Below are 461,373 nucleotides of genomic sequence, written 5' to 3'. Positions count from 1 at the left end.
GAGGCGATCGCATGCCCACCATGCGCAACGAACCACCCCACGACGGCCAGCCGTCCAACCGCGCCGCCCGCCGCGGCGCCCGCTCGTCCGGTGCGGTCCAGCCGCGCTTCGGCGGCGGTGGCCGAGCTGTCGCCAACCCGCGCCAGTACGCCATGCGACGTCGCTGACCAGCGACTTCGCCACATCCAGGAGGTAGACGTGACCACTCAGGACATCCCGCAGGGCGACGACGCCGAGCAGGAGCAGCCCGCTGCCCCGCTCAACCGCGCCGCCCGCCGCGGCCACGCCGACAAGAACGACGGCGTGAACAAGGCCCCGGGCCGCCCGCACCAGAACACGTTCGTCGGCAGGCGCGTGTTCCGCCGCACCGGCGGCTGACCGGGGGCGCGTGGCGCCGTTCGGCTGAGGTCGGGCACCGCCGCGGACGTGTTCCGCGGCGGTGCCCGGTCCACTGTGGACGTTGGCGTGCGGTGGGTCGCCGCTGCTCCGAGCGGGTGACGGTTCGCGGCGTGCGGCCGCACGGGTGCGTCCTATCGGGCGCGGGCCCTGCCGATCACGTCCCCGGAGAACTAGCCTGAGCTGGGTAGCAACCGGTTCCGGCGGAGATCGGGAGGCGCCCATGAGGATCGCTGACGTGTTGCGCAACAAAGGCTCGGACGTGGCGACGGTGGAGTCCGGGACGACGGTGGCGGACCTCGTCGCCGCGCTGGCCGAGCACAACGTGGGCGCGATGGTGGTGCTCGGGTCCGAGGGCATCGCCGGGATCGTGTCGGAGCGGGACGTCGTGCGCGGGCTGCACGAGCGGGGCGGCGGGCTGCTGGGCGCGCCGGTGTCCGAGATCATGACGAGCGAGGTGTCCACCTGCACGCCGCGCGACTCGGTGGACGGCCTCACGGTGCTGATGACCGAGCAGCGCATCCGGCACGTGCCGGTGGTGGACGGTGACCGGCTGGTCGGCATCGTCAGCATCGGCGACGTGGTGAAGAGCCGGATCAGCCAGCTGCAGGAGGACCACGACCAGCTGACCGCGTACATCTCGCAGTGACGGCCCGCGCGGGCGCCCGCGGGGCGTCCGCGCGACCGCTGGTCCCGGCCGCGGTGGTAGTGCCTGCTCACCCTGGCCCGGTTCCCGCACGACGGCTTGCACCACTCCTGCCTGGGTGGGCCTTGACGAAGAACCGCCCGCAGCGGGGCGCCGGGCACGCCCGCAGCTCGGCCCGCGCCCCGCTCGCCAGGAACTCGATCGCCGCCGTCGCCAGCCCCGTCGCCAGCCGGTCGCCGGCGTCGGCCGAGTCCAGGTAGCGCAGCCGCGGCTGCTCGTCCCACTCCAGCCGCACCGCCCGCGGCACCTTCGCGGCGGCCTCGTTGACGATCGCCAGCGCGCGCTCGAAGTCCATCAGGTGTGGCGTGTCCATGCGTTCGTCGGCCTGCGTGACCTGCGCGAACAGTGACCGCACGGCCCACCGCAGCTCGACCGCCCGCTGTCGCAGCGCCTCGTCCGCCCCGGCGCCCGCCCACGCCGCGAAGCCCTCCGGCGTGGCCAGGTCGTCCGCCGGCCCGTCGTGCCGGACCGTCGGCGCTGCCCGGCTGGACGCGCGGGCACGTGCTGTCCCACCTGGCCACCGCCTTCGCGGTGTGGCGCGAAGGCGAGATCCACTGCCGTGACCTGGAGCTGGGTCCGACCACGTGGTCGCCGGAGTTCTGCGACCACGTGGTCGACTTCCTGTCCGCGCGGGCGCCCGAGAGCATCCGGCTGACCCCCCAGGCGCCGGGGCGGCGGTGGGTGATCGGCCAGGGCCGGGACGTCGTGCTGACCGGTTCGCCCGCCGACCTGACCGCGTGGCCGGCCGGTCGTGCGCCGGAGGGGCCGGTCGTCGGCGACGCCCCGGAGCTCAAGCCGTGGCCGTGACGTCCAGGCCGAAGTCCTCGCGCAGCACGACGTCCCGCTCCTCGGGGGTCAGGCCGCGCTTGGTCACCGAGCCGTCCGGCCGCGTCACGCTCAGCTCCAGGTCGGTGACGTTGTAGCGGGCGTGCTCGTCGGTGCGCTGCACCAGCAGCTTGCGGACGAACGAGGACGACGGGTTGGTCGACATGTAGTAGTTGAGGACCCCGTAGTCGGAGGGCGAGCGCGCGTCCTCGGTGAAGTCGTACAGCGTGAACCACCGACCCGCCTGCAACGACCGCAGCGCCCACACGCCGTCGGCGTGGTCGAGCCGGAACGTCCAGTCGCCCTGCCGCACCGGCACGTCCGCGACCAGCGGCAACGGCTCCAGCAGCCCGCCGCCGCCGAAGCCGACGTCGACCAGCCACCGCCGGTCCACCCGCAGCAGGGCGTGCGTGCGGGGGATGTCGCCGGAGCGGCCGAGCAGCACCCGGCCCGCCAGCCCGGTCACCTCGTGGCCGAACCGCTCCAGCACGGCGGCGAACAGCAGGTTCTGCTCGAAGCAGTACCCGCCGCGCCGCCGCGCCACCAGCTTGCCCTGCAACGACGGCACGTCCAGCGCGATCGGCACGCCCGCCCGCACGTCGACGTTCTCGAAGCTGATCGCCGCGAGGTGGGCGCGGTGCAGGCCGCGCAGCGTCGTGGCCCGGTCGGCGGCGGGGTCGGGGGTGAAGGCGACGCGGTCGAGGTACGCGTCCAGGTCGAGGAGTTCGCCATTCCACACGAGGCCAGGATGTCAGCCGCCGGCCGGCCGTCGCACGGCTCCACCGCACCCCCGCTTCGGAAGACGGCTAAGTTCCCCCAATGCTGCGAGAGATCGCCGAAGCCACTCAGGGCTTCCTCGACCTGCTGGACGACGGGCAGCGCGCGGTGGCGGTGCGGAGCACGGCGGACGACGCCCTGCGCACGACGTGGGCGTACACGCCGGGGCCCCGGCCCGGTGTCCGCTACGGCGCTCTCGGCCGTGACCAGCGCAAAGCCATGCACCGGTTGCTGTCGTGCGTGCTCAGCCCGCACGCCTACGCGCAGAGCGCGACGATCATGGCGATGGAGGAGGTGCTGGACGACCGCGAGGGCGGCGCCCGCGACCGGCACCAGGACGACTACGCGGCGCTGCTGCTCGGCGTGCCGGGTGACGAGCCGTGGGGCTGGCGGGTCGAGGGCCACCACCTGTCGGTGAGCGTGGTGGTGGCCGAGGGCCGGGTGTCGGCCACCCCGTTCTTCCTCGGCGCGAACCCGGCCCGCACCACCTACCGCGGCCGCACGGTGCTGCAACCGCTGCGGCTGGAGGAGGAGCTGGCCCGCGAGCTGCTGGACCGGATGGGGCGCACGGCCCGCGGGCTGGCCGTGGTCGCCGACCGGCCGCCACCGGACATCAAGACCGGCAACGCGCCGCGCGTCGGCGACCTGGAACCCGCCGGGGTGACGCCCGCCCAGCTCGACCGGGCGTCCCGCGGGCTGCTGGTCGGGCTGGTCCGGTACTACCTGGACCGGCTCGCCGGCGACCTGGCCGACGAGGAGTTCGACGCCCTGGACCTCGACCGGCTGCGCTTCGCCTGGGAGGGCTCGGCGAAGCGCGGCGAGGGGCACTACTACCGGATCCAGGGGCCCGAGCTGCTGATCGAGTACGACAACACGGCCAACGACGCCAACCACGCGCACTCGGTGTGGCGGCGGCGGTCCGGTGACTTCGGCGCGGACCTGATCGCCGCGCACCGCGCCTCGGTGAGCCACGGGTGACCCCCGAGGAGGCGATCGCGGAGCAGGAGCGGCTGCGGCCGTCGGTGTCGACGCGCGCGGACCCCGGGCTGGTGGTGCGGCACGTCGCCGGGCTCGACGTGTCCTACGCCGACGACGACCGGCTGGCGGCGGCGGTCGTGGTGCTGGACGCGACGACGTTGGAGACGGTCGACTCCGCCGTGGTCGCGGGCCGGGCGGAGTTCCCCTACCTGCCCGGCCTGTTCGCGTTCCGCGAGCTGCCGTCGCTGCTGGAGGCGGTGGCCCGGCTGACCGTGGCGCCGGACCTGCTGGTGTGCGACGGGCAGGGGCTGGCGCACCCGCGGCGGTTCGGGCTGGCCTGCCACCTCGGGGTGGTGACCGGCCTGCCGAGCGTCGGCGTGGCGAAGACGCCCATGGGCCCGTTCGCGATGCCCGCCGACGCGCGCGGGTCGCACACCGACCTCGTGGACGACGGCGAGGTCGTGGGGCGCGCGTTGCGGACGCGGGACGGGGTGAAGCCGGTGTTCGTGTCCGTCGGGCACCGCATCGACCTCGACCGGGCGTGCGCCGAGGTGCTGCGGCTGTGCGTGACGCGGCTGCCCGAGACGACCAGGCGGTCCGACGCGCTGGGGCGGGCTCAGCTCAGGTGGGCCAGCTCCGGGTGCCGCCGGGCGTAGGCGTCGAGCAGGTCGCGCGCCGTGGCGACCGAGTCGACCAGCGGGTGCAGCGCGAACGCCTTGAGCGCGGCCGACCGGGTGCCCTCCATGATCAGCCGGTCCACCGCCTTGACCGACGTGACCAGACCCGCCGCGTGGTCGGGCAGCGGGCTCACCGGCAGCGGTCGCGCGCCCGTCGCGTCCACTTCGCACGGCACCTCGACGATCGCCTCGTCGTCCAGTGCGGACAGCGTGGAGTTGTTGGGCACGTTGAGGATCAGCGTCGTCGGCTCGTCGTCGGCGATGGCGCGCATGAGCGCCATGGCGACGTGCTCGTACCCGCCGCCCTCCAGGGAGTCGCGCTCGCGTTCTTCGGCCATGTACGTCGCTTCACGCTCCAACCGGGTGGTCTCCCAGTCCACCTGGCCGTCGTAGAAGCGTTGTTGTTGGTCGAGCAGGAAAGCGCCCCGGTTGTCGCCCAACGCCTCACGCGTCGAGTAGTAGTAGTGCAGGTACTCGTTGGGGATGACGCCGAGCGCGCGCAGCCACTCCGCGCCGAACATCCGGCCCTCCTCGAAGCTCGTCAACGCCTCGTCGTCGGCCAGCAGCGCGGGCAGCAGGTTCTCCGCGCCGAGGTGGACGCCCTGCAGCCAGCCGAGGTGGTTCAGGCCCGCGTAGTCGAACGTCGGGTCGTCCAGGCCGAGCGCCCCGGCGATGCGGCGGCACAGGCCCAGCGGCGAGTCGCAGATGCCGATCACCCGCTCGCCCAGGTGCCGCGCCATCACCTCGGTGATCAGGCCGGCCGGGTTGGTGAAGTTGACGACCCACGCGCCCGGCGCGAGTTCGGCGACGCGCCGGGCGATCCGGTCGGCCACCGGCGCGGTGCGCAACCCGTACGCGACGCCGCCCGCGCCGACGGTCTCCTGGCCCAGGACGCCGTGCGCGTGGGCGACCTCCTCGTCGATCGCCCGCCCGGCCAGGCCGCCGACCCGGATCGCGGAGAACACGAAGTCCGCGCCGCGCAGCGCCTCGTCCAGGTCGGTGGTGGCGGTGACCGGCGGGCCGTCCCGCAGCACGCGGCTGATGGCGGCCAGCCGGTTCGCGTCCACGTCGTGCAGCACGACCTCGGTGATGCGCTCGTCCAGCGCCTTGTGCACGAGCGGCACGCGGAAGCCGCCGCCGCCCAGGATGACCAGCCTCATGCGTCCCATCCTGCCTCGGCGAGCAAGGTCACGAAGGCCGACGTGAGCGGGTCCGGCGCCCGGTGCGCGTAGGCGACGAGGGTCCGGCGCACGGGAGGGTCGGTGCGCAGGACCGCGCCGTCGAACGCCTCCGGGAGGATGTTGCCGGGCACGAGCGCGGGACCGAGCCCGGACGCGGCCAGCACCGGCGCGGCGGCGGTCTGCTCGGTCCGCACGGCGGCGCCCGGCTGGAAGCCGCGGGCCGCGCAGGCCGCGTCGACCAGGTCGGCCAGGCCGTTGCCCGGCGCGTAGTGCACCCACCCCACGTCGGCGAACGCGCGCAGGTCGACCGGTTCCCGGTGGTGGGTGTCGGGCGGCAGCACGACGACGAACTCCTCCTCGCCCAGGGCCTGCCGGAAGCCGACCCAGTTGGCCGGTTCGGGGCCGAGCGCGAGGTCGGCCTGGCCCTCGGCCATCGCCTCGCGCAGCTCGTCGGCGTGGCGGTGCTCGAACAGGCGGATCCGGACGTCCGGGTGCTCGGCCCGCCAGCGCCTGAGCACGGGCGGCAGCACGCCGAGGGTCAACGAGTAGAGCGTGGCGACGCGCAGTTCGCCGTACTCCAGGCCCGCCGTGCGTCGTGCGGCGGTGAGCGCGCGCTCCGCCTCCGCCAGGGCGGCACGGGCGTGCGGCAGCCAGGCGCGACCGGCGGGCGTGAGGCGGACGGTCCGGGGGAGCCGGTCGAGCAGTTGCGCGCCCACGGCGCGTTCCAACGCCCGGATCTGGTGGGACAGGGCGGGCTGCGTGACGTGCAGCAGTTCGGCGGCGCGGGTGAACGACCCCTCGTCCACGACGGTGACCAGGTACTCGAACTGCCTCAACGTCATGACGTCAGCTTATGGCTTGTAGAAGGAGCATGTCTTGGACTTATGGCACTCAGTGGTCGGATGATCGGTCCATGGCATTGAACGAACAGGCCCGCGCGGTGCTCGACAAGCTCGCCGGCGCGCCTGGGCCGGAGGGGTTGACGGTCCACGAGGCACGTCAGGCGCAGTGGGGGTTCCGGGCGTTCCAGGGCCCGCCCGAGCCGGTCGCCCGGGTGGCGCACCTGTACGTGCCCGGACCGACGGCCGACCTGCCCGCCCGGATCTACTACCCGGACCGCGGCGGGCCGCTTCCCGCGATCGTGTTCCTGCACGGCAGCGGGTGGGTGACGTGCAACCTCGACATCTACGACGTGGCGTTGCGCGCGCTGGCCAACGCGACCGGCCACGCGGTGTTCGCGGTGAACTACCAGAAAGCCCCGGAGCACCCGTTCCCCGTGCCGCTGGACGACTCGTACGCGGCCACGGAGTGGTTGTTCGAGCACGCGGCGCCGCTCGGCCTCGACCCCGCGCGGATCGGTGTCATGGGCGACAGCGCGGGCGGCAACCTCGCCGCCGCGGTGGCGCTGCGGGCCCGCGGCGCGCTCGACCTCGCGTTCCAGGTGCTGGTGGTGCCCGCGCTGGACGTCGACTTCGGCACCCGGTCCTATGTGGACCACGCTACTGGCTACGGGCTGTCCGAGGCGGGCATGCGGTGGTTCTGGTCGCACTACCTCGGTTCCGCGCCGGTCTCCGAGTTCGCCGCACCGCTGCGGGCGTCGGTGGACGGGCTGCCGCCCGCGTTCGTCGCCATCGCCGAGCACGACCCGGTCCGAGACGACGGCGTGCGGTACGCGGCGGGGTTGGCGGCGGCCGGCGTGCCGGTGCGGCTGCGCGAGTTCGCGGGCACGATTCACCCGTTCGTGCTGATGGACGGCGAGCTGGACGAGTACCGCGTGCTGCTGGGCGAGCTGCGGACCTGGTTCGGCGCCCGGTGATGCCCCCGGCGTTGCTCGCGCTGGCCGTCGGCGCGTTCGGCATCGGCACCACGGAGTTCGTGATCGTCGGCCTGCTGCCGCGGGTGGCGGGCGACCTCGGGGTGTCCATCCCGTCGGCCGGGCTGCTGGTGTCCGGGTACGCGCTGAGCGTCGTGGTCGGCGCGCCGCTGATCACGGCGGGCGGTTCGCGGTTGCCGCGCAAGCGGTTGCTGGTCGGCCTGATGGCGTTGTTCGTCCTGGGCAACCTGGTGTGCGCGGTGGCCGACGACTACGCGGTGCTGATGGTCGGCCGGGTCGTCGCCGCGCTGTGCCACGGCGCGTTCTTCGGCGTCGGGTCGGTGGTGGCGGCCGGGTTGGTCGCGCCGGACCGGCGGGCGCGGGCGATCGCGGTGATGTTCACCGGGTTGACCGCGGCGAACGTGCTCGGCGTGCCGCTGGGCACCGCGCTGGGCCAGTCGTTCGGGTGGCGCTCGACGTTCTGGGCGGTGACCGCGCTCGGCGTGGCCGGGCTGGTGGGGATCGTCGCGCTGGTGCCGCCGCAGCCCGCGCCCACCGGGCTGCGCGGCGAGCTGGCGGTGTTCCGCCGACCGGGGGTGTGGTCGGCCCTGGCGACGACGGCGCTCGGGTTCGGCGCGGTGTTCGCGTCGTTCACCTACGTCGCGCCGATGATGACCGAGGTGGCCGGGTTCCCGCCGGGCGCGGTCACGTGGCTGCTGGTGCTGTTCGGCGTCGGGCTGTGCGTGGGCAACGCGGTCGGCGGGCGGGCGGCGGACCGCAGCCTGATGCCCAGCCTGCGCCTGTTCCTGGGCGTGCTCGTCGTGGTGCTGGTGGTGTTCGCGTTCACCGCCCGGTGGCAGGCGCCGGCGGCGGTGACGATCGCGGTGTTCGGCGTGTTCGGGTTCGCGATCGTGGCTCCGCTGCAGGCCAGGGTCCTGGAGCAGGCGGCGGGCGCGCCCGCCCTGGCGTCGGCGGCGAACATCGCCGCGTTCAACCTCGGCAACGCGGCGGGCGCGTGGCTCGGTGGCGCGGCGATCGACGCCGGGTTCGGCTACACCGCGCCCAACTGGGTCGGCGCGGCGCTCGCGCTGGCCGGGCTCGGGGTGGCGGTGGCGAGCGGCGTCAGCGGCCGAGCGCGTCGATCCCGGCCAGCAGTGACCGCTTGAGCTCGTCCGGCGCGAAGCTGGCCCGCACGCCCGTGCGGGCCAGCTCGGCCAGCGCGGACTCGTCCAGGCCGAACGCCTCGTGGCACAGCAGGTACTCGCGGTCCAGGTCGGTGTGGAACATGCCCGGGTCGTCGGTGGCCAGCGTGACCGGGACGCCCGCGTCGAGCAGCCGCGGCAGCGGGTGGTCCGCGATGGCCCTGACGGCCCCGGTGCGCAGGTTCGACGTCGGGCAGACCTCTAGGGTGACCTGCTCGGCGGCGAGCCGGCGCAGCAGCTCGGGGTCGCGCACCGCGTTGACGCCGTGGCCGATCCGCTCGGCGCGCAGCTCGTCCAGCGCCTCCCGGACCTGGTCCGGGCCGGTGGTCTCGCCCGCGTGCGGCACGCAGTGCAGGCCCGCGTCCCGCGCCACGGCGAACGCCTCCCGGAACGCGCGGCGCGGCGCGTCCGCCTCGAACCCGCCGAGCCCGAACCCGACGGTGCCCGCCGGCCGGTGCTCGACCGCGTACCGCGCGCTGGTCAGGCCGAAGTCCCGGTCCCACCGGCCGGGGATGTCGAACACCCAGGCCAGCTCGACGCCGTGCTCCAGCCTGGCCCGCTCGCGGCTGGACGTCAGCGCCTCGTCCAGCTCCTCGGGCGCGATGCCCGCGCGCAGGTGGCTGGTCGCGCTCACCGTCACCTCGGCGTACCGGACGTTGCGCCGGGCCTGCTCCTCGGCCAGCCCCAGCACCAGCGCCGCGATGTCGTCGCCCGTGGTGACCAGGTCGTTCACCGCCCCGTAGACGTCGATGAAGTGGTCGAAGCCGGTGAACTCGTAGAACCGGAGCAGGTCGGCCTCGTCGGTCGGGACGCCGTGCCCGGCGTGCCTGCGGGCGAGGGTGAGGACGGTGGCGGGGGAGGCTGACCCGACGAGGTGGACGTGCAACTCCACTTTGGGCAGCGCGGCGATGAAGTCACGCATGGCGCAGGCGAGTCTGCACAGGTCTCCGCCGCTGGTCAAGGGGCCGTTCGTCGGTTCTTCGCCAGCTGTCCACTGTGGACTTTGGACGCCCTTGACAGGGGTTGTGGCGCGGGGGATGGTCAGCCCGAAACCTGTCCTACACCTGATGGGGGTTCGGTCGTGAAGGCTGCACGGAGAGCCGCGGTGCTCGCCGCTCTGGTGACGCTGCCGCTGGGGTTGACGCCCGCGGTGGCCGGCGCCGCGGCGGAGGGCCCGGTGTTCGTCGGTGGCGAGGCGCAACCCGTCTTCGACCCGAAGGACGTGGTGCGCGAGAGCGTGTGGGTGCGCGCCCCGGTCGACAGCGACCGCGACGGGCGCGACGACGAGGTCTACACCGAGGTGGTGCGGCAGAAGGCCACCGACCGCGGCCTGAAGGTGCCGGTCGTGTTCTTCAACAGCCCGTACTTCTCCGGCGGCAACGACGTGGCCAACCACGACGTCGACGTGGAGCTGCACGTGCCCAACCGCCGCGGCGGGTACGACAAGCGCGACGGGTCGGTGCTCAAGGCCGAGGCGGACGAGCGGATCGCCGCCGCCGTCGGGCCCAACGCGGGCCCCATCACGTCCGGCCGCTACGAGGCGTACTTCATCGCCCGCGGCTTCGCCATGGTCTACGCCGAGTCCCTGGGCACCGGCAAGTCGACCGGCTGCCCCACGTCCGGCGGCCGGAACGAAACCATCGGCTCGAAGTCCGTGGTCGACTGGCTGAACGGCCGCGCGACCGCCCGCGACGCGGCGGGCGCCGACGTGAAGGCGACGTGGACGACCGGCAAGACCGCCATGATGGGCGTGTCCTACAACGGCACCCTGCCCAACGCGGTCGCCGCCACCGGGGTCGAGGGCCTGGAGGCCATCGTGCCCATCGCGGCCATCTCCAGCTGGTACGACTACTACCGGGCCGACGGCGCGGTGGTCGCGCCCGGCACGTTCCAGGGCGAGGACCTGGACGTGCTGGCGGAGTACGTCTACACCCGCGAGGACCAGGAGATCTGCAAGCCGGTCATCGCCGACGTGGCGGCCCGCCAGGACCGGGTCACCGGTGACTACAGCCCGTTCTGGGACGAGCGCAACTACGTCAAGGACGCCGGGAAGGTGCGGGCCGCGGTGCTGGCCGTGCACGGCTTGAGCGACTGGAACGTGAAGCTCAAGCACGTCGCGCAGTGGTACGAGGCGCTGCGGCAGCACGGGGTGGAGCACAAGATCTGGCTGCACCAGTCCGGCCACACCGACCCGGACACGCTGCGCTCGGTCGAGTGGCGGCGCACGATCAACCGGTGGTTCAGCCACTACCTGTACGGCGTCGACAACGGCGTCGAGCGCGAGCCGAAGGCGACGATCCAGCGCGAGGACCGGACCACGTGGGTGGACGAGGCCGACTGGCCCGCCCCCGGCACGGCCAAGGCCCGGCTGCACCCGTGGGCGGGTGGCTCGACCAAGGGTGCGCTGCGGTTCGAGTCCGTGCCCGGCAACGCCGTGGTGGAGTCGCTGCGCGACGACTCGTCCAAGCTCGCCGACGACCTGGTCGACCTGCCCGCCTCGGGCAACCGGCTGTCGTACGCGACGCGGCCGGCGGCGTCGCCGCTGCGGTTCTCCGGCACCGCCCGCGTCGACCTGGCGATCTCGTTCGACCGGCCGGCGGCCAACGTGACGGCGTTGCTGGTGGACCGGGCGCCGGACGGCTCGTCGCACGTGATCACCCGCGGGTGGACCGACCCGCAGAACCGGGTGTCGCCGTCGCGGACCAAGCCGGTCGAGCCGGGCAAGCGGTACCGGGTCGAGGTGGAGCTGGAGCCGAACGACTACGTGGTCCCGGCCGGCCACAGCGTCGAGTTCGTGCTGATCTCGTCCGACTACGACTACACCCTGCGACCCGCGCCGGGTGCGGGCCTGTCGATCGACCTGACGTCGACGGTGGTGGAACTGCCCGTGGTCGGGGGCGTGGCGGCGTTGCGCCGTTCGGTCGGTTAGGGAGTAATACACGAAGCGTCCACTTGGGAATTCTTCCACTGCACGGGGTGGTTGTGGTCGGATCTGCGCCACAGCCGTCAAGGAGGTGGCAGATGAGCCGAGTTCGACGCTTGGTGGTCGCGACCCTGGTCGTGCCGTTGGTCGGCCTCGCCCTCACGCAGGGCGAGGCCGTCGCGGCGCCGGGGTTCCAGCTGCCGTTCCCGTGCGGTCAGGTCTGGGAGGGGGAGACGCGGACGGGGCACAGCCCCGCCAACGCGGTGGACCTCAACCGGGCCAACGACCTCGGGGACCCGGTCGTCGCGTCCGCCGCGGGCACCGTGACCAGGGTGGAGAACGAGGGCGCCACCAGTTACGGGCGGTGGGTCGAGATCGGCCACGGCGGTGGCTGGCGGACCCGGTACGCGCACCTGTCCGTGCAGCGGGTGAGCGTCGGCCAGTCCGTGGCGAAGGGGCAGCGCATCGGCGACGTCGGCACGACCGGCGGGTCGTCCGGGCCGCACCTGCACTTCGAGCAGCGGTTGGACGGCGTGGCGCAGCGGATCGTGTTCAACGGCTCGCAGATCCTCTACTGGGGCTCGCGCAGCTACACCAGCCGCAACTGCTGACCCGGGTGGGTGACGGGCCGCTGCGCCGTTCGGTTGGTTAGGAATAAATTAACTAACTGAACAACTGGTAAGTCTTCCACTAGGGTGGCCGGGCGTGGTCGGATGACCACCCCCAGTCGTCAAGGAGGTGGCAGATGAGCCGACGCGTGTTCGTCACGGCCTTGGTGGCGCCGCTGATCGGCCTCGTCCTCACGCAGGGCGAGGCCGCGGCGGCGCCGAACTTCCAGGTGCCGTTCCCGTGCAACCAGGTGTGGGAGGGCCAGACCCGGACCAACCACAGCCCGGCGAACTCGGTCGACTTCAACCGGGCCAACGACGACGGCGACCCGGTCGTCGCGTCGGCGGCGGGCACGGTCACGCGGGTCGCGAACGAGGGCAGCACCAGCTACGGGCGGTGGGTCGAGATCGACCACGGCGCCGGGTGGCGCACCCGGTACGCGCACCTGTCCGCGCAGCGGGTGAGCGTCGGCCAGTCCGTGCGGATCGGCCAGACGATCGGCAACGTGGGCACCACCGGCGGGTCGTCCGGGCCGCACCTGCACTACGAGCAGCGGCTCAACGGGGTCGACCAGAAGATCAAGTTCAACGGCACGCAGATCTACTACTGGGGCTCGCGCAGCTACACCAGCCGCAACTCGTGCGGCACCAGCGGCGTGACCGGCACGATCGGCACCGACAGCGGCGCCTCGGTGACCATCCGCTCGGGTCCCGGCACGCAGTACGCGGCCGTCGGCTCGGTGGCCAACGGCGCGACGGTCACGATCAGCTGCCAGGCGACCGGTCAGACCATCACCGGCAAGTACGGCACCACCAACCTGTGGGACAAGATCGGGTCGGGTTACGTGTCCGACGCGTACGTGTACACAGGTTCGGACGGTCGGGTCGCCCCCGACTGCTGAGTTTCCCCAGGTCGCCGGCCGCTCCTCGACCCGGGGGAGCGGCCGGTTCCCGAGTTGTCCACAGATCCGCCCCGGCCGCCGGCCTCCCCCCGCGCCGTCCGCCATCGTCTGACCCATGACGAAGCTGCTGCCCCCGACCCGACTGCGCGAGCCCGGTGAGCTGATCGCGGCCGTGCCCCACCTGCTCGGCTTCCACCCGTCCGACTCGATCGTGGTGGTCCTGGTGCGCGACCACGCCGTGGCCGTGACCCTGCGCGTCGACCTGCCGCCACCCGGCGCGGTGGGCCGGGCGGTCGAGCGGATCACCGCGCCGCTGACCGCGTGCGGCGCCGACGAGGCGGCGGTCGTGGTGATCGGCGGCGGCTCCGGCGACCCGCCCGAGCACCTGCCGCACTCCGCGCTGGTGGACCGCGTGGACGACCTGCTGCACGCCGCCGGGGTGTCGTTGCTGACCGCCGTGTGGAGCCGTGCGACGGCGAAGGGCGAGACGTGGTTCGACTACCACGACGTCGGCACGTCCGGCGCCGTGCCGGACCCGGCGAGCACGCCGTTCGCGGCGGCGTCGGCGGTGGAGGGCCACATCACCCACGCCAGCCGTGCGGCGATGGGCGAGCTGCTGGCGCCGGACCCGCCGTCGGCGCTGTCCCGCCGCGCCGCCCTGCTCAACCGGCTGGCGGTGGACGACGTCCAGCCGGACGACACGGTCCCGCCCCGGCACCGGGAGCTGGTCCACGCCGAGGTGGTCCGCGCGGCGACCCGCAAGCGCCCGTTGACCGACGAGGAGGTGGCGGACCTGGCGCACGCCCTGTCCAACCCGCTGGTGCGCGATTCCAGCCTCGCCTACTGCGTCGGTGAGCACGCTCGCGGCGCCGAGGTCCTGTGGACCGAGCTGACCAGGGCGTGCCCGGCCCCGGAACGCGCCGAACCGGCCACCCTGCTGGCCTTCTGCGCCTACATCAAGGGGCTGGGAAGCCTGGCCGCGCTGGCCCTGGACCGGGCCGAGGAGGCGTACCCGGGTCACCGCTTGGCCGAGCTGCTGAGGTCGGCCCTGGACACCGGCCTGACCCCGGACGACATCCGCGAACTGGCCGAGCGCGCCGCCGTCACCGACTGGGCCAACCCGCCGGAAGGAGGCGCTTAAACCGGGGCGACGGGGGAGCGGAACACCTGCACGACCTGGGCTTCGACCGCGCCCCACGCTCGGCTTCGAGAGCGCCCGGGAAGTGCTCAGCCGCGTCTCGGGCGACTCGGGGCCGGCGGGATGGCCGAGGGCCGTGCCGGACAAGGCCGGCGGGGTGGGCGAGGGCCGTGCCGGACAGGGCCTGCGGGCATTCGCCCTGCCGCTGCGCGCCTTCCCCTCGGGTTCTCGCCGACCAGGGGTGAAGCCGCAGCAGACCCGGGTGCGCGCCGGCGCCCTGACCCGTTTCGCGAACCGGGACCGGGCCGACCCACGGGTCGGGCCGGCCCCGGTCCGGTGGCTAGACCAGCTCGGGCCGCTGCCAGGGTTCGCCGAGGACGTGCTCGGCCAGGAACGCGAACACCGTCTCGTACCAGACCCGGGCGTTCCCGGGCGTCAGGATCCAGTGGTTCTCGCTCGGGAAGTACAGGAACTTCGCCCGCACCCCGTGCCGCACGAGGTCGAAGTACAGCCGCTGCCCCTCGCCGATCGGCACCCGGTAGTCCTTGTCCCCGTGGATCACCAGCATGGGCGTCTTGATCTCCGCCACCCGCAGGTGCGGCGAGTTCTCCCGTACCCGCTCCTGCTGCCGCAGCGGGTCGCCCATCTCGCGGATCCAGTAGTACGAGTCGTCCGTGGTCCCGGTGAACGCGTCCAGGTGCCACAACGACGCGTGCGTCACGATCGCCTTGAACCGGTCGGTCCGCGTGGCGATCCAGTTCGCCATGTACCCGCCGAACGACCCGCCCATGGCGGCCGTCCGCGAGTCGTCCACATCGTCCCGCCGCACGGCGACGTCGGTGATCGCCATCAGGTCCGTGTACGGCTTCGCGCCCCACGAACCCCAGCCCGCCCGCACGAAGTCGTGCCCGTACCCGGTGGACAGCGCCGGGTCCGGCAGCAGCACGGCGTACCCCCGCGCGGCCAGCAGCCAGGGGTTCCACCGCCAGCTCCACCCGCTCCAGCTCATCACCGGACCGCCGTGCACCCACAGCAGCAGCGGTGCGGGCCGGTCGGCCGACGCGCCGGTCGGCAGCACCAGCCAGGCCCGCACGGTCCGGCCGTCCTCGACCACCGCGTCGACCTCGGTCAACGTCCCCGGCACCGACTCGACGGCGCCGGGCGCGGGCAGCGGCACGGCCTGCTGGTCCACGCCGGACGCCGACAGCCGCACCGGCTGCGGCGGGTGGTCCCACGCGCTGCGCAGCGCGTACACCGAAGCGCCGTCGGGGCTGACCCGCACGTCGGTGTACGCGCCGGACGCGGTCAGCTTCACCACCGAGCCGGACGCCAGGTCGAGCTTCCAGATCGGCTGGTGCCCCCGGTGGCTGCTGGTGAAGTACACCGCGTCACCGCTCGGGCTCACCACCGGGTGGTCGGGCTCCTCGGCGAAGTCCGCCGCCAGCTCCAGCTGCGCGCCCGTCTCCAGGTCGACGCGCACCAACGTCGTGGTCCACGGGCTGTCCGGCGTCGAGTCGAACGTCCGCAGCGCGACCACGCCCGACGAGTCCGGCAGGAACACGGGCCGGCTGAACGAGTGCCCGTCCCGCTCGGCCAGCACGCGGTCCACCGCGCCGTCGGCCGACTTCAGCCGCAGCCGGGTCCGGTTGCCGTACGACGCGCTCACCGCGACGGTCTCGGCGTGCGCCACCCACCGCCCGTCGGGGCTGATCGCGGGCGAGTCCCCGAGCCGCGAGGCGGCGTTCGGCGTCAGGTCGACCAAGTCGGCGACGTCGACCCGCGAGCTGTCCTCACCGACCGGCGACGTGGTCGTCAGCAGCCGGGGGAAGGTGGGCCCGAGGTCGGCGTCCCAGTACCGCACCGGGTACGACTCGTGCAGGATCGCGGTCACCCCGGCGTCCTCGCGGGCCTTGCGCCGCTCCTCGTCCCGCTCGCCGAACTCGGCGCCCGGGTGCGCGCCCGCCGCCAGCAGCACCGTGCCCGCGTCCCGCGCCACCGCGAACTCCGACACGCCACCGGCGGGCCGGAACAGCTCGCGCGCCTCGCCGACGGCGGGCAGCAGCCACAGCGCCGGCTTGTCCTTGCCGCCCTTGGCATCCGGCTTCGCCAGCGGGTCGGGTCGCGCCGACACGAACAGCAGCGCGCCGTCCGGCGTGAACGCGGGCGCGGACTCGGCCTTCGCGCCCCGGGTCAACCGACGTGCCGGGCGCTCGCCGGCCGGGTCGACCTCCCACAGCGAGCCCTGCCACGTCTTGCCGTCCGGCGCGAGCGTCGCCACCGCCGTGACCAGCCGCGTGCCGTCCGGCGACAGCACCAGCGACGACACCCTGGGCATCTCGGTGAACGCGGTCAGGTCCTCGAAGTCCGCCGCGGTGATCTTGCCTTCCATCACGCCCCCTGCTGTGACCGGGTGAAGTCCCACGCGTCGCGCACGATGCCGGCCAGGTCGACGCGCTCGGGCTTCCAGCCCAGCTCGGCGCGGGCCTTGTCGCTGGACGCCACCAGCACCGCCGGGTCACCCGCCCGGCGCGGCGCGACGTCGGTCGGGACCGGGTGCCCGGTCACCTCGCGGCACGCCTCCACCACCTGCCGCACCGAGAAGCCCAACCCGTTGCCCAGGTTGTAGATCCGGTGCTCGCCCGCCACCGCGTGCTGCAGCGCCAGCAGGTGCGCGTCGGCCAGGTCCGCGACGTGGATGTAGTCGCGCACGCACGTGCCGTCGTCGGTCGGCCAGTCGTCGCCGAAGACCTGCACCCGCTCCCGCCGCCCCGAGGCGACCTGGAGCACGATCGGGATCAGGTGCGTCTCCACCCCGTGCCGCTCGCCGAACCGCCCGTACGCGCCCGCCACGTTGAAGTACCGCAGCGACACCGCCGCCAGCCCGTGCGCCGCCGCGTACGACGTGATCGCGTGGTCGATCGCCAGCTTCGTCGCGCCGTAGGTGTTGGTCGGCCGGGTCGGCGCGGTCTCCGCGATCGGGACCTGCTCGGGCTCGCCGTAGGTCGCCGCCGTGGACGAGAACACCAACCGGGGCGTGCCGTGCTCGCGCATCGCGTCCAGCAGCCGCAACGACGTCACCACGTTGCCGTGCCAGTACTTCGCCGGGTCCTGCATCGACTCGCCGACCAGCGACTTCGCCGCGAAGTGCAGCACGCCGTCGAACCCGGCGCCGTCGACACCCCCCGCGAGCACATCGCCGATCGCCTCGTCGATGCCCGCCTCGACCAGCCGCGCGCCATCGGGCACCGCGTCCGCGTGCCCGGTCGACAGGTCGTCCAGCACCACGACCTCGTGCCCGGACTCCACCAACCTGGCCGCGCACACGCTGCCCACGTACCCGGCGCCGCCCGTGACGAGCAACCTCACCTGCATCCCCGCTTCCGGCTAGACCGTCAGTTCGTCACGGCCCGCACCCGCCGAGGGCACCGCCGTGAAAGTCCTCGGCGTCGTCCAGCCGCGCTCGGCGAACGCGGCCAGCACCCGCCGCACCACCTCGTCGTGCCGCTCGACCGGCACCAGCGCGATGGCCGAACCGCCGAAGCCGCCACCGACCATCCGCGCGCCCAGCGCGCCCGCCGCCTTCGCCGCGTCCACCGCGACGTCCAGCTCCGGCGCGGACACCTCGTAGTCGTCGCGCAGCGAGGCGTGCGACGCGTCGAGCAGCGGGCCCAGCTCGGCCAACCGGCCGGCGCGCAGCAGCTCGACCGCCGCCAGCACCCGCTCGTCCTCCGTCACCACGTGCCGCGCCAGCGGGCGCAGCTCCTCGGGCAACCGGGCCAGCGCGTCGTCCAGCTCGTCCACGGCCACGTCCCGCAGCGCGGGCACGCCCAGGATCGACGCGGCCCGCTCACAGCCCGCTCGACGGGCGCCGTAGCCGCCGTCGGTGTGCGAGTGGCTGGCCCGCGTGTCGATCACCAGCACTTCCAGCCCGTGCTCGGCGGCGTCGAACGGCACCTGCTCGGACTTGAACGAGCGCACGTCCAGGAACAGCACGTGCGCCTCGGTGCAGCACAGCGACGCCGTCTGGTCGAGCAGCCCGGTCGGCGCGCCGACGAAGTCGTTCTCCGCCCGCTGCACCCACCTCGCTACCTGCGGCAGGTCGTCCGCAGGCCGGTCGGCCAGGCCGAGCAGCGCGAGCGCCACCGCGCACTCCAACGCGTGCGACGAGGACAGCCCCGCGCCGGCGGGCACGTCACCGGCGATCACCAGGTCCGCCCCGCCGGTCACGCCTTGGTCGCGCAGCACCCACGCCACACCGGCCGGGTAGGCGGCCCAACCGCGGACCGCGCCCGGCTCCAGGTCGGCCACCGCCACCGGCGGCGCCTGCTGCACGGCGCCGTCGTCGCCGACGGTCGCCACGCGCAGCAGGCCGTCGTCCCGCGGCGAGGCGGCGACGGCGGTCCGGTGGGGCAGCGCGAACGGCAGCACGAAGCCGTCGTTGTAGTCCGTGTGCTCCCCGATCAGGTTCACCCGACCGGGCGCGGACCAGACGCCCGCGGGCGAGGTTCCGAGCAGCCTGGTGAACGCGGCGACCGCACGCCGCGCGGGGTTCACCGCGCCTGCACCAGCACGGCGTGGGCCACCGACGGGTCGAGCTCGGCGATCGTGCCGTTGCCCCGCACCTGGATGACCTTGGCGCCGGCCAGCGAGTCGATGTCGACCGTGCCGCCCGGCACCACGCCGGCGGCCTTCAGCTCGGCCATCAGGTCCGGGTCGAGCTGCACGTGCTCGGCGATCCGGCGCACCTCGACGCGACCGCCGCCGCGCCGGGCCACCTCGTCCACGCGCACGAGGTCCGCCTCGGCGGGCGGGGCGGGCTCGCCGTCGCCCAACTTGTCCAGGCCGGGGATGGGGTTGCCGTAGGGCGAGGTGGTGGGGTTGCCCAGCAGCTTGACCAGCTTGCGCTCGACGGCCTCGCTCATCACGTGCTCCCAGCGGCACGCCTCGCTGTGCACGTGCTCCCACTCCAGGCCGATGATGTCGACCAGGAGGCGTTCGGCGAGCCGGTGCTTGCGCATGACCGCGATGGCCAGGTTGCGGCCCTGCTCGGTCAGCTCCAGGTGGCGGTCGTCGGCGACGACGACCAGGCCGTCGCGCTCCATCCGGCCGACCGTCTGGCTGACCGTGGGGCCGCTCTGGCCCAGCCGCTCGGCGATGCGGGCGCGCAGCGGCACCACGCCCTCTTCTTCGAGCTCGTAGATCGTGCGGAGGTACATCTCGGTGGTGTCGATGAGGTCGTTCACGCCCGCTCCCCTTACGTATGGCGTCAATGCTAGTCGGCCGGTCGCCGGTGCAGGATGGTGCCGTGCACCCACTGATCAGCACCGAAGCCCTGGCCTCCGCGCTGAGCGGCGCCGAACCGCCGGTCGTGCTCGACGTCCGCTGGCGACTGGGCGGACCGCCGGGACGCCAAGACTACGAGGTCGGGCACGTTCCCGGCGCGGTCTACGCCGACTTGGACACCGAACTGTCTTCGGCGCCCGGTGCGGGTGGTCGGCACCCGCTGCCCGACCCCGCGGCGCTCCAGGCCGTGCTGCGGGCCGCCGGCGTGCGCGAACATCACCCGGTCGTGGCGTACGACGGCGGTGACGGCTCCGTCGCGGCCCGTGCCTGGTGGCTGCTGCGCTGGGCCGGCCACGCCGAGGTCGCGGTCCTGGACGGCGGGTTCGCCGCGTGGACCGCCGAGGGCCTTCCGGTCAACGCCGACGTGCCGTCGCCCATTCCCGGCGACGTCGTCGTGCGGCCCGGCGGAATGCCCGTGCTGGACGCCGACGGGGCCGCCGCGTTCACCGCGTCCGGCGTGCTGCTCGACGCCCGCGCCCCGGAGCGCTACCGGGGCGAGGCGGAACCGGTCGACCCGCGGGCCGGGCACATCCCGGGCGCCCTCAACGCGCCGACGTCCGGTCACACCGCCGACGGCCGCTGGCTGCCCGCCGCGGCGCTCGCGGACCGGTTCGAGGCGATCGGCGTCACCGGGGACCGGCCGGTCGCGGCCTACTGCGGGTCGGGCGTCACGGCGTCCTCGGTGGTGCTGGCCCTGGAGGTGGCCGGGATCACCGGGCCCGACGCCCCCGCGCCGCTCTACCCGGGATCGTGGTCGCAGTGGTCGTCCGACCCGGACCGCCCCGCCGCCACCGGCCCGCAACCCGGCTGAGGACGCGGAACGGCCGGTCGGAGCCGACCGGCCGTCCCCACCTCAGGGCTTCAGGCGTTCGGGATCTTCTCGAACGCCTTGGTCGCCAGCTTCAGCGCGACCGCGCACGGCTCGAACTCGTCGATCGGCGTCACGGTGGCCTGGAACGCGGGCGTGATCTCGTCCGGGTCGTCGGTCAGCATGACCAGGACGGTGCAGTCGCCGCCCTTCTCCTTCACCTCGTACGCGGTGTTCCCGCCGACCTCGATGGTCCGCGCCTCACCCTCGTACTCGGCGAACGTGACCATGAACAGCACGACCGCGAGCGGGTCCTCGGTGCTCTGCACGCAGCCCTTCTCGCCGCCCTTCGCCGCGCCGACGGCGGCGGCCACCTCCTCGGGCGTGAGGACGTCGCAGTCCTCGTAGCCCTCGGTCTTCTTCTTCGTCGTGATCTTGACGTTGCCCGCGGGCTGGTCCGCGGCGGACGTCTCGGGCGCGGACGCCTTGCTGGAGGTCTTCGGCGAGGACGTCTTGGTGGACGAGGGCTTGCCGGAGGTGGACTCCCCGCCGGCCGACCCGCCCGCCGCGGCGACCGGGCTGCCGACGACCGTGGTGGCGCAGCCGGTGAGGCCGAGCGTGAGCGCCAAGGCCAGCACGGCGGTCAGGGCGGGAACTCGTCGCAGGTGCATGTGCTCTATGACCCCGTTCCGACGTGCGGGGTTCCATCCTCGATGGCCCCATTCCTGTCCCGCGTCGTCCCGGCAGACTCTAGGTCCACCTCGGACGCCCGGGCGCCGGGGGCGACCAACCTGTGATCCCACCGCGGCCCGCCGCGTGGGTTAGGTTGCCGACATGGGTGAGGCAGCCGCTGTCGTCTGGGACGAGTCCTTCCTCGGCTACGACCTGGGCGGGGACCACCCGCTCAACCCCGTCCGGCTGGACCTGGCGGTCCGGCTGGCGACCGCGCTCGGCGTGCTGGAGGGCGTCGACCTCCTGTCCCCGGACCCGGCGCCGGACGCCGAGATCGAGCGCGTCCACGAGCCGTCCTACCTCAACGCCGTGCGGGCCGCGCCGATGGCGGGCTGGGACGTCGGGCACGGCCTCGGCACCGCGGACAACCCGGTGTTCGCCCGGATGCACGAGGCGTCCGCGCTGGTCGTCGGCGGTTCGCTGGCCGCCGCGCGGCGCATCGCCTCCGGCGCGGCGAACCGGGCGGTGAACATCGCCGGCGGCCTGCACCACGCCATGCGCGACCACGCGGCCGGGTTCTGCGTCTACAACGACTGCGCGGTGGCGATCTCCTGGCTGCTGGACAACGGCTTCGACCGGATCGCCTACCTCGACACCGACGTGCACCACGGCGACGGCGTGCAGGCCGCGTTCTACGACGACCCGCGCGTGCTCACGGTGTCGCTGCACCAGAGCCCGCTGACGCTGTGGCCGGGCACCGGGCGGCCCGCCGAGCTGGGCGGCGCGGGCGCCGAGGGCACGAGCGTGAACGTGGCCCTGCCCGCCGGCACCGGCGACCGGGGCTGGCTGCGCGCGTTCGAGGCCACCGTGCCGTCCCTGCTGCGGGCGTTCCGGCCGCAGCTGCTGGTCACGCAGTGCGGCGTGGACACCCACCGCGAGGACCCGCTGGCCGACCTCGCGCTCACCGTGGACGGTCACCGCGCCATCTACCGCAGGCTGCGCGAGCTGGCCGAGGAGACCGCGAACGGCCGCTGGCTGGCGCTGGGCGGCGGCGGGTACGAGCTGCTGCGCGTGGTGCCCCGCAGCTGGACGCACCTGCTGGCCACCGTCCTGGACCGGGACGTCCCGCCGAACGCGACGCTGCCCGCGGACTGGGTCGCGCACGCCGCCGCCCTCGCGCCGAACCGGCCGCTGCCGACGTCCATGACCGACGACGCCGACACGTCGTTCGAACCGTGGGGCGGCCAGACCGAGACCCCGGTGGACCTGGCGATCCGGGACGCGCGCCGCGCCGCCTTCCCGCTGCACGGCCTGGACCCCGACGACCCGAGGGACTGACGTGGACCCGTTCGACTACCCGCGGCACTGGGAGGCCGACGTCGTGCTCAGCGACGGCGGCACGGTCCACCTGCGCCCCATCACGCCCGACGACGCGGAGAAGCTGCTCGCGTTCCACGGCAGGCTGTCCGAGCGCACCCGCTACTACCGCTACTTCGGCCCCTACCCGCGGATGCCCAAGCGGGACCTCGAACGCTTCAGCACCGTCGACCACGCCGACCGGGTCGCGTTCACCGCGCTGCTCGGCGACGACATCGTGGCCGTGGGCCGCTACGACCGGCTCGGCGAGGGCAGTTCGGCCGAGGTCGCGTTCGTGGTCGAGGACGCGCACCAGGGGCGCGGTCTGGGCTCGATCCTGCTGGAGCACCTGGCCGCCGCCGCCCGGGAACGCGGGCTGAGCCGGTTCACCGCCGAGGTGCTCGCCGAGAACGGCCAGATGGTGCGGATCTTCCGGGACGCGGGCTACGGCGTGAGCCGCGCGTTCGAGGAGGGCGTGGTGCACCTGGAGTTCGACATCGACCCGACCGAGGAGTCGGTGGAGGTGGCCCGCGCCCGCGAGCAGGCGGCCGAGGCGCGCAGCGTGCACAACCTGCTGCACCCGAGGTCGATCGCGGTGGTGGGCGCGTCCACCGACCGGACCAAGATCGGCCACGCGGTGCTGACGAACCTGCTCGCGGCCGACTTCGCCGGGCCGGTGTACCCGGTGAACGCCGAGCACCGGTCCGTGCGCGGCGTGCGCGCGTACCCGTCGGTGCTCGCCATCCCCGACGACGTGGACCTGGCCGTGATCGCGGTGCCCGCCGCCGGCGTGGACGAGGTGATGGACGCCTGCCTGGCCAAGGGGGTGAAAGCGCTGGTCGTGGTCACCTCCGGGTTCGGCGAGACCGGGCCGGGCGGGTTGAGCGCGGAGCGCAGGCTGGCCGCCGAGGCCCGCGCGCACGGCATGCGGGTGGTCGGCCCGAACGCGCTGGGCGTGCTGAACACCGACGCGGGCGTGCGCCTCAACGCCACCCTCGCGCCGATGCTCCCGGCCCGCGGCCGCACCGGTTTCTTCTGCCAGTCCGGCGCGCTGGGCACGGCGATCCTGGCCACCGCCGCCGAACGCGGCCTGGGCCTGTCCACCTTCGTCTCGGCGGGCAACCGGTCCGACGTCTCGGGCAACGACCTGCTCCAGTACTGGGAGACCGACCCGGCCACCGACGTGGTGCTGCTGTACCTGGAGTCGTTCGGCAACCCGCGCAAGTTCGCCCGGCTGGCCCGCAGGCTCGGCCGCAGCAAGCCGATCGTCGCGGTGAAGTCCGGTCGGCACGCGGTGACGCCCGCGCTCGCGGCGACGTCGGTGCCGGTGGACGAGTCGAGCGTGCAGGCGTTGTTCGAGCAGGCGGGCGTGATCCGGGTGGAGTCGCTGGCGCAGCTGTTCGACACCGCGCTGCTGCTGGCGCACCAGCCGCTGCCCACCGGGCCGCGGGTGGCCGTGGTGGGCAACTCGACCGCGATCGGGCTGCTGGCCGCCGACACCGCGCTGGCCCAGGGCCTGGAGCTGGCCGGCGAGCCGGTGGACGTGGGCGCGCAGGCCGGGCCGGAGGCGTTCGCGGCGGCGGTGAAGGCGGCGTTGGAGAACCCGGGCGCGGACGCCCTGGTGGTGGTGTTCGTGCCGCCGCTGGCGGTGCCGGGCGCGTCGTTCGCCCGCGCGTTGCGCGAGGTCGTGGAGCAGGGCGGGCGGGACAAGCCGATCGCGTCGACGTTCCTGGCGGTGGAGGGCGTGCCGGCCGAGCTGGCCGTGCCCGGTCCCGGTGGCGCGCCGGGACGGGGTTCCGTGCCGTCGTACCCCAGTCCGGAGCGCGCTGTGCTCGCGTTGGCGCGGGTGACGCGTTACGCGCGTTGGCGGTCTGCGCCGCAAGGCGCGTTCGTGCGGCCCGAGGGCATCGACCCGGTCGCCGCGCACGCCATCGTGGACGCCCAGGAGCTGGACGGCGAACGGCGGTTGGACGACGACACCGCCGTGCGGCTGCTCGCGTGCTACGGCGTGGAGGTCGTGCCGTTCCGGGTGGTGACGTCGGCGGACGAAGCGGTGCGCGCGGCGGAGGAGCTGGGCTACCCGGTGGCGGTGAAGTCGACCGACGACCGGTTGCGCCACCGCACCGACCTGGTCGGCGTGCGGCTCGACCTGTCCGCCGAGGAGGCCGTGCGCACGGCGTACGCGATGCTCGCCGGGATGGCGGACCGGCCGGACGTGTACGTGCAGCGCATGGCGCCCAAGGGCATCTCGTGCGTGCTGGGCCTGCAGGACGACCCGTCGTTCGGCACGCTGGTGTCGTTCGGGCTGTCCGGGCTGGTCAGCGACCTGCTGGGGGACCGGGCGTACCGCGCGGTGCCGTTGACCGACGCGGACGCGGCGGCGCTGGTGCGCGCGCCCAAGGCCGCGCCGCTGCTGGCGGGCTACCGGGGTGACGAGCCCGCCGACCTGCCCGCGCTGCAGGAGCTGGTGCTGCGGCTGGCGGCGTTGGCCGAGGACCTGCCCGAGGTGCGGGAGCTGTCGCTGGAACCGGTGCTGGCCAGCGCCGCCGGCGCGTACGTCAGCAGCGCCAGGGTGGTGCTCGGCCCGCCACCGTCCAAGCCCGACAGCGGCCCCAGGAGGATGCGTTCGCCCGGCGGTGTGCGCTAGCGCGACCGGGTTGTCGATGCGCAACCGTTGCCCCTTGACCGATCATGTGCGGTCATCTTCCGCTTTCCTCTGGACCAGGTCCGTTGAGCCGCTTAGGTTTCCCGGCATCCCGAGGAAGCTCCCGAAAAGGGGAAGAATGGCTCTGGCACCGCTGCGCGCCCTCGTTGTGGCGTGTTCCGCCGCGCTCGTCCTCTCGTCGTGCTCCACCGGTGACGACACGACCGTCGCCGGCAAGGCGGACAACTCCAACGAGCTGACCATCGCCGTGGCGTACGACCAGCCAGGTCTCGGCGTGCGCCGCTTGGACGGCACCTACCGCGGTTTCGACGTCGACGTGGCCCGTTACGTGGCGAAGGAACTGGGTGTCGAGGAATCCGGCATCAAGTTCACCGAGGCGACGCCGTCGGAACGGGAGAAGCTGCTCACCACCGGCGCCGCCGACCTGGTCGTGTCCAGCTACTCCATCACCGACAAGCGCAAGGAGGTCATCGACTTCGTCGGGCCCTACTTCGTGGCCGGGCAGGACCTGCTGGTCCGGTTGACCGACGAGCGGATCACCGGGCCGGAATCGCTGAACGCGGGCGGGCTGAAGCTCTGCTCGGTCGCCAACACGACGTCGGCGCAGTTCGTGAAGGACCAGTTCGCGCAGTCCGTCCAACTGGTGGAATACCCGAACTTCAGCGATTGCGTCACCGCACTGCTGGCCGAGCAGGTGGACGCCATGACCACCGACGACGTGATCCTCGCCGGTTACGCCGCGCAGAACCCCGAGCTGCTGAAGGTCGTCAACAGACCTTTCAGCAAGGAGGAGTACGGCATCGGGATGCGCAAGAACGACCCGACCAGCAGGGCGGAGGTCGCCGCCGCCGTTCGGAAGATGATCGACTCCGGCGAGTGGCGCAAGTCGCTGGAGGCCAACGTGGGGGACTCCGGTTACGCCATCCCGGACCCGCCCGACCTGGCCCCGTGACGTGCGCCCCACTCCGTCAGCGGTCTGACCGGCCGGAACCGCCCCGTAGGCTCGGTGCGTGCATGCCTCGCATTACGTGCCCCAGTACCGCGCGGACGGGCCGGTCCGCGCCGGCATCCCCGAACACGGCCGCATCCCCCGTTACTACGCGGTGAAGACCGAGCTGCTGTGGCTCGTCGACGCGCTCGGCGAAGGCACGGCGCTGCCGTCGGAGCGGGAGCTGGCCGAGCGGTTCTCGGTGTCGCGGGTGACGTTGCGGCAGGCCGTCGGCGAGCTGGTGCTGGAGGGCAAGCTGCAACGCCGCCAGGGCAGCGGCACCTACGTCGCGCCGCCCAAGCTCGTCCACCCGCTGACGCTGGTCAGCTACACCGAGGGGATGCGCCGCCAGGGCGTGGACGCGGCGCGCAGCGTGATCACCGTCGAGCACCTGCCCGCGGACGACGTGCTGTCGGCGGACCTGCGGATCGGGCGCGGCGAGCCGGTGGTGCACCTGGAACGCGTGCTGCTGGCCGACGGCGAGCGGATCGGCCTGGAGTCGACCTACCTGTCCGCCGCGCGGTTCCCGACGCTGCTGGAGGTGTTCGACCCGACCACGTCGCTGTACGCGTGCCTGACCGAGCGGCTGGGCGTGGTGTTCAGCGAGGCCGAGGAGCGGGTGGAGACGGTGCTGGCGACGCCGCGCGAGGCGTTGCTCATCGGCACGAACCCCGCGCTGCCGATGCTGCTGCTGCACCGCGTGTCCCATGACAACGTTGGCGAGCCGATCGAGCGGGTCCGGTCGCTGTACCGGGGCGACCGGTTCAGCTTCATGGCGAGGCTGCGGTCGGAGTGAAGGTCACGACCCGGTGATGTCGTCCACAGAGGACCGCCGGAGCCCGAGGTCGCTTCCCGGTCACCGGACCGTTAGCGAATCTTGCCCTGGAACCGCCCATTGGCAGTAAGTTCAGCGCGCCTCGGCGGAGGTACCGTTGGTGTTCCGGGACGTGAGTCCTCCTCACCCGCAACGGCGCGGGGGAAGCGGGGTGGCGGCGTGACGTTCAAAGAGGAGTTCCTGACGGAACTCGAAGACTGCCTGCGCGGGTACGGCGCGGTGCCGGTGATCAACCCGGACGCGCTGGCCCGGTTCATCGACCACGTCCGCCGACTGCCCGACGACGACCCGCGGCTGCGCTGCCTCGACGGCGTCGACCAGGGCTCCGGCTCGTTCTGGAACAACCCGGCGGTGTGGTGGGAGCTGGTGCCCCGGTGCGGGGTGGGGTCGTCGGAGCCCTCGGAACTGCTCGACCGGATGCTGGACGAGGCGGTCAGCGACGAGATCGACGTGCTGGAGATGGAGATCCGGGAGCTGCCGGGCTGAAGACGTGAAACACCCGTTGTGCACCTGGGTCGCCAGACGCACAACGGGGAGTTTCCACGCAGTGGCTATCAGACCGAGAGCAGGCGGTCGAAGAACGAGCGGTAGCGCTTGAGCGCCTGTCGCAGTTCCTCGGTCTGCACCTCGTCGCCCCGCTGCCACTGCTCTTCGAGGGCGTGCTTGTGCTGGTTGAACGTCGTGGCCAGGCTCTGCATCACCTGGGCGACCAGTTCGTCGGCCCGCTGCACGGCCTCGCGCGGGTCGTCGACGAAGTCGGCCTGCAGCGCGCGCCACTCGGCCTGGTAGTCGGCCGCGTCGTCCCCGGTGAACAGCGGCGCGTCGCCGGCGGTCGTGGAGACCTCGGACAGCTCGGTCGGCTGCGAGTGCTGCGGCTGTTCCTGCTGGGGCACGGCCTCGCGGTCGGAGCGCTCCTGGTCGGTCAGGTCGGGCTCCGCGACGTCGTGGTCGGCCGGGGTCTGCTCGACCGGCTCGCGCTCGTCGAACCGCGTGTCGGGGGTCCGGTCTCCGGACCGGTCGTCCGCGGTGTCGTAGCCGGTCGACGTGTGACCGGTCGACGTGTGGTCAGCCGACGTGTGGTCAGCCGATGTGTGACCGGTCGACGTGTGGTCGGGCGGCGTGCGGTCGAAGGTCGTGTGGCCGAGGGCGTCGCGGTCGGCGGTGTGGCGGTCGGCGGTGTCGCGGTCGGCCGGCGTGCGCTCGGCGAAGTCCTCGGTGGTGAGGTGTTGACGGTGGTCGGTCATTACCGCGCCCCTTCCCGGCGGTCACCCAGCAGGTCCTCGAACACGGTGCGGTAGTGCACCATCGCGTTGCGCAGGTCCTCCGTCGTCGCCTCGCCGCGCTCCTGGCGCTCGACGATCGAGTGCGCCTCGCGGTAGTGGTCGAGCGTGCGGGCGTGCTCGACGGAGAGCAGCTTCTCCTGGTGCTCGTACCCCTCGGTGGGGTAACCGCGCTCGGCCATCAGGTCGGTGACCAAGTGGTCCGCCTGGCTCACCGCCTCGTTCGGCTCGTCGACGAACTGCTCCTGGACGCGGGTCCAGTTGCGGGCGTAGCTCTCACGCGTGACGGCGTTGAGGGCGCGGAGCTCCAGCTTCGAGTGCTCCCGCTCCCGTTCCGCCAGTTCGCGTTCCGCCGCCATTCGGCTGCCGTTGTGCTCCAAGGCGCGCTCGTACTCGGGGCCGAACTTGGAGCGCAACCTCTTGCGCTGCATGAGGAATTTCGCCAGCACCGCGATCGCGGCCAGCACGACCAGCACGGCGACGACAACGCCGATGATGGCACCGGTGGACATCTGCGCCTCCTTGGGCTCTGATGCCCACCGGCTACCCTTCGTGCGGCCGATTCGAAACCTGCTCACCTCTTGCCGGCGGGTTCGGCCGCGCTCGCTAGCGGGCCACGGCCTTGCGGTACTGGCGGATCGCCAGCGGCACGAAGATCAGCAGGAACACCACGACCCAGATCAGCGTCATCAGCACGGGGTGCTGCAACGGCCACGCGCTCGGCGCCGGGGCCAGCGGGTTGGTGTTGCCGAACAGGTTGCGGGCCGCGGCCGTCACCGCCGACACCGGGTTCCACTCCGCGAACGCCTTCAGCGGTCCGGGCAGGTTGTTCTCCTGCACGAACGTGTTCGCGATGAACGTGAGCGGGAAGATCGCGATGAACGAGGCGTTGTTGAACACCTCGGGGCTGCGCACCATCAACCCGACGATCGCCATGCCCCACGACACCGCGTAGGCGAACAGCAGCAGCAGGGCGAACCCGGCCAACGCCTCCAGCGGCGACGAGTGGATCCGCCAGCCGACGATCAGGCCCGTCACCGACATCACCACGATGACGATGACGTTGTTCGCCAGGTCGCTCGTGGTCCGCCCGATCAGCACCGCCGACCGCGCCATCGGCAACGACCGGAACCGGTCGATCACGCCCTTCTGGATGTCCTCGGCCAACCCCGCGCCGGTGATCGTCGCGCCGAACACCACGGTCTGCGCGAAGATGCCCGCCATCAGGAACTCGCGGTAGTCCATGCCCGGGATGGCGATCGAGCCGCCGAACACGTAGGCGAACAGCAGCACGAACATGATCGGCGACAACGTCGAGAACACGATCAGGTCCGGGACCCGCTTGATCTTGATCAGGTTGCGCTTGGCGACGACCGCGCCATCGCCCAGAGCCTGTGTGAACGCGCTCATTCTCCCTTTTCCCCCTGCTTGTCCTCGGCGCCGTTCCCGCCGGTCGCCCGCCCGGTCAGCGTCAGGAACACGTCGTCCAGCGTCGGCCTGCGCAGGCCGACGTCGAGCACCTTGATCGCCTCGGCGTCCAACCGCCGGATCCCGTCGACCAGCACGTCCGCGCCGCCCGAGACCGGCACGGTCAGCCGGTGCCCGCGGTCGTCCACCGCGATCTCCCCGATCGCCAGCGGCGCCAGGGCGGTTTTCGCCACCTCCGCGTCCCGCGCGGAGCCGACGGTCAGCTCCAGCCGTTCACCGCCGACCTGGTCCTTCAACTCGTTCGCGGTGCCCAGGGCGATCACCTTGCCGTGGTCGATGACCGCGATCTTGTCGGCGAGCCGGTCGGCCTCCTCCAGGTACTGCGTGGTCAGCAGCAGCGTGGTGCCGCCCGCCACCAGTTCCGAGATGACGTCCCACATCCCCAGCCTGCTGCGCGGGTCCAGGCCCGTGGTCGGCTCGTCCAGGAACAGCACCCTCGGCTCGGCCACCAGCGCGCCCGCGAGGTCGAGCCTGCGGCGCATGCCGCCCGAGTAGCCCTTCACCGGCCGGTCGGCGGCCTCCACCAGGTCGAACCGCGCGAGCAGTTCGCGGGCCCGCTCCCGGCTGCGCTGCTTGCCGAGGTGGTACAGCCTGCCGACCATGTCCAGGTTCTCGAAGCCGGTCAGGTTCTCGTCGACGGCCGCGTACTGGCCGGAGAGCCCGATCCGGCGGCGCAGCTCCTTGGCGTCGGAGATGACGTCCAGCCCGGTGACGGTCGCCCTGCCCTCGTCGTGCTCCAGCAACGTGGTGAGCACGCGCACCGTCGTGGTCTTGCCCGCGCCGTTCGGGCCGAGCAGGCCCATGACGGTCCCCTCCGGCACCACGAGGTCGAGGCCGTCGAGGGCCACCACCGACCCGTAGCGCTTGACCAGTCCTTCGGCCACGATTGCGTCTGCCATGCGGGTCATGATGGACCCGGGGACCGACAATTTCAGGTGGATTAAGCGGACTGCGCTTGAACCGGTGGCTGATGCGAGGGATGTTCGCGCAACCACAGTGGACGGTTCGGACCTCGTCGCCCCCCGCCGCCCCGGCGGCAGCCCTCGCTGTTCACCCCTTCGTCGCGGTCGGGGTCGTCGGCCCCGGAGGGCGCCACGTGCCCGGTTCGATGTCCGGGCAGTGCCCGGAGGGCAGGCCGCGCACCATGTCGGTCAGCTCGTCGCGCAGCGCCGACAGCCGGGCGACCTCGGCGTCCAGCTCGGCGATGTGGCGGTGCAGCAGTTCCTCGGCGGGTTCGCAGGGGCACACGCCGGTGTCGCGCACGGCCGGCAGGTCGGCGATCTCGCGCAACTTCAGCCCCAGGCGCTGACAGCCCCGCACGAACCTCATCCGCTCGACCGCGTCCTCCTGGTGCACCCGGTACCCGGCGGTGTTGCGCGGCGGCGGGTTCAGCAGCCCGGCGCGCTCGTAGTACCGGACGGTGTCCGGTCGGACCCCCACCGCGTCGGCCAGTTCAGCAACACGCATGCGTCGACGGTGAACCTTGGAGTGCGCTCCAAGGTCAAGCCGCCGACCCCGTTCGGCTCCGCGCCGCGTTCTCGCAACCCGTCGACAACGGCGGTGGGATCGTCGCCTCCGATTTTTGCGGAGAGTCGTCCGGCCGATCCGGTGATCATCGGCTGCTCGGGTGCGGCGTTCCGGGGTCGTGCCGACCGGTCGGGGGACGAGGCCGCCTGGTCGAGTTCCCTGGCACGGACGGTGAAGGCCGGCGCGGCCGCCGTTCGGCGGGGGTCGGCGCGCCTCGCGACCGGCTCCACCGGCGCTCGGGAACCCCTTGACGTCTCGCGGCCGGACCTGCGAGATGTACAGGTGGCCAGACCTTGGCCCGCGCCGATCACTCGTCCAGCCCGTCGGTCACGTCGCACGGCGTGCCCGGCGTCGCCGGCGGTACCACCGACGGCGGTCGGCGAGCCGACCGGCGGTCACCGTGCCGGGGCGAGGGTCGTCGGGGTCATGCCGTTTGGGCGTATATGCACCTTGTAAGCGCTCGATCGAGTGAAACTGGGCGGAACGCGGAACAGCACTAGGGTGTTCGCAGTTCTTTTCCAGCGAGGAGAGATCCGCATGGCAGCCGTCCAAACCCGACGCAAGCGCAAGCTGGGGCAGTTCCTCAACGCTCTGCGCAAGCGAGCGGGCAAGACCGAGACCGACTACCACGCGCTGACGCGGAAGACGCAGTCGACGCTGTCGCGGATGGAGAACGGCTACATCAGTCCGAGTTGGACCGAACTGAGCGCGCTGCTCGGGCTCTACGGGGCGACCGATGCCGAACGGCGTGAGGCGGAAGCGTTGTGGGAGGACGCGAAGCAGGATGGGACGAGGCTGGTCTACGCCGCGGCGTTCACCCCGGAGGCACGCACCTACGCCCGCCAGGAGGCGGACGCCACGGAGGTGCGCACCATCGAGATGATCGTCATCCCCGGCTTGCTGCAAACACCCGCCTACGCGACCGCGATCAGGCTCGCCGGCCGACGGTTCATGGACTCGTCGGTCTCGGTGGAACAGGTCGCCGCGGCGTTGGCGAACCGGCAGCGCAGGCTGCCCGGTTTACGGCTGCACGCGGTCATCGACGAAGCCGCGCTGCACCGGACCGTCGGCGGTCCCGACGTCATGCGCGAGCAGTTGTCGCATTTGCTCGAGAAGGGGAAGCAGGACAACATCACCATCCAAGTGGTTCCGTTCGGCGCCGGTGCTCACGGAACCATGTCGGGTGGTGGCGCGACCGCTCTCCGCTTCGAGGACAGTGATCCTTCTGCCGTGTACCTGGAGTACGCAGGTGGTGGTAAGTGGGTGGACAATCGCGCCGACGTGCAGAAGTACCTGCTGCACTTCGACGAAATGGTGAGCGAGGTCGCCCTGTCCGCCAAGGAGTCGGCTTCGCTGATCAGGAAACTGGCAACCGCACTGAAGGACACATGAACAACAACAGGACGTGGCGCAAGAGCACCTACTCCGGCGCGGGCAACAACTGCGTCGAGCTGGCCGTGGGACCGACCACGATCGGCATCAGGGACAGCAAACGACCAGGACCCAGATTGACCTTTGGGGACCGTCCATTCCGGGCGTTCCTCACATCTCTTCGGCAAACCTGACCGCAACCGCCAACCCGCCGTCCGCCCCCGGTGTCGCGGTCACCGTCGCACCGTGGGCGGCGGCGATGGCGCGGACGATCGACAACCCCAGGCCGAGCCCGCGCTCGCCGGTGGCGGTGGCGTCCCGGTCCAGCCTGCGGAACGGCCGGAACAGCCCCTCCACCTCGTACGGCTCGATCTTCGGGCCGGTGTTGGCCACCACCAGGGAGCCCGGTTCCGCGGACACGTCCACGAACCCGCCGCGGTGGTTGTGCCTGATCGCGTTGTCGACCAGGTTGCGCACCAGGCGTTCCAGCAGGACCGGGTCGCCGACCACCTCGCACGGCGACATCTCGTGGTGCAGCTCCACGCCGGCCTCCGCGGCGGTGCGCTTCGACTGGAGCAGCACGTGCTCGGCGATGTCGGAGACGGAGGTCCGGGTGCGCTCGGTGAGTTCGTTCTCGCTGTCGGCCAACGTCAGGAGGCCGTCGATGAGCCGTTCGTGTCTGGCGTTGACCTCCAACAGCTCGTATCCCAATTGCTTGGCATCCGCAGATGCACCCGGTCGGGTGATGGAAACCTCGATGAGCGCCCGTTTTACGGCCAGCGGTGTGCGCATTTCGTGCGAGGCGTCGGCGACGAACCGGCGCTGCCCGTCGAACGCGCGGTCCAACCGGTCCAGCATGGCGTTGAACGTTTCAGCGAGTTCGGCGACCTCGTCCCGCGGCCCCGTCGGCGGAATCCGCTCGTGCAGGCCGTGACCCGCCGCGATCCGCCGCGCGGCCTCGGTGATGCGGTGCAGCGGTTGCAGGGCGCTGCGCGCCAGGAGCCACCCGAACGCCACCGCGACCAGGGCCACGCACAGCAACGCGAGACTCCCTCGGGCGAGCAGTGACTCCAGCACCTCGTCGCGGTAGCGGGACTGCGCGGAGCGAAGCGCTTCGACCAACTCGTCCGGCGAGGCGGTGCGCAGGTCGCGCAGGCTGTCCAGGTCGGCGAGCGGCTGGAGCCGGGTGTTGAGGCTCTGCCAGGCGAGCAGGTAGGTGACCACCAGCAGGACGGCCCCGGCGAGCACGAACAGTCCACCGTAGAGCGCGGTCAACCGCCCGCGGATGCTCCACCGGCCGATCACGGGAGCCGGTACCCCACGCCGGGCACGGTCTCGATCAGCGGTGGGTCGCCCAGCTTGCGGCGCAGCTTCACCATGGTCACCCGGACGGCGTTGGTGAACGGGTCGATGTGCTCGTCCCACACCTTCTCCAGGAGGTGTTCGGAGGTCACCACCGCGCCCTGCGCGCGGACCAGCTCGGTCAGGAGCGCGAACTCCTTGTTGGCCAAGGGAATCGACTCACCCGCTCGGGTGACTTTTCGCCGGGCCGGATCGACCCGGAGGTCGGCCCGTTCGAGGACCGGCGGGCTCGGCGGCCCGACCCGGCGCAGCAGCGCGTGGACGCGCGCGGACAGCTCGACGAATGCGAACGGCTTGGGCAGGTAGTCGTCCGCGCCGAGGGCCAGCCCCTCGACCCGGTCGCGCACCGCGGCGGCGGCGGTGAGCATCAGGATGCGGGTCTCGGAGCCGGAGTCGGCCACCCGGCGGCACACGACGTCGCCGTGCACGCGCGGGATGTCGCGGTCGAGGACGAGCACGTCGTAGGCGTTGACGGAGAGGCGTTCCAGCGCCGAGTCGCCGTCGTGCACCACGTCCACGGCGAACGCCTCACGGCGCAACCACTCGCCGATCGCCGCCGCCAGCGTCGGTTCGTCCTCGACCACCAGGATGCGCATGGGTCCATCGTCCGCCGGGGTCCATAACCTCCGCATAAGCAGTTCGGGTTACGCGCTGGTTATAGCCCTCCTGCTCGACTGTCCCCAGGCCAAGGAGGGGACATGAAGCAGATCATCGCGACGGCAGCACTGGCACTGGTCCTGGCAGCGTGCGGAGCCAGTGGGGCGGAGCGGGCGGCATCGCCGTCGAGCGCGGACCTGAGCCAGGAGGAGCGGTCGCAGCAGTTCGCCCGGTGCATGCGCGACAACGGCGTCGACGTGCCCGACCCCGACCCGGGTGGCGGGTTCGGCGGCCTGGGCGAGCTCGACCGGACCGACCCGGACTTCGACCGCGCCCGCGAGGCGTGCCGGAGCCTGCTCCCCGGCGGCGGCGACCTGTCCAAGCTGGACCCGGCGGTGCTGGACCGGTTGCGCCACTTCACGCGGTGCATGCGGGACAACGGGATCGACCTGCCCGACCCGGACCCGAACGGCGGCAACCGGGCGGGCCTCGGCGGGATCGATCGCGAGAGCCCGACCTTCAAGTCCGCGCTGGAGGCGTGCCAGGACCAGCTCCCGGCCCTCTCCCGATGACCTGCCCCCCACAACCCCACCACCCGCTTCACATCGCCCTTCCCACCGCCGGTGAGTCACCGCGAAGGGACGGGAAAGGAGGCGGGCGCGTCGGCCATGTCCGAGTCGAGAGGTGTACCGGTGATCAGTCCTGACGGCGTCGTCCCGGCGATGCGGAGAACGTTCCGAGGCGACCCCGCGGAGGTGGCCCCATGACCAAACGAGCCCGGATCGCCTGGGGAGCGGGCGTCCTGGTCCTGCTCGGAGCGGGAAGTGCCGCCGCCGTCGGATTCGGCGGTGCGGAGCCGACGACCGCGAACGCGGCCGACCTGCCACCCGCCACGGCGAAGGTGGAGGCGACGACGCTCACCCGCGCCGAACGGGTCACCGGCGCCCTGAGCCACGGCACGGCCACCCCGACCCCCGTCGGCGCTCAGGGCACCGTCACCTGGCTGCCCGCACCCGGCGCCGTCATCACCCGCGGTCAAGCGCTGTACGAGGTGGACGGCAGGCCCGTGCCGCTGCTGTTCGGCGCGACACCGGCCTACCGGTCGCTGTCCGCCGGCGCCACGGGCCGGGACGTCCGCCAGCTGGAGGAGAACCTGTCCGCCCTCGGCCACGGCGGCTTCACCGTGGACGACACCTACACCTCCGGCACGGCCGCCGCCGTGCGCGCGTGGCAGGTGGCGTCCGGCCTGCCGGAAACGGGGGTGGTGCAGCAGTCGGACGTCGTGGTGGCCGGGGGCGAGGTGCGGGTGGCCGAGTGGAAGGTCCCACCGGGCAGCCGCGCCACCGGGCCGGTCCTCACCTACACCGGCACCACGCGGGTCGTGGTCGTCCCGCTGGACGTCGGTAAGCAGCACCTGGTGGCCGAGGGCGTGCCGGCGACCGTCGTCCTGCCGGACGGCAGGTCGGTCGACGGCCGGGTCGAGTCGGTCGGCACGGCCGCCACCAGCGCCGCCGCCGAACCGGGCGCCCCTGCCGCGACCACGGTCGACGTGGTGGTCTCGGTGGCCGACCAGGCCGCGCTCGGCCGGCTCGACTCGGCCCCGGTGGACGTCGTGCTCGTGTCCGAGCGCAAGGAGGGCGTGCTGGCCGTGCCGATCGGCGCCCTGGTCGCCCTCGACGAGGGCGAGTACGGCGTCCAGCTGGTCGAAGGCGGCGCGATGCGCTACGTGCCGGTGGAGACCGGCCTGTTCGCCGCCGGTCGGGTCGAGGTCGCCGGCGACGCCATCGCCGAGGGCGTCGAAGTGGGGGTGCCCCGGTGACGCCGGTGGTGGAGCTGCGGGGCGTGGGCCGCGACTACCACGGGGTGGTCGCCCTGCGGGACGTCTCGCTCACCGTCGAACGGGGTGAGCTGGTGGGCATCGTCGGCCCGTCGGGATCGGGCAAGTCGACCATGCTCAACCTGATCGGCACCCTGGACCGCCCCACCCGGGGCGAGGTGCTGATCGACGGCCACGCCGTCCGCGAGCTGTCGGACCGGGCCCTCTCCGCGTTGCGCGCCAACGCGATCGGCTTCGTGTTCCAGCAGTTCCACCTGTCCACCGGTGTGTCCACAGTGGACAACGTCGCTGACGGCCTCCTCTACACCGGAGCGGGCCTGCGAGAACGCCGACGGCGTGCCGCGGAGGCACTGGACACCGTCGGCCTCGGCCACCGGCTCACCCACCGGCCGCACGAGCTGTCCGGCGGCGAGCGGCAGCGCGTGGCGATCGCCCGCGCCGTGGTCGGCCGCCCGACCCTGCTGCTCGCCGACGAGCCGACGGGCAACCTGGACTCGACGTCGGGCGAGGGCGTGCTGCGCCTGCTGCGCGAGCTGAACGACGCGGGCGCCACGGTCCTGGTGATCACGCACGACCAGGGCGTGGCCGGGGCCCTGCCGCGCCGGGTGGACGTGCGCGACGGTCGGGTGGTGGGCGATGGCTGACCTGCGACCGGCCCGCCTCTCACCCGCCGACGTGCTGCGGGTGGGCGGAGCAGGCCTGCGGGCCAGACCGACGCGGGTGGTGCTGTCGGCGTTGGGCATCGCGATCGGCATCGCGGCGATGGTCTCGGTGGTGGGCATCTCCACATCCAGCCGCGCCGACCTGGACCGACGGCTGGCCGCGCTGGGCACGAACCTGCTGACCGCAGGTCCGGGTCAGACCCTGTTCGGCGAGCGGACCCACCTGCCCGCCGAGGCGGTGGGCATGATCGGCCGGATGGAGCCGGTCCTGTCCGCCACCGCGACCGGCGTCGTGGTGGACGTGAAGGTCTACCGCAACGACCGCATTCCGGAGACCCAGTCGGGCGGCATCGCGGTGCTGGCGGCGGGGCCCGACCTCCTGGCCACCGTCGGCGGCGCCGTCGCCAAGGGCGCCTTCCTCAACGACGCCACCGCCCGCTACCCGGCCGTGGTGCTGGGCCACGAGGCCGCCGAACGCCTGGGCGTCGCCACCACCGGCGAACCCGTCCACCTGGGCGGCCGGTGGTTCACCGTGGTGGGTGTCCTGCACCCGACGCCGCTCGCGCCGGAGCTCGACACCGCCGCCCTGATCGGCTGGCCGGTGGCCCGCGCGGAACTGGGTTTCGACGGCTACCCGACCACCGTCTACGCCAGGTCGCGGGAGGACGCCGTGCACAGCGTCCAAGCCCGCCTGGCCGCGACCGCCAAACCCGAACACCCGGACGAAGTGGAAGTGTCCCGACCCTCGGACGCGCTCGCGGCCAAGCAGGCGACCGACGAGACCCTGAACGCCCTGCTCCTCGGCCTGGGCGCGGTGGCGCTCCTGGTCGGTGGTGTGGGCGTGGCCAACACCATGGTCGTCTCGGTGCTGGAACGCCGGGCCGAGATCGGTCTCCGAAGATCGCTCGGCGCGACCAGGGCCCAGATCCGCACCCAGTTCCTGACCGAATCCCTGCTCCTGTCCGCGTTGGGCGGCGCGTCCGGTGCGCTGCTGGGCGTGCTCGTCACCGCGGCGTACGCCACCTACCAGGGCTGGCCCTCGGTGGTGCCGGCGTGGTCGACCCTCGGCGGGGTGGTGGCGACGACCGTGATCGGCGCGGTGGCCGGCCTCTACCCGGCGGTCAGAGCGGGCCGGCTGCCGCCCACCGAGGCGCTGGCCACCCGGTGATCCGAGCGGGTGGTGACTCCGCAAAAAGCGGGCTCCACCCGGGAAAGGTGGTGATATAGCTCGACTGTGGACGGCACCCAGCGGGCTGAAGCGGCGTTCGGCGGTGTCGCCGAGCAGGCCCTGCGCGACATCAACCATACGACCAACCACTACTACGCCGAACGACGGCCGCCGATCGCCTCGGGCACGTCGGTGGCCCCGCCGCTCGGCCGGCTCAACCACCGGGTGCGCGGCAGGTCCGAGCTGGTGGCCGAGGTGACCGACGACCTGGGCGGCTCGATCGCCGTCCTGGCCGCCGGCGGTGGTTTCGGCAAGACGACGGTCGCCCTGGAGGCGGTCCGGAACCTGCCGAAGGTCTGGTGGGTGGACGCCTCCTCCCGCGACAGCCTGGTGGCGGGCCTGGCGGAGGTGGCCTTGCAAGCGGGGGCCGACTCGCACGAGGTGGGGGAGGCGTGGGCGGGGCGGGCCGGGTCGGCGATCGAGCTGCTGTGGCGCAACCTCGACCGCCAGGCCGAGCCGTGGGTGCTGGTCTTCGACAACGCCGACGAGCCGGACGTGCTGGCCGCGTCGGGCCGCCGGGTGGGTGACGGCAACGGCTGGCTGCGGCTGCCGAGGTCGACGGGGTCGGTCCTGGTCACCAGCCGGGCCGGCGCCGGCTGGCCACCGGCCGCGCGGGTGCACCACGTGCGCCAGCTCGACCCCGAGGACGGCGCGCAGGTGCTGCTCGACCTGGCCGACGCGGGCTCACCGGAGGACGCCGCCGCACTCGCCCGGCGCCTCGGCGGCCTACCGCTGGCCCTGCGCCTGGCCGGCCGCTACCTGGCCGTGGCCAAGGACGCCCTCGCCCTGCCGGGCCTGGAACCGCCGACCACGTTCAAGGCGTACCAGGAGCGCTGGGACGAGCGGTTCACCGAGCTCACCGAGGGCGAGTCCGCCTCCCCGAGGGAGTCCCTGAGCCGCACGTGGGAGATGTCGATGGACCTGCTCGCCGAGCGGGGGCAACCGCAGACGCGGCAACTGCTGCGCCTGGTCTCGACCTTCGCCGAGGCCCCGGTGCCCGCGTTCGTCCTCGACGCCACCGTGATGGCGACCTCGGACCTGCTCCGGGACGTCACCGCGGTCCAGCTGTCGGTGCTGCTGAAGGCGCTCCAGGAGGTCGGCCTGCTCGACGTGCTGGGGTCGAGCGTCGTGGTCCACCCGGTGGTCCGCGACGCCAACCGCCACCAACCGGACTACGAGCAGAACCGGCAGGCGTACCGGGCACTGGTCGCCCGGCTGCTCCGCGCGGCCACGAAGGACCTCGACCACAGCGACCCCGCCACCTGGCCGCGCTGGCGATCGGTGCTGCCGCACCTGGCCGACCTCGGTCCGCACGACGATTCCGACCTGGACCTGGAGACCGCGACGCTGCTCTACTACGGTGCCGGTTTCACCGGTGAGATCGGCTCCCACCAGGTGGCCGAGGCCCTGTACCGCCGTGCCATCGACCTGAGCACCGGGGCGGTGGGCGCGGACCACCGGGAGACGTTCGCGGCGCGGCACGCCCTGGGCCACCTCCTCCAGGGCAAGGGCGACCTGGCGGGCGCGGAGGCCGAGCACCGGACCCTGGTCGCGGACCAGACGAGGGTGCTGGGCGCGGACGACTCCGACACGCTCGACAGCCGCAAGTGCCTCGCCGGCGTCCTGCGCGAACAGGGGCGGTGGGACGAGGCCGAGGCCGAGTTCCGCGGTGTGCTCGCCGGGAGGACGCGTGCGCAGGGTGAGACGGACATCAGCACCCTGCGGATCAGGCACGACCTCGCCGACCTGGTGGAGGCTCGCGGTGGGCTGGCCGAGTCGGAGTCGGAGCACCGCGACGTCGTCGCGGCCATGACCCGGCAGCTCGGGCCGGAGCACGTTCAGGTCACGAACGTTCGCACCTGCCTCGCCGACACCCTCAAGGAGCTGGGGCGATTGGACGACGCCGAAGCGGAGGTCCGCGACGTGCTGGCGGTGATCGCGAGTCGGAGCACGGGCGACCGCACGCCGCCGCTGGGCGCGAGGCGCCTGCTGGCGGAGGTGATGCGGCTGCGGGGTCGGTTGGCCGAGGCGGTGGCAGAGTCGCGGGCGGCAGTCATGGACAGCTCCCGGATCTTCGGCTTGGAGCACCCGATCACCTTGAGCATCCGGCACGAGTTGGGGCACCTGCTCGAATACCAGGACGACCTGGAGGCCGCCGAGGAAGAGCACCGCCGGGTGATCGAGGCGCAGGAGCGCGTGCTCGGCCCGACGCACCCGAACACGCTGAATACCCGGTCGTGCCTGGCGCAGATCCACAGCAAGCAGCGGCGCTTCGAAGAGGCGGAAGCCGGCTACCTGGCCCTGCTGCCCGTGTACGAGCGCCTGCTGGGCGCGGAACATGCCGTGCTGCTGGCGATCCGGCACCGGTTGGCCCACGCCCGCGCGGGTCGCGGTGACGTCGAAGCGGCGGAGCGAGACCACCGGGAGGTGATCGCCGCCGAGGAGCGGGTGCTGGGGCCGCTGCACCCGGATACCCTGGTCAGCAGGCACTGCCTGGCCGGCCTGCTGTACGACCAGGGACGGCACGATGAAGCCGAGGCCGAGTACCGGACGACGATCGCGCTGCGGACCCAGGTGCTCGGCGCGGAGCACCACCGCACCCTCGCGACTCGCTACAACCTGGCCGGCGTGCTGGCCGACCTCGACCGGCGGGACGAGGCGGAGGCGGAGTACCGGGCGGTGCTGGAGGTGGAGGCGCGGACGTTGGGCGCGGATCACCCGAACACGGTCAAGACGAGGGAGAAGTTGGCCGAACTCGGCTGAGCATGAGCACGGCGCCGACCGACACCGCCACGGCACCCGCGACCAGCGCGTACACCGGCAGCGCGGTCGGGATGCCCAGGTGGGCGCTGATGCCGAGGATGCGCGACAAGCCCCACGGCAGCAGGGCCAGCTGGTCGTTCCACGCCGTCAGCGCGCGGTCCAGGCCGAGCGCGGTCACCAGTGCGCCCAACGCGGCCAGCGGCGCACCGACCGCCGCCAGCACACGTCCGGCGGCAGCCGCACGGCCCAGGCCGTCGCGCAGCGCCGCGTAAGCCGCCACGAACGTCCCGGCGAACGCCGCGAAGGCCACCGCCACGTACACCGCCCGCGCCGCCGGGTCGGTCCAGAACTCGAACCAGTAGTAACCGGGCCCGCGCACCGCCAGCACGCCCAGCAGCAGCACCGAGCGCACCAACACGACCGCGCCCACCGCCGCAGCCAACCGCGGCGCCCTCGACCGGGCCGGCCACAGCACGGCGGCGAACAGCGCCCACGCGCCCAGCACCGGCAGCAGGTGGGCCGGTGCGGCGAACCACGTGAGCACCGCCCGGCTCAGCACGACCGCGACCGCGGGCACGGCCCACACCAGCACCCGGTCCGCGCGTGACGCCTCGACCCGGCGCCACGGCCTGGTCAACGCCCGCGCCCACGGTTTGCGCCACCCCAGAGCGAACAGGAGCACCAGCCCCAGCAGCACGCCGCGCGCCGTCCACGCCATCGGCTCGTCGCGCGCCGCCCTGGCCTGGCCGATGTCGGCGGCGGTGAGGTTGTAGGCGGGCAGCGCCAGGTCGTCCCCGTAGCGGCGCAGGTGTTCCGCGCGCGCAGTCCGGTACTCGGCCGCTGCCGCCCGTGCCGCCTCACGGGCGCGGGGATCGCCGGTGTCGAGCCACTGGACGTGCCGCAGCGCGGAGGTCCGGTAGGCGGCCAGCACCCCGAACAGGTCCACCTGGTAGTCGAGCGCGGCGACGAACCGCTCGCGCAGCGCCGGGTCCCGCCAGCCCGCCGGGTCGGTCGCGCCGACCAGGTCGCGCATCCGGCGCGCCGTGCCGATCGCCGCCGCGCCCTCCGCGACCGCCTCGTCCACCCGGTCGCGCCCCACCGCGTAGACCGTGCCCAGGGTGGCGCTGTCACCGGTCGGGATGTCCCACTCGAAGATCCACATCATCGGCGGCGGCTCCAGCCCGAGCGCCCGCACCCGGTGCCGCGCGTACGGGCCGACGTACAGGCCGGTGGTGATCGCCTCGCGGGACAGGGCCAGCGCGCCGCACACCGCGTGCACGACACCGGGGTCGTGCGAGAACGTGCGGCGCACCCAGTCCGCGGTGGCCCGCGCCGGGTCCTGGTCCGGGTCCCACGCCAACCTGCCGGTGACGTAGGAGTTCAGGTCGTAGAGCTGCCAGAAACCGGCCCGCAGGTCCAGCGCCCGCGGTCCGGCGAGCAGCGGGCCGCCGCCCTGCCGCCACGTCCACACCCCCTCCACGCGGGGGTTCGCCAGGAACGCGCGCAGCGCCTGCCGGTGCAGCTCGCCGAGGTCGTTCGGCAGCGCGCCGGAGCCCTCGAACTCCCGGCGGGACTGGAACTCCACGATCCGCCGGTGGTCGCCGACCAGCAGGGTGTCGTTGAGCGGCAGGTGGCTGTAGAAGTCGCCCAGGGTGTACTTGGTGGACACGACCAGCCGGTCGTCGCGCAGCTCGCCGAGCACCTCGGCGTAGGCGTCACGGCTGGTGTGCAGGTCGCCGACCTCGCCGATGCCGACGCTCCACGTGCGGAAGACGATCTCCCTGTCGTGCTCGGCCGCGACGGCGAGGAACGCCCGCAGCATCGCCCGCACCGCTTCCGGCGTGGTGACCGCGATCTCCGAGGTGAAGTCCCACCCGGCGAACCGGTAGGCCGCGCCGCCCTCGCCGATCCGGATCATCATCCCGGCCACGTGCGGCAGCCGTTCGAAGACCTCCGCCAGACCCGCCCGGTAGACCCGCCACAGCCGTTCGTCCTCGGTGTCCAACCCGCCCGCCTCGCGCTCCAGGAACGCCCGCAGCGGCGGGGAGAGGGCGAGCATGTCGGTGGACAGGAAGACCTTCACGCCCAGCTCGTGCGCGTAGCCCCAGACCGGGCCGAACGCCGCCACCATCGCCTCGGCGCGTTCCGACCGCGGGTCGCCGGGCGGGTGGACGCCGAGACCGTCGAACGTGACGTACTCCAGGAAACCGGGCACGACCACGGCGTTGTACCCGTCGGCCAGGGCGTGGTGCACCAGCGCCCGGAACTGCCGGGAGACCTCCTCGACCACGGCGAGGTCGACGTAGGGCGCCTCGGGCAGGATCGCCGCGCCCACCACGTCGGAGTTCAGCGAGTAGTCGTCGCCGGTGAACGCCGCCGGGTCGGCGGGCAGGCCGACCGCGCCCAGGTCGGTCATCCGCAACCCGAGCCGGGGCGCGACCACCCGGCCGTCGGCGACCACCTCGGCCCCGGCGCGGACCCGGTCGGCGACGGCGTACAGGCCGTTCGCGGCGCCGTTCGGGGTGCTGCCGACGACGGTCGGCCCCGGGTCGACCCGGTACGCCTCGTCGGTCAGCCCGGCTTCCAGCCGGACCTGGAGCCGACCGGTGGCCCCGACGCCCGGCCCCGGTCGGTCGCGCTCGACCAGGACGTCCGGTCGGGGACGACCGCGTTCGGCCAGCGCGTCGGCGACGGCGGTGGCGGCGAGCCGCAGCCGCGGTTCGTCGGGCACGCCGATCGAGGTGATCTCCGGCGGCGGGGCGAGCGGGCGCGGGGCGGCGGCCACCGGGCGCTCGACCGGGACGTCGGCCGGCCGCACGTCCAACCCCAGCGCGTCGCCCACCTGCCAGGCGACGAGCCCGCCGATCCCGAGCAGCACCAGCACCACGGCCACCACGCGCACCGGGCCATCGTCACACGGTTCGCGCCACGCGTCAGTCGTCGTCGGTGATCTCCTCCACGACGATCTCGATGACCTCGTCGCGCTGCTGCGGGCTGACGTCGTCGGCGGTCAGTTCGAGGCGGACGCGCCGGGCGACGACCTCCGGCTTCGGGTCCGGCGTCTTGGCGCGCAGGTCCTGGAAGACCGTCCAGGCGAGGGTGGCGGCGCTGACGATCAGGGACGCCAGGGCGATCGGGTCGAGGTACCGGTCCGGCGCGCGGTCGGGCGCGTGGAGCGCGGCGAGGACGTCGGCGCGCAGCCGGGGACCGTGGCCGGGCGCGAGGCGGTCGGCGGCGGCGAGGGCCGCTCTCTCGACGGTGGGGTGGGGCGCGGTGTTCTCGGTCATTCGCTGTCGCCGCCGTTCTCGGGATCGGGGTCGCGGACGTAGGTGCGGATGTGGTCGGGGAGCGGATCGCCGGTCAGTTCGACCCAGCGGCTTTCCAGGACGGGCTCGCCGAGCCTGTCCGCCAAGCGTGCCACCTGGCGGGGCGCGGTCCCGGCGTAGGGATGGGGGAACTCGGGGAACAACGCGATGCAGCGCAACGCCCAGTCCAGCGCTTGGCGGTCGTCACCGCGCCGCTCGGCGAGCAGTCCGAGCTGCGCGTAGGTGCGGGCGACGCCGGGCCGGTCGCCGAGCGCTTCCTTGATGGCGGTGGATCGCCGGTACCAGTGCTCGGCGTCGTCCAACCGCTCGCGGAGTTCGGCGACCATCCCGAGCTGGTGGTACGACGCGGCCGTGTGGTGCCGGTCGCCGATCCGCTCGAAGATCACGAGGGATTGCCGGAACCACTGCTCGGCGTCGTCGGGCAGTCGGCGGAGTTGGGCGACTATCCCGAGGTGGTGGTAGGAGGCGGCCGTGTTCGGCCGGTCACCGAGCTGTTCGAAGATCGCGAGGGCTTGGCGGTGCCACCGCTCGGCGTCGTCCAGCTGCCCGCGGAGTTCGGCGACCAACCCGAGCTGGTGGAAGGAGGCGGCCGTGTTCGGCCGGTCGCCGATTCGTTCGGAGGTGGCGAGGGCTTGGCGGTACCGGCGCCCGGCGCTGTCGAGGTCGCCGCGGGTGTGGGCGACCATGCCGAGCTGGTGGTACGAGTGGGCCAGGCCTGGCTGGTGGCCGAGTTGTTCGAAAGCGCTGATGGCCAGTCGGTGCAGGCGCTCCGCGTCGTCGAGCCGTCCGCGGGTGTGGGCGACCTTGCCGAGCTGGTGGTGGGTGATCGCGGTGACGAGGCGCTTCCACCCGGTGTCGGGGTGCGTGTCCAGCACGGCGGCGATCTCGGTGTAGGTGGTGTGCGCGGCGTCCACGGCGCCCGCTCGTCGGTGCCTGTCGGCCTGCGCGCTCACGAGGTACAGCCAGAGCCCTCCCGCCGGTGTGTCGAGTGGCGGCGGCGTGCCGTCGTCGTCCTCCACGAAGTGCCGGCCCCGGTCGACCCAGGCACGGGCTTCCTCGGTCTGGCCGGTCAGTTCCCAGTACTCGTCCAGGGCCTCGGCCATCGCCTGGGCCGCCGGCCACAGGCCGTTGGCCAGCGCCAGGCCGAGGAAGTGCCCCAGGGTTTGTCGTTGCAGGTCGAGCAACGCGTGCGCCACGCCGGCCTCACCGCTCATGAGCTGCTGCCGCAGCCACCGGGCGAAGGTCGCGTGCGCGTGCAGCAGGGCGACCTCCGCGGCGGCGCGGTGGTCGTCGTGGTGGTCGGGGTCCGAGGTGCGCCAGTCCTCGGCGAGGTGGGTCGGCAGCGCGGGGTGGATGGCGTACACACCGCCCAAGGCGGTCAGCAACCCGACCTCGGCGGCCCGGTCGAGCACCGCCTGCCACCCGAAGGCGTCCAGTTCCCGCAGGTGCGCCGGCGCGTCCGGCGTGCGGGAGAAGGCGCCGAGGACGTTGAGGTCGACCACGCCGTGGAACAGGCAGACCACGTGCAGGGCCCGCCGCGTGCCGGGGTCGAGGTGGGCCAGCGAGTAGTCGATGCTCTCGGTCAGCGACCCCGTGCGCCCGGCGCCGTGGCCCCGGGGCAGCGCGGCGGTCCCGCGCAGCCCGGCGAGGACGACCCCGGGATCGTGCTCGGCCAGGTGGGGGAGGATCACCCGCATGCTCAGCGGATGACCGTTCAGCCAGTGCAGCAGGTCGGCGAACTCGCGACCGCCGCGCCGCGCCGCGGCGGTCGGGTACGGGGCCAGGAGCTGGTCGGCGTACTGCACGGCCTCGTCGTGGCCCAGCCCGTCGACCCGGATGCGGCGCACCTCGCCCAGCCAGTCCTCGGCCGTGCGACTGGTGATCAGCACGAGACCCGACCCGGTCAGCCGGCGCAGGAAGTCCCGCAGCTCCTCCCGCGCCGCCCGGCTGAGGGCGGGGGTGGCGGAGGTGGGGTCGGGCATGGTGGCCACGGACTCGAAGTTGTCCCAGATGACGAGGATGCGCTCGTTCGCCAACGCGGTGAGCACCGCTCGCACGCGCTGCGCGCGGTCCAGGCGGCTGAACTCGGCGCCGAACAGGGCCAGGCCGATCGTGGCGAGCACGCCGTCCAGGCCGAAGGACGCCACCCCCGGTTCGAACGAGTGCCAGACCACCCACTCCGGCCGCCGCACCGCCCCGGTGTCCCGCCACCACCGGCCGAACGCCTTGGCCAGCTCGGTCTTGCCGGTCCCGCCGGTCCCGTGCAGCACCACCGCCCGGTGCGTGCGCGCGGCGACTTCCAACGCGTGGAACAACCCGTCCCGGCCGACGAACTCCCCGGTGGGCGCGAGCCGGTCACCGACCCCGTCACCGCGGTCCCCGCCGTGGACGCGGTCCAGCGCCTCGCCGAGCTGCAACCCGCCACGCGCGCCCGGCGTGCTCCGCAGCTCCGGGAACCGCACGTCACGACGCAGGTAGTGCACCGGAACGACCCAGTCCGCCAGCGGCAGCGGGCCCCTGAGGCTCGGCCGCTCGGGCCGCTGCGCCATCCGCGCCCGACCCACCCGCACCGCCTGCGAGACCGAGTCGCCGACGAACAGCCGCTCGTAGAACGCGGTCATGAACTCCGCCGCGGCCACCGCGTACACGCTGTAGGCCATGGCCACCACGGCGGACGCGCCGCCGGCCAGCAGCCGGGTCGCCACCGCCGCCTCCAGCTGCCGGCCGACCGCTCCGGACTGGCACGCGTTGAGCACCACCAGCGGCACCCTGGCGCAGGCCAGCACCTGGCCGATCCGCTCCGCGGGCACGTGGTCGGCGCCGCCGCCGTCGTCCCTCTCGAACGCCAGCACGCCCTCGCCGTCGGCGGCGAAGCTCCACGGCGCCCCCGCCCCCGCCGCGCGGGCCCCGGTCAGCACGCCGTGCCCGTCGAAGTGCACCACCTGGAACGGCCGCCCGGCGTCCTCCGCCTCGGCCAGCGCCCGTTCCAGCGCGGCCAGCGTCGGCGGTCGCAGCACCACCAGCTCCACCCGACCCCGCACGACCTCCAGCGTGCGGACCAACGGCCGCGCGATCATCCGGTACCCGACGTCCGACGCCCCGGCCGGCCGCGAGATGACCATCAGCACCCGCAGCCGGTCGCCGCCGACCTCGAACGTCGTCCCCGGCGCCGCCGACGGCACGCTGCGGCTCAGCTCGAACCCGTCCAGCACCAGCGGCGCGGCCACCGCCGGGTCGCGCATCAGCTCCCACGGCAGCCCCAGCACGCCCGGCGCCGCCGAGCGCACCACGATCTCCGCCGGACCGCGCATCCGGGACCGCACCGCGACGTAGGCGTCCCGCGCCGCCCCCGCGCCGAACACCGCCGCGAACATCGCCTCACCCCACCCGGGCAGGCGACCCGCGACCTCCGGTCCCCGAGACTCGTACACCCCGAACGGCGCCCGCAGGTAGTCCTCCAGGTACCACCGGAGCTCGTCCAACTCCTCCTCGCCCAGGGGCCGGCCCAGCTCGACGGCCGGTCCCGCGGGCGTCGGCAACTCGCCGTCCAACCAGGCCGTCACCGACACCCGCCCGTCACCGCCGACGTCGACCAGCAACCTGTCCGCCACCGCGCACCAGAGCCCCTTCCAAGTCCCTGTTCGACGGGTGGTGGCGCACCGTTACGCCGAACCGCCCCGCGGGACGCGAAAGCGCCACACCCGCCGACCGGGGTCGACGGGTGTGGCGCGGAGGTCGTGCTCAGCGGGCGTCGAGCACCCCGTCCACCCGGCGGGGGATGCCCAGCGGGTTGGACTCGCGCAGCTCGGCGGGCAGGAGGTCGTCCGGCCAGGACTGGTAGCTCACCGGCGCCAGCCAGCGCCGGATCGAGGTGGTGCCGACGGACGTGTGCAGCGGGTTCGTGGTGGACGGCCAGGGGCCGCCGTGGTGCATGCCCCACGCCACCGCGACACCGGTCGGCCAGCCGTTGAAGATCAGCCGACCCACCACCGGCCGCAGCGCCTCGGCGACCCGGCCCGCGTGCTCGTGCTCGGTGTCGGCGGCGTGCACGCTGCCGGTGAGGGTGCCGGGCAGGCGGGGGAGGACGGCCTCCAGGTCGGCCGGGTCGCTGTAGGTGACCACGACCGCCGCCGGGCCGAAGTGCTCCTCGGTGAGCTTTTCAAGGTTGTCCGCGAACTTGTCCAGCGACACCTGGAACAGCCGGGGCTCGACGGTCCAGCCCTCGGTCGGCGCGGTGCCCTCGGCGACCAGCGCGGCCAGGCCGGAGGCGGCCAGGTCGTCGGTGCCGGAGCGGTACGAGTCGCACATCCGCTCGTTCAGCATCGGGCCGCCCACGGCCGCCTTCACGGCGTCCGCCAGCGCCGGGACCAGCGGTTCCGGCGCGAACAGCAGACCGGGGTTGGTGCAGAACTGGCCGACGCCGAGGGTGAGGGAGCCGACGAACTCCGCCGCGAACCCCTCGGAGCGCGCCGCGGCGGCGTCGGGCAGCACCACGGTCGGGTTGACGCTGCCCAGCTCGCCGTAGAACGGGATCGGGTCGGGGCGGGAGTTGGCCAGGTCGAACAGGGCCCGGCCGCCCACCGTCGACCCCGTGAAGCCCACCGCCTTGATCGACGGGTGCCGCACGAGCGCCACGCCCGCCTGCTGGCCGTGCACCACGCCGAAGACACCGGCGGGCACGACCGACTCCACGACCCGCGCCGTCGCCTCCGACGTGCCGGGGTGCGACGGGTGCGCCTTCACCACCACCGGGCAGCCCGCGGCCAGCGCGGACGCCGTGTCGCCGCCCGCCACCGAGAACGCGAACGGGAAGTTGGACGCCGAGAACACGCCGACCGTCCCGATCGGACGGAGCATCCGCCGCAGCACCGGCCGCGGTGGGACGATGTCCGGGTTCGCGGAGTCCAGCGTCGCCTCGACGTAGCTGCCCTCGCGCAGCACCTCGCCGAACAGCCGCAGCTGGTTCGTGGTCCGCTTCAGCTCGGTCGTCAACCGCGGCACGCCCAGCGCCGTCTCCGCGTCCGCGATCGCGACCAGCGACCCGGAGGCCGCGTCCAGCGCGTCCGCCACGGCGTCGAGCACGTCGGCCCGCTCCGCCGCCGGTCGCGCGGCCCACGCCGGGAACGCCGCCTCACCGGCGCGCGCCAGCACGTCGACCTCGCGGTCGGACGTCTCCGGCACCGCCTCGCCGACCGGTTCGCCGGTCCGCGGGTTGAACCCCTGCACGCCGCTCACCGGCCGGCCTCCTTCACCGCGGTGTCGAACTCGGGCGTGCACCACACGCCGCCCAGGTACACCATCGCGGGCGAGTCCGGCGCGGGCGGGCCCGCCGCCAGGACCTCCTCCGCGTACACCTCGGAGTCGTCCTCCGACTTGTAGCCCAACTCCTCCGCCTCGGTCAGCGAGAACCAGCGCCGCGTGTTGTCCGAAACGCCCCAGACGACCCGGAAACCGGGCGACGGCGCCGCGAGGCACGCCTCGAACAGCCGCGCGCCGTCGTCCGGCGACAGCCACGTCGACAGCATCCGCGCGTCCCGGGGCTTCTCGAAGCACGACCCGATCCGCACCGCGATGACGTCCATGCCGTACCGCGACGCGTACAGGCTCCCCAACGCCTCCAGCGCCACCTTGCTCACGCCGTAGTACGTGTCGGGCTGGGGGAACAGGTAGTCGCCCGCCTCACCGGTCGCCCGCTCGTAGTACCCGACCGCGTGGTTGGAGCTGGCCAGCACCACCCGCGGCACACCGGCCCGGCGCGCCGCCTCCAGCACCACGTGCGTGCCGTTGATGTTGACGTCCAGGATCTCCGCCCACGGCCGCTCCAGGCTGTGCCCGCCGAGGTGGATCACCGCGTCGACGCCCGCGCACGCCTCGTCCATCGCGGCCTGGTCGGTGACCGACGCCGTGACCAGCTCGACCCGCTCACCGTCGGCGGCCGGCGGCGGCGTCGCGATGTCGAGCAGGCGCAGGGTCCGGTCCGGCGCGGCCAGTCGGGTGCGCATGAGCGTGCCGACTATGCCGGCGGCGCCGGTGATGAGGATGCGTGCGGTCACGGTGAGCCCTTTCGGATCAAGACGCGGATCAGCGGCCGAACTGGCGCAGCAGCTCGGTGATGGTGCGGGCGGCGTGCAGCAGCGCCTCGACGACCTGCCGCTCGTGGTCGGGGTCGAGCCGGCCGAGCGGCACCGAGCAGCTCATCGCGTCCAGCACCGGGTTGCGGTACGGCAGGGCGACGGCGAAGCAGCCCAGGCCGGGCGTGTTCTCCTCGCGCTCGTGCGCGTACCCGATGGCGCGGAACCCGGCCAGCTGCGCGTGCAGCGCCGGCCGTTCCACGATGGTGTTCGGCGTCAACGGCGTCAGCCGGGCGGGCAGCACCGCGTCGACCTCGGCGGGCGTGCGGGCGGCCAGCAGCGCCTTGCCCAGCGACGTGGAGTGCGCGGGCAGCCGGCGGCCGACGCGGGACACCACGCGCAGGTGGTGCTCGGACTCGCGGCTGGCCAGGTACACGACGTCGCCGCCGTCGAGGCGGGCCAGGTGGACCGTCTCGTTGATCTCCCGGCGCACCTGCTCCATCACCCGGATGGCGACCTGCACCACCGGGTCGTGGTCGAGGTACGACGTGCCGACGAGCAGGGCGCGCACGCCGATGCCGTACGTGCCGCGGGTCGGGTCCAGTTCCACCCACCCGCGGGCGACGAGCGTCTGCAGGAGCATGTAGAGGCTCGACTTCGGGTAGCTCAGCTCGCGGTGCAGTTCGGTCAGCGTCAGCGGGCGGTCCGAGGCTGACAGCACTTCGAGCAGTTCCACAGTCCGATCGGCCGACTTGACCGCGTTCGGCCGAGCGGGTGACGCGGGTCCAGTCACCAAGTCCTCCACGGGAAACGTTCCGGCAACACGCACTTGACACGTCGCTGCGCCGATTCTTACAGTCCGCCCAACACGTTCACAAGTACGACCGCACTTCACATATATGAACAACACGGTGGTGAACAGGAGTCACCGAAGATGACACCCTTCCGGCGGTGCGCCCGAGGTCCACACCGAGCCGCCCGCCCGGACCACTTCACCACCCGCAACGGTGAACCGCTCCGACCGCCGCCGGTTGCGCAACTCCTGGACTTGGACCGCCGGGTCACCCAAGGTTGCCCGGTGACAGCGGTGCGCACCGCCCGGAACGTGGGGGCGCCGGCCAGTGGCGGCGGTGCCGTCGCTCCCCACCTCGTGGGGCGGCCCGAAGAGGGCCGCTCCACGGGAACCGGCGCCGCCACCCGCACCACGTCGGCGGGGACTCGCCCATCAGCGCCGATGGCGCCCTGCTGCTCCACCTCGTCGTCAGCGTGCTCGCCGCCTGTGCGCTGCCGCACGAGGAAAATCCGCGGTCGGACCACCGCCCGCGCCCCGCGGGTCGGGGCGGGGCGGCGACCGCGGCAGGCGCGGGGAGCCCGAGGATCTTCCCCCGGATCCGCGGTCCCCTGTGCCGGCCCGCGCTCGACGGACCGCACGTCGACCGCCGCGCCGGCGCCGAGTCCGCTCGCGCGCCGGTCGCCGCACAAGTCCTTCCTGCGTGGGATCACCACCGGAGCGATCAAGGGATGAAGGTCTGGGTATGCAACTGGATGGGGTGCTGTTCTTCCCGGTGACGCCGTTCGACGCGGACGGTCGGCTCGCCGAGGACGTGCTGGCCGAGCACGTCGAGCGCGGGGTGGCGGCGGGCGCCGGCGGTGTGTTCGTCGCCTGCGGCACGGGCGAGTTCCACGCGCTGGAGCCGTCGGAGGTCGAGTGCGCGGTGTCCGTCGCGGTCCGGGTGACCGCCGGTCGGGCGCCGGTGTTCGCGGGCGTCGGCGGTGCGCTGCCGACGGCCAAGCGGATCGCCCGGGACGCCGCGCGGGCGGGCGCGGACGGCTTGCTGCTGCTGCCGCCGTACCTGGTGACCAACCCGGCCAAGGGGCTGGTCCGCTACGTGACGGAGGTCGCGGGCGCGTCCGACCTGCCGCTGATCGTCTACCAGCGCAACAACGCGGTGTTCACGCCGGAGACGGCGGTGGAGGTCGCGTCGCTGCCCAACGTGGTCGGGTTCAAGGACGGGCTCGGCGACATCGACCTGCTCAACCGCATCGTGCTCGCGGTGCGCTCGGCGGTCGACAAGCCGTTCCAGTTCTTCAACGGCCTGCCGACCGCGGAGCTGACCGTGCCCGCGTACCGGGGCATCGGCGTCGACCTGTACTCGTCGGCGGTGTTCTGCTTCGCGCCGGAGATCTCGCTCGGCTTCTACCGCGCCGTGCACAGCGGTGACCAGGCGTTGGTCACCCGGTACCTGTTGGAGTTCTACAAGCCCCTGGTCGAGTTGCGCGACAAGGTGCCCGGCTACGCGGTGTCGCTGGTCAAGGCGGCGGTCCGGAGCACCGGGCTCGACGTCGGCGGCGTCCGGCCGCCGCTGCTCGACCCGACGCCCGAGCACGTGGCGGAGTTGGAGAAGGTCGTCGCCGCCGGACGGAGCCTGGCCGGATGAGGATCACCGACATCACCATCACCCCCGTCGCGTTCCGCGACCCGCCGCTGTTGAACTCGGTGGGGGTGCACGAGCCGTGGGCGTTGCGCACGATCGTGGAGGTTCACACCGACGAGGGAATCTCGGGGCTCGGTGAGAGCTACGGCGACATCGGCCACCTCACCCGGATGCGCACGGCCGCGCCCACCCTGGTCGGGCTGGACGTGCACGAGCTGAACGAGATGCACGCTCGGATCACGACGGCGCTGGGCGGCGAGGCCGGGTCCGACCGGCACGGGCTCACCGGGCCGCTGACCGTCGAGTCCACCGTGGACCGCGTGTTCTCGGCGTTCGAGGTGCCGACGTGGGACATCCGCGGCAAGGCCCTCGGCCGCCCGGTGAGCGACCTGCTCGGCGGCGCGGTGCGCTCCGCCGTGCCCTACAGCGCCTACCTGTTCTACAAGTGGGCCGGGCACCCCGGCGCCGAGCCGGACGAGTTCGGCGAGGCGCTGGACCCGGCCGGCATCGTGGCGCAGGCCCGGCTGCTCATCGACCGGCACGGGTTCGGCTCGATCAAGCTCAAGGGCGGTGTGTTCCCGCCGGAGCAGGAGGTCGAGGCGATCCACGCGCTGCGCGAGGCCTTCCCGGACTACCCGCTGCGGCTCGACCCGAACGCGGCGTGGACGCCGGAGACGTCGTTGAAGGTCGCCGAGGCGCTGGACGGCGTGGTCGAGTACCTGGAGGACCCGGCGCCGGGCATCAACGGGATGTCGGAGGTGGCGGAACGCGCGCCGATGCCGCTGGCGACGAACATGTGCGTCATCGCGTTCGACCACATCGCGCCGTCGGTGGAGGTGGACGCGGTGCAGGTCGTCCTGTCCGACCACCACTACTGGGGCGGGCTGTCCCGGTCCAAGGAGCTGGCCGGGATCTGCCGGGCGTTCGGCATCGGGCTGTCCATGCACTCGAACTCGCACCTCGGCATCAGCCTCGCCGCGATGACGCACCTGGCCGCCGCCACGCCGAACCTGAACTACGCGTGCGACACCCACTACCCGTGGAACTCCGCCGACGACGTGATCACGCAGCCGTTCACGTTCGTCGACGGCGCGGTGCCGGTGCCGACCACGCCGGGGCTGGGTGTCGAGCTGGACCGGGACGCGCTGGCGCGGCTCGCGGAGAACTACCGGACGTGCGGCATCGTGCAGCGCGACGACACCGGTTACATGCAGGAGCACGACCCGTCCTACGAGAGGAAGCGCCCCCGGTGGTGACCACCGTTGCGCATTTGTACCCCTGGGATGTCGTAGGCGACCCGTCCGCTGTCGAACGGGTCGCTTCGCTGGGTGTGGACGCGGTGGCGTTGGCCGCGTCGTACCACACCGTGCGGGCCGCGACGCCATTCCACCCGTCGCGGCGGATGGTGGACGCGCGGCACGCCGCGTTCTACCTGCCGGTGCGGGAGGCGGTGTGGCGGGACAAGCGGCTGGCGCCCGCCGAGCCGTCCTGGATGGACAGCCCCGACTCCTACGGCGAGGCTTCCGACGCGTTGCGGGCGGCCGGGCTGCCGGTGTACGCGTGGACCGTGCTGACGCACAGCAGCCGATTGGGCGATGCTCACCCCGACGTAGTGGTGCGCAACGCTTTCGGGGACGCCTATCCGTACGCGCTGTGCCCGTCCCACGATGACGTGGTCGAGTACGCGCGGACGCTGGTGTCCGAGGTGCTGGAGCTGGGGCGGCCGGACGGGGTCGTGCTGGAGGCGTGCGGGCCGCTCGGGTTCTTCCACGGCGGCCACCACGAGAAGACCGACGGCGCGGACTGGTCGGCGGTGCAGCAGAAGCTGCTGTCGCTGTGCTTCTGCTCGGCCTGCTCGGGGCGTTACGAGGACGTGGACGGGCTGCGCGCGCTGGTGCGCGCGGGGGTCGACGGTGGGGCGACCAGCGTCGAGGAGGCCCTGGGCGACCGGGCCGCCTCGGTGCGCGACGTCCGCACCGGCATCTCCCGCTCGCTGCGGCGTGAACTGGTCGGTCTGGTCCGTTCGACGGCGCCGGCCACCCGCGTGGCCCTGCACGCGACAGCCGACCCGTGGGGCACCGGACCGTTCGCCACGGTCGCCGGGGGCGTCGACGCCGATGTCGACGTCCTGACCCTGACGTGCTGGCCCGGCGTGGAAGCCTCGCTGCCCGCCATCCGCGCCCTGCGCGCGGAAGCCCCGGGCACCCGCACCGCCGCCTACGTCCTCGCCCTCCCCCCGAAACCGGCCGACGGCGACGCGCTCCTCCGGGAGTGGCTGGCCTACACCGACGCCGGCGTCGAGGAGCTTCACCTCTACCACGCCGGCCTGGCCTCCCCCTCCCGCCTCTCCGCCCTCCGCCAAGCCCTCACCTCCCTCACCCCCTAACCCGCGAGAGTCCAACGCTCAGCCGTCGAGAGTCCTACGTTCACGACACCTGAGTTCAACGCTCAGCACACGGGCGACCAGGGCTGAGCGTTGAATTCGGGGTGTCTGAACGTTGGACTCTCGCGGCTTGGACGTTGGACTCTCGCGGTGGGGGTACGGGTAATTGTGAAGAGGTGGGGGCAACCCGGGAGGGAGGTTGGTCCGTCCTGGGGGTATGAGAAGCCTTGGAACCGCTGTCGGCGCGGGTGTGCTGCTGGTCGTGCTCGCCGCCTGCGCAACGTCCACGCCCGTCGGTCCGGCTGCTGGTGGGCCGACGCTGACCACGGCGCCCACGTCCAGCTCCAGCGTCGAGGAGCCGGAGTTCGACAGCCCGGTGCCGCCGGGTGGCGCGGAAGTGCCGAAGGACCGGGTCGACGCCAGTGCGCTGCCCGAGGGCAACCCGACGACCACCTGGACCGAGGGTGACGGGAGCGTGCTCGGCGTCATCGCGCAGGAAGCGGGCTGCGGCAAGGCGAGCGTCGAGGTCGCCGAGCAGAACGCCGAGGTGGTGGAACTCGTGCTGGTCGAGACCCTGCCCGCCGACCAGCCGGTCTGCACGATGGACATCCGCTACCCGCCGTTGACGGCGAAGCTCGACGCGCCGCTCGGCGACCGCCAGGTCGTCCTCACCTCCCGGCAGGACCAGAAGTAGACCGCCCACCCGCGGATGCCCGGTCGGCCTGCCCCGGTCGACCGGGCATCCGCTCCTGCAACCCCACGGCCCCGAGTACCGTCCTCCAACTATGAGGAACGTCAAGGTCGCCGTCGCCCTTGCCCTGCTCGCCCTCGCCGGGTGCAGCACCGGCGACAACGCGCCGCTCGGCTCGTCGTCCAACCCTGCGGTCACATCCACGACCGCCTCGTCGTCGGCTCCGACAACGTTGTCATCGCCCGGTGGGTCGATCAGCGAGACCCCGCTGCCGGTGCCGCCGTCCCAACCGGCCAGCGCCGCGCCGCTGGAAGGCGGGTCGACGGAGGTCCCGACGGCCCGGGTCGACGCCGCCACGTTGCCGGACACCTACGAGCAGAAGGTGCTGACGTCGGCGGACGGCCGCACGGTGCAGGTGGTCGGCCTCACGGGCGGCTGCAAGACCGCGAGCGCCGAGGTCACGGCCCAGTCCGGCGACCAGGTGCTGATCACCCTCGTGACCACCTACTACCCGCCGGCCGGTGGGGGAGTGTGCACGCAGGAGCTGCGCGAGGTGCCGATCAACGTCACGCTCGACGCGCCCCTCGGTGATCGCCGGGTGGTGCTGGAGGCTCGCGAGGACACCGCTTGATCTTCACCTGCGGGCGCAAAGCCCCTCGTTCGGCGGCCGAGGCCAGGGGGGTGGGACGCCCTGGTCGCGCACGTGCCCTGGGGATGGGCCGAACGTGACCCGAACGGCCACCGCTGGTGCGGCTCGGACGTGGAGAACGTCGGGCCGGTCAGTTCTTGCGCGCCTCCACGAGGAACCGCTCGGAGGTCGTGACGAACGCGCCCTCACGGCCGATGTGCTCGTGCATCGCGACCAGCCGGTCCCGGTACCCCTCGACGGTGAAGTCGGGCACCGCCCACACCACCTTGCGCAGGAAGTGCACGACCGCGCCGACGTCGAAGAACTCCACCCGCATCGACTCCGACCGCAGGTCGACGACGGTCAGCCCGGCCGCCGCCAACCCGGCCACCGCCCGCTCGGTGCTGCGCTCGTCGCCGACCGGCTGCGGACCCGTCATGAAGTCCGTGATCTCCCGCAGCGTGCCCATGCCGACCTGCTGCGACAGGTAGGTGCCGCCGGCGCGCAGCACCCGACCGACTTCATCCCAACGGGTGACGACCGGGTGCCTGCTCACCACCAGGTCGAACGTGCCGTCGGGGAACGGCAGCGGCCCGTCCTCCTCGGCGTGCACCACCCACGCGTCCAGGTGGGCGAGGTTGCGGCGAGCGATCCCCAGGTTCGGCTTCCACGCCTCGGTCGCCATCAGGAGGTCCGGCGGCTTCGGGATCTCCGCCAGCACCTCACCGCCACCGGTCTGGATGTCGAGCGCCGCCTCGGCCCGTGACATCCGGTCGGCCATCAGCTTCGAGTAACCCCACGACGGACGCTCCTCGGTCGCCCGACCCGAGAACCAGGAGAAGTCCCAGCCCTCGACCGGCACGGCCGCGCCCTCGGCCACCAACTCGTCGAACGTCATGCCGCACCACGGTCCTCGGGGAACGCGAGGAGCGCCAATGATTACCCGGTGGTGGAGAAGGTGGCCACCCCGTCCCACGCCAGCCACAGGTCGTCGTCGATCTGGTCCTCGTCGGCGACGATGGTGCCCGTCTCGGCCACGTACAGCCCCAGGTTGCACCGGTGCGCCGCCAGCATCCGCACCATCCACCCGTGCAGGTCTTCCCCGTCGGCGACGGGCGCCCGCGTGATCTGCCTGAAGTACACCCCGCTTCCGCTCGTCTCGATCAGGCTCACTTGGTGAAAGCGGGACCCCACGGCAATCACTCCCCGGTCACTGTCGTATACTCTCCGAACTTGCGATCACCATCTCGTATGTACAAGATGATGGCAAGTCCCGGATCGGGTGATGATCGAGGAGAGCCATGACCAGCCCACACCGCAGTGCCGCCCGCATCCAGATCGGCACCACGCTGCGCCGCATGCGCGAAGAGGCGGGCGTGCCTCGCGAACGGGTGGGCGAGGTGCTGCACTGCACGATGACCAAGATCAGCAACATCGAGAACGCGATCAGCGGCGTCAAGCAGGCGGAGCTGGAGAAGCTGCTCGACCTCTACCAGGCCGACGAGGCGACCCGCGAGGACCTGCTGGCGCTCAACTCCGAGGCGCACCGGCGCCGGCCGAAGGGCAAGATCGGCGGCACGATCCAGCCCTGGCTGCGCCGCATCCTCGACGTCGAGGCCATCGCCACCGAAGCCCTCTACTCGTCGTTCGAGCTGCTCCCGGCGGTGCTCCAGACCGAGCAGTACGCCCGCACGCTGATGACGGGCATCGGCCTCGGCGGCGAGGTGCTGGAGAAGAATCTCCAGCTGCGCATGGAACGACGAGCGCTGCTGACCGACCGCGAACCGCCGCTGCGGCTGTGGGCGGTGATCGGGGAGCCGGCGCTGCGGGCGAACGTCGGCGGCCCGGAGGTCATGCGCGACCAGCTCAAGCACGTGCTGGGCTTGACCGAGCTGGAGAACGTCGTGGTGCAGGTCATGCCGCGAGACGCCGGGGCGCACGCGTTGACCGGCACTACGCTGACCTTGTTCCGGCTGCCCGACAAGCTGCCGTCGCTGGTCAGCGTCGACACCCCGTACGGCGCCCAGTTCGCGGACGGGGTCGACCAACTGGAGAGGACCGGCCGGTGGTTCGACCACACCCGTGCGAAGGCGTTGGGAGTCGAGGAGAGCCGCGAACTCCTGACCCGGATCACGGAGGAGACCAGATGAGCCTGCAGTTCGGCGAGTGGACCAAGTTCAGCGGTGGCGGCGACAACTGCGTCGAGGTCATGCGCACGGCCGACGAAGTGCTCGTCCGCAACAGCAACCGGCCGGAAGAAGCCCCACAGCGCTTCACCTACAGCGAGTGGGACTTCTTCACGCGCGGCGCGAAGCTCGGTGTGTTCGACCTCGGGTAGCTACTTGCGGAACGAGATCTGGAGGGTCGGGGCGGAGGTCTCGGCGAAGAAGTCGTTGCCCTTGTCGTCCACCACGACGAACGCCGGGAAGTCCTCCACCTCGATCTTCCAGACCGCCTCCATGCCCAGCTCGGGGTACTCCAGCACCTCGACCTTGCGGATGCAGTCCTGGGCCAGCCGCGCCGCCGGGCCGCCGATCGAACCCAGGTAGAACCCGCCGTGCGCCGAGCACGCGGCCGTCACCTGCTTGGACCGGTTGCCCTTGGCCAGCATCACCAGCGACCCGCCGGCGGCCTGGAACTGCTCGACGTAGGAGTCCATCCGCCCGGCCGTCGTCGGGCCGAACGACCCGGACGCGTAACCCTCGGGCGTCTTGGCCGGCCCGGCGTAGTACACCGGGTGGTCCTTGAGGTACTGCGGCATCGGCTCGCCCGCGTCGAGGCGTTCCTTGATCTTGGCGTGCGCGATGTCGCGCGCCACCACGAGCGGTCCGGTCAGCGACACCCGCGTCTTCACCGGCAACGCCGACAGCGTCGCCCGGATCTCGGCCATCGGCCGGGTCAGGTCGATGTTCACGACCTCGTCGGACAGGTCCTCGCCGGTGACCTCGGGCAGGAAGTGCGCCGGGTCGCGCTCCAGCTGCTCCAGGAAGATGCCCTCGGGGGTGATCTTCGCCTTGGCCTGCCGGTCCGCCGAGCACGACACCGCGATGCCGACCGGGCAGGACGCGCCGTGCCGGGGGAGCCGGATCACCCGCACGTCGTGGCAGAAGTACTTGCCGCCGAACTGGGCGCCGATGCCGAAGTTCCGGGTCAGCTCCAGCACCTGCTGCTCCAGGTCGACGTCCCGGAACGCGTGCCCGGCGGCCGAGCCCTCGGTGGGCAGGCCGTCGAGGTAGCGGGCGGAGGCGAGCTTGGCGACCTTCAGGTTCTGCTCGGCCGACAGGCCGCCGACGACCACGGCGAGGTGGTACGGCGGGCAGGCGGCGGTGCCGAGCGAGCGCAGCTTCTCGTCCAGGAACCTGGCCAGCCGCGTGGGGTTCAGCAGCGCCTTGGTCTCCTGGTAGAGGAACGTCTTGTTGGCCGAGCCGCCGCCCTTGGCCATGAACAGGAACTCGTACTTCGGCTCCACGCCCGGCGCGGTGAACAGCTCGATCTGCGCGGGCAGGTTGGTGCCGGTGTTCTTCTCGTCCCAGAAGGTGACCGGGGCCATCTGCGAGTACCGCAGGTTCAGCTCCTGGTACGCCTCGAAGATGCCGCGCGACAGGGCTTCCTCGTCGGTCCCGCCGGTGAGCACGGACTCGGTGCGCTTGCCCATCACGATCGCGGTGCCGGTGTCCTGGCACATCGGCAGCACGCCGCCGGCGGAGATGCACGCGTTGCGCAGCAGGTCCATCGCGACGAACCGGTCGTTGCCGCTGGCCTCGGGGTCGTCCACGATCGCGCGCAGCTGGGCCAGGTGCGAGGGCCGCAGCAGGTGCTGGATGTCCCGGATCGCCTCCTTGGCCAGCAGCGTCAGCGCCGCGGGCTCGACCTGGAGGAACGTCCGGCCGGCCGCCTCGACGACCGACACCCCGTCCGGCGTCACGAGCCGGTAGTCGGTGTGGTTGTCCTTGGCCAGCGGGAGGACGTCGGTGTACTGGAACGTCGGTGCCAGGAGGTTCGGCGGGGTCACGTCGCGGGCTCCCTTGCGCGCTTCGGGTTCCGCCGAACCTATACCGATACCGCCGTCACCGTCCGCACGGCGTGGTGTGATTCGCGTCGTGGTCGACAGCCTCACGAAGCGCCGGCTCCCCGAAGCCGAACTCGACGCCCTCCTCCGCCGCGTCCTCGGCGTGCCGCTCGCCGCGCACGTCGAGCTGACCGAGGGCATGTTCAACACCGCCTACCGGCTGACGGCGGCGGACGGCCGCGAGTCCGTGCTGAAGGTCGCGCCGCCGCCGGACGTGCCGCTGCTCACCTACGAGCGCGACCTGATGAGCACCGAGGCGCTGGCGTTCGGGCTGATGGGGCGGCACGGGCTGCCGGTGCCGGAACTGCTGCACCACGAGGACGGCCTGCTGCTGATGACGGCGTTGCGCGGTGAGCCGTGGACGTCGGCCAAGCCGCGGCTGACCGACGCCGAGCACGGCGCGCTGCGTCGTGAGCTGGGCGCGATCGTCCGCGGGCTGCACGCGATCGGGGGCGACGTGTTCGGCTACCCCCAGGGCCCGAACGGGGCGACGTGGCGGGAGGCGTTCACGAGGATGGTGGACGCGGTGCTGGCCGACGCGGACCGGTTCGGCGTGGAGCTGCCGGACGTGCGGCCGGCCTTCGCGGCCCACGCGCACCTGCTGGACGAGGTCACCGCGCCGGTGCTGGTGCACTTCGACCTGTGGGAGGCCAACATCTTCCTGCTCGACGGGCACGTCGAGGGCGTCATCGACCCGGAGCGGGCGTTCTTCGGCGACCCGTTGGCGGAAATCGCGACGGTGGCGTTGTTCGCCGAGCCGGACGAGGACTTCCTGGCGGGGTACGGCCGGGACGCGTTCACCGCGGTCGAGGAGACCCGGATCGCGCTGTACCGGGCGTACCTGTGCCTGGTCATGATCGTCGAAGGCGTGCCGCGCGGTTATTCCGGCGCGGAGCACGAGGAGTTGGTGCGGTTCTTCCGCGGGAAGCTGGCGGAGTACCTGCGGCTCTAGGGGAACCGGGAGAACGCGGAAGGCCGGGCCGGCCCCCGACCGCCCCGACCTTCCTCGGCGTGCGACGACCTCCGCGCAATGGGGCGGAGGTGTCGCATGGCTCGTGTAACGCACGACCGTGCCGTGACCGGCGTCACAAGTCAATACCGCACAGCGGTGACCGGCCGCTGAATCGCATCAGCTCGCGTAGGCCCGCAACTTGGCCGCCCGGTCGCCCTGCCGCAGCTTCGACATGACCTCGCGCTCGATCTGCCGCACCCGCTCCCGCGACAGCCCGAACTGCTTGCCGATCTGGTCCAGCGTGCGCGGCTGGCCGTCCTCCAGGCCGTAGCGCAGCCGGATCACGGCCTGCTCGCGCTGGTCCAGCGTGGCCAGCACCCGGCGCAGGTCGTCCTGCAGCAGGCCGGAGATGACCGCGCTCTCCGCGTCGGTGGCGTCGGAGTCCTCGATGAAGTCGCCCAGCGGGGCGTCCTCCTCGGTGCCGACGGGCATGTCCAGGCTCACCGGGTCGCGGGCGTGGTCGAGCAGGTCGACCACCTTCTCCGGCGACAGGCCCGACTCCTTGGCCAGCTCCTCGTTGGTGGCCTCGCGGCCGAGCTGCTGGTGCAGGTCGCGCTTGATCCGGGCGAGCTTGTTGACCTGCTCGACCAGGTGGACGGGGAGCCGGATCGTGCGACCCTGGTCCGCCATTCCCCTGGTGATCGCCTGGCGGATCCACCAGGTCGCGTAGGTCGAGAACTTGAAGCCCTTGGTGTAGTCGAACTTCTCGACCGCGCGGATCAAGCCCAGGTTGCCTTCCTGGATGAGATCCAGCAGCGGCATTCCCCGCCCGGTGTATCGCTTCGCGAGGGAAACGACCAAGCGCAGATTCGCTTCGAGAAGGTGGTTCTTTGCCACGTGGCCATCGCGGATCAACGCCCGCAGTTCGCGCTGGCGCTCATCCGGCAGCTCCGGGTGCGTCTCCAGCTTGTGCTGCGCGAAGACGCCCGCCTCGATCCGCTTGGCGAGTTCCACTTCGTCGGCCGCGGTCAGCAGCGCTGTCTTGCCGATGCCGTTCAGGTACACCCGGACCAGGTCTGCGGCCGGTCCCTGGGCGTCGAGGTCCAACTCGGCGCTCGTGCTGGTCGTCTCGTTCCCGACCTGACGGTCGAGGAGCTTCGGGACGGTCATGGAGCTCCCTCCCCCTTGTGTCGCGGGCTGGCAGTGCGGTCGTGTCGCGCACCCCGCGCTGCGTTGCGCGGCCACCTTTCGGTGTCTGACACTGGGGGAAACGCGAACCGGGTCGAAATGGTTCCCGCTTCCCACGACCTGAAGACGTCACTGCCGTCACAGCGGTTGCGCCGCGAATCCTGAGGATTGCCTGAGAAGGACCTAGAGTTCCACCAACACGGTGAACGGGCCGTCGTTCGCACTCCGCACCGACATCATCGCGCCGAACCGTCCCGTTTGCACTCGGGCGCCTCTTCGGCGCAGTTCCGCGCACACCTCGTGGACCAACGGCTCGGCGTGCTCGGGGCGGGCGGCGGCGGTCCAGGACGGCCGCCGCCCCTTCCGCGTCTCCCCGTAGAGTGTGAACTGACTCACAACCAACAGGGGCGCGCCGGTCGTGGCGCACGACTCCTCGTCGCGCAGGACGCGCAGCTCGTGCAGCTTGCGGGCCATCACGTGCGCCTTGGCGACGTCGTCGTCCACGTGGATGCCCAGCAGCACCAGCAGCCCCGGCTCCCCGATCGCGCCGACGACCTCGTCGTCCACGGTGACCGACGCCTCGGTGACGCGCGCCACGACCGCCCTCACGCCGGCGTCACCATCCCGTGCCGGACCAGCTCGCGGACCACCGGCAGCGCGGCGGCGGCGAGCGCGTCGGCGTCCAGGTCGTTGGCGTAGGCCAGCAGCGCCACCAGGTCGGACAGCGGCAGCGCGCCCCGGAAGCCCGCGAGCAGCCTGGCCGCGACCTCGTCCAGCTCGTGCTGCCAGCCGGGGCCGTCGGTGCGGTGCAGCCGGCGGACGACGGCCTCCCAGCCCTCGTCGGTCGGCGCGGAGACCTCCTCCAGCACGACGGTCTCCGGCACGGTGAAGCGGGTGGCCAGCAGCCGGTCGTTGTCGGTGGCGCGCAGCCAGTCGACCCGGTCGAGCCAGGCGGCGGACTCCGGGCCCAGCGGGTCGTCGTAGGCGTGGCGCAGGTCTTCGCACACCACCTCGGCGTGCGCGGCGTCCGTGCGGCGGAGCGTGACGAAGCCGAACCCGACGCCCTCGACGTCGTTCTCGGCGAACCAGTCCAGCCAGGCGGACGCCTTGGCCCGGCCCTCGTCGCCGCGCGGGTCGACGCCCGCGTCGCGCAGCCACGTGCCGACGTACAGGGCGGGGTCGGCGACGTCGCGCTGCACGAACCACGCGTCCACGCCGCCGCGCGGCAGCCACGCCGACACCCGGTCGGCCCAGTCCTCGCCGCGGCGGTGCAGCCAGGAGGCCAGCAGCTGGCCGACGCCGCCCTCACTGAGGAACGCCGGCAGCTGCCGGACGACCAGGGCGCTGGCGTCGTCACCGGCCAGGCCGGAGTCGCGGTAGACGTAGTCGACCCGGGGCGGGCCGACCACGAAGGGCGGGTTGCACACGACCTGGTCGAACCGCCGGCCGCGCAACGGGCCGAACCACTCGCCCTGGCGCAGCTCCACGTCGACCTCGTTGAGCCGGAACGTGCCCGCGGCCAGGGCCAGCGCGCGTTCGGACAGGTCGGTGGCGGTGATCCGGTCCGCGTGCCTGCTCGCGTGCAGCGCCTGGACGCCGCAGCCGGTGCCCAGGTCGAGCAGCGTGCCCACCCGGCGGCGCGAGGTGGCGCGGGCCAGGCTGATGGACGCGTGGCCGACGCCCAGGACGTGGTCGGACGGCACCGGGCCGCCGCGCTGGTCGGCGTCCTGGTCGGCGATCACCCACCAGGAGCCCTCGTCGTCGCCGTAGGGCCGGATGTCCAGGCCCGCCCGCAGCCCGTCGCCGGCGCCGCGCAGCACCTCGGCCTTCACCGCGGTGTCGAGGTCGACGTCCGGCAGCGCGGCCCGGACGGCGGCCTCGGGTTCGGTGTCGCCGAGCAGGAACAGCCGGACCAGGGTGCCCAGCGCGCCGGCGTCCCGGGTGGCCCGGCGGGCGGCCTCGGGCTCGCCCCGGCCCAGGGCGGCGTGGGCCCGCGGCCCGAGCACGTCGACGACCCCGTCCGCGTCGTAGTCGGCGGCGCGGAACGCCTCGCGCAGCCGGGAGGTCAGGTCGGCAGAGAGATCGGGTAGCACGGCGCCATCGTCTCGCGGCGGGTCGGCGCGCGCCGGACCAGCCCCACCGGACGACGGCGGTGGCGCATCCGGTCACCACGGCGGCGCGGACGGGTCGACCGGGCGAGGGGCCGGTCTGCCGGGCAGCCGGGTCACCGGCGGCGCGGCGACCCTCAGGGCGTGATCGCCAGCGCGATCGCCATGGCCAGCCGCTGCTCCGGGTCGTCCAGCGGCAGCGACGTCACCGCGGCCATCCGCTGCAACCGGTACCGCAGCGTGTTCGGGTGCACCGACAGCACCCGGGCCGCCTCTCGCGCGTCCCCCTGCGCGGCCAGCCACGCGCGCAACGTCATCGCGTACTGGGTGCCGTGCTCGGCGTCGTGCCGCACCAGGTCCGCGACCGGCCCGCGCAGCGGCAACCGCCCGGCCTCCGCGACCGCCGCCAACCGGCGCAGCAGCACCCGCGCCCACGCCCCGTCGTACACCACGGGCTCGTCACCGGCCAGCGCCAGGCACTCGTCGGCCTCGCCGCGGGACGCGGGCAGCGACGTCGCGTCCGCCCGCCCGCCGACGCCGGCCAGCACCACGGCCTCCGCCGGCAGCTCGCGCCCCAGCGCCCGCACCCACTCCACCGCCGCCGCCGGGTCCTCGCCGCACGGCAGCACGGTGTAGAGCACGTTGCCGAACAACGCCGAGCGCCCCGGCCGCGACCAGCCGAAACCCGCCGTGGCCCGGGAGAACGCCAGCAGCGCCGCACCGTGCTCGCCCTCGCCGACGTGCGCCTGCACGGCGATCACCCGCAGGTCGGTCGACGGCAGCCCCAGCCGGGCGAGGTTCGCGGGCAGGCCGGAGTCCAGCGCCTCGATCACCAGGTCCGCCTCGGCCTGCCGCTCCAGGTCGGCCGACGCCCGCGCCCGCAGCAGGTGCAGCGCGGCCGTCCGGGCGCCGTCCACCAGCGCCGCCGCGCGCACCGCGTCGACCGGGTCGTCCACCTCGACCCAGACCGAGCCCAGCAGCTCGCGCCCGGCCCGCACCGCCGCCACCAGCCGCCCGCCCAGCTGGTCGGTCAGCTTCGGCACGAACAACGCCTCGTCCGACCGGGCCAGGTGGGTGAAGACGCCGTAGGAGTCCAGCGCCTGCCACGCCTCCTCCGGCACCCGCCGGCCCAGGATCGTCTGCACCCGCACCGGGTCGACGCCCTGCTGCCGGTAGGAGTAGGCCAGCACCCGCGACTGCTGGTCCTCGATCGTCACCGGCCCGCCGACCACCGCCGCGATCGCGTCCGCGACGGCGAACAGGTCACCGGCGCCCTGCCCGCCCAGCACCAGCGTCTGGGCGACGTTCGCCAGCTGCCCCCACGGCACCGAGGGGTCCACCAGCAGCACCGCCGCCCCGGACCGCTTCGCCGCCGCGGCCACCCGCTCGTCCAGCGGCGGAGACCCGTGCAGCACCACGGCCGCCGCCGCCGTCGACCCGACCAACCGCGCCGCCGCGGCGGGCGTCGGCACGCCGAGGCCCAGCAGCACGTCGTCCGGCGCGGCCGCGGTGTGCTCCGCCGAGTCGTGCAGCGCGACCCCGCGCAACTCCACGTCCCGCCCGCGTGGCGCGCAGCTCAGGTGCGTGCCGAGGCTGCCGAGCACGTCCACCAGGCGATCAAGGGCGACCACAGCGGGATCGTACGGTCAGCGCGGCCGGCGCGCGGCCGGTGTGAATTGGCGGACGGGAAGGTGTGGATTCCGCCCAGGTGGTGGGACGATGGGGGCATGGTCAGTCCCGAGCGCGACGGCACACCGGTGCTCATCACCGAGGCGGCTCCCTCCTACGAGGAGCAGCACGCCGCGCGCAAGCGCAAGTACGCGATCATCATGGGCGCCCGCATCCCCTGCCTCATCCTGGCGATGGTCTTCTACCAGACCTGGTGGCTGGCCCTGGCCCTGATCGTCCTGTCCGTCCCGCTGCCGTGGATGGCCGTGCTGATCGCGAACGACCGGCCTCCCCGCAAGGCGGAGAAGGCCAGCCGGTTCGCCAAGGAGCACCGCGCCATCGAGGCCCGCCCGCATCACATCATCGAAGGCTGAGCGACGGCGGCGGGCTGAGCGGCGGCGGGCTGGGCGCCCACCCCCGACACGGCCCGCGCCGCCGCGCGCACGCCGCCGAGCACCGCGTCCCGCCGTGACGCGCCGGCCAGCCACGCCGCCAGCAACCCCGCGTCGAACGCGTCACCGGCGCCGGTCGAGTCGACGCACTCGACGTCCTCCGCGGGCACGGACACCACGCCGTCCCGGTCCACCCAGCTCGCGCCGTCCGCGCCGGACGTCAGCGCCACCGCGCCGACCACGTCCAGCAGCGCGGCCGCCGACGCGGGCTCGGCCGACCCGGTGAGCGCCACCAGCTCCTCGGTGTTGGGCAGCAGCAGGTCGACCCCGCGCACGTCGTCCAGGAACCCGTCGTAGATCAACGCCGCCGACTGCGGGTCGACCGACGTGGTCAGGCCCGCCTCCCGGGCCGCCCGCAGCACCGCCAGCCCGGCCGGCCGCGACGACGCGTCCAGCAGCACGTAACCGGACAGGTGCAGGTGCGTTGCGTCCCGCAACAAACCGGGGTCCAGGTCGTCGGGGGAGAACCGGGCGTTCGCGCCCCGGTCGGGCAGCATCGACCGCTGGCCGGTCTCGTCCACCAGCACCACCACGCAGCACGTCGCCGCCCCGGTGTCGACGGCGAACGCGCACCGCACGCCCGCCGACGTCAGCTCGGCGTGCACCTGCCGCCCCGCCGAGTCCGCGCCGACCCGCGCCACCAACACCGGCGACGCGCCGCACGCGGCCAGCCACACCGCCGTGTTCGCGCCCGCGCCGCCCGGCTCGATGGTCACCGCCGCGCGCGAGTCGCCGCCGTGCACGATCGGCCCGGCGTGCCGGGCCACCACGTCCAGCCCGGCGTCGCCGACGACCACGATCCCCGTCACGCCGCCAGCTCCACGGCCACCGCCGCGGCCAGGGCGGCGTTCGACACCACCAGCTCCTCGTTCGCGTCCAGGCTCACCCCGCCGCTGGCGGTGTGGAAGTGCTCCAGCAGCACCGGCGTGACCTCCTTGCCCTGCACGCCCCGCTCCCGCAGCAGCTCCAGGCCCTCCGCCAGCAGCCGTTCGTGCAGGTCGGCGGCCATCTCGAAGTCGGCCGGGATCGGGTTGGCCAGCAGCACGCCCGCCGAACCGGGCACCCCGCGGTGCGCCGCCACGACCGCCGCCGCGTCCCGCGCCGAGTCGACCCGCCACGGCACGCCGAACTCCGACTCGCGCCGGTAGAACGCGGGGAAGCGGTCCGTGCCGAACCCGAGCACCGGCACCGACCTGGTCTCCAGCAGCTCCAGCGTCGCGCCCACGTCGAGGATCGACTTCACGCCCGAGCAGACCACCAGCACCGGCGTCGTGGCCAGCACGTCCAGGTCGGCGGACACGTCCCAGGTCTCCCGCGCGCCCCGGTGCACGCCGCCGAGGCCGCCGGTGGCGAACACCCCGATCCCGGCCGCGTGCGCCAGGGCCGCCGTGCTCGCGACCGTCGTCGCGCCGTCGCGCTTCAGCGCGTACGCCGCGCCCAGGTCCCGCCGCGACAGCTTGACCAGGTCGTTCGCCGGGTCGCAGACGTGGTCCAGCTCGGCGGGGGTCAACCCGACCCTGGGCACGCCGCCCAGCACGGCGATCGTGGCGGGCACGGCGCCCGCGGCGCGCACCACGCCTTCGAGCCGTTCGGCGACCTCGCGGTTGCGGCCGGGCGGTAGCCCGTGGGACAGGATCGTGCTCTCCAACGCGACCACCGGCCGGTTCTCGGCCAGGGCGGATCGGACCTCGTCGGTGACGCTCGGCTTGCTCACGAGGTGCCATCATCCCAGGTACGCTGGGCGCGTGAGCACGCAGACTCTGCCCGAGGTGGAGACCCGGCCGGAAGGCACGGACCACACCGGGGACGACACCCCGAAGATGTTCCACTACGTGCGCAAGTCCAAGATCGCGGAGAGCGCGGTGATGGGCACGCACGTGGTGGCGCTGTGCGGCGAGGTCTTCCCGGTGACGAAGTCGCCCAAGCCGGGGTCCCCCGTCTGCCCGGACTGCAAGAAGATCTACGACGGCCTGCCCAAGGGCGGCGGCGAGTAGGTCCGGGCCCGACCCGAGCACCCCGGCGCGCACCCCGCGCCGGGGTTCACCGCTGCCCCGCCCCGGTCAGCCGGGCAGTCCCCGGCCGTGCCGCGCGTGCGGGGGCTCCTCCGGCAGCGGGCCCTTCCGCTCGACCGGCAGCGGCACGGTGTGGTTGGTGTCCGCCGGCGACGGCGCGGAGTGCTCGCCGGTCGCGGGCCGGTCGCCGGTGGGCGGCGGCGCGGCCCGGCCCCCGTTCGCCGGGGCGCGGCGGTCCTCGTCGGACCTGATCCGCTCGGCCGCCCGCTCGATCTCCAGCCGCTGCCACCGCCGCCGCTGCCGCCGGGTCATCCGCGCCGGCCACATCTCCTGCATCGCGCTGTTGAAGTACGCGCCGAGCGTGATCGCCAGCCCGATCAGGTAGGCGAACAGCAGGAACGCGATCGGCGTCGCCAGCGCGCCGTAGGTGTACCCGGTGGTGGTGATCCACTGGATGTAGAGCCGCAGCCCGATGGACGACAGCAGGAACACCGCCATCGCCAGCACGGCCCCCGGCACCAGCCGGTGCCACGGCAGCTTGTTCGGCAGCGACAGCTTGTACAGCGTCGCCAGCGCCACCACCAGCAGCACCGCGATGCCCGGGTAGTAGAACCCGCTCAGCCAGGACTCGATCGTCTCCCGCCACGACACCGGGAACAGCCGCGGCAGCAGGTCGGGGCCCAGCGCCAGGACCGGCAGGCCGATGATCAGCAGCACCAGGCTGGCCATGTACAGCAGCAGCGCGAAGATCCGCTGCCACACCTCGTTGCGCACCCCGTACTGGTCGTGCGCGGCGGTGATCGCGTCCACGAACGACGACATCGCCGACGAGCCGGCCCACAGCGAGATCAGGAAGCCGACCGAGACGATCTCGCCCTTGCCGGTGGTCAGGATCTGGTCGACGGTGGGCACGATCACGCCGTTGACCACGTCCTGGCTGAAGATGGTCCGGCAGGTCGAGATGATCCGGTCCTTGACCGCGCTGACGACCTCCGGCCCGAACCAGTCGCCCAGGTAGCCGAGGCTGCCCAGCAGCCCCAGCAGCAGCGGCGGGAACGACAGGACCTGCCAGAACGCCGCCTCGGCCGCCTCGGAGAAGATGCTGCCGTCCCACGCCTTCGACAGCGTGCGCGCCAACAGCCGCAGCGGTCGCTTGCGACCCGGCCTGCGTGCTGTGTCGTCCGTCGGCGAACCCATCGCAACATCAAGCATGGTGCATCGCGGGTGATTTCGCGGCATCGGAGCCCGTGGGCCGCGAGCGCAGCGGGTAGGCTGTCGATGCCCTCGACGGTCAACCGCACCGAGGGCATTTGCGTGTCCACCGCCGCAGCACCACCGCCGCGCGGCCGTGGCGCCGCCGCCGACCAGCGCAGGAGGGTTCGAGGTTGTCGCAACCGCAGGCTGTCGCGACCCGTCCCCTCCGCGCCTGGCAGCGCCGCGCGCTGACCAAGTACCTGGCCGCGAAGCCCAAGGACTTCCTGGCCGTCGCCACGCCCGGCGCGGGCAAGACGACGTTCGGCCTGCGGGTCGCGGCCGAGCTGCTGGCCGACCGCACGATCGAGGCCGTCACCATCGTCACGCCGACCGAGCACCTGAAGCACCAGTGGGCGAAGGCGGCGGCCGAGGCGGGCATCGCGATCGACTCGAACTTCCGCAACACCATGGCGGTCACCTCCCGCGACTACCACGGCGTCGCCCTGACCTACGCCCAGGTGGCCGCGCACCCGATGCTGCACCGGGTCCGCACGGAGAACCGCAAGACGCTGGTCCTGCTCGACGAGATCCACCACGGCGGCGACGCCAAGTCGTGGGGCGACGCGATCCGCGAGGCGTTCACGCCCGCCGTGCGCCGGCTGTGCCTGACCGGGACGCCGTTCCGCTCGGACGACTCGCCGATCCCGTTCGTCAGCTACGAGCCGGGCCCGGACGGCGTGCAGCGCAGCCGCTCCGACCACTCCTACGGCTACTCCGACGCGCTGCGCGACGGCGTGGTCCGCCCGGTGATCTTCCTGGCCTACTCGGGCGAGGCGCAGTGGCGCACGAGCGCCGGCGAGGAGTTCTCCGCCCGGCTCGGCGAGCCGCTGACCCAGGAGCAGACGGCGCGGGCGTGGCGCGTGGCGCTCGACCCGACGGGGGAGTGGATGCCGTCGGTGCTCAAGGCCGCCGACATGCGCCTGACCCAGCTGCGCCAGGGCGGCATCCCGGACGCGGGCGGCCTGGTGATCGCGACCGACCAGACCGTGGCCAAGGCGTACGCGGAGATCCTGAAGCGGCACACGGGCCACGACGCGACCCTGGTGCTCTCCGACGACCCGAAGGCGTCCGGCCGGATCGCCGAGTTCGCCGCGACGACGGAGCGGTGGATGATCGCGGTCCGGATGGTGTCCGAGGGCGTCGACGTGCCCCGGCTGGCCGTCGGCGTGTACGCCACCAGCGCCTCGACGCCCCTGTTCTTCGCCCAGGCCGTCGGCCGGTTCGTGCGGGCCCGGGCCAAGGGCGAGACGGCCAGCGTGTTCCTGCCCAGCGTGCCGGTCCTGCTCGGGCTGGCCAGCGAGCTGGAGCAGCAGCGCGACCACGTGCTCGGCAAGCCGCACCGGGAGAAGGACGGCTGGGACGACGAGCTGCTGTCCCAGGCCAACCAGGTCAAGGACGAGCCGGGCGAGGAGGAGCGGGCGTTCACCGCCCTCGGCGCGTCGGCCGAGCTCGACCAGGTGATCTACGACGGCTCGTCGTTCGGCACGGCCGCGTTCGCGGGCAGCGACGAGGAGCAGGAGTACCTGGGGCTGCCCGGCCTGCTGGAGCCGGACCAGGTGCGCGCGCTGCTGCGGCAGCGGCAGGAGAAGCAGCTGGTCGAGGCCAGCAAGCGCCAGGTCGCCGCGCCGCCGCCGCCCGCGCCCGTGCGCGCCGCCGGCGTGCAGGAGCGGCTGGCCCAGTTGCGCAAGGAGCTCAACACCCTGGTGGCCATGCACCACCACCGCACCAAGAAGCCGCACGGCAAGATCCACAACCAGCTGCGCGAGTACTGCGGCGGCCCGCCGACGGCGATGGCCAGCATCGAACAGCTCGAAGAGCGGATCGCCACCCTGCGCTCCTGGTGACGTTCGTTGTGACCGGAAGTAGCCGGCTACTGCATTGGACGTAGTCAGATGTCCGTTCGGTTACCTCCTCGTTAGCGCATCGTGTTCACTTGACCGGTCAAGTGTGCTTCCGGTCACCGCATGTCACGGCATACGTTGTGCGCCACAACATTTACGCTCCTGCGTGAAAGGGATGGCGGATGCGCAGCAAGAGCCTCGCTCTCATCGCCCTTGGCACCGGCCTCGCCGTTGCCATGACGGCATGTGGCGCCAACACGTCCGGCGGTGGCACCGACACCGGCGCCTCGGACACCAACACGAACAGCGGCTCGGGCGGCGCGAAGGTCGGCGTCATCCTCCCCGAGACCGCCAGCTCCGCGCGCTGGGAGGGCTTCGACAAGCCGCTCCTGAAGAAGGCGCTGGAGGCCGAGGGCCTCCAGGCGGACATCCAGAACGCCCAGGGCGACGTGCAGAAGTTCTCCACGCTCGCCGACGGCATGATCAACGCCGGCGTCAAGGTGCTGATCATCGCCACGCCGAACAGCGAGATCGGCGCGACCGTGGCCAAGAAGGCCGAGGCGCAGGGCATCCCGGTCATCGACTACGACCGGCTGAACCTGGGCGGCAGCTCGAAGTACTACGTCTCGTTCGACAACGAGAAGGTCGGCGAGCTCCAGGGCCAGGGCCTGGTCCAGGGCCTGGCCGCGCTGGCGCCGGACAAGAAGCCCGCCGAGGTCATCGAGATCGAGGGCGCCCCGACCGACAACAACGCCACCCTGTTCTACAACGGCCAGCAGAAGGTGCTGAAGCCGAAGTACGAGGCGGGCGACTTCAAGCTGGTCCAGTCCCAGCCGATCGACAACTGGGACAACCAGAAGGGCGGCACCACCTTCGAGCAGATCCTCACCGGCAACGGCCAGAAGGTGGACGGCGTCGTCGCCGCCAACGACGGCCTCGCCGGCGCGGTCATCACCGTGCTGAAGAAGTACGGCCTCAACGGCAAGGTCCCGGTCACCGGCCAGGACGCCACCCCGGAGGGCCTGCAGGCCATCCTGCGCGGCGACCAGTTCATGACCGTGTTCAAGCCGATCAACGAGCAGGCGGACGCGACCGCCAAGCTGGCCGCGGCGCTGGCCAAGAACGACACGGCCGCCGCCGACGCGCTGGCCACCGGTGTCACCAAGGACACCAAGGGCAACCGCGACGTCAAGTCGGTCCTGCTGCCCGCGCAGCTGATCACCAAGGACAAGGTCAAGACGGTCGTGGACGCGGGCTTCGTCAAGGCGACGGAGATCTGCGGCGGCGACCTGGCCGCGGTCTGCACCGAGCTCGGCATCAAGTAGTCACAGGCTCGCGCCGGGGCGGGGTGTGGGAGACGCACCCCGCCTCGGCGCGCCCACCGCCGGGTGGGCACCTGAGCCAGGGTTAGACCCCTCAGACGGGTTAGACGGAGGAATTCCAGTGAGCGAGCCGATCCTCGAGCTGCGCGGCATCAACAAGAGTTTCGGTCCCGTGCACGTCCTGCACGACATCGACTTCGCCGTTCACCCCGGCCAGGTCACCGCCCTCGTCGGCGACAACGGCGCGGGCAAGTCGACGCTGGTCAAGTGCATCGCGGGCATCCACCCGACCGACTCCGGCCAGGTGGTGTTCGACGGCCGGGAGGTGAACATCCACGGGCCGCGCGACGCCGCGCACCTCGGCATCGAGGTCGTCTACCAGGACCTCGCGCTGTGCGACAACCTCGACATCGTGCAGAACATGTTCCTGGGCCGCGAGCGCGGCAAGCTGGGCATGCTCGACGAGGCGGACATGGAGCAGGCCGCCCGCAAGACGCTGACCTCGCTGTCGGTCCGCACGGTCAAGTCGGTGCGCACGCAGGTCGCGTCGCTGTCCGGCGGCCAGCGGCAGACCGTGGCGATCGCCAAGGCCGTGCTGTGGAACAGCAAGGTCGTGCTGCTGGACGAGCCGACCGCGGCGCTGGGCGTCGCGCAGACCCGCCAGGTCCTCGACCTGGTGCGCCGGTTGGCCGAGCAGGGCCTGGGCGTGGTGCTGATCAGCCACAACATGAACGACGTGTTCGAGGTCGCGGACCGCATCGCGTGCCTCTACCTGGGTCGGATGGCCGCCGAGGTCAACACCAAGGACGTCACCCACGGCCAGGTGGTCGAGCTGATCACCGCGGGCCGCTCCGGCGACCTGGGCATCGCCCGCCCCGAATCCGCGACCATCTGATGCCGCGCCAAGCTCCCCACGACGAGGAACGCAGCATGACCAACACCACCAGCGAGACCACCCCGGACTCACCCCAGGGCGCGATCTCCGACTTCGGCATCGACACCACCTCCCAGTCCACCGGCGAGGCGGTCCGCGACTACGTCGCCCGGTTGCGCGGCGGCGAACTCGGTTCCCTGCCCGCGCTGCTCGGCCTGGTCGTGCTGCTGATCGTGTTCAGCTCGCTCGCCGACAGCTTCCTGACGCTGGGCAACATCGCCAACCTGCTCGCGCAGGGCGCGAGCGTCGTCATCATCGCCATGGGCCTGGTGTTCGTCCTGCTCCTGGGTGAGATCGACCTGTCCGCCGGCACCGCGTCCGGCGTCACCGCCTCGGTGATGGCGCTGCACCTGATCAAGGGCGGCAACCTGCTCGGCGGCATGGGCGACACCGTCTTCTACCTCTTCTGCGGCCTGCTGGCGCTGGCCGCCGTGCTCGCCGTGCTCATGCGCATCTGGGCCGGCGCCGCCATGTCGCTGATCGCGCTAGCCATCGCGCTGATCGGCGTGCCCGCCAACCCGTGGGTCGAGATGCTGCTGGCCGTCTGCGTCGGCACCGCGATCGGCTGCATCACCGGCTTCCTCGTCGCCCGCGTCGGCATCCCGTCGTTCGTCGTGACCCTCGCGCTGTTCCTGGCCTGGGGCGGCGTGATCCTCCAGTTCATCGGCGAGGGCGGCACGCTCGGCCTGCGCGACGACGTCCTGTTCAACGTCGCCAACGGCAACCTGGACACCGCGGGCTCGTGGATCCTCTTCGCCCTGGCCGCCGGCGGGTACGCCGCCGTCGTGCTCGGCCGGCACTTCAGCAGGCTGCGCCGCGGCCTGGTCGCGTCGCCGACCCCGATGGTGCTGATCAAGGTCGGCGCGGTCGTGGTGCTGGCCGCGGCGGCCACCTACGCGTTGACGCTCAACCGCTCCCAGAGCAGCCTCGTCGTCATCACCGGCGTCCCGTACGTGGTGCCGATCGTGCTGGTGCTGCTGGTCGTCGGCACGTTCGTGCTGGAGCGCACCAGCTACGGCAGGCACGTCTACGCGGTCGGCGGCAACCAGGAAGCGGCCCGCCGCGCCGGCATCAACGTGGCGCAGATCCGGATGAGCGTGTTCGTGATCGCCTCCTCCCTGGCGGCCGTCGGCGCGATCGTCTACTCGTCGAAGGTCGGTTCGGTCGACCCGAACGCCGGTGGCGGCAACACGCTGCTCATGGCGGTCGGCGCGGCCGTCATCGGTGGCACGTCGCTGTTCGGCGGCAAGGGCAAGCTGCGCGACGCGGTCATCGGTGGCGCGGTGCTGGCGACCATCCAGAACGGCATGGGCCTGCTCAACCAGCCCGCCGCGGTCGTGTTCATCGTGACCGGCCTGGTGCTGCTGCTGGCCGCGAGCGTCGACGCGCTGTCCCGCCGCCGGGCGGCGTCCGCCGCCCGCTGACGTGAGCACACCGACCGCGGGAGCCCGACCCGACGAGGTACGCCGGCACAACCGGACGGCGCTGCTGCGCCGGTTGCACGTGGACGGACCGTCCACCAGGGCGTCGCTGGCGGCTGAGCTGGGCCTCAACCGCAGCACGATCAAGGCCCTGGTGGACGGCTTGGCCGAGTCCGGCGTGGTGGCCGAACGGGTGCCCGCGCAGCGCTCCGGCGCGGGCCGGCCGTCCCTGCTGGTGCTGCCGCAGCCGAACGCGGCCGTGGTGATGGCCATCGACATCCGCGTCGAGCAGGTGGCGATGGCCATGGTCGGCCTCGGCGGCGACATCCTCGGCCGGGACTCGTGGAACCTGCACCACCGGTCCCGCGACCCCGGCGAGGTGATCACGCACGTCGCCGACTCGGCCAAGCTGCTGGCCGACGAGCTCGACGTGCGGGCGGTCGGTGTCGGCGTGTCCGTGCCCGGCGTGGTCCGCCGCGCCGACGGCCTCGTGCACGAGGCGCCCAACCTGCACTGGACCGACGTGGCGCTGGGCGAGCGGCTGTCGTCGGTGCTCAAGGTCCCCGTCCAGGTCGGCAACGACGCCGAGCTGGGCGCGCTGGCCGAGCACGTGCGCGGCGCGGCCCGCGACTCGTCCGACATGGTCTACATCTCCGCCGACGTCGGCATCGGCGGCGGCGTGATCTCCAGCGGGCAGCCGCTGCGCGGCACCGGCGGCTACGTCGGCGAGCTGGGGCACATGGTGGTGCGCCCCGGCGGCCGGCGCTGCTACTGCGGCTGCCAGGGCTGCTGGGAGACCGAGGTGGGGGAGGCGGCGCTGTGCCGCGCCCTGGCCCTGCCCGAGGACGCGCCGCGCGGCACCGTGGTGGCGGAGCTGCGGTCGCTGGCCGGGTCGCCGGACAGCGTCGCGCACCGGCTCGGCGAGTTCACCGAGTGGCTGGCCATGGGGCTGATCACCGTGGTGAACATGCTCGGCCCGGAGCTGGTGGTGCTGGGGGACCTGTTCACGGCGCTGCCGGAAACGCTGGTGGACCAGCTGCGCGCCGCCGTGCAGCGGCGGTCGCTGGTGTCGCGGGCCGTCGGCGGGACCAGGATCGTCAAGTCGCCCCTCGGCCGGGACGCCAAGCTCGTGGGCGCCGCCGAACTGGCCTTCGAGCCGGTCCTGGGCGAGGTCTGACCCCGCGCCGAGCCCGCGCCGACGAGCCCCGCGCCGCCGTCGAAGCGGTGCGACTGCCCCGGAAGATGAGGGGGGCGGGGATCCTCGTCGGATCCCCGCCCCGGACGGCTAGGGTGCTACGAGTCCCCGCCGGGACTCGTGGTGTTCAGCCCTGCTGCAGCTCGGCAGCGAGTTCGCGCAGCTTGGTGCTGTGCTCACGGGCGTGGTGCCCGCAGAACAGCAACTCGCCCCCGGAGGGGAGCACGGCGCGAACCTGGGCAGCAGCCCCGCAGCGGTCGCAGCGGTCGGCAGCGGTCAACGCGGGGCGGGTGAGCGTCGTAGTCATGGAAATCTCCCTCCGTCCCGGCACCGGGGATCGGTGCCCTCACACCTAGCTGCGACCACCTCGCATCTGGCGGGTGCGCCGTGTTCGCTGCTTCCACTCTTGCAGACGCACGGGCGTAAGTCAGTGTTCCCTGGGCCGTGGCGACCCGCGTCACTCCTGATTTACCCGGCGCCGGGGTTGTCGGAACCTGGGATTTCCAGCCGATCGAACGGCGGCCGCTCACGTTCCGCTGTCGCCGCAACGGTTTCCCGACCTGCGGATACGGCGTTCGACGCACGATCACTGCTCCAGAAGGTGGGTGTCGGACGGGCCGTCCTGTGACCGGTAACACTTTGGTCAGCCCAGAGCGAACACGGACCCGAATTCCACGATCCGGACGTGACCCGTCCACTTCACCACCCGTTCAGATGGTGACCCGCCGCCCGTCGAACCGGGTCAGGCCGAACGACGCGTCCTCGTGGTTGACCCGGACGTGGTCGCGCAGCACCCCGATGCCGACCGCCTCGCCGAGCAGCACGGCCTCGGTGAAGTCGCTCCGCCAGTGCACGCCCGCCATGTTCCGGGCGGTCGGGATGTTCGAGCCCACCTTGTCCAGCTCGCCACCCACGGTGAGCACGTCGCCACCCTCGTACGGCTCCAGGCCGGTGCCGTCGGCGTTGACCACCACCGGGTCCGGCAGCACCCACGACTCGTCGAACCACGCCTTCAGCACCGTGACGCACGCGCCGGCCACCGTCGCGTGACCCGAGCCGTACGACGGGTGCGTCGGCGAGCCCTCCGGGAACGCCTGCGGCAGCAGGTAGGACCCGTGCCGCTCGTGGGTCAGCTCGACCGCCTCCGAGTCCAGCACCTCCCGGTCGATCATGCCGTAGTCCCGCAGGCCGGACAGGTGCGCGTGGACCCGCCCGCCGAACGCCTCCGGCCGCAACCTGCGGTGCACGTGCCACTTCTGGAACCAGGCCGCCTTCAACGCCCGCGTCGCCACCTCCGTCACCAGGGACAGCAGGTGCGGCGCGCCGTACGTGCCGAAGCCGACCTGGTTGGCCGAGTGCCGGTACGGGTTGCCGTTGTCGAACGGCGCGCCCAGGTCGAGCAGGATCAGCGCGGCGTTGAGGTAAGCCTCGTACAGCGCGTCGAAGTGCACGTAGTTCGTCAGGTCGCGGGCGTTGCGCGGGTAGCGGCGGTTGTCGTGGTCCCGCTCGATGCCGGGCGCCGCGGCGCCCTCCTGCACGGCGCGCCACGCGTCGAAGTCGGTCAGGTAGTCGCAGTCCGGCCGCACGGTGTCGTGCAGCTGGGGCACCCGCAGCGTGCCGTACTGGATGTCCCGCAGCAGGAACTGCGACAGGAACGGCCCGCGCAGGTCGCCGCGGGTGTCGCCGCGGAAGATCGTGGCCGGCGTGACCAGGCCGTCGACCTTCGGCGCCCGGTAGTCGCCCAACCGCGACAGCTCCGCCGCCGCCCGCGCGATCAGCGGGTGCCCGTCGTACTCGGTGAACGGCACGTCCCTGGTCAGCGCCATCCAGTACAGCTCGACCGCCTCGGCCGAGTTGCGCGGGCTGTCCAGGCGCGGCGCGGGCGGGATGGTCAGCGACCGCGGGTGCGGGCCCTCGACGTCGCGCGCGAGCCCGGACTGCGGGTTGACGAGCTTGACCTCGCCGCCCAGCGGCACCCGTTCGAAGTCCTCGGGCCGCCCGGTGGACAGCGCCCTCAGCAGCGTGTTGTACGCCTCCGGCCGGACCTCGCCGACCTCGTCGTGCGGGAGGCCCTTGCCGTAGTTGGCGACGTGCGGGTAGTCGCCCTCCTCGCCGTTGTTCGCGTGCTCCGGCCACGGCTGCCGGTCCACCGCGTCCGGCGCGTCCAGGCGCGAACGGCGTGCTTCAGTGCGGCTTCCAGTCATGGTGTTCCCCCTGTGCCGGCGCGTCCCCTGTGCCGCCCCCCGGCGGCTGCGCCACTACCAGGACACCACGGAGAGTGAGGAAGGGCATCACCTGACCAGGTGAAAAAGTCAGGGCCCCTCGGCTGTTCAGCCGAGGGGCCCTGACCTGGAGTGATCTTCAGCCTGGGTATCAGTCCAGGTAGTCGCGCAGCACCTGCGACCGCGACGGGTGCCGCAGCTTCGACATCGTCTTCGACTCGATCTGCCGGATCCGCTCGCGCGTCACGCCGTAGACCTGGCCGATCTCGTCCAGCGTGCGCGGCTGGCCGTCGGTGAGGCCGAACCGCAGCCGCACCACGCCCGCCTCGCGCTCGGACAACGTCGCCAGCACCGACTGGAGCTGGTCCTGCAGCAGGGTGAACGACACCGCGTCCACCGCCACCACGGCCTCGGAGTCCTCGATGAAGTCACCGAGCTGGCTGTCGCCCTCGTCGCCGATCGTCTGGTCGAGCGAGATGGGCTCCCGGGCGTACTGCTGGATCTCCAGCACCTTCTCCGGGGTGATGTCCATCTCCTTGGCCAACTCCTCCGGGGTGGGCTCGCGGCCCAGGTCCTGGAGCAGTTCGCGCTGGATGCGACCCAGCTTGTTGATGACCTCGACCATGTGCACCGGGATGCGGATGGTGCGGGCCTGGTCGGCCATCGCGCGGGTGATCGCCTGGCGGATCCACCACGTCGCGTACGTGGAGAACTTGTAGCCCTTGGTGTAGTCGAACTTCTCGACCGCGCGGATCAGGCCGAGGTTGCCCTCCTGGATCAGGTCCAGGAACGCCATGCCGCGACCGGTGTAGCGCTTGGCCAGCGACACCACCAGGCGGAGGTTCGCCTCCAGCAGGTGGTTCTTGGCCCGCTCGCCGTCCCGCACGATCCACCGCAGGTCGCGGCGCATCTGCGGGGTCAGCTTCTCCTGCTCGTCCTCGGCCCGGCGGACCCGCTCGGCGGCGTAGAGGCCGGCCTCGATGCGCTTGGCGAGCTCGACCTCCTCCTCCGCGTTGAGCAGGGCGACCTTGCCGATCTGCTTCAGGTAGGCGCGGACCGAGTCGGCCGAGGCGGTCAGCTCGGCGTCCTTGCGGGCCTGCCGCAGGGCCTCCGACTCCTCCTCGTCCCAGACGAAGTCGCCCTCGCCGGGCTTGGCCTCCTCCTCGGCGGGCTCCTCCTCGACCGGCTCGTCGATCAGCTCGACGTCGTCGACGAGGTCTTCGGCGTCCGGCGCGCCTTCGAGGTCTTCGGGCTCCTCGCCGTCCTTCTTGACCTTGCCGGGCGCGGCAGCGGCGGCCTTGGCGGCCGTCTTGCGCGGCGCCCGCGTGGCCGTCTTCCCCGCCGCGGCGGTCTTCGCCGCCGGCTTCTTCGCCGGGGCCTTCCTCGCCGAGGTGGCCTTGGGCGTCTCCTCGGCGTCAGCCTGAGCTGCCTGAGTCGTCTTCGCGGCTGCCACGTACGCCCTTTCGCGACTGTCGATCAAGGACGACCGAAGGGCGCGAACCTCGGTCGCCTGAGTACGGGGGATCCCCCGCCGGATCGTTCGTCAGCGGGGCACCGTTCCATTGTAACGACGAGAATCGCGTGCCGTTGCGCCCCGGCGTCATCCGAGGTGGTCCGGCACGCGTTCTCGCAGGTGGAACGCTGCGCAAATCAGTGCTGGAGGCCCTGCGCGGCGGCGACCGCGGCCCCGACGATGCCCGCGTCGTTCTTCAGCGCGGCGGCCACCACCTCGGTGCGCACCTCCAGCAGCGGCAGCCACTTCTCGGCCTTCTTGCTGACACCGCCGCCCGCGATCACCAGGTCGGGCCAGATCAGGTTCTCCAGCACGGAGATGTACCTGGAGACGCGGGGCGTCCACTCGGCCCAGCTCAGGCCCTTGTCCTCCTTCACCGAGGCCGCCGCGCGCTTCTCCGCGTCGTGGCCGTCGACCTCCAGGTGGCCGAACTCGGTGTTCGGGACGAGCTTGCCGTCCAGGAACAGGGCGCTGCCGATGCCGGTGCCGAACGTCAGCAGCACCACCAGGCCGTCCCGGTCGACACCGGAACCGAACCGCATCTCGGCGATCCCGGCCGCGTCGGCGTCGTTCAGCACGACGACCTGGTCCTTGGGCCGGCCGAGGCGGTCGGCGAACAGCTGGGCGGCGTCGGTGCCGATCCACGCCTTGTCGACGTTGGCGGCGGACAGCGAGACGCCGTGCTTGATCACGCACGGCAGCGTGACGCCGACGGGGCCCTCCCAGTTGAACTTCTCGACGATCTCGGCGACCACGTCGGCGACCGCGTCCGGGGTCGACGGCTGGGGTGTGGTGATGCGCAGCCGCTCACCGTCCAGCGCCCCCGCTTCGAGGTCCACGAGCCCGCCCTTGATGCCGGAACCGCCGATGTCCACGCCGAACCCGCGGGTCATGCCCATCCCCGTGGCCCTTCCTACTCGATTCAGTAACCGTGGCCGCAGACATTAGCCTGCAGTTCTCCGATAGTCCCGTGAGAGTGACGCAGGAGGAACAGTTGCGTTTCGATCCCCGCTCATTGGTCGAAGTCGCCGTGCTCGTGGCCCGCGAGGCCGGTGAGCTGGCCGTGGCCACCCGCGCGGCCGCCGTGACCGATGTGGACACCAAGAGCAGCGCCACCGACGTGGTGACCGCGGCCGACCGCGCGTCCGAGCAGCTGGTCCGGCGGCGGCTCGCCGAGCTGCGGCCGGGCGAGCCGGTGATCGGGGAGGAGGAGGGCGGCAGCGCCGCCGTCGAGGGCCTGACCTGGGTCGTCGACCCGATCGACGGCACCGTGAACTACCTCTACGACATCCCGCACTACGCCGTCTCGGTCGCCGCGCAGGTCGACGGCGAGTCCGTGGCGGGCGCCGTGGTGGAGCCGGTGAGCGGCCGGGTGTGGACGGCGGCGCGCGGCGGCGGGGCGTGGCTGGACGGCCGGCGGCTCGCGGTGTCGAACGCCACCCGGTTGGACCTGTCCCTCCTGGGTTACGGCTTCGCCTACCGACCGGAGCGCCGGCAGCGCCAGGCGGAGGCGTGGGCGGGGCTCGCGACGAGGGTTCGGGACATGCGGCGGGCCGGTGCGGCCTCGCTGGACCTGTGCGCCGTGGCGGCCGGGCGGTTGGACGCCTACGCCGAGCACACCCTGGGCCGGTGGGACTGGGCGGCGGGCGCGCTGCTGGCCCGTGAGGCGGGCGCCGTCGTCCACCTGCCGGGTGAAGCCCCGGAGCTGGGCGCCGACGCCACCTTCGCCGCCGCCCCGGGCATCGCCGACGCCCTCTTCACCGCCCTGGTCGACTGCGGCTTCGCCAAGGTCTGACCCGCGAGTCGAACGTTCGCGTCCCGCGTGTCGAACCTCCAGGACCCCCGAGTTCGTCATTCCGAATGACGAACTCGGGGGTCCTGAGCGTTCGACTCGCGGGTGCCGGGCGTTCGACTCGCGCGGGTGCGGGGGTCAGCAGCGGACGTCGCGGGCGGCCTTGAGGTGGTCGGCGTTCAGCGACAGCGCCGTCGAGCCCTCCGCCGCCTGACCGCCCTGCTGCTCGGGCTGCTGCGCCGCCCACTCCGCCAGCTGGTCGAGCACCTTGCGGGCGTCGCTGTTCGGCTTCACCTCGCTGAACTTCTGCCCGATCGCCACGTCCACCGTCGCGTCCTGGCGCTCGTCGCGCACCAGCTCCAGGCACGGCTCCACCAGGCTCAACGTCCGCGCCGCGCCGGCGCCGGGCGCGCCGAACCGGATCTGGCCGCGGCAGCCCATGTCCTGCGCCGGGTACACCGGGTCGTTGTCCGGCTCCGCGGCCTGCTTCATGCCCAGCTCTTCCAGCGTCGTCGCGACGAACCGCGCCTGGTTGCGCTGGGTGCTCGCGTTGAACACGCGGAACTGCACCTGGGCGACGGGCACCGGGTCGGTCCGGTCCAGCGCGTCGTGCCCCAGCACCGACCCCAGCCGCGGCTGCGGCTCGGCCGCCGGCGCCACCGGAGCGCCCGCCGAGGGCAACGGCACCCCGCCGGGCGCGTTGCACCTGATCGCCGCGTCCACGTCGCCCTCGTCCGACAACACGCGGTTCCAGACCACCACCGCTGTCGCGGCGAGCACCAGGAACAGCACGAGCGCCGGCCACGGCCGCCGCTTCCGGTACCGCGACGACCCGCTGCTCCCCGTACCGGGTCCCACGTCCGTCGACCTCCCCTGGCCCAGTGCTGACAGTGATCAGGCTATTCCGCGTCCCGCGGCCCCGCGCCCCGGGCCGGGGCGTAGCGGGCCGCAATCACCCGGTCGCGGACGGTCAACGCCCTGGTCGGGCAGCGCAGCACGGGAGCACCGGGTGGGTGACGCGTGTCCCAGCCTATCGGGCCAGCGTGCGGAGGGCCTGTCACCCGTCTGCTCAATTAGGGGGAACCCGCTGCACGACCCCCCGATCAATGAGCTACCCTCTCGGCGCTCCGCGCACCGCCGGACACCTGAAAGCGTCGACGAACAGGGGGTTGGCGCCCGGCAGCACGAGCGAGACCTCCGTCACTGGGGACGGGGGGCACAAAAAGGGGCGCTGGTGCGTTAACCAGCGACACGAACAGTCTCCGTTGACCGCAGGGGTGAAAGAAGTATGGCGACCGACTACGACGCACCGCGTCGCAGCGAGGCGGACGAACTCGCTGAGGACTCCCTCGAGGAGCTGAAGGCGCGGCGCAATGAAACGCAGTCCGGGGTCGTCGACATCGACGAGGACGCGACCGCCGAGAACTTCGAGCTGCCGGGCGCCGACCTGTCCGGTGAGGAGCTGACGTTCAAGGTCCTGCCGAAGCAGGCGGACGAGTTCACGTGCTCCAAGTGCTTCCTGGTGCACCACCGCAGCAGGCTGGCCGAGGAAGTCAACGGCCAGTACATCTGCCGCGACTGCGCCTGAGGCACGACCGGCACGAGCCGACCCGACACCGATCCACCGACCACACCTACGACCAGACCTGGGCGCTCACCCCACCGCCGGGGTGGCGCCCAGTCGCCGTTGACCGGTCCCCGCCCAGGACGGCGCGATTCACCTGATGAGGTGATTCACCGCGCGCGCAGCAGCTCCGCCAGCTCCTCCGCCGACCGCACGCTGAACAGCCAGTAGGGCGTCGGGTCGGCGGGGTCCCGCAGCTGCACCCGGACCATCGGCCCGACCCAGCCCCGGTGCGCGACGTACGCCATCGGGTCCAGGTCCGGCCCCATCGCCTTGCGCTTGGACTTCGCGTCGAACACCTCGACCTCGCCGAGCAGGTCCAGCGGCACGTGCGCCGCGCCGACCCGCAGCTCGCCGCCGGACACCTCGACCTTCACCGAACCCAGCCGGACCAGCAGCAGCGCCGCCAGCGGCACCGTGATGAGGTACGGCAGCCACGACCGCACGCCGGGGAAGCCCATGTGGATCTCGGCGGCCAGCAGCGCGGCCGCGGCCAGCGGCAGCGGCCAACCCCACCAGGGCACGTACAACCGCTCGCGGAACGCGGTCGGGGCGGTCACAGCACTCTCGCTCACGCCACCAGGGTAGTCTCGCGCGCCGTGCCCAGCGTCGAGGTCCTGCTGTCCCGGCTCGATCCTGCCGTCCCACCCCCGGCCTACGCCCGTCCGGGTGATGCCGGCGCGGACCTGGTGACGACCACCGACGTGGTGATCGAACCGGGGGAGCGCGCCGTGGTCGGGACGGGCGTCGCCATCGCGCTGCCCGAGGGGTACGCGGGGTTCGTGCACCCGCGTTCCGGCCTCGCCGCGCGCGTGGGCCTGAGCGTGGTCAACACGCCGGGCACGATCGACGCGGGCTACCGGGGCGAGATCAGGGTGTGCCTGGTGAACCACGACCTGCGCGAGCCCGTGGTGCTGTCGCGCGGTGACCGGATCGCCCAGCTCGTGGTGCAGAAGGTGGAGCACGCGGTGTTCCGCGAAGTCGACGAGCTGCCCGACTCCGTGCGGGGCGCGGGCGGCTACGGCTCTACAGGCGGGCACGACGTGCTCGCCCGGACGGAGGGGTGAAGGCGATGTTCGGAAAGCGCCGCAAGCGCGGTAGGCACTCCGCGAACCGGGGGACGGCGCAACCCGAGGTCGAGTTCGGCGGCGCCGGGGAGGCCGAGGACGGGCCGTTCGACTCCACCCAGGCCCCCGCCGACGGCCTGAACCGGCTGGACCTCGGTTCGATCCGGCTGCCCGTGCCCGAGGGCGCGCAGCTGCAGGTCGAGATGGACCCGGCGGGCGCGGTCCGGGCGGTGCACCTGCTCACGACCGTCGGCCAGCTCACCGTCAGCGCGTTCGCGGCGCCGAAGTCCGACCGGCTGTGGCCGGAGGTCAGCGGCGAGATGATCGCCCAGTTCAAGTCCGACGGCTTCCGCATCCTGCGGGAGAACGGCGAGTGGGGCGAGGAGATCACCGCCCGCAACAACGAGGTGCACCTGCGCGTGGTCGGCGTGGACGGCCCTCGGTGGATGCTGCGCGGCATCGCGGCGGCGCCGACGGAGGAGCTGAGCGCCAAGGCGACCGACGCCCTGTACGCGTTGCTGCGGGACACGGTCGTGGTGCGCGGCGAGCAGGCGATGCCGGTGCGCACCGCGCTGCCGATCGAGCTGCCGGAGGCGATCGCCCGGCACATCCAGGCCCAGCAGCAGCAGGGCTAGACCGCTGGGGGCGTCGAGCCGGAGGCTTCGAGGTAGGCGGTGAGCGCGGCGCGGCCCAGGGACTCCCGGTCCGCGCCCAACGCCGCCAACGTCGTCGTGCGCAGAGCGGCACGAGGCAACGCCTCGACCCACGTCCGGGCTACACCCAACGGGTGAATGGGGTCGTCGGTGCAGGCCGCGACCCCCACCGGCGCCGCCAGCCCGGCCAGCTCGGCCGGCGTCGGCGACACCGACCCGGCGGCCTCCCGCAGCGCGTGCGCCAACCGCGTCCCGTACCGGGGCCACGCCCGTCGCAGCTCATCGCCCAGCCACCCGTCGACCCCGGTCAGCGCGGCCTCGACGCCCGCCGACTCCACCACCGCCGCGCTGGCCAGCGCGGCCAGGGCCGCCGGCGCGCCGTCCGCCGGGCCGTGCCACGCGGGCAGCGCCACCAGCAGGCCCGCGCACCGCTCGGGGTGCCGGACCGCCCACGCCGCCGCCACTTGCGCGCCCAGCGAGACACCGCCGACGACCAGCGGTGTCCCGGTCCAGGCGGCGTCCAGCGCGGCGAGGTGCCCGGCCACGTCCCGGGACGCGGGCGCCACCAGGTCGAACCCGGCCCCGGCCAGCGGGCGGGCGAACACCGAGGAGACGAAGACCTCGTCGGACGCGGTGCCCGGCAGCAGAACGGCGGGTGACGACTCCATGACGTCAGATCCTCCCCCAGTCGGATACCCGACCGGGTGCACCCGGTTACGCTGGCTGTTGGACGGGCTTCGCTGTCGAGGCCCCACGCATTTCCAGGAGTCGGGGATGACTGGTACTGGGGGTGGCTACTGGCGCCGCCTCGTGCGTCGGCTGACCACCGACGTGAGCGAGTTGGACGCCGACGACCTGTCCCGAAAAGCCGTGGCCGTCGGGGCCGTCCGCGCGTGCGACTGTCAGTCCGGTCAGGAGGTGACGGTGTTGGGCAGGCTGCGCAGCGTCGAGCTGTGCCCGCGTGACGCCGCCGCCACGTTGGAGGCGGAGTTGTACGACGGCACCGAGGGCGTGACGCTGGTCTGGCTGGGACGTCGCCGGATCGCGGGCATCGAGCCGGGGCGCACGATCAAGGCCAAGGGCCGGATCGCGGTGCGCGACGGGCGCAAGGTGCTCTACAACCCCTACTACGAGCTGCAGAACGCTTCATGACCCAGAAGAACGAGTCCGAGAAGCAGCCCACCATGCTGGAGCAGATGGGCGGCGTCAGCGGCCTGGTCTTCTCCTCGCTGCCGGTCGTGGTGTTCGTGCTGGTCAACGCGTTCGCCGGGCTGATGCCCGCGATCTGGAGCGCGCTGGCGTCGGCGGTCGTGATCGGCATCGTGCTGGCCATGCGCAAGGGGTCCGTGCAGCCGGCCGTGTCGGCGGTCTTCGGCGTCGGCATCGCCGCGTTCATCGCCTACCGGACGGGCGACGCCAAGGGCTTCTTCCTGTTCGGCATCTGGCAGAGCCTCGTCTACGGCGGCGTGTTCCTGGCCTCGATCCTGGTCAGGTGGCCGCTGGCGGGCGTGATCTGGTCGTTCCTCAACGGCCAGGGCTCGTCGTGGCGGCAGGACAAGGCCAGCGTGCGCGACTACGACATCGCCACGCTCGTGTGGGCCCTGGTCTTCGGCGCCCGCTTCGTGGTGCAGCGGTGGCTGTACGACGAGGCCTCGGTGGGCTGGCTGGCCGCCGCCCGCCTGGCCATGGGCTACCCGCTGATGGCGATCGCGCTGGTCGCCACGGTCTGGGCGGTGCGCCGCTCGGACAAGCGCCTCAAGGCGGCACTGGCCAAGGAGGAAGAGGAGAACGCGGCCGCCGAAGCCCGCCTCCGCGCCCAAGCCGCCGCCGACCAGGAGGGCGAGCCGGACATCTACCGGCAGATGCTCGACACCTCGACCGAGCAACGCCCCCAACCAGCCCGCGCCGACGAGCACTAGCCGCCGGGCTCCGTAACGCTCCGGGCCGCCGAGCACCGACCGCCGACCCTGAACGCCCCGAACCGAGAGCGCTCCGACCCAGGAGCACTCCGGCCTCAGAGCACTCCGGCCTCAGAGCACTCCGGCCTCAGAACGCTCCGCAGGGGTCCCCGCCCAGGGGACCCCTGCTTCTATTCAACCGCCCGGCACCGACAAAAACGGCCCTTCGGGCCCAGCCGACCGCGGGTCAGTAGCCCAGGGCCGAGCGGATCTCCTGTTCCACGTCCGCCGCCGCCACGAACAGCAGCTCGTCCCCGCCCTCCAGCGTGTCGTCCGGCGTGGGCACGATCACCCGGCCGCCGCGCAGGATGGTCACCAGGGCCGCGTCGCGCGGCAGCGCCAGGCCGTTGACCGGGGAGCCCGCCAGCGGGGTGTCGCCGGGGAGGGTGATCTCGACCAGGTTCGCCTGGCCCTGGCGCAACGTCATCAGCCGGACCACGTCCCCGATCGTCACGGCCTCCTCCACCAGCGCGGACAGGATGCGCGGCGTCGAGACGGCCACGTCCACGCCCCACGAGGTGGTGAACAGCCACTCGTTGGCCGGGTCGTTCACCCGCGCCACCACGCGCCGCACCGCGAACTCGGTCTTGGCCAGCAGCGACACGACCAGGTTGACCTTGTCGTCACCGGTGGCCGCGATGACCACGTCGCACAGCTGCATCCCCGCGTCCTCCAACGAGGACAGCTCGCACGCGTCCGCCTGCACCCACTCCGCCTGCTCGACGGTGTGCGGCTCGAAGTGGTTCCGGTCCCGCTCGATCAGCATCACCTGGTGCCCGTCGGACACCAGCTCCGCCGCGATGGACCGACCCACCGCGCCGGCACCCGCAATCGCGATCCGCACTCAGCTCTCCTCGGGCGCGTGGGCCGCCGCGGCGGCCACATCGGTCACGGTGCCGGACAGGGCGGCCACGTACACCTGGTCGTCCTCCTGCAGCACGGTCTTCGAGTCGGGCAGCACGCCGGTCCCGAACCGCATCACGAACGCGACCCGGCACCCGGTGGCCTCCTCCAGGTCGCGCACCGTCCGCCCGACCCAGTCCTCGTGCAGCTCCAGCGGCAGCACGGCGACGCTGCCCGACGGGTCGCGCCACGCCGTCGCGGTGCCCTCGGGCAGCAGCATCCGCAGGAACCGGTCGGTCGACCACGGCACGGTCGCCACGGTCGGGATGCCCAGCCGCTCGTACACCGCGGCGCGCTTCTCGTCGTAGATCCGCGCGACCACCGCCTCCACCCCGAACGTCTCCCGCGCCACCCTGGCCGAGATGATGTTGGAGTTGTCGCCGCTGGACACGGCCGCGAACGCGCCCGCCCGCTCGATCCCCGCCTCGATGAGAACCCGCTGGTCGAAGCCGTTGCCGACCACCTGCTGGCCGTGGAAGTCCGAGCCGAGCCTGCGGAACGACTGGGCGTCCTTGTCGATCACCGACACCTGGTGGTCCAGGCGCTCCAGAGCCTTGGCCAGGGACGAGCCCACCCGGCCGCAACCCATGATCACCACGTGCACGAAAGCCTCCTGAACGACGCTTACGCAGAACCTACTCACGATTACTCCGACCAGGGGACCTGACCCCTTACGCTGTCGACCCGTGTCCAAGCTCGCAACCGCGGCCAAGCGCCTGCTGGTCGGCAGGCCGTTCCGCAGCGACCGGCTAGCCCACACCCTCCTGCCCAAGCGCATCGCCCTGCCCGTGTTCGCCTCGGACGCGATGTCGAGCGTGGCCTACGCGCCCGAGGAGATCTTCCTCGTGCTGTCGGTCGCCGGTCTGTCCGCCTATGCGGTGGCGCCGTGGGTCGGCGTCGTGGTCGTCATCGTGATGCTGACGGTCGTGGCGAGCTACCGGCAGAACGTGCACGCCTACCCCTCCGGCGGCGGCGACTACGAGGTCACCACGGTCAACCTGGGCCGCAGGGCGGGCCTGACGGTGGCGAGCGCCCTGCTCGTGGACTACATCCTCACGGTCGCGGTCTCGATCTCCTCCGCCGCGGCGAACATCGGGTCGGCCATCCCGTTCGTCGCCACCCACAAGGTCGAGTTCGCGGTCGCCGCGATCGTCGTCCTCACCGCGATCAACCTGCGCGGCATCCGCGAGTCCGGCAGCGCGTTCGCCATCCCGACCTACGCGTTCATGGTCGGCGTCGTCCTGATGATCGCCTACGGCCTGTTCCGCGGCCTCGTCCTCGGCGACGAGATGCGCGCCGAGAGCGCGGGCCTCGAACTGCGCGCCGAGGACGACCACCTGGTCGGCCTGGCGTTCGTGTTCCTCGTGCTGCGCGCCTTCTCGTCCGGCTGCGCGGCGCTGACCGGTGTGGAGGCGATCAGCAACGGCGTGCCGGCGTTCCGCAAGCCGAAGTCGCGCAACGCGGCGACCACGCTGCTGATGATGGGCCTGATCGCGGTCGTGATGCTGATGGGCCTGATCGTGCTGGCCCAGCTCACCGGCGTGAAGATGGCCTCCGACCCGGCGCACCAGCTGGTCGACGCGCCACCGGGCTACGAGCAGAAGACGATGGTCGCCCAGATCGCGGGCGCGGTGTTCGACGGCTTCCCGGTCGGCTTCTTCTTCATCACGACCGTCACCGCGCTGATCCTGGTGCTGGCCGCGAACACCGCGTTCAACGGCTTCCCGGTGCTCGGCTCGATCCTCGCCCAGGACCGCTACCTGCCGCGCCAGCTGCACACCCGCGGCGACCGGCTGGCGTTCAGCAACGGCATCGTCTTCCTCGCGGGCGCGGCGATCGTGCTGGTCATCGCGTTCGACGCGGAGGTCACCAAGCTCATCCAGCTCTACATCGTGGGCGTGTTCGTGTCGTTCACGATGAGCCAGACCGGCATGATCCGGCACTGGAACCGGCTGCTGGCGAAGGAGACCGACCCGGTGGCCCGCCGCCGGATGCGCCGCTCGCAGGCGATCAACTCGTTCGGCCTGGCCATGACGGCGTCCGTGCTGGTCGTGGTGCTGATCACGAAGTTCACCCACGGCGCGTGGATCGCCATCGCCGCGATGGCCGCCCTCTACGCCCTGATGACGGCGATCCGCAGGCACTACGACCGGGTCGCCGAGGAGCTGCGCCAGCAGGAGCGGCAGAAGCTGCTGCCCGCCCGCAACCACGCCATGGTGCTGGTCTCGAAGCTGCACATGCCGACCCTGCGCGCCCTGGCCTACGCCAAGGCGACCCGGCCGGACATGCTCGAAGCCGTCACCGTGAACGTGGACGACGGCGACACCCGGCGCCTGGTGCGGGACTGGGAGAAGGAGAACTTCAAGGTGCCGCTGAAGGTGATCGAGTCGCCCTACCGCGAGATCACCAAACCGGTCCTGGACTACGTCAAGCGGGTCCGCACGGACAACCCGCGCGACGTCGTCACGGTGTTCATCCCGGAGTACGTGGTCGGCCACTGGTGGGAGCAGTTCCTGCACAACCAGAGCGCGCTGCGGCTCAAGGGCAGGCTCCTGTTCCAACCCGGGGTGATGGTGACCAGCGTGCCGTGGCAGCTGGCCTCATCCTCGAAGGTGACCGACAACGACGACGTCGTCGCGCCCGGCGCCATCCGGCGCGGTCTGGACAAGCGCGGCGGAGAGGATCAGGGGAACCGCAGGTGACGGCGACCTGGAAGCAGCGGTTGATCGAGGTCGAGGTCGGGGCGGTCGCCCACGGCGGGCACTGCGTCGCCCGGCACGAGGGCCGCGTGGTCTTCGTCCGGCACGCGCTGCCCGGCGAACGGGTCGTGGTCCGGATCACCGAGGACACCGGCGGCTCGTTCTGCCGGGGTGACGCCGTCGAGGTGCTGCAGGCGTCACCGGACCGCGTCGAGCCGCCGTGCCCGTTCGCCGGGCCGGGGCTGTGCGGCGGCTGCGACTGGCAGCACGCGTCCTGGCAGGCCCAGCGCGAGCTGAAGGCCGCCGTGGTCGCCGAGCAGCTGCTCCGGCTGGCCAAGCTCGACTGGGAGGTCATCGTCGAGGACCTGCCCGGCGGACCGGAGGACTGGCGCACCAGGGTCCGGATGGCCGTGGGACCGGACGGCCGCGCCGGGTTCCGCGCCCACCGCAGCCACCGGGTCGTCCCGGTGGACCACTGCGTCATCGCCGCGCCCGGCGCGCTGGACGGCGTCGTGGACCGCACCTGGCCGCCCAAGTCCGAGCTGGTGATCACCCGGGACGCGGGCGCGCAGGTGCACCTGACCGAGATCGGGCCGCCGGTGGTGCGGCGCGGCCGTCCCGTGCCCGGACCGTCCCGGCGGCGCGCGGGCAGCGGCACGGCGACCGAACTGGCCGCGCACCGGACGTGGAACCTGCGCGCGGACGGCTTCTGGCAGGTCCACCCGGCCGCCGCGGACACGTTCGCCCAGGTCGTCGGCGACTGGGCGGACTGCCGGCCGGGCGACCACGCCTGGGACCTCTACGGCGGGGTCGGGCTGTTCGCGTCCGTGCTGGCCGAGCAGGTCGGCGCCACCGGGTCGGTCGCCGTGGTCGAGTCGTCGGACCGGGCGGTCCAGGACGGCAGGCTCAACCTGTCCGACCAACCGCAGGTCAGCTGGCACTCCGGCCGCACCGAGGCGGTGCTCGGGTCGCCCGCGTTCACCGAGCGGTCACCCGACGTCGTGGTGCTCGACCCGCCGCGCAAGGGCGCGGGCAAGGACGTGGTCACCGCGATCGCCCGCAGCCGACCCTCCCGTGTGGTTTACGTCGCGTGCGACCCGGCTGCCCTGGCCCGCGACATCGCCGCGTTCACCCAGCACGGTTACGAGTTGGTGCAGCTCAGGGCATTCGACGCGTTCCCGATGACGCACCACGTCGAGTGCGTCGCGCTGTTGCGGCCCGCTCGCTGAGCGGCGTCTCAGCCTGTGGTCCGTAGACTGACCGGCGGAATCGGGGAGCAGAACCACAGGGCGAGGTGGAGCTAGTGACGCTGCTGGAATCCGTGCACGGACCGGCGGATCTGAAACGGCTGGGGGCCGAGGAGCTGGTCCGGCTGGCGGAGGAGATCCGGCGCTTCCTGGTCGACAAGGTCTCCCGGACCGGCGGCCACCTCGGGCCGAACCTGGGCGTGGTCGAGCTGACCATGGCCGTGCACCGGGTCTTCGACTCGCCGCACGACTCGATCGTGTTCGACACCGGTCACCAGAGCTACGTGCACAAGATCCTCACCGGTCGCCGCGACGGGTTCGACACGCTGCGCCAGAAGGGCGGCCTGTCCGGCTACCCGTCGCGGTCCGAGAGCGAGCACGACGTCGAGGAGAACAGCCACGCCTCGACCGCCCTGTCCTACGCCGACGGCCTGGCCAAGGCCTACCAGCTCGGCGGGCAGCGCCGGCACGTCGTCGCGGTCGTCGGCGACGGCGCGCTGACCGGCGGCATGTGCTGGGAGGCGTTGAACAACATCGCCTCCGGCGTCGACCGGTCCGTGGTCATCGTGGTCAACGACAACGGCCGCTCGTACTCGCCCACCATCGGCGGCCTGGCCGACCACCTGTCGTCGCTGCGCCTGCAACCCGGTTACGAGCGCGCCCTGGAACGCGGCAAGAACGCCCTCCAGGGCACCCCGTTCGTCGGCAAGCCCGTCTACGCGGCCCTGCACGCGGCCAAGCGCGGCATCAAGGACGCGCTGAGCCCGCAGGCCATGTTCGAAGACCTCGGCCTGAAGTACATCGGCCCCGTCGACGGCCACGACCACGCGGTGCTGGAGTCCGCGCTGCGGCGCGCCAAGTCGTTCGGCGGACCGGTCATCGTGCACACCGTCACCCGCAAGGGCAACGGCTTCGCGCCCGCCGAGAACCACGAAGCCGACCAGATGCACGCCACCGGCATCATCGACCCCATCACCGGCGAGAACATCGGCCCGTCCAAGCGCACGTGGACCCACGTGTTCGCGGAGGAGCTGGCGGCGCTGGGCGGCGAGCGGCCCGACCTGGTCGCCATCACCGCCGCCATGCGCGGCCCGACGGGGCTGGACAAGTTCGCGGGCCTCTACCCGGAGCGCTGCTTCGACGTCGGCATCGCCGAGCAGCACGCCATGACCTCCGCCGCCGGCCTCGCCATGGGCGGCATGCACCCGGTGGTGGCCATCTACGCGACGTTCCTCAACCGGGCGTTCGACCAGCTGCTCATGGACGTCGCCATGCACAAGCAGGGCGTCACCGTCGTGCTCGACCGCGCCGGCATCACCGGTCCCGACGGCGCGTCCCACCACGGCATGTGGGACCTGTCGATCTGCGGCCTGATCCCCGGCATCCACGTCGCCGCGCCGCGTGACGCCGCGTCGCTGCGCGAGGAGCTGCGCGAGGCCGTCCGGATCTCCGATGCGCCGTCCGTGGTGCGCTACCCGAAGGCGTCGGTCGGGCCGGACCTGCCCGCGCTGGAGCGCGTCGGCGCGGTCGACGTGCTGCACCGGTCCGGCGAGGACGTGCTGCTGGTCACCGTCGGAGCGTTCGGCGAACTGGGCCTGGCCGCCGCGCAACGGCTGGCCGACCAGGGCATCGGCGTCACCGTGGTCGACCCGCGCTGGGTGTTCCCGGTGCCCGCGGACCTGGTCGCGATGGCCGCCGGGCACCGGCTCGTCGTCACCGTCGAGGACGGCGGCCGGCACGGCGGCTTCGGCTGGGCGCTGGCCGCGGCGCTGCGCGACGCGTCGGTGGACACCCCGCTGCGCGACCTGGGCGTCCCGCAGGCGTTCCAGGAGCACGGCGAGCGCGCCGAGGTGCTGGCCGACGTCGGCCTGACCGCGCAGGACGTCTCCCGCCGCATCACCGAGTGGGTGGTGGCCGCCGCCGAGCCCGCGGAGGTCGGCGCGACCGCCGAGAAGTGAGCCGGACCCCGCGTCCCCGGTCGGCCACACCGGCGCCAGGCCCCGCGAGCCACGTGCTCCGGCCTCGGCGCCGCCCGACCGGGGCCGCGGCCCGCCCCGCGCGTGTCCTACCTCCCGACCGCGAGAGTCCTACGCTCGGAACGCGAGAGTCCTACGTCCAGGACACCCGAGTTCAACACTCGGCGCCGACGCTAAGCAGCCTCTCAGGCATCTGTGGCACCGTTGACACGTGCGGATCCTGGTAGTCGAGGACGAGGTGCCGCTGGCCGACGCGATCGCGCGTGGCCTGCGGCGCGAGGGCATGGCCGTTGACGTCGCCTACGACGGCGAGACAGGCCACGAGAAGTCGACCGTGACCAGGTACGACGTGGTCGTGCTCGACCGCGACCTGCCCGGCATGTCCGGTGACGAGCTGTGCAAGGAAATCCTCAGCTCCGGCGCCCTGACCAGGGTCATGATGCTCACCGCGAGCGCCGGCGTCGACGACCGCGTCGCGGGCCTGTCCCTCGGCGCCGACGACTACCTCGCCAAGCCCTTCGCGTTCCCCGAGCTGGTCGCCCGCGTCCGCGCCCTCGCCCGCCGCGCCACCCCGGCCACCCCGCCGCTGCTCACCGCCCGTGACGTCGAACTCGACCCGGCCCGCCGCACGGTCCGCCGCGCCGGCCAGCCCGTCGAGCTGACCCGCAAGGAGTTCGGCGTGCTGGAGGTGCTGCTGGCCGCCAAGGGGTCGGTGGTCTCCAGCGAAGAGCTGCTGGAGCGCGTCTGGGACGAGAACGCCGACCCGTTCACCACCACCGTGCGCGTCACCGTCATGACGCTGCGCAAGAAGCTCGGCGAGCCGGGCATCATCGACACGGTGGTCGGCTCCGGCTACCGCGTGCCCACGGCAGGTTTCCCCGAAGAAGGCCCGCGCTGAACTCTGAGCTGGCCCGCAGGCGCGGACCGGGGCTGCGCACGCGGCTCACCCTCCTCGCGACCGGTCTGGTCGCGTTCGTCAGCGGCCTGCTGCTCCTGCTCGGCTGGCTCCTCGTCGGCCGGGTCATCGCCTCCTCGCCCCGCTTCGCCGACGGCAGCACGGTCGTGGTCGACGGTCGCGAGGTCGACGCAGGCGCGTTGATGGACCTCCTCGGCGAACAGGCCCGTGACGACGTGCTGCGGTCCGGTTCGATCGCGTTCCTCTGCGTGGTCGCCGCTGCGGCGTTGCTCGCGTGGACCATCACCGGCCGCGTGCTGCAACCCGTGCACGACGTCACCGACGCGGCCCGCCGCCTGTCCGCCGAGTCGCTGGGCGAACGGCTGCGCCTGGACGGCCCCCGCGACGAGGTCGCCGAGCTGGCCGACACGTTCGACGAGATGCTCGACCGGCTGCAGGCGGCGTTCGAGTCGCAACGCCGGTTCGTCGCCAACGCCTCCCACGAGCTGCGCACACCGCTGGCCGTCATCCGGACCGAGCTGGACGTGACGCTCGCCGATCCGGACGCCGACGCCGACGAGCTGCGCCGGATGGCGGGTGTGGTGCGTGCCGCGACGGAACGGGCCGAGCAGCTGGTCAGCGCGTTGCTGCTGCTCGCGCGCACGGACGGGCTCGGGCTGGCGGTGCGTGAGCCGGTCGACCTGAACGCCGTGGTCGAGTCCGCGTGGCGGGCGGCCCGGCCGGAGGCGGAGCAGCGCCAGCTGCGGGTGTCGTTCCTGCCCGCGCCGGCGCCCGCCGTCGGCGACCCGGCGCTGCTGGAGCGGATCGCCGGGAACCTGCTGGAGAACGCCGTGCGGCACAACCTGCCCGGGGGGTGGATCGAGGTGCGCACCGAGGGCGGGCCCGAGTGGACGTTGCTGCGGGTCTCGTCGTCGGGGCAGCTCATCGCGCCGGACCGGGTGGAGGAGCTGTTCGAGCCGTTCCGCCGAGGTGGCACCGATCGGACCGCGCGCACGGGCACCGGGCTCGGCCTGTCCATCGTGCGGGCCGCTGTCGCAGCTCACGAGGGTCAGGTGCACGCCACAGCGGTGCCCGGAGGGGGGCTGTCGGTGGCCGTCCACCTGCCGTCCGCGCCGCACGGAAAACTCGTTTGAGTGGCCCCGGTCACACATGATCCGGTTTGAGGGCCCTCGCAGGGGGTACTACCTGCGGAGATGTGCTTCCGGACCCCCGATTTGTCTCCGCGTTGGGCGGGGTGTAACTTTCTCTCTGCCAGCGCGGAACGGGCCGGAGAGAGACCGGAACGGAGCGCGGCGGAAGACAAAGTGAATGCAGGGCGACTTCAACGCGGGGTCGAGCAGGTCGAAACGGCCGATTTGACACCGCGAAAACGAACCCGCTAAGCTTTCACCACAAGCGAAACACCGGAAACACAAAGCCCCGGAATGAACCGCGGTAAGACGCGGGACGTGATGGTGAGCGCGTGTTCTTTGAGAACTCAACAGCGTGCCGAATAGCCAGTAAATTGTATGACCTCGTCAAGAGGTTTTCCTTTGAGATTGTTACTGGACAACTGACATTACTTGTCAGTGTTGTTCGGAGCGATCGAACTCATTCCTTATTGGAGAGTTTGATCCTGGCTCAGGACGAACGCTGGCGGCGTGCTTAACACATGCAAGTCGAGCGGTAAGGCCCTTCGGGGTACACGAGCGGCGAACGGGTGAGTAACACGTGGGTAACCTGCCCTGTACTCTGGGATAAGCCTGGGAAACTAGGTCTAATACCGGATATGACCTGCCTCTGCATGGGGGTGGGTGGAAAGTTCCGGCGGTATGGGATGGACCCGCGGCCTATCAGCTTGTTGGTGGGGTAATGGCCTACCAAGGCGACGACGGGTAGCCGGCCTGAGAGGGTGACCGGCCACACTGGGACTGAGACACGGCCCAGACTCCTACGGGAGGCAGCAGTGGGGAATATTGCACAATGGGCGAAAGCCTGATGCAGCGACGCCGCGTGAGGGATGACGGCCTTCGGGTTGTAAACCTCTTTCAGCAGGGACGAAGCGTGAGTGACGGTACCTGCAGAAGAAGCACCGGCTAACTACGTGCCAGCAGCCGCGGTAATACGTAGGGTGCGAGCGTTGTCCGGAATTATTGGGCGTAAAGAGCTCGTAGGCGGTTTGTTGCGTCGGCTGTGAAAACTTCACGCTTAACGTGGAGCCTGCAGTCGATACGGGCAGACTTGAGTTCGGCAGGGGAGACTGGAATTCCTGGTGTAGCGGTGAAATGCGCAGATATCAGGAGGAACACCGGTGGCGAAGGCGGGTCTCTGGGCCGATACTGACGCTGAGGAGCGAAAGCGTGGGGAGCGAACAGGATTAGATACCCTGGTAGTCCACGCCGTAAACGGTGGGTGCTAGGTGTGGGGGACTTCCACGTCCTCCGTGCCGCAGCTAACGCATTAAGCACCCCGCCTGGGGAGTACGGCCGCAAGGCTAAAACTCAAAGGAATTGACGGGGGCCCGCACAAGCGGCGGAGCATGTGGATTAATTCGATGCAACGCGAAGAACCTTACCTGGGCTTGACATGCACTGGAAACCAGTAGAGATATTGGCCCCCTTGTGGCCGGTGTACAGGTGGTGCATGGCTGTCGTCAGCTCGTGTCGTGAGATGTTGGGTTAAGTCCCGCAACGAGCGCAACCCTCGTTCCATGTTGCCAGCGCGTTATGGCGGGGACTCATGGGAGACTGCCGGGGTCAACTCGGAGGAAGGTGGGGATGACGTCAAGTCATCATGCCCCTTATGTCCAGGGCTTCACACATGCTACAATGGCCGGTACAGAGGGCTGCTAAGCCGTGAGGTGGAGCGAATCCCACAAAGCCGGTCTCAGTTCGGATCGGGGTCTGCAACTCGACCCCGTGAAGTCGGAGTCGCTAGTAATCGCAGATCAGCAACGCTGCGGTGAATACGTTCCCGGGCCTTGTACACACCGCCCGTCACGTCACGAAAGTCGGTAACACCCGAAGCCCGTGGCCCAACCAGCTTGCTGGGGGGAGCGGTCGAAGGTGGGACTGGCGATTGGGACGAAGTCGTAACAAGGTAGCCGTACCGGAAGGTGCGGCTGGATCACCTCCTTTCTAAGGAGCATCTGCGGACTCGATCTCGGTCGGGTTCGGAGGCCACGCCGGCGGCGAACGATCGTCGGGTGGAGCTCATTATTGTGGATGCTGGCTATATGCAGGACTTCGGGTTGTCTGGAGAGTTAGTACTGTCCGCTTGCGGGCGTGGAAGGGTCTTCAGAGGGTTCAAAGCTTCTGTTCGGTACGCTGTTGGGTCCTGAGAGAACACGTGAGTGTTTTCCTCAGCGAGAAACGACAGGGCTGTCTCAGTCTTCGAACCGCCGGGTTGCCGGTAGGCGTTGGCAGGGAAGAGATGGTGTCTGGTTGTTCTTTGAGAACTGCACAGTGGATGCGAGCATCTTTGTGGCAAGTTATTAAGGGCACACGGTGGATGCCTTGGCACCAGGAGCCGATGAAGGACGTAGGAGACTGCGATAAGTCTTGGGGAGCTGTCAACCGAGCTGAGATCCAAGAATTTCCGAATGGGGAAACCCGGCCTCAGTCATGTGGGGTCACCCACGCCTGAACACATAGGGCGTGTGGAGGGAACGCGGGGAAGTGAAACATCTCAGTACCCGCAGGAAGAGAAAACAACCGTGATTCCGTGAGTAGTGGCGAGCGAAAGCGGAAGAGGCTAAACCGTATTCGTGTGATACCCGGCAGGGGTTGCGTGTGCGGGGTCGTGGGACCTGTTCGTCAGTTCTGCCGAGCGGCAAGGAGTCATAAAACGGTGTCGTTAGCGGAACGCGTCTGGAAAGCGTGGCCGTAGAGGGTGAAAGTCCCGTACGTGAAAACTCACCGTCTTCTTACAGTGTTCCCAAGTAGCAGCGAGCTCGTGGAATTTGCTGTGAATCTGGCGGGACCACCCGCTAAGCCTAAATACTCCCTGGTGACCGATAGCGGACTAGTACCGTGAGGGAAAGGTGAAAAGTACCCCGGGAGGGGAGTGAAATAGTACCTGAAACCGTGTGCCTACAATCCGTCGGAGCCTTTAGGGGTGACGGCGTGCCTTTTGAAGAATGAGCCTGCGAGTTAGTGCTGCGTGGCGAGGTTAACCCGTGTGGGGTAGCCGTAGCGAAAGCGAGTCCGAATAGGGCGCCTATAGTCGCGTGGTCTAGACCCGAAGCGGAGTGATCTAGCCATGGCCAGGGTGAAGCGTGGGTAAGACCGCGTGGAGGCCCGAACCCACCAGGGTTGAAAACCTGGGGGATGAGCTGTGGTTAGGGGTGAAAGGCCAATCAAACTCCGTGATAGCTGGTTCTCCCCGAAATGCATTTAGGTGCAGCGTCGTGTGTTTCGTGCCGGAGGTAGAGCACTGGATGGTCTAGGGGGCCCACAAGCTTACCGAAATCAACCAAACTCCGAATGCCGGTACGTGAGAGCGCGGCAGTGAGACTGCGGGGGATAAGCTTCGTAGTCGAGAGGGAAACAGCCCAGAACGCCGGCTAAGGCCCCTAAGTGTGTGCTAAGTGGGAAAGGATGTGGGGTCGCCCAGACAACCAGGAGGTTGGCTTAGAAGCAGCCACCCTTTAAAGAGTGCGTAATAGCTCACTGGTCAAGTGGTCCTGCGCCGACAATGTAGCGGGGCTCAAGCACACCGCCGAAGCCGTGTCATTTCAGCGCAAGCTGGGATGGGTAGGGGAGCGTCGTTCAGCCATCGAAGCGCCGGAGGAATCCAGGTGTGGAGGCTGGACGAGTGAGAATGCAGGCATGAGTAGCGAAAGCAGAGTGAGAAACTCTGCCGCCGGATGACCAAGGGTTCCTGGGCCAGGCTAATCCGCCCAGGGTAAGTCGGGACCTAAGGCGAGGCCGACAGGCGTAGTCGATGGACAACGGGTTGATATTCCCGTACCCGTGTGAACGCGCCCATGGCGAACCTTGTGATACTAACCGCCCAAAGCCTGTTCCGAGTCTTCGGACGAGGGACTACGTGGAGCGCGGGACCTGAACTTGTAGTAGTCAAGCGATGGGGTGACGCAGGAGGGTAGCTCCGCCAGTGAGTGGTAGTACTGGTGTAAGCGTGTAGGGAGAATCGTAGGCAAATCCGCGGTTCATATATCCTGAGACGTGATGCATAGCCGATTGAGGCGAAGTAGGGTGATCCCATGCTGCCGAGAAAAGCCTCTAGTGAGTGTTCATGCGGCCCGTACCCCAAACCGACACAGGTGGTCAGGTAGAGAATACCGAGGCGATCGGGCGAACTGTGGTTAAGGAACTCGGCAAAATGCCCCCGTAACTTCGGGAGAAGGGGGCCGAGGGATTTGAAGCCCCTTGCGGGCTAGGATTTTTCGGCCGCAGAGACCAGCGAGAAGCGACTGTTTACTAAAAACACAGGTCCGTGCGAAGTCGCAAGACGATGTATACGGACTGACGCCTGCCCGGTGCTGGAACGTTAAGGGGACCGGTTAGCTCTTCGGGGCGAAGCTGAGAACTTAAGCGCCAGTAAACGGCGGTGGTAACTATAACCATCCTAAGGTAGCGAAATTCCTTGTCGGGTAAGTTCCGACCTGCACGAATGGCGTAACGACTTCTCGACTGTCTCAACCACAGGCCCGGCGAAATTGCACTACGAGTAAAGATGCTCGTTACGCGCGGCAGGACGGAAAGACCCCGGGACCTTTACTATAGCTTGGTATTGGTGTTCGGTTCGGCTTGTGTAGGATAGGTGGGAGACTGTGAAGCGGCCACGCCAGTGGTTGTGGAGTCGTCGTTGAAATACCACTCTGGTCGTACTGGATGTCTAACCTCGGTCCGTGATCCGGATCAGGGACAGTGCCTGGTGGGTAGTTTAACTGGGGCGGTTGCCTCCCAAAGGGTAACGGAGGCGCTCAAAGGTTCCCTCAGCCTGGTTGGCAATCAGGTGTCGAGTGCAAGTGCACAAGGGGGCTTGACTGTGAGACCGACGGGTCGAGCAGGGACGAAAGTCGGAACTAGTGATCCGGCCATGGCTTGTGGAAGCGTGGTCGCTCAACGGATAAAAGGTACCCCGGGGATAACAGGCTGATCTTGCCCAAGAGTCCATATCGACGGCATGGTTTGGCACCTCGATGTCGGCTCGTCGCATCCTGGGGCTGGAGTAGGTCCCAAGGGTTGGGCTGTTCGCCCATTAAAGCGGTACGCGAGCTGGGTTTAGAACGTCGTGAGACAGTTCGGTCCCTATCCGCCGCGCGCGTAGGATACTTGCGGAAGGCTGTCCCTAGTACGAGAGGACCGGGACGGACGGACCTCTGGTGTGCCAGTTGTCCTGCCAAGGGCATTGCTGGTTGGCTACGTTCGGAAGGGATAACCGCTGAAAGCATCTAAGCGGGAAGCCTGTTCCTAGATGAGGTATCCCACCCTTTGTGGGTTAAGGCCCCCAAGAGACCATTGGGTTGATAGGCCGGAGATGGAAGGTCGGTAACGGCTGGAGTTGACCGGTACTAATAGGCCGAGGACTTGTCATGAAGGCGCTACGCATCCACTGTGCGGTTCTGAGAGAGCCGAACCGGACCATCACGGTCCACCCCTTCGACCGAGTGGTCGAGCTTCAGGGGGTGGGTCGGGGTGCCTACGGGTTGGTAATTTCATAGTGTTTCGGTGGTCATAGCGGTTGGGGAACACCCGGTCCCATTCCGAACCCGGTAGTTAAGCCTTCCAGCGCCGATGGTACTGCACTCGTGAGGGTGTGGGAGAGTAGGACGCCGCCGAACAATTCTTCCCTCAGGGGCACTTGGTTATCCAAGTGCCCCTGAGGGCTTTTCTGCGTTCTGCGCCGCTTTCCACCCCAGGCGGAACCGTCACTTTCCGGCGGCCTTCACCGCTGTTCGGGCGACGCTCTCGCGGCGAGTGGGTGACGCGCCCGGTGGGTCCTCGGTCCGTCCATACGGTAATCCGCATGAACAGCGGAGAGTGGACCAGGGAGGCGCCGGTGCCGTGGCGAGCGCGCAGGCGGAACAGGCAGTGCGGCAGGCACTCCCGTGCCCGCCCGTCGTCGTCAGCTCCCCCGGTGTGGGCACCGGCCCTGCTCGGTCTGGTCCTCCTCGTCGCCCTGGTCCTGCTCCTGCTGACCTACGTCTAGCGGCTCACTCGACGGGCTTCAGGTCGCCGGTCGGGAACCGGCGCTCGTTGCGCTCGATCTTGGCGAACGCGGCCTCGACCAGGTCGACGTCCAGCTTGTCCGCCAGCCGCACCAGGTAGTGCATGACGTCGGCCAGCTCGTCACGCACGTTCCACGCCAGCTCCGGGTCGTCCATCGCGTGCGCGGCCTGCTCGGGCGTGAGCCACTGGAACAGGTCGGTCAGCTCGCCGACCTCGCCGGACAACGCCATCACGAGGTTCTTCGGGGTGTGGTACTCGTCCCAGTCGCGCGCGGCGGCGAACCGGCGCAGCGCGTCCCGCAGGTCTTCCAGGTTCATGCCCGCAGAGCTACCACACGGTGATCGCTCGGCCGAACACCGCGCACCCTCTTGAACGCCGTGCTGAAGGCGAAACCGTCGCCATAGCCGACCGCGCGCGCCACCGAATCCACCGTCGCGTCCGGTTGGGTCAGCAGGGTGGCGGCGACGTCCATGCGCCACTCGGTCAGGTAAGTCAACGGCGGCACGCCGACCAGCGACGTGAACCTCCGCGCCAACGCCGCCCGCGACACCCCCGCGCGCGCCGCGAGTTCCGCGACCGTCCACGCGCGCTGCGGCTCGTCGTGGATCGCGCGCAGGGCCGGGCCGACGACGTCGTCACCCAGCGCCCGGTACCAGCCGGGCGTGTTCGCGCCGGGCCGGTCGAACCACTCCCGCAGCACGTACGTCAGCAGCAGGTCCAGCAGCCGTTCGAGGATCAGCTCCTGCCCCGGCTGGTCCTTGGCGACCTCCGAGGCCAGCAGGGTCAGCGTGGGGCACTCCTCGTCCTCGCACGGCACGACCAGCGCCGTCGGCAGGGCGTCGAGCAGCCGGTGGGCCGCACTGCCCTCGACGTCGTAGCCGGCGGTGATCACCACCGTCTCGCCCTCGGTGTCGAAGCCGTAGGTGCGGGTGCCGACGCGCCACTGCTCGCAGTCCGGTTCGCTGAGCGTGATCCGCGGCGGCGTGGCCGGGTTGTCGGCCAGCACGAAGGACGACCGGCGGACCAGCCCGACGTCACCCGGTCGAACGAGGACGTTCGGGCCGTCCTCGACCACCAGCCACGCGTCCCCGCGCACGGCGGTGACGAGCGTGAACGGCGCCGTCCCGGAGTACGTCACCGACCACGGCGGTGAGGCGAACGAGCGGCACACGTCGGCGCGTTGCGCGTGCACGCCGCGCAGGAGATCGGTGAGAGCGTCCACGTAGACGATTGAACATGGAACCGGGACGGTCGGCCATGTTCCGCCCAGCACGACCTTGATTGGCTGGTGGCATGACGATCCTGGTTATCGGCGGCACCGGCAAGACCGGTCGCCGCGTCGTGTCCGCTCTCGACGCCCTGGGCGTCGCCAACCGCCCGGTGTCCCGCAGCACCGACATCCGCTTCGACTGGTCGGACCCGTCCACGTGGGACGCCGCCCTCGACGGCGTCACCGCCGCCTACCTCGTGCCGATCGGGCTGAACCTGGACGACGCGGAGGTGGGCGCGTTCGTGTCGCGGGCGGTGGACGCGGGTGTGCGGCGGCTCGTGCTGCTGTCGGCCCGCGGCATCCCGCCGGAGGACGGGCGCGAGCGCGCGGTGCGCGAGTCCGGTGTGGACTGGACGATCCTGCGGCCGACGTGGTTCGCGCAGAACTTCAGCGAGGACTACTTCCTGGCGCAGGTGCTGGCGGGTGAGGTCGTGCTGCCCGCGGGCGGTCGGGGCGCGCACGCGTTCATCGACGCGCAGGACATCGCCGACGTGGCGGTGGCGGCGTTGACCCAGGACGGGCACGCCGGCGTCGCGTACGACCTGTCCGCGCCGGAGGGGCTGTCCTTCGAGGACGCGCTGGCGCGGATCGGCGAGGTGTCGGGCCGGTCGATCCGGGTGGTGGACGTGCCCGCGGCCGAGTACACCGCGATGCTGGTGGGCGCCGGTTTCTCGGCGGAGTACTCCGAGATCCTGACGATGTCGCTGGTCGCGATCCGCGACGGCCACGACGCCGCGGTGTCCGACGGGGTGCCCTCCGTGCTGGGGCACGACGGGCGGCTGTTCGACGACTACGTCAAGGAGGCGGCCGGGGTCTGGGCCTGAGCGAGCACGAACAGGTGCTCCTCGTCGGGCTGGCCCTCCCGGTCGGGGGAGAAGACGGTGCTGCGGGTGTCCAGCACCACCAGCCCGGCCCGGGTCACCCGGTCGACCAGGTCGGGCGCGGCGAAGCTGGTCAGGCGCACGGTGTGGCCGAGGAACCCCACGTCGAGACCTTCGACGTCCATCGGCACGGTGACCAGCGCCAGCAGCCCGCCCGGCCGGAGCCAGCGGGCGATCCTGGCCAGCACGTCGGTCACCTCGTCGCGGGTCATCTGCAGGAACGGGAAGAACGCGCACACCGCGTCCCAGCTCGCGTCCGGCGACTCCCACTCGCGGATGTCGGCGTGCACGAACCGGGCTCCCGGCACCTGGCGGCGGGCGATGTCGACCATGGCGGCCGAGACGTCCACGCCGACCACGTCGTGCCCGGCCGCCGCGAGGTCTTCGGCTGCCGGCCTGCCCGTGCCGCTGCCGATGTCGAGGACCCTGGCGTGCGCGGGCAGCCGGTCGAGCAGCGACCGCACCGCTTCGTCCACGGCCGGCGGACGGCCGAAGGCGTCCTCGTAGCCCTGGCCGACGGCGTCGAACAGCTCGGCGGCGGTGAGGGGCTGGTCCACGGGTTACCTCCGGACGAGGGTCAGGTTCGGTCTGGCGGGTCGGTCGGTGCCGCCCCGGCCGGGCAGCGCGGTGAGCACGAGGCCGAACACCAGCCCGTTCAGCTCCTCCACGTCGAGCAGCAGCTCGCGGGCGACGCCGTGCGGCGTGGTGCCCTGGGCGCGCAGGGCGCGGAAGACCTTGGTGAGCAGCTGGGACGTCTCGCGGCGGGCCATGCCGGTGGTGCGGCGGGCCAGCTGGGCGCACACGGTCGAGTGCTGGGCACGGGTGAGCAGGCCGAGGTCGCGCAGGCGGTGCGCCAGGGTGGGCGGGGCGACGTGCCAGGTGGTGCTGTGCGCGACGACCTGCTGGGTGAGCGCGCCGCGCGGCACGGCGGCCAGCACACCGGCGCGGGGCAGCAGGAACGCGGTCGCGAACGTTTGCGCGTCGGCGTTGCCGGTGAGCCTGCCCAGCTCGCGGGCGGCGTCGAAGCGGGCCTGGTCGGGGGAGGCGGTCGGGTCCAGGAAGACGTACGGGGTGCCGGCGTGGCGGCACGAGAACGGGCCCGCGGCGGCGCAGTCCGGCGGCAGGGAGAAGACCCGGACGCCGTGCGCCTCCAGCAGGTGGATCATGTTGGGCGCGGGCCGGTGCGGGATGCCCCAGCGGGCGCGCACCACCTCGGCCGCCGTCTCGGGGTCCGGGTGCTCCCACGTCGGCACGTCCGGTTCGGGGAAGGTGAACGCGCGGGTCAGCCAACCGTCGAAGCCGATGGCCAGGCGGGCGGCGGCGGTCGCGGCGTCCCGGTGCCGCTTGGCCGCCGGTCGGCTGAACGCCACCTCGACCTCGGGCACGTCGTCGGCTTCGAGGAAGCCCGGCGGCACGCCGAGGGCCTGGGTGAGCCTGGCGGTGGTGGCCGGTCGTGGTTGGCGGCGGCCGTGCTCGTAGTCGCCGATGCTCGCCGGGCTCGTGCCTGACTTGCGCGCCAGCTCCACCGCGGTGAGGCCGCGACGGGTCCGGGCCAGGACGAGGCGGGAGGGCGTGAGCATGATCGCGCCATTCTCGCACCCGCCTACCGGCGCGGCGTGACGGTCACGTCGACGTCGTCGGGGCCGTCCGCGCCGCGTGGCGCCGGCAGCGGGCCGAACACCAGCGGTGGCAGCGGGATCCGGTGCGCCCACCGGTCCACGACCTGGCCCTGCGGGGTGGGCTCCGGCTGCGCCACCTCGCGCAGCACGACCAGCCGCTCACCCTCCTGGTGCGGGTAGGTGACCAGGAACCACAGCTTCCACTCGTGCGCGTGCAGCGAGTCGAACAGGGTGAACTGGTCCCGGTCGTTGCCGCGCATCATGGCGGCGATGGCCGGGCCCTTGGCGTAGTCGCTGCGCAGCGGCGCGCCGGGCGTGCCGGTGTGCCGGTTGCCCTGGAGGGTGCCGAGCACGACGGGTTTCGCGGGGTGCTGGACGAGCCCGGCGTTCCACTTGTCGACCCGCGTCCAGCCCTCGGCGACGAGGACTTCCCTGAGCCTGCCGACCCGGTGGATCCAGTCCAGCAGGCCGGCGCCGTTGGTCGGGCCCAGCGGCGGCGCGGACGACCGGGCGTCGACCCCGGCCCAGATCGCCTCGTCCAGGTGGTCGACGCGCAGGCCGAGCTCGGCCAGCTGGGCGTGGTGCTCGGCGGTCAGCTCGGTGGCGGTGGACATCCTCATGCCCGGCACGGTAGCGCCGACCACCGACAAATCCGGCCCGCACGTGCCGGTGGGGGTCGCGGGGCCCGGTCGTCAAGCGGTATGCGGCCGGTGGAAGTGGAAGGATGACCGGGGTGGACGCGAGAAGCAGGAACAAAGTGGTCGTGACCGGCGCCGCCGACGGCCCCGTCGTGGTCCTCGTCCACGGCTTCGGTGGGACGCGCGGCGGCACTCGACGCTCGACGGGCACGTCGCCGACGTGCTGGACCCCTGCCGCGAGCCGGACCTGCGCGACGCGGTCTTCGTCGGGCACTCGGTGGCGGTCGTGATCGGGGTGCCGGCCGACTCGCTGGACGGCAACCACCTCGGCTGGTCGGCGGCGACGGCGGACCAGAGGTGATGTGCGGCACGGGGAACGACCCGGACCACGACCGGGGGCTGTTCTCGGCGTTGTTGGAGGACAGCGCCGACGACCTCTACGAGAACGCGCCGTGCGGCTACCTGTCGACCATGCTGGACGGGCACATCGCGAAGGTGAACGGCACCCTGCTGCGGTGGCTCGGGTACGAGCGCGAGGAGCTGGTCGGCCGGCGGCGGTTCGCCGACCTGCTCACCGTCGGCGGCAAGCTCTACCACGAGACCCACTTCGCGCCGCTGCTGCGGATGCAGGGCGAGATCGGCGGCGTGGCGCTGGAGATGGTCGGCGCCGGCGGCGCGCGGCTGCCGGTGCTGGTCAACTCGGCCGTCAAGACCGGCGACGACGGCGAGCCGCTGCTGATCCGCACCACGGTGTTCGACGCGCGCGACCGCCGGTCCTACGAGCAGGAGCTGCTGCGGGCCCGGCAGGCGGCCGAGCGGGAGCGCGACGAGATCCGGCGGCTCGCGATCACCCTCCAGCGCACCCTGCTGCCGCCGGTGCTGCCGCCCGTGCCGGGCGTCGACACCGCCACGCACTACCACCACGCGTCGTCGTTCGAGGTCGGCGGCGACTTCTACGACCTGTTCCCGCTGGCCGACGGCCGGTGGGCGCTGTTCCTCGGCGACGTGTGCGGCAAGGGCGCGAACGCGGCGGCGGTGACGTCGCTGACCCGCTACACGCTGCGGTCGGCCGCCGTGTACGACCCGGACCCGGCCACCGTGCTGACCAACCTGAACGCCGTGCTCAACCAGGAGCAGAGCGACGGCTACCCGCGCTTCTGCACGGTGACGTTCGGCGTGGTGGAGGTCGGCCCGGACGGCTGCGCGCTCACCCTCGCCGCCGGCGGCCACCCGCCCGGCCTGCTGCTGCGCGCGGACGGCGCGGTCGACTACGTGGAGATGCCCGGCGGTCAGCTGATCGGCATCCTGCCCGACGCCAACGTCGTCACCACCACCGTCCACCTGGGACCGGGCGACACGTTCGTGCTGTACACGGACGGCCTGATCGAGGCCAGGACCGGGGTGGACACGCGGTACAGCGAGGAGGAGCTGCTGGAGTTCGCCGCCGCCCTCGGCCCGACCACGGCGGCCGGCGCGGTGGAGGCGATCACCGGCCTGCTGCACCGGTTCGGCACGGGTGTGGAGGACGACACGGCGGTGCTGGCGATCGGCGTGCCCGTCAGGGCTGCCGGAGTGGTGCGAGCAGCCGTCGACCCGTGACCAGGGCGATGCTGGTGAGCACGAAGGGCGTGGCCAGCAGGAGCACGAGCGCCCACACGGTGGGCCAGGAGGTGGTGCGGGCGTCCGGGCTGAGCGGCGCCGACGACACGCCCAGCGACAGGCCGGTGAAGGCGAACGTGGTCGTGAAGAGCGACGACGCCCACGCCACGACGATCCCCGAGCGCAGTTCGCGGACCTTCCGGAGGTCGAGGTGCTCGATCGACACGTGGCGTCGAGCGGCGAAGAGGAAGACGCCCGCCAGGACCACCATGACCACGCTGCTGCCCGCGAAGGTCCAGCCGAGGACGCCGAGCGCCGGGTGCAGGGGAGGCAGCCGACCGCCGAGCAGCGCGAGGAGCGGGACCAGCGCGAGGCAGGAGGCGATCAGCAGCAGGGCGACCCGTCGGCACGTCGTGCGGATGCGGCGCGCGTGCGGCGCCGGGACCCACAGGTACCGCGGTGGCAGCGGCGGTGGCGGGTAGCTCACGGTTCCCAGACCTGGATCGCGCGCACCACGAACGGTGCGTCCGGGACGTAGGTGCCCTTGCCCGGGTAGGTGGTGAACTCGGACTCGGTCGAGCACGTCTCCCGCTGGTAGACGGACGTGTCGCGGGTCAGGTTGTTGACGAACGAGCGGGCCGTGAAGCCGGCGGGCAGCGGGATGCACTCGCGCGGGTTCGCGGACTCCAGGTCGAGGCGGTGGACGTCGCCGGTGTACCCGGCGCCCGACCAGACGCAGAACTCGCCGCGGTCGCACGCGGGAGCGGGTTGTCCCACCGCCGTGCCGCCGGTGGTCAGGGTGCCGGCGGTCAGGGCCAGGACCGCCACGAGAGTCTTCATCGGGGTCACCTCCACCGCTCCAGAGTGCTGGGATCGGCGGTGGTGTGGGGGCGAGTTGACCTTGGTTCACCTGAAGGTGTGGGTTTGGGACAGCGTGAAGCGTTCCGCGAGGCGGAGGGCGTCGTGCGGGGCGACCGCGTCGGTGTCGTTGTCGAAGTAGACGTAGACGTCGTGGTCGGCGGCCCACGCGCGGATCTTGTCGGCCCAGGCGTCCAGGGCGTCGTCGGAGTAGCTGCCCATGTAGAGGGCGTCGCTGCCGTGCAGGCGGAGGTAGGCGAAGTCGGTGGTGACGTCTTCGAGGTAGGGGAACCGGCCGGCGGAGTGCGAGACGACCAGGGCGACGTCGTGCGCGCGGAGCAGGTCGTGGAACTCGGGGACGAGGAACGACGGGTGCCGGACCTCCAGCGCGTGCCGCAGCGGCCGGTCGGCGTCGGTGGTGGTCCAGGCGCGTTCGGCGGGCAGCCGGTCGTCGTGGCGCTCGGCCAGCTCGGCAGCGCCGGCGGTGGTGCGGGGGAGGAGGTCGAAGAAGCGGGTCAGGCGTTCCGGGTCGAGGCCGAGCTTGGGCGGCAGCTGCCAGAGGAACGGGCCGAGCTTGGGCCCGAGCGCCAGCACGCCGGAGGCGAAGAAGTTGGCCAGCGGGACCTCGACGTCGCGCAACTGCTTGAGGTGCGTGATGAACCGCCCGCCCTTGACCGCGAACAGGAAGTCGTCCGGCGTCTGCCGCGACCACGCCTGGTAGCTCGCCGGGCGCTGGAGGGAGTAGAACGAGCCGTTCAGCTCGACCGACGACATCAACCCCGAGATGTGCTCCAACTCCCGCCGCTGCACCAGTCCTTTGGGGTAGAACGCGCCACGCCAGGTCGGGTACACCCAGCCCGACGTCCCGATGCGAACCTCACCTGTCACCCACCAGTGGTACCCGAATGATCTTCGACGTACCCGCTTCCTGATGGCAGGATGCCGGTGTGAGGCTCGCCGACCGCGTCCTCCGGTTGCTCGAGGAGCACCCGGCGGGTCTTGCCGACGCCGAGATCGCAACCGCGCTGCACGTCGTCCACCAGCAGGTCAACGGCTGTTGCCGCAGGCTGGCGCAGGAAGGACGGATCGCGCGGGAGGACCTGGCCAGACCCATCCGCAACCGCCTGCTCGATCCCGGCGAGCCCGCGCCCCCGCGTCCGGTAGCGGCTGCCGCCGTCGAAGTGGACCGCCGCGAGGAGGTGGTCCAAGGTCGGGCTGCCGCGTGGTTGGAGGACGAGGGGTGGAAGTTGCTGGGGGTGGCGGACACCGCGGCCCGTGAGCACGGCACCGACATCCGGGCCGAGCGCGCCGGGGTACTGCTGCACGTCGAGGTCAAGGGATACCCGTCGAGGTTCTACGCCGATCCGCGGCGCGCTGACGAGGTCAAACCGGCTCAACCCGCCACACAAGCGCGTCATTGGTTCGCGAGTGCGGTGCTGAAAGTGCTCCAACTCCGGCAGGCCCACCCCGACGACGAGGTGGCGTTCGCGTTCCCCGACATGCCGACCTACCGCGCGTTGCTGGCCACGGTCGAAACGGCGGTGATCGCGATGCGGCTGTCCGTGTTCCTCGTCCGCGACGACGGCTCGGTCGAAGCGCGGTGGAGGACGCCTTCTTGACCTCCATCGCACTCGATGGTGCAAGTTGGGCCCATGGACGACCGGATGCTCGACGCCTACCTGGCCAGGATCGGCGCGACGCGTGACAGCACCCTGGTCGAGCTGCACGAACGGCACGTTGCGACGGTGCCCTTCGAGAACTTGAGCATCCACCTCGGGGAGCCCGTCGTGCTCGACGCGGAGCTGCTGGTGGACAAGATCGTCAACCGGCGGCGCGGCGGGTTCTGCTACGAGTTGAACGGGGCGTTCGCGGCGTTGCTCGGGGCGCTGGGGCACGACGTGCGGATGTTGTCGGCCAAGGTGTTCGCGGACGGCGGGTACGGGCCGCCGTTCGACCACCTGGCGCTGCGGGTCGGGGACCTGCTGGTGGACGTCGGGTTCGGGCGGTTCGGCCTGCGGCCGCTGGACCTGTCCACACGGGACGACCAGCACGACCCCGCCGGGGTGTTCCGGCTGGTCGACACGCCCGAGGGCGACGTGGACGTGCTGTTCGACGGCGTGCCCCAGTACCGCCTCGAACTCCGGCCGCGCGAGCTGGACGAGTTCCGCGCCACGTGCTGGTACCAGCAGACGTGGCCGGGGTCGCCGTTCCGCCGTGCCGCGACGTGCTCGCTGCCCACGCCGACCGGGCGGGTCACCATCGCGGGCGACAAGCTGATCACCACCACCGACGGGGGGAAGGTGACCGAGGAGCTGGGCGACGACGCGCTGCTCGACGCCTATGCCGAGCACTTCGGCGTGGTGCTGGACCGCGTGCCCGGCTCGGTTGAGCCCGTTGGTCAGGCGAGCCGTTCGGCCAGGGCGAGGGCGTCGAACGGCGCGGCGCCGCGCATCGTGTTGTCCAAGTAGGCGTAAACGTCCCTCTCCGCCGACCACTCGCGGAGCCGGGAGGCCCAGCGGTCGAGGGCGTCGTCGGAGTACGCGCTGACGTACAGCTCCTGGTCGCCGTGCAGGCGGGCGTAGGCGAAGTCGGCGGTCAGCTCGTCCAGCTCCGGGAAGCGGCCCGCGGACTCGGCGGCGACGAGCGCGACGTTGTGCCGGGCCAGCAGCTCGGCCAGTTCGGGCGTGTCCCAGCTGGGGTGGCGCACCTCCAGCGCGTGCCGCACCGGTGGGCCGGGCAGCAGGTCGAGGAACGCGGCCAGCCGGTCGAGTCGCGCCGGCAGCGTCGGCGGCAGCTGCCACAGGACCGGGCCGAGCTTCGGGCCGAGGTCGAGGAGACCGGAGGAGAAGAACTCCTCCACGTCCTTGCCGACGTCGCGCAGGCGCTTGATGTGGGTGATCTCGCGGTGCGCCTTCACGGCGAACACGAAGTTCTCGGGGGTGCGCTCGAACCACGACTTGTAGTCGGTCGGCTTGCGCAGCCCGTAGAACGAGCCGTTGATCTCGACCGTGTCCAGCCGCCGGGACAGGAACTGCAACTCCAGCCGCTGCTGCAACCCGCGCGGGTAGAAGCCGCCGCGCCACTCTGGGTAGAGCCAGCCGGACGTGCCGATCCGTATTTCACCCACGGTGACGATGTTGCCCATGTGAGTGACTTCCGAAACGTGTCGGCCGCCGGAGCGCACCGAATTGGTGTAATGCTCGCGGTCCACTCGGCCCAGCTCCGCCGGGCCCGCGGCCACCGTGCGCCACCGACGTCACCCCGATGGCCGCTAGAACCCCGCGCCGTCCAGCGCGCCGCTCACCACCCGGTCCACCCGCACCTGCTGCGGGTCGCGCGCCAGCGCCTCCGTGCACGGGCAACCGGCCAGGTCGCTGCCGCACAGGTACACGCCGAGCACCCGCAGGCTGCGCGCCGTCTGCCGCAACCGCGCCGCACCCCGCAGCCGCACCTGCCCGTAGACCGCCTTCGCCAGCTGGTAGGGGACACCGGGCCCGAGGTCGACGCACGCCTGGCTGTCCAACTCCTCGGCCACGTGCGCTATGGGCCGACACCCGTACGACCGCGCCGACCGCACCAGTCGCTGGTCGAGCCTGGCCACGAGCCTCCTGGCCACCTCATCCCGCCAACCGCGATCGGCCCGCAGGTAGGCGACCAGCTCCTCCACCCGGACGGGGTCGGGGCGGGGACGGCGGTTGCGCGCTCTTCGTCGGTGCTGGGTCATGACAACAACATCGGGTGTCGCACACGATCGTGAGTCCTCCTCACCCGCCTGCGCAGCGAAAACACTCGCGCGCACTAACGGCCGGGCGCGCAGAGACACCACTTCCGGTGAGCGGCGCTCAGCGTGCCATCGTCTCCAGGTAGTCCTGCGTCTCCGGATCCGTCGAGCAGACGCACATCCCGCGCATCCCCCGGGTGAGCAGCACCTTGTAGGTGTTCCTGATCAACTCGTGGAAGTTCGCGTCGGTGGCGCTCTTCACCGCCGGGTCGTGGGAGTGCTCACGACGGGCTACCCACCGGCCGTCCCGCCGGACGAAATCGGGACCGATGATCACGCCGGCCCAGTCGTACTCGAAGCCCTGAGCCGTGTAGACGCAGCCGACCTGGCCGAAGCCGCGCTCGTCGCTGGCCCAGTAGTGCGACTCGGGCGCGTCCGGGACCCGTTTGCCGGGCTTCGCGTTCCACGGGCGCTGCCAGTCGCCGATCCGAACGTCGGGCACGAGCACCTTCGTCCCGTCCACCGTCGTCGGGTCGCTCCACTTCCAGCAGTAACCGGCCGCCAGGCGGGCCGTGCCGCCGAACCGCGCCTGCTGCGCCAGCAGCCACTCCTCGACCGCTGCCGGTGTGGGCGCGGCGCGCACGACGAAGTCCTCGTCGTCGCGGGTGACGAGATCGGACCAGGCCGTTGCCCGGCGTCGGCCGATCCCGAGCAGCCCCGCGCTCCACGTGTCGAAGAACTCCGAGCCGCCGCACCGGTACTGGCCGGCCAGGTGCACGACCTCCACCTCGCACCCGAGGGCGCGAGCGGCAGCCTCGATCTGCTGCTTCGAACCCATCTCGCCCGGCCGCACCACCTGGTGCTCGTCCAGCAGGAAGACCGGCACCAGCGCGGCGTCGATCAACTCGGTCACCTGCCGCCGCGCCCGCTGACGGGCTTCGGCCTTGGTGTAGCGGTTGACGCTGGTCTCACGGACCCGGTGCGCCTCGTCGCAGATCAGCACGTCCAGGCCGCGTGGCTCGGCGTCCATGAAGCTGTTGAAGTACTTGAACATGCTCTGCACCCGAGGCGAACGCCTTCCCGCCAGCTTGCGCAGGGTGCTCGTGAAGGCGCTGGAGCCGGTGGCGTGGTAGACCCGGCGATTCAGCCGGGCCAGTTCGCCGAGCAGGCTCAGCGCGATGACGCTCTTGCCCGAGCCCGGCCCGCCGAGCACGATCACCACCGTCTGCGTGCGGCTGGTCCGCGCGCGTTCGACGGCCTGCATGACCGCGCTGTACGCCACCTGCTGCTCGTCGAGCAGCACGAACTGCTCGCGGTCCTGGATCTCGCGGGCCGCCAGGTCGAGCAGTGGCTTGGACGGCGCGTGCCTCGCGTTCAGCAGGTGCTCGGCGGCTCGGCTCGCCGCGTCCCTCGACGTCGGATCGGGATCGAGCAACGTCCTCAACCGGTCGGCCATCCTCGACCGCGTGTCCATCGTGTAGAGCCGGCCGTAGTCGTCCACCTCGTACTGGAGCAGCCGCCAGACGCCCGACTCCAACGCGTTGTGCAAGTACGCGAGGCCGTGCACCGCGCCGGGCTGTTCCGCCAGCGCGGGCGTGGAGTCCACGAGGTACTCGCAGTACCGGCGCACCTGCTCGACGGGGTGCAGGACCGGCTCCGGGTAGTGGGGCACCTGCACCAGGTCGTCGCCGACCGGCTCGGCGCTCGACCACTGCTTGAGCTCGACCAGCACGTAGGACGGTGTTCCACGCCGCGGGTGCGTGCCGCACAGGATGACGTCGACGCGTTTCGGGTTGTGCGGGAGCTTGTGCTCCAGCAGCACCTCGACGTGCCCGAGCCCGGCCTCCACGACGTCGGTGAGGAACGCGGGCAGGCTGTTCTGCCACGACCGCACCTCGGCCGGGGCCACGCCCGACTCGAACTGGATGCGGGCTTGCTCCTCCAGCACGGTGTGCAGCCGATCGGACATGTCGAGCAGGTTCTGAGCGCTGCGGCGCACGAGAGCCACCGGTTGATCCCCCACCTGGGCACGCGGAATACACGTGCGGGTGGGGGCAGCGACGGGGTGAACCCGGTGCCCGGCGGGCCGCGTGGAGAGGTTAGCGCGACAGGCAATCGGATCGCGTCCTGGCGCAGCGTTGCAACCACTTACCTGTTCGGGTCAACCGTTACAACGATCCGGTGACGACCACTACCAGCCGTGACGCTGGTCGGTGGCCTGACGATGCACCTGGTGTACCGCTCTGGATAGGTGAGGACTGCTGCATGCGCACTCCTGAGAACGACCCCGTGCTGCGCGACCGGGTCGCTCGGCTGATGGGAGTCCTGCGTCAGATCGCGGTGGCGAAGAACCGGCCGGTTCGGCAGGTGAACCAGTATCTCGACACCCTGTGGTTGTCACCCGCCCACGAACTCGGCCTCGTCCACGCAGCCCTGGAGTCGGGGGAGCAGGTTGTTCGCGTGCCGAGGGTGCCGAACGAGCGCGAACCCCTTCCGCCACCGTCGTTGCGGAACTGGGTCGAATGGGCCCGAGGCGGTGGTGATCACCTACCGGAACCGGTGCTGAAGCAGCGCGTCGACACCCTGCGCGGGTCCGTCCAGTCGACCGACTTCCCACGCCTCGAACGGGAGTTCGCGTCCTGGATGCGGGTGTGGCGGCCGTGGGCGGAGCGTGAACGGGTCCGGCGACCGCGCAGGCGCCTCTACGAGAAGTTGTTCGAACTCCAGCGCGAGGCCGTCGACCGGCCGGAGAGCGTCGAACTCGTCCTCTCGACAGGACTCCTGCACGCACCCGGCAGCGGAGAGGAGGGCGTACACGTCCACCTCATCACCCAGTCGGTTGTCATCGAGCAGGACGCGGTGACCGGTGACCTGGTGTGCTCGCTGGCCGACGAGTCGGTCCCGAGACTGGAGGCGGACGAGCTGCTGTCCGGTCTTCCCCTGTTCGACCAGTCGAGCGGTCAGGTGATGCGCGACCGGCTGCGCGACACCGTTCGATCCGTCCTCGACCCCGCGGCGGAGGGGTTCCTGAAGGAGTGGTCCTCCCGGGCGCTGCAGATCGAGTACGTCGTCGACAACGGTTGGGACCGCCCCGTGGGATCGAGTGCCCGGGTGGCGCTCGCACCCGCAGTCGTGGCGCGCCGGCGCGGGGCGTTCGCGCTGAGGCAGTACTACGACACCATCACCAGGTCACTCGTGGGGGACGACACGCCTGTGCCGCTGGGCTTGGCGCAGCTCGTCCGGGCGATCGAACCTGAGGGTCGGCTGCAGTGGCTGGAGCGCACCGGCAGCACCGCTGCGGCGGTGCTGGCCGAGGAGCCGCTGTTCCCGCTGCCGGCGAACGAGGAGCAAGCGCAGATCCTCGAACGGCTGGGCGGTGACAGCGGGGTGGTGGTGGAGGGCCCGCCGGGCACCGGCAAGACCCACACCATCGCGAACCTCGTCAGCGCGCTGCTCGCCCGCGGCCAGCGGGTGCTCGTGACCAGTGAGAAAGCCCAGGCACTGCGGGTGTTGCGGGACAAGCTGCCGGAGTCCATGCGCGACCTGTGCGTGGCGCTCACCGACGCGTCCACCAAGGGCGACTCGGAACTGGCGCGCAGCGTCAACCAGCTGGCGGGCCGCAAAGCGGACTTCAACCCGGTCAGAGCCGAGCGGGAGATCGCCGATCTGGACGCTCGCCGCCGTGATGCGTTGACGAAGCGCGCCGACCTGCTGGAACGCATTCGAGCGCTGCGTGAGTCGGAGACCTACGTCCACCCGGAGATCGCGTCGGGTTACCAGGGCACGCTCACCGGGATCGTGCGAACCGTCAACGCGGAGGAGGAGCACGCGTGGGTCCCGGCACCCGCTTCCGGTCCACTCCCGCTGAGCGGCGACGAGTTCGCCGAGCTGGTCGACCTGCTGCGTGACGAGACCCCGGAACGGGTGGGTCGGCGCGGCCAAGTGCTCCCCGCAGCCGACCAACTCCCCGACAGCGAGGCGGTGGCCCGGTACAGCGAGGCCGTGGCACGTGGCGACGCAGCCCGCGGAGGCGAAGTCGGTGGCCTCGTCCAGGTCCTCGGCGACTTGGACGCTGTTCGGCTCGCCCACCTCGGCCCGACGTGCGCCGAGGTGTCCGAGGCGATCGACGCGGTTCGTCGGCTGGCCTCCGAGGCGACGTGGGCGCTGTCGATGGCCGAGGGCCTGCTGACCGGCGGGGTAAGCCACTTGTGGGAGCGGGCGGCTCAGCAACTGGGGCGGGTCGAGCAGGCCGTCGCCGACGACCACGAGGCGGGTTTCGCGGACGTGCAGGTCGCGGGCGGCATCCTGCCCGGCCCCGCCGCCGAGGTGCTCCGGGCTTTCGCCGACTACCTGGACAAGGGCGGTGCGGTGCGCAAGAAGCTGTTCCGCAGCGATGAGCAGAAGGCGATGGCCGCCTATGACACATCCGTCCTGGTCGACGGCGCTCCGGTCCGGACAACCGAGCAGGCGCGGGCCGCGGCCGCGCACTTGCGGGTTCTGGAGACCCACCGCGTTCTGGACGCCGCATTCGCCCCACTCGGCCTCACCCTCGCCGCCAACCCCCACCGGGGTGTGCTCGTAGAACGGATGCGGCAGGTCAGGTATGCCTGCAGTGCGGTCAACCGCGTCGTCACGGCGTGCGGGCAACTCGCCGGGTTGCTGCTGCCGATCCCCGTTGCGCAGCGTCCGCGCGTGGACTCCCTGACGGCGGCCGAGGCGATCGCCCGCACCGCGCTCGCGGTGTCCGACGCCCGCGTCGCATCCTTAGCGCGGGTCGAGCTGGACGAGGCGGCGCGGAGAGTTCTCGGCGCGGGTGAGGGCGCGCGTTCCGCGCCTGAGGTCGAAGCGGTCGCCGCGGCGCTGCGCGAGGCCGACGCCGCCGCGTACCGCGACGCGGTGGCGGCTCTCGTCGACGCCCGGTACCAGTACCAGGCTCAGCTCCGTGCTGACGAACTGCTCGGACGCGTTACCAAGGCCAACCGGCCGCTCGCGGAGGAGCTTCGACGTTCCCGCGCCGACCGGTCGTGGTCGCTGCGGATCGCGCACTGGCCACGGGCGTGGGCTCGGGCCCGTGCGTTGACCTGGGTCGAACACCAGGCGACACCAGACCTGGAACGCGCGCTGGATGGCGAACTGGACGTGCTGGTGCAGGAGATATCCCTGCTGACCGCCGAACTCGCAGCGGCTAAGGCGTGGCTGGCGTGCCTGAGCCGGATGACCGCCGTGCAGGTGCAGGCCCTGCAGAGCTACCGGTCGGCGAAGAGCAACGAGCTGAAGGGGACCGGCAAGTACGCCGAGCGGTTCCGCAGCTCGGCCCGCGAGGCGATGATGGTCGCCCAAGCCGCCGTGCCCGCGTGGGTGATGCCGATCCAGCAGGTGCTGGCGTCGATCCCGCCCGTGCCGGGCGCGTTCGACGTGGTGATCGTGGACGAAGCCAGCCAAGCGGATCTGACCAGCACCTTCCTGCTGTGGTTGGCACCGCGGGTCATCGTCGTCGGCGACGACAAGCAGTGCTCGCCCTCGGAGGTGACCTCGGGGTCGCTGGACGAGATCTTCAACCGCATCGACACCGACCTGCCGGACATCCCGAGTTACCTGCGCAACGAGTTCAGCCCTCGCTCCAGCATGTTCTCGATGCTGCGCGCCAGGTTCGGCCAGGTGGTGCGGCTGCGCGAGCACTTCCGGTGCATGCCGGAGATCATCAACTGGTCGTCCAACGAGTTCTACCGGGACGCGCCGCTTGTGCCGGTGCGCCAGTTCGGCGCCGACCGGCTACCGCCGCTGCGCACGACGTACGTGCGCGGCGGCTACTCGCAGGGGGCGAACGACCGACTGGTCAACCGGCCGGAGGCCGAGGCCATCGCCGAGTCGGTGGCGGCGTGCCTGGACGACCCCGCCTACGACGGCAAGACGTTCGGAATTGTGGTCCTCCAGGGACGGGCGCAGATCGACCTCATCCGCGAGGAGCTTTACAAGCGCATCGCCATCGAGCAGTTCACCGAGCGGCGGCTGCGCATCGGAGTCCCCCCGGACTTCCAGGGGGACGAGCGCAACGTCGTGTGGCTGTCGCTCGTGGTCGGACCCGAGCAGAGATTCATCTCGCTGACCAGGCGGGAGTTCCAGCAGCGGTTCAACGTGGCCGCCTCCCGCGCCCAGGACCAGCTGTGGCTGTTCCACTCGGTCACGGCCGACCGGTTGAAGATCGGTGATCTGAGGCACTCGCTGCTGACCTACATGAGCACGACGGGTTCCGTTCCGGTGTCGCCCATGCCGGACGACGTGGACCCCGACAAGCGGCACCCCGACTTCGACTCCCTGTTCGAGCAGCGCGTGTTCCTCGACATCCGGGCCCGCGGCTACCACGTCACGCCCCAGGTGGAGACCAACGGCCGACGGATCGACCTGGTGGTCACCGGCGCGGCGGGCAAGCTGGCCGTGGAGTGCGACGGCGACGCGTTCCACTCCACGCCGGAGCAGCGGGTCGCGGACCTCCAGCGGGAGCAGGAGCTGAAGCGGTGCGGGTGGATGTTCTGGCGGGTCCGCGAGTCCACCTACTACCTCGACCGCGTCGTCGCGCTGGCTCCGCTGTGGGAGACGTTGGACCGCCTCGGTATCAAGCCGATCGGCTCAGTCGTCAGCGATGGAGCCCCGACCGCGACGGTGTGGACCCCGGCGGTCCTCGACCGTCCCGAGCCCGCACATCCGGACACCGACCCGGACATCGGCGACCAGGAAGGCGGCACCGCTGCCACCTCCGGCGACACCCACACCGCGGAACGGGTTCCGGTGGAACGGGTTCCGGTGGAGCCGACGCCCGCCGGCAGGTACGACGCGGACGACCGGGTGTGTGTCCTCCTGGTCGAGGAGGCCCGCCGCAGGCCGCTGCTGAACGAGGACGTGTGCGACCTGTTGGGTGTCGACGCGACCACTGCCCGAGAAGTGCTCAACGCGCTGGTGAACAAGGGAGCGCTCCTCAGGTCGGGGAGTCCGCTGGGCGCCAGCTACCGCCCTCCGGGTCAGCGCGAATCGCCGATCGAGGACAAGCCGGACGACCCGAGGCTCGACGTGGTCCGGCGGTTGGCGAGCCGGGTGGGAGGTGTCGGCAACGCGGGAGTGCGAGAAGCTCTCGGCATCAGCGCAGGGGAGGCCCAGTTGCTCCTTCGCGCGCTCCACCAGGCCGGCGAGTTGGACCGGATCGGCTCGAAAGGGGCGCGGGTGTACCGGCGGCGGCGCTGATCCCCCTGTGCTGCGACGGCGGGTTCGCGGTCTACCGCGGTCCCCCGGCGGTGACGACGAACCTGCTCGGCTCGGCCAACACCGCCGCCGCGCCGTCCAGATCCGCCAGGCGCGCGGCCAATGTCGCCGTTGCCAGGGTCTGCGGCAGTGCCTCGCTGAACTTCAAGCCCTGCAGAGCCCGTTCGTCGACCTCCGGCAGGCACAAGCGCTCGGCCGCGTCGACCAACGCCGCCCGCCACATGCCCATGGTGACGTCCGTGCGGAGCCGGATGGACGCGTCGTCCACGCGCTGCTTGGCATCGGTCAGCTCGGACAGTGTGGAGGCGAGCGTGGCGTTCGCCCGGTACCCCGCCCAGGTCCACCAGCGCACGTCCGCGTCGTCACGGGTCACGACCGTTCCACCGGGGTGCACGGTGCTGCTCGCGTCCTCGCGCTCCTCGGTCAACGCGCGTTGTGCCCGCTGGGTCATCTTCACGGGCGGATCGCTACCCAGCAGCACGTCCCGAACGGCGTGGCTCAGGTGCAGCGAGGCACCGCTGAGCCCCGGGGTGTGCCAGCGAGCCTTGCCGCCGCCGGTCGCCTCCTCCACGAAGCAGCGGCGGCGCTTCCAGTCGATCCACCCGACTTTCCAGCTTCGCCCGCCCAGTAGCAGCAGACGAGGACCCTCGACCTTATCGGTGAGCAGCGCGGGGTCGGTGCGCCCGATCTCGCGGCGACCGTGCAGGACGGTGAACTGCGGTGGCGCGGTGAACACCGCCGTCATGTCCATGAAGTGCCTGCGCCCGAAGCGCTGTTCGGCCGCGGGCCCGATGAACAGCATGTCACCGTCGCGGTCGAGGAAGCCGTTGTCCACCAGGTGCCGCAGGATCGGCTCGGCGCTGCGGTCGAACGGCGCCAAGCCGTTCCAGCCCTCCGCCCACAGCCGGTCGCCGATGCGGTTCTCCTGCAGCGCCAACGCGAGTATTTGCTGCGCGACGATGTGCCGCGGCTGCGGTGGGGCGGTGACCGGCTCGACGAAACCCCTGCTCCACAGCAGGAGCAGCCCCGCCGTCCAGGCCACCTGGTCACGCCTGATGGCGAGGAACAGGCAGTTGCGGACCGTCCCGGCCCGGCGACCGGTCCGCCCGAGCCGTTGCAGGAACGACGCCACCGAACCGGGCGCGTTGATCTGGATGACCCGGTCCAGGTCGCCCACGTCGATGCCCAGCTCCAACGTGCTGGTGGAGACGATCACGCAGTCGCGGGCTTCGGCGAAGGCCAGTTCAGCCCGCCGTCGCTCGTCCACGGACAGGGACGCGTGGGACAGGAACGTGGTGACACCGCGGCTGCGCAGCGCCTCACCCAGTTCTTCCACCAGCTGCCGGGAATCGCAGAACACCAACCGCTTCTCGCCTCGGTGCAGCGAGGAGATCACCGTGGCCGCGTTGGACACCGAGCCCACGTAGTCCAGCTCGATCTCGCCGACCGATGCGGGGTTCACGGCGGTGCCGGTGACCCCCGGCGCGATCACCCGAGCCGGATGGGCTCCCCGACTGGAACCCTGCAACCAGTCCAGCAGGTCGTGCGGGTTACCGACCGTCGCGGACAGGCCCACCCGTTGGATCCGTCGCCCGACCACTCGTGACAGGCGCTCCAGGACTGCCAGCAGGTGCCAGCCCCGGTCGTCGCCGGCGAAGGCGTGCACCTCGTCCACCACCACCGTGCGGAGACCGGCGAAGAACGCGCCGTGCTCGACCTTGACGCTGACGAGCATCGCCTCCAGGGATTCCGGTGTGGTCAGCAGGATGTCCGGGGGATCACGGAGGATCTTCTGGCGGGTGGCCTGGGTCGTGTCGCCGTGCCACAGACCGACCCGGCGCCCCAACCACGAGGCGTAGCCCTCCAGGCGGGGGTGCAGGTTGTTCAGCAGTGCCTTGAGCGGGCACACGTAGATGACCGACAACCCCGTCCACTTATGCTGCTCCATCGCGCTGAGCAACGGGAAGCACGCGGCCTCCGTCTTGCCCCCGGCGGTGGGCGCCAGCAGCACCGCGTCGTCACCGTCCACCAACGGCCCCGCTGCCTCCGCCTGCAACGGCCGCAACGAACTCCACCCGAGCGTGTTCACGATGTGGTGCACCAACGCCGGGTGCAGACCGTCGAGGCCGTTGGTCACGGCAGGTCCAGCGCGATGTCGTCCGCGGAGCGCGCCGCCGCGTTCCGCTCGACCTCCGTCAGCTCGGACTGGGCCAGGGTGAGGGCGTAGTGCCTGCGCGGGTCGAAGTCGTCGTGCTCGTCCACGCGGTCCAGCACGTCGGCGACCAGCTTGCGCAGGAAGATTCGCGGCGCCACCCCGACCTGGCCACCCAGGCCGCCGGTGACCGCGTCGGCGAGCTGAGCGACGTAAGAGTCGTCAACGGCGGACGAGACGCGGTCGGGGTGACGTGCGACGCCCACGTACAGGTCGCGCACCGCTCGTCCCAGTTCACCCAGCTTGACCAGGTCGAACCCGGGCAACCGGAGCTGCACCGCCCGAGGGGAGTCGAACTTCGGGTCGGTGGTGAAGTCCGTGGCCAGCCGCTGCGCCAGCGGTGGGAGCCGCTGCACGCCCTGCTGCCCGTCGAAGAACGCGGGTGTCCCGGTGATCACCAGGAACAGACCGGGGAAGCGGCCCGCGTCGATCTCGTCCAGCAGTTGTCGAAGTGCGTTGAGCCCCTTCTCCCGGACGTCGCCGCGCACCCGTTGGAGGGTCTCGATCTCGTCCAGCACCAGCAGCAACCCGGGGTGCCCGCTGTCCCGCAGCACGGTCAGCAGTCCCTGGAGGAAACCGAGTGCGGCGAAGTGGTCGAGGTCCCCGCGCACGTTCGCCGCACGTCGGGCCGACGCGGCGACGGACTTCTGCCCGCCCAACCAGGCCAGCAGCGCTTCCGCCGTGGCGGCGTCACCGGCGACGCGCGCCTGCCGGTAGCCGCGCAGGGCCGCGGAGAACGCGGGAGTCGTCCGAGCCACCTCGGCGAGGCGCTGCTCCAGCAGGACGTCCACCGCCTCCGACAGCGCTTGCTCGTCGTCCTCGGCGACCTCGCCGCCGTCGAGAACCTCCTCCTCCAGCGTGTAGAACCACGAGTCGACCACAGGTCCCAAAGCGCTCGGCCGGTGCGTCGCCGTGCTGAGGCGCTCGGTCAGCCGCCGGTAGACGGTCTCCAACCGGTGCAGCGGCGTCTCGGTCTCCGAGATCTGCACCTCGGTGGCCGCCAACCCGGCGCGCTTCGCGCGTTCGGCCAGCCACCGGGCGAAGAACGTCTTGCCCGATCCGTACTCACCGCGCACCGCGTGGAACGCCGCCCCGCCCTTGGCCGCGGTGGCGATGTCTTCGTCCATCGCCACCGTGAACCGGTCGAGGCCCACGGCGAACAGGTCCAGCCCTGTCTGGGGCACGGTGCCGCGCCGCAGGGCGGCGATCACCTCGCGCCGGCGAGCTTCGCTGACCGGGGGCGTCACGGCTTCCCCACCCCGAACTGCTCACGCAGCAGGTCGATGTCCAGCTTCAACGTCCGCCCGCCGTCGATCGGGGTCAGCACCGGGTAGCCCTCGACGTTGAGCAGGCGTTGCAGGATGCTCACCAGGAACTCGGGGCTGCGACCGGCCCGCCCGGCAGCGGCTGCGACGGCGACGACCGATCGGGTGCCGCCACCTTCGACCAGCACGTCGATCACGGCCGCCATCTGCGGCTTCTGGATGCCCTTGGGCACGAACTCCTTCTGCGCGTCGTAGACCTTCGTGTCCACGATCCGACTACCCAGCGACGTGCTGGGTGCCGCGAACAGCGGTTCGGACTCCGGCGCGGCCGGAGCCTTGGGCGTCTTCCGACGCGGTTGCGGTGCAGGTGCCACCACCTCGGTTCGACGGCCCCACCACTGCGGCGTGACGTCCTCCGGCGAGAGCATCCGCCACCCAGCAGGCAGCGCCTGGTCCGCGGCGGGCAGCAGCACCAGCACCGGAACGGTCATCTCGGCCAGGGCCGCCCCGCCGTGGTACCCGGCTCGGCGTTGCAGGTAGCGGATGTCCTCCCGCCACGGGACGACCACCCGGCCGCCACCGGCCAGCACCCGCGGCCCGGCTAGTCCCACCTCGCCGTCCTCCGCCGTCCCGAGCCGCCAGCGCACCGACTCGACACCGGCCGCGCCGGTCGGGGTGCGACCGTCGGTGGACCGGTCGAGCACGTGCCCGTGATCGGACACGAGGACCACCGGCCGCCCGTAGGCCCGTGCGGCGTCGAGGAGTTCCCGGAGGTAGGTCACGTCCTCCACGCGCCAGCCGGTGCGGTTGCCCTCACGGCCGTGGTCGAGCGCGTCGTCAATGGTGTTGAGCACGACCGCGACCACGTCGTCCCCGGCCAGCGCCGTCACCAGCGGTTCCGACAACCGCTGCCCGGCGTGCCCGCCGATCTCGCTCTTGTGGAACAGCACCGCCTGGCGGTGGCGCCGACGCCAGAACGCGGCGAACCCGTCCCTCTCGACTCCCTGCGCACCCGCCGTGGGCGATCCCGTGAGCAGGGCCGCCCGGCTGACCGTGGTCACGGACGGGATCGCCGCGACCGCGCCGAGGCGCCCGCCGTGTTCCAACGACGCCTCGTGCCAGCCCCGCTCGGCGAGCTGCTCGCCGAGTTCGACCGCGACCGCACTGCTCATCCCGTCCAGCACGAGAACCAGCGGCGCGTGCTCCTTGGCCAGCGGTGCGACGACGCGCTCCAACACGTCCTCGACCAACAAGCACCCGGCCGGGTTGAGCGTGGACGCAGTCGTGGTCCACGCCGCCAGCCGCCGGGCGAACGACTCGTCCAGCCGGTCCCGCCGTTCCCGGACCGCGTCGTGGACCCTCCGGTACGCCTGCCCCAGCACGGGGTCGTGGACCTCATCACCGGCCCACAGCACGGCGAGCGCCCGGTCCACCCAACCCCACTCGCCGAGGTGGGAGCGGATCGCGCCGGCGACGGACTCGACCTGCGGCTCGGGCTGCCCGAGCCAGCGGACCAACCGCACGGCCATCGACGCGGTGGAGGTCTGCGCGGGGAACAGTTCCGCCAGCGCGTGCTCCTCCACGTCCCGCAGCGACTTCTCGGCGGCGTCGTCGCGGCGCCGGGACAAGGCGGTCCCCAACGTCCGCAAGCGTGAGCGGAAGCCGCTGCGCAGGTAGCGGTTCCCGGCGAGCGCCTCGGTCAGCTCCGCGGACTCGGCCAGCTCGTCGGCCCGCGTCACCACGTCCAGCACCCGCCGCCGCGCGGCTTCACCACCGGCCTGGACCTCGGTGAGCCAGCGGTCCAGCGTGCCCGCGACCGCGTCGACGAACGCGGGTAGCTGGTTGCCCTTCGGCCGCACGCCCAGCAGCCCGCCGAACGCGACGGCGATCTCACCGGCCACGCCCTTGCCGGTGGCGACCGAGCCGAGGATCCCCAACGCCATCGCGTCGTCCGCGCGTCCCGCCGAGGCGAGGTCCATCAACACCGCAGCGGCGTCACCGACATTCTCCTCCAGCCAGGACACCAGGCCCTTGCGCTCCGACTCCGGCAACGTGGCGAACCCGGCGGCGGCGGGCGTGCGGGACCAGGCGAGCAGGGCGGCGGCGTCGATGCCGCCTTCGGTCAGCTCGGCACCGCCCAGCCGGGCGCCGATCAGCGCCCGCACGGCGGCGTCCCTGGTCAGCACCGTCCCCGGACGACGCCAGCCGCCGGTGGGCTCGGCGTCGAGCAACGCATCCACCAGCCACGGCTCGCGGCGGATGCGCGGGTCCACGTCCTTCGCGCCGAACCGCTGCTTGACGATCTCCACTCGGTCGACCGTCTGCGTGGCCTTGCCGACGGCGTGGGCCCGGAGGTCCCAGCCGAGCTGCCGGTCGTCCACCACGGTGGTGACCACCAGCACGTCGTCCTCACCGGCCGCCTGATGGGCCTGCCACGCTTCCACAATGCCGAGCACCGACGGCTGGTCGGTGACCGTGATCCGCCTGGCCTTGCCGCCGATGGTCATCTTGAACTCGGCTGGCGACGGCCCGTCGAAGCGGCCGTGCACGAGCAGCAGCCGCCGGTCGCGCGGATCGGGGAGGTGGGCCTCCAGCAGCGTCTCCACGATCCGCCGGTTCACCTGGGGGGCAACGGCCATCAGGACCCGCTCTCCGGCCCGACCACGCGCAGCGTGATCTCGATCTCCGCGCCGGGGTGCTGCCGGGCGTAGTCGGCGACCTCGCGCCGCATCTCCTCCACCAGCCTGCCCAGCTCGGCCTCCACCGCGGTGGGCGCGACCCGGCGGGTGGCGCGCGACGCGCGCGGACCGGGCGGGGGAGTGGGAGGCACGGGTTCGGACACGATCGGCCCGGACCCACTGGTGCCGCCGGAGCCAGACACAGGCGGGCTGCCGGTGTTCGTGAGGCTGATGCCGCCAGCACCACCGGTCGGTGGCGTCGGGTTCGGAGCCGGTGGGATGGGAGGCGGCGCAGGCGTGCTTCGCGCCGCCTCCTTCATTACCGCGACGGCCCGCGACTGGACCGACCCCAGCACCGGCACCAAGTCCCGGACGAGCTGGTCGGCCTCGGCGGCCTGCCGCACGTCGTCCACCAGACGCGACGCCATCTCGCCCGCGCTGTCCGGACGTCCGACGAACTCGCGCGTGGAGGCCAGCAGCGACCAGTCCACGCCGTCCAACGCGGCCAGCACCTTCGGTGCGGAGGTCAGGGCACGGCTCATCACCTCGCTGGTCGCCTGGTAGCTCACACCCGCCAGGGCACGCAGGAGTTTCGTCGGCTCCTGCTCGCCGGACAGGACGGCGAGCACGTCCGCCGCGTCCCGTGCCGTTCTCGCACGTCCCTGCATGGGGTCGACGCCGAGTTCCTCCGCGTGCCTCTGCAGTGACTTATGCACGCCACCGACCGCAGGCTCCAGCTCGACCACCTTCGCCCGCACCTCACCCGCCAGCTTGGCCACGTTCCGGGCGAACCGCGCGTCCGGCACGTGCACGCCGAACAGCGCGCCCGCTTTCTCCCTCGCCGCCGTGAACTCGTCGGGCGTCGGCAGCTCCTGCGCCCGCAGGCTGAAGCCGGGACCGATGCGCTCCAGCTCCGGCGGGTTGGTCGGGCCGCCGTTGTAGAGCCAGGCGCGGTCGGACAGCAACGCGTAGGTGGCGATGATCAGATTCGCGACCGGCTTGTCCAGTCCCGTCCACCCCATCGCGGCGATCCAGGAGCGGATCTTCTCCACGTCGAAGTCACCGGTCACGCCCTCGCGGGAGGCGTGCTGCTCGATGCGCTTGCGCCACTCTGTGGACAGGTTCAGCGGCCCGTCGCTGACCTCGCCCAGCTCCAGCGGGTGCGCGATCTTCCGGACCAGCGCGAGGTCCTTGCGGTCCACCACGATACGCTGGTTGCCGCTTTCCTGTGCCTCGGTGACCCATTTCAGCACGGTCCGCAGCTCGCCCGTGGTCACCGGCTTGCGGCTGCGGGTCACGTCGAAGTCCGGGTGCTTCGGGTAGAGCACATCGAACGCGCTGTCGGCCAGCGCCAGCAAGTTGTACTCGAAGGCCGCGCCGCCGTGCAGGCGCGGCTTGTGCGACGGCAGCAGGGACAACACGTGCCCGTCCTCGCCGACCTCCGCGCCGATCGTGCCCTCGTCGCCGCCGGAGATGCCGTAGAGCTGTTGCAACGCTGCCCTGAGCTGCGTGGTGAGGTTGTCCTTCTGCGCCTGCAACTGGTGCCGCACGCGAATCCGGTCGTCGGTGGACAGATTCGCCGCATGGTCGTCCAGCCGGTCCCGCTCCAGCAGATAGTTGATCTTCAGTAAACGGCCGAGCTGCCCGGACTTCTGGCTGGACAGGAAGTGCGGCAACCACACCACGGTGGCCGCTTCGGTGCCCTCGCGCTTGAGCTTCTGCACCCGTCGCGCGTCGTCCACCGGCGGAGCCCCGGCCGCGTCGAACGGGTAGTCGAGCACGAACCGCACCCGGCCGTCGACGCTCGGCGTGAACTGCATGTCCGGCAGGTCGGAGTGGTCGCGCACGTTGCCGAACACGAACTCGGCGACCCGCCGCGTGCCCCGCCAGACGACTTCGCGCTCGGACACGAACTCCTGCGAGTCCTTCACACCGAGCGCCTGCCACAGTTGGTCCTTGATCCACACTCGCCGGGCGCCGAGGCTGTCCTGCTCGCCGACCTTCTCCAGCAGCGGCTCGATGTCGAGGTCGGACAGGTGCAGGCTGAACACCGGGTCCTCGTCGCCCTCGGAGCGCAGCTCACCGAACTCCGCCTGCAACGCCCGCAGCCGCTGCACCACCACCGACGCGGGCGTGCCGACCCGGGACCGGATCGACCCGTGGTTCAGCGCGGCCAGTCGCGCGCCGGTCAACCGGCTCAACGCCGGCACAGCGGGGGCGAGCGAGGCCAGCAGCAGTGTCTTGACCAGCCGGTCGTCCTGCACGAACCGGGTGTCGCCCTCGCTGCCGTACTTCTCCAGCAGGTGCGCGCGGACCTTCGAGTGGAAGCGGTGGGCGGCGTCCGCCTCGCGCTTGAGCTTGTCGGTGAACGCCTCGCCGGTGCCGTCGGACAGCACGTCCCACAGGTCGCCGAGCGGGATCAGCTCACCCAGCTTCATGTCCGCGCGACGGCGGCGCAGCATCTCCTGCAGCAACTTCAGACCCGTGCGCTCCCGCTGCAACGCGCCGGAGAGCGTCACCAGCACGTTGAGCAACGCGGGGGAGAGCGGGTAGACGTCACGGAACTCGGCCCACGTCGCGCCGGTCACGCCCCCGGAGTCCAGCAGCACGTCCCGCGACAGCGCGTTGGCCGACTCGATCGTCGCGAACGCCTCGTCCAACGCCGTGCGGGCCTGCGGCGACACCGGCTTGAGAACGCGTTCCTTGATGATCGCCGGGAGGTTGCGGTCCTCCAGTTCGACCACGTCAAACCGGCCCGCGAGGTAGTTGACCTGCGCTTCGAGGTTCTTCATCTCGGCGCCGGTGACGTCCTCGCCGACCAGCTTCGACAGGTCGCGCTGGCGGGAGATGAACGACACGATCGGCAGCACCCGGTCCGCGTCGCCCGACTCGATCAGCTTCACCAGCTTGCTGACCTGGTTGTTGACGAACCTCTGGTCCTTCATGTTCGCCTGCAACCACAGGATCATCTCGTCCAGGAACAGGATGATCCCGTCGTAGTGGAGTACGTCGCGCGCGTGCCGGCTGATCACCGCCAGCCCGTTCTCCAACGGGATGAACGCCTGCTGATCACCGCTCGCGCCACGCGTGTAGGAGGACATGGGGCCCGACAGCAGCGCCGACTCCAGCGCGCTGCGCAGCGTGTCGCCCTGCGGCGCGGTGAACGCCTGGTCCAGCTTCGCGGTCGTCCAGGTCGACACCGAGTCGATGGGGTCCAGGTCGTCCTCGTCGCCGGACTCCTGCGGCGTGCCGCTCTCCAACCACTGCGCGAACTTGCCGTCGTCGGCCAAGAACTCCCGCTGCCGCCGTGCGTCGGCCAGCATCGCGTCCGACCGGTACACGGCGGGCGTCGGCTTGTCCGGGTGCAGCTTCCGCGTGGTCGCCACGTACCCGCCGAGGATGGCCGAGTCGATGTCGGCGGCGCCCACCAGGTGGTAGGGCACCATCAGGAACTTCTTGCCGCCCAACCAGTCGTCGTTCTCCGCGATCACCGGCTGGAGGCCGGTCTTCTCGCGCGCGGACGGCTCGTTGTGGAGCACGGCGTGCAGCACGGTCAGGAAGTGGCTCTTACCGGAGCCGAACGACCCGTGCAGGTACGCGGCGTGGGAGTTCCCGTCGCGCACCGCGGCCCGCACCACCGAGAGGGCCTTGCGGAACGCCGCCTGGAGCTGGTCGGTCACCACGTACTCGGAGACCCGGGCGTCCGTCTCGGTGAACCCACCGGACAGCTCGACCTTGAAGTCGCCCGCGTGCACCGACTCGGGGATGTGGATGACGTCCCGCAGGTACATCTCTGCCGTGCTCACAGCTGATCAGTCCTTCTTCGCCGCGCGTCGTCCCCGCGTGGGCGCGGCCGGTCGCCACGCGCGCAGGTCGTCTTCGGTGAGCTGGTGCTTGGCCCGTTGCTCGGTCAGGTAGGCGTCGTACTCGTCTGCGGGGACTCCGCCCCACTCATCGTCGTACTCGCCGTGCCACTGCTTGACCCAGGGCAGCACTTCGAGCAGGCCGGCGAGCAGTGGGGTCAGCCGTTCGGCGGACCAGCCGGACTGCTCGGTGCGGTCGTTGACCGTGTTGACCAGCGCTTGCGCCTGGTCCTTGTGATCCCAGCCGGCCCAGCCGAGCAGGAGCGTCGGGTCCGCGTCGGGGCTCGCGTCCGGATAGGAGATGAAGCGCTCCTTGGGGACGTCGAGCTTGCCGCGCTGGGACCAGTAGCTCGTCTTCCGGAAGTCGCCGCTGCCGTACTTCGGGGGCACCGGGATGTCCAGGCGCTTGCCGGTGCGGTCCTCTTCACGCTGAAGCTCCCAGACCTCTTCCCACTGCTCGCGCTTGCGCAGGCCGGAGTCCTTGTAGCGGAGGGCGGCGAGGTAGGGGACGTGCTGGTCGGCGATGACCTGTTCGAGGACCTGGGCCAGGGTGAGGTCGCGCTTCTTCAGGTGGTCGGTCGCGTAGAGCTGGGCGACGGAGTTCATGTCGGCGTCGTCACGGAACTGATCGGCGAGCTGGCTGACGGTGAGCGTGCGGGGGTGCTTCATGCCGTCGCGCAGGGCGAACCACAGTTCGGGCTTCTCGCAGCGGTCCACCAACCAGTTGCGCAGGGCCTCAGCTTCGCGCTTCTCCCAGGGGACAGTGGCCCAGCGGCGCTTGTACTCGGGACGCTCAATCAGGGCGATGTCAGGTCGCTTCTCGATTATTTCAATGCGCGCCTGCACAATGTCTTGGTACCACTGCGGCCAGTGATTCGGAACTTCGGTAAATGGTGTGGATCCGTGACGGGTGAACCATACAGTCTCGCCTCCTTCGGTTGCTACCTTGCGCGCCAAAACGATCTCAAAAGCGCGTTCTCCAAGGTTGACCTCAGGTACGACCTCTGTATTGCTTGATAGAACCATTCCAGCCTCGCTTCTGTTCAGCAGGCCGTAAGACTCGTACACCTTCCAATCCAGCTCTTCCTGTAAAGCGATGACCTTCCTTCGAACATCCTGCTTTTTTGCTGACCTGGCATCAAGATTCGCACGGAAAAGCTTTGACGGGCTTTTCTTCATAGGCAGGACATCTTCGGTAAGCTTTTGTGTGAGATTATGCAGTATCTCCGCCGTAGAAACGGGAAGATTGAGGGGGGCCGGAAATTTCTGGAGGCCGGTTCCTGTAAATTCGTAGAATCGCTCCCATTCGTCGTGCATGAAGCCGCCGCTTCCGGATTGGCTCCCTTTGTCGTGGCTAACTTGCTTTAGCCAGAAGCATGCTGCTGAAGAATTTAGCAGGCCGAGTAGTGATAGGTAGCTTTTCCGGCTTGCATCTTCTGGCAATTTGAGCAGTGGTGCGGACCTATTATGCAACATGCAGTCATCAAGATATGCGAAATGTTGGTGTGTTGCAACAAAAGACCATGTCAGAGCGGGACCTGAGAGCCTAGATCGAGCAACTTGATGCCAACTCCACCAAGCGCGATCTTCCTCTCGGTAGGTTGATCCGTTAAATGTGGCTCGTGAGCCAAGTAGTGTCCTATGCGGCCACATTCGGCGAAGTAGGCTAGTGTCTTCGTTAATCTTTCGTAGCTCTCCTGCGGTGCTGTAGGGGAAGATGGCCACTTGGTGGACTTGGGTTGTGAAGTCTCGGATGTCTGCACCGGTAATGAAGGGCCTATAAAAATCTGGGCTTATCTTTGATCTTTCCAGCGATTTAAGTGTCGCCAGAAAGGAGTCATCGGAGTTTGTCTGGCCGGTGTATCCTATTGAAGTGACGCGATTCTCTAGGGGTATCGAATCCGACTCCATTGCTTTCGCGATTTCGCTGCTAAGTCCTCCAGTTAGAGGCCAGGGGTGCTTAGAGAATTCCAGTCGATCCGCGTCGCGCGAAAGAGCCCATTCTGACTTGTGCAAAGGATGTCGAGCTAGTGTCGACACGGCAAGCCAGGCAGCACCTTCCGCCGGTACTTCCGGTTCGCTAGGTTCGCCTTTAAGACTATGTACGAGGCGGATGGGGTCTGAGATTCGACCGTAATGATTTTTTCCCACCAAGATTACAGTGGGTGTTCCGTGTCCAGGAATGAAGGCGCTCGAAGTATCGATTACTCTTGTGAGATGGACGGTAGGGAAAAAGTTTTCGACAAGTTTTCTGCCGAACTTGCGTCTTATGAAAGAGTTTGCTGTAATCTGTCCAACGTGCCCAGCGTTACGGCTATCGCCCGTAGATCTTTTTGCGAGCTGAAAAAATCTCTGTGCAAAAGGTGCTGATAGTGCGTAAGTGCCCGAGCAGACATCGTAGCCCCGGCGGTAGTTTTCGTTTTCTTGCTTGTCTTTGGGGGTGATATATGGAGGGTTTCCTACTACCGCGTGATAGCTCGATGCGCCGAGAAGGTTGATTGACCGGTATTCGGCAACGTCTTCTGTGCGGTAGGTGTAAGCATTTTCTGACTCGAAAAGACTTCCTTGTACGCCGGGTGCTCCGTGGCCATGGAGCAACGAGTCGCCTACGGCGACGTTGATTGGGAAGATCGACGCCTTCTCCAACCTCGGTCTCCCTGCGGCGCGTAGTGCGGCTACTAGAAGACGGAAGCGAGCGATGGAAGCGGCAAATGGGTTCTTGTCGCAGCCGTGTACCGATTCAAGAGATCGGGAAATCAGTTCCCAGTCGCTTGTGCCGGGTTCGGCGACGCGCCACTTCGCGAGCAGGCGGTGAAAGATGCCAAGTAGGAAGTGACCTGATCCGCAGGCTGGGTCGATGGTGCGTAGACCCTTGAGACCGAACTCATCGACGGCTGGCTCCAGCGTCAGGTCGAGGATGAACTCCTCCACGAACTCCGGCGTCTGCAACAACGCGTAAGTCTTGCGTGCGTGTTCCGACAGGTCCTGATAGAGGTCGCCGAGGAAACGAGTGTCCCAGTCGTCATCGGCGAAGCCGTAGCGGATCTCGCCGTCGTCGCCGCGTCGTCGCCAGAAGTTCAGCAGTGCCGTAGCCTGCTCGAACGACGGCGTGATCTCCCATAGCGGGTTGTATCGCTTGTCGAACAAACCCTCGACGGTCTTGTGCGACGACGCCAGGTGGTCGAACGCGGCGACGATCCAGTCCCGGTCGTTCTTCTCCGGGTGTTCCTTGAAGAACGCCTCGTGCCGCTCCACCGCATCGGCTAGCCGATTGCCCGGCCCGGCGATGAACGGCCACTCGATCAGGCCGTTGTCCTCGCAGAACCGCACGAACACCGTGCCCAGCACCCACGCCACCGCGACCTGCGTGACACGCTCGTCCCGCCACGCACCATACGTCGCCGCAGTGCGCTCGGCCTTGCGCGCTTCGTCGTACTCCGTCTTCAGCGCACTGGCGAACGGCTCCTCGTCACTGCGCGTTCGTAAATCTTCCTCCAGGACAGTGACCTGTTTGCGCAAGTCTTTCAGGAGCATGGCGTGGTCTAATCGTGCGCGCGCCAACTAAAACCTTCCCCAGGACAGTTTACTCCTTTTCTATCACGCAACGATGACGTTGTCAGCGCGCATATGGAGTAAATAGCTCCGAGTCAGGGGGAGTTGCTCGGTGGCGTCCAGTACCTCGACGGTCCGACCGTCGATTTGCGCTGCTTCCCGCGCTGACTCACCAGGGCACAACAGCCATAGCCCACGCGGCGCGCCGACCGGCCGCCGAGCGGCGTTCTGAAGGTGTGTCAGCAGCTCATGGCCACCTTCTGGGAAGTACCGGGCGAGCAGCCCAGCGTTGTGGACGAACAATACGTCTCTGCCCAGCGACGGATCGAGCAGCTCTTCCTTAACGTGCGTCCAAGCGGCCCTGACGTACGAGGCCAGCCCTCGCGGCATCTCGCCGGACTCAGCGAAACGCGCATCGACGCCGAGCACCTTGCTCCAGTCCTGTCCGCGTTCGGCAGCCAGCTTCCGCAACTCGGTCAGGAACACCTGGTTCAGGTCGATTTGCCGCACCGGGTGGAGTTGGGCCAGGACGTCGGCTGTGCCGGGTAATTGAGCGCCGCGCAGCGTCAGAGCGAGGAAGCCTCCGCGCTCGAACGCCGTAGCCAGCTTGCTGGTGATCACCGCGTACGGGTCGTGCATACTGCCGAGCAGGGCGTGGGTGCTGACCGACGTGCCGGTGGACGAGGACGCACGCGCGTGTCCGGGCTGAGGTGGCAGGAAGCGGTGGGTGGACAGGTCCCACTCCAACGGGACACCGGCCTCGCGCAGCGCCTCCTCCATGCGCACGTGCGTCGGCTCCGAGCGCCACGCCAGCTCCGGGAACCGCGCACGGATCCGCTGGCACAACTCTTCGGTCGTGATGCCGGGTTCACGCCGCACACCAGCGCCGGCCTGCGAGATCCGCAGCGCCCGCGCCAGGTCGAGGTCCCTCGGGTACAGCTCCAGACGCGGCGAGTCGGCCGCGCGCTGCGACACGGCCGCCGCCAGCTCCACCAGGCGCGTGTCCGCCAGCGGCGCCAAGCCCTCAGGTGCGGTCACGGCGCGCAGCTCGCGCAGAACGACACCGCGGCCCGGCAGTGGGTCCTGTCCGACCAGGTCGTCGGCGTGCTTGCCCAGCGCCACCGCGTAGTCGGCCAGCTCGATGGCGCTGGGATCGTTCTGCCCAGCCAGCGACTCGCACGCGATCAGCACCCGTGTGCCGCGCCGCAGGACCAGCAGGCGAGGGCTGGCGTCCGGGTCGTCCGAGTGCAGCCCGGTCCACTCCTCGGCGTCCACCGCCGCCCGCACCACGGCGAGCGCCTTCGCCAGCGTCCGCTTGGGAGTGTCGTGAGCCGCGCCGTGCCGGACGCGCACCGCCTTCGCCAGCTCCCGCGCGGTCATCACCCGACCGGCGTCGATGACGAGCTGCACCAGCTCGTCACGCAGCTCCGCCACCCACGGCTGCTCCGCCCACTGCTCGACGGCCGCCCGGTAGTGCCGGGACACCGTCGGCTGAGCGAGACCGACGACGCGGGCGACCTTGGACTGCTTCGCCCACAGCTCGGGCACACCGCTCTCGTCGGGTAACCCCAGCATCAGCCGGAGCACCTGCTCCTGCTTGGTGGACTTGCCGGCGGAACGGGGAGCCAGCCGGTCCGCCATGTCGTCCACGCCGAGCTGGACCGCGGTCTCGCTCTCCTCCCGCTCGATGGGAGCGGGTTCGGCCGCGCCGCGCAGCCTGGCGGTCCACTGCTTGTGGCGGCGGTTCAGCTCCTTGCGGATGACCCGACCGGCGCCGCGGGCCTTGGCGATCTCGTAGAGCGGCACGTCCAGCAGCTCGCCGACCGTCGTCGCGCGGAACCCCTGCGCGACCGACACCGCACGCGGCGACAGCCCGGCCGCATCGAGTGGGGTGTTCAGGCCGGCGGCCTCGGCGTGCTTCTCCCTGGCGCCTTCCACGGTCGCCGCGTCGAGGCCGACGGTGGCGGGCGTGGTGGCTGGGCTCGCCGCGTCGGCCTGGGCGAACACCGCGCGCCAGGCGTCCTCCATCTGCCTCAGAGTGTCGAACCGCCGGTCGACGTCCCGGTGAAAGGCGCGCAGGAAGAACTCGGTGAGGCCGTCCTGAAGGGCAAGCTCGAAGGAGGCCGTCGCGAGCGTCGGCGTCTCGTCGGACGCGGTGCGCGGATCGGTCAGGCCGTCGCCCCACACGGGCTTCTCGCCGGACGCCATCTCGTGCAGGGTCACGGCGGCGGCGTAGCGCTCGGCGTGGTCGTCGAAGACCGGCCGGCGCGGCGTGTCCAGGAACGGGTCGAGGTAGCCGCGCGTGCCCGCCTTCACGTCCCGCTCGGACACCCCGTGCAGGGAGAAGTCGAACAGCATGAGCTGCGACGACCGGTCCTCGCGTCGGAAGACGGCCAGGTTGTCGGGCTTGAGGTCGCGGTGCCGCACGCCCTTGGCGGCGAGTTGGTCGAGGGCGGTGAACAGGTCTTTGCCGAACCGCTCCAGGTAGTGGTAGCTGAGTCGGCCCTCGGCGCGAAGGCGCGCGCCTAGCGTCTGATCACCGGCGAAGTCCAGGTCGAGTACGGTACGGCCGCCGAGCACGCGCGGGCCGTCGAGCAGCTTCACGACGACACCGCCGCCGACCAGGTGCAGCGCGTCGGCCTCGGCGCGTAATCGATCAGCCTTGTCCTCGTCCAGCGCGACCTTGAGCACCCGGCGCGTGACTGTCTCGGTGCCGTCGTCGTCCTCGTCGGTGCGGTGCACCAGCAGGGCGCGAGCCGTCGCGCCGGTCCCCAGCACCCGCTCGACCACCCACGGGCCGTCGACCGGCTGCCCAGGGGTCGCGTCGAGCGGGTCCACCTCGGCGGTGTGGGTCTCGGGCACGGCCGAGTCGCGCTCGACCCCGTCCAGCGCGTCGAGGAACGCCTCCGCCGAGTCGAGCCGGTCGGCCACGTCCGCCTGGGTGGCGCGGAAGACCAACGAGTCCAACGCCTCGGACACGCTGTCGCTCACCGCGTACGGGTGCAGGCCGCGCTCGCGGGCCAGCCGGTCCACCAGGCCGCTGCGCTGCGTGGCGGGCGGCTGCCCGGTGACGATCAGGTAGGCCAGCGCGCCCAGGCCGAACACGTCCAGGTCGACCGGGTCGGAGTACGGCTGGTCGAACTCGGGCGCGAGGTAGACGCCGGCCGCGTCGGGCAGGTGGCTGCCCGGCATCGACGTCATGATCGAGGACATGCCGGTGGTGTCGAAGTCCCGCGCCGCGCTCTGCCAGTCGATCACCCGCAGCACGGGGGAGGAGCCGTCCTCCTTGGCCGACACGTACACCGACCGGGCCGCCAGCGCCCGGTGGTAGAGCGAGCGGCTGTGCGCGTAGCGCAGGGCCTCGCCGAGCTGGCGGACCATGTCGAGGCGGGTCTCGGGGGTGAGCCGGTCCTCGTGCAGCGCGAGGTAGGAGTCCAGCCGCAGGTCCGTCCCGCGGTGCGCGAACCGGATTGCCGGGCCGCCCTGGTGCTCGCGGATCTCCATCGCCTGCGCGATGCCGCGGTGGGTGATGCCCTGCAACACCTGGTACTCGCGCCGGGCGGCCCGCTCGACCGACTGGCGCTGGTCCTCGGTCGCCTGTGCCTGAGTCAGGTAGATGCGGACCCGGCCCTCCTCGCGGACCGGCTGCTCGCGCCGGGCGAGGCGGTCCTCCCAGGTCGGGCCCGCGTCGAGGACGTCGGTGGTCAGCTTCCAGTCGTCACCGAACCGCAGGTGGGCGGTGGAGACCCGGATGCCGATCTTGTCCAGCAGCTTGGGCAGCACGTGCCGGGAGAACTCGGGCGTGATCCGCTGCGCCTCGCGCTGCGGCGGCGTCGCCAGCAGGTCGCGCCAGATCCAGAGCAGACCCTGCGAGGCATCGTCACGGCCGTAGACGCGCACGCGCTGCACGTCGTCCAGTCCCGACACCAAACCGGGAGCCGACAGGAACACGGCCGGTTCCACGCGCGGCACCCGCTGGCTGATCTTCAGTTCCTTGGCCGCCCACTCCAGGCGGGACTTCAGCTCCTTGGACTTCAGGTCCGTCAGGTGCAGCGGGTTGCGCAGCGTCCGGGGACGGGTGCGGCCGTCCTCGAAGAAGCTCCACGTGTCGCCGTTGTTGACCACCCGGCCGGGGTGCGCTTTGAGTTCGACCAGGTAGAGGCCGCCGGGCACCGCGATCAGCAGGTCGCACTCGTTGATCCGCCCGGACGCGGCGGTGAACGAGAACGTCGCCCACGCGCGGTAGGGCTCGGCGTTCGGCATGAGGCGCTTGACGGCGTCGAGGCCGTCCTGCTCCCACGGGTAGGGCGAGGTGCGCTCCTGGAACCACCGCTGCACCGCCGGCGGAGGACCCGGCTTCGGCGTCGTGGGCCGTTCCGCTGAAGGCAAGGTCTTCCCCCCGAGCTGTCGTGCTGTGCTGAGGTCGCGATGCTACTGGCGACCGCCGGCGTACCCCACTTGGAGCAGCCACCTGTGCGTCGCGGCGGGGGCTCTCCGCGTTACGGCGGGCAGGCAGGCAATCGGAGAGGCAAACCGAGTGATCTTCGCTTTACCGGAATTCGGGAAGAGGGTGGTCAGGCGGCGGCAACCACCCTTCCTCGCGATCAGTCGGCCTTGACGGCCCTCAGGAACGACCGGAACGCCTTGGAGCCGACCAGGAGTCGACCGCCCTCGGGGTTCTTCGAATCGCGAAGGCCGACCACGGTCGTTCGCAGTGCGACTTCGACGCAATTGGCGTCATTGCCGCTGTAGCTGCTCTTCCGCCACGCCATCGGGGTCACTCGCGTGCCACCTCACCCTCCGTCGAGGTCGTGAGCGATGGACGTCATCAACCGGACGGAACCGTCCTCGTCCAGCGCCACGTCCGTCAGCTTCTCCACCGTCAGCCTATAGAGGGCGACGCGGGCCGGGTCGTCCAAGAACAGGCCGGTGGTGCGGTCCTCGACGAAGACCACCGGCTTGTCATTGGCGAAGTCGAGGATCACGAACTGGCCCAGCAAGCCGGCGTGGCCGACGACGCTCGACGGGATGACGCGGATCGTGACGTTCGACCGGTCGGCCAGGTCGGCCAGGTGCCGGAGCTGGCGAGCCATGACCTTCGGCCCGCCGATCGGCAGGCGCAGCGCCGCCTCGGTCAGGATGAGGTTCAGCTCCGGCGGCCTGCGGCGGGCCAGGATGGCTTGGCGCGCCATGCGGCGGCCCACCCGGACCTCGATGCTCGGTTCCTCCTCATCCACCTGGATGGCCGAGATGACGGCGTAGGCGTACTCCGGCGTCTGGGCGAGGCCCGGGATGAGCATCAGCTCGAAATCGGTGATGACCGTCGCCCTGGTCTCGAAGTTCAGGTAGGTGCGGCTCTGCACGGTCGGGTTGCTGGCCTCGACCAGGCCGGAGCCGTCGCCGCCGCGCGCTTGGTCGAGCAGTCGGTTGCGCTCCGGGCCGATCACGCCGATGACGGCCAAGATCGCGGACACCTCTTCGGGGGTGGGCTCCCGCTTGCCGTTCTCCAGCCGGCTGATCGTGCTGGCCGAGACGCCCAGCCCGTCACCGACGTCTTGCAGCGTGAGCTTCGCTTTCGTGCGAAGGCGCTCCAATTCGAATCCGATTCCCCTGGTGGTGACGCCGGACTTCGCTACTGCCACGATGATCTCCTTGCGATGTGTGCAAGCATCGAAGCAGAAAACAAGGCCTGAGCTGCGAAAAGTCACCCGATTGAACGACCTTCCGTCCTTGCTGTCCTAGTTACCGCACTGCAATCCTCAGCCCATGAACACAGTTGAGGAAGATCGAGTGCTGCGACGGCACCTGGCGGCCGTGCTGGTCGGGGTGCTCTACAACTCCGACCGGAAGTCGTTGCAGATGGCGCGGGCGGAGACGCACCGGCTGGTCGGCGCGGTGACCACGTGCCTGGGCACGCACCCGCTCGACAAGGCGGGCCGGTGCGACGTGTGCAAGTCGTCGGAGTGCGCGCTGCGCAGTGATCTCCGGCTCGCGCTGATGCCGTCCGACGGCGTCGCGGAGGAGAGCATCCTCGACGTCGTCGGTATCGAGCGGAAGAAGTGATGACGCCGGAGAAGCCCGTCGAGGACATGACGATGGCGGAACTCCTGACCAATCAGGTCGATCAGGAGTCCGTCGAACCCGATCAGCCGGTGAGGCTCAACAGCTCCGACACCGCGTGAACGAGCCGTTGCGGGTCGGCCGGGCTCAGGGTGGACCACTCACGTCCGTCACCGGACGGGCGGCGGGTGAACTGCCACCGTCCTTCCGGTGTGTCGTAGAACGACACCGCGTACGGTCCGCGCTTCCTCGGTCCCGGTCGGCCTTGCAGGGTCGGGCGGACCGCCGTGCCGAACTGGCCCATCCGCTGCACGTTGCCGAGCACTGAGCCGATCTTCTGCGCGTCGGGCCGGGGCAGGCCCGCGTCCCGCAGCGCGTTCTCCAGACGGGTGGCGGACTCACCGGCGGCAGCCGCCGCACGTTCCAGGTCCGCTGCGGGCAGGCTGATCGACCGTGACCGGGGTGTCGGGTGCGGCGGCAGCAGTGACACCACCGACGCGGCGAGCGCACTCTCGTCGATCGGGCTCAACGCCAGCGCGTCCGAGGTCAGGACGGCCGACACGGCGTGTCCGCGTCGGACCGCCGCGACCGCCCGGACCCGTGGGCCGGCGTCCAGCCGCAGCCGGGCGTCGACCTCGCGTTCCGGACGTGACAACAACTCCAGCGAGCCGGCCAGGCGGGCGTCCAGCTCACCGCGCTCGGCCAGCCCGCGTGCCGCCAACGAGCGCCACGCGTCGTTGAACAACGCGCGGCGCTCGTCCAACGTCGCGCCGTGGGAGGGGATCGACAGGATCGTGGGGTACTCGCCGAGCTTCAGGTGATCCCAGCACAGCTCGAACTCCAGCCGGGACAGGGTGAACCTCACGGGCCGTCGTCCCCGATCACCGGTGGCGCGACCCGTGGCATGGAGTCCTCGCCCCACACGTCGTCCAGCTCTTCCAGGTAGGGCGCGGTCTTGTGCTCGATGTCGTCCTCGCCCCGACCGCCTTGCGGCGCACCGGCCATGCCTCCCACCATCGGAGTGCCCGCCGCGCCCCTCGCGCCTGCCGCACCGCCACTGGCGCCGGCACGGTTGGCGTGCTGGTCTCCGGCGATGCCGGAGGACGAGCCGTGGCCGAAGGGCTGGCCGCCGTGACCGGGCTGGCCCGGAACGCCGGGGAGTCCGCCGCTGAACCTGGGCGCGCCACCCGGCGGGTTGCCGCCGAATCCCTTGGAAACGCCCGGACCGGTGCCCTTGCCGGGAGGGTTGCCGCCGGACGGGTTCCGCCGGTCGTGGAAGCCCGGGGTTGGGTTCGGCCCGATCATGCCGGGCGGTGGCACCGCGACCGGCGGTTGCGGTGGTCCGGGTGTGTAGGGCGGGGGAGTGATCGGTGTGGGGCCCGGTCGGGGCGCGACGTCAGGCGTCGTCCCGACTGCCGAGGTGTTGGTGTCGCCGCCGATGGGCGCGACGGCCGGGGGCGTGCTCACCAGCTGCTGCGGCTGGGTCGTGGTGGTCCGGCTGGGGTCGGTGGAAGTGGGCGTGCTCCACCGACCGTCCGAGAACTGCTGGGAGTACCGGCTCTGCGCCTCGGACTGCTCGAACGTGGGCTCGGTGACCTGAGTCGTCACCTGGGGCGGCGGCGTGAACGTGCCCAGGAGGCTCACCGCCGCCGACGCGCCGTCGCGGTAGCCGTTCATGACCCGGACCGCCTCGCGCTTGGCCTCGTTGGCCTGCTGCTCCTGGACGTCCTGGTCGGTCTGACCGCCGACCAGGTGCGTGAAACCGGCCGGGATACCGAAGAAGTCGTCATTCGCCGTCGAGGTGACCTCGACCGGTTCCGGCATCCGCGTCTTCGCGCCGCCGTAGTGGGAGGTCTGGGCGGAGAACGCGTTGTGCGTCTCGACGCCGGCGACGCGGGCGTCCTCGGCCCACTGCGCCAGCGGAGCCGCGCTGCCGGTGAACCGCTCGCCCGCCGCGCCGACCCAGACTGCCCCCGCGTCCCGGATCGCCGATTCCAGCTCGCTCTTGGCGTTGCCCATCACCGCGCGGAAGCTGTTCCAGGCGTCGTCCACGGCCTGCGCCGCCGAGTGGCCAGGCCCGCCGTGGATCTTCTCGTAGAGCTGCTTGTGCGACTGCGCGTCGAAGTTGTGGTTGCCTATCCCACCCATCGAGTGCTCCCCCTTACTTCAGCAAGTTCTGCATGGCCGCTTCCGCCAGCTTGCGTGCGCCGTCGCACGGCTCGGGAAAGCGATCTTTGAAACCGAGGTCAACCGAGAAGGCCACTGCGAGGTACTGGTCGTCCGCAGTGTCGATCATGAGGTCACAGCGGTCGGGGCTGTTCGGGATCGGAACCGTGATGGCAGGGAAGCCGGCTACCGGATCGACTTCCTCAGGTTGTCCGGTGCGCATGCCGTCGGTCCAGGTTTCGATTCCCTCATGGATTACTGGAACCAGGATGTTCGACGCGCCTGTCACGGTCCAGGTGCATCCGGTGGCCTTGAGCGCGCTGACCTCCAAGGGGCGGCCGGCGCGGTCGATCTTCATGGCCTCAAGCTGCTCGGACGTGAGGAGACTGCACGGCTCTTTGCCGTCCAATGTGACTGGCTTGGGGCGCGTGACGGTCGCCGCCGTCGTGGTGGCCGGCGCACTGACCGTGGTCGTCGTCTGCGGGGTCGCTGTGCCTCCGGTGCTGCACGCGCCGGTCATGAGAAGTGCAGAGGCCGCCGCCAGCAGGGTTGTGCGCATTGCTTTAAATGCCCCCGGTCTGCTGGATATTGGTCTTGTTCGTGTCTTCCGCCAAGCCGTAGGTGCGTGCGGCCTGGTCGAGTTGTTCGATGTTCAGGTTGAGCTCACTGATAAAATGCCTGGCTACTTCGATAGCGGTGTCCGCATTCTCGCGGAAGACTGAGGCGGCGTCCTTGGACACGTCGTCCTCGGCCAGCGGGTTTCCGATGAGGTTGTACCCCTCAAGGTCCACGAAGTCCCGGACCGTGTCGCGGACGGCTTCGTAGCGGGCCTTGAGGGCCAGGATCTGGCCTGGCTCGACCTGCATGGTGACCGGTCCGGTGGACGCCGGAGCGCCGGCTCCGCCGCCACTTGCCACGAACGGCATGAGTCTCCCCTCCTCCTGCCTTGACCACTGTCCGCACGTGAGACGTCGCTGTGCGTGCCCAGGTTTCCACACGGCAAGGCTGCCGAGTAGTGGAACCGGACGACTCGGCTCACGAGCGGATGAAGTATCCCGACCGGCGGCCCCGGAGACCGGGTGATGATCCATTCTTCCGACGTGTTCACTCTTATGAAGTAATCGTTCATGCGAGGAACCATCGTCTCGGCACCGGTTGAGCGCCGGTCGAACACCCAGCCGTGTCAGTCGACGCTGATCACGGGGAAGATCAGTTGCTCACCTTCCCACCGCTCGACCTCCGGCTGCGCGAGAGCCGCGATCGGGCGGCTGTCGCCGCGCTCGCGGTCGAGCACCTTGCGCCACTCCGGCAGGGTGCCGGTGACCGCGAACGGCCCGATCGGCACTTCGAGCAGCTCGTCCTGTACCCGGACGGGGGTGCTCTCACCGGCGATGACCAGGTCGCCGTCCACCCCTGCCTCGGCGGCGGCGACCACGTCCTCCAGGTCGGCGGCGGACATCGTCCCCGACCACGTGCCGCTGTTCGTGCGTGCCCGTGCGAGCAGGACGTCGTCACCTGTCGTGTTGTCGTACCACTCGAACTCGAGGACGGCGCCGGACAGCGGGTCGGTGGACTCGGACGCCGGAGACAGCCACGACGGCCGGAACCTCTCCAGCAGGTCGGTCATCGCGCCCGCCAGCAGGCGCCGCCGCGCGCTCAGGAACGAGCGGTAGCGGTCCGCGTCCCGCAGGTCTTCGTCCACGGGGATGAGGTGTGCGGTCAGCTCTTGGTCGCCCAGCGTCGGGAAGTAGTCCCGCGGCGACCTGTGGCTGATCTTCCGGTTGGCCTTGCCGGAGATGAAGGCGAGGTTGGCCAGGTCGTTGATCTCGCCCTTGCTGTACTTCTCGGGGTGGCTCTTCAGCGTGGCCTGCGGGTGGATGTGGTGGTACTCCAGCGCCTGGCTGCCCTCGGCCGCCGCCGAGATGCCGATGCTGCCCCACCAGTCCTTGGCACCCGCTTCCTTGGCGACCAGGAAGCTCAGGAAGAAGTACGGGCTGCCGACGGTCCGGCCCGCGAGGTCGTCCGGTTCGACCGACAGTCCCGTGGTGACGCCCAGGTTGTCCAGCAGTCGGCGCACCGGGTTGTCGGTGCGGGCCGCGGGGATGTCCTGCCCGAGCCGGGTGTCGGTCGACCCGCTGTACCGGTTGCGGATCGTGGCCGCCAGGAACCAGAAGAGGATGGCATCGGCCGTGCCGCCGTCCAGTTGTTCGTCCTTCCGCTCACCGAGCAGGACGATCAGTGGCAGCAGGACGACCATCGACGGCAGCAGCTTGCTGTGCGAGGCGCCGAGGTTGTTCTGCAGCAGGGGCACGAGGTGCCGGAGCCCGCGCTGCACCGTGGCCCAGCCGCGGTCGAGTTCGTCGTCGGTCGCCGCCACCAGGCGTGCGTGCGACCAGGCGGAGAGGCCCCGTCCCAGCACCGCGCCGGTGAGGGCCCTGGTGAGGAACGTGACGTCGATGTCGCCGTAGCCGCGATCGGCCCAGTGCTTGGCCTCCGCCTCCAACTTCTGGAGCACCCCCGGCCACCGCGCCGAGAGGGTGGCGAGCGCCAGGTCCGAGGTCTTGAGCGACCGGCCGCCGCTGTTCACGCGTACGAAGATCTGCGTGACCTCGTCGTAGGGGAAGTCGCGCAGCACCTCCATGTGGAACTTGTGGCCGGGGATGGCTGCGAGCTTCTGCAGCCGCTTGCTGATCTCGTTCGGCGGGACACCGGGATTGCGCTCGTGCAGTTCACCGACGAGCTGCCACTGGTCGGCCTCGGGCTTGAGGACGTCGTGGACCTTGATCCACCGGGGGTCCTTGGCCGTCGCCGCGCTCTGGTTCTGGAACTTCTCGGTCTCGACGTTGAAGACGATGGCGGCCTGCGGGTGGTCGGTGAACACCCGGTGCAGCGAAGTCACGCGCTGTTGGCCGTCCAGGAGGTAGAGAGGCACGACAGCGGCTTTGCCCGCCGGACCGCTGATCGCCACTTCCCTGGTCTGCGGCGCCTCGTCGGTCTGCCAGAAGAGCAGGGACCCGGACGGGTAACCGCGGTAGAGCGACTCGACCAGCTTGGCCACCTGGGTCGGCTTCCACACGTAGCCGCGTTGGATCTCCGGCAGCCTGATCTCACCTTGTTCGATCTGGCTGACGAGGGTCCTGACCTCGCGCTCGGTCTTGTCAACAGGCATCCAGGCGGCTCCCGACGTGCGTCTCCGACGATGAGAACGTCATCGCCGAACGGTATTGCACCGTTATCCGGTTGATGACGCCATCCACGATCATCGAGGTGCCGGCAACACGGCACGCCCGGCGACGAAGAGGATGCCCGCGACCACTGCCGGAGCGGCCAACAGCAGCAGGTAGGCCCACACCTCACCGGTGAGCCCGACCGGCCTCACGCCGTTCCGCGCCGTCATCACCAGCAGGAACCAGGACACGGGGATGAACAGGGCCGAACCCACCCAGCCACCCGTCAACGCACGCCTCGCCTGCCCCACCCGGAAGACGTCGAACTGCTCGCCCCACGCGGAGGACCGGGCCATCCCGATGCTGATCGAGGACAGGAACGGCCCCATCACGGAGGCGCTTCCCGTGATCCAGACCAAGGCGTTGATCGGGTGGTAGGCCGTGGGCAGGGCTCGTCCGAACCCCACGATCGCCGCCGCGAGCACCACGCAGGCCACCAGACCCGCCGCCGCGAGGACCGCGCACCTGCCGCGGATCTCGCGAACACGGGCGGCAGGTACCCAGACGTACCGCGGCGGTGGTCCTGGTCGCGTCACGAGCCGGGTCGCCAGTCCGAGCCGTCTCCGTCGGTGACGCTCGCGTCCGCCATGTCCGCGGTGTTCGGCATGGCCCAGGCCGAGCCGAGGTCGTGGATCTTCTGCCGGAGCGCGGACTGCTCGGTCTCGATCGTGTTGACGTGCGACTCCAACGCCATGACCGTCGCGGCGATGACCCCGATCGTCGCGGCCACCCCACCGACGATGAACGTGATCGCCGCGGGGATGCCCACGAGCGTGCACGCGGCGACCACCGCGCCGACGATGGTGACGACCAAGCCCGCCAGCGCGAACCCCATCGCCATCCAGAACATGTCGATCGAGTTCGCCAGGCTGTTCAGGGACGAGCGCAGTTGTCCGGCGACGTCCTTCACCGAGTTCAGCCCGGCCGCCTGCGGCGGCACCGTCGCCTGATAGGCGCGGGCGGCGCGTCCTTCCCACTCGATCGTGGTGCGGAGCTTGTCCAGCCCGATCGTCTCCGCGATGTCGCCGAGCGCGTTGCCGACCTGCGACACCCACTGCTCGCCGACCTGCTTGAGGCGGTCCGAGTCACCGGGCTGCTCCCACAGCAGCTTGATCCGGTCCCAGAGCTCCCGCAGCTTCTCGTCGAGCAGCCGCATGCCACGGAGGATGGGGTCGACCAGGTGGTCGAGCGGCGGGGGAACCCAGCTCATCACGCTGTTGACCTGCTCGAAGAACTTCTTGGCGTTCTCCTCGATCTCCTGCGTCTTCCGGTTCGCCTCCTGCACGAGCGGGTTCATCGGCCGCCCTCGGTGTGGATGCTGTTCATGGCGTGCATGTTCGCTTCCTCCTCGGCTTCGTAGGTGTTCGCCGCCGCGTGGAGGGCTTCGCTGAGGCTGCGGAACGCCTGGGTCGCCTGGGTGAGCATGTCCTCCAAGGCCAGGCGAGCGTCGTTGTACGTGCGGTCCAAGCCGCGGTCGGCCGCCCACAGCGACACGTCGGCGCCGGTCAGGACCAGGCCGCCGATCGTGGAGCGGGGGCCGTCGAGGTTGTCGGCCGCGGTCGCCCACGCGGTGGCGTCGGACCGCATCGCTTCGAGGGCTACGCGGACATCGGTCATGGCAGCAACCCCACTCGGCGCAGCAGTGTGTTCGGATCACTCACCAGAGCGGTGAGCTCGGCGATGGCGGGGCTCTGCGGGCCCTGCGCCACGTCGGCGGGAACGCTCTGGGCGCGCAGGTTCCGCAACACTTCCAGGAACTCCTGCTGCATCTCCGTCACGCGGGCCGTGTGCGTCCACGCGGGATCGACCTCCAGGTCGAGGACGTGTCCCCGGTGGATCGTGCCGCGGACGTGCCCGCCCCGGCTCTCCACCACCAACGGGCGGTCCACGACCTCTGTCATCCGCTGCGCGAACCGGGCCAGGTCGGCGCTGACGGTGTCCATCAACCGCAACGCCTGCTCGGGCGTGATGCGGTCGTCGGACCGGGGTGGCGGCTCTCGCCGTGGCGCGGGCTCCGCCGGTCGCTCGACCTGCTTGGCCAACGCCGCCATGGTGGCCGCGTTCGCGGCTCGGGTCACCGTTGAGCCCAGGACGCGCGGGTCGACCGACTGCCGCCACTGCGCGGCGATGGTGACCGACTGGACCTCGGCCGCGTCGTTCACCGACACGGTGACGACACCGTCAGCGTCACGTCCTACCAGGGCGTCTTGCTGAGCTTCGGGCTCCTGGGGCGCGGGTCGAGGACGCTGATCCTCTTCGTCGCCGTCCTCGAAGCCGAACCGGTACACGCCGCTCACGTTTCCCCTTGCTCTCGGTGATGAGCCGATGTCCGACCGTAGCGGACGGTGTCGGATGCGCGCAGCCGAATGGGAGATGGCGGAGTGGCCGGCAGGGGTCAGGTGGGCGCGGAAGTTCCGTCCGCCGTGTCGGTCAGGCGGCGGAGTTGGGCGTGCAGGTAGGGGCGGGCTCGGCGTTGGCCTCCTCGGGCGGTGATCGCTTCGGCGAGGGAGGTCAGGAGGCGGACGACGCGGGCGCGGTCGGGGTGCCAGCCGCGGTGTTCGCACTCGGTCAGCCAGTCGACCGGGGAGAGGTGGCCGCGGGCGCGGTTGCAGCGGTGGCAGGCGGCCACCTCGTTCTCCGACCACGACGGGCCGCCCTTGACCTTCGGCACCAGGTGGTCGGTGGTGGGGGTGACGTGGCCGGTGAACGGGCGACGGCACCACGTGCAGTCGTTGCCGTCGCGCAGGATGGCGAGGCGGAGGCGGGTGGCGCGGTCGGGTGCGGTGTCGGGCATCGGTCACCAGGGAAGCACCGCACACCGGCCGGCGCACGACGGCGAGGGTCAGGGGCAGAGCAGCGGCAGGCAGTTGTCGACCCACACCTTGTCGATCACCGGGCCGTAGCCGGAACCGGTGGTGCTTGCGAACGTGATCGTGGTGGTGAACCCCGTGGCCACGAAGACGGCCTGCCGACCGACGTACCCCATGTCCTGCAACGACCTGCCGGTGACGTCGAACGAGAAGTCCTGCAGCACGCTCCCGTCGACCAGCACCCGACCGGTCTTGACGGCCGGCCCGGCGGCGGGGTTGCCGGCCAGCTTGTAGCTCACGCGGTAGGCGAACAGCGGCACCGTGGTGATGGTCTGGCTGACCGCACCCGGCAGCGAGTGGCCGTCCAGGTCCAGCGACTGCGCGCCCTCCGCCGTCTCCCAGAACCCGGCGCCGCTCAGGTCGACGGTGTTCGCGGTGACCGTCCACGCGCCCAACGACGAGCCGACGCCGTACCGGTTGAACGTGTTCGCCGGCACCACGGGGCTCTCGAAGCCGCCGTCCGCGACGGAGGCCCCGGCGGGAGGTGTGACGACGACGGTCATGAGCGCGGCCGTGGCCAGGCAGAGCGCGATCTTGCGCAGCGAACGCATGGGGGATCACCCTTTCGGTCGAAGTACGACCGGTGTCCGGTGCGGCCGGACGCGAAGGTGACCGATCCCCCCGACGGTAGACCGACGGCCGCCGCGCCGGTCCGCAAAAAGCGGGTGCCCACGACGAACGCAACGCCCGGCCGCACGAGGCGACCGGGCGTTGCGCGGATCGGGCGTTGCGCGGATCGGGCGTTGCGCAGACCAGGCGGGTCAGGCGGGCACGGAGGCGACGCCGGGCGCGAGGAACCGCTTGCCCGTCACCTTCTCCGAGATGCCCGAGCGGTCCAGGTACGGGGTGATGCCGCCCAGCCAGAACGGCCAGCCGGCGCCGAGGAGCATGCACAGGTCGATGTCCTGCGCCTCCGCCACCACGCCCTCGTCGAGCATGATCCGGATCTCCTCGGCCAGCGCCTCCAGCGCCCGCGCGAACACCTCGTCACCGGTCAGCGGCCGGTCGCCGAACTGCCACAGCGCCTGCACCTCGGGGTCGACGGAAGCCTTGCCCGTCGAGTCCCACTGGTACACCGCCGTCTTGCCGGCCTCCACGAACCGCTTCATGTTCTCCGACACGCCGAACCGGTCCGGGAACGCGCCGTGCATCGTCCCCGCCACGTGCAGCGCCACGGCCGGGCCGACGAGCTGCAGCAGGACCAACGGCGACATGGGCAGGCCCAGCGGCTCGGTGGCCTTGTCCGCCACCTCGAACGGGGTGCCCTCGTCGATCGACTCGACGACCTCGCTCATGAACCGCGTGAGCAGCCGGTTCACCACGAACGCCGGCGCGTCCTTCACCAGCACCGACGACTTCTTCAGCTGCTTGCCCACCGCGAACGCGGTCGCGAGCGTCGCGTCGTCGGTCCGCTCGGCCCGCACGATCTCCAGCAGCGGCATGATCGCGACCGGGTTGAAGAAGTGGAAGCCGACGACCCGCTCGGGGTGCTTGAGGCCGGCGGCCATGTCGGTGATCGACAGCGACGACGTGTTGGTCGCCAGCACCGCCTCCGCCGACACGTGCTCCTCGACCTCGGCGAACACCTTCCGCTTCACGTCCAGGTCCTCGAACACGGCCTCGATGACGAAGTCCGCGTCCGCGAACGCCGCCTTGTCCAGCGAGCCCGTGACGAGCGCCTTGAGCCGGTTCGCCTTGTCCGCCGACACGCGCTTCTTGGCCAGCAGCTTGTCGACCTCGCCGTGCACGTACCCGACGCCCTTGTCCACCCGCGCCTGGTCGATGTCGGTGAGCACCACCGGCACCTCCAGCCGCCGCGCGAACAGCAGCGCCATCTGCGAGGCCATCAGGCCCGCGCCGACGACGCCGACCTTGGTCACCTTGCGCGCCAACGACTTGTCCGGCGCGCCCGCCGGCCGCTTGGCCCGCTTCTGCACCAGGTTGAACGAGTACAGCCCGGCCCGCAGCTCGTCGCTCATCACGACGTCGGCCAGTGCCTCGGTCTCGGCCGCGTAGCCCGCGTCCAGGTCGTTGGCCCGCGCCAGCTCCAGCAGCTCCAACGCCTTCAGCGCACCGGGCGCCGCGCCCTTGGTCCTGCCCTCGACGACGGCCTTCGCCCGCGCCACGGCGGCGTCCCAGCCCGCACCGCGGTCGATCTCCCGGCGCGCGGGCACGACGTCGCCGCGCACCACGGAGGCCAGCCACAGCAGCGACTGCTCCAGGTAGTCCGCCGAGTCGAACAGCACGTCGGCGATGCCCAGGTCCAGCGCCTGCCTGGGGTTGAGCATCTTGTTCTGGTTCAACGCGTTCTCGAAGATCACGGTGACCGCGTCGTTCGGGCCGATCAGGTTCGGCAGCAGCTGCGTGCCGCCCCAGCCCGGGAACAGCCCGAGGAACACCTCGGGCAGCGCGATGGCCGCCGCGTTGGACGCCAGCGTCCGGTAGTGGCACGACAGCGCCAGCTCCAGGCCGCCGCCCATCACCGCGCCGTTGACGAACGCGAAGGTCGGCACGGTCGACTCGGTGAACTTGCGGAACACGTCGTGCCCGAGCTGACCGATGGTGACGGCCTGGGAGCGCTCGGAAGCGCCCTCGACGGCCGTCAGGTCCGCGCCGACGGCGAAGACGAACGGCTTGCCGGTGACCGCGATGGCGGCCGGCGAGCCCGCGACGGCCTCGTCGAACGCCGCGCCCAGGCTCACCAGCGACTGCGGGCCGAACGTGGACGGCCGGGTGTGGTCGTGGCCGTTGTCGATGGTGATCAGCGCGACCCGGCCCTCGACGCCGGGCACCGTCACGAACCGGGTGCGGGCGTGGGTCACGACCTCGTCGGGGAACAGGGCCTTGGCCTCGTCGGCGGTCAGCGCGGTCACTTCGACTCTCCGTTCCAGTGGGGGTTCTCCCAGATCACGGTGCCGCCCATGCCGATGCCGATGCACATGGTGGTGATGCCGTAGCGCACGTCCGGGCGCTCGGCGAACTGCCGCGACAGCTGGGTCATCAGCCGCACGCCGGAGGACGCGAGCGGGTGGCCGGTGGCGATCGCGCCGCCCCACTGGTTGACCCGCGGGTCGTCGTCGGCGATGCCGAAGTGGTCGAGGAAGGCGAGCACCTGCACGGCGAACGCCTCGTTGATCTCGAACAGGCCGATGTCCTCGACGGACAGGCCGGCGCGCTTGAGCGCCTTCTCCGTCGCGGGCACCGGGCCGACGCCCATGACCTCGGGCTCGACGCCCATGAACGAGTAGCCGACCAGCCGCATGCCGACCGGCAGGCCCAGCTCGCGGGCGGTCTCCTCGTCGGCCAGGATGCAGCCGGTCGCGCCGTCGTTCAGGCCCGCGGCGTTGCCCGCGGTGACCCGGCCGTGCGGGCGGAACGGCGTCTTGAGCTTGGCCAGGTCCTCGACCGTGGTGCCGGGGCGCGGCGGCTCGTCGGCGGTGGCCAGGCCCCAGCCGTTCTCGGCGGACCGGGTCGCGACCGGCACCAGCTCCGGGCCGATCTTGCCGTTCTTCACCGCGTCGGCGTACTTGGCCTGCGAGGCCGCCGCGAACGCGTCGGTGCGCTCCTTGGTCAGGTGCGGGAACCGGTCGTGCAGGTTCTCCGCCGTCGAGCCCATGACCAGCGCGGACGGGTCCACGATCTTGTCGGACAGGAACCGCGGGTTGGGGTCGACGCCCTCGCCCATCGGGTGCCGCCCCATGTGCTCGACGCCACCCGCGATGACGACGTCGTACGCGCCGAACGCGATGCCGCTGGCCGACGTCGTCACGGCGGTCATCGCGCCCGCGCACATGCGGTCGACGGCGTAGCCGGGCACCGACTTCGGCAGGCCCGCGAGCAGCGCCGCGGTCCGGCCGATGGTCAGGCCCTGGTCGCCGATCTGCGTGGTGGCCGCGATGGCCACCTCGTCCACCCGCTCCGGCGGCAGTTCGGGGTGGCGCCGCAGCAGCTCGCGGATCACCTTGACGACCAGGTCGTCGGCACGGGTCTCCGCGAAGATCCCCTTGGGGCCGGCCTTGCCGAACGGCGTGCGCACGCCGTCGACGAAGACCACGTTTCGAACGCGTGCCGGCGCTACTGGTGCGGCCACGGCGTCTCCTCCACTTGTGGTGACGTTGAGATCCCACCGACTGGCGGGTCGCGACTCCTACCGATCGGTAACACAACTCTAGCGCCTGTTACTGGCCGGTAACCACTGTGGTCGCCCTGTCGGGTCGGTCACAGCGGGCCCGGATGGCCAGGAACACCCCGAACCCGAACGGCAACAGGATGATCATGAACGCCGGCAGCGGGCCCATGAGCAGCGGGTGCAGCCCCAAGCGGCGGCCTTCCCGGTGCATCCACGCGCCGATCAGCAGGTCCCACGCGATCACCTGCGCCCACACCGCCGAGGCGCCCCAGGACGTGTCCAGGAACTCCCGCAGCGTGTCCAGGTCCGGACTGCTCATCGTCACCCACAGCTGCGGCAGGCGCCCGGCGACGAGGACTGCGTAGACGACCAGCGGCGGCACGGCGATCAGTGGCGAGGACGTCACCCTGGCGGTCACCGCCGACCGCGGCGCGAAGATCATCATGCCCCGGAACGGCACGGTGAGCCAGAAGGTGACCTGGAACAGGAACCCGGTCACGCGGGCACCGCCTCCTTCGCGCCGTCGGTCGTGCGCAAGGTCCGCGCGAGGACGGCGGCGGTCCACGTCGCCACGGCCAGCGCGCCGAGCGCGGTGAGCAGGTCCGGGCGCAGCAGCGGCTGCCCGCGCAGCGCCTGCCAGGTGACCAGGGCCATCAGGCCCGCGTAGCCGATCGCCAGGCCCCGGGCGAGCCGCGGGGTGGCGCGGCGGCCGAACAGCGCCACCAGCAGCGGGACGACCTGGAGGGCGTGGATGCCGACGAAGTGCGGCACGCGCAGGTCGCCGCCGGTGGTGGCCCAGCCCGTCAGCGCCAGCTGCGGGCCGCCGTCGGGCACGCCGACGCTGTGCGCGCCGATGACGCCCCCGTCGTCGTCCTGGCCGGGCGCGGGCGTGGTCATCAGGAAGCCGAGGCCGAGGCCGACCAGCGACAGCAGCAGGCCCAGCCGGACCGCGACGCCCGCGGCGGGGTCGGCGAACCGGGACAGCGCCAGCACGACCGCGATCACCGCGTGCATCACCCAGAGGGTCACGATGGTGACCGCCATGACGTTCCACAGCCGCTCGTCCAGCGGGGTGGCGACGTTGAAGTGGCTCTGCCTGCCGCGGATCACCTGGCCGATGATGACGGCCATCTCGGCGGTGCCGGCGAGCGCGATCACCGCGCCCGCCCACCAGCCGACCCGGCGCAGCCGGGTGGTCAGGGTGAGCATCCAGGCCAGCGCGACGCCGTAGAGGGCGAGGGAGAGGCCGAACTTGAGCGGCTTGAACCAGATCGGGGACCCGACCAGAATCCGGTCGTCGAAGATCAGCCCGCCGAGCGAGAACAGGGTGACGGCGGTCATCAGCAGGGAGAACGCCATCAGCGGTGGGTGCGGGCGGAGGAAGCGGGTCACGGACGGCTCCTAGTACGGATAGTGACACTTTCTACTATCGGATAGCTACAGTATCCATACTGAGGATCGCCTCAGGAAGGGGCCGCGCCCGATGCGCATCGCCGAGTTGGGCCGCCGCAGCGGCGTGCCCGTGCCGACGATCAAGTACTACCTGCGGGAAGGGCTGCTGCCCGCCGGTGAGCTGACCAGCCCGAACCAGGCCAGGTACTCCGACGTCCACCTGCACCGGCTGCGGCTCGTGCGGGCCATGGTCGAGCTGGGCGGGTTGTCGATCGCGGCCGTGCGGGAAGTGCTCGGGGCGCTGGACGACCCGGAGAAGTCGCTGCACAAGGCGATGGGCACGGTGTCGGCGGCGGTGGCGCCGCCGGACCTCGGCAGCGACGACGAGGTGGCGCAGGAGCAGGCGCGGGCGTTCGTCGAGCGGCAGGGGTGGGTGTGCCGGCCGTCGTCGTACGCGTTCAAGGCGCTGGTGGGGGTGCTGGCGACGGCGCGGGAGGTGGGGCACGCGCGGTTCGCGGACATGCTGGACGGGTTCGCCGAGGCGGCGCGCCCGCTGGCCGAGGCCGACCTGGGGTACGTGACGGGCGCGGGGTCGGCGGACGAGGCGCTGGAGGGCGTCGTGGTGGGGACCGTGCTGGGCGATGCCGCGATGGCGGCGGTGCGCGCGCTGGCCCGCCGTGAGCTGTCGGGCACGCTCAAGGCCGCCGAGACGCCTTCCGACCCGTGCTCCGACTCCTGACCCCCGCGCGAGTCGAACGCCCACGTCCCGCGTGTCGAACGCTCAGGACCACCGAGTTCAACGCTCACGTCGGGCCACGGGGGTCCTGAGCGTTGAGTTCACCGGTCCTGAGCGTTCGACTCGCGGGTCGTGAGGGTTCGACTCGCGGGGTTAGGCGGGTGGGGTCAGGGCCTCGGAGAGGACGGTCGCGGTCAGGGCGACCTGCCAGTTGCGGGCGCCGCCCTCGCGCAGGGTGGCGGCCACGCCGTCCGGTGAGGTGTCGGCCGGCGGCTGCCAGCACGTGCGCCGCACGAGGTCGGGCAGCAGCAGGTTCTCGACCGGGAGGGTGTTGGCCTCGGCGACGGCCGTCAGCGCCGTCCTGGCGGCTGCCAGGCGGGCCGCGGCGACCGGGTCCTTGTCCGCCCACCGGTTGGCCGGTGGCGGGCCGTCGTGCTGCTGCGAGGCCTCCGGCAGCTCGTTGCGCGGCAGCGCGGCGGCGCGCTGCAACGCGCCCAGCCACACGCCGACCAGGCGCCGCTGCGCCCGTCCCCGGAACACCGGCAGCGCCAGCAGTGCGGCCTCGTCGGGCGGGTTCTTCACGGCGGCGTCGACCAGCGCGGCGTCCGGCAGCACCCGGCCCGGCGCGATGTCGCGCTCACGGGCCAGCGCGTCCCGGGTCTCCCACAGCGACCGCACCGCGGCCAGCTGCCGCGGGCTGCGGATCCGGTGGATGCCCGACGTGCGGCGCCACGGCTCCGCGCGCGGACGCGGCAGGGGAGCCGTGCGGGCCGCCTCGAACTCCTCGAGCGCCCACTCCAGCTTCCCCTGCCGCTTGAGCTCCTGTTCGAGCACGTCACGCAGCTCGACCAGCAGTTCGACGTCGAGGGCGGCGTAGTTCAGCCAGTCGGCGGGAAGGGGGCGGCGCGACCAGTCGGCCGCACCGTGCCCCTTCTCCAACCGGTAGCCCAACAGCCGCTCGACGAGCGTGCCCAGCGCAACCCGTTCGAACCCGGCCAGCCTGCCCGCCAGCTCGGTGTCGAACAACGCGCTCGGACGCAGGCCGAGTTCGGCGAGGCACGGCAGGTCTTGCGACGCCGCGTGCAACACCCACTCGGTCCCGTCCAGCGCCTCGACCAGCGGGTCGATCCGGCCGCCGAGGGCGATCGGGTCGACCAGCACGGTCCCGGCGCCTTCCCGGCGCAGTTGCACCAGGTAAGCGCGTTGCGAGTAGCGGTATCCCGAGGCTCGCTCGGTGTCCACCGCAACCGGACCCGTCGCTCCGGCGAGCGCATCAGCGGCACGCCGGAGCGACGGTGCGTCGGCGACGACAGGCGGAACACCGTCAGCGGGTTCCACCAGCGGCACCGGATCAGCACCGGTTGGTTCGGTTGGCTCGTCGGAGGGTACGTCCACGGCGGAAGACCCTACGACGAACGCACCACTCGCGGGTGTGTTCGGCCGGTTCAGTGTGCCGACCTGGCTAGCGGATCACGCCGGCACGCATGGCCAGCGCGACCATCTGAGCCCGATCCCCGGTGCCCAGCTTGCGCCCGATCCGCGACAGGTGGGACTTCACCGTCAACGCGGAAAGGCTGAGCGCTTCGCCGATCTCCTTGTTGCTCTGGCCATCGGCGACCAGCTGGAGGACCTCGACCTCACGGGCGGAGAGTTCCCGCGGCGTGTTGTCGGTGCCCGGCACCCTCGTGCCCGCGGCGAGCACGGGCGCAACGCTCGGATCTGCGTAGACGCCGCCGTCGAGGACCCTGCGCACCCCGTCGGTGACCACCATCGGCGAGGCGGACTTCAGCAGGTACGCCTGAGCGCCTGCCTGGAAGGCCGACCTGACCGCGTAGGGGTCGTCGGAGGACGCGAGGACCACGATGCGGGGCCAGCCCTGGGCACGGAGTTCCGTGACCAGGTCGATGCCGGTGCCATCCGGCAGACCCAGATCGAGGATCGCGAGGTCGCACGGTCCGGTGGCGAGTGCCCGCGCCCGAGCCTCCGCAACCGAAGCCGCCTCATGCACTGTCCCGGCTCCCATCTGGGTGAGCCGAGCCGATATCGCCTCCCTCAGCAGTGGGTGGTCGTCGACCACCAGCACTGAAAAAAGCTCCTCCCGCGGGTGCGGGACCATGTTCGCCGGCAACGTGCCGGCTGGCGTGGTACGAACGGCCTGACCTAAGCCGACGGCAGCCACGTCACTACCTCCCTGGAGTCGGTCGTGCCCCCCGACCGGCACCGGGACTTTCGGCCAATCAGCCGCGCCACTGATCGACCGAAAGTGGTGTCGTCTGGGGCAGCGTAGCCGCCCAAGCGGGTCTACGGGACGATCAATCGGGTATCTATCCCGAATGAGTTGTCACTGTTGGCCCCTGTTGTCACACGATCGGCTGACAACTCGATCGGGGGCGTAACGCGAGCGGTTCTCACGACGACATCAAGGAGTTGCGGGTGGCGAGCACCACAGGTCGAGGCCGGGCCGAGGAACTGCTGGCCCGCGTGCCCCTCGTCGACGGGCACAACGACCTGCCGTGGGCTCTGCGCGACCTCGCGGCCACCGGTCAATTCGGTGAAAAGTCAACGACCGGTGACCCTGCGCAGGTGGTCTCGGCCATCGACCTGGCCGTGCGGCGGCCGGAGTTGCAGACCGACCTGGTGCGGGCCCGCGAGGGCCGGTTGGGGATGCAGTTCTGGTCCGTCTGGGTCCCCTGCCGGCTGGCGGGCGACGCAGCGGTGACCGCCGTCCTGGAGCAGGTGGAACTGGTGCACGCGCTCGCCGCGCGCTACCCGGACCACCTGCGCGTCGCGACCACCGCCGACGAGGCCGAACGGGCCTTCCGGGACGGGCGGACGGCCTCGCTGATCGGGGCGGAGGGCGGACACAGCATCAACGGCTCGTTGGGCGTCCTGCGCGCGCTCAGGCGGCTGGGCGTGCGGTATATGACGCTCACCCACAACGAGAACACCGGCTGGGCCGACTCGGCGACCGACGAGCCCGCGCACGGCGGCCTGTCCGACTTCGGCCGCGAGGTGGTGCGGGAGATGAACCGCGTCGGGATGCTGGTCGACCTGTCGCACGTGGCGCCGTCCACGATGCGTGACGCCCTGGACGTCTCCACTAGGCCGGTCGTGTTCAGCCACTCGTCTTGTAGGGCGGTCGCCGACCACCCGCGCAACGTGCCGGACGACGTGCTGGTCCGGCTCAAGGACAACGGCGGCGTGTGCATGGTGACGTTCGTGCCGCAGTTCCTGTCGCAGGCGCACGTCGACTGGGACGCCCGGCTGAAGGCGGCGATGGAGGCGGCGGGCGAGAACCACAACGACCTCGACTCGCGCAACCGGTTCCAGGACTCCTGGACCGAGGGCGGCCCCACGCCCCGGGTGACCATGGACGACGTGCTCGTGCACCTGGAGCACGCCCGCGAGGTGGCCGGGATCGACCACATCGGGCTGGGCGGGGACTACGACGGGACGCGCAGCCTGCCCGAGGGCATGGAGGACGTCTCGTGCTACCCGGCGCTGGTCGGCGCGCTGCTGGACCGGGGTTGGAGCGAGGACGACTGCGCCAAGCTCGCCGGCCGCAACGCCCTGCGCGTGCTCCGCGACAACGACTAGCCGCGCTTCCGCAAGCGTCCCCGCCCAGGGGACCCCTGATGTCATTTTGCCGGCCGGGACCGACAATCAGGCGCTGGTCGGCGCTGGGCGCAGCGGTGGAGGCGCGGGTCAGCGCAGGGTGCTCACGCCCACCGGGGGGAGGCCGACGGCGGTGGCCATGACGTCGAAGAAGGCGGTGCCGTGGGCGGACAGGTCGGCGTCGCGGGCGGTCCAGGAGGCGCGGAGTTCCAGGTCGTCGGTGCGGGCCGGGCCGGCGATGTCGCCGAACCTCGCGGACGAGGTCTGGGTGACGGTGCCGCCCAGGGCCAGGAACGCCGCGCCGGACACCTCCAGCGCCTCGGCCAGCCACGACCAGCCGACCTCGGGCAGCAGCGGGTCGGTGGCCAGTTCCGCGTCCAGCTCCACCCGCACGTACGCGACCAGCCGGAACACGCCCGACCACGCCTCGACCCCGTCCGGGTCGTGCAGCAGCACGAGCCGTCCCGTGGACAGCTCGTCGGCGGGCCCGGTCACCTCCGCGGTCAGCGCGAAGGCCCAAGGCGCGAGCCGCTGCGGCGGGCGCACCTCGGTCAACTCCAGTTCGGGCCGGGTTCGCACCGACCGGAGCGTCGCCACCGCCCGCTGGAACAGTTCGGGCTCCGTCACACCACGGACTGTAGGCCCCTAAACCTCGGAACGTGAGCGCGGCACGCCGGACCTCAGGACGCCGCCCGCCCAGCACGTGGGACGATGTCGGACGAGATGAACGACAACACCGAAGCCCCGTTGCTCGTCGCCGCGCGCGGCGGCCGGCCGTCCCGCACGCCGGTCTGGTTCATGCGCCAGGCCGGCCGCTCGCTGCCGGAGTACCGCAAGCTCCGCGAGGGCACCGCGATGCTGGACGCCTGCATGGACCCGGAGATGGTCTGCGAGATCACCCTCCAGCCCGTGCGCAGGCACGACGTCGACGGCGCGATCCTCTTCTCCGACATCGTCGTGCCGCTCAAGGCCGCCGGCGTGGACCTGGACATCGTGCCCGGCACCGGGCCGGTGGTGGCCAAGCCGGTCTCGACGCACGCCGACGTGCACGCCATCCCCGAGCTGCACGAGGAGCAGGTGCGGCCGGTGGCGGACGCGATCGGGCTGCTCAACGACCGGCTCGGCGACGTGCCGCTGATCGGTTTCGCGGGCGCGCCCTTCACCCTCGCCTCGTACCTGGTCGAAGGCGGCCCGAGCAAGAACCACGAGCGCACCAAGGCGCTCATGCACGGCGACCCCGACCTGTGGCACGCGCTGCTGGACCGGCTGGCGGGCATCACCGCCGAGTTCCTGCGGGTGCAGGTGGCGGCGGGCGTGAAGGCGGTCCAGCTGTTCGACTCGTGGGCGGGCGCGCTGTCCGAGCGCGACTACCGCGAGTTCGTCCTGCCGCACTCGACGCGCGTGCTGCGGAGCGTCAGCGGTGTGCCGCGCATCCACTTCGGCGTCGGCACGGGCGAGCTGCTGCCCGCGATGCGCGAGGCGGGCGCGGACGTCGTCGGCGTCGACTGGCGCACGCCGCTGGACGTGGCGGTCGAGCGGCTGGAGCAGGCCGCGCCGCACCTGCCGAAGCCGGTGGTGCAGGGCAACCTGGACCCGGCGCTGCTGTTCGCCGGGCTGCCCGCGCTGGAGCGCGAGATCACCCGGATCAAGCGCGAGGGCCGGGCCGCCGCCGGTCACATCTTCAACCTCGGCCACGGCGTGCTGCCGGACACCGACCCGGACGTGATCACCCGGGCCGTCGAGCTGGTGCACCGGGCGGGATGAGCGCGGTGCGGGTGGCGGTGGTCGGCGGCGGGATCTCCGGGCTGGCCGCCGCGCACCGGTTGCGCCGGCTGCTCGGGCCGGGCGCGGAGATCACCGTGGTCGAGCAGTCCGGCCGGCTCGGCGGCAAGCTGCGCACGGTCGAGGTCGGCGGCCGTGCCTACGACGTGGGCGCGGAGGCGTTCCTGCACCGCCGCCCGGAGGCCGTCGGGCTGGTCGCCGAACTCGGCCTGGCCGACCAGGTGGAGCACCCGACGACGGCGCCGGCGAGCATCCACGCCGCCGGCGACACCCGACCCATCCCGGCCCGCACGCTGATGGGCGTCCCCACATCGGTGGACGCCGTGAGCGAGGTGTTGTCACCGGACGGCCTGCGCCGGGTCGCCGCCGAACCCGACCTGCCGCCGGTCCGGCTGGCCGGCGCGGACGTGTCGGTGGGCGCGCTGCTGCGCGAGCGGTTCGGTCCCGAGGTGGGCGACCGCCTGGTCGGGCCGCTGCTCGGCGGCGTCTACGCGGGTCGTGCCGACGACCTCGGGCTGCGCGCGACCATGCCGCAGCTGGCTGCCGCGCTGGACTCCGGCATCGGCTCGCTGCTGGCCGCCGCCGCGACCAGTGTGCCCGCGCCGACCCCGCCGGGTGTCACCCGACCGCCGGTGTTCGGCACCCTGCGCAGCGGCCTGTCAACGCTGGTCGAACGGCTGGCGGAGGCGGCCGGCGCGACGATCCGGCTCGGCCTGCCGGTGCGCGCCCTGATCCGCCGGGACCGCGGCTGGCGGCTGGAGATCGGTTCCGCCGCCGCGCCGCGGCACCTCGACGTGGACGGCGTGGTGCTGGCCGTGCCCGCCCCCGCCGCGCGCAAGCTGCTCGCCGACGTCGCCCCCGCCGCGTCCCGCCGCTACGCCGAGGTGGAGGTCGCGTCGATGGCGGTGGTCGCGCTGGCCCTGCCGCCGGGGACCGAGCTGCCGCCGCGGTCCGGCGTGCTGCTGGCGGAGGGGGAGCGGACGGCGGACGGCGTGCCGTTCACCGCGAAGGCGTTCACCTTCTCCAGCCGCAAGTGGGCGCACCTGGCCGGTGGGCCGGTCGGCGGGAGCCGCCAGGAGCCCGTGCTGGTGCGCGGCAGCGTCGGCAGGCACGGCGAGGCGCACCTGCTCCAGCGCGACGACGCCGAGCTGGTCGCGGCGGTCCGGCACGACCTGCGCCTGCTGACCGGCGTCACGGCCGAGCCGGTCGACACCGCCGTCACCCGGTGGGGTGGAGGTCTGCCGCAGTACGGCGTCGGTCACCTCGACGTCGTGCGGGGTGTCGAGGACGCGGTCGCCGACGTGCCCGGCCTGGCCGTGGCGGGTGCGGCGCTGCACGGCGTCGGCATCCCCGCGTGCATCGCGACGGCCGACGCCGCGGCGGCCCGTGTCGCCGCTCACGTCCTCACGCCGGTCCGCTGAGTGGAAGAATCGGAGTCATGTCCCGCCTGAACTACACCGAGCTCAACGACACCATCCGCTACACCATGTGGTCGGTCTTCCGGGTGGAGCCCGGTCGCCTGCCCGACGACCGCGGCCCGGCCGCGGCGGAGGCGCAGGAGTACCTGGACGGCCTGGAGTCCAAGGGCGTCGTGGTGCGCGGGGTGTACGACGTGGCGGGCCTGCGCGCGGACGCCGACTACATGATCTGGTGGCACGCCGAGGAGGTCGAGCAGGTCCAGCAGGCGTACAGCGGGTTCCGCCGCACCGCCGTCGGCCGGGTGTCGACGCCGGTCTGGAGCCAGGTCGCGCTGCACCGGCCCGCCGAGTTCAACCGCAGCCACATCCCGGCGTTCCTGGCGGGCGAGGAAGCGCGCAAGTACGTGTGCGTGTACCCGTTCGTGCGGTCCTACGAGTGGTACCTGCTCCCCGACGAGGACCGCCGCCGCATGCTCGCCGACCACGGCAAGGAGGCGCGGGACTACCCGGACGTGCGGGCGAACACGGTGGCGTCGTTCGCGCTCGGCGACTACGAGTGGATGCTCGCGTTCGAGGCCGACGAGCTGCACCGGATCGTGGACCTGATGCGGCACCTGCGCGGCACCGAGGCGCGGCGGCACGTGCGCGAGGAGGTGCCGTTCTACACCGGCACCCGCGTCCCGGCCGCCGAGCTGGTCACGAACCTGCCCTGAGCGCGGCGAGGACGGCCCTGGCCTGGGCGCTGCCGACGTGCGCGCCGAACGTGCCGAGCACGATCCACGACCCGTCCCGGAAGACCAGGCCGAACCGTCCCCGCGCGAGCAGCCGGGGACGGCGCCTGGCCGCCGCGACGACGTCCCGCGGCGCGGCCCACGTGACGGCCATCCGGTCGTCCCGGCTGACCAGGGCGACGACCCGCTGCGACGTGACGGCGAGGAAGCTGTGCCCGCTCAGCGCCGCTTCCAGCTGCCTGGCCACCGAGCCGACCGGTCCGCAGCACGTGCGCCCGCCGATCCAGCTCTCCGGGAACTCGGCGGGCAGGTCCAGCGACGGTGCGGCGAACGCCACCCCGCCGACCCCGGCCAACGCCTTGCCGACCCAGCCCTTCGGCTCGGGCACGGCCCGGTCGACCCGGTCGACCAGGCGACCCGCCGGCGTGATCCAGAAGTCCGGCTCGGCGCCGCCGCGAGCGCCGTAGGCCACGGCGGCGGAGGAGAGGGCGAGCAGCGCCTCGCCGGGGGACAGCGCGCGCCGCGCGTCGTCCCCCCACGCCTTGAGGTCGTCCACCATGGTCAGTTGTCGTCGGTGGCGTAGTCGTAGACTTCCTTGCCCATGTTGAACAGGCCGCCCGCCGGTCCGCCCGGCACCGACTCGCCGAGCACCTGGCCGAGCGGGATGCGCACCGGCGCGGTGTAGATCGACTTGGCCACGCCGAGCGCGATGCCCTCCTTGCTGAACGTGCCCGCGGCCTTCTTCAGCGCCTTGATCGCCTTCAGCCCCTGCTTGTACGCCTTGGCCGCCTCGGCCAGCCTGCGCAGCATCTGCGAGAGCTTCATCAGCAGGTCGGCGAGCTTGTTCACGATCTTGACGACCTTGCCGAGGGTGGCCGCGGCCTTGGCGGCGGCAGCGGCGGCACCCGCGGCCAGCGACGCGCCGAAGCTGACCACCGAGGCGGCGAGGCTCACCAGCAGGTCGGTCACCAGCATCATGATCAGATCGATCACCAGGTCGATGATCAGGTTCGCCGAGTCGACGCAGCCCTTGGCGGCCTCCACCAGCATCCCGGACGTGTCCTGCACGTTCTGGGCGAGCTGGTCGACCTGCTCCTCGACCTCGGTCAGCCGCTGGTTGAACCGGTCCGCGGCCGGCCCCTGCCACACGCCGCTGACGGTGGCCCGCGCACTGGCCTCGTCGGACACGATGGCCCGGATGTCGGTGGCCGCCTTCTCCCACGCGTCCGCCGCCCGGATCAGGTCGTCCGGGTCGCCCGCGACCCAGTCGATGGCCTCCAGGAACGGCGTGAGCAACGGCCGGATGATGCCCTGGATCGGACCGGGGCAGCCGTTGAGGAACGTCTCGATCTTGTTGTTGACCTCGACGGTCGTGCTGGGACTCATCCGCCCACCTTCGGAATCGTCAGTCCTTCGAGCCCTTGGACGATTTGTGCGAGGACTTCTCCGATCGCGCCGTCGACGCCCCGGTAGTCGCTCGCGGTGTCGCGCACCGATTCGGCGATGTCGCGCATGGCCTCGGCGCATTCCTTCAGGTCGTTCATCGTGGAGGTCATGCGCTCTTCGTAAGAGCCGTACACGTCGCCGCTGGACGGCATCTTGCCGAACGCCTCGCGGCCGACCTTGGCCTCCTCCAGCGCGGCCGTGACCTCGTCGAACCGGTCGCCGCGCCGGTCCGACGTGCCCGCGAACTCCAGGATGCCGTCGAGCCTGACGTCGAACTTCGCCGTCATCGCGCCACCTCCCTCGATACCGGCCACTCGGACGTCCGCGGTCTTCGCGCGGTTCCACCGGATTCGGAATCGCGTCGGGGATCGAGTGGACTAGCCTGCGGCAGACGGTAGTACAGCGGATCGAGGGCGCGATGCGAGAAGATCTCGAGCAGAAGCTGGAGCGGATCACCCGGCTCGCCGAGCAGAAGCAGCAGCAGGCCGACGAGCTGCGCGGCCTGCTGGCCGGGCTGCGGGTGACCCGGAAGTCCGGGGACGGGTTGCTGACCGCGACCGTGACGGCGAACGGCCAGCTGGTCGACCTGCGCATCGACGACCGGGCGCTGCGCAACGGCCGCGACCTGGCCGCGAACCTGCTGACCCTGGTCTTCCACGCCTCGGCCGCCGCGGCCCAGCAGGTGCAGGAGCTGGCCGCGCCGCTGCTGGCGGACAGCTCGATCGACCCGGCCCAGCTGAACCTCGGCCCGACCCCGCCGGTGCTGCCCGCCGGACCCGGTGGACCCGGCGGTCCCGGTGCGCCCGGCGGTCCCGGGATGCCCGCGGGACCCGGTGCGCCGGGGATGCCGGGGGCTCCGGGCGGACCGGGGGCTCCGGGTGGTCAGGGCGCGCCGCCGCCGCACCGGCAGCCGCCGCCCCCGCTCGACCAGGAACCGCCCCAGACCTTCCGGCAGTCGGTGCGGGACTACCCGCCGCAGCCCTACCAGCAGCCGCCGCCTCCCGCGCGTCGCCCCCCGGTGGACGACGACCCGGAGGAGGGCGGCTCGATCTACCGCAAGGACACGTGGTGACGGAGGAGGGGCGCCCGCGACAGCGGACGCCCCTCCCCGGCTAACCGATCCTGTAGGCCCGGATCACCGAGTGCTCGAACGTGTTGCCCAGGCTGTCGGAACCCCTGGCGCGCAACGACGCGAAGCCCGCCCGGTCGGGGTGGCGGACGAGCGCCGCGCCACCGAGGACGGGGACCCCGGACCAGGTCCTGCCGTCGTCGAACGACACCTCGACCTCGACCCGGCGGACGCGGCCGTTGTCCGCGCCCTCCTGCTGCTGGACGGTCAGCGGCACGAGCAGGAACCGCCCGGCGGGCGCGCCGCCGTCGGCGTCGAGCCGGGGCGTGAACCGGACGACCGTCAGCGGCAGCCGTCGGCTCCGCTCGCCCGGCACGGTGTCGGAGCGGAACGTCCACGCGCCGCTCACCCGTGAGGTGAGGTCGGAGATGCCCGGCGCGCGGACGAAGTCGACCTCGGCCCGGTAGTCCGCCGCGCCCGGCGGCACGTCGAACGTCCCGCCGACCTGCGGGCTGCGGCCCACCTCCTGCCCGTTCCGGTGCAGCGTGGTGCGCGCGGTCTCGAAGTCGGACCAGGCGAGGTGGTTCGCGGCGTCGTTGACCAGCGGCACCTGCACCGCGATCCGGTCGCCGACCCGGCTCAGGTAGTCGTACGGCGACGCCGGGAGGCCGGGCCCGAACACCGGGGAGTTGAACCGCTCGCGGTGGCTGCGGCCGTTGCGGTAGGTCCGGTCCTCGGCCCGGAAGTCGGCGAGGCCGCCGGTGTCGTCGCCCTGGGTGAGCAGCCAGCGCCAGCGGAAGTCGTCGCCGGTGAGGTAGTCGATCGCCTCGCCGCCGTTGGGCACGTCGAACAGCGCGCCCACGGGTCCGGAGCCGTCGGGTGAGAAGGGCGCGGCGCCGAGGGCGAAGACGTGGTCCGGCTGCCCGCGACCGATCCCCGTCCGCACCTCGGCCAGGTCGCGCTTGGCGGGCGCGCGGACGAAACCGGTGGGCACGCGGCCCTTCTCCAGCCACGCGAACCGGTAGTTCACCGGTGTCCCGTCGACCGGCGTGCCGATCACCTGGGACGAGATGGTGACGAGGAGCTGGTCGGGCGGCAGCGCCGGACCAGCGCCGGCGATCGCGAGCCCGGCGGGGAACCCGCCGATGAACAGCGAGCCGATCGCGGTCCGCTCACCCCCGAAGGAGCGGGCCACCGAGAGCTGCGCGAGCATCGGCGTCGGGTCCGGGTCGGGCGCGGTGACCCTGAGGGGCGCGGCGGTGCGGGCGTCGAAGGTGATGTCGGTCGGCCCGGCCACGGTCAGGCTGGGCCGGGGCAGCACGGCGACCCGGCCGTCCAGCGGGTCACCGGTCGTGACGTTGGCGTGGACCATGTACTCGCCCCTGGGCAGGCGGGCGGTGACGGTGTCCTCGGCGCCGCTCATGAACATCACCACGTCGTTGTCCAGGCCGATGAGGATGCCGCTGTACCCGGTCGGCGCCCGGCCGTTCGCGTCCACGAACGTCGCGGTGAGGTCGTGGCCCTCGACCTGGCGGTCGACGCCGATCGGCGTGCGCAGGACGTCGCCCGCGACCACGGCGCCGGAGAACGCGCCGTCCGCGGTGCCGACCCTGGTGTCGGCGGTGACGCTCACCCGCGCTTCGCCGCCCGCCGGGACGGTGACGGTCGTCGGGGTGACGGTGAACATGCCCGCTGCCGCGGGGGCGCCGTCGGGGCCCTTCACGTCCAGCGACACGTCGAACGTCACGGCCCGCGCGCCGCTGTTGCGGTAGGTCAGCTCCTCGGTCACCGGGGTGTCGTCGTCGTGCGGCCACGCCTGGAAGCCCATGGCCAGGCTGGTGGGGTTCGAGGTGACCTCGTTGGTGATCGCCGCGGGCAGGTCGACGCGGCCGACGCCCTGGTCGAACGCGGTCAGCGCGGGGTTGTTCTTCGCCGACGCCATCAGCGCGGCCTTGAGCTGCGCGCCCGTCCAGTCCGGGTGCTGTTGGGCCAGGAGGGCTGCCGCTCCCGCGACGTGCGGGGTGGCCATCGACGTGCCGGACATCGCCACGTGGTCCTCGTCGACGGGTGTGCCGACCCGGCCGCTGCTCGACTTCGCCGCCACGACGTCCACGCCGGGCGCGGTGATGTCGGGCTTGACCGCGCCGTCGCCGACCCGCGGGCCGCGGCTGGAGAACGGCGCGATGCCGTCCTGCCGGTCCACCGCGCCGACGGTGAGCGCGGCGTCCGCGCTGCCCGGCGAGCCGATCGTGCCGGGACGGCCGGAGTTGCCCGCCGCGATCACGAACAGCGTCCCGTGCCGCTCGGACAGCGCGTCGACGGCCTCCTCCAGCGGGTCCGCGCCAGGGGTGTCCGCACCGCCCAGGCTGAGGTTCACCACGTCCGCGCCCTGCTCGACGGCCCACTGCATGCCGGCCAGGATCGCCGACTCCGCGCAGTCCCGGAGCGAGCAGACCTTGGCGTCGAGGATCTGCGCGTCGGGCGCGACGCCCTTGTACTCCGGACCGGAACTGGCGATCGTCGCGGCGACGTGCGTGCCGTGGCCGACCAGGTCCGAGGTGTCGGGGTCCTCGGTGAAGTTCCGCTCGGCGGCCTCCCGGCCGACGAGGTCGGGGTGGGTCTGGTCGACGCCGCTGTCCAGCACGGCGACCTTGACGCCCTGACCGGTGAACCCGGCCTGCCAGGCGGTCGGCGCGCCGATCTGCGCGACCGAGCGGTCCAGGCTCGGGCGGCGGATGCCGTCCAGCCAGACCTTCCGCACGCCGGGGTCGTCCACCAGGGCCCGGAACGCCGTGCCCGCGTCGGACTTCGGCGCCTGCGCCGCCACCGCCCCCGGCAGGTCGCGCGTGGTCAGGGCGGTGGCCGCGCGGAGCGGCGCGTCGGCGTGCCGGGTGACGACGAGCGGCACGGTGTCGCGGTCCGCGTCGCCGTAGCCTGCCTCGACCAGCCCGGTGACGTCGAACAGGCGCGGGTCGAGCCGGTCCCGGGCGATCGCCTCGACGGCGTCGTGCGGGACAACGTGCAGCCGCCCGTCGCGGTGGAACGTGTGGAAGCCGACCCGCTCGCGGCCGGGACCGGCCTGGACCGAGGCGAACCCGGCGTCGTGCAGCAGGACCCGGTCACCGGTGAGCAGGGTGACGGTCGACCCGGCGGCGGCTCGACGCCGCTCCGGGTCCGGTGTCGCACCGGCCACCCCCGTGGCCGTGCCGGCGACGAGCCCGCTCGCGGCCACCAGGGCCAGGACTGCTCGTCGTGATCTCGCGGTCAACGCAGATACCTCCCGAATCCGGTTGTGCGCAGCCAAAAGGGGCGCCTGCGGCAGCGGACGCCCCTCCCGACTAACCGATCTTGTAGGCCCGGATCACCGAGTGCTCGAACGTGTTGCCCCGGCTGTCGGAGCCGCTGACCCGCAGCGAGGCGTGCCCGGCGGCGGCCGGGTTCCGCACGAACGCGTTGTGCCCGAGCACCGGCGCCCGCGTCCACGTCCTGCCGTCGTCGAACGACACGTCGACCCGGAGCCGGGTGACCCGGCCGTTGGCCGCGCCGTCCTGCTGCTCGACGGTCAGCGGCAGTCGCAGGACCCGGCCGGCGGGCGCGGAGCCGTTCGCGTCCAGCGCCGGTGAGAACCGGACCGCGGTCAGCGGCAGCGGCGCGGGTCGGTCGCCCGCCACCGTGCCGGAGCGGAACGTCCACGCGCCGCTGACCGCCGTGCCGAACTCCGAGACGCCCGCCGCGCGCACGGCCTCGGTCTCGATCCGGTAGTCCGCCGCGCCGGGCGGCACGGTGAACTGGCCGCGACCCGGCTGCGGGGCCTCGCCGACCACGATCCCGTCGCGCAGCAACCTGGTCCGCGCCGACGACGTCGCCGAGGACCCGGGGTTGCCGTCCCGGTCGCCGAACAGCGGCAGCGAGAACTCGACGCTGTCGCCGCGCCTGGCCAGGTACGGGAACGGGCGGTCGAACAGGGTCGGCCCGAACACCGGGTTGTTGAGCCGCTGCCGGTGCGTGCGCCCCGGCTCGTGGGCGCGGGCCGGCGTGCCGATCTCGGCCTCCAGCGCGCCGTCCTGGTACTGCGTGAGCGACCACGACCACCGCACGCCCGGTGCGGTGGTGGCGTAGTCGACCGACCGGCCCGGCGAGGTCACCGGGGCGCCGAACCCCAGGCTGCCGATGCCGTTGGACAGCCCGGCGTACGCGGCGAAGTCGTGCTCCTTGCCCGCCGGGGCCGGGCCGAACTCCGACCGCACCTCGACCAGGTCGCGCTTGCGCGGCGCGCGGACGAAACCGGTGGGCGCCTTGCCCTCCTCGGCCCACGCGAACCGGTAGGACACCGGCGTCGTGCCGACCGGCTCGCCCCGGGCCTGCTCGCCGAGCAGGACCGTGAGGTCAGCGGCGGGCACCTCGGGCCCGAGGTGCCCGATCGACACCCCGTCGCCGAAGCCGCCCGGGAACGCCGAGCCGACACCGGTCACCGGCCTGCCGTCCCGGCTGCGGACGACCAGCAGGTCGCCGGTCTCCGCCACGGCCTTCGGGTCGGGGTAGGAGATGGAGATCGGCGCGGCCTCGCGGGCGTCCACGGTCACCTCCGTGGTGCCCGGGCCGACCCGCAGGCTCGGCATCGGCAGGATGGCCCTCCTGGTCCGGTCGGTCACCACCTCGGTGAGCACCAGGTACTCGCCGACGGGCAGCCGGGCGGAAGCCCTGCCGCCGGAACCGCTCGGGAAGCCGACCACGTCGTTGTCCAGGCCGATGACGAACGCGAAGTAGTCCTCCGCCGGCCTGCCCTCCGCGTCCACGAAGTCGAACGCGACCTCGTAGCTCTCGACCTCGCGGGTGAGGCCGACCGGCACGCGCAGCTCGACGTCGCCGCCGGACGCGACGACCGTGCCGCTGTACCCGCCGTCGGCGGTGGCCGCCCTGGTGTCGGCGGTGACGGCGGCCCTCGCCTCGCCGCCCGCGGGCACGGTGATCGTGGTCGGGCTGACGGTGAGGACGCCGGCCGGCACGGGCGTGCCGCCGGGGCCCTCGGCGTCGATGGCCAGGTCCAGCGTGACCGGCTGCGCGCCGGCGTTGCGGACGCTGAACTCCCGGGTGGTCGGGGTGTCGTCGTCGTGCGGCCACGGCTGGGAGCCGAGTGCCAGGCTCGGGGGATCGGCGGTGACCGCGGTGGTGATGGCCCTGGCCAGGTCGACGCGGCCGGCGCCCTGGTCGAACGCGGTCAGCGCGGGGTTGTTCTCGGTCGACGCCATCAGCGCGGCCTTGAGCTGCGCGCCCGTCCAGTCCGGGTGCTGCTGGGCCAGGAGGGCGGCGGCGCCCGCGACGTGCGGGGTGGCCATCGACGTTCCGGAGACGGCGACGTGGTCGTCGCCGACGGGTGTGCCGATCCGGCCGGCGCCGGACTTCGCCGCGACGATGTCCACGCCGGGCGCGGTGACGTCCGGTCGGGGCGCGCCGTCGCCGACCCGCGGGCCGCGGCTGGAGAAGTCCGCGATGCTGTCGTCCCGGTCCACCGCGCCGACCGCGAGCGCGGCGTCCGCGCTGGCCGGCGAGCCGATCGTGCCGGGACGGCCGGAGTTGCCCGCGGCGACCACGAACAGCGCGCCGGTCTGGGCCGACAACGTCTCGACCGCCTGCTCCAGCGGGTCGACCTCCGGCGTGTCCGTGCCGCCCAGGCTCATGTTGATCACGTCGGCGCCCTGGTCGGCGGCCCACTGCATGCCGGCCACGATCCAGGACTCGGCGCAGTCCCGGAGCGAGCAGACCTTGCCGTCGAGGATCTGCGCGTCCGGCGCGACGCCCCTGTACTGCGGGCCGGAACTGGCGACGGTGGCGGCGACGTGCGTGCCGTGGCCGACCAGGTCGCTGTTGTCCGGGTCGTCGGTGAAGTTGCGCTCGACGACCTCACGGCCCGCGAGGTCGGGGTGGGTCTGGTCGACGCCGCTGTCCAGCACGGCGACCTTGACGCCCCGGCCGGTGAACCCGGCTTCCCAGGCGGTCGGCGCGCCGATCTGCGCGACCGAGCGGTCCAGGCTCGGGCGGCGGATGCCGTCCAGCCAGACCTTCTTCACGCCCGGGTCGTCCAGCAGGGCGCGGTAGGTGGCGGCGGTGTCGGACTTCGCGGTCCTGGCGGCCACCGAGCCGATGGCGGGCAGCGCCAGGGTGACCTGCACACCGACTCGCGGCCGGTCACCGGTGATGATCAGCGGCACGGTGTCGCGCCGGGCGTCGTCGTAGCCCGCCTCGACCAGGCCGGTGACGTCGAACAGGCGCAGGTCCAGCTTGCCGTCGGCGAGCGGGCGGGCCGCGTCGCGCGGGATGACGTGCAGCCGGCCGTCGCGCACGAACCGGTGGAACGCGAGGTCGCCGCGGCCGGGGCCGGGTGTGACCGAGACGAGCGAGTCCCCCCTGACGACGACCCGGTCACCGGTGACGAGGGTGACGGTGTGCTGCTGCCGGTCGGTGTCGGGCCGGTCGGGCGGCGGCGCCGGTGAAGCGGTCGCGGCGCCGGTGGCCAGTCCGGTCGCCAGTCCGGTGGCCAGCAGGGCTGCCGACCAGATGACGCCGTGCCTTCGTAACCTCGGTTTCAACGCAGATACCTCCCGAATCTGGTTGAGAGCGCTGGGGAACGCGCTGACGGGAGGTGCGAAGAAACGCAGTGCGCTGAAAAGTGCAATCGCCCCCCGACACTTGGACGCTATCCAGTCGGGGGAGGGGTTTCAGCGGCCGTGCGGCCCAACGGGTGTTGCTCGCCGGGAGGGGCGTCCGCAGCCCCGCGGACGCCCCTCCCGGTCCTGCTCAGGTGATCTTGTAAGCCCGGATCACGGTGTGCTCCAAGGCGTTGCCGTCGCTGTCGGTCGCCCGCACCCGCAGCGAGCCGTACCCGGCCGCGTCCGGGTTGGCGACCGCGGCCACGCCCCCGGAGACCGGCACGGCCGCCCACGTCGCGCCGTCGTCGAACGACACCTCGACGTCAATCCGGTCGACCCGGCCGTTGGCCGCGCCCTCCTGCTGCTGCACGGTCAGCGGCACGCGCAGGGAACGCCCGCGCGCCGCCGAGCCGTTCGCGTCCAGCTCCGGCGTGAACCGCACCACCGACAGCGGCAGCGGCGCGAAGTCGTCACCGGCCACCGTGTCCGAGCGGAACGTCCACGCGGCGCTCACCTCGGTGGCGAACTCCGACGTGCCGGCGGCCCGCACCGCCTCGGTCTCCACCCGGTACGCCGCCGCGCCGGGCGGCACCTCGAACAGCCCGTTGGCCGCGTGCGCCGTTTCGCCGACCTCGACCCCGTCGCGCAGCAACGTGGTCCGGGCCGAGGAGACCGCCGCGTTGCCGCCGTTGCCCGCCCGGTCGGTGAACAGCGGCAGCGCGAAGCTGATCTCGTCGCCGCCGCGCGCCAAGTACGGCGACCGCGCCTCGGGCAGCGCGGGGGAGAACACCGGGTCGTTGAACCGCTCCTGGTGCGTTCCGCCCCGCTGGTACGCGCGCTCCGGCGAGGTCAGCGTCGCCTCGACCACGTCGTCCGCGCCGAACTGCAGGAAACCCCACGACCAGGCCGATCCCGGCGTGACCCGGTCGATCGCCGCGCCCGGCGAGGTTACGTCCGACAGCCACGCCCAGCCGCCGACACCGGCCGCGGTGACCGGGTTGCCGCCGTGGCCGAACCGCCGGTCCGCCGGACCGGGCCCGAACGTCGTGCGCACCTCCGCCAGGTCGGTCGCGGCCGGCGCGCGGACGAACCCCGATGGCGCCTTCCCCTGCTGCGACCAGGCGAACCGGTAGGTCACCGGCTCGTCGCCCTCGGGCGTGCCGCGGAACTGCGCGCCCAGCAACGCCGTCAGCTCACCGGCGGCCAGCTCGGGACCCACGTGCGCGATGGACACGTTCGGGCCGAACCCGCCGAGGAACGCGGTGCTCACGCTGGCCGACCGGTCACCCTGCGCGCGCACCATCGTGATGTCGCCCAACGCCTCCTCGGCGCCCGCGTCCGGCGCGGTGATCTTCACCGGCTTGGCCGTGCGCGCGTCGAGCACCACGGTGGTGTCCGCCGTGACGCTGAGCCCCGGCCGGGGCAGCAGCGCCAACCGCGTGTCGTCGGTCTGCACGTCGGAGTTGGTGAAGTACTCGCCCCTGGGCAGCCGCAGCGTGAACGAGCCGTCCGCGTCGTAGGGGAAGGCGAACGTGTCGTTGCTGAGCCCGATGATCGACGTGTAGTAGTCGGCCGAGGGCGCTCCTGCGGCGTCCACGAAGTCGAACGACACGTCGTAGCTCTCCACCTCCCGGTTCACGCTCAGCGCGGTGTGCAGCGGGGTCGGCCCGCCGGTGGCCACCACCGACCCGACGTACAGGCCGTCCGCCGAGCCGAGCCGGGTGTTCGCGGTGACGGTGGCCGCCGCCTCGCCGCCCGCCGGGACGGTGACCTTCGCCGGTGACACGGCGACCAGGCCGGAGGGCGCGGCGTCGCCGTTCGGGCCCTCCGCGCTCGCGGTCAGCGCCAGCGTGATCGGCGAGGCACCTTCGTTGCGGTAGGTGACGGTCCTGGTGATCGGGGTGTCGTCGCCGTGCGGCCACCTCTGCAGGCCCATCGCCAGGCTGGCCGGTTCGGCGGTGACCGCGGTGGTGATGGCCCTGGTCAGGTCGACGCGGCCGGCGCCCTGGTCGAACGCGGTCAGCTCCGGGTTGTGCTTCGCCGACGCCATCAGCGCGGCCTTGAGCTGCGCGCCCGTCCAGTCCGGGTGCTGCTGGGCCAGGAGGGCTGCCGCGCCCGCGACGTGCGGGGTGGCCATCGACGTGCCCGACATGGCCACGTAGCCGTCGGCGACCGGCGTGCCGATCGTGCCGCTGCTCGACTTCGCCGCCACGACGTCCACGCCGGGCGCGGTGATGTCGGGCTTGACCGCGCCGTCGCCGACCCGTGGTCCGCGACTGGAGAACGGCGCGATGCTGTCGTCCCGGTCCGCCGCGCCGACCGTCAGCGCGGCGTCGGCGCTGCCCGGCGAGCTGATCGTCTCCGGGCGGGAGTTGTTGCCCGCCGCGACCACGAACAGCACGCCGGTCCGCGCCGACAGCGTGTTGACGGCCTCCTCCAGCGGGTCCGTCTCCGCCGTGTCGCCGCCGCCCAGGCTGATGTTCACGATGTCCGCGCCCTGCTCCGCGGCCCACTGCATGCCGGCCACGATCGCCGACTCCTGGCAGCCCGCGACGGCGCACACCTTGCCGTCCAACAGGTCCGCGTCCGGCGCGACGCCCCGGTACTCCGGGCCGGAGCTCGCGATCGTCGCGGCGACGTGCGTGCCGTGGCCGACGCCGTCGGTGCTGTCCGGGTCGTCGGTGAAGTTGCGCTCCGCGACCTCGTGCCCGACCAGGTCCGGGTGGTCCTGGTCGACGCCGGTGTCCAGCACCGCCACCTTCACGCCCTTGCCGGTGTGCCCGGCCCGCCACGCGGTCGGCGCGCCGACCTGCGCGGTGGAGCGGTCCAGGCTCGGCCGGCGCAATCCGTCCAGCCACACCTTGCGCACGCTCGCCCTCGACACGAGCGTGCGCCAGGTGTCCGACGCCTGGGACTTGACCACCTGCGCGGCGTACGAGCCGACCGCGGGCAGCGGGTGCCCGACGCGCAGCCCGGCGGTCGCCGGCTCCTGCTCACCGGTCACGATCAGCGGCACGGAGTCGCGGCTGCCGTCGTCGTAGCCGGCCTCGACCAGTCCCGTGACGTCGAACAGCCTCGGGTCCAGCTTGCCCCGGGCCACGGCCCGCGCCGCGTCGCGCGGCAGGACGTGCAGGCGCCCGTCCCGCCGGTAGCTGTGGAACACCACCCGCTCCCGGCCCGGCGCGGCGACCAGCGCGCTGACCTCGTCACCGAGGAGCACGACCTTGTCGCCGGTGATCAGGGTGACCTCGTGGTGCTCGCCGCCGGTCGTCCCGCCCAGCGGCGGCGGCGCGTCCTCCGCGCCCGACACGCCCGGACTGCTCGCGGTGAGGACGGCCGCGACGAGCGCGGCTCCCCACGTCAGGCCACGCCAACGTTTGCTCTTCAACTCGAACCTCCCGGTGAGGTGCCGCGCATGGCGGACGCGGCCGGAAGGGCGTTGCAACCCGCGGTGTCGGCGGAGTTACCGGGAGCGACTTTGCCCTGGACGTCACCGACGCTAGAGGCTTCCGAAGGGGCGAGCAGCCGCTGATTGGTCGGTATGTTCTTGACCAATTCAGCGGAGTGAGTGGTTGCTCACCGGGCGGTTGCTGAGCCGTCGGCACCAACTGAGATGCCTGCCTGCGGTCCACCCGCTGGGCAGTCCGGACCGCCGGGGTGGACCATTTCGGGTACCACCGTTATTTCGCGGTCCACCAGCGCAGATCCGGATTGGTCCAGCAGCCGCAGGGTCACCGCGACGGGCTTGGCCGGCAGCTGCGGGACGGTGGCGAACCCGTGCCTGCCCCCGGTCGGTTCGGAGCGCGCGCTGCACGAGTCATCCGGGGCGGTGCCGGTGCAGGTCTCCTCGACGACCGCGCTCGACGGGTACAGCTCCAGTGCCGGGGTTGCACAGGAACCGTCCCAGCAAACCTCGATCGAACCGGAAACCACGTCGGGGTGCGCGATGTCGACGCTCACGCCGACGGCCGTGCCGATGGCCGGGCAGTCCACGCCCTCACCCGCCTGGTTCATGCCGCACGCCGTGGCCAGCAACAGCAGGCCCAACGGCCAGGTTCGTCCCCACATGCCACGGGGACGGAGCGCGGGGGCGATCAGGTTGCGCGACGCCACCAGCGCTTCTTCTTCGGCGGCGCCAGCTCGCCCCGTGCGACGGCCCACTCGGCGAACCGGGCGGCGTCCTCGCGGAAGCGCGTGCCGACCTCCTTGGGGTGGTCCGCCGCGTAGGCGTCGAACAGCGGGCGGAACCGCTCACCCAGCTCGGCGGCCACGTCCGGCCGCAACGCCTCCACGATGCCGCGCCGCTTGTTCAGCAACGCCCGCTTCTCGACCCGGAACCGGTCCGGGTCGAAGCCCGCGGGCGCCTCGCCGCCGGCCAGCAGCGCCCTGAGCAGTTCGGCCTGCGCCGCCGCCAGCCGCTCGCGCTGCGGACCGGTCACCCCAGCACCCGGCGGATCGCGGCCAGCTCGGCGGCCAGCTCGGCGTCGGCCGGGTAGTGGTCGTCGCGTTCGAGGAGGACGCCGGGCGGGTCGACCCGGGCCCGGAGCTGGGCCAGGACGTCCAGGACTTCGGGGAGGACGGCGTGGGCGTGCGTGTCGTGGTAGACGCCCTGGTGCTCCACGCCGCCGGCGACGTGGACGTAGGCGAGGCGTTCCAGCGGGATCTCGTCCAGGAAGCGGGCCACGTCGGTGCCGAGGTTGCGGGCGTTGGCGTAGAGGTTGGCCACGTCGACCAGGAGGTGGCAGTCGGTGCGGTCGACCAGCTCGGCGAGGAACTGGCCCTCGGTCAGCTCGCCGTCCGGCCAGTCCAGGAGGGCGGCGACGTTCTCCAGGGCGAGCGGCGCCGGCAGGTCCCGCTGGGCGGCCTTGACGTTGGCGACCAGGACGTCGAGCGCGTCGCGGGTGCGGGGGAGGGGCATCAGGTGCCCGGAGTCCAGACCGCCCGCGCGGACGAAGCAGACGTGGTCGCTGACCAGCGGGGCGTCCAGCTCCTCGGCCAGGGCGGCGAGGTGCGCGACCCGCGCGGCGTCCACGGGTTCCGCACCGCCGAGCGAGAGCGAGACCGCGTGCGGCAGCACGGGGATGCCGCGTTCGCGCAGCAGCAGGACGGACTCGGGCAGGCGCCCGGCGTGCAGGTTCTCCGCGACGACCTCGACGAAGTCGACGCCCGGCAGGCGTTCGACGGTGAGGTCGATCTCCGGCCGCCAGCCGATGCCGACGCCCAACTTGTCGTCCACGAGCGACCTGCTTCCCTGAGTCCGCTGTCCGTCAGTCACCGCCACCACCCCCACCGCACCCGCCACCACCGCACGACGAGCCGCCGCTGTCCGAGCCGCCGCTGCTGCCGCTGCCGCACCCGCTGCCGGCGCAGCTGCCGCACCCGCCGCCGCAGGACGCGCCACCGCTGGACCCGCGCACGCGGTCCCGCCGCCGCAACGTCGCCGAGGCCGCCGGTGACAGGCCCAACGTCTCCCACACGTGGTGGCGCCCGCCCTTGCCCAGCAGCCCGTAGTAGGCGACCAGGGCGATCCGGTTCGGCGACACGGCGATCCGGTCCAGCCGGCGCACCACGGCCCGCCCGGCGCCGGTCAGCTGACGGCCCAGCCTGCCCAGCAGGACCGACAGCAGCACACCGCCGACCACCGCGGCGGCGGCCACCGCGAACGGCAGCTCCAGCGCCATCGTGATGATGACGAGCGCCACCGCCGCGGCCACCACCGCGTACCTCAGCCCGCGCACGACCCGCCGTCGCCCGGCCGGCACGACGAAACCGCGCTCGACCAGGTGTTGGCGGAGGGCGCCCGCCTCGCCGCTGCTCGCCGTCGAGGCGATCACGTCGCCCAGCGGGCGGGAGAGCTTGCGCAGGACGCAGTCCTGGAGCGGGCTCGCGGCCCGCGGTCGGCCGATGGCGCTGACCTTGCCCTCGCGGGAGATCCGCACCGCGCCGGCCTCGACCAGCGCCACCACCGCGACCTCGGCCGCCCGGCCGGGACCGGCGACGAGGAAGCCCTGCTCCTCCAGCGTGAGCCCCGTCCGGTCCACCGATCCGGCCTGGACCGCGCCCCACCCGACCTGACCCGGACCGGGTCCGCCCGGGTCAGGCGTCGAACCCGCCGAAGCCGTCCACGAAGTCGCCACCGTCATCACCCTCCAACCACTGCGCGGCCAACCAACCACCCGCGAACCACCCACCGGCCACCAACCACCCGTTGCGGCGCTGCCAGCGTTGCGGCTCGACCACCACGGCACGCCTGCGCCGGGGAAGCGGTGCCTCGGACGTTTCCGCAGGTGCGATCGGTTCCACCCGTTCGCCGTCGAACACCCCCGTCGCCGCCCGCGCCGACCCCTCGCGCGGCTCCGGCGGGACGGCGGCGCGGACCAGGCCGTAACGGGCGGTCACCTCGGCCGGGTCGACCGGGGCGAGGCCCGCGGTGGCCTCCTCGTACGCCCGCGCGCCCTTCCTGGTCAGCACGGGCGGCGGGCCCAGCAGCAGCAGGACCGCCAGCGCTCCCGTGACGCACAGCGCGGTGACCGGCGCCCACCCGCCCGGACCCGTGACGACGACCACCACCGCGGCCGCCGCGAGCGCCACCAGCGGCAGGACGGCCAGCACCGCGCGGGCCAACCGCCGTCGTGGCGACACCAGCAGGCCACCGGCGACCAGGCGTTGCCCGATCTGCCGGGCCGGGCCGCTGGTGGCCACGCCGACGACCAGTTCGTCCAGGTCCCGTGGCTGCGAGAGCCGGGTGAGCACGACCCGCTGCAGGGCGGTCGCCGGCTCGTCGGGGCCGGGCACCGCCGAGGCCACCGGACCGGACACCTTCGCCCGGTTCTCGGCCACCAACCCGGCCAGCGCCACCTCGACCGCTCGCACCGGCCCGCCGCCGAGGTACCCGACCTCCTCGAAGGTCAGCGGCCGGTCGGGCGCGGCGCCGGCGACCCGCTTCAACCGCAGACCGACGACCACCGCGACGACGAGCGCCGGGCCGTACCACCACAGGAACGTCATGACGTCACCCTAAGAGCCGCACGGGCCGCGGAAGGCCGGTTCAGCTCCCGCCGCCACCGCCACAGCCCCCACCGCCACCGCAGCTCGACGAACCGCCGCAGCTGCTGGAACCACCGCACCCGGCGCTGCTCGTGGTGTACACCCCGCCGGCCGCGTAGGCCCCGCTGTCCGACCGCGAGCGGGCCCGCGGGTGCGGGCGCACCGCGGCGCGCAGCACGACGTTCGGGTGGTGGCCGAAACCGCGGAGAGCGACCAGCTCGGCGTCGCGCGCCGAACCGGTCCCTCCCCACCCCCCGGTGCTCTCGCCCGCGCGAGCCTCCGCCACCGCGGCACTGCCCTTCGCGGTGCGCGTCAAGGGGTTCGCCCTCAGCAGCAGCACGACCAGCAGACCGGTCAGCACGAGCTGGAGCGTCAACCACCCCACGGGCGCGCCGATCGCCAGCCCGTTCACCCAGCGCGCCACGCCCACGACGAGCAGCAGCAGCATCGGCGCCACACCCAGCCGCCGCGCCGACTTCAGCTTCGCGGGCTCGACCAGGTAGCCCAGTTCGGCCAGGCGGAGGCCGACCTCGCGCGGCGCGTGGTGCTCCGACACCGCCGCGATGAGCAGCGTCAACGTCCGGTAGCGGTGCCGCTTCGCGTCGGCCAGCACGGCCCGGTCGACCGGGTGCGCGCCCACCGGCGACCCGGCGACGCGCACCGCCCCGTTGCGCGCGGCCACCAGCGCGCCCGACGCGATGAGGTCGGCGACCGACGTCTCGACCACGCGTCGCGGTCCGCCGGTCAGGTAGGCGATGTCCAGCAACCCGAGCGCGCCTGCGGGGGCGCCTCCCCGCGTCCCCCGCAGGCGCACTCGGACGAAGATCGCGAAGGCCGACGAGATGGCCAGCGCGACCCAGTACAACTCCAGGAACTCCGGGCCGGAAAACCCCCACGGTCGCTCCACGGTCACCCCCTGTGGGCTTCGGTGGAACCAGGTCCACCAGCCAGGAGCCAATCGTGTGCGCCAGGCCACACCCCGACAAGGGTGCTTGAGCAAGCCTTAGGGTTCCGGCCTGGTCAGGCGGGCGGGAGCGTCAGGAAGACGACGCGCCGTCCACGCCGTCGGAGCCTTCGCCGTCGGTACCCTTGAAGATGCGCATGATTCCTCCTGGTGTGGAAACGATCATCATCATCCGGAGTAGCGCGTTCAGTCTGCTGGACCGGCGGTGCTCTCGGCCAGGCGCAAGCTCACCGAGTTGATGCAGTAGCGCTGATCGGTCGGTGTGCCGTAGCCCTCGCCCTCGAAGACGTGGCCGAGGTGGCTGTGGCAGGTGGCGCACAGCACCTCCGTGCGCACCATGCCGTGGGTGCGGTCCTCGCGCAGGATGATCGCGTCACCGGCCAGCGGCGAGAAGAACGACGGCCAGCCGCAGTGCGAGTCGAACTTCGTGTCGCTGCGGAACAGCTCCGCACCGCACGCCCGGCACTCGTAGACGCCCTCGGTCTTCGTGTCGGTGTACTCGCCCACCCAGGCGGGCTCGGTGCCCGCGCCGCGCAGCACCGCGTACTCCTCGGGGTTCAGGATCTCCCGCCACTCCGCCTCGGAGTGGACCACCTTCGGGGTGGCGCCGACGACAGGTTCCATACCTCCACGTTAGTCGACCTCGGCGGGTGGCTCAGTAGAAGAAGACCCACACCACGGCGCCGAGGTAGTACCAGACGCTGATCAGCACCCCCAGCAGGATCAGCCCGACCACCACGACCGCGGTGAGCCGGCGCAGACCGCCCGCGCGGTTCGCGGAGTCGGCGAACTGGCCGACACCCGCGACGGTGCCCTCGATGGTGAAGCTGGGCGGCTGCTGCTGCATCCGCCCCAGGTGCTCGGCGAACGCCCTGGTCTCGGGGTCGTCCGGGTCGAGGCCGATCAGCTCGTCGTCGATGCTGCTCATCGGGCGGTCGTCCGGTGCGTCGGCGGCTCTGGCGCTGGCCATGGATCCCAGCGTAACGGGCCTTTCAAGCCTCCGGCCGGGTCAACTCACCAAGGTGGGTGACGGCTTCACCGCGCCGACGGCGCGACCGTGGCCCAGGACGGGGACCGTGGCCAGTTCGTCCGGCGCGGCCACTCCCAGCTTGCGCAACGCGGCCACCACGACCACGGCCCTGGCCCGGCTGGAGCCGTCGGCGATCTTGCAGGCCACCGCCTCGCCGGTCGGCAGGCCGATCGCGTACACGCCCTCGGCGCCGTCCTTGGCGACCGCGCCGGGGATGGCCCGCATCAGCTCGGTGACGTCGCGGTTCGTGCCGCCGACCCACTCCGGGTGCCGGTTCATCGCCCGCGCGATCCGCCGCTCCGGGCCGTCCGCCGCGCTCGCCAGCGCCCCGAACGCCCGGGCCAGGCCCGCCAGGCTGATGCCGAGCAGCGGCGCGCCGCAGCCGTCCACGCCCTCCGCGCCGATGGGCTCGCCCGCCAGCTCTTCGAGGGTGTCGCGGATGGCGGCCTGGAGCGGGTGCGCGGGGTCGAGGTAGTCGTGGGTCGACCAGCCGTTGACGACGCAGGTCGCCAGCATCGCGGCGTGCTTGCCCGAGCAGTTCATGTACTCCGGGGCCTTGGACCGGCCCGCGGCCAGGTGCGCCCTCAGCGCGTCCTCGCCGATCGGCAGGTCGGGCGTGCACTGGAGGGCGGTCTCGTCCAGGCCGTGCGCGCGCAGGACGCGGCGCACGCCGTCGATGTGGAAGTCCTCGCCGGAGTGGCTGGCGCAGGCCAGCGCCAGCAGTTCGCCGTCCAGGTCCAGGCCGTGGCGGAGCATGGCCAGCGCCTGGACCGGCTTGTTCGACGAGCGCGGGTAGGTGGTGTCGTGCGGCCGGCCGACGGCCAGCACCTCCCGGCCGGTGCGGTCCAGAGCGATCACCGAACCGTGGTGCACGGACTCCAGGAACCCGCCGCGCCAGACCTCGGCGACCAGTTCGTGCGCCATCCCGCCCACCTCCACCGCGTGCTGCCAACTGTCGACAGTTAACATCGAGGGGGTCCGCCGGCGCTAGGAGACGTTCATGACACAGCCCTTGCACCTGAGCCTGGCCGGCCAGGCCGTCGACGTGCTGCGCGAGCTGGTGCTGACCGGCGAGATCGCGGCCGGCGCGCGGCTGAACGAGGTCGAGCTGGCCCAGCGGCTGGGCATCTCGCGCGGGCCGCTGCGCGAGGCGATCCGGCACTTGGCGTCCGAGGGGCTGCTGGTGCTCGCGCCGCACCGGGGCGCGTCCGTGCCGACCTGCGACGCCGCCGACGTGCGGGCCCTGTTCGAGCTGCGGACGGCGCTGGAGTGCGCGGCGGCCGAGCTGGCCGCGTCCCGGCGGACCGAGGCGGACGTGGTGCGGCTGCGGGCGGTGTGCGAGGAGTCGCGGCGGGCGTACTCGGCGGGCGAGACCTTCCCGTACCGGCTCGACCTCGCCTTCCACCAGGCGCTGCTGGACGCGGCGCGCAGCCCCCGGATCGCCGAGCAGGTGCGGCTGGTGCAGCAGCGGGTCGTGCTGCTGCGCAGCGGCCTGCGGGACGACCCGCCGCACCAGCACGCGTCGCTGGACGACCACGACGCCCTGGTCGCGGCGGTCGCCGCCGCCGACCCGACCCGCGCGTCGGACGTGATGCGCAAGCACCTGGCCCGGGTCTGCGCCCAGATGCTGACCAGCCTCGTCCGGTAGGCGGGCCGGTGGTCGAGGCCGTGCGCGCCGACCTGCTTCGGCTGCCTGCTTGAGGAGCAGCCGCGCAGGTCGGTCCGCCACCGCCGGGTCGCCGAAGCGGTCCGCCCCCGGGCGCGCCCTGCCGTCAGCCGAGCGTCCCGGTCACCTTCGCGTGGCCCTTGAGCAGGTTGCGGGCGATGGTGCGGCGCTGGATCTCGTCGGTGCCCTCGTAGATGCGCAGCAGCCGCAGCTCCCGGTACCAGCGCTCGATCGGCAGCTCGCGCGTGTAGCCCATGCCGCCGTGGATCTGCAGGACCCGGTCGACGATCTCGTTGGCCTTGATGCCGCCGTACAGCTTGGCCATGCTCTGCGCCTGCCGCGAGTCCGCGCCCTGGTCGACCAGCCACGCGGCGTGCAGCACGAGCCAGCGCAACGCCTCGATCTCCACCGCCGAGTCGGCGAGCATCCACTGGATCGCCTGGTACTCGGCGATCGGCTTGCCGAACGTCACCCGGTTGCGGGCCTGCTCGATGGCCATCTCGACCAGCCGCTCGCACGAGCCGAGCGCCCGCGCCGGCAGCAGGTAGCGGCCCTGGCCGATCCACTGCATGGCCAGGTGGAAGCCCTTGCCGACCTCGCCGAGCACGTTCTCCTCGGGCACCCGGACGTCGTCGAACACCAGCGCCGCCGGGCCCCACTGGCCCATCGTCGGGATCGGCTCGGACTTCCAGCCCATGTCCCGGTCGACCAGGAAGCACGTGACGCCGCCGTCCGCGCCCTTCTCCCGGTCCGTCACCGCGAACACCATCACGAAGTCGGCCTCGTTGCCCTGCGTGATGAACGTCTTCTCGCCGTTGATCACCCACTCGCCGCCCTCCTTGCGGGCGGACGTGCGGATGGCCTTGGCGTCGGAACCGGCGCCGGGCTCGGTGATGGCGAAGCACGAGACGCGCTCACCGGAGATCGTGGGCAGCAGGTAGCGCCGCTTCTGCTCCTCGTTGCCGTGGAACAGGATGTTGTCCGCGTAGCCGCCGAACCGGAACGGCACGAACGTGCGGCCCAGCTCGGCCTCCAGCAGCGCGGTCATCAGCGCGCCCAGGCCCATGCCGCCGTACTCCTGCGGCGTGAGCACGCCGAAGAAGCCCGCCGCCTTGGCCTTGTCCTGCAGCTCCTTCAGCTCGTCCCGGGTCAGGCCGGGCTGCCCCAGGCGCTCGCGGCGCAGCACCTCCGGCTCCAGGGGCGCCACCTCCTTGCGCACGAAGGTCCGCACCCAGTCGCGGATCTCCTTCTGCTCCTCGTCAAGCGTGAAGTCCATGCCGTCCTCCCTCTACGCGAACGCGTTGACGCCGGTCAGCGCCCGGCCGATGAGCAACTTCTGGATCTGGCTGGTGCCCTCGTAGAGGGTCGTCACCCTGGTGTCCCGCAAGTACTTGCCGACCGGGTACTCGTCGACGTAGCCGTAACCGCCGAAGACCTGGATGGCGTTGTTCGCCACCCGCACCGCGGCCTCGCTGGCGTACAGCTTCGCCATGGACGCCTCGGTGCCGAACGGCTCGCCCCGGTCGGCGAGGTCCGCGCACCGCCACGTGAGCAGGCGGGCCGCGTCGGTCTCCACCGCCATGTCGGCCAGCAGCTCCTGGACGAGCTGGAAGCCCGCGATGGGCTTGCCGAACTGCTCGCGCTCCTTGGCGTAGCGGACGCTGGCCTCCAGCGCGCCGCGAGCCGCGCCGACGCACCCGGCGGCCACGGACATCCGGCCCCGGTCCAGGGCGGCCATGGCCAGCTTGAAGCCCGCGCCCTCGTCGCCGATGCGGTCCTCGTCGCCCACCCTCACCCGGTCGAGGGTGAGTTCGGCGGTGGCCTGGCCGCGCATGCCGAGCTTGCCGCGGATCTCGGTGGCGGTGAAGCCGGGCGAGCCGGTCGGCACGAGGAACGCGGTGATGCCCTTCGGGCCGGGGCCGCCGGTGCGGGCGAAGACCAGCGCCACGTCGGCCCACGTCCCGTTGGTGATGAACACCTTGCGCCCGGTGATCAGCCAGCCGTCGCCGTCGCGGACGGCCTTCGCGGCCAGGGAGGCGGCGTCGGAGCCGGTGCCCGGCTCGGTCAGGCCGAAGCAGCCCAGCTCGCGGCCCGCGCACAGCCCCGGCAGCCACCGCCGCTTCTGCTGCTCGGAGCCGTGCTTGGCGATCGTCTTGGCGACCAGGCCGAGCGAGACGGAGATGATGCCCCGGACGGCCGAGTCGCCGCGCGCGACCTCCTCCAGGACCAGGCAGTACGCGAGGTTGTCCCCGCCGGAGCCGCCGTGGTCCTCGGCGACGCCCAGGCCGAGGAAGCCGACCTCGCCCAGGGCGGGCACCAGGTCGCGGTCGATGGCCTCGTCCCGGTCCCAGCGCGCCGCGTGGGGGACGATGCGCTCCTCGGTGAACCGGTGCGCCAGGTCCCGGAGTTGCCGGTGTTCGTCGGAGATGCGCAGATCCACCGGGGTGACCTCCTAACCGAACGGTGTTAGGTTATCTAACCTAGGCGCGGAACCCACGACAGGCAAGGGGAGCGGACATGCCGAGGAGCCCGATCCTGAGTGCCTCGCGCATCCGGACCGCCGCACTGCACATCATCGACCGGGACGGGCTGGACGGCCTGTCGATGCGCAAACTCGCCGCTGAGCTGGGCGTTCAGGCGGCGTCGCTGTACGGGCACGTGAGCACGAAGGACGACCTGCTGCACGAGGTGGCCGCCGGCATCCTGGAGAAGGTCGACGTCTCCGGGTTCGAGGGCGGCGACTGGCGGCACGGCCTGCGCGGCGCCGCCCGCTCCTACCGGGCGGCGCTGGCCGAGCACCCCAACATCGTGCCGTTCCTGGCGTACGGCCCGGCGCACCGCGAGGCGTCGCTGCGCCGGCTGGACGTGGTGCACGGCGGGCTGGTCGCTTCGGGCTGGTCGCGGCGCGAGGCGACCATGATCGCCGCGTCGTTGATGTACCTGGTGTTCGGCGCGGCGCTCAGCTCGTTCTCCAGCGGGTTCTCCGAGGACCAGACGTTCTACCGGGACCGGTACCCGAACCTGGACAAGGCCCACCTGCTGCCCGCCGTGGCGCGCGAGCTGGACCACGACAGCTTCGAGCTGGCGCTGGACGCGTTCGTCACCGGGCTGGCGGCGCGGCAGCCGTCCTAGCCCCCTGTGCCGATCGACTGACGGGAGAACCGCGATGGGTCCGTTCGACGTGCCGCTGGAGGACGAGCGCACCCAGGTCGAGGCGTTCGTAGAGGAGTACCGCGACGCCGTCGAGGCGGCTCTCGACGGCCTCACCGAGGAGCAGGTCCGCCGCCGGCTCGTGCCGTCGGCGACGACGTTGCTCGGGCTGCTCAAGCACGTCACGTGGATGCAGCGGGTGTGGTTCGAGGAGTGCGTCGGCGGCACGCCCCGCGCGGAGCTCGGCCTGGTGAGCGGTCCGGACGAGTCCTTCCGGCTCACCGACGACGACACGATCGCCTCGGTCTCGGCGGCCCACCGGGAAGCCTGCGCCACGGCCCGGGCGGTGGTGGCGGACCTGCCGCTGGACGCCGTCGTGACCGGCCACCGGACCGGCCCGCGCACGCTGCGCTGGGTGTTCCTGCAGGTCCTGCGGGAGCTGGCGCACCACTGCGGGCACGCCGACATCCTGCGCGAGCAGCTGCTCGCCGACTGAGTCGGTGGTGCGCGCTGCCGGGCGGCTGCCGCGTTAGGCTCGGTCGCGTGGCCCAGGCTGTGGAACTGAACGTCGGCGAGCGCGTGGTGCGCGTGTCGAACCCCGGCAAGGTGTACTTCCCGGAGCGCGGGATCACCAAGCTGCAGGTGGTCGAGTACTACGTGGCCGTCGCCGAGCCGTTGCTGCGCGTGCTGCGCGACCGGCCGACCACCCTGAAGCGGTACGTCGACGGGGTGACGGGCGAGGCGTTCTACCAGAAGCGGCTGCCGAAGGGCGCGCCCGACTGGGTCGAGACCGCGCGGGTCGAGTTCCCGTCCGGCCGGCCGGCCGACGAGGTCTGCCCGACCGAGCCCGCCGTGCTGGCGTGGGCGGCGAACCTGGGCACGTTCGACTTCCACCCGTGGCCCGTGCGCCGCTCGGACACCGACCGGCCGGACGAGCTGCGCGTCGACCTCGACCCGCAGCCCGGGACGGACTTCCGCGACGCGGTCGAGGTCGCGGTGGTGCTGCGGGAGGTGCTGGCCGAGCTGGGGATGACCGGCTACCCGAAGACCTCCGGCGGCCGGGGCGTCCACGTGGCCGTTCGGATCCGGCCGGAGTGGGACTTCGTCGACGTGCGGCACGCCGTGATCGCCCTGGCGCGCGAGGTGGAACGCCGCGTCCCGGACCGCGCCACCACGTCGTGGTGGAAGGAGGAGCGCGGCGAGCGGGTGTTCCTGGACTTCAACCAAGCCGCCCGCGACCGCACCATCGCGTCCGCCTGGTCGGTCCGCGGCACGCCCCGGGCCACCGTGTCGACGCCCGTGACGTGGGAGCACCTGTCCACTGTGGACCCGGACGACTTCGACGTGCTCACCGTGCCGGGTTACCTGGCGGACACGGGCGACCCGCACGCGGGCCTGGACGACGAGGCGTTCGGCATCGAGCCGCTGCTGGCCTGGTACGCCGAGGACGACCGGGGCGAGATGCCCTACCCCCCGGACTACCCCAAGATGCCCGGCGAGCCGCCGCGCGTGCAGCCTTCGCGGAAGCGGAACTAGAGCTGCGATAACGGGCCGTTCCCACGTCCTGCATGATCTGGCATGGCGGCCTCTCGTGGGATAACCCGGGACGATGGCCGAGCTGCTTCTCATCTTGCCGCGTCGTTCCGACGTGAACTGCGCGCTGCCGGAGAGGCGGAGCGGACGACCGTCCTCTGCGGACAGCCCATCCGCTCGTGTCCGCGACGACCGGGCAGCGCGGTGCGCGAAGTTGATCGAGGCGGCGATGACGTGCCGTGCCCGCCTGCCGGCGCTGAACATGTCTCACCGCCGCGCCGCGTCCGGCGTCGATGTCGACGCGGCGCGTGAGGAGGAGTTGGTGGAGGCGTGGAGCCCGCGGCTTCCGGTCGGGTCACCGCGGGTTGCCCACAGGTCCGAGGTGCGGGGCCGGTTGCGGCGTGGAGCCGAGAGCTGAGCTACGTCGTCACCGGAGTCACTTCGAAGGCGTTCGGCAGGTGCAGCCAGGCGGTGGACTCGGCGTTCCAACCGGTCAGGATCGCGGTGCCCTGCGATGTCGTGACCGGGACGTGTTGCGCCGTGAGGAGGCCGGGCACGGTCAGTGCACGGCGTCGAGGTCTTCGGCGGCGAGGGTCCAGCACACCTGTGCGCGACCGTTCGACGAGCGCGGGTACCGGTTCACCAGTCGCCCGTAGTCGGAGGGCGAGTCGATGGTGAACAGCCGGATGTCTGCCTGGTCGAACGTGATGGTGAACAGCGGTCGGTCCGGACCGAATTCCGCCGGCTCGCCCCACTGCCACATGCTGGTCCCCTCAGGCAGGAAGGACGAGGTCCACAACGCCCCGACTGGTTTGTCGGGGGCTGTGGCGCCTGCGGGTCCATCGGTCACCTGGACCGTGCACGGTGTCACGTCCGTGGCGTATCGCGCTTGGGGTGACCGCAGCGAGGTATCGCCGAGGGACCCGGTCGACAGCCGGCGCAGGACGGCGGCGGCGATGTGGTCGAGTTCCGGCGTCGGCCGCGCGGCGAAGTCGCGGCCGGAGTGCTGGAGGGACGCCGCGAAGGCGATATGCCGGTAGAGGTCGTCGTCGGTCAGGTTGTCGAGTTGAGCACCGAGGTCGGGATCGCCGAGGAAGTCGCGCAGGAGCAGGCACAGTTCGATGAACACGGGGCTCCTGGGCTGGTCGATGGTGCGATCGGCCATGAGTGGACCTCGTATTCGCGCGGGGTGACCGGCCTCCTGAACTGTAGTGCCGCCTGGTCCGGACACTCACGGTGCCCGGACCGGGCTGGTCGGCTAGCAGTTGACCTGGATTTCCGGGTCCTGTGGGTGCGCTCGTGCCGAGCGTCGTTGCCCTCCGCCACCAGGAACTCCGCCTTGGCGTAGTAGCGGGCGGAGACGCAGCCCAGAGCTGCCGCTGCGCCGACGTAGGATCCGTTCCCGGAATTGTTCACAGCCGAGTTCTGGGCCACCAGTTTGAAGTAACCGGGGTTGCTGGTCACGTTGCCGGCCACGTGGCCCGAGTTGTGCGGCCAATCGAGGTTGAACTTGCAGTCGGAGACATCCTCCATCGGCCGGACCTCCCCGATGTCGAGCGGTTCGGACTCCGGGAGGAGGTCGGACGTGGCGGCCGTCGTGGCCGGTCGTGCCGAGTCGACGCCGGTCTCCGCAGTAGCAACTGTGGCCCCGGTCAGCATCAGGGACATGACTGCGCCCAGCGCTACGGCGTGGTTGACGAAACGCATTCTTCTCCTCATCGCAAGGCGTGAAAGCGTGGAATAGGTCCAGTTCGCCGAATCATTCGAGATATGTATCCCACTCCAGGTAAAGGGCACGTGCGCGTCGAGCTGCGGTAGGTCGTGGCAGTGCTGCGTCTCAACGGTCCCGACGCGCTCGTGGAGGCCGCGCTGGAGGCGGTGACTCACGAGTTCGCTGCGACGGCACGGAAGCCGGCGTAGCGCTCCGCGGAAGCGGAACTAGGGCTGCGCAAGCGGGTCGTGATCTTCAGAGCGTGCGCCGAAGTCGCGCCGTGGGGATGCCGGCCGGCCCAGTGGGGTCATCCGTACGAGTGGTGTCGGGGGTTCCCGGGTGTCCGGGTGGGGCGAGTCGGCAGCGTGCAGACGGCGGCAGGAGCACGGCTCGTGGCTCCGGCAGGTCGTCCGTGACGAGTACCGACGGTCCGCGCGCCCACACTCGGGGCATCGCGACCCCGCTTGCCGCCGTGCAGGGTGAGGCCCGTGAAGAACCGCCGCCTGGAGATCCTGTTGCCCGCCGACATGCCCGCCCGTGACTACACGGCGCTCACGCACGCCATATGGGCCGTGCTGGACGCGGCCGGGGTGGATGACGGGTGTTCGTTGCGGCCCGATGAGGAGTTCTGCGACGCCAAGCCGGACGATAACCGCTCGACCGCCCCCGACGGGTCGGCCTAGCCTCCCGCGCGTGAGCTTCCCCCCTGCGGCGACCGAAGATCAGTTCGACGCGCTCGACGACGACGCGCTGCGGCCTGGGGTGGAGGCGTTGTGCGACCACCTGGACCTGTCCGGTGACGTGGAGCGGTTCGCGGACGGGTCGTTGCCGGTCTACTCGGTGGGGCCCCACCACGTGCTGAAGCTCTTCCCGACCGTTCACCTGGACGAGGTCGCCACCGAACGGGACGTGCTGGCGGCCGTCCACGGGCGCCTGCCCGTCCCGACACCCGGACTCCGCGCGGCGGGGGAGTTCGGGGGGTGGGGGTACGTCCTCATGGAACGGCTGCGCGGCGCGAGCCTCAGGGACGTCTGGCCGGGGTTGGCCGCGGGCGCGCGGCGGGACGTGGCGCGGCAGGTCGGCGAGGCGCTGGCGGCCCTGCACGCGATCACTCCGCCGATGCCGCCGGTCGACTGGCCGGGGTTCGTGCGCACGCAGCGCGACGGGTGCGTGGCGCGGCAGCGCGATCGGAACCTGGCGCCCGAGTGGCTGGAGCAGGTCCCGGACTTCCTCGACTCCGTCGACCTCGGCCGGCCGGAACCGGTGCTGGCGCACACCGAGGTGATGAGCGCCCACCTGTTGATCGACGGCGGACGCCTCACCGGCCTCTTCGACTTCGAACCAGCCATGCGCGCCGCGCCCGAGTACGAGTTCGTCGCCACCGGCGTCTTCCTCACCCGCGGCGACCGGGGGGCGAACCGGGCGCTGCTCGGCGGCTACGGCCGCGCGGTGGACCCGCGCCGGGTGCTCGCCTACGCCCTGCTGCACGTCTACTCGAACCTCGCCTGGTACCTGCGCGAGGCGCCGACCCGCGCCCGGACGCTGGACGAGCTGGCCGAGCACTGGTTCGGCCACTGATCCGTCCGGCTGTTTCCGACAGCGGTTCAGCCGCGATCCCACTGGTCCTCTCGTACCATGGGTCCCAACGCCGAAGAGAGGGAGGCAGCCGATGACGCAGGCGTACGTGGTGCGGTTCGTCGGTGGCCCGCTCGACGGCCGGGTCGACTCGCACGCCAAGCCGCCCGAGTCGCCGAAGCAGACGGTCACCCACGTCCACCTGCACGGCGGCCCCAAGATCGTGCACCACTACGACCTGCAGTACGCGGTCGAGTACGGCTGCGAGTACCGGTTGCGCACCGAGGACCAGCAGTCGGGTTCTTGACAGCAGCAAGAACCGGACAACCGTAGACACACGGCTCACCAGCGGTTTACCGTTTACCACGCGTGAGAGCGCTCTCACAGAGCTGTGAGTCCCTGCTGGAGGTCCCCTGTGCGTTCAATCCGCCCCCACCTGGCGGCCCTGACGGTCGCCGTGGCCGCGGCCGCCGTCATCCCCCTCGCCCTGCCCGGGACGGCCGGCGCCGTCACGGTCGGCGCGGGCAGCTACGCCACCACCCGCCCCGCGGGCGCGGTCGGCCCGTCCGACTCCACCGGCGCGCCCGTGACGCCCAAGGTCACGTCCCGGATGGCCGGCCGCCCGGTCCCGACCAACGACTGGTGGTCGTCGCTGGCCTTCCAGCGCTACCCGGGCAACCCGTACTCCGAGAACATGTACGCCCACCCGCTGACCTTCCACGCGGCGGCGCAGGGTCTCGGCGTCGGCTACCCGACCAGCCCGAACATCACCCCGGACGGCCGGTTCTACGAGTTCATGCACCAGGACGACCTGTTCGTCGGGGTGAGCGGCCTCAACGCGCCGCGCACCCAGGTCGACGGCTGGTCCGACTGGACGGTCAGCCCACTGTGGACCGACGGCACGCGCACCCTGCGCACCACCATCGGCCACGGCTCGCCGTACGTGTACGCGGAGGCGTCCGGCGGCGCGGCGCGGGTCGGCTTCAACGGCGCCACCACGATCTGGAGCAACACCGGCGCCACCCTCGGCGTCACGATCAACGGCCGTGACTACGCGCTGTTCTCGCCGAGCAACTGGAACGTCGTCGGCACCGCCGAGGCCACCTCCAACGCCGCGTTCTTCTCGGTCGCCGTGCTGCCGAGCCGCGACGCGCTGTCGCTGTTCCAGCGGTACGCGTTCTCGTTCGTCACCGACACCAAGGTCGGCTGGTCGTACAACGCGTCGAACGCGCAGCTCACCACCACCTACACGGCCACGACGACGGCTCGCCAGGGCACCCAGACCGGCACCCTCCAGGCCCTCTACCGGCACCAGTGGCTCAACTCCTCGGACGCCGTCACCTCCTACCGCTACACCTCGCCGCGCGGTGAGATGCGGCTGCGCGAGGGCGCGTCGTTCACCACCCGCAGCACGTTCAACGGCGTCCTGCCGGCCCTCCCCCTGTCGTCGGCAGCCGACCAGAACCGGCTGCGCGCCGAGATCGACCAGGAGCTGAACGCCGCCGACCCGTGGAAGGGCGCGGCCGACACCTACTGGACCGGCAAGGCGCTGTGGCGGCTCGCCGCGCTGGCCCGCGTCGCCAACCAGATCGGCTACACGACGGGCCGCGACCGGCTGCTCGGCATGGTCCGCGACCGGCTCACCGACTGGCTCACCGCGGGCTCCGGCGAGTCCGGCAGGCACTTCGCCTACGACGCCACGTGGGGCGCGCTGACCGGCTACCCGGCCGGCTACGGCACCGACGCCGAGCTGAACGACCACCACTTCCACGCCGGCTACTACGTGCTGGCCGCGGCCATCCTGGCCCAGCACGACCCGACCTGGGCGTCGGACTCCCGCTACGGCGGCATGGTCAAGCTGCTGGTGAAGGACGCCAACAACTACGACCGCGGCGAGTCCCGGTTCCCGTTCCTGCGCAACTTCGACGCCTACGCGGGTCACGGCTGGGCCTCCGGGCACGCCGGTTTCGCGCACGGCAACAACGAGGAATCCTCCTCTGAGGGCATGATGTTCGCCACCGCGGCCGTGCTGTTCGGCCAGGCCACCGGTGACACCGCGATGCGCGACGCGGGCATCTACCTGCACACCACGCAGGAGACCACGATCGGCCAGTACTGGTTCGACAAGGACAACGCCGTCTTCCCGTCGAACTTCCGGCACGACACCGTCGGCATGGTGTGGGGCGCGGGCGCCAGCTACAGCACCTGGTGGACCGCCAACCCCGAGGAGATCCACGGCATCAACATGCTGCCGATCACCGGCGGCTCGCTCTACCACGCCGACTACAAGGCCGACATCCTGCAGAACATCAACGAGCTGCGGGCCAACAACGGCGGCACCGAGGTCGAGTGGAAGGACATCATCACCCAGTTCCTGGCCCTCGCCGACCCCGCGCAGGCGCTGTCGCAGTACGGCTCGGGCCTGGAGCCGGAGAGCGGTGACTCCCGGGCGCACGCCTACCACTGGATCACGTCGCTGAACACGTACGGCACGCCGGACACGTCCGTCACCGCGAACGTGCCGACGCACGCCGTGCTCAGCAAGAACGGCGCCCGCACGTACGTGGCCTACAACCCGGGCACGACCACGACCACGGTGACGTTCTCCGACGGGCAGACGCTGTCCGTGCCGGCGTCGTCCACCGCGTGGCGCGGCCCGGCGGGCAGCGGCGTGGACTCCGGTTCCGGCGGCGTGAACCCCACGACGACGACCACCACGACGACCACCACCACGACGACCACCACCACCACCACCACCACGACCGCTCCGCCGGTCAGCCGTGACGCCTTCGGCACCATCCAGGCCGAGTCCTACGACCAGCACAAGGGCCTGATCAAGGAGACGACCACGGACAGCGGCGGTGGCCAGAACATCGCCGCCATCGCCAACGGCGACTGGGCGCTGTTCCGGGGCGTGGACTTCGGCTCCCGCACCGGTCGGCAGTTCGTCGCCCGGGTCGCCAGCGGTGCGGGCGGCGGCGTGAGCGGCCTGGTGGAGGTCCGGATCGGCAGCCCGACGGCCGCCCCGATCGGCAGCTTCGCCCTCGCCAACACCGGCGGCTGGCAGAGCTGGCGCACGGTGCCCGCCAACATCACCGGCCTGACCGGCAAGCAGGACGTCTACCTCACCTTCACCAGCGGCCAGCCCGCCGACTTCGTCAACGTCAACTGGATCACGTTCGGCTCCTAGACCTGCCGCCGCATCAACTCCATCGGAGGAGATCCGGATGAACGCGAGAATGAGAGGTGTCATCGGCGCCGCGTCCGTCGCGCTGGCACTGGCCCTGATCGGGTCGGTGGTCTCCTACCAGCCGGCGGGCGCCGGGCCCGTCAGTCACGACAGCCACCCGTCCGCGCCTGACGCAGTGCAGGCCGCGGCCATCGAGAACCAGGCCGGCATCCAGGCCGCGTCGGAGTTCCGCGCGAACTGCCGCGCGAGCCACCGGTCCGGCAACGACCCGATCATCTACCCCAACCAGACCGGCGTGTCGCACGTGCACGAGTTCTTCGGCAACCGGTCGACCAACGCGTCGTCCACGTACACGTCGCTCAAGGCGGCGGGCACCACGTGCGACCCGGTGGTCGACCTGTCCGCCTACTGGGTGCCCACGCTCTACAAGAACGGGCAGCCGGTCGCGCCGGAGAGCGTCACCGTGTACTACCAGGGCATCCACGACATGCAACGCGCCGTCCCGCACCCGCCGAACATGAGGTACGTGGTCGGCAACGCCCGAGCGACCAGCCCCGACCAGAACCCGTCCGCGCGGTGGTCGTGCACCACGCAGTCGCCGTCGAGCCGGGACTTCATGAACTGCCCGGCGGGCACCAAGCTGGAGACCTACCTCGACTTCCCGACCTGCTGGAACGGCCGGGACCTGGACAGCGCCAACCACAAGGACCACATCGTGTTCTGGAACGGGTCGTGCCCGTCCTCGCACAACGTGGTCCTGCCCAGGATGGAGTTCCTGATCACCTACCCGGTCAACGGCGGCGGGCTGTCGCTGGGCGGGACGGTGAACGGGGTCAACGTGACCAACGCGCCGGGGTACACCTTCCACGGCGACTTCATCAACGCGTGGGACCAGCCGGAGCTGGAGCGGCGGGTGCGCAACTGCGTCAACGCCGGCCGCATCTGCGGCACCAACGGCAACCCCATCTAGATGAGCGGGCGGCGGGGGAGACCCCGCCGCCCGTCCTCTTCGGACGGCTGCGCGGCACGACCCGGTGGTGGCAGGATCGCGGGGTGGAGTCCAGGGATCGCCTGCCGGTCGTCCTCGCGGTGCTCGCCCTGGTGGCGGTCGCGGTGTCGGCCATCCGGCCCAAGGGGTACGGGACGTGGCTGCTGGAGGTCGCGCCGATCTTCATCGCGCTGCCGCTGCTGGCGTGGACGCGCCGCCGGTTCCCGCTGACCGCGCTCGCGTACTGGTCGATCTTCGGGCACGCGCTGGTGCTGGCGCTGGGCGCCCACTACACCTACGCCGAGGTGCCGCTCGGCGAGCTGCCGTGGACCGACCGCAACCACTACGACCGGTTCGCCCACTTCGTGCAGGGCTTCGTGCCCGCCGTGCTGGTGCGGGAGGTGCTGCTGCGCCGGACGCCGCTGCGGCCGGGCGGGTGGACCGCCTTCCTCGTCAGCGCCACCTGCCTGGCGATCAGCGCGGCCTACGAGTTCGTCGAGTGGGCGGGCGCGCTGGTCGGCGGCGAGTCGGCGGCGGACTTCCTGGGCACGCAAGGGGATGTCTGGGACACGCACTGGGACATGCTCCTCGCGCTCGTCGGCTCGGTGGTCGCCCAACTGCTCCTCGCGCGTCGGCACGACCGGCAGCTCGCGGGATTGTCGGTGCCGTAGGGCAAGCTGCACCCGACGGATCTCGGGCGAGTCGTGGAGGTAGGCGATGGCGAAGGCGAAGCTGAACTCGTTGTCCCCGCAGGACATCGAACACCTGCGCGCGGAGCTGGCCGCGGGCCGCCCACCGGCGGTCTGGTTCACCTCCGCCGCGGTGGGGGTCGAAGCGGGCCGGTCGGCGAAGGTGATGGCGTTCACCGAGCCGGCCGAGGGCGACTTCATCCAGGTGCGGCCGACGGGGGAGAAGGACGACCTGTCGTTCTCGCCCGCCGAGCTGACCGTGGAGAAGCCGGCGCCGCGCAAGCGGGCTCCCGCGCCCGCCGCGGTTGCCGAACCCGCGCCGGCTCCCGCGCCGGTCGAGCACATCTACACCCCGGCGCCCGCACCCGCGCCCGTGCCGCCCAAGCCGAAGCCCGCGCCCGCGCCGGCGGTCGAGCGGAAGCCGGTGGCGCGCAAGCAGGCCAAGCCCGCCGAGGTGACGGTGACGCTCACGTCGACCGCGGACGGCGAGTGGACGGTCGACGTGCAGTGGGGCGCGAAGCGCACGCTGAAGGCCGCGCCGGTGGTCGCGTCGGCGGTGTCGCAGGCGGCGAAGCTGCTGCCGGCCGAGGTGGACGAGGCGGTGGAGAGCGTGCTCAGCGCGGCTCGGGAGCGGCACCAGGCGCGGGTCGAGCAGCTGCGGGCGGAACTGGAGGCGGCGCAGCGGGCGCTGGACGAGCTGTCGGGCTGACCAGCTGCGAACACGTATTGCAACGTATTGATGATTGGCGTTCCGCGATCGGGTGAGGGTACTTCCCCTGGCCGGCGGTAGGGGCGGACCGTGGGGTCGAAATACCTTCGGTCGCACGAAGTCCCTCGACGCCGCGGAGGCACAAGATGGTGGTTGAGATCACGACAGTCGAGCAGCCCGAACTCGGCAGCTGCGGCTGCTGCACCGGGTGCACCGGCCCGGGTTGCGGGTGTTGCTCCAGCTGTTAGTCCGCGACTGCACGTCCGTCACGCCGAACGCAGGCCCCGGCCGCCCAGCGCGCCGGGGCCCTCATCGGCCGGGGGTCGGTCCGGCTCAGGGCGGGCAGACCGTGCCGCTGGTCGGCACCTTCGCGTTCACCAGGAACTCCTCGGCGGCCTTCGTCGCGCAGGCCGACTGGCCGAGCGCGCCGTGCCCACCGCCCTGCCACCCCACCACGACCCCGGCCGGCAGCTCCTGCGCCGCCCGCTCGCCGCCCTCCCGCGGCGTCACGGGGTCGGCGGCCGTGGTCAGCACCAGCACCGGCGGCGCGCTGGTGAGCTTCGGCGCCTTCACCGCCTGCGGCACCGGGAAGGGGCCGCAGGCCAGCAGGCCGCGGGCGAAGTGGGCGCCGAACAACGGGTGCTTGGTGCGCCAGTCCTCGGTCAGGCCGACCACTCGTTCGGGTGGGATTCGGGTGGTCGTGTCGTTGCAGGCGGTGATGATCCCGGCATCCAGTCGCGGCGGGTCCTCGCCCTGGTCCACCAGCAGCGGCTCGACGAACGCGCTCAGCTTCGCGCCGTCCCCGCCCTCCGCCGCCACCAGCGCCTCGGCCAGCGCCGGCCACCGCGACCGGTCCGCCAGGCCCGCCAGCACGGCCACCGTGGCGGTGCCCGGCGTCACGTCGAAGTCCGCACCGCGCAGCGGCGCGTCCCGCAGCGACTCCAGCAGCGCCTCGAACCGGTCCCTCGCGCCCGCGCCGAGCGGGCAGCCCCGGATCACGCAGTCCTCCTGGAACGCCGCGAACGCCTCCTCCGCCGCCACCGCCCGCGACTCGGTCACGGCCTGCACGTCCAGCACCGGGTCCGGCGCGCCGTCGAGCACCACCCGCCCGATCCGGTCCGGGTAGCGGCTCGCGTACAGCGACACCACCCGCGAACCCTCGCCGAGGCCGATCGCGTTCAGGTGCGGCACGCCCAGCAGCTCGCGCAGCTGCTCCAGGTCGGCCGACGCGCGCCAGGAGTCCACCGCGGGCAGCCGGTTCTCCATGTCGAGCACGCACTCCCGGCTGGCCAGCGTGTAGGCGTCGGCCAGCTCGTCGTGCGACTCCGCGCCCGGGTCGGCCTCCACGATGTCCGCGCGCGCCACGTCCGGCACGCACTGCACCGCGTCCGACTCGCCGGTGCCCCGCCGGTCGACGCCGATCAGCGTGTACGTGCTCAGCACCGACGCGGGCAGCGCCGCCGCCAGCCGGGCCGCCCGCAACGTGCCCGGCTCGCCACCGGCCTCGCCGACGACCACCAGCGGGCTGCCGCCGGTGCCGACGCGCAGCAGCGACATGCCCAGGCTGCCCCGCCCGGGACGGCTCGGCACGTCCAGCCGCACGGTGACCTGCGCGCACTCGTACTCGAAGGCGCCCGTCGGCGCGGTGTCGCCCATCCGCGCCCTCGCCGACTCGGTGCACGACGACCACGGCACGCCGGGCGACTCGTAGCTCTCCAACGGCGGGACCTCGCGCGGTCCGGACGGGACCGCGGCGGCCGTCGGCCCCTCGCCGTCGCCGTGCACGGCGATCACCGGCCGGGTCGACGGACCCGCGCTGCACGCGGCCAGCGCGCTCAGAGCCACCAGGGTCAAAGTGGCGTGACGCCGACGCGGCACAGCGTTCCCCTCGCTCTCGTTGGCTGGTGCAGAGCCTCACACAGTCCAGGTGAGACTTCGGTGAGCGGGCTGGGGGAGGATGGCGGCGTGGTCACCGTGCACGTCGAGAGCAGTCCCCGATCGAGGGTCCCCCGGTCAGGGCCGGTAGCGGTAGCCGCCAGGGCGTTCGGCGCGATACCGCCGCCCGCCCTGGTCCTGCTGGGCGTGGTCAGCGTCCAGGTGGGCGCGGCGGTGGCCAAGCAGTTGTTCACCCAGGTAGGCGCGGCGGGCACGGTCACGCTGCGGCTGGTGCTGGCCGCCGTCGTGCTGCTGCTGGTGTGGCGGCCGTCGCTGCGGCTGGACAAGCGGACGTGCCTGGTCGTCGTCGCCTACGGGCTGGTGCTCGGCGCCATGAACCTGAGCTTCTACCAGGCGATCAAGCACATCCCGCTGGGCGCGGCGGTCACCATCGAGTTCCTGGGGCCGCTGGCGGTGGCCGTGTTCGGCTCGCGGCGCTGGCTGGACGGGCTGTGGGCGCTGCTCGCGGCGGCCGGCGTGGTGCTGCTGACCGGGGTCGACGGCGGCCTGGCGCTGCCCGGGGTGCTGTTCGCGCTCGGCGCGGGCGCGTGCTGGGCCGGGTACATCCTGCTCAGCGCGGCGCTGGGCAGCCGCACGTCCGACGGCAAGGGCCTGGCGCTGGCGATGGTGGTCGGCGCGGCGGTGGCGCTGCCGTTCGGCGTGGCCGAGGCGGGCACGGCGCTGCTCGACCCGGTCGTGCTCATCGCGGGCGCGGCGGTCGCGCTGCTGTCGTCGGTCATCCCGTACTCGCTGGAGCTGGAGGCGTTGCGCAGCATCCCGCCGCGCGTGTTCGGCATCCTGATGAGCCTGGAGCCCGCGGTCGCGGCGCTGGCCGGGCTGGTCGTGCTGCACGAGTCGCTGCGCCCGGCGCAGTGGGTCGCGGTGTTCTGCGTGGTGCTGGCGTCGATCGGGGCGACCCGGACCGCGAGACCGGAGGCGTGAGCGGGCCCGCGACGCCTAGACCTTGCCGCCGCCGCCGCCACCGCTGCCGGGGGGCGGGTCGGCAGGGGGCTCGTCCACGCTGAGCCGCCCGTCGATCAGCTCGCTGCCGCGCTGCTCGAAGAGCGTCGCGTAGGCCGCCGAGTACTTGCGGTACACGGCCAGCGCGTCGACGCCCGCCTCGGCCACGTCGGCCCGGAACTCGTCGCGCAGCTTCCGCATGGTGTTCACCGCGCTGCGCCGCCGCAGGCTGTGCAGGTACGGCCGGAACGTCACGTTCAGCCCGCCGACCACGGCCGCGGTGAGCAGCAGCACCTTGCCCAGCGCCGTCTCCGACGAGGTGAAGCCCACCGCCAGCACGGCGGGCACCAGGATCAGCACCACCGTGTAGAACAGGCCGGTCGTCCGGTGCACCACCCGCCACATCGAGAGGCGGCGGCAGTCCTTGAGCATCCGGTCTTCGAGTTCCTGGATCAGCGCGTCCACGTCACCCACAACCGGTGACGGTACTCACCCGAGCGGTCACGCGGGGCGAACTTCGCCTCGCAAAACGGATTCCACGTCGTAGCGCGCGGGCTGGTCGAGCTGGTCGTAACCGCACGAGCCGGGCTCGCGGTCCGGCCGCCAGCGGCGGAACTGGCCGTTGTGGCGCAGCCGGGCGGGCGCGGCGCCCTCGGTCTGCGTGTACGAGACCTCCAGCACGCGCTCCGGCCGCAGCGGCACCCAGTCGGCGTGCTTGCCGCGCCACCGGTTGACCTCACCGGGCAGCCGGCGGCCGTCCGGCTCCACCAGCCACGGGTGGTCGCCGGTGGTGATCAGGTCCTGCAGCTCCTCGGCCAGCGCCCGCCGTTCGGCCGCCTTGAACGAGCCGACCACGCCGACGTGGTGCAGGACGCCCGCGTCGTCGTGCAGGCCCAGCAGCAGCGAGCCGACCGCCGTGCCGGGGTCGGTGTCCTTGTGCCAGCGCAGCCCGGCCACCACGCAGTCCGCGCTGCGGGCGTGCTTGACCTTGACCATGCTGCGCTTGCCCGGCGTGTACTCGCCGTCGGCGGGCTTGCCGATGACGCCGTCCAGGCCCGCGCCCTCGAACAGCTCGAACCACTGCGCGGCCAGCTCGCGGTCGGTGGTCGAGGGCGTCAGGTACAGGCCGTCGCCGGGTGCGACCAGGCGCTCCAGGGTGGACCGGCGCTCCGCGCACGGCCGCTCCAGCAGCAGGTCGTCGCCCAGGGCCAGCACGTCGAACGCCACGAAGCTCGCGGGCGTCTGCTCCGACAGCAGCCGGACCCGGCTCGCCGCCGGGTGGATGCGCTCGGACAGCGCGTCGAAGTCCAGCTTGTCGTCCTTGGCCACGACCAGCTCGCCGTCGACCACGACCCGCGGCGGCAGGGTGCGGCGCAGCGCGGCCTCGGCCTCCGGGAAGTACCGGTTGAGCGGCTTGCCGCTGCGGGACTGCAGGAACACCTCGTCGCCGTCGCGGAACACCAGGCAGCGGTAACCGTCCCACTTGGGCTCGAACAGCAGGTCCGCGCCGGTCGGGATCTCGTCGACCGCGTTGGCCAGCATCGGCTGCACGGGAGGGGTCAGCGGGAGCGCCACCCGGCCATCCTGCCCGGCGAACCCCCTCGACGCACGCGTTCCCGCTTGGCGAGTTCGAGCCGCACGGCGGTGGGCAGCACCTCCACGTCGAGCGCGTCGCGCGCCCGCGACAGCACGAGGCCGTCCAGCTCCCGCCACACCCGCGGCACGTCCGCGCCGTGCCGCAGCACCAGCCGGAGCCGCAGGGCGGGCGTGCCGACCACGGCCACCTTCGCGCTGTCCACGTCGCGCACGTGCTCGGCGTCCGACTTGACCGCCGCCGCCAACGCCTTCGCGGTGACCACCACGTCGTCACCCACCCGCAGGTCGGGGCGCCGCTCCGGGCGGACCGCCCGCCACGCCCACAGCAGCCCGAGGAACACGGCCAGCACGCCGAGGGCGAGCAGCCCGACGCGGACCGGCAGGAGGTGGCTCCGCACCCAGTCGAGCGCCACCGGGTCCGCGAGGGGGCGGTCCACGCCGAGGCGGTTGAGCACCACCGCGCCGCCGCCGACCAGCAGGGCGAGGGTTCCCAGGGTGAACGCGAGCACGCGCTCGGTGCGGTTCGAGCGGTTCACCGGCGGTCCTTCGGCGAGATGACCACGACCGACACGTCCGGCCGGTCGGGCAGCGGCAGGTCGGCCAGGGCCTCGCGGGCGGCGTCCAGCAGCCGGGGCCGCAATTCCGCCTCGTCGTGGGCCCAGCTGGTGGCCCGGACCCGGACCTTGCGCCGTGACGCGGTGACCGACGCGCCCGTCACCCCGTCCTCCGCGCGCACCCGGTGGCCGACCACGCGGGCCAGCGACGCCGGTGTGGTGACCACCCGCACGCCGTCGGCGGGATCGTGCAACGCCACCTGCGACGGCACCGCCCGTGACGCCAGGACCAGCAGGAACAGCCCGCCGGCCGCCGTGCACGCGCCCGTGACGAGGACCGGCTGGTCGACCCAGGACCAGTCCGGCCACCGCCACCGGTCGCCGGACCAGTGGCGGGCGACGGCGAAGACCAGCAGGGCGCCGGCGGCGGCCAGCGCCAGGCCGAGGAAGGGCGACAGGACCCGCAGCAACACCCGCACCGCTACTCCACCCGCGGTCGGGGGTCGGGGCGCAGGGCGGACACCATGACGGCGACCGAGCGGACCCGGTAGCCGGTGATGCGCTCGACCTCCTCGGTGACGCTGCGCCGCACGTCCGCCGCGGTGGCCCGGACCGGCGATGGGTAGCGCAACGCCAACTTCACCGCGAGCGCCACGTCACCGCCCGAGGCGTCCAACCTGACCGCCGCGCTCGGCTCCGCGCCGGGGACGAGGCGGATCGCGTGCGCGACCACCTTCCGCAGGACGGAGGGGTGGATCTCGGTGGACCCGAGCGAATCGGCCCCTCCCCGCATCTCACCCGCACCAGCCGCGCCGCTCGCACCAGCCGCGCCGCCCGCGCTGCCCGCGCTGCTCGCACCAGCCGTGCCGCCCGCACCAACCGCTCCGGCCGCGCCGCTCTCGCCAGCCGCGCCGCCCGCGCTGCCCGCGCTGCTCGCACCAGCCGTGCCGCCCGCACCAACCGCTCCGGCCGCGCCGCTCTCGCCAGCCGCGCTGCCCGCGCTGCTCGCACCGGCCGCGCCGCCCGCTCCAGCCGTGCCGCTCGCGCCGCCCGCACCAGCCGCACCATCGGCTCCAGCCGAGCCGGCCGAGTCGGGGGGCCGGTCCTCGTTCGCGGCGGTCACTTGTCGCGGCCCCGGCCGAGCAGGGAGCCCAGGTCCACCGCGCCGTCCAGCACCAGCCCGACCGCCAGGCCGATCACCCCCACCGCCAGCGTCACCAGGAACGCGGCGAACCCGCTCGTCGCCGCCAGCCCCAGCACCAGCCCCGCGAGCAGCCCGGTCTGCGTTGCGCTCATCAGCCCTCCCACTCCAGGTCGGCCACCACGACGTCCACCGGCACGGGCCCGGCGACCCGCGCCACCTCGGCCCGCAGCTCCGGCACCACCTCGCCGATCGGGCGATCCGGCCGCAGCACCACCGCGACCTCGACCCGCGCCCCGACCCGCACCCCCACCACCCGCCGCCCGGGCAGGTAGGAGGCGATCGCACCGTCCAGCCGCGTCACGTCCGGGTGCGCCAGCACCGCCGCCTCGACGTCCTCGGACACGTGCGTCACTCGACCCGGGACCCCGACGGCCCGACCTCCTCGTCGTCCTCGGGCAGGTGGATGTCGTTGACCGCGATGTTGACCTCGATGACCTCCAGCCCGGTCATCCGCTCCACCGAGCCGATCACGTTGCGCCGCACGGCCCGCGCCAGCTCGACGATGGCCACCCCGTACTCGACCACGATGTCCAGGTCGACCGCCGCCTGCTTCTCGCCGACCTCGACCGCCACGCCCGCGGTGTTCGCGGTGCCCGCGCCGGGGATCCGCTCCCGCAGCGCGCCGAACGCCCGCGACACCCCGCCGCCCAGGGCGTGCACGCCGGAGATCTCCCGGGCCGCGATGCCCGCGACCTTCTGCACGACCGACGACGCGATCGTGGTCTTGCCCTGCTCGGTGTCGTCGGCCAACCGGTCCGTGCCGGTCTCCGGCTTGGCGGCGGTGCTCTGGGCCACGGCGGTCCCTCCGTATCGGTGCGTGCACGCTCGGGTGCGGACCGTATCCGGATCAGGCCGGCGATGTGGCTTGCGTCACCGGATCAGGTGTCACCTTGCCGTACCGCAGCAGGAGGGCGCTCTCGTGGTGCAGCACCGACCGCAGCTCCAGCGACCGGGGCGCGGGCGGCAGCGGGCCGGTGGCGATCCGGCCGGCGTCACCACCCGCGAGCAGCGGCGAGAACGTCACGCACAGCACGTCCACCAGGTCCGCGTCGATCAGCGCGCCGAGCACCCGCGGCCCGCCCTCGCAGTCGACCCGGCGCAGCCCGCGCTCGTCCAGCGCCGCCAGCGCCAGGTCCATGGACACCGACTCCTCGCCGACGACGACCACGTCCGCGCCCGCCGCCAGCAGCGCGTCCCGCCGCTCGCGCGGCGCCGCCGCCGTGGTCAGCACGATCGGCGGCACGGACGTGCTGGTCAGCAGCGTGGACGTGGGCTCGATCGAGCACCGGCCGGTGACCACGGCGATCGGCGGCACGGGCGCGAGCCCCAGCCTGGCCCGCCGGGACGCGCGGACCTCGCCCGCCTTCACCCCGTGGTAGCCCTCGACCAGGGCCGTGCCCGCGCCGACGAGCACCACGTCGCACAGGTCGCGGCCGAGCATGAACACCTTGCGGTCGGCCTCGTTGCCCAGCCCGGCGGACCGGCCCGCCACCGACACCGCACCGTCCACGCTGGACACGAAGTTCACCTGCACCCACGGCCGGTCGAGCCCGTCGGGGTAGTCGTAGAGCTGTTCCAGCTCGTCGTCGGTGATCTCGCCGGCACGTGGTGGCCACAACATCCGCACCTGCACATCCCAGCACGCCGTTACGATCCGGGCATGTCCGCCCCGCCACGCCTGTCCGACCGCACACCGCACGTCGACCCGGCCGAGCTGGTGGACGCGATGGTCCCGCCGCCGCGCTTCGACGCGGTCCGCTTCGACACCTACCTGCCCAACCCGGACGAACCGAGCCAGGCGGCGGCGGTGCGGGCGTGCCGCGAGTTCGCCGAGCGGGTGTCCGAGGGTGGCGGCCGGGGCGTGTTCGACCGGCTGTTCAAGCGGTCCGGCCAGGACGGCGCCAAGCCCGGCCTCTACCTCGACGGCGGCTTCGGCGTCGGCAAGACCCACCTGCTGGCCTCGACCTGGCACGCCGTGCCCGGCCCGAAGTCCTACGGCACGTTCGTCGAGCTGACCAACCTCGTCGGCGCGCTCGGCTTCGGCGAGACCGTGCGCCGGCTGTCGTCGCACAAGCTGCTCGCCATCGACGAGTTCGAGCTGGACGACCCGGGCGACACGATGCTGGTCACCCGCCTGATCAAGGAGCTGACCGCGGCGGGCGTCGCGGTCGCGGCGACGTCGAACACGTTGCCGGACAAGCTGGGCGAGGGCCGGTTCGCCGCCGCGGACTTCCTGCGCGAGATCCAGTCGATGTCGGCGAAGTTCACCGTGGTCCGGGTGGACGGCCCGGACTACCGCCACCGCGGCCTGCCCGACGCGCCGCCGCCGCTGGCAGACGAGGACCTGGTCACCAGGGCGGGGGGCACGCCGGGCGGCACGCTGGACGACTTCGCCGACCTGTGCGCCGCGCTGGCCCGGATCCACCCGTCCGGCTACGGCAGGCTGCTGGACGGCGTCACCGCGGTGCACCTGCGCCACGTCCGGCCCGCGCCCGACCAGGCGGTGGCGCTGCGGCTGGTCGCGCTCGGCGACCGGCTCTACGACCGCGACATCCCGGTGGCGGTGTCCGGCGAGCCGCTGTCGGAGTTGTTCACCGCCGAGATGCTGCGCGGCGGCTACCGCAAGAAGTACCTGCGGGCGGTGTCCAGGCTCGTCGCGCTCTCACGCTGATCTTGGCGGCTAAACCCCCGCTCAGGCTGGGTTTTGCGGGTTTGGCGCCGGGTATCCATCCGCCGTGATGAGCGAAGCGGAACGCCGCACCCTCAGTGAGATCGAGACCAGACTCGCGGACGAGGAGCCGGGCTTGGCCTCGGCGCTCGTCGCCGGGAAACCCCGGCACCCACTGCTCAGCTACGCGCTCGTGGCCACGTTCGCGGGCCTCGGCGTGCTGCTGCTGTTCCTGGGGGCGTTCGGCCCCGCACTCGCCTCCTTGGGCTTCGGCGCGCTGCTGGTGCTCATGCGCGGCTACTCGTGGCGTTGAGCCCGCGCCTGGACGGCCCGCGCCACTAGGTTCCACGCGGGCCGTGCGGACGTCCGCTTTCGCCATCACGAAGTGACGCCGGACCTAATCCGCTGGCCACCGGACCCGACCATGCCCGACCATGCGCGGGTGGGATACCTGGACGCGAACGGCCTCGCCTTCCGCCTGCCCGACGGCCGCGAGCTGTTCCGCGACGTGTCGTTCAAGGTCGGCACGAACAGCGTGGTCGCCCTGGTCGGCGCGAACGGCGTCGGCAAGACGACACTGCTGCGAATCCTGTCGAACGAGCTGACCCCGACCGCGGGCAGCGTGCGCGTGCAGGGCGGCCTGGGCGTGATGCCGCAGTTCGTCGGCTCCGTCCGGGACGGGAGCACGGTCCGCGACCTGCTGCTGGCCGCGTCACCGGCGCCGCTGCGGGAGGCCGCCGAGGCGCTGGACGCCGTCGAGCTGCGGCTCATGGAGACCGACGACGAGCCGACCCAGATGCGCTACGCCGACGCGATCACCGCGTGGGGCGAGGTCGGCGGCTACGACGCCGAGGTGCTGTGGGACACGGTGACGGTCGCGGCGCTGGGCGTGCCGTTCGACCGGGCCCGGTTCCGCGAGGTGCGCACGCTGTCCGGCGGCGAGCAGAAGCGGCTGGTGCTGGAGGCGCTGCTGCGCGGCCCGGAGCAGGTGCTGCTGCTGGACGAGCCGGACAACTACCTCGACGTGCCGGGCAAGCGGTGGCTGGAGGAGCGGCTGCGCGAGACCGGCAAGGCCGTGCTGCTGGTGAGCCACGACCGGGAACTGCTCGACGTCGCCGCGACGCACGTCGTCACGGTGGAGGCGCACTCGGCGTGGACGCACGCCGGCTCGTTCGGCACCTGGCACGCCGCCCGCGCCGCGCGCATCGACCGCCTGGCCGAGCTGCACCGCCGGTGGAACGAGGAGCACGACCACCTCAAGGAGCTCGTCCGCACGCTGCAGATCCAGGCCCGGATCAGCGAGGTGATGGCGGCGAAGTACCGGGTGATGCGGGCCAAGCTGGAGAAGTTCGAGGAGGCCGGGCCGCCGCCCGAGCTGCCGACCGACGAGAAGGTGGCGCCGCGGCTGCGCGGCGGTCGCACCGGCGTGCGGGCCATCACCGTCCAGGACCTCGAACTGACCGGGCTGATGAAGCCGTTCGACGCGGAGATCTTCTTCGAGGACCGGGTGGCCGTGCTCGGCTCGAACGGCTCGGGCAAGAGCCACTTCCTGCGGCTGCTCGGCGGCGGCGACGTCGCGCACACCGGCGTGTGCCGGCTGGGCGCGCGCGTCGTGCCGGGCCTGTTCGCGCAGACCCACCAGCACCCGGAGTGGATCGGCCGCACGCTGGTCGACGTCCTGTGGCACGGCGAGGGCGGCCGCAAGGGGCTCGACCGGGGCGCGGCGATGGCCGTGCTGAGCCGCTACGGCCTGGGCAAGCAGGGCGACCAGCGGTTCGAGACGCTGTCCGGTGGTCAGCAGGCGCGGTTCCAGGTGCTGCTGCTGGAGCTGTCCGGCGCCACGTTGCTGCTGCTGGACGAGCCGACCGACAACCTCGACCTGAACTCGGCCGAGGCGTTGCAGGCGGCGCTGGAGGGCTTCACCGGCACGGTCGTCGCGGTCACCCACGACCGGTGGTTCGCCCGCGGCTTCGACCGGTTCCTGCTGTTCCGCTCCGACGGCGAGGTGGTCGAGGTGGACGAGCCGGTCTGGGACGAGACGCGGGTGAAGCGCGCCCGCTAGGCAGCCCTACGCTGCCGGACGTGAACGCTGTGCGCCTCCCCGTCCGGCAGGCGGCCCGCGGGGCGGCCGTCGCGGCGCTCGTGGCCAACGTCCTGATCGTGCTCACCGGGGCGCTGGTGCGGCTGACCGGCTCGGGGCTCGGCTGCCCGACGTGGCCGAGGTGCACCGACGACTCGTTCGTCACCACCGCGGAGCTGGGCGGGCACGGCGTCGTCGAGTTCGGCAACCGGGTGCTCGGCATCCTGGTCGGGCTGATCACCCTGGCCCTCGTGGTCGCGGTGGCCCGGCACCGGGACCGCCCGCCGAAGGCGCTGCCGCTGGCCGTCGCCGTGCTGGTCGGCGTCGGCGCGCAGGGCCTGATCGGCGGGCTCAGCGTGCGCCGGCAGCTCGCGCCCGAGGTCGTCGCGGTGCACTTCCTGAGCAGCATGGCGCTGGTCGCCGCGCTCGTCGTGCTGGTCGACCTGCTCGGCCGACCGGACGCCGCGCCGCGCGTCCCGGCGAACCCGGGGGTCCGGTTCGGGGTCGCGGCGCTGCCGGTCGCGCTGATCGCGGTGATGGTCCTGGGCGCCCTGGTCACCGGCAGCGGTCCGCACGCGGGCGACGAGGACGCGCGCCGGTTCGGCTTCGACCCGGCCGCGGTGACCTCGCTGCACGCCGTCGCCGTCGTGGTCATGGTCGCGCTGCAGCTCTGGGTGGCCTTCTCGTCGCGCGACCGCGCCGCGCACGTCCTGCTGGCGCTGTCGGTGGTTCAGGGCGTCATCGGGTCGGTCCAGGAGGTGACGGCGCTGCCGGTGCCGCTGGTGGCGGCGCACGTCGTGACCGCCGCGCTGGTCGTGGCGGCCACGGCGCACCTGGTCGTGCGGACGTTCCGGGTCTAGCTCGACCGCAGCTCCACCAGCACCCGCGGCACCTCGTCCAGCAGCTCGCGGGCCAGCATCCCGGTCAGCCCGGTGCGCGGCACCAGCCGCTGACCGGCCATCGCGTGCACGTGCCCGGCCCAGCAGGTGGCCTGGGCCAGGTCCGGGTGCCGCGCCACCATGCCGCCGACCAGCCCGGCCAGCACGTCCCCGCTGCCCGAGGTGGACAGCCCGACGTGCCCGGCGCCGTCCTGCCACACCCGGCCGTCGGGCGCGGCGGTCACGCCCATCAGGTTCACCACCGCGCCGTGCTTGTCGGCGATCCCGACCGCGGCGTCCACGTGGTCCTCGACCTCCGCGCCGAGCAGGTACCCCGCCTCGACCACGTTCGGCGTGACCACCAGCCTGCCGCGCACCGGTTCGCCCAGCTCCGGGTGCGTGCCCAGCGCGCCCAGCGCGAACGCGTCGAGCACCACCGGACCGCGCGACGCGGGCAGCAGCCGCTCCAGCAGGGCCGCCGTCTCGTCCGGGTCGGTCAGGCCGGGCCCGACGACCAGCGCCGCGGCGTCGCCGACCAGGTCCCCCAGCTCGTCCGCCGCCTTCCGCGACACCGCGCCCGACGCCGTCTCCGGCAGCCCGACCACCAGCGCCTCCGGCACCGCGAGCCCCAGCCCGGACGCGTGCCGCTCGGCCACGGCCAGCTGCAACGTCACCGCGCCCGTGCGCAGCGCCGCGATGCCGCTGAGCAGCACCGCCCCGGGCACCCGCCGCGAACCGCCGACGACGAGCACCGCGCCGCCGTCCGCGCGCCCGGTCGGCCACTCCCGCAGCAGGCCCGACGTGACGGGCTCAGGCCGAGTGCGTGGTGCCATCTTCGCTCTCCGTGGGTTCGGCGCCGTGCTCGACGAGGTGGTCGCTCTCGAACTCCCGCTCCAGCAGCCAACCGCCGTCCTCGCGCCGCCACGACGTCAGCGAGCCGTTGGGGACGGTGGAGTTGTGCGCGTAGGCCAGCATGTCCCGCTCCGGCAGGCCCTCCAGCAGGTAGCGCAGCAGGAACGGCGTGATCTCGTGCGCGAACAGCAGCACGCGCCGCCCGTCGAGGTCGCGCACCAGCGACCGCAGCCGCAGCAGCACGTCGGCCCACGACTCGCCGCCCGGCGGCCGGTAGTAGAACTTGCCCAGCCTGCGCTTGCGCACCAGCTCGTCCGGGTACCGGTTCGCCACGCCGTGCGTGGTCAGCAGGTCGAGCACGCCCAGCTCGCGGTCGCGCAGCCGCTCGTCCACCAGCATCCGGGGATGCCCGCGCAGGGCGAACGCGGCGGTGTCGATGGCCCGCCGGTAGGGCGAGGCGACCACCAGGTCCGGCCACTGCTCGCGGGGCATCTCGGCGAACCACCGCCCCAGCGCCCGCCCCTGCCGCTCGCCCTCGGGGGACAGCGGCACGTCCGCGTCCCGTTCGGCGATGTCGATGACGTCGTCCCCGGCGGACTCCGCGGCCTCGCGCGCCACGTTGCCGGTGCTCTCGCCGTGCCTGATCAGCCCGATCCAATCCACTCCAGCAAACCTAGCGGCCCGAGGCCGCGCGGGCACTCCAGGAGCGGCCGGCGGGTCATCCGACCTCGGCGGGCAGCCGGCCGGACCGGACCGCGGCGACCAACCGCTCGTGGTCGGCGCAGGTCCGATCGGCGTAGTCCAGCGCGTACCGGGCGATGGCCCCGTCCAGCTCCTCGCCGCCGGCGCAGTACCCCGCCAGCAGCCGGGGGTCCAGCGAGCGGCTGTGCGCCCTGGCCAGCAGCGCGCCCGCCAGCCGGCCGTAGTCGTCCAGGGCGTCCCGCCGCAGCCTGGTCGCGTCGATCTCGCCCTTGCGGTTGCGGAACTGCCGGACGATGTAGGGCCGCCCGTCGATCGTGGTCCACCCGAGCAGGATGTCGGTCTCGGCCTGCACGAGCCGCGCGCCGTGCACGATCCGCTTGCCCTCGTGCTTCACCGGCGGCGTGCCGAGGAACGGCGCCAGCGCCGACGGCCGGGCCTCCTTCGCCTGCAGCACCAGCGCCTCGTCGCCGTTGCCGTGCAGCAGCACCAGGTAGTTGCGCCACCCGACGCTGCCGGTGCCGACCACCCGGAACGCCACGTCCGACACGCTGTAGCGCATGATCAGGTTGTACCGCGACTCGCGCAGGGTGTCCACATAGGACGGAAGCGCGTCCACCACGGACTCCGCGACCTCCGGCGATATCCGCGACAGCACCGGCGGGTCCGGGACGAACCGGATGTGCTCGCCCTCGCGCCTGGTCCACCTCGCCGCCACCCTGGCGCTGGTGTTCCGGCGCGCCTTGGACGCCGCCTTGGTGAAGTTCTCCAGCAGGTCGTCCGCCTTGGACTTGGACAGCGCCGACTCGTCGCCCAGCGCGCTCCACGACTCCAGGAACGGGATCTCGGCCAGGTGCCGCATCGCGCCCCGGTACGCGCGCACCGCGTCGGACGCCGCGTCGCGGCAGCCCTTCTCCGACACCCCGCCCTCGCGACCCGCCAGCACCAGCGACGTCGCCAGCCGCTTCAGGTCCCACTCCCACGGTCCGGGCAGCGTCTCGTCGAAGTCGTTGACGTCCATCACGATCGACCCCTCGGGCGTGCCGTAGAGGCCGAAGTTCGCCGCGTGCGCGTCACCGCACAGCTGGGCGTCCAACCCGCTGCGCGCGCCGGCGGCCAGGTCACCCGCCATCAGCCCGGCGCTGCCCCGGAAGAACGCGAACGGCGAGGCGAGCATCCGGCCGATGCGCAAAGGCACCAAATCGGACAGTCGGCCCTCGTTGGAGGCGTTCAGGAACTCGACCACGGTCGGCCGGTCCGGTGCGAGCGCCACCTCGCGGTGCGCGTCGTGGCCGACCGTCGCCCGCAGCTCGCGGCCGCGCGCCAGGACTTCCCCCGGGTCCACCCACTGTCCCAGCGCGACGGCCGCGACGGCCCGCTTGCGTTCACCCATAGCGGTAAGGATGCCTGCCGGACCGCGGGGATGCGCCTACCTCCACATGTCCGTGACCTGCGTTAACGCTGGGTGGTCAGCACCTCGCTGATCGCGTCGACACCCAGGTCCAACTCCTCCCGCGTGATGACGAGCGGGGGAGCGACGCGCAGCGTGCTGTCCTGGGTCTCCTTGCACAGCACGCCGAGCCGGGCCAGCGCCTCCGACGCGGCGCGCCCGCGCGGTCCGCCGGGCGCGATCTCGACGCCGGCCCACAGCCCGCGCCCGCGCACCTCGGCCACGCCGTGCCCGACCAGCTCGCCCAGCCGCGCGTGCAGGTGCGCGCCCAGCTCGCGGGACCGCTGCTGGAACTCGCCGGTGGCCAGCAGCCGCACCACGGCCCGGCCGACCGCGCACGCCAGCGGGTTGCCGCCGAACGTCGACCCGTGCTCACCGGGCCGCAGCACGCCCAGCACGGCGTGGCTGCCGACCACCGCCGACACCGGCACGATGCCGCCGCCCAGCGCCTTGCCCAGCGTGTACAGGTCGGCCCGCACGCCCTCGTGGTCCAGCGCCAGCAGGTCGCCGGTGCGGCCCAGGCCGGACTGGATCTCGTCCGCGATCAGCAGCACGTCGTGCTCGTCGCACAGCGCCCGCACGCCCGCCAGGTAGCCCGCGGGCGGCACGACCACGCCCGCCTCGCCCTGGATCGGCTCCAGCAGCACCGCCGCGGTCCGCTCGGTGATCGCGTCGCGCAGCGCGTCCAGCGACCCGTACCCGACCACCTTGAACCCCGGCGTGAACGGCCCGAAGTCGCCGCGCGCGGTGTCGTCGGTGGAGAACGAGACGATCGTGGTGGTGCGGCCGTGGAAGTTCGACCCGGCGACGACGATCTCCGCGGCCCCGTCCGGCACGCCCTTGACCCGGTACGCCCACTTCCGGGCCACCTTGATCGCCGACTCGACCGCCTCCGCGCCGGAGTTCATCGCGAGCACCACCTCGGTGCCGGTCAGCTCGGCCAGCTCGCGGCAGAACGGGCCGAACTGGTCGTGGTGGAACGCGCGGCTGGTGAGCGTGACCCGGCCCAGCTGCTCGACGGCGGCGGCGACCAGGTCGGGGTGGCGGTGGCCGAAGTTCAGCGACGAGTAGCCGGACAGGAAGTCGAGGTAGCGGCGGCCGTCGACGTCGGTCACCCACGAGCCCTCGCCGTGCGAGATCACCACCGGCAGCGGGTGGTAGTTGTGCGTGCTCCACTCCTCGTCGAGCGTGATGAAGTGCGCTGAGTTCGGTGCGTGCCCGGCGACGGGTGAGGCGAGGACGGTCATGTCACCAGGCTAAGGGGCCTGCGCCAGCGATTTCATCCGCCAGGCGTTGCGCGTCCGGTGTGTTCGTTGCGCAATCGGGCGATTTCGCGGCGATCCGTTGCACAGCGGGTACGGTCAAGATCAGCGGGATACCCTGCGACGATGGCCGACAAATCCGCGCAGGTCCAGCCGATATCGGACGCCTTCCGGGTGGACCCGGACCACTTCGAGCTGGCGGGCGTCGACCCCTCCGGCACGCCGGTCGGGCCGCGGTCGAAAGCCGCCGCCGTCGTCGACATGGCGAAGATCGGCGACGAGCTGGACGGGCTGCAGGAACGGCTCTACGCCGAGGGCACGGGTGGTGGCCACCGGCGGGTGCTGCTGGTCCTCCAGGGCATGGACACCTCCGGCAAGGGCGGCACGATCCGGCACGTCGCGGGCCTGGTCAACCCGCAGGGCCTGCGCATCGCGTCGTTCAAGAAGCCGACCCGGGCCGAGCTGCGGCACGACTTCCTGTGGCGGATCCGCCGCCAGGTGCCGCCGCCCGGCTACATCGGCGTGTTCGACCGCTCGCACTACGAGGACGTGCTGATCGCGCGGGTGGACAACCTGGTGCCGTCGACCGAGTGGCGGCGCCGGTACCGGCAGATCAACGCCTTCGAGGCGGAGCTGGCCGGCCAGGGTGTGACGATCGTCAAGTGCTTCCTGCACATCTCGCCGGAGCGGCAGCGGGAACGGCTCATCGCCCGGCTGGAGGACCCCCTCAAGCTCTGGAAGTACAACCCGGGCGACCTGGAGGTGCGCTCGAAGTTCTCCCGCTACCAGCTCGCCTACCAGGACGCGCTGGTCAAGTGCTCGACGCCGGCCGCGCCGTGGTTCGCCGTCCCGTCGGACCGCAAGTGGTACCGCAACTGGGTGGTGGCGCGGCTGCTGCTGGAGGCGCTGCGGGACCTGGCGCCCGCGTACCCCGAACCCTCGTACGATCCGGCGGTCGAGTTGGCACGGCTCCGGGACGCCGACCCGTTGCGCTAGACGCAATCTTCATTGCGCCTCTTGCTTGTTCAGGGTGGTCCAGGCCACTGTGGGATCGCCGCGGGCGGTCGAGCGGAGGTTCGGTGTGGTGGTGGACAGGCGGCGGTTCCTGGGTGCCGTTGGCGTGGGAGCGGGGTTGCTGATGACCGAGGGCGTATCCGGGGCCGAGGAGCTGCTGGGGCGGGCGGAGGTCCGCGCCTACCTGGGCACCTACACCTCCTGGCCGGGAGGTGGCACGGGCCTCGGCCTGGGCGCGTACGACCCGTCGACCGGCCGGTTGCGCGTCACCGGCGTGGTGCCGGACGTGGTCAACCCGTCGTTCGTGATCGACGCGGGGCGGCACGTGTACGTGGTCAACGAGAAGTCCGACGGTGAGGTGACCGCCTTGGCGGTCGGCCCGGACGGCGTGCCGAAGGTGGTCGGCAGCCGGAGCACCGGCGGCGCGGACCCGTGCCACCTGGCGCTGCACAGGGGGTTCCTGCTGTCGGCCAACTACAGCTCGGGCAGCGTGGCCGTGCACCCGGTGCTGCCCGACGGCTCGCTGGGCGAGCGCACCGACCTGGTCGAGCACCGGGGCGCCGGACCGGACCCGGACCGGCAGGAGGGGCCGCACGCGCACCAGGTGCTGCCCGACCCGACCGGCGAGTTCGTGCTGGCCGTAGACCTGGGCACCGACTCGGTCCACAGCTACCGCCTCGGTGACGAGGGCAAGCTGACCCTGACCGGCACGGCCCGCGTGCACGCCGGCGCGGGGCCGAGGCACCTGGCGTTCCACCCCTCGGGCCGGTTCGCCTACATCGCCAACGAACTCGACTCCACCGTCGTGGTGGCGAGCTACGACCGCGGCGTGCTCAAGCCGGGCCCGAAGCTGAGCACCCTCCCGGCCGGCGCGCCGACCACGCCGCGCAACTACCCGGCCGAGGTGCTGGTGTCGGCGGACGGGCGGTTCGTCTACCTGTCCAACCGGGGCCACGACAGCGTGGCCGTGTTCGCCGTGGAACGCGGCGGCGCGGCGCTGCGGCTGGTCGAGGCGACGCCGGTCGGCGGGAAGTTCCCCCGGCACTTGGAGCTGGACGCGTCCGGCCGGTTCCTGCTGGCGGCCAACCAGAACTCCGACTCGGTCACCGCGTTCGCGGTCGACCGGCGGACCGGCGGGTTGCGGCTCGCGCACACCACCGCCGCGCCCATCCCGGTGTGCGTCGCCCTGAAGGGTTAACTTCCGCCGGCGGCACCATCCACAGTGGTAGGCCGGGGACATGAAGGTGATGGCGTTCGCGCTGCTCGTGTCCATGGTCCCCGCGCCCGCCGCGCCGGAGCTCGTCGCGTTGGGCGACTCCTACGCGGCGGGCCTCGGCGCGGGCGACGAGGCGTCCGACGACTGCCGGCAGAGCCCGCACGCGTACCCGAGGCTGTGGGGCGAGCGCACCGGCGCGTCCGTGGTGCTGGCGGCGTGCGCGGGGGCCCGGACCGGCGAGGTGGCGGAGCAGGCCGAGCGCATCACGGCCGCGACCACGCTGGTGACGATCACGGCGGGCGGCAACGACGCGGGGTTCAGCGACGTCATGACGACGTGCACGCTGGGCAGCGACGAGGAGTGCGCGGCGCGGACCGGCGAGGCGGAGCGGTTCATCCGCGACGAGCTGCCCGGCCGGCTGGACGGGCTGTACGGCGCGGTGCGCGACCGCACGTCGGCCGACGTCGTCGTGCTGGGCTACCCGCGGCTGTTCTCGTTCGAGTCGTGGTGCCTGATGAGCGAGGCGAAGCGCCGTTCGGTGAACCGGGCGGCCGACGCGCTGGCCGAGGTGACCGCGGACCGGACGGCCGCGGTCGGGTTCGCGTACGCCGACGTGCGGGAGGCGTTCGCGGGCCACGGCGTGTGCGCCGACGACTCGTGGCTGAACGGCCTGGTCCTGGTCCCGGTCGACCGCTCCTACCACCCGAACCGGGCGGGCCAGGAGTCCGGCTACCTCACCGCCCTGACCAAAGCCACCTCACCCAACTAACCCCCCACTCGCCCCCGCCCCTCACCTCCCACCCAACTGCTCCTTCCCCTTCCCCTTCCCCCCTCCCCCTGCCCCCTTCCCCCTGCCCCCTTGCCCCACCCGCGAGGTCGCGTCGACCGTTCACTCCTCATTTCCCGACGATCACGCCCTTCGATCGTCGGGAAATGAGGAGTGAACGGTCGACTTCCAGGCGACCGAGCCGCCGCCTGCGAAGCAGCGGCAAAATAAACACCGTGAACCCCACGAACGGGCTGCGCAGAGTCGCGGCCACGCGTTACGTCACGCCCTTCCGGGAGGGCGGTTCCCTGCCCGGCCTGGTCGAAGCCGACGACCTCGGCATGTACGTGCTCAAGTTCCGCGGCGCGGGCCAGGGCGTGAAGGCGCTGATCGCCGAGATCGTCGTCGGCGAGCTGGCTCGCCGCCTCGGCTTCCGGGTGCCCGAGATCGTGCTGGTCGAGCTGGACCCGGAGCTGGGCCGCGCCGAGCCCGACCAGGAGGTCCAGGAGCTGCTGAAGGCCAGCGGCGGGCTCAACCTCGGGCTGGACTACCTGCCCGGCTCGTTCGACTACAACCCGGTGGTGCGGGAGCCGGGCGCCGACCTCGCCACCCGGCTGCTGTGGCTGGACGCCCTCACGCTCAACGTCGACCGCAGCTGGCGCAACCCGAACACGCTGCTCTGGCACCGCGAGCTGTGGCTGATCGACCACGGCGCCTCGCTGTACTTCCACCACTCCTGGCGGCCGGAGAAGTTCCCGGCGGCGAGCTACCGGTTCGACGTCGCCGACCACCTCGTGCTGCCGTTCGCCGGTCCCCTGGCCGACGTGGACGCGGAGCTGACCGCCCGCGTCACGCCCGAGCTGGTGCGCGAGGTGCTGGCGCTGGTGCCCGACCAGTGGCTGGCGCAGGACGAGTCGTTCGGCACGCCGCAGGCCGTGCGCGAGGCGTACGAGTCGTTCTTCACCGCCCGCCTGGCCGCGCCGCGGACCTGGGTCGACGCTCTGGAGGCCGCCCGTGCCGCACGTGTTTGAGTACGCGCTGCTGCGCGCCGTGCCCCGGCAGGAGCGCGGCGAGTCGGTCAACGTCGGCGTGCTGGTCTACTGCAAGGAGCTGGACTTCCTCGGCGCGCGCGTGCACGTCGACGAGCGGCGGGTGCTGGCGCTGGACCCGTTCCTGGACGTCGAGGTGCTGCGGGCGAGCCTGGAGCACCTGGGGCTGTCGTGCGACGGGGCGCCGACGGCGGGACCGGTGTCGCGCACGTCGGCGGGCCAGCGCTTCCGCTGGCTGACCGCGCCGCGCAGCACCATCATCCAGACCTCGCCCGCGCACACCGGCCTGACCGACGACCCGGAGGCCGAGCTGGACCGCCTGCTGGCGGCGCTCGTGCTGCCGCCCGACCACTAGGGTGGGCAACCTCTTGCGCCGCACCGCGTCTATAGGTGCGAGCAGTGACCGACACACGGACGGGGTCGCGTGATGAACGCCGGATACCAGCAGGGCGGGTATCAGCAGGGCGGGTACCGACAGGGCAGGCCGCAGCAACCGCCGCGCAGGCCGCAGCCGGGCGGGTACCAGCAGCAGCCGCGCCCGACAGCCGCCTACGCGCAAGCCCGGCCACGCCCGGCGGCCAAGCGCCGCAAGCCGAGGATCGGTCGCGCCATCGGCGTCGTGCTGGTGCTGCTGCTGGCGTTCGGGATCGGCCTGTGGTTCTACGTCGACGGGTCGCTGCGCCGGATCGACGCGCTGGCCGACTACCCGGACCGGCCCGCCGACACGCCCGGCACCAACTGGCTGCTGGTCGGATCGGACGCGCGCGACGACCTGACCGAGGAGCAGAAGGCCGACCTGGCCACCGGTGACGCGGGCGGCCGGCGCACGGACACCATCATGCTGCTGCACATCCCGGAGGGCTCCGGGAAGTCGACGTTGGTGAGCGTGCCCCGGGACTCCTATGTGGACATCCCCGGCAACGGCAAGAACAAGATCAACGCGGCGTTCGCGTTCGGCGGGCCGTCGTTGCTGGTGCAGACCGTCGAGGGCGCCACGGGCATCCACGTCGACCACTACATGGAGATCGGCTTCGGCGGGTTCGCCGGCATCGTGGACGCGGTCGGCGGCGTGGACATGTGCATCGACGAGCCGATGCAGGACCCGTTGGCGGGCCTGGACCTCCAGCCCGGCTGCCAGGAGCTGGACGGCGCCCAGGCGCTGGGCTTCGTCCGCACCAGGGCGTTCGCCACGGCCGACCTCCAGCGGGTGGAGAACCAGCGCAAGTTCCTCGCCGCCCTGACCGACAAGGCGACGAGCTTCGGCACGCTGGCCAACCCGTTCCGGGCGTTCCCGCTGCTGTTCGCGGGCACCGACTCGATCTCGGTGAACTCCGACGACCACCTGCACCACCTCGCGGGCATGGCGTTCGCCATGGGCGGGGGAGTGGACACGGTGACCGTGCCGGTGGGCGGCACGCCGACCGTGCCGGGCGCGGGCTCGGTCGTGCAGTGGGACCGGGAGAACGCGCTGCGCCTGTTCGGCGCGCTGGAGAAGGACGAGCCGGTGCCGGCCGACCTGCTCCCGGCGCCGAAGTAGCGGATGCGCACCGCGATCGGGCCGTCGGGGATCGCTCCCCGGCGGCCCGATCGCTTTCACGCGGTCGTGACCGGGACGTCCGGGACGCCGAGCAGCCGCACCGCCCGCGGCACGACGACCGCGCCCGCGAGGATCATCCCGCCGGCCACCACGCACGCCACCCACCAGTGCGCCCCGTCGTGCAGCGCTCCCGCCACCAGGCTGCCGACCGCCGCGCCGCAGGCGAGAGGTGCGCTCTCCGCCAGCGCGTACCCCGCGCACGACACCGCGTAGAGCAGCGCGCCGGTGGCGGCGGTGAGGCGTCGTTCCCACCGGTCGGCCAGCACGCCCGCCAACGGCCGCGCGACCACCGACAGCGCCATCTCGCGGCGGCGAGTGCTGGAACTGCTCTGGCGGGACGACCGCAGACCGGCCCGCGGCCCGCGCCGCGGGCTGACGGCGGAACGGATCGTGGCCGCCGCGATCGAGGTCGTGGAGGTCGAGGGGCTGGGCGCGCTGTCCATGCGCCGGGCGGCGGAGGAGCTGGGCGTCGGCACGGCGTCGCTCTACACCTACCTGCCGGGCAAGGCGGAGCCGGCGGCCCTGATGGCGGACTCGGTCGCGGCCGAGGACCCGCTGCCGGACGCCGGCCCGGCGACTGGCGGGCCGAGGTGGAGGCGTGAGCCCGCGCCGACCACGAGGGCTTCCGCAGGCGCCCGTGGGTGCTGCACCTGGTCTCCGCCGGGCTCGCGCCGGGGCCGAACCTGCTGCGGTGGCTGGACTCGGCGCTGCGGGTGCTGGACGGCACCGGCCCGACCGGGGCGGAGGGCGTGGCGGTGGTCGAGTCGGTCGACGCGTACGTGCGCGGCCAGGCGCGGCTGAGCCTCGACGCCCGCGAGCAGAGCCCCGAGGAGGCGCGCGAGCGCGACGCCGCGCTCGGCGAGCTGGTGGACTTCTCGGCCTACCCGGCGCCGGCGCGGGTGGTGCGGGCCGGTGTCGGGCCGTACTCGGAGGACGGGTTCGAGTTCGGCCTCCGGTTGCTGCTGGACGGCGTCGAAGCCCTCATCGGCTCGAAGAGCGCGTCGACGCCGTGACCCCTCAGCTCTCGGCCGGCGTGTCCGGGGTGTCCGTCGCGGTCGGTGCGGCGGGCGCGGTGGGTGCGGCGGGCGCGGTGGGTGCGGTGGGTGCGGCGGGCGCGGTCGGCTCGTCGGTGGTGGCGTCGGCGGCGGCCTGGACCGCCTCGGCGGCCTCGCTGACGAGGATGATGCCCTCGAACTCGCGCAGCAGGTCGTCGTAGATCGGCGTGAGTGACACTTCGTAACCCCCAAGACGTCTTTCGTCCCCCGAACGGGCCAAAGCAGCCTACATACGAGTCCTGTCCGCTTCACCCCGTATGTGACAACCCGATCATTTCCCCGCTAACTGTTGGCTAAACACATCCACCGCCCACGGGTTGTGGGGCTTGGTCACATGTCCGCTGAACCGCAGGTCACCTAGCGTTTCGGCCCATGACGAGTGTCCCCGGTCACAGCGACGACCTGTCCGGTCGCACCGCCCTGGTCACCGGCGCCGGCAGCGGCATCGGGCGGGCCTGCGCGGTCGCCCTCGCCCGAGCCGGGGCGAAGGTGCTCCTGGTCGACCGCGACGGCGACGCGGTCGCCGAGGTGGCCCGCGAGACCGGCGGCGCGGAGCACGTGGTCGACCTGTCCGACGTCGACCCCGCCCGCGACCTGCCGACCGAGGTCGACGTCCTGGTCAACAACGCGGGGCTGCAGCACGTCGCGCCGGTGCACGAGTTCCCGCCCGACCGGTTCGAGCTGCTGCAGCGGGTGATGGTGACCGCGCCGTTCCTGCTGGCCCGGCACGTGCTGCCGCACATGTACCAGCGCGGCTGGGGCCGGGTGGTGAACGTCTCCAGCGTGCACGGCTCGCGGGCCAGCGCGTTCAAGTCGGCCTACGTCGCCGCCAAGCACGGCCTGGAAGGGCTGAGCAAGGTCATCGCGCTGGAGGGCGCGCCGCACGGCGTGACCAGCAACTGCGTCAGCCCCGGCTACGTGCGCACGCCGCTGGTGGAGAACCAGGTCGCCGACCAGGCCCGCGCGCACGGCATCGGACCCGAGCAGGTGCTGACCGACGTGATGCTCACCCGGCACGCCATCAAGCAGCTCATCGAACCGGCCGAGGTGGCCTCCGTCGTGCTGTGGCTGTGCGGCGCGCACTCCGGCCACGTCACCGGTTCGTCTTTCACGATCGACGGCGGCTGGACCGCCCAGTGAAGCCCCCACCCCCCTCCCCAACGAAGTGGTGACCGACATGACCAACGCCGCACCGCCGCAGCCGAAACCGTCCTTCGCCAAGGTCGTCGTGGCCAGCCTGATCGGCACGACGATCGAGTGGTACGACTTCTTCCTCTACGGCTCCGCCGCCGCCCTGGTGTTCAACAAGCTGTTCTTCCCCACCGCGGACCCGCTCACCGGCACGCTGCTCGCGTTCACCACCTACGCGATCGGCTTCCTGGCCCGCCCGCTGGGCGGCCTGGTGTTCGGCCACTTCGGCGACAAGCTCGGCCGCAAGAAGCTGCTCGTGCTCAGCCTCGTGCTGATGGGCGGCGCCACGTTCGCCATGGGCCTGCTGCCCACCTACGCCGCCATCGGCGTCGGCGCGCCGCTGCTGCTGACGTTCCTGCGCCTGGTGCAGGGCTTCGCCCTCGGCGGCGAGTGGGGTGGCGCGGTGCTCATCGTGTCCGAGCACGGCAGCGCCGAACGACGCGGCTTCTGGGCCTCCTGGCCGCAGGCGGGCGTCCCCATGGGCAACCTGCTCGCCACCGCCGTCCTCGCCGTGCTGGCCGCCGTGCAGACCGACGAGGCGTTCCTGTCCTGGGGCTGGCGCGTGCCGTTCCTGCTCTCCGGCTTCCTCGTCCTGATCGGGCTCTGGATCCGGCTCAGCGTGTCGGAGTCGCCCGTCTTCCTGGAGGCGCAGCGCAAGGCCGAGCTGAGCAAGGCCCCCGAGAAGCCGCCGATCGTGGCCGTCGTGCGCCACCACTGGCGCGAGGTGCTGATCGCGATGGGCGCGCGCATGGCGGAGAACGTGTCCTACTACGTGATCACCGCGTTCATCCTGGTCTACATCACCACGGAGCTGGGCATGCCGCGCTCGACGGGGCTCAACGCGGTGCTGATCGCGTCGTTCGCGCACCTGGTGACGATCCCGATGTGGGGCGCGCTGTCGGACCGGATCGGCCGCCGCACCACGTACCTGATCGGCACGGTCGGCATCGGCCTGTGGATGTTCGCGTTCTTCGCCCTGCTGGACACCCGGTCGTTCGTCCCGATGACGCTGGCCGTCACCGTCGGCCTGGTGCTGCACGGCGCGATGTACGGCCCGCAGGCCGCGTTCTTCTCCGAGCTGTTCGGCACGAAGGTCCGCTACTCGGGCGCGTCCATCGGCTACCAGCTGGCGTCGATCGCGGCGGGCGCGGTGGCGCCGCTCATCGCGACCGCGCTGCTCGCGGCCTACGACAGCACCTTCCCGGTGGTGCTCTACGTGCTCGGGATGTGCGTGCTGACGGTGATCGCGGTGCTGGCGGCCAAGGAGACCAGGGGCAGCTCGCTGAACCGCACCGACGACGCCCGGACGTCGGTGCGAGCATGAGGGCATGAGTGAGGCGGACGCGGTGGAGCACCTGCTGGAACTGCTCGACCTGCTCGCGACCGACGCGGGCAGCGAGCGGCTGGCGGCGGTGCTCCCCGCGGCCCGCGCGGCGGGCGTGCCGGACGCCGAGCTGGACCGCGTCGCCCGCGCCACCGAGTGGGCGCTGCGGATCCGCCGCACGCTCACCGCGCACCGCCGCCGCGAGGCCGAGCTGGAAGCGCTGTTCGACACGGCCAACGACCTGGCGGGCGTGCGCGACCCGGACGCCGTGCTGCGGTCCATCGTGCGGCGGGCCCGCCTGCTGCTCGGCGCGGACATCGCCTACCTGAGCATGAACGAGCCCGGCCGCGGCACGTACATGCGGGTCACCGACGGCTCGATCTCGGCGCTGTTCCAACAGGTCCGGCTCGGCATGGGCGAGGGCCTGGGCGGGCTGGTGGCGCAGACCGCGCGGCCGTACGTCACCGCCGACTACTTCGCCGACGACCGGTTCGACCACACCGGTCCCATCGACGCCGCCGTGCGCGACGAGGGCCTGGTCGCGATCCTCGGCGTGCCGCTCAAGCTGGACCGCCGGGTGATCGGCGTGCTCTACGCGGCCAACCGCTCGCCGCGCCAGTTCCCGCCGGACGAGGTCGCGCTGCTGTCGTCGCTGGCCGACCACGTGGCGATCGCGCTGGACACCGCGCACCTGCTGGAGGAGACGCGGTCGGCGGGCGAGACGATCCGCGCGCACAACGAGGCCATGCGCCGCGCCGAGGACGCCCACGACCGGCTCACCGACCTGGTGCTGCGCGGCGCGGACGTGCCCGAGGTGGCCGCCGCCGTGGCCAAGGTGCTCGACGGCGGGATCGTGGTGCACGACAGCGACGGCGTCGAGCTGGCCCGCATCGGCGCCACCCGCGCCCCCGAGCCCCGCGCGGCGGTCAACGCGTCCCGGGCCAGCGGTCGGGCCATCCCGCAGGACGGCACGTGGGTGTGCGCCGTGCTGGCCGGCCGGGAGCTGCTGGGCAGCATCACCCTCACCGACCGCCCGGACCTCGGCGACGCCGACCGCAGGCTGTTCGAGCGCGCGGGCGTGGTGACCGCCCTGCTGCTGCTCCTGCGCCGCACGGTCGCCGAGGCGGAGAACAAGGTCCGCGGCGAGCTGATCACCGACCTGCTGACCGCCGTCGTCGACCCGGTCGCGCTGCGCGCCCGGGCCCGCCGGGTTGGAGTGGAGCTGGTGTCCGACCACGTCGTGCTGGTCGCCGACGGCCCCCGGGACCGGCTCCTCGCCGCCGCCGCGCACCACGCGTCGTCGTGCCGCGGGCTGGCGGGCGCGCACGGCGAGCACGTGGTGCTGGTGCTGCCCGGCGCGGACCTGGCGTGCGCGGCGAAGGACGCGGCCAGGGTGCTGGGGCAGGCGGTCGGCCTGCCGGTGACCGTCGGCTCGGGCGGCCCGGCGCACGGCCCGGCCGAGGTCGCCGCCGCGCACGCCGAGGCCGTGCGGTGCCTCAAGGCGTTGCTCCAACTGGGCCGCGAGGGCACCGGCGGCACCCTCGCCGACCTCGGTTTCGTCGGCGTCCTGCTCGGCGACCGCGCCGACATCGCGGGCTACGTGCGGTCCACCCTCGGCCCGCTGCTGGACTACGACTCCAGCCGGGGCACCGAGCTGGTCCGGACGGTGACGGCGTACTTCGCCTGCGGCGCGAACCTGAGCCGGGCCAAGGACGAGCTGCACGTGCACGTGAACACGGTGGTGCAGCGGCTGGACCGGGTGGCGAGCCTGCTGGGCGACGACTGGCAGTCGCCGGAACGGGTGCTGGAGGTCCAGCTGGCGCTCAAGCTGATGAAGGTGCTGGGCGGGTAGGGTCCCGCCGCTCGGCGCCCCCAGTGCGCACCGAGCGGCGGGGGGTCGGGTCACGACAGCGCGCACTCCGTGGTGTTCACCGCCGCCGGACGCGGGACGGTCGCCGACGCGGGCGGCAGAGCGCCCGACGACAGCCAGGACTCCAGCGCGGTGAACGCCGAGCGGTGGCAGGGCGTCAGCGGGCGCAGGCGGTCCGGGAACGCGTCGAACAGCGAGTCCACGTGGGTGCCGCCCTCGATCCGGTAGTAGCGGAACAACGCGCCGCGACCCGCGCGGCGCACCATGTCCGCGTACACGTCGGAGTCGCGGGAGATGGGCAGCAGCACGTCCAGCGTGCCGTGCAGGGTCAGCATCGGCTTGCCGATCCGGCCGGTCAGCGCGATCCGCTGCACCGCCCGCTGCGCCTGCGGCCGTGCCGCGTAGTCGTAGTCGGCGTCGCACAGCGGCGTGCCGGGCGCGCAGAACGGCGTGCCCGCCTCCGCGCCGCCGTCCCACCCCGGGTCCAGCTCCTCGCGGTAGATCCGCTGCGTCAGGTCCCAGTAGTACTGGTGGTGGAACGGCCACAGGAACTCCGACTCGGCGGGGAAGCCGGCCGCCACCACCGCCTCCCGGTCACCGGCCGGGTAAGCCGCCAGCGCGGGCGGCAGGAACGTCAGCAGGTTCGGACCGGCCGCGGACCACAGCGTGCCCTCCCAGTCCACGCCGCCGTCGTACAGCTCCGGCCGGTTCTCCAGCTGCCACCGCACCAGGTAGCCGCCGTTGGACATGCCGGTGGCCAGCGTGCGCGACGGCGGCCGGCAGTAGCGCTGCGCCGCCACCACCTTCGCCGCCCTGGTCAGCTGGGTGACCCGGTGGTTCCACTCGGCGATCGCGTCGCCGGGCCGCTTGCCGTCGCGGTAGAAGGTCGCGCCGGTGTTGCCCTTGTCGGTCGCCGCGAACGCGTACCCGCGGGCCAGCACGAAGTCGCTGATCGCGCGGTCGTTGGCGTACTGCTCGCGCACGCCGGGGGAGCCCGCCACGACGAGCCCGCCGTTCCAGCGCTCCGGCAGCCGGATGACGAACTGCGAGTCGTGCGCCCAGCCGTTGTTGGTGTTGCCGGTGGAGGTGTCGGGGAAGTAGCCGTCCACCTGCGTGCCGGGCACCGGCGTCGGCGCGGGCAGGCCGGCGGGGGTGAGGCCCGCCCAGTCGGCCGGGTCGGTGCGCCCGCCCGCGGTGGACAGGTCGGCGAGCCGGGTCAGTTCCTGGTGCTCGGCACCGGGCACGCGCAGGGGCCCGCATCCTTGGGCGGACGCGGGAACGGCCTGCGCCGTCGTCGCGAGGAGCGTCAGCGCTGCGATCAGCGGAACGGCTTTGTTCACCCCAGGCACGGTAAAACCGCGGGCCCGGCCGCGGAATGGCGTCGACCGCCATGGCCGGTGGGGCGGATGTGGTGCGTGGAGCCATCAGTGGCATACCGGCGAGTGACCCTCACTCAGGGGAACGGCCCAACAGCGCGTCACAGCTGAGCGTGGCCGGAGTTTTCACCGCATCGGGCGACGCCGATCGGTGCGTCCTGGTAACCGGCTCTGGCGAAATCGACGCCTGAACGGCCCTTTTCTCGACGTCCCGCGCGTGCGTGGCGTGGCGCCTCGCCCGGCGGTGGCTCCTTGAGTCCCGCGATCGGGGTGTTTCGACCGCCCCCGCAGGGGTAGCTGAGTTGACCCAGCGAAGTTCGCACTGCCAGGTGATTTACGTTCACCCGGCGTGAGGTGTCTGCTTCCGGGGTGACTGAGCAACGGCGCTCTACGCGCACAGACCAGGAGTGGGACCTGATCCGGCGCCTCCAGAACCTGGCCCACCGGGCCGAACGCACCGCGTTCGACCACTCGAACCTCGTCGGCCCGCCACCGTCCCAGCACCACCTGGACATCCTGGCGGAGATCCGCGCGCTCACCGAGCAGGCGGTGGCCCAGCGGATCCCGAGACCGACCACCCTGCCCCGGCAGGCGGAGCCGGTCGAGGACGGCAAGGTCTCGGCGCCCGTCCGCTGACGCGGGCGCGGGCTGGGCCTGACCCCAGCCCGCGCGCACGCGCGACCGGACCGGCTAGCGGCGCCGGACGAGCTTGACCAACCCCTTGAACGTCTCCTCCAGGCCGGAGGAGAACGGGTTGTCGTTGACCAGGTACGTCCAGGTGGTGTTCGGGCGCTGCACGCCCGCCTCGGCCAGGTGCGCGCCGTCGGCGTCGATGAGCACCTTCGCGAAGGTCTCCTCGGCCTCGTCCCAGGCGTCCGGGATGATCTTGTGGTAGGCCGGGATGGCCTCCCGGTGGAACTCGTCCAGCGGGTTCTGCCGCGCCAGCGCCCGCAGGTGGATGCCCTCCCGCAGGTCGGTGAGGAACGTCAGGTGGTCGCTCCACCGCTGGTCGAGGTGGTGCAGCCCGATCAGCCTGGCCGCCTTCACCCTGACCGCCTCGTCCAGGTCCTTCAGCTCGTGCGCCTTGTCCGGCTTGCGCTCGGACAGCTCCTCCCACGCCAGGTCGGTGCGCAGCAGCTTGTCCCGGTACTCCAGCAGCAGCTGGCGCTGGTGCTCGATCAGCTTGTTGTACCGCCAGGTGTTGCGGTGGATCTCCAGGTGCACGCCCTCGGCCACGCGCTGCCCGTGCTCCACGGTGTGCAGCGTGCCCGCGTCGGTGACGCGGCCGTCCTCGTCCACCTCGGCCGGCTCGTCGTGGTCCGGCACGTACTGCGTGATCAGGTCGTCCTGCAGCGAGGAGAAGAACACCGACCCGCCCGGGTCGCCCTGCCGCCCCGCGCGACCGCGCAGCTGGTCGTCCAACCGGCTGCTGGAGTGCCGCCCGGTGCCGATCACGTAGAGCCCGCCCAGCTCGGCGATGCGCTCCCGGTCGGTCGAGTCGTGCCCGCCGAGCCGGATGTCCGTGCCGCGGCCCGCCATCTGGGTGGACACGGTGACCCGCTCGAACGAGCCCGCGTCGGCGATGATCGAGGCTTCCTCGGCGTCGTTCTTCGCGTTGAGCACGACGCACTCCACGCCCGCCTCGGCCAGCTTGCGGGACAGCCGCTCGGACTCGGCCACGTCCAGCGTGCCGACCAGGATCGGCCTGCCGGTCTCGTGCGCCTGCTTGATCTCGGCGACGACGGCGGCTTCCTTCTGCTCCAGCGTCGCGTACAGCCGGGGCTCCTCGTCCTCCCGGATCGTCTCCACGTTCGGCGGGATGACCAGCACTTCCAGCTGGTAGAAGTCGCGCAGCTGCTCGGCGACGGCCACCGCCGTGCCGGTCATGCCGCACACCGTCGGGTAGCGGCTGAGCAGCGCCTGGACGGTGATCGAGTCCAGCACCTCGCCCGCGTCCGTGGTGGCCACGTTCTCCTTGGCCTCGACCGCCGCCTGGAGGCCGTCGGGCCAGCGCTGGAGCTTCGCGATCCGGCCGCGGGTGTCGTTGATCAGGTGCACCTTGCCGTCGCGGACGATGTAGTCCACGTCGCGGTGCAGCAGGACCTGCGCGTGCAGGGCCACGTTGACCTTGCTCAGCGTGGTCGACACGTGCTCGTCGGAGTACAGGTCGATGCCGCCGAGCGCCCGTTCCACCAGCTCGCTGCCCGCGCCGGTGAGGTAGACGTTGCGCTCCTCGTCGTCGATCTCGAAGTGCAGGTCGCGGCGCAGCCGCTTGACCAGGTCGGCCAGCGCCGGGTCGACCGCCGGGCCCGCCGTGGAGCCCGCCAGGACCAGCGGCACGCGCGCCTCGTCCACCAGGACGGAGTCCGCCTCGTCCACCAACGCGACGCGCGGCCGGGGGACGATGAGGTCGCCCTCGTCGGTGGCCAGCCGGTCGCGCAGCACGTCGAAGCCGATCTCCGAGACCGACGCGTAGACGACCTCGGCCTGGTAGGCGGCGCGGCGCTCCTCGGGCTTGGAGCTCTGGTTGATCCATCCGACGTCCACGCCGAGCAGGTCGTACAGCGGGCTCATCCACTCGGCGTCGCGCTGGGCCAGGTAGTCGTTGACCGAGACCACGTGCACCTGGTCGCCGCGCAGCGCGAAGCCGGCGGCGGCGATGGCCCCGGAGAGCGTCTTGCCCTCACCGGTGGCCATCTCGACCACGTGGCCCTCCAGGAGGCCCAGGGCGCCGAGGACCTGCACGTCGAACGGGCGCAGGCCGAGGGCCCGGTCGGCGGCCTCCCGGCCGAGCGCGCACACCTCCACCAGCTCGGGCCTGCCGAAGCCGGATTTGTCGCGCAGTGCGGCCGCCGCGGCGGTCAGTTCCTCGTCGCTGAGCTTCTTCACGCGCTCGGCCTGCTCGTTGACCTCTTCGAGCAGCTTCCGGTAGGGCGTGAGGTCGGCGGAGCCGGGCTTCTGCGCGAACCGACGCAGCCGCTGCTTGAACCGTCCCAGGAGAGTGGTCACGGCACGGCAACGTACGGCAAGCGCGCAACGTTCCGCACGTCACCCGGTTGACAGTTCACTCCCCGGGTGCGTCGGCGCGGCGGCCGTCGCCTCTGTACTGCGACTGACAGGACGAATTTCGGTTCCCGCCCGATTGCGCCCCGACGGTGACTACGTTCCGTTACGCTTCAGTGCTCGTTCGTAGCCGAGTTTTCCCAGGAGGCGGGATGCTCACTCGGTTCATCATCTGGTTGGACGACATCCTCGCGGACGAGGGCAGTCCCGCGATCGTCAAGGCCGCGCTCGGCATCCTGTCCTTCGCCGTGCTCCTCGGAGCGTTGTTGGGCAACACCGCGGTCAAGGCCGGAGCCCTGGTCGTGGCGCTCCTGGTGCTGCTCTCGGCCGGCTTGGTGCTGTTGGCCGACCGCAGAGCGACCCTGCGACGGCTGGAGACCCAGTGGCAGCTCGTCGCGCACTACACGAAGCTCGCATCGGACGGCAGCCCGCCGGAGTACCGGGTAGTCGACTGGGACGAGTTCCTCACCGTCGAACCCAACGGCGACACGCGCAAGCGGCTCACGATGCGGGCCCAGGTGCTCGTCGACGGCCTGTGGTCGATCCGCCAGGTGCACGGCTGCGGCTGGCCCCAGCCGGCCAGGTTCCGGCGCAGGGTCGTGGTCGTGGTGCGGAAACTGCTGGTGGACGGTGCGCCGGGGCCGAGGATGTCCAGCACCTCAGCGTGGGATGCCGAGGGCAGGTTCGTGCTCATCACCCACTTCCGCTCGGCGCTGCCGCGGGGGAGTTCGTTCGGCATCGTCGTGGAGTGCGACTGGCCCGGTATGTGCGCGCCGCTCATGCGCGATCGCAGGCCGGACGACTTCACGTTGAGCTTCCGCACCCCGGTCGTCCGCGCCCGGTACCTGGTCGCCCTCCCGCCGGGGTCCGACGCGTACCTGGAACCCGTGGGCTTCAGCGAGGAGGAGGACGGGTTCGGGATCGTTCGAACGGTGGACCCGGGCGGCCGACCGGTGTTCGGCATCGAGTCGACCGCGGTGCCGCTCCACACGCGGGTGGGCATGCGCATCGAGGTGAAGCGCGGGGGTGCGCCCGCTTGAGCGCACCCCCGCATCAGCAATCGTTGCCGCTCTCACTGCCACGTCGGACGGTGTTCGGGCGGGCTTCAGACCCGGTGCGTTTCCCGCAACCCGAGCACCGACCCCAGCGTCACCACGCCCATCACCAGCAGGAACGCCGACACCGACAGCGACGTCCCGGTGGCCGCCAGCAGCGCCGTCATGATGAACGGTGTGCCGCCGCTGACCAGGATCGACGCCAGCTGGTACGCCAGCGACGCCCCCGAGTACCGCACCTGCGGCTCGAACAGCTCGGCCAGGTAGGCCGCCACCGGTCCGTAGACCAGGCTCGACCCGATCCCCGACACGGCCAGCGCCACGAAGATCAGCCCCAGCGACGCCGTGTCCACCAGCCAGAAGTACGGGAACGCCCACGCGATCATCGCCACCGCGCCCACCACGATCAGCGGACGCCTGCCGTGCCGGTCCGACCACCGCCCGGCCAGCAGGATCACCGGCACGCTGAGCAGGGACGACAGCAGCGTCACCACCAGCACCGAGTTGCGCGCCAGCCCCAGCTCGCGGGTCGCGTAGTCGAGCACCCCGGCGATGCTGACGTAGAACACCGCGTTCGACGCGAACATCAGCCCCGCGCCGAGCAGCACGGGCTTGCGGTGGGTCCGCAGCACCTCCCGCAGCGGCGCCGGCGGCGGTCCCGCCGGGCGGCGCGCCTTGATCTCCCGGAACACCGGGCTGTCCTCCACCTTCAGCTGGATGAACAGCACCACCGGGAACAGCAGCGCGCTCGCCAGGAACGGCAGCCGCCAGCCCCACGTGGCGAACGACGCGGCGGGCATCACGGCGCCGACCACCAGGAACGCCACGTTGCCCAGGATCACCCCCAGCGGCACGCCGGCCTGCCCGAACGTCCCGGCGAACCCGCGCCGCTCCGGCCCGGCGGTCTCGGTCAGCAGCAGCACGACGCCACCCCACTGCCCGCCCACCGCGATGCCCTGCAGGAACCGCAGCAGCACCAGCAGCACGGGCGCCAGCACGCCGACCGTCGCGCTGGTCGGCAGCAGCCCGATCAGGAACGTCGCCGCGGCCATCAGCGCCAGGCACGTCACCAGCGCGGGCTTGCGGCCGAACCGGTCGCCGACGTGCCCGAACACCAGCCCGCCGACCGGCCGGGCGACGAAGCCCGCCCAGAACGTGCTGAACGACAGCAGCAACCCGACCAGCGGCGACGCCTCGGGGAAGAACAACTTCGGGAACACCAGCGCCGCGGCCGTCGCGTAGATGAAGAAGTCGTACCACTCGAGCGAGGAGCCGACCAGGCCGGCGGCCATGAGCTTGCGCAACGTGCGCCGCTCGGGAGGAGCGGTCGTGACCATGCTGTTCCCTTTCACCAGGTGTCCACGTACGGACGTTTCTTGCCGACCCGGGCCGGCGCGCCCGGACCGGTGAGCAGGGTGGCGATCCAGCGCCGGGTGTCGGCCGGGTCGACCACGTCGTCGATCTCGAAGGCGGACGCCACGTTGAGCGCCTTGCCGTGCTCGTGGGCGGCGGCGACCATCGCCTCGAACACCTCCTTGCGCTGCACGGGGTCCTCGACGGCGTCCAGCTCGCGCCGGTAGCCCAGCCGCACCGCGCCCTCCAGCCCCATCGGGCCGAACTCGCCGCTCGGCCAGGACACGGCGAACAGCGGCACCTTCAGGCTGCCCGCCGCCATCGCCTGCGCGCCCAGCCCGTACGCCTTGCGCAGCGCCACGAACCCGAACGGCACGTCGAGGTTCGCGCCGGCCACGAGCATCCGGGTCAGGTGCCGCACGGTCGCGGTGCGCTCGGCGTCCGGCCCGACCATGAACCCCGGCGTGTCGCACAGCGACACCACCGGCAGGTCGAACGCGTCGCACAGCTGGAGGAACCGCGCCGCCTTGTCCGCCGAGTCGGCGTCGATCGCGCCGCCGAGGTGACCGGGGTCGTTCGCGATCAGCCCCAGCGGCCTGCCCTCGACCCGGACCAGCGCGGTGACGATCCCGCGCCCGAACGCCGGCCGCAGCTCCAGCACCGACCCGGTGTCGGCGACGGTCTCCACCACGGTCCGCACGTCGTAGGCGCGCACCCGGTCCTCGGGCACGAGGTGCCGCAGCAGCCGCTGGTCGGCGCACTCCCAGCCCTCGGCGCCCGCCCCCTCGGCGCCCCCCTGGAAGTAGGACAGGTACTTCCTGGCCACCGCGACGGCCTCGGCCTCGTCGGACACCAGCACGTCGATGACGCCGTTGGGCTCCTGCACGTCGACCGGCCCGACCTCCTCGGGCCGGAACACGCCGAGCCCGCCGCCCTCGATCATCGCCGGGCCGCCCATGCCGATGGTCGCGTCCCGGGTCGCGATCACCACGTCGCACGTGCCCAGCAGCACCGCGTTGCCCGCGAAGCAGCGGCCGGACGCGATGCCGACCAGCGGCACCAGCCCGGACAGCTTGGCGAACAGGTGGAACGCCATGCAGTCCAGCCCGCTGACGCCGGCGTGGTCGGTGTCGCCAGGTCGCCCGCCGCCGCCCTCCGCGAACAGCACCACGGGCAGCCGCCGCTGCTCGGCCAGCGCGAACATCCGGTCCTTCTTGGCGTGGTTGCGCAGCCCCTGCGTGCCCGCCAGGACCGTGTAGTCGTAGGACATCGCGACGACCTGGCCGCCGTTCACCGTGCCGACGCCCGCCACCAGCCCGTCCGCGGGCGTGCGCTCGACCAGCTCGTCCAGCGACCGCCGGCGGCGTTGCGCGGCGATGGCCAGCCCGCCGTACTCCACGAAGTCCGAGCACAGGTCGTCGATGTTCTCCCGGACCGTGCGCCGACCGGCCGCGTGCCGCTTCGCCTCCGCCCCGGGCCGGGAGAAGTCGTGCCGCGCCAGCGCTTCCGCCAGGTCCGGCCGCACGTCGTCCAGGTCGACCTCGACGGCCTTCTCCTCGACCTCCACGTCCACGCCCTCGGCCAGCAGCGCGCCTTCCGCGACCGTGTCGCCGACCTCGACCAGCACCCGCGCGTCGCCGACCGGCACGACGTGCTGCATCTTCATCGCTTCCACGACGACCGTGCCGGACTCGATCGCGACGACCGTCCCCTGCACGGGAGCGCGCGCTCCGGTGTCCTCACGGGGCAGTGAATCCACCAGGCCCGTGTGCGCTTTGAGGACGTCCGGGTGCTCCAGAAGCCCCCGGAGGAAACCGATGTTCGTCCTCGCACCGTCCACTGTGAACTCGTCCAGCGCACGGCGGGCGCGGCGCAGCGCGGTGTCCAGGTCGTCGGCGTGCACCACGACCTTCGCCAGCAGCGGGTCGAAGTCCAGCCCGGCGCGGTAGCCGGCGGACGCGTGCGTGTCGACCCGGACGCCGGGACCGGTCGGCGGCGTGAACGCCGACAGCCGCCCGGTCGACGTCAGGTTCACCCGCAGTTGCAGCGCCGCGCCACGCGGCGTGTGGGCCAGGTCCGGCTCGACCTCGGTGGCCAGCAGCAGTTGCGCCCGCACCAGGTCCAGCCCGGTGACCTGCTCGGTCACCGTGTGCTCGACCTGCAACCGCGGGTTGGCCTCCAGGAAAGCGAACCGGCCGTCCGGCGCGACCAGGAACTCCACCGTGCCCAGCCCGGTGTACCGGACGGCCCGCGCGATCGTCGTCGCCGCCCCGTGCAGCGCGGACCGCAGCGCGGGGGAGAGGTCGGGCGCGGGCGCGATCTCGACCAGCTTCTGGTGCCGCGACTGCAACGAGCAGTCCCGGTCGCCCAGAACGGTGGCGCCGACCAGCTGCACCTCGACGTGCCGGGCCGGTTCGAGCAGTTCCTCGACGAACACGGCGTCGTCGCCGAACGCGGCCAGCGCCTCGGCCCGGCACCGCTGCACGGCGGCGGCGAGGTCGGCGAGCCGCCGCACCACCCGCACGCCCTTGCCGCCACCGCCGGCGACGGCCTTCACCACCACCGCGCCGTGCGCGCGGAAGAAGTCCTCGAAGCCGTCCTCGGCGCCCGCGAGCACCGGCACGCCCACCTCAACGGCCAGCGCCCGCGCCCGGCCCTTGTCGCCGAGCAGTTCCAGCACCTCGGGCGGTGGGCCGACGAACCTCAGCCCGGCCTCGGCGCAGCGGCGGGCGAAACCGGCGTTCTCGGCCAGGAACCCGTAGCCGGGGTGCACCAGGTCGCAGCCGTCGGCGGCGGCGAGCACGGCGTCCACGTCCAGGTAGGAGCCTTGCAGTCGGACCGCGCGGTCGGCGAACCGACCGTGCGCGTCGTCGGAGTCGGTCACCAGGGCGACGGTCCGCCAGCCGAGGTCGGCGGCGGCGCGCAGCACCCGGACGGCGATCTCCCCCCGGTTGGCGACGAGCAGCGTGGGCACTTCAACCTCCTGAGCGACCGCTTAGTATGTGACCGCGGTCGCATACTGGCACCTGTGATTGGCGTTCGTCCAGAGGGAACCGATGGACCAGGCAAGGCGTCCTTGGAGAAACCCCAGCTCAAGGGCGTGACCCAGAGCAGTGCAGGAGGCACCCACCGTGGTTTTCAAGAGGATGTTGCGCGCGTTCGGAGTCGGCGGTCCCTCGGTGGACACGGTGCTGGCCAACCCCAACACCCGGCCGGGCGAGCTGCTGACCGGTGAGGTGCGCATCGCGGGCGGCGACCACCCCGCCGAGATCGACCAGGTCAAGCTCTCGCTCGTGACCAGGGTCGAGGTGGAGAGCGGCGACAACGAGCACAACCGCAACGTCGAGTTCGCCCGCGTCGTGGTCGGGCAGCGGATCACCGTCGCGCCGGGCCAGAACCTGGTGCTGCCGTTCCAGTTCCCGGTGCCGCTGGAGACGCCGCTGACCGTCGTGCACGGGCAGCACCTGCACGGCATGACGATGGGCCTGCGCACCGAGCTGGAGGTGCGCGGCGCGGTCGACCCCGGCGACCTCGACCCGGTGGCCGTGCACCCGCTCCACTCCCAGGAGCACGTGCTGAACGCGTTCGGCGCCCTCGGGTTCCGGTTCCAGCGCGCCGACAACGAGTCCGGGCGCATCCACGGCGTGCCGCAGCAGCTGCCGTTCTACCAGGAGATCGAGTTCCTGCCGCCGGGCCAGTTCCTGGCCAGGATCAGCCAGCTGGAGCTGACCTTCGTGACCGACCGGAACCACCTGTACGTGGTGCTGGAGGCGGACCGCCGCGGCGGGCTGTTCCGCCAGGGCGGCGACTCGTTCGGGCACTTCGCCATGTCCCACGATGAGGTGATCCGCACGGACTGGGCGGCGCTGCTGCACCAGTGGACGGACCAGGTGGCGGGCAGGCGGTCCGGTGGTGGTCACGGCCTCCGCGGCGCCTTCTGACCCCGTCACCGCGCCGGGGGAATCCCCGTCGACGCCACCCTTTTCGGGGCTGCGGACGGCGTGTTCGGTGGGATGATGGCGCGTGAGGCCCTCGACCGATCGGGGACTTCTTCGAAGCGACTACCCCGCAGGAGGCATCGTGGGCATCGGCGGTGTGATCAGCGCTCTGATCGTGGGTCTCATCATCGGACTGCTCGGCAAGCTCGTCGCACCCGGCAAGCAGGCCATCCCCATCTGGCTGACGATCATCGTCGGCGTCGTGGCGGCGTTCCTGGGCACGTTCATCGCCCGCGCCCTGGGCGTGGAGGACACGCCGAGGATCGACTGGATCGAGATCATTATCCAGGTCGTGATCGCGGCCATCGGCGTGAGCCTGGTGGCCGGGTTCTACGGCAAGAAGTCCGTCCGGTAGCCCGGCCGGCCCGCCCGACCGAGCAGGGGTCCCCGTCGTGGGGCCCCTGCTCCTCTGCCCGGCCGGTCCGCCGCGTCGGCCCGCCGCGTCAGCCCGCCGCGTCCGTCGCGTCAGTCCGTCGCGCCGACCATGCGCAGCACCAGGTCCGCGTAGAGGTCGCCGATCTCCGCCGGCGTGCGGCGACCGCCGGGCTGGTACCAGCGGGCCACGTCGATGCACAGCGACAGCACCGCCAGGGTCGCCCCGCGCACCTCCGGCACGTCGAACGCCCCCGCCGCCACGCCCGCCTCGACCATCTCGCGCACCGACGCCTCGATCCGCCGCCGCAGCTCGACCACCTCGACCAGGTGCTCCGGCGTCAACGCGCTCAGCTCGTACTGCACCACCCGCGCCGTCGTGTGGTACTCGGCGTGCCACGACGCGAACGCCCGCACGGCCGCCGCCAGCCGGGCCGCCGGGTCGACCTCGGGCACGCCGGTCAGCAACGACAACGACGTCGCGTGCCCGATCCGCGAGATCTGGAACAGCAGCTCCTCTTTGGACCGGTAGTGGATGTAGACCGCGGCCGGCGACATGCCCGCCTGCGCCGCGATGTCCCGGGTCGTCGTCGCGTGGTACCCGCGCACCGAGAACGCGGCGGCGGCGGCGATCAGCATCCGCCGGGCCGCCGGCGGTGTGACCGAGGACCACGTCTCATCCAGGAGCGCGAACTCACCACTGGCCGTCGTCACAGGGGCCCTCCTTGACACGAAGCCGAACGATACCGCAGGCTAAGCACACGCGATGACCTAAGCAACCGCTTAGTATGGAGGGCCTGAGAGTGCGCCGCACGCTGTTCGAACCCGACCACGAAGCGTTCCGCGAGACCGCGTTGGCGTTCTGCGACCGCACCCTCAGGCCGAACTACGAGCGGTTCGTCGAGCAGCGCCACATCGACCGCGACGTGTGGCTCGAAGCGGGCAAGCAGGGCCTGCTCGGCCTGGAGGTCCCGGAGGAGTACGGCGGCAGCGGCGCGGGGGACTACCGGTTCAACGCCGTGCTCGGCGAGGAGCTGTCGAAGGTCAGCGCGGGCATGGCCTCGTGCCTCGGCATCCACGGCGACGTCGTCGCGCCCTACCTGGTCGACCTGTGCACCGAGGAGCAGAAGCAGCGCTGGCTGCCCCGGTTCTGCTCGGGCGAGATGACCACCGGCATCGGCATGACCGAGCCCTCCGGCGGCTCCGACCTCGCCGCGCTCAAGAGCACCGCCGTGCGCGACGGCAGCGACTGGGTCCTCAACGGCTCGAAGACGTTCATCACCAACGGCTTCTCCGCCGACATGGTCGTGGTCGCCGCCCGCACCAGCCCGGAGAAGAGGGCCAGGGGCATCACGCTGTTCGCGGTCGAGACCGGCATGGAGGGCTTCGAGCGCGGCCGCAAGCTGGACAAGGTCGGCCAGCCCGAGTCCGACACCGCCGAGCTGTTCTTCGACGACGTGCGCGTGCCCGCCGAGAACGTCATCGGCGAGGTCGACCAGGGCTTCATCCACATGATGGAGCGCCTGCCGCAGGAACGCCTCGGCGGCGCGATCTCCAACCTGGCGCACGCCAGGCAGATCCTGGTGGAGACGATCGGGTACACCAAGGAGCGCAAGGCGTTCGGCCAGTCCATCGGCTCGTTCCAGCACAACAAGTTCACCCTCGCCGAGCTCGTCACCAAGGTCGACGTGACGCAGGCGTTCCTGGACCAGTGCACCGACGCGCACACCCGGCGCGAGCTGACCGCCGTCGACGCGGCGAAGGCCAAGTACTGGAGCGCGGACGTGCAGAACGACGTCATCGACGCGTGCGTGCAGCTGCACGGCGGGTACGGCTACATGACCGAGTACCGGGTGGCCCGCGCCTGGATGGACGCCCGCGTGACCCGGATCTGGGCCGGCTCCAACGAGATCATGAAGGAACTCATCGGCCGCGATCTCGGCCTCCAGTGAGGAGAAGCGCCATGCCCGAGGCTGTCGTCGTCGCCACCTCCCGCTCCCCGATCGGCCGGGCCCGCAAGGGGTCGCTGGTAGACCTGCGCCCGGACGACCTGGCCGCGCAGGTCGTCGCCGCCGCGCTGGCGAAGGTGCCGGAGCTGGACCCCGGCGAGCTCACCGACCTGCACCTGGGCTGCGCCGAGCCGCAGGACGAGCACGGCCAGAACGCGGCCCGCCGCATCGCCGTCCAGCTCGGCCTGGACGGCCTGCCCGGCACCACGGTCAACCGGTTCTGCGCCTCGTCGGCGCAGACCGCGCGGATGGCGTTCCACGCGATCAAGGCGGGCGAGGGCCACGCGTTCATCAGCGCGGGCGTGGAGTGCGTCTCCCGCTACCGGCACGGCGACCCGCACCTCAACCCGCTGTTCGACGAGGCGCGCGCCCGCACCCAGCGCACCGCCGAGACCAACGAGCCGTGGCACGACCCGCGCGCGGACGGCGAGCTGCCCGACTACTACATCTCGATGGGACAGACCGCCGAGAACGTCGCCACCCTGCTCGGCATCGGCAGGCGCGACCAGGACGAGTTCGGCGTCCGCTCGCACAACCTGGCCGAGAAGGCCATCGCGGACGGCTTCTACGACCGCGAGATCACCCCGGTCACCCTCCCGGACGGCACGGTGGTCTCCACCGACGACGGCCCGCGCCGCGGCGTCACCTACGACGCGGTGTCCGCGCTCAAGCCGTCGTTCCGCCCCGACGGGACGGTCACGCCCGGCAACTGCTGCCCCCTCAACGACGGCGCGGCGGCCGTGATCGTGATGAGCGACGTGCGCGCCAAGGAACTCGGCGTGACCCCGTTGGCGCGCATCGTGTCCACCGGTGTGTCCGGCCTGTCGCCGGAGATCATGGGCCTCGGCCCGGTCGAGGCCACCGAGCAGGCGCTCGTGCACGCGAACCTGCGCATCGAGGACATCGACCTGGTCGAGATCAACGAGGCGTTCGCGGTGCAGGTGCTGGGCAGCCAGCGCGCGCTCGGCATCGACATGGACAAGCTGAACGTGCACGGCGGCGCCATCGCGCTCGGCCACCCGTTCGGCTCGACCGGCGCGCGCATCATGACCACCCTGATCAACGGCATGCGCGCCCGCGACGCCCAGTTCGGGCTGGAGACGATGTGCGTCGGCGGCGGTCAGGGCATGGCGATCATCCTGGAGAGGTTGAGCTGACGTGGGAATCCTGGACAAGTTCCGGTTGGACGGGCAGGTCGCGATCGTCACCGGCGCGTCCTCCGGGCTCGGCGTGGCGTTCGCCAAGGGCCTGGCCGAGGCGGGCGCGGACGTCGTGCTCGCCGCCAGGCGGGTGGACCGGCTGAAGGACACCGCGCGGCTGGTCGAGGACGCCGGTCGGCGCGCGCTGGTCGTGCGGGCCGACGTGGCGCAGCCGGACGACTGCCGCGAGGTGGCGCGGGCCGCCGCCGAGTTCGGCCCGGTGCGCGTGCTGGTGAACAACGCCGGTGTGGCGTCGGCGGTGCCCGCGTCCCGGGAGGCGCCCGAGCAGTTCCTCGGCGTCATGGACGTCAACCTCAACGGCGCGTACTGGATGGCGCAGGCGGCGGCGGCCGTGATGACCGGCGGCGGGTCGATCGTCAACGTCTCCAGCGTCCTCGGCCTGGTGTCCGGCGGCCTGCCGCAGGCGGCGTACTCGGCGTCGAAGGCGGGCCTGCTCGGCCTGACCCGCGACCTGGCGCAGCAGTGGACCGGCCGCAAGGGCATCCGGGTCAACGCGCTCGCGCCCGGCTACTTCGCCTCCGAGATGACCGACCAGTACCCCGAGGGCTACCTGGAGTCGCACATCTCCCGGCTGCCGCTCGGCCGGGTCGGCGACCCCGAGGAACTGGCCGCCGCGGTCGTGTTCCTCGCCTCCGCGGCGGGCGGCTACACCACCGGCGCGACGTTCGTGGTGGACGGCGGCGTGACGCTCGGCGGCTGACCGGTCGTGCGATGCTTGCCCCATGGCATCGGTACCGGAGCGGCTGATCGACGCCGCCACGCGGTTGTTCGCCGCCAAGGGCTTCGACCGGGTCGCGGTGCAGGAGGTCGTGGACCTGGCCGGCGTCACCAAAGGCGCCATGTACCACTACTTCGGGTCCAAGGACGACCTGCTGCACGAGATCTACGGCAGCCTGCTGCGGATGCAGACCGAGCGGCTGGACCACTTCGCGTCCGGTTCCGCGCCGGTGGCCGAGCGGCTGCACGCGGCGGCGGTGGACGTCGTGGTGACGTCGGTGGACAACTTCGACCAGGCCCGGGTCTACTTCCGCTCGGCCGACCACCTCGCCGAGGACAAGCGGCGGGAGATGCGGGTCGGGCGGCGGCGCTACCACGAGCGGTTCCGGTCGCTGGTGGAGGAGGGGCAGGCCGAGGGCGTGTTCCGCGCGGACGTGCCCGCCGACCTGACCGTGCACTACTTCTTCGGCACGGTCCACCACCTCGGCCAGTGGTACAGCGCCGACGGCCCGCTGTCCGCCGAGCAGGTCGGCCGCCACTTCGCCGACCTGCTGCTCGCGTCCCTGCGCCCCCGGGAGGGCTCGTCGTGAAGTCCGACCTGCACCGGTACCTCCGGGTGGCGCGCGAGGCGCTGCTGTGGAAGCTCGACGGGCTGTCGCCCTACGACGCGCGGCGGCCGTTGACGCCGACCGGCACGAACCTGCTGGGCCTGGTCAAGCACCTGGCGGGGGTCGAGGTCGGCTACTTCGGCGACACGTTCGGCCGGCCGTTCCCCGAACCGCTGCCGTGGGCGGCGGAGGACGCCGAGTCGAACGCGGACATGTGGGCGACGGCCGACGAGTCCCGCGAGGACGTCATCGGCCTGTACCAGCGGGCCTGCGCCCACTCCGACGCGACGATCGACGCGCTGGACCTGGGATCGACGGGCACCGTGCCGTGGTGGCCCGCCGACCGCAACCCGGTCACCCTGCACCTGGTCCTGGTGCACATGATCGCCGAGACCAACCGCCACGCCGGTCACGCCGACATCGTCCGCGAGCTGGTCGACGGCGCCGCCGGCCTGCGCCGGGGCAACGACAACCTCGGCCGGGTGGACTGGGAGACCTACCGCGCGAACCTGGAGCGCGTGGCCCGCGAAGCCTGACCGCCACCGGACGTCCGGACGACGGGCACGGCGCCAGTCGGGGGGTGGCGCCGTGCCCGTCGCGTCAGGGGGCCGCCGGGACCAGCAGGACGACGGTCTCGGCCACGCAGGCGGGCTTCGGGTTGCCGTCGATGTCGACCGTCACCCGCACCACGGCCTGCTTGCCCTGCGCCACGTCGGTCATCCCGACCAGCTCGGCGCCGGCCCGCACCCGCGACCCCACGACGACCGGGCTCGGGAAGCGGACCTTGTTCAGCCCGTAGTTCACGCCCATCGCCAGCCCCTCCACGGTGTAGACGTCCCGCACCAGCAGCGGGATCAGGGACAGCGTGAGGTAGCCGTGCGCGACCGGCGCGCCGAACGGCCCGGCCGCCGCCTTCTCCAGGTCGACGTGGATCCACTGGTGGTCGCCGGTGGCGTCGGCGAACAGGTTGATCTCGGCCTGGGTGATCTCGTGCCACTCGCCGTGGCCCAGGTGCTCGCCCCTGGCGGCGGCCAGCTCTTCGAGGTTCGCGAATACCCGCATGTCAGTCCTTCGGTCCGCCGGCGACGTAGACGACCTGCCCGGACACGAACCCGGCACCCTCGCTGACCAGGAAGGAAGCGGTGTGCGCGATGTCATCGGGCGTGCCGACGCGCCCGACCGGGATCATGGCGGCGGCGCCCTTCTTGAAGTCCTCGAAGTCCACGCCGACCCGGGCCGCCGTGGCGGCGGTCATGTCGGTCGCGATGAACCCCGGCGCGATGGCGTTGACGGTCACGCCGAACTTGCCCAGCTCGATCGCCAGCGTCTTGGTGAAGCCCTGCAGGCCCGCCTTGGCCGCCGAGTAGTTCGCCTGGCCCCGGTTGCCCAGCGCCGACGTGCTGGACAGGTTCACGATGCGGCCCCAGCCGACCGCCGTCTGGAACTTCTGCACCGCCCGGCTCATCAGGAACGAGCCGCGCAGGTGCACGTTGATCACCGCGTCCCAGTCGTCGTCGGTCATCTTGAAGAGCAGGTTGTCCCGCAGGATGCCGGCGTTGTTGACCAGGACGGTCGGGGCGCCCAGCTCGTCGGCGACCCGCTGCACGGCCGCGTCGACCGCCGCGCTGTCGCTGACGTCCACGCCGACCGCGATGGCCGTGCCACCGGCCGCCCTGATCCCGTCCACGGCGTCGGCGCAGCTGTCCTCGTCCAGGTCGAGGAGCGCGACGGCCATGCCGTCCTGCGCGAGCCGCGTGGCTACGGCGGCGCCGATGCCGCGTGCGGCACCGGTGACGATGGCCACCCGTGCGTCCGTCTCGGCCACGGTTGATCCTCCTTGATCTGCGAGCCTAAGCAACCGCTTAGTAACCTAGTGACGACGTCGCCTTGACGCCAGGGCCTGTCGGGAGAACCATACCGACTGGTCGGAATGCCAGCCAGAGGAGGCGCGGTGGAGTTCTCGGGCAAGGTCGCACTGGTCACCGGTGCCGCGAACGGCATCGGGGCGGGGGTGGCGCGCCGACTGGCCGCCGCCGGGGCGTCCGTCGTCGTCGCGGACGTGGACGACGACCGCGGCCGGGCCGTGGCCGACGAGATCGGCGGCGTGTTCACGCACTGCGACGTCAGCGACCCCCGGCAGGACGAGGCCGCGGTGGCCGTGGCGGTGGAGCGGTTCGGCGGGCTCGACATCGCCGTGCTCAACGCGGGCGTCGGCACCGGCTTCGGCCTCGGCGACGACTTCGACCCCGAGCGCTACCGCAAGGTGATGGGGATCAACCTCGACGGCGTCGTCTACGGCGTGCACGCGGCGTTGCCCGAGCTGAAGAAGCGCGGCGGGCGCGTCGTCGCCACCGCCAGCATGGCCGGCCTGATGGCGATGCCCCTGGACCCCCTCTACGGCGCGAACAAGGCCGCCGTCGTCGGGCTCGTCCGCGGCCTGGGCCCGGTGCTCGCCGGTGACGGCGTCACGGTCAGCGCGGTGTGCCCGTCGTTCGCCGACACCGCGATCATCACCGACTTCAAGTCCGCTCTGGAGTCCACCGGGATGCCGGTGATGGCCGTGGACGACGTGGTCGACGCGTTCATGTCCGTGTTGCGCGACGGCCGACCCGGTGAATGCTGGTTCGTGCAGGCCGGTCGTCCCAGCGCGCCGTTCACCTTCCCCAACCCGCCCGGCCCGCGCACCGCGTCCGGCGAGCGCGTCCGGCTCGCCGACCCCACCGCCACCGCCACCGACCCCACCGGCGTCGAACCGCCGACCACCGAGGAGAGCTGACACCCGTGCGCGCCATCCAGATCACCGAGTTCGGCGGACCCGAAGTCCTCGACGAGGTCGAGCTGCCCGACCCCGTCGCGGGCGCGGGCGAACTGCTCGTCCGCGTCAGCCGCGCGGGCCTGAACTACGCCGACACCCACCAGTCGGAGAACTCCTACCTGTCCAAGATGGAGCTGCCGCTGGTGCCCGGCGGCGAGGTCGTCGGCACGGCGGGCGACCGGCGGGTGGTCGGGCTGACCAACTTCGGCGGCTACGCGGAGAAGGCCGTGGTGCCCGAGGCGACCGCGTTCGACGTGCCGGACGGCGTGGACGACCTGACGGCGCTGAGCCTGGTCGTGCAGGGCGCGACCGCCTGGCTGCTGCTGCGCAGGAGCGCGCACCTGGAGCCGGGGGAGACCGTCGTCGTCCACGCGGCCGCCGGTGGCGTCGGTTCGCTGGCCGTGCAGCTGGCCAAGAAGTGGGGCGCGGGCCGCGTCATCGCCACCGCGAGCACGGAGGCCAAGCGGGAGCTGGCGCTGGAGCTGGGCGCGGACGTCGCGGTCGACTCCACCGCCGAGGACATGACCGACGTGCTGCGCGAGGCCAACGGCGGCCGGCGCGTCGACGTCGTCCTGGACATGACCGGCGGCTCGGTGACCGACCAGAGCATCGCCGCCCTGGCCCCGTTCGGCCGGCTGGCGTTCTACGGCATGGCGAGCAGGGAGCAGCCGACCCCGGTCGCGCCGGCCAAGCTGCTGGTCCGCTCGACCACCGTCGCGGGCATGTGGCTGCCGCACGCGTTCAAGCTGCCGGGCCGGGTCGTGCACCGCGCCATGGCCGAGCTGTTCGACCTGGTCCTGGCGGGCGAGCTGCGCGCCGTGCCGGGCGGCGAGTACGGCCTGTCCGAGGTCCGCCGGGCGCACGAGGACCTGCGGGCCCGCCGCACCACCGGCAAGCTGGTCCTGGACCCGTCCCGCTGAGCGGAACGGGGGCCGCCGCCCGCGGTCGGGCGACGGCCCCCGGCGTCCGGGTGGGCGTCAGTCGTTCAGCTCGGCCAGCGCGGCCTTGACCTTCGCGAGCTCCGCCTCCAGCTCCTCCATCCGCGTGCGGTGCTGGGCGCGGGCCGCTTCGACGACCTCGTCGATCCCGCCCGCGATGTCCTCGTGCAGCTCCTTGGCCGCGCGCGACACGGCCGCGGCCGAGATGGCCAGGCCCTGGACGACCCGCTTGGTGCCGTGCACCAGGTCGGCCTGCCACTCGCCGTCGGCGGTGCCGGTGACGGTCAGCGTCAGCTCGACCGTGCGGGTCTTCTTGGCCGTCGACTTGGGCCGCTTGACGGGCTTCGCCTCGGGCTCAGCGGACTTGGCCTGCGCCTCCGCGGGCTTGGCCGCCGGCTCTGCGGGCTTGGCCGCCGGCTCCGCCGACCGCTCGTCCGACTGCTCAGCCACGGGGGCGACCTCCTGCTGCACGGGTGCGGCGGGCGCCTCGGCGTCCACCGTCTCTTCCTGCTCCACGAGCGTGTCCGCCTGCACGTTCTCGTTTCCTCTCTGCATCCGGCTCGACCCGGCGTGATGATAGAACACGTGTTCGATGATGGGTCGATTGCCCCGCACAGCGTAGGGTGTCGGCCTCCCGACCTGTTGGAGGGACTTCCCCTCACGCCGGTTGTCGGACCGGTCAGGTGACGTGATCCGGCGAGCACTGATCCCGATTCGCCGCACGAGAAAAGCAGGGGCCCTCCCGGTAGGAGAGGACCCCCGCGGTCGTGCCGGAGTTCCGCCTAGGGCGCCTGGACCATCCCCGCGCCCGCGTCCGTGGACGGCAGGGCCAGCCGGCGCGCGGTCTGCGCCAACCTGGCCCACAGCTCCCACCCGCGGGCGCCGTGCTTCTCCGCGATGAGCGCCGCGACGCCGGCGACGTGCGGCGTGGCCATGCTCGTGCCCTGGATGCGCCGGTGCATCCCGATGCCGCTGTTCTCGGCGTTCCAGCTGGAGTAGACGTCCACCCCGGGCCCGACCACGTCGACCTGGCCGACGGTGTCGACCGTCCCGCAGGAGAACGGCGCGATCGCCCGGTGCACGTCCACCGCGCCGACCGACAGGATCGACGGGCAGTTGGCCGGGTGGCCGACCGGCGCGACCCGGCCCGGCCTGCTGCTCTCGTTGCCCGCAGCGGCGATGATCAGCGTGCCCTTCGCGATCGCCCGCGTGGCGGCCTGCTCGAAGATCTGCGAGTGCGGGGTGCCCGGCCGCACGGCCGCGCCGAGCGACATCGAGACGACCGCGCAGCCGTTGGCGATGGCCCACTCGATGCCCGCCAGGATGCCGCTGTCGGAGCCGCTGCCCCGGTTGGACAGCACCTTGCCCGCGTAGATCTCGGCCTCGTGCGCGACGCCGTAGCCCGGACCGCCGCTCGCGGCCGAACGGGGGCCGGCGGCGGAGCCGATGCAGTGCGTGCCGTGGCCGTGCGCGTCGTCCACGGACTCGCCGGTGATGAACGACTGCGTCATCACGACGCGCCCCGCGAAGTCCGGGTGCGCCACGGTGAACCCGGTGTCGAGCACGGCGACCCGCACGCCCTTGCCGGTGGCCGAGCTGATGTTCGCGCCGACCGCCTGCAGGCCCCAGGTGAACACGGACTCGTCCACGGCGGGCGCGGCGACCTCGTCGGTGCCCGGCGGCGCGGTGTAGGCGTGCACGATCCGCTCGGCCTCGACCACCGCGATCGGGCCGGGCGCCTCGGCGGCCCGCGTCAGCCTCGTGACCTGGTCCGGCGTCGCGTTGACCACCGCGATGCCCAGGTCCTGGAAGATGACGCCGTCGGCCGCGGCCAGCTCGGCGCTGGTGGCGGAGTCCGCGGTGCTGGCGGCGCTGATCCCGGCGACCCGGTTCATCTCCCGCGCGCCCGCCGCGACCGACCGGTCGTCGAGCAGGACGAGGTAGCGACCAGTCGTCTCGGCGCCCGTTGGCTGTGACATGACGAGACCCCCTTCGGGGTTGGACGGCAGTCAGGTGTAACCCCGGAGCGCGCCCGTGCTCAATCAGCCGTAAGTGTTGCCCCGGCGCGACCGTGGTTCGTCTGCCGTAGTGGAGCGCCGGGGCCGCCGAGAGATACCTGGTCAGGCCACCGCGGGCGCGTCACCACGCTTTCGGGTGAACTTCTTCGCCAACGGTTCCACCACCCGCGCCGCGACCGGCCCGAGCACGGCCATCAGCAGCACGTACGCCGTCGCGAGCGCCGCCAGCTCGCCGTCCACGGCGCCGGACGCCACGGTCAGCGACGCGATCACGATCGAGAACTCGCCGCGCGCCACCAGCGCCGCGCCCGCCCGGGCCCGGCCCATCCGCCCGATGCCCTGCTGCCGCGCGGCCCACCACCCGGTGGCCACCTTCGTCAAGGTGGTGACCACGGCCAGCGCCACCGCGAGCGCCAGCACCGGCGGGATCGACGCCGGGTCGGTGTTCAGCCCGAACACCACGAAGAACATCGCCGCGAACAGGTCGCGCAGCGGCTCCAGCATCCGCGTCGCGTTCTCCGCCGTCGACCCCGAGATCGCGATGCCGAGCAGGAACGCGCCGACCGCCGCCGACACCTGCAGCTGCGACGCCAGGCCCGCCACCAGCAGCGCCGCGCCCAGCACCTTGAGCAGGAACACCTCCGGGTCGGGGCTGTCCACCACCGCCGAGACGTACCGGCCGAACTTCAGCGCGATCACCAGCACCACCGTGATCGCGGCCAGCGAGATGCCCACCGCGGTCAACCCGCCGACGAAGCTCACGCCCGCCAGCACGGCCGTCAGGATCGGCAGGTAGACCGCCATCGCCAGGTCCTCGAACACCAGCACCGACAGCACCACCGGGGTCTCCCGGTTGCCCAGCCGGCCCAGGTCGCCGAGCACCTTGGCGATGATCCCGGACGACGAGATGTAGGTGACGCCGCCCATCGCCAGCGCGCCGACCGGGCCCCAGCCCAGGATCAGCGCGGCGATCACGCCCGGCGTCGCGTTCAGCGCGATGTCGAGCAGGCCCGCCGTCCACGACCGCTTGAGGCCCGTCATCAGCTCGGCGGCCGAGTACTCCAGGCCGAGCAGGAGGAGCAGGAGGATGACGCCGATCTCGCTGGAGAGGTGCGTGAAGTCCTCGATGCCGTGCAACGGCACCAGGCCGCCCTGCCCGAAGGCCAGGCCGCCGATCAGGTAGAGCGGGATCGGCGAGATGCCGACCCGCCACGCCATCTTGCCGAGCAGGCCCAGCCCGAAGAAGACCGCGCCCAGTTGGATCAGAGCGATTGCGGTGCTGTGCAAGGTGCTCAGCCACCGCCCAGCAGCTCGCCGGCGGCGTTGAGGCCGTCGGCGGTGCCCACGACGACGACCAGGTCGCCGCCCTCGAACCCGAAGTCGGGGCGCGGCGACGGGTGCACCGAGCCCGAGCGCACGACGGCCACGATGGACGCGCCGGTGCGGGTGCGCAGCTCGGTCTCGGCCAGCGGGCTGCCGTCGAACCGGGAGCCGGGCACGATCGGGAACTGCTTGGTCGAGATGCCCGCGACCTCGCGGTGCTGCTCCTGGAGGTGCGCCACCAGCTGCGGCGAGCCGAGCAGCCCGGCCAGGGTGCTCGCCTCCGCGGCCGTGAGCGCTATCGACGCCGCGCACCCGTCCGGGTCGTCCCGGTGTGACACGATCAGCTCGAACTTGCCGTCACGGTGGGTTATCACCCCGATCCGACGGCCCGCGCGGATCATGAAGTCCTGACGGGTGCCGATCCCCGGAAGCGGCGTCACCTCGACGTTCACACCATGTGATGCTAGTCGAGTGACGGGACGTGTTCGGTCGATCGACCGTGGATGGGTCGTGCGCGACCGGGTGCCGGGACCGGACGTCGACGAGTTCGCCGAGCCGGAGCGGGTCGTCGCCGCCCTGGCCCGCGCCCGCCCGGGCACGCTGCTCGCCGTGCAGCACCCGCACCGCACGCCCGCCGCGCTGGCCGCCGGGTCGAGCCTGCTCGACGCCCTCCCGCACGCCGCCGCCGAGCTGGCCCACCTGCGCCGCACCGCGTACCGCGAGGTGCGCGACGTGGTCGCGCCGTACCGGGTGGACGGCCCGGACGGCACCGCGCACGGGCTGCTGTGCATGGTCGACCCGGCGGTGGCCGGCCACACCGAGGACGTCTACCCGGACGTGGTCGCCGAACGGGCGCGCGTGCTGTCCGGCCTCGGCTGCGTCACCAGCGCCGCGATGCTCGTGCCGGTGGCCCGCGGTGAGGTCCGGCTGACCCGGCTGGTGGCCGAGGTGGACGACGAGCCCGCGGTGTCCGTGGTCGACCCCGGCGGACGGCGGCACTGGTTGTGGCTGGTCGGTCCCGGGGAGCGCCAGGACGCCCTGCTGGCCGCCGCCGGCGAGCACCCGCTGATGGTGGCCGACGGCAACCACCGGGTGGCCGCGTCGGCCGGGTTACCGGGGTTGCTCGCCCTGGTCACGGCCGGTCCGGACGTCCGGGTCGGGCCGATCCACCGGGCCGTGGCCGGCGCCGGGCTGTCGCTGGCCGACATGGCCTCCGCGTGGCGGGCGCTCGGGCTCGCCGTCACGCCGGTCGACGCGGCGTCACGACCGTCACCCGGCGTGGTGATCGCGGTGGCCGGGTCGTACGCGGTGCGCGTCGACCTGCCGTCGACGGGCGTGGACCACGCGTTCGTCGAGGCCGTGCTGCTGGCCGAGGCGCTGGGGCTGGACCCGGAGAGCCCGCACGTGCGGCCGGTGACCGGTGAGCCGCCCGGCGCGGGCGAGGCGGACGTCGTCCTGCTGATCGCGCCCGTGCCGCTGGACGAGGTGCTGGCCGTGCACGCGGCGGGCGGTCGGATGCCGCGCAAGAGCACCTACTTCACCCCCAAGCCGCGCAGTGGCCTGCTGCTGGCCGACCTGTAAGTGGCCTGATGCGGGTGTGACGCGCCACACCGGGCACAATTGGCGGTTGACGACCGTCGTCGCGTTGAGGAGGAAAACCCCGTGGTACACGGTGAGCTGCGTGGCGTGGTGGCCCTCGACGGGCCGTCCGGCACCGGCAAGTCCTCCGCGGCGCGCCGGCTCGCGGCGGCGCTGGGCGCCCGCTACCTGGACACCGGCGCGATGTACCGCGCGGTCACGCTGGCCGTGCTGCGCGCCGGCGCCGACCCCGCCGACCAGGCCGCGGTGGCCGGGGTCGCGGCCGCGGCGCGGCTCGTGCAGGGCACGAACCCGGACCGCTCGACCACGACCCTCGACGGCGACGACGTCGGCGCGGAGATCCGCGGCCCCGAGGTGACGCTGGCCGTGTCGCCGGTGTCGGCCGTGCCCGCGGTGCGCGAGCTGCTGGTCGCCGAGCAGCGCCGGATCATCGCGGCGGCGCTGGACGAGGTGGGCGGCATCGTGGTGGAGGGCCGGGACATCGGCACCGCCGTCGCGCCCGACGCGCCGCTGAAGGTCTACCTGACCGCCGACGCCGAGGCCCGCGCCCAGCGCCGCGCCAAGCAGGACAGCGCGTCCGGCCGGGCGGCCACGCTGGACGCCACGCTCGCCGACGTGCGGCGCCGGGACACCTACGACTCCACCCGCGCGGCGTCGCCGCTGCGCGCCGCGGACGACGCGGTCGTGCTCGACACGACGTCGCTCGACCTGGCCGGCACGCTGGCCGCGCTGCTGGAACTGGTGGACGCCAAGGGACTGCTGGCCCAGCCGAGCGGACGGGTGCGCGGGTGACCGACCAGCTCCCCGAGGGCTCGACGCCCTGGTTGCACGACGTCGGCCGGTGGATCTCGCGCGTGCCCTTCCGCGTGCCGTTCCGGGTCCGGGTGCACGGCGCCTCGCGGATGCCGTCGACCGGCCCCGTGGTCGTCGTGGCCAACCACAGCTCGATGGCGGACGGGCCGATACTGTTCGGCCGGCTGTCCCGGCGCGTGGTCTTCCTGATCAAGCAGGAGATGTTCAAGGGCGTGGCGGGCACGCTGCTGCGCAGGATCGGCCAACTGGCCGTGCGGCGCGGCGAACCCGACCGCGGACCGCTGCTCGCGGCGCAGCAGGTGCTGCGGGCGGGCGGCGTGGTCGGCGTGTTCCCCGAGGGCACCCGCGGCGCGGGCGACGTGGCCGAGGCGCAGAAGGGCGCGGCCTGGTTGGCCCGCTCGACCGGCGCCCTCGTCGTGCCCGTCGCGTGCCGCGGCACCCTGCGCCCGGCCGGGACCCGACGGCGGTTCCGGCCCGTGGTGGACGTGCTCGTGGGTGAGCCGTTCGAGCTGTCGGACGACAAGGGTCGCCAGGCGCTCGTGAAGGCCACCGAGCAGGTCCGCGACCGCTTGGCCACGCTGGTGGCCGAGCTCGACAGCCAGCGAGGAGAAGCACGATGACGGACTTGGACGGCACCTGGGCGGACGAGTCCGACTGGACCGCGTTCGACGAGGCGGTGGAGGGCGAGGAGGCCGGCGCGCCGCCGATGCCGGTGCTGGCCGTGGTCGGCCGGCCGAACGTGGGCAAGTCGACGCTGGTCAACCGCATCATCGGCCGCCGCGAGGCGGTCGTGCAGGACGTGCCGGGCGTGACCCGCGACCGGGTCGCCTACGACGCGCTGTGGAACGGCCGCAAGTTCACCGTGGTCGACACCGGCGGCTGGGAGCCCGACGCCACCGGCATGATGGCCTCCGTCGCCGCCCAGGCCGAGCTGGCCATGGCCACCGCCGACGCGATCCTGTTCGTGGTCGACGCCACCGTCGGCGCGACCACCACCGACGAGGCCGCCGTGAAGCTGCTGCGCCGGTCCAAGCGGCCCGTGCTGGTGGTGGCCAACAAGGTGGACGACGAGCGGCTGATGGCCGAGGTCGCCTCCCTGTGGTCGCTCGGCCTCGGCGAGCCCATCCCGGTGTCCGGCCTGCACGGCCGCGGCTCCGGCGACATGCTCGACGCGATCCTGAAGGCGCTGCCCGAGACGCCCCGCGAGACCTACGAGGCCGTCCGCGGCGGCCCGCGCCGGGTCGCCCTCGTCGGCCGGCCGAACGTCGGCAAGTCGTCCCTGCTCAACCGGCTGACCGGGGAGAACCGGTCGGTCGTGCACGACGTCGCCGGCACCACCGTCGACCCGGTCGACTCGCTGGTCGAGCTGGACGAGGAGCTGTGGCGGTTCGTGGACACCGCCGGCCTGCGCAAGCGGGTGAACTTCGCGTCCGGCGCCGAGTACTACGCGTCGCTGCGCACCAAGGCCGCGATCGAGTCCGCCGAGGTCGCGATCGTGCTGCTGGACGCGTCCGAGCCGATCAGCGAGCAGGACCTGCGGGTGCTGACCATGGTCGTGGAGTCCGGCCGGGCGTGCGTGCTGGCGTTCAACAAGTGGGACCTGGTGGACGAGGACCGGCGCAACGCGATGGTGCGCGAGCTGGAACGCGGGCTGGTCCGGGTGCCGTGGGCGGAGAAGGTGAACATCTCGGCGCTGACCGGGCGCGCCGTGCGCAAGCTCGCGCCCGCGCTGCGGACCGCGTTGAACTCGTGGGACACCCGGGTGCCGACCGGCAGGCTCAACTCGTGGCTGACCGACCTGATCGCCGCCACCCCGCCGCCGGTGCGCAGCGGCAAGCAGCCGAAGGTGCTGTTCGCGACCCAGGCCGCCACCCGGCCGCCGACGTTCGTGCTGTTCACGACCGGCTTCCTGGAGGCGGGCTACCGGCGGTTCATCGAGCGGAAGCTGCGCGAGGAGTTCGGCTTCCAGGGCAGCCCGGTGCGGATCTCGGTGCGGGTGCGGGAGAAGCGCCCGAAGAAGTGATCCGGTTGCTCCGGCAGGCCGAATGGGGTTGCCTGGCACCGTGCCGGTGCGATTGGTCCTCGCTGACGACGAAGCGCTGCTCCGCCAGGGGCTGAGGGTGCTGCTCGAAGCGGACGGGCGGGTCGAGGTCGTGGCGGAAGCCGCGGACGGCGCCGGCCTGCTCGACGTCGTCCGCCGGTGCCGGCCGGACGTGGCGCTGGTGGACGTGCAGATGCCGGGGATGGACGGGCTGGCGGCGTTGAAGGCGCTGCTGGCCTGGCCCGACCCGCCCGCGCTCGCCGTGCTGACCACGTTCGACCTGGACGACTACGTGGCCAGGGCGTTGGAGCTCGGCGCGCAGGGCTTCCTGCTCAAGGACGCCGAACCGGACGCCCTGGTCCGCGCCGTGCTCGACCTGGCAGCCGGGGGAGCGGTGCTCGACCCCCGGATCACCGCCCGCCTGCTGCCCAAGCTGCGGACCGCCACCCTCCGGCAGGACGCCCAAATCGACGGACTGAGCGCCCGGGAGCGCCAGGTGCTCGGGCTGCTGGCGAACGGCCAACCGAACAGCGCCAGCGCCGCGTCGCTCGGCCTGAGCGAGGCGACGGTCAAGAGCTACGTCTCCACCGTGCTGACCAAGCTCGGGGTCGAGAACCGGGTCCAGGCCGCCCTGGTCGCCCACCGGGTGGGCACGTGGTGATCCTCCTCGAACTCCTGGTCGTCGCGGCGCCCGCCGCGATGGTCCTGCTCGCCGACCACGTCCCGTACGCGTGGTCCCTCCCCACCGCCCTGGCCGCGTGCCTAGTGCTCCCCGTGCGCCGCCGGCGGCCGTGGGTCGCGGCCCTGGCGTGCCTGCCGGGCCTCGTCGGAGGTCTGGGCTGGCCGCCCGCCGTGGTGGCGCTGTACCGGATCGGCCGCAAGTCCACCGTGCCGGTGATGATCGCCTGGGTGGCCGCGGCCACCGTCCTCCCGTCCGCCCTGGTGGTCACCACCCAACGCCTGCCACCGGGACCGGCCCTCCTCACGGTCACCTTCGCCCTGTTCATGGCAGGCGCGCCGACGGCCCTGGGCGCCCTGGTCACCACCAGACACCACCTGACCGCGAGCCTGGCCGAAGCCTCCCGGGCGCGGACCGCGGAACTGGAAGCCCGCGAAGCCGGCGCCCGTGCGTCGGAACGGGCCAGGATCGCCCGCGAGATCCACGACGCCGTCGGCCACCACGCCACGCTCATCGCTGTGGAGTCGGCAGCCCTGGCCACCACCACCGATGATGCCAAGACCCGCGAGACCGCGTTGCGCCTCCGTGCGTCGGCGAAGGAGGCCCTGGCCGAGATGCGCGCCGCCCTCGGCCTGCTCAACACCGAGCCCACTCCGGGCTTCGAAGGCGTCCAAGCCCTGATCGACCGAGCAGCATCAGCCGGGATGGCGGTGCACTACGAAGACCGAAGCGGCCCCCCACCCCCACCCTCCACCGGCCGCGCGGTCTACCGGGTGGTGCAGGAAGCGCTGACCAACGTGACCAAGCACGCCCCGGGGGCCGAGGTCCACGTGCGACTGTCCCGGCAAGACGGGCGGCTGCACGTGACGATCTCCAACGGCCCGAGCCCGACTGCGGGGTTCCCGTCACCGGACCGAGGCGGCCAGGGGCTGCACGGCCTGACGGAACGCGTGATCCAAGCGGGCGGCGGCCTGACCACCAGGAAGGGTGCGGACGGGAGCTTCGTCCTGGACGTGAACCTACCCTCGGGTCCGTCGAAAGTTGACACAGATGACTCAACTTTTGGCGGTAGTGCACGAAACCGCGCGAACGCATAGTGAGCGGGCGTCGATCCGGGGGGAACGGTTGATGGCCGAGGGGGAGCGCGGAGGCCCGTCTTGCCGACGGGCCTCCACCATCTCCCCAGGTAGACCGCTTGATCGGCCGATGAGGGGGGTCGCGTCGGGGGCCGTTGTGGGGTGCGCTAAGCTATGCGCGCACCCCACAACGGGATGCGGCCGGGACGTGGCGCAGCTTGGTAGCGCACTTGACTGGGGGTCAAGGGGTCGCAGGTTCAAATCCTGTCGTCCCGACGGTCTGAAGAAGCCCGCTGATCTGGGATCTGCCCAGGTCAGCGGGCTTCTTCTGTAGGCAGATGAGATGTGAAGAGGCCTTGCGTTAGCGGGGGCTGGGGACCACGCGGGGACCACCGGTCCGTGTCCAGGTGCACCCGGAACCTTGCTGGGTGGCCACTGTATGAAGGGCTGATCGGGCGTGGACAGGGACGCGGTGCCTCGTGGCGGAGACGACGTCACCATCCAGGATTGCTGGAAGCGGGCCCGTGAGGCGTTCGGCACGTCTTTCGTCTTCGAAAAGCGCTCTCAGCGACTGGCGACTTTTCTTCGTGTCCTAGGGTTCATGGGGCTCGTCGTTCCGGTGGTGATCGGTGGCCTTGTCGGCGGATTTGGTATCGGTTTTGGCGCTCTGCCTGTAGCGGTCACTATTGGTGCCGCAATCGCTGTACTGCAAGCTGTTTTTTCACTATGGTCATTGGCGGCGACATGGGTCGAATCCTATGCCTATGCAATTGAGTCCATGGTCGAGAATCGTAACCTGTACGCTAAGTTCAAGGAATTGGCGGAGAGCCCGCCGAACTCGGCAGTCGAGTTGCAGCTTCGTTACGAAATACTAAAGGCGGAGGACAAGGCACGCCGCGAACAGGACTTGCGCCGTGGTATCAAGCCGCATGAGACGCGCCTGGGCATGCGTGCAGGCCTCCGCGAACTGGGGCAGACATGCGTGGCATGCGGTGTGCAGCCGTATAGTATGGAGTCCACGGCCTGTTCGGTCTGTGGATCTTTTGACAGGAAGAGTCGATCTAAGAAGTAAGGGCTACCATGGATGCCGCCACCGCTCGCGTTATTCGCGGATTCATCAGTTTGAATAGCTCTCAGCAGGCCGAGTTTGTGGAAAGGGTTAACAGGTACATCAACGGCACGGAGACTAAAGACGCACTTGAGAAGTTCTCGAACCGTTATCTTGAAGTAGACCTAGGTCCAAGTGGAAGGGTATGTGGTTGCTGCGGTCGATAAAGAGCCTTAAAGGGCTAGGTAACGCGTCAGCAATCTTCCTGCTTCGGTGACCGACTTCGATCCCAGGTGCAGGTAGCGCTGAGTAGTGGCCAACGAACCATGACCGGCGATGCGCTGAAGATGGTGCACGGGCACCCCAGCATCGGCCAGCCAAGTGAGTCCGGTATGTCTGAGGTCGTGCCGCCGCAAGTACTCGTAGCCGAGCTTGGTCACGACCTCGTCCCAGTGGGTCGCGTCCCGCAGTACCGCCGTCGAGATGCGCCCGCCACGTGGCCCGGTGAACAGCCGCGCGTCGGGCCTGCCGTTGACCTTGTCGATCCGCCGTTGGACGAGCGGCCGAACCTCTTCGATCAACGGCACCGTCCGGGCACGCTTGCCTTTGGTGCCCTTGTCCACCAAACCGCCGGGTGCGGTCGTGGTCTGACGTCGAATCCGCCACGTCCAATCGGTGGTGTCGATATCACCGACGCGGCAGCCGGACACTTCACCGATCCTGGCCGCCGTGCACGCGGCGAAGATCACCACGTCGCCCCAGCCCGAGTAGTTCTCGTGCGACCGCTCGACCAGAGCGTCGGCGAGCCGGGTGAGCGTCTGCCAGTCCGGCAGCGCCAGCGACCGGGGATCGTCCAGCTCATCCTCCGCCCGCAGGTACTCGCGCTGCCAGCCGGTGATCCGTGCCGGGTTCCGGTCGATGATCCCGTCACGCAACGCCTGTTCCATGATTCGCACCAGGACGGCGATACTGTTCTTGACCACCGACCGGCCGCACTCGTCGGCGATCCAGCCGTGCACTGCCCTGTCCACCACGCCGTTGGTGATCATGCGCACGGGCAGGTGACCGAGCGTCGGCACGACCCGCTTGCGCCAGCCCGCAAGGTAGGGGTCCATCGTCTTAGCTTCCAGGCCGCGCATGGCCAACGTCATGTTGTCGTTGCCGTAGTCCACCAGAGGCATCGTCGCGGCCGAGGGATCGACGCCACGGGCAGCGGCACCTTTGATCATCTCGATCCAGGCGTCGGCTTCGTCCGACGTGGCGAAGGACTCCGACTTGGAAGGGCGGTTCTTGGTGACGGGATCGACCCTGTGCTTGCCGAAAATGTCGTCCGTGCAGGTCAGGCTGCGTAGTGGTATTCGTTGAGGATGCCGCCCAGTCGGTGCCGTCTGCGGATGTCGAGCTGGGTGACGGCTGCTTGGTCGGCCGCTGGTTGTGGCAGTGGTTGTAGCGGTCGGGCGTTGTCGATGCCTTGGTGGGGTCGGTGGGTGTTGTAGAAGTGCTCGTACTCGCGCAGGGCGTGCAGCAGGTGCTGTTGGTTCCAGATCAGCGTTCGGTCGAGAAGTTCCCGGCGGCAGCTTTGAATCCAGCGTTCCATGATCGCGTTCATGCGCGGGATGCGGACGCCGCTGAGGACGACCCGGATGCCCGCGTCGGCGAGGACGGCGTCGAACAGTGCTGGGCACTTCCCGTCCCGGTCGCGGATCACGAACCGCGCGTGTTTGCCCGAGTCTTCGAGGTCCATGACGAGGTTCCTGGCGGCTTGGGTGACCCAGGATGCGGTGGGGTGTGCGGTGGTGCCGAGGACTCTGATTCGGCGGCTGGTGTGCTCGATGACCGCGAGTACGTACTGGCGGGTGCCGCTCAACGTGGAGGTCTCGAAGAAGTCGCAGGCCAGTAGCGCCTCGGCCTGGGAGCGGAGGAAGGCCGGCCAGGTCGTCGAGGTGCGCTCGGGAGCAGGGTCGATCCCTGTATCCTTGAGGATTTGCCAGACGGTGGATGCTGCGACCTTGACGCCGAGCACGAGGAGTTCGCCGTGGATGCGGCGGTAGCCCCAGGTGGGATTCTCCCGTGCCAGGCGCAGCACCAGGAGCCGGATCGAGCGGACGGTCCGTGGACGGCCAGGCCGCCTGGGACGGGATCTGGCTGCATGGCGGCGTGCGAGGAGGTCGCGGTGCCACCGAAGCACTGTTTCTGGACGGACCAGTAGTCGGAGCCGACGAAGCGCATCGGCCGGGAGTCGGTGCAGCAGTGCCGCGAGGAATGCCCGATCGCTGGGGAGAACCGTGGACGGGCGTCACCGAGTTGGCGTTCCAGGAGGGTGATCTGGTGCCGTAGCGCCAGGATTTCCGTGTCCTTGTCCCGGTCGCTCAGGAGCAGCAGGCGCAGCAGGGTGAACGCGTTGGTCACACCGAGGTAGGCCAGTCGGAGCAGCACAGCCGCTCATCATGCCGCGTCAGCGGCTGGCGCTGTGGACCTGTGGCCGCACCCACAAGCACCTTGGCCCTTCAAGCTACGCACGGCTTCAACCTGCATGGATGGAGTTATCGGCAGACACAACGTCGGATGCGTGCCCTGTCACCAGGTACGTGCGCCGGACGTTCCCGGAGCAGGTACCGGGTGTGATCGAGCGATACCGGCGACGCACTGTCCGGCTCGATGAGCACTGGCCGACCAGTGCCCTCCGGCCGCTCGTCCGTGTCGCCATGGTAGCGGCAGGGTGTGGAGCAACCCGCGACTCGACCTGCACGCACGGGAGTCTCGGCAAGTACAACGTTGATGAAGAGCTACCCGCAGATTTGCGAGCAAGTGACTGCCCAACGGGTGAATCTGGTCGGCTGACCTTTCCGTCACCAAGAATTGATGGATAATGACCGGGCACATGACGCTTGTGGTTGACGGAGGCACCTCTATGCCAACATCGTCCGAGAAACCAAGAAGTGCAGACCCTCAAGACTACCTTGAAGCACCAGTGCTCAACCAAGTCAATGCCTATCAAGCTGGAACTATTCTGCAGGCGGGAAAAATCTATGGGGGCATCCACCTGGAGCAGACTTCAACCATTGTCGCACCTATTCCGCAGCAACTCCCTGCAGTGTCGAGCCAATTCGTCGGTCGCGCCGCAAAATTAGCAGCACTCGACCGGGCAGCCTCCGGCTCATCAGTCCTGATCTCAGCCATTGGAGGATCTGGCGGGATTGGCAAGACCTGGCTAGCGATACGATGGGCACATGAGCACATTGACGCTTTCCCGGATGGACAACTATTTGTCGACCTTCGTGGATTCAGTCCAGATGGCGAGCCCATGAGTCCTTCCGTGGCAATAAAAGGATTCCTTGCGGCACTCAACGTTGATCCTAATTGCATACCCGTTGAGCTTCATTCCCAAGTGGCGCTGTATCGCAGTATTGTTGCGAAAAGACGAATGCTCATTATTCTGGACAATGCGGTGAGTTCTGCCCAGGTGGACCCCCTACTTCCCGGCGGAGATTCTTGCGTGACTGTGGTGACCAGCCGTCGAGTACTAAACGCAATAATCTCACGACATGGCGCACACCATGTACCCCTTGACACGCTAGATGATAGCGATGCGCACGCTTTGCTTGCTCTACGGTTGGGAACGGATCGCATCGCGGAGGACGTTGAAGCTGTTGCGGGGTTGATCAAACTATGTAAAGGCCTTCCCATCGCACTTAGTGTCATCGCAGGCCGAGCAGTAGCACGACCACATGTCCCGCTTGCGGATTTCGCAATCGAACTACGCGATTTTGGACTCGCAGCACTTGAGGACGATGATCCGACAGTTAGCTTGCCTGCTATACTTTCTTGGTCATACAGTGAATTGCCCCATAATCAGCAGATTGCATTTGGACTCCTTGGCATCGCGCCTGGCCCGTCGATCTCCCTGTCCGCCGCAGCGAACCTACTGGATATGCCGCTGACACTGTGTCACAAAGTGCTGCGCGCGCTCGAAGATGCTTCATTGTTACATAGAGGGTCGAATGGTCGGTACTCGATGCATGATCTAGTGCGCAGCTACGCAAGCAACACCACCCATCACTTGGACGAGAAATTAGTAGACGTCTCACTGCAGCGACTGGTCGACTTCTATCTACTAACCGCATACCTCGGCGAAAGGTTACTGGATCCACATCGGCCGCCGATCACAATTCGCCCGCTTTCGTCCGGTTGTCGTCCGGCTGCAATACTGGACTATACCGCCGCCATGACCTGGTTCGACGTTGAGCACATGTGCCTTCTGGCGTCACAGCATGTGTGCGTTGTCCGCAACTGGCACCAGCCAGTATGGCAATTAGCATGGACCTTGCATACGTTCCATATTCGCCGAGGACATCGACAGGATCACCTGGATGTCTGGCAAGCAGGGCTCACGGCAGCCGAAAAATCCCGACACGCTCCTGCGCGAATTCGCGCTTACCATAATTTAGGGCACGCCATTGCGCAGGAAGGGCAATATGTCATCGCGATCGAGTACATCGCTCAAGCCCTTGGTCTTGCTCGCTCAATTGGCGATCATGCCAACGAAGCTCGTGCTCACCGGGCTCTCGCAATGGTGGTAGGAAAACACGGTAATGCTAGGCGCGCACTAGAACACGCTACCTCTGCGCTGAGCATATATCGCACACTAGGTAATCCTGTCTGGGAAGCAAGTGCACTCGACAGCGTTGGTGTGAATTCTGCACAACTTGGACTGTATGATTCGGCCCGCCAACATTGCGAAGCCGCGCTCGCCTTGTACCGAAAATTCGATCGCAGCGATGGGGAGGCAGACGCCCTGAGCAGTCTTGCGGGAATCTGTTATCAAACAGGTAACTATCGCGATTCCGTGAATCTGTACCAACAAGCTCTGTCGCTATATCGAAGACTTGGCCACAGTCGCCCTAGCGCCGATGTTTTGAACAGGCTCGGTCAGTCTTATATCGCTATTGGCGAGGTCCGTGGAGCCCATACTGCCTGGTCAGAATCTTTGCGCATGTATGGCCGGCAAGGTCGAAATGGCGATGCCGCTCAGGTGCAGCGGCAACTCGACAAACTAGGCTCCAAGTAGCCGTTTTCGAGCTACTGGTGTTGGATGAGTCGGTGACTGGTGATGCGGATCATGCACCAGCGGACCACGGCCTCGTGGTGGTGAGGTAGTCGTTCGTAGTCGCGGACGCAGCGGCGGTGTCCGGTGATCCAGGCCGATAGGTGGGCCACGCAGCGAGGTGTCAGCGATGGGCTGATCCTTTTCCGTGCGGCCTCCCGCCGAGTGAAGTAGGCCTGTGCCGCTCGAAAAGTCGGGTCTGCTGCACGAGTAGGTGACAGTTGTAGTCACGCAGCCTGGCTGGCTGACGTGGTCATGATTGCTTCGTATTCGATGGGGGTCAACCGGCCGAGGCGGGCTTGGCGTCGGCGGCGGTGGTAGGTGTGTTCGATCCAGGTGACGATCGCGGTCCGGAGCTCGTCGCGGGTGTGCCAGGCGCGCCGGTCGAGAACGTTGTTCTGCAGCAACGCGAAGAAGCTCTCCATGGCGGCGTTGTCACCCGCCGCGCCCACCCTGCCCATCGAGCCTGCCAGCCCGTGGCGAGCGAGGACACGGACGAATTTCCTTGATCGAAATTGCGATCCGCGGTCGGTGTGCACCACGCAGCCGGCGACGTCACCGCGTCGGGCGATGGCGTTGGTGAGCGCGGTGACGGCGAGGCGGGACTTCATCCGGGAGGCGATGGAGTAGCCCACGATCCGGTTGGAGCAGACGTCCTTGACCGCGCACAGATACAGCTTTCCTTCGGTGGTGCGGTGTTCGGTGATGTCGGCCAGCCACAGCCGGTTCGGTGCGGTGGCGGTGAAATCGCGGTGGACCAGGTCGTCGTGGACCGGCGGACCGGCCTTCGCGCCGTTGCGGCCGCGTTCCTGCCGAACGCGCTCCACCAGCCCATGGACGAGCAGATCCGCCACGCGGTCCGATCCGCCATCGACAGGCCGACGTCGCGCGCCTTGTCGGCCAGGAACCGGTATCCGAACTCCGGATCGTCGCGGTGGGCGTCGAACAACGCGTTCGCCCGATACGCCTTGACCAGTTCGGCATCGGCGACCGGTCGGGCACGCCACGGTAGTACGGCTGTCGAGCGATGTTCAGGACCCGGCACGTCACCGCGACGGGAATCCCGTCCGCGGCGAACTCGCTCACGAGCGGGTAGAGCCTTTTCCCGGCAGGTTCGCCTGCGACAAGTACGCGGTCGCCCGCCGCAGGACCTCGTTCTCCTGCTCGAGCAGCTTGATCCGCTTGCGCGCCTCGCGCAGCTCGGCCGAGTCGTTCCTGCTCACACCGGGTTTGACGCCCTCGTCGGTGTCGGCTTGGCGCAGCCACTTGAACAAGGTCATCGGATAGACCCCGAAGTCCTTCGCGACCTGCTCGACCGTCACGCCGGGCTCACGGTCACGGGCGACCCGCACGACATCGTCGCGGAACTCCCGGGGGTAGGGCTTGGGCACAGCGACATCCTCCCAGCTCGCCATCACGGCAAGCCAACTCAGATGTCACCAATCCGTGCAGCAGACCCTCGACAGGTGCTGCACATGCAGGGGACAAGTGCGGCACGATGTTGCCGAGGGCCGTCCGCGGGGTGGCTCCTGGGTGCGATGCTCCTGCCGGAGCTAGGCGGTCAGGCCCTTCTTCAGGGCGCGGGCGATGCGCACGGCTCGACGGGTTTGGAAGGTCACCGCGTCCAGTTCCACCTGGCCGGGTGGGGTCTGGCCGTTGTTGGAGACGTGGCTCGTGCCGTAGGGATTACCGGCCTGGAACTGGATGGGGTCGGCGTAGCCGGGTGGCACGATGACGCAGCCCCAGTGGTAGAAGGTGTTGTTCAGCGCGGTGATGGTGGTTTCCTGGCCGCCGTGCGCGGTGCCCGCCGAGGTGAACGAGGTCGCCACCTTGTCGACCAGCTTGCCCTGCGCCCAGAGCGGGCCGGTGGAGTCGATGAACTGCTTCAGCTGCGCCGTCGGCAGGCCGTAACGGGTGGGCGTGCCGAAGATGAGCAGGTCGGCCCACTCCAGGTCGTCCAAGGTCGCCTCGGGGACGTCCTGGGTCTGCTTGACGTGGGCAGCCCAGCCCTCGTTGCTGGCGATGGCCTCGTCCGGCGCCAGCTCGCGCACCTTCCGCAGCCGCACCTCCCCCTCGGCCGCCTCGGCCGCGGCTCGGGCCATCGCGTGCACGCTGCCTGTGGCGGAGTAGTAGATGACGGCGATCTTGAGGTCGGACATCGAGCTCTCCTGTGCTGTCGACGGCTATCGCGGTGGTGTACCCAATCGGCGTCGATGTGTGCACCGACATCACCCCTTGGTGGTCCGACACCCCCGGAGCGGGTGGGTCGCCAGGGTCGGACACGCGGTCTGACCTGCGCTTCAGGTGGCCGAGGGTCCGGTAGGGCAATTTCTTCATGACGGACGCCGACGCCACCGCGGCGAGCAGCGCGCGATCGGCCCGCTCGACCGCGGACGTGGGACGGTCCGGGCGCGGCACGGTGGAGTCGCGGTCCGGCAGCCGGGTGGCGAGCGGGCGGTTCGGTCGGGTGGCCCGCTCGCCGGTCCGGGTCAGGGGGAGGACGGGAGCAGGACTTCGTAGGGCAGGGTCACGCCCGTTCGGCCGCGGTTGCGGGCCAGGGTGAAGGCGCCGTGGGAGTTCGTGCCCCGGGCGTCGCGCCACTCGACGAAGCGCAGCTCGTCCACGTCCACCCATGCGGGTTGCGCCGAGGAGCCCGAGACCTTGAGGTACGGCATCACCATGTTGCCCGTCGTCGGTCCACTGTCCAGTTCGGACACCGCCAGGTCGACGACCACCTGGTGCCACTGCCCGTCCGCGGGGACGTCCACCGCCTTGGTGTAGGTCGCGACGACCTCCGAGGTCGGGTCCTCGGCCGGGTTGCTGTCGTCGAAGTGGTAGACGTCGAAGCGGGCCTCCGCGGCAGCGGTCGAGGAGCGGCGCACCCGGGCGACCAGCGAGTACGACGGGGTGGGGTCGGTGGGGACGGCCCGGCCGTCCTCGTCCCGGTACGCCCGGTGGCGCGGCAGGGGGATGCGGGCGATCGGCCTGCTCTGCACCGAGTCGCCGTCGCGCACCTCCAGCCGGAGGGCGCGCAGGCCCTGCGCGGCGTTGCCGGAGCGGACGCCCTCACGTCTGCTGTTCACGCTCCAGTGCACGGCCTCGCTGATCGACGCGTCGGCGGTCTCGTCCTCGAAGTGCCCCCAGCCGTACAGGTCGCGCCCGATGTCCACTCCGTCGCCGCCGGTCGGCTTGACGAGCGCCGACGCGGCCACCGGGAGGTCGACCACCGCGCCGGGCCCCACCGCCTGGTCCTGGGCGCGGCCGGCGGTGGGCTCGGCGACCAGGCGGGCGGTGTGCCGCTCCAGGACCACGTGCGCCGGCGTCCCCTTCTCGCGGGGACGGGTGCGGACGTCGCCTTCGTCGTCCCGGTAGGACTCCAGTGGCAACGTGCTGCGCTCCCACACGCGCGCCAGGACGCGTTCGGCCGCCGTGTCGGTGACGGGCACGGGCTTGTAGTCCACCAGCTCCAGCGGGTAGAGCCTGGCTTCCAGCAGGGTGTCGCCCTCCCACACGGTGCGCAGGAACGCGCTGGCGAAGGTGGCCAGGAAGTTCTGCTCGAACACGAAGTTGCCCAGGCTGTAGGCGATCAGCTTGCCCTTGTACCACTCCAGTCCTTGCAGCACGTGCGGGTGGTGGGCGACCACGATGTCCGCGCCCGCGTCGATCGCCTCGCGGGCGATGTCGCGGATGTTGTCCGACGCCGCCTCCTGGAACTGGAAGCCGGCGTGCACCTGGACCATCACCAGCGGGGACGACTTCGCGACCTGCTCGATCTGAGCGGTGGACGTTTCGCCGTCCCACCGGGCCGCGCCGCCGTGACCGCGTCGCGCCACCCAGTCCTGCATCTCCGGGTAGACGGCTGCCAGCGACGCCCACATGCCCGCCACCTGGTCGTCCGAGGCGTTCTTCTCGGCGGCGCTGAACCGTTCCCACGCCTCGCGGATGCGGCGCGGCGCGGACGGCACGCCCGCCGCCGGGTAGCCCCAGGTCCTGTTCTCGTACTGCCACCGGTCGGGCTCGGCGACGTCGCCGGGTTGCCGCGCGGTCGCCGGGGGGAAGCTCTCGTTGACGAAAGAACCGTCCACGCTGGTGTACGCGAGCACGCCGACGCCCGTGCTGGCGACCTCGCGCAGGTGCGCCCGGGCGGCCTCGGCGGCGTTCGCGCCTGCTCCCACGGTCGCGATGCCCGCGCCGGACAGCGCGGCGCGCGTGTCGGCCACGCCGGCGTCGAGGAGGTCGCGGGAGTGGTTGTTGGCCAGCACCGCGAGGTCCGCGGACAGCGCGCGGAGACCTGCCACGGTCGGTCCGGCGGACTGGAGGATGTAGCGCTTGCCCGGGTAGGCGGCGTCCGCGGGCTTGTCGCTGATGACCGTCTCCACGTTGACGGTGCGGAAGTCGGCGGCGGCGAACGCGGGTGCGATGGCGGCCACCACGTCCTGCGCGCCCGCGGCGGCGTCGTCGGCGGGGATCAGGGGCTCCGAGCGCCCGCTGGACTCCTCCTGGGTGGGCGTCGCGTAGCGCCTGCCGAACATCACGTCCCCCGCCGAGTGGACGGCGAACCTGTCGTCCCCGCGGGCGAACAGCTTCACGTCGACCTGCTTGCCGGAGTCCGACCAGCCCAGCGGGACGGGTTCGGCGAGGTACCCGTCCGCGGTCACGACGGTCATGGCCGGACCGGGCAGTTCGGGCACCTCGACCACACCGTCGTCGTCGGAGGTCAGCGGGACCGGGCTGCCCAGCGGCGAGTGCACGGTGACGGTGGCGCCCTCCAGCGGTTCACCGGACTCGCCGGCGACCTTGAGCCGCACCGCGATGCTGTCGCCGCCGGCCGGCCGCAGGCAGTCGTCGCAGTCGCCGTCGCCGATCGCGTAGACCACCGCTCCCACCGCCGTCACCACGACCAGGGGAATGGCTACCCACGGCCACCGGTGTCTCAACGTGCTGATGATGCCCACAACAGAACCCTTTCGTGGTAATGGTGACGCTTCACGTGCCGGGACCGTTTTCCGGCGTCCGCCGGACCGGGCGCCCGCCGGTTCGGCCGCGCGCCGGCTCAGCCGCCCAGTGCTTTTTCCAGCGCGCGGACGACGGGTTCCCACTCCTCGGGGGAAACCCGGGTGGTGCGGTTGAGCTCCACGTGCGCGAAGAAGGCGCCGTGCTCCGCCGCGACGGCTCCCTGCCGATTCCGCCTGCCCTCCAGATCGCCGCAGTCGCGCGCCCACGCCCGGCACACGCGCAGCAGCCCTTCGAGGTCGTCGGCGACCCGGGTGATCGACGGGTCCTCCCGCGCCGCGCCGGGGGAGAGCACCAGGTCCGCGGACGGGAGGCTGTCGTCGTCGAAGCCGTGCAGCTGCACCTGTGGCACGCGGTCGCGCGAGTGCCGTTCGGCCGCCGCGTGGAACAGCGAGTCCGTGCGGTGGGCGGCGTCACCCGCGCCGGCGGCCACGCGGCGGTGCGTGCCCGCCACGGAGAGCACGGCGCCGGGAACCCGGCGGAACAGGTCGAGCCCGATCTCGGCGGTGCGCAGGTCGTTGGCGGGGTGCGGGACCTGCACCGCGACCCGCACCGGTCGGGACAGGTCCACCACGTACAGGCCCCAGCTGTGCTCGGTGCCGGCCTCCGCGGCCGCGAGCGCGTAGGGGCGGCCGGTCTCCTCGTCCACCGTGCGCCGCACGGCGAAGCCGAGGGAGCGCAGGTCGTCGTCCCCCGTCGCCGGGGTGGGGCCCAGCGCGGCGAACGCCTCGGTGAACGCCCGGCGCTGTTCGGCGGTGGGTGGTCGGTAGGGCGCGTCCTCGCGCAGCGCCGCCACGAAAGCGGCGACCCGTTCCGCGAGGGCCACCGCCGGGTCGGAGGGCGGTGGCGGATCGTCGGAAGGGCCCTTTCCGTAACACCCGACGAAGGAGATGCTGATCACGGCGAGAAACAACACAAAAGTACGCCGTAAACGAATATAGATCACCGATGTAAATCGGATTCACTCGTTCGGCACATCAGTAGTCCCCTCTTGGCTAGGCGTTGGCGACTTTGTGGTGCACAATCTACGGGTTGCATCAACCGGGGTAGCGCGTTCGGGGGCGCGCCCCTCTCCTTATGGGTGACGGGGTCGGAGAAATTTCGTGCGCCACAAAACGGTTACAGACCGTGACGTCCGGCTGGGACGCTTGCAGGACCAATTACCGGAAACGTCCTTTCCGGCCACGGTGCGCCTACTGCCCACGGCACTGCTCGTCCTGCTCCTGGCCCTGGCCGGGACCACGGGCCTGCTGCTGAGCGGCGACGGCGACGAAGAGGTGCCCGCCGCCTTCCGCGAGTCCCAGCAGGAGATCGCGCTCGGAGTGGCCCGTTCCATCGGCGCGACGGCGAACCAGGGTTCGAGCGAGTTGCGGAACGCCGCCACCGGCGCCACCGGCGAACCGGACCGGCTGCTGGACGACCTGGTGCGCAACCGCAAGTGGCGCGGAGCCGCGGTGCTCGCCGAACCCGGTCGTTCCCTGCTCGCCGCACGCGGTGAGCAGGTCCCGGTCCAGGTGATCCCGACGGCCGTCGACGACGCCGCGGTCACCTCGGCGGTCACCGCCGGCGGCGAACCGGTGCTGCTCATCACCGCCAGGCTGCCCGACGGCCGACTGCTCACCGCGACGACGGCCCTGCGACTGCCCGAGCCGGCCGCGGATGACGTGCTCGGCCAGTCCTACCTGCTCACCACCCTGTCCGGCCAGGTCGTCGCCGCCACGGGGCCGCTGGCCCGCGACCGCGCCCCCGACGTCGAGCGCTTCCTCGCCGAGGCCGCCCGCGCCGCCGCCGCCGGCCCCGGTGTGCTGCTCGGGATGCCGGACGACCGCGTCCAGCGCACCTACGCCCACGTGCGGGTCGTGCCGTCGGGCAGCCCCGACGGCCTCGACCTCGCCGTGGTCGCGGTCGCCGCGGGTCCGCTGCACAGCGGCGCGGCCGGCACCTCGGGCATCGTTCCCGCCGCGCTGCTGGCGCTGCTCGCCGTCGTCGGGTTCGTGGTCGTGCGCCGCGTCGTCACCGGTCCCGTCCTCACCGCCCGCGCCGACCTGCTCTCCCTCGCCTCCGGCGACCTGGGCACCACCGTCCGCCCCACCGGGACGGCCGAGGTGGCCCGCGTCGTCGCCGCGGCCCGGCTGTGCCTGGACCGCCTGACCGGCGGGAGCGGCGACGTCGAGCCGGTCACCGGCCGCCGCGTCACCGCGCGCGCCACCTGCTGCGTCCTCGCGCTCTCGGTCTTCGCCTGGTCGGGCGGGGTGCTCGTGGCCTTCCGCCCGGCCGAGGTCGACATCCCCGCCGGTGTCGTCGCCGGGGTCCGCGCCCAGACCGCCAGGGCGACGGACGCCCTGCGCCGCAGCATGAACGACGGCCTGGCCGACCTCTCCGCCGTCGCCGCCGGCGCGGGGTCGCCCGACGCCCTGCGGTCCGCGCTGGAGCGGATGATGGTCGACCAGACCCGTTACCGCAGCCTCTACGCGGTGGACCGCTCCGGCCGGGCCGGTGAGCCCGTCGGCCGCCCCCCGCTGCGCATCGGCGAACCCCCGGCGGCGGTGGCCGGCCTGCGCCAGCAGAACCAGGAGGGCCGCGTCCCGGTGATCTTCGCCGAGGTCCCCGTGGCAGGGGGCTCCACCGTGGTCGGGGAGTTCGACCTGGAGCACCTCGGCTCCCTGCTGGGCCACGTGCCCGGCCACGCGCGCCTGGTCGACGGGGACTTCCGCACCATCAGCGCGACGGACGGCTTCATCGCCTTCGAGCAGGTCACCGACCCGGCACTGCGCGACGGCGCCACCCGCGCCCAGCGCGGCGACCCCGTCGGCGACGTCCAACCCGGCGAGGACGGCCCCGGCATCGTCTCCGCCGCGGCCGTGGTCGGCGGCGAGGTCGGCCGGCTCGGCTGGACGGTGGTCTCGGAGAAGCCCGGCGCCGAACTCGCCCTGCCCGTCAACGACGTCCGCCGCTACGCGCAACTGGTCGCGCTGATCGTCGCGCTGGTCGCGCTGTTCGGCTACGGCTGGTTGCTGTTCTCCGTGCTCGGCCCGCTGCGCCGGGTCTCCCGCGCCGCGGACGCCCTGGTCCGCGGCGACCTCAAGTCGGTCATCTACCCCCAGCGGCACGACGAGGTCGGCACCATCGCCTCGTGCCTGGAGATCTGCCGACAGGCGGTGACCCAGGGCCCCGACCGACTCGGCGAGGTGCGCCGGCCACGGGGTGCGGCCACCGACCCCACCCAGTTCCTCAAACCGGTGGACAAGCCCGCGGCGCACGCACCGCAGTCCCGCCCGCCGGTCCGCCGCGCCGCCGCCCGCGCGTCCCGCGCCCGAGTCGGGAAGGGCTCGGCGTGACCTACCTCTACGTCGTCTTCGTCCTGCTCACGGCCGGCACGTTCGCCGCGGGCGTGGTCGAGCAGCGCAGGCACCTCGGCCAGCTCGGCAGCATCGAGCACCGGGTCCTGGTCAACGGCATCCGCGGCAAGAGCTCCATCACCCGGCTGTGCGCGGGGGCCCTGCGCGGCGGGGGACTGGTCACCACGGCCAAGACCACCGGCACGGCCGCCCGGTTCATCCACCCCGACGGCAGCGAGGAACCGGTCTACCGCAAGTGGGGCATCGCGAACGTCGTCGAGCAGATCGGCATCGTGCGCCGTGCCGCCGCTTACCGGTCCGACGCGCTGGTGATCGAGTGCATGGCGGTCATGCCCGACCTGCAGGAGATCAACCAGAGCAAGCTGATCCGCTCCACCATCGGCGTGCTGTGCAACGTCCGCGAGGACCACCTCGCCGAGATGGGCCCCACCCTCGACGACGTGGCCCGGTCGTTGAGCCGGTCCATGCCGGTGGGCGGGGTGTGCGTGACGGCCGAGGTGGACCGGCTGCACATCCTGGAGGCGGAGGCGGCCAAGCGGGACTGCGAGCTGATCGCGGTCGACCCCGAGTCGGTCACCGACGACGACATGGCGGGCTTCACCTGGATCACGTTCAAGGAGAACGTCGCCATCGCGCTCAAGGTGGCCGACCTGCTGGGCGTGAACCGGCGTTCGGCGCTGGCGGGCATGTGGTCCGCGCCGCCGGACCCGGGCGTGCTGTCGGTGCACACCCGGATCGCGGGCGACAAGCGGATCAAGCTGGCCAACGTCTTCGCGGCCAACGACCCCGAGTCCACCCTGATGAACATCGAACGGCTGCTGGAGCAGGGGTCCATCGGCCGCCCCCTGCACGTGGTCATCAACTGCCGACCGGACCGCGTGGAGCGCAACCAGCAGATGGGCGCCCTGGTGGCGCGGATCGACCCCGACCGGGTGGTGCTCATCGGGGAACCGACCCGCAGCGCCCTGTCCGCGGTGGACGAGCGGTGGCGCGACCGGGTGACCGACCTCGGCGCCGCGCGCAGCGGTCGGGAAATCCTCGACGCCGTCCTGGCCGGGGTCGAGTCGACCGCGTCGCTCGTGGCCATCGGCAACATCCACGGCCAGGGCGAGATGTTCCTGGAAGCCGTCGAGCACCTGGAGGAACCGCCGCCGGCGGAGCAGGCCGCCCCCGCGGACGCGCGGGTGGGGAAGGCCGCGCGGATCGAACCGGGTGCGCGCGTCGAGCCGCCCGCGCGCCCGGCCCGGCCCGCACCCGCCGGGGACGTCCCCTCCGGCCGCACCCCGCGACCCACCCCACCCCGGGGCGCCGCACCAGGACCGGACGCCGGGGGGCGGCCGCGTCCCCTCCCGCCGCGCGGGACGGACGACGGCCGGTTCCCCTCGCCGCTGCCGGACGCCCGCCACGAGCCACCGCGCGCACCGGGTGAGCGGTTGCCGGTCCACCCCCGCCCGCACGAGCACCGGCGGCACCCTGCCGGGTCCTGGCGGTCGGCGGAGACGTCCCGCGACGCGTCGGCGGAGACGTCCCGCGACGCGTCGGCGGAGACGCGGTTCGTCAACCCGGTGGCTCCGCCCTCCCGAGGTCGGCTGCCCGTCGGGGACCCCCACCGGGCGCAGGACCCGCGACGTCCGGCGCCCGACCGCGCCCACCCGGACCCGGTCCGGCAGCGCTACGACCCCGGGACCGGGCTCCGGGCCGAACACCCCGGCGGCGTGACGCCCCGCCCGGCGCACCGGGCGCAGGCCGACGGCGCGGCGCGGGGGGACCTCTTCGACAGCCCGGGACACGAGACCCCCGACCGCGACGCGTCACCGCACCCCGACCACCGCACCACTCCCAGACCCCGGAAGCAGTCGTGACCAACGGATCCCTCCTCCTGCCGGAGGTCGCCACCCTCGGCCTGGCCATCGGCCTCGTGTTCTCCCTGGCGTGCTACCTCACCACCAACCTCTCGCCCGGCGGCATGATCACGCCGGGCTGGCTGGCCCTGACCCTCGTGGAGGACTACCGGCGCGCGCTGCTCGTGGTGGTCATGAGCGGTGTCACGTTCGGCGCGGTGAAGTTGTTGCAGCGCGTGGTCATCCTCTACGGCAAGCGGCTCTTCGCCGCCGTCGTGCTCACCGGCGTGCTGCTGCAGACAACGCTGTTCATGCTGATCCAGAGCGACTACCCGCTGCTGTTCGCGCACCAGACGCTGGGGTTCGTGGTGCCCGGTCTCATCGCCTACCAGCTCGTCCGCCAACCACCGCTGGTCACCGCGATAGCGACGGGTACCGTCAGCGCGGCCGGATACGGTGTACTGGCGAGCGGCGTGCTCATCGGGCTGGTGCCCACGGTCTGAAGCGGTTGGTGCGAGAGGGATGAAGGCGGAACGGCGACTCACGTGGCTGCCGCGGGCGGGGGTGGCGGCGCTGGTGGTCGCCGCTCTCGCGGTCGCGCTGGTCGTCCGGTGGCCGGACGTCCCCACCGGCGGGTCGGGCGGCGACCGGGCCGTCGAGCCGGGATCGGTGAGCCCGCAGGCCGATCAGCTGGTCTACGAACGGCTCGACGCGCCCGCCCGCACCGTCGTGCGCGACAAGGCGGGCGGAGTGGTCGTCGCGGTGTTCACCGACGGTGCGCGCACGGCCCAGCTCGTCGGCCCGCGCCGGTCCTTCAGCGAGCCCAAGGCGACCACCGCGACCGTCACCACCTCCTCGTGGGTGCGGTTGCTGCCGCAGCCGTGGCGGGTCGGCGCCGAGGTCGAGGGCTGGTTCACCGACTGGTTCGCGCGAGCACGCGGTGACACCGGTCCCGACGTGCTCGCCGTCGCCACCGAGTACCTGATCGACATGCCGGACGAGACCGACGCCAACGGTGTGCGCTTCCGGGGGGACGCCTCGTTCGGCCCGGTCAAGTCCTCCGGCGCGGGCCGGCAGGAGCAGTCGGACTTCTACGACTACCTGGGTCTGCCCTGGGACTTCGTCAACGGCACCAGCGCGCAGCCCGAGCGCAGCCGCTACGGCGCCGTGGACTGCTCGGGCTACGTGCGCCTGGTGTTCGGCTACCGCCTCGGCATGCCGCTGCTGGGCGTCAACGCCCCGGGACCGGGCCTGCCCCGGCGCGCCTACGCCATCTCGGAGTTCGGCCCCGGCGTGCAGCTCGTCGCCAACGAACGCCGCCGCGCCACCGACTACAGCCGGCTCCAGCCGGGCGACCTGGTGTTCTTCGAGGTCGAGGACGACCCGGACACCCTGGACCACGTCGGCATCTACCTCGGCCTCGACGACGGCGGCCACCACCGCTTCATCTCCAGCAGGGAGCGCATCAACGGGCCCACGCTGGGCGACGTGGGCGGCACCTCGCTCTTGGACGACGGCGGCTTCTACTCGACTTCGTGGCGGTCGGCCAGGCGGCTGTGATCTCCCGCGGAGCCGTCGTCACCTGATGCGCGCGGTCGACCCGAGGGGCTTCAGGGCGGTGCGAGTGTGCGCCCCGGCGGGCCTCCAGCCCACGGCGGGGGTGCCCGGACCGAGCCGGTGCGGTCTCGTCGGTCGGCGCGGCACCGGGACCTCGTGCCGCAGACCGGCACAGGTTCCGGTGCCGCATCCGCCGCTAGGGAACGCGTCCTCGATGAGGGCAGTGGCATAGTCTTCGAGCGCTGGAGCGCATCATGGATACGGCCAGTCCGGGTGCCGGTGGGATCGTGCCAAGGATGTTGGACCATGCGGAGTTAACGCTGTAGGTCGGCACGGGCCGGGAACCGGTCGAATGGGAAGGGTTCACGTGCGAGGAGCCCTCCAAGGTCTGGAGCCACGTCCGCTGAACCGCTTATCGGCGGTGATCATGCTGCGTACGGCGTGGCACAGCCGGAGGTCGGATTCGCTCGTGTGCTGGCCCGACGTCGCAAGGGCGTACCGCTACCGGGTGAATTCGCGGTGTGCGGGTCGGTTCGGGCCCTGACTGGCTGGGCGCGGCCCGGGGCCGGCTCTATGGTCTGGTGGCATGGTCTTGCTCGAACCCGAGCACCGCGCGTTGTTCGCGGTGGACATCGAGCGGTCCGCTGACCCTCATCGGCACAACGCGGCGTCGGTCGCGATGCGGCGGGCGCTCCGGGAGTGCTTGGCCGGGGCGTTCGCCCAGGCGGGTATCGACTGGGGCTCGTGCCACGACCACGATCGTGGTGACGGGCTGGTTGTGGCGGTCCCCGCCCGGTATCCCAAGCGGTTGTTGCTGCACCCGGTCCTGGGTGTGCTGGTCGATGCCCTGCGCGCGCACAACGAGCGTGCGCCGGAGTCGGAGCGGATGCGCGTGCGGGTGGCGGTGCACGACGCCGACGTGGTGCTGGACGACTTCGGCTACACGGGCAGGCCGATGGTCCTGCTGGCGCGCCTGCTGGACTCGACCCCGCTGCGTGGCGCCCTGGCCGCCGCCCCGCAGGCGGCGCCGGTCGCTGTGATCGTCTCCGAGCGGTTCCACGAGGACGTGGTGAGCCAGGGGCACTCGGACATCGACCCCGAGAGCTACCAACGGGTCGAGGCGCAGGTGAAGGAGAGCCGGGTCGTGGGGTGGCTCCACGTGCCCGGCCAACCCGAGGTGAGCGCCCCGGACGGCGGCTGGCGCGACCGAGCGGCGGTCAACCACGAACGCGACGGGCTCTTCGGCGTCGAAACGACCACCGCGCGGGTGCGCGAGGCGCTGGCCAATCCGACGGGCTCGTGGATCCTCGCCGTGCGCGGCACGGGCGGGATCGGCAAGACGACGGTCACGTTCGAGGCGGTCGACCGGGCGCACCGCGACGGGCTGGTGGACCGGGTGCTGTGGACGACCGTGCGCGGCGACGGGCCGGAAGCCGACTTCTCGCCCGACGCGCGGAGCTGGTGGATGGAGACCGTGGTCGACCTCGCCGACCAGCTCGGCATCGTGCTCGGTCCCGATCCGCGTCAGTGGGGCGAGGGTTTCCGCGACAGCCTGGCGACGGCGAACGGCCGCGTGGTCACGGTCGTGGACAACGTGGAGACGCCGCGCCAGGCCACCGTTCTGGTCGACCGGCTCGACGGCTTCGGCCTGGCCCGGCCGAACAAGCTCGTGGTCGCCAGCCGCAGCCGGGTCGAGGGGCCGTTCGGGCTGGTGCAGCAGCACATGATCCGAGGGCTGTCCGAGGATGACGCCGTGGCGCTCGTGCGGCACATCGGGCGCGACGACGAGCAGTTGGTGACGGCGCCCCGAGAGTTGCTGTCCCCCGTCGTCGGGATCACGGAGGGCAACCCGTACTTGCTCAAGCTCGTCGTCGGCCGCTACCTGTCGACCGGGCTGCCCCTGGGGCGGGTCGCCGAGGAGCTGACCGACGCGGCGACGCACACCCGCGGTCGCCTCGGCCGGCAGGTGAAGGACTACCTGTTCGACCGGTCGCTCGCGGAGCTGGAGCTGGTCGCGAGCCCGGACAACGCGCAGGCGCTGATCGCGGCGTTCTGCGTCAAGCGGCGCGGCGACGAGATCAGCCGCGAGGAGCTGCGGGAGCTCGCCGGGCTGGGGTCGGACGCGTTCGACACCACGTTGCAGGCCGCTTTCGACCTGGGCCTGGTGCAGGCGTCCCGGCTCAACTCCCGGTACTCGATCCACAGCCTGCTCTACGAGTACACCCGCCCGCAGGCCGATGACCTCGGCTGAGCGGACCTTCCGCGGCTACGGTGGCGCCAACCGCGCCACGTGGCACGACGTGGTGCACCGGTCGTTCGAGCGGTCCGCCCGCGGCGCGGACGACGACTCGCCGGAGGACGTCCTGCGGACGATGGTCAAGGACCTGGACAACGTCAGCCGGTACCGGATCCCGGTCGACGGCGTCGTGCTGTCGCGGTTCCTGGACCGGTTCGTGGAGCTGGCGGTCAGCGCGATCGAGCAGGGCGACCGGCCCGGGGTGGCGGACTTCCCGGACGTGGTGCAGGCGGCGGCCTCGGTGTTCGCGGCGGCGGGGCTCGCGGGCTGGCCGGTGCACCTGGCCAAGGCGTCTTACTACGCCCGGGTGACGGAGGGCGACGAAGCCCGCAGGCGGGAGCTGGCGCTGGCCCTCCGGGCGTGCCGCACGGCGCTGGACCGCGTGGAAGTCGACCTCGCCACCGCCCAGTTCGCGATCGACCTGACCGAGTACCAGTCGGCAGCCCGGTTGCTGGACCGGTGCCTGACCGTGTGCTCGACCGATCCGACGTGCGCACACCGGCTGCCCGAGGTGCGCGTGTGCCTTGGGAACCTCCACTACACGCAGGGCGGCCTGCGCACGGCGTTGACCCACTACCAGGCGGCGCTCACGGCCGACGTGCCGTCGGACAGCCACCGGGCCATGCGGGCATTGGCCAGGGCGCACCACTACAGCGGTCGCGTCCTGCACATGCTGGGACGGGAGGAAGAGGCCCTGGTGAGCCTGGTCCGCGCGCTCGACCACCGGTACATGACGCACGCCGAGCACGAGCGCAAGAGCGGCTTCCAGCACATCGCGATCGGCGAAATCCTCCTGCTGGGCGGCGCCTGGGACGAGAGCGAACACCACTTCACCGAGGCCCGCCGGGTGTTCGCGCGCCTGCGCCACAACACCGCCGCGCACGCGATCCTCGACGCGGCCACGTCCCGCCTCGCGGTTCGGCGAGGTCGGTACGACGAAGCCCTTGCCCTGCTGGACAACGCCGTGAGCGGTTCCCGTGCCGGGGGTTACCGCCGCGGCGCCGTGCTGTTCGAACTGCACCGGGCGAACCTGCTGCTACGTCGCCGCGCTTACGGGGCGACCGTGCGCAGCGGGCTGGCGGCAATCGGCGCGTGGTTGCCCTTCCTGCGCCGGGGCAACGGTTTTCGCGCGGTGCGAGGTGCGGTGGAGTACGCGTGGGCGTTCCTGCGGCAGGTGTTGTCACGACGTCGAGCGCCAGTGCGCCGGTTGAGCTGCCCGTGCCCGGTCCACCGTCAGCCCTGAGCCATGCTGAACGTGGTCTACATCAGACATTCTCGGCAATGGCGCGGGTCGGATGTTCACCAGGAACGAGAGCCGGGCGAAGATCGGTTGTGGCATACGAGGGCCACCGCGATGCAGTCCTTCGCATGCGGTGGCCCCCGTATCACGGATCAGGTGATCAGCACGGGTCGCTGGGGCGGACCCACCGGTGGGAGCGCAGGATCACGCCGGTGCTGTTGATCGCCGACGCGCCCTGGGGGACCCAGATCTCGGGTGAGGTGTAGTTGGCCCCTCGGTACAGGCACACGCCGTCGTACGCCGTGCTGGTCCCGCGGTTGTAGATCGCCTTCACCGGCCTGGACGACGACCAGGAGCAGGTGACCGGCGTGGATCGCCAGTCGTTGTCGGCGTTGGACCAGCTGCAGCGGCTGCTGCTGCCGTCCGTGACCGGCCAGACGCAGACGTTCCCGGAGGTGCAGGACAGCGCCTGCGCCGAGACGTCCGAGCCGGCGGACAGCGTCCACCCGGAGGAGGTCGGCCTGGTCGTTGTCGCGCTGCTCGCTGTCGCCGTGCCCACGAGCGATGTCATTGCGGTGGCCAGGATGAACAGCACGGCCAGCATTCGCCGCACACCCCCTGTGCCGCTCACCGACCTCGTCGTGGCCGGCGCGGTCGTGGTGCCGACAGCCGGCGCGGACGCCGTCGTGGATCTCTTCATCGGTTCCCCCTTGGTTCCTGTCGAGTGACCCTCGCACTGGCCGTCAGCTTCCCGGCCGGCGCATCCAGCGGGGTGATCGTGGCAGTGCCCGTGGGTCGTTTCGGTGTCTTTCGAGCACGTTCGAAGGACACCTCGACGTTGCTCTCATCGAGGGATTCGCCCCCTGCCGTGTATCCACGAGCCCGGTCCTCCTACCGGAGCCGAAGGGGCGTCGAGCCGGACGCCGCGAGGACGGGCGACGATCCGGGGGGACGCTGTGCCTGTTTTGCGCATCCACTTCACCGGTGTCGATCTCGGACGCACGAGGGTGAAGATGGAGACGGACCTGATGTGGGAGGTGGTGAGCAGCGTCCAGCTGCTCCAGCACGGTGAGGGTGGGGCGCATTTCGACTGGTGGCGCAGGCACGTGCGCGACCTGGTCGCGCGGGACAGGAAGGTGGGCGCCGCCGTCCGGGCGTTGACCGCGGTGGCTCCGTTCGCGACCTACTTCCCCGACTTCCTCACGCCCGATGTCGACGTGCCCGATCTCGACACCGGTGTGGATGTCGTCCTGTCCACCGCGCCGGCGCGCCTGCTGGACGAGATCGACCGGCTGCGGGCGACGACCGGCACGACGGCCTGGCTCGACGACCTGGCCCGCGGGGACCTCCGGGCGTTGGGGTGGCTGCGGACCGCGCTGCGCACCTACGTCAAGGAAGTCATCCAGCCGTACCGGCAGACCGTCGAGCAGGCTCTCGGCGACGAACGCGCCGATCGCCTCCACACCTACCTGCGGCACGGACCGGACGGCCTGCTCGCGGGGTTCGAGCCGCTGATGAGGTGGCGCCCGCCGGTGCTCACCATCGACTACGCCGTCGACCGCGAACTGCACCTCGACGGCCGCGGCCTGCTGCTGGTCCCGTGCTACTTCGGCCTGCACCGCCCGGTGGCCTTGGCGGACCCGGAGATGCGCCCGGTCCTGGTCTTCCCCGTCCGCCCCGAATTCCGCTTCACCGCTCATCACACCGCCGGCAGCGACCTGGGCGCTCTGCTGGGCCCCACCAGGGCCGCCATCCTGCGCTCCACATTGGCCGCCTGCACCACGGCGGGACTCGCGAAGCTCAACGACATCTCGCCCGCCACGGTCAGCCACCACACCGGCGTGCTCCGCAACGCCGGCCTGATCACCACGCACCGCCGCGCGAACGCTGCGAACCACCTCATCACCCCACTGGGCATGCAACTGCTCGACAAGTGCCGCACTGTGCCCCCGCGTCCCGTCGGGAACCGGAGCTGATCGCCCTGCGCCGTTCGGGGAAGTCGACTGCACCGACGTTGCCCCGGGGTGACCGTGATCGCCGGCGGTCGGTGTCGGTCGGTGTCGGCAGGAGCGACAGTTCGCGGCACGCTGATTTGGGCATCCCGAAGCAGAGGAGAGCCCTCGTGGGCAAGGTGGTCATGTACGGCTCGGTGTCGGTGGACGGCTTCATCGCGGACGAGGAGGACCGGCCCGGACCGCTGTTCGACTGGTTGTCCAACGGCGACGTCCCGTTGGACGGGAGCGGCGTGCTGAAGGTGTCGCAGCGGTCCTACGACCACACCCGGCCGTACTGGGACCGGATCGGGGTGACGATCGTCGGCCGCTACGTCTTCGACCTGACGGACGGCTGGGACGGGAAGCCGCCGAGCGGGGTCGACCACGTGGTCGTCGTGACGCACCGGCCGCGGCCGGAGGGCTGGGACGCCGAGGCGCCGTTCCACTTCGTCGGCGACGTCGAGGCGGCTGTGGCCAAGGCGCAGGAGCTCGCGGGCGACCGCGTGGTCGAGGTCGCCGCCGGCGATGTCGGTGGCCAGGTGCTCGCCGCGGGTCTGGTGGACGAGGTGCGCATGGACGTCGTGCCCGTGGTGCTCGGATCCGGCAAGCGCTTTTTCGGGTCGGTCCACGCGCAGCACCTCTTGGAGGACCCGGACTTGGTGATCCAGGGCGACCGGGTACTTCACCTGTGCTACCAGGTGCGCCGCTGACCGCTCCGAGCGTCGCACCCGACAGGGCCACGTCATCGGGTAGCGGGTCGTTGACGTTCGGTCACCCCGGCTGTCCTGACCCGGCGTTACGTGATGATGCCCACTGATGGGGGTATTGCCCGGATCCGCCTGGTTGACGAAGAGTCTGTCCCGTTTGCGGTGGGCGGTCGTCGTCTGCCGGGCGGTTCTGGGGGGCCATGCCATGAATACGGTCGCGCGCGGACGCGTGCGGGTTTGCGCTGTGGGTGCTGTCCTCGCGGTCGCGTTCGGACTGATCGCTCCCGTCGGCGCGGTGGCGGCGCCCGCCGTGCCCCCGGCCGGAGGGCCGGTCGCCATCGAGCAGACGCCGACCGACCCCGCCGACCGCGAGCGCGTGGCGGGCGTGGAGTCGGCGCCGCTGGGCCGGTCCTACACCGACGCCATCGCCGAGGCCGTGCGCACGGGTGAGCCCGTGGAGGTCGCGGACGTCACCACCGAGACCACCCGGGCGATGGCCCAGCCCGACGGGACGATCGAGCACACCACGCACGCGCGGGCGGTGCGCACCCGCAAGTCGGGGTCCTGGCAGGAGATCGACACCACCCTGGAGCGCGGGGCCGACGGCCTCGTGCGCCCGCGGGTGGCCGAGGCCGACGTCGTCCTCTCCGGCGGCGGCGACCGCGTGCCGCTGGCGGTGGTGGGGCACGCGGGCAAGGAGGTCGGCCTGTCGTGGCCGGGCGTGCTGCCCGAGCCGGTGCTGGCGGACGACACGGCCACCTACCCGGAGGTCCTGCCCGGGGTCGACCTGAAGATCACCGCGGACGGCTTCGGGTTCTCCCAGGTCCTGGTGGTCAAGACCCCGCAGGCGGCGGCCGATCCCGCGCTGCGCGAGATCCGCTTCGGCAACCACACCCGCGGCACCCGGGTCACCAAGAGCGACGTGCCGGGCGCGAGGGCGCGCTCCGCGGGTCCCCGGCCCTCACGGCTGGCGGTGGTCGACACCGCCGGGCAGACGCTGTTCACCGGGGACGCCTCGCGCATGTGGGACTCCTCCGGGGAGGGGCCGTCCGCCGACCGGCTGGTCGAGCCCGCCCAGCGCGACCGGGCGGCCGTCATGGGGGTCCGGGTCACCGACACCGAGGTGGCCATCACCCCCGACCAGGCGTTCCTGGCCGACCCGAAGACCACCTACCCGGTCTACATCGACCCGTCGTACTCCTGCGGGTGCGGCCGGGTCAGCCAGGTGGTGCTCTACAAGTACGGCAACTCGGTCGGCGAGACCGCCTGGAACGACACCTACCTCAAGACCGGGTACGTCTACGACTCCACCCAGGGCGTCTACATCACCGCGCGCTCCTACATCACCTTCGACCTCGGGAGCGTGCCGCGCTCGGCGGCCATCCACTGGGCCAAGCTGTACCTGACGGTCAACAACTCCTACTCCAACTGCCCCGGTGTCACCCAGGTGCACGTCACCGGCGGGGTCGGCGGGGGCACGCGGTTCGGCAGCGAGCCCGGCCGGGAGCGGCACGTGGGCAACGTCGGGGCCTACACCGGCTGCCCGGGCGAGGGCGGCTGGTCGACCCCCGGCCACGACGGCAACCGCGGTGACGCGCTGAGCAACTACGTGCGCGAGATCTGGGCCGCGGGCGGGCGCGGCAGCCTCACCTTCGGCCTGTTCGGCGACAGCGAGTCGGTGCAGACGCACTGGCGGCGCTTCCGCACCAACCCCGGCCTCACCGTGCAGTACAACACCGCGCCGAACCGGCCGACCGAGCTCGGCGCGTTCAACGGGCAGGCCGGCCTGGGTTGCACCAACGCCGCCGCCGCCACCCTCGTGGGCCGCGGCGACGTCACCCTGCGCGCCCGGCTGACCGACCCGGACCCCGGCGCGTGGGCGCGGGGCAGCTTCGTGGTCTACCGCGACGGTGTGCGGCAGGGCTTCCTGGACACCGGTGGCCAGCCCTCCGGCGGGATGCACCAGGTCACCGTGCCCGCCGAGTGGATGGGCGGTGGCGGCGTCATCTCCTGGCGGGTGCAGGCGTGGGACGGCGACGGCGGCGACGCCCTGGCCTCGCCGTGGACCGGGCCTCCGGGGGCGCCGGACGACTACTGCCGCTTCACCCGCGACACGGTGAGCCCCGACGCACCCGGCGTGCAGTCGGTGGACGGGGCCTACCCGCCCTACAACTCGCCCGACGCCCCCACCGGCGGAGTCGGGGTGACCGGGCGGTTCAAGCTCACCCCCGGCGCCGCCACCGGCCTGGGCGGCGCGGTGGACGTGGTCCGCTACCTGTGGTCGGTCGGCGTGGACGACTACCGCAACAGCGTCGCGGCCGGACCCGACGGCACCGCTGAGATCTCCTTCACCCCGCTGGCGCAGGGCGACTTCCCGCTGTACGTCAAGTCGGTGGACCGGGCGGGCAACCAGTCGCTGCGCCTGGTCCCGCAGCCCGACCAGGCGCAGGACTACACCAGGTACCTGTTCCGGGTGCCCGAGGGCTCGGCCCCGGTGGCGCACTGGACCTTCGAGAACGGCGGGGAGGACGTCAGCGAGTCCGGCGCCCACCCGCTGACCTTCCACGGCATGACCACCACCGAGGGCACGCAGGGCCACGTCGGGCAGGGCCTGCGGCTGGGTCGCAGCGCGCAGGACGTCGCCGTGGCCACCGGGCCGGTGGTGGACCCGACGAAGTCGCTCTCGTTGTCGGCGTGGGTCTGGTACGACCCGGCCACGACGGCGGACTACACCTCGGTCCCGCTGGCCATCGACGACACCTACGCCTCGCCGGTCATGCTGGCCTACCGCAAGGACGACAAGCCCGCGGCGATGTGGTCGCTCGGCATGTCCTGCAGCACGACCACGGCCTGCCTGCGGGTGGCCTGGAGCGACGCGCCCGCCCAGAAGGGCGAGTGGACCCACCTGGCCTTCACCGTGGACGAGGCCACCGACACCGCGTGCTTCTACGTCAACGGCGTCAAGCAGTCGTCCTGCCTGACCGGCGTCGTCCCGCCCGCCTCGGCCGACGACGTCCTCGTCGGGCTCGGCCGGTGGGAGGCCGCGTTGCGCAACCCCTGGTACGGCCGGGTGGACGACGTGCGGGTGCACAACCGGGTGCTGGCGCCGTCGGAGGTCGCCGCGCTGGCCAACGTCCCGGTCGAACGCGCCCGCTACGCCCTGGCCGAGGACGGGGGAGTCGTCGCCGACGACTCCGTGGGCGCCAACGACGGCGCCCTTTACGGCAGCGGGGTCTCCTGGGCGCCGGACGGTCCGGGTGCGGTGTTCGACGGCCGGTTCACCTACGCCGCGGACCAGTGGGCGGGTTCCGGGAGCGAGATCAAGGCGCGGTGGAAGCTGGACGACGACCTGGTCGACTCCTCGGGGGCCGGCGCCGCCGCCCTGCGGTACTGGCGGGGCGGCGGGGAAGCCCCCGCCCGCTTCGTCCAGGGCCGCATCGGGTCGGGCGTGGCGCTGGACGGCGTGGCCGAGCGGATGATCACCGGCGGCGCCCGCGTCGACACCACCCGCTCCTACTCCGTGGCGGCCTGGGTGCGGATGGACCACACCAACCAGGCGGCGGCGGTGATGGCCCAGGACGGCACGCGGGTCTTCGGGTACTCACTGATGTACTCCAAGGCGGACAACCGGTGGGCCTTCACCGTGCCGCACAGCGACCAGGACAACACCCCGGTCACCCGTGCCCTGTCCTCCTCGCCCCCGGTGGCGAGCCGGTGGACCCACCTGGTGGGGTCCTACGACGCGGCGGCGGGCAAGGTCCGGCTGTTCGTCAACGGCAGGTTGAACAGCGAGGCGCCGTTCACCACGCCCTGGTCGGCCAACGGCACCTTCACCGCGGGCCGGGACCTGTGGAACGGCGTGCAGGGCGACTTCTTCCCCGGCGTGCTCGACGACCTGCGCGTCTACAACCGCGCCATCGACGCCGAGGACGCCCACGGCCTGTGGAACCGGGGCAGCGACGTCAGCGCCCCCCTGGCGCCCGAGGTGAGCGCCGACCGCTCGTTCAGCATCGCGGGCTGGGCCAAGGCCGACGCGCACGACACGTCGGCGCGGTCGGTGTTCTCCCTCGGCGGCTCGGTGTACATGCCGGTGACCGTCGGGTACCGGCCGAGCATCCGGCGGTGGGAGGCGATGGCCGTCAGCGGGTCGCAGGACGCGCCGGTGGCCCACCGCATCTACTCCAACGAGGAAGCCGTGACGGGGGAGTGGGTCCACCTCGCGGTCACCTACGACGCCGGGAACGGGCAGCTGCGCCTCTACGTCAACGGGGTGCCCCAGACCTGGATGCTCAGCAACGAGAACCCGGAAAACCTGCCCTACCGGTCGCTGCCGCAGTCCCTCGCCGCGGACACCGGGCGGCTGCTGATCGGGCGCGGGACCTGGACCGGGCTCAACACCGACCCCTGGTGGGGCCGGATCCGCGACGTCCGGGTGTTCTCCGGGGTGCTCAGCCCGCAAGCCGCGCTCGCCATCGCCAACGGCAGCGACGGCGGGGGCGAAGAGGAGACCTGACCCCGCCACCGGCGGCCTGCCGGGCGCGGTCCTGAACGCGCCCGGCCGCCGGCACCGCTTTCCGCTTTCCCGCAGGGGGGATCCCTCGCACGGGGTCCCCGCCCTGCGGCTCCTTGCCCTGCGACTGTGCGCACTGAGGGGATTTCGTCGATGAGCAGCGAGGACAGAGGCCGGTCCCGGTCGAGGCGCGCGTGGTGGGCGGGCGCCTTCGGCGTGTCGGGCGTCGCCGGGTTCGGCACGGCGGTCAAGGCCGTCGCGGTCGCCACCGCGGTCGCCGTGACCGCCTCGGTGGTGTCCGGCTCCACGCCGCGGCCCGATCCCCGCGACTGGCTCGGCGGCGCGCCGCTGCCCGAGGTGCAGCAGGAGTCGTCCGTGCCGGGCGGCCCCGTGCCGATCGCCCGCGCCCTCGGTGTCGACCACACCGCCGAGCGGGCCATGACCGAACCGGCCCGGCCGAAGTGGCCGGCGGCGGGCTCGGCCGTGGTGGACCTGCCCGAGCGGGCCGCCGGGACGGCGCGGGCCGACGGGCTGCCGGTGCGGGTGGGCCAGGGCGGGGGCGCCGCGGGACCCGAGCGGGTGCGCGTGGAAGTCCTCGACCGGGAGCGTGCGCGGGAGCTCGGCGTGGACGGGGTCGTGTTCACCGTCGCCGACACCGACACCGACACCGGCCGGGGTGAGGGCGGCGAGGTCGAGGTGGAGCTGGACTACGGCGACTTCGCCCGCGCCTACGGCGGTGGATGGGCCTCGCGGCTGGTGCTGGTCGAGCTGCCCGCCTGCGCCCTGACCACCCCGGAGCGCTCGGAGTGCCGCGCGGCCAAGCCGCTGCGGGGCCGCAACGCCCCGGCCCGCGGGCTCCTGTCCGGCACGGTGGCCCTCACCACCCCAGAGAAGTCCGACGCCGAGCAGCCTGACGCCGAACAGCCCTCCACCGAGTCGACCGCGCCGTCGTCCCCCACCACGTCACCGCCTCCCACGTCGCAGGCCCCCACGTCGCAGGCCCCCGAGTCGAGCGCGCCCGGCACGACGAGCCCCGCGCCCACCGGCGAGCCCTCGGCCACCACGGCCCGGGTCGCCGGTTTCGCCCGGACCGCCCTGCTGGGCCAGCCGGCCGGGAACAGCCCGACCGTGCTGGCGGCCGTGGCCGGGGCCAAGGGCTCCGAGGGCGACTTCACCGCCTCCGACCTCTCGTCCACCGGTTCCTGGTCGGCGGGCGGCCCCTCCGGCGACTTCACCTACTCCTACCCCATGCCGGTGCCGCCGGTGCCCGGCGGGCTGGTCCCCGACCTGGCCCTGGCCTACAACTCCGGGTCCGTGGACGGGCGCACCTCGGCCACCAACGCCCAGGCGTCGTGGGTGGGCGACGGGTGGGAGTTCACCCCCGGCGGGTTCGTCGAGCGCCGCTACAAGAGCTGCGCGGAGGACGACGGCGGCAACCAGGGAACGCTCGAATCCGCCGACCTGTGCTGGGCCGGGGAGAACGCCGTCATCTCCGTCGGCGGCGTCACCGGCGAGCTGATCAAGGACGCGACCACCGGCCGCTGGGTGGCCCGCGCCGACAGCGGCGCCAGGATCGAGCTGCGCACCGGCGCCGCCAACGGTGACGACAACGGCGAGCACTGGGTCGTCACCACCACCGACGGCACCCGCTACTTCCTCGGCCTCAACCGCCTCCCGGACGCGCCCGCGGGCGCCCCCGACACCGGGTCCACGTTCACCGCGCCCGTCTTCGGCAACCACGCGAACGAGCCGTGCAACGCGGGGACCTTCGCGGCCTCCTGGTGCCGGCAGGCGTGGCGGTGGAACCTCGACCTGGTCGTCGACGCCCACGGCAACGCCATGGTGTTCCGGTACGCGCAGGAGAAGAACCGCTACACCCGGGGCGGCATCGACGGCGCCGCCACCGAGTACGTGCGCGGCGGCCACCTCACCGCCGTCGACTACGGCCTGCGCGAGGGCGCGCTGTTCGCCGCCCCGCCCGCCAGGGTCGAGTTCGAGGTCGCCGAGCGCTGCCTGCCCGCCGGGGCGGTCACCTGCGCCCCCGAGCAGCGCACCGAGGCCAACGCCGCGCACTGGCCCGACGTGCCGGTGGACCTGGTCTGCCGCGACGGCAGCGACTGCAAGGCCGTCTTCGTCAACCACGAGTGGGACCCCGGCGTGCACACCCCGGCGTTCTTCACCACCAAGCGGCTGACGAAGGTCGTCGCCAAGGTGGACGTCGGCGGCTGGCAGCCGGTGGACTCCTGGGCGCTGACGCACCTGTTCCCCGCCACCACCGACGGCACCGACCCGGCGCTGTGGTTGCGGACCGTGCAGCGCACCGGGCACGTCGACGGCGCCGCGACCACCCCGACCACGACCTTCGCGGGCAGCCCGCTGGACAACCGGGTCGACGCCCGCACCGAGATCCGCCCCCTGTCGCGCTACCGCCTCACCGGCATCGACAACGGCCACGGCGGCAACACCGGGGTGCGCTACCACGACCTCGACTGCGTGGCCGGGCAGCCGCTGCCCGCCCCGGAGGCCAACACCCGACGCTGCTTCCCCACGTGGTGGAAGCCCTACTCCGGCTACGACGACCCGATCCTGGACTGGTTCCACAAGTACGCCGTGGCCGAGGTCGTGGAGCAGGACCTCACCGGCGGCTCACCCGCCGTGCGCACCAACTACGACTACCCCGGCGGCGCGGCCTGGTCCTGGGACGACAACGAGATGGTCCCCGCGGCCGAGCGCACCTGGTCGCGCTGGCGCGGCTTCGGCGCCGTGCGCACCACCCTCGGCGACCCGGGCTCCGGGCAGGTCGTCACCGAGTCGCAGTACCTGCGCGGCATGGACGGCGACCGGCTGCCCGGCGGCGCGAAGCGCGCCGTGTCGGTCCCCGGCACCGATGACGCGGCCACCGACCACGAGGCGCTGGCCGGGTTCCTCCGCGAGGAGCGCAAGCTCCTCGACGGCGCCCTCGTCAGCCTGGTGATCAACGACCCGTGGGTGTCGGACCCGACGGCGACCAAGGGGGACAAGCGCGCCCACAAGGTCAACGTCAAGTCGGTCCGCAAGCGCGACCGCCTCGCCGACAGCACCTGGCGGCGCACCAAGCAGGCCGTCGAGTTCGACACCGCGGGCTTCCCGATCCGGGAGGAGGACTTCGGCGTCGTCTCCACGTGGGACGAGACCAGCGCCTCCGGCGACGAGAAGTGCACCCGCACGACCTACGCGTCCAACGCGGACAAGCACCTCCTCGGGCTGCGCGCGACCACCACCACCCACGCGGGCACCTGCGCCACCGAAGCCGCGCCCGGGACGGTCCTGTCGGCCGGGCAGTTCGCCTACGACGGGCAGGAGGTCGGCGCGGCGCCCCTGCGCGGCGACGTGACCACCGCCCTGGCCCTGGACTCCTGGACCGCGGCGGACGGCCGGAAGTGGTCGCAGACCCAGGCCACCCACGACGCCTACGGCCGCGCGCTGACCTCCGTCGACGTCCTCGGCGCCACCTCCACCACCGAGTACGCGCCCGACACCGGGCTGGTCACCAGCGTGCGCGCCACCAACGCCCTGGGCCACAGCACCCTCACCCGGCTCGACCCGCGCCGGGGCAGGCCGGTGGCCACCACCGACGCCGCCGGCGTGATCACCCAGGGCGAGTTCGACCCGCTGGGCCGCACCGCGCGCGTGTGGGCCGCGGGCGTGGCCGACAAGACCAAGGCCCCCGTCGCGGTGTTCGAGTACACCACCCGCGCCGACGGGCCCTCGGTCATCGCCACCAAGTCCCTCCAGGACAGCGGCGCCTACAAGACCTCCTACACCCTGCTCGACGGGCTGCTGCGCAACCGGCAGTCCCAGACACCGCCCGCCACCAGCGCCGGGCGGATCATCACCGACACGATCTACGACACCCGCGGCCTGGTGGTCAAGTCCAACAACGGGTACTACAACGACGAAGAGCCGTCCACGACCCTCTACGGGGCAGCGGACAACTACGTCCCCAACCAGACCGTCACCGAGTACGACACCATGGGGCGCGCCACGGCTTCGATCTACCGCAAGAAGGCCATCGAGCAGTGGCGCACCACCACCGTCCACCACGGCGCGGACAAGATGAGCACCATCCCGCCCGAGGGCGGCACCGCCACGACCCTGGTAGTCGACGCCTTCGGCCGCCACGTCGAGAAGCGCGACTACAAGGTCCGCGCCCAGGCGGGCAACGACGTGGCCACCGCCTTCCAGGCCACCCGCTACGCCTACGACCGAGGCGGCCAGCTCGCCTCGGTCGTCGACCCGGCCGGCGCCAAGTGGACCTTCGAGCACGACCTGGCGGGCAACAGGGTCCGCGTCACCGACCCGGACGCGGGCGTCTCGACCACGTCCTACGACAAGGCGGGCCGCGCGGTCAGCGCGACCGACGGGCGCGGCTTCACCGTGGCCACCGCCTACGACGTGCTCGGCCGCAAGACCGCGACGCACGAGGACTCGCTGAGCGGCCTCAAGCTCACCGGGTTCACCTACGACACCCTGGGCAACGGCAGGCCCGTGTCCGCCACCCGCTACGTCGGCGAGCACGCCTACCGCACCGAGACCACCGGCTACGACAGCGCGGGCCGCACCACCGGGACCAAGGTCACCATCCCGGCCGTCGAAGGCGCGCTCCAGGGCGAGTACCTCTACGAGCAGACCTACACCGCGACCGGCAAGCTCGCCACGGAGTCCATGCCGGCGGCGGGTGGCCTGGCGCGGGAGGTCGTCCACCACACCTACGACGGCGCCGGCCTGCCGAAGACGTCCTTCGCGTTCAACCCGGTGTCGGGCGCCACCGCGACCTACGTCTCCGACTCCACCTACTCGGTGTACGGGGAGATGCTGCAGGTCGTGCGCGGCGCGGCCACCTCGACCCGCAACGTCGTGACGACGAACTCCTACGACGAGGGCACCCGCAGGTTGATCCAGACCGTGGTCAACCGCGAGACCACCAGCCAGTCCAACGTCGTGGACCGGCGCTACGGCTACGACCAGGCCGGCAACACCACCCGCATCTCCGACGTCCCCGCCGGCGGCCCGCACGACACCCAGTGCTTCGACCACGACTGGCTGGGCCGGTTGGCCTCCGCGTGGACCCCGGCCTCCGGGGACTGCTCGGCCGCCCCGACCACCGCCGCCCTCGGCGGCGCCGCGCCGTACTGGCTGGAGTGGGAGTTCGACGCGGCGGGCAACCGGCTCACCGAGAAGTCCCACGCCGCCGCCGGGACCACGGTCCGCACCTACGGTCACCCGACCGTGGACGCCGCGGGCCTCGGCCAGCCGCACACCACCCGCTCGGTCACCGAGACCGCGCCGGACGGCGTCCAGCGCACCAGCTCCTTCGGCTACGACGCGGCGGGCAACACCCTCACCCGCCAGGTGGACGGCGTCACCCAGGAGCTGCACTGGAACAGCGAGGGCCGCGTCGCCTCGGTCACCGAGGGCACGAAGGTGCTGTCGTCGTACCTCTACGACGCCACCGGCGTGCGGCTCCTCGCCCGGGACTCCGACGCCACCACGCTCTACCTGCCCGGCCAGGAGGTCCGCCTCCCCAAGGGCTCGACCACCGCGAGCTGCGTCCGCTACTACCGCCACGGCGACTCGGTGGCCATGCAGCGCTCCACCGCCGGGGGCCTGGCCTACCTGATCGGCGACCACCAGGGCACCGGCGCGATGGCGTTGCGCACCACCGACCTGTCGGTGACCCGCCGCTACCAGCTGCCCTACGGCGGCGCCCGCGGCGCGCAGCCCCCGTGGCCCAACCAGAAGGGCTTCGTCGGCGGCGACCGCGACCCCACCGGCCTGACCCACGTCGGCGCCCGCGAGTACGACCCGGCGCTGGGCCGGTTCGTCTCGGTCGACCCCGTCGTCGACTTCCACGACCCGCGCCAGATGCACGGCTACGCCTACGCCCACCACAGCCCGGTCACCCTGTCGGACCCCAGCGGCGAGTTCGTCGGCCTGCTGATCCAGGCGATCCAGATGATCGTCACGGCCCTGTCCAACGCCATCGCCGCGATCAGCAAGGGCAAGTCGGGCACGGCCAACACCCGCACGGGCCCCAAGGTCACCCACGTCAGCACGGTCAACGCCATCCCGGCCGGCAAGGGCTGGGGCCCCTACAACCGCCAGCTGGTCCTCAACCGCGAGACCGGCAAGTGGGACGCCTACGACGTCTACAACGACACGTACGCGGTCGAGGGCGAGTGCGGCGCGGCCCCCGGCTTCGTCGGCCCGATGCCGGACTGCACCGGCACCCTCGTGATGCAGCGCACGGTCCTGCACCAGACCGGTCTGGACTGCGGCGCCCACGGCACCCCCAAGTGCCCGAGGATCGAAACCGCCCGCGCCGCCCCCGGCTCGGTCCCCCTGCCCAGCGTCGGGGACGTGGTCGACTTCTTCGTCGGCGACATCATCAACTGCGGCAAGAACCCCGGCCTCACGGCGGCGTGCGGCATGGCCGTCATCGGCTTCACCCCGATGGGCAAGGGCGCCAAGCTCGCCTCGAACGCCGTCGACGCGGGCGTGGACGCCGCGCGTGCCGCCGACGACCTCGGCGCCGCCGCCCGCTCTGCCCGCAACGGCGTGGGCGAGGCCAAGGGGAAGCAGCACGCCGCGTACGCGGGCGGCTACGACCCCAAGACGGGCAAGGTCTACACCGGCTGCAGCGCGAACCCCGTCAACTGCGCCGAAGTGGACATCGAGCGCCAGATCGGCCGCGGCGCCGATGCGCCGGTCTTCACCAAGACCTTCGGCTGGCGCAAGGGCGAGTGGATCGAGATCCCGGTCTGCGTCAACTGCCAGGCTCGGTACACTCCTTCGCAGTTCCCGCCCGACGTCCTGTTCGACAAGGGCGGTCGGTGGTCGCTGAACTCGCAATAGGTGGTCGGAGAGAAGCAATGGGTCTCGTCGATGTCGAGCTGTCCCGCCACGACTGGGTGTCGCTGCCCGTGGCGGGGGACCGGGCGGAGGCCACCCCGCGAAGTCTGGTGGGGTTGCTCTCCGCACACACCGAGGAGGACGCGGACCGGTACTACTGGCGGCTGGAGAACGTCGTCGTCATCCAGGGCCAGCTCTACGAGGCCGCCCCCGCGGTGGTGTCGGTGTTGTTGGCGGGCTTGGCCGGGAAGCTGTCCAAGCCCGCCAAGGAGTGGGTGCTGGAGCTGCTGTTCCAACTGGTGGCCGGCGAGTCCTCGGCGGAAGCTGTCGACCGGGGCCACCCGGACCTGGGCGACCGGTGCAGGCTGGCGGCCCGGGAGGGCCTGTGGCTGCTCTATTCGGAACTGGACGGCCCCTACGACCAGGCCGTGCGCGCCGTCCTGGAGCGCATCGACGAGGAGTCCGGCAGGCTCGCCGCCGCGGGCGCGTGACCACCCGGGTCGGTCCCGCAGACGGACGCAGTGATCGAGGCGTTGTCGGGTGAGCCGGGAGTGCTTCACGGGGGTATCGGGATCGAGAACGCGTTGCCCACTCCGGCTGGACTGGGCGGGGTGAACTGCCGACAGGGGAGGAACCGGTGATCGACCTCGAATTCACCCCCGTCGGCCCGTACTGCCACCTGATGGTCGCCCTGCTCGAACGGCGGATCGCCCCCGCGGAGTTCGAGTCGGTCTACCTGGCGCTCTACAAGTGGCACCCCCGCGGTGAGTTCCCCTCCGAGGTCGCCGCCTGGCTGGGCCGCGTCTTCTCCGCGGTGAACGACTACTCGCCCGACGCCGCCGACGACCCCGACCTCATCGACGAGGATGAACTCCGGCACCGGGTCGAGGCGGCCTTGCGGGGCCTGGAAGCGGTCGGCGTGGTCCGCCGCCTCCCGGCTGGGCGCCGCGGATGCCGGCCGGACGTGGACGAGGTGCCCCCGACGTCTTGAGCGAGGTGGAAGTGGGAGACGGTTACGCGCACCTGTACCAGACCGGCTGGTCGCCCGAGCGGGTCGCCCAGCGGGTCGCGTCCCTCCAGTCGGCCGGGGGGACGTTGGAGAACCCGGACACCGGTCTGATCCTCGTCGGTGAGTTCGACGACCGGAACGAACCGATCCCCGCGGAGCGGGACCAGCTCGTCCGGGCCTTAGAGCTCTCCGACCGGGACAGCCAGTTCGTCACCCTGTGGCTGGGCGCGCCCAACGACCTCTGGTACGTGGTGCGTCGTGTGTCGCCGGACGTCGTGGTCGAGGAGTTCGGGCTGTCCGGCTTCCGGCAGCCCGAGCCGTTCGTGCACTCGGGGGTCGTGCCCGAGATGACCCAGGACGAGGTGATCCACCTGGTGCTCGGCTGGATGGGGGCGCTCGGGTCGGCGGCCCTCGGCCTGCTCGCCGACCGCTGGGGCAGCTCGTTGGAGATCGACCTCGACGACGTGGTCCTGGGCGGTCCGACACCGGTCACGATCCGGCCCGACCTGCTGGTCCTCCAACCGCAGGTGGCCGATCGGCACCCCGAGCTGGCCGACTGGGGCCGGCGCCCGCACGGGCGGTTCACCGCGTTCGACCCGACCGGCATCCTGGACCGGTGACGCGGACCCACGGGCTGGTGGAACCGGGTCAGGGTGTCGGTTTCATCGGCGCGCCGACCGTGGGGTCCTTGGTGTTGACCAGGTTGTCGAACGCCCGGCAGCCGCGCACCACGTTGCCGGCGCCGGAACCCGGTCCGATGGCCAGGCCGTCGGCGTCGCGGCAGTCCCGACCAGCGCTTCACCCGACAACGCGGCTGATCCCGCACCTCGCGGCGGTCCACCGTCCTTCAGGGACGGTCAGGCTCCCGGCTGGTGGGACCGGCGCCACTCGCCCGGGGTGCAGCCGAAGGCCGACCGGAACCTGCGGGTGAAGTGGGTCGGGTCGGCGAAGCCCCAGCGGCGGGCGATGGTGGCGATCGGGGACGTGTCGGTGGCCAGGTCGGACCGCGCGCCCGCCAGCCGTTCGGCGATGATCCACTGCTCCAGGCTGAAACCGGCCCGGCCGCACAGCTTGTAGAGCAGGCGCACCGACACGTTCAGCGCGGCGGCGATCTTCGCCGGGCCCAGGTCCGGTTCGGTCAGGTGCCGGCGGACGTAGGCGCGGACCTGGGTGAGCCGGGTGTCCTCGACCAGGTGCAGGTCGTCGTGCGCGGCGGACGCCAGCAACGCCCGCATCAGGTCCAGGGTCGCGTCGCCGAGCGCTCCCGCCCCCGCGGACGCGGACAGGGGCCGGGCGTTCCCGGCCAGGTGCGCGACGTGGTCGGCCACCAGCCGGTAGAGCGGACTGCCGCGCAACGCCCCGGACGCGCGGCGGATCGTGTCCACGGGCACGTCCAGGACGTCCAGGGGCACCTGCACGCATCCCGCCGCGCCTTCGCCGGACCACCCGAAGTCGTACGAGGAGGACAGGTCCACCAGGTGCATCTCCCCGGCGGGGACCAGTTGGCGCTCGTCCCACTGCTCCGCCCGGCCGATCCCCGACCGCTGCACGGAGAGCGCGATGACGGGCGCGGGGTCCTCGCGGGCCTGCCGCTCCGTGCGCAGCAGCCTCATCCCGGACGACCGGTTGCCGAAGACCTCCACCGGGCCCACCTGCCACAGCTCCACCCGGAAGCGGATCGGGCGGTCGGGGTCCTCGTGGATCACGTGGCAGGGCGCCGACGCCTCCTGGAAGGCGGTGTGGACGGCTTCCACCCGGTCGTCGGGGGCCAGGTGGTCGGTGTCGAGCAGCACCCGCCCGAGTTTAGGGGCGGGCGCGGCCCACCGGCGTGCGCGCACAGCCGGACAACGTGCGCGCACAGCACTTCCCGCGACGTCCCGGCTGCCAAGACTCTTTTCGCGAGGGAGGGTCATGTCAGGGCGACAGGAATCGCAGCACGACTTCGTTCCACTGCTCGGGATGGGTGATCGGCGCGCCGTGCGGGGCACTGGGGATGGTGGTGGTCGGCGCACGTCCGCGGCGCGGCGCGGTGAACGCGTCGCGCTCGCCGTGCACGACCAGCACCGGCACGTCGACGTCGACGAGGTCGGCCTCGGGGTCGGTGCCCGCCCACGCGCGGATGACGTCGACCGTGGCCTTGGGCGACGCGCACGCCGCGACGTGCAGCAGGTGCTGCCGGGAGGCTTCGTCCAGCGCGCTCTCGCCGTCCACGGAGAAGAACCGGCCGAGCACGTCGTCCAGCATCGCGACCCGGTGCCACTCGGCCGCGGCCAGCAGGTCGCGCACCAGCCCGTCGTCCACCGCGAGCGGACCCGCGAGCACGAGCCGGGACACCCGCTCGACGCCGAACCGGGCCACGCAGCGGGCGACGTCGCCGGCGCCCGAGGAGAACCCGACCAGCGCCGCGTCCCGCAGGTCCAGGTGCGCGAGCAGGCGGTGCAGGTCGGTCGCCAGGGTGTCCTGGTCGTACCCGCTCCAGGGGCGGGAGGAGCGGCCGAAGCCGCGCCGGTCGTAGCCGACCACCCGGTGGCCCGCCCCGACGAACGCCGCCACCTGCGACTCCCACGACTGCGCCGTGAACGGCCAGCCCGCCACGAGCACGACCGGCGGGCCGGCGCCGTAGTCCTCGTAGTAGAGGCTCACGTCGGCGCCGTTCTCCGTACCTGCGGGAAGTCGTGGCACGGCCCCAGCGTGCCCGGCGCCGCGACCGGGGCCATCGGTCAGATGACTGCACCCGGCCGGTCGCGGTGATCGGGCGCGCGGAGGAGCTGGCGCGGCTGCGCCGCACGGTCGACCGCGACCCCGGCGTGCCGCCGAACCTGGTGCTGCACGGCGACCCCGGCGTCGGCAAGACGGTGCTGCTCGACGCGGGTGTCGCGTACGCCCGCGAGCGGGGCGTCCGGGTGCTCGGCGGCACCGGCTACGAGAGCGAGGCGCAGCTGGCGTTCGCCGGGCTGCACCAGTTGTTCGCGCCCGTCCTCGGCCACCTGGACCGGGTGGACCCGTTCCACCGGCAGGTGCTGCGCCGGGTGCTCGGCTTCGAACCGGGGCCGGTGCCCGACCGGCTCGCCGTCTCGGTGGCCTCGCTCGCGGTGCTGGCCGAGGTCGCCCGGGAGGGCCCGCTGCTGATCGCGGTCGAGGACGCGCACTGGGTGGACCACCCGACGCGCGAGGTGATGATGTTCCTGCTGCTCCGCCTCGCGCCGCACGACATCCGGGCGCTGTTCGCCCGCCGGCCGCTGATCAGCAGCGAGCGGGTCACGCCGGGCATCGCCATGCTGGAGGTCGGGCCGCTGCCGGACGAGGACGCGGGCGCGCTGCTGGACGAGCTGCACCCCGACCTGCCCGACGCCGCCCGCGGGCGGGTGCTGCTGGAGGCGGCGGGCAACCCGCTGGCGCTGGCCGAGCTGCCGCACGTGGTGGGCACGGACGCGCTGGACCTGCTGCCCGTCGGCGCGCCCCTGCGCACCCGGCTGGAGTCGACGTACGCGACGCGCGTCGTGGCCCTGCCGACACCCGTGCGCACCCTGCTGCTCCAGACCGCGCTGGACGGCGACCGGCTGGAGAACGACGCCCTGCGGCCGAGCGCCCTGTCCCCGCTCGACCTGGTCGAGGTGGAGCGCCTGGGCCTGGTGACCCGCGACTCGACGCCGTCCGGGCTGCGGTTCCGCCACCCGCTGGTGCGGTCGGCGATCGTGAACACCGCCTCGCCGGACGAGGTGCGCGCGGCGCACGCCGAGCTGGCGGAGGCGTACCGGGACGCGCCGGAACGCCGGGTGTGGCACCTGGCGGCGGCAGCGGCCGGTCCGGACGAGGAGGTGGCGGCCGAGATCGAGCGGGCCGCGCTGAGCGCGAGCCTGCGCGGGGGCAGCGGCCTGGCCGTCAACGCGCTGCGGCGGGCCGCCGCCGTCAGCACCACCGCGCCCGCCGCCGCGGGCCGGCTGCACCGGGCCGCCGAACTGGCGGAGGAGTCGGGGCAGCTGCCGCTGGCCCAGGACCTGCTGGAGGAGGCACGGCGGCAGCTCGACGACCCGACCCGCAGCTCCACCACCCGCGCCCGCATCGCGCTGGTGCGCGACGGCGACTTCAGCGGCGCCCGCCGCCTGCTGGAGGGCGCGACCGACGACCGCGCGGTGCTCACCCGCCTCTTCATCGCCACCTACACCGGGGAGGCGCCCGCCGACGACCTCGCGGCGGTCACCCCGCACACCCGGCTCCTGCACGGCGTGTTCAGCGGCGAGGCGGGCGCGGCGGAGCTGCGGTCGGCGGTCGAGGCGCTGCCCGCGGACGCCGCACCCGGCCGCGTCGCCGAGCTGTGCCGCGCCGCCGCCTGGCTGGACGTCCTGCACGAGCACCGGGAGCACGTCCGCGGCCTGGTGCGCCGCGAGGTCGGCCAGGGCGCCGTGACGCACGCCGCGACCGGCTACTGGTTCACCGCGCACGACCACTTCCTGGCGGGGGAGTGGGAGCGGGCGGAGCAGGCGGCGAGCGCGGGCCTGGACCTGTGCGTCCGCCACGACCTCGCGCTGCCCGCGCAGGACCTGCGGTGCGCGCTGGGGTGGCTGGCCGCCGCCCGCGGCGACACCGCCTCCGCGCACGAGTACAGCCGCGCCGTGGAGCAGTGGGCGGAACCGCGCGGCAGCGCCGCGCACCTGGCGTCGTCCGCGCGGAACCTGGTGCTGGCGGCCCTGGGCGAAGGCGATTACGAGGCCGCCCACGCCCACAGCTCCCGTGACCGGGGCACGCCGTGGACGCTCCTGGACGCCGTGGAGGCGGCGGTGCGCGCCGGGCGCCGGGACGAGGCGCGCGACCGGGTCGACGCGGCGGACCGGGCCGGGTTGGCCGACCGCACGCCCCGGCTGCGGCTGCACGTGTTCGCGGCCCGCGCGCTGGTCGCCGACGAGCCCGCCGACACGGCGGCCGGCCTGCGCGCCGCACTGGCGCTGCCGCGCGTGGAGCGCTGGCCGTTCGAGCAGGCCCGGATCAGGCTGATGCTCGGTGAGCTGCACCGCAGGCGCCACCGCCCCGGTGACGCGCGGCCCGAGCTGCGCCGCGCGGGTGACACCTTCCGCCGCGTGGGCGCGACGGCCTGGTTGCGCCGGGCCGAGCAGGAGCTGCGGGCGACGGGGGTGGCCGTGGCCGCCAAGCCGGCGACGGCGGAGCTGACCGCGCAGCAGCTGGAGGTGGCGCACCTGGCCGCCTCCGGCCTGAGCAACAAGGAGATCGGCGAACGCCTGTTCCTGTCGCCGCGCACGGTCAGCGCCCACCTCTACCGGATCTTCCCGAAGCTGGGCATCACGTCCCGGTCGGCGTTGCGGGACGCGCTGGCGGCGCTCGGCTGACGCGCCCTCCCGCGACGGCGTTAGGCGGCCTGGCACGACGACGGGGGAGCGGGTCGTGGTGACCCGCTCCCCTTCGGACGTCGCAGCCCCGTCAGCGGGCGTGGGCGACGGCCCAGGCCAGCACTTCGTCGGCGATCCGCTCCCAGCCCTCCTGCGCGGGCAGCAGGTGCGCGTAACCGGGGTACTCGCGGACCTCGGTCACCGCGGCGGACTTGTAGTGCTTGGCGTTGGACCTCTGCACGCTCGGCGGCATCAGGTGGTCCTCGCCGCCCGAGACGAACAGCAGCGGCGCGCGGTCGTCGTTGTGGTAGTCGACCCACACGTCCTGGTGGCCGGGCTGGAGGTTCGCGAGCAGGCTGCCCCACAGGATGCCCGCCGAGCCGGGGATGTGGTAGCGCTCGTAGAGGGCGCGGGACTCCTCCTCGGTGAACGTGTTGGTGAACGCGTACCGCCACTGCTCGTGCGTGAAGCCGACCGCCTTGTGCCGGTTCGCGGGGTTGCGCAGGATCGGGAACGTGGACTTGAGCTGCGACGGCGGCGCGACCACCACGCCCTCGGTCGGCGCGGAGTTGATCGCCACGCCCACCGCGCCGAAGCCGTGGTCCAGCAGGACCTGGGTGAACGCGCCGCCCGCCGAGTGGCCGATGATGATCGGCGGCGAGTCCAGTTCGCCGACGACCGCCTCCAGGTGGGCGATGATCTGCGGCACGGTCACGTCCGCGATCGGCGACGGGTCGGCGTTCAGCGCCTCCACCTCGACCTCGAAGCCGGGGTAGTTGGGCGCGAGCACCCGGTAGCCCTGCTTCTCGTAGTGGGTCTTCCAGTGCTCCCAGCTCCGCGCGGTCACCCAGAAGCCGTGGACGAGGACGATCGTGTCGGGGGTCATCGGTTCTCCTCGGCGGCGCCGGAGTCGTAGGAGCGGAGGAACGCCAGCAGGTCGTCGCCGAGCTGGTCCTTGTGGGTGTCGGTGATGCCGTGCGGCGCGCCGGGGTACACCGTGAGCAGCGCGCCCTTGATCCGCTCGGCGGACGCCCGGCCGCCGACCTCGAACGGCACGACCTGGTCGTCGTCGCCGTGGATCACCAGCGCGGGCACGTCCACCGCGTCGAGGTCGGCCCGGAAGTCGGTGGCGGAGAACGCGGCGACGCACTCGTAGGCGTTGCGGTGCCCCGACTGCATGCCCTGGAGCCAGAAGGCGTCCCGGATGCCCTGCGACACGTCCGCGCCGGGCCGGTTGTTGCCGAAGAACGGGCCGTCGGCCAGGTCCCGGTAGAGCTGCGAGCGGTCGGCCAGGGAGCTGGCGCGGATGCCGTCGAACACCTCGACCGGGACGCCGCCCGGGTTGTCGTCGGTGCGGAGCATGAACGGCGGCACCGCCGACACCAGCACGACCTGCGCGACCCGGTCCGTGCCGTGGCGGCCGACGTAGCGGGCCACCTCGCCGCCGCCGGTGGAGAAGCCGACCAGGGTCGCCTCCCGCAGGTCGAGCGCGTCGAGCACGGCCGCGAGGTCGTCGGCGTAGGTGTCCATCCCGTTGCCGTGCCAGGTCTGGTCGGACCGGCCGTGCCCGCGCCGGTCGTGCGCCACCACCCGGTAGCCGCGGGAGGCGAGGAACAGCGCCTGCGCGTCCCAGCTGTCGGCGTTGAGCGGCCAGCCGTGGCTGAGCACCACGGGACGCCCGGCGCCCCAGTCCTTGTAGAAGATCCGCGTGCCGTCGTCGGTCGTCGCGTAACCCATGGCAGGTCCTCTCAGCGGTTGCCGGCGGCGTCGACGATCAGGTCGACGGTGGCGGAGGGCTTGGAGATCATCGCGACGTGGGAGGCGTCCACCTCGACCACGCGGGCGTGCGCGCGTTCGGCCATGAACCGCTGCGCGGCGGCCGGGATCAGGTTGTCGTGGCGGGCGACCAGCGTCCAGGAGGGGATCGTCCGCCACGCCGGTTCGCCGGACTGCTGGCCGAGCGTGTGCACGTCGGCGGGGCGCTGCGTGGCCGCGAGGAGGGCGGCCTTGGCGGGCGGCAGGTCCCCGGCGAAGATGTCGCGGAACAACGCGGGCTTGACGTACCCCTCGTGGCCCACGCCGCCGCCCGCCAGCGGGAACTCGCGCACGTCCAGCGCGGCCTGGCCGAGCTTCGTGCCGGGGAACCGCACCTGCAACCCGCCGACCGTGTCACCGGCGTCGGGCGCGAAGGCCGCCACGTAGACCAACGCCCGCACGTTCGCGTTGCCGGTGGCGGCGTTGGTGATCACGACACCGCCGTACGAGTGCCCGACCAGCACGATCGGCCCGCTGATCGTGCTCAGCACGCTGGCGAGGTAGGCGGAGTCGGTGTCGACCCCGCGCAGCGGGTTGGCCGGGGCGAGCACCGGATACCCCTTGCGCTGCAACCGCGGCACCACCTCGGACCAGCTGGAGGCGTCCGCGAAGGCCCCGTGCACCAGCACGACGGTGGGCTTGGGGCGGTGCCCGTGACCCGCCGGGGAGCCCGACGCCGGGATGGCGGTGAAGGCGAGCAGGACCACCGCGAGTCCGGTGACAACGCGGCGCAAGCCTGCGGCAAGACCGGGACGAGACGACATGGGAACCCCTTCGGAGCCGGATCTGATCACCCGCTCACCGTAGGAATCCGGGGGGCCGCCCTGCTTCGGTCGAATGACTGCACCTCGTCCCGACCACCCCGGCCGCACCTGCCGTCATCCGACTGGCGAACCACCTCGGTCGAGGGGGAAGGGCCCGGTCAGCCGCTGTGCGCGCGGCGGGCGTTCGACACGATCGCGTCGATGATCACCGGCCAGGCGCCGGGCGGGAAGTCGTGCCCCAGGCCCGGGACGAGCACGAGTCGTGCGCCGCCGATCGCGGCCGCGGTCGCCTCGCCGCCGCTGTGGTGGCACATGAGGTCGGCCGTCCCGTGGACGACGACGGTGGGCGCCGTGATCCGCGCGAGCTGGTCGGTCCGGTCGCCCGCCGCGCGCACCGCCCGGTGCTGCCGGCGTCGGCCCTCGCGGTGGTCGGGGTCGCGGCGGAACGAGAGCGCGGTGGCCCGCCTGATCTCGTCGACGTCCTGCTCGAAGCCGGAGGAGCCGATGGCGCGGAACAGCCGCACGCGGCGCTCGACGGCCTGCTGCTCGGTGCGGGCGGCGCGGGCGAGCACGTGGCGGAGCAGCCGAGGGGAGGTGCGGCCCTTGCCGCGGCGGCCGGTGGTGGACATGAGCGAGGCCAGGCTCAGCACCCGCGACGGGTGCAGCGCGGCCACGACCTGGGCGATCATCCCGCCCATCGAGGCCCCGACCACGTGGGCGCGCTCGACGCCGAGGGCGTCGAGGAGCCCGACGGCGTCGGCGGCCAGGTCGGTCAGCGCGTAGTCGGTCCCGGGCAGGTGCGTCGAGCGGCCGGCGTCGCGGTTGTCGAACCGGACGACGAAGAAGCCGTTGTCGGCGAGCCGCCGGCAGAACCCGTCGGGCCAGTGGACGTGCTGGAAGCCCATGCCCATGATCAGCAGCAGCGCGGGCCGCCGGGGGTTGCCGAAGGTCTGGTGGCAGAGCTGGATGTCGTTGACCGGCACGATCCGCTCCGCGGCGCCGCTCGGGTGGTCCTGCATGGGTCTTCCCGCCGTTCCAGGATGGGCGCGACAGCGGCGCCGGACGTCCCCTGGGGGTCGCCCGCTCGTCCGGCGCCGGTCAAGCTATCCGGCCGGCCCGGTCGTGGGCGAGGGGATTACCGGCACGGCCCCGGTTCGGCTCACAGCTCCAGGTCGCCCGTGCCCACCCAGATGACGTTGTGCACCCGGAGCTGCCAGGTACCTGGGCGGGACTCGCGGGACAGGTCGACGGTGAACGCGCCGCCGGGGTCGGGCAGGGTGCTCAGGAGCTGGTGCTGGAGGCGGTAGGCCGTGCCGTCCGGGGCGATCAGGTCCGGGGTGACGAGGGAGCCCGTCATGTTCTTGAAGAACACCTCGACGCGCGAGGCGGACCGGGCGTTGCCCTCGCAGCCGGTGACGGTGATCTTCACGGTCACCGGAGGGGTGCGGGTGGCCACGAGCGAGGCGGCGGCGCACAGCAGGGCGAGCCGCGATCAGGTTCGCTTCCAAAGTGGAGGCTGCCCGGGTCGCCCGCTTCCGCCGTGACGTCCCGTCTCGGGAGGTGCTGTGTTCCCGGTCGGTGCCCGAGTCCGAAGTGGACGGGGCGGTGCCCGGGAGCCGCGGCCTGCTCTACCTGTGGATCGCCTGCGGCGGGCCTGACCGCCCTTGGGACGCGGTGGGCATAGGGTCTGCGCATGGCTGTGGGTGGTAGCAGGAGGGCGCGTGCCGCGCGCAAGCGCAAGCGCCGGATGGACAACGCCGAGAACGACCTCTCCGCGGCGGAGTGGGCCGCGCTCAAGGCGGCCTGGGGTGGTTGCGCCTACTGCGGGTCCACCGGCGTGCCACTCCAGAAGGACTGCGTGCAGGCCCTGTCGCGCGGAGGGCGATACACGCTCGACAACATCGTGCCCGCGTGCGGGTCGTGCAATGCGAGCAAGTGCAACGACGAGGTCACCGGCTGGCTGCGGCGGAAGCGGCTGGACGAGCGGGCCTTCCTGCTCCGCCACGTCGAGGTGAACGCCGAGCTGGCGCTGAGCTCCGGGACTCCGGCCACCTCGGCGACCGCCGCGCACGACGAGGTGGACGACTAGGCGGAGCGGCCGAGGCGCAGGGCGGAGACGAGGAAGAAGATCCCGCCGATGGTGGCGTAGCCGGCCAGGGCGCTCAGGGACGGGTTCGGGGCGGACGCCATGGCGATGAACGAAGCACCGGCCAGGACGGAGATGCCGCCGCTGAGGATCATCGGCCACTGGCCGCCCAGTCGGCGGCGGTGGGCGCCGACGGCCAGTTGGACGAGGCCGGAGGCGATGGCCCAGGCGCCCCACACGCGCAGGACGGCCGGGACGCCGGAGGTGGCGGCGAGGGCCACGCCGAGGGCGGCGAGCAGGCTGATCGCGATGTTGGCGTACAACCCGCGGGCCTGGCCGGAGCCGCGGGACGACCTGGCGTCCACGACGGCCGCCGCCACGTCGAACAGCGGGTACAGGACGAGCAGGGTGGCGCTCACCGGGCCCAGGTCGGACTTGGTGGCGAACAGCAGGGCGGCCCAGGCGAGGGCGAAGGCGAACCGCGCGAAGTAGAGGCGGCGCAGGGCGGAGGCGATTCCGCCGGTGGTGGACGAGGCAACCGCGGTCATGGTGTTCCCCAAGGAAGTAGATAGAACGGTCGTTACGTTTTAGAGCTTGCCCAGGCCGTGCCGTCCTGTCAAGACCGAACGTTCTACCTGCTAGGCTCGACGTGTCGAACCGAAGGGGAGAGCAGGTGTCCGAAGCGCGATCCCGGCTGCTGGCCACGGCGAGCCGGCTGTTCTACTCCGAGGGGCTGCACTCCGTCGGCATCGACCGGATCGTCTCCGAGGCGTCCGTCACCCGCGCCACCCTGTACCGGCACTTCCCGGGCAAGGACGACCTGGTGGTCGCCTACCTGACCGAGGCCGACCGGGCGCTCCGGGCCCGGGCCGAGGCCGCCAGGGCCGGTGACCTCGCCCCCGAGGAGGTCGTCCGGGCGGTCGCCGGGGCGATCGCCGACGACATCCGGTCCCCGGGGTTCCGGGGGTGCGCGTTCCTCAACGCCGCAGCCGAGTACCCCGACCCCGAGCACCCCGTGCACCGGGCCGTCGTCGAGCACCGGGAGTGGTTCCTGCGCACCGCCGCGGAACTCCTGGCGCGGATCGGGGAGGCGCCGCCCGAACCGGCGGCCCGGCACTTCGTCATGCTCCGGGACGGCGCGATGGCGGCGGGTTGCCTCTCCGACCCGGCCCCGATCTGCGAGACGTTCCTGCTCGGCGTCGAGGAGCTGCTGGAGCGCCGGGCCTCAGCGGTGCGCGCGGTGCCAGAGGGCCGGCCAGCCGCCCTTCCCCAGTAGCGCCGCCGGGACGAGCAGGCCGTGCTCGGCGACGCGCTCCCGGAACAGCTCCACGGGCGCACCGAGGTCGGCCGCCGCCGCGAGCGCGTCCGGCCACGGGCCCTGCTCGTCGGACAGGTCGGTGGCGGGGAAGCCGGGAACGGCCGTCTGCCGGGCCGCCACGACCTGCACGACCTCCTCCGTCGCGGACCGGGTCGCGCAGGTGGTGGCGATCGCCAGTGCGCACAGCAGCTCGGTCGAGGGTCGCCGCGCCACCGACCGGACCAGCGCGTCGTCGCCGATCAGCTCGCCCAGGGCCGCGCGGACGGATCGCGCCACCACGTCCATGGCGTACGCCGGCGCGATCTCCGGACGGCGCACGAGCGCGCGCAGCGTTCGCGGTAGTGGCGCGGCGTCGGACAACGTCCCGAGCCGGTCGTGGTCGCGCAGCCCTGCGGGGAGCCGCCCCACCGCGGCGGCGAGTGGCCGCACGCGGGTCGCCTGCCACAGGACCCGCGCGCCGAGCCCGGCGGCGAGGGCCGTGCGGAGCAGTTCGACGTGCTCGGCCGGGGTGAGGCGCTTCAGGGCGACCACGGCCGCGTCCGGTTCGAAGTCGGCGGGCCGACCCGGCCGGCCGAGGCCGCGCGCCAGCGCCGCGTAAGCGCGTCGCGCGGCCTCGGCCGGTGTCGAGACCAGCTCCCGCTCCACCGCGGCGGTGAGTTCGGCGGGCAGGCGTCCCGCCGCCGAACGGCGAGCCGAACCGCCCCGCGCCCGCACCGGCGGCACGGGCAGCAGGGGCTCGGGCGCGGACGGCGCGGGCGCGGGAATCCGGTCCACCCACTGCCTGATGTGCTGCTCCAATGCGGGGGCGACGTCGTCGTTGAACCGCGCGCGCAGCTCGCGGACCTGCCAACCGCCGGTGCGCCGCCGGATGTCGAGGTTGGCGACGACGCGGCCCTCGACCGGGTCGCGGAACGCCACCAGCACGCACTGGCCCTTGAACGCCTGGTCGACGTACCACGACTCGCCGATGCAGTTGCCCATGTAGGCCGACCACTGGGCCAGCCGCCTCGGCTCGCGGCCCAGTTCCACGCGCAGGTCGGTGCCCGGGACGACCTGCGCGTCCAGGGCGGAGACCTCGGGCGGGACCGGGAAGGCGCCGACGCCGGCCTCGGCGATCACCGCGTCCGCGCTGGTCCCGGCGGCCAGGTCGGCCCAGCTGCCGCAGCGGGGCGGCGGCGTCGCGCCGAACATGACCAGTTGCGCGACCCCGGCGGCCGCGAGCGGCACGGAGTCGGCTCGTGGTCTGCCGTGCTCGGACCGCGGCGGTGGCGTGGAGTAGTCCAGCCGCGGCGCGAGCCGGTCGTGCTGCACTGCGGCGCGCTCGCCGCCGTGGAAGGGCGCCAGCGCGTCGGCGAGGTCGGCGAACCAGAGCAGGTCGTGCGGCGCTTCGACCGAGGCCGGGTCCACCCGGCCCCCGGCGGCGATCCGCTGCGCCAGCGTGCGCGTCGGGCCCTCGGCGTGCGCGTCGGCCAGCGGTGGCTGCTCCCAGCTGTCCGGCGCCCGCCGGAACCCCGCCGCGGCGCGCCACTGGCGCAGCCGGGGCGCCTCCCACGGCTCGCAGGCGTCCCAGCAGTTGTGCAGCGCCTGCTCGTCCAGCTCGGTGAGCAGCGCGCCCACGGCGTCGAAGACGACCACGCCGTAGTTGCGGGCCATGGCCAGGCGCGCCTTCACGGAGTTCTCGGTCTTCGTGGTGATCGGTCGGTCCGGTCCCAGCGCCTTGACCAGCTGGTGGACGTAGCACCCCGGCCGGGCCGGGTGGCGGTAGCCGCCCTCGTGGCGGCGCGAGGCGCTGGACCGCTCGTCGTCGGTGAGGCAGGCGTCGGCCGCGACGAGGGCGTCGCGGTGCTCCTCCGCGGCGACCGCGAGACCTTCGTCGGACGCGGTCCTGGCGAACCTCAGCAGCGCGGTCGCCGCGATGGCGTCGTGCAACGCCCGGCGGAGTTCCCCCGCGGCCCACTGCGGTGGCGGCCGCCACCGGGCCGCGGCGGCCAGCGTCGGCCGGTCGCCGACCTCCCGGGTCAGCTGCTCCACGATCGACTCGTCGAAGTGGTCGCGGTGGCGCTCGCGGAGCCGGTCGACCCGGTCGGCGCGGGTCTGGGTCGTGGCCAGGCGTCGCAGGCGCTGCCGCTCGACCAGCAGCGCGCACACGTGGTCCCAGAGGCTGAGGATCAACTTCAGCCGCCGCGGTCGCGGGTACCCCGCCAGCACGCGGGACAGGTGATCGGCCACTGTGGACGCCGCGCCGCGCGGGAACGGGTCGACCCCGTCCGGGGCGCGCAGGTCGAGCACGCGCTCCAGCTGCTCCGGCCCGAGGAGGTCGGACGCCGCGGAGGCCAGTTGCAGCGCCGCCCAACGCCGCTCGGCGACCGCCGCGTGGGCGGCCGCGCCGACCCGCTTGGTCGCCGCCGGTCCGAACATCGCCACCAGGCCGGCGGCCCGGTCGCCCAGCCGGTGCGCGCCGTCGGCGCCGAGGACCCTCAGCGCGGCGAGCACCGCGTCACGCCGGTCGCCGTGGGCCCCGGCCAGGCGCGCCGAGGTGAAGCCGTCGCCGAGGTCGACACCGGCCGCGGCCGGCTCGGGCCCGCCGAGGACCAGGCGGGCGAGCTGCCCGGTGGCGCGCCGCACCGCCTCGGGGTCGGCGCCGGCCGGGCCGACGGCGACCGGGGCGCCCGGCGGGTGCGTGCCGGGCCGGTCGTCGACGGGCACGGCTCGGCCGCCGGCCGCGGGCAGCCGGCAGCGCGACCCGGGTCCGGCGGTGACCCCGAAAGCCAGTTGGATGGACATCGGCACCATCATCGCTCACCCGCGCCACCGCTTTTCCGGCTTCACGGGCCGAACGGCCGGACCCCTGACGGTCGGGGGCCAGAACCGGTCCTCTGTGGACGGTGGGACTTTCGGGCAGAGCTGCCGAAACAGTTTCGCCAACGCTTGTGGCGCGGTCTCCCGCAGCGCTAGAACTGGTCGGACGTCGGTCGATTCAGGGGGATCGCACATGCGCTCGATCAGACTTCTGTTACCCGTCCTGCTCGCGGCGGCCCTGGTCGCACCCGTGACGGCGCAGGCCCAGCCGACGCCGCAGCCCCTCCCGACGGGGTGGGCGATCGACGGCGCGCGGCTGACCTGGACGGCGCCCGCGCCGGTCCCGCCGGGCGGTGCGGCGATCGAGTTCTGGGACGGCGACCGGCTGCTGGGCGTGCCGCGCCCGTCCGCCGACCTGCGCACCCACACCCTGGACGCGGTCTCGGTGGCCGACACCGACGGGCTCCAGGTGCGGGCGTCGGGCAGGCGGCTGGACGTCGAGGAGCCCGTGCGACCGTCGACCGCGGTGAACGCGACGCCGCCCGCATTGCAGCCCGCCGGCGACACCGACCCCGGCACGCCCGGCCGGTTCGCCACGCGCACGGGGGAGTACGAGCTCGACCCGATCGCCGTGTCCGGCTACCCCGTGCCGCTGGAGATGAAGGCCGTGGTCGTCGCGCCGACCGGTGCGCCGGGCAGGCGTCCGCTGGCGCTGTTCCTGCACGGCAGGCACGCCACCTGCTACAACGGGGCCGCGCTGCTGCTGGAGTGGCCCTGCCCGGAGCCGGCCGAGCCGGTGCCGAGCCACCGCGGCTACCTCCAGGCGCAGCGGCTGCTCGCCTCGCAGGGCTACGTGACGGTCTCGGTGTCGGCCAACGCGGTCAACGCCCACGACGTGCTGGACGTCGAGTCGGGCGCGGGCGCGCGGTCGGCGCTGGTGCGCGCCCACCTGGCGAGGTGGGCGGACTGGGCGGGCGCCGGTCGGGGTTCCGCGCCCGACGTCGTCCGCGCCGCGCCCGTCGCCGACCTGGACGAGGTGTTCCTGGTCGGGCACTCGCGCGGCGGCGAGGGCGTCAACCGGGCCGCGGTCGACAGCCTCACCCCGCCGCCCGGCGAGGCCCCGGCGCGCTGGCGGATCAGGGGCGCGCTGCTCATCGGACCGACGATCTTCGGGCACAACCCCGCGCCGGACGTGCCGTCGGTGACGATCCTGCCCGGCTGCGACGGCGACGTATCCGACCTCCAGGGCCAGCTGTTCGTGGACGCGACCCGCGGCGTGAGCCGGGGGACCGCGCTGCACAGCGCGCTGTACTTCGTCGGCGCCAACCACAACTTCTTCAACACCGAGTGGACGCCCGGCCAGGCGGAGGCCCCGGCGCACGACGACTTCCGCGACACGTGGGTGGACGCGGTGTGCTCGCCCGGCACCGCCACCCGGCTCACGGCCGAGCAGCAGCAGACCGCGGCGGCGACCTACATCGCGGCGGCGGCGCGGCTGTTCGTCGCGGGTGACCGGCGGGTGCTGCCGCTGCTCGACGGGTCGGGCGTCCGGGCGCCCTCGGCCGACCCGGCGCGCGTGCTGTCCCACGCGGTCGGCGGCGCGCGTTCCCCGTTCGTCGTGCCCGACGCGGCGACCTCGGCGGGTGGGTCCGCGGCGGTCTGCGACCCGGTGTCGACCGACCCGGCCGCGGCGTGCGTCGACCCGTCCACCGCCCGCCCGTCGCCGCACTTCGTCCGGTTCAACCGCGTGCCGGGGGAGCCCGGCCGGTTCGCCGTGGCGCTGCGCTGGTCCGCCGACGGCCAGGCCGCGACCGTGCGCCCCGGCGCGCCGGTGTCGCTGGCGGGCGCGCGGCAGCTGGCGCTGCGGCTGGCCGTGCCGCCGAACACCGCGGCCAACCGCTTCGACGTGGCGCTCACCGACGTGAACGGGCGGCGGGCGCGGTTGGGGTCGGTGTCGCTGGACGGGTTGCCCGCCACCGAGCGGTTGTCCGCCCGGTGGGCGCAGGAGGTCCGCGTGCCCCTGCCGGCGCACGGGGTCGACCTGCGCCGCGTCGCCGAGCTGGAGCTGGTCCCGCACGGGGGCGCCGGGCAGGCGTGGCTCATCGACGCCCACGGCTGGGCGCCCGGCCTGCCGGACCCGCGCCCGGTGGCGCTGCCGCGCGTCGACGTGGGCGCGCTGACCGTCGAGGAGGGCGACTCCGGCGTCCGGACCGTCCGGTTCCCGGTCTCGGTGACCGGTGACGGCGCGGGCTCGGTGCGGGTGTTCGTCCAGGACGAGGAGGGCGTCGCGTACACCGGGCAGGTGGTGGCGATCGAGCCGGGGCAGCACGAGGTGGCGATCCCGGTGCGGATCACCGGCAACACCCGGTGGAACCTGGACGCGAAGCGCGTGGTGCTGGTCAAGGCCGTGCGCGGCGTGGTCGTCGGCCGCTACACGGACCGGCTGACCGTGTCGAACGACGACCCGGAGCCGACCTTCACCGCCACCCCGGTCACCGACGCGGTCACCGAGGGCGGCACCCTGACCTGGCGGGTGACGCTGTCCGCGCCGGCCGACAGGCTCGTCGTGGTCCAGGGCCGGCCGGTCGCGCCCGAGGGGCCCGAGCTGTCCACCACGGACGTCGACGAGCTGTGGTTCCGCCGCAACGTCTCCCTGGAGGAGCCGCTGCCCTCCCGGCCGCTCTCGACCACCCGGGTTCAGCCGATCGCCAGTTTCCAGCGCGGGGAGGTGAGCGCGCTGATGATCGTCCCAACGGTGGTCGACGCCGAGGTCGAGCCGGTCGAGCGGATCACGCTGAACCTCTCGGTGTTCTCCTCCCGCGCGTCGGTTTCCGGTGCGGTCACCGACGGCGCTCCGAGCGGACGGTGACCCTTGGTGGGGGTGCGGACTCGCACCCCCACCAAGGGTCACTTGCCGCGTGCGTACGTCTTCTGGACCTCGCCCTTCAGGTCCGCCTGCAGGTACGCGCCGCCGTAGTCGTCGGCCAGGTAGACCCTGATCGTCGCGATCTCGTCGATCAGCCCGGTGTCCACGATGACGTACCGCATGGTCGGCTGGGGGACGCCCAGGTCCTTGTTCGCCCGCTCCAGCAACGCGGGCAGGGCGTCCCAGTTCACCTCGTTCAGGTCGACCAGGGCGCGGTCGGCGTCGACCCCGTCCGGCCCCTTCCTGGTCGCCTTGCCGCCCTGGTACTCGAAGTCGTCGAAGCCGTTCGCGACCGCCGGGGTCGGCGCGACCGCCGAGGCCCGTTCCGGCCACAACGTCAGCTCGGACACCTTCGTGCCGCCCATGGCCCCGCCGAGCGCGGTGACCGCTCGGCGCGCGCCGGCGGGCGTGAGCAGGTCCTCCTCCGCCTCGGGGACCGTGGTCGTCGGGGCGTCGGGCAGGCCGATGCTCAGCGGGGTGGTCGTCACCGTGGTGGACGAGCCCGCGTTGGCGTCCGGCGTCCTGTTCGCGTCCACCAGGCGGACCACCAGCAGCGTGGTGGCGACGACCAGCGCCACGCCGACCAGCGAGAGCACCACGGCGCTCGTCCGCTTGCGGGTCGGCGGGAGCGGTGGCGGTGTCGGGTAGCCGTGCGGGCGCGGTCCGCTGACCGGCGTCGGACCGGACTGCCAGTGGGGGTACTGCGGTGGGGACTGGGGACCGCTCGGCGGCCTGGGCACGGCGAAGCCCGCCGGGGTGGGCGGTCCCAGGGGAGGACCCTGGGGAGGCCCCGGGAGCGGCGCCGGGTCGCGCTCGGCCGCGGCGAACAACTGGTCCAGCACCTCGCCGGTGGGGCGGTCGGCCGGGTCGTTGCGCAGGGCCGCGTTGAGCGCGGGCGCCAGGGAGCCCGCCCGCCTCGGCGGCGGGACCGGCTCGGTCATCACCGCGGCCAGGGTCGCCATCGTGCTCGCGCGGCGCATCGGGTGGTGGCCCTCGACGGCCACGTACAGCAGCATCGCGAGCGACCAGAGGTCCGACGCGGTGTGCGTCTCGTCGCCGCGCAACCGCTCCGGGGCGATGTACTCCGGCGACCCGATGACGTCGCCGGTCGCGGTGAGCTGGGTCGAGCCCTGCAGCGCGGCGATGCCGAAGTCGGTGAGCACGGCGCTGCCGTCCGTGCGCAGCAGCACGTTGCCCGGCTTGACGTCGCGGTGCATCACCCCGGCGGAGTGGGCCGAGCGCAGGGCCGCGAGCACGTCCCGGCCGACCCGCGCCGCCTCGACGGGCGTCAGCACGCCGTCGTTCAGCCGCGCGTCCAGCGACGTGCCGCGGACCAGTTCCATGACGATCCACGGGTACGGCGAGTCGGGCGACTCGATGATCTGGTAGATCGACACGACGTTCGGGTGCTGCAACCGGGCGAGCGCGCGGGACTCGCGCAGCACGCGCTCCCGCAGCTGGGCGGCCATCGCGGGGTTGCTCTCGATCTGGTCGGCGTCGGCCGGGCGGACCTCCTTGATGGCCACCTCGCGGTGCAGCCCCAGGTCCAGGGCGCGCCAGACCGTCCCCATCCCACCGCTGCCCAGTCGTTCCAGCAGTTCGAACCGGCCGTCGAGGATCCGCCCGGTGTGCTCTCGCTCAGACACCGCGTCACGCTAGCAACCGGCTGCCGGGGTGCGAGGAACCGGCGGCACATCCTTTGCGCAGGCGATCGCGGTGCGCGTGTGGTCGGGTCGCCCCGCGTGACGCCCGCCGTCGTCGCTTGACCCTGACACCGTGACAAGGTCTTCACTGGGGTGAGGAGGTGGTCCCCATGGACACAGCGCACGAGAACCCATTGGTCGACGCGTTGGGCGCGGGAGACGCGTCGACACGCCTCCAAGCGGCCCTGGCGGTCGGCACGCGGCCGCACCCCGGCCTGGTCGACGCGCTCCTGGCCCGGTGCGCGGTCGAACCGGACTTCTTCGTGCGCGACATGCTCACCTGGGCGTTGACCCGCCTCCCGGCAGAGGTGACGGTGCCCCGGCTCCGCGCCGAACTCCGGTCGGAGCGCGCCCAGGCCCGGAGCCAGGCGCTGCACACGCTCTCCAAGGTCGGGGACGGGAGCGCGTGGCCCGCGATCACGCGGTCGTTGCTGCGCGACGCCGACGACGAGGTGGCTCGGAGCGCCTGGCGCGCCGCGGTCGTCCTCGTGCCGGAGGGGGAGCGGGCGGAGCTGGCCGCGGAGCTGGCGACGCAACTGGGACGGGGCGACCGGAACGTGCGGCTGAGCCTCAGCCGGGCGCTCGTCGCGCTGGGCGACGTGGTCGAGCCGGTCCTGCGCGCGGTGCCGGCGAGCGCCGACCCGGTGGTGCGCGCGCACGCCCGAGCCACGGAACGGCTGCTGCGCGACCCGGACGCCGGTTTCGACCCGGACGTGGACGAGGCGATCCGGGTGGTCGCGCTCAGGCCGGAACGGGCCGGGTGAGCGGGGTGCTGATCGGCGAGGTGGCCCGCCGCTCGGGGGTCGGCACCCGGATGCTCCGGCACTACGACGCCCTCGGGCTGGTGCGGCCGACCGGTCGGACCGCGGGCGGCTACCGCGAGTACTCGGACGAGGACATCCGGCGGATCTTCCACGTGGAGAGCCTGCGGTCGCTGGGGTTGTCGCTGCGGGAGGTCGGCCGGGCTTTGGAGGACCCCGCCTTCGCGCCGTCCACCTTGGTCGCCGACCTCATCGGGCGGACCGAGGACCGGCTGGAGCGCGAGCGGGAGCTGCTGGAGCGGCTGCGCGCGGTCGACGCCTCGGCGCCCTCCGACTGGCCGGACGTGCTGCGCATCGTCCAGCTCCTGCACGGGCTCGGCTCGCCCGACGCCGCACGGCGGCAGCAGGCCGTCCTGGCGCCCGCAGAGGACGCGCCGGCGCCGGTCGAGCTGCTGGCCGAGGCGGTCCTCGCGGAGTCCGACCCGAACGTCGCCGGCGCGCTGCGGTGGGCCCTCGCGCGGGCGGGTGGCGACGCCGTGGCGAGCGTGGTCGCCGGCATGCGCTCGGACGACGTCGACGTCCGGCGGCGCGCGGTCCTGGCGATCGCCGGGCTGTCCGGCGACGAGGTGACCGCGGCACTCGCCGGCGCGCTGGACGACCCGGCCGCGGCGGTGCGCCGGCAGGCCGCCCTGGCGTTGGGCGCGCGTGGCGTGGCCACGGCCGTGCCGACGCTCGTCGGCATGGTGGTGGAGGGCGTGAACGACGTCGAAGCGGGCGAGGTCCTGGGGGCGCTGGCGTCGGACCCCGAGTGCGCGGACCGGGTCCTGAACGCCCTGGTCGCCGAACTCGCCGCGCCCCCTGCGGTACGGGTGCGCCTGGTCCAGGCGCTCGCCGAGCTGCCGGAGACCCTGGCTCGGGGCGTTCTGCGGCAACTGGTCCACGACGACGACCGGGCCGTCGCCCTCACCGCGTCGGCGGTGGTGGGGCAGGCGGTCGCCCGTTCAGGTCCGACCCTCGACCAGCCTCTCCAGGGCTAGGTCACCGGACTCGGCGAGGTGCATCACGGAGTCCATCCCGAGGTAGACGGAGCCGTCCGGAGCCATCCCGAGGTAGCTGTTGCGCCGGTCGACCTCGCCGAGCGGGTACAGGGGGGCGCCCGCCTCCTGGCTCAGGTAGTCGAAGATCTCGTCGTCCCACTCGGCGGCCGACGGGTCCAGCGTGAAGGAGAGCTTCGCGCTGGTCACGCCCGGCCCCCTGGCGGGCACGGCGAGACCGCCGAACTCGGCGAGGAACCGGCGCGCGGCGTCGTGGGCCTCGAAGCCGCCGCGCTCCCGGAGCAGCGATTCCCACCCGTCGGTGGGCACCTCGCGCCCAGGGCGCCAGCCCGCCTCGCCCAGCACCCGCTCCGTCTCCTCCGACCACCGTCGTCCCACCGCTAGACCACCGCCGTTATGCCGAATTGGTTGAGCACATGCTGGCACGACGAGCAGGGCGCCTTGGGCACGCCGTGCCGCGCGTTGCCCGGCGCGCGCACCTCGACGGCCGCCATGGTGCCGCCGCGCGGGTCGACGCCGGCCGACATGGCGTTGGACAACGCCTCCGGCTCGGCGCAGCGGCCGTGCTGGTTGCCCGGCGCGCGCTGGTCCGCGGGCACGTTGTTGTACGCGGCCTGCACGTCGGGGTGCAGGTTGTGGTTGCCGCCGCCCTTGATGCTCGCACCGCTGAACGTGGTCTCGGTGCCCGGGACGGCCAACCCGGCCGCGACGGCGGGGCGGTTGCCGCCGTTCGCGCCCGGCCGGTTCTGCTCGGCGTCCGCGCGGTTCCGGGCCGCCTCCAGGGCGCGTTCGCAGTCCGGGGCGAGGCCGAGCGGGTCGATCGACCGGTGCGGGTTCGCCGCGTACGCGTACGGGTTGGGGCCGGGCGCGAGGCCGAGGGGGTCCGACGAGGCGTACCGGCCGGTGTCCGGGTCGTAGTGGCGGTGGTAGTTGTAGTGCAGGCCGCTCTCGCGGTCGTGGTACTGCCCCGGGAAGCGGAACGGGCAGTGCGCGCCGTCGCCGCGGTCGTGCGTCACCGCGCCCCAGATGGTCCGGCGCGACCACCACACCGGCGTGCCCAGGTCGTCCACCAGCTCGCTCGGCGTGCCGACCAGGTCGGTGACGATGGCGTAGAACCGCTCGTCCACCCACTCCTGGGACCGGTCGTCCGGCCGGGTGCGCTCCACCTGCGTCACCGGGCTGAACCGGTCCGGCTCCCAGTCCCACACGGTGCTCCGGGCGGGCGCGCCGGCGGACTCCGCCACCTGCTCCGCGACCACGAACCCGTCCCAGTGGAACCGGACCCGCTCGACCACCGAGACGCCGTCGGGGCCGTGCCGCCGCTTGTCGACCCGCCTGCCGAACGGGTCGTAGCGGTAGCTCCAGGCCGTGCCGTCCGGGGTGATCACGCCGACCAGGCGGTCCTGGCTGTCCCAGGTGTAGCGCCACACGTCCGGCTTGGCGGACAACCGCTTCCGGCGGCGCACCACCAGCCGGCCCTGCCGGTCGTAGCCGCCCGACACCGGCCCGGAGGGGCCGTCCGCCCCGGTCGGGTTGCCCGCCGGGTCGTAGGCGTAGCGCTCCGACCAGTTCGCCGCCCGCACCGCCGTGATCCGCCCGGCGCGGTCCACGTCGAACCGCTGGTCGCCGCGCAGCAGGTCGTTGACCGCGGTCACCGAGCCGTCCGGCCGGTAGTGGTAGGCGCGGTGCTGCACCAGCCGCGAACCCGCGCCCAGGCCGTGCGACACGGTCTGCGCCCGCAACCGGCCCGCGTCGTCCCACGCCTGGGCCAGGATCGTCGCGCCGACCCGCCGCTGCACCTCGCGCCCGGTGGCGTCGTGCGCGAACGAGACCTCCCGGCCCGCCGTGCGCAGCAGCACCGGCCGGTCGCGGCCGTCGTACTCCCACGCGCTCTCCGCGCCGGTGGGGGTGATCCGCCGGACCTTCCGCCCGACGGCGTCGTACTCCGACCGGACCGTCGCCCCGTCGCACGTCTCCGCGACCACCCGGCCCAGCGCGTCGCGCTCGTAGGACAGCTCGGTGTGCCGGTTGCGGGCGTGCAGCACGTTGCCCACCGCGTCGTACCGGTAGGTGGTCACGCCCTCCGGGGTGTGCTCCTCGACCACCTTGCCGAGCGCGTCGCGGACGTACGCGGTCGACTCGCCGACGCCGTTGACGCGCTCGACCAGCCGACCCGCCGGGTCGTGCCGGTAGCTGAGCGCCCGGCCGGCGAAGTCCTGCTCGCGGACGAGCCTGCCCGCCGCGTCGTGGGTGTACCACCAGGTCGCGCCCAGCTGGTTGGTGACCGAGGTCAGCCGGAGCGCGGTGTCGTAGCCGAACGCCAACCTGGACCCGTCCGGGTCGGTGCGGGCGATCGGCAGGTCGAAGGCGGTGTGCTCGAACCTGGTCACGCCGCCCGTCGGGTCGACGTGCTCGACCAGGTTGCCCTCGGCGTCGTAGCCGCGGCGCTCCTCCGTGCCGTCGGGCAGCGTGCGGCGGCTCAACCGGCCCTCGACCGTCCACGAGGTCCGGGTGCGCGCGCCGGTCGGGTCGACCTGCTCCACGACCCGGCCGAACGCGTCGCGGGTCAGCCGGGTGGTCGAACCCTCCGCGTCCACCGCGACGAGGAGCATGCCCGCGGCGTCGTTCTCGAAGCGGACGGCGCGGCCCAGCGCGTCCACGACGGCGGCGAGCGCGCCCTTGTCGTCGTACTCGTACGAGGTGCGCGCGCCGGTCGGGTCGGTCTCGGCGATCAGGTTGCCGCGCTCGTCGTACTCCGAGCGCCACACGCCGCCGTCCGGCTGGGTGACCGTGACGGGCAGGCCGAAGCCGTTGTTCTCGGCGGTGGTCCGGGCGCCGTCGGAGCGGACCACCTCGACCGGGTGGCCGTTGTCGTCGTAGCGGTACCGGGTGGTCTGCCCGATCGCGTCGGTGCGGGCGACCAGGCGGCGGTGCGCGTCCCACTCGCTGCGCGTGGCGCCGCCGAGCGGGTCGGTCTCGGCGACGACGTTGTGCGCCGCGTCGAAGCGGTAGGAGGTCGTGTTGCCGAGCCCGTCGGTGAACCTGGTCGTGCGGTTCGCCTCGTCGTACTCGAACCGGCCGTCCAGGAAGCCGCCGGAACCCCGGTTGGCGACGCAGCGGCCCCGGCTGTCGTACTCGTAGGTGTACCAGTGGCCGTTCCGGTCGGTCCAGCGGGTGATGCGGCCCTCGTCGTCGTGGTCGAGCAGCATCGGCCGCCCGCTGCTGTTGACGACCGCGGCCAGCAGGCCGTCGGCGGTGTGGTGGAACCGGGGCAGCTGGATCGAGGCGTCGCCGTTGCGCAGGGCGTAGCCGGTGACCCGGCCCTCCTCGGTGTGCACGTCGACGTGGTAGCCGCCCGAGTGCCGGACGGCGGTCGGCACGCCCGACGCGTCCCGGTCCACGGTGATCCGGTTGCCGTTGAGGTCGGCGATCTCCGCGAGCAGCCCGTCGCGGAAGTGCAGGAGCCGGCCGACCTGGTCGAGCGTGTAGCCGTCGGCGGTGCGCTCCAACGCCCACCGCGGGCCGCTCTCGGGCAGGACCGGGCCCGTCGCGTGCGGGTAGACCAGCAGCATGCCGTCCTCGGTGACGAGCACGACGCCCTGGTGGTCCGGTTCGACGCGCTGGTCCAGGGTGTTCGCCCACGACGGGCCGAACAGGCGGCCGGCGCGGAACGACGACACGTGCACGCGGCGCAGCACCAGCGGGAGCACGCCGGGCAGGGAGACGTCGGTCTCGGCGAGCACGACCTCACCGGTCGCGACGTCCACCGGGTCGTTCTCGCACCGGCGCTGGTTGGCGGGCGTGCTGGTGTCCTCGGGCTTGGCCGGGCGGTTGGGGCCGGGCTTGCCGGAGGGTGAGGTGGCGGAGGGGGACGTGCCGTCCGGCGAGCGGGTCGACGGTGTCGACGGCGTGCTGTCCGGGGTGGCGGTCGTGCCGGACGGCGTGGTGGTGCCGGACGGCGTGGTCGTGCCTGAGGGAGTCGTTGTGCCGGAAGGAGTCGTGGCGCCCGACGGCGTGGTGGTGCCGGATGGCGTGGTGGTGCCGGATGGCGTGGTGGTGCCGTCGACCCCTCTGACGGTCGGGGCGTCGGGTGTGCTGGGAGCGCCGGACGGGCTGGTGACTCCGGGTGTGCTGGGCCCGTCCGCGCGGCGGCCGAGCTTGCCCAGCTTCTCCATGATCTCGCCGAGCTTGTCCAGCACCTTGCGGATGCGCGGGGTGACGTTGCCGATCGTCTTGACCAGCTTGCGGACCAGGTCGGAGATCCGGTTGCAGACGCGGGCGATGGTGGAGGTGGCCTGCGCGACGATCACCGGCGTGGCCAGGCCGAGCGTGGCGACGGCCTCCAGCGCCCAGGTGATCAGCTTGCCGACGACCTCGGCGACCAGGTCGCGGATGATCTCGCGGACGGCGGCGACCACCTCGCCCATGACCATCACGCCGACGCCCACGCCCTCGGCCAGGCTTGCCGCCCCGGCGATGGCGTCCGCGGTCTGCGCGGCGTGGCCCCGGTAGGTGTCGGCGGCGGCGCCCTGCCAGCCCGGCGCGTCCTGCCGTCCCAGCTCCTCGGCGACGCGGGCCACCTCGGCGGCGACGTTGGCCCAGGTCTCGCTGAACGAGCGGATCACCGGTGGGTCGCCGGCGAACCAGTCCAGGGCTTCCTTCAACGGCTGCACGTGCTCGATCAGCCAGCCGACGCCGTAGGAGGCCACCGTGCCGATCGGGTCGATGACCATCGACAGCACTTCCAGCCCGACGCCGACGCCGCCCAGCCCGGCCTCGACCCAGCTGCCGTCCGAGACGCCCTGCGCCAGGTCGCGCGCGGACTCGGCGACGCCGATCCCGGTGACCGCCGTGGTGTCGTCCACCGGGGCGGCCACCAGCGGGTTGTTCACCGGTCGATCCCGTCGAAGCGGGCCGACTCGCCGGACTCCTGGTCGTCGTAGGCGCGGGAGGTCTCGCGCAGCTTCGCGGCGTTGTCCGACACCGTTTCCGCCGCCTTGACCAGCGCCTGCACGCCCATGTCCTCGAACGGCTGGAGCAGCATCGCGAACGGCTGGCACACCACGCCGTACGCGGAGTCGTTCATCGCCACCGTCCGCGCCGCGTCCGCCGCCGTGCGCAGCCGGTCCGCCAGCCCCTCGACCCGACCGGCCAGCGCGCCGATCTCACCGGTAACGGCCTCGTAGCCCGTCATCGCGTCACCCCAGGTAGCTCTCGTCGCTGAAGTCGCCGCCGTCGTCGCGGCGCGGTCGTCGCGGCGGGGCCGGCGGGTCCGGTTCGACCTGCGGGAAGTTCCGCTCGGCGACCGCGACGACGTGCCGCCCGGACTCGGTGTCGCCGACCGTCTCGCCGACCACCCGCGCCAGCTCGGCCGGGTAGCGGGCCTGCGCCTGGCGCATGGCCTCCATCACGGCGGCGGCGACCTGCTCCGGTCGCAGCCGGCTCACCCCGTCGGTCATGGTCACGGCGCTGGGGATGCCGTTCGGCCCGATGGTGACGCTGACCGCCCCACCCGCGGCCGACGCGGTGATGGAGATCCGCTCGACCTCCTGCCGCATCGACGCGTAGCGAGCCGCCTTCTGCTCCGCGTCGCGCTCCCAGTCGTCCACGAAGCGCTGCACGTTGGCGAGCGGATCGCTCATCGACGCCCCTCCGATCACGCGGGTTCGCCGACGGTAACGGAGATCCGGCGGGCGGGGTCCGCAAATCACGGAATCGGCACCCGGACGGACGCGGGTCGTCAGCGGGCGACCGGGAGGGCGAACGGCGGTGGAGCGGATCACGTGCGGCCCGCACAGGATCGCGGCCTCGGTGGCGCGTTCTCGACCCGCCGACGCGCGGACGCCGGAGGAGCGGCGTCCGCGCGTCGGGGGAGCGGTCAGACCGCGGCGCAGGAGGCGGTCGGCGCGCTGTTGGTGGTGCGCGACGACCCGGTGAAGCCGAAGGTGGTGCTCGCGCCGGCGTTCAGCGAGCCGTTGTAGCCCGCGTTCCGCGCGGTCACCGACGAACCGCTGCTGGTGACGGTGGCGTTCCAGGCGTTGGTGACGGCCTGGCCGTCGGCGAACGTCCAGGTGACGGTCCAGCCCTTGATCGCCCTGGCGCCCGCGGTGACCTCGACCTCGCCCTGGAAACCGCCCTGCCACTGGCCGACGAGCCGGTACGTCGCGGAGCACGTCAACCCGCCGCCGGGCGTGGTGGTGGTCGTCGTGGTCGTGGTCGTGGTGGTGGTCGTCGTCGTGGTGGTCGTGGTGGGCGCGCCGAAGATGGTGGCTTCCTTGGCCGTGGCCTTGATCCCGTTGGCGCCGTTGAAGATGCGCTGGCCCCACGTGGTGAGCCGGGACGCGTCGAAGTCGGTCGCCATGTCCAGGATCGGGTCGGAGTTGCCGCTCCACGACCACGCCAGGTACCCGAGGCCGCGTTCCTGCGCTTCGCTCAGGATCGCCTCGTGGTCGACCTCGCCGTCCGCGAACCGCCAGCCGAACTCGCCGATGACGAGCGGCCACCCGTTGGCCTGGATGCGGTTCAGGTAGTCGGTGATGCTCGCGGCGGTGTTGAACACGGCGTACATGTGGATCGACAGGACCGTGTTGCGCTGGGTGTCGGCGTCGAGGACGGTCTGGGCGGTGTCGCGCATGACGTGCTGCCAGTCCTGGCCCCAGTTCGGGCCGTCGACCATCAGCAGGTGCTGGAAACCGTTGGCGCGCAGCCTCTTGATGGCGTTCGCGGTCGCGGAGGTCCACTGCGCCGCGTTGGTGTTGCCGATGGGCTCGTTGCCGATGTTGATGACGACGTAGTCCTCCTGGCCGACCAGGGCGCTCTTCTGGCTGATCCAGTAGTTCGCCGCCTCGTCCAGCGAAGCCGCCGCGCCCTCCTCGCCGTAACCGGTGGTGTCGTGCACCTCCAGCACGCAGATCATCCGGTTGCGCTTGCAGAGGTCGATCACCGCGGGCACGTCCGTGGACGGCCCCCACCGCTTGCCGGTGCCGAGCACCACCCGCACGGTGTTCGCGCCCAGTGCCTTGATGTCGGCGAACGCGCCGGTCTCACCGGTGAACCAGACGTGCGGGTGGTTGACACCGCGCATCACCAGCGGCTGCCCGTTGGCCTCCACGATCCGCGTGCCGCTGACGTGCAGACCGACTGCCGCTTGAGCCTGCGGCAGGGTGGTCAGCCCCAAACCGGCTGCGACGAGCAGCGCGGCGCCGAACGTGGCGATCGCTTTCCTCATGACTTCGACACCTCATTGAGTCGACGTGCGTGGTACCCGGCTTGCCCTGGGCCGGGACAGCCGCTGCGGCGGCGGCGCGAACGTCCCCTCGGCCTGCGCCCGACATGTCTGGGAGCGCTCCCAGTCGGTCGGTCGCCGAAACGATTAGTTTCTCGCTGGAACTTAAGCGGACACGGTACGACCGTCGTCTTCAGGAAGTCAAGAGGTGCCTCTGACCAGCGCTGTCAAGCGAAGGTGACGCCGGAACCCGGCATGACCGACCATCTTGGCGGTGGCGCATCGCGCTGCTCGACACCGCTTCCGGCCGGTCGGTGACGTCCGCTCGCGAGCCTCCGGGGCCTCGCTCCGATGATCAACGGCAACCTCGCGAATCCGGAACTGCCGTGATCGTCAGACTGACTGCGTTTCGGGTGACCGTAGGGCTGTTTCCGCTGAAAGGCCTCCGCGCTGGGCCGCTTGACCTAGGGCTTCGGAGTCCGAGCGGACGGATTATCGCAGTGGTGCTATCCGCAAAATTGCGGTCTTTGTTCATAACGGTGTGGTGTCGACCGTATCGCTGAACGAGCCATTACCGATGAGCAGCTTGATCTGTTCGGTGGTGAGGAAGGGGGACGGCTGTGGCGATTGATGGCGCTGCTCCGGATCCGCAGGGCATGGCGGTCGATCGAGCGGTACGGCTCTTCCAGTTCCTCGCGCGGAGCCAACAGCTCAAGTCGAACCCGCCGCGCACCACGGACAGCTACGACTCTGTGCTGTGGCTCGGACAGCTGCCCGAGCACCCCGCGATCCGATCCGCCCACCGCGAGGACGCCCCGGAGCCGGGCGCCGCGCTGCTCGCGGTCGAACGGGTCGCGCACCGGGAACCGCCCGAGCCGGAGGCGGAGTTGAAGCCCTGGTTGGACGGCCAGTGGGACGACCCGAGCGCCCCGCCGCGCCTGCGCGAGTCGATCGGCGAGGAAGAGCGGCGCACCGCGCTCGAAGACGTCCCCGACATCCGCGATGCCCATGTCGAGTGGGCGGCCCGCTGGTCGGAGTGGGCCGAGCAGGAGCGGGCCGACCAGCCGGCGCGGAACGTCTACAACGACCTGTTCTCCGCCTACGTCACCGCGGCCGGGCACGCCGAAGAACTCGAACTGGTCATCGGCGTGGGCTGCCTGTCGTGGTCGCCACCCGGTCACCACGTCGTCCGACGTCACCTCGCCACCGTGCCCGCTGTGATCCACTTCGACGACGGCACCGGGCGGCTGACCCTCCAGCAGGCCGAGGTCGCGGACGGCTTGAACGTCGAACTGGACATGCTGGACCCCGGCCGGGTGGCCAACCCGCAGCACGTCGTGCAGATCAGGAACGAGGCCCGCGAGGTCACCGCCGCCGTCCTGGACCGCGACGCCGTGGGCACCGTGCTGCGCCGCCTGGTGCACGCCCTCGACGGTGACGCCGCCTACCTCGCCGAGGACGACCCGCAGAAGCCCGGTGCGCACGCCGTGGCGGCATTCGCCCCGGCAGTCATCCTGCGCAGGCGTTCGCGGCAGGGGATCGTCGACATCCTCGACTCGGTCGCCGGGCAGATCGGCGAGTTCGGGGTCGTGCCCGACGGGCTGCTGCCGCTCGTGGACCCGAACCACCGGCCGACCGCGGAGCGCTCGCCCGAGCCGGGCGCCCTGGTCGACCTCGACGCGGACCTGTTCCTGCCCCTACCGGTCAACGATCGCCAGTTGCGAGTCCTCACGCAGGTCGACGCGAAGGCCCAAGTCCTCGTCCAAGGACCACCCGGGACGGGCAAGACCCACACCGTCGCCGCCCTGCTGTCCCACCTCCTCGCGCAGGGCAAGCGGGTGCTCGTCACCGCGCACACCGACCGCGCTCTGAAGGAGGTGCGGGCGAAGCTGCCCGAGGCCATCGCGCCGCTGGCCGTCTCGGTCGTCGGCTCCTCGCGCTCGGACCTGGCCGACCTCAAGGTCGCCGTGGAGCGGATCAGCCACGTCGCTGGCGAGTACGACGCCGAAGGCGCGCGCCGGGCCGTCGGCGACCACATCGCCGCGATCGAAGACCTCCGCCTGCGCCGGGCAGGGCTGTACCGGCGACTGCTCGACGCGCGCGGCGAAGAGGTAACCGGGCACGAGGTCGGCGACTACCGCGGCACGCTCGCCGCGATCGCGCAGCGGGTGGAGGCGGAGCGGGACCGACTCGGCTGGGTGGTCGACCTGGTCGACGTCACCGGCGTCGTCCCGTCCCCGGTCCCCGCGAGCGAGATCGTCGAGTGGCGCCGAAGCCTCGTGGACGACGCGCTGAACGCCGACGAGCCCGAGTCGCGGCTCAGGCTCCTGCCCCTCGCCGACGTGCCCGATCCCGAGGCGTTCTTCGCGCTGGTCACCGCGGAGCGGCAGGCCATCGCGACGGAGGAGGGACACGGCAGCCTCACGCAGCACACCGCGTTCGACGCCGTGCGCCGCCTCGACCAGTCCACGCGGACCCTCCTGAGGCAGCGGCTCAACGGGTTCGCGCGGGAGGCCGAGGACCTGTCGCGGCGGCGCGAGGAGTGGATGAACGACGCCCTGTCCGACGTGCTCGCCGGCCGCGCGAACCACTGGCGGTCGCGCGGGAGCCAGGTCGCCCAGCTCGTCGGTCGTGTCGGTCCCCTGGTCGACCGGCTCGGCCCGCTCACCGAGGTGCAGGTCGGCCAAGCCGACATGGGCGCGCTCGTGGCGCTGGCCGGGGCGCTCCGCGCGCACGTCGGTGAGGGCGGCAAGCTCAAGACGAACCCGGACGGCACGCCCAAGACCGGGGCGTTCGCCCCGAAGGCCGTGAAGCACGCCCAGCCCCTGTTCCAAGCGGTGCGGGTCAACGGCGTCCCGCCGACCAGCGCCGACCAGCTCGACGTGTTCCTGATGTGGGCCGAGGCGGCCAGGACGCTGGACGCCCTCGACCGGGCGTGGCCGGACTCCGTGCACATTCCGGCCGAGGACACGTTGAGCGAACGGCTCCAGTGGCACGTCACCGAGCTGGAGCAGTTGCGTCGCGTGCTGGCACTGGGGGAAGCCCTCGAAGCCGAAGAGCGCGGGTTGGCGGGGCTCAGGCTTCCGCGCCCGAACTGGACGGACCTGGAGGCCGTCCAGACCTACGCCCGGCTCGTTGACGTCGCCGCCGCGCACGACGCGCGCACCGCGGCCACCGTGCCGCTGCTGGAGGTCGTGGGAACCATCGCCGAGGTGGCGCAGTGGACGGACGCCGCGCCGTGCGTGAAGCACCTGGCGCAGGCAGCCGAGGACCGGGATCACGAGTCGTACGCGGTCGCGCACCACAGGCTGGTGCGCCTGACCGAGGTCGCCGGGCTGGCACGCCGTCGGGACGAGATCGCGGCGGTGCTGGCCGATCTGCTGCCGCGGCTGCACGAGGCCGTGTCGACGGACCCGCGTGACCCCGTCTGGGCGGAGCGGCTGGGCGACTGGGACGCCGCGTGGGCCTGGGTGGTCGCGCTGGGATGGGTGCTCAGGCGGGGTGACGAGGACGTCAACGCCCTCCAGGCCGAGGTGCTGCGCGTCGAGGAGGAGGTGCGCGGCCGGGTCGAGCGACTGGCCGCCGAACGGGCCTGGGGACACGCCGTGTCGCCGGAGCGGTTGTCCGGCAAGGCCCGCGCCGACCTGCTCCAGTACGCCCAGCTGGTCAAGCTGCTGGGCAAGGGCACCGGCGTCTACGCGAACCAGCGCCGGGCCGACATCAAGGTGGCCATGGACCGCTGTCGCCCGGCGGTGCCGGTGTGGATCATGCCGGTCTACCGGATCGCCGAGCAGTTCCGAGTCCAGCCGGACATGTTCGACGTAGTGGTGGTGGACGAGGCGTCGCAGGCGGGCCTGGAGGCGACGTTCCTGCAGTACCTCGCACCCAAGATCGTGGTCATCGGCGACGACAAGCAGGTCTCGCCCACCGCGGTGGGCGCAGACCAGCAGCAGTTGCGCGACCTGGCCCAGCAGTACCTGTGGGACGACCCGTACCGCGCGTCGTGGCAGGACCCGAAGCGCAGCCTGTTCGACGAGGCGAAGATGCGCTTCGAGGGCATGACCACGCTCGTCGAGCACCGGCGCTGCGTGCCGGAGATCATCGGCTTCTCGAACCGGATCGCCTACGAGCCCGACGGCATCCGGCTGGTGCCCGTGCGCCAGTACGGGGCGGACCGCCTGGAGCCGATCAAGCCGGTGTTCCTGGACAACGGCTACGAGCGCGGCGTGACCGACAAGGTCAACCCGGTCGAGGCGGACGCCATCGTCGACCAGGTCGAGAAGTGCATCGCCGACCCGCGGTACGACGGGATGACCTTCGGCGTCGTGTCGCTGCTCGGCCGCGCCCAGGCGAAGAGGATCGAGAAGCGACTGCTGGAGCGCATCCCGCCGGAGGAGTGGAAGGCCCGCGACCTGCGGTGCGGCGACTCGGCGGACTTCCAGGGCTCCGAGCGCAACGTGATGTTCCTGTCCATGGTGAAGGCCCCGGAGCCCGGCAAGCGGATCGGCTCGCTGACCCAGGACATGTACGTCCAGCGCTTCAACGTCGCCGCGTCCCGCGCCAAGGACCAGATGTGGGTGTTCCACTCCCTGCGCCTGTCCGACCTCGGCAACCCCGAGGACATGCGGTTCCAGCTGCTGGACTACTGCTACGCCTTGTCCGGGCGGGTGGACGGCGTGGACGACGCCAGGCGCACGGCCGTGCCCGAGAACCAGAAGGTGGAGCCCTTCGACTCGCTGTTCGAGCAGCGGGTGTTCAACCGCCTCGTGGACCGCGGGTACAGCGTCGTCCCGCAGTTCCCGGCCGAGGGCTACCGGGTCGACCTGGTGGTTGTCGGCGCCAAGGCCAGGCTGGCGGTCGAGTGCGACGGCGACGCGTGGCACGGGCCCGAGGCGTACGAGCGGGACATGGCCAGGCAGCGCGACTTGGAGCGGTGCGGTTGGCGGTTCTTCCGCATCCGCGAGTCGGAGTTCTACGCGGACCGGCCCGCGGTGCTCGCCCGGCTGTGGGATGCGTTGCACGAGTTGGACATTCACCCCTCGGGGTGGACGTCGAACGGTGACGACCCGTCGGCTCCGGTGCCGCGTCCACCAGTGGCGGTGGTCGAGCCCGCGGTGGTCGAGCCTGCGGTCGTTGTGCCTGCGGTGGTCGTGCCCGCGGTGGTCGAGCCGGAACCGGTAGCCACCGAGCCGGTGGTTCCGGAGCAGGTCGTGCGCTCTCCGGAGGTGGTCGAACCTGTCGTGCCGCCGGTGACCGCGGAGGTCCAGGAGTCGTTCGCGCCGCCGGTTGTGGAGCACGAGCAGGAGTTGCCGCCGTTCGCGGCCGAGGAGCAGGCGCCATCCACCCAGGACTCCGTGCTCGCCGCGTACGGGACGTTCGGCGGAACCGTGGTCCAAGTGGCCGAGGCATCACGTCGGGACCTGCTCGACGGTCTGGTTCGCCTCGTCGAAGCCGAAGGCCCGGTGCTCGGCAACCGGTTGCACACCGCCTACGTCCGGACTTCGGGCTCCGTCAGGGTCACGAAGCTGGTTGCGGGTGAGTTGAACAAGGCGATCGCCCAAGCGGTGCGCGAGGGGCGGCTCATCGAGGACAACCCGCTCGGCGAGAGCGGCGTCAAACCGCGCACGTACCGGTTGCCCGGTCAACCGGAGGTGCGGCTGCGCCACCTGGGACCGCGGTCCTTCGAGGAGGTGCCCCCGAGCGAACTGGCGGCGCTGCTCGACCACGTCGCCGAGCGGGATGGGAGCACCGGGGGAGAGGCGTTGCAGCGAGCCGTGCTGGAGCTGTTGGGCCTGAAGCGGCTGACCGACAACGTCAAGAACCGCTTCGCCGCTGTCCACGCCCTCCGGTCCCGATAACACCGGTCGCCTGCCTTCCTCGGTCGTGGAAGGCGGGCGAAGCCGCTCCAGACCCGCGCATCCCGCCGGCGGGATCAGCCGGTGGGATGCGTCGCCGCGAGTGGGTACGGGGTGGGGGTCGGGGTGCAGCCCGTGCCCTTGGTGAGGCGCAGTTCGGCGCGGACGGCGTCGAGGTAGGCGCAGCCGTCGCGGGCGTTCGGTTCGATGACGCCGCCCTCGTGCCACTCGTTCCACGCGTACAGCAGCACGACGTTGTCCACCGCGGACGGCCTGGTGGACTCGTCCAGGTCGGTGCGGATGTCGGCCGGCAGGCGGCGGAAGGCCGGCAGGGACTGGTCCTCGTACCAGCGGAAGGACGCGTGCAGCTTGGCCTGGGCCTGTTCGGAGGTGTCGCCGGGCTGCACGGGGTCGGGTTTGCTGACGCCGATGCGCGGGCGCTCGTCGAAGTCCGAGGTGGCGCAGCGGACCAGCGGGCCCGGCTGGGTGGCGAACCAGTCGCGCTCGCCGGCGACGTAGTTCTCGTACGAGCCCCGCTGGTGGTCCCAGCGGCCGGGGCAGTAGCTGTCGTCCAGGCCGTGCTCGGGCTCGGGCGTGCCGTTGTCGGTGGTCATGGTGATCAGCACCTCCTCGCCGAGCGTCGCGCGGGCGCGGGTGCGGACGGCGTCGGTGAAGTGGCGGACCGCGGCGGCGTCGACGGTGTTGTCCTGGGGGCCGCTGTTGGGCTTGCCGATGCCGCGCACGTCGCACAGCTGCAACATCGGCCGGCCGTCGTTGGCGCGCAGGGCGTTCGGCTGCGACAGGTAGTCGTCCACCAGGATCTGCGCCGCCCGGGTGATCTGGTCGGAGGGCATCCGCAACGTGCCGCCCGCGCCGCCGCCCCACGGGTGGATGCACGGCAGCACGGTGAACTTCAGGTCGGAGCGGTTGCGCGCGGCCAGGAACGAGTGCAGGCCGGTGGTCAGCTGCTCGTCGGCCGCGGCGGGGTTCCAGTACCAGTAGAAGGCGAAGTGGTCGAGCCCCGCGGCCTGGGCGATCTGCCGCTCCACCGTCTCCGGCCGGGCGTCGTCGTAGTAGCCGATCGCGGGCTTGAGGTGGGAGAAGTCCTCGTCCGGCCAGTGCCCGACGGCCTTGGGGTGGCGGTCGTGGGCGTGCCGGACGCCGCCCCACCAGTCGTTCGCCGACTCCGGGCCGTAGTACTGCTCGACCCGGTCCATCATCGACCGGTTGCCGTTGGCGTCGAACACGCCGAAGTAGATGGCGCCGGTCCGGATCCAGCGCGGGTGCACGTGCCCCAGCGGCCCGTCGACCACGTAGCCCTGGGCCTGCATCGCGGCGGCCCGCGAAGCGAGGACCGGACGCCACGAGTCGGCCAGGCCGTCCTTGCGCATCCGGTACAGCACCTCGGTGCCCGGCTGCGCGGTGGCCGAGGCGTGCCCGACGACGCCTTCGTAGCGGAAGGCCGGGTTCGCGCCGGTGGTGAGCTGGTCGCGCTCGGACGTCGACGCGGTGAGCAGGTAGGCGCTCGCGTTCAGCTTGCGCAGCCGGTGGATCGGCTGGGAGCCGGTGAACGGCGCCCGGCGCAGGTAGCCGACGCGGGCCCCGGCGTGCGGCCGCATGCCGTGCGAGGTGACCGCGGCCTGCGCCTCGGCCTGCGACAACGTCCAGAACAGGCCCGCGTCACCGGGCGTGTGCAGCTCCAGCAGCGGCACCGGGTCGGTGACCTTGTTCTCGGCGTTGGCGGCGGCGGTGGCGGGTGGGGCGGTGGTGGACACGGGGGCGATCGCGGCGACGAGGATCGCGAGCACGATCGGGATGCGGACCTTCACCCGGCCCACCCTGCCAAGGGCACAGGGTCCGGCCGGGTGCGATGGGCGATCAGGGGCGCAGCAGGTAGCCGAGCAGCTTGCGGCGCTCGGCGGTGTTGCCCGGTCCGGGGTTGAACACCGCGTCGAGCAGGGGCAGCACCTGGTCGCGGGCCTCACGGGTGCGCATGATCCGCTGCCACAGCGTGAGGTTGAGGTGGTAGCGCCACCGGGGTGTGCCGGCCAGGCGGAGGATGTTGACGACGTTGCCGCGAACCTTGGTGGGCAGTGCGCGCACGTCCTCGGGCGTGGTGAGCAGCGACTCCGGCAGCACGTCGAGGCCGTGCGCGGTCATGAAGTCGAAGTCGGTCGGCCAGGCCGCCGCCCACAGGTAGTCGACCATCCGGCACCAGCCGCGCAGGAAGTCGACCTCCAGTGCGGGCCAGGGGTCGGTGTCGACGTCGGCCAGCACGTCGACCACCACGTCCAGGCAGGTCTTGTGGGCCCTCCACAGCGCGAGGCGGGCCGGCTCGGGGTCTACCGGCCCGGTCCGGCTCACCAGCTCGAAGTAGGCGCGCCAGTCGTCCACCGCGCCGGCCAGCTCCGCCGGCACGACGCCACCCGTCGCGTACCGGAACCGGGAGGGCGTCGGCGGGTCGGCCACCGGCAGGTCCGGCACCACCCCGACGGCGGCCGCCGCCAACCACGGGACGACGTTGAGCGTGTAGTTGCCGTAACCCCACGGCGAGTCCGGGTCGATCCGCCCGTCCTCCCGGGCGCCGGCGCCGAGCCGCCCGGTGCGGAACTGCCACTGGTGCTGGAACATCAGCCCCCACAGCGGGTTGCGCCGGTTGTCGCGCCCGAACCGGTCCGCCGGGTTGGTGCCGTCGATCATCAACCGGTAGGCGGCCATCCGCTGCTCGAACCGGAACGGGTCGAACACCCCCGCCAACCCCTCCGCCGCCGTCCACACCGGGTACAGGTCCAAGGCCGCCAACTCGTCGGGGTGCCCCATGCCGGAATCCTCCGCGACCTCACCACCGGTGTCCACCGCAAACCGCAGGCCCGACCGTGTATCACCCGATCGCGGGCCGCGATCTGCGGTGGCCGAGGGGTGGAGGTCGGGCAGTGGAACGCGACACCCGACGAGCACAGCCCACCGGCTCGCGGTGCGCGATTGCCGAAGCTCCCCAGAACTCTGTGACGCTCACCCAGCCTCTGTGGGGTGAATGTGCGACACGTGTTGGTGAATCGGTGGTTTGGGGGTGTAGGTCGCCGACGGCCGGTGGCACGCTCCGACGCGCTACACGTCACCGGGTCGGGAGGGGCAGCATGACCGGGCAACCCAGCGAGCAGCGGCCGGAGATTCCCTACGGGCCTGACGACGCCACGTGGTCGGCGTTGTTGGCCTCCGCCGGATTGGGCAACGGTCGGTCGTCGGTGATCGCGGAGCCCCGGCAGGACCCGCGGGAGGTGTACCCGAGCGATCCCGAGCTGGAGATCGGGGAGTTCGAGATCCCCGCCGAGGGGCTGACGGCCCAGCAGCGCAAGCGCGCCCTCAACCGGCTGGAGACCTACCTGGTCGGCAAGCACGGGACCATGGTGGGGTTCCAGGGCAACCAGGACATGGGCCACTACCAGCGGGACCTGGCGCGGTTCCTGGAGTTCCACCTCAACAACATCGGCGACCCGTTCCAGCAGGGCAACTACAAGCTCAACACCAAGATCGTGGAACGCGCCGTGCTCGACCACTACGCCTCCCTCTGGCGCGCCGGGTGGCCCTACGACGCCGACAACCCCGACAGCTACTGGGGCTACGTGCTGACCATGGGCTCCACCGAGGGCAACCTGTACGCGCTCGCCTCCGCCCGCGACTACCTCTCGGGCAAGAAGCTGATCACCGAACCCGGTGACGGCCGGCAGATGATGTACGTGCAGGCGGGAACGGAGAGCGCCGTCACGCACGACAACGCGTACCGGCCGATCGCCTTCTACTCCGAGGACACCCACTACTCCGTCATCAAGGCCGTCCGCACGCTCGCCATCGACACGTTCGCGGCGGTCGGCAGGCGGGAGTACCCGGGTGAGTGCCCCATCGCCGACGAGTGGCCGATGGAGGTCCCCTCGAAGGGCGGCCCGGAGGGCAGCGGCGAGATCGACGTGGAGGCGCTGGAACGGCTCGTCCGGTTCTTCGCCGAGCGCGGGCACCCGATCCTGCTGCTGCTGAACTTCGGCACCACCTTCAAGGGCGCCTACGACAACGTCGAGAAGGTCGCGAGCCGGCTCGTCCCGATCTTCGCCGAGCACGGCCTGCTGGAGCGCGACATCGAGTTCGAACCCGGCCACGTCGACCGCCGCCGCGGCTTCTGGGTGCACGTGGACGGCGCGCTCGGCGCGGGGTTCATGCCGTTCCTGCGGATCGCGGCGGCCGAGGAGCACGGCAGCGAGCTGGGCATCCAGCTGCGCCGGGAGATCAAGGGCAAGGTGCCCGAGTTCGACTTCGGGCTGGAGGTGCACGGCGTCGACGTGGTCAGCTCCCTGGTGATGAGCGGGCACAAGTGGCCGGGTGCGCCGTGGCCGTGCGGCGTGTTCATGACCAAGAACAAGTTCCGGGTCGAGCCGCCCTCCAAACCGGCCTACACCGGCTCGCCCGACACGACGTTCGCCGGCTCGCGCAACGGCCTGTCGCCCCTGGTCCTGTGGAACCACCTGGCGTCCAAGTCCCTCCGCGAGCACGCGGCCGCGGCGGTGCGCGCGCTGCGCGTCACCCGGTACCTGGAGAGCTCGTTGCGCGAGCTGGAGGACCGGCTCGACCGGGAGGACCGGCTGCCCGAGGGCGGCCTGCACGTCGACCGCAGCCCGATGGCGCTGACCGTGCGCTTCCGCCAACCGAACGACGACGTGGTCGAGAAGTGGTCGCTGTCCTGCCAGCCGATGCCGACCGGCGACGGCGGGGTGCGGCACTACGCGCACGTCTTCGCCATGCCGTCGGTCACCGAGGAGAAGGTCGACGCCTTCGTGGAGGACCTGTTCGCTGAGGGCGCCTTCGACCGCCCCGAACCGCGACCGGGGCCGGAACGGCCGGTCGGCGCGTCGACGTTCGCCGGCGACGTCCGGCCGCTGGCCCTGGTGCCCCTCATCGGCCGCGGGTTCCAGTGAGCCGGCCTCGGGCGAGGTCGGCGTGGACGATGACGTCGTCCCGGTAGCTCCCGGTGGCCTGGCCGAAGGCGCCGCCGCAGGTGATCAGGCGCAGCTGCGGGCCGGCGGTCTCGCGGTGCCGGCCGCCGGGGTCCCGGTTGCGGCAGCACGGGGGTGATGTCGGTGGTCCGGGATATCTCCTCGACGCGCCGGGGCGTGGGGAGCCGCTCGATCGAGTGGACGTGGCGTGGAGAGGGGCGCGATCCGCCGCCCGCACCGGGTGTGACCTGCTGTATTCGCGGACGGAGGAGTCGTCTGGCAGGCTGGGGGGAGGCCCACGGGTCTGGCAAGGCCGTTGCCGGCTGCTGTCCGACGGCGGCGAGTCCAGAGAGTGGAGTGAGGTGGAGGCGCCCGCACGGGGGCCGACGAGCGCGTGGTGGAGACCGGTCCTGCAGTCCGGCACCCCGAGGTCGCGATCGACATCGGGTGGTCGAGCGCGCCCTACCCGGCCGTGCTGGCCGACTCGACCGGCCTGGTGCGCGCCGCGAACGAGGCCGCGAAGCTGGTGTTCCCGGACGCCGCGCTGGACGGGCCGCTGGCCGACTGGGCCGGCTGGCTGGGCCGGGCGCACGCCGAACCGGCCGCCGGGACGGCGCGCGGCGCGCTGGGCGACCGCAGCTTCGAGGCGCACCCGGTGGGCCACGACGACGGCTCGGTGACGTGGTGGCTGACCGAGGACACCGACGCGCGGCTGGCCCAGGAGGCGCTGCGGGTCGAGCGGGAGCGCACGGCGCTGCTCGGTGAGGTGTCGTCGGCCCTGCTGACCTCGCTCAACCCCGAGCGGTGCATGCGGATCACGGCCGAGCTGGCGGCGGGTCACCTGGCCGACGCCGCCTGGGTGATCGCCCCCGGCGGCGGCCGTCGCGACCACTCCGTCACGTGGTGCGTGCGCGGCGGTGACGCGGTGCACGAGCGGCTGCCGATCGACCCGGAGGAGGTGGCCGGGCTCGCCGAGGCGCTGCAGGGCTTCCCGCCGGTGCCGTCGCGCTGGATCGAGCCGTCCTCCGCGCCCGCCTGGCTGGTGCCCGAGGGGTTCGGCGAGGTCGGTTCGATCGTGGTGACCCCGCTGCCCGGCCACGGCGTGCCGGCGGGCGCGCTGGTGCTGCTGCGGCGCACCGAGCAGCAGGTCTTCAGCGAGGCCGAGGAGTTCTTCGCGCGGCTGTTCGCGGCCCGCGCGGGCGCGGCGATGTCGGCGGCGCGGATGTTCGCCCAGCAGGTGTCGATCACCGACACGCTGATGCGCGAGCTGCTGCCGCCGTCGCTGCGCAGCGTCGACGGGGTCGAGTTCGCGGGCCGGTACCGGCCGTCGCTGGACACCGAGCGGGTCGGCGGTGACTTCTACGACGTCCACCCGGTGCCGGGCGGCGAGGCGGGCGAGTCGCTGGTCGTGCTCGGCGACGTGTGCGGCAAGGGGCTGGAAGCGGCGGTGATGACCGGCAAGGTCCGCACCACCCTCCAGGCGCTGCTGCCGCTCGCGGACGACCACCGGCGGATGCTGACCCTGCTCAACGACGCGCTGCTCAGCTCGCACCACACCAAGTTCGTCACGGTCGTGCTGGCGTCGGTGGCTCGCGTCGGCCCCGACGTCCGGCTGCGGGTGACCACCGGCGGGCACATGCCGCCGCTGGTCGTGCGGGCGAACGGCGACGTGCGCGAAGTGCCGACGCACGGCACCCTGATAGGTGTGCTGCCCGAGATCGACGCCGTGACCGCCGAGGTCGTGCTGGCCCCCGGCGAGACGTGCCTGTTCTACACCGACGGGATCACCGAGGCGGTCGGCGGACCGCTCGGCGGCGAGATGTTCGGCGAGGAGCGGCTGCACCGGGCGCTCGCGTCGTGCGCCGGGATGCCCGCGGACGCCATCGCCGAGCACGTGCACATGGTCGCGTCGCAGTGGATCGGCGCGGGCGGCCACGACGACATCGCCGTGCTGGCGGTCACCGCGCCGCGCGGCCGACACCTGACCTCAGTGTCCGGTGGTGGACGAGGGGCCCACACCGGATGACCACGACGACCTCGGACGCGCTCGACTGCGCGCGACAGCTGTGGGACGCCGTCGTGGACGGTGACGAAGACCTCGCCACCGAGGTGGCGAGACGGGCGCTCGCCGACGGGCTCGACCCCGAGAGCGTGCTGCTGGACGTGGTCGGCGCGGTGCAGCGGCGGATCGGCGCGGAGTGGGCGGCCAACCGGCTGACCGTCGCCCAGGAGCACGCGGCCACCGCGATCAACGAGCGGGTGGTGTCCGCGCTGGCCGTCACCGTCGAACGCCCGCGACCGCACCGCGGCCGGATCACCGTGGCGTGCGTGGACGGCGAGTGGCACTCGCTGCCCGCGCGGCTGCTGGCCGAGGTGCTGAAGCTGCGCGGGTTCCGCGTCGACTACCTGGGCGCGCAGGTGCCCGCGCCGCACCTGATCACCCACCTGCACAGCACCGGGCCGGACGCCGTCGCGCTGTCCGGCTCGCTGGCCACCCGGCTGCCGACCGCGCACGCCACGATGACCGCCTGCCAGTCGACCGGGGTGCCGGTGGTGGTGGGCGGCGCGGCGTTCGGGCCCGATGGCCGGTACGCGAAGCTGCTCGGGGCGGACGTCTGGGCGCCGGACGCCCGCACGGCCGCCGACCTGCTGTCGGCCGGCCCGCTGCCCCGCCCGCGCGGCGGCTACCAGCCGATCGACCACCTGCCGCACCTGGGCGACCAGGAGTACACGATGGTGTCGCGGACCAGCGGCCGGCTGGTGAAGGCGGTCTACACGGGGCTGGAGCGGCAGGTGCCCGCGATGCTGCGGTACACCGACCTGCAGCGCCAGCACACCGCCGAGGACCTGGCGCACATCGTGGACTTCTTCGCCGTCGCGCTCTACACCGACGACGACGCGCTGTTCACGTCGTTCCTGACGTGGACGGCGGAGATCCTGGCCGCCCGCGGCGTGCCGGCGCGGCACCTGACGCCCGCGTTGACCCTGCTCGCGGCGGAACTGCACGACTTCCCCCGCGCCACGCGCATCCTCGACGCCGCGCGCGTCGAGCTGTCCCGCACCTCCGACCGGGGACCCGCCGCATGAAGCTGACCTGCACCCTGGCCATCGTGGACGCGCACACCGCCCGCGTCGTCCTGTCCGGTGACCTCGTCTACGAGAACGGTGACGCGCTGGTGAGGGTGGTGGACGACCTCCTCGCGCGCGGCGGCGTGCGCCGGGTGCGGGTGGACTGTGCCGGCGTCGACTTCTGCGACTCGTACGGGCTGTCGACGCTGCTCGCCGTGCACCGGCGGTTGACGCTGGCGGGCGCCGAGCTGCTGCTGGAGGGCAGGCAGCCGGGGCTGGACCGCCTGATGCGGCGGACCAGCACGTACGACCACCTGACCGGGACCGGCGGGCGGGAGCGGGAAGAGGCGGACAGCTGACCGGTCACCGCCGGCGCGCCGCCAGGCGCAGCGGCGCCCAGATCAGCAGGGCGAGGACGGCCACCAGCAGGTACTCGATGGCCGGGATGCGCACGACCTCGTCCACCCGGTCGTAACCGCGCCGGCCGTAGACGGCCAGGGCCGCCACGCCGATCACTCCCGCGACCCACCAGCGCGCCGCCGCGCCCAGCCCGACGCCGTGCAGCTGGGTGATCACGAAGATGCCGACGAAGCCGAACAGGAACATGGGCCAGACCCCGTTCGGGCCGGAGTTCATCACCGCGACCAGCGTGCCGTGCAGCGCCACCATCAGCTCCAGCGAGAGCGTCCACCACCGGTTGGTGTGGGCGGTGGTGAACACCAGGCTGCTCTGGAACAGGATCATGAACATGTAGAAGAACCCGATCAGGTGACCACTGGTCGATTCCATCGGGTGGTACCAGAACGTGTAGATCGCCGCCCAGCTGAACAGGTAGCCGTGGTAGCGGCGCACGAAGTCGACCACGTCGGCCGCGATCGGCGCCGGTCGGCCGAAGAACAGCCCGCGCCGCTTGTTCTCCATCAGCAGCACGGCCACGAGCAGCAGCACGACGGAGCCCTGCGAGCTGAAGATCGAGACGTCCTGCGCGGTGCCGTCGTAGAACAGCTGCGTCTGGAGGGCGTGCAGGGCGATGAACCCGCCGTTGGCGGCCAGCGCGACGACGTTCACCCGGTGCAGGCCGGAGGTGTAGCGGCGGACCCGCGTCCGGGCGTAGTGGATCAGGCCCCAGGACACGAGCTGGTGCGCCACGTACCCGGTCCACGCCGAGGCGCGCGTCCAGAAGGTCGGCTCGGGGAGCTTCCAGTAGTACCAGGCGGCGCCCTGGTCGGGCAGCAGGGCGGTGCCGTGCAGCCGCTGGCCGAGCAACCAGACCAGGCCGGTGAGCACGAAGCTCCCGACGACTCCCCACAGCAGCAGCCGGTGACGCGCAATGTTCAGCACACTGAACATCATGGCAAACGCTCAGCAGGCTGAACAACCGGGTGCTCTGCCAAGATGGTCCGGTGGGCCGAGGGGACGAGCAGGAGGTGTCGTCCCGGCCGGACCAGGTGCGCGGCGACGTCGACTCCTGGCCGACCGGGCGACTGCTGTCGGTGGCCGCGCGGGTGGTGGAGAGCCGGTTCGACGAGGTGCTGAACGGGCTGGGCCTGACGCACGCGGGCCTGATCGCGCTGCACCACCTCGCCGACGGGCCGCTGGCCCAGCGCGAGCTGGCGACGCTGTGCAAGGTGACCGACCAGACGATGAGCCGGACGATCGAGCGCCTGGACCGCTCCGGGCACGTGAGCCGCGGCTCCGACGTCCGCGACCGGCGGCGCACGCTGGTCGAGATCACGCCGTCGGGGCGGGACGTGCTGGTGGTCGCGCGGCGCGAGGAGCAGGAGTCGGAGGCGCTGCTGGGCGCGGTGGACGACTACCACCACTTCCGCCGGCAGCTGATCACGCTGATCGCGGCGGCGACCCGGCCGCGCTGAGAGCGGCAGACCGGCTCGGACGCGGACCGGGGATCGGGTCGGCCGCGTCCGAGCCGCACTGCCGATCACCCCGTCGGCGGGGCCGTGCAGGGTTCGCCGCCGCACACGTCGACCACCACGCCGGTCCTCAGGAACACCGCCTTCTGCCGGCGGGCGTCCACCGACGAGCGCGGGTCGGCGTGGGGGTCGCGGCCGTACTCCGGTTCGGTCGGCGGGGTGTTGGTGGTCGGCGGCGCCGGGGTCCCGCTGTCCCACACCACCATCGCGGAACCGGCGTGCGGCAGCCGGACCGGGTCGACGCCCCAGTGCGGGACGCGGTCGGGGCTGCGGCCGGGGGCGAGGGCGGGCGCGGCCAGGCGGGCGCCGATCGTGCGCGCCTCCACGTCCGCCGCGACGTTGGCGACCTGGTGGTCGCCGAACGCGATGTGCATCAGGACCCGGCGGTCGCCCAGGTGGTTGGCGTAACCGTTGGTCTCACCGCGGTCCCACAGCAGTTGCAGCAGCTGGATCACCACCTGCTGCCGCGCGCGGTCCGGGTAGGACACGTCGAGCACCTGGTGGAACGGCGCGAAGTCGCTGCTGCGGTTGAGCAGCACGCCGTAGTTCATCCCGGTCACCCCGAGGACCGCGGTCCGGACGTCCGGTGACGCGGCCACCAGCGCGCCGCCCAGGATGCCGCCCTGGCTGTTGCCGTCGAAGACCAGCGGCCGGGTGGTGTCGACCAGGGGACGGCCGTCGTCGGTCCGGAACGCCTGGTGCGCCACCAACCCCTGCGGGTGCGCCAGCGCCCGGCCGACGAAGATCGCGTTCACCAGGCCCTGCTGCGAGCGCTCCGGGATGGCGGCGAACAGGGAGATGTCGGCCAGCGCGGCCAGCACGACCGGGATGTCGTCCCGCGCCATGCCGATCCAGTCGGTGGCGCAGAAGGTGAACCCGTGCTCGGCGGCCATCGACTTCACGTTGCCCGCGCCCACCTCCGACCGCGAGCCGAGCAGGCCGTGCCCGTACAGGGCGGGCCACGACGGCTCGGTGAACGCCGACCGCGGCACCTCGCAGCGGAACTGCGCCTCCACGGCGCCGAACGGCGAGTGGCGCGGTGTGCCGTTCCGGTCGCGGTGGAGCAGCGATCCGGGTGGACCGCCGGGCAGCGCCAGGTAGCTCGGCACGGTGACCCGGCCGGTGACCTCGCGGGCGATGCGCTGGTCCTGCTCGGGGGTGAAGTCGGTGACCCCGGTGACGGTCGACGTCGGCGCCCGCGACCCCAGCCGGCGCAGGGCGTCGTCGCGGATCGAGAACAGGTCGCGGGTCAGGCCGCGCGTGCTCGCCACCGTGAAGTCCCAAGCCAGGTGCAGGGAACGCGGGGCGACGCCGTGCGCTGCGAGGGCGGCCAGCGCGGGCCGCAGCTGCCGCTGCCGCGCGCTCAGCGGGTCGTGCCGCCCCAGGTGCGCCCCGGCGATCCTGGCGAACGCCGGGTTGGGCGCGAGCGCTCCACCCGCCGCGTCGCGCAGGCCGCGCAGCGCCACCACGTACCGGTGCCCGTCGCGGAGGTTGCGGGCCGGGTGGACCAGCAGCGACCGGCGCTCGGGGTCGTTCGAGTCGACCTCCGCCCAGTGCGGCCACCGCTCGCCGGTCGACGCGTCCAGCAGCACGACGGGCGAGTCGGCGTCGAGCGAGCGGCCGATGTCGGTGACCGGCGCCAGTCCGCTCGCCGCCGGGTCGAGGCCCGGCACGTGCGCGATCAGCGTGGAGCCGGGGGAGAAGCCGTCCGCCCGGTTCCACGCCGTCGGGTCGACCGCGCTGCCGGCGGCGTTGCGCGGCAGCACGTCCGGGGTGAACGCGAGCCGCCGCCCGGTGGGCGTGGTCGGGTCGGACCGGGTGTGCCAGTCGCTGGGGAAGGGCAGCAGGCACTCGCCGCCGCCCAGCGGGTCGCAGTCGCGGGGGTGGGAGGCGGCCTGCGCCGGGGTCGCGGCGACGGCCGCGATCAGGGCGGCGACCAGGAGCAGCCTCACGTCACGCCCCCAGGTGGTTGGCGATGATGCGCGCGTAGTTGGCCTCACCGCGCCGGTTCGGGTGCAGCGGTGCGGCGAGGTCGGTCGGCACGTAGCCCTCGACCCACTTGTCCCACGGGAGTTGGCACGCGTCGTGCCCGGCGCTCGGGCCCCTCAGGTCGACGTGCTCCGCGCCGTGCGCCGCGCTCTGCTCGGCGATGATCCGGTTGAGCCGGTCGACGCCGCCCTGGAGGAAGTCGGCGTCGGACGGCAGGACCGGCTGGACCGGCCAGCACCCGCCGGGCTTGATGTAGAGGCCGTAGCCGGTGGTGATCACCCGCGCCCGCGGCGACCGCGCGTGGATGGCGTCCAGCGCGGCGGCCAGCCTGGGTGCGAACTCGGCCAGGCGCTGGGCCAGGCGCGCCTCGTGGTCGCCCCGGCACGGCGTCGCGGTCGGGTCGAGCCGCACGCAGTCCTGCGCGATGCCGACGAGGCCGACGTCGTTGCCGCCCATGGTCAGCGTGACCAGGTCGGTGTCCGGGCGCAGCGCGTCGAACTGGGGCGGCGCGACGCCGGCGGGCAGGTCGAGCAGCGACAGCTCCTGCGGCTCGGTCAGGTGCCTGCTCGACGCGCCGCTGCACGTCACGTCGGTCAGCGCCGCGCCGAGGCGGGCCGCCAGCTCGTGCGGGTAGTTGTGCGTGGACCGGCCGCAGGCCAGGGGGCCGGTGGGGTCGGGGATCAGCGGGCCGGACGCCGCGGAGTCGCCGAGCGCGACGTACGACGGTGGCTCCGCCGCCGCGGCCGGCGACTCGGATAACACCACCAGGGCGACGGCCAGGGCGGACAGGGCGCGGCGGCGCAGGCGTGCGGTCATGGGGGACCTCCGGGTGTGATCGGCGTCACTGGGCATCCTGCCGGACGGCCGCCGGTCTCAACCACCACGCCTTCACGCAACGCGCCTCCTACGCGAGGTGGTGCGAGGCCGGCTCGTCGGTGGCCGGGGGGCGGTCGTGCAGGTCGTCCCAGGACCACGGCGGCGCCGGTGCGCCGTCCGGCTCCCGGCCGGAGCTGTAGAGGGCCCGGTTCCGGCCCAGGGTCAGGTACAGGTCGAAGTGGCCCGCCGCGGGCAACCTCTCGCCGAGCGCCACCGCTTGGGCGTGGCACCCCTGCGCTCGCAGGGTGGTCAGCAGTGCGGTGATGTTGGTCGAGCTGTGGAGCTCGGCGCGGGTGGCCGCCCGCCAGGCGAGCGCGGTCAGGGCGTCGGCGTCGGCCGCTTCGCGCAGCGCCTCGAACAGCGACGCCAACCGCTCCGGGTGGCGCAGGCCGGCGTCCTCGGCCAACCGCCGCGCCAGCACGGCGTGCTGCCCGGTGGCGCCCGCCTGCCACAACGCCTCCAGCAGGGCGGTCGCTGCCTCCAGGTCGTCCGGGGAGCTGCTCGCGGCGGCCCGTTCGGCCAGCACCGCGAACTGCTCGTCGGCGCCCGTCTCCCGCAACACCGCCAGCAGCCTCGTCGCGGTGGCGGGCGCGGTGACCGGACCGCGTGCGGCCACCCGGTCGGCGAACGCGGTCCCGACGTCCCGCAAGGTCCGCAGCAGTTTCGCCACGACGTAGCCGTTGTCGAGGGGGACGTCCGCGGCCACCCGCTCGGCCAGCACCGCGAACGCCTCTCCGCCCGCCTCCCGGAGCGTGTCCAGCAGCGCCGCCACCACGTGCACGTCATCGAGCGGGACGTGCGCGGCCGTCCGCTCGGCCAGGACCGTGAACTCGGCGTCGGCGCCCACCGCGCGCAGAGCCGTCAGCAACATGGACACCGTGTACGCGTCCTCGAAGTGGCGCTCCCGGGACAACGCGGTGAGCCGCCATGCCAGCACCGCGACGTCCTCGGCCGCGCCCACGTCCCGCAGCACGACGGCGAGGTCGCTCACCGCCGCGACGGGGGTGAGCGGGCAGTGCGCCGCCGCCCGCCGGGCGAGCGCCGCCGTGGCGGGGTGCCCGATCCGGTGCAGCCCGGCCAGCAGGACGGCGACGAAGGTCGCGTTCCGCAGGTCGACGTCGGCGGTCATCCGCCGGGCGAGCACCGCGGCCTCCGGCTCCTCCAGCACCTGCAGCAACCGCGGCACCGCGTAGTGGGGCGCGAGGGCGGCGTGGGTGGCCGCCCGCCGGGCCAGCAACGCGACTTGTTCCGGGGCTCCCCAGTCGCGCAACGCGTCGAGCAACCGCGCCACCGCGTCGAGCGGGGCGAGCACGACCTCCGCCGCCACCCGGGACGCGAGCGCCGTCGCCCGCTCGGGTTCACCCAGCCCGCGCAGCTCGTCCAGCAGCCGCAGGGCCACCGCGGGGTCGTCGACCGGCACGTGCGCGACCACCTGCCCGATCGCGCCCGCCCAGTGGACCGCGTGCAGCAACCACGCCGCCGAGTCCGGGTCGTACGAGGGGAACCGGGACAGCGCCCACCCGGCCAGCTCGGCGAACCGCTCGGTCCGGCCCACCCGGTGCAGTGCCACCAGCACCAGCCACACCGCGGGCGGGTCGGTGTCGACGACGTGCGCGACGACCCGCCGGGCCAGCACGTCCACCGCCGCCTCGGCGCCGACCCACGCCAACGTCACCACGAGTTCGGTCGCCCAGGCGCAGTCGTCCAGGACGACGTGCTCGGCCGCGCCGCGCGCCACGATCGCCACCTGCTCGGCGGCGCCGACCCGGTGCAGCTTGGCCAGCAGGTCGACCACCGAGGCGGCGTCGGTCGGCGGGTCGGTTTCGGCGATCCGCCGGGCCAGCATGGCCACCTGCTCGACGTCGCCCGCCTCGTGCAGCGCCACCAGCAGGTCCGCCACCCCGCCGGCGTGGCGCAGCGGCACCTGCCCGGCGGCCCGGCGGGCCAGCGCCGCCGCCTGGTCGACCGCGATCGTGTCGTGCAGCTGCCACCGCAGGGCCGGCACGTCCGACCGGTCGACGTCGGCCTGCTCGGCCACCCGCCAGGCCAGCAGGTCCACTGCCTCGTCGGCGCCGACCGAGCGCAACGTGGTCAGCGCACCGCCCACGAGGACCGAGTCCGAGAGGTCGACGTGCTCGGCCACTCGTCGGGGCCAGGGCGGTGACGTCCGCGCCCCCGCGGTGCAGGACCGGGATCGTCCTCGCCACCAGCTCGGTGTCGAGGACGAGGTCCTGGGCGGCCGCCCAGCGCGCCGGCCGGGTGTCGTCGGGGTGCAGCGCGCCCACCTGCTCGACCAGCAGCCGCGCGGCGCGCGGATCGCCCCGCGCGGCGGCGTTGCGGTGGAGCTGCGCGGCGTCCCGGTACAGGCCGCGGCTCCACGCGAGCCGCGCGAGCGCCGACTGGTCGGCGGGACGGGCGTGGTCGGCGGCGGCGGTCCAGAAGTCGATGCCGGGCGTGACGTGGCCGCGGTGGGCGCGGCCCCACTGGTCGAGGTAGTCGGCCAGCCGGTAGTCGGGCGGACCGCCGGTGGGCGTCGCCCGGCGGGTGCGGCGGGCGGTGATCCGGGTGAGCGGGCCGGGCGCGCCCTTGGCGGGGCGGGTGGCGTAGGCCAGGGCCTGGTCGAGCCAGTCGTCGCCGAGGTCGGCCAGCTGGAGGTCGGTGAGGTAGGCGGCCGCGGCGTGGCGCAGCAGCGGCAGCGGCAGCGCGGCGTCGTGGCCGAGGCGGCGGGCGTCCATCGCGACCTCGATGAGGGCCCTGGCGGCGGGCGGCGCGGTGTGGAACCTGGTCAGCAGCTCGGGTCCGCCCGCCACGTGCTGGGTGACGCGGCCGTCGGCGGCGTGCTCGACCGCCCACGCCAGGCGCGGGTCGGTGCGGGCGGCGCGGGTCACGGCGACCAGGTCGACGTCGGTGAAGGCGGCGGGCACCGGGACGACCGCGCCGTCCAGCAGGCTCCGCACCGGCGACCCGTGCTCGCGGGTGAGGGCGTCGTGGTGCCGCGGCCACAGGGTGCCCAGGACGAGCACCGGCGCGCGGTCCCGGTCGGTGAGCAGGGCGCGCAGCGCGGCGGCGACGCGTTGGCCGTCCCGGGTGTCCAGGTAGTTCTGGGTCTCGTCGAGCCAGACGACCGTGCGGGGCGCGACCCGGTCCAGCTCGCGCAGCAGGACGTCGGGGCGGGTGGGGTCGGGGTGCCACAGCCGCCAGCCGCCGGCCGCGCGCAGCGGGGCGAGGGCTTCCCAGCAGGCCCGGGTCTTGCCCGCCGAGGACTCGGCGACCAGCACCGCGATCGCGCCGGCGCCGTCGGCGGCCTGGGTGACCAGCCCGGCCAAGCGGTGGTCGTGGGCCCGCGGCACGTAGGTCGTCAGCTCGGGCAGCCCGTGCGCGCCGTCGAGCGCGACCGGCCGGTGGACCTCCAGGGCGAACGGGTCCTCCACGGCGTTCAGCGGCACGCCGACCGCGGGTGCGCCCCGTTGCCGGGCGCCCCGCGGCCGTCTCGACGCTGCGTCGGCACTCATCGCGGTCCATCATCGCGCCCGGCCGGGCCTGGTGAGCGGGTTGTCCGCTCGTCGCTTCCGGTGATGTCGCGGTCGGGGTCAGGCGGTCGGGGTCAGGCGACCGGGTGGAAGGTGACGGTGAAGCCGGTGCACTGGCGGCACTGGCGGACCACCTGGTTGCCCGGCTCGGTGTCGTGGCGGGACCACGCGTACGCCTTCGGGCAGCGGGAGGACAGGGCGTCGCTGTAGGCGGTCCTGGCGTCGCGGTTCGGGTTGGTGCACAGCATCGGCCTGCCGTCGGCCCACCGGGTCAGGTTCTCCGGCGGGCAGTGGGGGAGCAGGTCCTCCGGGCAGCCGACCGCCGTGCACTCGGTGGAGCCCGGTGGCGTCACGCCGTCGCGCGCCTCGATGGTGATCGGCAGCGAGAAGGCGTTGACGTAGCTGACGTTGTACCAGGGCGCGAGCCAGTCGCCGCGGTCGAAGTTGAACTCCGCCAGGCTCGCCGGCCGCTCGCCCGTGGTGCAGCGGTCGGGCAGCGGGCCGCAGTCGCCGACCCGGCAGCGGAACGTGCTGCCGGCCGTGCCGGCGCAGTCCTGGCGGGCGAAGAACTTGCCGCGCCAGTGGCCCGGTGCGGCCGACTCCGGGATGGTGATCGTCGCGGACTGGCCGTCGCGCAGGGTGGGCAGGCCGGTCAGCGCGCGGGAGCCGTCGGCGTTGACCGTGCTGCCGACCCAGACCGCGCGGCCGGAGCGGTTGACGAAGGTGACCGTGTGGTCGGCAGCGGCGGCGGAGACCGGCGTGACGACGGCGAGGGCGGCGATCACGGTGATCGCGGCGGCCAGGAACCTGCGCATCGCTCCTCCGGGGTCAGGCGAGGGATCGGTAGGCCACGCCGGTGGCGTTGGGCGTGGTCCCGTCGTAGAGGCCGGTCGGGGTGGTGCGGGTGGACAGCGAGAACCACGCGAACCGCTCGACGAACGGCAGGCCGTTGAGCATGGCGCCGGAGCGCCGGGCGAAGTCGGACTGCCTGGCCTGGTCCGGGTACCTCGGCTGCGGGCCGGTGAAGTCGATCAGGCCGTACTCGGTGAGCCAGATCGGCTTGCGGTAGCGGTTGTGGACGGCCTGGAGGTAGCTCTGGAGGTGCCCGGTGGCGGCGGTGGAGAAGTCGCTGCCGTACCAGTGCAGCGGGATGAAGTCGACCCGGTAGCCGCGCGCGGCGGCCCCGCTCATGAACCGGTCGAGCCAACCGCCCGCCCGGTCGCCGCCGAACGCGACGGCGGGCGCGCCGAGCCGCATCCCGGTGGCCTGCAACCGCGGCCACAGCGACAGCGCCTGCTCGACCGACATGTTCGCCTGGCCCGCCATGTCCGGCTCGTTGAAGCCGAGCAGGGTGGTGCCCAGCGACCTGGCCCGGCCGAGCTGGGCGTCGGTCACCGCGCCCGCGCCCCAGATCATCGGCACGAACTCGACGCCGGGCGGGGTGGTGACGCCCTGGGTGTCGGACGCCCAGGTGTAGTACCAGCCGGCCCGCACGTCGGTGAGCGCGGCGGTGACGCCGGGGTGGTTGTTGACGCTCACGCCCTTCTTGGTCGCGAGGGCCGCAGCCGGGGTGGTCGCGACGGCAGCCGGGGCGGTGAGCAGGCCGGCGGCGGTGAGCACCGCCAGGGTCAGGGCGAGCAGTCCGCGCATGCGCCTCGTCCTCCAGGTTCGACCGGGACCGTGCTGTGAGAGCGCTCTCACTCAGCGTGGGGGTGGTCCGGACCGCGGTCAATCGGCCGGGCGGGTCACGTCCGGCTCACCGCGTCCGGACGTCGTGCGCCACCCCTCCGCCGACCGCCCCGAGCTTGTCCGGGTTGGCCACGTTGTGGAGGGCGGTGATCCGGCCGTCGCCGTCGAAGTCGAAGCCGACCGCGGCGGGGGCTGTCGTCGGGACGCGTGAACTGCACCACCGCGTCAGCCCGGCCCGGGCTGACCGGCGTGTGGTGGTAGCCGAAGCGGAACGGCCTGGGGCGCTTGCCCCGCAACGCGCGGACGATCGACACGGCGGCGTGCACACCGGTCGGCATCCCGCCTGGCAGGTGCCGTGCAAGACGCCGTAGCCCTGGCGGATCGCGGCGGCGTCACCCACGGCGTACACGTCCGGGTGCGACGCCGACCGCAGCACGGCGTCGGTGACCACGCGCCCGCGCTCGTCGACGGTCAGCCCGGCGGCCGGCGACGGCACCCGCGTGCCGCCCGTCCACAGGACCACGTCGGCGGCGACGTGCTCCCCGCCCGCCGGGGCGACGCCGTCCGGCAGCACCCGGACCGCTTCGACACCGGCGCGCACCACCACGCCCAAGCGGTCGAGCGCGCCCTGGAGGTACGCCCTGGGCTTCGCCGCCATGGTCGCACCGGGTTCGCCCCGCCCCAGCAGCACGACGGTCAGCTCCGGGTGCCGCTCGGCGATCTCCGCCGCCGTCGCGCCCCTTGAGCCGGGCCGCGAGCTGAACCGCCGCCGCCGTGCCCGCGTAACCAGCTTCCAGGACCACGATGTGGTGTGCGCTCATCGTTCCCGTTCCCCTCGCTCGTCGGTGATGACCACGAGATGGAGACCGGGTGCCGGTTCGTGACTTCACGTGACGAGCGGCACAGTTGTCGGCGTTGGCGTCGGGTCGAGGGCCGCGCCGACCGTCACCGCACGGGGCGGCACAACCGCCCGATCGTGATGGCTGTGGTGTGCGGTAATGGGTTCGTGCGACATCCAGGCAGGGGGAGGACCACCATGCGAGCACTGCCGACGGCCTTGGCCGCACTGCTGCTGACAGCCCTGACCGCCGCCGTGCCCGGGCCCGCCGCCTTCGCCTCCGACGAGGTGGTGATCGGCAGCGTCGGGACGCCGGGGATGGCGTTGTCGGTCGACGCCGCCGGCGGGGTGGTCGAGCTGCGGCCCAGGTCCGGTGGGCCGGAGCAGGAGTGGCGGGTGCACACGTCGGACGACGGGCAGTACCTCACCGTGACCAGCCGGCAGGCCGCCGGTTGTCTCACGGCGCCCTCGGCGGAGGTCCTGGTGCTGGAGTGCATCGGCGCGCCGAGCCAGTCCTGGGTGGCGCACCCGCGGCCGGACGGCTCCCGGCTGCTGGAGAACGCCGCCCACCCCGGCCAGTGCCTGACCGGCCGGGGGCCGCTGGAGGCGGTCGGGGTGGCGGCCTGCGCGCCGGGTGACCGGAGTCAGCACTGGAGGTGGTGACGGCGCCGCCACCACCGGCTCAGCGGAGGCGCTTGATCTCGCCGCGGGTGCGGTAGAACGAGCCACCCGCCGACGTGACCACCTCGGAGACCAGGTAGCGGGCGCCGGGCACGCGGATGTTCTTCGGGAACTGCACGCCCCACGAGCGGTGGTAGCCGTCCGAGACGACGTGGACCCGGACCCGGCCGCCCTCCTGCACGCACTCGACCACGACGCCCTCGCCGGGCGCGACGTGCGAGACCACCTCGACCTCGGCGGTCGGCTCGACGCGGTCGAGGTGCCCCGCCTTGATGTCCTGGCGCGCGGGCAGCTGACCCTGCTCGGCCGCCCGCACGGCGGCCGGGCTGGCGTCCAGGCACGCCAGCGAGCCGTCCGTCGTCACCAGGTAGAGCCGTTCGTCGCGGTACTGCATGGAGTACGCCGAGCCGCAGCCGGTGGCGAGCTTCCACAGCCGGGTGCCGTCGGCGGCGAAGCAGTAGACCGAGGACTGGTTGTCGCCCGCGAAGACGAACTCGCCGTCGGGCGAGGTCGCGCAGGAGAACACGGCCGCGTCGCAGCGGTAGGAGGCCGTCTCGCGGCCGTCCGCCTTGGCGAACCGGTGCACCCGGCCCCGGCTGGTGCCCGCGAAGACCTCGGTGCGCTCCTGCCAGCCGAACAGCACTTCGCCCGCAGTGTCGGCGTGCCAGGCCCGGTGGCCACGACCGGTGTAGTGCGTGACGCCGCGCGAGTGGCCGTGGAAGACGCCCTCGTCCGAGCAGCGCACCATCCAGCCGCCGTCGCCGGTGGACGGGCACGACCACTGGAACTCGTCCTCGTGGTCCACCACCGTCACCCGGCCCTGCCGGTCGGACACGCCGAGCACGCCGTCGTGGATGTCGAGCCAGTAGATGTCGACGTCGTCGGCGATCTCGTAGGCCACCCGGGGCACCTTCGCGCCCAGGTCGTACACCTGGCCGTCGTCGCACCCCGCGTAGATCCAGAAGTCGTCGGCCACGATGCACTTGACGGCGTCGGGCAGGCCGAACCGCCCGGTGACCCGGCCGTCGTGGGTGAGGGTGTAGACGTCGCCCTTCTCGTTGCCGACCCAGGCGTGGTCCTCGCCGATGAAGATGCCGAACGCGGGCGCGCCGGAGGCGAACCGCCACAGCACCGGCGCCTGGTTGGCGGTGGACCGGGTGCTGACGATCTGCCGCCTGCTCACCGCCCGGCGCCCGCGCGCCCCCTTGACGGCGGGCGCGTAGCCCTTGCGGACCTTCTCGCCGATCTTCTTCTCGGCCGCCTTGACCGCCTTGGCGTGGTCGGCGAACGTCGCGTGCCGGACCTGACCCTGCTCCCCGATGCGCCCGAAGGTGATGGTGACCTCGGTGTCGGCGACCCGCACCTCGTAGAACTTGTGCGCGCCACCGCCCGCTTCGGACAGCTCCAGGTAGGTCGTGGCAGACATGGGCTCGCTCCCTCTTCGCGTGAACTGGGATCAACGCTAGCGAGGGGCACCGACAATTCCCGGCCCGGCCGCGCCGGGGTGGCGCGGCCGGGCCGGGGCGTCAGCCGACGAGCAGCAGCGGACGCGCGGAGGCGGCCGCCTCCTCGGCTTCCGCCGGGAAGTCGTGCAGGTCCAGCGAGTCGGCCACGCCCACCTTGCGCAGCACTTCGCGGATCACCGGGGTCACGACCACGTGCAACCTGCCCCGCTTGCCCGCCGACGCCAGCGCCATCGCGCCCGCCGACGAGAAGAAGGAGACGTCGCTGAGGTCCACCACCACGTCCTCCGGACCCCCCAACGCCGTGTTCACCTGCTCCCGCAGGACGTGGACCGACCCGGCGTCCACGCACCCCCGCACGACCAGCACCGAAGCGGACTCCAGCCGCTTGAGCGACACGACCACACCGTCACCGGCAAGATGCAGACTCAATTCCGCCCCTCGAGCAACGCGGCAACACCACCCGCGGACCACGTCGCCGGCGGTCGCCGGCGACGTACCGGTTCCCCGGTTCGCCGAACTTCAAACCTCCGCGGGTCGAACCGGTTGCCGCAGCACGGTCCGCAGCTTGGCGGGGGCGGTGCGACGGGGGTCGCCGAGGTAGATCTCGTGGTGGTCGCCGTTGAAGGTCAGGCCGTGGGCGGGCAGGTGTTCGTGGTGCAGTCGGCGCAGCGTGGGGCCCTCGTCGTCGTAGGGCCCGACGTGCAGGATCTGCACGCACGTCCCCTCGGTGAGGGTGAGCGGCCGGAGCGCGGCGAGCGCCGGGTTGTCCTTCTTCCGCGCGACCTGCTCGACGGCGGCCCGGACCAGGTCGTCGGTGATCCAGTCGGGTCGGCTGATCATCATCGTCCACTCCCACGCGTCCTTGCGCCGCGTGACGAAGTCGGCGGGGTCGTCCGCCCGCCACAGCCCCTCCAGCGGCCCGACGACGAAGTCGCGACCCAGTTCCTTCTTCGAGGTGAACTTCAGCGCGTAGGCCACCCCGTACAGCGCCTCCACCGCGTGCGCGTGCTCGGCCGACTCGTTGGGGTCGCCCCGGCCGTCGACCGCGATGTACCGGAACTCGGGCACCTCCACCGCGGTGAAGTCGGTCGACGGCGGCGCGTACAGCTCCTTGTGCGCCTTCTTGACGTCGTACTTCTCCACCGCGTCCTCCTCTATGAACGAGCCGAGCGCGCGCTCGGTCCAGCCGATGTCCGCGCTGAGCAGGGCCTCGCCGTAGTCGAAGATCGCCGACGCCGCCGGCGGCAGCGGCTCCTGCCGGGACCGGGTCGCCCGGACCTCCGCGAGCCGGTCCCGCACCGCGTCCAGCCGACGGGACAGCCCGGCCGCGACCTCCGCGTCCGGCAGGGCGGGGCTGTTGGCCATGGCGATCAGCACGCGCGCGTGCGCCGGGGTCAGTTCCTCCAGGGCGTCCCGGGTGGCGGCGAGGCACAGGTCACGGCCCTCCGGCGTGACGCGGAACGTGCTGCGCGCCTTCCCGGACGGCGGCGGGCCGGTCGGCTCGACCAGGCCGCGCTTGGCCAGCTTGTCGAGCACGTAGTAGATCGAGGAGAAGCCGAGCGCGGTCCAGTTGCGCACGCCGCGCTCCTCGATCACCCGCTCCAGGTCGTACCCGTGGCGGGGTTGTTCGAGGAGCAGGCCCAGCACGGTCAGCTCGCCGTCGGTCAGCACCAGGCTATCCTAGCGCTGGAATAGGCGATCCGGACGTTTCGGTCCTCGGTGGACCGGTGGCCACTAGAGTGAGCCGCGTGCCCCCGACCCGGCGACTGTCCGTGCTGCTCGCTGCCTCCGTGCTGGTGACCGCGGTCACGGCGTGCCAGGAGTCGGCCGCCAGCGGCGCGCTCAGCTCCGCTCCGCCGCCGGGGACCACCTCGTCCGCGCCGCCCTCGACGTCGACGCCGCCCCCTCCGCCGCAGAAGTTCACGCTCACGGTGGACCAGCCGCGCGAGAGCCCCGGTGTCGTGGTGCAGGGCGTCGGCGGCGCGCCGTACAACTACGCGCCGTCCGTGCTCAGCGAGAACGGTCGGCTGCGCGCGTGGTGGTGCAGCCAGATGGGGGTCGCCGAACCGGGTGGCGACGACGTCCTGCACAGCGAGGGGTCGGCGCTGGACGGCGCGTTCAGCGTGGCGACGCCGGTCTTCTCGGGCAGCTACACCGGGTTCGACGCGATGCACGTGTGCGACCCGTCGGTGATCCGCGTCGGCGGCACCTACTACATGTATTACACCGGCGCGTCCCGGGACAACCACGCCAACGGCAGCTCGGTCGGGGTCGCGACCAGCCCGGACGGCGTCAACTGGACCCGGGCGGGCGGCGGGCAGGCGATCGTCGTGCCGGCCAACGACGTGATCCGGGAGAACACCTACGGCGCGGGCCAGCAGTCCGCCGTGCACGTCGACGGCTGGTTCTACCTGATGTTCACCGACACCACCGGCCGCGTCTCGCACCCGAACGGCGCGGGCCAGTACGTGCTCCGCTCCCGCGACCCCTTCTTCGGCACGGGCGTCGAGGCGCTGACCGACGCCGGGATGGTCCCGGTGGCGACGACCCACCAGCCGCGCACCCGCTCGGTGGTCGAGGCGTTCAGCGCGGACTGGATGTGGATCGACGCCGCCTCGGCGTTCGCCATCGCCCACGAGACCGACGCGGGCACCACCATCACCTTCTGGAACGAGGACTTCACCCGCCAGCCGTTCGACCCGGTGCTCATCCCCGGCGTGTGGCGGGAGGGGCCGGGCCTGGTGCGCACCGCCGAGGGGCACGCGCCGATCAGCCGGAGCGACCCGTGCGGCCGGGTGTCCCTGGACGTGCTGCGCGCGACCGTGATCGGCGAGGCGGGCGCGCCGACGGCCATCCGGCACTTCGGCCTGGACGCGGTCGGCCTGCGCGGTTGCGCCACGGCGGCCGAGGCGAGCGCCCTGGACGGCTTCGCCTTCCCGTCACCGGAGAACACGGCGGACGTGGTGGTCGGCGGCCAGGTGGTCCGCTTCGAACGCCGCTCGGTGGCCGAGAAGTTCGCCCGCGGCGTGCTGAAGGAGCGACCGGCCGTGGTCGAGCCGCTGCCGGTCGCGGTCCGCGTGCCCGCGGGGGCGCAGGCGGTGCGCGCGCCGGACGGCGCGGTCGGGCTGGTGCTCGACGGCGGGCTGTGGATCGTCGGCTCGGCCGAGGTGGCGGCGCTGAACTCGTCCCCGATCACGGACGTGACGGCGGCGCAGTGGGCCCGCTACGAGCGCCGGTCCGAGCTGGTCGCGGGCTGATCCCGCAGGTCGGGTACTTTCGGTGACCGGTCCACGGGCGTGGGGGAGGGCGGCTGCGGTGACGGTGACCGACGAGGGCGTGCCGAGGACCGGCGGGTCGCGGCTGCGCGCGTTCGCCGAGGCCGTGCTGCCCCCGACCGCCGCACGCCCGACCGCCGCTGGCTCGACCACCGCTGCTAGCCCGACCGCCGCAGGCCCGAGCACCACGGGCCCGAGCACCACGGGCCCGATCGCTACAGGCCCGATCGCTACAGGCCCGAGCACCGCGAGCCCGACCACCGCCAGGGCGCGGACCGGGGCGGGTTACCTGCTCGGGTTCGTCGCCGCGCTCACGTTCCTGCTCCTGTCGCCGGCGGGCCGGGCTCGGCTCGACCACCTGTGGGCCGAGGACGGCGCGCGGTTCATGGTGGACGCGGTGACCTCGCCCGGGTTCGCGAACCTGGTCGACCCCTACGGCGGTTACCTGCACGCGTTCCCCCGGCTGGTCGCCGAGCTGGTCGCGCTGCTGCCGCTGGAGTGGACCGCCGCCGGGTTCGCGGTCTCGGCGGCGGTGCTGCGCGCCGTGGTAGCCCTGATCTCCTTCGCGGCCTCCGGCGCGTACCTGCGCTCGACGCCGCTGCGGCTCGCGCTGGCGGCGCTGGTGGTGGTGCTGCCCGCCGGCAACTCCGAGCCGTTGAACAACATGACGAACCTGCACTGGTTCCTGCTCTACGGGGTGTTCTGGGCACTGCTGTGGCGTGACGCGCCGCGGTTGCCGGTCGCGGCGTTCGTCTTCCTGGCCGCCGTGTCCAGCCCGCTGGTGTTCGTGCTGGCGCCCGTCGCGCTGCTCCGGCTCGCCCTGCCGCGCCGGGAGGTGCCCGTCGCCTTCCTGGCGGGCGCGCTGGCGCAGGGCGTGACGATGCTGTTCGCGGAGCGGACGCCGTACTCGAACGACGTGGTCGACCCGGTGCAGGTGGCGCTGGCGAGCCTGCTGCGGGTGCCGGTGGTGGCGTTCACCGGGTCCGAGCAGGTCGCCCGCGTCTACCCCGGGTACGGCAACCTGCCGATCGTGCTCGCGCTCCTGCTGGCCGCCGCGCCGGTGGTGGCGGGCCTGCGGTGGGGCAGCCGGGCCGGCCGGGCGCTGGTGCTGCTCGGCGTCGGCCTCAGCGCGGTGGTCATCGTCGTGTCGCTGACCGCCAACTGGGCGGCCGTGCTCCAGGTGCAGCACCCGGAGGTGGTGCTGGCCGGTCAGCGCTACAGCGTCGCGCCGTGCCTGTTCCTGTTCGCGGCGATCGCCGTCGGCCTCGACGCCGTGCCGACCCGGCGGTGGGAGCGCCTGGCGGTGGTGGGCGGCCGGGTGGTGATCGCCCTCGTCGTGCTGGCGAGCGTCGTCCTGCACCTGCGCGCGGTGCGGCCGGTGCTGACCGGCGTGCCGTGGGACGACAGCGTGGCGGGGGCGCGGGTGCAGTGCGCCGCGGGCGGTCCGGTGGGGCGCTTGGACCACGAGCCGGCGAACTGGTTCTTCGAGCTGCCGTGCCGGGACGTCGCCGGCTAGTCGGCTGGTCGGCCGTCGAGCGGCCGCGGCTCCGGGACGTGCAGCCACGCCCGCGCGTCGAGTTCCTTGAGCACCACCCGGACCGGTGTGTAGCGGGTGGGGTCGATCCGGCGGTAGCCGTGCCGCACCACGCCGTCGTGGATGACGTCGGAGACGACGAGCGCCAGGTCCGCGTCCGGCCGCCGGTCCAGCTCGCGGCGCAGCGGGGCGCCGTCGACCAGCCGGCAGACCCGGTTCAGGTCGGCGCCGACCCAGCCGAACGCGGTCCGGATGACCTCGCCCGCGTGCACCGCGACGCGCAACCGGACGCGGGCCGCCGGGTCGGTCGAAGCGTTGTGCCGGCGCAACCCCTCGGCCAGCCGGGGCAGCACCGGGTCGATCAGGTCCACTTTGGACACCGACGGTGGCGCGAGCACGATCAGCCCGTCGCCCCGGTCCTCGACCGCCAGCCGCCACCACGCGACGCCCGCGGCGCGGAACGCCGCGCGGACCACCTCCCGCACCAGCGCGCAGGCGCGCAGCCGGGTGGGGTCGTCCCAGCGCCCCGACCCGACGGTGTCGACCACGAGGAAGGACCGGTGCTCGGGCACCGCCGACCTGTCGTGCCGAAGGACCCCCGGAACCGCCCACCGCGCGTTCATCGCGCTCTCCCTCCACCGATCGACGTGCTGCACCGGTGAAGTGGCGGTTCGAGGTCCGACCTCCCCGCGCGGGAGCCGGGAATCGCCGCCGCGCTCGCCGCCCGTCGGCCGTGAGGCGGGACCTTCGGGGAGGGGGCCGGCCCGGAGTTCCACCGCGATCGCCGCTCAGCGGGTGAAATCATTCGAATGAATGCGTCGAATCGCTTCGAATTCATTCGAACGGGGATTGCGCGGTTGACCGCCGGGTGCGCGCGTGCCACAGTTCGGCTCACCGCCGCCGGGAACCGACCTCGCGCGCTTTCGTCACCGATCGGCACGGCGCGCCGGAATGGGCGTCGACGCCCGGGAACGAGTGGTCAATGGTGCGCAGGGTGCGGTCGGCCGCGGTGGTCGTCGCGATCGTCGGTCTCCTGGTCGGGTACGCGGGGTCCGCGCAGGCCGCGACGTGGTCCTCCACCGACAAGTGGGGCACCTGGTCCAACGGCGGGTACACCGTCCGCAACAACGTGTGGGGCGGCGGCGCGGGACCGCAGACGATCTGGGCGAACTCGTACGGCAACTGGGGCGTGTGGGCGAACCACCCGAACACCGGCGGCGTGAAGTCCTACCCGCACTCGTCGCGCGACGTCAACCGGAGGCTCAGCTCGCTGAGCCGGCTGTCCAGCTCGTTCAACGTGACCAGGCCCGGCAGCGGCGCCTACGCCACCGCGTACGACATCTGGGCCGACAACTACGCCTACGAGATCATGATCTGGATGAACAAGCAGGGCCCGGTCGGCCCCATCGGCGGTCGCGAGACCACGGTGTCGGTCGGCGGCCACACCTGGGACGTGCACCGCGGCTCGAACGGGTCCAACCAGGTGTTCTCGTTCGTCCGCACGAGCAACACCAACTCCGGGACGGTCGACGTGCTCGCGGTGCTGCGCTGGATCAACCAGCGCGGCTGGTACGGCGACGTGACCGTGGGCGACGTGCAGTTCGGCTTCGAGATCACGTCGTCGTCCGGCGGCATGGACTTCCGGTCCAACAGCTACTCGGTGGCGTTCTGACACCCGGTCCGAGGTCGGTGGCGGCGCCGCGCGCGACGCCGCCACCGACCCGTCACGCCAGCGTCGTGTCGGTGGTGTCGCGGATCGCGACGGCCGCCGCGTTCTCCTGGTAGCTCTGCTCCGACACCAGGGTCACCCGGGCCGTCCGCTGGAACGCGGGGATCGTCGCCGCGCCGCAGGACGCCATCGTGGCCTTGATCTTCGCCACGGTCATCGCCAGCGCGTCGCCCAGGTCGCCGACGTAGGGCACGTAGCCGTCCACGCCCTCCTCGAAGTGCAGCCGGTCGTCGCCCTGGTCGTAGCGCTGCCAGTTGCGGGCCCGGCTGGAACCCTCGCCCCAGTACTCCTTGAACACCGAGCCGCCGATCCGGACCTTCTTGCCCGGCGACTGGTCGAAGCGGGCGAAGTAGCGGCCCATCATCACGAAGTCCGCGCCCATCGCCAGCGCCAGCGCCATGTGGTAGTCGTGCAGCAGGCCGCCGTCGGAGCAGATCGGCACGTACTCGCCGGTGCGCTGGGCGTACGCGTCGCGCGCCCCGGCCACGTCCATGACCGCGCTGGCCTGGCCGCGCCCGATGCCCTTCTGGTCGCGGGTGATGCAGATCGAGCCGCCGCCGATGCCGACCTTGACGAAGTCCGCGCCGGCCTCGGCGAGGTAGGTGAACGCCTCGGCGTCCACGACGTTGCCGCCGCCGATCGGCACCTCCGGGAACTCCCGCTTGACCCACCGCAGCGCCTCGGCCTGCCAGTCGCTGTAGCCGTCGGAGGAGTCCAGGCACAGCACGTCCGCGCCCGCCGCGACCAGCGCCGGGACGCGCTCGCGGTAGTCGTGCGTGTTCACGCCCGCCCCCACCCGGAACCGCTTCGCCGCGTCCACCACCGCGCCGGGGAACTGCTTGTGGTCGGCGTAGTCCGACCGGAACACCAGGTGCTGGAGCCGGCCCGCGCCGTCCACGACCGGCAGGCAGTCGAGCCGGTCCTCCCACAGCAGGGTGTTGGCCTCGGAGAGGGTGATGCCCTCCTTGCCGCACCTGAGGCCGTCCACGGTGGTCATCCGCTCGGCGACCGGCAGGTCCAGGTCGTGCCGGTCGGGGTGGAAGTCGCGCGACGTCACGAGGCCGACGAGCCGGCCGTGGGACGAGCCGTCCTCGGTCACCGCGGCGGTGTTGTGCCCGGTCGCCCGCATCAGCGCGACGAGCTGCCGCAACGTGTCGGTGGGCCGCACGGTCGTGTCGCTGACGACGAAACCGGCCTTGAAGTTCTTGACGAACCGCACCGCGTCGACCTGGTCCTGGAGGGACTGGTTGTGGTGCAGGAAGCTCAGGCCGCCGGACCTGGCCAGCGCCACGGCCAGCTGCGGCGAGCTGACCGCCTGCATGATCGCCGAGGTGAAGGGCGCGGACAGCCTGATCGCCGCCGCGCCGCCGACCGCGTGCCGCACCAGCGGCGTGCCGAGGTCGACCCGGTCGGGCGTGCTCTCGGCGGTCGTCCGATTGGGCAGGAGCAGGAATTCATTGAACGTCCGCGACACACCGGGCACGATCTCGACCACGAATCATCTCTCCGAATCAGCACGCCGGGGGAACCACGGCTGCGAGTAGTCGGCCAAGCCTCGCACACGGCGAAGAGGAGTCGCGTGCGGGTCGTATTGGGTGATTGACAAGAGTGGACCGCCGCCGCACAGTTTGGGAGCGCTCCCAGTCATCATCGTCGATGGGGAATCCACTCATGAGACCGCGTCTCGTCGTGCTGCCCGCGCTCGCCGCGCTCGTGGCCGCTCAAGTCCTGCTGCCCACCGCTCCCGCGGCGCAGGCCGATCCGGCCGTCACCGTCACGGTCAACACCAGGGCCGGGTTGGAGGTGGTGCGGGACGCGGCGATCGGCGTCAACCACGCCATCTGGGACACCCACCTCGGCAGCGACGCCGTCGCCGACCTGCTCAAGTCCGCCGGGGTGAGGGCCATGCGCTACCCGGGCGGGTCCTACTCGGACATCTACCACTGGGAGGACCACACCGCCCCCGGCGGGTACGTGGCGCCCAACACCGACTTCGACACGTTCATGAGCGGCGTGCGGCGGGCGGGTGGGCAGGCGGTCGTCACCGCCAACTACGGCACCGGCACGGCCGAGGAGGCCGCCGCCTGGGTGCGCTACGCCAACGTCGAGAAGGGCTACGGCGTCAAGTACTGGGAGATCGGCAACGAGAACTACGGCAACGGGCACTACGGCTCGGGCTGGGAGGCCGACGAGCACCCGGACAAGAGCCCGGCCTACTACGCCACCCTGGTCCGCGACTACGCCACGGCCATGAAGGCGGTCGACCCGAGCATCAAGATCGGCGCGGTGCTGACCACGCCGGGTGAGTGGCCGGACGGCATCACAGCATCGGGTGACACCGGTTCGTGGAACGACGTCGTGCTGTCGATCGCGGGCCCGGTGGTCGACTTCGGCATCATCCACTGGTACCCGAGCGGCGACACCGCCGCGCAGGTGCTCACCAAGACCGACCGGGTGGTCGACCAGATCGCCCTGGTGCGCGAGCAGTCCCGCCGGCTGGCGGGCAAGGAGCTGGACATCGCGCTGACCGAGGTCAACACCTCGTACGGCCGCAACACCCAGCCGGGCGCGCTGTTCGCCGCGGACGCGTACGCGACGATGATCGGCCAGGGCGTGTTCACCGTGGACTGGTGGAACGTCCACAACGGCCTGGGGCAGGTGCGGGAGATCGCGGGCCACCCCGACTACGACGACTTCGGCCTGCTCTCCAGCAGCAACTGCACCGCCGACGGCGTCACCTGCCAGCCCGCGCTGAACACCCCGTTCGCGCCGTACCACGCGATCGCGATGACGTCCCGCTTCGCGCGCCCGGGCGACCAGCTCGTCACGGCCGCGTCCAGCGACCCGCTGGTGCGCAGCCACGCGGCCCGGCGGCCGGACGGCGGCCTGGCGGTCATGCTGATCAACCAGGACCCGGCGGTCGCCAAGACCGTCGGCCTGCGGTTCGCGGGCTACGCGGCCCAGGCCGGCGCGACCGTGCTGACGTACGGCAACGGCGACACCGGCATCACGACCACCACCGGCTCGTCGTCCACGGCCACGCTGCCGCCGTACTCGATCACCACCCTCGTGCTCGAGCCCACTGCCCAGGCGAGCCTCCCGGCCGCGCCCGCGCGTCCGGTCCTGAGCCAGGTCACCGACCGCACGGCCACCCTCTCCTGGCCCGCGCCGCCCGCCGGCGTGAAGTACGAGGTGCACCGGGTCGACGGCGCCGGCACGCAGCAGTGGGGCGAGACGATCGGCGCCACGTTCACCGCGGCCAACCTGATGCCCGGCACGGAGTACACGGTCAACCTGGTCGCGCGGGACAACGCGGGCCGGACGTCGTGGTCCTCACCGCCGCTGACCTTCGCCACCGGCACGCCCGCCACCTCGCGGTGCGCGGTCACGTACCGGGAGGCGAGCAACTGGGGCAACGGCTTCGTCGCCGACCTGGAGATCGCCAACACCGGGACGACGCCGATCAACGGGTGGACGCTCACCTACACCTGGCCGACCACCTGGCAGCAGGTGGGCAGCGGCTGGAACGCGACCTGGACGCAGACCGGCCACCAGGTGTCCGTCTCCAACACCGCCACCCTCGAACCGGGCGCGTCCACCACGGCCGGGTTCGTCGGCAACTACCAGGGGCCGAACGTGCGGCCGTTGAAGTACTCGTTGAACGGCACGCTCTGCACGACGCGCTGACCCGCTGATCCGCTCGGCTCTTCGGTCAGAACCGGCCGAAGAGCCAGTGGCCGGGTTTGCCCGGGTCCGGGTCCAGGCAGAAGTCCCTGATGGCGTCGACCACCTCGGCCGTCTCGACGGCGCCGCGGTGGTCGGCGTCCAGGCCCTCGAAGAGGTCGCGCGCCTCGGCCTCGGATCGGCCGCAGCGGGTCATCAGGGCCAGGAACCCGTCGCGCCCGACCACACCCGTGCGGTCGGCGTCCACCAGCGCCAGCACGGCCGTCGCCAGCGGGCGGAGGGTCCGGTCGAAGGCGGTGTGCGTGGCGCGGCCGGCCCAGGCCAGGAACTCGGCCTTGCTCACGCGACCGTCGTCGTCGGTGTCCGACTCGGCGGCCAGCGCCCGCCACAGGGCGCGGTAGCGGGAGCGGACCGCCATCGCCGCGGCCGAGCGCGGCGGGTGGCCGAACGACTGGACCAGGCGCAGCGCGAAGACCTCGTGGTCGTCGCGGCACAGGTAGCCGTCGCCGGTCGCGTCGAGCAGGTCGAAGCGCGGCGCCGGGGCGGCCGGGGTGTGCGAGTGCCCGGTGACCCCCGCCGCCCAGGCCGCCGCGTCGGCGTGGGACGCGGTGAGGATCGTGCCGTGGTTCGCGCCCGGGTACGTCGTGAGGCGGACCGCGGTGCCCGCGGCGGCGAGGTCGTCGGCGAAGTCGTGGACGACGTCCGGCGGCACGACCTCGTCGTCGCCCGCGGCGGCCAGGAAGACCGGGCGGTCCAGGCGGGCGACCGGGACGCGGCACTCGTCCAGCACCCGCTCCACGTGCCGGTGCCGGGTCAGGTCGGTCATGCCGGTCTCGTGGTTGGTGGCGTCCCTGGCGGCGCGGAACACCTCGACCAGCGGCACCCGTTCGGCGAGGTCCACCAGCGCCGTGCCGCGGTCGGTGAGGAAGGCGTGGGAGAAGTCCGGGTAGCGGGTGCGCATGCCCGCCAGGACGATCGGCACGAACGGGCAGACGGCCGCCGAGCCGTCGCTGGTGCGGGTGGCGATGACGCGGACGAGGTGGACCGGCGGCGCCAGCGCGATCGTGCCCAGGAAGTCCAGTTCGGGCGCGTAGGTCGTCGCGATCAGGGCGGTGAACAACGCGGCGTGGCCGCCCTGCGAGAAGCCCGCGACGAGCCAGCGGTCGCTCACCGGGCGCCCCAGCTGCCGCGCCGCCCGGACGATGTCGACCACGTCGTCCGCCACGGCCTCGCCGTTGAAGTACGGGTGCGGCCCCGGCGTGGCCAACCCCTCGTAGTCCGTCGCCGCCACCGCGTACCCGGCCGCCAACCACCCCGCGATGTGCACCCGCTCCAGCCGCAGGAGCCCGGTCCGCGACGGCGCCGAGCGGTCGGACAACCCCGTGGTGCCGTGGGCGTAGCTGATCACCGGCCACCCGCCGCCGGGCGGCTCGCCGTCGGGGACGAAGACCGACCCGCTGACCAACCGCCCGCGCCCGTCGTGCCCCACGCCCTGGTAGAAGACCCGGTACGACGCCGCGGCGCCCTCCGGCCGGAACCGGGCGGCGAGCGGATCGGCCCGGATCAACGTGCCGGGCGCCCGACCCGACCCCGTTCCGGTGAATGCGGTCACGATGCCAGGACCCTAGTCCTCCTCCCGACTCTCGATCGGGTGAACTTCGGCGGATGGCACCTCGGCTGCCCGCCGGCGCGTCGGGATGCGATTCCGGTCCGATGTGGACGGTCGTCGGGCCCGGTGCTCGGCAGGGCGGCGCCGGGCTCGTGCGCCGGTGAGTCGATCAACGAGCCACCGGGCGCCGCTAATGGATGAGTTTGGGCGCGTCACAGCTCACTCGAAGGTGACGCGACTGAGGGCTTGTGGCGTTCGTCGGACTCGCCGTAACGTGCTCCTCGAAGCATGACCCATCTGGCCGACGTCACGTGAGCCGAACGGGTTAAGAAGTCGGCCTGCTGACGGTCTCTTCCAGGAGCACCCGAGGAGCGCACTCATGCTGGATCAGCTCAGCGGCGCCGGAACCGCCCGCGCCCGCCTCGCCGAAGAGGACGTGGAGTTCTGCTCCGCCGCCGGACCCATCGACAGCGGCACGGTGTCGTCGTTGCGCGACCGGCTGGCGGCCCGGCTCGACAGCGCGCCGTCGGCGCTGGTGCTGGACCTGACCGGGGTCACGTTCCTCGGCGCGGCGGGCATCGCCGCGCTGGTCGAGGCGCACGCGCGGGCCGAGCGGGTGGGCTCCTCCTTCGCCGTCGTGGCGGACAGCCACCGCGTGCTGCGGCCGTTGCAGGTGACCGGGGTCGACCGGGTGCTGTCGGTCCACCCGACGCTGACCGAGGCGGCGCTCGCGGCCGAGGCCGCCGGGGCGCGCATCCCGCGGCAGCGGGCTCGGTAGCGCTCCCAGGTCGGCGCACCCGGCTGACCACGACTGCACCCGCTCCACCGATCACCCCTGGTGCTTTCGGGTGGTCGAACCTCCCTCCAAGGGACGCTGACCTCACCCTGCCGGGTGGCTAGCGTCGGATTGGTCGGGGGGCGTCGTCACTTCCGGTCCACCGCCACCGCGGGTCTGCGGTGCCTCCTGACTGCGCGATCGACGCGCACTCACCCAGGAGGTACCTGTGTTCAGACCACGAAAGCGCGGTAGGGGCTTGGCCGCCGTCGTCCTGGCGGCCGGGCTCGTGACCGCGACGGCCACGGCCACGGGGGTGGCCGCCGCCGATCCGGGAGCGGCGGCGGGATCGGGGCGACCGGCCTCGGTCGGCGGGGGAGCCGAACCGGAGGCGGCAGCGGGAGCGGGGCGACCAGCCGCGGCCGGCGGGGGAGCCGAAGCGGGAGCGGCAGGCGCCCAGTCGGCGCAGCCGAGGACCGTCACGCTGATCACCGGTGACCGGGTCGTGGTGACCGGCGAGGCGGTCGGGGCGCTGCGGGCCGGGCCCGGCCGTGACGGCATGACCTTCCACTCGGCGCACCGGGACGGGCGGCTGCACGTCGTGCCCGACGACGCGGTCAGGGGCATCGCCGCGGGCAAGCTCGACCCGCGCCTGTTCGACGTCACCGGGCTGATCGAGGCCGGTTACGACGACGCGCGCACCGACCACGTGCCGCTCATCGTCACCGGCGAGCCGACCACCGGCCTGGTGGCCGCGCAGGCGCTGCCCGGCGCGACGGCCACCCACGCGCCGAAGGCCGACGCCGGCACGACGTTCCGCGACCTGCTCGCCGACCCCGGCGTGACCAAGGTCTGGCTGGACGGCCTGCTCCGCCCCTCCCTCGACCGCTCCACCGCCCAGATCGGCGCGCCCACCGCGTGGCAGGCCGGGCTGACCGGCCGCGGTGTGCGGGTCGCCGTGCTCGACGGCGGCGTGGACGGGGACCACCCCGACCTGAGGGGCCGCGAGGTCGCCCAGCGCAACTTCACCGACAACCCCGACAGCGCCGACCTGGACGGGCACGGCACGCACGTCGCGGCCACGATCGCGAGCCGGGACGCCAAGTACCGCGGTGTCGCGCCGGACGCCCGCATCCTCGACGGCAAGGTCTGCCTGAACGGCGGCTGCCCCGAGTCCTGGGTGCTGGCGGGCCTGCAGTGGGCCGTCGACGAGCGCGCGGACATCGTGAACCTCAGCCTCGGCGGCTACGACGCGCCGGGGGTCGACCCGCTCGAAGAGGCGATCAACACCCTGTCGGCGACGACCGGCACGCTGTTCGTCGTCGCGGCGGGCAACTCCGGGCGGGCGAAGAGCATCGACTCGCCCGGCAGCGCGGACGCCGCGCTCACCGTCGGCGCGGTCCGGCACGACGACGACCTGGCCCACTTCTCCAGCCGCGGCCCGCGCAACGGCGACGGCGCGGTCAAGCCGGACATCACCGCGCCCGGCCTGAACATCGTCGCGGCGCGGGCGGACCGGGCGAGCATCGGCACCCCGGTCGGCAGGCGGCACCTGGCCCTGTCCGGCACGTCGATGGCCACCCCGCACGTCGCGGGCGCCGCCGCCCTGCTCGCCCAGCAGCACCCCGACTGGACCGGGGCGCAGCTCAAGGCCGCCCTGATGGCCTCGGCGAAGCCCAACCCGGCGCTGACCGTGTTCGAGCAGGGCACCGGCCGGGTGGACGTGGCCCGCGCGCTCACCGCGACCGTCGGCGCCGAGCCGGTGAGCGTCGCGTTCGAGGAGCAGCTGTGGCCGCACCACGACGACGCGCCGGTGACCAGGACCGTCACCTACCGCAACAGCGGCGCGGAGCCCGTCACCTTCGACCTCGCGCCGGAGCTGCGCGGCCCCGACGGCCGGGCCGCACCCGCGGGCCTGCTCACCGTCACGCCGTCGCGGGTCACCGTGCCCGCCGGCGGCACGACCGCCGTCGCGGTCACCGCGGACACCAGGGTCGGCGCGCTCGACGGCGTCTACTCCGGCGTCCTGGTCGGCGGGCCCACCCGCACGCCGGTCAGCCTGGCCCGCGAGGTGGAGAGCTACGACGTGCAGATCAAGCACGTCGACGCGGACGGCAACACCGCGTTCGACCACTCGACCGTGCTCGTCGGCATGACCAACGACGTCTACACGACCCTGTGGGGTCCGGACGGCGTCGTCTCCACGCGCGTGCCCAAGGGCGAGTACCTGACGCGGGTCTTCATCCGCACGGGCGCGAAGGCGGCGGTGCTGGCCAGGCCGAGCCTGACCGTCGACGCCGACCACACCCGGTTCGAGGTCGACGCCCGCGCGGCCGCGCCGATCGGCATCACCCCGCCGGACCCCACCGCCACGGCGATGATCGGCGACATCAACGTCTCCCGGGTGTTGAACGGCAGGCGCGTCGTGCTCAACACCGCGTTCATCGGCGGCTTCGGCGAGATGTCGGTCGGCCAGGTCGGACCGGACCTGCCGGAGGACGAGCTGGGCTGGTCGATCGGCGCCCAGTACCAGAGCCCGCCGGTCGACGGCAGCCCGGTGCACCACCGGTTCCGCTGGTTCGACCGGGGGCCGGTGCCGACCGGGTTCACCCGCGCGCCGACCAGGGAGGAGCTGGTCGAGGTGCGGACCGCGTTCGCGCCCGGCCCGCCCGACCGGCAGCACCTGCACAGCGGCAACGCCAGCCCGCCGGACGGCACGGGCGGCTGGTCGGTGCTGCTGCCGGTGCCCGCGGGCGGCACGGCGGTCGACCTGGTCACGGCCGACCGGCTGACCTGGAGCTGGGGCTACCAGCGGCTGTCGCCGCAGTACCGGACCGAGGCCGACTACTCCTCGTTCAACCGCTCGTACCGGCTCGGCGAGCGGTACGCGGAGCGGTTCGCGTACCCGGTGCTCGGGCCGGGCCTGTCCGGGCTCTCGGCCACCTACCTCGGCCTGAACGGGGACCGCCTCACGGCGCAGGTGCCGCTGATCAACGACCGCGACGGCAACCTGGGCCGGGGTAGCTACGAGTCGGCGCGCACCGCCGTGCACCGCGACGGCCGGCTGGTCGGCCTGGCCCGCGACCAGTGGGCCGAGTTCAGCCTGCCCGAGGGCGAGGCGGATTACCGGGTGGAGCACGAGATGGTCCGCGACCCGGCCGCCGCCGAGCTGAGCACGCGGATCAGCGGCGCGTGGACGTTCCGCGCCGACGTCTCGCCCGACGGCCCCGGCCGCCGGTTGCCGATGTCGGTGGTGCGGTTCACCCCGCTGTTGGACGACACCGGGGGCACGCCCGCCGGGCGCCCGCTGCGGTTGCCGCTGACCGTGGAGCAGCAGGACGGCGCGGACAACGGCGAGGTGCGCGCGGTCCGGGTCGACGTGTCGTTCGACGACGGCAAGACCTGGAGGCGGGCGCCGGTCGTCGGTGACGCCGCACACGTGTGGAACCCGGCCGAGGCGGGGTACGCCTCGCTGCGCGCCTCCGGGTCCGACAGCGACGGCAACACGTTCGAGCACACCGTGATCCGCGCTTACAAGATCGTCGGCTGACGCCCGGGCGCCGGGAGGGGCGCCGCGTTCCCTCCCGGCGCCCGAGCGCGGCAGTTGACCTCCAGTTCGGTGGAGCTCTTAACGTCGGTGACGACGAAGGGGGATCACCGATGACCATCCTGGTGACGGGCGCGACCGGGAACACCGGCCGGCACGTCGTGGCCGAACTGGCGCGGCGCGGGCAGCGGGTCCGGGCGCTGACCCGCGACCCGGACGCGGCACGGCGGCTTCTGCCGTCCGACGTGGACGTGGTGCGCGGCACGCACACCGCGCCCGAGGCGTTGACCGACGCCCTCGACGGCGTCACCCACCTGCACATCACGGTGACCGCGGGGCTGACCGAGGTCGGCCCCGAGCTGGTCCGGCGCGCGGTCGACGCGGGCGTGCGGCGGATGACGGTGCTGTGGGGCGGCTACGTCGGGCCGACCGAGCGGGCCGTGGCCGACTCCGGGGTGGGGTGGACGCGCCTGGAGGCGCAGGAGTTCATGTCCAACACGTTGACGTGGACCGGTTCCATCCGCGCGGAGGGGGTGGTGCGCGAGCCCTTCGACCTGCCCAGCGCGCTGGTGCACGAGGCCGACATCGCCGCCGTCGCCGTGACCGCGCTGCTGGAGGACGGCCACGAGGGTCGTGCCCACAACCTGACGGGCCCGCAGTCGCTGACCCCGCGCGAACGGCTCGCGATCCTCGCCGGGGCGTTGGGCCGCGACCTCGCGTTCGTCCGGATCACGCGCGAGCAGGCCGTCGAACGGCTGCTGGCCAAGGGGATCTCCCTCGCCGACGCGGAGTACGTCGTCGGCTGGCACGCCTCGCCGCCACCGGAGGCCGTGGAGGTGGACGACACGGTCGCGCGGGTCCTCGGCCGCCCCGCTCGGACGTTCGCCGACTGGGTCGCGGAGCACGTCGACCGCTTCTAGGCGCGCAGCGGGCCGGTGGACTGGCGGACGACGAGCGTGGTGGCGAGCTCGATGTGCAGCGCCTCGGGCTCGTGGCCGTCGAGCACGCGCATGAGCTGGGTGACGGCGATGCGCCCCATCTCCTGCAACGGCTGCCGCACGGTGGTCAGCCGCGGCTCGGTGGCCCGGCTGAGGTCTATGTCGTCGAACCCGGCGACGGACAGGTCGTCGGGGACGCGCAGCCCGCGCTCGCGCGCGGCCTGCAGCGCCCCCACGGCCAGCTTGTCGTTGAAGCAGACGATCGCGGTGGGCCGGTGCGGGTGGTCGAGCAGTTCGCCGGCCGCCAGGTGGCCCGCCCGGGTGGTGGGCTCGATGTGCCGGAGGTGGTGCGGCACCGGCAGCACGCCCGCCTGGGAGAGCGCCGCGCGGTGGCCGGCCAGGCGGGCGTCGCCGGCCAGCCACTCGGCGGGACCGGCGATGACGCCGATGTCGCGGTGGCCGAGTTCGACCAGGTGGGCGGTCAGCGCGCGGGCGCCGGCGAAGTGCGCGGCCGACACGGCGGCGACGTCCGGCGGTGGCGGCGTGCGCGGGTCGACCACCACGAACGGCAGGCCGGAGCGGGACAGCGCGACGAGCCGGTCGCCGTCCTCGGGCGGCAGGATGAGGATCGCGGCGTCCACGCCGGGCTCGTCGGGCAGCGCGGCGAGCGCGTCGGCGTGCTGCGAGGACTCGCCCGCGTCCAGCAGCAGGCGCACGCCGTGCAGCTTCAGCGTCTCGGCGATCGAGGAGACGATCAGGCCGAAGTAGTCGGTGAGCACGTACGGGCAGCGCACGTAGACGGTCCGGGGACCGCGCAGCTTGCCGCGCTCCACGGCTCGCAGCACCAGGTCGCGGGTCCGGGGTGCGACGTTGGCGTGGTCGTTGAGCACGCGGGAGACGGTGGCGATCGAGACGCCCACCTCCGCGGCGATGTCACGGACGGTGACGCGCCGGCTATCCGGCATGGCGTTGCCGCAGGTGACGGGCTCCTCGTTGCACGCGGTCACTATAGCGATCGGGCTGCCGAGGGTTGACGTCGACTGCGTGGTGCGTGTTTCATCCTGCAAGCTCTTGTTCCAGAGTGATCCAGCCTTGTTACAACGGTGCGGCTCCTTAAGGACGACGATGAGAACGACTGTTCGCAGTGCTGCGGCGGCGGCCCTGGTCCTCGGCTTGGTGACCGTTCCCACGGCCCAGGCGTCCGGACCACCGCGAGACGTGCCGTCGGCGCGGGTGTGGGTGACCACCGCCGACCGGACCGAACTGCTGGCCGAACGGCCGCGCGTCGCGTTCGGCGACGCGCCGTCGACGCACCCGACGATCGTGGTGGACCCCGACCGGACCTACCAGACCGTGGACGGCTTCGGCGCGTCGATCACCGACTCGTCGGCCGCCGTGCTGCACGGCCTCGCGCCGGAGGTGCGCGCGGAGACGATGCGCGAGCTGTTCGACCCCGTGCGCGGGATCGGTGTCAGCTTCCTGCGCCAGCCGGTCGGGTCGTCGGACTTCACCGCCGAGGCCGAGCACTACACCTACGACGACGTGCCGCCCGGCCGGACGGACTTCTCCCTGCGCCACTTCAGCATCGACCACGACCGGGCGGTGATCCTGCCGCTGCTGCGCGAGGCCAAGCGCCTCAACCCGGCGCTGAAGGTGATGGCCACCCCGTGGAGCCCGCCCGCGTGGATGAAGACGACCGACTCGCTCGTCGGCGGCCGGCTCAAGGACGACCCGGCGGTCTACGACGCCTACGCGCGGTACCTGGTGAAGTTCGTCCAGGCGTACACGGCCGCCGGCGTGCCGATCGACTTCCTGTCCGTGCAGAACGAGCCGCAGAACCGCACGCCCGACGCCTACCCCGGCACCGACATGCCGGTGGCGCAGCAGCTCGCGGTGATCGAGGCGCTGGGGCCGAAGCTGCGGCAGGCCAGCCCGCGCACCAAGATCCTCGCCTACGACCACAACTGGGCCACCCACCCGAACGACGCCGCGAACACGCCGCCCGGCTCGGAGCCCGAGACCGACTACCCGTACCAGGTCCTGCGCAGCCGGGCGGCGCGCTGGGTCGCGGGCACCGCGTTCCACTGCTACTACGGCGACCCGAGCGCCCAGACCGCGCTGCGGGAGGCGTTCCCCGCCAAGGGGATCTGGTTCACCGAGTGCTCCGGCTCGAAGGGCGCGCAGGACCCGCCGGCCAAGGTCTTCCGCGACACCCTGACCTGGCACGCCCGCAACGTCGTGCTGGGCGCCACCCGCAACTGGGCGCGCAGCGCGGTCAACTGGAACATCGCCCTGGACAGCACCGGCGGCCCGCACAACGGGGGCTGCGCCACGTGCACCGGGCTGGTCACCGTCGGACCCGACGGCTCGGTCACCACCGACGCCGAGTACTACACGATCGGCCACCTGTCGAAGTTCGTGAAACCGGGCGCGAGGCGGATCGCCAGCACGTCGTTCGGCACCACCGGGTGGAACGGCCAGGTCATGGACGTGGCCTTCCGCAACCCCGACGGCTCCACGGCGCTGGTCGTGCACAACGAGAACGACGAGCCGCGCACGTTCGCGGTGAACGTCGGCGAGCGCACGTTCGAGCACACCCTGCCCGGTGGCGCGCTGGCGACGTTCACCTGGCCGGCGAGCCGCGCGTTCGGCGACGAGCTCGACTTCGTGCCGATCGAGGGCGCGACCGCGACCGCTTCGCCGACCGGCGAGGGCGCGGCGCTCGCGGTGGACGACGACGCCTCGACCCGGTGGAGCAGCGGCCAGGCCCAGGCCGCCGGCCAGCACCTCCAGGTGGACCTGGGCGCGCGGAAGCACTTCCGCCGCGTCGCCGTGGACAGCGGCGGCAACCTCGGCGACTACGCCCGCGGCTGGCAGCTGTCGGTCAGCGACGACGGGGCCGGGTGGCGGACGGTGGCCACCGGCACGGGCGTCGGCCAGCTCACGCAGGTCGATGTGCGCCGCACGAGCGCGCGGCACCTGCGGATCACGTCGACCGGTGCGGCCGGCAGCTGGTGGAGCATCGCCGACATCCGCCTCTACGACTGATCCCGCCGGGCGGGGCGGTCCGCGGTGGACCGCCCCGCCCGCCGGTCAGGACGCGTGCCGCTCGATCATCCTGGTGACGAACTCCGGCTGGGCGTTCACCACGAAGTGGTCGCTGTCCGGCACCACCGCGGTCGTCACGTCGGTGGAACCCTGAGCCCGCAGCGATTCCGCCATCTCCGGCCCGAGGTCCGCGAACGGCGAACGACCGCCGGCCGCCCACACCAGCGGCACGTCGGAGCGACCCCGCTGCGCCGCGTTGAACTCGCCGTTCTCCGGGAAGGCCCGGTAGAACTCGAACCCGGCGCGCAGCTGGTCCGGCTTGGCGTAGGCCGCCGCGTAGCGGTCCACGTCGGCGTCGCTGAACGTCTCGGTGTCGCTGAACGAGGTGTAGCGGAAGTAGACCGCCTGCCGGTCCGCGATCAGCGCCTCGGGCAGCCCCGGCACCTGGTGGAAGCCGATGTGCCACATCCGGCCCGTGGTCTCGTCCCACGGGTCGATGCCGGGCAGCGGCACGTCGAGGACCATCGCGCCGCGCGTCGTCCTCGGGTTGAGCCGCGCGTACGCGTAGGCCACCATCCCGCCGACGTCGTGCCCGACTACGTACACCTTCCCCAGGTTCAGCCGCTGGGCCAGCTGGCGCACGTCCTCGGCCAGGTTCGGCGCGTCGTAGCCGTCCAGGGGCGCGGCCGACCGGCCGACGCCGCGCAGGTCCGGCGCGACGACGGTGAACCGCTTGGCCAGCGCGGGCATGATGTCGCGGTACTCGGTCCAGTCCTGCGGGTAGCCGTGCAGCAGGACGATCGCGGGACCGCGCCCGCCCCGGACGTAGTGCAGCGTCGTGCCGTTCACGTGCGCGGTGCCGGAGACGAACCCCCGGCCGAGCCCGGCCAACGCCGGGTCGCCCGCCGGTTTCTGCGCGCCCGCCGTGAGCGCGAACAGCAGACCGACGACCAAGAGCAGTGTGCGGAGCTTCTTCACGCCGACCCCCTCGTTCCGCTGTGCCGACCAGCGCCGGCCGTCACTTGACCGACACCAGCGGCGCCGGGGCGGGCCGGTGCTCGGCGCGCCGCAGCGCGACGCCGAGCACGACCAGGTAGCCCAGGCCCGCGATCACCGGCAGGCTGTTGAGCAGCAGCAGACCGCCGTCGGACAGGTTGAACACGCCGACCTGCACGTCCGCGACGGGTGAGTCGTCCAGCAGCATGATCACCGCCGAGGCGACCAGCAGCACCCACGCCACCACCGCGCCCACCGCGTGCCCGGTGTTCTGCCGCAACCGCGCCCACCACAGCCAGACCGCGACGCCGGGGATCAGCCACACCCAGTGGTGCGGCCAGGAGATGGGGGAGACCAGCAGGCTGGTCACCGCGATGGCGATGACCCCGGCCGCCTCCCAGCCCTTCCGGCTGGCGCGCACCGAGAGCGCCAGCCCGGCGAAGCCGACCACGACGGCCACCGCCAGCGCGAACCACGGCGCGTGCAGCACGCCCGGCAGCTGCCCGAGCATGCCGCGGATCGACTCGTTCCACGGCCCGTGGTCGGGCGGCATCATCCGGGTGGTGTCGGTCATGACACCGCCGAGCCAGTGCAGGGACGCGCTCGGCAGCACGAGGAAGCCGATCAGCACGGTCGCCGCGAAGGTCACCCCGGACACCACCGCGGCGCGGACCCGGCCGGTGAACAGGAAGTAGACGACGAAGACGAGCGGGGTCAGCTTGATGCCCGCCGCGATGCCGACCGCGATGCCCTGGAAGCGCCCCGGCCGGCGGGCCACGTCGAGGAGCACCAGCAGCATCAGCAGGATGTTGATCTGACCGTTGCCGATCATCACCCACACCGGCGCGGTGAACAGCGCCGCCGCCGCGCCCACGACCGCGTACTTGCCGCGCCGCTCCCGCGACTCCGGGCTCATCAGCCCGATGACCAGCCAGATCGAGACCGCCAGCGCGAGCACGGACGCGAACGTCCAGATCGTGAAGGCGACGTGGATGTTCAGCACCGCCACCACGACGAACAGCAGCGCGGCGAAGGGGGAGTAGATGAACAGCAGGTCGTCGTCGGTCGCGACGTCGAACGGCGAGATGCCGTTCAGCACCGCGTTGCCGCTGACGTCGTAGACCTTGAAGTCCCGTTCGAGCATCGGGATCGAGTCGCCCTGCGTGAGGCCGGCGACGATGAGCGCCGTCACGGCCGCCGCGAGCGAGAGCGCGGCGATCACCGCTCCCCTCGTGGGCCGGGTCGGTGACGTCGTGGGACGTCCTGGTGCGGCTGTCGCGGTCATCTCAGCGAATCCTCACTTCTGCGCAGGGTGCGGTGTCGACTTGGCCGGGGAGCGGAAGACCCAGGTGCTCAGCAGGATGAACCGCCCGAGCGTGCCGATGGCCGACGAGGCCAGCAGCACCACGAGCTCGACCCACCTGGGCGGGTGGTCGGTGACGACCTCCAGCACGAGCAGCGCCCCGGAGGTGAACCCGACGTACAGGCCGAACACCACGAAGGACTGGACGTGGACCAGCGCGACGGACCTGGACCGGCCGCGGAAGGTGGCCCGGCGGTTGGCCTCGGTGTTGAACAGCGTGCTCAGGGTCACCGCGACCAGGTTGGCGACCAGGGGCGGCCACCACGTCCGGAAGGCGGTGTACAGCGCGAGCGTCAGCAGCGTGGCCGCCAGCCCGATCAGGGCGAACGACACCAACGGCCGCAGCAGCGACGCCTCGCGCCCGGGTAAGACCGCGTCGGGGTGGATCGGCTGGGGATCGGGGCGCGCGGGCAAGCCCGCCACGTCCGCCGCGCCCGACAGCTTGGCCCGGGCCAGCCGCACCAGGCCGCGCACGTTCGTCGCCGCCACGCCGGTGACCTTGACCCGACTGTCCACGTCTTCCGTCCAATCCACTGGGACCTCCAGCACCCGCAGGCCGTTGTGCTCGGCCAGCAGGAGCAGTTCGGTGTCGAAGAACCAGGTGTCGTCCTCGACCCTGTCGAGCAGCGGTCGGATCACCTCGGCCCTGGCCGCCTTGAAACCGCATTGCGTGTCCCGGAACTCGACCCCGTGGGTGAACCTGACGAGCGCGTTGTAGCCGCGGGACACCAGTTCCCGCTTCGCGCCCCGGATCGTGCGCGCGCCCGGCGCCAGCCGGGAGCCGACCGCGATGTCCGAGTGGCCGGCCGCCAGCGAGGCCACCAGCGGGATCAGCGCGTCCAGCCCGGTGGACAGGTCGACGTCCATGTAGGCGACCACGACCGCCTGGCTGCTCGACCACGCGGCGCGCACCGCGTTCCCCTTGCCGCGCCGGTCCAGGTGCACCACCCGCACCCGCGGCCACTGCCCGGCCAGCCGCGCCGCCACCTCGCCGGTGTCATCGGTGCTGGCGTTGTCCACGATGGTGATGGTCCAGTCGAACGGCTGCCGCTCGGTCAGGAAGTCGTGCAGCACCGCGACGCACCCGGGCAGGGCCCGCTCCTCGTTGAAGACCGGGATGACGATGTCCACCGTCACCGAGGAGAGCGGTGGCCGGGCGGGCCGCGGGCCGGCTGCCCCCGCGTGGACGGGAGGACCGCCGGGTCTCGAAGGGATGTCGGGAACGGTGACTTCTTCAGTGGACCAGGACCGCTGCGCGGGTATTCGCCCATCCATTTCAGGCTCCTCGTCGACCCCCGTCAGGAATCATAAGATCACCGGCGGTGGAAGTGTTCTCCAAGAATGCGCTCTTCCGTACGGAATCGTTCAAGCCACGGCGGCGCGGCCTATCCTGCGCACCCCGTCCGGCGGTCGGGCGCTCACCGGGTCCGCCCGCGCGGTGGGCCCGGCCGGGTTCGCCCGGTCGGGCCCACGTGGTGCGGGTCAGAGGAACTGCGTGTTCGGCTCCAGGCCGCAGGCGACCCGCCCGTAGAGCTCCAGGTTGGTGTCCGGGTGCGCGAACGCGTGCAGGCTGGACGTCTGGCTGTCCCGGGCGATGCGCTGGATCGGGCTGGTCGTCAGGACCGACGACGCGCCGCTGGAGTCGTTGAGGATGTCGACGGCCTCCTTCGCCCGCTGCACGCCGACGCCCAGGTCCAGGCGCGCGGTGACGCGGTCGTGCACCGACCACGGCTCACCGGTCTTGGTGTCGACCCGCCCCGCCACGCGGTGCACGTGGAAGCCGGACTCGGCGATCCGCGCCTCGGCGTCGGCGAACCGGATGTGGGTGATCGGGGCGTGCGCCTGGTGCTCGTAGTCGGTGTACGTGATGGCCCTGGTGGGGAGCCGCTCCATGAACGCGGCCTTCGCCGCGCGCGCCAGGCCGTAGGCGGTCGAGCTCGTCACCGCGCACGCCCACGGGAGGAACGGGACGTTCCACAGCTTGGACGCCGCGTTGAGCTGCGAGCGGTGCCGCCCGTCCTGCATGACCGGAATCATCGGCAGGACGCGCTCCTCCGGCACGAACACGTTGCTCGCGACGGTGGTGACGCTGCCGGTGCCGCGCAGGCCGGACGAGTGCCAGTCGTCCACGACCTCCAGCTCCGACATGGGCACCAGGACCAGCACCGGCTCCGGCTGCTGACCGTCGGCCACGCGCACCGCCGCGTGCGCGTTCCAGTCGCTCTGCCGGGCGCCGGTGTTGAAGCTCCACCGGCCGTCGAGCACGATGCCGCCCTCCGTCGGCACGCCGACCCCGTGCGGCGCGAACGTGCCGCAGATCCGGACGTCGCCCGAACCCAGGACCTGGTCCTGGACGTGGTCCGGGAAAAGCCCGGTCAACCAGGTGCTGATGTTCCACACCGTGGCGACCCAGCTCGCGGCGCCGTCGCCGAGCGCGATCTCGGAGAGCACGTCCACCAGCGTGGTGGTGTCGCACTCGTATCCGCCGTACCGCGCCGGGAGGGTCAGTTTCAGCAGCCCCGACTCGGTCAGGGCCTCGATCGTGTTGTCGTGCAGGACGCGGTTCTCCTCCTGCCAGAGCGCGTCCTTGGCCAGCAACGGAGCCAGTTCCGTCGCCCGACCGACGAGCTCTTCCCGCGAAGGTGCAGCACTGCTGTTCATCAAGCGCTCCATGGATTCGACGTCGGCTGGGACCCCGTGCCCAGGGGGTGCGGGCACGGTTGTTTTCATCCGGGATCTATGCATTTCGGCGCGCGGAACGCCCCGAAAAAAGTTCCGATGAGCATGCTCGAAGAGGTTTAGAACGGGAGATGCCTTACATACTCACTTGTGACGGCAGGCATCAGGGGCTTCGTGGATGTCGGAGGAGGTGCGCGGGTGGACGCGATTTCGTCGAGGGGTCGGTCGACGCGTCGACGCGCACTCCCGGGCGGCAGCCGTTCGGCGGCGTGGTCCCGGGCGGGCACTCACGGGAGAGGATGTGGTCGCTTGCGTTCAGGGGTCGGCGGTTCGAGCGGGGGCGTGGGGTAGCGGCGGGCCGCCCGGCGGCGGACGGCCCGTCCGACCTCCCCGGTGTGGAGGGGGCGTTCAGCGAGAGCGGATCACCTCCGGTCGCCGGCGCCCGCGATGACGTCCGGGTCGTACTCGTCGTGGCGGCGCAACCAGCTCATGATCTCGCCCGAGCCGCGGCCGGGTGGTCGTTCCCACCCCTCCTGCCTGCCGCGGGCGGTGAGGTCGAGCCAGTTGTAGGTGGTGTTGAGCTGGTCGTCACCGCGCCCGTAGCAGGAGTAGGTGTGGAACACGCGGTCGCCCTGGCGCAGGAACGCGCTGACGCCCTGCTCCTCGCCGCGCCAGCCCTCCCACCCCGGGTTCTCCCGGACCAGTTCGTCGTAGCCCTTGTAGTTCCACTCCACCGGTGCGATGGACGCGTCGAAGCTGACGTGGAAGTCGTAGTTGAAGTCGCTGCCGTGCGACGAGTACCAGGGCACCTCCCAGCCCATCCGCCGCCGGTAGCCCTCCAGCTTCTCCAGCGGCGCGCGGGAAACGGCCACCAGCGTGGTGTCGCGGGCGTGCAGGTGGGTGAGGTCGCCGACCCCGTCGACCCAGAACGAGCAGCGCGCGCACGCCGCGTCGTCGTCGGGGCCGAACATCACGTGGTGGACCAGCAGCTGGCTCCGGCCGTCGAAGAGGTCGAGCAGCCGCGCCCCGCCGCGCGGCCCCTCGAAGGCGTACTCCTTGGTGATCTCCACCATCGGCAACCGGCGGCGGGCGGCGTTGACCTCGTCCCGCTGCCTGGTCAGCTCCTTCTCCTTGGCCAGGAGTTCCAGGCGGGCGGCGAGCCATTCCTCGCGGGTCGCGATCTCGGGGTCGGACATCTTTCTCCTACTCCTCCTCGGTGGCAGTCCCGTCGCCGATCATGCCGGAGGTGACGCGGGTCCCACCTTCACCCAGGCGGAGTCGGCGCGGGCCGACCGCTCGACGGCGTCGACCACCAGCTGCACCTGGAGCGCGTCGTCGAAGGACGGGGTCGGGTCCTCGCCGGCGACCACCGCGACGATGAAGTCGCGGACCTCCTGGACGAAGGGGTGCTCGAAGCCGACGGCGCAGCCGGGCGGCCACTGGCCGGTCATGTGCGGGTGGTTCGGCTCGGTCACCATGATCCGCCGGAAGCCCCCTTCGGTGCGCGGCGTGGTGGCGTCGTAGAACTCCAGCTCGTTGAGGCGGTCGAGGTCGAACGCGACCGAGCCCAGCGAGCCGTTGACCTCGACGCGCAGGGTGTTGCGGTGACCGGAGGCGAACCAGGTCGCCTCGTAGCTCGCCACCGCGCCACCGTCGAGCCGGGCGGTGAAGAGGGCCGCGTCGTCCACCGTGACCTGCCCGTACCCGGGCTCGGCCGCGTCGCCGTCGTCACCGCCGCCGAGCAGGGGTCGCTGCTCGACGAAGGTCTCGGTCAGCGCGCTCACGCCGGTGACCTGCTGCCCGGTCACGTACTGGGTCAGGTCGATGATGTGCGAGCCGATGTTGCCGATCGCGCCGGAACCGGCCCGGTCCCGCTCCAGCCGCCACACCAGCGGGAACTCGGCGTCGGCGAAGAAGTCCTGGAGGTACACCGCGCGCACGTGCCGGACCGTGCCGAGCCTGCCGTCCGCCACCAGGCGGCGCATCTGCTCGACGGCGGGCAGCCTGCGGTAGTTGTAGCCGCAGAACGACCGGACGCCGGACTCCCTGGCGGTGGCGGCGGCGCCCGCCATCTCCACGGCCTCCGCCACGGTGTTCGACAGCGGTTTCTCGCACAGGACGTGCTTGCCGGCGGCCAGCGCGGCCGTGACGATCTCCGCGTGGCTGTCGCCGGGGGTGCACACGTCCACGACATCGATGTCATCGCGCGCGATGAGCTCACGCCAGTCGGTCAGGTGCTCCTCCCAGCCGAGGCGCTGCGCGGCGGCGGCCACGTTCGCCTCGTCCCGGCCGCAGAGCGCTAGCATGCGCACCCGCACCGGGAGGTCGAAGGTCTGGTTGGCCACCTGCCACGCGTGGGAGTGCGCGACGCCCATGAAGCCGTAACCGATGAGTCCGACTCGCAGCTCTGCTCTGTCCATCGTGATCACCTTTCGCGTCGGGAACTCGAGCGGCGGAAGTGCACTCGGGAGGCGAACGCGCGTCCGGTCCGACCGGCGCCGACCGCCACCGGCCGTTATTTCCCTTCTCCCCGTCGGACCTTCTAGAAAAATGATGACGGATGCTCTGGTGGACGACTTCTTCGAGCGTGCCGTGTTCGCCCGGGGGCCGGCCCGACCTTCGCGAAACGGACGGCCTGCCCGCGTCGGTGTGGTAGGCGGAACGCTCCGGGCGGGAGCACCGGACCGCGGCCGGGCGTTGTCCCTGGGTGATGACTGAACAACTGCGCTTCCGCGTCCTGGGTGATTCGCTCGCGGTCGGTGTGGGGTGCGCGCGGGCCGAACAGGCGTTGGGCCCGCTGCTGGCCGCCGAACTGCGGGCAGCGGGGCACCGGGTGGACCTCGGGGTGCACGCGGTGTCCGGCGCGCGCTCCACCGGTCTCGCCGACCAGGTGCGCGCCGCCGTGCCGACGGGCGTCGACCTCGCGCTGATCGTGATCGGGGCGAACGACCTGACCTCGTTCACCCCGCCGGCGGTGGGCGCGGGGCTGCTGCACGACGCGGTGGCCGGCCTGCGCCGCGCGGGCGGCCAGGTGGTGGTGGCCACCGCGCCGGACCTCGGCGTCGTCTCGCACGTGCCGCCCGCGTACCGGGCGTTCGTGTCGCAGGCCAGCGGCCTCTACGCCAGGGCGCAGGCCGACGCCGTGGTGCGGGCGGGCGGGGTCGTCGCGGCCGTCGGCGCCGAGCTGTTCGACCGGTTCGCCGCCGACCCGGCCCTGTTCTCGGCGGACCGCTTCCACCCGTCGCCCGCGGGCTACGCGCTGATCGCCGACGCGCTCACGCCGCACGTGGTCGCGGCGGCGGCCCGTTCGGCGGCCTGATCACACCGCCCTTCACCCACTGCTAACTTCCTCGTCACTTGGAGTTGGTGTGCGCGAAAGGTGGCCATGCAGTTACGGGTGGGTGGAGAGACCGGGTCCGGGAACGGTCTGTACGACGGGGTGGTGGAGTTCGCGGGCGGGACGCCCGAGTGGTTGCGGGTGTCGTTCGCCCTGTTCACCGATGCGGGGCTGGTGGTACTCGCGGTGCTGCTGGCGGTGGCGTGGTGGCGGGCGCGCGGGCGGGGCGACCTGGTCACCACGGTGGTGGCGCTGCTGGCGCCGGTGGTGACCGTGCTCGCCTACGGGGTGAGCGAGGCGCTGAAGGCGGTGGTGGAGGAGGAGCGGCCGTGCCGCGGCCTGCCGGTCGGCTTCACCGTGGCGGTGTGCCCCGAGGTGGGCGACTGGTCGTTCCCCAGCAACCACTCCGCGATCGCGGGCGCGGCGGCCGTCGGGCTGGCGCTCGCGTGGCGTGAGCTGCGGGGGTTGGCCGTGGTGCTGGCGGTGCTGATGGCGTTCTCCAGGGTGTTCGTCGGGGCGCACTACCCGCACGACGTGCTGGCGGGCCTGCTGCTCGGCGCGGTCGTGGCGTGGGTGGCGATCCGGCTGCTCACCGACCGCGCCACCGCGCTGGCGGTGGGGGTGGGCGACCACCGGCTGCTCGGCTGGGTGGTGCGGGCCACGCCGCCGCGCGTCGGGAGCCGCCGGTGAGCGGGGGCCGTCCGCCGCTGTCCGGTGTGGACGTTCGACCGGCGCCCGTGTCGGTTCGGCGTCACCGGGTACCCGGAGCGGGAGCGAAGGGAGAGCGATGAGCGACACGACGACCGTGGGCAGGTTGCGCACCGTGCTGGGTGACGTCGGCTATCCGGCGGACAAGGGGCAGTTGGTCGACCACGCGTCGCGCAACAACGCGGACGAGGACACCGTGCACGCGTTGCACTCGATCCCCGACCGCCTCTACTCGTCGTTCGACGAGGTGGTTGAGTCGGCCGCGATCGACCAGCAGCGCGAAGCCTGAGAGCGCGTCGGACGCCCGGCGGGTCCCCCGACCCGCCGGGCGTTCACGTGTCCACAGTGGACTTCGGTGGCACTACCGACGATCGGCGGGCTGACACCCTCCGGCCGGAGGAGCAGCATCACCTGGTGTGACCATCCCTGCTCACACCGTGAGGTGAACCAGTGCGGAGAACCCTGCAACTCCTCGCTGCGGCCGTGCTCGCGCTACCCCTGTTAGGGGTGCCCACTACCGCGAATGCCGCACCACAGCTGGTCGAACAGACGCAGAAGGTCGGTGAGGACGAGGTCGTGTCGACCGTCCTCGGCGGCCGGAACCCGTCCACCACCGTCGAGCGCCCCGGCTCGTGGTACCTGAAGGCGCACTTCACCGGCCTGCGCCTGGTCGGCGGCGACGTGCTCACGGTCTCCGACCCGGCCGGCGCGGAGACCTACCGCTACACCGCCGACGTCACCGCGTCCGGCACGGCGACCGTCGACGCGACCGGCTTCTGGGCCATGTCCGTCACCGGCGACCGGGCCGTGCTCGCCCTGCGGGGCCGGGACGGCGGACCGGCGCACCCGGCCAGCCGGGTGCGGCTCGACCGGATCACCCGCGGCTACACCGACGCCGAGCTGGCCGCGGCGGCGGAGCTGGCGCCCAAGAGCATCTGCGGCGCCAACGACTACCGCGACGCCGTCTGCTACCAGAGCAGCAACCCGGCCGAGTTCGGCCGGACGCCCGCGGTGGCCAAGCTGCTGCGCAACGGCGGCTCGCTGTGCACGGCCTGGCGGGTCGGCCCGAACAACCGGATGCTGACCAACAACCACTGCTTCACCAGCGGTTCCGGCATCGAGGTGTGGTTCAACTACCAGTGCCCGACCTGTGGTGGCACCAGCAGCGCCGCGGTCACCAAGGTCCTGGTGTCGTCGGTGCTGCGCACCAGCGCGCCGTTGGACTACACCCTGTTCAGCGTCACCAACTTCGCCTCGCTCGCGTCGTTCGGCTACCTGGAGCTGGACGCGCGGGTGCCCGCCGTCGGCGAGGAGATGTACGTCATCGGCCACCCGGCGGGCAAGCTCAAGAAGCTCTCCCTGCGCGACGACCAGAACGGCGGCGGCTACTGCGCCGTCTCCGCCGTCCGGGTCAACGGCAGCTCGTCGCAGTCCGACATCGCCTACCGGTGCGACACCGAGGGCGGCTCGTCCGGCTCGCCGGTGCTGTCCCGGCGCACCAACAAGGTGATCGGGCTGCACCACTACGGCGGCTGCCCGAACCAGGGCGTGCGGATCGACCTGGTCGCGGCGCAGATCGGGTCGCTGCTGTAACCCGGCGCACGGGCCGCGCCCGCTGTCGCGAGGGGTGCGGCCCGTGCCCGGTTTGTCCTGGTGACGGCTGGGGTAAGCCGACCCGGTGAACAACGCCCTGGACATCTCCGAACGGTTCCCCGGCCTGAGGTTGGACGACCTCGTGGTGGACTACGAGGACGGGGACGACCCCGTGCTGCGGCACGCGGACGGCACGCCGATCGACACCTGGCGGGAGAACTACCCGTACCCGGAGCGGTTGAGCCGCGACGAGTACGAGCTGTCCAAGCGGCTGCTGCAGATCGAGCTGCTGAAGCTGCAGTACTGGATCAAGGACACCGGCGGCCGGCTGGTCATCGTCTTCGAGGGGCGTGACGCGGCGGGCAAGGGCGGAACGATCAAGCGGTTCACCGAGCACCTGAACCCCCGCGGCGCGCGGGTGGTGGCGCTGGGCAAGCCGACCGAGCGGGAGCAGGGCGAGTGGTACTTCCAGCGCTACGTCGACCACCTGCCGACCGCCGGTGAGGTCGTGCTGTTCGACCGCTCCTGGTACAACCGCGCCGGCGTCGAGCGGGTGATGGGCTACTGCACCGAGGAGCAGTACCAGCGGTTCACGCGGCAGGCGCCGACGTTCGAGAAGATGCTGGTGGACGACGGCATCACGCTGGTGAAGCTGTGGTTCTCGGTGTCGCGCGCGGAGCAGCGGACGCGGTTCCTGATCCGGCAGGTCGACCCCGTGCGGCAGTGGAAGCTCAGCTCCAACGACGTCAAGTCGCTGGACCTGTGGGACGCCTACACCGAGGCGAAGGTGGCCATGTTCCGCGCCACCGACACCGAGGCCGCGCCGTGGACCGTGGTGAAGAGCAACGACAAGAAGCGGGCCCGGATCGAGGCCATGCGGAGCGTGCTGGCGCGGATCGACTACGCCGACAAGGACCCCGAGGTGGTCGGCGAGCCGGACCCGCGGGTGATCGGACCGGCGGCCACGCTGCTGGAGGAGGGCGAGGACGAGGCGTCGCTCAGCCCGACCCCCATCGCGCCGTTCGACGAGCCCGACCACGGTCCCGGCGTGCACCCCTGATCAAAGGGGCACTGATCAAAAGGGTGCCCTGATCAGAAGTGCACTGCTCGGGGAGGTGCCGATCCGGTCGGGGGCGCACCCCCGACCGGATCGCGCGGACCGCTCAGTCCTCGCCCTCGCCCACGTCCTCGCCCGTGCCCTCGGTGGGCTGCGACGGCGGGTCCTCGGGCTCGGCGCTCGGCTCGGTCGTCCCGGCGGTGGTGGTCGGCGGGTTCGACGTCGGCGGCACGGCGGTGGTGGTGGGAGCGGGTTCGACCGTGGTGGTGGGAGCCTCTTCCGAGGCGGTCACGGGTTCGGGCGTGTCGACCACCGCCCGGTCGGCCGCCGGGGCGACGGCCGAGGTGGAGGCGTCCGGCGCGGTGGCGGTCGCGGTCGCGCCCGAACCGCGCGGCGTCCCGATGTACTGCGGGTTGCCCGGTTGCTGGCTCGGGTCCGACGAGCCCGCCTGTTCGGGGGCTGCCTCCTGCTGCGTGCTGGAGGTGGGCGGCGCGGTGCCCGCCGGGGTTTCGCCGGACGTGGCGGCCAGCGTGAGCGCGAACGCGCCGACCAGCGCGCCCGCCGAGGCGACGAGCGCCTTCCACGACGCTCGCGCGCCGCGCGGCAGTTCCTCGGTCGCCCGGTCGCCGCCCGGCTCCGCCTCGACCGCGAGGGGGAGCGCCGGCACACCGCCGAGGACCTGCGCGCAGTCGTGCGCGGTGGGCCGGTCCTCCGGCGCCGAGGACGTCATCCGCGCCAGCAGCCCCCGGACGTCGGCGGGCAGCTCCTCGGGGATGGTGGGCGTGCGGTGCAGCCGGGCGACCGCCGCCTCCACGTCGCCGCCCTGGTACTCGCGCCGACCGGTCAGGCACTCCACCAGCACCAGGCCCAGGGCGTAGACGTCGGCGGGGTGGCCGATCTCCTGGCCGAGCACCTGCTCCGGCGCGAGGTAGGCGGCGGTGCCGACGAGCTGGTTGGTCCGGGTCAGCCGGGTGGCCCCGGTCAGGTGGGCCAGGCCGAAGTCGGCCAGGAAGGGGTCGTCGTCCTGGTCGAGCAGGATGTTCGACGGCTTCACGTCGCGGTGCACGAGGTCGTGCGCGTGCACGTAGGCCAGCGCGTCGGCGAGCCGCGCGCCGAGCGCGCGAACCCGGTCCAGCGGCAGCGGGCCCAGGTCCATCAGGTCCCGCAGGGTGCGGCCGTCGATCAGCCGCAGCACGACGAACGGCGTGGCCGCGCCCGTGTCGGCGTCGTAGACCGACACCAGGCCGGGGTGGGAGAGCCCGGCCAGCACGCGCACCTCGTTGTCGAACCGCTGCGCGGCGGCGGGGTCGAAGCCCGGTTGGAACACCTTCACCGCGACGTGCCGTCGCAGCACCCGGTCCCAGGCGCGGTGGACCTCCGCCATGCCGCCGATCCCGATCGGCTCGATGAGCTGGTAGCGGTCGGCGAGCAGGTTGTCGCTTACCGAGGGTGACACCGTCATACCTCCGGTCGCGTGAGGGGCACCCTCACCGAATGCCCGGACCACGTCTGCGGCAAACAGGTGAGCACACCTCGCCTCACTACCGGCTACTGCCAGTTAACAGTTGAGGTCGTCCGTTTCCGCACGTCGTCGGCGGGGCAGGGCCCGGGTCACCGCCGTGAGACCGCTGTCACTTTGACCGCCGCCCCGATCACCGGCATCCTGGGCGGCAGAGGGGAGTACCCACTCGGCAGGTGATCGTCATTACGGCCGCTCCGCAGCGGCCCGGTCACCGCGTCACCGGTTCCGGTGGCTGGGGAGACCTCTGGTTCGCACCAGAACCGGAGGATGCCGCCATGCGCCCCACGACCCGTCTCGCCGCCGCCGTCGCCACGATCGCCGCCGTCACCGCGCTGAGCGCGTGCGGGACGCTCCAGGAAGCGTCCGACACGGCCGCCGCCGTCGCCGACACCGCCAACACCGTGCAGCTGTGCGCGGACGCCCTGTCCCAGGTGTCGTTCACGTTCGACCCCGCCAGCCCCGAGCGGGCGGTCGACCAGGCGCACGGCGCCGCGGACTCCCTCGCCGACCTCGCCGCGTCCGCCGCGGACACCACGATCAACGAGGCGATCACCGGGTTGGCCACGACGTTGCGCGAGGTGACCGTGGACGACCTCGTCCTGCGCCCCGCCGCGTGGCTGGAGGACAAGGCGAACCGGGTCGCGAACCTGACCGCCGCCTGCGCCCCCTGACGGTCCGCGTCCTCTTCCGCGGCAGCGGCCCGAACCCGACGGCCGCTGCCGTAACTCCTTGCCGTCGACCTATGGGGGGTTCGCATGAGGAGGATCGCCGACTCACGTCTGCTGGTCGTGCTGCTGTGCTGCCTGGTGGCGGCGGGGTGCGCATCGCTCGCCGAGCTGATGAGCCTGAGCAAGCGCGTCGAGGACGCCGGCTACACCGCCGTTTCGGTGAACCACAACACGACCAACGGCTTCGACGCGGTGACCATCAGCGCCGAGAACGCGTCCGAGCCGGACGACGACGGCCTGACCATCGCCCGGTTGGTCTGGGAGACCTACCCGGACGAGGTCGACCAGCTCGTGGTGGCGGTGAACGGCGAGTCGCGTTCGGCGACCAACCGGGAACTGGAGCAGTTGTTCGGGGCGCGGAAGATCGCGCCCGGGTCGGACGGCGGGTCGAACGTCGGTGCGGTCGTGGCCGTGGTCCTGGGGGTGGGCCTGCTCGGCGTGATCGTCCTGCTGATCGTCCTGAGCCGCCGCGGTCGTCGCCGTCGGATCGAGGAGAGCCGGCAGCCGCCGCACCCGGCGATGCCCTACCCGATGACGCCGCCGCCGCACCCGATGACGCCGCCGCCCTACCAGGCGCCGGAAGACAAGCGCTGACGCGAAGGGGTGTTCCGGGGTCGCAGCCCCGGAACACCCCCTGATCGCATCCGGTCAGAGCCTCGGGTGGGCGTTGGCCACCAGCTGGCGGAACTGGGCGGAGAACCAGTGGCCGGACAGCGGCGCGTTGGCGAGCGCACCCGACATGTTGTTGCCGTTGCGGGCGTTGCCGCCGTACGTCGGGTCGCACATCCGGTCGAAGCCCTTGCCCTCGTTGTTCGGGATCTCCCGGCTCGCGCCGTCGGACTCGCCCGGCGGCTTGGCCCACACGTAGGCGTCGATGCCCGAGGCCGGGCTGGCCTTCGGCCGCTCGCCGATGCCCGCCCCGGACTGGTTGCACCAGTTGCCGAGGTGGAGGCGGCGGTCGTACTTGCCGCCGTTGACGTAGGCGTCGACGCTGGTCGTCGGGCCCTTGGCGGTCGGGCGCTGGGAGCCGCCCCAGCCGTTGCGCGAGGTGTCGATCAGCATGCCGATGTTCGACGGGAAGCCCGCGCTGATCAGCTGCGTGCGGAACGCCTGGGCGAACGACAGCTCGTCGACGTACCGGTTCCAGTCGATCCACTTCGACTGGCGCACCGAGGTGCCGTTCACCGAGTCGTTGATGGTGAAGTGGTCCTCCTTCAGCACGCCGTAGTTCGCCGTGTTGGAGATGAACCCGGTGACGTTGTCGACCGTGCTGCCCGACGCGCGGGCAGCCTGCGCGAACAGCTGCGCGGAAGTGCTGAAGTTGTCGTCCCACCCGATCCAGCCGTGGTGGGCGGCGTCGATGTAGTTGTAGACGTTGCCGATCGCGCCGAGCTTGGCCAGCGCGTACCCGACGCCGTTGACGTAGTTGCCGTTCTGCAGCATCCGGTCGCACATGGGCGTCGCGGTCGGCCGGCTGCCGACGTTGGTCACGAGGTTGGGCAGCGAGTCGATCTCGATGATCGTCACGATGCGCAGGTTCGCGTACTTCGACTCACCCATGATCGCGGCGATCGGGTCGATGTACTCGGTCTTGTAGCGGGGCAGGTCGTCCGGGCCGAGCTCGCCGTTGGACGCGAGCGCCGCGCAGTCGCGGCCGGGCAGGTTGTAGATGACGAACTGGACGACCATCGTGCGCCCGGCCGCCTGGCTGAGGGCGTTGTCGAGGTGCGCGCGCAGGCCGCGGGCGCCGGTCGTGCCGGTGATCGCGGCGATCCGGTCCATCCAGACGAACGTCGGCTGGTTGGCGATGGCGGACCCGCCGTCGGCGCGCGCCTTCGCGGACCAGTCGGGGTTCACGTAGACCGACGCGCCGGCGTACGGGTTGTCGACCCGCGCGGCGGCGCTGACGTCGGCGGACGCCGGGCCCGCGCCCACCGCCGTGGTGGCGGCGAGCACGAGCGCCGCCGCCGCCGCCAATCCGCGACGCAGCCGCCGCCCCCTGGTCGGGCCTGGTGATGACTTCAGTGGCATCTTCGGCTCCCTGATCGGAGATCACAATGGGCGGCGGATTTCCGGGAACGCTTCCGGAAATCGGACCGTAGCAGGGAAGTGACGGGCCGTGAAGAGTTTTCGCGAGCAATGGATCAATGCGTCGGATATTCCAGACCGGGCGGAAGCCCGAGTGGAATGCTCACCTTTTTCGAATTCGACCGCATTCGACTTTCGAATGCTTTCGAACGGGTTCGGCGCGGTGCTCCCGGCCGTTGTCGGCGGCCGGTCGGGGCTATTCGCAGGTCTCGGGTCGCCGGTCGTCGGGCGCGAAGCGCCGCCACTCCTCCGCCGTGGGCAGGCCGAACCGGCGGCACAGGGCGTCGTCGGCGACGACCAGGTCGACGACGCGGATCGCGCCGCCGCGCAGGCCGAGGGCCAGCAAGCGGCCGTCCGGGCTGAACGCGGTCGCCCCCAGGTCCGCCTCCAGCCGCACCTCCAGCGTCACGACCGGCGATTGGCGGAGGGTGCGGACGTGGAGGCGGTCCTCGAAGTAGGCGAGCGCCACGTGGTCCGGACCGAGCGCACCCGCGGACCACGGGACGCGGAGGTCCGCGACGCGGCCGACGTCCCCCGACCGGGTGTGGCGGGTCAGGCCGCCCTGGCCGTCCAGCACCAGGAGGTCGTTCCCCCGGTACGCCAACGCCACCACGCCGCCGGGCACGACCAGCGGCCCACCCACCTGCTCGCCGGTCGTCGCGTCCCACACGCGCACCCGGTCGCCGCCGGCGGAGGCGAGCCGGGCGCCGTCCGCGCTCACCGCCAGGTGGTCGTTGCCCAGGTCGTCCCCGGAGTCCGGCTCGGCGACCAGCGCGCCCGTCCCGGTGTCCCAGAGCCGGACCCGCCGACTCAGGTCCACTGTGGCCAGTCGGGTGGGCGAGGTGAACGCCAGGTCGGCGACCTCACCCCGGTGCCCGCCCATCGGCGGCGCGGCCGGCTGCCCGGTGGCGGCGTGCCAGATCCGCGCCGCGCCGCCGTCGCCGGTGGCCAGGCGGGTCCCGTCCGGGCTGTAGGCGACGGCCGTGCCCCGGGACGGGATCGGCGGGGCCGCGGCGCGGCCGGTGGCCGAGTCCCACTGGACGACCTCGGCGCCGGTGGCGACGGCCAGGCGCGTGCCGTCCGGGCTGAACGCCAGGCCCCCCACGTCGGCGGCGCGGCCCCGGCCGGTGGTCGGCACGCCCTCGTCCGGGTCCCACAGGCGGATCGTCCCGTCCCGGCCCGCCGACGCCAGCAGCCACCCGCCGGGGTGGAACGCCACCGACTCCACCACGTCGACGTGCCCGGTCAGTGGCGTTCCGAGCGGGCTCCCGGTGGTCCGGTCCCAGAGCCTGACCACGTTGTTCCACGACCCGGTCGCCACCACGTCGCCGAACGGGGAGAAGGCGGCGGACACCACCTTGACGTCGTCCTCCACCGCGACGTGCCCCGACACCCCGGTCCACCGCACGGTTCCGTCGTTGCGCACGACGATGGCGCCGGTCCCGTCGTGCACGACCGAGCGCGCCGACTGCCACGGCTCGTCCGGCCGGTCCGCGTGCAGCGGTTCGCCGTCGGCGGCGTCCCACGTCCGCGATGCGGCGCCCGCGTCACCCGACGCGACCACCTGCCCGTCGTGGTGGAACGCCACCGCCGTCACCGGGTCGGTGTGCCCGCGCAGCACCGGGCCCGCCGCGCCGGTCCGGGCGTCCCAGAGCCGGACGGCGTGGTCCTCGCCGCCGGACGCGACCCGGTCGCCACCGGCGCTGAACGCGACCGACAGCACCGGCCCCGAGTGGCCGACGAGGGGTTCGCCGACCTGGCTGCCGGTCACGGTGTCCCAGCGGCGGACCGTGCCGTCCTCACCGGCCGACGCGATGACCGCGCCCGGTCCGCCCGCGACGGCGTTGACCCGGCCCAGGTGGCCGCGCAGCACCGCGCCGGGTCGCCCGGTCAGCACGTGCCACGTCCGCACCGTGCCGTCGTCGCCGGCCGACAGCAGCAGCGCGCCGTCCCGGCTGAACGCGACCGACCGGACCCCGCCCGCGTGCCCGACCAGCACGCCCTCCTGCTCGCGCACCAGCTCGACCACGGCGGCGCGGGCTTCGGCGGTCGGGTCGACGCGCCACGCGGCGGCGGCGAGCCGGCGCGCGGTCAGCGGCTCCGTCCCGGCCAGCGCGCGGCTCTGCGCGGCCAACTGCCGGGACAGCCCGATGGCGTGCTCCCGCTCCAGCCGCACGACGTTGTAGGCCGCGAAGACCGCGGCCACCGTCGCGATCACCGCGAGCAGGGCGAACACCGCCGTCACCGCCCGGCGCACGCGGGCCGAGCGCTCCGCCCGGCGCGTGCTCGCCCGCAGCACCCCGGCCGCCGCCGCGGGCAGCCGGCGCGTCCGGGCGTGGTGGACGCCGTCGGCCAGTTCCCTGCCCTGCAACAGGTCCTCGCTGTCGCCGGTCGCGGTCCACAGCCGGTGGCGGTCCTCGGCCAGCTCCACCCACACGTGGAAGTCGCGCTCCTCGCGCACCCAGTCGGCCAGGGCGTCCCAGACGGCGATCAGCCGGTCGTGCACCAGCTCGGCGACCGGCACGTCGTCGGCCGGCCTGCGGGTGGTGACGATCCGCCGCCCGGTCAGCGCGGCCAGCACCTCGTCCACCACGTCGTCGTCACCGGCCAGCTCGCGCAGCTCGGCGAGCGGGCGGGCGCGGCGCACGGCGGGGATGGCGCGAGCGGTGTCCTCGGGGCGCACCAGGGCGGTCAGGACGTGCCGGGCGGCTGTGCGGTGCCGGTCCGTCGGCAGCGTCCGCACGGCGTCCGCGCACCAGCCGACGAGGCTGCCCGCGATGCCGCCGATGCGCTCGTAAGCCTCGTGGGTGAGCGTCGAGCCGGACCGCCGCTCCCACAGCTCCCGCAACGCCACCTCCAGCAGCGGCAGCACGGTGACCGGCGCGCGGCGCGCACCGCCCAGGGCGTCGGCGGCGATCCGCTCGGGCAGCGCGTCCTGGCACGTCAGCCCGACGGCGCGGGCGGGCGCCGCGACGATGTCCACCAGCTCGTCGCGGGTGAGCGACGCGGGCACGTTCACCACGGTCGCGGCGTCCAGCAGGTCCGGCGCGGCGGCGGCGAGCACGGGGTAGAAGTCGTCCCGCAGCACCAGGACCAGCCCGACGGCCGGCGCGAGCCCGCGGACCCGGTCCAGCTCCGCCGCGCCGCCGTCCAGCAGGACCTCCTCGAACTGGTCGACCACCACCAGGTCGCCGTCCAGGTCGCCGCCCGGCCGCGTCACGGTCACCCGCCACCGGTCCGAGCCCGGCACCGCGCCGGCCGCCAGGGCGGGCGCCACCCCGGCCCGCACCAGCGACGACTTGCCCGCGCCGGACGGGCCGAGCAGCAGCAGCACGGGCGGTCGCGAGGCCAGCGCGCCCACCACCCGGGCCACCGCGTGGTCCCGGCCCGCGAACCAGCCCGCGTGCTCGGCCTCGAACGGCTCCAGCCCCCGGTACGGGCACCGCTCGTCCAGCGCGAGGTCCGGCCAGGCGTCCCGCAGCACCGCGCCGGGCGCGGCGTACGCGATCCCGGACCCGCGGCCCAGCCGGTCGGTGGCGGCCACCTCGGTGACCATGCCGACGACCAGACCGGTCCGCTCGTCCACGACGGGCGAGCCGCTGTAGCCGCGGGTGACGTCGTTCGCCCCGCGCAGCTGGAGCCTGCCGCCGCCGGTGGCGTCGGCCACCACGCCGTAGCCGTTGCGACCGTCCCGGCCGGGGAAGCCGTAGCAGGCGAACCCGTTGCCGCGCACCGGTTCGCCCAGCGCGAGCACCGGCACGCCGGGCGCCGGCGCGGCCAGCCGGACGACCGCCACGTCGTCGTCCCCGGCGCGGACCACCACCCCGGCGACCTCGACCCCGGTGAACCGCAGCCGCACGGCGTCCCCGACCCGGCCCGCGACGTGCGCGCACGTCAGCAGCACGTCCTCGGCCACCAGGAAACCGGCGCCCGCCGACGGCCCGTCGAGCACCCGCGCGACGACGTCCCGGGGGGTCGGCCCCCCGCCGTCCGGTGCGGCTGCCGCGCGGCCCTCCACCCCGTGATCGTCGCGGGTGGCCGGGTGGGCGGCCACGCACAAGTGCGGTGATCGCCGCAGGATCGGCGTGACGGTGAGTGAGCTACCGTCACGCGATAGGTACCGATTGACTTTCGATAGGTAGCAAGCGATACTCGATCACATGGTTACAACGCATCGAGCGGTGGCGGCGCTCCGGGTGTTCCTCGTGTTGCTGTTCGGGGTCCTGGTGCTGTTCCAGGTCATGTCGCTGCCGGGGCAGTTCGCCCACATGGCGCGGGAGTCCCCGGAGATGGCCCACCTCAGGTGGCCGCTGACCGCCGTCTCCGTCTTCTGGGTGCTGTGCGTCCAGGTCGTCGTGGTGGCCACCTGGAAGTTGCTCACGCTGGTCAAGAAGGACCGGATCTTCAGCGAGGCGTCCCTGCGGTGGGTGGACGCCATCGTGTGGGCGATCGGCGCGGCGTGGGTCGTGTTCCAGGTGGTCTTCCTCTACGTCGGCTTCAACGCGGACGACCCCGGGCTGCCCCTCCTGCTGTTCCTGCTCTCGGTCGGGCTGACCGTGCTGGGTCTGCTGATGGTGGTGATGCGGGCGCTGCTGCGCCAGGCCACCACGCTGCGGACCGACATGGAATCGGTGATCTGATGCCGATCATCGTGCGCATCGACGTCGAGCTGGCCAAGCGCAAGATGAGCGTCGGCGAGTTCGCCGAGCGGATCGGCCTCACCCCGTCGAACGTGGCCGTGCTGAAGAACGGCCGCGCCAAGGCGGTCCGCTTCAGCACCCTCGAAGCCATGTGCCGGGTGCTGGAGTGCCAGCCGGGCGACCTGCTGGAGTGGGTGGACGAGGACGACGACGCAGGCGTCGAGGGGGACCGGTGATCGAGGTGCGCGGGTTGACCAGGCGCTACGGCGACGTCCTCGCCGTGGACGACCTGAGCTTCACGGTCGAGCCGGGCAAGGTCACCGGGTTCCTCGGGCCGAACGGCGCGGGCAAGTCCACCACCATGCGGGTGGTGCTCGGCCTCGACCGGCCCACCTCGGGCGCCGCCCTGGTGAACGGGCGGCCGTACGCGTCGTTCGCCGAGCCGCTGCGCGAGGTCGGCGCGCTGCTCGACCCCGGCCTCACCCACCACGGCCGCACCGGGCGCGCGCACCTCAGGGTGGCCGCCCGGACGAACGGCATCCCGCGCCGCCGGGTGGAGGAGGTGATCGAGCGGGTCGGCCTCGGCCGCGCGGCCCGCCGCCGGATCAAGGGCTACTCGCTGGGCATGCGGCAGCGGCTCGGGATCGCGGCGGCGCTGATCGGCGACCCGGGCGTGCTGCTGTTCGACGAGCCGATCAACGGCCTCGACCTGGACGGCGTCCGGTGGATCCGCGGCCTGCTGCGGCAGCTCGCCGACGAGGGGCGCACCGTGCTGGTGTCCAGCCACCTGATGAGCGAGATGGAGCAGGTCGCCGACCGGCTGGTGGTGATCGGCCGCGGCCGGCTGATCGCCGACGCGACGACCGAGGAGATCATGAGCGGGCTGGGGCACGTCCAGGTGCGGGTCGGCAGCCCCGAGCCGGACCTGCTGCTGGCCGGGCTCCGGGAGCGCGGTCTGCGGGCGCACCGGGCCGACGACCGCGAGCTGCGGGTCGAGGACAGCACCGCCGAGGCGGTCGGCGCCCTCGCCCACGCCCTGAACATCCGGCTGCACCACCTCTCGGAGGTGCGCCAGTCCCTTGAGGATGCCTACGTGGAGCTGACCAACAGCAGCGTCGAGTACCGCGGCCACGAGTCGGAGACGGCCGAGGTGGCGCGGTGACGGTCGCCCGGATCTACGCCCGCACCTGCGCCGCCGAGTGGACCCGGCTGTGGACGGTGAAGGCCACGTGGTGGTTCCTGGCCGCGGCCACCGCGGCGATGGTGGGCTTCGGGGTCATCATGGGCCTGGAAGCGGCCTCCGACGCCGATTCCACCCCCGGCGCGCCGGCCTGGCCCGCGTCCGGGTTCGCCGCCATGCCCGCGCAGTTCGCCCTGCTCGCCCTGGCGCTGACCGCGGTCACGTCCGACTACGCGACCGGCGGCATCGTGCCGAGTCTGCAGTGGACACCGCGGCGGGGGGTGCTCTTCTCCGCCCGCGCCACGGTCGCGGTGGTGGTGGCGACGGTCGTCGGCGTGCTGCTGGCGACCGCCACCGCGGTCACCGCCTTCACCGCGGCGCAGCCGGTGCTCGCCCTGCCCTGGGACCGCGGGCTGGAAGTGCTGTGCGCCACAGGGTTCGTCTTCGCGGCCGGTGCGGCCCTGGCCGTCGGCCTCGGTTTCCTGCTGCGCAACACCGCGGGCGCCCTGGTGTCGGTGTTCCTGCTGATGCTGGTGCTGCCGCTGATGCTGCCGAACTTCGGCTACGCGTGGCTGGACGCGATCGCCGACCGGCTGCCCGGCTCGGGCGCGGCGTTCCTGCTGCTGGGCGAGGTGCCGGGGATGACGCGGACGTCCTCGGTGGTCACCATGCTCTGCTGGGCGGGCGGCGCGCTGCTGCTCGGCCGGCTGCGGCTGGCGAGGGACGACGCCAACCGCTGACGGCCCGGCCCGGACCTCCCGGATGGCGGGCGGCGGCGACTGCACCGATCATGTCACCCGGCGCTGTTACGATTCGCCGCCCCCTAGTCCCGGTCGTCGGAAAGGTGACGTTTTCATGCACAGCAACAAGGCCAAGGCGGACTTACTGCGCGACCTGCACGCGGACGGGGTGCTGGTGCTCCCCAACGCGTGGGACGCGGGCAGCGCCGCCCTGATCGCGCGGGCCGGCGCGAAGGCGGTCGCCACCACCAGCGGCGGCGTGTCGTGGTCGCTCGGCCGCGCGGACGGGCAGAACCTGTCCCGCGACGAGATGGTCGAGCAGGTGCGCCTGGTCGCCGCGGCCGTCGACGTGCCCGTCACGGCCGACGTCGAGGGCGGCTACGGCGCCTCGCCCGAGGACGTCGCGGCCACGGTCGAGGCCGTGATCGCCGCGGGCGCGGTCGGCGTGAACGTCGAGGACTCCAAGGGTTTCGGCGTGCCGCTGTTCACCGCGGAGGAGCAGGCCGCCCGGCTGCGGGCGGCCCGGGAGGCGGCCGAGCGCGCCGGCCTGCCCGAGCTGGTGCTCAACGTGCGCACCGACGTGTTCCTGTTCCAGGTCGGCGAGCCCGAGGGCAGGCTGGCCGACGTGCTGGCCCGTGCGGCGGCCTACGCCGAGGCGGGCGCCGACTGCCTGTTCGTGCCCGGCCTGGTCGACCTCGACGTGCTCAAGCAGCTGGTCGAGGCGTCGCCGTTGCCGGTCAACGTGATGGCGGGCCCCGGCGCGCCGTCGGTGGCCGAGTTCGAGGCGGTCGGCGTGCGGCGGGTCAGCCTCGGCACGGCGGTCAGCCAGGCCGCGTACTCCGTCGCGCACCGCGCGGCCGAGGAAGTGCTGAACAAGGGCACCTACGCGGAGCTGGACGGCGCGCTCGACTTCGGCGCGGTGAACGGCGTCTTCGCCCGCTGACGACGATTGATCGCCAGGTCAGATCAACCCTGTCGGACAACGCCCGACTCCGGTGGACTGACGGCGCCGGGGCGCTCGAACGCGCCCCGGCGCCATCTGGCTCTATCGGCGGCGGCGGACGGGGAAGTTCTGTGACCACGAAGGAAGCGGGTAGACCGGGCGGCGTGCTCGCCAGTGTCAGGGCCACGCCCGCACCGGTCCGCTACCTGCTGGGTGGCGTGCTCATCAACCAGGTGGGCGCGTTCGCGCAGACGTTCCTGGTGCTGTACCTGACGGTGCGGCAGTTCTCCATCGGCCAGGCGGGCATCGCGCTCACCTGCTACAGCGCGGGCGCCGTGCTCGGCACGCTGCTCGGCGGCGAGCTCGTGCACCGGCTCGGCCCGCGCGCCACCATCGTCGGCGCGATGACGGCGTCGGCCGCGGTCCTCGCGGTGATGCCGGTGCTGAGCACGCCGGAGCTGTTCGGGCTGCTGCTGGTCGCCATCGGCGCGGCGGGCCTGGCCACCCAGTGCTACCGGCCGGCGGCCGCGGTGCTGCTCAGCGAGCTGATGCCGGCCGAGCACCGGGTGATGGCGTTCTCCATGATGCGCATCGCCCTCAACGGCGGCGCCGCGCTCGCGCCGCTCATCGCGGCCGGGTTGATCCTGCTCGACTGGGACCTGCTGTTCTACTTCGACGCGGTGTCGGCGCTGGCCTACGCGGTGGTGGCCCGGCTGACGCTGCCCGCCACCGTCGCGCCGGAGGACGACGAGGAGGCCGAGTCCGGCGAGCAGAAGCGGTCGGCGTACGCGGTGATGCTGCGCGACGGCCGGTACCTGGCTTTCCTCGCGTCGGTCCTGCTCGGCACCCTCATCTACGTGCAGTACGTGGTGGCGCTCCCGCTGAAGATCACCAGCGAGGGCCACCCGGCCGCGCTCTACAGCATCGTGCTCACCACGGCGTCGGTCATCCTGGTCGTGTCGGAGCTGAAGATCACGTCCTACGTGAAGAACTGGGTCCCTTGGGCGGCGGGCGCGACCGGCACGGCGGTGATGGGCTTCGGCGCGGCCGGTTACGGGCTCGGTTCGCACGCGGTCGTGATCGTGGTCAGCACGGCGGTGTTCGTGCTCGGCGTGATGATCAGCGGGCCGACGATGTTCGCGCACCCGGCGAAGTACCCCGCCGCCGTCCGCGGCCGTTACGTGGGCACGCACCAGGCCACGTTCGGCCTCGGCTCGGCGCTCGGGCCGACGCTCGGCGTGCTGGCGTGGGGCGCGTTCGGCAACGGGGTGTGGCTGCTGTGCGGCGTGCTCGGCCTGATCGGCGGCTGGTTCGCGATGGTCGGCATGAAGGAGCGCGAGCCGCGGGGGTGACCGACCCCACCCGCGCGACCGGCCCGGCGGGCGACACCTGCCGGGCCGGTCGGCGTCAAGGGTTCCCAAGGGTGGCGCAGATCATTTTCTCAGGGGTTTTCCGGTACGTTCAAAAATGATCGCAACGCGCCGCGCCCGGGTCGCGACGTTGTGTCACAAAATGGCTCCGGGTCGGACGTTACGGTTCTGCTGGACCAGTCATATTCAAACCCTATGGTCGTCCGATCGGCGGTAGCCGGAACGACCGCCCCTTATTCATGCTGTGCCCGCACATGGGAGAGGAAGGGTCTGTCGGGGATGGGTAGACCGGAAAAACCTGTCGACGCCTCGTCCGGAGCGGTCGCGACCTTCGCGAGCGAGCTGAGGCGGCTGCGCGCACGAGCGGGGAACCCGACCTACCGGGACATGGGTCGAGCCGCGCTGTACTCGTCGTCGGTGCTGTCCAGCGCGGCCAGCGGTCACCGGATGCCGACGCTCCAGGTGACGCTCGCGTTCGCGGCGGCCTGCGGGGGCGACCGCGAGCAGTGGCGTCGTCGGTGGCTGGAGGTCTCCAGCGGGCTCGGTCCCGAGGCGAGCGCCGCGCTCGGCCGGGACGAGCCGGTGGTGGCGCGATCGTGCTTCCCGCGCCCGGCGCAGCTCCCGATGAGGCCGCGCGGCTTCGTCGGCCGGGTGGGCGAGCTGCGGCTGCTCGCCGCGGAACCGGCCACGCCCGTGGTGATCAGCGGCCCGGCCGGCGTCGGCAAGAGCCAGCTCGCGCTGCACCACGCCCACCGGCTGGCCGCCGCCGCGGTGGACGGCCAGCTCTACGTCGACCTCGGACCGCTGGAGCCGGGCGAGGCGGGCGCGCGCGTCGTGCTCGACGGCTTCCTGCGCGCCCTCGGCGTGCCGGTCGAGCACCTGCCGGAAGCCGTCGACCAGCAGGGCGGCCTGTACCGGTCGTTGATCGCCGAGCGCAGGCTGGTGGTGCTGCTGGACAACGTCCGCGACGAGCGGCAGGTCCGCCCGCTGCTGGTGGAGAGCGCCCGCACCACCACCGTCGTGGTCAGCCGGACGCCGTTGCACGGCCTGCGCGACGTGCGCCGGCTGCGGCTGGACGTGCCGTCCAGGGCGGAGGCCATCGCCATGCTCGCGGACGCGGGCCAGGCCGAACCGGAGGACTGCGACCGGCTCGCCCGGCTGTGCGGCGACCTGCCGCAGGCGCTGGACATCGCCGCGCGCAAGCTCGCCGCCAGGCCGGACGTCCCGGTGAGCCGGGTCCTCGGCAGGCTGACCGGGCCGGGCGCGCTGCTGGACTGGCTGCGGGTCGGCGACCTGTCGGTGCGGGAGTCCTACCAGTCGGCCTACCTCGGGCTCGGCGACGTGGCCAAGACCGTGCTGCACCAGCTCGCCCAGCGGCCGGCCGACGAGCCGGTCGTGCCCGCCGCGTTCGCCGACGACGAGCCGGTGTACGAGCTGGCCGACGTCGGGCTGCTGCGCGGCGCCGGCCGGCCGGGCGCCTACCGGCTCGACCCGCTGGCCCGCGCCTACGCGCTGGAGCTGCGCGGCGTCGGTCACCAGGTGCGCCGAGCGGCGCGCCAGGAATTGATTGTCACGACCGGACGGCACTACCGATCAACCGTGTCGTCGGCTTGACTGCGGTAGTGCCGGAAGCGCGACGGAATTGATCCCGCGGCTCGCGGGAATTCCACGCGACGACCCGGACACCTTTCCCCCGCCGGGAACCGGCGAACTGCCGATCAGGCCGAGGTCGACGGGTCGGCGATCGGCGCCGGCCCGGCGGACCCGCTTCCCCCCGGCGTTCGGCGCCACGCGATAGTCAACCCCACCCGAACGACCTCCGAGAGGGAGACCATGACCGCACGACCGGTGATCATCATCGGCTTCCTGCCGCCGCTGCCCACCCGTCCCGAGTTCGAGGACGGGTCGATGATCCTCGTGGACGAGCCGGACGTCATCCGCAAGCGCGACATCGGGGCGAAGATGGCGGGCGCGCCGATGCTGCGCGAGCTCATCCCGTGGGAGTACCAGCTGCCGGGCGCGGCGGACGAGTTCTACAACGCCCACCCCGACCTCGACCCGGCCTACGTCGTGCCGCTGCTGGAGTACGCGACGCCGTTCGCCGCGCGGCTCGCCGAGCGCTACGGGCGGCCGGGCGCGACCACCGGCGCGGCCCAGCTGCTCCGGGACAAGGAGCTGCTGCGCCGGGTGACCCGGGCGGCGGGCGTCGCCAACCCGGCGTCGACGGCGGTGGACTCGCCCGACGACGTGCGGGCGTTCATGGCCGCGCACCCCGGCCGGGTGGTGCTCAAGCCCGCGAACCGGCAGGCGTCGCTCGGCACGAAGGTGCTGCACGACCCGGCCGAGGTCGACGCGGCCTGGCGGGAGTGCGTGGAGGGCCAGGACGAGGGCCTCCTGGTGCCGGACCGGGTGATGCCGCTGCGGATGCTGGTCGAGGCGTTCGTCAGCGGGCACGAGTACAGCGTGGAGATGCTGGTCCGGGACGGCGTGCCGCTGTTCACCAACATCACCGAGAAGACCCTGTTCCCCGGCCCGCGGCCGATCGAGCTGGGCCACGTCGTGCCCGCCGACGTGGCCGACGACACGGCCGCGCTGCTGACCGGCGGCACCGAGGCGGTGCTGCGGGCGGTCGGCTTCGGCACCGGGATCGCGCACTGCGAGTGGATCCTGTCCGACGGCGTGCCGCACCTGGTCGAGTGCGCGGGCCGGTTCCCCGGCGACGGCATCACCTGGCTGATCGACGAGGCGTACCGGTTCCCGCTGGCCGAGCGCTACTACGAGATCATGCGCGGCGAGGAGCCGGGCGCGCTGCCGTCCCGGGCCGAGCGCGCCGCGTCGGTGCGCTTCCTCCAGTCCGAGCCCGGCGAGGTCGTGTCGGTGACCGGGGTGGAGGAGGCGTCGGCGATGCCGGGCGTGCTGCACGCGTCGGTGTCGGTGAGCCCCGGCGAGTCCGTCCGCGAGCTGCGCAGCTCGTGGGACCGGGCCGGCTCGGTGACGGTGGTGGCGGGCACCCCCGGCGAGGCGGCGAAGCTCGCCGAAGCGGCGGCCGAGACGATCAAGGTCGAGGTGCGCGCGGCAGAATGACCCGCATGTCAACACCAGTCGCCGTGCACACGGTGGTCGACAGCCCGGTGGGCGAGATCACCCTGGTCGCGCGAGACGGCGTGCTCGCCGGTCTCTACATGCGTGAACACCGCCACCGGCCGGCCTTCGAGACGTTCGGCCCCCGCGACGCCGAGGTCTTCGACGAGGTGGTGGTCCAGCTCGACGAGTACTTCGCCGGCAAGCGGACGGAGTTCGACCTGCCGCTGGCCATGGCCGGCACGCCGTTCCAGCGGACGGTGTGGGAAGCGCTCAAGGAGATCCCCCACGGGGAAACGGTCTCCTACGGCGAGCTGGCGGCCCGGATCGGCCGGCCCACCGCGTCCCGCGCGGTCGGGCTGGCCAACGGCAAGAACCCGATCAGCATCATCGTGCCGTGCCACCGGGTCGTCGGCTCGTCGGGCAGCCTGACCGGCTACGGCGGCGGCATCGAGCGCAAGCGGATGCTGCTCGGCTTCGAGAACGGCACGCACGCCTGGTGAGGGAGGTGCTACCGGCGCCTCCCGGATCGCGTGGTCGGCGGTCCAGCGGGTGGAGTTCACCGCCTTCACGGCACGGCGGCAGCCCGCCTGAGGGACCGACCGCCCTCGTCCCACACCGGCGCGGGCGACGAGCGGGTAGCCCGCCACCGGCTGTGGCGGGCTACCCGGGCGGTCACGAGGTGGCGTTCTCCGACGGCAGGTAGTCGTCGGCCGTGCGCGCGCCGGTGAGCAGGGCGTACGCGTGGGCCACCGACACCATCGTCATGTGGTGGTGCCAACCCTGGTAGCTGCGGCCTTCGAAGTCGTGCAGGCCGTAGGGGTCCTGAGCCGCGTTCGCGTCCGCTCGGTCCTTCCGGGTGATCAGGTCGAACAGCTCGGGCACCGGGCGGTCCACCAGGTTGGTGATCCAGTACCTCGTCGGGGCGGTGCTGCCCAGCGGGCGCTCGGCCACCAGCCTCACCGGTGAGCCCTTGCGCCTGCTCGTGTCGACCAGCCGCGCCGACGCCGCGCGGACCTGCACGCGGCCCGCGCCGCGCCCGGTCAGCTGCGGCCAGACGCGGTGCGACGACGGGTGCTCCCGCCAGCCGCGCAGGATCTCCGACGGGCTCAACGCCCGGCGCCTGATCCCCTGGTCCGCCTGCCTGGTCGCCATCACCGCACGCAGGTGCGGCTCGGCCAAGATGCGTTCGTCCCCTTTGACGCCGATCACGTACCCCAGTCCGCGATCGGTCAAGTCGTCGAGCAGGCCGAGCGTGTCGGGCAGGTCGGTGGCGTCGAACACCACCGGCGCGGCAGGCACCCGCAACGCGGTCAGCTCGTCGAGCATCCCCAGTATGTGCTCGCGTTCGCAGATCCGGCCCTCGTGCTCCGGGATCCGCGTGCGACGACGCCGCTCCGCGTCGTCGGTCCACTTCCTCGACAGCAGGATCCGCCAGTTGACCGGCACCGCGGTCTCGTCGACGTCCAGTTGCAGGCTCAACCCCAGTTGGCAGTTGACCAGGCGTCCCGCGTCTCGCACGAACCGGCGCTCGACCCCCACCGAGTGGTCGCCGCGCTTGTGGATGACCGCGTACCCGATCAACCAAGCCCGCACCGGCAACCGCTCCGCGAGGTACAGCGCCAGCGCTTCGCGCACCGGCTGCCAGTCCCACGGGCTCTGGTTGACGAACTGCTGCAGCGACTGGACGGCGGAACCGCCACCCGCCAGCTCGGCGATCTTGCTGATGGACTTGCGCCCGACCGCGTTGACCAGGCCGGACAGGTAGATCTCGGCCCAACGCCGCTGGTCCGCCCGCGGCATGGACTGGAACATCCGGTGCGCGAACGCTCGCGCACCGCCAGCTAAATGCGTCTGCAACTCCACCAGAACTCCCCCAAGTTTCTTGTCTTGGCCCTGTCGCGGCACCCCGTGCCGCGACGTGATCCGGGCGATGACTAGCCGGCCAGGGTCGCGGTGCCCCCCAACCCGCCCAGCGCCAGCGCGGCCGCCACCGGCGGTCGGGCGCCGACCACGATGACCTCGGCGCCCGCGGGCAGCCGCTGCTGGGCGTACACGATGGCGCGCACGGCGACCGGCGACATGCCGGTGACCTCGCGCATCTCGATCACCAGGCGGCGCACCTGCCCGCCGCCGAGCTGGTCGAGCAGGTCGCGCAGACGGGGCAGCGCCTCGTCGTCCACCTCGCCTGCCAAGTGGACCGTGGTCGATCCACCGTTCGAACCCGAGTAGACCGAAGTGCTCATCTCGAACCCTCCTCCTGGGACGGTGTGTGTGCCCACAGCACGGCAACGGACCGCGCTGGGACGCGCAGGACGTGGCCGTCGCGCAGCGTCGTCGCGGCGTCGAGCGGCTGGGCGAACCCGGTGTTGGCGAAGACGCGCCAGGTGCTGTCGGCGGGTGGCTGGGGGAGTGCCACTTCTTTGTCCTCTGGACCGGAGTTCGCGGCCACGACCACAGTATCCAAACGATCCGACAATCCGGGACCCTCCGGATTCGGATCGTGCATCATGGCGATCACCAGGTGCGAGCCCGGCGACCAGTCCGGCTGCCACGGCTGCTCACCGTGCCAGCTCACCGGCGGGTAGCCGCCGTCCGGTGTGGATTCGCCGTGCGGGTGTTCGGCACGCCGTAGCACCGGGTGCTCCCGCCGGAACCGGAGGCAGGCGCGGGTGAACTCGACCAGGTCCCGGTTGCGGTCGGCCAGCGACCAGTCCACCCAGGTCCGCGGACCGTCGTGCGGGTAGGCGTTGTTGTTGCCGCCCTGCGACCGGCCGAACTCGTCGCCGGCCAGCAGCATCGGCACGCCCCGGCTGGTGAGCAGCAGCAACAGCGCGTTGCGCACCTGCCTGGCCCGCACCGCCAGCACGCCCGGGTCGTCGGTCGGTCCCTCGGCGCCGCCGTTCCAGCTGGTGTTGTGGTCCTCGCCGTCGCGGCCGTCCTCGCCGTTGAGGTGGTTGTGCTTGTGGTCGTAGGACGCCCAGTCGGCCAGCGTGAACCCGTCGTGACAGGTCACGAAGTTGACCGACGCGGTGGCGCCGCGCCCGCTGTAGAGGTCCGGCGACCCGACGAGCCGGGTGGCCACGTCACCGGTCGTGCCCTCCCGCCCGACCAGGAACGCCCGCAGCGCGTCCCGGTAACGACCGTTCCACTCCATCCACCGGCCGTAGTGCGGGAAGGCGCCGACCTGGTACAGGCCGCCCGCGTCCCACGCCTCGGCGATCAGCCTCGTCCCGGCGAGCACCGGGTCGGCGGCCAGCGCCGCCACGAGCGGCGGGTCGGCCAGCGGCGCGCCGTCGCGACCGCGGGTGAGCACCGAGGCGAGGTCGAACCGGAACCCGTCCACGTGGTACTCGTGCACCCAGTGCCGCAGGCTGCGCACCACCCACTCCCGCACCAGCGGGTGGTTGGCGTTGAGGGTGTTGCCGGCGCCGCTGAAGTTGCGGTGCCTGCCCGACTCGTCCAGCAGGTAGTAGGAGGACTCGTCCAGGCCGCGCAGCGACAGCGTCGGGCCGCGGTGGTCGCCCTCGGACGTGTGGTTGAACACCACGTCCAGCACCACCTCGATGCCCGCCGCGTGCAGCTGCTTCACCAGCTCCTTCAGCTCCACGTCCGGCCGGTCGCCGTGCGCGTAGCCCGCCTTCGGCGCGAACACCCCGACCGGGCTGTAGCCCCACGTGTTGAGCAGCGGCACGCCCGTCTCCGGGTGCACGTGGACGTTGTCGGTCTCGTCGAACTCGAAGACCGGCATCAGCTCGACGCAGTTCACGCCCAGCCACCGCAGGTACGGGATCTTCTCGGCCAACCCCGCGAACGTCCCGGGCGCGACCACCCCGGACGTGTCCGACCGGGTGAAACCCCGCACGTGCAGCTCGTACACCACCAGGTCCGCCGCGGGCACCCGCGGCGGCCGGTCGTCGCCCCAGTCGAAGCCCGGCACGGCGATCCGGGACCGGTACGACGGCCGCTGCCCCCACTCGCCGCCGCCGGCCAGCAGCCGGGCGTCCGGGTCGAGCAGGACCGGGCCCCGCTCGCCGTCGCGCCCGACCCGGAACCCGTAGTCCGCGTCGTCCGGGGCCAACCCGGCGACGTGCACCGTGAACACCTCGCCGACCCGGTGCTCCGGCGGGAACTCCAGCTCGGTGAGCACGGAGCCGTCCTCGCGGTCCATCAGCACCAGCCACATGCGGTCGGCCCGCGCCGCGGCGACCGCGAAGTTCACGCCGTCGCGCGTCGGGGTCGCCCCGAACGGGGTGGGGCTGCCCGGACCGGGCCGCAGCCCGCCGAGGCGGCCCGCCGCCGCGCTCGCCGTCGCCGTCACCGCTCGTCCTCTCCCAGTGGCCGCAGCCGCACCTGGACCGTCCGCCGCGCCGTGCCGCCGGGCAGCTTCACGGTCATCCTCTCCGCGTCGAAGTCCCGGTACGGGCTGCCGTCCACCAGGACCCGGTCCAGCACGACCCGACCGCGCGGCAGCGCGTCCGGCGCCACCCGCAGCAGGTCGCCCGGGAAGGTCGCGTCCGGGTCCGGCGAGAACCAGAGGTCGAGCGGTTCGCCCTGCCACAGCAGTCTGTTGTAGACGGTGGCGAGATAGCACAGCTCGGCGGAGTGGTACATGCTCATCGAGTGGTTGCCCTTGAGCCGTTCCAGGCCGTGCAGGTACGGCTCGCCGGCGGCCTGGACGGCGAAGTACACCGCGCCGTCCTCGTGGTCGAGGAAGAACGCGTTGTAGAACGCCTCCGCCTCGGCCGCGTGCTTCAGGTACTCGGCGTCACCGGTGGCGCCCGCCAGCACCAGGTAGGCCAGGATCGCCTGCTCCTGCTGCCACCACGCCTTGCGGTCGTGCCACACGAACGCGTGCCTGCCGTCGCGGGCCTGCCGCTCCAGCACGTCGTACCAGCCGCCCCGGCGCGGGTCGCGGCCGACGCCGGGCATGGTCGCGGCCAGCCGCGCGGCCGTGCGGGTGTACTCGTTCTTGGGGCGCAGCGCGTTCATCCGCGTGAGGTTCCACGCGATCTTCAGGTTGTGCCCCACCACCGCGCGGTCCTGCTGCCAGCCCCACGTCTTGTCCGGCGTCCAGTCCGCGTGGAACCGCTCGCGCACGAACGGGCTCGCGTCCGGTCCCCGGTCCGGGAAGTGGGTCACGATCATGTCGAACGTGTGCTCCAGCATCCGCAGGTAGCGCTGCTCGCCGGTGGCCAGGTACAGGTTGAACAGGTACGCGGGGGCGTGGTCGCCGACCGAGTTCCAGTTCTTCCTCGACCTGTTGCGCCCCAGCGACTCCGCGTGCGGGCTCAGCGTGAGCGGGTCGACGTGCGAGTAGTAGCCGCCCAGCCGCGGGTCGGCGTAGTGCCGCTCGAACAGCCGGACCGTCGCCTCGATGTCGTCGCGCAGCCACGGCGTGCCGGTGACCCGGTAGGTCTGGACCAGCCCGCTGAGCGCGTAGATCTGCTCGTAGGCGGGCACGGTCAGCTCGTCGTCGCTGAACTCGGAGGCGAACAGCTTGCGCTGCCTGCCGCCGTCGACCTCCAGGCCGTGGTACCAGTACACCAGCCGGGCGCCGTCGGTCTCGTCCACGAAGCGCAGGTTGTCCCGCAGGTACTCCGAGCCGCGCTCGGCGACCTCCAGGTGCGCCTCGTCGCCGGTCAGCATGTACGCCGTGGCCATGCCGTAGACCAGGCGGGAGATCGTGTCGGTCTCCTGGACGTGCGACTCGGTCTTGTCGCCGCCCAGCCGCAGCACCGTGCGGTAGTCGGCGAAGTCGACCGGGCCGGCGCCGAACTGGGCGCCCCGGTAGAACCGGGCCAGCGAGCGGATCTGGTCCACCCACCACTCGGGGCGGTCGAACACCGCGCCCCTCGCGCTGTCGGCGACCAGCCACATCCGCTCCGCCTGCTGCCGGCGCGCGCCGGGACCGGGGTAGACCGGCCCGAAGCTGAACACCATCGCGCCCGGCGTCAGCAGCTCGTCCAGCCTGCCGTTGACGTCCTGGTAAGGCTCGCCGAGGTTGCGCACCAGCTGGGCCGAGGTCTCCGACGTCCGGAGCACGACCTCGCGGTCGCCGCCGAACGTGACCAGCACCAGCCGGTCGCCCGACGACTCCACGACGTACCCGCCGTAGAGGTCGGAGTAGGTGCGTTCGGGCGCCGTCGTCACGCCGCCACCAGCCTGGACGACAGCTGCTCGATGACGGTGCGGGCCAGCAGGTGGCAGTGCTCGACGGTGCGGGTGCTGATCAGGTCGCGGTCCACCGCCACGTCGGTGTCGGAGTACACCGCGCCCATGTTGCGCACGTCGCTGACCAGGTTGTTGTGGCAGGTGACCGTGCGACCGGCCATGACCTCCGGCGCGGCCGACATCAGCCACAGGCCGTGGCAGGAGAACACCTTCAGCAGCCGCGGGATGCGGAACGCCCGGCGCATCACCTGCACCGCGGGCGCCACGCCGCCGGGGCGCTCGCTGTAGCGCAGCCGGTCCGACACCATGCCGGAGGGCACGATCAGCGCGTGCAGGCTGTTCAGCTCGTGGTAGTCCAGCGACTCCAGGTCGCCGTCCACCTTGAGCTCGCCGCCGAGCTCGCGGCCGGTGAAGGTCAGCGACTCGTTGCCCCACAGCCGGGTGTAGAGCTTCACGTCGGCGCCCGCCTCGGCGAACCGCAGCCGGTAGTAGGCGATCTCCGCCTCCACGAAGTCGCTCTCCATGAGGATGCCGATGCGCAGGCCGGTGAGCGGTCCGGGTAGGACGGGAGCGTTCAGGTCCATTGTGGTCTCCATCAGAAGGGTCCGAAGTGGACTGCCGCCTCGTCGCGGCACGGGGGTGGCGGGCGGGTCGTCCCGCCCGCCACCGCGTGTCACCGGGCGCCCGCGGAAGTGCCGCGGCGCCGCCGGTGGTGGGGAGGTGGATCGGTGTGCGCCCGGCCGGCGCCGGTCGCGCCCGGTCGAGCCGGTTGGGATCGGCTCGGTCCGGTCGCGGTAGTCCGGGCCGGTCGGCACCCGAGCCGGTTGGCACTCGGGCCGGCTGGTTGCCGGCCGGTTCGGCTCGGCCGGTTCGGCCTGGCCATGCCTGGTCGGTCCGGTCCCGCCGCCCGGTCGGGCCGGTGGCGCCCGGCCGGTTCTGCCCGGTCCGGCCCGGCCAGGCTCGTCCCGCCTGGTCGGGCCGGTCGTGCCCGGTCGGGCAGGTCGGCTCGGCCGGGGCGCGGTGGTCCGGGCCGGTGGTGCTCGGGTTGGTCCGGTTCGGGCCGGTCGCGTTGCGGCCGGTTCGAACCGGTCACCCGAGCGGTCAGCCGGCGACCAGTTCGCCGAGACCGCGGCTCGCGGTGTCGGCGACCGGGGGTGAGCCCGGCAGCGGTTGGGTCGAGCTCGTGATCAGGGTGCGGATGCGCGGCGCGCCGTCCTGGAGCACCACCAGCCACTGCTCGGTGATCAGGCAGCCGGTCCAGCGGCTGCGGGCGGCCGGGCGCTGCCAGCGCCGGGACTCCCACATCAGGGTCGCGGTGACCTCGGCGTGCAGCGGCGACACCAGGTCGACCTCCACCGAGAGCACGTCCCGCCGCTGGTCGAAGCAGCTGTCGTTCAGCTCCCGGTACCACCGGGCGAACTGCTCGCCGTCCCGCACGGTCGTGCCGGGCAGCCGCAGCAGCAGCCCCGACCGGACCAGCTTCGCCCGCAGCTCCGCCACGTCGACGTGCCGCTCCAGCGAACCGTGCCAGTCCCGCACCAGGCCGACGACCTCGGCCCGCTCCAACCGCCCGCGCTGCCCGCTCACTCGATCACCAGGTCGATCAGGAACGGCCCGTCGTGGCTCAGCATCTCGGCCACCGCGCCGTCCACCTCGCGCAGCCTGCTCACCCGCCGGCCCGGCACGCCGAGCGACGCGGCCAGCTGGGTGAACCCGATGGCGGGCTTGCTCAGGTCGAACGCGCTCGGCGGCTCGTGCGCCTCGATGCCCTGCTCGCGCCAGTACTGGTCGATGTTGTGGTCCAGCAACCGGTAGCGCCCGTTGTTGCAGATGACGAACTTGGCGCCGATCCCGTACCGGGCGGCGGTCCACAGCGCCTGGATGGTGTACATGCTGCCGCCGTCGCCGGTGAAGGCGATGACCGGCTGGTCCGGCCGGGCCAGCTTCGCGCCGAGCGCGCCGGGGATGCCGATGCCCAGCGAACCGCCGCGGGTCTGGAAGAACCGGCCCGGCTCGCGCGCGGGCAGGTGCCTGCCCAGCGGCTCGCCCGCGGTCAACGCCTCGTCGAACAGGATGAGGTCGTTGGGCGCCTGCTGCGCCAGCCGCTCGGTGAACAGCTCCAGCACGCTCGGCGGCCCCGAGGGCGCGACCCGGTTCGCCCGGCTGACCGGCCGGGTGGCCGCCGCGCCGCCCTGGTGGCCCAGCTCCACGGCCAGCGCCGCGAGCGTGAGCTTCGGGTCGGCCACCACGCCGATGTCCACCGGGTGGTTCTTGGCGATCTCGTACGAGTCGAGGTCGACGTGGACGATCTTCGCGTCCCGGGAGAACGGGTTGTCCAGCTTCGGGAACACCTCGGGGAACACGTACGTCCCCACGATCAGCACGCGGTCCGCGTCGGCCACGATGCGCGCGCTGTCGGCGCCGAACATGTGGCCGACGTTGCCCGCGTACGACGGGTCGGCCGCGTCCAGGTTGACCTCCGAGGAGTTCACCCCGTACACCCTGGCCCCCAGCAGCTGCGCCACGGTGGCCAGCTCGCGCTGCGCGCCGCTGGTCGCGACGCCGTCGCCCATCAGCACCAGCGGCCGCTTGCCGCCGCTCAGCACGGCGGCCATCTGCGCCACGAGGGCGGGCTCGGGCAGCACGCGGGTGGACGGCACCACGGTCCGGATCGCGGGCTCCTCGGTGACGGCGTCCAGCACGTCGGCGGGCAGCGCCACGAACACCGGCCCGCGCGGCGGCGTCATCGCGATCTTCACCGCCCGGCGCAGCACCCGCAGCACCGACCCCGGGTCGGTGACCCGGGTGGCGTACTTCGTCACCGGCTCGGCCATGCCGACCAGGTCGACGGCCATCTGCGCGTCCATCGCGTCGTAGCGCACCCCGGCGTCACCGGCGATCACGACCAGCGGCGAGCCGCCCCGCTTCGCCTGGTAGAGCATGCCGACGGCGTTGCCGAGGCCGACACCGGTGTGCAGCTGCACCAGGCCCGGACCCTGCGAGGCGCGGGCGTACCCGTCGGCCATCGCCACGGCCACGCTCTCCTGCAGCGCCAGCACGTAGGCCATCTCGGACTGCCCCATCGCGTCGAGCATGCCCTGCTCGACGGTGCCCGGGTTGCCGAACATGTGCTTGATACCGTCGGCCGCGAACTGCTCGAAGATCGCGACCCGTCCCGGTCGTTTGCTCATCTGCTTCGTTCCACCTTCCCCAGTGTGGTGGCGGACGCGGCGCGGACCGGCGCCGCGTCCGCCCGTGGCGCCCTACCAGCCGTAGCGGCGGAGGCCGTTCTCCAGCATCTGCACCAGCAGCTCACCGGACAGCGCGGAGTCCGGAGTGGACCGCGCGGTGACGAACGGGTGGTCCACGATTACCGACAGCTCCTTGCCGACGTTGCCGTGGAAGCCGCCGAAGGCGCCGGTCGCGTCGCGCAGGATGTACTCCAGCGGGAACGGGGGCGGGCCCATGTTGAAGTCGACGCCGAGGAAGCCGGTGCCGTCCTTGTAGTCGTACTCCTTCGGGTGCCCCGTGACGTGCTTGCCGTAGATGATGCTCTGGCGGGACTCCCAGTCGCGGGCGAAGGCCAGCACGGTGACGCCGTAGCACTCCGCGAGGATCGGCTTGTCCGCGGCGTGGAAGGCGAGGGTGACCTCGTGCAGGCGTTCGTTGTTGACCATGTCGACCAGCGGGCCGGAGCCGCCGACGAGCACGAGCGCGTCGTAGGCCGCGACCAGGTCGTCCACCGCGGGCTGCAGGGCGCGGTGGTACGCCTCCAGCTCGCGCAGGTGGTTGATCGAGCTGTTGTAGGGCCGCTCGGGGATGAGGTCGGCCAGGCTGAGCGGGTTGTCCAGCCGGTCGGACTCGTCCAGGGCGCGGACGGCGCGGGCCATCTCCGGCGTGGTCACCGTGCGGCCCAGCGGCGGGTCGATGTAGTCGGCGTCCATGCTCGGCGGCAGCGCGTGGGCGCGCTTGCCGGTGGGGGTGACGAAGGTGACCTGGTAGCCGCGGGCGTCGAACGCCTCCAGCGGACCGACCAGCTCCTCCCCCCAGTAGCCGTACTCGGACAGCACCACGAGAACTCGTCGGGTCACTTCTCTACTCCCTGGTTGTGAGGTTCGCTCAGAGCTCGGCGGAGCCGGGCATCGGGTGCAGGGCGTCGACGACGTAGGAGCGGATCCGCAGCCGCCCGGCGTCGTCCCGCACCACCTGCCACGTCTGGTCGGCGTCGAAGCCCAGCCACTGGCTGGTCGCCGCCGGCGGGTTCCAGATGCGCGCCTGCCAATTCACGCGCACCTTGACGTCGGCCACGTCGCCACGAATGGAAGACGTGACCCCGGTGACTTCGTGCACCTCGTCGAAAAAGCGGTTGACGACCGTCCTGTACCAACCCAGGAATTCCTCGACGGAAGTCAGCTTGCCTTCCGGGAAGGTCATCTCGGGATTGTCCTGGACGAGATATCCGAGGACTTCCTCCTCGGTCACGTGCTCGTCCAGGGCGCGGTACCAATCGCCGACGAAGCGGCTGATCAGATCATTGTCGAGGGTTGCTGCCACTGAATTTCTCCCCTGTGCCCCGGGCGGTTGTGAACAGACCGTGATGGCCGTCACCCGCTGTGACATCTCGGTGTCTTGTTTGACGACACGAGTCAATCCGCGTCACAGGGTCCAGGCAAGGCAGCCGGTGCAACTGGGTGGACTTGACGGAATTGCGGTAGCGCCTTGTTCGAGGCCGACCCGAGCGTTGGTTTTTCGAACCGGCACGAATGCGCAGGTGATGCGTCCGGAACGCCTCGCGCGAGCCGCCGGCGCGGCCCAGCCTGGTAGTCCCACTACTAGGAAAGACTCTGGTCTGGTTACCCGGTTGCGGGGTGGGGAGAGTGAGCGCATCGGCGTAACGCCGGCGATATCAAGGAGCCGACTTTGTCTCACATGGCCGACCAAACGGCCGCAGGGCCGACGCCGACGGGCACCGTCGCGTCGGACTCGGCGAGCACGACCAGCACCACCACGAGCACGACCGACTCGACCGCGACGGGACGGCGCCCGAACGCCGGGCTGGTCCTGCTGCTGCTGTGCCTGGCCGAGTTCATGATCGCGCTGGACTTCTCGATCACGAACGTGGCCCTGCCGGTCATCCAGGCCGAGCTGGGGTTCACCACCTCCGGCCTGCAATGGGTCATCAGCGCCTACGCCATCACCTTCGGCGGGTTCCTGATGCTCGGCGGCCGGATCTCCGACCTCTACGGCAGGCGCCGGCTGTTCATCATCGGCCTGGTCGCGTTCGCCCTGGTCTCCCTGGTGGCGGGCATCGCGCAGGACGACGTCCAGCTCGTGCTGCTGCGCGGCGCGCAGGGCCTGGCCGCGGCCGTCGTGGCGCCGGCCGCGCTGTCGCTGCTGACCACCTCGTTCCCCGAAGGCCCTGAGCGCAACCGCGCGCTGGGCGTCTACGGCGCGGTGCTGTCGTTCGGCTTCGTGTCGGGCGTGGTGCTGGGCGGCATCCTCACCGACGTGCTGAACTGGCGCTGGGTGTTCTTCGTCAACGTGCCCATCGGCCTCGGCGCGGCGCTGCTGGCGCCGAAGCTGATCCGCGAGAGCCGCGGCCAGGAGAGCAACCGCAAGCTCGACGTGCCGGGCGCGGTCACCATCACCGGTTCGGTGATCAGCATGGTGTACGCGCTGTCCACGATCACCCAGGGCGGCCTCGGCTGGCTGGTCTCGCTCGTGGTGTCGATCGTGCTGTTCGCCGCGTTCCTGGTGATCGAGCAGCGCAGCCCGCACCCGCTGATCCCGCTCAAGGTCGTCGCGCAGCGCGTGCTGCTGACCGCGAACCTGATCAACGTGCTGCTGATCGGCTCGTTCGTGGGCATCGCCTACATCCTCACCCTGTACCTGCAGGGCATCGAGGGCTTCACGCCGCTGCAGACCGGTCTGACGTTCGCCGTGCTCGGCGCGACCGCGGTGGTGGCCGGCATGGCGGCGGGCAAGGTGTCGGGCAAGCTCGGCAGCACCGCCACCCTCGTCGGCGGCCTGCTGATGCAGGCGGTGGGCACCGTGGCGCTGGCGGTCCTGCCCGCGACCGGCGCGATCTGGTGGATCCTCGTCGGCATGGCGGTCATCGGCTTCGGCCACGTCTCCGCGGTCGTCATCGTCAGCATCTCCGCCACGTCCGGCGTGCCGGACCACCAGCAGGGCCTGGCGGGCGGCCTGCTGAACACCTCGCAGCAGCTCGGCGCGGCGCTCGGCGCGGCGGCGTTCGCGGCGATCGCGGTCGGCGTCACCGGCGGGCTGCTCAGCGAGGGCACGCCGCTGGAGCAGGCCGACCCGGCCTCACTGGTGGCGGGCTTCCGCTACGCGCTGATCGTGGCGGTGGTGGTCTCGGTGGTCGCGTCCGTGATCGGCGTGACGCTGACCCGCAAGCGCGCCGCCGCCTGACCGCACCGCGACGGTGTCCTGGTCGTGCCGATCATCCCCCGAGTCGGCCCGGACGGGTGGTGGGCGTCCCTTCCCCCTTGGCGCCCACCACCCGGTGCCCGACCGGCCGGGACGCCGTCGCGAGTGCACGTGACCGCCCGCACCCGCGGGCGGTCACTCGTACCGGTCGAGGAGGGTCGCGATGCGGGCCGAGTCGACCGGTCCGACCGGCGTCTGGAGCACGACGGTCAGCGTCGGGTGCTCGACCAGCCGCAGGTGCAGCAGGTCGAGGTCGATCCGGCCGACCTTCGGGTGGTCGAGCCGGTTGACCTCGACGTCGAACTCGGCGACCGGGTAGGAGTCCCAGCGCTTGCCGAACTCGGGGCTCACCCGGCGCAGCCGGTCGGCGATCTCGACGTACCGGTGGTCGGAGCTGTTGCGACCGGCGGCGGCCCGGAACTGGCCGAGCACGCTGCCGGCCGCGGACTCCCAGTCCACCAGCAGCGATCGGACCATCGGGTCGGTGAAGATCAGCCACAGCAGGTTGCGCTCGGCCGGCTCGACCTTCGCCGGGTCCAGCCACAGCATCGCCTGCGCCGCGTTCCACGCCAGGATGTCCAGCCGCTGGTCGAACACGTACGCCGGGTTCGGCATCAGGTTGTCCAGCACCCGCTGCACGAGCGAGGGCAGCTCGCCGTCGGGGGAGCGCGGTTCGGCCGCGCGCAACCCGGCCAGCTCGAAGATGTGGTCGCGATCGTCGTCGTCCAGCCGCAGGGTCGTGGCCAGGGCCTCGATCACCTGCCGGGACGACGGGATGTCGCGGCCCTGCTCCAACCACGTGTACCAGGTCAGGCCGACGCCGGACAGCTGCGCGACCTCCTCCCGGCGCAGCCCGGGTGTGCGCCGCCTGCCGCCGGTGTCCAGTCCGACGTCCTGCGGCTTGAGCCGTTCCCGCCGGGCGCGCAGGAACGCGCCCAGCTCACGTTTGCGGTGGTCTGTCATCAGGTGTTCTCCGCGCGGTCGGGCCGAGCCGGGGAAATCGCGGTCATCGTATTCGGCGCGGCGGGTCCACAGGGCGTGACAGCGCATCCTTCCCACCACAGGAGATCGCCTTGATGCTGTCGCGCGCCGTCGACGGGCCGCCGGTGGTGACCCCGCGCGCGGTGAACGCGGCGCCCGACGCCGGTCCGGTCGAGCCGACCAGGACCGCCCGGCCGGCCGAAGACCTGGGCGGCGAGTCGTCGTGGGTGAGCGAACACCCGGCGCCGCCCGACCCGATCGCCCACCCCTCCCGTCCCGCCGGTGCGACCAGTCGAATCCGCTTGGGCGCAGGAATTGTGATCCTGCCCCTACGTGATCCCGCAGCGCCCGCCCAGCGGCGGATCTCGCCGGGCGTGCCGGTCGGCCGGCTTTCGGGCATGGCGTCGGGTGCGCCGAACACGTGTTCCCCCGGCGCGAGAAAAACCGTCCGCCATCACCGACAGGTACGCGCTCACGGCATTGCGCGGCGCGGTCACGCATTCGCGCGGGAAATCCTCGTCGACCGACTGCGTGCGCACGCACGCGCCGAAGGGGAATGGCGACGCGCCGTTCACCGGTCGAGCGCTCCCGGCACGTCTCAGCGCAGTTGCCACAGTGGACCCGGGCTGATTGTCCGACCTGCCCCCGGTCGGCAGTCTGGTCGTGCACAGTCCACACGGCACCGGAGGAAAACCCAGTGACCACAACAGATCCGCTGCGCGTCGAGGAGCAGAACGTCCTCGCGATCCGCACGCTCAACGACGTCGTCAACGAGCGCCGCTACGACGACATGGACGAGCTGTTCGCGCCCGGCTTCACCGACAACAACCCGGCGTGGAGCGTCCGCGACGTCGCCGAGCTGAAGGTGCTGCTGGCCGAGGCGCACGAGGCGATGGCGTTCACCTCGCACCACGACCTGATCTACCCGGCGGGCGATGACAAGGTCGTCATCCACATCACCTTCACCGGCCGGTTCGTCAAGGACTTCCTCGGTCAGCGCGCCACCGGCGAGCCGATCGCGTGGACCAGCATCGAGGTCTTCCGCTTCGAGCACGGCAAGATCGCCGAGCGCTGGGTCCAGGCCGACACCGCCGGCCTGCTCCGCCAGCTCGGGGTGCCGCTGCCGTGACCACGTCCGTGAAGGGGATCACCGTGCCCACGTTCCTGCTGCACATCACCGTCAAGCCCGAGCACCAGGCCGAGGCCGTCGAGGTGCTGGCCGAGATCCAGCGCCTGTCCCTGGTGGACGAGGGCTGCGTGGACTTCGTCTGGCTGCGCCACGAGGAGGACGGGAACAAGTTCACCCTCTTCGAGCGCTGGGAGAGCCAGGAGAACCTGGACGACCACCTCGCCAAGATCATCCCGGTGTGGGAGGAATTCGCCCACTGCCTGGAGGGCGACCCCGTCTCGCAGAGCGTGCGGGCCGTCACCGAACTGGCCTGACCGGCGTCACGGCGCCCGGTCGAGAGTCGAACACCCGAGGAGAACACCGTTGAAGGACCGCACTTTCCTGGTCACCGGCGCCACGGACGGGCTCGGCCTGGACCTGGCGCGCAGGCTCGCCGCCACCGGGGCCGACCTGATCATCCACGGTCGTGACGAGCAACGCCTCGCCAACGCGGCGCGGGACGTGGGCGGGAACGCGCGGACCTACCTGGCGGACTTCGCCGACCTCGACCAGGTCCGCGACCTGGCCGCGCGCCTGGCCGACGACGGCGCGCGGGTGGACGTGCTGATCAACAACGCCGGCATGGGCGCGGGCCGCCGCGACGACCGGCGCCTGGAGAACCAGGCGGGACACGAACTCAGGTTCGCCGTGAACCACCTCGCCCCGTTCCTGCTCACCAGGCTGCTGCTCCCGCTGCTGTCACCCGCCGCCCGGATCGTCACCGTCGCGTCGGCCGGGCAGAGCCCGATCGACTTCGACGACGTGATGCTGCACCGGGGTTACGAGCCGCTGCGCGCCTATCGGCAGAGCAAACTGGCGCAGATCGCGACCTGCTTCGAGCTGGCCCAGCGGCTCGACCCGGCGCAGGCCACGGTGAACAGCCTGCACCCGGCGTCGTTGATGGGCACCAAGATGGTCCACGAGACCTTCGGCTACACCATGAGCACCGTGGCGGAGGGCTCCGAGGCGACGTTGCGCCTCGCGCTCTCCGACGACCTCGCCGGGATCACCGGGCGCTACTACGACGGCGTCCGCGAGGCCCGCGCGCACGAGCAGTGCTACGACCCGTCCGCGCGGCAGCGGCTGTGGCGGCTCAGCAGCGAGCTGGTCGGGCTGCCCGCGGACTGACGCGGCGGACGGGTCGCCGACCGACCTCACCGAAAGGCGATCCCATGAAGTGGTCCCACGTCGCGCTCAACTGCCGCGACCTGGCAGCGACCGAGGATTTCTACACGCGCTGGTTCGGCTTCAAGCGCGCCCGGTTCTTCGACCTGGGGGAGACGTCGATCGTCTTCCTGAAATCGGGCGACGTGTACTTGGAGCTGTTCGGCGGCGCCGCGGTGGACGCGGCCGGCGCGCCCACGCTGGTGGAGCGCGACGGCCCGGACAACGTCGGCGCGGTCCGGCACCTGGCCTTCCAGGTGGACGACGTCGACGCCCTGCTCCGGCAGATGGGCGACGACGCGCAGGTCAACCTGGGTCCGGTCGACTTCGACAGCTTCATCCCGGGTTGGCGCAGCGCCTGGCTGACCGACCCCGACGGCGTCGTGGTCGAGGTGAGCCAGGGCTACCGCGACGAACTGTAGGAAATACCGCCCGGAACCCGGCGTCGACATTGTCGACTGCCGGGTTCCGTGCTTTTCCGGGCTACTACGTGAAATTTTCCCAGTGGTTCCGGATTGATGGTCAAGGAGTTTGCCCGGGTTCATTCTCGATTGGGTGGGCGATTCCCGAGGGAGCGCCCACGTCTCCCAGTCCGAGAGGTGGACCTGATGAAGGAAGACGCGACGGTGGGCAGGCTCGTCGTCGACGACGTCTCCCCGGCGGTGTCGTCGGGGACGAGGCCGGCCAAGGCCGTGGTCGGCCGGCACGTGACCGTACGCGCCGCGGTGTGGCGCGAGGGGCACGACGCGGTGGCCGCGACGGTGGAGTGGAGCGGACCCGACGGCGCCCGGCTGAGCACCCGGATGCGCCTGGAGGAACCGGGCGCGGACCGCTGGGCCGCGGTGATCGTGCCGGACGCGGTCGGCGAGTGGGAGTTCCGGGTGGACGCCTGGTCCGACCCGTGGTCGACGTGGCTGCACGCGATCCGCGCCAAGACCGGCGCCGGGCAAGGCGCGACCGAACTGGCCAACGACCTGGAGATCGGCGCCCGGCTGCTGGAACGGGCGGCGCTCGCCGAGGGCGCGAACGGCGTGCTGCTGCGCGACGCCGCGGTCCGGCTGCGCTCGGGCGCGCTGCCGCTGACCGACCGGCTCGCCGCGGCCCTGGACGAGGCCGTGCTGGCCGAGGTGCACGAGCACCCGGTGCGCGACCTGGTCACCGAGGGCGTGCCGCACCGGCTGTGGGTGGACCGGCCGAAGGCCGCGTTCGGCTCCTGGTACGAGTTCTTCCCGCGCTCCACGGGCGGCGTCGACGACCGCGGCCGACCGGTGCACGGCACGTTCCGCACCGCGGCGCGGGAGCTGGACCGGATCGCCGCGATGGGCTTCGACGTGGTGTACCTGCCGCCGATCCACCCGATCGGCGAGGTCAACCGCAAGGGCAAGGACAACAGCCTGGTCGCGCTGGACGGCGACGTCGGCTCGCCCTGGGCGATCGGCTCCGCCCACGGCGGGCACGACGCCATCCACCCGGACCTGGGCACGTTCGCCGACTTCGACGCGTTCGTGGCCAGGGCGGCGAGCCTCGGCGTCGAGGTGGCGCTGGACCTGGCGCTGCAGTGCGCGCCCGACCACCCGTGGGTGGCGCGGCACCCGGACTGGTTCACCCGGCTGCCCGACGGCAGCGTGGCGTTCGCCGAGAACCCGCCCAAGAAGTACCAGGACATCTACCCGCTCAACTTCGACGACGACCCCGAGGGCCTGTACGCCGAGGTGCTGCGGGTGGTCGAGCTGTGGATCGACCACGGGGTGCGCGTCTTCCGGGTCGACAACCCGCACACCAAGCCGCCGGACTTCTGGGCGCGGCTGATCGCGGAGGTGCACCGGGACCGGCCGGACGTGCTGTTCCTGGCCGAGGCGTTCACCCGGCCCGCGCGGCTGTACGGCCTGGCCCGGCTCGGCTTCACCCAGTCCTACACCTACTTCACCTGGCGCACCGACAAGGCGGAGCTGGAGGACTTCGGCCGCGAGCTGGCCGCGCACGCGCACGAGGCCAGGCCGAACCTGTTCGTGAACACGCCGGACATCCTGCCCCGGCACCTCCAGGAGGGCGGACCGGCGACGTTCGCCATCCGCGCCGCCCTGGCCGCGCTGCTGTCGCCGACCTGGGGCGTCTACTCCGGGTTCGAGCTGTTCGAGCACGAGGCCGTCGCGCCGGGCAGCGAGGAGTACCGGCACTCCGAGAAGTACGAGCTGCGCCCGCGCGACTACGCCGGCGCACGGGCCAGGGGCGAGTCCCTGGAGCCGTGGCTGGCGCTGCTCAACCGCGTCCGCCGGGCGCACCCGGCGCTGTGGTCGCTGGACGGCCTGGCGTTCCACCACGTCGACAACCCCGCGCTGCTGGCCTTCTCCAAGCGCGACCCCGCGACCGGCGACACCGTGCTGGCCGTGGTGACCCTCGACCCCGACCACCCCCAGGAGGGCACGTTGACCCCCGACCTCGCCGCACTCGGCGTCCCGGACGACTTCACCGCGCACGACGAGGTGACCGGCCAGACCTGGGACTGGGGCGCGCGCAACTACGTGCGCCTCGACCCGACCCGTGCCGTGGCGCACGTCGTGGCGGTGAAGGGCTGATGCCGCGCCGCCTGCTGCCCAGCGGCGAGTCGCCCCTCGTCGCCACGCCCATCGGCGTCGAGCCGGAGTGGTACAAGTCCGCGATCTTCTACGAGGTGCTGGTCCGCGCGTTCAGCGACAGCAACGGCGACGGCTCGGGCGACCTGCGCGGCCTGGCCGAGCACCTGGACTACCTGCAGTGGCTCGGCGTGGACTGCCTGTGGCTGCCGCCGTTCTACGACTCGCCGCTGCGCGACGGCGGGTACGACATCCGCGACTTCCGGGCGCTGCTCGCCGAGTTCGGCACCATCGAGGACTTCGTGCACCTGCTGGACGAGGCGCACAAGCGCGGCATCCGGGTCATCACCGACCTGGTGCTCAACCACACCTCGGACTCGCACCACTGGTTCCAGCAGTCGCGGACCGACCCCGACGGGCCGTACGGCGACTTCTACGTGTGGAGCGACGACGACTCGAAGTACGCCGACGCCCGGATCATCTTCGTGGACACCGAGTCCTCGAACTGGACCTACGACCCGGTGCGCGGCCAGTTCTACTGGCACCGGTTCTTCTCCCACCAGCCCGACCTGAACTTCGACAACCCGGCCGTGCAGGAGGCGATGCTCGACGTCCTGCGGTTCTGGCTGGACCTGGGCATCGACGGGTTCCGGCTGGACGCGGTGCCGTACCTGTTCGAGCGCGAGGGCACCAACGGCGAGAACCTGCCGGAGACGCACGACTTCCTGCGGCTGTGCCGCAAGGTCGTGGACGACGAGTACCCGGGCCGGGTGCTGCTCGCCGAGGCCAACCAGTGGCCCTCGGACGTGGTGCACTACTTCGGCGACCCGGGCGTCGGCGGCGACGAGTGCCACATGGCGTTCCACTTCCCGCTGATGCCGCGCATCTTCATGGCCGTGCGGCAGGAGTCGCGGGTGCCGATCTCGGAGGTGCTGGCGTCCACGCCGGAGATCCCGTCCGGCGCGCAGTGGGGCATCTTCCTGCGCAACCACGACGAGCTGACGCTGGAGATGGTCACGGACGAGGAACGTGACTACATGTACTCCGAGTACGCCAAGGACCCCCGGATGAAGGCCAACATCGGCATCCGGCGGCGCCTGGCGCCCCTGCTGGACAACGACCGCAACCAGCAGGAGCTGTTCACCGCGATGCTGCTGTCGCTGCCCGGCTCGCCGGTGCTGTACTACGGCGACGAGATCGGCATGGGCGACAACATCTGGCTCGGCGACCGCGACGGCGTGCGCACCCCGATGCAGTGGACGCCCGACCGCAACGGCGGGTTCAGCTCCGGCGACCCGGGCCGGCTGTACCTGCCGGTGATCTCCGACCCGGTCTACGGCTACCAGAGCCTCAACGTGGAAGCGCAGATCGACACCCCCGGCTCGCTGCTGCGCTGGACCAAGCGGATGATCGACGTCCGCCGCCGGCACGGCGCGTTCGGCCTCGGCGGGTACCGCGAGCTGCCGTCCGGCAACGCCGCCGTGATGACCTACCTGCGCGAGCACGTCTCCGAGGACGGCCGCCAGGACATCGTGCTGTGCGTGAACAACCTGTCCCGGCACCCGCAGGCGGTCGAGCTGGACCTGCGCGAGTTCCAGGGGCACGAGCTGACCGAGCTGACCGGCGGGGTGGAGTTCCCGGTCATCGGCGTGGCGCCGTACCAGATCACGCTGCCCGGTCACGGTTTCTACTGGTTCGCCATCCAGATGGAGGTGCCTTCGCGATGACCACTGCCATCACCGGGTTCTCCGGCCTGGCCGGGTGGCTGCCGCGGCAGCGGTGGTTCCCCGCCGAGGACGCGGGCGAGGTGACCGTCGAGCGGGTCGAGGTGTTCGCCGACGGGCCGGGCGACAGCGGCCAGGTGCGGGGCGTGATCGCCGTCGTCGACACCGCCCACGGCCGCTTCCACGTGCCCGTCGGCATCCGCGCGGACCTGCCCGCGGGCCTGGCGGACGCCGTGATCGGGACCGCGGGCGACGAGGTGCACTACGACGCGCTGGCCGACCCCGAGCTGGTCACCCGGCTGTACGAGCTGGTGGCGCGGTCCGGGACGGCGGGCGCCGTCGAGTTCCGGCCGGAGCCCGGCGTCGACCTGCCCGAGGACCCCGGCGACGTGCGCCCGATGGGCGTGGAGCAGTCCAACACCTCGCTGGTGGTCGGCGACCACAGCGTGCTCAAGCTGTTCCGGCGGGTGTGGACGGGGGAGAACCCCGACCTCACGCTGCACCGGGTGCTGCGCGACAGCCTGTACGTGCCGCGGTTGCTGGGTTCGATCACCCTCGACGGCACGGACACCCTCGGCCTGGTCGAGTCCTTCGTGGACAACGGGGTCGACGGCTGGGAGGCCGCCCGGGTCGACCTGGGCCACACCCTGACCGGCACGACCCGCGAGCTGGACCTGGTCGGCGAGCTGGGTCGGCTCGGGGTCGCCGTCGCGGCCGTGCACGCCGACCTGGGGCGCGCGCTCGGCTCCGCGCCCGCCGACCACGGGGCGGTCGCCGACCGGTTCCTGACCCGGCTGGCCGAGGCGCTGGAGGTCGCGCCGACGCTGCGGCCCTACGCGGCGGCGCTGCGGGTGGCGCTGGGCGACCGGGTCCGGGCCGCTTCGCCGGGCGAGGTGCAGCGCGTCCACGGCGACCTGCACCTCGGGCAGGTGCTGCGCGGCAACGGCCGGTGGGTGCTGCTGGACTTCGAGGGCGAGCCGTCCGCGCCGCCCGCCGAGCGGGCCCGGCCGGACTCGCCGCTGCGCGACGTGGCCGGGATGCTGCGGTCGCTGGACTACGTGGCCGGGCACCACCGGCTGACCGCCACGTACTGGTCGGTGGAGGACGAGCGGCGCAGCCGGCACTGGGTGCGCGACACGCAGCGGGCGTTCCTCGCCGGGTACGCCAGCGAGTCCGGGGTCGACCTGCGGGCCGCGTCCGCGCTGCTGCGCGCCTACCAGCTGGACAAGGCGCTGTACGAGGTGCGGTACGAGGCGGCGAACCGGCCGGGTTGGCTGCCGGTGCCGCTGCGGGCCGTGCGCGAGCTGATCGGCGGCGCGTCGTGACGGCCGTCGCCGCGCCCGTGCTGACCGACCTGGACCGCCACCTGATCGCCGAGGGCAGGCACGAGCGGCTGTGGGAGGTGCTGGGGGCGCACGTCGTGGACGACGGCGTGCGCTTCACCCTCTGGGCGCCCGGGGCGCGGGCGGTGCGGGTCAGCGGCGACTGGGGCCCCGAGGTCGACCTGGTGTGCGACCCGCTGGTCCCGGTGTGGCGGACGGTGGCGCCGCTGGCGCGGGCCGGGCACCGCTACCGGTTCCACATCCTGTGCGCGGACGGCGTGTGGCGCGGCAAGTCCGACCCGATGGCGTTCCGCACCACGCCGCCGCCGGTGGTCGAGTCGGTGGTGGCGCGATCGGAGCACGTGTGGGCCGACGGCTCGTGGCGGCACCGGCCGGACCGGATCAGCGTCTACGAGGTGCACCTCGGCTCGTGGCGGGCGGGCCTGGGCTACCGGGAGGCGGCCGAGCAGCTGGCCGACCACGTCGTGGACCTGGGCTTCACGCACGTGGAGCTGATGCCGGTGGCCGAGCACCCGTACGGCGGCTCCTGGGGCTACCAGGTGACGTCGTACTACGCGCCGACCGCCCGGTACGGCAGCCCGGACGACCTGCGGCACCTGGTGGACGTGCTGCACCGCCGGGGCATCGGCGTGATCCTGGACTGGGTGCCCGCGCACTTCCCGAAGGACGACTGGGCGCTGGGGCGGCTGACCGGCGTCCCGGTGTACGAGCACCCCGACCCGCGCCGGGGCGAGCACCCGGACTGGGGCACCTACGTGTTCGACCACGGGCGCCCGGAGGTGCGCAACTTCCTGGTGGCCAACGCCCTGTACTGGATCGAGGAGTTCCACGTCGACGGCCTGCGGGTCGACGCGGTGGCGTCGATGCTCTACCGCGACTACTCGCGCGGACCGGGGGAGTGGGAGCCCAACGAGCGCGGCGGCAACGAGAACCTGGAGGCGGTGGCGTTCCTGCGCGAGCTGACCGCCACCGTGGCCGGGCTGCACCCGGACGCGCTGCTGATCGCCGAGGAGTCGACCACCTGGCCGGGCGTCACGTCGTCGTCCGGCCTCGGCTTCGACCGCAAGTGGAACCTGGGCTGGATGCACGACACCCTGCGCTACTTCCGCGACGGCGACTACGACCGGCTCAAGCTGCCGCTGGACTACGCGTGGAGCGAGCGCTACCTGCTGCCCCTGTCGCACGACGAGGTCGTGCACGGCAAGGGCTCGCTGATCGCCAAGACCGGTGGCGCGGCGGGGCTGCGGGTGCTGCTCGCGCACATGTGGGCGCACCCCGGCGGCCAGGTGCTGTTCATGGGCGGTGAGCTCGGCCAGCCGCACGAGTGGGCCGACCACCGCGAGCTGGCGTGGGACCTGCTGGCCGACCCGGTGCACGCGGGCCTGGCCCGCCTGGTGGCCGCGCTGAACCGGGTGCAGGCGGAGTTCCCCGCGCTGCACCGGGCGGACGACCGGCCGGACGGCTTCGAGTGGCTGGTGGACGACGACCCGGAGCGCGGCGTGGTGGCCTTCACCCGCCGTGCGCCCGGCGCCGCCGACGTGGTCTGCGTGGCGAACTTCGGCGACCGGTCGCGGCCCGGCTTCCGGCTGCCGCTGCCGTCGGCCGGGGTGTGGGAGGTGGTGCTGCACACCGAGGCCGTCGAGTTCGGCGGTTCCGGCGCCCTCGAAGCGGTGGTGGCCGTGCCGGACGCCGCCGCGACGCCCGGCGCCTCCCGCCGCACCGCGCGCGACGCCGACGTGCGCGCGGTGGCGGAGTTGGTGCTGCCCCCGCGTTCCGCGGTCTGGCTCTCCCGCGCCTGACCACGCGAAAAGGCTCGTAGGACGGTCGGGTCCTACGAGCCTTTTCGCGTGTTCGGATCAGTTCACCCGGCGGCGGTCGGCGAGGGCGGCGAAGATGCCCGCCGCGACGGCCAGCAGACCGCACAGCAGCAGCGAGAACCGGTAGCCCGACAGCAACGCCGCAGCGGGCGCCTCGGCCACGGACGCGCCCGCGGGCAGCTCACCGGCGGTCCGGCCGACCGCGAGGGCGGCGAACAGCGCGACGCCGAGCGCGGAGCCGAGCTGCTGGGAGGTGTTGAACAGACCGCCCGCCAGGCCCTGCCGGTCGTCCGGCACGCCCGCCGTCGCCGAGATGATGATCATCACGACGGCGGTGATGTTGCCGAACCCGACCAGGGCCGTGCCGACGAGCACCGCGGTCAGCCCCGCCGCGCCGGAGGGCAGCGCGGCCATCACCAGCGACCCCACCGCCTGCGCGGCGACGCCCAGCACCATCGTCGCCTTCGAGCCCAGCTTCGCCGAGATCCTCCCGGCGGTGACGCCCGCGAGCATGGCGGTCAGGCCCAGCACGGAGAACGTGAGCCCGGTGCGCAGCGGCGTGTACCGCTCGATGACCTGGAGGTACAGCGTGACGATGTAGGTCGAGCCGACGAACGCGCCGATCAGCGCCAGGTTCGTCACGTTGGCCACGACCAGCGCCCGCAGCCGGAAGATGCTCATCGGCACCAGCGGGTGCGGGGCCCGGTTCTCGATGAGGACGAACGCCACCAGCAGCACGGCGGTCAACGCGAACGCGGTCAGCGTGGTCGCGCCGAGCCAGCCGTGGGTGTGCGCCACCGACAGCCCGTAGACGAGGCTGATCAGCGCCACCGTGACGGTGACCGCGCCGGGCATGTCGAGCTTGGTGCGGTTGGCGGGCTTGGGCGTCTCGGCGATGAACAGCACCGCGGCCACACCGGTGAGCACGCCGATGGGCACGTTGATGAAGAACACCCAGCGCCAGTTCAGCAGGTCGGTCAGCACGCCGCCGGCGATGACGCCGCAGACGAACCCCAGCGACAGCACCGCGCCCCACACGCCCAGCGCCCGGTTGCGCGCCGGGCCCTCGGGGAACGAGGTGGTCAGCAGCGCCAGGGCCGCCGGCGCCACGAACGCCGCCGCAAGACCCTGGACACCGCGCAACACGACCAGCTGCACGGCGTCCTGGGCGAAACCGGCGAACAGCGAGGCGATGCCGAACACCAGCAACCCGGTGATGAACAACCGCCGCTGGCCGTGCAGGTCGGCGACCCGGCCGCCGAGCAGCAGGCACCCGCCGAAGGTCAGGGCGTAGGCGCTGACCACCCACTGCAGGTCGTTGACGGAGAAGCCGAGATCGGTCTGGATCGTCGGCAGGGCGACGTTGGTGATGGAGAAGTCGAGGACGATCATGAACTGCGCGGCGCACAGCAGCAGCAGGACCAGCCCGCTGCGCGCGCCCCCGGCGACCGGCTGACCGGACCGCGTTTCGGCTGCACTGGACAACGTGGGACTCCCTAGGACGGAATGGCGGATTGCAGGTCCACTGTCCTGAAGGGAGGGGGAACGATCCAGGGAAAGGGCTGCCAGGGGCCGGATTGCGCGCGGCTCTGGGCAGTTAACGTACTGGTGGTCCGGAAAACCGCTGTGCCCCCCACCGGGCGGTGAGGGGCACAGCGGCCGGTTGTCGCGTCAGGACGTCAGGACGTCAGAACGTCAGGTCGTCACGATGTCACGGCGTCCGACAGGTGACGGTCGGAGCCGCCCACTGGCCGTTGGCCATCACGGTGAAGCCGAACGTGGTGCTGGCGCCCGCGGCGAGGTTGCCGTTGCCGTTAGGCCTCATGGTCATCACGTTGCCGCTGGAGTCCCAGCTCGGCGTGCCGTTCCAGGTGCTCGAGACCTTCTGCGGCGAGCGCACGGTCACGGTCGCGGTCCAGCTGCTGATCGCCGACGAGCCCGCCCGGACGGTGACCTCGCCGTTGAAGCGGTCACCCCACTGCTGGCTGGTCCGGTACGTCGCCGTGCACGAGCCGCCCGGCTGCTGCGGGTCGGTCGTGGTGGTCGTCGTGGTCGTCGTCGGGCCGGGGTTGTCCGACGGCGCGACGGCCCGACCGGTCGACGGCGAGATCATGCCGGCGCACAGGCCGCGGCTCGCCAGGTTGGCGGCGATCTGCGGCACGGCGTTGATCGTCGTCTGGTAGCCGTCGTGCATCAGGATCACGCCGCCGTTCTGCAACGTCGACGCGGCCTGCACGATCGCGGCGGTACTGGCGCCGTTCCAGTCCTGCGAGTCGACGCTCCACAGCACCTCGGTCAGGCCGAACTGCGCCTCGACCGCCTTGAGCGTGCTGTTGGTCTCGCCGTACGGCGGCCGGAACAGCTTCGGCGCGACGCCGACCGCCGACTGGATGATCTGCTGCGTCTGCGAGATCTCCGACGTCATCTGGGCCTGGCTCAGCTGCGTCATGTGCGGGTGCGACCAGCTGTGGTTCTCCACCCACATCCCGGCGTCGCGCTGGCTGCGCGCGAGGGCCTGGTTGGCCTGGACCGCGTTGCCCTGGTTGAAGAACGTGGCCCGCAGGCCCGCCGACCGCAGCGCGTTGAGCAGCTGGGTGGTGCTGTTCGCCTTCGGGCCGTCGTCGTAGGTCAGGGCCACGTAACCGTTGGCGCAGTTGTTGTTCGGCGGCGGGGTGGTCGTGGTGGTGGTCGGCCCCGGGTTGCCGCCCGCGTTGAGGGCGTTGAGGACGGACGTGTACGCGGCCTTCTTGTTGCCGGAGCCGTCGAAGAGCAGGGGGGTGCCGGAGGCGCGCCAGGAGTCGCTGTCGCGGATGCCCCAGACGGTGATGCCGGTGCAGCGGGCGACGGAGAGGCAGGCTTGGACGACGCCCTGGTACTGCTGGGCCTGGGTGGCGCCGGAGCCTTCGATGTCGAGTTCGGTGATCTGGACGTCGACGCCGAGGGCGGCGAAGTTCTGCAGGGTGGTGTGGTAGTTGGAGGGGACGGGGTTGCCGCTGTTGAAGTGGGCCTGGAAGCCGACGCAGTCGATGGGCACGCCGCGGGACTTGAAGTCCTGGACCATGCGGTAGACGCCCTGGGTCTTGGCGTGTGACCAGTTGTCGGTGTTGTAGTCGTTGTAGCAGAGCTTGGCGCCGGGGTCGGCGGCGCGGGCGGCGCGGAAGGCGGCTTCGATCCAGTCGTTGCCGGTGCGTTGCAGGTTGGAGTCGCGGCGTCCGCCGCTGCTGCCGTCGGCGAAGGCCTCGTTGACGACGTCCCAGGAGTGGATCTTGCCGCGGTAGTAGGTGGCGACCTGGGTGACGTGGTTGAGCATGGCGTTGCGCAGGGCGGTGCCGGACATGTTCTGCATCCAGCCCGGTTGCTGGGAGTGCCAGGCCAGGGCGTGGCCGCGGACGCGTTTGCCCTGGTTGCGGGCGTGGTTGACGATGCGGTCGGCGTTGCCGTAGCTGAACTGGCCCTGGTTGGGCTCGGTGGCGTCCATCTTCATCTCGTTCTCGGCGGTGACCATGTCGAACTCCCGGTTGAGGATTCCGACGTAGGTGGAGTCACCGAGCTTGTTCGCGGCCACGGCCGTGCCGAAGTACCGCCCGCTCTCCGCGGCGGAAGCGCCCAACGTGGTGCCGGCGCTCGCGACGCTCGGCAGCACGACGGCCAGCGCGCCGAGCAGCCCGACCGCGCCGACCACGGCCGCGACTCGACGCGGTCCCACGCGCGCCACCGTCCTGCCGGCAGCGGTGACAGCAGTTCTGGACATCACTTCCTCCAAGGGGTCGTCCCGAAGTGCAACCGGACCGGCACTTCCCGGACGCGGGACGCGGGGTCGAAAGTTGCGATACAGCGGGTTAGCTATTTCGAGAAGCTAAGCCGGATGAAGGGGCTAGTCAAGACTGGTGATTTACCTATAGAGACGCATGAGTGCAGGTAGAGCCCTGTGCAGGGCCGATCGCACTACCTTCTGCGGCTTACGAAAGTATCGAAACTTCGGCCGTACTGTCGGACCCCGTCACAAGGGCACGGCTGATAACCGTCCCGGTGTCCTCGGGACGGTCGGAAGTGGAGCAGGGGGGATCAGGTGCCGCAGAAGGTCTGGTAAGCGGCGCCGAAGTCCTCCGGGGCGGGCGCGGCGTAGCGCTCGAAGCCGGGGCGTTCGTCGTAGGGCGCGGTGACGGCGTCCAGGAGGCGTTCGAACGGGCCCAGGTCGCCCTCGGTGGCCGCGCCGAGGGCTTCCTCCACCAGGTGGTTGCGCGGGACGTACACCGGGTTGACGCGGCGCATCGCGTCGGCGTCCGGCTCCAGCGCCCGCCACCGCGCGAGCCAGCCGTCGATGCCCGCGAGGTCCAGGAACAGCCCGCGCACGGGCTCGGTGTCGCCGTCCGCCGCCGTCGCGAGGTGGCGGTAGCACGACGTGTGGTCGACGTGGTTGTCCCGCATGAGCGTCAGCAGGTCGTCGACCAGCGGCGACGTCCCGTCGTCCGAGTCCCCGGGCAGGCCCAGCTTGGCCCGCATGCCCGCCGACCAGGCGTCGCCGTACCGCGGGCGGAACCGGCCGAGCGCGTCCACCGCCGCCGCGACCGCCTGCTCCTGGTCGTCGGCGAACAGCGGCAGCAGCGCCTCCGCGAGCCGGGCCAGGTTCCACTCGGCCACCAGCGGCTGGTTGCCGTAGGCGTAGCGGCCCGCGTGGTCGATGGAGCTGTAGGAGGTGGCCGGGTCGAAGGCGTCCATGAACGCGCACGGCCCGTAGTCGATGGTCTCGCCGGAGATCGTCATGTTGTCGGTGTTCATCACGCCGTGGACGAACCCGACGAGCATCCACCGCGCCACCAGCGACGCCTGAGCGGCCACCACCGCCTCGAACAGCGCCAGGTAGCGGTGCTCGGCGTCGGCGGCGGCGGGGTGGTGCAGGGCGATCGCGCGGTCGGCCAGCCGGCGCAGCAGATCGAGGTCGTCGGTGGCGCGGACGTACTGGAAGCTGCCGACCCGCAGGTGGCTGCGCGCCACCCTGGCCAGCACCGCGCCCGGCAGCGACGTCTCCCGGCGCACCGGGCGGCCGGTCGCGACCACGGCCAGGGACCGGGTGGTGGGGATGCCGAGGGCGTGCATCGCCTCGCTGACGACGTACTCGCGCAGCATCGGCCCGACCACCGCCAACCCGTCCCCGCCACGGGCGAACGGCGTGCGCCCGGAGCCCTTCAGGTGCAGGTCGCGCAGGTGGCCGTCGGCGTGGACGACCTCGCCGAGCAGCAGCGCCCGGCCGTCGCCGAGGCGTGGCGCGTAGTGGCCGAACTGGTGCCCGGCGTACGCCTGCGCCACCGGCGTCGCGCCGGCGGGCACCTCGCTGCCGACGAGCAGGCGCAACCCCTCGTCACCGCGCAACCAGGCGGCGTCGAGCCCGACCTCCGCGGCCAGCCGCTCGTTCAGCGCGAGCAGGCGGGGTGCCGGCGCCTGCTCCGCCTGCCAGGGCAGGGCCAGTTCCGGGAACTCCCGGGCGAAGTGGTCGCTCAGGCTGGCGGCGGGCGGTGAGGTGGTCACGTCGTCAACGGTACGTGCTCCGGGCAGACCGGTGCGGTGGCCCGGTGGAGCGGTCGGCACCACCCGCACCTCGTTGGCTAGCGGGGTGGTGCGGCAGTGCGACACGGTGGCGGGGCAGTGCGGCGGTGTGGTGAGGCGGTCGGTGTGGCAGGGCACTGCGGCGCGGCGGTGGGGTCGGCGCGCCGCAGTGCGGTTCGGGTGGGGGATCAGCCGGAGCAGGAGACCGATGGCCAGGTCCAGTTGCCGTTCGCCTGGATCGTCACGCCGAAGTTGTTGCCGCTGCCGTTCGGCCGCGCGGTCAGCACCTGGGCGCTCGGGTAGCCGGCGCTGGTGTTCCAGGTGGAGAGCACCTTCGCGGGTGACGGCACGTTCATCGTCACCGTCCAGTTGCTGGAGCCGCTGACCGACACGTTCAGGTTGTACCGGTCGTCCCACTTCTGCCCGGCGGACAGGGTGGCGGTGCAGCCGCCCCCGCCCGGGTTGCCCGGGTTGCCGCCCGGGACGCCGTCGACCGTGATGTTGGAGCTGCCGCTGCTCTGGTAGCCCTCGGTCGCCATGATCATGTAGTGGTGGCTGCCCAGGTTCATCCCCTGGCGCGCCCACGCGTCGAAGTGGTTCCCGGAGGTGATGGCGCCGCCGGTCCTCTTCGACTGCCGGACGCTCCAGTACTGGTCGAACGTCCTGGTGCCGTCGATCGACGGCGCGTTGGTCCGCGTCGTCCGGTAGATGTCGTAGGTGCCGCCGTCCGTGGTCACCGTGCCCTTGTACGAGCCGGTCGGCCGGTAGGTGCCCCAGTTGTCCACGATGTAGTACTCGACCAGCGGGTTGCGGGTCCACCCGTAGAGGGTCAGGTAGGCGTTCCCGGACGGGTTGAAGCTGCCCGAGTAGTTCACCGTCCGCCTGCTGCCGGTGGCCCAGCCCTTGCCCGCGACGAAGTTGCCGGTGTTGCGCCACGAAGTGCTGTAATTGCCGCCCGACCCGAGTTCCATCGAGACGGTGTTCTGGCTGTCGGTCCAGAACGAGTAGAAGTAGCCGTTGTTCGTGCCGGTCTGGTTCGTGGTGACCGCCGCCTGCGCGTTCGACGCCACGACGACCATGAGGAGAAATGTGATCGCGGTCAGCGGGAACAATCTCCCGCCTCTCAACCTGCCTGACATCGGCGAATCCTTTCGGAAACGTGATCGACGCTGATCGACCCGAAGAGCATCAAGTCGGCAACCGTTCGAAGTCAACGGTTTGCGAAAGTTTCCGGTGCGCTTCGCCGAATTCCGGGAATGCGCGTGCGCCCGACGCCGCCAAGGCGCCGGGCGCACGCGCGGCGGTCAGCTCGCGGTGCAGGTGAGCACCGGTTTGCCGGGTGCGCCCGAGGACGTGCCGAGGAACCCGAACGTGGTGCCGGCGCCCGCCGGGACGGAGCCGTTGTGCGCGGCGTTGCGGGCGGTGACCGTCGAGCCCTGGCTGGTGAGGGTCGCGTTCCACGCCTGGGTGACCGTCTCACCGCCGGTGTAGGTCCACGACACGGTCCAGTTGGAGATCGCCGACGTGCCCGCCGTGACGCGGACCTCGCCCTGGAACCCGCCCTGCCACTGGTTGGTCACGGTGTACGTCGCGCTGCACCGGCCACTGGGCTGCGGAGTCGTGGTGGTGGTCGTCGTGGTCGTCGTAGTGGTGGTGGACGTCGGCGACGTCGTGCCACCCCAACCCGCCGTCGAGTCCAGCCAGGCGACGCGGCGCTGCATCCAGTCCCGCATCGCCTGCACCTGCCCCTGCCACGTGGGCGCGGTCGGCGTCCGGAAGAAGCCGACCGTCGGCGACGACAGGTTCGGCCAGCGCTGGAAGTTGCGCTGCGCGGCGTTGGTCAGCGGCCGGGAGAGACCGTCGATCCGGGACACCAGCGCGGAGTCGGCCAGCGGGCCGCGGCGCAGCGCCTGCCAGCGCGCCTTGACCTGGTTGACGAACGCCGGGTCGCGCAGCAGCTGCGCGTGCCAGTCATTCGCCTGCGGCTGCCGGGTCTGCAGGTGCTGCCAGCCGGCCACCTGGTCGTTCTGGAAGTACCCGCCGACGCCGAACGTGAGGTCGAAGTCCCACAGCGGGCCGGCGACGATCTTGCTGTCGCGGTCCTTGTGGAAGTGGGCGCTGCGCAGGTAGGCGTCCATGCCGCGGCTCAGCTCGTTGATGATCATGTGGTCGATGAACGAGGGCACGTCGATGTACTTCTGGTAGCCCGTGGTCGGGTCCGCGAAGTCAGGGGCCCTCAGAACGTCGTTGAACTCCTGGATGTGATTGCGCAACCAGTCCCGCTGCTGGGTGTTCAACGGGTCCGGATCGGCCACCTCCAGGTAGTTCCAGCAGGTGGCCGCGGGACCGGTGCACGGCAGCGTCGGCTCCTCGGCCGCCATCCACTCGAACTTGAAGATGTACCCGCCGGAGATCTTCGGCAGGGTGGTGTCGTCCTCGTCCAACCCCTTGAGGTCGAGCCGGTTCTTCGAGTTCTTGATCGTCTCGACCATCATGTAGACGCCCATGTAGTCGGCGGCGCCGACCGGCGTGGCATCGGTGTTCAGGTAGAACTCGACGAACTTGTAGCGCGGCGCCTTCAACCCCATCTCCCGGCCGAGGTCGTAGATGAACGCCTCGCGGATCAGCGCCTTGTCGGTGAACGGCCCGCGCAGCACCCAGTCGGAGTCGGCGGGCATGCCGAGCACCGGGTAGTCGGCGTCGTCGCCCGCGTTGTCCCAGAACTCCAGCCGGTACGGCGTCTTCTCGAACGTCGCCGAGGACTGGCCGCGCAGCTTGAACCCGGCGCGGGTGGTCACCGCCGGCGTCGCGGCCAGCGACGTGGTGCCGCCCGCGGGCGGTTCGAAGATCATGGTCGCGCCGTCGAAGTACTCCCGCTGCGGCTTGCCGGCGCCGTAGGAGTCGATCGCGACCACCGGCAGGTCGTGCGCCGTGGCGGTCGCCTCCCGCGCGACGTACAGGGCCGTGCCGGGCGCGCCGGACGCCGCCTGGTTGACGAACGCCTGCGCCCGCAGCTGGGTGGTCCGGGTGAACTGCAGCGGTCCCTGGTAGAGCGGCGACTGCGCGTCGGGCAGCCGGCCGTTGGTGGTGTAGCGGAGCTGCGCGCCGCTGATCGCGGTGCTCAGCGACACCGAGACCTGGCCCTGGAACGTGCCTCCCGGCACCGAAAAGGCGATGTCGCCGACCAGGTCGTCGGCCGCGGCGGCCGCGGCGACGGCGTCGGCCGCCGCGGTGCTGCCGGCCAGGTCGACCGACGCGATCCCGGCGTCCGGCTGGGCGCCGGCCGACAGCGGGACGAGGAATCCGGTGAGCAGCACCGCGGCGATCGCGAGCCCCTTGGCTCGGTGGTGTGCCGCGGCGCCGTTGCTGCGGTTGGTCAAGCGCACGATGCCTCCTGTTCGGGTCGGTGGAACGCGGTCGGCGCCGGGTTGACCGACGGGGCGGTGTCGCGGAAGTGGCGGCGCAGCGTCCGGCGCCACGGCGCGTCCGGCAGGTCCACGCGCAGCGCGGCCAGACCGGTGGCGTACTTGGAGATGCGGGTGGGCCGGATGCCGCGCTGCCACAGCATCCGGTCGACCGGCGTGGCCGCCGCGGCGCTCTTGGTCTCGACCACGACCACACCGGACAGCCGCAGCGCGGTGTCGCCGTCCCGCCAGGACAGCTCGGTGTCGACGGTGACCCGGCTGGCGGTCTCCGGCAGCAGCAGCGTGGTGCGCTGGTAGTCGGTGACCAGGACCGGGTCGAAGTCGGCGCCCGCGGCGGGGTTGATCGCCTCCCGGGCGAGCGCTTCGTCGATGAAGCCCCGTCCCGGTCGCACGGTGCCGCAGTCGTCGGCGTGGTAGGGCAGCCGGTGCTTGGTGATGTTGCCGCGGGCGCCGCTGATCTTGACCTCCAGCCAGCACTCGGCCGAGTCGACGTAGGTGCGGGTGCGCACCTTGAACCGCCGACGCCTGCGGTAGGCCGCGGAGTGGTAGCTGACGAGCCGCGGCGTGTCGAAGTACACCGACTCGTAGCGGAACGCGCGCTCGCCGCCGATCTCCAGCACCTTCGCGTGCGGCGCGACCTGGTCGAGCAGGCCGGGCAGCGCCGCCGCGGGCACCAGGTACTTGCGGTCCACCCTGGTCTGCAGCGCGGCCCGGTCGACCAGCTCGGCCAGCCCGACCGGCGCCAGCCGCGACAGGGCGGGCGTGATCGTCGTCGTGGTGGTGGTGGTCATCGGCGGGCTCCGGAGTGCGCGGGCGTGCCGGTCGCGACGGTGAGGCCGCGTTCGGTCAGCGCGTACCGGACGTCGACGGTGGTCGTCTCGTTGACCATGTCGAGCCGCTGCACGGTCACCGAGTGCACGCGGGCGTTCAGCAGTTGCTCCAGGTGCGCGACCAGGGCCAGGTGGTCGGTGATGGCCGAGTCGAGCACCAGCACCTGGTGCCGGTAGTGCCGGAACAGCCGCCGGTTGTCGCCGAGGAACATCACCAGGACGATCAACCCCATCAGGCCGCCGTTGAGCCACAGCGAAGAGGTGCTGAGCGCGCCGAGCAGGCCGAGCGCGAGGGCGGAGAAGTAGTACGCCACCTCGTGCTGGTCGAGTTCGGTCGAGCGCAACCGGATGATCGACAGCACGCCGAACAGCGCCATTCCCAGCCCGATGCCCGCACCGGTGTTGCTGTTGCTCAGCGCGCTGGCCACGGCCAGGACGCCGACGTTGACACCCAGGTAGGCGACGACGAGGTCGCGGCGGCGGTGCCGGGGGAAGTACAACCCGAAGACGAGCAGCGCCACCGCGCAGATGTCGATCGCGAACAGGACGAGTTGGGACATCTCGTTCGTTCCTCCTGAGCCGCATGCCGAGGTCGGCTGGGCACCGCCCGCTTCTTGGCGGGGGTCTGCAGGACGGTCGCCGAAATTTTCGAACCTTCAAGTAAACTTTCGGGAACTCGAACGAAACGATAGGGGGCAGCCCGGTGTCACGTCAATGAACTGATGGGGCGCTACCGCGTCCTGACGGGTGGCTGCTGCGCTGGTAGCGGCCATTCGGCGGCTGCGATTGCCTCGACGGAACGCCGAACGGCGGATGCGTGCTGCGACTGCTCCATAACGAAAAGTGTCGAAACTTTCGCGCTGATCTGCGGATTTTCAGGAGGTGGACGGCGGCCAGTGCAGCAACAGGGTGTGCAGGGCGTCCAAGGTTCTGGCCCACGAGGCGTCGGTGTCGCGCGGGTGGTGCCGGAACCCGCCCGACGCCTCCAGGGTGACGAACCCGTGGAACGTGCTGTGCAGCAGGCGCACGGCGTCGGTCTGGTCGGGTTCGGCCAGGTGGTAGCCGCGCAGGATCGCCCTGGTCATGTCGGAGTGCCGGTTCGCCCGGCTGGTCCCGGCGATCCGCGGGGTCAGCTCGACCCGCATCGCCGCGTACCGGCCGGGGTGGCTCCTGGCGTAGTGCCGGTGGGCGTCGGCGAAGGCGACCAGGGCGTCCCGGCCCGCGCGACCCGCCAGCGCGTCGGCGACCCGGTCGGCGAGCTCGGACAGCGCCAGCACCGCGACCCGCTCCCGCAGCTCCTGCGCGTTGCGGACGTGCGAGTAGAGGCTCGCGTCCTTCACGCCGAACCGGCGGGCCAGCGCCGAGACGGTCAGGTTGTCGAAGCCGACCTCGTCGGCCAGCTCCGCGGCCGCCTGGACCAGCCGTTCGGCCGTCAACCCCGCGCGTGCCATGCCGCTCCTCCGCCGAACCTAGGAGCCCTAGGATATCACTTAACAATTTGTCGTCAGCGGCTAGCAGACGTAGCTTGAGGAGCATGGAACCGGTAACCGAAGGCGACATCCGCGCGTCGTTCGTCAACTGCACCAAGGGCGAGGCGAAGCGGCTGTCCGTGCCGGGGGACCTGGCCGAGCGGCCATGGGACGACCTCGACTTCCTCGGCTGGCGCGACCCCGCCGCGCCGCAGCGCGCGTACCTGGTCGCCCGGACCGCCGACGGGCCGACGGGCGTGGCGCTGCGCCTGGCGTCGTCGGACGCGGGCCAGGTGCGGCGCACGATGTGCTCGTTGTGCCTGACCACGCACCAGGGCAACGGCGTCGTGCTGATGACCGCGCGCAAGGCGGGCCGGAGCGGCCTCCAGGGCAACTCCGTGGGGCTCTACGTCTGCGCGGACCTCGCGTGCTCGCTCTACCTGCGAGGCAAGAAGGACGCCGGACCGGGCGGGCGGCTGCACGAATCGCTCACGACGGAGGAGAAGGCGGAGCGGACCGCGGCCAAGGTCGCCGGTTTCCTGGCCAGGGTGACCGCTTCCCGTTGACGCCGAGGGCGGTCCGAACGCGATCCTCGTCACCACGCCGGGCGCGATCCGGCCACATCGGGGTTCGCCGGTGGAAAAAGCGAGTTCCCCACGTGATCCCCGCGGGTAGGGTTGAGTCGGTTCAGGGCGCTGTCGCCTTCTGTCGCGCCCGTCTTTTCCTTGGGGGATCTACGCATGACTTCCGCAGGTGTGTCCGACGCCGTGACGTCGCCGCCCGCGCTCAGCCGCGGCGACCGCGCCGTGATCGGCGTGCTGCTCGTGGCCACGTTCGTGGTCATCCTGAACGAGACCATCATGGGCGTCGCGCTGCCGGTGCTGCTGACCGAGCTGAACGTGACGGCGGCCGTGGGCCAGTGGCTCACGGCGGGCTTCCTCCTCACCATGTCGGTGGTCATCCCGATCACCGGCTACCTCATCCAGCGGGTGCCGACCCGGGTGCTGTTCGGCGTGGCGATGACGCTGTTCAGCGCCGGCACGCTGATCGCCGCGCTGGCGCCCGGCTTCACGGTGCTGCTCGCGGCCCGCGTGGTGCAGGCGTTCGGCACGGCGATCATGGTGCCGCTGCTGATGACCACCGTGATGACGCTGGTGCCGCCGGCCCGCCGGGGCGCGGTGATGGGCAACATCTCGATCGTCATCTCGGTCGCGCCCGCCATCGGGCCCACCGTGTCCGGTGTGGTGCTGGACCTGTTCAGCTGGCGGGCCATGTTCTGGGTGGTGCTGCCGTTCTCGGTGGCCACGCTGGTGCTCGGCCTGCGCTGGGTGACCCGCATCGGCGAGTCGAGCACCGCGCCGATCGACGTGCTGTCGGTGGTGCTGTCGGTGCTCGGCTTCGGCGGCCTGGTCTACGGCCTGTCGAACATCGGGCACAGCGGCAGCGGTTCGAGCGCCACGCTGTGGCTGTCGCTGGGGGTCGGCGTGCTCGGCGTGACGGCGTTCGTGCTGCGCCAGGTCTCGTTGCAGCGCCGCGAACGCGCCCTGCTGGACCTGCGCACGTTCGGCTTCCGGATGTTCACGCTGGCCAGCGCGCTGATGATGGTGATGATGGGCCTGCTGCTCGGCGTCGTCACGATCCTGCCGATCTACATGCAGAACGTGATCGCGCTCGACCCGCTGGCCACCGGGCTCCTGCTGCTGCCCGGCGGTCTGCTGATGGGCCTGCTGTCGCCGTTCGTCGGCCGGCTGTACGACCGGGTCGGCCCGCGGGTGCTGCTGATCGTCGGCACGATCGCCACCAGCGGCTCGCTGTGGTTCGCCACGACGTTCGACGCCTCGACGCCCGCGGTCATGGTGCTGGTGTTCCACCTCGCCCTGAGCCTGGGCCTGGCGTTCTCGTTCACGCCGCTGTTCTCCTCCGGCCTGGGCGCCCTGCCGGCCAGGCTCTACTCGCACGGCAGCGCGATCTTCAGCACCACGCAGCAGCTGGCCGCCGCGGCCGGGGTGGCGCTGCTGGTGAGCGTGATGAGCGCGCGGGCCGCCGAGCTGGCCTCGGCCGGTGAGCCCGCGGTCGGCGCGGAGATGGGCGGCCTGCACTCGGCGATGCTGCTCGCGGCGGTCCTGTCGCTGGTGGCGGTCGTCGGTTCGTTCATGGTCAAGGGCGGCAAGGCCGAGTCCCCGGTCTAAAGGGGCCGCGTCGTGCGCGGGGGCGAATCACCTCGTCCCCGTGCACTGCTTTGTTCAGGATCGTGAATCATTGCGGATTCCCAAAGATGTGCGTTAGCGTGCGCCGCCGCCGCGTCACATCAAGGGAGATGTGCCCAATGAGCGTGAAACCCCTCGTCGTGGCCGCCGCGGTGGCCTTGGGGCTGGCGGGAGGCGTCGCGACCGCCGCGACGGCGCACCACGAAGCCGAAACCGCGCCCGCCGTCTGCACGGGCGCCATCGAGAACAACTGGGCCGGTTATTCGGGTTCCGGGTTCTGCAACGCGAACAACGCCGTCGGCGCGCACGCGCAGTTCACCGTCACCGCGGCCGAGGCGGGCGCCGCGACGGTCGTGATCCGGTTCGCCAACGGCGGCACGGGCGCCCGGTCGGCCGACCTCGTGGTCAACGGCGCCACCGCGCGGTCGGTCGCCTTCGAGCCGACGGGCGCGTGGTCGACGTGGGTGTCGAAGTCCGTGCCCGTCACGGTGCCGGCGGGCCAGAGCGCGGTCCGGCTGACCCCGACCACGTCGGCCGGCCTGCCCAACGTCGACTACCTGGACTTCACCCGGGACAGCGCGCCCGCGCCCGCCGACGCGCTGTACGTGGCGCCCGGCGGCGACGACGCCAACCCCGGCACGCTGACCGCGCCGCTGGCCACCGTGCAGCGCGCGGTCGACCTGGCCCAGCCGGGCCACACCATCCACCTCCGCGCCGGCACCTACGCGCCGAGCACCAACATCCAGCTGCTCAAGAACGGCACGGCGAGCCGGCCGATCACCCTGCGCGCCCACGGCGACGAGCGCGTGGTCATCGACGGCGAGAACATGCCGCACACACCGGGAGCGGTGGGCTCCAGCATCCCGCGCGCCGAGCGCGGCGCGGTGCACATCGAGGGCGACCACTGGCGGCTGATCGGCCTGGAGATCGTCCACGGCCCGTACGGCGTGTTCGGCCTCGACGTCAACAACACCGTCTTCGAACGGCTCGTCACCAGGGACAACTACGAGTCGGGCCTGCACATCCAGGGCGCGTCGAGCAACAACCTGATCGTCGACCTCGACGCGCACGGCAACCGCGACCCGCGCAAGAACGGCGAGAGCGCCGACGGCCTGGCCATCAAGGAGGGTTCGGGCTCCGGCAACGCGGTGCGCGGCGCGCGGCTGTGGAACAACGCCGACGACGGGCTCGACTACTGGATGTTCTCCTCGCCGATCCTGCTGGAGAACAGCCTGGCCTGGGGAAACGGGTTCAACCGCTGGAACCTGCCCGGCTTCACCGGTGACGGCAACGGCTTCAAGCTCGGCGGCAACGGCGTCGCCGCCGACCACACCGTGCGCAACACGATGACGTGGGACAACGCGGCCGGCGGCTTCGTGGACAACAACAACCCCGGTCGGCACCGGGTCGAGCGCAGCACCGCGTGGGACAACCCGAAGACCGGCTTCCAGTTCGACCGGTCGTCCAGCGCGCTGACCGGGAACCTCGCGGTGGCCAACGGCACGAACGCCTCGCTGGGCTCGAACTCGACCGGCAGCGGCAACTCCTGGGACCTCGGCGGCACGTGGTCGTTCGCGAGCACGAACCCGGCGGTGATCACCGGCCCGCGCAACGCCGACGGCTCGATCCCGTCCTCGACGTTCCTGCGCCCGAGCAACGGCGCGAACGTGGGGGCGCGCTTCTAGGCCGCGTTGTTCGTCGGGGGTCACCCGCCGGCCCGGCCACCCCGCGCTACCCGGAGGTGGCGGTCGTGGAGCCTTCGAGCTGACCGACGAGCACCCGCAGCGCCGAGTGGACGTGTTCCTCGGCGTAGCGGGTGACCTCGGCGGCGTCGCCGGCGTCGAGGAGTCGGACGATCTCCCGGTGCTCCTCCACCACCACCGCCCGGTAGCCGTGGTGGCCGAGCCGGATGCGGGTGAGCTGGAACAGGTGCACCTGCGACCGCACCGCGCGCCACGCCTCCAGCAGCCGCCGGTTGCCCGCGGCCCGGTAGATCGCGTCGTGGAACTCCACGTCCAGGGCCAGCAGCTCGTCGCTGGGCGCGCCCGCCGCCAACCGCTCGGCCATCGCGTCCACGAGCCCGCCCAGGGCGTCGAGGTCGACGCGGCCGATCGCGCTGCGGCCGGCCAGCCCCTCCAGCGCGGCCCGCACCGAGTACACCTCCTCGGCGTCCTGCGCGGTCAGGTCGATGACCCTGGTGCCGCGGTGCCAGGCGCTGCGCACCAGGCCCTCGCGCTCCAGCACGGCCAGGCCCTCGCGCACCGAACCGCGGCTGACGTCCAGCGACGCGGCCAGCTCCACCTCGCGCACCGGCGCGCCCGGCGGGAAGACGCCGGCGAGGATCGCCTCCCGGATCCGGTCGGCGGCCTCCTCGGCGAGCCCCCGCCGGTCCGCCCTGCGCAACTGCATGATGTCGAATGTTGACATCGGCCGGGTCGGTGGTCAAGGTGGGGGCATGAGACCTGGTTTCCACCTCGCTGTCCCCGTGGACGACCTGGCCAGGGCCCGCGAGTTCTACGGCGGCGTGCTCCGGCTCGAAGAGGGCCGCTCGGCCGAGAAGTGGGTGGACTGGAACTTCTACGGCCACCAGTTCGTCACGCACGTCGTGCCCGGCCCGCGGGTCGACTCCGGCCGCAACCCGGTCGACGGCCACGACGTGCCCGTGCCGCACTTCGGCCTGATCCTGCCGATCCCCGAGTTCCACGCGATGGCCGAGCGGCTGCGCGCGGCGGGCGCCGAGTTCGTCATCGAGCCGTACCTGCGGTTCGCGGGGGAGCCGGGCGAGCAGTGGACGATGTTCTTCCGCGACCCGGCGGGCAACGCCCTGGAGTTCAAGGCGTTCAAGGACGAGTCGCAGGTGTTCGCCAAGTGAGCCGGGGCGTGCTGGTCACCGGCGGCAGCCGGGGCATCGGCGCGGCCATCGCGGCGGCGTTCCGCGACCTCGGCGACGACGTGGTGGCGCTGTCCTCTTCGGACGTCGACCTGGCCGACCCGGACGCGATCGCCCGCGTGGTCGACTCGGCCGCCGAATCCCTCGGTGGCATCGACGTCCTGGTCAACAACGCGGGCCTGGTGGAACTCGGGTCGCTGGCCGACAAGTCGTACCGGGAGTGGCAGTCGCTGTGGCGGCGCACGTTCGCGGTCAACGTCTTCGGCGCGGCCGACATGTCCTACTGCGTCGCCAAGCACATGATCGAGCGCGGCGCGCGCGGCCGGATCGTCAACGTCGGCTCGCGCGGCGCGTTCCGCGGCGAGCCGGACATGCCCGCCTACGGCGCGAGCAAGGCGGCGCTGCACTCGATGGGCCAGTCGCTGGCGGTGGCGCTGGCTCCGCACGGCATCGCGGTGGCGTCGGTGGCTCCGGGCTTCGTCGGCACCGACCGGGTGGCCGACATGGTGACCGACGACGTGCGGCGGCAGAGCCCGTTCGGCCGGGTCGCGGAACCGGAGGAGGTGGCCGCCGCGGTGGTCTACCTGGCCTCGGCGTCGGCCGAGTGGGCGTCGGGGGCCGTCCTCGACCTCAACGGCGCCTCCTACCTGCGGACGTGAGGAAGTGGTCGTGAGCCGTTCGGGATCGGTCGGGGTCGTGCTGCCCCGCGACCTCGCGCCGGCGCGGGTGCTGCCGTTCGCCCGGCGTGCCGACGAACTCGGGTTCGACGAGCTGTGGGTGGTGGAGGACCTGGGCTTCCGCGGCGGGGTCGGCCAGGCCGCGGCGGTGCTGGCGGCGACTGGGCGGATCAGGGTCGGCGTCGGGCTGCTGCCCGTCGGCGCGCGCAACGCGGCGTTCGCCGCCATGGAGGTGGCCACGCTCGCCCAGCTGTTCCCGGGCCGGGTGGACATCGGCATCGGGCACGGGATGCCCGGCTGGATGCGGTCGGTCGGCGAGTGGCCCGCCAGCCCGCTGACGTTGCTGGAGGAGTACCTGGTCGCGGTGACCGCGCTGGTGCGCGGGCGGTCCGCCGGGGTCGGCGAGTACGTGGCGCTGGACGGGGTGCGGCTGGAGGACGCCTGCGTGCCGGACGTCCCGCCGCCGGTGCTCGCCGGGGTGCGCGGGCCGCGGTCGCTGGCGGTGTCCGGTCGGGTGGCGGACGGCACGATCCTGGCCGAGCCGACGACGCCGGAGTACGCGCGGGCCGCGCTGGCGCACATCGGCGCGAGCGGGCCGCACCGCCTGGTGGGCTACAACGTGGCCGCCGTCGACCGGGACGCGGCCGTCGCCGTGGACGCCGTGCGCGCGGGGCTGGAGTGGATCGGCGAGCCCGACTGGGCCCCGCACATCGCGCCGCTGCCGTTCGCCGAGGAGTTCGCGGCGCTGCGCCGGTCCTGCGGCAGCCGCGAGGAGTTCGTGCGCGGGCTGCCGGCGGAGTGGGTGCGGCAGCTCGCGGTGACCGGCACCCCGGAGGACGCGCGGGCGCGTCTCGGCGAGCTGTTCGAGGCCGGTGTGGACAGCGTCGTGCTCATCCCGGTCGGAGCCGACCCGGAGCGGGCGCTGGAGGCGTTGGCGGCGGTGCTGTAGAGCCGGTCACGGCTGCCGCAGCACGCCCCCGACCACCCCGCTCACGGCCCGGTGCACCGCTTCGCGGGTCGGCGGCGGGCCCGGGCGGTCGGCGAACAGCAGGTGGGTGGTCCCGATGACGGTCGGCGCGAGGCCGTCCACCGGCGCGTCCGGCGCGATCCGGCCCAGCTCGCGCTCGGCGGCCAGGTGGTCGGCGATCACGGCCACCGCCTCGGTCAGCACCGGGACGTCGGCGGGCCAGGTGCGGCGCAGCCGGGCGCGCAGCTCGTCCCGGAAGGTCACCGGGGCGACGATCGCCACCGCCACCGACCCGAACAGCGCCGTCACCGCGTCGGTGAGGTTGTCGGCGACGTCGCCGGTCCCGGCGGACTCGCGCAGGGCGGCGGCGTCGGCGTCCATCCGGTGCACGCGGTCGAGCACGAACTCGGCCAGGAAGGCGTCGAAGTCCTCGAAGTGCCGGTGCAGGACGCCCTTGGCGCAGCCCGCCTCGGCGGTGACCGCGCGGCACCGCCGGTCGCCGACGAACCACCGGGCCAGGGAGGTGGCCGAGTCCTTCGGCGCGGACCCGGAGCGCTACGACCGCGCCCGGCCCCGTTACCCGGACGCCGTGGTCCAGGCGATCGTGGCGGCCAGTCCCGGCCCGGACGTGGTAGGCGTCGGCCTGGGCACCGGCATCGCCGCCCGGCAGTTCCAGGCGGCCGGGCGCCGGGTGCTCGGCGTCGAGGTCGACCCGCGGATGGCCGCGTGGGCCAGGCGGCGCGGGTGCTGCGGCCCGGCGGCCGGCCGGCCCCGTTCTGGAACGGCGGCCGACCGCCGCGCGAGCTGGCCGACGCCTTCGCCGACGTCTACCGCCGGGCGCTGCCCGGACCGATCACCGACCGCCTCTCGAAGGCCGCCGCACCGGAGGGGTGCTCGCCGCCGGCGGAGAAGGCGGGACGGCATCCGCGCCGGCGGCGGGTTCGCCGAGCCGGAGCTGTGGTCGTTCGACTGGGAGCGGACCTGCACCCGCGACGAGTGGCTGGACCAGTTGCCGACCAGGGGCATCGCCGCCGTGCTGCCGGGCGGTGCGCCGGCCGAGGTGCCGACCGGCGTAGGTGCGGCCGTCGACGGTGCGGGTGGGAGCTCCGTGATGAGCTGCACCACCGTCGTGGCCACCGCCGCGCGCACGGCGTGACGTTCGGCTGAGCCGGCCGGACCGCTGGTTGGGGCCGGGCGGACAGCGCGGGTTACGTTCTCCGGCATGACAGGTGGGCACGAGCCGGAGTGGGCGCGGTGGCGGCGGCCGGGGCCGACCGCGGTCCAGCGGCGGCACGACGTCTGGCTGGCGCTCGCCGCGGTCGCCGGCGCGGTGGCGGTGACCGTGCTGGTCAACAGCATGGGCGCGCTCGTGTCGGGCGGCGCGCCGGCGCTGGCCGAGCAGCTGGCCTGGAGCGCGGCGGTGACCGTGCCGCTGGTGGCGCGTCGGCGGTTCCCGCTCGCCGTGGTCGTCGCGGTCGGCGTGGTGTTCATCGTGGCGCAGGCGCGGCAGGTCGGCGACAACCTCATGCCGTCGGTCGCGTTGTTCATGGCCATCTACAGCGCGGGCGCGTGGGCGCAGGACCGGACGCGGTCGCGGTGGGTCCGGCTCGCCGTGGTCGTGGCGATGTTCACCTGGCTGGGCATCGGGCTGGTGCGGTTCCTGGTCCGCCCGGTGCTGCCGTTCGAGAACGCGGTCGGGCCGCTGGACCCGGTGCTCGCGTCCGTGCTCTACGGCATCGGGTTCAACGTGCTGTTCTTCCTGTCCGCCTACTTCTTCGGCGAGTCGGCCTGGGTGTCGGCGCGCAGGCAGGCCGAGCTGGAGCACCGAGCCGAGGAGCTGCGCCGGTCGCAGGAGCAGAACACCCGCGGCGCGATCATCGCCGAGCGCGTGCGCATCGCCCGTGACCTGCACGACGTCGTCGCGCACCACGTGTCCGTCATGGGCGTGCAGGCGGGCGCGGCGCGGCGGGTGCTCGACCGCGACCCGGAGCTGGCCCGCGAGGCGCTGCGGACCGTCGAGGAGACCGCGCGCACCGCCATCGGCGAGCTGCGCGGGCTGCTGGGCGTGCTGCGCGCGGAGCCGGACGAGGTGGTGCCCGAGGAGGCGGGGAAGACGTCGTCGCCGGGCCTGGAGCAGCTGCCCGACCTGGCGGAGGTGGCGCGGTCCGCCGGGATCGCCGTCGAGCACGGCGTCTACGGCGAGCCGCGGCCGGTGCCGGAGGCGGTGGCGCTGTCGGTGTACCGGATCGTGCAGGAGTCGTTGACCAACGTGGTGAAGCACGCGGACGCGCGCCGGGCCGACGTGCGCGTGCGGTTCCTGGAGAAGTCGCTGGAGGTCGAGGTGGCCGACGACGGCCGGGGGCGGGCGGGCGCGTCGACCGGCCGGGTCGGGTTCGGCCTGGTCGGCATGCGGGAACGGGTCGCGGTGCACGGCGGCGAGCTCGAAGCCGGACCCCGCCGTGACGCGGGCTACCGGGTCCGTGCGAGGTTCCCCGCATGACAACACCGCTGCGCGTCGTGCTCGCCGACGACCAGGACCTCGTCCGGGCGGGCTTCCGGGTGATCCTCGGCACCGAGGACGACATCGAGGTCGTCGGCGAGGCCCGGGACGGCGCCGAGGCCGTGGAGGTGGTCGGCCGGCTGCACCCGGACGTGGTGCTGATGGACGTCCAGATGCCCGGCGTCGACGGGTTGGAGGCCACCCGGCGCATCCTGGGCCCGGCCGGGTCCGGGCACCCCATCAAGGTCGTCATCCTGACCACGTTCGACCGCGAGGACTACCTGTTCGAGGCGCTGCGGGCGGGCGCGAGCGGCTTCCTGCTCAAGAACGCCTCGCCGGAGGACCTGGTCGACTCGGTCCGGGTCGTCGCCCGGGGCGACGCCCTGCTGTCGCCGGAGGTCACCCGCCGCGTGATCGCCCGGTTCACCACGCCGCTGCCCGCGACACCGGCCCACCGGCCCGCGGAGCTGACCGACCGCGAGTTCGAGGTGCTGGTCCACCTCGCCCGCGGCGCGAGCAACGCCGAGATCGCGGCGGCGCTGCACCTGGGCGAGACGACGGTGAAGACGCACGTCTCGCGCATCCTGGCCAAGCTGGACCTGCGCGACCGCACGCACGCCGTCGTCTTCGCCTACGAGCACGGCATCGTGGAACCGGGCCGGGCCTGAAGCGCGGAACCGGATCAGCCGAGAAGTGCCCGGTCGTCGAGTTTTGCGAGCCGTCCACGCACCCGTTCCACGTCGGTCCCTCGCCCTTGCCGCCGGTACAGCTCCAAGGCTTCCTCCCACGCCGCACGGGCTTGGGCGTGCTGACCGAGCGCGGCGTGGGGACGTGCCAGGCGGTCGAGGACGTCGGCGGCCACGCCGGTGTTGCCGAGCTCGCGGAACAGGGCCAGGGCCTGTCGGTGGCGCTCGACGGCCTGGTGGTGGCGGCCGACCCGGTGGTCGATCGAGGCCAGGCCGTCCAGCGCCGTCGCTTCGCCTTCGAGGTTCCCGAGTCGGCGGTGCAGGGCGAGAGCGGCCCGGCAGTGGTCGCGAGCCGCGTCGTGGTCGCCCACAGCACTGGCGCACGAGCCCACCAGGGCGAGCGCGGCGGCTTCCCACGCGGGTCGGCCGAGGGGTCGGTAGAGGGCCAGGGTGCGTTCGGCGTGCAGCAGAGCCCGTCGGTGGTCGCCGCGTCGGGCGTGGGCCAGGGCGAGCAGCCGGTGGACGTGCGCCTGTTCGGCGTCGTCGTGGTTCTGCTCCGCCAGGGTGAGCGCCTGGCGGAGGTGCCCGGCCGCCTGCTCGTGCCGTCCCAGCCTGGAGTGGGCGTTGCCGAGGAGCCGGTGAGCGCGGATGAGGGTGACGGGGGCCGGCAGGTGCGCCGCGGCGTCGAGGGCCGCCTGCCACGCGGTGAAGGCGTCGTTGAGGTGACCTCGCCAGATGTGGAAGTTCTTCAGCGACATGGCGAACTGCCACACGGCGTGGTGCCGTTCGAGGGCGACCGCGGCCTGCTGGGCGGCCAGCACGTTGGTGTGCTCGGTGTCCAGCCAGGTCAGCGCCGCGCCGACGTCGGGCAGCGGGTGGGGCCGCACGCCCATCGCCGGTGGGTCCAGCGGCGTGGTGGGCTCGTGGGGTTCCAGGAGGCGGTCGGCGGCGTGGGTGGTGTGCAGGTAGAAGTCGACGACGCGGTGCAGCGCCTGTTCGCGCGCCGGGCCGGTCGGTCCCTGGTGGGCTGTGGTGGCCGCGTAGTCGCGGATGAGGTCGTGCATCGAGTAGCGGCCGTATCCCTGCCCCTCCAGCAAGGAAGCCTCGGCCAAGCGCTGGAGCACCCTGCGCGTCCGCGCTACTGTCAGGTCGGTGAGGGAAGCCGCCGCCGGGAGGCCGATGGTCGACCCGGGGGCGATGCCGAGCAGGGCGAACACGTCGCGCTGCTCGGTGGTGAGCCCGTGCAGCGACCAGGACAGCACGGTGGCCAGGCTGGCGCCGGGGTCGTCGCTGTCCAGCGCTTCCACGCCCAGCTCGCGCAGCTCCTCCGCGATCGCGCCCAGCGGCGAGCGGTGGTCGGCGCCGGCTCGTCCGGCGATGATGGCCGCGGCCAGCGGGAAGCCCCCGCACAGCTCGACCAGCGCGTCCACCGCCGACGGGTCGCCGTCGACCCGGGTGGCGCCGAGCCTGCCGGTGAGCAGGGCGCGGGCTTCGGCATCGGTGAGCACGTCCAGCGGCAGGTGGTGGGCGGCGTGCCTGGTGATCAGCCCGGACAGCCGTTCGCGGCTGGTGACCAGCACGGTGCAAGCCTGCCCGCCAGGCAGCAGCGGGGTCACCTGCGCGGTGTCGACGGCGTTGTCCAGCACGAACAGCATCCGCCGGTCCGCCACCAGGCTGCGGAACAGCGCGGCCATGGCGTGCGGGTCGACCGGGATGCGCCCGTGCTCCAGGCCAAGGGCGTCGAGGAACCCGCGGATGGCTGCCGTCGGGTCCATCGGGGCGCTGTCCGGGCTGAAGCCGCGCAGGTCGACGAACAGCTGCCCGTCCGGGAACCGGTGGGCGTTGCGGTGCGCCCAGTGCAGCGCCAACCAGGTCTTGCCGATCCCGCCCGCTCCGCCGACCGCCGAGATCACCGCCGTGCCGGACACGTCGCGCAGCACGGCGTCCAAGCGCTGCAGCTCGTCCTCGCGACCGACGAACGGGATCGGCGGCGCCGGCAGCTGGCGGGGAACCGCGGCCGGCCCGCCGGGGGCCGGGCGTCGCAGGACCGACGGGTCGGCGGGGTGGGGGTGGTCGGGTCGGGCGGTCCAGGCGGTGTCGTGGACCTCCTTGACCACGACCGGCGCCGGTCGGAACGTGGTCGGGTCGACCGCGGTGGAGTGCAGGACCACCTCGTCGAAGATCCAGCGCGAAACCATCAGGGCGAGAACACCGGGCGAGTCGGCGAGCTCCTGCTTGAGCGCCGGTGCGTCGAGGAGGCGGAAGGCGGTGGTCAGCGCGGTCGACGTGACACCGTGGTCGTCGAAGGTCACCTCACCGGCGTGCACCACCACGCGTAATCGGATCCGCTGCTCGGGCGGGCCGGCGCCGTTGTGCCGGAGCAGCGCCCGGACCAGGGCGGCGGGCACGACCTCCACCACCGACGCCTTGGCGTACTCCGGCGGGACCAGCACGACCACGCCGTCGCCCCGGTCCTCGTGGTGGCACGCCTCCCAGGGGACGCCGGCCTCGCGCAGGGCGCCGACCAGCGCCCGGTAGACGCCCGCACGGGTCGCGACCTGGTGGGGCAGAGTGCGGCGCCGTTCGCCGAAACCCTCCACGTCCACCAGGACGATCGTGCGGTGGACCGCCTGACCTGCGACCACTGTGCCCACCTCCACCGGAGCGTCCGACGCGCCCGTCGGACGACGTCCCATTGTCGAGGTCGAGGACGCCTGAGGAGGTCCGAGTCCCGGCTGCCGCTACGGCCGAACGCACGCCTCCCTCCAGTTCGGACTCACCGCCGCCGCGGCGGGACCGACCTCCGGGGTCCTCCGCGAGGAGGACCCCGGAAGTCGATCTCCCGCCGGACGTGCCGCGACCAGCGCCGACGTAGCGTTGCGGCCATGTTGACAGTCACGTCCGTCAGCCGGAGCTTCGGCGACCACAAGGTCCTCGACGAGGTGTCGTTCGAGGTCCGCCCCGGTCGGATGACCGGGTTCCTCGGCGCGAACGGCTCGGGCAAGACCACCACCATGCGCATCGTCCTCGGGGTGCTGGCCGCGCAGGGCGGTTCGGTCGCCTGGCACGGCTCGCCGGTGACCGGCGCGGTGCGGCAGCGGTTCGGGTACATGCCCGAGGAGCGTGGCCTGTACCCGAAGATGGGTGTCGCCGAGCAGATCGCCTGGCTCGGGCAGCTGCACGGCCTGGAGCGGGACGCCGCCCGCCGCAACACCGAGCGCCTGCTCGACCAGCTCGAACTCGGCCACCGCGCCAAGGACCGGCTGGAGGAGCTGTCGCTGGGCAACCAGCAGCGCGCGCAGATCGCCGCCGCGCTGGTGCACGACCCGGTCATGCTGATCCTGGACGAGCCGTTCTCCGGCCTGGACCCGATCGCGGTCGAGACGGTGCTCGGCGTGCTGCGCGAACGCGCCGCCGCGGGCGTGCCCGTGCTGTTCTCCAGCCACCAGCTGTCGGTGGTGGAGCGGCTGTGCGACGACGTGGTGATCATCTCGGGCGGCCGGATCGCGGCCGCCGGCGCGCGGGACGAGCTGCGCGACCGGTACGGCGCCAAGCGGTTCGAGCTGGTCGTGGATTCCGACGCGGGGTGGGTGCGCGACGTGCCCGGCGTCCGGGTGGTCGACGTGGACGGTCCGCGCGCGCTGTTCGAACCCGACGGCGACCCCGACGCGGACCAGGCGGTCCTGCGGGCCGCCCTGAGCCGCGGTCCCGTGCGTGGTTTCACCCCCGTCGTGCCGACGCTCGACGAGATCTTCATGGAGGCGATCTGATGACCGGCGTGCCGGAGGAGCAGGGCGTGTCACGGGGTTTCGCCGCCGCCACCAGGTTGGTCGCCGAGCGGGAGGTGCGGACGTTCCTGCGGGCCAAGGGGTTCTGGATCGGGCTCGGCGTGCTCCTGGTCGGGTTGTTCGCGCTGTCGATCCTGCCCACCGTGCTCGGCGGCGGCGAGACGAAGGTCGCCGCGGTCGGCGAGCAGGCCGAGGCGGTGTTGCGGGACAGCGGGCTGGAGGTCCGCGAGGTCGCCGACGTGGCCGCCGCGCAGGAGCTGGTCCGCTCGGAGGAGGTGGAGGCGGCCGTGGTGCCGGACACCGGCGGCACGTCCGCGACCGGTGTGCGCGTGCTCGCGCTGGCCGACCCGCCGACCGACGTCATCGCCGGGCTGCGCACCGCGCCGCCGGTCGACCTGCTCGACCCGGCCGAGGTCGGCCAGGGGCAGCGGCAGCTCGTCATCATGGTGTTCGCGCTGGTGTTCCTCATGTTCGGGATGAGCGGCGCGGCGATCGCGCAGAGCACGGTCACCGAGAAGCAGACCCGGATCGTGGAGATCCTGGTGTCGACGGTGCCGGTGCGGGCGCTGCTCGCGGGCAAGATCGCGGGCCACTCGCTGCTGACGATCGGTCAGGTGGTGGTGCTCGCGATCGCCGCGCCGATCGCGATGCGGCTGGGCGGGCACTCGGAGCTGCTGGCCCTGGTCGCGCCCGCGCTCGGCTGGTTCGTGCCGTTCCTGCTGCTCGGGTTCGTGCTGCTGGCCGCGATGTGGGCGGTGGCCGGGTCGCTGGTCAGCAGGCAGGAGGACCTGGGCTCCAGCATGGGCCTGGTGATGATGCTGGTGATGGGGCCGTACTTCGGCGTGATGTTCTTCTCCGACAACGCCACCGTGCTCACCGTGCTGTCGTTCCTGCCGTTCTCGTCGGCCATCGCGATGCCGGTGCGGCTGTTCGCCGGCGAGGCGGCGCTGTGGGAGCCGCTGGTGGCCCTCGGGCTGCTGGCCGGGTCGGTCGTGCTGGCCGTGCTGCTGGCGGGCCGGCTGTACTCGGGCTCGCTGCTGCACACCGGCGGCAAGATGGCCCTGACCAAGGCGTGGGCGAGGCAGCGGTAACGCGCCCGCCGTGACCGCGGACGTGATCGGGGCCCGTCCGGTCGGCTGACCGGGCGGGCCCTCCGCCATCCCCGGGTCGTCACCCAAAGTTACGGGCAACGGGACGCTCGTGGCCGCCGTATAGGGGGTGACCGAGTGGAGGAGGTGTCACGTGCACGATCGGGACCGCGAGTTCCGGGCGTACTTCGAGGCACGCGCGGCCGTCGTGAGGCGGACCGCGTTCTTGTTGTGCGGTGATTGGCACCGGGCCGAGGACCTGGCGCAGACGGCGCTGGCCAAGGTCTACGTGCACTGGGGGCGGTTGGACCGGGACGGACGGGTCGACGCGTACGTGCGCAAGGTGCTGGTGCGGGCCGTCATAGACGACTCGCGGTGGCGCGGCAGGCGGCCGGAGACGGTGGTGAGGACGCTGCCGGAGGTGGCCGCGGCGGCGACCGGCGTCGAGGAGGCCATGGACGTGCGGCAGGCGTTGGCCGCCCTGCCGCCCAGGCAGCGGGCCGCGGTCGTGCTGCGGTACTGGGAGGACCTGCCGGTCGCCGAGACGGCGGCGGCGCTGGGCTGCAGCGAGGGAACGGTGAAGAGCCAGGTGTCCAAGGGACTGGACGCCCTGCGGCGCGCGCTGGCGACCAGGCGGACCGTGCTGTGGGAGGGCTCGTGAGCGACGAGGTGCGGGACATGATCCGGTCGGCGCTGGCGGACGAGCCCGCGTCGGGCCTGGAGTTCGAGCGGGTGGTCGCGGCCGGGCGCAAGCGGCGGGGGAGGCGTCGGCTCGGCGCCCTGTCGGCCGCCGCGGCGGGCATCGTCGCGGTGGTGGCGGCGACCGCAGCCCTGACCGGGCCTGCCGGGTCGACCTCGGCGCCGGTCGCCGGTGAGCTGTCGACCTCGCCGAGCACGGCCGTGACGACGACGGCCGCCGGGGCGCCGGGCTGCGTGGTGCCCAGGATGACCGGCGGGTTCCCCGACCAGCCGAGCGGCGTCGCGTCCTCGGAGGAGCTGGCCGAGTCCGCCCGGCTCACCGACGCGTTCGCGCGGTTCGCGCTGCCGCTGCCGGCGGGCGTCGAGGCGACACCGCTGGAGCTGTGCGCCATCGCGGGGAGCTGGGGCGGCGACTTCGCGCTCACCGGTGACCGGACGGTCATCGTCTACGTCAGGCCGCGCGGTGGCCAACTGCCCGGCGAGTGCGTGCGGTACGGGCCGGACACCCTGTGCACGACCACCGCGCTGCCGGACGGCTCGACCGCGCGGGTGATCGTGGAGCCGGGCCCGGAGGCGACGCTGGTCAGCGCCGACGTGTGGCGGACCGACGGGACGTACGCGCACGTCATGGAGACCGGTGGCACGGGTTCGACCAACCGGGTGCTCGGCGACGACCAGCTGATCGCCATCGCCGCCGCGCCGGAGCTGCGGGTGCGGTGGGTGGGCGGCTCGGTGCCCGCCGAGCCGTCGGACCGCCGCGCGGCCGAGCTGAACCCGGTGCTGGCCGGCGCGCTGCCCGCCGGGCTGACCGCCGAGGCGGCTCCGGGCGGCGACGCGCCGCTGGAGTTCCGCGTCCGGCAGGGCGGGTACCGGGCGGTGGCCAACCTGTCCGACGCGGCCGGTCGCGGTTGGCTGATGGTGAACGTCGAGCGGCCCTCGGCCGGCGAGGTCGACTGCGGTGGGCGGCCGACGTGCCGGCTGGTGGAGCTGGCCGGCGGGCGGAAGGCGGCGGTGGAGACCACGGTGGAGGGTGGGCTGGTGCGGCTGGCGTTGAACGCCAGGGCGGCGGACGGCACGTCGATCGCGGTCCAGACGTCCAACGCGGCCGACGACGGCACGCGGTCGGACAACCCGACCAGGCCGACCGCGCCGCTGACCGAGGCGGACCTGGTCCGGATCGCGGAACTGCCCGACCTGCACTGGTGAGGCGCGCGGTGGCGCGGACGCGGGAGCGAGGGGTCTCCCGCGCCCGCGCCACCGGGCGCTGGAACGGCCGATCCCGTGCCGCCGCAAGCGGAACGGGCGGGCGCAGCCTAGCGCTGGGTGATGTCGGAAGCGGAGTAGAAGCAGTTCCTCCCGTCCGCGCCCTCACCGATCTTCTTCGGCTCCGAACCCTTCGGCACGCCCTGGTACTTCTCGCAGATCGTCGTGCTGCCGTACACCGTGATCCGCGAGAACCGCGCCGTGTCACCCCAGTTGGTGTTGATCCCCGCCAACACCTTCGTCGACCGCGCCGTCACCCCGTCCATCACCACGTGCCGCTGGTAGGACGACGAGCAGTTCCCGCACGCCCGGTACAACTTGCCCGCACCGCTGACCTGGAAGTCGCGGATCGTCAACGTCCCCGCCCCGTTGTGCTGGAACACCTTGTCCGACGCCGACCGCGCCCCACCACCGTCGACCAGGTACGTCGCCGACGAACCGGTCGCCTTGAACGTCGCCGCGTCCTCGCCCACGTCGTTCCACCACACGTTGCGGATCGTGCACGACCCCTCGCAGTGGATCCCGTCACCCGCCGGCGCGTCCAGGATCACGTTCTCGATCGTCCCGCCGTTGGCCACCACGAACATCGGGTCCTGGCTCTCGCCCTGACCACCGTCACCGATCCCGTAGTGCCGCTTCATCCCCCCGTTGAAGTACGACCCCACGTTCCGCGTCGTCGTCTGGTGCACACTGCCCGTGTCCGACGGCCACGGACCGCTCCCGTCCCCGCCACCCGGCTGCGACGTCGTCGTAGTCGTGGTCGACGTAGTGGTGGTGGTCGTCCGCGTGGTCGTGGTGGTCGACGTGCCGGTGGTCGAACCGGTGCACGCGACGCCGTTCAGCTTGAACGACGAAGGCGCCGGGTTCGAGCCGGACCACGACCCGTTGAACCCGGGCGTCGTGGTCGCGCCGGTGGCGAGCGACCCGTTCCACGCGCTGTTCCGCACGGTCACGATGCTGCCCGACTGGGTGAATTCCCCGCCCCACAGCTGATCGACCCGCTGACCCGCGGTGAAACTCCACTCCAGCGTCCAGCTCGACATCGCGTCACCGAGATTGGTGATGGCGACGTTGGCGCCGAAGCCGCCGCCCCACTGGTTGGCAACGGCGTAGTCGACCCGGCACCCGACCGCCGCGTAGGCGCTCTGACCAGCGCCGACCACCAGCGCCGCGGCCATCGCCGTGACCGACGCGGCAGCCGTGACCGCCGCGATCCGACCCGTTCTCTTGCGCGGACTCATGCGTCGCCTCCTCGCGAGCAGGGATCAGGGGAACAACTCCCCGGCGGCGGTATTTCTGGGAGCGCTCCCAGCGAGGGTAACCCGGACTTGTCGAAATCGACAGAACGTTCACGCACGTGAATGAGCGAGTATTGTTGCTGTTCCGGCTCAATAGTCGAAAAGTAGTCGAACGGCAGTCGAATGCGACTGCCCTGCCCCGACCGGGAGGAACCGCATGCCAGCCCGGCCCCTGATCGCCGTCACCGGAGCCACCGGGCACCTGGGCGGGCGGATCGCCCGCCGCCTCGCCGCCGCCGGGCACGCGCAACTCCTGCTGGTCCGCGACCCGGCCCGCGCGCCCCACCTGCCGGCGGCCACCACCGCGACGGCCGGGTTCGCCGACCGCGACGCCGTCCGCCGGGCCCTCGACGGCATCCCGACCGTCCTCATGGTCTCGGCCTCCGAATCGGCCGACCGCGTCGACCAGCACCGCGCCTTCGTGGACGCCGCGGCGGCAGCGGGCGTCGAACACCTCGTCTACACCTCCTTCGCCTCCGCCGCCGAGGACGCCACCTTCACCCTCGCCCGCGACCACTGGGCCACCGAGCAGCACGTCCGGGCCACCGGCGTCGGCTTCACGTTCCTGCGCGACAACCTCTACGCCGACTTCTTCCCGCACCTGGTCGGCGACGACGACGTGCTGCGCGGCCCGGCCGGTGACGGGCGGGTGGCCGCCGTGGCGCAGGACGACATCGCCGACGCCGCCACCGCCGTCCTCACCGACCCCCGGCCGCACCTCGGCCGCACCTACGACCTGACCGGGCCGGAAGCGCTGACGCTGCACGAGGTCGCGGCCGTGCTCGCGAGGACCACCGGCCGGCCGATCACCTACCACCCGGAGACGGTGGCCGAGGCGTACCGCTCGCGCGCCCGCTACCAGGCGCCGGACTGGCAGGTCGACGCCTGGGTCTCCACCTACACCGCGATCGGGAACGGCGAGCTGGCGCGCGTCAGCACCGCCGTCCCCGACCTGACCGGTCGCCCGGCCACGTCCCTGGCCGACCTGCTGGGGCCCTAGGATCCGAGCGGGATCTCGAAGTGGACGGTCTGGAACGTGATGGGGTCGCCGTCACGCGCGTCGTGCACCTCGGACGCCACGGACCGCCAGAACGGCTCGGCGCCCGCGATCCTGGTGTCGGTGTGCAGGTACAGCCGCTCGTAGCCCGGCGTCCGCGCCACGAACCGGGTCGCCAGGTCGACCAGCGCCCGCGCCAGCCCGCTGCGCCGGTGCTCGGGCCGCACGTAGACCCGGAACAGCTGGGCCGTGCTGCCGTCCGGGTAGCGCTCGGCCAGCCAGGCCGGGTGCGGCGGGCTGGCCGGGGCCGTCGCGCGCACGCCGGTGGTCGCCACCACCTCGTCCCCCTTGCACGCCACGAACAGCGCGTGCCGCTCGGGGCGCAGGTAAGCGCCGTCCAGGTCGATCACGTCACCGTGCCACTCGGGCCGGTAGCCGTAGCCGAACTCCTGGTAGAACGTGTCCAGCATGACGCTGCGCGCCCCGGCCAGGTCGTTCTCCGTCGCCCGGCGGACCTCGTAGGGCCCCACTTCGCGGTGGTACAGGCTCATGTCCGCTTCTCCTCTGTTCCTTCCATTGCGCGGCCAAGCAGGCCGATGGTCACCGGATGGGTGGGGGAGCCCAGGACGACGCCCGCCCGGCCGTGCTCGACGACGTGCCCGCGGTGCAGCACGGCGACGCGGTCGGCGAGCCGCGCGACGACGGCCAGGTCGTGGCTGATCAGCACGACGGTGCAGGTCAGCGCGGCGAGCTGGTCGAGCAGGCTCGCCTGGGTCAGGGTGTCCAGTCCGGACGTGATCTCGTCGCAGACCAGCACGTCGGGCCGGGCCAGCAGCGCGCGCACCAGGGCGGCGCGTTGCAGCTCCCCGCCCGACAGGCCGGCCGGTCGGCGGTTCGCGGTGGCCTCGTCCAGGCCGACGGCCGCCAGTTCGGCCATCGCCGCCGCGCGGGCGTCGGCGACCCCGCCCAGCCGCACGGCCGTCCGGCTCACCTGGTCGAGCACCGTGCGGTGCGGGTCGAACGACGCGCGGGCGTCCTGGAACACGTACTGCACGGCGGCCAGCTCGGCCCGCGAACGGCGGCGCAGCGACCGGGGCAGCGGGCGGCTGGCCAGCAGCACGTCGCCGGTGAACCCGGCGTGCAGCCCGGCCAGGCACCGGGCGAGCGTGGTCTTGCCGCTGCCGGACCGGCCGACCACGGCCAGGCACTCACCGGCGCCGACCCGCACGTCCACGTCGCGCAGCACGGTGGTGGAGCGGTGCCGCGCGGTCAGCGAGCGGGTCTCCAGCAGGGGCCGTCCGTCGGCGTCGGCGGACGGCGCCTCGACCCGAGGTTGGGCCGCCACCAGCGCGGCGGTGTACTCGGTGCGCGGCCGGTCGAGCACGTCGGCCACCGGTCCGGCCTCCACGACCTGACCGGCGCGCAGCACCACCACCTCGTCCGCCAGCGCGCGCACCACGTCCAGGTCGTGCGTGAGCAGCACCAGCGCCACCCCCTGCGCCACGACCGACGCGAGCTCGTCCACCACCTCGGCCCGGGTGATCGGGTCCTGGCCGGTGGTCGGCTCGTCCGCGACGAGCACCGCCGGGTCGCCGACCAGCGCCTGCGCCAGCACCACCCGCTGCTGCTGCCCGCCGGACAGCTCGTGCGGGTAGCGGCGCAGCAGCTCGACCGGCACCCTGGCCCGGCGCAGCGCGGTGGCGATCAACGCGTCCCGGTCGCCGCCGTGCAGCGCCGCGACCTCCCGGAACACCCCGCCCAGCCGCCGCACCGGGTTCAGCGCCGCCGACGGCTGCTGCGGCACGAACCCGACCCGCCCGGTCACCTCGACCCGCCCGGTGACCACCACCCCCGGCCCGTGCTCGCCGAGCAGCGCCAGCCCCGTGGTCGTCTTCCCGCTGCCGGACGCGCCGACCAGCGCCACCACCCGCCCGGCGGCCAGCGCGAAGCTGACCCCGTCGACCAGGGTCTTCGCCCCGGCGACCGCTCGCAGGTCCTCGACGTGCACCACCGGCGTCATGTCCGCGCCTCCGCCTTCAACGCCCGGTCGAACACCAGGTTCAGCCCGACCGACAACGCCACGACGAGCAGCGCGGGCACCACCACCGCCCACGGCTGGATGAACAGGCCGACCCGGTTGCGGTCGACCATGACGGCCCAGTCGGCGGCGTCCGGCGCCACCCCGACGCCCAGGAAGCTGGCCGACGCGACCAGGTACAGCGCGCCCGTCAGCCGGACGCCGAGGTCGGCCGCCAACGTCCGCAGCATCGACCGCCCGGTGTAGACGACGGACGTCCGCCACCACGTCTCGCCCTGCAGGCGCATCGCCTCCAGCGCGGGCCGACCGGAGATCTCCAGCGCGGCGGCCCGCGAGATCCGCGCCACGTCCGGGAAGTTGACCAGCGCCACCACCAGGACGAGCACCGGCAGCCCGGGACCGGCGATCGCCGCCACCAGGATCAGCACGAGCAGCGACGGCACCGCGAGCAGCAGGTCGAGGGGCCGCATCAGCAGCTCGTCCACCAGGCGCAGGCGGGTCATCGCGGCCACCACGCCCCACGGCACGCCGGCCAGGTACGAGAGGACCGTCGCCAGCAGGGCGACCAGCACCACCGTCTGCCCGCCCGCCAGCACCTGGTGCCACACGTCCCGGCCGACGAAGTCGGTGCCCAGCGACGAGTTCGCCGCGAACGGCGCGCCGCGCGTCGGGTCGTCGGGCACGAACAGCGGCCCGACCAGCGCCAGCGCCAGCGGCGCCAGCACGAGCAGCCAGCCGACGCCCCTCACGCGATCGCCACCGATCGGGGCGCGAGGCGGAACACGACCAGGTCGGCGACCAGGTTCACCACGACCGTCGTCACCGCGAACACCACCGCCAGGCCCTGCACCACCGGCAGGTCCCGGCCCGCGACCGAGTCCACCAGCGCGGTGCCCAGACCGGGGATCACGAACACCGCCTCGACCACGATCACGCCGCCCAGCAGCCAGTCGGTGGTCCGCGCCACCTGCTGCACGGCGGGCGCGAGCGCGGTCGGCAGGGCGTGCGCGAACCGGACCCGGTTCTCCCCGATCCCCAGCCGCCGGGCGTGCCGGACGTGGTCGGACGCCAGCGCGTCGATCATCCCGGCCCGCACCAGCCTGCTGATCGAGCACAGCGGCCGGGCGATCAGCACCACCAGCGGCAGGACCAGCACAGCCGGTTGGGCCAGCAGGTCCGCGCCGACGGCGGTCGGCGGCAGCCACCGCAGCTGCACCCCGAACACCAGGATGAGCACCACGGCCAGCGCGAACTCCGGGATCGAGTGCAGGCCGACGGTGACCGCGGTGACGACCCGGTCCAGCGGCCCGCCCTCGCGCAGCGCGGCCAGCACGCCCAGCAGCACCGACAGCGGGATCAGCAGCACCAGGGCGAGCACCGCCAGCACGAGCGTCGGGCCGAGCCCGTCGTGCAGGAACTCCGCGACCGGCCGCCCGGAGATCAGCGACGCGCCGAAGTCGCCGTGCGCCAAGCCCAGCAGCCACTCGCCGAACCGCTCCAGCGGCGGTCGGTCCAGGCCCATCGCCGCCCGGATCCGCTCGATCCGGGCCGGGTCGGGGTTGTCGCCGGCCAACGCCACCGCCGCGTCCCCGGGCAGCGCCTGCACCAGCAGGAACACCGCCGTGACGACGGCGAGCACCTGGACCGCGCCGATGGCCAGCCGCCGGGCGGCGTACCGGCGCAGGCTCACCCCAACCACACCTTGTCGAACCGCGCCCAGTCCAGCGTGTTCGCCGGCGCGGTGGAGACGCCGCCGACGTTCGGCGCCGCGCCGACGATCCAGTCCGCGAAGCCCCACATCAGGTAGCCGCCCTCGGCGTGCAGCGAGCGCTGCATCTCCCGGTACAGCTCGCCGCGCCGGACCGGGTCCACGGTGGACACGGCCTGGTCGTACAGCGCGTCGAACTCCGGCCGGGCCCACTTGGTCACGTTGGTGCCCGCGCCGCTGAGCAACCGCTGCGCGACGTGCGTCTCGATCGGCATCGCGCCGGACCGGAAGCTCGACAGCGAGCCGTTCTTGAGCGTGTCGGCCCAGTAGCTGTCCTTGTTGCCGGTGACGACCTCGATGGTCAGCCCGGAGCCCTTGGCCTGGTCGGCGAACACCGTGGCGGCCTCGACCATCCCGGCCGCGGCGGTGGACGTGTCCAGCTTGACCGTCAGCCCCTCCGCGCCGGCCCGGCGGATCAGGAACTTCGCCTTGTCCAGGTCGCGGGCCCGCTGCGGGATGTCGTCGGCGTAGTGCTGGTAGCCCTTGCCGAACAGGTCGTTGCCGACCTGGCCGCTGCCCGCGAGCACCGACTCGACCAGCTGCGGCCGGTCGGCCAGCAGGAACAACGCCTCGCGCAGGTCGCGGTCGTCGAACGGCGCGCGGTCCAGCTTCATCGCGAACGCCTGCACGGCGCTGTTGGGCGCGCGGTGGATCGCCATCCGGTCACTGCCCGCGTGGCTGCGCGCGGTGGTCGGCGTCAGGTCGTGCGCGTACTCGACCTGGCCGCCGAGCAGCGCGTTCGCCCGCGCCGACTCCTCGTTGGCGATCACGAACTCCAGCTCGTCCAGGTGCGGCGCGCCCTCCCAGTAGTCCGCGTGCCGCTTGAGCAGCACCGACTTGCCCGGCTCGAACGACGTGAAGGCGAACGGCCCGGAGCCGACCGGGGTGGTGAAGTCCTCGACGCCCGCCGGGACGATGTACGCGCCGAACGCGGCCAGCGCGTTCGGGAACTCCACGAACGGCCGCTTGAGCGCGAACTCCACCGTCCGCTCGTCCACCGCGCGGCTGTTGGGCAGGTCGATCAGCGCGAGGCTGGACTTGGCCCGGAACGCGCGGTTCGGGTCGAGGATGCGCGCGTAGCTGGCCAGCACGTCGTCCGCGCGCACCGGCTGCCCGTCGTGGAACGCCGCCTGCCGCAGGGTGATCCGCCAGCGGGTCAGGGTGGCGTCCGGTTCCCACTTCTCGGCGAGTCTGGGTTGCGCCGAGACGTCCGGGCCGAGGTCGGCCAGCTTGTCGTACAGCGCCTTGGACCGGGCCGCCTCGACGAACAGGTTCGCCAGGTGCGGGTCCAGCACCTCCTTGGCCCCGCCACCGGCGAACGCCGCGCGCAGCCGGCCGCCGGCGCGCGGGGTGGACGCGGCCGAGGTGGGGCCGGTCGCGCCGCAGCCGGTGAGGGCGGCGACCGAGAGGCCGGCGGTGAGGCCGAGGAAGCCGCGGCGGTTGAGGTGGTGCATGTCGGGTCCTTTCACTGGCAAGGCGTTCGGGGCGCGTTCAGGGGCGCGGGCGTTCGGTGGTGCGGGCGTTCAGGGGCGCAGGCGGGCGACGAGGTGCAGCCGGTCGCCGGACAGCTCCTCGCGCAGCTCGGCGTCGGCCGACCAGGGCTCGTCGGTGCGCGGTCCCGGCGAGTCGAACAGGGCGAGCACGTCGAACCCGGCCAGGTCCAGGAAGTGCCGCAGCTCCTGCGGGAACAGCAGCCGCCACGCCGAGCGCTGCACGAGCGGCTGGGCCCCGGGCCACCACCACTCGCGCCGACGGCGCAGCAGCTGGTCCGCGTGGTCGATCCACAGCCTGGTGTGCGAGGTGTAGGACACGCCCTCCCACTCGACGCTGCGGGTGCGCACGCCGTCGAGGAGTTCGGTGTTGCCCAGGAAGAACGCGCCGTTGCGCATCTCCGCCACCAGCAGGCCACCGGGTTCGAGGTGGTCGCGGCAGCGGCGCAGGAAGTCGTCCAGGTCGGCGTTGGAGTGGCAGTACAGCAGGGCGCTGTCCAGGCACGTGATCACGTCGAAGCGGCGGCCCAACCCGAACGACCGCATGTCGCCGAGCACGAACGCGACGGCCGGGTGGTGCTCGCGGGCGTGCTCGACCATCCGCTCCGAGCTGTCCAGGCCGACCACCCGGTAGCCGAGGCCCGCCAGGTGGCCCGCGTCCCGGCCGGTGCCGCAGCCGACGTCCAGCAGGTCGCGGCCGCCGTCCGGCGGGTCCCCGCCGAAGCGGGTCACGACGTCGTGCGCGAACCGGGCGGCGACGTGGTCGGGGTCGGGGAACTGCCGTTCGTAGAGGCCGGGGTTGTCGGTCAGCAGGTTCTCGCTCATCGGGCCACCTCCTTGTCCGCGGTCAGCAGGCCGCGCCGGTGCAGCCGGGTCACGGCCGCCGCGCACGCCAGCCCGACCGCCACGCACAGCAGCGAGGCGAGCCAGCCCGACCGGCCGAACGCCCAGCCGATGGCGGTGTTGCCGACCGCCGCGGCGACACCGGACACCAGGTAGAACACGCCGAAGTACGTGCCCGCCAACCCGGTGCGGCCGAACTCGGGGATCAGTTCGTAGACGAACGGGTGCGCGATCATCACGCCCACCGACAGCAGCAGCGCGGCGACGAGCACCGGCGTGATGCCGCCGAGCGGCCCGACGTGGCCCACCGCCGTCGCGACGAACCCGAGCCCCATCACCGCGAGCCCGAGCGCGATCGCCCGGCCGCGCGCCACCCGCTTCAGCGCCCGGGTGATGCGCACCTGGAACAGCAGGGTCGCCACCGTCGACAACCCGAACACGGCCGCCACGGCGAACGACGAGTCGCTGAGCCGCCGGGCCTCCAGCGGCAGCACCAGGTAGAGCTGGTTCTGCAGGACGAACAGGCCGGTCAGGGCGCAGGTGAAGGCCAGGAACCGGCGGTCGGACAGGCACTCGCGCCAGTCGTCCAGCACGGTGCCCCGGTGCGGCGCGGCCGGTCGGTTGGGCAGCACGACGGCCTGCGCGACCGTCAGCGCGGCGAAGATCCCGGCCGCCACCAGCGCGGAGGCCCGGAAGTCCCACAGGACCAGCACGCCGCCCAGCAGCGGCCCGACCAGCGCGCCCGCCTGCCCGTAGGCGTTGAACAGGGCGAACGCCCCCGCCCGGTCACCGGCCTCCTCGGCGATGTAGGCGCGCACGGCCGGGTTGAACAACGCGCCCGCCAGTCCACTGAGGACGGAGGCGGCGAGCAGGACGGCCACCGACTCGCCGGCGGCGAACAACCCGAACCCGACGGCCCGGACCGCGCAACCGGCGATGATGACCCGGCGCGGCCCGAGCCGGTCGGCCGCCGACCCGCCGAGCAGGAACATGCCCTGCTGGCTGAGCGTGCGGACGCCGAGCACGGCGCCGATCACCGCCGCGGACAGGCCGAGGTCGCCCAGGTGCGCGGCGAGGTAGGGGATGAGCAGGTAGAAGCCGGTGTTCACGCCGAACTGGTTGACCAGCAGCAGCCGCACGGACAGGGGGAACCGCCTCATCGACGACGGGTCCCTTCGGACTCGGCGGCGCCGGGACCGGCCCCGTGCCCGGCGGCCCTGTGCCCGGCGGCCGTGTTCTCGACTGGTGTGCGTCCGGCGGCCGTGTCCTCGGCCGGCGTGTGGCCGGCGGCCGTGTAACTGGCGGTCGTGCGTCGGGCCGGCGTCACGCCCAGGCCGGGCGCGCCGGTCAGCCGCAGCGTGCCGTCCTCACCGCCGATCCCGGTCCACGGGTCGTCGGCGACCAGCAGGTGCCCGTCCAGGTCCACCCACCGCGCGTGCCCGGTCAGGTGCACGGCCGGCGCGATCCCCAGCGAACTCGCCACCAGGCACCCGAGCATCACGTCGAGCGCGCACCCGCGCGCCACCCCGATGACCTCCAGCGCCGCCGTGATCCCGCCGCACTTGGCCAGCTTCACGTTGACCCCGTCGACCACGCCCGCCAGCGCCCGCACGTCGGCGACCGTCGCGGCGTCCTCGTCGGCGATCAACGGCACCGGGCAGCGCTCGTGCAGCCACGCCAGCTCGTCCAGCCGACCGGGCGCGATGGGCTGCTCCAGGGCGTCGACGCCGGGCAGCCGGTCCACCACCCACAGCGCCTGCTCGGCCGTCCACGCCCCGTTGGGGTCCAGGATCAGCCGCGCGCCGGGCGCGGCGGCCCGGACCGCCCGGACCGCCGCGACGTCGTCCTCCGGGTCCGCCGCACCGACCTTGACCTTCAGCACGGTGAACCCGCGCGCGGCCAACCCGGCTGCCTGGGCGCCCGCGGACGCCGGTGTGCCGATGCCGATCGTGCAAGCCGTCGGCACGTCCGTCCACTGTGGAAGACCGACGGCCGCGTGCACCGGAACGCCCTGCTGCGACGCCGAGAGGTCCCACAACGCCGCGTCCACGGCGGCGAGCACACCCGGCGGCAACTCCGGCAGGCGTTCGCGCAGCTCCGCGGGCTCGGCGCACCCGGCGGCCACCGGCGCCAAGTCCCGCAGCAGCCCGACGATCCGCGCGACGTCCAGCCCGTAGTACTCGCTGGTCACCACCTCGCCGTGGCCGCGCGACCCGTCCTGCTCCAGCACCACGCGCACCGCGTCCCGGCGGGCCATCACCGACCGCGAGATGCGCAGCGGCGAGCGCAGCTCCAACCCGTGCACCGACCAGTCGAGCCTCACGCGGGCACCCCGACGGCCTTGGGCGGGTAGACCGCGCGGCACCTGGCCCAGTTGGCGACCTCGACCTCGGCGGTGTCGGCGATCTCCACCGGTCGGTCCGCGGGCGTCCCCGACAAGCCCCGCGACCGGCAGAAGTCGTCGTCGAAGATGGTGCCGAGGTAGCGGTGCGGACCGTCCGGGAAGATCGTCACGACGGTCGTGCCCGGCTCGACGCGCGCCACCCACGCCGACACCAGGGCGACGGCGCCGGTGCTCCAGCCGCCGGTGACGAAGCAGTCCCTGGCCAACCGGCGGCAGGCGTCGACCACCTCGACCGGACCGAGCCAGTGCACCTCGTGGAACTCCTCGTAGGCGACGTTGCGCGGGTGGATGCTGCTGCCCAGCCCGCGCATCACCCGGGACCGGGCGGGCTGGCCGAAGATGGTCGAGCCGACCGTGTCCACGCCGACCAGCCGCACGTCCGGCCAGTAGCGGCGCAGGGCGGCGACGACGCCCGCGCTGTGCCCGCCGGTGCCGACGCTGCACACCAGCACGTCGGCGTGGTCGAGCTGACCGGCCAGCTCGCGGGCCAGCCCCGCGTACCCGGCCGGGTTGTCCGGGTTGTTGTACTGGTCCGGCCAGTACGCGCCGGGCAGCCCGCGCAGCACGGCGCGCAGCCGGTCCAGCCTGGCCTGCTGCCAGCCGCCGGTCGGGTGCGGCCGGTCCACGACCTCCAGCCGCGCCCCGTGGGCGCGCAGCAGCGCGCGCATCGACGGCTCCAGCTCGTGGTCGACCACCAGCACGACCGGGTGACCCAGCGCCTGCCCGGCGAAGGCCAGCCCGAGCCCCAGCGTGCCGCTGGTCGACTCCACGACGACCGCGCCGGGGCGCAGCTCGCCGCGCTCCCGGGCGGCTAACAGCATGGCCACCGCCGAACGGGCCTTCATCCCGCCCGCGCTCAGGCACTCCAGCTTCGCCCAGAACCCGCCGTGGCGGTGCGGGAGCGGCGTGTCGATGCGGGCGATCGGCGTGTTGCCGAGCAGGTCGAACAGGTGGTGGTTGCGACGCGGGACCGCCCTCGACGGCGCGGTCACCGGTCCAGCCCCGGCGCGCGGTAGAGGTGCAGGGTCGTCGGGCCGCCGTGCAGCCAGAAGAACGGGAACGGCTCGGCCGACACCGCCGTCACGCCGGAGCCGAGGAACCGCGGCGCGATCGCGCTCGCGGTCTGCGCGAACACCACCAGCGGCCGGTCGGCGGCGACCGCGGCGCGCAGCAGCGGCTCGAAGCTGCCGTTGCCGATCGTCATGCCGGAGGCCAGCACCAGGTCGCAGTCGGCGACGGCGGGCAGCGCGTCGGTCACCACCGGCTCGCCCCACTCGGTGCGACCGCCCTTGAGGTCGCACGGCACGTACCGCAGGCCGCGCTCGCGCAGGTGGTGCAGCAGCGAGTTGACCACGCCGACCACCAGCACCCGCTGCCCCGGCGCGGCGTCCAGCAGGTCGACCACGGCCGCCGCGCGGGCCATCGACTTGCTCAGCGAGTCGCCGGGCCCGACCACCACGTGCCGCGCGTCGGCCAGCTCGTGCGGTCGCGCGTGCATCAGGTACGCGTCCAGCACCGCCGTGCGGATCGCCGGGTCGGGGTGGTCCAGCAGGTCCGCGACGGTCTCGCCGACGCAGTCGGTCACGGCCGCGTCGTCGGCCCCGTCCGGTTCGACCGCGCACGAGCCGACCGCGTCGCCGATCCGCACGCTGACCACCGTGTTGCGGTACGCCTGGCCGCGCGAGACGTGCCGGGCGCCCTGCCTGGTGGTGAACGCGACGCTCACCCGGCACTCCGCCGGGTCCGGCCCGATCGCGCCCGCCCGCGCCCGCGCCACCAGGTCGGCGAGCCCCGTCAACGCTTCGGTGGTCACGCGACGTCCTCCGCGTACCGCACGTCCAGCGTGCCGACGACGCGTTCGGCCCGCGCGCGGGCGTCGGTGTCGGGCGAGGTGACCATGACGTGCCCGAGGTAGCTGTTGTTGCTGGTCGGCTCACCGGCCCGGTGCCCGGCGGGCTTCGCCGCCCAGTCGACCACCCCGGGGTTGGCGGCCAGGGCCTCGACGCCGTCGATCCCGGCCACCACGCCCGCGCGCGGCGGCAGCAGGAACGAGATGGCCGCGCTGCGCACGCCGGTCCCCTTGGGCCGCAGGTCCGGTTGCCTGCCCACGGCGAGGTCGGCGAACACCGACGGCAGGTCGATCCCGGTGACCCGGCGGACCAGCTCGGTGATCTGGTTGCCCGCCGGGCGCGGGTTGACCTCGATCAGCCGCGGCCCGTCGGCGGTGAGCTTGACCTCCGTGTGCGCCACGCCGTGGTCCAGGCCGAGCGCGTCGATCGCGGCCACCGCGGTCGACACGGCCGCGTGCCGGTCGGCGTCGCCCAGGTCGGCCGGGAACATGTGACCGCTCTCCACGAACCACGGCCGCCCGGCCAGGCTCTTGTCGGTCACCCCGACCACGTAGGTGGTGCCGGCCGAGGTCACCGTCTCCACGCTGACCTCGGGGCCGACGAGCATCTCCTCCAGCAGCACGGTGGTGACCCGCCCCTGCCCGCGGGCGTTGACCGGGAACGCCTCCAGGGCCAGGAACGCCTCGCGCAGGCCGGCCTCGTCGCGCACCTCGCGCACGTGCATCCCGGCGCACAGGTCGACCGGCTTGACGACCAGCGGGTAGCCGAGCTCGGCGGCGGCCTTCGCGGTCGCGGGCCAGTCCTCGGTCAGCGCGAACCTCGGGCCGGGCACGCCCGCCGCCGTGGTCGTCGTGCGGGTGAGGTCCTTGCGGTAGGCGCGTTCCACGGCCCGCGGGTCCGCGCCGGGCAGGCCCAGGTGCGCGGCCACCTCGGCGACGGTGGAGAGGTAGTAGTCGCAGGACGAGATCACGCCGTCGAACGCCAGCACGTCGTGCACCCGCTCCACGTAGGGCAGCAGCGACGGCACGTCGTTGGTCTCGGCGGTGAGCACGTTCTCCGCCGCCAGCAACGGGTGCGGGTGCGCGGGCGCGGAACGCAGGTAGTGCCGCAGGTCGCGGGTGAGGAAGGTGAACCGGTGGCCCGACTCGTGGATCGCCCGCGGCAGCAGCGAACTCATCGCGCCGACCCAGCTCTCGATCATCAACAAGTGCGCCACGCGTGCTCCTCCGAAGGGGCCGTCGACAAGACTGGAGAATGGTAATCATTATCAGTCAAGTCGAGCGGCCACCAATCGGGTGACGTGGCTCACGGTCGGGTTCGGCGGGTCCTCTCGTCGTCGGATCGGGGAGGGGTCAGCCCTTGCGGGCGCGGTAGGCCGCGACGGCTACCCGGTTGCCGCAGGCGGTGCTGCAGTAGCGGCGCGAGCGGTTGCGGGACAGGTCGAGCACGAGCCCGTCGCACGTGTCGTCCGCGCACACCGAGAGCCGGCTCAGCTCGTCCGCGCGGATCAGGTCGACCATCGCCATGGCCGTCTCGACCGCGATCCGGTCGGCGAGCGGCGCGTCCGGGTCGGTCGCGTGCAGGTGGTAGTCGAAGCCGTCGTGCCGCACCAGCCGCGGCACCGCCCGGTGGCGGGCCAGGATCTCGTTCACGAGGTCGACGGCGCTGTCCCGGTCACTGGTCAGGAGCCTGCGCAACGGCGCGCGCAACGCGCGGACGGCGACCAGCTCGGCGTCGTCGTGGGCGCGCGAGCCGGTGTAGGCGTGCTCGGCGAAGAACGCGTCGAGCTGCGCCGGGGCGGTCATCGTGTCCGGCTCCTCGGCCGAGTTCACCAGGTCGACCGCGGCGATCATCGACGCGGTCGTGTCATGGGCGAAAAGCATGTTGACAGATTACCGAACCGGTCCATAGCGTCATGGGTCATGGCGACGATGACGCATGACAGGGCAGTGGGTGGGCGGTTGCGGGCCGGGTTGGGCTTCGCGCTGCTGTCGGCGTCGTGCTTCGGCCTGTCCGGCCCGCTCGGGCGCGGGCTGATGGACGCGGGGTGGTCGTCGGCCGCCGCCGTCGCGGTCCGCGTGCTGCTGGCCGGGGTCGCGCTGGCGCCGATCGCCGTGGTGCGGCTGCGCGGCCGGTGGCACGTGCTGCGCCGCAACGCGCCGCTGATCACGACCTACGGGCTGGTCGCGGTCGCGGGGTGCCAGGTGGCGTTCTTCAACGCCGTCGCCCGGATGGAGGTCGGCGTCGCGCTGCTGGTCGAGTACACCGCGCCGGTCGCCGTCGTCGGCTGGCTGTGGCTGCGGCACGGCCAGCGGCCCACCCGGCTCACCGTGCTCGGCGGCCTGCTCGGCCTGGTCGGGCTGGTGCTGGTGCTGGACCTGGTGTCCGGGGCCGCGATCAGCGTCGCGGGCATCCTGTGGGCGCTGGGCGCGATGGTCGGCGCGGCGGCGTACTTCGTGCTCTCGGCGCGGGACGGGGACGGGCTGCCGGGCACCGCGCTGGCCGCCGGCGGGCTGCTGCTGGGAGGCGTCGCCCTGCTGGTGGCCGGCGCGGTCGGGATCGTCCCGTTCGAGGTCTCGACCTCGCCGGTCGCGTTCGACGGGTTCGCCGTGCCGTGGTGGCTGCCGGTGCTGGTGCTCGGCGTGGTGACGGCGGCCGTCGCGTACGTCGCGGGCATCGCCGCGATCCGCCGGCTGGGTTCGCGGCTGGCGTCGTTCGTGGCGCTGACCGAGGTGCTGTCGGCGCTGGTCTTCGCGTGGCTGCTGCTCGGCGAGGCGCCGGGCGGGGTGCAGCTGGTCGGCGGCGCCCTGATCCTCGGCGGCGTGATCACCGTGAAGCTCGGCGAACCCCGGCCGGGCGGTCGGGCAGGCACCGCTTAGGCCCCGGCGGCCTGGCCGACCCGAGGCGTCGGCGTCACCGGGAGTGCGGCGGTGCTGCGCGCCCGGTGACGCCGACAGCGGGGCGCGTCAGCCACCGGCGTCCGCCCAGCGGTCCACGATCGGCCGCACGACCCGCGCAGGCGACCGGCCCGCCCCGCTCGCGATGCCGACGAGCTGCCGCATCGCGTGCAGCACCTCGGCGGACATCCGCACCCGTGCGTCCACTGCGGACAGTGCCCGGGTCAGCACGTCGATCGCCTCGTCGGGCCGACCCGCCGCCGCGCACCCGCCCGCCGCCCGCCGCGCGGCGGCCAACGCCTCCACCGTCCCGCCGCACCCGTCCGCCGCCAGCCGCTCGAACGCCGTCCGGGCGAGCAACCGCGCGGCCTCGGCCGCGGACCGCTCGTCGCCGGTGGCCGTGAAGTGCCGCTCGGCGGCCGACAGCAGGGTCTCCGCGGCGTCGAGCGCCCGGTGCGCCACCAGCACCGCCGCCCGGTCGAGCATGGTCCGGGCGACCCGGTCCGCCTGGTCGGGGTGGTCGGCCAGGACCCGTTCGGCGGCCTCGAACTCGCGCAGCGCCTCGGCGTCCGCCTCGTCCGAGCCGATCGAGGCCAGGCCGACGCCGCGCCACCGCCGCAGCACGCCGACGACCGGCGAGCCGGGCGCGACCGGTTCGATGACGGCCAAGTGCCGGTCGATGCAGGGCAGGGCGTCGTGCGGCCCCTCGGTCGACAGCAGCGCGCCGCACCAGCGGTCGATGGCGTCGGCGGTCACCGACGCGTCCGGCGCGTGCCGCAGCAGGAGCAGGATGCTGCGCGCCAGGTGGGCGTCGGCCTCGTCGGTCCGCCCCAGGTCGTCCAGCGCCTGGCGCAGGTTGTGGTGGCTGATCGCGGCGGCCGGACCGCCGGGCGCGAGCCGTTCGGCGAGGTCCACCGCCTCCCGGGCCGCTTGGGCGGCGGCTTCGGCGTCGCCCTGCGACCGCAGCGTGTGGCACAGCTCGTTCAGCGTGCCGACCACCGCCTCACCCGTGCGTCCGGCGGCCCGCCGCATGGTCAGCACGTCGGTGAACGCCGCGGCGGCGTCGTCCAGCGCTCCCGTGTCGCGCAGGGCGCCCGCGAGGCAGGCGAGGACGTCGGCGTGCAGGGCGCTGCCCGGTTCCGCCTGCTCGATCACGGCCAGGGCGCTCGTCAACGTCTCCAGCGCGCGCTGCGGGTTGCCGCGCTCCCGGTCCACCCGCCCGTGACCGGCCAACGCGTGCGCCAGCAGCACGGCGACCTCGCGGTCACCGCGGTCCAGGTCGTCCAGCTCGTACACGGCCACCGCGTACAGGTCGGCGGCCTCCGGCAACCGCCCGGCGGCCAGCGCCGAATCGCCCTCCCGCAGCCGCCAGCGCGCCGAACCGACCCGCTCGTTCCGGACCTGCCGCCGTCGCTCCCGGGCCACCGCGCCTCCCGCATGCCGACCTGCCCGGTGATCGCGACCGGCGACTGCTCCGTTAGGCGGACACCGGCCGATTCACCTGATCGGTTGACTCGCCGTGACGCCATCCGGCTCCTGTGGGAGTCCGCCACCCGGACAGCGCGCACGGGCCGCAGACGCTGTTGGCGGTGTTCCCACAACGCTTTCGGGCGCCCGACCTTCCAGTGGTTGGATGATCCGTTCGGCGGCTGTTCGGCACTCACCGGCGTTTTAGGGTCCGGTCAGGGAACAGCTCAGGGGGTTTCATGCTTCGCATCATGAAGGTGATATCGGCAATAGCGGCGCTCATCGGGCCGCTCCTGCTCCTCGGTGGCGGCGCCGCGAATGCGGATCCGTACTGGGAACCGGTGTCGAAGAACAGCTCTTTCCGCTGCTCCTACGTGGTGCCGCACTCGTTCTACGACGTCACGTTCCAGACGTGCGTGGTGGTCAACGGGAATTCCACCCAGGCCGTGGCGATCGTCGCCAACCACAGTCCGACGACGCTCTCCCTGGAAGCGCCGAACGTCGCGCTGTACGTGAACGGCCCCATCAGCTACGACCGGAATTGTCTGACGAGCGTTCTCACGGGCGGTTACACGAGGGCCTGTTTCGGCCCGACCCAAACGCGTCCGTGCAGCGCGACGGTGCGAGCCTGGTCGCAGGTCGTGGTCCAGGGTTACGTCATGTCGGCCTGGTCGCCGGATCGGCAGATGTGCACGTGATCCGACCGGTCCGCGGCAGGTCGCCGTTCATCGGCGACCTGCCGAACGGCCGCCCGGCGTCCAGCTGGGTTCGCGGTCTCGGATCGCCGGTCGTCACATGCCACCGGTGCGGAACTTGTCCAGCACGCGGCGTTCGCGCTTGGTCGGGCGGCCGGCGCCGCGGTCGCGGCGGGCGACGGGTGCGGGCGCCTCGGTCGGTGGCGGTGGCGGGGGAGTCCGGTCGAGGAAGCAGCCGACCGCGTCGGCCGCGCCCACGCGTTTCTGGATCACCCGCACGACCTCCACGATCCGGGTCGTGTCACCCACTCGCGCCCGCACCTCGTCACCCGGTGACACCGACGTGGCGGGCTTGGCCGGCTTGTCGTTGACGCGCACGTGCCCACCCCGGCAGGCAGCAGCGGCGTCGGATCGGGTCTTGGTCAGCCGGACCGCCCACAGCCAGCGATCCACACGAGTGGACTCCACCCCCACATCATGGCGTGTCGGCGGCCCGGCCGGCGCTACGGGCGGCAGGTCGTCCCGACCGGCGGCAGGCGGCGCTCGGTGATGTAGGCGCTCACGTGCTCGACCACGCACGGCACCGCCATGCCGGCGAACAGGTTGTGCCCCGGGCCGTCGTAGAAGATCGTGCGGCTGCCGGCGACCTGGTCCGTCACCCGCTCGGTCGCCGCGTGGTCCTGCCAGGTGCCCGCGCCGAGGAACGGCGGCAGCGACCGGGGCAGCGGCGCCGGCGGGTTGGCCGCGGGCGTCGGCCAGCCCGCGCAGGTGAGCGGCAGGTGCCAGGCGAGCGGGAACGACGCGCCGGTGTTCGGGGCGATCCGCCGCAGCCGTTCGACGGCGCGGGTGACCTGCCGGTGGTCGTCGGGGCGCGGGAAGTCCAGGCACTCCTTCACGCCGCCGCCGGGCAGGCCGGGGTG

396 protein-coding genes, 1 tRNA gene, 3 rRNA genes and 4 pseudogenes (1 of these 404 only partly in view) are annotated in these 461,373 nt (G+C 72.3%); 193 read left to right on the top strand and 211 right to left on the bottom strand.

Going from position 1 to position 461,373, the window contains the following annotated elements; genetic code table 11:
• The first annotated feature begins 11 nt into the window (after positions 1–11).
• The 3 genes from AB0F89_RS36225 (at position 12) to AB0F89_RS36215 (ending at position 1,045) form a co-directional block, all read left to right on the top strand.
• Positions 12–167 carry a hypothetical protein gene (locus AB0F89_RS36225; protein WP_367130827.1) on the top strand — a complete coding sequence of 52 codons (156 nt, stop codon included), beginning with the start codon at positions 12–14 and terminating at the stop codon, positions 165–167.
• A gap of 31 nt (positions 168–198) precedes the next feature.
• Positions 199–378: a hypothetical protein gene (locus AB0F89_RS36220; protein ID WP_367130825.1), complete on the top strand. Its 180-nt coding sequence runs from the start codon at positions 199–201 to the stop codon at positions 376–378.
• A gap of 241 nt (positions 379–619) precedes the next feature.
• Positions 620–1,045: a CBS domain-containing protein gene (locus tag AB0F89_RS36215; RefSeq protein ID WP_367130823.1), complete on the top strand. Its 426-nt coding sequence runs from the start codon at positions 620–622 to the stop codon at positions 1,043–1,045.
• Between the two features lie 67 nt (positions 1,046–1,112).
• On the opposite strand, the gene AB0F89_RS36210 is transcribed toward AB0F89_RS36215, so the two are convergent.
• On the bottom strand, positions 1,113–1,544 hold the full coding sequence (locus AB0F89_RS36210) for an ABATE domain-containing protein (protein WP_367139153.1): 432 nt from the start codon (positions 1,542–1,544) through the stop codon (positions 1,113–1,115).
• 59 nt (positions 1,545–1,603) lie between these two features.
• Here AB0F89_RS36210 and AB0F89_RS36205 point away from each other — a divergent pair, with 59 nt between their 5' ends.
• On the top strand, positions 1,604–1,909 hold the full coding sequence (locus AB0F89_RS36205; RefSeq protein ID WP_367130821.1) for a hypothetical protein: 306 nt from the start codon (positions 1,604–1,606) through the stop codon (positions 1,907–1,909).
• Here AB0F89_RS36205 and AB0F89_RS36200 read toward each other — a convergent pair.
• Entirely contained in the window at positions 1,893–2,666 is a 774-nt protein-coding gene (locus tag AB0F89_RS36200) for an arylamine N-acetyltransferase (protein ID WP_367130819.1), read from the bottom strand. The two genes, AB0F89_RS36205 and AB0F89_RS36200, sit on opposite strands and share 17 nt — an antisense overlap.
• An 80-nt stretch (positions 2,667–2,746) precedes the next feature.
• On the opposite strand from AB0F89_RS36200, the gene AB0F89_RS36195 reads away from it, so the two are divergent.
• Both AB0F89_RS36195 and AB0F89_RS36190 read left to right on the top strand, forming a co-directional pair.
• Complete coding sequence (locus AB0F89_RS36195; protein WP_367130817.1) at positions 2,747–3,682, top strand: DUF3500 domain-containing protein; 936 nt, start codon at positions 2,747–2,749, stop codon at positions 3,680–3,682.
• The gene (locus AB0F89_RS36190) at positions 3,679–4,338 is read left to right on the top strand and encodes an endonuclease V (RefSeq protein ID WP_367130815.1); all 660 of its coding nucleotides are present in this window, start codon (positions 3,679–3,681) and stop codon (positions 4,336–4,338) included. The genes AB0F89_RS36195 and AB0F89_RS36190 overlap by 4 nt, the downstream gene beginning before the upstream one ends.
• On the opposite strand, the gene AB0F89_RS36185 is transcribed toward AB0F89_RS36190, so the two are convergent.
• Positions 4,299–5,519, bottom strand: a complete 1,221-nt coding sequence (locus tag AB0F89_RS36185) for a 6-phospho-beta-glucosidase (protein ID WP_367130813.1) — start codon at positions 5,517–5,519, stop codon at positions 4,299–4,301. The two genes, AB0F89_RS36190 and AB0F89_RS36185, sit on opposite strands and share 40 nt — an antisense overlap.
• Positions 5,516–6,382 (bottom strand): LysR family transcriptional regulator, encoded by an 867-nt coding sequence (locus tag AB0F89_RS36180; RefSeq protein WP_367130811.1) that lies wholly within the window; start codon positions 6,380–6,382, stop codon positions 5,516–5,518. Before AB0F89_RS36180 ends, AB0F89_RS36185 begins: the two co-directional genes overlap by 4 nt.
• Positions 6,383–6,453: 71 nt before the next feature.
• On the opposite strand from AB0F89_RS36180, the gene AB0F89_RS36175 reads away from it, so the two are divergent.
• Together AB0F89_RS36175 and AB0F89_RS36170 are read left to right on the top strand one after the other, a co-directional pair.
• Positions 6,454–7,356, top strand: coding sequence for an alpha/beta hydrolase (locus AB0F89_RS36175; protein ID WP_367130809.1), 903 nt, complete (start codon positions 6,454–6,456; stop codon positions 7,354–7,356).
• On the top strand, positions 7,356–8,519 hold the full coding sequence (locus AB0F89_RS36170) for an MFS transporter (RefSeq protein WP_367130807.1): 1,164 nt from the start codon (positions 7,356–7,358) through the stop codon (positions 8,517–8,519). Before AB0F89_RS36175 ends, AB0F89_RS36170 begins: the two co-directional genes overlap by 1 nt.
• On the opposite strand, the gene add is transcribed toward AB0F89_RS36170, so the two are convergent.
• Positions 8,476–9,477 (bottom strand): adenosine deaminase, encoded by a 1,002-nt coding sequence (gene add / locus AB0F89_RS36165; protein WP_367130805.1) that lies wholly within the window; start codon positions 9,475–9,477, stop codon positions 8,476–8,478. The genes AB0F89_RS36170 and add overlap by 44 nt on opposite strands.
• A 159-nt stretch (positions 9,478–9,636) precedes the next feature.
• On the opposite strand from add, the gene AB0F89_RS36160 reads away from it, so the two are divergent.
• From AB0F89_RS36160 to AB0F89_RS36145, 4 genes are all read left to right on the top strand, one after another.
• Positions 9,637–11,484: a Xaa-Pro dipeptidyl-peptidase gene (locus AB0F89_RS36160; RefSeq protein ID WP_367130803.1), complete on the top strand. Its 1,848-nt coding sequence runs from the start codon at positions 9,637–9,639 to the stop codon at positions 11,482–11,484.
• Positions 11,485–11,576: 92 nt separating this feature from the next.
• Entirely contained in the window at positions 11,577–12,089 is a 513-nt protein-coding gene (locus AB0F89_RS36155; protein WP_367130801.1) for a M23 family metallopeptidase, read from the top strand.
• Between the two features lie 134 nt (positions 12,090–12,223).
• The gene (locus AB0F89_RS36150; protein ID WP_367130799.1) at positions 12,224–12,988 is read left to right on the top strand and encodes a peptidoglycan DD-metalloendopeptidase family protein; all 765 of its coding nucleotides are present in this window, start codon (positions 12,224–12,226) and stop codon (positions 12,986–12,988) included.
• Between the two features lie 115 nt (positions 12,989–13,103).
• The gene (locus AB0F89_RS36145; protein ID WP_367130797.1) at positions 13,104–14,129 is read left to right on the top strand and encodes a DUF4192 domain-containing protein; all 1,026 of its coding nucleotides are present in this window, start codon (positions 13,104–13,106) and stop codon (positions 14,127–14,129) included.
• A 337-nt stretch (positions 14,130–14,466) separates the two neighbouring features.
• On the opposite strand, the gene AB0F89_RS36140 is transcribed toward AB0F89_RS36145, so the two are convergent.
• Genes AB0F89_RS36140 through AB0F89_RS36125 form a run of 4 tightly spaced genes read right to left on the bottom strand, consistent with a single transcriptional unit; the run spans position 14,467 to position 19,369 of the window.
• Positions 14,467–16,515, bottom strand: a complete 2,049-nt coding sequence (locus AB0F89_RS36140; RefSeq protein WP_367130795.1) for an alpha/beta fold hydrolase — start codon at positions 16,513–16,515, stop codon at positions 14,467–14,469.
• Positions 16,515–17,498 (bottom strand): UDP-glucose 4-epimerase GalE, encoded by a 984-nt coding sequence (galE, locus tag AB0F89_RS36135; protein ID WP_367130793.1) that lies wholly within the window; start codon positions 17,496–17,498, stop codon positions 16,515–16,517. Before galE ends, AB0F89_RS36140 begins: the two co-directional genes overlap by 1 nt.
• A 12-nt stretch (positions 17,499–17,510) precedes the next feature.
• Positions 17,511–18,680, bottom strand: coding sequence for a galactokinase (gene galK, locus AB0F89_RS36130; protein WP_367130791.1), 1,170 nt, complete (start codon positions 18,678–18,680; stop codon positions 17,511–17,513).
• Entirely contained in the window at positions 18,677–19,369 is a 693-nt protein-coding gene (locus tag AB0F89_RS36125) for an iron dependent repressor, metal binding and dimerization domain protein (RefSeq protein WP_367130789.1), read from the bottom strand. The genes galK and AB0F89_RS36125 overlap by 4 nt, the downstream gene beginning before the upstream one ends.
• A 62-nt stretch (positions 19,370–19,431) precedes the next feature.
• Here AB0F89_RS36125 and AB0F89_RS36120 point away from each other — a divergent pair, with 62 nt between their 5' ends.
• Entirely contained in the window at positions 19,432–20,280 is an 849-nt protein-coding gene (locus AB0F89_RS36120; protein ID WP_367130787.1) for a sulfurtransferase, read from the top strand.
• A gap of 50 nt (positions 20,281–20,330) precedes the next feature.
• Here AB0F89_RS36120 and AB0F89_RS36115 read toward each other — a convergent pair whose 3' ends face one another.
• Complete coding sequence (locus AB0F89_RS36115; protein ID WP_367130785.1) at positions 20,331–20,948, bottom strand: hypothetical protein; 618 nt, start codon at positions 20,946–20,948, stop codon at positions 20,331–20,333.
• Positions 20,949–21,111: 163 nt separating this feature from the next.
• Between AB0F89_RS36115 and AB0F89_RS36110 the strand changes: the two genes are divergently transcribed.
• The 5 genes from AB0F89_RS36110 to AB0F89_RS36090 all read left to right on the top strand — a co-directional run bounded on the left by AB0F89_RS36110 (position 21,112) and on the right by AB0F89_RS36090 (position 27,279).
• A complete protein-coding gene (locus AB0F89_RS36110) occupies positions 21,112–22,287 on the top strand; it encodes an acetoin utilization protein AcuC (protein WP_367130783.1) in 1,176 nt (391 codons plus the stop codon).
• Between the two features lies 1 nt (position 22,288).
• Positions 22,289–24,952 carry a GNAT family N-acetyltransferase gene (locus AB0F89_RS36105; protein WP_367130781.1) on the top strand — a complete coding sequence of 888 codons (2,664 nt, stop codon included), beginning with the start codon at positions 22,289–22,291 and terminating at the stop codon, positions 24,950–24,952.
• Positions 24,953–25,088: 136 nt separating this feature from the next.
• Entirely contained in the window at positions 25,089–25,922 is an 834-nt protein-coding gene (locus AB0F89_RS36100) for a glutamate ABC transporter substrate-binding protein (RefSeq protein WP_367130779.1), read from the top strand.
• Between the two features lie 58 nt (positions 25,923–25,980).
• Positions 25,981–26,754: a GntR family transcriptional regulator gene (locus AB0F89_RS36095; RefSeq protein ID WP_367130777.1), complete on the top strand. Its 774-nt coding sequence runs from the start codon at positions 25,981–25,983 to the stop codon at positions 26,752–26,754.
• Positions 26,755–26,952: 198 nt separating this feature from the next.
• Entirely contained in the window at positions 26,953–27,279 is a 327-nt protein-coding gene (locus AB0F89_RS36090) for a hypothetical protein (protein ID WP_367130775.1), read from the top strand.
• A 68-nt stretch (positions 27,280–27,347) separates the two neighbouring features.
• Here the strand turns inward: AB0F89_RS36090 and AB0F89_RS36085 are convergent, their stop codons facing one another.
• From AB0F89_RS36085 to AB0F89_RS36065, 5 genes are all read right to left on the bottom strand, one after another.
• A complete protein-coding gene (locus AB0F89_RS36085) occupies positions 27,348–28,037 on the bottom strand; it encodes a hypothetical protein (protein ID WP_367130773.1) in 690 nt (229 codons plus the stop codon).
• Positions 28,037–28,585: a hypothetical protein gene (locus AB0F89_RS36080; RefSeq protein ID WP_367130771.1), complete on the bottom strand. Its 549-nt coding sequence runs from the start codon at positions 28,583–28,585 to the stop codon at positions 28,037–28,039. The genes AB0F89_RS36085 and AB0F89_RS36080 overlap by 1 nt, the downstream gene beginning before the upstream one ends.
• A gap of 94 nt (positions 28,586–28,679) precedes the next feature.
• Positions 28,680–29,483 carry an ABC transporter permease gene (locus tag AB0F89_RS36075; RefSeq protein ID WP_367130769.1) on the bottom strand — a complete coding sequence of 268 codons (804 nt, stop codon included), beginning with the start codon at positions 29,481–29,483 and terminating at the stop codon, positions 28,680–28,682.
• Entirely contained in the window at positions 29,480–30,460 is a 981-nt protein-coding gene (locus AB0F89_RS36070) for an ATP-binding cassette domain-containing protein (RefSeq protein WP_367130767.1), read from the bottom strand. Before AB0F89_RS36070 ends, AB0F89_RS36075 begins: the two co-directional genes overlap by 4 nt.
• Before the next feature lie 151 nt (positions 30,461–30,611).
• The gene (locus tag AB0F89_RS36065; protein ID WP_367130765.1) at positions 30,612–31,028 is read right to left on the bottom strand and encodes a MerR family DNA-binding protein; all 417 of its coding nucleotides are present in this window, start codon (positions 31,026–31,028) and stop codon (positions 30,612–30,614) included.
• 597 nt (positions 31,029–31,625) lie between these two features.
• Between AB0F89_RS36065 and AB0F89_RS36060 the strand changes: the two genes are divergently transcribed.
• Positions 31,626–32,480 carry a helix-turn-helix domain-containing protein gene (locus AB0F89_RS36060; RefSeq protein WP_367130763.1) on the top strand — a complete coding sequence of 285 codons (855 nt, stop codon included), beginning with the start codon at positions 31,626–31,628 and terminating at the stop codon, positions 32,478–32,480.
• Positions 32,477–32,653, top strand: a complete 177-nt coding sequence (locus AB0F89_RS36055; RefSeq protein ID WP_367130761.1) for a DUF397 domain-containing protein — start codon at positions 32,477–32,479, stop codon at positions 32,651–32,653. The genes AB0F89_RS36060 and AB0F89_RS36055 overlap by 4 nt, the downstream gene beginning before the upstream one ends.
• Here AB0F89_RS36055 and AB0F89_RS36050 read toward each other — a convergent pair.
• Both AB0F89_RS36050 and AB0F89_RS36045 read right to left on the bottom strand, forming a co-directional pair.
• Positions 32,631–33,734, bottom strand: a complete 1,104-nt coding sequence (locus tag AB0F89_RS36050; RefSeq protein WP_367130759.1) for a sensor histidine kinase — start codon at positions 33,732–33,734, stop codon at positions 32,631–32,633. The genes AB0F89_RS36055 and AB0F89_RS36050 overlap by 23 nt on opposite strands.
• Before the next feature lie 26 nt (positions 33,735–33,760).
• A complete protein-coding gene (locus AB0F89_RS36045) occupies positions 33,761–34,417 on the bottom strand; it encodes a response regulator transcription factor (protein ID WP_367130757.1) in 657 nt (218 codons plus the stop codon).
• A 102-nt stretch (positions 34,418–34,519) separates the two neighbouring features.
• Between AB0F89_RS36045 and AB0F89_RS36040 the strand changes: the two genes are divergently transcribed.
• The 5 genes from AB0F89_RS36040 to AB0F89_RS36020 all read left to right on the top strand — a co-directional run bounded on the left by AB0F89_RS36040 (position 34,520) and on the right by AB0F89_RS36020 (position 40,908).
• The gene (locus AB0F89_RS36040; RefSeq protein ID WP_367130755.1) at positions 34,520–34,990 is read left to right on the top strand and encodes a hypothetical protein; all 471 of its coding nucleotides are present in this window, start codon (positions 34,520–34,522) and stop codon (positions 34,988–34,990) included.
• A gap of 191 nt (positions 34,991–35,181) precedes the next feature.
• Positions 35,182–36,237, top strand: a complete 1,056-nt coding sequence (locus tag AB0F89_RS36035) for a peptidoglycan-binding protein (protein ID WP_367130753.1) — start codon at positions 35,182–35,184, stop codon at positions 36,235–36,237.
• The gene (locus AB0F89_RS36030) at positions 36,234–36,899 is read left to right on the top strand and encodes an ABC transporter ATP-binding protein (RefSeq protein ID WP_367130751.1); all 666 of its coding nucleotides are present in this window, start codon (positions 36,234–36,236) and stop codon (positions 36,897–36,899) included. Before AB0F89_RS36035 ends, AB0F89_RS36030 begins: the two co-directional genes overlap by 4 nt.
• Positions 36,892–38,085: an ABC transporter permease gene (locus AB0F89_RS36025; RefSeq protein ID WP_367130749.1), complete on the top strand. Its 1,194-nt coding sequence runs from the start codon at positions 36,892–36,894 to the stop codon at positions 38,083–38,085. Before AB0F89_RS36030 ends, AB0F89_RS36025 begins: the two co-directional genes overlap by 8 nt.
• Positions 38,086–38,151: 66 nt before the next feature.
• Positions 38,152–40,908 (top strand): tetratricopeptide repeat protein, encoded by a 2,757-nt coding sequence (locus tag AB0F89_RS36020; protein ID WP_367130747.1) that lies wholly within the window; start codon positions 38,152–38,154, stop codon positions 40,906–40,908.
• Here the strand turns inward: AB0F89_RS36020 and AB0F89_RS36015 are convergent.
• The 6 genes from AB0F89_RS36015 to AB0F89_RS35990 all read right to left on the bottom strand — a co-directional run bounded on the left by AB0F89_RS36015 (position 40,874) and on the right by AB0F89_RS35990 (position 51,098).
• Positions 40,874–43,810, bottom strand: coding sequence for a hypothetical protein (locus tag AB0F89_RS36015; protein WP_367130745.1), 2,937 nt, complete (start codon positions 43,808–43,810; stop codon positions 40,874–40,876). The genes AB0F89_RS36020 and AB0F89_RS36015 overlap by 35 nt on opposite strands.
• Before the next feature lie 31 nt (positions 43,811–43,841).
• Entirely contained in the window at positions 43,842–44,195 is a 354-nt protein-coding gene (locus tag AB0F89_RS36010) for a hypothetical protein (protein WP_367130743.1), read from the bottom strand.
• A complete protein-coding gene (locus AB0F89_RS36005) occupies positions 44,192–47,845 on the bottom strand; it encodes a tetratricopeptide repeat protein (RefSeq protein ID WP_367130741.1) in 3,654 nt (1,217 codons plus the stop codon). Before AB0F89_RS36005 ends, AB0F89_RS36010 begins: the two co-directional genes overlap by 4 nt.
• Before the next feature lie 130 nt (positions 47,846–47,975).
• Entirely contained in the window at positions 47,976–49,469 is a 1,494-nt protein-coding gene (locus AB0F89_RS36000) for an aldehyde dehydrogenase (NADP(+)) (RefSeq protein ID WP_367130739.1), read from the bottom strand.
• Positions 49,466–50,287: an NAD-dependent epimerase/dehydratase family protein gene (locus AB0F89_RS35995; protein WP_367130737.1), complete on the bottom strand. Its 822-nt coding sequence runs from the start codon at positions 50,285–50,287 to the stop codon at positions 49,466–49,468. Before AB0F89_RS35995 ends, AB0F89_RS36000 begins: the two co-directional genes overlap by 4 nt.
• 28 nt (positions 50,288–50,315) lie before the next feature.
• On the bottom strand, positions 50,316–51,098 hold the full coding sequence (locus AB0F89_RS35990) for an IclR family transcriptional regulator (RefSeq protein ID WP_367130735.1): 783 nt from the start codon (positions 51,096–51,098) through the stop codon (positions 50,316–50,318).
• 742 nt (positions 51,099–51,840) lie between these two features.
• Here AB0F89_RS35990 and AB0F89_RS35985 point away from each other — a divergent pair.
• The 5 genes from AB0F89_RS35985 to AB0F89_RS35965 all read left to right on the top strand — a co-directional run bounded on the left by AB0F89_RS35985 (position 51,841) and on the right by AB0F89_RS35965 (position 56,445).
• Complete coding sequence (locus AB0F89_RS35985; protein WP_367130733.1) at positions 51,841–52,743, top strand: 5-dehydro-4-deoxyglucarate dehydratase; 903 nt, start codon at positions 51,841–51,843, stop codon at positions 52,741–52,743.
• Positions 52,740–53,996, top strand: a complete 1,257-nt coding sequence (locus tag AB0F89_RS35980; RefSeq protein WP_367130731.1) for a glucarate dehydratase family protein — start codon at positions 52,740–52,742, stop codon at positions 53,994–53,996. Before AB0F89_RS35985 ends, AB0F89_RS35980 begins: the two co-directional genes overlap by 4 nt.
• A gap of 14 nt (positions 53,997–54,010) precedes the next feature.
• Positions 54,011–55,126 carry a hypothetical protein gene (locus tag AB0F89_RS35975; RefSeq protein WP_367130729.1) on the top strand — a complete coding sequence of 372 codons (1,116 nt, stop codon included), beginning with the start codon at positions 54,011–54,013 and terminating at the stop codon, positions 55,124–55,126.
• A 214-nt stretch (positions 55,127–55,340) separates the two neighbouring features.
• Complete coding sequence (locus tag AB0F89_RS35970; protein WP_367130727.1) at positions 55,341–55,817, top strand: hypothetical protein; 477 nt, start codon at positions 55,341–55,343, stop codon at positions 55,815–55,817.
• Between the two features lie 91 nt (positions 55,818–55,908).
• Positions 55,909–56,445, top strand: coding sequence for a hypothetical protein (locus AB0F89_RS35965; protein WP_367130725.1), 537 nt, complete (start codon positions 55,909–55,911; stop codon positions 56,443–56,445).
• A 148-nt stretch (positions 56,446–56,593) separates the two neighbouring features.
• Here AB0F89_RS35965 and AB0F89_RS35960 read toward each other — a convergent pair whose 3' ends face one another.
• Positions 56,594–57,340 carry a methyltransferase domain-containing protein gene (locus AB0F89_RS35960; protein WP_367130723.1) on the bottom strand — a complete coding sequence of 249 codons (747 nt, stop codon included), beginning with the start codon at positions 57,338–57,340 and terminating at the stop codon, positions 56,594–56,596.
• 41 nt (positions 57,341–57,381) lie between these two features.
• Positions 57,382–57,585, bottom strand: coding sequence for a hypothetical protein (locus AB0F89_RS35955; protein WP_367130721.1), 204 nt, complete (start codon positions 57,583–57,585; stop codon positions 57,382–57,384).
• Positions 57,586–57,743: 158 nt separating this feature from the next.
• On the opposite strand from AB0F89_RS35955, the gene AB0F89_RS35950 reads away from it, so the two are divergent.
• Together AB0F89_RS35950 and AB0F89_RS35945 are read left to right on the top strand one after the other, a co-directional pair.
• Positions 57,744–58,592 carry a helix-turn-helix domain-containing protein gene (locus tag AB0F89_RS35950; RefSeq protein WP_367130719.1) on the top strand — a complete coding sequence of 283 codons (849 nt, stop codon included), beginning with the start codon at positions 57,744–57,746 and terminating at the stop codon, positions 58,590–58,592.
• A complete protein-coding gene (locus AB0F89_RS35945; RefSeq protein ID WP_367130718.1) occupies positions 58,589–58,780 on the top strand; it encodes a DUF397 domain-containing protein in 192 nt (63 codons plus the stop codon). The genes AB0F89_RS35950 and AB0F89_RS35945 overlap by 4 nt, the downstream gene beginning before the upstream one ends.
• Here AB0F89_RS35945 and AB0F89_RS35940 read toward each other — a convergent pair whose 3' ends face one another.
• The gene (locus tag AB0F89_RS35940; protein ID WP_367139151.1) at positions 58,781–60,436 is read right to left on the bottom strand and encodes a fumarate hydratase; all 1,656 of its coding nucleotides are present in this window, start codon (positions 60,434–60,436) and stop codon (positions 58,781–58,783) included.
• Positions 60,437–60,542: 106 nt separating this feature from the next.
• Here AB0F89_RS35940 and AB0F89_RS35935 point away from each other — a divergent pair, with 106 nt between their 5' ends.
• Complete coding sequence (locus tag AB0F89_RS35935; protein WP_367130716.1) at positions 60,543–61,463, top strand: phosphotransferase family protein; 921 nt, start codon at positions 60,543–60,545, stop codon at positions 61,461–61,463.
• Positions 61,464–61,640: 177 nt separating this feature from the next.
• Here the strand turns inward: AB0F89_RS35935 and AB0F89_RS35930 are convergent, their stop codons facing one another.
• The 4 genes from AB0F89_RS35930 to AB0F89_RS35915 form a co-directional block, all read right to left on the bottom strand.
• Positions 61,641–62,633 carry a sigma-70 family RNA polymerase sigma factor gene (locus AB0F89_RS35930; protein WP_367130714.1) on the bottom strand — a complete coding sequence of 331 codons (993 nt, stop codon included), beginning with the start codon at positions 62,631–62,633 and terminating at the stop codon, positions 61,641–61,643.
• Positions 62,634–62,834: 201 nt separating this feature from the next.
• A complete protein-coding gene (gene dtd / locus AB0F89_RS35925) occupies positions 62,835–63,260 on the bottom strand; it encodes a D-aminoacyl-tRNA deacylase (protein ID WP_367130712.1) in 426 nt (141 codons plus the stop codon).
• Entirely contained in the window at positions 63,257–64,744 is a 1,488-nt protein-coding gene (locus AB0F89_RS35920; protein WP_367130710.1) for a methyltransferase, read from the bottom strand. The genes dtd and AB0F89_RS35920 overlap by 4 nt, the downstream gene beginning before the upstream one ends.
• Positions 64,745–64,896: 152 nt before the next feature.
• Positions 64,897–66,390, bottom strand: coding sequence for a PucR family transcriptional regulator (locus AB0F89_RS35915; protein ID WP_367130708.1), 1,494 nt, complete (start codon positions 66,388–66,390; stop codon positions 64,897–64,899).
• A 96-nt stretch (positions 66,391–66,486) separates the two neighbouring features.
• Between AB0F89_RS35915 and AB0F89_RS35910 the strand changes: the two genes are divergently transcribed.
• Positions 66,487–66,801, top strand: a complete 315-nt coding sequence (locus AB0F89_RS35910; RefSeq protein ID WP_367130706.1) for a DUF3099 domain-containing protein — start codon at positions 66,487–66,489, stop codon at positions 66,799–66,801.
• Here AB0F89_RS35910 and AB0F89_RS35905 read toward each other — a convergent pair.
• Together AB0F89_RS35905 and AB0F89_RS35900 are read right to left on the bottom strand one after the other, a co-directional pair.
• Positions 66,783–67,688, bottom strand: a complete 906-nt coding sequence (locus AB0F89_RS35905) for a carbohydrate kinase family protein (protein ID WP_367130704.1) — start codon at positions 67,686–67,688, stop codon at positions 66,783–66,785. The genes AB0F89_RS35910 and AB0F89_RS35905 overlap by 19 nt on opposite strands.
• Positions 67,685–68,593: a pseudouridine-5'-phosphate glycosidase gene (locus AB0F89_RS35900; protein WP_367130702.1), complete on the bottom strand. Its 909-nt coding sequence runs from the start codon at positions 68,591–68,593 to the stop codon at positions 67,685–67,687. The genes AB0F89_RS35905 and AB0F89_RS35900 overlap by 4 nt, the downstream gene beginning before the upstream one ends.
• A 31-nt stretch (positions 68,594–68,624) precedes the next feature.
• Here AB0F89_RS35900 and AB0F89_RS35895 point away from each other — a divergent pair, with 31 nt between their 5' ends.
• Complete coding sequence (locus AB0F89_RS35895) at positions 68,625–68,873, top strand: DUF3039 domain-containing protein (RefSeq protein WP_367130700.1); 249 nt, start codon at positions 68,625–68,627, stop codon at positions 68,871–68,873.
• Between the two features lie 66 nt (positions 68,874–68,939).
• Here the strand turns inward: AB0F89_RS35895 and AB0F89_RS35890 are convergent, their stop codons facing one another.
• Positions 68,940–70,103 (bottom strand): YihY/virulence factor BrkB family protein, encoded by a 1,164-nt coding sequence (locus tag AB0F89_RS35890; RefSeq protein WP_367130698.1) that lies wholly within the window; start codon positions 70,101–70,103, stop codon positions 68,940–68,942.
• A gap of 173 nt (positions 70,104–70,276) precedes the next feature.
• Here AB0F89_RS35890 and AB0F89_RS35885 point away from each other — a divergent pair, with 173 nt between their 5' ends.
• The 5 genes from AB0F89_RS35885 to AB0F89_RS35865 all read left to right on the top strand — a co-directional run bounded on the left by AB0F89_RS35885 (position 70,277) and on the right by AB0F89_RS35865 (position 76,840).
• Positions 70,277–71,989: a DEAD/DEAH box helicase gene (locus AB0F89_RS35885; protein ID WP_367130696.1), complete on the top strand. Its 1,713-nt coding sequence runs from the start codon at positions 70,277–70,279 to the stop codon at positions 71,987–71,989.
• Between the two features lie 179 nt (positions 71,990–72,168).
• Complete coding sequence (locus AB0F89_RS35880; RefSeq protein WP_367130694.1) at positions 72,169–73,311, top strand: substrate-binding domain-containing protein; 1,143 nt, start codon at positions 72,169–72,171, stop codon at positions 73,309–73,311.
• A gap of 118 nt (positions 73,312–73,429) precedes the next feature.
• Positions 73,430–74,203: an ATP-binding cassette domain-containing protein gene (locus tag AB0F89_RS35875; protein WP_367130692.1), complete on the top strand. Its 774-nt coding sequence runs from the start codon at positions 73,430–73,432 to the stop codon at positions 74,201–74,203.
• Between the two features lie 35 nt (positions 74,204–74,238).
• A complete protein-coding gene (locus AB0F89_RS35870) occupies positions 74,239–75,666 on the top strand; it encodes a sugar ABC transporter permease (protein ID WP_367130690.1) in 1,428 nt (475 codons plus the stop codon).
• A 1-nt stretch (position 75,667) separates the two neighbouring features.
• Entirely contained in the window at positions 75,668–76,840 is a 1,173-nt protein-coding gene (locus AB0F89_RS35865; protein ID WP_367130688.1) for an ROK family protein, read from the top strand.
• 145 nt (positions 76,841–76,985) lie between these two features.
• Here AB0F89_RS35865 and AB0F89_RS35860 read toward each other — a convergent pair whose 3' ends face one another.
• From AB0F89_RS35860 to ppgK, 4 genes are all read right to left on the bottom strand, one after another.
• Positions 76,986–77,165 carry a hypothetical protein gene (locus tag AB0F89_RS35860; protein WP_015800348.1) on the bottom strand — a complete coding sequence of 60 codons (180 nt, stop codon included), beginning with the start codon at positions 77,163–77,165 and terminating at the stop codon, positions 76,986–76,988.
• 403 nt (positions 77,166–77,568) lie between these two features.
• Positions 77,569–79,062: a vanadium-dependent haloperoxidase gene (locus tag AB0F89_RS35855; protein WP_367130685.1), complete on the bottom strand. Its 1,494-nt coding sequence runs from the start codon at positions 79,060–79,062 to the stop codon at positions 77,569–77,571.
• Between the two features lie 169 nt (positions 79,063–79,231).
• Positions 79,232–80,533 (bottom strand): RNA polymerase sigma factor, encoded by a 1,302-nt coding sequence (locus AB0F89_RS35850; RefSeq protein ID WP_073895301.1) that lies wholly within the window; start codon positions 80,531–80,533, stop codon positions 79,232–79,234.
• A gap of 197 nt (positions 80,534–80,730) precedes the next feature.
• A complete protein-coding gene (gene ppgK, locus AB0F89_RS35845; RefSeq protein ID WP_367130683.1) occupies positions 80,731–81,492 on the bottom strand; it encodes a polyphosphate--glucose phosphotransferase in 762 nt (253 codons plus the stop codon).
• Positions 81,493–81,587: 95 nt separating this feature from the next.
• Between ppgK and AB0F89_RS35840 the strand changes: the two genes are divergently transcribed.
• A complete protein-coding gene (locus tag AB0F89_RS35840; RefSeq protein WP_367130681.1) occupies positions 81,588–82,388 on the top strand; it encodes an inositol monophosphatase family protein in 801 nt (266 codons plus the stop codon).
• Between the two features lie 135 nt (positions 82,389–82,523).
• Here the strand turns inward: AB0F89_RS35840 and cei are convergent, their stop codons facing one another.
• Positions 82,524–83,243: an envelope integrity protein Cei gene (gene cei, locus AB0F89_RS35835; protein ID WP_367130679.1), complete on the bottom strand. Its 720-nt coding sequence runs from the start codon at positions 83,241–83,243 to the stop codon at positions 82,524–82,526.
• Between the two features lie 430 nt (positions 83,244–83,673).
• Here cei and AB0F89_RS35830 point away from each other — a divergent pair, with 430 nt between their 5' ends.
• Entirely contained in the window at positions 83,674–83,973 is a 300-nt protein-coding gene (locus AB0F89_RS35830) for a DUF4193 domain-containing protein (protein WP_053717171.1), read from the top strand.
• A gap of 146 nt (positions 83,974–84,119) precedes the next feature.
• On the opposite strand, the gene AB0F89_RS35825 is transcribed toward AB0F89_RS35830, so the two are convergent.
• Positions 84,120–84,584, bottom strand: a complete 465-nt coding sequence (locus AB0F89_RS35825; RefSeq protein WP_367130677.1) for a DUF3093 domain-containing protein — start codon at positions 84,582–84,584, stop codon at positions 84,120–84,122.
• 24 nt (positions 84,585–84,608) lie between these two features.
• Here AB0F89_RS35825 and dut point away from each other — a divergent pair, with 24 nt between their 5' ends.
• Together dut and AB0F89_RS35815 are read left to right on the top strand one after the other, a co-directional pair.
• Positions 84,609–85,076, top strand: a complete 468-nt coding sequence (dut, locus tag AB0F89_RS35820) for a dUTP diphosphatase (RefSeq protein ID WP_367130675.1) — start codon at positions 84,609–84,611, stop codon at positions 85,074–85,076.
• 5 nt (positions 85,077–85,081) lie between these two features.
• Positions 85,082–85,711, top strand: a complete 630-nt coding sequence (locus AB0F89_RS35815; protein ID WP_367130673.1) for a DUF3710 domain-containing protein — start codon at positions 85,082–85,084, stop codon at positions 85,709–85,711.
• On the opposite strand, the gene AB0F89_RS35810 is transcribed toward AB0F89_RS35815, so the two are convergent.
• Positions 85,708–86,397, bottom strand: coding sequence for an alpha/beta fold hydrolase (locus tag AB0F89_RS35810; RefSeq protein WP_367130672.1), 690 nt, complete (start codon positions 86,395–86,397; stop codon positions 85,708–85,710). The two genes, AB0F89_RS35815 and AB0F89_RS35810, sit on opposite strands and share 4 nt — an antisense overlap.
• A 106-nt stretch (positions 86,398–86,503) precedes the next feature.
• On the opposite strand from AB0F89_RS35810, the gene AB0F89_RS35805 reads away from it, so the two are divergent.
• Positions 86,504–86,881: an OB-fold nucleic acid binding domain-containing protein gene (locus AB0F89_RS35805; protein WP_367130670.1), complete on the top strand. Its 378-nt coding sequence runs from the start codon at positions 86,504–86,506 to the stop codon at positions 86,879–86,881.
• Positions 86,878–87,648, top strand: coding sequence for a DUF3159 domain-containing protein (locus AB0F89_RS35800; protein ID WP_367130668.1), 771 nt, complete (start codon positions 86,878–86,880; stop codon positions 87,646–87,648). The genes AB0F89_RS35805 and AB0F89_RS35800 overlap by 4 nt, the downstream gene beginning before the upstream one ends.
• A gap of 226 nt (positions 87,649–87,874) precedes the next feature.
• On the opposite strand, the gene AB0F89_RS35795 is transcribed toward AB0F89_RS35800, so the two are convergent.
• Together AB0F89_RS35795 and AB0F89_RS35790 are read right to left on the bottom strand one after the other, a co-directional pair.
• Complete coding sequence (locus tag AB0F89_RS35795) at positions 87,875–88,531, bottom strand: TrkA family potassium uptake protein (protein WP_367130666.1); 657 nt, start codon at positions 88,529–88,531, stop codon at positions 87,875–87,877.
• Positions 88,532–89,194 (bottom strand): TrkA family potassium uptake protein, encoded by a 663-nt coding sequence (locus AB0F89_RS35790; RefSeq protein ID WP_367130664.1) that lies wholly within the window; start codon positions 89,192–89,194, stop codon positions 88,532–88,534.
• A gap of 82 nt (positions 89,195–89,276) precedes the next feature.
• Between AB0F89_RS35790 and AB0F89_RS35785 the strand changes: the two genes are divergently transcribed.
• From AB0F89_RS35785 to AB0F89_RS35745, 9 genes are all read left to right on the top strand, one after another.
• Positions 89,277–91,292 carry an APC family permease gene (locus AB0F89_RS35785; RefSeq protein WP_367130662.1) on the top strand — a complete coding sequence of 672 codons (2,016 nt, stop codon included), beginning with the start codon at positions 89,277–89,279 and terminating at the stop codon, positions 91,290–91,292.
• Positions 91,289–92,518, top strand: a complete 1,230-nt coding sequence (locus tag AB0F89_RS35780) for a class I SAM-dependent RNA methyltransferase (RefSeq protein WP_367130660.1) — start codon at positions 91,289–91,291, stop codon at positions 92,516–92,518. The genes AB0F89_RS35785 and AB0F89_RS35780 overlap by 4 nt, the downstream gene beginning before the upstream one ends.
• Before the next feature lie 74 nt (positions 92,519–92,592).
• On the top strand, positions 92,593–94,494 hold the full coding sequence (gene dxs, locus AB0F89_RS35775) for a 1-deoxy-D-xylulose-5-phosphate synthase (RefSeq protein WP_367130658.1): 1,902 nt from the start codon (positions 92,593–92,595) through the stop codon (positions 94,492–94,494).
• 229 nt (positions 94,495–94,723) lie between these two features.
• The gene (locus AB0F89_RS35770) at positions 94,724–95,410 is read left to right on the top strand and encodes a response regulator transcription factor (RefSeq protein ID WP_073895327.1); all 687 of its coding nucleotides are present in this window, start codon (positions 94,724–94,726) and stop codon (positions 95,408–95,410) included.
• Positions 95,411–95,574: 164 nt separating this feature from the next.
• The gene (locus AB0F89_RS35765; protein WP_367130656.1) at positions 95,575–96,561 is read left to right on the top strand and encodes a sensor histidine kinase; all 987 of its coding nucleotides are present in this window, start codon (positions 95,575–95,577) and stop codon (positions 96,559–96,561) included.
• A gap of 464 nt (positions 96,562–97,025) precedes the next feature.
• Positions 97,026–98,544: ribosomal RNA gene (locus AB0F89_RS35760) — 16S ribosomal RNA — on the top strand.
• 346 nt (positions 98,545–98,890) lie between these two features.
• Positions 98,891–101,969: ribosomal RNA gene (locus tag AB0F89_RS35755) — 23S ribosomal RNA — on the top strand.
• A 129-nt stretch (positions 101,970–102,098) separates the two neighbouring features.
• Positions 102,099–102,215 (top strand): 5S ribosomal RNA (rrf, locus tag AB0F89_RS35750).
• The 16S, 23S and 5S rRNA genes sit together here, the layout of an rRNA operon.
• A 185-nt stretch (positions 102,216–102,400) precedes the next feature.
• A complete protein-coding gene (locus tag AB0F89_RS35745; RefSeq protein ID WP_367130654.1) occupies positions 102,401–102,583 on the top strand; it encodes a hypothetical protein in 183 nt (60 codons plus the stop codon).
• 4 nt (positions 102,584–102,587) lie between these two features.
• Here AB0F89_RS35745 and AB0F89_RS35740 read toward each other — a convergent pair whose 3' ends face one another.
• Positions 102,588–102,920 (bottom strand): nucleotide pyrophosphohydrolase, encoded by a 333-nt coding sequence (locus AB0F89_RS35740; protein ID WP_367130652.1) that lies wholly within the window; start codon positions 102,918–102,920, stop codon positions 102,588–102,590.
• Positions 102,917–103,825 (bottom strand): AraC family transcriptional regulator, encoded by a 909-nt coding sequence (locus AB0F89_RS35735; protein WP_367130650.1) that lies wholly within the window; start codon positions 103,823–103,825, stop codon positions 102,917–102,919. The genes AB0F89_RS35740 and AB0F89_RS35735 overlap by 4 nt, the downstream gene beginning before the upstream one ends.
• A 71-nt stretch (positions 103,826–103,896) precedes the next feature.
• Between AB0F89_RS35735 and AB0F89_RS35730 the strand changes: the two genes are divergently transcribed.
• Complete coding sequence (locus AB0F89_RS35730) at positions 103,897–104,697, top strand: NAD(P)H-binding protein (protein ID WP_367130648.1); 801 nt, start codon at positions 103,897–103,899, stop codon at positions 104,695–104,697.
• Here the strand turns inward: AB0F89_RS35730 and AB0F89_RS35725 are convergent.
• From AB0F89_RS35725 to AB0F89_RS35715, 3 genes are read right to left on the bottom strand one after another with little or no spacing between them, the layout of a single operon-like run.
• Positions 104,664–105,311, bottom strand: coding sequence for a class I SAM-dependent methyltransferase (locus tag AB0F89_RS35725; RefSeq protein ID WP_367130646.1), 648 nt, complete (start codon positions 105,309–105,311; stop codon positions 104,664–104,666). The genes AB0F89_RS35730 and AB0F89_RS35725 overlap by 34 nt on opposite strands.
• A gap of 3 nt (positions 105,312–105,314) precedes the next feature.
• Entirely contained in the window at positions 105,315–106,334 is a 1,020-nt protein-coding gene (locus AB0F89_RS35720) for an ImmA/IrrE family metallo-endopeptidase (RefSeq protein WP_367130644.1), read from the bottom strand.
• Between the two features lie 23 nt (positions 106,335–106,357).
• Positions 106,358–106,993 carry a hypothetical protein gene (locus AB0F89_RS35715; RefSeq protein ID WP_367130642.1) on the bottom strand — a complete coding sequence of 212 codons (636 nt, stop codon included), beginning with the start codon at positions 106,991–106,993 and terminating at the stop codon, positions 106,358–106,360.
• A 238-nt stretch (positions 106,994–107,231) separates the two neighbouring features.
• Between AB0F89_RS35715 and AB0F89_RS35710 the strand changes: the two genes are divergently transcribed.
• Both AB0F89_RS35710 and AB0F89_RS35705 read left to right on the top strand, forming a co-directional pair.
• Positions 107,232–107,372, top strand: a complete 141-nt coding sequence (locus AB0F89_RS35710) for a hypothetical protein (protein WP_367130641.1) — start codon at positions 107,232–107,234, stop codon at positions 107,370–107,372.
• Positions 107,372–108,610 carry a PP2C family protein-serine/threonine phosphatase gene (locus AB0F89_RS35705; RefSeq protein ID WP_367130639.1) on the top strand — a complete coding sequence of 413 codons (1,239 nt, stop codon included), beginning with the start codon at positions 107,372–107,374 and terminating at the stop codon, positions 108,608–108,610. Before AB0F89_RS35710 ends, AB0F89_RS35705 begins: the two co-directional genes overlap by 1 nt.
• Here the strand turns inward: AB0F89_RS35705 and AB0F89_RS35700 are convergent.
• The 3 genes from AB0F89_RS35700 to AB0F89_RS35690 form a co-directional block, all read right to left on the bottom strand.
• On the bottom strand, positions 108,570–109,097 hold the full coding sequence (locus tag AB0F89_RS35700) for a hypothetical protein (RefSeq protein WP_367130637.1): 528 nt from the start codon (positions 109,095–109,097) through the stop codon (positions 108,570–108,572). The genes AB0F89_RS35705 and AB0F89_RS35700 overlap by 41 nt on opposite strands.
• Positions 109,094–109,450: a peptidase inhibitor family I36 protein gene (locus AB0F89_RS35695; protein WP_367130635.1), complete on the bottom strand. Its 357-nt coding sequence runs from the start codon at positions 109,448–109,450 to the stop codon at positions 109,094–109,096. The genes AB0F89_RS35700 and AB0F89_RS35695 overlap by 4 nt, the downstream gene beginning before the upstream one ends.
• A gap of 66 nt (positions 109,451–109,516) precedes the next feature.
• The gene (locus tag AB0F89_RS35690; RefSeq protein WP_367130633.1) at positions 109,517–110,356 is read right to left on the bottom strand and encodes a DUF72 domain-containing protein; all 840 of its coding nucleotides are present in this window, start codon (positions 110,354–110,356) and stop codon (positions 109,517–109,519) included.
• 59 nt (positions 110,357–110,415) lie between these two features.
• On the opposite strand from AB0F89_RS35690, the gene AB0F89_RS35685 reads away from it, so the two are divergent.
• Positions 110,416–111,087 (top strand): hypothetical protein, encoded by a 672-nt coding sequence (locus AB0F89_RS35685; protein ID WP_367130631.1) that lies wholly within the window; start codon positions 110,416–110,418, stop codon positions 111,085–111,087.
• A 33-nt stretch (positions 111,088–111,120) separates the two neighbouring features.
• Positions 111,121–111,936 carry an arylamine N-acetyltransferase gene (locus AB0F89_RS35680; protein WP_367130629.1) on the top strand — a complete coding sequence of 272 codons (816 nt, stop codon included), beginning with the start codon at positions 111,121–111,123 and terminating at the stop codon, positions 111,934–111,936.
• Here AB0F89_RS35680 and AB0F89_RS35675 read toward each other — a convergent pair.
• From AB0F89_RS35675 to AB0F89_RS35665, 3 genes are all read right to left on the bottom strand, one after another.
• Positions 111,867–112,604, bottom strand: coding sequence for a DUF72 domain-containing protein (locus AB0F89_RS35675; protein ID WP_367139149.1), 738 nt, complete (start codon positions 112,602–112,604; stop codon positions 111,867–111,869). The genes AB0F89_RS35680 and AB0F89_RS35675 overlap by 70 nt on opposite strands.
• Before the next feature lie 135 nt (positions 112,605–112,739).
• On the bottom strand, positions 112,740–113,192 hold the full coding sequence (locus AB0F89_RS35670; RefSeq protein ID WP_367130627.1) for a hypothetical protein: 453 nt from the start codon (positions 113,190–113,192) through the stop codon (positions 112,740–112,742).
• Between the two features lie 118 nt (positions 113,193–113,310).
• Positions 113,311–115,197, bottom strand: a complete 1,887-nt coding sequence (locus AB0F89_RS35665; RefSeq protein ID WP_367130625.1) for a DNA/RNA helicase domain-containing protein — start codon at positions 115,195–115,197, stop codon at positions 113,311–113,313.
• Between the two features lie 257 nt (positions 115,198–115,454).
• Here AB0F89_RS35665 and AB0F89_RS35660 point away from each other — a divergent pair, with 257 nt between their 5' ends.
• On the top strand, positions 115,455–120,425 hold the full coding sequence (locus AB0F89_RS35660) for an AAA domain-containing protein (protein ID WP_367130624.1): 4,971 nt from the start codon (positions 115,455–115,457) through the stop codon (positions 120,423–120,425).
• A 31-nt stretch (positions 120,426–120,456) separates the two neighbouring features.
• On the opposite strand, the gene AB0F89_RS35655 is transcribed toward AB0F89_RS35660, so the two are convergent.
• The 8 genes from AB0F89_RS35655 to AB0F89_RS35620 form a co-directional block, all read right to left on the bottom strand.
• Positions 120,457–122,580 carry a DEAD/DEAH box helicase gene (locus AB0F89_RS35655; RefSeq protein ID WP_367130622.1) on the bottom strand — a complete coding sequence of 708 codons (2,124 nt, stop codon included), beginning with the start codon at positions 122,578–122,580 and terminating at the stop codon, positions 120,457–120,459.
• On the bottom strand, positions 122,577–123,902 hold the full coding sequence (gene brxD / locus AB0F89_RS35650) for a BREX system ATP-binding protein BrxD (RefSeq protein ID WP_367130620.1): 1,326 nt from the start codon (positions 123,900–123,902) through the stop codon (positions 122,577–122,579). Before brxD ends, AB0F89_RS35655 begins: the two co-directional genes overlap by 4 nt.
• On the bottom strand, positions 123,899–126,559 hold the full coding sequence (gene pglZ, locus AB0F89_RS35645; protein ID WP_367130618.1) for a BREX-2 system phosphatase PglZ: 2,661 nt from the start codon (positions 126,557–126,559) through the stop codon (positions 123,899–123,901). Before pglZ ends, brxD begins: the two co-directional genes overlap by 4 nt.
• On the bottom strand, positions 126,559–130,404 hold the full coding sequence (locus tag AB0F89_RS35640) for a PglY protein (RefSeq protein ID WP_367130616.1): 3,846 nt from the start codon (positions 130,402–130,404) through the stop codon (positions 126,559–126,561). Before AB0F89_RS35640 ends, pglZ begins: the two co-directional genes overlap by 1 nt.
• A 6-nt stretch (positions 130,405–130,410) precedes the next feature.
• Positions 130,411–133,995 (bottom strand): BREX-2 system adenine-specific DNA-methyltransferase PglX, encoded by a 3,585-nt coding sequence (pglX, locus tag AB0F89_RS35635; protein WP_367130614.1) that lies wholly within the window; start codon positions 133,993–133,995, stop codon positions 130,411–130,413.
• 63 nt (positions 133,996–134,058) lie between these two features.
• Complete coding sequence (gene pglW / locus AB0F89_RS35630) at positions 134,059–138,351, bottom strand: BREX system serine/threonine kinase PglW (RefSeq protein ID WP_367130612.1); 4,293 nt, start codon at positions 138,349–138,351, stop codon at positions 134,059–134,061.
• A gap of 266 nt (positions 138,352–138,617) precedes the next feature.
• The gene (locus tag AB0F89_RS35625; protein WP_367139147.1) at positions 138,618–138,785 is read right to left on the bottom strand and encodes a DUF397 domain-containing protein; all 168 of its coding nucleotides are present in this window, start codon (positions 138,783–138,785) and stop codon (positions 138,618–138,620) included.
• A 21-nt stretch (positions 138,786–138,806) separates the two neighbouring features.
• Complete coding sequence (locus AB0F89_RS35620; protein ID WP_367130610.1) at positions 138,807–139,721, bottom strand: helix-turn-helix domain-containing protein; 915 nt, start codon at positions 139,719–139,721, stop codon at positions 138,807–138,809.
• A gap of 58 nt (positions 139,722–139,779) precedes the next feature.
• Here AB0F89_RS35620 and AB0F89_RS35615 point away from each other — a divergent pair, with 58 nt between their 5' ends.
• Positions 139,780–140,076 carry a hypothetical protein gene (locus tag AB0F89_RS35615; protein WP_367130608.1) on the top strand — a complete coding sequence of 99 codons (297 nt, stop codon included), beginning with the start codon at positions 139,780–139,782 and terminating at the stop codon, positions 140,074–140,076.
• 82 nt (positions 140,077–140,158) lie between these two features.
• Here the strand turns inward: AB0F89_RS35615 and AB0F89_RS35610 are convergent, their stop codons facing one another.
• The 15 genes from AB0F89_RS35610 to AB0F89_RS35540 all read right to left on the bottom strand — a co-directional run bounded on the left by AB0F89_RS35610 (position 140,159) and on the right by AB0F89_RS35540 (position 153,857).
• On the bottom strand, positions 140,159–140,938 hold the full coding sequence (locus tag AB0F89_RS35610; protein ID WP_367130606.1) for an ESX secretion-associated protein EspG: 780 nt from the start codon (positions 140,936–140,938) through the stop codon (positions 140,159–140,161).
• On the bottom strand, positions 140,935–142,221 hold the full coding sequence (locus tag AB0F89_RS35605) for a PPE family protein (protein WP_367130604.1): 1,287 nt from the start codon (positions 142,219–142,221) through the stop codon (positions 140,935–140,937). The genes AB0F89_RS35610 and AB0F89_RS35605 overlap by 4 nt, the downstream gene beginning before the upstream one ends.
• Positions 142,222–142,234: 13 nt before the next feature.
• The gene (locus tag AB0F89_RS35600; RefSeq protein WP_367130602.1) at positions 142,235–142,798 is read right to left on the bottom strand and encodes a DUF3558 domain-containing protein; all 564 of its coding nucleotides are present in this window, start codon (positions 142,796–142,798) and stop codon (positions 142,235–142,237) included.
• A gap of 4 nt (positions 142,799–142,802) precedes the next feature.
• Entirely contained in the window at positions 142,803–143,165 is a 363-nt protein-coding gene (locus AB0F89_RS35595; protein WP_367130600.1) for a PE domain-containing protein, read from the bottom strand.
• 257 nt (positions 143,166–143,422) lie between these two features.
• Positions 143,423–145,408 (bottom strand): DUF262 domain-containing protein, encoded by a 1,986-nt coding sequence (locus AB0F89_RS35590; RefSeq protein ID WP_367130598.1) that lies wholly within the window; start codon positions 145,406–145,408, stop codon positions 143,423–143,425.
• A 90-nt stretch (positions 145,409–145,498) separates the two neighbouring features.
• Positions 145,499–146,002 (bottom strand): hypothetical protein, encoded by a 504-nt coding sequence (locus AB0F89_RS35585; RefSeq protein WP_367130596.1) that lies wholly within the window; start codon positions 146,000–146,002, stop codon positions 145,499–145,501.
• Positions 145,999–146,763, bottom strand: coding sequence for a hypothetical protein (locus tag AB0F89_RS35580; protein WP_367130594.1), 765 nt, complete (start codon positions 146,761–146,763; stop codon positions 145,999–146,001). The genes AB0F89_RS35585 and AB0F89_RS35580 overlap by 4 nt, the downstream gene beginning before the upstream one ends.
• Positions 146,760–147,083 (bottom strand): hypothetical protein, encoded by a 324-nt coding sequence (locus AB0F89_RS35575; RefSeq protein ID WP_367130592.1) that lies wholly within the window; start codon positions 147,081–147,083, stop codon positions 146,760–146,762. Before AB0F89_RS35575 ends, AB0F89_RS35580 begins: the two co-directional genes overlap by 4 nt.
• Positions 147,080–147,634 carry a hypothetical protein gene (locus AB0F89_RS35570; protein WP_367130590.1) on the bottom strand — a complete coding sequence of 185 codons (555 nt, stop codon included), beginning with the start codon at positions 147,632–147,634 and terminating at the stop codon, positions 147,080–147,082. The genes AB0F89_RS35575 and AB0F89_RS35570 overlap by 4 nt, the downstream gene beginning before the upstream one ends.
• Positions 147,635–147,861: 227 nt before the next feature.
• On the bottom strand, positions 147,862–148,260 hold the full coding sequence (locus AB0F89_RS35565; RefSeq protein WP_367130588.1) for an HNH endonuclease: 399 nt from the start codon (positions 148,258–148,260) through the stop codon (positions 147,862–147,864).
• 48 nt (positions 148,261–148,308) lie between these two features.
• Positions 148,309–148,887: a choice-of-anchor C family protein gene (locus tag AB0F89_RS35560; RefSeq protein ID WP_367130586.1), complete on the bottom strand. Its 579-nt coding sequence runs from the start codon at positions 148,885–148,887 to the stop codon at positions 148,309–148,311.
• Positions 148,888–149,097: 210 nt separating this feature from the next.
• Entirely contained in the window at positions 149,098–151,209 is a 2,112-nt protein-coding gene (locus tag AB0F89_RS35555; protein WP_367130584.1) for a 3-hydroxyacyl-CoA dehydrogenase NAD-binding domain-containing protein, read from the bottom strand.
• Positions 151,206–152,426 carry an acetyl-CoA C-acyltransferase gene (locus AB0F89_RS35550; RefSeq protein WP_367130582.1) on the bottom strand — a complete coding sequence of 407 codons (1,221 nt, stop codon included), beginning with the start codon at positions 152,424–152,426 and terminating at the stop codon, positions 151,206–151,208. Before AB0F89_RS35550 ends, AB0F89_RS35555 begins: the two co-directional genes overlap by 4 nt.
• A gap of 88 nt (positions 152,427–152,514) precedes the next feature.
• Entirely contained in the window at positions 152,515–152,964 is a 450-nt protein-coding gene (locus tag AB0F89_RS35545) for an ABA4-like family protein (protein WP_367130580.1), read from the bottom strand.
• On the bottom strand, positions 152,961–153,857 hold the full coding sequence (locus tag AB0F89_RS35540; protein WP_367130578.1) for a hypothetical protein: 897 nt from the start codon (positions 153,855–153,857) through the stop codon (positions 152,961–152,963). The genes AB0F89_RS35545 and AB0F89_RS35540 overlap by 4 nt, the downstream gene beginning before the upstream one ends.
• A gap of 91 nt (positions 153,858–153,948) precedes the next feature.
• Here AB0F89_RS35540 and AB0F89_RS35535 point away from each other — a divergent pair, with 91 nt between their 5' ends.
• Positions 153,949–154,596 (top strand): MerR family transcriptional regulator, encoded by a 648-nt coding sequence (locus tag AB0F89_RS35535; protein ID WP_367130576.1) that lies wholly within the window; start codon positions 153,949–153,951, stop codon positions 154,594–154,596.
• 150 nt (positions 154,597–154,746) lie between these two features.
• On the opposite strand, the gene AB0F89_RS35530 is transcribed toward AB0F89_RS35535, so the two are convergent.
• Both AB0F89_RS35530 and AB0F89_RS35525 read right to left on the bottom strand, forming a co-directional pair.
• Positions 154,747–155,988, bottom strand: a complete 1,242-nt coding sequence (locus AB0F89_RS35530; RefSeq protein ID WP_367130574.1) for an HRDC domain-containing protein — start codon at positions 155,986–155,988, stop codon at positions 154,747–154,749.
• Between the two features lie 67 nt (positions 155,989–156,055).
• Positions 156,056–156,709 carry a response regulator transcription factor gene (locus AB0F89_RS35525; RefSeq protein WP_181320591.1) on the bottom strand — a complete coding sequence of 218 codons (654 nt, stop codon included), beginning with the start codon at positions 156,707–156,709 and terminating at the stop codon, positions 156,056–156,058.
• Between the two features lie 317 nt (positions 156,710–157,026).
• On the opposite strand from AB0F89_RS35525, the gene AB0F89_RS35520 reads away from it, so the two are divergent.
• A complete protein-coding gene (locus tag AB0F89_RS35520; protein WP_367130572.1) occupies positions 157,027–158,190 on the top strand; it encodes a dipeptidase in 1,164 nt (387 codons plus the stop codon).
• Between the two features lie 108 nt (positions 158,191–158,298).
• On the opposite strand, the gene AB0F89_RS35515 is transcribed toward AB0F89_RS35520, so the two are convergent.
• A complete protein-coding gene (locus AB0F89_RS35515) occupies positions 158,299–158,835 on the bottom strand; it encodes a DUF3000 domain-containing protein (RefSeq protein WP_367130570.1) in 537 nt (178 codons plus the stop codon).
• Positions 158,836–158,919: 84 nt separating this feature from the next.
• On the opposite strand from AB0F89_RS35515, the gene hemE reads away from it, so the two are divergent.
• Genes hemE through hemQ form a run of 3 tightly spaced genes read left to right on the top strand, consistent with a single transcriptional unit; the run spans position 158,920 to position 162,121 of the window.
• Positions 158,920–159,972, top strand: coding sequence for a uroporphyrinogen decarboxylase (hemE, locus tag AB0F89_RS35510; RefSeq protein WP_367130568.1), 1,053 nt, complete (start codon positions 158,920–158,922; stop codon positions 159,970–159,972).
• Positions 159,969–161,411, top strand: a complete 1,443-nt coding sequence (hemG, locus tag AB0F89_RS35505) for a protoporphyrinogen oxidase (RefSeq protein WP_367130566.1) — start codon at positions 159,969–159,971, stop codon at positions 161,409–161,411. Before hemE ends, hemG begins: the two co-directional genes overlap by 4 nt.
• Positions 161,412–161,428: 17 nt before the next feature.
• A complete protein-coding gene (gene hemQ / locus AB0F89_RS35500) occupies positions 161,429–162,121 on the top strand; it encodes a hydrogen peroxide-dependent heme synthase (protein WP_367130564.1) in 693 nt (230 codons plus the stop codon).
• On the opposite strand, the gene AB0F89_RS35495 is transcribed toward hemQ, so the two are convergent.
• From AB0F89_RS35495 to AB0F89_RS35485, 3 genes are read right to left on the bottom strand one after another with little or no spacing between them, the layout of a single operon-like run.
• Positions 162,105–162,698 carry a hypothetical protein gene (locus AB0F89_RS35495; protein WP_367130562.1) on the bottom strand — a complete coding sequence of 198 codons (594 nt, stop codon included), beginning with the start codon at positions 162,696–162,698 and terminating at the stop codon, positions 162,105–162,107. The genes hemQ and AB0F89_RS35495 overlap by 17 nt on opposite strands.
• A gap of 2 nt (positions 162,699–162,700) precedes the next feature.
• A complete protein-coding gene (locus AB0F89_RS35490) occupies positions 162,701–163,525 on the bottom strand; it encodes a WXG100 family type VII secretion target (protein ID WP_367130560.1) in 825 nt (274 codons plus the stop codon).
• The gene (locus tag AB0F89_RS35485) at positions 163,522–163,872 is read right to left on the bottom strand and encodes a hypothetical protein (RefSeq protein ID WP_367130558.1); all 351 of its coding nucleotides are present in this window, start codon (positions 163,870–163,872) and stop codon (positions 163,522–163,524) included. Before AB0F89_RS35485 ends, AB0F89_RS35490 begins: the two co-directional genes overlap by 4 nt.
• Before the next feature lie 131 nt (positions 163,873–164,003).
• Between AB0F89_RS35485 and AB0F89_RS35480 the strand changes: the two genes are divergently transcribed.
• On the top strand, positions 164,004–164,657 hold the full coding sequence (locus tag AB0F89_RS35480; RefSeq protein ID WP_367130556.1) for a YbaB/EbfC family nucleoid-associated protein: 654 nt from the start codon (positions 164,004–164,006) through the stop codon (positions 164,655–164,657).
• A gap of 40 nt (positions 164,658–164,697) precedes the next feature.
• Here the strand turns inward: AB0F89_RS35480 and AB0F89_RS35475 are convergent, their stop codons facing one another.
• The 12 genes from AB0F89_RS35475 to AB0F89_RS35420 form a co-directional block, all read right to left on the bottom strand.
• A complete protein-coding gene (locus tag AB0F89_RS35475) occupies positions 164,698–167,922 on the bottom strand; it encodes a S8 family serine peptidase (RefSeq protein ID WP_367130554.1) in 3,225 nt (1,074 codons plus the stop codon).
• Positions 167,923–167,992: 70 nt separating this feature from the next.
• Entirely contained in the window at positions 167,993–171,241 is a 3,249-nt protein-coding gene (locus AB0F89_RS35470; RefSeq protein WP_367130552.1) for a S8 family serine peptidase, read from the bottom strand.
• 208 nt (positions 171,242–171,449) lie between these two features.
• Positions 171,450–174,689 (bottom strand): S8 family serine peptidase, encoded by a 3,240-nt coding sequence (locus AB0F89_RS35465; protein WP_367130550.1) that lies wholly within the window; start codon positions 174,687–174,689, stop codon positions 171,450–171,452.
• Positions 174,690–174,877: 188 nt separating this feature from the next.
• A complete protein-coding gene (locus tag AB0F89_RS35460) occupies positions 174,878–175,414 on the bottom strand; it encodes a hypothetical protein (RefSeq protein ID WP_367130548.1) in 537 nt (178 codons plus the stop codon).
• Positions 175,396–175,740, bottom strand: a complete 345-nt coding sequence (locus tag AB0F89_RS35455; RefSeq protein WP_367130546.1) for a hypothetical protein — start codon at positions 175,738–175,740, stop codon at positions 175,396–175,398. The genes AB0F89_RS35460 and AB0F89_RS35455 overlap by 19 nt, the downstream gene beginning before the upstream one ends.
• The gene (locus AB0F89_RS35450) at positions 175,737–176,537 is read right to left on the bottom strand and encodes a DUF692 domain-containing protein (protein ID WP_367130544.1); all 801 of its coding nucleotides are present in this window, start codon (positions 176,535–176,537) and stop codon (positions 175,737–175,739) included. Before AB0F89_RS35450 ends, AB0F89_RS35455 begins: the two co-directional genes overlap by 4 nt.
• A 31-nt stretch (positions 176,538–176,568) precedes the next feature.
• Positions 176,569–177,342 carry a TIGR04222 domain-containing membrane protein gene (locus AB0F89_RS35445; protein WP_367130542.1) on the bottom strand — a complete coding sequence of 258 codons (774 nt, stop codon included), beginning with the start codon at positions 177,340–177,342 and terminating at the stop codon, positions 176,569–176,571.
• A gap of 55 nt (positions 177,343–177,397) precedes the next feature.
• Positions 177,398–178,309, bottom strand: coding sequence for a TIGR04222 domain-containing membrane protein (locus AB0F89_RS35440; RefSeq protein ID WP_367130541.1), 912 nt, complete (start codon positions 178,307–178,309; stop codon positions 177,398–177,400).
• Between the two features lie 40 nt (positions 178,310–178,349).
• Positions 178,350–179,255 (bottom strand): TIGR04222 domain-containing membrane protein, encoded by a 906-nt coding sequence (locus tag AB0F89_RS35435; RefSeq protein WP_367130539.1) that lies wholly within the window; start codon positions 179,253–179,255, stop codon positions 178,350–178,352.
• A gap of 243 nt (positions 179,256–179,498) precedes the next feature.
• Positions 179,499–179,936 (bottom strand): peptide-methionine (R)-S-oxide reductase MsrB, encoded by a 438-nt coding sequence (gene msrB / locus AB0F89_RS35430; protein ID WP_367130537.1) that lies wholly within the window; start codon positions 179,934–179,936, stop codon positions 179,499–179,501.
• 31 nt (positions 179,937–179,967) lie between these two features.
• A complete protein-coding gene (locus AB0F89_RS35425; protein WP_367130535.1) occupies positions 179,968–180,282 on the bottom strand; it encodes a hypothetical protein in 315 nt (104 codons plus the stop codon).
• A gap of 39 nt (positions 180,283–180,321) precedes the next feature.
• On the bottom strand, positions 180,322–181,266 hold the full coding sequence (locus AB0F89_RS35420) for an asparaginase (RefSeq protein ID WP_367139145.1): 945 nt from the start codon (positions 181,264–181,266) through the stop codon (positions 180,322–180,324).
• A gap of 76 nt (positions 181,267–181,342) precedes the next feature.
• On the opposite strand from AB0F89_RS35420, the gene AB0F89_RS35415 reads away from it, so the two are divergent.
• Positions 181,343–181,990, top strand: a complete 648-nt coding sequence (locus tag AB0F89_RS35415; protein WP_367130533.1) for a GntR family transcriptional regulator — start codon at positions 181,343–181,345, stop codon at positions 181,988–181,990.
• Positions 181,991–182,114: 124 nt separating this feature from the next.
• On the opposite strand, the gene AB0F89_RS35410 is transcribed toward AB0F89_RS35415, so the two are convergent.
• Complete coding sequence (locus AB0F89_RS35410; protein ID WP_367130531.1) at positions 182,115–183,284, bottom strand: acyl-CoA dehydrogenase family protein; 1,170 nt, start codon at positions 183,282–183,284, stop codon at positions 182,115–182,117.
• A gap of 12 nt (positions 183,285–183,296) precedes the next feature.
• Positions 183,297–184,448 carry an acyl-CoA dehydrogenase family protein gene (locus tag AB0F89_RS35405; RefSeq protein ID WP_367130529.1) on the bottom strand — a complete coding sequence of 384 codons (1,152 nt, stop codon included), beginning with the start codon at positions 184,446–184,448 and terminating at the stop codon, positions 183,297–183,299.
• A gap of 77 nt (positions 184,449–184,525) precedes the next feature.
• On the opposite strand from AB0F89_RS35405, the gene AB0F89_RS35400 reads away from it, so the two are divergent.
• From AB0F89_RS35400 to ligD, 3 genes are read left to right on the top strand one after another with little or no spacing between them, the layout of a single operon-like run.
• Positions 184,526–185,140, top strand: coding sequence for a TetR/AcrR family transcriptional regulator (locus AB0F89_RS35400; protein WP_367130527.1), 615 nt, complete (start codon positions 184,526–184,528; stop codon positions 185,138–185,140).
• Positions 185,141–185,174: 34 nt separating this feature from the next.
• Positions 185,175–185,654 carry a DinB family protein gene (locus AB0F89_RS35395; RefSeq protein ID WP_367130525.1) on the top strand — a complete coding sequence of 160 codons (480 nt, stop codon included), beginning with the start codon at positions 185,175–185,177 and terminating at the stop codon, positions 185,652–185,654.
• 47 nt (positions 185,655–185,701) lie between these two features.
• Entirely contained in the window at positions 185,702–186,694 is a 993-nt protein-coding gene (gene ligD, locus AB0F89_RS35390) for a non-homologous end-joining DNA ligase (RefSeq protein WP_367130523.1), read from the top strand.
• Positions 186,695–187,250: 556 nt separating this feature from the next.
• Here ligD and AB0F89_RS35385 read toward each other — a convergent pair.
• Positions 187,251–187,856 (bottom strand): hypothetical protein, encoded by a 606-nt coding sequence (locus AB0F89_RS35385; RefSeq protein ID WP_367130521.1) that lies wholly within the window; start codon positions 187,854–187,856, stop codon positions 187,251–187,253.
• 1,034 nt (positions 187,857–188,890) lie between these two features.
• Between AB0F89_RS35385 and AB0F89_RS35380 the strand changes: the two genes are divergently transcribed.
• The 7 genes from AB0F89_RS35380 (at position 188,891) to AB0F89_RS35350 (ending at position 195,553) form a co-directional block, all read left to right on the top strand.
• Positions 188,891–189,085 (top strand): hypothetical protein, encoded by a 195-nt coding sequence (locus AB0F89_RS35380; RefSeq protein WP_367130519.1) that lies wholly within the window; start codon positions 188,891–188,893, stop codon positions 189,083–189,085.
• Between the two features lie 10 nt (positions 189,086–189,095).
• Positions 189,096–189,980 (top strand): phosphotransferase family protein, encoded by an 885-nt coding sequence (locus tag AB0F89_RS35375; RefSeq protein ID WP_367130517.1) that lies wholly within the window; start codon positions 189,096–189,098, stop codon positions 189,978–189,980.
• 91 nt (positions 189,981–190,071) lie between these two features.
• The gene (locus tag AB0F89_RS35370) at positions 190,072–190,284 is read left to right on the top strand and encodes a hypothetical protein (protein WP_367130515.1); all 213 of its coding nucleotides are present in this window, start codon (positions 190,072–190,074) and stop codon (positions 190,282–190,284) included.
• A 108-nt stretch (positions 190,285–190,392) separates the two neighbouring features.
• Entirely contained in the window at positions 190,393–193,167 is a 2,775-nt protein-coding gene (locus AB0F89_RS35365) for a glycosyl hydrolase (RefSeq protein WP_367130513.1), read from the top strand.
• Positions 193,168–193,204: 37 nt separating this feature from the next.
• Positions 193,205–194,137 carry a DUF1996 domain-containing protein gene (locus tag AB0F89_RS35360; protein WP_367130511.1) on the top strand — a complete coding sequence of 311 codons (933 nt, stop codon included), beginning with the start codon at positions 193,205–193,207 and terminating at the stop codon, positions 194,135–194,137.
• Positions 194,138–194,220: 83 nt separating this feature from the next.
• Positions 194,221–194,826 carry a DUF2238 domain-containing protein gene (locus tag AB0F89_RS35355; RefSeq protein ID WP_367130509.1) on the top strand — a complete coding sequence of 202 codons (606 nt, stop codon included), beginning with the start codon at positions 194,221–194,223 and terminating at the stop codon, positions 194,824–194,826.
• Between the two features lie 46 nt (positions 194,827–194,872).
• On the top strand, positions 194,873–195,553 hold the full coding sequence (locus AB0F89_RS35350) for a DUF6319 family protein (protein WP_367130507.1): 681 nt from the start codon (positions 194,873–194,875) through the stop codon (positions 195,551–195,553).
• 333 nt (positions 195,554–195,886) lie between these two features.
• Here the strand turns inward: AB0F89_RS35350 and AB0F89_RS35345 are convergent, their stop codons facing one another.
• The gene (locus AB0F89_RS35345) at positions 195,887–197,398 is read right to left on the bottom strand and encodes an alpha/beta fold hydrolase (RefSeq protein WP_367130505.1); all 1,512 of its coding nucleotides are present in this window, start codon (positions 197,396–197,398) and stop codon (positions 195,887–195,889) included.
• Positions 197,399–197,527: 129 nt separating this feature from the next.
• On the opposite strand from AB0F89_RS35345, the gene AB0F89_RS35340 reads away from it, so the two are divergent.
• Positions 197,528–198,430, top strand: a complete 903-nt coding sequence (locus tag AB0F89_RS35340; protein WP_367139143.1) for a DMT family transporter — start codon at positions 197,528–197,530, stop codon at positions 198,428–198,430.
• A 15-nt stretch (positions 198,431–198,445) separates the two neighbouring features.
• On the opposite strand, the gene AB0F89_RS35335 is transcribed toward AB0F89_RS35340, so the two are convergent.
• From AB0F89_RS35335 to AB0F89_RS35295, 9 genes are read right to left on the bottom strand one after another with little or no spacing between them, the layout of a single operon-like run.
• Positions 198,446–198,922, bottom strand: a complete 477-nt coding sequence (locus tag AB0F89_RS35335) for a hypothetical protein (protein ID WP_367130503.1) — start codon at positions 198,920–198,922, stop codon at positions 198,446–198,448.
• Between the two features lie 27 nt (positions 198,923–198,949).
• Complete coding sequence (locus AB0F89_RS35330; protein WP_367130501.1) at positions 198,950–200,023, bottom strand: ATP-dependent DNA ligase; 1,074 nt, start codon at positions 200,021–200,023, stop codon at positions 198,950–198,952.
• Positions 200,008–200,580, bottom strand: coding sequence for an alkaline shock response membrane anchor protein AmaP (locus tag AB0F89_RS35325; RefSeq protein WP_367130499.1), 573 nt, complete (start codon positions 200,578–200,580; stop codon positions 200,008–200,010). Before AB0F89_RS35325 ends, AB0F89_RS35330 begins: the two co-directional genes overlap by 16 nt.
• Positions 200,577–201,077: a DUF6286 domain-containing protein gene (locus tag AB0F89_RS35320; protein WP_367130497.1), complete on the bottom strand. Its 501-nt coding sequence runs from the start codon at positions 201,075–201,077 to the stop codon at positions 200,577–200,579. Before AB0F89_RS35320 ends, AB0F89_RS35325 begins: the two co-directional genes overlap by 4 nt.
• A 2-nt stretch (positions 201,078–201,079) precedes the next feature.
• Positions 201,080–201,721, bottom strand: coding sequence for a hypothetical protein (locus AB0F89_RS35315; RefSeq protein WP_367130495.1), 642 nt, complete (start codon positions 201,719–201,721; stop codon positions 201,080–201,082).
• Positions 201,718–201,894, bottom strand: coding sequence for a hypothetical protein (locus tag AB0F89_RS35310; protein ID WP_367130493.1), 177 nt, complete (start codon positions 201,892–201,894; stop codon positions 201,718–201,720). The genes AB0F89_RS35315 and AB0F89_RS35310 overlap by 4 nt, the downstream gene beginning before the upstream one ends.
• Positions 201,894–202,145 carry a hypothetical protein gene (locus AB0F89_RS35305; protein WP_367130491.1) on the bottom strand — a complete coding sequence of 84 codons (252 nt, stop codon included), beginning with the start codon at positions 202,143–202,145 and terminating at the stop codon, positions 201,894–201,896. Before AB0F89_RS35305 ends, AB0F89_RS35310 begins: the two co-directional genes overlap by 1 nt.
• Before the next feature lie 5 nt (positions 202,146–202,150).
• Positions 202,151–202,597, bottom strand: coding sequence for an Asp23/Gls24 family envelope stress response protein (locus AB0F89_RS35300; RefSeq protein WP_367130489.1), 447 nt, complete (start codon positions 202,595–202,597; stop codon positions 202,151–202,153).
• A 52-nt stretch (positions 202,598–202,649) separates the two neighbouring features.
• Positions 202,650–203,423: a pyrimidine reductase family protein gene (locus AB0F89_RS35295; protein WP_367139141.1), complete on the bottom strand. Its 774-nt coding sequence runs from the start codon at positions 203,421–203,423 to the stop codon at positions 202,650–202,652.
• Between the two features lie 39 nt (positions 203,424–203,462).
• Between AB0F89_RS35295 and zapE the strand changes: the two genes are divergently transcribed.
• The 4 genes from zapE to AB0F89_RS35275 all read left to right on the top strand — a co-directional run bounded on the left by zapE (position 203,463) and on the right by AB0F89_RS35275 (position 207,410).
• The gene (gene zapE, locus AB0F89_RS35290) at positions 203,463–204,473 is read left to right on the top strand and encodes a cell division protein ZapE (RefSeq protein WP_367130487.1); all 1,011 of its coding nucleotides are present in this window, start codon (positions 203,463–203,465) and stop codon (positions 204,471–204,473) included.
• 67 nt (positions 204,474–204,540) lie between these two features.
• On the top strand, positions 204,541–204,783 hold the full coding sequence (locus tag AB0F89_RS35285; RefSeq protein WP_367130485.1) for a DUF3040 domain-containing protein: 243 nt from the start codon (positions 204,541–204,543) through the stop codon (positions 204,781–204,783).
• A 111-nt stretch (positions 204,784–204,894) separates the two neighbouring features.
• Positions 204,895–206,532, top strand: a complete 1,638-nt coding sequence (locus AB0F89_RS35280) for an ABC-F family ATP-binding cassette domain-containing protein (RefSeq protein ID WP_367130483.1) — start codon at positions 204,895–204,897, stop codon at positions 206,530–206,532.
• A gap of 20 nt (positions 206,533–206,552) precedes the next feature.
• Positions 206,553–207,410, top strand: a complete 858-nt coding sequence (locus tag AB0F89_RS35275; protein WP_367130481.1) for a heme A synthase — start codon at positions 206,553–206,555, stop codon at positions 207,408–207,410.
• Here AB0F89_RS35275 and AB0F89_RS35270 read toward each other — a convergent pair.
• The 4 genes from AB0F89_RS35270 to rocD form a co-directional block, all read right to left on the bottom strand.
• Entirely contained in the window at positions 207,407–208,261 is an 855-nt protein-coding gene (locus tag AB0F89_RS35270; protein ID WP_367130479.1) for an NAD(P)H-hydrate dehydratase, read from the bottom strand. The genes AB0F89_RS35275 and AB0F89_RS35270 overlap by 4 nt on opposite strands.
• Positions 208,239–208,943: a histidine phosphatase family protein gene (locus tag AB0F89_RS35265; protein WP_367130477.1), complete on the bottom strand. Its 705-nt coding sequence runs from the start codon at positions 208,941–208,943 to the stop codon at positions 208,239–208,241. Before AB0F89_RS35265 ends, AB0F89_RS35270 begins: the two co-directional genes overlap by 23 nt.
• 55 nt (positions 208,944–208,998) lie before the next feature.
• Positions 208,999–210,372 (bottom strand): DUF2252 domain-containing protein, encoded by a 1,374-nt coding sequence (locus AB0F89_RS35260; protein ID WP_367130475.1) that lies wholly within the window; start codon positions 210,370–210,372, stop codon positions 208,999–209,001.
• A 62-nt stretch (positions 210,373–210,434) separates the two neighbouring features.
• Positions 210,435–211,676, bottom strand: coding sequence for an ornithine--oxo-acid transaminase (gene rocD, locus AB0F89_RS35255; RefSeq protein WP_367130474.1), 1,242 nt, complete (start codon positions 211,674–211,676; stop codon positions 210,435–210,437).
• Positions 211,677–211,817: 141 nt separating this feature from the next.
• On the opposite strand from rocD, the gene AB0F89_RS35250 reads away from it, so the two are divergent.
• From AB0F89_RS35250 to AB0F89_RS35225, 6 genes are all read left to right on the top strand, one after another.
• Complete coding sequence (locus AB0F89_RS35250) at positions 211,818–212,687, top strand: PPK2 family polyphosphate kinase (RefSeq protein ID WP_367130472.1); 870 nt, start codon at positions 211,818–211,820, stop codon at positions 212,685–212,687.
• Positions 212,688–212,829: 142 nt separating this feature from the next.
• On the top strand, positions 212,830–213,903 hold the full coding sequence (locus AB0F89_RS35245; protein ID WP_367130470.1) for a lactonase family protein: 1,074 nt from the start codon (positions 212,830–212,832) through the stop codon (positions 213,901–213,903).
• 40 nt (positions 213,904–213,943) lie between these two features.
• Positions 213,944–214,690: an SGNH/GDSL hydrolase family protein gene (locus AB0F89_RS35240; protein ID WP_367130468.1), complete on the top strand. Its 747-nt coding sequence runs from the start codon at positions 213,944–213,946 to the stop codon at positions 214,688–214,690.
• Positions 214,691–214,923: 233 nt separating this feature from the next.
• A complete protein-coding gene (locus AB0F89_RS35235) occupies positions 214,924–215,718 on the top strand; it encodes a HipA family kinase (RefSeq protein ID WP_367130466.1) in 795 nt (264 codons plus the stop codon).
• Positions 215,702–216,091 (top strand): DUF3037 domain-containing protein, encoded by a 390-nt coding sequence (locus tag AB0F89_RS35230; protein ID WP_367130464.1) that lies wholly within the window; start codon positions 215,702–215,704, stop codon positions 216,089–216,091. Before AB0F89_RS35235 ends, AB0F89_RS35230 begins: the two co-directional genes overlap by 17 nt.
• A 72-nt stretch (positions 216,092–216,163) precedes the next feature.
• Complete coding sequence (locus AB0F89_RS35225) at positions 216,164–217,273, top strand: LCP family protein (RefSeq protein ID WP_367130462.1); 1,110 nt, start codon at positions 216,164–216,166, stop codon at positions 217,271–217,273.
• A gap of 56 nt (positions 217,274–217,329) precedes the next feature.
• On the opposite strand, the gene AB0F89_RS35220 is transcribed toward AB0F89_RS35225, so the two are convergent.
• Positions 217,330–217,809 carry a hypothetical protein gene (locus AB0F89_RS35220; protein WP_367139189.1) on the bottom strand — a complete coding sequence of 160 codons (480 nt, stop codon included), beginning with the start codon at positions 217,807–217,809 and terminating at the stop codon, positions 217,330–217,332.
• Here AB0F89_RS35220 and AB0F89_RS35215 point away from each other — a divergent pair.
• Positions 217,775–218,134 carry a hypothetical protein gene (locus AB0F89_RS35215; RefSeq protein ID WP_367130461.1) on the top strand — a complete coding sequence of 120 codons (360 nt, stop codon included), beginning with the start codon at positions 217,775–217,777 and terminating at the stop codon, positions 218,132–218,134. The two genes, AB0F89_RS35220 and AB0F89_RS35215, sit on opposite strands and share 35 nt — an antisense overlap.
• Positions 218,017–218,346: a TetR/AcrR family transcriptional regulator C-terminal domain-containing protein gene (locus AB0F89_RS35210; RefSeq protein WP_367139139.1), complete on the top strand. Its 330-nt coding sequence runs from the start codon at positions 218,017–218,019 to the stop codon at positions 218,344–218,346. Before AB0F89_RS35215 ends, AB0F89_RS35210 begins: the two co-directional genes overlap by 118 nt.
• A 4-nt stretch (positions 218,347–218,350) precedes the next feature.
• On the opposite strand, the gene AB0F89_RS35205 is transcribed toward AB0F89_RS35210, so the two are convergent.
• Positions 218,351–218,566 carry a hypothetical protein gene (locus tag AB0F89_RS35205; RefSeq protein WP_367130460.1) on the bottom strand — a complete coding sequence of 72 codons (216 nt, stop codon included), beginning with the start codon at positions 218,564–218,566 and terminating at the stop codon, positions 218,351–218,353.
• A 194-nt stretch (positions 218,567–218,760) separates the two neighbouring features.
• Here AB0F89_RS35205 and AB0F89_RS35200 point away from each other — a divergent pair, with 194 nt between their 5' ends.
• From AB0F89_RS35200 to AB0F89_RS35190, 3 genes are read left to right on the top strand one after another with little or no spacing between them, the layout of a single operon-like run.
• Positions 218,761–219,528 carry a 3-hydroxybutyrate dehydrogenase gene (locus AB0F89_RS35200; protein ID WP_367130458.1) on the top strand — a complete coding sequence of 256 codons (768 nt, stop codon included), beginning with the start codon at positions 218,761–218,763 and terminating at the stop codon, positions 219,526–219,528.
• 37 nt (positions 219,529–219,565) lie between these two features.
• Complete coding sequence (locus tag AB0F89_RS35195) at positions 219,566–220,903, top strand: MFS transporter (RefSeq protein WP_367130456.1); 1,338 nt, start codon at positions 219,566–219,568, stop codon at positions 220,901–220,903.
• A 4-nt stretch (positions 220,904–220,907) separates the two neighbouring features.
• Positions 220,908–222,755, top strand: coding sequence for a helix-turn-helix domain-containing protein (locus tag AB0F89_RS35190; protein ID WP_367130454.1), 1,848 nt, complete (start codon positions 220,908–220,910; stop codon positions 222,753–222,755).
• A 50-nt stretch (positions 222,756–222,805) separates the two neighbouring features.
• On the opposite strand, the gene AB0F89_RS35185 is transcribed toward AB0F89_RS35190, so the two are convergent.
• On the bottom strand, positions 222,806–224,083 hold the full coding sequence (locus AB0F89_RS35185; RefSeq protein WP_367139137.1) for a tannase/feruloyl esterase family alpha/beta hydrolase: 1,278 nt from the start codon (positions 224,081–224,083) through the stop codon (positions 222,806–222,808).
• Positions 224,084–224,518: 435 nt separating this feature from the next.
• Here AB0F89_RS35185 and AB0F89_RS35180 point away from each other — a divergent pair, with 435 nt between their 5' ends.
• Complete coding sequence (locus AB0F89_RS35180; protein ID WP_367130452.1) at positions 224,519–224,785, top strand: hypothetical protein; 267 nt, start codon at positions 224,519–224,521, stop codon at positions 224,783–224,785.
• 54 nt (positions 224,786–224,839) lie between these two features.
• Here AB0F89_RS35180 and secA2 read toward each other — a convergent pair whose 3' ends face one another.
• The gene (gene secA2, locus AB0F89_RS35175; RefSeq protein WP_367130450.1) at positions 224,840–227,158 is read right to left on the bottom strand and encodes an accessory Sec system translocase SecA2; all 2,319 of its coding nucleotides are present in this window, start codon (positions 227,156–227,158) and stop codon (positions 224,840–224,842) included.
• Positions 227,159–227,364: 206 nt separating this feature from the next.
• Here secA2 and AB0F89_RS35170 point away from each other — a divergent pair, with 206 nt between their 5' ends.
• Complete coding sequence (locus AB0F89_RS35170) at positions 227,365–228,252, top strand: hypothetical protein (protein ID WP_367130449.1); 888 nt, start codon at positions 227,365–227,367, stop codon at positions 228,250–228,252.
• 65 nt (positions 228,253–228,317) lie between these two features.
• Here AB0F89_RS35170 and AB0F89_RS35165 read toward each other — a convergent pair whose 3' ends face one another.
• Entirely contained in the window at positions 228,318–229,604 is a 1,287-nt protein-coding gene (locus tag AB0F89_RS35165; protein WP_367130448.1) for an MFS transporter, read from the bottom strand.
• Between the two features lie 11 nt (positions 229,605–229,615).
• Positions 229,616–232,594, bottom strand: a complete 2,979-nt coding sequence (locus AB0F89_RS35160; RefSeq protein ID WP_367130446.1) for a carboxyl transferase domain-containing protein — start codon at positions 232,592–232,594, stop codon at positions 229,616–229,618.
• A gap of 157 nt (positions 232,595–232,751) precedes the next feature.
• Between AB0F89_RS35160 and AB0F89_RS35155 the strand changes: the two genes are divergently transcribed.
• Both AB0F89_RS35155 and AB0F89_RS35150 read left to right on the top strand, forming a co-directional pair.
• Positions 232,752–233,561: a sporulation protein gene (locus AB0F89_RS35155; protein ID WP_367130444.1), complete on the top strand. Its 810-nt coding sequence runs from the start codon at positions 232,752–232,754 to the stop codon at positions 233,559–233,561.
• Between the two features lie 139 nt (positions 233,562–233,700).
• Positions 233,701–233,973 (top strand): GlsB/YeaQ/YmgE family stress response membrane protein, encoded by a 273-nt coding sequence (locus AB0F89_RS35150; RefSeq protein WP_367130442.1) that lies wholly within the window; start codon positions 233,701–233,703, stop codon positions 233,971–233,973.
• 110 nt (positions 233,974–234,083) lie between these two features.
• Here the strand turns inward: AB0F89_RS35150 and AB0F89_RS35145 are convergent, their stop codons facing one another.
• Positions 234,084–234,629, bottom strand: coding sequence for a TetR/AcrR family transcriptional regulator (locus tag AB0F89_RS35145; RefSeq protein WP_367139135.1), 546 nt, complete (start codon positions 234,627–234,629; stop codon positions 234,084–234,086).
• 164 nt (positions 234,630–234,793) lie between these two features.
• On the opposite strand from AB0F89_RS35145, the gene AB0F89_RS35140 reads away from it, so the two are divergent.
• The 5 genes from AB0F89_RS35140 to AB0F89_RS35120 are packed head-to-tail and all read left to right on the top strand — an operon-like array spanning position 234,794 to position 239,080.
• Positions 234,794–235,942 (top strand): acyl-CoA dehydrogenase family protein, encoded by a 1,149-nt coding sequence (locus AB0F89_RS35140; protein WP_367130441.1) that lies wholly within the window; start codon positions 234,794–234,796, stop codon positions 235,940–235,942.
• Positions 235,943–235,953: 11 nt separating this feature from the next.
• Positions 235,954–237,156 carry an acetyl-CoA C-acetyltransferase gene (locus AB0F89_RS35135; protein WP_367130439.1) on the top strand — a complete coding sequence of 401 codons (1,203 nt, stop codon included), beginning with the start codon at positions 235,954–235,956 and terminating at the stop codon, positions 237,154–237,156.
• A gap of 1 nt (position 237,157) precedes the next feature.
• The gene (locus tag AB0F89_RS35130; protein WP_367130437.1) at positions 237,158–237,919 is read left to right on the top strand and encodes an SDR family NAD(P)-dependent oxidoreductase; all 762 of its coding nucleotides are present in this window, start codon (positions 237,158–237,160) and stop codon (positions 237,917–237,919) included.
• A gap of 22 nt (positions 237,920–237,941) precedes the next feature.
• A complete protein-coding gene (locus AB0F89_RS35125; RefSeq protein ID WP_367130435.1) occupies positions 237,942–238,526 on the top strand; it encodes a TetR/AcrR family transcriptional regulator in 585 nt (194 codons plus the stop codon).
• Positions 238,523–239,080, top strand: a complete 558-nt coding sequence (locus AB0F89_RS35120) for a DinB family protein (RefSeq protein ID WP_367130433.1) — start codon at positions 238,523–238,525, stop codon at positions 239,078–239,080. The genes AB0F89_RS35125 and AB0F89_RS35120 overlap by 4 nt, the downstream gene beginning before the upstream one ends.
• Before the next feature lie 64 nt (positions 239,081–239,144).
• Here the strand turns inward: AB0F89_RS35120 and AB0F89_RS35115 are convergent, their stop codons facing one another.
• Both AB0F89_RS35115 and fabG read right to left on the bottom strand, forming a co-directional pair.
• Entirely contained in the window at positions 239,145–239,606 is a 462-nt protein-coding gene (locus AB0F89_RS35115) for a MaoC family dehydratase (protein ID WP_367130432.1), read from the bottom strand.
• Position 239,607: 1 nt separating this feature from the next.
• Positions 239,608–240,369: a 3-oxoacyl-ACP reductase FabG gene (fabG, locus tag AB0F89_RS35110; protein WP_367130430.1), complete on the bottom strand. Its 762-nt coding sequence runs from the start codon at positions 240,367–240,369 to the stop codon at positions 239,608–239,610.
• Between the two features lie 126 nt (positions 240,370–240,495).
• Between fabG and AB0F89_RS35105 the strand changes: the two genes are divergently transcribed.
• Both AB0F89_RS35105 and AB0F89_RS35100 read left to right on the top strand, forming a co-directional pair.
• Positions 240,496–241,320, top strand: a complete 825-nt coding sequence (locus AB0F89_RS35105) for an SDR family NAD(P)-dependent oxidoreductase (RefSeq protein WP_367130428.1) — start codon at positions 240,496–240,498, stop codon at positions 241,318–241,320.
• Positions 241,321–241,325: 5 nt separating this feature from the next.
• Positions 241,326–242,279 carry a zinc-binding alcohol dehydrogenase family protein gene (locus AB0F89_RS35100; RefSeq protein ID WP_367130426.1) on the top strand — a complete coding sequence of 318 codons (954 nt, stop codon included), beginning with the start codon at positions 241,326–241,328 and terminating at the stop codon, positions 242,277–242,279.
• Between the two features lie 57 nt (positions 242,280–242,336).
• On the opposite strand, the gene AB0F89_RS35095 is transcribed toward AB0F89_RS35100, so the two are convergent.
• The 4 genes from AB0F89_RS35095 to AB0F89_RS35080 all read right to left on the bottom strand — a co-directional run bounded on the left by AB0F89_RS35095 (position 242,337) and on the right by AB0F89_RS35080 (position 246,090).
• Positions 242,337–242,852 carry a DUF6319 family protein gene (locus tag AB0F89_RS35095; protein ID WP_367130425.1) on the bottom strand — a complete coding sequence of 172 codons (516 nt, stop codon included), beginning with the start codon at positions 242,850–242,852 and terminating at the stop codon, positions 242,337–242,339.
• 227 nt (positions 242,853–243,079) lie between these two features.
• Complete coding sequence (locus tag AB0F89_RS35090) at positions 243,080–244,276, bottom strand: S8 family serine peptidase (RefSeq protein WP_367130423.1); 1,197 nt, start codon at positions 244,274–244,276, stop codon at positions 243,080–243,082.
• Positions 244,277–244,417: 141 nt separating this feature from the next.
• Entirely contained in the window at positions 244,418–245,602 is a 1,185-nt protein-coding gene (locus AB0F89_RS35085) for a cation:proton antiporter (protein ID WP_367130421.1), read from the bottom strand.
• Positions 245,603–245,607: 5 nt separating this feature from the next.
• Complete coding sequence (locus AB0F89_RS35080; protein WP_367130419.1) at positions 245,608–246,090, bottom strand: cation:proton antiporter regulatory subunit; 483 nt, start codon at positions 246,088–246,090, stop codon at positions 245,608–245,610.
• A 19-nt stretch (positions 246,091–246,109) separates the two neighbouring features.
• Between AB0F89_RS35080 and AB0F89_RS35075 the strand changes: the two genes are divergently transcribed.
• The 8 genes from AB0F89_RS35075 (at position 246,110) to AB0F89_RS35040 (ending at position 252,918) form a co-directional block, all read left to right on the top strand.
• A complete protein-coding gene (locus AB0F89_RS35075) occupies positions 246,110–247,219 on the top strand; it encodes a DUF1015 family protein (RefSeq protein WP_367130417.1) in 1,110 nt (369 codons plus the stop codon).
• Between the two features lie 81 nt (positions 247,220–247,300).
• Positions 247,301–248,029 (top strand): (d)CMP kinase, encoded by a 729-nt coding sequence (gene cmk / locus AB0F89_RS35070; protein ID WP_367130415.1) that lies wholly within the window; start codon positions 247,301–247,303, stop codon positions 248,027–248,029.
• The gene (locus AB0F89_RS35065) at positions 248,026–248,670 is read left to right on the top strand and encodes a lysophospholipid acyltransferase family protein (RefSeq protein ID WP_367130413.1); all 645 of its coding nucleotides are present in this window, start codon (positions 248,026–248,028) and stop codon (positions 248,668–248,670) included. The genes cmk and AB0F89_RS35065 overlap by 4 nt, the downstream gene beginning before the upstream one ends.
• Positions 248,667–250,073, top strand: a complete 1,407-nt coding sequence (der, locus tag AB0F89_RS35060; protein WP_367130411.1) for a ribosome biogenesis GTPase Der — start codon at positions 248,667–248,669, stop codon at positions 250,071–250,073. The genes AB0F89_RS35065 and der overlap by 4 nt, the downstream gene beginning before the upstream one ends.
• A 22-nt stretch (positions 250,074–250,095) precedes the next feature.
• Complete coding sequence (locus AB0F89_RS35055; RefSeq protein WP_367130409.1) at positions 250,096–250,752, top strand: response regulator; 657 nt, start codon at positions 250,096–250,098, stop codon at positions 250,750–250,752.
• A complete protein-coding gene (locus AB0F89_RS35050) occupies positions 250,746–251,867 on the top strand; it encodes a sensor histidine kinase (RefSeq protein WP_367130407.1) in 1,122 nt (373 codons plus the stop codon). The genes AB0F89_RS35055 and AB0F89_RS35050 overlap by 7 nt, the downstream gene beginning before the upstream one ends.
• Positions 251,868–252,048: 181 nt before the next feature.
• A tRNA-Pro gene (locus AB0F89_RS35045) sits at positions 252,049–252,122 on the top strand.
• Between the two features lie 181 nt (positions 252,123–252,303).
• A complete protein-coding gene (locus AB0F89_RS35040) occupies positions 252,304–252,918 on the top strand; it encodes a mobilome CxxCx(11)CxxC protein (RefSeq protein ID WP_367130405.1) in 615 nt (204 codons plus the stop codon).
• Between the two features lie 209 nt (positions 252,919–253,127).
• Here the strand turns inward: AB0F89_RS35040 and AB0F89_RS35035 are convergent, their stop codons facing one another.
• Together AB0F89_RS35035 and AB0F89_RS35030 are read right to left on the bottom strand one after the other, a co-directional pair.
• A complete protein-coding gene (locus AB0F89_RS35035) occupies positions 253,128–254,066 on the bottom strand; it encodes a tyrosine-type recombinase/integrase (protein ID WP_367130403.1) in 939 nt (312 codons plus the stop codon).
• A gap of 167 nt (positions 254,067–254,233) precedes the next feature.
• Complete coding sequence (locus tag AB0F89_RS35030; protein WP_367130401.1) at positions 254,234–254,980, bottom strand: integrase core domain-containing protein; 747 nt, start codon at positions 254,978–254,980, stop codon at positions 254,234–254,236.
• A 795-nt stretch (positions 254,981–255,775) separates the two neighbouring features.
• Here AB0F89_RS35030 and AB0F89_RS35025 point away from each other — a divergent pair.
• Positions 255,776–257,962, top strand: a complete 2,187-nt coding sequence (locus tag AB0F89_RS35025; RefSeq protein ID WP_367130400.1) for a tetratricopeptide repeat protein — start codon at positions 255,776–255,778, stop codon at positions 257,960–257,962.
• Between the two features lie 263 nt (positions 257,963–258,225).
• Here the strand turns inward: AB0F89_RS35025 and AB0F89_RS35020 are convergent, their stop codons facing one another.
• The 5 genes from AB0F89_RS35020 to AB0F89_RS35000 all read right to left on the bottom strand — a co-directional run bounded on the left by AB0F89_RS35020 (position 258,226) and on the right by AB0F89_RS35000 (position 263,837).
• A complete protein-coding gene (locus tag AB0F89_RS35020) occupies positions 258,226–258,852 on the bottom strand; it encodes an IS3 family transposase (protein ID WP_367130398.1) in 627 nt (208 codons plus the stop codon).
• 228 nt (positions 258,853–259,080) lie between these two features.
• Positions 259,081–259,389 carry a transposase gene (locus AB0F89_RS35015; RefSeq protein ID WP_367130397.1) on the bottom strand — a complete coding sequence of 103 codons (309 nt, stop codon included), beginning with the start codon at positions 259,387–259,389 and terminating at the stop codon, positions 259,081–259,083.
• A gap of 162 nt (positions 259,390–259,551) precedes the next feature.
• Positions 259,552–260,157 (bottom strand): NAD(P)H:quinone oxidoreductase, encoded by a 606-nt coding sequence (wrbA, locus tag AB0F89_RS35010; protein WP_367130395.1) that lies wholly within the window; start codon positions 260,155–260,157, stop codon positions 259,552–259,554.
• A gap of 330 nt (positions 260,158–260,487) precedes the next feature.
• Positions 260,488–262,893, bottom strand: a complete 2,406-nt coding sequence (locus AB0F89_RS35005) for a CapA family protein (RefSeq protein WP_367130393.1) — start codon at positions 262,891–262,893, stop codon at positions 260,488–260,490.
• Positions 262,894–263,051: 158 nt separating this feature from the next.
• Positions 263,052–263,837, bottom strand: coding sequence for a hypothetical protein (locus tag AB0F89_RS35000; protein WP_367130392.1), 786 nt, complete (start codon positions 263,835–263,837; stop codon positions 263,052–263,054).
• A 361-nt stretch (positions 263,838–264,198) separates the two neighbouring features.
• Between AB0F89_RS35000 and AB0F89_RS34995 the strand changes: the two genes are divergently transcribed.
• From AB0F89_RS34995 to AB0F89_RS34970, 6 genes are all read left to right on the top strand, one after another.
• Positions 264,199–266,349, top strand: coding sequence for a HAMP domain-containing protein (locus tag AB0F89_RS34995; RefSeq protein WP_367130390.1), 2,151 nt, complete (start codon positions 264,199–264,201; stop codon positions 266,347–266,349).
• A complete protein-coding gene (pgsB, locus tag AB0F89_RS34990) occupies positions 266,346–268,232 on the top strand; it encodes a poly-gamma-glutamate synthase PgsB (RefSeq protein WP_367130388.1) in 1,887 nt (628 codons plus the stop codon). The genes AB0F89_RS34995 and pgsB overlap by 4 nt, the downstream gene beginning before the upstream one ends.
• Positions 268,229–268,714, top strand: a complete 486-nt coding sequence (locus tag AB0F89_RS34985) for a poly-gamma-glutamate biosynthesis protein PgsC/CapC (RefSeq protein WP_367130386.1) — start codon at positions 268,229–268,231, stop codon at positions 268,712–268,714. Before pgsB ends, AB0F89_RS34985 begins: the two co-directional genes overlap by 4 nt.
• A 19-nt stretch (positions 268,715–268,733) precedes the next feature.
• Positions 268,734–269,771 carry an NlpC/P60 family protein gene (locus AB0F89_RS34980; protein ID WP_367130384.1) on the top strand — a complete coding sequence of 346 codons (1,038 nt, stop codon included), beginning with the start codon at positions 268,734–268,736 and terminating at the stop codon, positions 269,769–269,771.
• Between the two features lie 583 nt (positions 269,772–270,354).
• Positions 270,355–272,019 carry a hypothetical protein gene (locus AB0F89_RS34975; RefSeq protein ID WP_367130382.1) on the top strand — a complete coding sequence of 555 codons (1,665 nt, stop codon included), beginning with the start codon at positions 270,355–270,357 and terminating at the stop codon, positions 272,017–272,019.
• On the top strand, positions 272,006–273,307 hold the full coding sequence (locus AB0F89_RS34970; RefSeq protein ID WP_367130380.1) for a hypothetical protein: 1,302 nt from the start codon (positions 272,006–272,008) through the stop codon (positions 273,305–273,307). The genes AB0F89_RS34975 and AB0F89_RS34970 overlap by 14 nt, the downstream gene beginning before the upstream one ends.
• A 157-nt stretch (positions 273,308–273,464) precedes the next feature.
• Here AB0F89_RS34970 and AB0F89_RS34965 read toward each other — a convergent pair whose 3' ends face one another.
• Positions 273,465–273,770: a peptidase inhibitor family I36 protein gene (locus tag AB0F89_RS34965; protein WP_367139133.1), complete on the bottom strand. Its 306-nt coding sequence runs from the start codon at positions 273,768–273,770 to the stop codon at positions 273,465–273,467.
• Here AB0F89_RS34965 and AB0F89_RS34960 point away from each other — a divergent pair.
• The 8 genes from AB0F89_RS34960 to AB0F89_RS34925 all read left to right on the top strand — a co-directional run bounded on the left by AB0F89_RS34960 (position 273,664) and on the right by AB0F89_RS34925 (position 289,035).
• Entirely contained in the window at positions 273,664–274,032 is a 369-nt protein-coding gene (locus AB0F89_RS34960) for a hypothetical protein (RefSeq protein ID WP_367139187.1), read from the top strand. The genes AB0F89_RS34965 and AB0F89_RS34960 overlap by 107 nt on opposite strands.
• Positions 274,033–274,317: 285 nt before the next feature.
• Positions 274,318–275,280, top strand: coding sequence for an ArsR/SmtB family transcription factor (locus tag AB0F89_RS34955; RefSeq protein ID WP_367130378.1), 963 nt, complete (start codon positions 274,318–274,320; stop codon positions 275,278–275,280).
• 146 nt (positions 275,281–275,426) lie between these two features.
• Positions 275,427–276,008 (top strand): dihydrofolate reductase family protein, encoded by a 582-nt coding sequence (locus AB0F89_RS34950; RefSeq protein WP_367130376.1) that lies wholly within the window; start codon positions 275,427–275,429, stop codon positions 276,006–276,008.
• Between the two features lie 241 nt (positions 276,009–276,249).
• The gene (locus tag AB0F89_RS34945) at positions 276,250–280,518 is read left to right on the top strand and encodes a LamG-like jellyroll fold domain-containing protein (protein ID WP_367130374.1); all 4,269 of its coding nucleotides are present in this window, start codon (positions 276,250–276,252) and stop codon (positions 280,516–280,518) included.
• Positions 280,519–280,668: 150 nt separating this feature from the next.
• Positions 280,669–287,409: an RHS repeat domain-containing protein gene (locus AB0F89_RS34940; protein ID WP_367130372.1), complete on the top strand. Its 6,741-nt coding sequence runs from the start codon at positions 280,669–280,671 to the stop codon at positions 287,407–287,409.
• Positions 287,410–287,426: 17 nt separating this feature from the next.
• Entirely contained in the window at positions 287,427–287,897 is a 471-nt protein-coding gene (locus tag AB0F89_RS34935; RefSeq protein ID WP_367130370.1) for a hypothetical protein, read from the top strand.
• A gap of 146 nt (positions 287,898–288,043) precedes the next feature.
• A complete protein-coding gene (locus tag AB0F89_RS34930; RefSeq protein WP_367130368.1) occupies positions 288,044–288,397 on the top strand; it encodes a colicin immunity domain-containing protein in 354 nt (117 codons plus the stop codon).
• Complete coding sequence (locus AB0F89_RS34925; RefSeq protein WP_367130366.1) at positions 288,394–289,035, top strand: hypothetical protein; 642 nt, start codon at positions 288,394–288,396, stop codon at positions 289,033–289,035. The genes AB0F89_RS34930 and AB0F89_RS34925 overlap by 4 nt, the downstream gene beginning before the upstream one ends.
• A gap of 237 nt (positions 289,036–289,272) precedes the next feature.
• Here the strand turns inward: AB0F89_RS34925 and AB0F89_RS34920 are convergent, their stop codons facing one another.
• Together AB0F89_RS34920 and AB0F89_RS34915 are read right to left on the bottom strand one after the other, a co-directional pair.
• On the bottom strand, positions 289,273–290,208 hold the full coding sequence (locus AB0F89_RS34920; RefSeq protein WP_367130364.1) for a helix-turn-helix domain-containing protein: 936 nt from the start codon (positions 290,206–290,208) through the stop codon (positions 289,273–289,275).
• Between the two features lie 121 nt (positions 290,209–290,329).
• Positions 290,330–291,097, bottom strand: coding sequence for an alpha/beta fold hydrolase (locus tag AB0F89_RS34915; protein WP_367130362.1), 768 nt, complete (start codon positions 291,095–291,097; stop codon positions 290,330–290,332).
• A 65-nt stretch (positions 291,098–291,162) separates the two neighbouring features.
• Between AB0F89_RS34915 and AB0F89_RS34910 the strand changes: the two genes are divergently transcribed.
• The gene (locus tag AB0F89_RS34910) at positions 291,163–293,757 is read left to right on the top strand and encodes an AAA family ATPase (RefSeq protein ID WP_367130360.1); all 2,595 of its coding nucleotides are present in this window, start codon (positions 291,163–291,165) and stop codon (positions 293,755–293,757) included.
• Positions 293,758–293,848: 91 nt separating this feature from the next.
• Here the strand turns inward: AB0F89_RS34910 and AB0F89_RS34905 are convergent, their stop codons facing one another.
• From AB0F89_RS34905 to AB0F89_RS34885, 5 genes are all read right to left on the bottom strand, one after another.
• Complete coding sequence (locus AB0F89_RS34905; protein ID WP_367130358.1) at positions 293,849–294,643, bottom strand: alpha/beta hydrolase; 795 nt, start codon at positions 294,641–294,643, stop codon at positions 293,849–293,851.
• Positions 294,640–295,494: an alpha/beta fold hydrolase gene (locus tag AB0F89_RS34900; RefSeq protein WP_367130356.1), complete on the bottom strand. Its 855-nt coding sequence runs from the start codon at positions 295,492–295,494 to the stop codon at positions 294,640–294,642. Before AB0F89_RS34900 ends, AB0F89_RS34905 begins: the two co-directional genes overlap by 4 nt.
• An 11-nt stretch (positions 295,495–295,505) precedes the next feature.
• Positions 295,506–296,201, bottom strand: coding sequence for an alpha/beta fold hydrolase (locus AB0F89_RS34895; RefSeq protein ID WP_367139131.1), 696 nt, complete (start codon positions 296,199–296,201; stop codon positions 295,506–295,508).
• A 293-nt stretch (positions 296,202–296,494) separates the two neighbouring features.
• A complete protein-coding gene (locus tag AB0F89_RS34890; RefSeq protein WP_367130354.1) occupies positions 296,495–297,355 on the bottom strand; it encodes an alpha/beta fold hydrolase in 861 nt (286 codons plus the stop codon).
• A 140-nt stretch (positions 297,356–297,495) separates the two neighbouring features.
• On the bottom strand, positions 297,496–297,771 hold the full coding sequence (locus tag AB0F89_RS34885) for a hypothetical protein (RefSeq protein WP_367130352.1): 276 nt from the start codon (positions 297,769–297,771) through the stop codon (positions 297,496–297,498).
• A 258-nt stretch (positions 297,772–298,029) separates the two neighbouring features.
• Here AB0F89_RS34885 and AB0F89_RS34880 point away from each other — a divergent pair, with 258 nt between their 5' ends.
• Positions 298,030–298,425, top strand: coding sequence for an HNH endonuclease (locus AB0F89_RS34880; protein ID WP_367130350.1), 396 nt, complete (start codon positions 298,030–298,032; stop codon positions 298,423–298,425).
• On the opposite strand, the gene AB0F89_RS34875 is transcribed toward AB0F89_RS34880, so the two are convergent.
• The gene (locus tag AB0F89_RS34875) at positions 298,422–298,970 is read right to left on the bottom strand and encodes a hypothetical protein (RefSeq protein WP_367130348.1); all 549 of its coding nucleotides are present in this window, start codon (positions 298,968–298,970) and stop codon (positions 298,422–298,424) included. The two genes, AB0F89_RS34880 and AB0F89_RS34875, sit on opposite strands and share 4 nt — an antisense overlap.
• Positions 298,971–299,095: 125 nt before the next feature.
• Here AB0F89_RS34875 and AB0F89_RS34870 point away from each other — a divergent pair, with 125 nt between their 5' ends.
• Complete coding sequence (locus AB0F89_RS34870; RefSeq protein WP_367130346.1) at positions 299,096–299,698, top strand: TetR/AcrR family transcriptional regulator; 603 nt, start codon at positions 299,096–299,098, stop codon at positions 299,696–299,698.
• Here the strand turns inward: AB0F89_RS34870 and AB0F89_RS34865 are convergent.
• Positions 299,648–302,524, bottom strand: coding sequence for a hypothetical protein (locus AB0F89_RS34865; RefSeq protein WP_367130344.1), 2,877 nt, complete (start codon positions 302,522–302,524; stop codon positions 299,648–299,650). The two genes, AB0F89_RS34870 and AB0F89_RS34865, sit on opposite strands and share 51 nt — an antisense overlap.
• 208 nt (positions 302,525–302,732) lie before the next feature.
• On the opposite strand from AB0F89_RS34865, the gene AB0F89_RS34860 reads away from it, so the two are divergent.
• Positions 302,733–305,408: an alpha/beta hydrolase family protein gene (locus AB0F89_RS34860; protein WP_367130342.1), complete on the top strand. Its 2,676-nt coding sequence runs from the start codon at positions 302,733–302,735 to the stop codon at positions 305,406–305,408.
• Positions 305,409–305,446: 38 nt separating this feature from the next.
• Here the strand turns inward: AB0F89_RS34860 and AB0F89_RS34855 are convergent, their stop codons facing one another.
• Positions 305,447–307,111, bottom strand: coding sequence for a serine/threonine-protein kinase (locus AB0F89_RS34855; protein WP_367130340.1), 1,665 nt, complete (start codon positions 307,109–307,111; stop codon positions 305,447–305,449).
• Between the two features lie 167 nt (positions 307,112–307,278).
• Here AB0F89_RS34855 and AB0F89_RS34850 point away from each other — a divergent pair, with 167 nt between their 5' ends.
• Together AB0F89_RS34850 and AB0F89_RS34845 are read left to right on the top strand one after the other, a co-directional pair.
• Complete coding sequence (locus tag AB0F89_RS34850; protein ID WP_367130338.1) at positions 307,279–307,932, top strand: HEAT repeat domain-containing protein; 654 nt, start codon at positions 307,279–307,281, stop codon at positions 307,930–307,932.
• 5 nt (positions 307,933–307,937) lie between these two features.
• Complete coding sequence (locus AB0F89_RS34845) at positions 307,938–308,966, top strand: HEAT repeat domain-containing protein (protein WP_367139129.1); 1,029 nt, start codon at positions 307,938–307,940, stop codon at positions 308,964–308,966.
• Here the strand turns inward: AB0F89_RS34845 and AB0F89_RS34840 are convergent.
• From AB0F89_RS34840 to AB0F89_RS34820, 5 genes are all read right to left on the bottom strand, one after another.
• Positions 308,931–309,362 carry an SUKH-3 domain-containing protein gene (locus AB0F89_RS34840; protein ID WP_367130336.1) on the bottom strand — a complete coding sequence of 144 codons (432 nt, stop codon included), beginning with the start codon at positions 309,360–309,362 and terminating at the stop codon, positions 308,931–308,933. The genes AB0F89_RS34845 and AB0F89_RS34840 overlap by 36 nt on opposite strands.
• Before the next feature lie 2 nt (positions 309,363–309,364).
• A complete protein-coding gene (locus AB0F89_RS34835) occupies positions 309,365–313,876 on the bottom strand; it encodes an RHS repeat-associated core domain-containing protein (RefSeq protein ID WP_367130334.1) in 4,512 nt (1,503 codons plus the stop codon).
• The gene (locus tag AB0F89_RS34830) at positions 313,873–314,178 is read right to left on the bottom strand and encodes a type VII secretion target (RefSeq protein ID WP_367130332.1); all 306 of its coding nucleotides are present in this window, start codon (positions 314,176–314,178) and stop codon (positions 313,873–313,875) included. The genes AB0F89_RS34835 and AB0F89_RS34830 overlap by 4 nt, the downstream gene beginning before the upstream one ends.
• 4 nt (positions 314,179–314,182) lie before the next feature.
• Positions 314,183–314,626 (bottom strand): YbaB/EbfC family nucleoid-associated protein, encoded by a 444-nt coding sequence (locus tag AB0F89_RS34825; RefSeq protein WP_367130330.1) that lies wholly within the window; start codon positions 314,624–314,626, stop codon positions 314,183–314,185.
• A gap of 236 nt (positions 314,627–314,862) precedes the next feature.
• Positions 314,863–316,212, bottom strand: a complete 1,350-nt coding sequence (locus AB0F89_RS34820; protein WP_367130328.1) for a cellulase family glycosylhydrolase — start codon at positions 316,210–316,212, stop codon at positions 314,863–314,865.
• Between the two features lie 653 nt (positions 316,213–316,865).
• On the opposite strand from AB0F89_RS34820, the gene AB0F89_RS34815 reads away from it, so the two are divergent.
• Positions 316,866–322,067 (top strand): AAA domain-containing protein, encoded by a 5,202-nt coding sequence (locus AB0F89_RS34815; RefSeq protein ID WP_367130326.1) that lies wholly within the window; start codon positions 316,866–316,868, stop codon positions 322,065–322,067.
• Positions 322,068–322,141: 74 nt separating this feature from the next.
• On the opposite strand, the gene AB0F89_RS34810 is transcribed toward AB0F89_RS34815, so the two are convergent.
• Complete coding sequence (locus AB0F89_RS34810) at positions 322,142–323,893, bottom strand: glycoside hydrolase family 99-like domain-containing protein (protein WP_367130324.1); 1,752 nt, start codon at positions 323,891–323,893, stop codon at positions 322,142–322,144.
• Positions 323,894–323,942: 49 nt separating this feature from the next.
• Complete coding sequence (locus tag AB0F89_RS34805; RefSeq protein WP_367130322.1) at positions 323,943–324,884, bottom strand: Leg1-related protein; 942 nt, start codon at positions 324,882–324,884, stop codon at positions 323,943–323,945.
• Between the two features lie 317 nt (positions 324,885–325,201).
• Between AB0F89_RS34805 and AB0F89_RS34800 the strand changes: the two genes are divergently transcribed.
• The 4 genes from AB0F89_RS34800 (at position 325,202) to AB0F89_RS34785 (ending at position 330,474) form a co-directional block, all read left to right on the top strand.
• A complete protein-coding gene (locus AB0F89_RS34800) occupies positions 325,202–327,028 on the top strand; it encodes a hypothetical protein (RefSeq protein WP_367130320.1) in 1,827 nt (608 codons plus the stop codon).
• Between the two features lie 415 nt (positions 327,029–327,443).
• Positions 327,444–329,072, top strand: coding sequence for a PP2C family protein-serine/threonine phosphatase (locus AB0F89_RS34795; RefSeq protein WP_367130318.1), 1,629 nt, complete (start codon positions 327,444–327,446; stop codon positions 329,070–329,072).
• Positions 329,069–330,133: a B12-binding domain-containing protein gene (locus tag AB0F89_RS34790; protein WP_367130317.1), complete on the top strand. Its 1,065-nt coding sequence runs from the start codon at positions 329,069–329,071 to the stop codon at positions 330,131–330,133. The genes AB0F89_RS34795 and AB0F89_RS34790 overlap by 4 nt, the downstream gene beginning before the upstream one ends.
• Positions 330,130–330,474, top strand: coding sequence for an STAS domain-containing protein (locus AB0F89_RS34785; RefSeq protein ID WP_367130315.1), 345 nt, complete (start codon positions 330,130–330,132; stop codon positions 330,472–330,474). Before AB0F89_RS34790 ends, AB0F89_RS34785 begins: the two co-directional genes overlap by 4 nt.
• 4 nt (positions 330,475–330,478) lie before the next feature.
• Here AB0F89_RS34785 and AB0F89_RS34780 read toward each other — a convergent pair whose 3' ends face one another.
• Entirely contained in the window at positions 330,479–331,456 is a 978-nt protein-coding gene (locus tag AB0F89_RS34780; RefSeq protein WP_367130313.1) for a hypothetical protein, read from the bottom strand.
• Between the two features lie 62 nt (positions 331,457–331,518).
• On the opposite strand from AB0F89_RS34780, the gene AB0F89_RS34775 reads away from it, so the two are divergent.
• Positions 331,519–331,989 (top strand): MarR family winged helix-turn-helix transcriptional regulator, encoded by a 471-nt coding sequence (locus AB0F89_RS34775; protein ID WP_367130311.1) that lies wholly within the window; start codon positions 331,519–331,521, stop codon positions 331,987–331,989.
• Positions 331,990–332,054: 65 nt separating this feature from the next.
• Here AB0F89_RS34775 and AB0F89_RS34770 read toward each other — a convergent pair whose 3' ends face one another.
• The 3 genes from AB0F89_RS34770 to AB0F89_RS34760 form a co-directional block, all read right to left on the bottom strand.
• The gene (locus AB0F89_RS34770) at positions 332,055–333,998 is read right to left on the bottom strand and encodes a hypothetical protein (RefSeq protein ID WP_367130309.1); all 1,944 of its coding nucleotides are present in this window, start codon (positions 333,996–333,998) and stop codon (positions 332,055–332,057) included.
• A 1-nt stretch (position 333,999) separates the two neighbouring features.
• Positions 334,000–334,851 (bottom strand): SGNH/GDSL hydrolase family protein, encoded by an 852-nt coding sequence (locus AB0F89_RS34765; protein ID WP_367130307.1) that lies wholly within the window; start codon positions 334,849–334,851, stop codon positions 334,000–334,002.
• A gap of 88 nt (positions 334,852–334,939) precedes the next feature.
• A complete protein-coding gene (locus tag AB0F89_RS34760; protein ID WP_367130305.1) occupies positions 334,940–337,054 on the bottom strand; it encodes a hypothetical protein in 2,115 nt (704 codons plus the stop codon).
• Positions 337,055–337,656: 602 nt separating this feature from the next.
• Here AB0F89_RS34760 and AB0F89_RS34755 point away from each other — a divergent pair.
• Positions 337,657–338,010, top strand: coding sequence for a hypothetical protein (locus tag AB0F89_RS34755; protein ID WP_367130303.1), 354 nt, complete (start codon positions 337,657–337,659; stop codon positions 338,008–338,010).
• Positions 338,011–338,515: 505 nt separating this feature from the next.
• Here the strand turns inward: AB0F89_RS34755 and AB0F89_RS34750 are convergent.
• From AB0F89_RS34750 to AB0F89_RS34740, 3 genes are all read right to left on the bottom strand, one after another.
• A complete protein-coding gene (locus AB0F89_RS34750) occupies positions 338,516–339,256 on the bottom strand; it encodes a thaumatin family protein (protein WP_367130301.1) in 741 nt (246 codons plus the stop codon).
• Between the two features lie 13 nt (positions 339,257–339,269).
• Complete coding sequence (locus AB0F89_RS34745) at positions 339,270–340,091, bottom strand: glycoside hydrolase family protein (RefSeq protein WP_367130299.1); 822 nt, start codon at positions 340,089–340,091, stop codon at positions 339,270–339,272.
• 106 nt (positions 340,092–340,197) lie between these two features.
• On the bottom strand, positions 340,198–340,821 hold the full coding sequence (locus AB0F89_RS34740; RefSeq protein WP_367130297.1) for an FAD-dependent oxidoreductase: 624 nt from the start codon (positions 340,819–340,821) through the stop codon (positions 340,198–340,200).
• 345 nt (positions 340,822–341,166) lie between these two features.
• Between AB0F89_RS34740 and AB0F89_RS34735 the strand changes: the two genes are divergently transcribed.
• A complete protein-coding gene (locus tag AB0F89_RS34735; RefSeq protein ID WP_367130296.1) occupies positions 341,167–341,631 on the top strand; it encodes a ricin-type beta-trefoil lectin domain protein in 465 nt (154 codons plus the stop codon).
• A gap of 19 nt (positions 341,632–341,650) precedes the next feature.
• On the opposite strand, the gene AB0F89_RS34730 is transcribed toward AB0F89_RS34735, so the two are convergent.
• The 3 genes from AB0F89_RS34730 to AB0F89_RS34720 all read right to left on the bottom strand — a co-directional run bounded on the left by AB0F89_RS34730 (position 341,651) and on the right by AB0F89_RS34720 (position 344,786).
• Entirely contained in the window at positions 341,651–343,075 is a 1,425-nt protein-coding gene (locus AB0F89_RS34730) for a WGR domain-containing protein (protein ID WP_367130295.1), read from the bottom strand.
• A 100-nt stretch (positions 343,076–343,175) separates the two neighbouring features.
• The gene (locus AB0F89_RS34725) at positions 343,176–343,511 is read right to left on the bottom strand and encodes an STAS domain-containing protein (protein ID WP_367130294.1); all 336 of its coding nucleotides are present in this window, start codon (positions 343,509–343,511) and stop codon (positions 343,176–343,178) included.
• 123 nt (positions 343,512–343,634) lie between these two features.
• The gene (locus tag AB0F89_RS34720) at positions 343,635–344,786 is read right to left on the bottom strand and encodes a GyrI-like domain-containing protein (protein WP_367130293.1); all 1,152 of its coding nucleotides are present in this window, start codon (positions 344,784–344,786) and stop codon (positions 343,635–343,637) included.
• A 77-nt stretch (positions 344,787–344,863) separates the two neighbouring features.
• On the opposite strand from AB0F89_RS34720, the gene AB0F89_RS34715 reads away from it, so the two are divergent.
• Positions 344,864–346,372 (top strand): beta-xylosidase, encoded by a 1,509-nt coding sequence (locus AB0F89_RS34715; RefSeq protein WP_367130292.1) that lies wholly within the window; start codon positions 344,864–344,866, stop codon positions 346,370–346,372.
• Between the two features lie 58 nt (positions 346,373–346,430).
• The gene (locus AB0F89_RS34710; protein ID WP_367130291.1) at positions 346,431–347,906 is read left to right on the top strand and encodes a hypothetical protein; all 1,476 of its coding nucleotides are present in this window, start codon (positions 346,431–346,433) and stop codon (positions 347,904–347,906) included.
• Here the strand turns inward: AB0F89_RS34710 and AB0F89_RS34705 are convergent.
• Positions 347,903–348,547 carry a hypothetical protein gene (locus AB0F89_RS34705; RefSeq protein WP_367130290.1) on the bottom strand — a complete coding sequence of 215 codons (645 nt, stop codon included), beginning with the start codon at positions 348,545–348,547 and terminating at the stop codon, positions 347,903–347,905. The two genes, AB0F89_RS34710 and AB0F89_RS34705, sit on opposite strands and share 4 nt — an antisense overlap.
• Positions 348,548–348,906: 359 nt before the next feature.
• Between AB0F89_RS34705 and AB0F89_RS34700 the strand changes: the two genes are divergently transcribed.
• The gene (locus AB0F89_RS34700; protein ID WP_367130288.1) at positions 348,907–349,596 is read left to right on the top strand and encodes a hypothetical protein; all 690 of its coding nucleotides are present in this window, start codon (positions 348,907–348,909) and stop codon (positions 349,594–349,596) included.
• A 52-nt stretch (positions 349,597–349,648) separates the two neighbouring features.
• Here the strand turns inward: AB0F89_RS34700 and AB0F89_RS34695 are convergent, their stop codons facing one another.
• On the bottom strand, positions 349,649–351,148 hold the full coding sequence (locus AB0F89_RS34695) for an IMP dehydrogenase (RefSeq protein WP_367130286.1): 1,500 nt from the start codon (positions 351,146–351,148) through the stop codon (positions 349,649–349,651).
• Positions 351,149–351,324: 176 nt separating this feature from the next.
• Here AB0F89_RS34695 and AB0F89_RS34690 point away from each other — a divergent pair, with 176 nt between their 5' ends.
• A complete protein-coding gene (locus tag AB0F89_RS34690) occupies positions 351,325–353,340 on the top strand; it encodes a cellulose binding domain-containing protein (protein ID WP_367130284.1) in 2,016 nt (671 codons plus the stop codon).
• 25 nt (positions 353,341–353,365) lie between these two features.
• Here AB0F89_RS34690 and AB0F89_RS34685 read toward each other — a convergent pair whose 3' ends face one another.
• Positions 353,366–354,949, bottom strand: coding sequence for a lipase family protein (locus AB0F89_RS34685; protein WP_367130282.1), 1,584 nt, complete (start codon positions 354,947–354,949; stop codon positions 353,366–353,368).
• Positions 354,950–355,325: 376 nt separating this feature from the next.
• Between AB0F89_RS34685 and AB0F89_RS34680 the strand changes: the two genes are divergently transcribed.
• The 3 genes from AB0F89_RS34680 to AB0F89_RS34670 all read left to right on the top strand — a co-directional run bounded on the left by AB0F89_RS34680 (position 355,326) and on the right by AB0F89_RS34670 (position 360,188).
• A complete protein-coding gene (locus AB0F89_RS34680; RefSeq protein WP_367130280.1) occupies positions 355,326–355,724 on the top strand; it encodes an STAS domain-containing protein in 399 nt (132 codons plus the stop codon).
• Between the two features lie 256 nt (positions 355,725–355,980).
• On the top strand, positions 355,981–359,271 hold the full coding sequence (locus AB0F89_RS34675; protein ID WP_367130278.1) for a S8 family serine peptidase: 3,291 nt from the start codon (positions 355,981–355,983) through the stop codon (positions 359,269–359,271).
• Positions 359,272–359,381: 110 nt separating this feature from the next.
• Positions 359,382–360,188, top strand: coding sequence for an NmrA family NAD(P)-binding protein (locus AB0F89_RS34670; RefSeq protein WP_367130276.1), 807 nt, complete (start codon positions 359,382–359,384; stop codon positions 360,186–360,188).
• On the opposite strand, the gene AB0F89_RS34665 is transcribed toward AB0F89_RS34670, so the two are convergent.
• Entirely contained in the window at positions 360,185–361,213 is a 1,029-nt protein-coding gene (locus AB0F89_RS34665; protein WP_367130274.1) for a LacI family DNA-binding transcriptional regulator, read from the bottom strand. The two genes, AB0F89_RS34670 and AB0F89_RS34665, sit on opposite strands and share 4 nt — an antisense overlap.
• Before the next feature lie 118 nt (positions 361,214–361,331).
• Here AB0F89_RS34665 and AB0F89_RS34660 point away from each other — a divergent pair, with 118 nt between their 5' ends.
• Positions 361,332–363,254: a discoidin domain-containing protein gene (locus AB0F89_RS34660; RefSeq protein ID WP_367130272.1), complete on the top strand. Its 1,923-nt coding sequence runs from the start codon at positions 361,332–361,334 to the stop codon at positions 363,252–363,254.
• 45 nt (positions 363,255–363,299) lie between these two features.
• On the opposite strand, the gene AB0F89_RS34655 is transcribed toward AB0F89_RS34660, so the two are convergent.
• From AB0F89_RS34655 to AB0F89_RS34630, 6 genes are all read right to left on the bottom strand, one after another.
• Complete coding sequence (locus tag AB0F89_RS34655; protein WP_367130270.1) at positions 363,300–364,232, bottom strand: alpha/beta fold hydrolase; 933 nt, start codon at positions 364,230–364,232, stop codon at positions 363,300–363,302.
• Positions 364,233–364,272: 40 nt separating this feature from the next.
• Complete coding sequence (locus AB0F89_RS34650) at positions 364,273–365,472, bottom strand: glycosyltransferase 87 family protein (protein WP_367130268.1); 1,200 nt, start codon at positions 365,470–365,472, stop codon at positions 364,273–364,275.
• A 75-nt stretch (positions 365,473–365,547) separates the two neighbouring features.
• The gene (locus AB0F89_RS34645; RefSeq protein ID WP_367130266.1) at positions 365,548–366,750 is read right to left on the bottom strand and encodes a glycosyltransferase; all 1,203 of its coding nucleotides are present in this window, start codon (positions 366,748–366,750) and stop codon (positions 365,548–365,550) included.
• A gap of 345 nt (positions 366,751–367,095) precedes the next feature.
• The gene (locus AB0F89_RS34640; RefSeq protein WP_367130264.1) at positions 367,096–368,274 is read right to left on the bottom strand and encodes an acyl-CoA dehydrogenase family protein; all 1,179 of its coding nucleotides are present in this window, start codon (positions 368,272–368,274) and stop codon (positions 367,096–367,098) included.
• Between the two features lie 440 nt (positions 368,275–368,714).
• The gene (locus AB0F89_RS34635) at positions 368,715–369,488 is read right to left on the bottom strand and encodes a DUF899 domain-containing protein (protein ID WP_367130262.1); all 774 of its coding nucleotides are present in this window, start codon (positions 369,486–369,488) and stop codon (positions 368,715–368,717) included.
• Between the two features lie 39 nt (positions 369,489–369,527).
• Positions 369,528–370,712 (bottom strand): Gfo/Idh/MocA family protein, encoded by a 1,185-nt coding sequence (locus AB0F89_RS34630; protein ID WP_367130260.1) that lies wholly within the window; start codon positions 370,710–370,712, stop codon positions 369,528–369,530.
• Between the two features lie 290 nt (positions 370,713–371,002).
• Between AB0F89_RS34630 and AB0F89_RS34625 the strand changes: the two genes are divergently transcribed.
• The 5 genes from AB0F89_RS34625 (at position 371,003) to ppk2 (ending at position 374,990) form a co-directional block, all read left to right on the top strand.
• Positions 371,003–371,611 carry an SGNH/GDSL hydrolase family protein gene (locus AB0F89_RS34625; protein WP_367130258.1) on the top strand — a complete coding sequence of 203 codons (609 nt, stop codon included), beginning with the start codon at positions 371,003–371,005 and terminating at the stop codon, positions 371,609–371,611.
• Positions 371,612–371,677: 66 nt separating this feature from the next.
• Positions 371,678–372,319 carry a phosphatase PAP2 family protein gene (locus AB0F89_RS34620; protein ID WP_367130256.1) on the top strand — a complete coding sequence of 214 codons (642 nt, stop codon included), beginning with the start codon at positions 371,678–371,680 and terminating at the stop codon, positions 372,317–372,319.
• Positions 372,320–372,416: 97 nt separating this feature from the next.
• Entirely contained in the window at positions 372,417–372,626 is a 210-nt protein-coding gene (locus AB0F89_RS34615; protein ID WP_367130254.1) for a DUF2795 domain-containing protein, read from the top strand.
• Positions 372,627–372,844: 218 nt separating this feature from the next.
• Entirely contained in the window at positions 372,845–373,930 is a 1,086-nt protein-coding gene (locus AB0F89_RS34610) for a serine protease (protein ID WP_367130252.1), read from the top strand.
• An 85-nt stretch (positions 373,931–374,015) separates the two neighbouring features.
• On the top strand, positions 374,016–374,990 hold the full coding sequence (ppk2, locus tag AB0F89_RS34605; RefSeq protein WP_367130250.1) for a polyphosphate kinase 2: 975 nt from the start codon (positions 374,016–374,018) through the stop codon (positions 374,988–374,990).
• Positions 374,991–375,093: 103 nt separating this feature from the next.
• Here the strand turns inward: ppk2 and AB0F89_RS34600 are convergent, their stop codons facing one another.
• Entirely contained in the window at positions 375,094–376,443 is a 1,350-nt protein-coding gene (locus AB0F89_RS34600) for a protein kinase (RefSeq protein ID WP_367130248.1), read from the bottom strand.
• A 341-nt stretch (positions 376,444–376,784) separates the two neighbouring features.
• On the opposite strand from AB0F89_RS34600, the gene AB0F89_RS34595 reads away from it, so the two are divergent.
• Together AB0F89_RS34595 and AB0F89_RS34590 are read left to right on the top strand one after the other, a co-directional pair.
• The gene (locus AB0F89_RS34595; RefSeq protein ID WP_367130246.1) at positions 376,785–377,180 is read left to right on the top strand and encodes a bacteriophage spanin2 family protein; all 396 of its coding nucleotides are present in this window, start codon (positions 376,785–376,787) and stop codon (positions 377,178–377,180) included.
• A gap of 84 nt (positions 377,181–377,264) precedes the next feature.
• Positions 377,265–377,831 (top strand): hypothetical protein, encoded by a 567-nt coding sequence (locus AB0F89_RS34590; protein WP_367130244.1) that lies wholly within the window; start codon positions 377,265–377,267, stop codon positions 377,829–377,831.
• A 54-nt stretch (positions 377,832–377,885) separates the two neighbouring features.
• On the opposite strand, the gene AB0F89_RS34585 is transcribed toward AB0F89_RS34590, so the two are convergent.
• Positions 377,886–379,268, bottom strand: coding sequence for a glycoside hydrolase family 6 protein (locus AB0F89_RS34585; protein WP_367130242.1), 1,383 nt, complete (start codon positions 379,266–379,268; stop codon positions 377,886–377,888).
• Between the two features lie 253 nt (positions 379,269–379,521).
• A complete protein-coding gene (locus AB0F89_RS34580; protein WP_367130241.1) occupies positions 379,522–383,379 on the bottom strand; it encodes a hypothetical protein in 3,858 nt (1,285 codons plus the stop codon).
• Between the two features lie 106 nt (positions 383,380–383,485).
• Here AB0F89_RS34580 and AB0F89_RS34575 point away from each other — a divergent pair, with 106 nt between their 5' ends.
• The 9 genes from AB0F89_RS34575 (at position 383,486) to AB0F89_RS34535 (ending at position 391,782) form a co-directional block, all read left to right on the top strand.
• Complete coding sequence (locus AB0F89_RS34575; protein WP_367130239.1) at positions 383,486–383,965, top strand: DUF2975 domain-containing protein; 480 nt, start codon at positions 383,486–383,488, stop codon at positions 383,963–383,965.
• Positions 383,965–384,201, top strand: coding sequence for a helix-turn-helix domain-containing protein (locus tag AB0F89_RS34570; RefSeq protein WP_367130238.1), 237 nt, complete (start codon positions 383,965–383,967; stop codon positions 384,199–384,201). Before AB0F89_RS34575 ends, AB0F89_RS34570 begins: the two co-directional genes overlap by 1 nt.
• Entirely contained in the window at positions 384,198–385,127 is a 930-nt protein-coding gene (locus AB0F89_RS34565) for an ABC transporter ATP-binding protein (protein ID WP_367130236.1), read from the top strand. The genes AB0F89_RS34570 and AB0F89_RS34565 overlap by 4 nt, the downstream gene beginning before the upstream one ends.
• The gene (locus AB0F89_RS34560) at positions 385,124–385,885 is read left to right on the top strand and encodes a hypothetical protein (protein ID WP_367130234.1); all 762 of its coding nucleotides are present in this window, start codon (positions 385,124–385,126) and stop codon (positions 385,883–385,885) included. The genes AB0F89_RS34565 and AB0F89_RS34560 overlap by 4 nt, the downstream gene beginning before the upstream one ends.
• Positions 385,886–386,000: 115 nt before the next feature.
• A complete protein-coding gene (locus tag AB0F89_RS34555; RefSeq protein WP_367130232.1) occupies positions 386,001–386,828 on the top strand; it encodes an isocitrate lyase/phosphoenolpyruvate mutase family protein in 828 nt (275 codons plus the stop codon).
• 164 nt (positions 386,829–386,992) lie between these two features.
• Positions 386,993–388,180, top strand: a complete 1,188-nt coding sequence (locus AB0F89_RS34550) for an MFS transporter (RefSeq protein WP_367130231.1) — start codon at positions 386,993–386,995, stop codon at positions 388,178–388,180.
• A gap of 213 nt (positions 388,181–388,393) precedes the next feature.
• Positions 388,394–389,812 (top strand): helix-turn-helix domain-containing protein, encoded by a 1,419-nt coding sequence (locus AB0F89_RS34545; protein WP_367130229.1) that lies wholly within the window; start codon positions 388,394–388,396, stop codon positions 389,810–389,812.
• Between the two features lie 219 nt (positions 389,813–390,031).
• Positions 390,032–391,282, top strand: a complete 1,251-nt coding sequence (locus AB0F89_RS34540; protein WP_367130227.1) for an ATP-grasp domain-containing protein — start codon at positions 390,032–390,034, stop codon at positions 391,280–391,282.
• Positions 391,279–391,782 carry a methylated-DNA--[protein]-cysteine S-methyltransferase gene (locus tag AB0F89_RS34535; RefSeq protein WP_367130226.1) on the top strand — a complete coding sequence of 168 codons (504 nt, stop codon included), beginning with the start codon at positions 391,279–391,281 and terminating at the stop codon, positions 391,780–391,782. Before AB0F89_RS34540 ends, AB0F89_RS34535 begins: the two co-directional genes overlap by 4 nt.
• Before the next feature lie 172 nt (positions 391,783–391,954).
• Here AB0F89_RS34535 and AB0F89_RS34530 read toward each other — a convergent pair whose 3' ends face one another.
• The 9 genes from AB0F89_RS34530 to AB0F89_RS34490 all read right to left on the bottom strand — a co-directional run bounded on the left by AB0F89_RS34530 (position 391,955) and on the right by AB0F89_RS34490 (position 402,007).
• Positions 391,955–393,082: an IS701 family transposase gene (locus AB0F89_RS34530; protein ID WP_367130224.1), complete on the bottom strand. Its 1,128-nt coding sequence runs from the start codon at positions 393,080–393,082 to the stop codon at positions 391,955–391,957.
• 134 nt (positions 393,083–393,216) lie between these two features.
• Positions 393,217–393,525: an STAS domain-containing protein gene (locus tag AB0F89_RS34525; protein WP_367130222.1), complete on the bottom strand. Its 309-nt coding sequence runs from the start codon at positions 393,523–393,525 to the stop codon at positions 393,217–393,219.
• Complete coding sequence (locus AB0F89_RS34520) at positions 393,522–395,600, bottom strand: glycogen-debranching protein (protein ID WP_367130220.1); 2,079 nt, start codon at positions 395,598–395,600, stop codon at positions 393,522–393,524. Before AB0F89_RS34520 ends, AB0F89_RS34525 begins: the two co-directional genes overlap by 4 nt.
• A complete protein-coding gene (locus AB0F89_RS34515; protein WP_367130218.1) occupies positions 395,597–397,432 on the bottom strand; it encodes an AGE family epimerase/isomerase in 1,836 nt (611 codons plus the stop codon). Before AB0F89_RS34515 ends, AB0F89_RS34520 begins: the two co-directional genes overlap by 4 nt.
• The gene (locus tag AB0F89_RS34510) at positions 397,429–398,037 is read right to left on the bottom strand and encodes a DJ-1/PfpI family protein (protein WP_367130216.1); all 609 of its coding nucleotides are present in this window, start codon (positions 398,035–398,037) and stop codon (positions 397,429–397,431) included. The genes AB0F89_RS34515 and AB0F89_RS34510 overlap by 4 nt, the downstream gene beginning before the upstream one ends.
• 517 nt (positions 398,038–398,554) lie before the next feature.
• Positions 398,555–399,040 carry a hypothetical protein gene (locus AB0F89_RS34505; protein WP_367130214.1) on the bottom strand — a complete coding sequence of 162 codons (486 nt, stop codon included), beginning with the start codon at positions 399,038–399,040 and terminating at the stop codon, positions 398,555–398,557.
• Positions 399,037–400,644 carry a thiamine pyrophosphate-binding protein gene (locus AB0F89_RS34500; protein WP_367130212.1) on the bottom strand — a complete coding sequence of 536 codons (1,608 nt, stop codon included), beginning with the start codon at positions 400,642–400,644 and terminating at the stop codon, positions 399,037–399,039. The genes AB0F89_RS34505 and AB0F89_RS34500 overlap by 4 nt, the downstream gene beginning before the upstream one ends.
• A gap of 72 nt (positions 400,645–400,716) precedes the next feature.
• Complete coding sequence (locus AB0F89_RS34495; protein ID WP_367130210.1) at positions 400,717–401,544, bottom strand: type 1 glutamine amidotransferase domain-containing protein; 828 nt, start codon at positions 401,542–401,544, stop codon at positions 400,717–400,719.
• A 28-nt stretch (positions 401,545–401,572) separates the two neighbouring features.
• Positions 401,573–402,007: a hypothetical protein gene (locus tag AB0F89_RS34490; RefSeq protein ID WP_367130209.1), complete on the bottom strand. Its 435-nt coding sequence runs from the start codon at positions 402,005–402,007 to the stop codon at positions 401,573–401,575.
• A 375-nt stretch (positions 402,008–402,382) separates the two neighbouring features.
• On the opposite strand from AB0F89_RS34490, the gene AB0F89_RS34485 reads away from it, so the two are divergent.
• Positions 402,383–403,885, top strand: coding sequence for an MFS transporter (locus AB0F89_RS34485; protein WP_367130207.1), 1,503 nt, complete (start codon positions 402,383–402,385; stop codon positions 403,883–403,885).
• 153 nt (positions 403,886–404,038) lie between these two features.
• Here the strand turns inward: AB0F89_RS34485 and AB0F89_RS34480 are convergent, their stop codons facing one another.
• On the bottom strand, positions 404,039–404,866 hold the full coding sequence (locus AB0F89_RS34480) for a helix-turn-helix transcriptional regulator (RefSeq protein ID WP_367130205.1): 828 nt from the start codon (positions 404,864–404,866) through the stop codon (positions 404,039–404,041).
• A 113-nt stretch (positions 404,867–404,979) separates the two neighbouring features.
• On the opposite strand from AB0F89_RS34480, the pseudogene AB0F89_RS34475 reads away from it, so the two are divergent.
• A pseudogene (locus tag AB0F89_RS34475) lies at positions 404,980–405,180 on the top strand (hypothetical protein); the annotation flags it as partial.
• Positions 405,181–405,213: 33 nt separating this feature from the next.
• On the opposite strand, the gene AB0F89_RS34470 reads toward AB0F89_RS34475, so the two are convergent.
• A complete protein-coding gene (locus tag AB0F89_RS34470; protein ID WP_367139185.1) occupies positions 405,214–405,459 on the bottom strand; it encodes a hypothetical protein in 246 nt (81 codons plus the stop codon).
• Between the two features lie 122 nt (positions 405,460–405,581).
• On the opposite strand from AB0F89_RS34470, the gene AB0F89_RS34465 reads away from it, so the two are divergent.
• From AB0F89_RS34465 to glgB, 8 genes are all read left to right on the top strand, one after another.
• Complete coding sequence (locus tag AB0F89_RS34465; RefSeq protein ID WP_367130203.1) at positions 405,582–406,013, top strand: ester cyclase; 432 nt, start codon at positions 405,582–405,584, stop codon at positions 406,011–406,013.
• Positions 406,010–406,327 (top strand): putative quinol monooxygenase, encoded by a 318-nt coding sequence (locus AB0F89_RS34460; protein WP_367130201.1) that lies wholly within the window; start codon positions 406,010–406,012, stop codon positions 406,325–406,327. The genes AB0F89_RS34465 and AB0F89_RS34460 overlap by 4 nt, the downstream gene beginning before the upstream one ends.
• Before the next feature lie 49 nt (positions 406,328–406,376).
• Positions 406,377–407,180: an SDR family NAD(P)-dependent oxidoreductase gene (locus AB0F89_RS34455; protein ID WP_367130199.1), complete on the top strand. Its 804-nt coding sequence runs from the start codon at positions 406,377–406,379 to the stop codon at positions 407,178–407,180.
• 44 nt (positions 407,181–407,224) lie between these two features.
• Positions 407,225–407,638 (top strand): VOC family protein, encoded by a 414-nt coding sequence (locus AB0F89_RS34450; protein ID WP_367130197.1) that lies wholly within the window; start codon positions 407,225–407,227, stop codon positions 407,636–407,638.
• A gap of 186 nt (positions 407,639–407,824) precedes the next feature.
• Positions 407,825–409,792, top strand: coding sequence for an alpha-1,4-glucan--maltose-1-phosphate maltosyltransferase (locus tag AB0F89_RS34445; RefSeq protein WP_367130195.1), 1,968 nt, complete (start codon positions 407,825–407,827; stop codon positions 409,790–409,792).
• Positions 409,792–411,516, top strand: a complete 1,725-nt coding sequence (gene treS / locus AB0F89_RS34440) for a maltose alpha-D-glucosyltransferase (protein ID WP_367130193.1) — start codon at positions 409,792–409,794, stop codon at positions 411,514–411,516. Before AB0F89_RS34445 ends, treS begins: the two co-directional genes overlap by 1 nt.
• Positions 411,513–412,838, top strand: a complete 1,326-nt coding sequence (locus AB0F89_RS34435; RefSeq protein WP_367130191.1) for an aminoglycoside phosphotransferase — start codon at positions 411,513–411,515, stop codon at positions 412,836–412,838. Before treS ends, AB0F89_RS34435 begins: the two co-directional genes overlap by 4 nt.
• A complete protein-coding gene (gene glgB / locus AB0F89_RS34430; RefSeq protein WP_367130189.1) occupies positions 412,835–414,655 on the top strand; it encodes a 1,4-alpha-glucan branching protein GlgB in 1,821 nt (606 codons plus the stop codon). The genes AB0F89_RS34435 and glgB overlap by 4 nt, the downstream gene beginning before the upstream one ends.
• 57 nt (positions 414,656–414,712) lie before the next feature.
• On the opposite strand, the gene AB0F89_RS34425 is transcribed toward glgB, so the two are convergent.
• The 9 genes and pseudogenes from AB0F89_RS34425 to AB0F89_RS34385 all read right to left on the bottom strand — a co-directional run bounded on the left by AB0F89_RS34425 (position 414,713) and on the right by AB0F89_RS34385 (position 425,923).
• Positions 414,713–416,158 (bottom strand): MFS transporter, encoded by a 1,446-nt coding sequence (locus AB0F89_RS34425; protein WP_367130187.1) that lies wholly within the window; start codon positions 416,156–416,158, stop codon positions 414,713–414,715.
• 226 nt (positions 416,159–416,384) lie between these two features.
• The gene (locus AB0F89_RS34420) at positions 416,385–416,786 is read right to left on the bottom strand and encodes a cellulose binding domain-containing protein (RefSeq protein ID WP_367139127.1); all 402 of its coding nucleotides are present in this window, start codon (positions 416,784–416,786) and stop codon (positions 416,385–416,387) included.
• A 189-nt stretch (positions 416,787–416,975) separates the two neighbouring features.
• A pseudogene (locus AB0F89_RS34415) lies at positions 416,976–418,424 on the bottom strand (endo-1,4-beta-xylanase); the annotation flags it as partial.
• Positions 418,425–418,738: 314 nt separating this feature from the next.
• On the bottom strand, positions 418,739–420,199 hold the full coding sequence (locus AB0F89_RS34410) for a YdiU family protein (RefSeq protein WP_367130185.1): 1,461 nt from the start codon (positions 420,197–420,199) through the stop codon (positions 418,739–418,741).
• A 509-nt stretch (positions 420,200–420,708) separates the two neighbouring features.
• Positions 420,709–421,296, bottom strand: a pseudogene (locus AB0F89_RS34405) (glycoside hydrolase family 11 protein); the annotation flags it as partial.
• A gap of 225 nt (positions 421,297–421,521) precedes the next feature.
• Entirely contained in the window at positions 421,522–423,603 is a 2,082-nt protein-coding gene (locus tag AB0F89_RS34400) for a CotH kinase family protein (protein ID WP_367130183.1), read from the bottom strand.
• Complete coding sequence (locus AB0F89_RS34395; protein ID WP_367130181.1) at positions 423,594–424,433, bottom strand: polyphosphate polymerase domain-containing protein; 840 nt, start codon at positions 424,431–424,433, stop codon at positions 423,594–423,596. Before AB0F89_RS34395 ends, AB0F89_RS34400 begins: the two co-directional genes overlap by 10 nt.
• Positions 424,430–425,032 carry a DUF4956 domain-containing protein gene (locus tag AB0F89_RS34390; protein WP_367130179.1) on the bottom strand — a complete coding sequence of 201 codons (603 nt, stop codon included), beginning with the start codon at positions 425,030–425,032 and terminating at the stop codon, positions 424,430–424,432. The genes AB0F89_RS34395 and AB0F89_RS34390 overlap by 4 nt, the downstream gene beginning before the upstream one ends.
• A 315-nt stretch (positions 425,033–425,347) precedes the next feature.
• Positions 425,348–425,923 (bottom strand): TetR/AcrR family transcriptional regulator, encoded by a 576-nt coding sequence (locus tag AB0F89_RS34385; protein WP_367130177.1) that lies wholly within the window; start codon positions 425,921–425,923, stop codon positions 425,348–425,350.
• 83 nt (positions 425,924–426,006) lie between these two features.
• Between AB0F89_RS34385 and AB0F89_RS34380 the strand changes: the two genes are divergently transcribed.
• The 3 genes from AB0F89_RS34380 (at position 426,007) to AB0F89_RS34370 (ending at position 429,833) form a co-directional block, all read left to right on the top strand.
• A complete protein-coding gene (locus AB0F89_RS34380; protein ID WP_367130175.1) occupies positions 426,007–426,507 on the top strand; it encodes an FBP domain-containing protein in 501 nt (166 codons plus the stop codon).
• A 174-nt stretch (positions 426,508–426,681) separates the two neighbouring features.
• On the top strand, positions 426,682–428,130 hold the full coding sequence (locus tag AB0F89_RS34375) for a DHA2 family efflux MFS transporter permease subunit (protein ID WP_367130173.1): 1,449 nt from the start codon (positions 426,682–426,684) through the stop codon (positions 428,128–428,130).
• A 137-nt stretch (positions 428,131–428,267) separates the two neighbouring features.
• Positions 428,268–429,833 (top strand): carbohydrate-binding protein, encoded by a 1,566-nt coding sequence (locus AB0F89_RS34370; protein WP_367130171.1) that lies wholly within the window; start codon positions 428,268–428,270, stop codon positions 429,831–429,833.
• A 46-nt stretch (positions 429,834–429,879) separates the two neighbouring features.
• On the opposite strand, the gene AB0F89_RS34365 is transcribed toward AB0F89_RS34370, so the two are convergent.
• A complete protein-coding gene (locus AB0F89_RS34365; protein ID WP_367130169.1) occupies positions 429,880–430,557 on the bottom strand; it encodes a GntR family transcriptional regulator in 678 nt (225 codons plus the stop codon).
• Between the two features lie 46 nt (positions 430,558–430,603).
• Here AB0F89_RS34365 and AB0F89_RS34360 point away from each other — a divergent pair, with 46 nt between their 5' ends.
• Genes AB0F89_RS34360 through AB0F89_RS34350 form a run of 3 tightly spaced genes read left to right on the top strand, consistent with a single transcriptional unit; the run spans position 430,604 to position 432,664 of the window.
• Complete coding sequence (locus tag AB0F89_RS34360) at positions 430,604–431,020, top strand: VOC family protein (protein ID WP_367130167.1); 417 nt, start codon at positions 430,604–430,606, stop codon at positions 431,018–431,020.
• Positions 431,017–431,697 carry an SDR family NAD(P)-dependent oxidoreductase gene (locus AB0F89_RS34355; protein ID WP_367130165.1) on the top strand — a complete coding sequence of 227 codons (681 nt, stop codon included), beginning with the start codon at positions 431,017–431,019 and terminating at the stop codon, positions 431,695–431,697. The genes AB0F89_RS34360 and AB0F89_RS34355 overlap by 4 nt, the downstream gene beginning before the upstream one ends.
• A 10-nt stretch (positions 431,698–431,707) precedes the next feature.
• The gene (locus AB0F89_RS34350) at positions 431,708–432,664 is read left to right on the top strand and encodes an LLM class flavin-dependent oxidoreductase (protein ID WP_367130163.1); all 957 of its coding nucleotides are present in this window, start codon (positions 431,708–431,710) and stop codon (positions 432,662–432,664) included.
• Between the two features lie 6 nt (positions 432,665–432,670).
• On the opposite strand, the pseudogene AB0F89_RS34345 reads toward AB0F89_RS34350, so the two are convergent.
• Positions 432,671–433,168 (bottom strand): annotated as a pseudogene (locus AB0F89_RS34345) (TetR/AcrR family transcriptional regulator); the annotation flags it as partial.
• Here AB0F89_RS34345 and AB0F89_RS34340 point away from each other — a divergent pair.
• The 3 genes from AB0F89_RS34340 to AB0F89_RS34330 all read left to right on the top strand — a co-directional run bounded on the left by AB0F89_RS34340 (position 433,137) and on the right by AB0F89_RS34330 (position 435,850).
• Positions 433,137–433,838, top strand: coding sequence for a class I SAM-dependent methyltransferase (locus AB0F89_RS34340; protein WP_367130161.1), 702 nt, complete (start codon positions 433,137–433,139; stop codon positions 433,836–433,838). The pseudogene AB0F89_RS34345 and the gene AB0F89_RS34340 overlap by 32 nt on opposite strands.
• A gap of 66 nt (positions 433,839–433,904) precedes the next feature.
• Positions 433,905–435,182 (top strand): sensor histidine kinase, encoded by a 1,278-nt coding sequence (locus AB0F89_RS34335; RefSeq protein WP_367130159.1) that lies wholly within the window; start codon positions 433,905–433,907, stop codon positions 435,180–435,182.
• A complete protein-coding gene (locus AB0F89_RS34330) occupies positions 435,179–435,850 on the top strand; it encodes a response regulator (RefSeq protein WP_367130157.1) in 672 nt (223 codons plus the stop codon). Before AB0F89_RS34335 ends, AB0F89_RS34330 begins: the two co-directional genes overlap by 4 nt.
• Positions 435,851–435,864: 14 nt before the next feature.
• Here AB0F89_RS34330 and AB0F89_RS34325 read toward each other — a convergent pair whose 3' ends face one another.
• Entirely contained in the window at positions 435,865–438,513 is a 2,649-nt protein-coding gene (locus AB0F89_RS34325) for a tetratricopeptide repeat protein (protein ID WP_367130155.1), read from the bottom strand.
• A 240-nt stretch (positions 438,514–438,753) separates the two neighbouring features.
• On the opposite strand from AB0F89_RS34325, the gene AB0F89_RS34320 reads away from it, so the two are divergent.
• The 4 genes from AB0F89_RS34320 (at position 438,754) to AB0F89_RS34305 (ending at position 442,649) form a co-directional block, all read left to right on the top strand.
• Positions 438,754–439,638, top strand: a complete 885-nt coding sequence (locus tag AB0F89_RS34320; protein WP_367130153.1) for an ABC transporter ATP-binding protein — start codon at positions 438,754–438,756, stop codon at positions 439,636–439,638.
• Positions 439,638–440,747 (top strand): ABC transporter permease, encoded by a 1,110-nt coding sequence (locus AB0F89_RS34315; RefSeq protein ID WP_367130151.1) that lies wholly within the window; start codon positions 439,638–439,640, stop codon positions 440,745–440,747. The genes AB0F89_RS34320 and AB0F89_RS34315 overlap by 1 nt, the downstream gene beginning before the upstream one ends.
• A 151-nt stretch (positions 440,748–440,898) precedes the next feature.
• A complete protein-coding gene (locus tag AB0F89_RS34310; protein ID WP_367130149.1) occupies positions 440,899–441,405 on the top strand; it encodes a SigE family RNA polymerase sigma factor in 507 nt (168 codons plus the stop codon).
• A complete protein-coding gene (locus AB0F89_RS34305; RefSeq protein ID WP_367130147.1) occupies positions 441,402–442,649 on the top strand; it encodes a hypothetical protein in 1,248 nt (415 codons plus the stop codon). Before AB0F89_RS34310 ends, AB0F89_RS34305 begins: the two co-directional genes overlap by 4 nt.
• A 107-nt stretch (positions 442,650–442,756) precedes the next feature.
• On the opposite strand, the gene AB0F89_RS34300 is transcribed toward AB0F89_RS34305, so the two are convergent.
• Positions 442,757–443,947 (bottom strand): pectate lyase, encoded by a 1,191-nt coding sequence (locus AB0F89_RS34300; protein ID WP_367130145.1) that lies wholly within the window; start codon positions 443,945–443,947, stop codon positions 442,757–442,759.
• Positions 443,948–444,161: 214 nt separating this feature from the next.
• On the opposite strand from AB0F89_RS34300, the gene AB0F89_RS34295 reads away from it, so the two are divergent.
• Positions 444,162–445,004, top strand: coding sequence for an SDR family oxidoreductase (locus AB0F89_RS34295; RefSeq protein WP_367130143.1), 843 nt, complete (start codon positions 444,162–444,164; stop codon positions 445,002–445,004).
• Here AB0F89_RS34295 and AB0F89_RS34290 read toward each other — a convergent pair.
• The 12 genes from AB0F89_RS34290 to AB0F89_RS34235 all read right to left on the bottom strand — a co-directional run bounded on the left by AB0F89_RS34290 (position 445,001) and on the right by AB0F89_RS34235 (position 457,277).
• A complete protein-coding gene (locus tag AB0F89_RS34290) occupies positions 445,001–445,552 on the bottom strand; it encodes a GNAT family N-acetyltransferase (RefSeq protein ID WP_367130141.1) in 552 nt (183 codons plus the stop codon). The two genes, AB0F89_RS34295 and AB0F89_RS34290, sit on opposite strands and share 4 nt — an antisense overlap.
• Positions 445,549–447,021, bottom strand: coding sequence for an ABC transporter ATP-binding protein (locus AB0F89_RS34285; RefSeq protein WP_367130139.1), 1,473 nt, complete (start codon positions 447,019–447,021; stop codon positions 445,549–445,551). Before AB0F89_RS34285 ends, AB0F89_RS34290 begins: the two co-directional genes overlap by 4 nt.
• Complete coding sequence (locus tag AB0F89_RS34280; RefSeq protein ID WP_367130137.1) at positions 447,018–447,788, bottom strand: ABC transporter permease; 771 nt, start codon at positions 447,786–447,788, stop codon at positions 447,018–447,020. Before AB0F89_RS34280 ends, AB0F89_RS34285 begins: the two co-directional genes overlap by 4 nt.
• Positions 447,785–448,729 (bottom strand): ABC transporter permease, encoded by a 945-nt coding sequence (locus AB0F89_RS34275; RefSeq protein WP_367130135.1) that lies wholly within the window; start codon positions 448,727–448,729, stop codon positions 447,785–447,787. The genes AB0F89_RS34280 and AB0F89_RS34275 overlap by 4 nt, the downstream gene beginning before the upstream one ends.
• A complete protein-coding gene (locus AB0F89_RS34270; RefSeq protein WP_367130134.1) occupies positions 448,726–450,261 on the bottom strand; it encodes an ABC transporter substrate-binding protein in 1,536 nt (511 codons plus the stop codon). The genes AB0F89_RS34275 and AB0F89_RS34270 overlap by 4 nt, the downstream gene beginning before the upstream one ends.
• Before the next feature lie 69 nt (positions 450,262–450,330).
• Complete coding sequence (locus tag AB0F89_RS34265; RefSeq protein ID WP_367130132.1) at positions 450,331–451,122, bottom strand: trans-aconitate 2-methyltransferase; 792 nt, start codon at positions 451,120–451,122, stop codon at positions 450,331–450,333.
• Positions 451,119–452,300, bottom strand: a complete 1,182-nt coding sequence (locus AB0F89_RS34260) for an MFS transporter (RefSeq protein WP_367130130.1) — start codon at positions 452,298–452,300, stop codon at positions 451,119–451,121. The genes AB0F89_RS34265 and AB0F89_RS34260 overlap by 4 nt, the downstream gene beginning before the upstream one ends.
• Entirely contained in the window at positions 452,297–453,463 is a 1,167-nt protein-coding gene (locus AB0F89_RS34255; RefSeq protein ID WP_367130128.1) for an enolase C-terminal domain-like protein, read from the bottom strand. Before AB0F89_RS34255 ends, AB0F89_RS34260 begins: the two co-directional genes overlap by 4 nt.
• Positions 453,460–454,536, bottom strand: a complete 1,077-nt coding sequence (locus tag AB0F89_RS34250) for a PLP-dependent cysteine synthase family protein (RefSeq protein WP_367130126.1) — start codon at positions 454,534–454,536, stop codon at positions 453,460–453,462. Before AB0F89_RS34250 ends, AB0F89_RS34255 begins: the two co-directional genes overlap by 4 nt.
• Entirely contained in the window at positions 454,533–455,357 is an 825-nt protein-coding gene (locus AB0F89_RS34245) for a DUF364 domain-containing protein (RefSeq protein WP_367130124.1), read from the bottom strand. Before AB0F89_RS34245 ends, AB0F89_RS34250 begins: the two co-directional genes overlap by 4 nt.
• The gene (locus AB0F89_RS34240; RefSeq protein WP_367130122.1) at positions 455,354–456,610 is read right to left on the bottom strand and encodes an ATP-grasp domain-containing protein; all 1,257 of its coding nucleotides are present in this window, start codon (positions 456,608–456,610) and stop codon (positions 455,354–455,356) included. Before AB0F89_RS34240 ends, AB0F89_RS34245 begins: the two co-directional genes overlap by 4 nt.
• A gap of 136 nt (positions 456,611–456,746) precedes the next feature.
• Complete coding sequence (locus AB0F89_RS34235) at positions 456,747–457,277, bottom strand: CGNR zinc finger domain-containing protein (protein WP_367130120.1); 531 nt, start codon at positions 457,275–457,277, stop codon at positions 456,747–456,749.
• Between the two features lie 39 nt (positions 457,278–457,316).
• Between AB0F89_RS34235 and AB0F89_RS34230 the strand changes: the two genes are divergently transcribed.
• Positions 457,317–458,273: a DMT family transporter gene (locus AB0F89_RS34230; RefSeq protein ID WP_367130118.1), complete on the top strand. Its 957-nt coding sequence runs from the start codon at positions 457,317–457,319 to the stop codon at positions 458,271–458,273.
• An 87-nt stretch (positions 458,274–458,360) separates the two neighbouring features.
• Here the strand turns inward: AB0F89_RS34230 and AB0F89_RS34225 are convergent, their stop codons facing one another.
• Positions 458,361–459,716: a hypothetical protein gene (locus AB0F89_RS34225; protein ID WP_367130116.1), complete on the bottom strand. Its 1,356-nt coding sequence runs from the start codon at positions 459,714–459,716 to the stop codon at positions 458,361–458,363.
• 293 nt (positions 459,717–460,009) lie between these two features.
• Here AB0F89_RS34225 and AB0F89_RS34220 point away from each other — a divergent pair, with 293 nt between their 5' ends.
• The gene (locus AB0F89_RS34220) at positions 460,010–460,456 is read left to right on the top strand and encodes a hypothetical protein (protein ID WP_367130114.1); all 447 of its coding nucleotides are present in this window, start codon (positions 460,010–460,012) and stop codon (positions 460,454–460,456) included.
• A gap of 93 nt (positions 460,457–460,549) precedes the next feature.
• Here AB0F89_RS34220 and AB0F89_RS34215 read toward each other — a convergent pair whose 3' ends face one another.
• Both AB0F89_RS34215 and AB0F89_RS34210 read right to left on the bottom strand, forming a co-directional pair.
• Positions 460,550–460,921, bottom strand: a complete 372-nt coding sequence (locus tag AB0F89_RS34215) for an RNA-binding S4 domain-containing protein (protein WP_367130112.1) — start codon at positions 460,919–460,921, stop codon at positions 460,550–460,552.
• 35 nt (positions 460,922–460,956) lie between these two features.
• Positions 460,957–461,373, bottom strand: the 3' end of a protein-coding gene (locus AB0F89_RS34210; protein WP_367130110.1) for an alpha/beta fold hydrolase. It continues 942 nt past the right edge of the window; only the last 417 of its 1,359 coding nucleotides appear in the window; the start codon falls outside the window, past its right edge — the gene reads right to left on this strand; its stop codon occupies positions 460,957–460,959.

Origin of the sequence: Saccharothrix sp. HUAS TT1 (assembly GCF_040744945.1) — a bacterium.
Classification (GTDB): domain Bacteria; phylum Actinomycetota; class Actinomycetes; order Mycobacteriales; family Pseudonocardiaceae; genus Actinosynnema.
The sequence above is the reverse complement of the archived record's forward strand: the minus strand, read 5'-3'. Positions and strand labels throughout refer to the sequence as shown.

Coding starts and splice junctions, on each gene's coding strand:
- AB0F89_RS36225 (WP_367130827.1), top strand. CDS start 12: ATGCCCACCATGCGCAACGAACCACCCCACGACGGCCAGCCGTCCAAC.
- AB0F89_RS36215 (WP_367130823.1), top strand. CDS start 620: ATGAGGATCGCTGACGTGTTGCGCAACAAAGGCTCGGACGTGGCGACG.
- AB0F89_RS36195 (WP_367130817.1), top strand. CDS start 2,747: ATGCTGCGAGAGATCGCCGAAGCCACTCAGGGCTTCCTCGACCTGCTG.
- AB0F89_RS36185 (WP_367130813.1), bottom strand. CDS start 5,519: ATGAGGCTGGTCATCCTGGGCGGCGGCGGCTTCCGCGTGCCGCTCGTG.
- AB0F89_RS36180 (WP_367130811.1), bottom strand. CDS start 6,382: ATGACGTTGAGGCAGTTCGAGTACCTGGTCACCGTCGTGGACGAGGGG.
- AB0F89_RS36175 (WP_367130809.1), top strand. CDS start 6,454: ATGGCATTGAACGAACAGGCCCGCGCGGTGCTCGACAAGCTCGCCGGC.
- AB0F89_RS36170 (WP_367130807.1), top strand. CDS start 7,356: ATGCCCCCGGCGTTGCTCGCGCTGGCCGTCGGCGCGTTCGGCATCGGC.
- add (WP_367130805.1), bottom strand. CDS start 9,477: ATGCGTGACTTCATCGCCGCGCTGCCCAAAGTGGAGTTGCACGTCCAC.
- AB0F89_RS36155 (WP_367130801.1), top strand. CDS start 11,577: ATGAGCCGAGTTCGACGCTTGGTGGTCGCGACCCTGGTCGTGCCGTTG.
- AB0F89_RS36150 (WP_367130799.1), top strand. CDS start 12,224: ATGAGCCGACGCGTGTTCGTCACGGCCTTGGTGGCGCCGCTGATCGGC.
- AB0F89_RS36145 (WP_367130797.1), top strand. CDS start 13,104: ATGACGAAGCTGCTGCCCCCGACCCGACTGCGCGAGCCCGGTGAGCTG.
- AB0F89_RS36140 (WP_367130795.1), bottom strand. CDS start 16,515: ATGGAAGGCAAGATCACCGCGGCGGACTTCGAGGACCTGACCGCGTTC.
- galE (WP_367130793.1), bottom strand. CDS start 17,498: ATGCAGGTGAGGTTGCTCGTCACGGGCGGCGCCGGGTACGTGGGCAGC.
- AB0F89_RS36115 (WP_367130785.1), bottom strand. CDS start 20,948: ATGCACCTGCGACGAGTTCCCGCCCTGACCGCCGTGCTGGCCTTGGCG.
- AB0F89_RS36110 (WP_367130783.1), top strand. CDS start 21,112: ATGGGTGAGGCAGCCGCTGTCGTCTGGGACGAGTCCTTCCTCGGCTAC.
- AB0F89_RS36100 (WP_367130779.1), top strand. CDS start 25,089: ATGGCTCTGGCACCGCTGCGCGCCCTCGTTGTGGCGTGTTCCGCCGCG.
- AB0F89_RS36085 (WP_367130773.1), bottom strand. CDS start 28,037: ATGACCGACCACCGTCAACACCTCACCACCGAGGACTTCGCCGAGCGC.
- AB0F89_RS36080 (WP_367130771.1), bottom strand. CDS start 28,585: ATGTCCACCGGTGCCATCATCGGCGTTGTCGTCGCCGTGCTGGTCGTG.
- AB0F89_RS36075 (WP_367130769.1), bottom strand. CDS start 29,483: ATGAGCGCGTTCACACAGGCTCTGGGCGATGGCGCGGTCGTCGCCAAG.
- AB0F89_RS36070 (WP_367130767.1), bottom strand. CDS start 30,460: ATGGCAGACGCAATCGTGGCCGAAGGACTGGTCAAGCGCTACGGGTCG.
- AB0F89_RS36065 (WP_367130765.1), bottom strand. CDS start 31,028: ATGCGTGTTGCTGAACTGGCCGACGCGGTGGGGGTCCGACCGGACACC.
- AB0F89_RS36060 (WP_367130763.1), top strand. CDS start 31,626: ATGGCAGCCGTCCAAACCCGACGCAAGCGCAAGCTGGGGCAGTTCCTC.
- AB0F89_RS36055 (WP_367130761.1), top strand. CDS start 32,477: ATGAACAACAACAGGACGTGGCGCAAGAGCACCTACTCCGGCGCGGGC.
- AB0F89_RS36045 (WP_367130757.1), bottom strand. CDS start 34,417: ATGCGCATCCTGGTGGTCGAGGACGAACCGACGCTGGCGGCGGCGATC.
- AB0F89_RS36040 (WP_367130755.1), top strand. CDS start 34,520: ATGAAGCAGATCATCGCGACGGCAGCACTGGCACTGGTCCTGGCAGCG.
- AB0F89_RS36035 (WP_367130753.1), top strand. CDS start 35,182: ATGACCAAACGAGCCCGGATCGCCTGGGGAGCGGGCGTCCTGGTCCTG.
- AB0F89_RS36025 (WP_367130749.1), top strand. CDS start 36,892: ATGGCTGACCTGCGACCGGCCCGCCTCTCACCCGCCGACGTGCTGCGG.
- AB0F89_RS36010 (WP_367130743.1), bottom strand. CDS start 44,195: ATGACCGAGAACACCGCGCCCCACCCCACCGTCGAGAGAGCGGCCCTC.
- AB0F89_RS35985 (WP_367130733.1), top strand. CDS start 51,841: ATGCAACTGGATGGGGTGCTGTTCTTCCCGGTGACGCCGTTCGACGCG.
- AB0F89_RS35980 (WP_367130731.1), top strand. CDS start 52,740: ATGAGGATCACCGACATCACCATCACCCCCGTCGCGTTCCGCGACCCG.
- AB0F89_RS35970 (WP_367130727.1), top strand. CDS start 55,341: ATGAGAAGCCTTGGAACCGCTGTCGGCGCGGGTGTGCTGCTGGTCGTG.
- AB0F89_RS35965 (WP_367130725.1), top strand. CDS start 55,909: ATGAGGAACGTCAAGGTCGCCGTCGCCCTTGCCCTGCTCGCCCTCGCC.
- AB0F89_RS35960 (WP_367130723.1), bottom strand. CDS start 57,340: ATGACGTTCGACGAGTTGGTGGCCGAGGGCGCGGCCGTGCCGGTCGAG.
- AB0F89_RS35950 (WP_367130719.1), top strand. CDS start 57,744: ATGACCAGCCCACACCGCAGTGCCGCCCGCATCCAGATCGGCACCACG.
- AB0F89_RS35945 (WP_367130718.1), top strand. CDS start 58,589: ATGAGCCTGCAGTTCGGCGAGTGGACCAAGTTCAGCGGTGGCGGCGAC.
- AB0F89_RS35930 (WP_367130714.1), bottom strand. CDS start 62,633: ATGACCGTCCCGAAGCTCCTCGACCGTCAGGTCGGGAACGAGACGACC.
- AB0F89_RS35910 (WP_367130706.1), top strand. CDS start 66,487: ATGGTCAGTCCCGAGCGCGACGGCACACCGGTGCTCATCACCGAGGCG.
- AB0F89_RS35890 (WP_367130698.1), bottom strand. CDS start 70,103: ATGCTTGATGTTGCGATGGGTTCGCCGACGGACGACACAGCACGCAGG.
- AB0F89_RS35880 (WP_367130694.1), top strand. CDS start 72,169: ATGCGCAGCAAGAGCCTCGCTCTCATCGCCCTTGGCACCGGCCTCGCC.
- AB0F89_RS35870 (WP_367130690.1), top strand. CDS start 74,239: ATGACCAACACCACCAGCGAGACCACCCCGGACTCACCCCAGGGCGCG.
- AB0F89_RS35860 (WP_015800348.1), bottom strand. CDS start 77,165: ATGACTACGACGCTCACCCGCCCCGCGTTGACCGCTGCCGACCGCTGC.
- AB0F89_RS35855 (WP_367130685.1), bottom strand. CDS start 79,062: ATGACTGGAAGCCGCACTGAAGCACGCCGTTCGCGCCTGGACGCGCCG.
- ppgK (WP_367130683.1), bottom strand. CDS start 81,492: ATGGGCATGACCCGCGGGTTCGGCGTGGACATCGGCGGTTCCGGCATC.
- AB0F89_RS35830 (WP_053717171.1), top strand. CDS start 83,674: ATGGCGACCGACTACGACGCACCGCGTCGCAGCGAGGCGGACGAACTC.
- AB0F89_RS35815 (WP_367130673.1), top strand. CDS start 85,082: ATGTTCGGAAAGCGCCGCAAGCGCGGTAGGCACTCCGCGAACCGGGGG.
- AB0F89_RS35810 (WP_367130672.1), bottom strand. CDS start 86,397: ATGGAGTCGTCACCCGCCGTTCTGCTGCCGGGCACCGCGTCCGACGAG.
- AB0F89_RS35805 (WP_367130670.1), top strand. CDS start 86,504: ATGACTGGTACTGGGGGTGGCTACTGGCGCCGCCTCGTGCGTCGGCTG.
- AB0F89_RS35800 (WP_367130668.1), top strand. CDS start 86,878: ATGACCCAGAAGAACGAGTCCGAGAAGCAGCCCACCATGCTGGAGCAG.
- AB0F89_RS35745 (WP_367130654.1), top strand. CDS start 102,401: ATGAACAGCGGAGAGTGGACCAGGGAGGCGCCGGTGCCGTGGCGAGCG.
- AB0F89_RS35740 (WP_367130652.1), bottom strand. CDS start 102,920: ATGAACCTGGAAGACCTGCGGGACGCGCTGCGCCGGTTCGCCGCCGCG.
- AB0F89_RS35730 (WP_367130648.1), top strand. CDS start 103,897: ATGACGATCCTGGTTATCGGCGGCACCGGCAAGACCGGTCGCCGCGTC.
- AB0F89_RS35720 (WP_367130644.1), bottom strand. CDS start 106,334: ATGCTCACGCCCTCCCGCCTCGTCCTGGCCCGGACCCGTCGCGGCCTC.
- AB0F89_RS35715 (WP_367130642.1), bottom strand. CDS start 106,993: ATGAGGATGTCCACCGCCACCGAGCTGACCGCCGAGCACCACGCCCAG.
- AB0F89_RS35705 (WP_367130639.1), top strand. CDS start 107,372: ATGTGCGGCACGGGGAACGACCCGGACCACGACCGGGGGCTGTTCTCG.
- AB0F89_RS35695 (WP_367130635.1), bottom strand. CDS start 109,450: ATGAAGACTCTCGTGGCGGTCCTGGCCCTGACCGCCGGCACCCTGACC.
- AB0F89_RS35680 (WP_367130629.1), top strand. CDS start 111,121: ATGGACGACCGGATGCTCGACGCCTACCTGGCCAGGATCGGCGCGACG.
- AB0F89_RS35670 (WP_367130627.1), bottom strand. CDS start 113,192: ATGACCCAGCACCGACGAAGAGCGCGCAACCGCCGTCCCCGCCCCGAC.
- AB0F89_RS35660 (WP_367130624.1), top strand. CDS start 115,455: ATGCGCACTCCTGAGAACGACCCCGTGCTGCGCGACCGGGTCGCTCGG.
- pglZ (WP_367130618.1), bottom strand. CDS start 126,559: ATGGCCGTTGCCCCCCAGGTGAACCGGCGGATCGTGGAGACGCTGCTG.
- pglX (WP_367130614.1), bottom strand. CDS start 133,995: ATGCTCCTGAAAGACTTGCGCAAACAGGTCACTGTCCTGGAGGAAGAT.
- AB0F89_RS35625 (WP_367139147.1), bottom strand. CDS start 138,785: ATGGCGTGGCGGAAGAGCAGCTACAGCGGCAATGACGCCAATTGCGTC.
- AB0F89_RS35615 (WP_367130608.1), top strand. CDS start 139,780: ATGAACACAGTTGAGGAAGATCGAGTGCTGCGACGGCACCTGGCGGCC.
- AB0F89_RS35605 (WP_367130604.1), bottom strand. CDS start 142,221: ATGGGTGGGATAGGCAACCACAACTTCGACGCGCAGTCGCACAAGCAG.
- AB0F89_RS35600 (WP_367130602.1), bottom strand. CDS start 142,798: ATGCGCACAACCCTGCTGGCGGCGGCCTCTGCACTTCTCATGACCGGC.
- AB0F89_RS35595 (WP_367130600.1), bottom strand. CDS start 143,165: ATGCCGTTCGTGGCAAGTGGCGGCGGAGCCGGCGCTCCGGCGTCCACC.
- AB0F89_RS35590 (WP_367130598.1), bottom strand. CDS start 145,408: ATGCCTGTTGACAAGACCGAGCGCGAGGTCAGGACCCTCGTCAGCCAG.
- AB0F89_RS35580 (WP_367130594.1), bottom strand. CDS start 146,763: ATGAACCCGCTCGTGCAGGAGGCGAACCGGAAGACGCAGGAGATCGAG.
- AB0F89_RS35575 (WP_367130592.1), bottom strand. CDS start 147,083: ATGACCGATGTCCGCGTAGCCCTCGAAGCGATGCGGTCCGACGCCACC.
- AB0F89_RS35565 (WP_367130588.1), bottom strand. CDS start 148,260: ATGCCCGACACCGCACCCGACCGCGCCACCCGCCTCCGCCTCGCCATC.
- AB0F89_RS35560 (WP_367130586.1), bottom strand. CDS start 148,887: ATGCGTTCGCTGCGCAAGATCGCGCTCTGCCTGGCCACGGCCGCGCTC.
- AB0F89_RS35535 (WP_367130576.1), top strand. CDS start 153,949: ATGCGCATCGCCGAGTTGGGCCGCCGCAGCGGCGTGCCCGTGCCGACG.
- AB0F89_RS35525 (WP_181320591.1), bottom strand. CDS start 156,709: ATGGTCCCGCACCCGCGGGAGGAGCTTTTTTCAGTGCTGGTGGTCGAC.
- hemE (WP_367130568.1), top strand. CDS start 158,920: ATGTCGGACGAGATGAACGACAACACCGAAGCCCCGTTGCTCGTCGCC.
- hemG (WP_367130566.1), top strand. CDS start 159,969: ATGAGCGCGGTGCGGGTGGCGGTGGTCGGCGGCGGGATCTCCGGGCTG.
- hemQ (WP_367130564.1), top strand. CDS start 161,429: ATGTCCCGCCTGAACTACACCGAGCTCAACGACACCATCCGCTACACC.
- AB0F89_RS35495 (WP_367130562.1), bottom strand. CDS start 162,698: ATGGTGGACGACCTCAAGGCGTGGGGGGACGACGCGCGGCGCGCGCTG.
- AB0F89_RS35490 (WP_367130560.1), bottom strand. CDS start 163,525: ATGAGTCCCAGCACGACCGTCGAGGTCAACAACAAGATCGAGACGTTC.
- AB0F89_RS35485 (WP_367130558.1), bottom strand. CDS start 163,872: ATGACGGCGAAGTTCGACGTCAGGCTCGACGGCATCCTGGAGTTCGCG.
- AB0F89_RS35480 (WP_367130556.1), top strand. CDS start 164,004: ATGCGAGAAGATCTCGAGCAGAAGCTGGAGCGGATCACCCGGCTCGCC.
- AB0F89_RS35440 (WP_367130541.1), bottom strand. CDS start 178,309: ATGACGTTCCTGTGGTGGTACGGCCCGGCGCTCGTCGTCGCGGTGGTC.
- msrB (WP_367130537.1), bottom strand. CDS start 179,936: ATGGAACCTGTCGTCGGCGCCACCCCGAAGGTGGTCCACTCCGAGGCG.
- AB0F89_RS35425 (WP_367130535.1), bottom strand. CDS start 180,282: ATGGCCAGCGCCAGAGCCGCCGACGCACCGGACGACCGCCCGATGAGC.
- AB0F89_RS35420 (WP_367139145.1), bottom strand. CDS start 181,266: ATGGCGCACGAACTGGTCGCCGAGGTCTGGCGCGGCGGGTTCCTGGAG.
- AB0F89_RS35415 (WP_367130533.1), top strand. CDS start 181,343: ATGACACAGCCCTTGCACCTGAGCCTGGCCGGCCAGGCCGTCGACGTG.
- AB0F89_RS35410 (WP_367130531.1), bottom strand. CDS start 183,284: ATGGACTTCACGCTTGACGAGGAGCAGAAGGAGATCCGCGACTGGGTG.
- AB0F89_RS35400 (WP_367130527.1), top strand. CDS start 184,526: ATGCCGAGGAGCCCGATCCTGAGTGCCTCGCGCATCCGGACCGCCGCA.
- AB0F89_RS35395 (WP_367130525.1), top strand. CDS start 185,175: ATGGGTCCGTTCGACGTGCCGCTGGAGGACGAGCGCACCCAGGTCGAG.
- AB0F89_RS35385 (WP_367130521.1), bottom strand. CDS start 187,856: ATGGCCGATCGCACCATCGACCAGCCCAGGAGCCCCGTGTTCATCGAA.
- AB0F89_RS35370 (WP_367130515.1), top strand. CDS start 190,072: ATGACGCAGGCGTACGTGGTGCGGTTCGTCGGTGGCCCGCTCGACGGC.
- AB0F89_RS35360 (WP_367130511.1), top strand. CDS start 193,205: ATGAACGCGAGAATGAGAGGTGTCATCGGCGCCGCGTCCGTCGCGCTG.
- AB0F89_RS35350 (WP_367130507.1), top strand. CDS start 194,873: ATGGCGAAGGCGAAGCTGAACTCGTTGTCCCCGCAGGACATCGAACAC.
- AB0F89_RS35310 (WP_367130493.1), bottom strand. CDS start 201,894: ATGAGCGCAACGCAGACCGGGCTGCTCGCGGGGCTGGTGCTGGGGCTG.
- AB0F89_RS35295 (WP_367139141.1), bottom strand. CDS start 203,423: ATGTTGTGGCCACCACGTGCCGGCGAGATCACCGACGACGAGCTGGAA.
- zapE (WP_367130487.1), top strand. CDS start 203,463: ATGTCCGCCCCGCCACGCCTGTCCGACCGCACACCGCACGTCGACCCG.
- AB0F89_RS35285 (WP_367130485.1), top strand. CDS start 204,541: ATGAGCGAAGCGGAACGCCGCACCCTCAGTGAGATCGAGACCAGACTC.
- AB0F89_RS35280 (WP_367130483.1), top strand. CDS start 204,895: ATGCCCGACCATGCGCGGGTGGGATACCTGGACGCGAACGGCCTCGCC.
- AB0F89_RS35270 (WP_367130479.1), bottom strand. CDS start 208,261: ATGGCACCACGCACTCGGCCTGAGCCCGTCACGTCGGGCCTGCTGCGG.
- AB0F89_RS35260 (WP_367130475.1), bottom strand. CDS start 210,372: ATGGGTGAACGCAAGCGGGCCGTCGCGGCCGTCGCGCTGGGACAGTGG.
- rocD (WP_367130474.1), bottom strand. CDS start 211,676: ATGACCGTCCTCGCCTCACCCGTCGCCGGGCACGCACCGAACTCAGCG.
- AB0F89_RS35250 (WP_367130472.1), top strand. CDS start 211,818: ATGGCCGACAAATCCGCGCAGGTCCAGCCGATATCGGACGCCTTCCGG.
- AB0F89_RS35245 (WP_367130470.1), top strand. CDS start 212,830: ATGACCGAGGGCGTATCCGGGGCCGAGGAGCTGCTGGGGCGGGCGGAG.
- AB0F89_RS35240 (WP_367130468.1), top strand. CDS start 213,944: ATGAAGGTGATGGCGTTCGCGCTGCTCGTGTCCATGGTCCCCGCGCCC.
- AB0F89_RS35225 (WP_367130462.1), top strand. CDS start 216,164: ATGAACGCCGGATACCAGCAGGGCGGGTATCAGCAGGGCGGGTACCGA.
- AB0F89_RS35215 (WP_367130461.1), top strand. CDS start 217,775: ATGCGCCGGGCGGCGGAGGAGCTGGGCGTCGGCACGGCGTCGCTCTAC.
- AB0F89_RS35200 (WP_367130458.1), top strand. CDS start 218,761: ATGACGAGTGTCCCCGGTCACAGCGACGACCTGTCCGGTCGCACCGCC.
- AB0F89_RS35195 (WP_367130456.1), top strand. CDS start 219,566: ATGACCAACGCCGCACCGCCGCAGCCGAAACCGTCCTTCGCCAAGGTC.
- AB0F89_RS35190 (WP_367130454.1), top strand. CDS start 220,908: ATGAGTGAGGCGGACGCGGTGGAGCACCTGCTGGAACTGCTCGACCTG.
- AB0F89_RS35170 (WP_367130449.1), top strand. CDS start 227,365: ATGCTCACTCGGTTCATCATCTGGTTGGACGACATCCTCGCGGACGAG.
- AB0F89_RS35165 (WP_367130448.1), bottom strand. CDS start 229,604: ATGGTCACGACCGCTCCTCCCGAGCGGCGCACGTTGCGCAAGCTCATG.
- AB0F89_RS35145 (WP_367139135.1), bottom strand. CDS start 234,629: ATGCTGATCGCCGCCGCCGCCGCGTTCTCGGTGCGCGGGTACCACGCG.
- AB0F89_RS35135 (WP_367130439.1), top strand. CDS start 235,954: ATGCCCGAGGCTGTCGTCGTCGCCACCTCCCGCTCCCCGATCGGCCGG.
- AB0F89_RS35125 (WP_367130435.1), top strand. CDS start 237,942: ATGGCATCGGTACCGGAGCGGCTGATCGACGCCGCCACGCGGTTGTTC.
- AB0F89_RS35115 (WP_367130432.1), bottom strand. CDS start 239,606: ATGCGGGTATTCGCGAACCTCGAAGAGCTGGCCGCCGCCAGGGGCGAG.
- AB0F89_RS35095 (WP_367130425.1), bottom strand. CDS start 242,852: ATGCAGAGAGGAAACGAGAACGTGCAGGCGGACACGCTCGTGGAGCAG.
- AB0F89_RS35090 (WP_367130423.1), bottom strand. CDS start 244,276: ATGTCACAGCCAACGGGCGCCGAGACGACTGGTCGCTACCTCGTCCTG.
- der (WP_367130411.1), top strand. CDS start 248,667: ATGACGGACTTGGACGGCACCTGGGCGGACGAGTCCGACTGGACCGCG.
- AB0F89_RS35055 (WP_367130409.1), top strand. CDS start 250,096: ATGGGGTTGCCTGGCACCGTGCCGGTGCGATTGGTCCTCGCTGACGAC.
- AB0F89_RS35025 (WP_367130400.1), top strand. CDS start 255,776: ATGACGCTTGTGGTTGACGGAGGCACCTCTATGCCAACATCGTCCGAG.
- wrbA (WP_367130395.1), bottom strand. CDS start 260,157: ATGTCCGACCTCAAGATCGCCGTCATCTACTACTCCGCCACAGGCAGC.
- AB0F89_RS34980 (WP_367130384.1), top strand. CDS start 268,734: ATGAAGGCGGAACGGCGACTCACGTGGCTGCCGCGGGCGGGGGTGGCG.
- AB0F89_RS34975 (WP_367130382.1), top strand. CDS start 270,355: ATGGTCTTGCTCGAACCCGAGCACCGCGCGTTGTTCGCGGTGGACATC.
- AB0F89_RS34970 (WP_367130380.1), top strand. CDS start 272,006: ATGACCTCGGCTGAGCGGACCTTCCGCGGCTACGGTGGCGCCAACCGC.
- AB0F89_RS34955 (WP_367130378.1), top strand. CDS start 274,318: ATGGAGACGGACCTGATGTGGGAGGTGGTGAGCAGCGTCCAGCTGCTC.
- AB0F89_RS34940 (WP_367130372.1), top strand. CDS start 280,669: ATGAGCAGCGAGGACAGAGGCCGGTCCCGGTCGAGGCGCGCGTGGTGG.
- AB0F89_RS34935 (WP_367130370.1), top strand. CDS start 287,427: ATGGGTCTCGTCGATGTCGAGCTGTCCCGCCACGACTGGGTGTCGCTG.
- AB0F89_RS34905 (WP_367130358.1), bottom strand. CDS start 294,643: ATGACCCCCGACACGATCGTCCTCGTCCACGGCTTCTGGGTGACCGCG.
- AB0F89_RS34900 (WP_367130356.1), bottom strand. CDS start 295,494: ATGGGTTACGCGACGACCGACGACGGCACGCGGATCTTCTACAAGGAC.
- AB0F89_RS34890 (WP_367130354.1), bottom strand. CDS start 297,355: ATGCAGGACCACCCGAGCGGCGCCGCGGAGCGGATCGTGCCGGTCAAC.
- AB0F89_RS34880 (WP_367130350.1), top strand. CDS start 298,030: ATGGCTGTGGGTGGTAGCAGGAGGGCGCGTGCCGCGCGCAAGCGCAAG.
- AB0F89_RS34875 (WP_367130348.1), bottom strand. CDS start 298,970: ATGACCGCGGTTGCCTCGTCCACCACCGGCGGAATCGCCTCCGCCCTG.
- AB0F89_RS34865 (WP_367130344.1), bottom strand. CDS start 302,524: ATGTCCATCCAACTGGCTTTCGGGGTCACCGCCGGACCCGGGTCGCGC.
- AB0F89_RS34860 (WP_367130342.1), top strand. CDS start 302,733: ATGCGCTCGATCAGACTTCTGTTACCCGTCCTGCTCGCGGCGGCCCTG.
- AB0F89_RS34850 (WP_367130338.1), top strand. CDS start 307,279: ATGGACACAGCGCACGAGAACCCATTGGTCGACGCGTTGGGCGCGGGA.
- AB0F89_RS34830 (WP_367130332.1), bottom strand. CDS start 314,178: ATGACGGGCTACGAGGCCGTTACCGGTGAGATCGGCGCGCTGGCCGGT.
- AB0F89_RS34825 (WP_367130330.1), bottom strand. CDS start 314,626: ATGAGCGATCCGCTCGCCAACGTGCAGCGCTTCGTGGACGACTGGGAG.
- AB0F89_RS34820 (WP_367130328.1), bottom strand. CDS start 316,212: ATGAGGAAAGCGATCGCCACGTTCGGCGCCGCGCTGCTCGTCGCAGCC.
- AB0F89_RS34815 (WP_367130326.1), top strand. CDS start 316,866: ATGGCGGTCGATCGAGCGGTACGGCTCTTCCAGTTCCTCGCGCGGAGC.
- AB0F89_RS34805 (WP_367130322.1), bottom strand. CDS start 324,884: ATGGGGCACCCCGACGAGTTGGCGGCCTTGGACCTGTACCCGGTGTGG.
- AB0F89_RS34800 (WP_367130320.1), top strand. CDS start 325,202: ATGACCGGGCAACCCAGCGAGCAGCGGCCGGAGATTCCCTACGGGCCT.
- AB0F89_RS34790 (WP_367130317.1), top strand. CDS start 329,069: ATGACCACGACGACCTCGGACGCGCTCGACTGCGCGCGACAGCTGTGG.
- AB0F89_RS34785 (WP_367130315.1), top strand. CDS start 330,130: ATGAAGCTGACCTGCACCCTGGCCATCGTGGACGCGCACACCGCCCGC.
- AB0F89_RS34765 (WP_367130307.1), bottom strand. CDS start 334,851: ATGACCGCACGCCTGCGCCGCCGCGCCCTGTCCGCCCTGGCCGTCGCC.
- AB0F89_RS34755 (WP_367130303.1), top strand. CDS start 337,657: ATGAGGGCCCTGGCGGCGGGCGGCGCGGTGTGGAACCTGGTCAGCAGC.
- AB0F89_RS34750 (WP_367130301.1), bottom strand. CDS start 339,256: ATGCGCAGGTTCCTGGCCGCCGCGATCACCGTGATCGCCGCCCTCGCC.
- AB0F89_RS34745 (WP_367130299.1), bottom strand. CDS start 340,091: ATGCGCGGACTGCTCGCCCTGACCCTGGCGGTGCTCACCGCCGCCGGC.
- AB0F89_RS34735 (WP_367130296.1), top strand. CDS start 341,167: ATGCGAGCACTGCCGACGGCCTTGGCCGCACTGCTGCTGACAGCCCTG.
- AB0F89_RS34730 (WP_367130295.1), bottom strand. CDS start 343,075: ATGTCTGCCACGACCTACCTGGAGCTGTCCGAAGCGGGCGGTGGCGCG.
- AB0F89_RS34705 (WP_367130290.1), bottom strand. CDS start 348,547: ATGAACGCGCGGTGGGCGGTTCCGGGGGTCCTTCGGCACGACAGGTCG.
- AB0F89_RS34700 (WP_367130288.1), top strand. CDS start 348,907: ATGGTGCGCAGGGTGCGGTCGGCCGCGGTGGTCGTCGCGATCGTCGGT.
- AB0F89_RS34690 (WP_367130284.1), top strand. CDS start 351,325: ATGAGACCGCGTCTCGTCGTGCTGCCCGCGCTCGCCGCGCTCGTGGCC.
- AB0F89_RS34680 (WP_367130280.1), top strand. CDS start 355,326: ATGCTGGATCAGCTCAGCGGCGCCGGAACCGCCCGCGCCCGCCTCGCC.
- AB0F89_RS34670 (WP_367130276.1), top strand. CDS start 359,382: ATGACCATCCTGGTGACGGGCGCGACCGGGAACACCGGCCGGCACGTC.
- AB0F89_RS34660 (WP_367130272.1), top strand. CDS start 361,332: ATGAGAACGACTGTTCGCAGTGCTGCGGCGGCGGCCCTGGTCCTCGGC.
- AB0F89_RS34640 (WP_367130264.1), bottom strand. CDS start 368,274: ATGAACAGCAGTGCTGCACCTTCGCGGGAAGAGCTCGTCGGTCGGGCG.
- AB0F89_RS34635 (WP_367130262.1), bottom strand. CDS start 369,488: ATGTCCGACCCCGAGATCGCGACCCGCGAGGAATGGCTCGCCGCCCGC.
- AB0F89_RS34630 (WP_367130260.1), bottom strand. CDS start 370,712: ATGGACAGAGCAGAGCTGCGAGTCGGACTCATCGGTTACGGCTTCATG.
- AB0F89_RS34625 (WP_367130258.1), top strand. CDS start 371,003: ATGACTGAACAACTGCGCTTCCGCGTCCTGGGTGATTCGCTCGCGGTC.
- AB0F89_RS34620 (WP_367130256.1), top strand. CDS start 371,678: ATGCAGTTACGGGTGGGTGGAGAGACCGGGTCCGGGAACGGTCTGTAC.
- AB0F89_RS34615 (WP_367130254.1), top strand. CDS start 372,417: ATGAGCGACACGACGACCGTGGGCAGGTTGCGCACCGTGCTGGGTGAC.
- AB0F89_RS34595 (WP_367130246.1), top strand. CDS start 376,785: ATGCGCCCCACGACCCGTCTCGCCGCCGCCGTCGCCACGATCGCCGCC.
- AB0F89_RS34590 (WP_367130244.1), top strand. CDS start 377,265: ATGAGGAGGATCGCCGACTCACGTCTGCTGGTCGTGCTGCTGTGCTGC.
- AB0F89_RS34585 (WP_367130242.1), bottom strand. CDS start 379,268: ATGCCACTGAAGTCATCACCAGGCCCGACCAGGGGGCGGCGGCTGCGT.
- AB0F89_RS34575 (WP_367130239.1), top strand. CDS start 383,486: ATGGTTACAACGCATCGAGCGGTGGCGGCGCTCCGGGTGTTCCTCGTG.
- AB0F89_RS34570 (WP_367130238.1), top strand. CDS start 383,965: ATGCCGATCATCGTGCGCATCGACGTCGAGCTGGCCAAGCGCAAGATG.
- AB0F89_RS34555 (WP_367130232.1), top strand. CDS start 386,001: ATGCACAGCAACAAGGCCAAGGCGGACTTACTGCGCGACCTGCACGCG.
- AB0F89_RS34545 (WP_367130229.1), top strand. CDS start 388,394: ATGGTCGTCCGATCGGCGGTAGCCGGAACGACCGCCCCTTATTCATGC.
- AB0F89_RS34540 (WP_367130227.1), top strand. CDS start 390,032: ATGACCGCACGACCGGTGATCATCATCGGCTTCCTGCCGCCGCTGCCC.
- AB0F89_RS34535 (WP_367130226.1), top strand. CDS start 391,279: ATGACCCGCATGTCAACACCAGTCGCCGTGCACACGGTGGTCGACAGC.
- AB0F89_RS34530 (WP_367130224.1), bottom strand. CDS start 393,082: ATGCCGCGGGCGGACCAGCGGCGTTGGGCCGAGATCTACCTGTCCGGC.
- AB0F89_RS34525 (WP_367130222.1), bottom strand. CDS start 393,525: ATGAGCACTTCGGTCTACTCGGGTTCGAACGGTGGATCGACCACGGTC.
- AB0F89_RS34510 (WP_367130216.1), bottom strand. CDS start 398,037: ATGGACCTGAACGCTCCCGTCCTACCCGGACCGCTCACCGGCCTGCGC.
- AB0F89_RS34500 (WP_367130212.1), bottom strand. CDS start 400,644: ATGAGCAAACGACCGGGACGGGTCGCGATCTTCGAGCAGTTCGCGGCC.
- AB0F89_RS34485 (WP_367130207.1), top strand. CDS start 402,383: ATGGCCGACCAAACGGCCGCAGGGCCGACGCCGACGGGCACCGTCGCG.
- AB0F89_RS34480 (WP_367130205.1), bottom strand. CDS start 404,866: ATGACAGACCACCGCAAACGTGAGCTGGGCGCGTTCCTGCGCGCCCGG.
- AB0F89_RS34450 (WP_367130197.1), top strand. CDS start 407,225: ATGAAGTGGTCCCACGTCGCGCTCAACTGCCGCGACCTGGCAGCGACC.
- AB0F89_RS34445 (WP_367130195.1), top strand. CDS start 407,825: ATGAAGGAAGACGCGACGGTGGGCAGGCTCGTCGTCGACGACGTCTCC.
- treS (WP_367130193.1), top strand. CDS start 409,792: ATGCCGCGCCGCCTGCTGCCCAGCGGCGAGTCGCCCCTCGTCGCCACG.
- AB0F89_RS34435 (WP_367130191.1), top strand. CDS start 411,513: ATGACCACTGCCATCACCGGGTTCTCCGGCCTGGCCGGGTGGCTGCCG.
- AB0F89_RS34420 (WP_367139127.1), bottom strand. CDS start 416,786: ATGATCTCGCCGTCGACCGGTCGGGCCGTCGCGCCGTCGGACAACCCC.
- AB0F89_RS34395 (WP_367130181.1), bottom strand. CDS start 424,433: ATGACCACCACCACCACGACGACGATCACGCCCGCCCTGTCGCGGCTG.
- AB0F89_RS34390 (WP_367130179.1), bottom strand. CDS start 425,032: ATGTCCCAACTCGTCCTGTTCGCGATCGACATCTGCGCGGTGGCGCTG.
- AB0F89_RS34385 (WP_367130177.1), bottom strand. CDS start 425,923: ATGGCACGCGCGGGGTTGACGGCCGAACGGCTGGTCCAGGCGGCCGCG.
- AB0F89_RS34380 (WP_367130175.1), top strand. CDS start 426,007: ATGGAACCGGTAACCGAAGGCGACATCCGCGCGTCGTTCGTCAACTGC.
- AB0F89_RS34375 (WP_367130173.1), top strand. CDS start 426,682: ATGACTTCCGCAGGTGTGTCCGACGCCGTGACGTCGCCGCCCGCGCTC.
- AB0F89_RS34370 (WP_367130171.1), top strand. CDS start 428,268: ATGAGCGTGAAACCCCTCGTCGTGGCCGCCGCGGTGGCCTTGGGGCTG.
- AB0F89_RS34365 (WP_367130169.1), bottom strand. CDS start 430,557: ATGCAGTTGCGCAGGGCGGACCGGCGGGGGCTCGCCGAGGAGGCCGCC.
- AB0F89_RS34360 (WP_367130167.1), top strand. CDS start 430,604: ATGAGACCTGGTTTCCACCTCGCTGTCCCCGTGGACGACCTGGCCAGG.
- AB0F89_RS34335 (WP_367130159.1), top strand. CDS start 433,905: ATGACAGGTGGGCACGAGCCGGAGTGGGCGCGGTGGCGGCGGCCGGGG.
- AB0F89_RS34330 (WP_367130157.1), top strand. CDS start 435,179: ATGACAACACCGCTGCGCGTCGTGCTCGCCGACGACCAGGACCTCGTC.
- AB0F89_RS34320 (WP_367130153.1), top strand. CDS start 438,754: ATGTTGACAGTCACGTCCGTCAGCCGGAGCTTCGGCGACCACAAGGTC.
- AB0F89_RS34315 (WP_367130151.1), top strand. CDS start 439,638: ATGACCGGCGTGCCGGAGGAGCAGGGCGTGTCACGGGGTTTCGCCGCC.
- AB0F89_RS34300 (WP_367130145.1), bottom strand. CDS start 443,947: ATGAGTCCGCGCAAGAGAACGGGTCGGATCGCGGCGGTCACGGCTGCC.
- AB0F89_RS34295 (WP_367130143.1), top strand. CDS start 444,162: ATGCCAGCCCGGCCCCTGATCGCCGTCACCGGAGCCACCGGGCACCTG.
- AB0F89_RS34290 (WP_367130141.1), bottom strand. CDS start 445,552: ATGAGCCTGTACCACCGCGAAGTGGGGCCCTACGAGGTCCGCCGGGCG.
- AB0F89_RS34285 (WP_367130139.1), bottom strand. CDS start 447,021: ATGACGCCGGTGGTGCACGTCGAGGACCTGCGAGCGGTCGCCGGGGCG.
- AB0F89_RS34270 (WP_367130134.1), bottom strand. CDS start 450,261: ATGCACCACCTCAACCGCCGCGGCTTCCTCGGCCTCACCGCCGGCCTC.
- AB0F89_RS34265 (WP_367130132.1), bottom strand. CDS start 451,122: ATGAGCGAGAACCTGCTGACCGACAACCCCGGCCTCTACGAACGGCAG.
- AB0F89_RS34260 (WP_367130130.1), bottom strand. CDS start 452,300: ATGAGGCGGTTCCCCCTGTCCGTGCGGCTGCTGCTGGTCAACCAGTTC.
- AB0F89_RS34235 (WP_367130120.1), bottom strand. CDS start 457,277: ATGCTTTTCGCCCATGACACGACCGCGTCGATGATCGCCGCGGTCGAC.
- AB0F89_RS34230 (WP_367130118.1), top strand. CDS start 457,317: ATGGCGACGATGACGCATGACAGGGCAGTGGGTGGGCGGTTGCGGGCC.
- AB0F89_RS34220 (WP_367130114.1), top strand. CDS start 460,010: ATGAAGGTGATATCGGCAATAGCGGCGCTCATCGGGCCGCTCCTGCTC.